Source organism: Pseudoduganella sp. jia 12, from assembly GCF_055502675.1.
Genome location: NZ_JBUXKP010000003.1, coordinates 115,344 through 576,716, shown reverse-complemented (window position 1 = coordinate 576,716; position 461,373 = coordinate 115,344). Strand labels below are relative to the sequence as shown.

Below are 461,373 nucleotides of genomic sequence, written 5' to 3'. Positions count from 1 at the left end.
GGTCGTCCGCGTGCCTGGGCCTGGCGAAACTGAATGCCACGCGGTGCAGGCCGACCTCCCTGCCAAGCAGCCAGGATGCGATGCCGTGCACGAGCTTCATCATCAACTCGTGCCCGAGCGGCGTGACCGGCGTGCCGGGTGCACGTTCCACGAGCGCCAGCCGTACCAGGGCGTTTTTCGTCGAGATGTGCAGCCGGTAATCGTCGAGCAGCAGGTTCCAGAAGCGGACAAAACGGTTCAGCGCCACCAGCACGGTCGGCGCATCCAGCAGGCTGAGCATGAGGTACTTCAGCGTGCCGGTGCGGATCGGTCGCGACCACAGTCCCAGCATTTCATCGTCGAGCGTGGCCGCGACCGTGCGGTACAGCGCGACATATTGCTGGCGCGTCAGCCGCGCGTCCGGCTGGTGAAGCAGGGACGGGGGAATGGCGGCTCCCGCGAGCACCTGTGCCGCCACCTCGTCGCCGCGGCGCGTGCGAACGTGGTGCAGCATCCCGTGCAGGAAGTGGCCGGAAAGGGTGAGGGTGCCTTGCAGGGGCGTTTTCATCGTTCGATCATTATGGCGCATTATGCATATTCGTTGGCGCGATCCGCCAGCCTTTCCCGCCCAGTCTCCCTATACTGGGCCACCTTTCGACGCAGTACGCCGGTCGTCACGATCGTGGCATGGCGTATTTCGCCTACATATTCAGCTTACGTATTTAGCTTACGTATTCAGCTTACGTATTCAGCGTAAGTATTCAGCTGATGTATTTCGCTTATCCATACCTGCCGTCATTGGCCAGCCGAGGAGCATGCATGAACACAAGACGAATTGTCGTGACCGGGATGGGGATGGTGTCGCCCCTGGGTTGTGGCGTGGAAGCCGTATGGCGCCGCCTCCTGGACGGCCAGTCGGGACTGGCTGCGCTGCCCGCGGCTGTCACGGAAGGGATTGCGGCCAAGGTTGCCGGCATCGTGCCGGAACTGGCGCCGGACCGCCCATGGGGCTTCGATCCCGCCCTGGCCGTGGCGCCGAAGGACCAGAAGAAAATGGACCGGTTCAGCGTGTTCGCCCTGGCCGCCGCGCAGGAAGCCCTGACCCAGGCCGGCTGGCAGCCCGGCACCGACAGCGAGCGTGAAAGGACGGCCACCATCGTCGGCTCGGGCGTGGGCGGATTCGGCGCCATCGTGGAGGCCGTACGTACCACCGACGGCCGCGGGCCGAAGCGGCTGTCGCCCTTCACCGTTCCCAATTTCCTGGCCAATATGGCCGCCGGCCATATCTCCATCCGCCACGGCTTTCGCGGCCCGCTCGGCGCGCCCGTCACGGCGTGCGCGGCCAGCGCCCAGGCCATCGGCGATGCGGCCCGCCTGATCCGTGCCGGGGAAGCCGATATCGCCGTGTGCGGTGGCGCCGAGGCTTGCATCGATCGCGTCAGCCTCGGCGCGTTCGCCGCCGCCCGGGCGATGTCGACCGGCTTCAGCGACGATCCGGCCCGGGCATCGCGCCCCTTCGATGTCGAACGGGATGGCTTCGTCATGGGCGAAGGGGCGGGCATGCTGGTCATCGAGGAACTGGAGCACGCATTGCGCCGCGGCGCGACGCCGATCGCGGAACTGCTGGGGTATGGCACGAGCGCCGACGCTCATCACATGACGTCACCGCCCGAGGACGGCGCCGGCGGCCGGCGCGCCATGGAACTGGCGATCCGGCAGGCGAACCTGGCACCCGCGCAGATCGGGCACCTGAACGCCCATGCCACCTCCACGCCGGTCGGCGACACCAGCGAACTGGCGGCCATCAGGGCGATCTTCGGCACGGGTCGCGGTCCCGCCGTATCGGCCACCAAGTCGTCGACAGGGCACCTGCTCGGCGCCGCCGGCGGCGTGGAAGCGATTTTCACCGTGCTGGCCCTGCGCGACCAGGTAGCGCCGCCCACGTTGAACCTGGCACGGCCCGATCCGGCGGCGGAAGGCATCGACATCGTCGGCGGATCGGCCCGCAGGATCGCGACGGAGTACGCCATCTCCAACGGCTTCGGTTTCGGCGGCGTCAACGCCAGCCTCGTGTTCGGCCGGCACTGACGCCGGGCGTGGCTGGCGACACGCCGGCAAGGACATGTTTATAGTCGAGCAGCGGCCACGCTGGATGGCCGCTCCCATGTCCACCTGCTCAGGAGTTTAAAAGATGAATCTTCGCAGCCTGCTTCCCTCCATCCTGATCGGCGCCGTCGCCAGCGCGCGGTCGATGACGCCAATGGCCACCATCGCCACGGCGCGCCTTGCGGGCCGCCACACACCGGGGCGGCTCGTGCTGCTGGATAACCCGCTGTTCAAGTATGGCGCGCTGGCGATGGGGGCGGGGGAGCTGGCCGGGGACAAGATGAAGTCCGCGCCGGACCGCACCGTGCCCCTGGGACTGCTCGCACGCGTGCTGAGCGCGGGGATCGCCGGGGCGGCGCTGGCGCCCGAAGGCCGGGAAGGGGCCGGCGCGGCGGTCGCGGTGGCAACTGCCGTGCCGCTTTCCTACCTGACCCTCGCGGCCCGCAAGGAGGCGATCGCTCACATCGGCCAGACCCGCAGCGGCCTGATCGAGGATGTGCTGATCCTCGCCGCGGGCGCCGCGATCGTGGCCCTGTCGTCGAAGGCGTGATGCCGGTACCGGCAACGAAAAGCGGGCCCGCAGGCCCGCTTGCTTGTTGCCGGCAACAAGCCGGCATCGTGGCTGATACTCAGCCCGTGTTGCGCAACCCGGCGGCCACGCCGTTGATCGACAGGTGGATCCCCCGGTGCACGCGGGGATCGGCCTTGTCCGTATCGACCGCCAGCGCGCGGCGCCGCTTGATCAGCTCGACCTGCAGGTGGTTCAGCGGATCGAGGTAGGGGAAGCGGTTCTGGATCGAGCGTGCCAGCAGCGGGTTGCCGGCCAGCCGTTCGGTCACGCCGGTGATGGTTTCCAGCACCTCCAGCGTTTGCCGGTATTCGTCGCCGATGCGCTTGAAGATCCGCTCGCGCAGTTCCCTGTCGGGCACCAGTTCGGCGTAGCGCGAGGCGATCGCCAGGTCGGTCTTGGCGAACACCATGTCCATGTTCGACAGCAGTGTCGCGAAGAACGGCCAGTGCCCGGCCATGTCGCGCAGCTGGGCCATGCGCTCGTCGTGGTTGCCCTCCGCCACCCAGCCGGCAACGGCACTGCCGAAGCCATACCAGCCCGGCAGCAGCAGGCGGCACTGGCCCCACGAGAAGCCCCAGGGAATCGCGCGCAGGTCTTCGATGCGCTTGGTCGACTTGCGCGAGGCGGGGCGCGAACCGATGTTCAGCTCCGCGATCTCGGCGATCGGCGTGGCGGCAAAGAAGTAGTCGGTGAAGCCCGGCGTTTCGTACACGAGGTTGCGGTAGGCCTTGTAGGCGCGGTCGGAAAGGTCCGCCATCACGGCCTCGAAGCCGGCCAGCCGTTCGCCGTGCTCCGGGTGCGCGGCCGGCATCAGGCTCGCTTCCAGCGTGGCGGCGACCAGGCGCTCCAGGTTGCGGCGGCCGATCTCCGCGTTCGAGAATTTCGACGCGATGATCTCGCCCTGTTCCGTCAGGCGGATCTGGCCGTTGACGGTGCCTTTCGGCTGGGCCAGGATCGCTTCGTAGCTCGGGCCGCCGCCGCGGCCCACCGTGCCGCCGCGGCCATGGAACAGGCGCAGCTTCACGCCGGCCTTGCCGAACACCTCGATCAGCGCGATCTCGGCCTTGTAAAGCTCCCAGTTCGACGTGAGGAAGCCGCCATCCTTGTTCGAGTCCGAATACCCCAGCATCACTTCCTGGATCCGGCCGCGCTGGTCGATCAGCTTGTTCACCAGCGGCAGCGCCATCACCGCTTCCATGATGCCGGCGGCACGCTGCAGGTCGGGAATCGTTTCGAACAGCGGAATCACCATCAGGTCCGCCGTCGTTTCACCGGCGGCATTCCGGCGCAGCAATCCTGTCTCCTGTTGCAGCACCAGCACTTCCAGCAAATCGGACACGGTTTCCGTGTGCGAGATGATGTAGTTGCTGATCGCCCGTTCGCCGTAGCGGCGGCGGATTTCCCGGGCGGCGCGGAAGATCGACAGCTCGGTCTGCGTTTCTTCCGTGTAGTCGAGGTAGGGCGAATACAGCAGGCGTGGCTGGTCCAGCTCTTCCAGCAGCAGTTTTACCTTGGCATCCTCGTCCAGCTCCGCGTAGTTCGGCAGCGCGCCGGCGCGGGCGAACAGCTCGGTCAGCACGCGCTCGTGCACGTCGGAACTCTGGCGCATGTCCAGCGAGGCCAGGTGGAAGCCGAAGATGTCGGCGGCGCGCTTCAGCGTTGTCAGGCGCGGGCGCGCCAGCATGCCGCCGTGGTTCGCTTCCAGCGAATCGATCAGCACCTGCAGGTCGGCCGAGAATTGCGCCGCTCCCGCATAGGGTTCGGCATGGCCCACTTCCTTGCGCAGGATATTGGTGGCGCCCAGTGCGCGGGCCGTGCTGGCCAGGCGCGCGTAGATGCCGATCAGCGCGCGGCGGTAGGGCTCGTCGGCGCGGTGGTCGGACTGGTCCGGCGACGCATCGGCCAGCGCCTGCAGCGCCGGGCTGCACCCGATCATCAGCGTGGAGACCGACAGGTCGGCGCCCAGCGCGTGCGCTTCGTCGAGATAGAAATCGAGGATGGTCGTGGCCTGGCGGGCCAGCGCATGCTGCATCGTCTCGGCGTTCACGTTCGGGTTGCCGTCGCGGTCGCCGCCGATCCAGCTGCCCATCTGCAGGTAGGGCGCTTCGATGCGCGGCACCCCGGCCGGCGCGTCGCCGGCGCCATACTGCTCGGCGATATCGCATTCGATATCGTCGTACAGGCCCGGCACTTCGCGCAGGAACGTGATGCGGTAGTACGACAGCGCATTCTCGATCTCGTCGGCCACCGTCAGTTTCGTGTAGCGCAGCATGCGGGTCTGCCACAGGGTGGCGATGCGTACGCGCAGCATGTGCAGGTTGGCGGCGCGTTCGCGCGGCGTCAGCGGCAGGTCGCGTTCGGCCAGCAGGCGTGCGATGTCGTGCTCGGCGTCCAGGATCGACTTGCGCTGCACCTCGGTCGGGTGGGCGGTCAGCACGGGCGCGATCAGCGCTTCCTGGAAGAAGTCCTGCACGCTTTCCTGGCCCACGCCGGCTTCCTTCAGCTTGGCGAGCGCGAAGCGGATGCTGCCGCGCCTCGGCGCCGAAGCCGCCAGCAGGTGGGCACGGCGGCGGCGGATGTGGTGCTGGTCTTCCGCGATATTGGCCAGGTGGGAGAAGTAGGAGAAGGCGCGCACCACCGAGATGGTCTGTTCCTTCGTCAGGATCTTCAGCATGCCGTCCAGCTCTTTCGCGGCGCCGGCGTCCGCCTCCCGGCGGAAGCGCACGGCGGTCTGGCGGATCGTTTCCACCACGGCGAAGACTTCCTCGCCTTCCTGTTCGCGCAGCACGTCGCCGAGCAGGCGGCCGAGCAGGCGGATATCTTCTTTCAACGGCGCGTCCTTGTCGGCGGCGCCTTGTTCGTTGTGTGGCTCAGCCACTTGACCAGCACTTGCTTGATTAACCATGGAATGATCGCTACGAAGTGGCAAAGTTGTGGTTCGGTGCATTGGGCTCGTGGCCACGGCTGCAGGGAAGGCGCGTGCTAGAATTTGTGATCCATCGTAAGGCACATCCTCACGCGCAGCTTACTGGTGCACGCCGGTCAGCGTGGGCAGCAGCGAAATAATTATTGAAAATATAGCGAAAAGTACAGGAAAGAAGCGGCTTTGAATACCTCTGAAATTGTCGGGACTGAAGTGCTCGGGACTCAAGTGCATTTGCAGGTTCCATCCAGGCTGGTGATCGCTTCGCGCGAAAGCCGCCTCGCCATGTGGCAGGCCGAGCACGTGCGCGCACGCTTGTCTTTATTATATCCCCAGTGTTCCGTCGAGATCCTCGGCATGACGACCCGCGGCGACCAGATCCTGGACCGCACGCTGTCGAAGGTGGGCGGCAAGGGTCTGTTCGTGAAGGAACTCGAGGTGGCCATGGCCGAGGGGCGCGCCGACCTGGCCGTGCACTCGCTGAAGGATGTGCCGATGGAGCTGCCGGAAGGCTTCGCGCTGGCCGCCGTGCTCGAGCGCGAAGACCCGCGCGATGCCTTCGTGTCGAACGACTACGCGTCGCTGGACGAGTTGCCGGCGGGCGCCATCGTCGGCACCAGCAGCCTGCGCCGCCAGGCATTGATCGCGGCGCGCCATCCGCACCTCGTGATCAGGCCGTTGCGGGGCAACCTCGACACGCGTCTCGGCAAGCTCGACCGCGGTGACTACGCGGCCATCATCCTCGCCGCCGCCGGCCTGAAACGCCTGGGCCTGCCGCAGCGCATCCGTGCCGTGCTCGACCCGGCCGAGAGCCTGCCGGCCGCCGGGCAGGGCGCCATGGCGATCGAGATCGCCGCCCGCACCGACGGCGTCGACCTGGTGGCGCTGCTGGCGCCGCTGAACCACGTGCCCACGGCGCAAGCCGTGACGGCCGAGCGCCGCGTATCGAAGGTGTTCGGCGGCAGCTGCCAGGTGCCGCTGGCCGCCCATGCGACGATCGATGGCGACGGGATGCACCTGCGCGCGATGGTCGCCACGCCGGACGGCAAGCGCATCGCCAGCGCGGAGGTGCACGGCCCCGCCACCGATGCGGCCCAGCTGGGCGACCAGGTCGCGGAAAAGCTGCGCGAACAGGATGCGGTGGCGATCCTCGCGTCCTGCCTGGCGGAGGCGGACGGCGGGGCCTGACGGATGCCAGGCGCCGTCGTCATCACCCGTCCGCGCGCGCAGGCGCTGCCGCTGGCCGAGCGCGTGGCGGCGCTGGGCCTTCGCGCCGAAGTGCTGCCGCTGCTCGACATCGCACCGCTGCCCGACCCCGGCGCGCTGCGCGCCGTGCTGGCGCGGCTGCACGAATTCGCGCTCGTGGCGTTCGTGTCGCCGAATGCGATCGATGCGGCGTTTGCTCATATACCCGAGTTCCACCCTGCCTGGCCGGCCGGCGTCACGGTGGCCGTCGTTGGCGAGGGCAGCCGCGCCGCGCTGGCCGCCCATGGCGTCACACCGGCCACGGCAACCATCGTCAGCCCGCTGGACCCCATCCACAGCGACTCCGAACACCTGCTGCAGGCGCTCGACCTGGCCGCGCTGGACGGCAGGGAAGTGCTGATCGTGCGCGGCGAAGCGGGCCGCGAACTGATGGGTGACGGCTTCCGCGCCGCCGGCGCCCGCGTGACCGCGATGCCCGCCTACCGGCGCAGCGTGCCGCCGCTGACGCCCGCATTCGAGACACGCCTGCGCGCGCTGCTGGCCGAACCGAACGACTGGATCATCACCAGCTCGGAAGCGCTGCGCGGCCTGTTCATGCTGCTGGAAGAACTGGCCTGTTCGACCGGAAACGAAGACGTTGTGGCAAAGATGCAACAGCAGCATGTCATTGTCCCGCATGCCCGGATTGCCGAAACGGCCCGTCTGCTCGGTCTCTCCCATGTGACCCTCACAGGATCCGGCGACGAGCGCCTGCTCGCCGCGTTACAATCACGGCCATGAACGAATTGCCTACCTTACCCGACCCGGCCGCACCGCAAGGCGCGGCCGCTTCACAAGCTGGCTCCCAGGCCGGCGCGGCCGCTTCACAAGCTGGCCCCCAGGCCCCGGCCGGGCCGCCGCCGTCCGCTCCCGCCAGCGGCCTCACGAACCGCAACCTCACGATCGCCGTGGCCGTGCTGGCCGTGCTGCTGGCCGCGCAGGCGGTGAACACGCACACGCAGTTGCGCAAGGTGCGTTCGGAAACGGCGCTGCGGCTGCAGAAGGGCGATGCCGTCAACGCGGAATCGAACCAGCTCGTGAAGACGGTGCAGGAAGCGACCCGCGAACTGCAGGTGAAGGTAGGCGTGCTGGAAAACCGCCAGCAGGAAGCGCAGGCCCAGCAACTGGCGCTGGAACAGCTCTACAACGACATGTCGCGCAACCGCGACGATTGGGCGCTGGCCGAGATCGAACAGGTGCTGTCGACGGCAAGCCAGCAGCTGCAGCTGGCCGGGAACGTGCCGGGCGCGCTGATCGCGCTGCAGAATGCCGACCGCAACTTGTCGCGTTCGGACACGCCGCAGTTCATCACGATCCGCCGCGCCATCGCGCGCGATACGGAAAAGCTGAAGGCGCTGCCGAGCGTGGATTCGGTGGGCCTGGCTGTCCGGCTCGACAACATGATCGCCCTTGTCGATGCGCTGCCGATGCTGGCCGACGCCACCACGGCGACGGGGCCGCAACGGGCAGGGCAGCGGTTCGGCCAGGGCGGGGCGGCGGGCGCCAGCAAGGCTCCGCACATGGAACCGGTGGTGCCGCAGGATACGTGGGTCACGCGCCTGCAGGCGGCCTGGAATGGCTGGAGCAGCGAAATGTGGACCGACGTGCGCCAGCTGATCCGCGTGCGCACCGTGGAGAACCCGGAGTCGATGCTGCTCGCCCCCGAACATGCGTACTTCCTGCGCGAGAACCTGAAGCTGCGGCTGCTGAACGCGCGCATGGCCCTGCTGTCGCGCAACGAGGCCGCCTTCCGCGCCGACCTGCTGGCCGCGCAGGAAATGCTGGCCCGGCACTTCGACACGAAGGCGGGCGCCACGCGCACCGTACAGGCGCTGTTGCGCCAGCTGCAAGGCAGCAACCTGTCGATCGAGATGCCCACGCTTTCGGAAAGCCTGAACGCCGTGCGCAACTACAAGGCGAAACCCTGACATGCGCGTTTTCCTCTGGCTACTTGCGCTGATGGCGGCCGCCATCGGCATCGCCGTGACGGCCCGCTACAACCCCGGCAACGTGGTGCTGTTCTACGCTCCCTACCGGATCGACCTGTCGCTCAATTTCTTCGTGGTGCTGCAGGTACTGCTGTTCGCGCTGCTGTATGCGGTGGTGCGCGCCGTGCGTGCCACGGCGAACATGCCGGCGCGCGTGGCCGACTACCGCCAGCGCAAGCGTGAGCGCGACGGCAACAAGGGCCTGCGCGACGCGCTGAAGGCGCTCTTCGAAGGCCGCTTCGGCCATGCCGAGAAGGCCGCGCTGCGCGCCGCCGAGCTGCCGGAAAACGCCGGCGTGGCCGCCCTGATCGGTGCCCGTGCCGCGCACCGCATGCGCCAGAACGCGCGCCGCGACCAGTGGCTGGCCCGCATCGTCGACGATCCCGCGATGAAGACGGCACGCCTGATGACGATGACCGAGCTGCTCGTCGACGACCACCAGCCCGAGGCGGCGCTGGCCGCCGTGCGCGAGCTCAACGCCAGCGGCACGCGCCACATCCACGCGCTGCAATGGTCGCTGAAGGCCGAGCAGCAGGCCAAGAACTGGCCGGAAGTGCTGCGCCTCGTGCGCTCGCTGGACAAGCACCGCGCGCTGCACCCGGCGCTGTCGGCACGGCTGCGCGAGCTGGCCTATGAAGACCTGCTGTCGGACCGGGCGCACGACGCGGAATCGATCCTGCGAGTGTGGTCCACGATCCCCACGACCGACCGCGTGAAACCGTATGTGGCGTGCCGTGCGGCCACCGCCCTCAATTCGCGCGGCCTGCATGACGAGGCGCGCAACGTGGCCGAAGAAGCGCTGAAGGCGAACTGGGACGAGCGCGTGGTGCGTGCCTATCGCGAAGCGGCCGCCCCGGCCGGCTCGGCTGCGCTCCTGGCGCAGATCGAGCATTGCGAAGCCTGGCTGCTGGAACGCCCCACGGATGCCGAACTGGCCCTCACGCTGGGCTCGCTGTGCCTGAAGCAGAAACTGTGGGGCAAAGCCCAGCGTTACCTGGAGCAGGCGCTGTCCGACGCCTCCGACCCCGTCATGGTGCGCGACGCCCACCTGAAACTGGCCCAGCTGCACGAAGCGCTGCAGCAGCCCGAGGAAGCCGCCAGCCACTACCGGCAGTGCGCGCTGGCGACCATCCTGTAAAAGTTGCCCGAAAAATGGGGACGTACCCCATTTTCCGGGAAATATTTCTTAAAAAATGGGGTACGTCTCCATTTTTGCAGCAAGATTTGCTGCGCCGCATCAGCTTTCATTTGGCTATAATTGCGCGGTTTAGCCAATTGACAAAGCTGTATTACCGAGGAAAAACATGAGTTTGAATAAAGTATCCGCCGGCCGCGACGTGCCGAACGACTTCAACGTGATCATCGAGATCCCGATGAACGCCGATCCGATCAAATACGAAGTGGACAAGGAATCGGGCGCGATCTTCGTCGACCGCTTCATGGGCACCGCGATGCACTACCCGTGCAACTACGGCTATGTGCCGAACACGCTGTCTGCCGACGGCGACCCGGTCGACGTGCTGGTCATCACGCCGTTCCCGCTGATTCCGGGCGTGGTGGTGCGCTGCCGCGCGATCGGCGTGCTGAAGATGACGGACGAAGCCGGCCAGGATGCGAAAGTGCTGGCCGTGCCAGTCGACAAGGTGCTGCCGATCTACAAGCACTGGCAAAAGCCGGAAGACCTGCAAGACCTGCGCCTGCAGCAGATCCAGCACTTCTTCGAGCACTACAAGGACCTGGAGCCGGGCAAGTGGGTCAAAGTCGACGGCTGGGCCGGTCCGGAAGAAGCCAAGGAAGAAATCCTTTCGGGCGTGGCCGCGTACAACAACGGCGAATCGAAGTAATCGCTCTACGCACCGCCAACAAAAAGGCAGCTTCGGCTGCCTTTTTTTATCGGCGCCAGTTCGCGCGGGCGCCTGATACCTGCTTCACCGTCAGGTGCCCGGGTGGGGCGGAACGGAACTGTCTTTCCCGGTATCGACCGAGAAAACCGGGCCATGCCAACGACTGTCATCGAGGTTGGCACAGGCATGACGGTCCGGCCAGCAGGTGGCGAGCAGCGTTCGCCAGAACGCTGCCGCTGCCGTGTTTTCATGGATGACCCGGATTTCCCAGCATGCCGGCGCCATGCCGAGAATACGGCGCGCGGCGTGGCTGCCGACGCCATGGCGGCGGTACTTGCGAACGATGAAGAACTCCAGCATGGCGCGGGTATTTCCCGGCACGCGCACTTCGTCATTCACCAGTGCGAAACCGGCCCACTTGCCATCGACCTTGATGACATGGGCCGCATACGCGGGATCGATCCAGAAGCAGTCCAGGTCGTAATACCCATACTGGCCGTGCTCATCGAGGTCGGTGCCGTCCAGTTCCGAAAAATCGTGCTGGTAGAGTTCCATCATGTGCCGCACGATCAGCCGTTCGCTGTTTTCGGCGCGTCGAACTTCAATATCCATGAACGGGTTCCTCGTGAGGGTAATCGCTTGCAGGCGCGATCGCCGGTCGGCCTGCAAGCCGGTTGCAGCCCGACAGGATGCCAGTACGCCGGCTGATGTGATCACCAGCCTGGCTCATGCCGGGACGTGCTTCGAAGGCCCGGACGCCGCAACCGCAGCGGGCTCCGCATCGCACGCGGGACCTCCTCTGGCAAGTGCCGCCTGGTTCAGGCATTCCCCTTGCGCCCATGCCTGCTGCAGGCGCTCCCTGGCGTCCAGCAGCGCCTGGCGCTGGGCGGCCAGCGTGGCCATCAGGCCATCGATCTCGCCGAGCCGGGTGTCGAGGCCCTGCAGCAGCCCATCCTGCAATGCCGTGCCCTGCAATCCGAGCACGGTGCGGATGGCATCGAGCGAAAAGCCCAGCTTCTGCCCCACGTCGATCAGGTTCAACTGCTCCAGCGCCGACTCCTGGTAGACGCGATAGCCATTCGCGCCGCGGCTGGCCCGGGGCAGCAGGCCTTCCTGCTCGTAATAGCGGATCGTCGACGCCGCCATGCCGCTGCGGGCGGCCAGTTCACCAATCCTCATGTTCGTGCGCATTCTCCGCTTGACCTTCAAGTTGACTTGAAGCTTAGGATACCCCATCTTTCACCCATTCCGAGGTTTCCATGATGTTCACCCCGCTCGTGTTGCCGAACGGCGCCACCGTGCCCAACCGCCTTGCCAAGGCCGCCATCGAAGAAAACATGGCCGGGCCCGGGCAATTGCCGGGCGCCGCGATCCACCGCCTCTACGAACGCTGGGCGGACGGTGGCGCGGGCCTGATCATTACCGGCAACGTGATGGTCGACGGTGGCGCCCTGACCGGCCCCGCCACGCTCGTGCTGGAAGCGCACACGCCGCTCGAGCCCTTCCGGCTCTGGGCACGGGCGGCACGGCGCCATGGTGCACACGCGTGGATGCAGATCAACCACCCGGGGCGCCAGGTAATGGCGAACATGGGGGGCGCCGCCATGGCGCCGTCGGCCATCGCGCTCGACATGGGCAAGCACAGCAAGCTGTTCGCCCAGCCGGTGGCCATGACCGCCGCCGATATCGGCGAGGTGGTCGCACGGTTCGCGGCCACGGCGCACGCAGCCGAAGAGGCCGGCTTCACCGGTGTGCAGATCCATGCCGCCCATGGCTACCTGATTTCGCAGTTCCTGTCGCCGCTGGCCAACCGGCGCACCGACGAGTGGGGCGGCAGTCTCGCCCGGCGCGCGAGGCTGCTGCTGGACGTGGTGCGCGCCGTGCGCGCCAGCGTGTCGCCAGGCTTTTGCGTGGCGGTCAAGCTCAATTCCGCCGACTTCCAGCGCGGTGGATTCTCCGAGGCGGACGCCAGGGAAGTCGTGCTCATGTTGAACGACTTGCCGGTGGACTTGGTGGAACTGTCCGGTGGCAGCTACGAAAGTCCGGCCATGCAGGGCGAAACCGCGGATGGCCGCACGCTGGCGCGCGAAGCGTACTTCCTCGATTTCGCCCGGGAGCTGGCCTCCGTGGCACGCATGCCGGTCATGACCACGGGTGGCATTGCCCGCCGTGCCGTCGCGGAACAGGTGCTGGCCAGCGGTGTCGCGATGGCTGGCCTGGCCACGGCGCTGGCCGCCAGGCCGGACCTGCCGCGGCAATGGCAGGCGGGTCATGATGTCGTTGCGCGCATGCCCGCCGTGCGATGGCGCGACAAGACCCTTGCCGGCCTGGCGCGGCTGGCGCTCGTGCGCCGCCGCATCCGCAGCCTCGGTGCGGGCAAGGATGGCGGCATCCGCTACCAGCCCTTGTGGACACTGGTCGTGGACCAGTTGCGCTCGGCATGGATGGCGAAGCGTTACCGCGCCTGGCGCATGTCCGGGCAAGGCGGGCAATCGGCATAACGATATGCGATGCCGCCGCATAACAATATGCAAAGGTATTCGTGGCTCCTCTCATAACCCCTCCTTATGATAACGACACTCATCTGTAGTTATCCCATCTAAAGGAGGTTTTCATGACCGCTGTGCCCCGCCGCTTCGTTTCCCTGCCCATCCCGACCGTCGCCGTGGCAGGCATGATGCTGGCAATGTCGGCGGTCGCCGCCCCGAGCGTGTACCCGACCGGCGTCACGCGCTACGAGCCGGACCGCGCATGGAACGGCTACGTGCTGTTCACGGGGCAGGACAAGAAAACCCGCCTGATCGACATGAACGGCAACGAGGTGAAACAGTGGCCGTATGAAGGCTTCCCGCCCGTGCTGATCGATCCCGCGCTCACGAAGGGCAAGAAAGGCAACGTGCTGCTGCAGCTGGCCCAGCTGCCCGGCGTGCAGCAGGCCGGCAATGGCCTCGGCAACAAGGCGATCGGCGAAGTGGACTGGAACGGCAACGTATTGTGGCAATGGGGCGCCGGCTCGCAGGACGCCTATGCCTCCGCGTCGGTCGACAGTGGCGGTGCGCCGGGCGGCGCCGCGAAGCAGCACCATGACTGGCGCCGCCTCGCCAACGGCAATACGCTGGTGCTGGCCAACAAGGTGCACGCGGTGCCCGGCTTTGCGGCGAAGGCGCTGCTGGACGACGTGATCTACGAGGTCACGCCCGATGGCAGGATCGCCTGGCAGTGGACCGCTTCCGAACACCTGGACGAATTCGGCTTTTCGCCGGCGGCGTTGAACCTGGTGAAGGCCGCGCAGCCCAAATACGGCGCGCAGGCGGTGGACTGGCTGCACATCAACGACATGGCCGTCGTCGGCCCGAACAAGTGGCACAAAGGTGTTGACGGACAACCAGGCGACGAACGCTTCAACCCCGACAACATCGTCATCGATTCGCGCGAAGCGAACTTCATCGCGATCATCGACAGGAAGACCGGCAAGGTGGTGTGGACGCTGGGCCCGGATTTCCCGGCCATCGCCGGCACGAAGGTGCCGCGCCCGGTGGACCAGATCATCGGCCAGCACGATGCCCACATCATTCCCGAAGGCTTGCCCGGCGCCGGCAACCTGCTCGTGTTCGACAACCAGGGCGAGGCCGGCTATCCGAAGGTCAGCCCCGGCATCTTCCCGCACTCGCGCGTGCTGGAGATCGACCCGGTGAAAAAGGAAATCGTGTGGCAGTACACGGCCGTCGATTCGCGCCAGCCGGCATGGAGCTTCTACAGCGCCTTCATCTCCAGTGCACGCCGCCTGCCGAACGGGAACACGCTGATCGACGAAGGCATGAACGGCCGCTTCTTCCAAGTCACGCCGCAGGGCGACATCGTGTGGGAGTACGTGAGCCCGTACTACGGCAGCTCCGCTGTGGGCGGCAACGGCAAGCAGGTCGACACGAACTGGGTCTATCGCGCGCAGCCGGTGCCATACGAGTGGGTGCCCGAAGGCACGCCGCGCTCCGAACAGCCGGTGAACGTGCCCGCCGTCGCCAGGCGATAACACCGCGATCCATCGAATACCCGGCGCGCCCGCCAACGGGGCAGGGCGCCGCCACGCCCGAACAATGATAAAAAAGGGGAATACCTTGACCAAGCCAATCAACCTTACCGCCATCGCCCTGGCACTGCTGGGAGCATTCGCCGGTACCGCCAACGCCAACCCGGTGGTGGCCGCCGTAGCCGCCGCACCTTCCGGCGTCGCGCTGGCCTTCGCGGAAACCGGAACCGCCGACGCCGCCGGCAGTGCTGAAGCGGCGCCGGAAGCACAAGCCGGCGCCGCAGGCGCCTCAGCCGAATCCCTGGCGGGCAGTTCCGCGGAATTGTTCGTCGGCGCCGTGCAGGCGGTGCTCGTGACCACGCGCCGCCGCGTGGAAAGCTCGCAAAGCGTGCCCACGCCGATGACGGTGCTGGGCGACGATGTCCTCGAAGGCAGCCGCATCTACCGCGTGCAGGACCTGCAGCAGCTGCTGCCCAGCACCACGATCAACTACGTGCATGCGCGCCAGCTGAGCTTTGCCGTGCGCGGCCTAGGCAACAATCCGGCCAGCGACGGCCTGGAAGGCAGCGTCGGCATCTACCTCGACAACGTGTACCTGGCCCGCCCCGGCATGGCCGCCTTCGACGCGCTGGACGTGCAGCAGCTGGAACTGCTGCGCGGCCCGCAAGGCACGCTGTTCGGCAAGAACACCACGGCCGGCGTGCTGAACATCTCGACGAAAAAGCCGACGTTCGCGCCGGAGCGCAGCGTGGAACTGTCCGGCGGCCAGTTCGGCTACGTACAGGGCAAGGTGTCGCTGTCCGGCCCCGTCACGGACAAGGTCGCGGCGCGCTTCTCGGCCTACAAGACGCATGACGACGGCTACATCACGAACCTGTATAACGGCAAGAAGGTGCAGGGCGGCGACCGCCAGGGCGTGCGCGGCCAGGTGCTGTATGAACCGGGGCGCGAGTTCAGCCTGCGCGTGATCGCCGACTACAACGAAGAGGATTCGAACAACGGCACGCTGGTGTTCTTCAACGCCGGCCCGAGCGGCCGCGCCATTGCACAGGCCGCGCTGGTGGGCGCCACGCCGGTGCTCGACCCGGCGGCCCGCGCCATCAGCCTCGATACCGGATCGAGCGTGACGGTGCACCAGGGCGGCGTATCGGCCGAGGCCAACTGGACGTTCGCCGACGATGCCAAGCTGACGTCGATCACCGCGTGGCGGCGCTGGAACTTCGTGCCGCGCAACGATGACGGCCTGCCGGTACCTGTCGCGCTGAATGTGGGCGCGTCGGCCAACCACAGGCAGTTCACGCAGGAGCTGCGCTGGTCCACCCCGTCGGGGCGCGCCGTGGAATCCGTGTTCGGCGGCTATTACTACTACCAGGAGCTGTCGAACAACTCGTTCACGGTGAACGGCCCGCTGTCCGACATCTACAACGGCAACCCGGCCGGTGCCTGGGCCAACGTCAGCAGCACGGCGCCCGGCGAGCTGCGCGTGAACAGCTACGCGCTGTTCGGCCAGTCCACGTGGCATGCGACCGACAAGCTCGATCTCACCGCCGGCGTGCGCGCCAGCTACGAAGACAAATGGGCACGCGTGATCCGCAATGCGCCGACCGGCGGCGCCGCCGTCACCGGCGCCGCCCTGGGTGTCCGCAACGGCCGCTATGGCGCCTTCGATTCCGGCGATCTCACGTTGACCCAGTCCAGCCCCACCGCGCTGCTGTCGGCCGGCTACAAGCTGCAACCGGATGTGCTGCTGTACGGCAGCCTGTCGCACGGCGAAAAATCCGGCGGCATCAACCTGGCCGTGCCGGGTGCCGGCGGCGTCGCCTCGATGCTCGTCGGGGCGGAACGGGCCAACGCGCTGGAGCTGGGCGTGAAGAGCTCCCTGCTCGACAATCGCCTGCAACTGAACGGCAACGTGTTCGCGACCATCGTCCACGGTTACCAGAGCAATGCCTACGACCACGTGAGCCGCACGCAGTACTTGACCAACGCGGGCGATGTGCGCACCCGCGGAATCGAGGTCGAAGCCATCGCCACGCCGTTCCGTGGCCTGACCCTGCGCGCCAACGGCTCGTTCAACGACGTCAGCTATCTGCGCTACACGAACGCGCCGTGCGCGCCGGAGCGGGCGGGCGCGTTCTGCGACCTGTCGGGCCGCAATGCGCTGGTGAACGCGCCGCGCTGGATCGGCAACCTGGGCGCGCAGTATTCGCGCGCCGTGGCCGAGGGCCTGCAAGGCTACGTCAACGCGAACTATGCGTACCGCGGCGCCACCTACGGCACGCTGGATGCTTCAGAGTACGCAAAGATTCCGTCATACAGTGTGAGCAACCTGTCGATCGGCCTGCGCAGCACGCGCGGCGCCGCGTGGGACGTTTCGCTGTGGGTCAAGAACGCGTTCGACAAGCATTACTACACGAGCCTGTGGAACAGCGGCTTCGGTTCCTACAACGCCGTCATCGGCACCCCGCGCACCGCCGGCATCACCGGCCGCTATGAATTTTAAGGAGGAGAACGCATGACCATCGATCGCAGTTTCAACCCGAAGCGCCGTGCCGTCGTCGGCGGCCTGTCCGCCCTGGCCGCCTTGCCGGCCATCGCCCTCGGCAAGGCCGCACGCGGCGGCTCGGCGGGCAAGCCGAATATCATCTTCATCCTGGCGGACGACCTGGGCTGGGGCGACCTGTCCGTGTACGGCAACACCGATTTCAGGACGCCGGTCCTCGACAGGCTGGCCGCGCAGGGCCTGCGCCTGACGCAGCATTACTCGAATTCCGCGGTCTGCTCGGCCACGCGCTTCGGCCTGATCACGGGCCGCTACCAGTACCGCCTGCGCGGCGGCCTGGAAGAACCGATCGCCGGCGCCTCGGACACGATCGGCCTGCCGCCGGACCATCCCACGCTGCCGTCGCTGCTCAAGGCCGCCGGCTACCGCACCGCGCTGTTCGGCAAGTGGCACCTGGGTTCGCTGCCGAATTTCGGCCCTTTGAAGAGCGGCTACGAAACCTTCTTCGGCAACTACGGCGGCGCGATCGACTACTTCACGCACAAGCCGGGCGTGGGCCCGAATGTGAAGGAAGACCTGTACGAAGGCGAGACGCCGGTATCCGAAGTGGGCTACTACACGGACATGCTGGGCGACCGCGCTTCCGGCTACATCAAGAAACACAACCCGGATAAACCGTTCTTCCTGTCGCTGCACTACACCGCGCCGCACTGGCCATGGGAAGGGCCCAAGGACGAGGACGTGTCGAAACAGATCTCGAACATCTTCCACTACGACGGCGGCGACCTGGCCACCTACGCGAAAATGGTGGTGGCGCTGGACGCATCGATCGGCCGCGTGCTCAAGACACTGGAGCAGAAGGGCCTGGCCGACAACACGATCGTCATCTTCACGAGCGACAACGGTGGCGAGCGGTTCTCGAAAACGTGGCCGTTCGCCGGCCAGAAAACGGAACTGCTGGAAGGCGGCATCCGCGTGCCCGGCATCGTGCGCTGGCCTGCGAAGATCAAGGCCGGGCAGGTGAGCGACCAGGTGGCGATCAGCATGGACTGGCTGCCCACGCTGCTGGCCGCCGCCGGCACCGAACCGGCCGCCTCGCATCCGCCCGATGGCCGCAACCTGCTGCCGGTGCTGCTCGGCGACGAGAAGCCCTTTGATCGCACGCTGTTCTGGCGCTACAAAGCCAACGCGCAGCGCGCCGTGCGCGCCGGCGACTGGAAGTACCTGAAACTGAACGGCAACGAGTTCCTGTTCAACCTGTCGAACGACCACCGCGAACGCGCCAACCTGGCCCGCAAGCACCCGGAGAAGCTGGCCGACCTGAAGGCGCAGTGGGAGCAGTGGAGCAACGAGATGCTGCCGATTACGCCGGAGGTGCGCACGCACGGCGTGAACGGCAAGGTGCAGGCGGACAAATATGCGCCGGAGGGGACGGATTAATTTCGGCAAGCCAAAACTGGGGACGTACCCTTGTTTCTAGGCAAAACTGGGGACGTACCCTTGTTTCTAGGAATTTTTGCCACGGGCATGCCACCAGCCTTGGCCATGGCTTCCTCATCGTTTTTTGACTGGCCTGCCAGTTTTCGCTACAGGGCTCCCCGGCAGTGAATTGCTGTGGGTAGCCCGGCGAAGTTCGGCAAGGTCATCGTCGCAGGGCGATATGAACCGAGCTCGGTACGCTTCGCCGCGCTCGATCGCCGTGGCGCCCAACGCGGTGTACAGACCGTGCGGAGTGACCGCAGTATCTTCCGCAAACCCCGCATTCGCCTTGTAACTGGACCAGGGATACTGTGTGACGCTTTCGACCATTCCGGCACGTACCGGATTCAGTTCAATGTAGTGGTGGCAGATCATCAGATAGCGCTCCACCGGCACCGGGCAGGACCGGTATCTGCCTTCCCATAAGGTGCCGCTCCTCGCAAGCCTGCGATTCAGATATTGCGTGTATCCCTGCAAAACTGCCTTCATGTATTCGCCCGGTAAGGCGGTTGGCGAAAACGAGGCGAGAATGTGGACGTGGTTGGTCATCAGCACGTAGGCATGCACGGCCACTTCCATCAACTCGCCAAACTTACGTAGCAGGCCGAGAAAGTAGAGATAGTCACCGCTGGTGTGGAAGCATTGCTGCCGGTAGTGTCCGCGCTGGATCAGGTGCAGCGGAATGCCGGGTAAATGAACGCGCGCTTTGCGTGGCATGGAAGGCTCCGTTGGAAATTTCCTCAAAACCAGGGTACGTCCCCTGTTTTGCCGGGAGGCAGTCATTGACGTTATTGATCGGGAAACATGGAGGACGAAAGTAGCATTCCCACATCGGTCTCCCATGGGAAGCGATCAATACGCATGACGGAACTTGGGGGCGAGCGCAACGCGGCCGGTGCGAAGCTGGAGCCCAATACCATCATGTATGGCGCCTCGCTGACGAAAACCGTGTTTGCCTATCTGGTCGCGCAACTGGCCGACGAGAAGGAGCTCGACCTCGACAAGCCGCTGGCCGGCTACCTTCCGATGCCGCTGCCCGACTACGGCAACCTGCCAGCCTATGGCAACTGGGCCGACCTGCGCGGCGACGAGCGCTGGCGCCGCATCACGGCGCGCATGGTGCTGAACCACGCCACCGGCTTCGCCAACTTCGCGTTCGTGGAACCGGACGGCAAGCTGCGTATCCACTTCGAGCCGGGCAGCCGCTACGCTTATTCCGGCGAAGGCATCATGCTGCTGCAGTTCGTCCTCGAAAAAGGGTTGCATCTGGACGTGGAAAAAGAACTGCAACGCCGCGTCTTCGACCGCTTCGGCATGCGCGGTACGAGCATGAAGTGGCGCCCGGACTTTGCGCGCAACCTGGCCGATGGCTGGACGGCCGACGGCAAGCCCGAGGCGCACGACGAGCGCAGCCGCGTGCGCGCGGCAGGCTCGATGGACACGACGATTACCGACATGGCCCGCTTCGCCGCCGCGCTGGTGAATGGGGAAGGATTGAGCAAGACGGCACACGACGGTGTGCTGCGCCCGCAATTGACGATCACGACACGCAGCCAGTTTCCCACGCTGCAGCAGGAGGCCGCGCCGCACGACCGGGTGGCGGCTCTCGCGGCAGGCCTTGGCGTCGTCACGTTCACGGGCCCGCAAGGCCCCGGCTTCTGCAAGGGCGGCCACAACGACTCGACGGGCAACATGCTCGTGTGCCTGCGCGTGCAACGGCGCTGCGTGGTGATCCTGTCGAACGACGTGCGCGCCGAAGCGGCCTTTGCCGGCATCGTGCAGGCCGCGCTTGGCGAGACCGGCATGCCGTGGCGCTGGGAATATGGGCCAACGGGAAGTACGCCGTGATCGATCAATGGTAACGTGACCATATACCCGAAGTCACCATGCCCCGCAAGCTGATATTTCAGCTTGTTGCTCGATTAACACTGTTCGCCCGGGATCACTCAACCCGCTGACCGTTTGGCGGCGACCCGCTCAAACGATGGTGCTCATCTTCTAGAATCGAATCGAAAGGCAACCACCTTTCATATCGATAATAAGATTCCGGAGACCAGAAAGATGCCATCGAACCGCTCCACACCCTGCCGCTCCAGGCAGTACCGCATCCATCCCACCGTTTGCGCCGCCGCTGTCGCCACCGCCATTTCCCTGCTGGCCATCGAAACGGCCGCCGCCCAGCAGGCCCCTGCAGCACAACCCTCGAACGTCGTCGTCGTTTCCGGTACCCGGGCATCGGTGGCCTCGGCGATCGACCGCAAGAAGAACGCTTCCACGATCGTCGATTCGATCGTGGCCGAGGACATCGGCGAATTCCCCGACAAGAACGTGGGCGAGGCGCTGTCCCGCGTGACCGGCGTGCAGCTGTCGCGCGATTTCGGCGAAGGCTCGCAGGTGAACATCCGCGGCGTGGAAGCCAACCTGAATCGCGTGGAGATCAATGGCCTGTCCGTGCTGTCCACCAACGGTACCGCGGGCCGCGGCGCCGAACTGCGCGAACTGCCGGCGGAACTGATCAAGTCGATCGACGTGGCCAAGGGCGTGACGGCCGACCAGACCGAGGGCGGCATCGGCGGCACCGTCAGCATCAAGACCAATATGCCGCTGGACTTCAAGACGCGCACGCTGGTCACCAAGCTGGAAGCGGAGCACAGCACGAACCGCGGCGGCGTGGACCCGCGCGGCAGCATCCTGTTCGCCGACAAGTTCCTGAACGGCCGCCTGGGCATCATGGCCAACGTGGTGTACGACAAGGTCATGACGCAGAACGACTACGTGCGCAACAGTAACTGGCGCTACCTGCGCGACTGGGATTTCTCGCCGGAGAAGACCAACACGAGCCTGAACCCGGCGGCGGCGGCCGTTGCCGACAAGGCCGGCTGCGCGGCGCTCGCGGGTGCGAACAGGAGCGCCTGCGAAAGCCAGTGGAACGATTATTCGCCGGGCGTGCCGCGCTACGGCATCTGGACGCGCGACCACAAGCGTTCCAGCGCGGAACTGACCGCGCAGTACCGCATCGATAACGGCTTCGACGTCTGGGCGCGCTACAACAAGAACGACCAGAAGCAGATGCTGAACGACCGCAACTACACGACGGACTTCGGCTCGCTGCACAGGTTCTCCACGGGCGGCGTGGCGCCGACCTACGGCGCCAACGGCGGCATCCTGGCGGGTGCGCCGACGGCCACCTGCGCCAACCCGGCCAGTGGCGTGACGCCGCCCGGCATGTCGTTCGTCAACCACATCATGACCGAGTTCAGCGCCGGCACGTGCGAGAACGTGCCGGGGCAGGGTGCGTCGTACAACTTCGATACGGCAGCGCGCGACTTCGCGCTGAACATCAACTCGAACTACAAGTCGGCGGGGTTCAACTGGAAGAACAGCGAATGGTCGGCCGAAGGCCTCGTGGCCAAGACCAATTCGTTCTACGAGCTGCACACGAACCTGATCTCCATGGCCGGCAATATCCCCGGCCTGTCGGTCAAGCTGGACGAGCAGGGCCTGCCGAAGTTCAACTTCCCGGCCGGCTTCGATCCGAACGACAGCAGCACCTATACCCGCATCCGCTCGCAGTACCAGCCGTCGTTCACGGAAAACACGGAAGACCAGGTCAAGCTCGACCTGAAATGGCGGCCCAACCTGCCGTTCCTGAAGTCGATCTGGTTCGGCGGCCAGGGCCGCCGCGCCACGGCCGAACAATACCGCTGGACCGGCTACCTGGTTCCCAACGATCCGAACAGCACCGCGGACGACGTGTACGTGCGCAGCCCGGAAGTGCTGCACGAAATCATCCGTGACCCGAAGAACACGACTGGCGTGCTGCGCAACAACGGCGCCATCATCCCCGGCACCAACCTCACCGCCAACAACACCACGCGGTACGTGACCGCCGGCGAGATGGCATCGCTGGTCGATACGATCCGCACCGGCACGCCGGGCAGCTTCCTGAACGGCTACAGCGGCTTGTCCGGCTACCCGAACGGCTGGATGGCGCCGAGCTTCGCCCAGTCGACCCAGTACTTCGACCTGTCGCGCTACAACCACGACCTGCTGCGCGAATCGATCGGCAGCGACGGCAAGAGCTATCCAATGCCGCCGCAATTCGCCGTCGAGGAGCGCATCCGCGCGTTCTACGTGCGGGCCGACTTCTCGCAGGAACTGTTCGGCATCGAGTGGGACGGCAACGTGGGCGTGCGCTATACCGGCACGCGCACCCGTGCCAAGGGCCTGCAATCGTCGCGCGCCTACCGGCTCGATGCGAACGGCGTGCGCGTCGAGGACATCCGGTCGAACCAGATCATCACGGTGGAAAACAAGTACAGCGACGTGCTGCCGAGCTTCAACCTGGCCGGCTGGCTCGTGCCGGACAAGCTGGTGGCCCGCATCGGCTGGGGCAAGGTGATGTCGCGCCCGCCGATCGACAAGCTCACGCCGAACTACAGCTGCATCGCCGGCAGCGGCCAGTCGATCTATGGCGGCGACGGCGGCACCGACGACTGCACGGCCGGCAACGTGAACCTGGAGCCGTTCCGCGCCACCAACAAGGACGCCAGCGTGGAGTGGTATCCGTCGGTGGACAGCCAGCTGTCGCTGGCGTTCTTCCGCAAGGATATCAACACCTATATCCAGAACGACGTGACGCTGCCGAACGTGAACCTGTTCGGCGACGGCCAGCTGTGGGATGTGAAGACGTCGATCAACAGCCGCGGCACCACCACGAAGGGCTGGGAACTGGCGGGCCGCACGGCGCTGACGATGCTGCCGGGCCTATTCAGCGGCCTGGGGCTCGATGCCAACTACACCCGCATGAGCTTCAAGTATGCGCCGGGCAACGAGCTGCTGAACCCGCTGGACAATTCGGTGCTGCCATACCCCGGCCTGTCCCGCAACAGCTACAACGTGGGCGTGTGGTACGACCTGGGCAAGTGGAACGCGCGCCTGGCCTACAACTACCGCGACGGCTACTACACGGGCACGGTGGACTCCAATGCCTCGCTGCCGGTGTATGGCGAGAAGACCGGCTTCCTGGACGCCAAGCTGCAGTACCGCGCCACCGACAACCTGACGCTGTCGGTCGAAGGCAAGAACCTCTCGGATGAAGGACAGTTCCTGAACGCGGGTTCCACCTCGCGGCGCAACGAGCTGGCCTGGTCGGGACGGCGCTACTTCGTGGGGGCCACCTACAAGTTCTGATTTTCCGGTATGCCGTGAATCAGCGCCAGGCGCCTGCGGGAGCCTGGCGTTTTTGTTGGCACCCTTCTTGCAACGCTATCGGTTCACGCGCACAGCACAGGAGGGCATGATGGCTCGACCAACCGGAACACCCTTGGCGATCGGCCTGGCACTGCTGTGCCTTGCCACGGCCGCCACGGCCGCCAATCCGCTGGGCATGGCGGTCGCCGGCGCCCCGTCGATGTTCGTGCTCGCCGTGGCGCAGGCCCGGGCCGACGACAGGAACGCCAGGGCGGCCACCGATGAACCCGAGCCGCGGGTCGAACCCGAGGAACGCCCCCGGCAAGCCGCCGAACCCGCGCCGCAACGGCGCGCCAGCGAGCGCAAAACCGCGGACGACCGGAAGCTTACGCTGCGCTGACTGCATCCCGGCGGCACCGCGAAGGTGCATGCGGGCCTCGCATTGGGGAGTACTGCCCGTTCGCGGGCGTCGTCACGTGCGGCCCGGACGAACCAGGCATGAAGGAATCAGGGCTTGAACGGATTGCGCTCGTTCAGCTCATCCATGTAGGCGTCGATCCCGCCGCTTTCCCGTTCCAGGAACCGCTCCACGGCATCGGCAAACGCCGGATGCGCGAGCCAGTGCGCCGACCAGGTGCGCGTGGGCAGGAAACCCCGTGCCATCTTGTGCTCGCCCTGCGCACCGCCCTCGAACGTGGCGATGCCCTGTTCGATGCAGAATTCCAGCGGCTGGTAATACGCGGTCTCGAAATGCAGGCAGGGCACGTGCTCCAGTGCGCCCCAGTAGCGGCCATACAGCGTGTCTTCCGTGTGGATCAGCAGCGATGCCGCGATCGGCCTGCCGTCGCGTTCCGCGATCACCAGCAGGATATTGTCCGGCATCATGGCGCCGATGCGCTGGAAAAAATCGAGGTTCAGGTACGGCGACGAGTGGTGCTCGGCATACGTGTTCCGGTAGCAGCGGTGGAAGAAGCGCCAGTCGGCATCCGTGGCGTCGATCCCGCGCACGCGGCGCATCGTCACGCCGGCTTCGCGCACCTTGCGCCGCTCGGCGCGGATGTTCTTGCGCTTCTTGTGCTCCAGCGAGGCCAGGAAGGCATCGAAGTCCGCGTAGTTCTCGTTGAGCCAGTGGAACTGCACGCCGCTGCGCAGCAGGAAGCCGGCGTCGTGCAATGCATCGGCCTGCGCCTGCGGCGGATACAGCACATGGGTGGAAGACACGCCCGATGCCTCCTGCTGCTCGCACAGCAAGGCCACCAGGGCCGCACGTGCCGCATCGTCGCGCGTCATCAGCCGCGCACCCGTCACCGGCGTGAACGGAATCGCGGACAGCAGCTTCGGATAATACTCCACGCCGTTGCGGTGATAGGCATCGGCCCAGGCCCAGTCGAACACGTATTCGCCGTAGGAATGGGACTTCACATACAGCGGCATCGCGGCGGCCAGGTCGTCGCCATCCCACAGCGCCAGGTATTGCGGCTGCCAGCCCGATTTTTCGCTGGCGCTGCCCGATTCGTGCAGCGCATGCAGGAATGCGTAGGAAAGAAACGGGTTCGGCGCGCGGCCGGGTTCCTGTTGCGCCAGCAGTGCATTCCAGGCGGCTTCGCCTGCCTGCGACAGCGAAGTAAGGACAGCGGTTCGAAAGCTCATCGGGGCATTGTACGGGAGTTCCGCTGGCATTGCCGGCCGCCTGCCGCGTCATCGCGACCCGATTTACGGTATCGGGACCGTATAAGGTTACGGCGAGCTTATCTGCAAGCTTATCGGAGTCGATATTGGCGCCGATCGATATTTTCCCGCCAATATATCGAGCAATCAGGAAGCTGATTATTTTTAATGCAGCGGTTATTTTATCGGCGTCGCGGCATAATCGCCGGGTTTATTTCTGCCTGAATAAAATGTTATCGCGACTGACTTCCATATTAATACTTTCCGCAAGCGTTCCTGCATCCGCGCAGGAAAACAAGCCAGCCGAACCGCCGGCACCGTCGCCATCGGAAGAAAAAACGGTCGCCAAGGTGGAAATCAGGGGTTCGGCCGAGGACTACGAACCGCGGCGCGACGATACCGCCAGCAAGACCGTGATCGGCAACGCGGAGATCATGAAATATGGCGATACGAACGTATTCGACATATTGAAACGCGCGCCGGGTGTGACGGTGATCGGCAACAGCATCCGCATGCGCGGCCTGGGCGGCAATTACACGCAGATCCTCGTGAATGGCGAACGGCCGCCGCCGGGTTTCTCCCTCGATAACCTGCCGCCGGAGCAGATCGAGAAAATCGAAGTGATCCGCGCCGGCACGGCGGAACACTCGATGCAGGCCATCGCCGGCACGATCAATATCGTGCTGAAAAAAGTGGTGGCGAAGGCGCAACGCGACGTGCGCATCAACGCGAGCCGTTCGGGCCAGCAGCGCAACCTGTTCGTGGCCGGCACGCTGGCCGACCGCTCCGGCAACCTGTCGTGGTTCGCCAATCCCGTGATGGGCCGTTTCCTGATGGATTCGACAGGCGGTGGCCAGGACCGGTTCACCGATCCGGCGGGGCAGGTGACGAAGCTGCGCGACTATACGCGTGCTTCGACGGGTGAGAACACGTTCGTCGGCTTCTCGCCGCGGCTGAACTGGAAATTGCCGGACGATGGGCAACTCAACGCCACCGCCTTCATCAGCGCCAACCGGAGCGAATTCGACAACGCATCGGCGTATGTCTACCGCGCCGGCAGTTTCAACCGCATCGATTACGCCGATTTCAATGCACGCAACGAAAACCGGTCGCGCAATGCGCAGGGCGAAGTGAACTGGATAACGAAGCTCGCGGGCGGCAAGCTCGATGCCAAGCTGTCGGCATCGGGGCGCTCCGGCACGCAACTGATGCGTTCCCTGTCCGTGACGGCCGACCGGGCGCTGGCCTACCGCAACGACAGCGACACGGAAGAGGACAATGCCACCTGGAGCACCACCGGCAAGTACACGCGCACGCTGTTCGACGGCCACGCGCTGGCCACGGGCTGGGAATACAACCGCCAGCGCAACGACGACGACGTGCTGCGTATCCAGGGCCGGCAGGGCAGCGAGCCGGCACCGGTGCGCGAACGGTTCGAGCCGGTCGTCACGCGTTATGCGGCCTACGCCCAGGACGAATGGAACGTGACGAAGGACTGGTCGATGTACTTCGGCGCGCGCTGGGAAGCGATCCGCACCGACAGCGAAGGCACCGGCCTGCCCTCCACGCGCTCGAAGAGCCATGTGCTGAGCCCCGTCGCGCAAACGCTGTACAAGTTCCCGGACAAGAGTGGCCGGCAGCTGCGCGCCGCGCTGACGCGTACCTACAAGGCGCCGAACCTGCAGCAGCTGACGGGCCGCCGTTTCTACGCCGAGGAGAATTCGCTCTTCACGCCGGACGGCGGCGGCAACCCGGACCTGCAGCCCGAACTGGCGAACGGCATCGACCTCACCTATGAGCATTTCTGGGCGCCCGGTGCGGTCTTCTCGGTCGGCACCTCGCAGCGCCGCATCCGCGACTACATTCGCACGCTGTTGCGGCAGGAGGCCGATGGCAGGTGGATCTGGCGGCCGGTCAACAGCGGCAACGCGACGGTGCGCACGCTGGACGTGGAACTGAAGTTCCCGTTGAAGGCGGTGATGAAGGACGCACCCGGCATCGACCTGCGCGCCGGCTTCAACCGCAACTGGTCGAAGGTCGACGGCGTGCCGGGCCCGGACAACCGGCTCGACGAGCAGATCCCGCTGACGGCAACGCTGGGCATCGACTACAAGGGTGGCGCGCACAGCGCCGGCGCCAGTCTCGCCTACCGGGGCGGCGGCCCGCTGCGGGTCTCGGTGGAACAGTACCGGCAGCAGTTCCTGCGCCGCGACCTGGAAGCCTACTGGCTCTGGAAGTTCACGCCGCAATACCAGCTGCGCGTGACGGCCAGCAATATCCTCGGCGAGGACAGCCACGAATACCAGCGTTATGTAACGGCGGGCGGCGCGGAGGAGAACGTGGGCCGCAGGCCCGAATCGGCACGCATTTCGCTGAACCTGGAATTGAAGTTCTGACGGGGCAGGCAGTTTGCCAGCCATCGCGGCGGCGTTGGCAAGGGCTCAATGTTAAAATCTTCGACATTCGCCCCGAAGAACGAGCCCATGCCGCAATCCTTCCACAATCTGTACACCCATGATTTCGTCCGGGTCGCGGTCGGCGTTCCGCGCTGCCGCGTGGCCGACCCGCTTTTCAATGCACAGCAGACGATCGCGCTGGCCGAGCAGGTGGCCGCGAAAGGCGCGGTGCTGGCGGCATTCCCCGAACTGGGCCTGTCCGCCTACACGTGCGACGACCTGTTCCACCAGCGCGCCTTGCTCGACTCGGTGCAGGTCGCGCTGGGCAAGATCGTGGAAGCATCGATCCGCATCCCCGTGGCGATGATCGTCGGCATGCCGCTGCGTGTCGATCACCGGCTGTTCAACTGCGCGGTGGTGGTGCAGGGGGGGCGCATCCTCGGCGTGGTGCCGAAGATCTACCTGCCCAACTACAACGAGTTCTACGAAGTGCGGCAGTTCAGCTCCGCCGACGATGCGGTGTCGACCGAGATCGAACTGCTGGGCCAGCGCGTGCCGTTCGGCGCCGACCTGCTGTTCCAGGCCACCAACGTGCCGCTGCTGCGCTTCCATACCGAGATCTGCGAGGACGTGTGGGTGCCGATTCCACCGTCGTCGTATGCGGCGCTGGCCGGCGCCACCGTGCTGGTGAACCTGTCGGCGTCGAACATCGTCGTCGGCAAGTCCGATTACCGCCACCAGCTGGTGGGGCAGCAGTCCGGGCGGTGCATGGCCGCCTACCTGTATTCGTCGGCCGGGCGCGGCGAATCGACCACGGATTTATCCTGGGACGGCCAGGCGCTGATCTATGAAAACGGCGAGATGCTGGCCGAGTCCGACCGTTTCGAGGACGAGTCGCATGTGATCTTCGCCGATGTCGACCTGGAGCGGCTGTCGCGCGACCGCATGCGCACCAACACGTGGGGCGACTCGGTGCGCCGCCATGCCCAGCAGGTGGAAGCCTTCCGCGTGGTGAAGTTCGCGCTGGAGCTGCCGGTGCAGGACGTGCTGCCGCTGCAGCGTACGGTCGCGCGCTATCCCTACGTGCCCGCCAACCCGGCCGTGCGCGACAAGCGCTGCATGGAGGTCTACAACATCCAGGTGATGGCCCTGGTGCAGCGGCTGGCCGCCAGCGGCATGAAGAAGGTCGTCATCGGCATTTCCGGCGGGCTCGATTCCACGCACGCGCTGCTCGTGTGCGCGAAGGCGATGGACCGCCTGAACCTGCCGCGCACGAACATCCTCGGCTACACGATGCCGGGCTTCGCCACGAGCAAGCGCACGCTGGACCAGGCGCGCAAGCTGATGGAATTCGTCGGCTGCGCGGCGCACGAGATCGACATCCGCCCCAGCTGCATCCAGATGCTGGCCGATATCGGCCACCCGTATTCGGAAGGGAAGGAAGAATACGACGTCACGTTCGAGAACGTGCAGGCCGGCGAGCGCACCAGCCACCTGTTCCGGCTGGCGAACCACCACAACGCCATCGTGGTGGGCACCGGCGACCTGTCCGAGCTGGCGCTCGGCTGGTGCACGTATGGCGTGGGCGACCACATGTCGCATTACAACGTGAACGCGAGCGTGCCCAAGACGCTGATCTCGCACCTGGTGCGCTGGGTGGCCGAGAGCCGCCAGTTCGGCGAGACCGACTCGCAGGTGCTGCTCGATGTCGTCAATACCGAGATCAGCCCCGAGCTCGTGCCGGGCAAGGCCAATGACGCTGCCCCGGCGCAGAGCACGCAAAGCGTGATCGGCCCGTATGAACTGCAGGACTTCAACCTGTACTACACGCTGCGTTTCGGCTTCACGCCGGCCAAGGTGGCATTCCTGGCGCTGCACGCGTGGAAGGACCGCTCGGCCGGGGCCTGGCCCGAGGATGCGCACGTGGTGCGCAACCAGTACACGCTCAAGGAAATCAAGCACAACCTCGGCATCTTCATGCGCCGCTTCTTCCAGAGCCAGTTCAAGCGCACCTGCGTGCCGAACGCCCCGAAGGTGGGTTCCGGCGGTTCGCTGTCCCCGCGCGGCGACTGGCGCGCACCGAGCGATGCGGAATCGGTGGTGTGGCTGGAGAACCTGAAGACCGTGCCGGATGCCTGAAAGCCGGGATCGAGACCCGAACCAACAAATTTTATAAGGAGAATGCCATGAAACAGATTACCGCCGTTATCAAGCCCTTCAAGCTCGACGAAGTGCGCGAGGCACTGGCCGAAGTGAACGTGACCGGCCTGACCGTCACCGAAGTGAAGGGCTTCGGCCGCCAGAAGGGCCATACCGAGCTGTACCGGGGCGCCGAATACGTGGTCGACTTCCTGCCGAAGGTGAAGGTGGAAGTGGTGGTCGACGACGGCGTGGCCGAGCAGGTGGTGGATGCCATCATCAAGGCCGCCCGCACCGGCAAGATCGGCGATGGCAAGATCTTCGTGCAGAACGTGGAGCAGGTGGTGCGGATCCGTACCGGCGAGACGGGACCGGACGCTGTTTAGTATGTGATCACCCAGAAGCGAAAGTCTGGGGTCAGGGGGGAGTACTGGCCGGCAGGCCAGTACCGCTACGCCGGCAAGGAGCAATGCTCCTCGAAACCCCGGCTACGCCCCGGCGGGTCTGACCCCAGCCCTTTGCTGTTGGGGTATGTTCAAGACGCATCACGGCCGGCCCACCCGCAGATCGAACTTCCACGTCACCAGCCGCAGCACGGTGATCGTCGTCGCGGAAGACCACAATGCCACATCCTCCGACACCTGCAGCTGCTGCAGCAGGATATACAGCCAGCAGCCGAAGAACGCGCAGATCGCGTACGGCTTGCCATCCCTGAATACCATCGGCACTTCGTTGCAGACGATGTCGCGCAGCACGCCGCCGAAGATCCCCGTGATCACCCCCATCATCGCCGCGATGAACACCGGCATCTGCGCCGCCAGCGCCTGCGATACGCCGGCCACCGCGAAGAGCCCCAGCCCCATCGCATCGGCCACCACGATCAGCCGTTCCGAAACGATATGGCGCAGGTGCTTCATGAACGGCGCCACGGCGAGCGCCAGCACGAACAGCAGGATCGTGTATTCCTGGTGGTCCACCCAGAACAGCGGGCGTTTGTCGAGCAGGATGTCGCGCAGCGTGCCGCCGCCGAAGGCGGCAATGAAGGCCACGATGATGACCCCCACGATATCCATGCGCTTGCGCCGCGCTTCCACGAATCCCGAAAACGCCCCGACCAGGATCGCGATCACTTCGATGACGGTGACAAGGGAAACGTGCGGGACGATTTTCATGCGGGCACAGGAAGTAATGGTGCCCACAGGCTAACAGAAACATTGCCAAGAAAATGGGGTACGTCCCCATTTTTCGGGAAATGTTTCTCAGAAAATGGGGACGTACCCCATTTTCCAGGAAACTTTTACCGTTCGGGGCGCAGGGCGGCGCGCAGCAGCACGATGAGGGCGCCTTCGCCGCCCTCGGCGGCATGGGCCTGGCAGAAGGCGATCACGCCGTCGGTCTGCACGAGCCAGCTGTGCACCATCGATTTCAGCACGGGTTCGCCGCCGCGCGAGCCGAAGCCGCGGCCGTGGATCACGCACACGCAGCGCTGGTTGCGCTGCACGGCCTTGTGCAGGAACGTGGCGAGCGTTTCGCGGGCGTCGTCGCGGCGCAGGCCGTGCAGGTCGAGTTCATCCTGCACCGGCCAGTAGTTCTTGCGCAGGCGCTTCATCACGTCGCTGCCCACGCCGGGGGCAAGGTAGTTCAGCGACGGTTCTTCTTCCATGTAGTGCTCGACCCCGAACAGGTCGGACAGCGATTCGCGCAGCACGGCCGCGTCGTCGACCTTCTGTTCGGCGGCCGTCAGCTTGCGCTTCGGCGGCGCGGGCGGGGTAATGACGGGCTTCGGCATCTGCGGCACGTAGCGGTTCGATTCGGGCAGCTTGTTGACGCCCTTCATCGTGGTGCGGAAGATGCTCGCCTCGGCCACGCGCTGCTTCTCGCGCTCGATGCGTTCGGCCTCCGCTTTCGCCCGTTCGGCCGCTTCCCGTTCGCGCTCTTCGCCCTTGCCCTTCAGCTGCTGGCCAAGGGCCTTCAGGGCCGCGAAATCCTTCAGGCTGCTACCTGCCATGATGGCTTTACTCCTGTGCTTCCAGGTAGCGCTGCGCGTCCAGCGCGGCCATGCAACCGGTGCCGGCGCTGGTGATGGCCTGACGGTAGACGTGGTCCTGCACGTCGCCGGCGGCGAACACGCCGGGGACCGACGTGGCCGTGGCCATGCCTTCGGTACCGGCGCGCGTCTTCAGGTAGCCGTTGTGCATGTCCAGCTGGCCTTCGAAGATGCCGGTATTGGGCTTGTGGCCGATCGCCACGAACAGGCCGTGCACGGTGATCTTCGACAGCTCGCCATCGTTCGATTTCAAGGTCAGGCCCGTCACGCCGCTGTCGTCGCCCGTCACTTCGTCGAGGTTCTGGTTCAGCTTCAGTTCGATCTTGCCTTCGGCAACCTTGGCCATCAGGCGGTCGACGAGGATCGGTTCGGCGCGGAACTTGTCGCGGCGGTGGATCAGCGTGACCTTGGTGGCGATATTGGACAGGTACAGCGCTTCCTCGACGGCGGTATTGCCGCCGCCGATCACGGCCACTTCCTGGCCGCGATAGAAGAAGCCGTCGCAGGTGGCGCAGGCGGACACGCCGCGGCCCATGAACGCTTCCTCCGACGGCAGGCCCAGGTACTGGGCCGATGCGCCGGTGGCGATGATCAGCGCGTCGCACGTGTATTCGCCGGCATCGCCGATCAGGCGGAACGGTTTTTCATCCAGCTTGGTCGTATGGATATGGTCGAACACGATGTCGGTATTGAAACGCTCGGCGTGCTGCAGCAGGCGCTGCATCAGCTCCGGACCCTGCACGCCCATCGGATCGCCGGGCCAGTTTTCCACGTCCGTCGTCGTCATCAATTGGCCGCCCTGTTCGACGCCGGTGATCAGCATCGGCTTCAGGTTGGCACGCGCGGCGTACACCGCGGCGCTGTAGCCGGCGGGGCCGGAGCCAAGGATCAGGACGCGGGCATGTTTGGTAGTGGTCATGAAAGCTTCTCTGCGAAATATTGGTATATGCCCTGGATAAGGGTACGCCCCCCGTTTCGAGGGTACGAGCCTTATATGGAGGCCTTGCCGAAACGCACAAGTGGTTCGGTCAAGCAAAACAGGATTATATGCGAACCCCCGCTTTCTTGAATCGGGAGGCCGGAAGAGGCCCGGATGCCTTAAAATAAGCGCAATAGAAACAATTCCCTTGGCGCAACTCCCCCGCGCCGCTTACCGCATTCACCCAAAGCAGCAATGAGCAAAACCACGCAACAGACGAGCAATTCCTATCGGCGCACGGCAACCGAACGACAACCGTTGCCGAACCGGCTCGTGCGCCTGCTGTCCGAGGCGCGCTGGCTGGCGCTCGCCTTCGCCTGCCTGTATTTCGTGCTGATCCTGGCCAGCTACCATGAAGGCGACCCGGGCTGGTCGCATGCCAGCCTGGTACCGGACGTGAAGAACCTGGGCGGCCGCGGCGGCGCCTGGCTATCCGACCTGATGCTGTACATCTTCGGCTTTTCGGCCTGGTGGTTCTGCGTCTACCTGGTGCGCTTCACGTGGCGCGGCTACCGCCGGCTGACGAACAAGTTCGTGCTGGAGAAGGAAGAAGACGAGGAGCACAGCCACGAAGCCATCATCCGCCTGATCGGCTTCGTGCTGCTGCTGACCGGCAGCATGGGCCTGGAATACCTGCGCATGTACTCGCTGCCGGTCGACCTGCCGCGCGCGCCGGGCGGCGTGCTGGGCCAGCTGGTCGGCCATGCCGCGCACGTGGGGCTGGGCTTCACGGGCGCCACGCTGATCCTGCTGCTGTTGCTGGGGATGGGCATTTCACTGTTCTTCCACGTGTCGTGGCTGACGGTGGCCGAGCGCATCGGACAAGGCATCGAAACGGCGATCGACTGGGTCGTGCTGCGCTACGAAGACCGCCAGGACCGCCGCCAGGGCGCGGCGGCCACCGTGAAGCGCGAGGAAGTCGTCGTCAAGGAACGCGTCAAGCACGAGGAGAAGCATCCGGAGATCCTGCCGCTGAAGGTGGAGCCGCAGATGGTGGTGGTGCCGAAGGCCGAGCCGGTCGAAAAGCCCGAACGGCCGTCGAAGGAAAAGCAGCCGTCGCTGTTCACGGAAGCGGAACTGCCGCGCGAAAAAGCGGTGCTGTTCCAGAACATCGACAATACCGATTTGCCGCCGCTGGCGCTGCTGGACGAGCCGCCGCCGGCGCAGGAAACGGTGTCCATCGAAACGCTGGAATTCACCAGCCGCCTGATCGAGAAGAAGCTGTCGGACTTCGGCGTGGAAGCGAAAGTCGTCGCCGCCTATCCGGGCCCCGTCGTCACGCGCTACGAAATCGAGCCCGCCACCGGCGTGAAGGGCAGCCAGATCGTCAACCTGGCGCGCGACCTGGCGCGTTCGCTGTCGCTCACGTCGATCCGCGTCGTCGAAACGATTCCCGGCAAGAACTACATGGCGCTGGAACTGCCGAACATGAAGCGGCAGATCGTGCGCCTGACCGAGATCCTCGGTTCGAAGGTGTACAACGAAAGCGCCTCGGCGCTGACCGTCGCGCTGGGCAAGGATATCGCCGGCAAGCCGGTGGTGGCCGACCTGGCGAAGATGCCCCACCTGCTGGTGGCCGGTACCACGGGCTCCGGTAAATCGGTGGGCATCAACGCCACGATCCTGTCGCTGCTGTACAAGGCCGATCCGCACGACGTGCGCATGATCCTGATCGACCCGAAGATGCTGGAAATGTCCGTCTACGAAGGCATTCCGCACCTGCTCGCGCCGGTGGTCACCGACATGCGCCAGGCCGGCCATGCGCTGAACTGGGCCGTGAACGAGATGGAGCGGCGCTACAAGCTGATGTCGAAGCTCGGCGTGCGTAACCTGGCCGGCTACAACGCCAAGATCGCGGATGCGGCGAAAAAGGAACAGCACATCCCGAACCCGTTCTCGCTGACGCCGGACGCGCCGGAGCCGCTGGAAAAACTGCCGACGATCGTCATCATCATCGACGAGCTGGCCGACCTGATGATGGTGGTCGGTAAAAAGGTCGAGGAGCTGATCGCCCGTATCGCGCAAAAGGCGCGCGCGGCCGGCCTGCACTTGATTCTCGCGACCCAGCGCCCATCTGTGGACGTGATCACGGGCCTGATCAAGGCGAACATCCCCACGCGTATCGCGTTCCAGGTGTCGTCGAAGATCGACTCGCGCACCATCCTCGACCAGATGGGCGCCGAAACGCTGCTGGGCATGGGCGACATGCTGTACATGCCGCCCGGTACCGGCCTGCCGATCCGCGTGCACGGCGCGTTCGTGTCCGACGACGAGGTGCACCGCGTGGTGGCCCACCTGAAGGAACAGGGCGAGCCGAACTACGTGGAAGGCATCCTCGAAGGCGGAACGCTGGAAGGCGAGGGCGGCGGCGCCGATGGCGCGGCGGCCGGCGAGGGCGGCGGCGAAGCCGATCCGATGTACGACCAGGCCGTGCAGGTGGTGCTGAAGAACCGCCGCGCGTCGATCTCGCTGGTGCAGCGCCACCTGCGCATCGGCTACAACCGCGCGGCGCGCCTGCTGGAACAGATGGAAAACAGCGGCGTGGTCTCGGCCATGCAATCGAACGGCAACCGGGATATCCTCGTGCCGGCCGCTTCCGCAGAACAAGGATAAGAATGACAGACAAGAAAATGAATCGGCAAATGAGTCAGCGTATGAATCGTTTCATCATCGCCGCAGCATTGGCGGTGTCGTTTGCCGGCACCGCACATGCCGCCGCGCTGGACCAGTTCAAGTCGTTCGTGGGTTCGACCAAGTCCGCCAGGGGCGAGTTCACGCAGACCCTGACGAAGAACGTCGACGGCGCCAAGAAAACGTCGGCACCATCGACCGGCACCTTCGTGTTTGCCCGCCCCGGCAAGTTCATCTGGACCTACCAGAAGCCGTATGAGCAGGTGCTGCAGGCCGATGGCGACCAGCTGTACATCTACGACAAGGACCTGAACCAGGTCACCGTGAAGAAGCTCGGCGACGCGCTGGGCTCTTCGCCCGCCGCGATCCTGTTCGGCTCCAACGACCTGGAAAAGAATTTCACGCTGTCCGAGGCGGGTACCCGCGACGGCCTGGAATGGCTGAAGGCCGTGCCGAAGGCAAAGGACACGAGCTTCGAGCTGATCTCGATCGGCCTGAAGAACGGCCAGCCGGAAGCGATGGAACTGAAGGATAACTTCGGCCAGGTCTCCACGCTGGCGTTCCGCAAGTTCGAGAAGAACCCGTCGCTGGGCGCCACCGCCTTCAAGTTCGACGTGCCGAAGGGCGCCGACGTGGTCAATCAATAGTGGCCACTCAATAGTGATCAATCAATAAGCACACCGATGGCCGATCTCTTTTCCGCCGAGCCCCGGCAACCGCTTGCCGAGGCACTGCGCCCGAAAACGCTGGACGAAGTGATCGGCCAGCAGCACCTGCTCGGCGAAGGCAAGCCGCTGCGCCTGGCCTTCCAGGCCGGCAAGCCGCATTCGATGATCCTGTGGGGCCCGCCCGGCGTGGGCAAGACCACGCTGGCGCGCCTCACTGCGAACGCATTCGATTCGGCGTTCATCGCGCTCTCCGCCGTGTTTGCCGGCGTGAAGGACATTCGCGCCGCGATGGAGCAGGCGCAACAGAACCTCGACCAGTTCGGCCGCCACACGATCCTGTTCGTCGACGAGATCCACCGCTTCAACAAGGCGCAGCAGGATGCGCTGCTGCCGTTCGTCGAATCGGGCCTTGTCACGTTCATCGGCGCCACGACGGAAAATCCCAGCTTCGAAGTCAACTCGGCATTGCTGTCGCGCGCGCAGGTATACGTGCTGAAATCGCTGACGGATGCCGAGATGCGGCAATTGCTGGAAAAAGCCCGATCGTCCGCGCTGCCGGGCCTCACGTTCGACGACGTGGCCATCGACACGCTGGTCGGCTTTGCCGATGGCGATGCGCGCCGCTTCCTGAACCTGCTCGAGCAGGCCGATACGGCGGCCCGTTCCGCGCGCATCGCGCACATCGACGGCAAGTTCGTCGAGAACGCGATGACCCTGAACGCGCGCCGCTTCGACAAGGGCGGCGACAATTTCTACGACCAGATCTCGGCGCTGCACAAGTCCGTGCGCGGCTCGCATCCCGATGCGGCGCTGTACTGGTTTTGCCGCATGATCGACGGTGGCGCCGACCCGCGCTACCTGGCCCGCCGCATCGTGCGCATGGCGTGGGAAGATATCGGCCTGGCCGACCCGCGCGCGCTGACGATCGTGAACGACGCCGCCGAAACCTACGAGCGGCTGGGCTCACCCGAGGGCGAGCTGGCGCTGGGCCAGGCCGTCGTCTACCTCGCCATCGCCGCCAAGAGCAATGCCGGCTACAACGCGTTCAATGCCGCCATGGCGTTCGTGAAGAAGGACAAGTCGCGCGAGGTGCCCGTCCACCTGCGCAACGCACCCACGAAGCTCATGAAGGAGCTGGGCTACGGGCATGAGTACCGCTATGCGCACGACGAGCCGAATGCCTATGCGGCCGGCGAGACGTATTTGCCGGACGGGATGCCCGAGCCGCGCTGGTACAAGCCCGTGCCGCGCGGGGTGGAGAGCAAGATTGCCGAGAAGCTGACGTGGTTGCGGGAGCTGGACCGCCAGGCTGGCGGGGAGTGACGGCCCACTCGACACTTTACGCGCCGGTCTTGCGTTGCCGCCGGCTGGCGACCCAGCCGACGGCAACCAGGCCTGCGCCAAACATGGCGTAACTCGCCGGTTCCGGCACCTCTGCAACCGGATCGAGCCGTGTCCAGAAGCAACCTGCCGATACCTTGCAGGAGCGGGCGACGATCTGGCCATTGTTGTTGATGTCCAGTGGATGGAAGGAGGTCCATCCCGCTTCGTCAACGATTTCGTCCAGCGTATGGCTTTGGCCATCCGGCGTACCCAGTAGTCCCATGGAAAAGTCGCGATCGAGCCCTACCATATAGCCGTGCGCATTGATCGCATTGATCCCCCCGATTTCCGGCAATTCGGTGACGATCCCGTCCCGCACGATATATGCCAGGCCTCCCAGGCCCGGGTAGTAAGTACCGTAATAGCCACCTTCCGGCGCGAACCCGTACAGCTGGAAGTCGCCATAGACGGGAAGGGCGGTCATGTTCCCATTTTCGTAAATGAAATTGCGCCATTCGCCGGATGCGTCCTGTGACGCGCCGAGCACCCGTCCTTCTTCGTCGATGTCGTACACGGCGCTGCTCTCTCCGCCCAGTGTGCCGAGCATTACCATGCCGGCGCTTTCAGTGTAGATAAAGCCACGCTGGTTTCCGTTGGCCAGATAGCCGCTGCCGATAACGGTGCCCGCTTCATTGATCTTGAGCGCAGAGGTACTTTCGCCGCCCAGACTGCCGAGATTCCGCATGACGCCATTGCTGTACAGGAATGCATTCGTGGTTTCGCCCACGCCAGTGTCAGACCAGCCCACAGCCTGGCCACGATCGTTGATATCGAAAGCGACACTCCTCGATCCGCCGAGGGTGCCGAGCAGTTGCGTTTGCTTTCCGTTCGTGATCGCGGCGATCCAGCCACCACCCGGTGTGTCATGGGTGTAGACAACGTCGCCGAGGTTGTTGACGGCGTGGCTCTGGCCCTGGTCCGGCAGGATAACGACTTCATAGCGGGGGCTGCTCACTGCAAGTGCTGCGGTACACACGAATGCAAGGGAAATGCCAACAGTCAGTCTGATCATGATCGTCTCCGTTAGGCTGGCCGGCCATCCGGCCGGAATCATATTAGGACAAATCATCTTTCCGGGTAAAGCCCACCTTCGTGATGTCGCCGTGCCCGATTGAACATCTCCAGGACGGGAACCGTATTCAAATCCAATTCGCATGCATTTTTTTATTAACTTCTATTTTGACAGTGAGATGCACGCGCGATGTCACGCCGGTGTAAAAGTAACGATAGCGCGTCATGTTATTGCCAGGGGCGGGCGCGGACGAAGACCGATGCACGATTCATCCAGCCTGGCAGCCACGCTTCCGCGACCTGGGCCACCGTACCTGGACCATATATGGAGGAGAATGCGGTGCGAAGCGGCGACAGGCGCCGTAGCCGAATTGGGCTATTTCACGAAATCCGCGGCATCGCTCTGCGCTGAAAGGCCTTGCGGATTGCTGTGATGTGCTCTGCGCCAGATATTGATTCCGCTGGCGTGGCGGATCTGGTTGGATACGATCGTTTCTGGCGGGTTATTCCGGCAGTTCAGTTAGCAGAGGGGCGAAATAATGCATGATATATTCGCGTTGATATGGTCAAAGGGGAGGTAGCTTGATGAAGACAAAGTCGGTCATGGGTATCGAGTGCCTGATCGACGGCGCTGGCCCGGACACCATCGTCATGCTCCACGGCTGGCCCGACACGGCCGCCATGTGGGAGCCGCAAGTCGCCGCCTTCTCGCCATACTTCCGCTGCGTGCGCTTCACCTGGCCTGGTTTCGAGACCGGCGCACCCCGCAGGGAATATTCGCTGGATGAGCTGATCGGACTGTGCGAGCAGGTCGTCCGCCAGACGAGCCCCGAAACACCTGTCACGCTGCTCGTGCACGACTGGGGCTGCCTGTTCGGCTACCAGTTCGCGCAGCGCCATCCGGAACTCGTGGCCCGTGTGATTGGCGTGGACATCGGCGATGGCGGCTCGAAAGCGCACCTGGACGAGATCGGCATGAAGGGCAAGCTCGGCATCGTCGCTTACCAGTTGTGGCTGGCGGCGGCATGGAAGATCGGCGGCGGCATCGGCGAATCGATGACGCGCTCGTTTGCAAAAATGGCCCGCGTTCCCATCGCGCCCGAGGCGCTCACGCCGGAAAAGAACTATCCGTATTACTCGACCTGGACCGGCAAGTACAAGGGCGTGCACCCCTTCCGCCCCACGTGCCCGATGCTGTTCATCTACGGCACCCGCAAGCCGGTGATGTTCCATTCGTCCGCGTGGACAGCCGAGCTGCAGGGAAAGCCCGGCAGCAAGGTGGTGGCGATGGAAACCGATCACTGGCCGATGCTGCGCCAACCCGAATCCTTCAACCGGATCGTGCTCGACTGGCTCGGCGCATCCACATCCACGGAAAGCACCAATGCACTACCTGCTAACTTATGAGCTGGCCGACGACTACCTGCAACGCCGTGGCGAATTTCGCGACGAGCACCTGAAGCTCGCGTGGGATGCCGTCGCGCGCGGCGAATTGCTGCTGGCCGGCGCGGCCGGCGAGCCGATCGATATCGCCCAGCTCGTCTTTACCATCGATACGCCGGCCATCGCGGAAGCGTTCGCGGCCGCCGATCCCTACGTGAAACACGGCCTCGTCAAGCGCTGGACCGTGCGCAAATGGCACACCGTGGTGGGCGAGCAGGCCAGCACGCCGGTGCGCTGAGCAGGGGGCACCGAGCGCGGTGCGGGAGACTCAGGGGCAGCGGATCGTCTCCAGCACCGCCGCCAGCTCCTTGAAGTCCACCGGCTTGACCAGGTGGTGATCGAAGCCTGCATCCAGGGCCGCGCGACGGTCCTGCTCCTTGCCATAGCCCGTGATCGCGATCAGCGTCGTGCGCGCGGTTTCCGGCTGCTTCTTCAGCCGGCAAGCCAGCTCGTTCCCGTCCATGCCCGGCAGGCCGATATCGAGCAGGCACACGTCGGGGCGCAGCGTGCGGCTGCGCTCCAGCGCCACCAGCGGGTCATGCACGGCAGTGACGCGATAGCCCGTCGCCTCGAGCAGCAGCGCCAGCATCGCCGCCGCATCCACGTTGTCGTCGACCACCATCACGGACAGGCCGCTGCGCGCCGCCGGCATGGCCTGGATATGCTCGCGCTCCTCCTGGTCGCGGCGTTCGGCAGCGCGCGGCAGGCACACCGTGAACGTGCTGCCCTGGCCAGCACCGCCGCTGGCACCATGCACGGAGCCGCCATGCAGCTCCGCGAGGCTGCGCACCAGCGCGAGGCCCAAGCCTAACCCGCCCTGGGCACGATCGGGGGTGCGTTCGGCCTGGGCGAACAGCTCGAATACGTGCGGTAGCAGTTCGGGCGCGATGCCGATGCCGTTATCCTCCACGAGCACGAGCACGCGCCCGTCGTCGACGAGGGTGCGCAATGCGATGCGCCCGCCGGCCGGCGTGTACTTGGCGGCATTGTTCAGCAGGTTGGTCAGGATCTGCACCAGGCGCTTCGCATCGCCCATCACGCAGGCCGGCGAGGGGGCGAGGTCGATGGTGAGATGGTGCCGGTGCGATTCGATCAGCGGGCGCACCTGCTCCACGGCGTTCGCCACCACGGTCTTCACGTCCTGCAAGCTGGTTTCCAGCGTGACGAGGCCGCGCGTGACGCGCGACACGTCCAGCAGGTCGTCGATCAGGCCTGTCATGTGCCGCACCTGCCGCGATATCACATGGCTCGTCTGCTTCAGCCTGGCCTCGTCCAGGGATGCCTGGCCGATCAGCGCGGCCGCCGCGCTGATCGGCGCCAGCGGATTGCGCAGCTCGTGGGCCAGCATGGCCAGGAATTCGTCCTTGCGCCGGCTCTCGGCGCGCAGTTCCGCCTCCGCGGCCTTGCGCAGCGTGACATCGAGCACCACCGCCAGCACGCTGGCGACCCCGCCCGTCTCGTCGCGGATCGGCGTCACGGCCTTCGTGACCCAGATGGTGCTGCCATCGGGGCGCAGGTAGCGGTTTTCCAGTTCGAATGGCGAACCGGCCGTCATCCGCCGTTCATTCTCGGCCCGGTCCTCGGGATCGACCAGCCGGTTGAAGTGCTTGCCCAGCAGTTCCTCGCGCGGCCGGCCGACGATCTCGCAATAGCGGTCGTTGACGCGCACCAGTACCCCGCTGGCGTTCGCTTCGGCCACGCCAGCCGCTGTCTGTTCGTAAAGCGACGTGAGATGCGCCTCGCTGTCGCGCAGTGCCATGCGGCCACGTTCCGCTTCCATCTGCACGTGCAGTGCCTGTTCGCGCCGAGCGGCTTCGCGGCGCTGCCGGCCCAGCGCCACGGCGCCGTCCACGCGGGCGCGCAGCTCGCGCGCGCTGAATGGCTTGACCATGTAGTCATCCGCGCCCGCGGCCAGGCCCTCCGCGCGCGCTTCGGTACCGGCACGCGCCGACAGCAGGACCATCACCACGCCAGCCGTGGCAGGGTCGGCGCGCAGGGCGGCGAGCAGCGCGAAGCCATCCATGTCCGGCATCATCACGTCGCTCAGCACCAGGTCGGGCAGCGGGCCGCCACGAATCGCAGCCAGTGCGGCCGCGCCGTTGCTCACGGCGCGCACCTGGTAGCCGCCTTCGCGCAGCACGCGCGTGACGTATTCGCGCATGTCGGCGTTATCGTCCGCCAGGATGACACGGGGCTGGTCGGGCACTGCATCCGCATTGCCGGCATCGCCCGTTCCGGCGCGCTCCGGCAGCCAGCGCAGCGCTTCCTCGACATAGGTGTTGGCCAGCGCGGGCATGTCGGACTCCCTGGCCTCGCTGCCTACCTGGTCGGGTGGCAAGTGCGCGCGGCCGAACGGGATGCGCACCGTGAACGTGGTGCCGCGGCCATGCTGGCTGTCCACGTTGATGGTGCCGCCGTGCAGCAGCACCAGTTCGCGCGCCAGCGCCAGGCCGATGCCGGTGCCTTCCACCGAGCGGCCATGCTGGCCTTCGACGCGGTGGAAGCGTTCGAAGATGCGCGGCACATCGTCGGCGGGGATGCCCACCCCGGTATCGGCCACCGTCAGTTCGAGGCCATTGTCCCCGGAACGCAGCGTGACCCGGATGCCGCCCTGCAGCGTGAACTTGAACGCGTTCGACAGCAGGTTCAGCACGATCTTTTCCCACATGTCGCGGTCGATCCAGGCCGACTCCCGCTGTGGCGGGCAATCCACGTCGAGCGACAGGCCCGCCTGCATGCAGGCGGAGCGGAAGTTGGATGCCAGCTCCGCTGTCAGTGCCGCGGCGTCGGTGGGAGCGAAGCGGGCGGCCGCGCGGCCCGCTTCGGTACGCGAAAAGTCGAGCAGCGAATTGACGAGCTTGAGCAGGCGCAGCGCATTACGGTGCGCCAGCACCAGGCGTTCGCGCTGTTCGTCGCTGCTGCCCGTGCCGGCCAGCGCATCTTCCAGGGGGCCCAGCATCAGCGTCAGCGGCGTGCGGAATTCATGGCTCACGTTCGAGAAGAACACGGTCTTGGCGCGGTCGATCGCCGCCAGCAACTCGGCGCGCTTGCGTTCTTCCTCGTAGGCCGTGACGCGCGTCAGGGCGGCGGCAAACGCGGCGCCCAGCAGGTCGAAGAAGCCGCGGTACACGTCGTCCAGGGGCAGGCGGCTGCTGGCGCCTGCCATCAACAGGGCCACCGGCGCATCCGCGCCATGCCGCCGGATCGGGATGGCGAACGCCACGTCGGGCGGCTCGTCGTAGGGCCCGCAGCGTTGCGTGCCGATCCGGCTGCGCAGGTCCGTCACCTGGATCGCCGTCATGTCGTCCATCAGTTCCGCCACCGGCCAGCCGCCCGGTTGTGCAAGCGACAGCACCTGCGGTGCGAGGGAGGCACTGGCATCGATGCCGTGATGGCCATGCAGGCGGTATGAGGGCTCCGGCTTGCCTGTCGACGCCGTATCGGGCTCGTAGAGCAGCACGAATGGCAGGTCGAATTCGAAACTGGCGAGCGTATCGATGGTCAGCCGGAACACCTCGTCGGTGGTGACCGCTTGCGTGAGGCGCGCGGTCAGGTCGCGCACAGCGCGCGTGCGGCGCTCGCTCACCATGGTGGCGGTGGTTTCCGTCACCGGGTGGAACAGCCCGCCGATGCCGCCGGTCTCGTCGCGGATCGGGCTCAGCGAAAACGTGAAGAAGGTCTCTTCCAGGTAGCCGTTCCGGAACAGGAACATGCGCACGTTTTCCAGGAACGACGTTTCGCCTTTGCGCGCCTGCTCGAACGGCTCGCCGATGGCGGGCCATGCCGATGCCCAGCATTCCTTGTAGTCCATGCCCAGCGATGCCGGGTGCTTTTCGCCGCACACGATGCGGTAGCCATCATTGTAGATCTGTACATTGCCCGGTCCCCAGATGATGTTGATGGGGAAGTTCGACGCCAGGCACAGGCTGACCGTCGTGCGCAGGCTTTGTGGCCAGTCTTCGATCGGCCCCAGCGGCGAGCGCGACCAGTCCAGCGAGCGGATGAGCATGGCCATGTCGCTGCCACCGTCGAGGAAGCTGGCGTCCCGGCCGTCCGGGCTGCGATCGGGAATGAGGGGGAGAGCAGTATCGGGCGTCATCACTTTGTTGCTTGTCAGGGGAGGTTCATTCCCGAGTGTAATAGCAAGTCAATTGCCTGCCCGCACGATTGCGGACCACGCAGCCGGTGTGGGCGGTATCGCCCAGCTGGTGTTTACGATCGCTACACCGGCCATCGCGGAAGCGTTCGTGGCCGCCGATCGCTGCGTGAGGCACGACCTGGTGAAGCGCTGGACCGTGCGGACATGGCACGGCGTCGTGGGTGAAATGGCGAGCACTCCGTTCCGCTAAAGCGTCGAATCGGTGGTGAAAACGTTTGCCACCGATTGTTCAGTAGCCCTTCTGATACACCTCAAATGTTTCGTTACGTTCGCGCTGGCGATGACGCGCTTCGCGGCTTAAGCTGTGATCCGGGTCAGGCCATGTTCGCCCGGTTTTAACGCATTCCATGCCGCGTTTTTTGCGCTTCGTCGCACGTCGATGGAGCCGAAGAACGGCTTTAGGTACAGTACAAACATCCCGGGAGTCATCAACAGCCCCCCGGTCAAGCCATCGAACGACAACCACCATCGGAGCCCATCATGAATGCACTGAAACACATGGAAGTCATCTTCTTCACCGTTGCGGCTGTCGGTGTTTGCGCCGCCATCGCCGACAGCGAAACCCAGCCGCTGATCGTATCGGCCGACCGTCCGCTGTTCATCCATCCGGACGTCCAGATGCCGGTCGTGACGGTCGCCGCCAAGCGCCTGACGCCCGCCGAGAAAGCCGAATTGATGTAAGGCGGTCGGCCCGCCGGGGCCACGCGCCGCGAGGGCGTAAAACTCCAGGGAGGAAGCGTCTACTTGGTACAATTGCGGTTTCGACATTTGCCGCGATTCCCCCATGATTGACATCCAACTTCTCCGTAAAGACATCGACACCGTGGCCGCCCGCCTGGCGACCCGCAAGTTCCAGCTGGACGTTGCCGGTTTCACCGCCCTGGAATCCGAGCGCAAGGCGATCCAGACGCGTACCGAGGAACTGCAGGGCAAGCGCAATGCGCTGTCCAAGCAGATCGGCATGTTGAAGGGCAAAGGGGAAGATACTTCCGCCGTGATGGCGGAAGTGGCCGGTATTGGCGACGAGCTGAAGAACAACGAAATCGCGCTGGCCACCCTGCAGCAAAACCTCCAGGCATTCCTGCAAGCGGTGCCGAACCTGCCGCATGAATCGGTGCCTGTCGGTACCGACGAATCGGCCAACGTGGAAGTGCGCAAGGTCGGCACGCCGCGCACGTTCGACTTCGAAGTGAAAGACCATGTGGACGTTGGCGCCGCGCTGGGCCTGGACTTCGACACCGCGACGAAACTGACCGGCTCGCGCTTCTCGCTGATGAAGGGCGGCATCGCGCGCCTGCACCGCGCGCTTGCCCAGTTCATGCTGGACACCCACGTGGACAAGCATGGCTACACCGAGTGCTACACGCCCTACATGGTGAACGCCGATTCGCTGTACGGCACCGGCCAGCTGCCGAAATTCGAAGCCGACCTGTTCTCGGTGAAGAAGGGCGGCGTGGAAGGCGAGGGCGAGACCTTCTACCTGATCCCCACGTCGGAAGTGACGCTGACGAACACCGTGCGCGACGAGATCATCCCGGCCGATACGCTGCCGCTGAAGATGACGGCGCATACGCCATGCTTCCGCTCGGAAGCCGGCAGCTACGGCCGCGACACGCGCGGCATGATCCGCCAGCACCAGTTCGACAAGGTCGAGATGGTGCAGATCGTGCATCCTGAAAAATCGTACGAGGCGCTGGATGAAATGGTCGGCCAGGCCGAAACGATCCTGCAGGCGCTTGGCCTGCCCTACCGCGTGCTGTCGCTGTGCACCGGCGACATGGGCTTTGCCGCCGCCAGGACGTTCGACCTGGAAGTGTGGCTGCCCGCGCAGAACACCTACCGCGAGATTTCCTCGCTGTCGAATTGCGAAGCCTTCCAGGCCCGCCGCATGCAAGCCCGCTTCCGCAACGCCGCAGGCAAGCCGGAACTGGCGCACACGCTGAACGGCTCCGGCCTTGCCGTGGGCCGCACGCTGGTGGCCGTGCTGGAAAACTACCAGCAAGCCGACGGCAGCGTGGAAATCCCCGAAGTGCTGCGCGGTTACATGGGCGGCCTGACGCACCTGCAAGCCTCGCGTTGAAAGCTTGAGTTGGGCTTCTGAAAATAGCCCTTCCATTTTCTTTTCGGGCTGCTATAATCTTGCCTCTCGCAGCGATGCGGGAATGGAGAGGTGGCAGAGTGGTCGAATGTACTTGACTCGAAATCAAGCGATGGGGCAACCCATCCGTGGGTTCGAATCCCACCCTCTCCGCCATGAATAAATAAAGAAGGCCACCCCTGCGGGTGGCCTTTTTTATTTATTCGGACGGAGAGGGTGGGATTCGAAGACCAGGCCCTGCCAGGCCTGGGCTCTTGGAATCGCCCATCTGTCGCTGCTTCGCAGCGGCCTCGCGCGCCATGGGCGCGCGGCGCATGCCTCGTCTTTCGCCGAGGCCGGCAGGACGGACGGAGAGGGTGGGATTCGAAGACCAGGCCCTGCCAGGCCTGGGCTCTTCGAATCGCCCATCTGCCGCTGTTTCGCAGCGGCCTCGCCAGTGCTTCTCGCTGGCGCTGGTTCCGCTGATTAGGATTTGCGCTTTCGATTACTCCCTGCGCCATGCCCAACCTCCTCACGCTCCGCCGCGCCCTGTTCTGCTGCTTCGTCATCTTCGGTTTCGCAATGGCCTCATGTATCGTCCGCACCCCGGCCATCCGCGACGTGCTACGCGCATCAACAGCGCAGATGGGCATGATCCTGTTCGGCTTTTCGCTCGGCTCGATGGGCGGCATCCTGGTAGTCGCGAGGATCGCCGCGACCATCGGCGTGGGCCGCGCGATCATTGCGGGCCTGGCGACCGTGCTGGCGGGCCTCCGCTGCTGGGCTTTGTCGGCGAGCAGGTCGGGCTGAGACTGAGCATGCTCGTCGTGCTGACGCTGCTCCTTGTTGCGATCGTACTGGCCCCTTGCCTGAAGCCTGCGGGCAGGGGTGGCAATGCCGGCACGGCTGACGCAGATATATCATCTTCCTGATTTGACGCGGAACAAGCCTTACGATAAAATCGTGCCTCTTGAGTTGCAACAAACCTTTGTGCAGTTCAAGAATGCAGGGCGCCGAGTCAGCGTGCTGCAGGTACCACCAGGAGAGGTGGCAGAGTGGTCGAATGTACTTGACTCGAAATCAAGCGATGGGGCAACCCATCCGTGGGTTCGAATCCCACCCTCTCCGCCATGAATAGATAAAAAAGGCCACCCCTGCGGGTGGCCTTTTTTGTTTGTTCTGTCCCGTCCTGCAATGGGTTGTCGTAGTTCGCCTTATTTGACCAGAGCGCGATGGCAACAGAAAGAAAGCGTGCTCAGCGTGATTTCACGCTGGCTTTCGAACTTGGGGTGATCAGTGCGGTAGAAAAAGGCGAGATCACGTACGAGCGGACTCGGAAGAAGTTTGGCATCCGGGGCAGAAGCACGGTGCCGGGGCAGGCAGCATGTCGGCATGCGGCGCGGCCACCGCCTGCGCGCACAGCAGTGAAAGAATGGCCGCGAGAAGCGGCCGCGATGGCAGTGTGGTGATCTTTTTCTGCAAAACCAGACCCTTGAAACATGCGTGAATGACGGACTTCGTGCAGCGGCATGGCGCACGGGATATTGCCGTTACTAATGAGAATGAGATATCATTATTGAAGTTTCGGCCATCGATGCCCGGTCGAGCGCTCCAATCGAAAGGAATTCGCGCGTGAAGAAGCAATGCCTGTCCCTCCTGGCCGCCGCGGTCGCGCCGCTGCTCGCTCCACCGGCCCATGCGGAGGATACCGCCGTCGTCATGGGCGAAGTGCGCATCAGCGCGCAGCGCAGCGGCGGCCCGCTGCTGAGCAACAGCATCCTGACATCGGTCGACGTGCTCGGTGCCGACAAGGTCGAAGACAAGAACGTCATGAACAGCTGGGAGCTGGTCGGCCAGCTGCCCGGCGTGCAGCTGACGGAAACGCGGATGGGCGCGGAGTCCGGCAAGGCCACTTTCCGCGCCTTCAACGGCGAGGGCTACATCAATGGCATCAAGGTGCTGATCGACGGTATTCCCAGCAATGTCAACAGCGGCAACCAGCGCTTCATCGACATGATCTTCCCGCTCGAGATCGACTATATCGAAGTGGTCCGCGGCACCAACGACCCGCGCCACGGCCTGCACAATATCGGCGGCAACATCGACTTCGGCACCCGGCAGGGCGGCAACTACACCAACAGCCGCTTTACCTACGGCAGCTACGACACGCGCGAGCTGCAGGTGGCCATCGGCCGCGAGGAGGGCGGCTTCGCGCAGAACTACTTCGTCGCCCGCCAGGATTCCGATGAATTCCGGGGCACGGGGTCGGAGAAGTACTCGGTGGGCGGCAAATGGTTCGTCACGTCGGCCAACCGGGCAGTGAAGGCCGGCCTGGTCGCGCGCGTCTACAGGCATGAAGCGGGCGAACCGGGATTCCTGACGGCGGCCGAACTGGCCGCCGACCGCCGCCAGTCGCCGGCCAAGAATGCCAACGACCGCAGCGAACGCGACATGCAGCAGGCGAGCCTGCACCTGGACTGGCAGATCTCGCCCGATGCGTTCTTCAGCAACCGGATCTATTACAACCGCTACGAGGACGACCGGCGGGTCACCTTTACCAGCAATCCCGCAGGTTCGGCGCCGCGCCAGCGCCGCCAGTGGGACGAACGCCAGGTGGGCTATCTTGGCAACCTCACCTGGCGTGTCAGCGACACCGTCACGCTCGATGGCGGCATCAACACCGAGCAGCAGGACAACCGGTATGGCCGTTCCCGCTTTGCCTACGCGCTGCCGACGGAATTCGGCACACCTGTCCTCGTCCAGAACGACGACGACTACACGTTCGACAATGTCGGCGCCTACGTGCAGGCCATCATCCGGCCCGCCGCCGGGCTGAAGATCATTCCGGGCATGCGTGTCGACAAATTCTCCGGCCACAGCTCGCTGATGGCGGGCGGCACGGCGCGGCTGCAGGACTATGGCTGGATCAGGCAGCCGAAGCTGAGCATGGTCTACGGCGTGACCGATGGCGTCAGCCTGTATGCCAACTGGGGCCGCACATTCCAGGTGCTGACGGGCTCCGGAACGCCAGCCTACCTCGCGCCGGGCCAGGCGGCGTTCGACGCTTCGATCAACACGGGCACGGAAATCGGCGTCAGGTTCAAGCCGGCGCCGCGCACCGAAATGCGGCTTGCCGCGTGGCGGCAGGATGCCACGGGCGAGGTGGCCAACATGCCGGCCACGGGCACCACCGTCGGCCTGGGCGAAACGCGCCGGCAGGGGCTTGACGTGCAGGTATCCGGCCGCGTGACGGACCGGCTGGACCTGTGGGTATCGCACTCGCTGCAGAAGGCCGAAGTGCTCGAAGCTTTCACGGCGGGTGGCGCATCGCTGGCGGGCAAGGAAGTGTTTTCCACGCCGCGCCACATCACCACGGCAGGCGCCGAGTACCGCGCTTCGCGCAGCCTGCGTTTCGGCCTGCAGGGCCGCTCGCAGGGCAGTTACTTCATCGACAGCCCGAACGGGCAGGGCAAGCACGGTGCCTTCGTGCTGTTCGACGCCAGCGTGCGCTACCGCCTGTCCGAGCGGGCCAGCATCGACCTGCAGGTGAAGAACATCGCCGGCCGGAAGTATGAATACGTATGGTACGACTCGTTCTTCTGGCCCGCCGGCCAGGCGCAACCCATGTATTCGTCCGGGCCGGGACGGGCGGCTTACGTCTCGCTGAACCTGACGCTGTGAATTCGCCCGCCGGGCGTGGCGGCACCGGTATCAGTGGCCGTGCCCACCGCCATGCCCGGCGGCGGGCGCGCCGGCGGTCTGGGTATGCCGCAGCATCAGCCGCAGATGGCCCTCCGGGTCGTACACGTACGTCATGGCGGAATGGTCGAGCGTGCAGGAGTCGCCGGTGGGCACCTTCTTGTAGTAGACATTGAAGTCCCTTGCCATCGTCAGAACCGGTAAGCTGCCGTCACGCGGGCGTTCCGGCCCTCGCCGGGCATGATCCAGCGCGATACGTGCAGGTGGCTCGACACGTAGTAACGCTGGTCGAGGGCGTTGCGCAGCGCGAGCTGCACGTCCAGTTCGCCGCCATCGGCGAAGCGCGTCGTCCACGTATGCGTGAGGTCCAGCCGCGCATGGCCCGGCAGCGTGGTGGTGTTGGCCTCGTCGGCAAAACGGCGGCCTTGCAGGTAAACGCCGGCGCCGGTGCGCCAGGCATCGTCCCAGCGGTACTGCCCCCACAGCGTCATGGACTGCCGGGCGACGTTCGGCACGCGCCGGCCGCCGTACACCGCGTTATCGAGGTACTTTGCATCCGTGTAGGCATAGGTTGCGGAGACGTTCAGGCGCGGCGTGACGAAACCCGCCAGCGAAGCTTCCAGCCCCCGCGAGCGCGCCGAGCCGTCGAGCGTGAAGTCGAAGTTGTTCGCCGGCGTGCCCTGGTCGGCCGAGATCATGTTGGCCTGCTTCAGGTGGTACACGGCGACATCGCTGACGGCGCCGCCGCCGGCCCATAGCGCCTTCCACCCCGCTTCGGCCTGCCGGGCAGTGCGCGAGGCCAGCGACTGGTTCGACGACGACGCCACCTGGTTCGGCGACATGCCCGTGGCCGCGTTGGCATACAGGGTGTGCGTGGGCGATGCCCGGTACAGTACCCCCAGCTTGGGCGACCAGCGCGATTCCGCGACGGGCCGCACCCCGGCGCCGCCATAGACGAAATCCTGGTTCGTATAGCGCAATCCCGCGACCAGCGACCAGGCGCCGGCATCGACCTGGTCCTGCAGCGATGCGGATACCGCCTCGAGATCCTGGGTCGTCAGCGAGCGCGCCAGCACGGCGCCGGCGGGCGGCGCGACGACCCGGCCGTAGACCGGCGCGTACACGTTGATGGATGGGCTGGTGCTGGCGGGCACGGCGAGCGACGGTTGATCCAGCGTCTCGCGGTAGTAATCGAGCCCGAAGAACAGTCGATGGGCCAGTCCGCCGAAACGCTGGCGGCTGGCCAGCGACGTGGCCACCGAATCGATGCGGCGCCGTGTATCCGGTTCCCAGGCGGACACCCGCGCATAGGTGCCGGCCGGCTGTCCCGGCAGCGGTGAACCGTTCAGCAGGTTCTTGATGGACGTCGAATGGGCCTCCAGGTGGGTGATGTCGACGGCGAGCCGGGTATCGGCGTTCAACGCGACATCGCCGTGCAGGTCGACGATGCGGTTGTTCGTGGTGGAGTCGCCGAACGGTTCGCCGAACTGGCGGTCCAGCGGCACGGCGACCGGCCGGCCACCCGCGGCGGGCACGCCATAGTCGGGGCGGTAGGTCTGGTTGGTCGCCTCGAAGCCGGCCCGCAGGTGATAGCGCTGGCCGCCACCCTTGGCGATCGCAAGCTTCGCGCCTTCCAGGCGGTCTGGCACGTGCCGCCACTCGCTGGCATCGGATCGGGTGGCGATGATGCGCACGGCCAGTTCGTCCTGCGCCGAGAGTACCCGGTTGACGTCGACGGTGAGTTCGCGCGCGGCATGCTCGCCGGCCGACAGCAGTATCGCGGCGGTGTCGCGCATGGCCGGCTGACGCGTCGCAATGTTGACCGTGCCACCGGGCTCGCTGCGCACGCCGATCGCGGCGCCCGGGCCGCGCAGCACGTCGACACTCTCGACGAAGGCCGGCACATACGGATAGTTCGACAGGCGCACGCCGTCGCGCAGCACGCGGTTCGACCCGGTGCCGCTGTCGGCGACGGCGCCGCGCAGGATGAAGAATTGGGTGTGCGCGCCATTGAAGCCGGAGTCGGCCTGCGCGCCCGGCACGTTGCGCAGCGCATCCTGCAGCGACGTGCCGGCCTGTTCGCGCACGCGTTCGCCGGCAATGCTGTTGACGGCGAACGGCACATCCATCACGGAGCCGCCGGTGCCGGTGGCCAGGTTGCCGGCGCGCTGGCCATCCCCGGGTACCGTGCCATGGATGACCACGGTCGCGGCGGCTGCCGGGGAATTGTCGCCAGGCAGGCTGGCAGGAGCAGGAGCAGGAGCGGGGGAGGCCACCTGGGCGTGGGCAGGCATGAGCATGCCGCCCGTGGCGGCCAGGCATGCGAGAAGGTACGGCTGTTTCATCGATTTCTTTCAGTGCGTGGGTCGTCGCCCGGCCTGGCGGGCAGGCGGGCTGGAACAGCGATCGGAATGCGTGGAGCGACCGTGCCGCAGCGTGCCGCGGCTGGCGGTCGTGCCGGTCAGGCGAGGAGGGGAGGGCCGCGCGGCTTCGCGGCGGTCCAGGCGAACAGGGGCGACGGCGAAAGATGGAACAGGGGAGGCGCGGAGGCCGCGGCAATCACGGATGGCACCGCAATCCCGGCGCCGGGAAGCACCGGCATGTCCGATGCGTGGCGGCAGTAAGGGCAATCTTCCATGTGGCTGGCATGCTTGCCGGGCAGCTTGCCGCCGTTGACCGGGGGCGAGTCGTAGGTCATGCCGCTTGGCGCGCAAATCTCCGCCAGCATGATGTTCTCGATCCGGTCATCGGACAGCGCGTGCGCCATGGCGGGCAGCAATGCGGCGGCCAGCGTAACGGCGACCGCCAGCCACGTGACAAAGCTTTTCCATTGCCGAATGCTTAACATGCGGCGATTGTATCAGCATGCGTTTGCGCCCCGCCATGACGTTTTGCCCAGGGGGCAGGCAGGGGATGTCACCGCCCACTTCACCGAAAAACCGCCCAGCGGTTACACTTCGCCCCTGCAATCGTGGGAGAAAGCATGTCGGGTCGTCGTTTCATCCTGCTCGGGCTGGTGATCCTGTGGGAGCTGGCGACGGCGGGTTTCGCCATGGCGGCGCCGTCGTTCGAGCGCCGCATCTGGACGCGCGCCGATGGCGCGCCGCAATCGGCCTATGGCATCGCCCAGGACGCCGATGGCGTGCTGTGGTTCGCCACCGTGACAGGCCTCTACAGTTTCGACGGTGCGCATTTCACGCGCGAAGAGGCGGTGTATGGCCACCGCCTGCCATCGAATAATCCCGTCAGCGTGGTGGCCACCCGCGACGGCATCGCCGTGGGCTACCAGTTCGGCGGCGTTTCCACATTCACGCGCGCCGGTGCCCGGCACTACACCACGGCCGACGGCCTGCCTGCCGGTTCCGTCGGCGCGCTGGCCGTCGACGGCGCAGGCACGCTGTACACCGGCACGAGTACGGGCATGGCGCGGCTCGATGCCGGGCATGGCAATTGGAAGGCGATGGCCGGGCTGCCGGCGCCGCGAAGCTTCATCCTGTGGTCGCAGTTCGATCGCGACGGCACCCTGTGGACCGTGGCGAACGCAAACCTGTATGCGCTGCCGAAAGACGCGGCCCGGTTCCACCACGTGGCAGCGCTGACGCACAATGCATTTCCGGCGATCGTGGGCGGCCGCGTAGCCGCCGTGACCGCCACGGGCCGGCTCATGTGGTTCTCGCCTGGCGGCGTGGCCGAGCCGGTGCGCAATACCGTCGGCTACACCGGCGAGCACACCCTGTTCGAAGGGCCGGATGCCACCGTCTGGGCGTGGCTCGGCCAGGGCACCACGGTTCTGCACGGCGACGCCGATGGCGTGCTGCACGCGGGCCAGACGTTCGAAGGCGGCGGCCTGCCGGGGCGCATGGTCAACCGCACGCTGGTCGACCGCGAGAACAACCTGTGGGTCACCACCCTCGATGGTGTGGAGCGCTATCGTGTGCGCCGCCTGCACGAGGTGCCGCTGCCCGGTACCGAACTGGGATTCCTGGCCGGGCCGGGCCTCGGCAACGGCATGCTCGTGGCCAGCGGCGCCGAAGGCAGCGTGTGGCAGCTCCAGCAGGCCGGCAGGAAGCGATTGCCCGGCCTGACGGGCATCACCGCCATGCACCGCGAAAGCGCCGGCAGCGTATGGCTCGGCGGTCCTTCCGGCCTGTTCCACATGACGCCGGCGGGAATGGCGGCCTGGCCGCTGCCTGCCCATATCGGCAAGGATTTCGAAGTGCAGGGCATTACCACGGACAAGGCCGGGAAACTGTGGATCGCCATCGTGCGCCATGGCCTGTTCGAGTTCTCGAACGGCACATGGACAAAGCTGTCCGGCGATATCCCGGGCGGCGACGCCACGCCGATCCGCATGCTCACCGGTGCTTCCGGGCGTACCTGGCTCGGCTTCACCAATGGCAGGCTCGGCGAGCTCACCGCCACGGGCGTGCGCCTCATCGCCACGGGTCTTGCCGGGTCGGTCGGCAATATCCTCAGCCTGCTGGAAGCCGATGGCGGGCTGCTCGTGGGCGGGGACCGCGGCATCGTATGGCTGCGTGGCGATACGGCGCATCCGTTGGTGCCGGAGCATATGCCCGCGTTCCTCGGCATCTCCGGGATGGGGGTGGACCGGCGCGGCGACCTGTGGCTGCATGGACCGGACGGATTGCTCCATGTCGCAGCCGCGGAGCTCGAGCGCTTCCGGGCCGATCCGTCGCACCACCTGCCGTGGAAAGTGTTCAACCACGAAGATGGCCTGCGCGGGCAGGTGGCGCAGATCCGTCCGCTGCCGTCGCTCGCCATCGCCGCGGACGGCAAGGTCTATTTCGCAACCGGGTCGCAGGTGGGCTGGATCGACCCTGCCGCCATCCGGCGCAATACGCGCGCGCCGACGGTGCTGGTGCAGTCGCTGCACACGCGCGCCGGCGACACGATCGCCACGCCGGGCATGACGCTGGCGGCCGGCACCACGGGCGTGGAGATCAGCTTCGCCGCCACCGCGCTGTCGATTCCGGAGCGTGTGCGGTTCCGCTACCGCCTCTCCGGTGTCGACCAGGAATGGCAGGAACCGCAGTCCGGGCGGACGGCGCGCTACACGAATCTCGGGCCGGGCCACTACCGTTTCCAGGTCGTGGCCGCCAACGAGGACGGCGTGTGGAACGAGGCGGGTGCCACCTTCGATTTCCACGTCGCACCCACGATGTGGCAAGCCACGTGGTTCCGCAGCCTGGCCGCCATCGCCATCGCATCGCTGCTGTTCGCGCTGTATCGCTGGCGCATCGCCGCGGTGGCGCGCCGGGCAGCCGAGAAAACGGCGGCCCGCATCGAGGAGCGCGAACGCATTGCCCGCAACCTGCACGACAACCTGCTGCAGGGCGTGCACGCGCTGATCCTCAATTGCCATGCGGTGCTGATGCGCATGCCGAAGGGCACGCCCGAGGAAAAATCGTTGGGCAACGCGCTGGCGCGGGCCGATGCCGTGATCGAGCAAACCCGTGACGAAGTCATGAACCTGCGGCGCGAGGCCGTGAGGCCCGCCCTGGTCGCGCGCCTGGACCATGCCATCGAGGGACTGGAGGCGGTGCGCGGGCGGGTCGAGCTGGCGTTCACCGGCTGCGTGGAACTGCTCGACGCTGAAGTCGCCGACGAGCTGTTCTACGTCATCCATGAAGCGATCGTCAACAGTGCCCGGCATGCGGGCGCCGCGCGCATCGTCGTCTCGCTGCACGCCTCGGCAAGCGGTGTCGAAGGCTCCGTCACGGACGATGGCTGCGGCATGGCCCCCGAACTGGCGCAGGCCGGCAGGGCGGGGCACTGGGGGCTGGTCGGCATGCGCGAGCGGATCGCCCGGCTCGGTGGTACGCTGCGTATCGATGGCGGGCCGGGGCAGGGCTGCACGGTGTCGTTCAGCGTGCCGGCGCGGGCCACCGCCTGAGTGGCAGGGGGCCGGCGCCAGGGGCTTGTAAAATAAAAGCGGAACTGGCATGGTCCGGTTCCGGACGCAGAACGTCTGCACTGTATACGACATTGGAAAAGCACCTTTCATGACCCATTTCGAGAAAATCCGCGAGCACGCGATCCCTTCCCTGCAGGCGACGGTGGAGGAATACCTGGCACCCGCCAGCGGCGCGCGCCATATCCACCTGGCCAACTCCGGCGCGGAGATGGCGTTCCTGGTGGCCTTTCCCACCGTGCCGGACGCCAGCGACGGCCGCGCGCACATCCTGGAACACCTGGCGCTGTGCGGCTCGCAGCGCTACCCGGTGCGCGACCCGTTCTTCGCCATGATGCGGCGCTCCACCGCCACGTTCATGAATGCGTTCACGTATGCCGACCGTACCGTCTATCCGTTCGCCAGCACGAGCGAGAACGATTTCCACAACCTGCTCGATGTGTACCTGGACGCCGCGTTCTTCCCGAAACTCGACTACCTGGACTTCCTGCAGGAAGGCTGGCGCCACGGGCTCGAAGACGGCAAGCTCGCCTACCAGGGCGTGGTCTTCAATGAAATGAAGGGCGCATTCGCCGATCCGATGCACGCGCTGTACCAGGGCATCGCCGGCACCCTGCTGCCCGGCACCACGTATGCGTTCGACTCCGGCGGCGACCCGCTCGCGATCCCCGAACTGACCCATGCGATGCTCAAGGAGTTCCACGCCAGCCACTATCACCCGTCGCAGGCCGTGTTCATGACGGCCGGCCCGCTCCCCGCCGCCACCATCCAGCGCCAGATCGCCGAACGCGTGCTGGACAAGTTGCCGGGCGCCTTCCCGCGCCTGGTGCCGCAACTGGCGGCGATTCCGGCCGCGCCGCTCGGCAACACGGTGCGCATTCCGTCGCAGGAAGCGCGCGACAACGAATACGGCATCCAGCTGGCATGGCTGCTGGGCGAATCGGCCGACCCGCGGGTGGCGCTCGACGCCGGCCTGCTGTCGGCCGGCCTGATCGGCGACGCCGCCGCGCCGCTGACGCTGGCGATGGAGACGGCGGGCTACGGCCGGCCGTCGCAGCTCAACGGACATGAGGACAACGCGCGGCAGATGCTGTTCCACCTCGGCATGGAGGGCCTGACGGAAGAGCAGGTGCCGCTGGCCCGGGCGCACATGTGGTCGGCGCTGGAGCGCGTGGCGGAAACCGGCGTGCCGCTTGCTACCCTGCAGGCCGCCCTGCGCGACCTGAAGTACCAGCAGCGCGATACGCGCGGCGGCTACGTGCCGAACGTGCTGGAACGCCTGCTGGCGGCGCTGCCGGTGGCGATGCGCGATGGCGACGTCATTGGCGCCTTCGACAACGAGGCCGTGCTGGCGGGGCTGGAACGCGACATCGCCGATCCCGACTATTTCAAGAACCTGGTACGCGGCCTGCTCGCGTCGCCTGCCCGGCTGGAGACGACGGTCGTGCCGGACGCCGCCTATTTCACCGCACGCGACGAAGCCGAGCGCGCCCGCCTGGCCGTCGCGGAAGCAGCGCTGGACGACGCGGACCGCGCGCGCATCCAAGCCGATGCGGCAGCGCTGCAGGAGCGCCAGCAGCAGCCGGTGGCAACGCACCTGCTGCCGCGCATCCGGCCTTCGGACGTCAGCCCCGCGCCGCGCACGCTGCAGCCGCTGGTGCAGGTAAAGGATGCCGCATACGCTGCCAGCATCGCGTCGAACGGCATTTCGTATGCGAGCGTGATGTTCGACGTGTCGGCAATCGCCGCTGCGGACTGGCCGTGGCTGTCGCTGTATGCGGAACTGCGCGACGACCTGGGTGTCGGGGAATCGAACTACGCGGAGGCGGGCGCCTGGCGCCAGCGCATGGTGCCGTCGTTCAGCGTCGACCTGCGGGCCACGCAGTCCGTCGCGGGCGCGCTGCAGCTCGACCTGGCGTTCGCCGCCAGCGGCCTGCGCGAGGAACACGCGAACATCGCGAACGTGCTGGCCACCTACATCGGCCAGCCGCGCTTCGACGAGCACGAGCGGCTGGCCTTCCTCATCGAGAGCAAGGTCGAGAACACGCTGACCGGGCTGGCGCAGGCGGGCAACGGCTATGCCGCGCTGGCCGCCGGCGCGCCGTTCGCGCCGTCACGCCGCTTCCACGATGCGACGCGTGGCGCTGCCTCGCTGCCCTTCATCGGGCGCCTGCAGGAACTGGCGGAGACGCCCGAAGGCCTGGCCACGATCGCCGCCGAGCTGGCGCGCGTGCATGGCGCCGTCGTGGCCAGCCCGTCCACCATCCTGGCGGGCGGCAGCGGCGACGACGGGCAGGAGCTGGCGGGCCTGGTAGCCGGCTCTCTTCCGGCAGCCGGAACGCCCGCGCAGACGCCTGCAACCGCATCGGCCGCCACTGCGCAGGCGGAGCCGCTGCCCCTGGCCAATGCCGCGCTGCACGCGGCCAGCCAGGTCAACCACTGCGTCATCGCCTGGGCGGCGCCGGCGGTCGGCCACGAGGATGCCGCCGCGCTGGCCGTGGCAGCCGAGCTGCTGACGCACCAGGCGCTGCACACGCTGCTGCGCGAAGAGGGCGGTGCGTACGGCGGCAGCGCCGGCTATGCCGGCGACACGGGTGTGTTCTCGATGTCGTCCTACCGCGATCCACGCCTGGCCGGCACTTACGCCGATTTCCAGGCCGCGCTGGACCGGGTGCTGGCCACGGACTACACGGACGAGCAGGTGGAGGAAGCCGTCATCAGCGTCATCCAGGGCCTGGACAAACCGGATGCGCCGTGGGATGGCGTGCGGGCCGCGTGGCAGCTGCGCCGCCGTGGCGTGAACCCGGAGATCCGCCAGCAGTTCAGGAGCGGCGTGCTGGGCTGCACGCAGGAAGACATCAAGCGGGTCGTGCGCACCTGGCTGCAGGGCGCCCCCGCCAGCCGCGCCGCGTTTGCCGGCAACACGGAGCAGGACCTGGCCGGGCTGGCGGTGGTGGATCTGCTGGCGGAAACCGAGCGCTGAGGGCGGCCGGGCCGGTACACTGCGGTGGTGGCAAAATATCAACTGCCGCCACCGCATACATGACCGACATCGCTCTGACATCCGCGCCGGCGGCGGGCATCACCCTGTCATCCCGGTCATCGGCGTGAGCGCCTTCGTGATCTGGATGATGGACGGTCCCAGCAGCACCACGAGCAGCGCGGGGAAGATGAAGAAGATCAGCGGGAACAGCAGCTTCGTGGCGATCTTCGCGGCGCTTTCTTCCACCAGCTGGCGGCGCCGCGTACGCAGCTGTTCCGACTGGATGCGCAGCGCCACGCCGATGCTGGTGCCGAAACGGTCCGCCTGGATCAGCATCTTCGCCAGCGAATCCACGTCTTCCACGCCGGTGCGCAGGGCCAGGTTGCGCAGCGCCTTGTCCTTGGCACTGCCGGCGCGCAGTTCCAGCGTCACCAGTTGCAGCTCCTCCGCCAGCACCGCGCTTTTCAGGCCGATCTCCGCGCCCACCCGGGCGAGCGCGGCATCCATCGCCAGGCCCGCTTCCACGCACACGGTCATCAGGTCCAGCGCATCGGGAAACGACTCGAAGATCTCGCGCTGGCGGTTGGCGATCCGGCGCCTGAGCACGAGGTCGGGCGCGTAGTAGCCGAGAGCGCCCGCGATCGCCAGGCTCAGGAACGTCATGCTGGCATCGCGCTGGGAATCGCCCGCCAGCAGCAGCCACGTCGCCAGCGGCAGGCCGACGGTCAGCGCGGTCTTCCCGGCATGGAACAGGCCCGGCGTCGACGGGCCGCGCCAGCCTGCGTTGATGAAGCGCAGGCGCACGGGCGAGTTTTCCCATCCCTCGGCGGGTACGGACAGTTTCGCCAGCGGTTCGGCCAGTCGCGACAGGCGTTGCAGCCAGTCGTGCGCGGGCGGCGCGGCCGCCGACGTTGCCGAACTGTCGCGCTCGTCCAGCGTGGACAGGCGGTGCTTGACGGGGTCGCGGGTCAGCACGAGCATCGCCAGCACGGCCGCGCCGAAAATGAGCACGAACACGGCGGCCAGGATCAGGATCTGTACTTTATTCATGGGTCGCGTTTTTCATGATTGGCGTTTTCATGCTTCAGCGTTACACGCGGATGCGGATGATCTTGCGGATGGCCAGCACGCCGACCACCATCATCAGCGCGGCGATGCCCACCAGCTTGCGGCCGCCCGGGTCGGTCGCCAGCACGGCCATCGATTGGGGATTGGCCGCATACATCATGGCGCCCGCGCCGAACGGCAGCAGGCACAGGATCCAGGCCGACATGCGGCCCTCGGCCGACAGTACCTGCACCTGGCCCAGCAGGCGGTGGCGGTCGCGGACGATGGCACTGATCGACGACAGCAGCTCCGTCAGGTTGCCGCCCGTCTCGCGCTGGATCAGCACGGCCACGACGAAATACTGCAGGTCCATGCTGGGCACGCGCTGGGCCAGGTTGTTCAGGGCGTCGCCCATGCCGATGCCGAAGTTCACTTCGTCGAACGCGGCCTTGAATTCCTCGCCGAGCGGTGCGGCGATCTCGTCGCCGACCAGCTTCACGGCGGTCGGGAACGCGTGGCCGGCACGCATGGCGCGGCTCATCATGTCCAGCGCTTCGGGCAACTGGCGCTCGAACCGCGCCAGGCGGCGCTCGCGGGCACGCGCCAGGTGCAGCAGCGGCAGGCTTGCCACCGCGGCGCCGGCCAGCGGCCAGGTAAAGGCCGGCAGGGCCATCCAGGCGGCCGCCAGCAGGCCCGCCGTGAAGCCCGCGGCGCAAAGGGCGAGCAGGCGCGCCGCCAGGTAGCGGGCGCCCGCCTGCACCAGCATCCGGTCCAGCAGGCGGATACCGGGCAGGCGGCGCAGCAGCGCATCCATCTCGGCGCTCTCGCCGAGCCGGCGTTCCTTGACGATGGTGACGTCCGATTCCCGTGTCTCGCCGCCGATGATGCCGCGCAGGCGCCGCGCCACCCGTTCCGCCTCCGGATCGCGGTGCGCCATCCAGCCCGTGTAGACGCCCCAGACCAGCAGCGCCACCGCGGCGAACAGCAGCACCACGAACAGGGCGAACGTGGTATTCATCGCACGGGCTCCATGCGCGGCTCGAACACGCCGGCGGAGAGTGTCACGCCGAACGTGCGCAGCCGCTCGGCGAAGCGTGGGCGCACGCCGCTGGCGCTGAAGTGGCCCTGCACGGCACCGTCGTCGGCCACGCCGGTCTGCTTGAACGAGAAGATTTCCTGCATCGTGATGACGTCGCCTTCCATGCCCGTCACTTCGGAAATCGACAGCACCTTGCGCTTGCCGTCGGTCAGGCGCGACACCTGCACCACCACGCCGACGGCGGAACTGATCTGCTGGCGCATCGCCCGCGCCGGCAGCGTGGCGGCCGCCATGCTGACCATGTTTTCCAGGCGTGTCAGCGCATCGCGCGGCGTGTTGGCGTGGATCGTGGCCATCGAGCCTTCGTGGCCCGTGTTCATTGCGCCCAGCATGTCCAGCGCCTCGGCCCCGCGCACCTCGCCCAGGATGATGCGGTCGGGGCGCATCCGCAGCGCGTTGCGCACCAAGGCGCGCTGCGTGACTTCGCCCTTGCCTTCGATATTGGCCGGGCGCGTTTCCAGGCGCACCACGTGCGGCTGCTGCAACTGCAGTTCGGCGGCGTCTTCCACCGTCACGATACGTTCGGTCTGGCTGATGAAGCCGGAGATCACGTTCAGCATCGTGGTCTTGCCGCTGCCCGTGCCGCCCGAGATCAGGATGTTCACCTTGGCCTTGCCCAGCCCCTGCAGCACCTCGGCCATGTCGGCCGTCATGCTGCCGTAGGAGACCAGGTCGGCCAGGCGCAGCGGGTCGGCCGAGAAGCGCCGGATCGACATGACCGGACCGTCGATCGCCAGCGGCGGGATGATGGCGTTCACGCGCGAACCGTCCGGCAGGCGCGCATCGACCATCGGGCTCGATTCGTCGATGCGGCGGCCCACGCGCGAGACGATCTTGTCGATGATCTTCATCAGGTGCGCATCGTCGGTGAACGTCACGTCGGTCAGCTCGAGGCGGCCGCGCCGTTCCACGTACACCTGCTTGTGCGTGTTGACGAGGATGTCGGACACGGTGGGATCTTCCAGCAGCGGTTCCAGCGGGCCGAAGCCCAGCATCTCGTTCTGGATGTCGCGCGTGAGGGTCTTGCGCTCGGCGTCGTTGATGACCACCATCTCTTCCTCGAGCAGGCGCTCGACGAGGATGCGCAGTTCCTGGCGGATCTGGTCCTGCGACAGGCGCTGCATGCTTTCCAGGTCGATCCGGTCGAGCAGTGCTTCGTGGATGCGGCTCTTCAGCTGGTGATAGGCGCGGTTGTCGATGGGGCCGCGCTGCGCGGTGGGGCGCGGCGTGCCATTGCCGAGGCGTTCGCGCAGGGAGGAGGAGGGCATGTTCATCGTGGGGTTCCCGAGAGTCCGTTATGGTGGGGAAGTGCCGCTCACGCGGCGCGGCGCCCGAACAGGCGCGAAATCAGGCTGCCGGCCTGCTGCGGTGCGGCGTCGCCCGTGAGGCCGCGTGCCATTTCTTCGAGCGCGGCGGACAGGGGGCTTTCCGGCGCCAGGCGCGTGATCGGCACGCCCTGGTTCACGGATTTCGCCGCCGCGTCATAGTGGTTCGGCATCGTGCGCAGCACGCTCGTCTCGAACGCATCCTCGAGATCCTTCAGCCGGATATCGCTGTTCTTGTCGTGCCGGTTGACGATCAGCTCGATCTTGTCCTTGCCGTAGTCCAGGTTGCGGAACACGGTCAGCAGGCGCTTGCCGTCGCGGATGTACGGCAGCGTCATCTGCAGCACCGGATAGATCGTGTCGGCATGGTCGAGCGCGCGAATGCTGACCGGGTCCAGGCTGCGGCCCACGTCCAGCACGATGAAGTCGTACTGGCGGCGCGCCAGCTTGACGATGGCGTCGATGTGCTCGGGCTTCACGTCGCTCGCGTGGGCCGGATCGGACGGCGCCGCCAGCACGCTGTAGTTCGGCGTCACGCTGACCATGCTCGACGCGAGGAACGACGGGTCGAGGCGGTGGATCTGCGTGGCCACGTCCGACAGGGTGGCCAGCGGCTTGATGTCGGAGACGAACAGCGACGCGTCGCCGAACTGCAGGTTCATGTCGATCAGCGCCACGCGCTTCGTGCCGCCGGCGGACAGTGCATAGGCCAGGTTCGTGGCCAGGAACGTCGAACCGCTGCCGCCCTTGCAGGAAATGAACGCCAGCACCTTGCCGTTCGTGCCGCCCTGCGAGCCCAGTTTCTCGGCCACGCGGTCGAGCGCCTGTTCCAGCGCCGCGGCGGCCGGATTGGCCGGCAATACCTCGCGCACGCCGGCGCGCATGGCGCGCAGCAAGAATTCCTGCGACAGGTCCGCCGTCAGCACGACGAACGCCATGCGCGGGAACAGGTGGCCCAGGCGTTCGAGCTGGTCGAGCTCTCCTTCCTCGGCGCGCGGCTGGTCGACCACGAGCACGTCGGGCACGGCATCGTCGGCCAGCGTGGTCAGGCGCGCCGGGGTGCCGGCGATCATGTCGACTTCATCGGCGCCGGGGCGGTTGCGCAACTGGCGCGCCACCTCGATCAGGTGGCGGTCGTCGCGCGACAGGACTGCGATTTTCATGGTTGTTCCTTACTTTCCGCCGAGGCCGGAACCGATCATCACGCCGTCGGACTGCGGCACAGGCGTCACGTACGAGCGCTGGTAGTTGGCATAGCCGGCCATGGCGGCCGCGGCATCCGTGCCACGGGCCGGCTGCGGCGTGGCCGGCAGCATCTGGCTGGCCATCACGGCGCGCACGGTGGAACCCGTACCCGCCGGGTGACGGGTAGCGCATGCGGACAGCGTTGCAAGGCAGGCCAGCGTCACGGCGGTCATCCGCAAGATATTCATGGTTGCTCCTTAGGGGCCGCAGCAGTGGCGGCGGGGGTGGAACGGGCAGGGCCTTCGTGCTGGCCGCCGATGAGGAACTCTGCGCGGCTCGGCTGCACGTAGTCGTCCGTCGGCAGGCGCGGCGCGGCCGGCAGCGGCTTGGCCAGGTGCGGCGTCACGATGAACACGAGCTCCGTGCGGTCGTTCTGGAAATCGCTGCTGCGGAACAGCGTGCCCAGCACGGGAACGTCGCCCAGGAACGGGAAGCGCTTGATGCTGCTGGTCACGTTGTTGCGGATCAGGCCACCGATGGCGAAGCTCTGGCCGTCCTGCAGCTGCACGGTGGTGCTGGCGCGGCGCGTGGTGAACGCGGGCAGGATCGCCGTGCCACCCGACGTGCCGCTGCTGATGCCGATGCCTTCGCGGTTCAGTTCCGATACTTCCGGCGCCACGCGCAGGTTGATGCGCCCGCCGGCCAGCACGGTCGGCGTGAACTTCACGGCCACGCCGTATTCCTTTTCTTCCAGCGTGATGGTGTTGCCGCCGGTGGCGGAACTCTGCGCCACGGGTATGAAGATCTTGCCGCCAGCGAGGAAGCTGGCTTCCTGGCCGCTGATCGCCATCACCGTGGGTTCGGCCAGGACCTTCACGAGGCCGTCGCGCTTCTGGCCGTCGATCACCAGCTGGGTGGTCGCGTTCTTCACGGCGCCCAGCACGTTGCCCGTGTCCGCCAGCAGGCTGGAGGCGATGCCATAGGTCCAGTTGCCGTTGGTCTTCGAGAAACCCAGGTTCGCGCCGAGCTGGTCCACCAGCGATTTCGACACTTCGGCGATCTTCACTTCCAGCAGCACCTGCTGCGGCGCAGCCACCGCCAGCATGTTCAGCACTTTCGGCGCGTTGGATCCCGAAGCGGCCGCCGGCGATGTTGCCGATGCGGCGCCCACGCCGCCGGCGGACGGGCTGCCGGCGCCGGCCGATGCCTGCGCGCTTTCCTGGAAGGCGGTGGCCAGCGCCACGAGCTGGGCGGCCACGGCCGAGTCGCTCACCATGCCGGACAACACCAGCGCGTTGCCGGTGCTGTCGATGTGCACGTCCTTCTCCGCCGGGAACAGCGCGGCGAACTGCGTGCGCAGCGGTGCCGTGTCGATCGCCACGGCGATGTCGAACACGGTGGAGCGGCCGTCGCGGCTTGATACGATCAGGTTCGTGGTGCCCACGCTGCGGGCCACGATCACCACTTCGCTGGCGTTGGGCACGACCACGTTGGCGATCTCGGGCGCGCCCACGGTCACCTGGGCCGCGGGCGTGCAGAAGCGTTTCAGCGTGGATTTGCCGCGCACCAGCTGCAGCGTTTGCGCGTCGCCGCCGCCGTGCAGGGCGATGCAGTCCGGCGCCGCGAAGCTGGAGCCGGCCGCCAGCGCGAGGGCGCCGGCCAGCAGGGCCTTGTTGCGTACTTGGGGAAGATGTTTCATGACGGGCTTTTAATGAATGGCTTGCGAAGCGGCGTCGAGGCCGCGGATCACGAGTACACCTTCGGTCCGGCGTACGGGAGAGGGGGCGGCCGGGCGCTGCGGTGCTTCCGCGCGCACGGGAGCGGCGGCAGGAACGGAAGCGACCGGTTTCAGCGGCGGCAGGCCCAGCACGGATTCGCGCGTGGCGCCAGCCGTGTTGGCCGGCTGCGGGTCGACCTGGTTGCGCAGCACCAGCGACAGCGAGCCGATGCTGCGCGCCAGGTCGAGCTTTTCCACCTGGTCCGGCGCCAGTTCCAGGGTCACGGCATTGACCAGGCGGGGCTTGGTGTCGTCGCGGCTCGACTCCTGCGCCACGGCCAGCACGAGGATCCGTTCCAGCACGATCTTCGAGATCGACTGCTCGCGCTCGCCCGTGTCGCCGCCCGCGGCCTGCAGGTTGACGAGGATGTCGACATAGTTGCCCGGCAGCGCGAAGCCGGCCACGCCCACCACGTCGTTCACGCGCACCGTCATGGCGCGCTTGCCTTCGGCCACCACGGCGGACAGGCCGCCCGTGGTGCCCGGCGGTGCCAGCTTCGATTCAAGGACGGGTTCACCCTTGGCGATGTCGCCGCGGGTGACGCGGCCTGCCAGCAGCTTCGGGTCGGTGACCGCGCCGGGCGGCACGGAGCCGGACGGCCAGTCCACCAGCTGCACGCTGGCGGTCTCCAGGCGCGTGCCCTGGCCGATGTCGGCCCTGGCCACGGCCACGCGGGTGCCGGCGGCGCCTTGTTCGCCCATCCACTTGGCGGCCAGCAGCACCGCGGCCAGCGCCAGCAACAGCGCCACGCCCACGATCAGCAGGGATCTGGATTTGTTCATCAATGATTCTCCCATCGGGTTTCTTGCGTGCCGCGGTCGCGGCGTTCGAGCTCGGGCGCGCAGCCATGCTGGCCACCCGCGGCAAAGTAGTTGTCCCACGCCCAGTCCAGCGTGCGGCGGCTCAGTTCCGGCGCGCGGTCCTCGTAGCGGGCCAGGTCGCGCAGCTGGCGCACCAGGTCGCGCGGGTGGCAGGCCAGCAGCGGCACGCCGCGCTCGCGGTGGCATTCCAGCAGGTAGGCGAAGGCATCGGCGAAGGCGTCGCCGTCGACCGGCAGGCCGGCCTGCGCGCACGCCTGGCGGAACAGCTGCGCATACTCGTCGTTCGAGGCCGCCGGCACTTCGATCTTGTAGCCCAGCCGGCGCAGGAACGCGCCGTCGCTGAGCCGGTGCGGCACGAAGTTCGACGAGAAGACGACGATCACGTCGAACGGTACCCGGAACGTGTGGCCGGTATGCAGCGTGAGGTAGTCGACGTTGCGGTCCATCGGCACGATCCAGCGGTTCATCAGCGCCTCGGGCGAGCAGCGCTGGCGGCCCAGGTCGTCGATGATGAAAATGCCGTTGTTCGATTTCAGGTGCGGCGGCGCCTGGTACAGCCGGGTGTGCGGGTCGAAGCGCAGGTCCAGCATGTCCAGCGTCAGTTCGCCGCCGGCCAGCGCCGCGGGCCGGCGCACGCCGCGTACCCAGCGCATGTCGGGCGCCGTGCCCCGGTCGAAGCCCGTGCCGGCGGCCACGGTATCGGCCGCCATGTCGTTGGCAAGATACGTATGCTGCACGCTGTCGAAGAACGGGATCACTTCGCCGTCCACCATCAGCGCGTACGGTACGGCGATCGTGCCCGTCAGCAGGTCGCGCAGGCGCTCGGCCAGGTAGGTCTTGCCGCTGCCGGCCTGGCCGTGCAGGAACAGCGCCCGGCCGGAATTCATGGCCGAACCCAGTTGCGCCAGCACGCGCGGATTGACCACGATGCCGTCGAACGCGGCGGCCATGTGGGCGCGCGTGACGTGCACGCCGGCCACGCTCTGGGCCTGCACCTGGGCCGTGTAGGCGGCCAGCGTGACCGGCGCCGGACCGGCATAGGCATTGCGGCCCAGGGCCGCGGCGGCGCGCTGCCGGCCGCCTTCCGTCAGCAGGTAGGAAATGTCGGCATCGGTGCCGCTGTTGCCCGTGCGGGCCACTTCGCACAGCTTCTCGGCGCGCAGGAAAACGATCAGGGGATCGATGACACCCACGCCCAGCTTCAGGTGCGACGCCAGTTCCGGCAGGCGCATCTGGCCGCGCTGGTGCAGCACCTTGGCCACCAGTTCGGCCAGGAAGAGGAACGGCAGGCCGGTGTCTTCCACCGTGCGGGGCGCGCGCGCATCGGCCGGCGCCGGCGGCAGCGCGCTCACAGCGGCAGCTCCCCGTATGCGTGGCGCCATGCCAGGCAAGCCAGCGTGCCGCCGGCGATCGCCACCGCATACGGCAGGCGTCCGCTCGGCGCGGGCAGGGCGAGCCCGCCCTTCATTTGCGACAGGCCCGCATGCAGCACCGTCCGGTATGTGCTGTCCAGCACCCGGCGCAGGATGCCCTGCCGGATTGCCACGGCGAGGGCCAGCAGTCCGCCCGCCAGCAGCGTGGCGATGCCCACCGCGGCGATATCGCCGGCGCCCACGAAGGCGCCGACCATCGCCAGCATCTTCGCATCGCCCGCGCCCATCAGGCCGAACGCATACATCGGCAGCAGGATGGCCAGGCCGATACCGAGGCCACCAAGGGCCGACATGATGCCCAGTCCACCCATCGGCGTGCCGAACAGGCCCGCGCCGGCCGGCAGAAATGCATGCAGCGCCAGCGCCAGCAGCGCACCCGGGAACACGATGGCGTTCGGGATGCGGCGTGCGCGCACGTCATGCCAGACGGCCAGGGCGAGCAGGGCGAGCAGCAGCAGTAGTGGGAGCCAGGATGGGAGCATCGTCAATTGACTATTCGAAAAATATGCGGTGCAAATAAAAATCCGGAACGGGCGAACCCGTTCCGGACTGGTACCGAGCCGGTTGCGATTACTTGGGGCTCGCGACGGTCATGTTGTCGCCGATCGCGCCGAACAGGGTGCTGATCTTCTCGCCCAGCGCGGTGAACGCGACGGCGATGACGCCAGCGATCACCGCGGCGATCAGTGCGTACTCGATTGCCGTGACGCCGTCTTCTTCCTTGATGAAGTTCTTGATGAATTGCATGGTGTGTCCTTTGACGTTGAAGGTTGGTCGGTGCTTATGCGCCAGTCCAGGCGGCCATTACCGCAATGAGACCGACGACCGCAACGAGAACCGAGAGCACCACGAAAGGCATGGACGAGTTCTCCGTACGTTCGTACTGCTGCTCCGGGAAGTCTTCCTTGTCGTGCACGTTCGCTCCAGTTCGGTTGCCGTCGCGCCGCTGAATCGGGCGCAGCGCATGAACAGCATCGTACCGGCCGCTCCCGCCTTGCACATCCGTCAAAGCTCCCCTTTTGCGCAGGACATTGCGGCAGCCCGGCATGGGACATATGTCCTACGTCGTTCAGCCCAGCCCGTGCCGCGTGGCATACATGTACAGCTCGAGGCGGTTGGCCACGTCCAGCTTGCCGTAGATGGCCGTCAGGTGGTTGCGCAGCGTGCGCTCGGAGATGAACGCGCGTTCGGCCAGTTCCTTGTTCAGCGCGCCGTTGCCCTGCACGATCATGCCGATCACTTCGCGCTCGCGGGCCGTCAGCGAAGCGATGCGCTGCGCCTCCGGATTGGCCGCCGGCGCCGGCGCCACCAGTTGGCCGAGGAGCGCCTGCATCAGCGGCTGGTCGAGCCACAGCTCGCCGCCATGCACCTTGCGCACGGCCGCCAGCACGTCGTCGGTCGGCGATTCCTTGCTGACCACGCCGCGCGCGCCCAGCTTCACGGCACCGGCCAGCGTGGCGTGGTCGCGGTTGGCGGACAGGATCACCACTTTCGTCACGCTGTTGGCCACCAGCGCGGGCAGGATGTCGAGCGAGCTGCTGCCCTTCAGGTCCAGGTCGAGCAGCACGATGTCGGGCGTGTGCAGCGCGCACAGCGCCGTGGCTTCCTGCGCGTCGCTGGCGGAAGCCACCAGCGCGAAGGCGGGGGCCTCGGCCTGGATCAGGCGCTCCAGGCCCCACAGCATGGTCTTGTGGTCGTCGACCAGCATGATGCGGATGGTCATGTGTCCTCCATTGTTCTTTTCATGGTGTTGTCGGGCGCGATATCGGTCGCGATCACAGCGGCATGCGTACGCGGACCGCGGTCTGGCCCGCGGCGGGCTCCACGGCCACCTGTCCGCCCAGCGCATACACGCGCTCTGCCAGCGATACGGGGAGGAAGGGCGCGCACGGTGCGGCGCCATCGACCGGATTGGTGATGTCGATCGCCAGCTGGTTCGCGTCCTGCCCCATGCGCACATGGGCGTGGCGCGCGTGCGTGTGCTTGCAGATATTGCTGATGCCTTCGCTGACGACCTGGAACACCTCGGCCGCCATGCGGTCGCTGATCAGCGGCGCATGCTGCGCATCGAGCGTCACGTCCACGTCGAAGAACGAGCGCACCTTGGCGAGGTGGCGGCGCAGCGCGATCAGCAGTTCCGGCTCTTCCTGCCGGCCGTTGCGGAAGCGGTGCGCGAACTGGCGCATGTCGCCGATCACTTCGGTGCACATCGCCAGCAGGTGGTCCAGTTCCGGTGTCACGGCATTGTCGTCGCCGGCCCCGTTGCGGATGGCGGCCACCGCGTTGCGCAGGCCGATGTACGGCTGGATCGTGCTGTCGTGCAGGTCGCGCGCGATGGTCTGGCGCTCGCGAAAGGCCGCTTCCGATGCCAGCCGGTCCAGCAGGTCGATGGTTTCGATCACGGGAAACGCCTGCTGCACGATATGGTTCAGGAACGTGGCGTCGGTGCGGCGCAGGCGGCGCGGCGCGGTGACGAAGATGCGGCCGGCACCCTTGCGCAACGGCAGCGCGGCGCTGATGAAGGCGGCGGTGTCGAGCAGGTCGGCAATGCCGGCGCCCGCATCCGGATCGATGTCGCTCCAGCCGCGCTCGCCGGCGGCCAGGCGTTCGGCGCGCGCCGGCGCGCCGTGGTACAGCACCGTTCCGGCGCCGCCCAGCGCGAGCAGCGGGCGCACCGCGTCTTCGCGCATGCTGCTGCGGCTTACCGGGCGCCCGGCGGCAGGGTGGTGCACGGTATTGAGCGTCCAGCGGCCTGCGCCATCCTGCATCAGCAGCACGCACGTGGTGCCGCCATAGAAGCGCAGGATCTTCTCCATCAGCGAATCGAGCGTGTGCTGCACGCCGAAGCGGGGATTGGATAGCCGGCTCACGTCGCGCAACAGCGACAGGCGGCGCCGCTGGTCGATGGCGAGGCCGGCCCAGTAGGCGATCATGTAGCCCAGCCCGAGCACGAACGTGGCGCGCAGCAGCAGCAGCTGGATGGATGCCAGGCCCTGCGCGGCCAGCACGGCGATCGTCACCATGGCGGCCGAACCCAGCGTCAGCCGGGCGCCATCGTCGAAGCCGCGGCGGAACGAAGCGGCAAGGATCGCAAAGAAGAAGAACGAAAAAAACGGGCTCGGCGTGCCGCCCGTGGCATAGATCATCAGGCCATACCAGCCGATATCGACCCAGTAGATGACCGGGCCGTGCCAGAAGCCTGCGCGCATCCGCGCCACGGCGAGCAGGACCAGGCTGTGCAGCACATAGGCATGGAAGAACAGCCAGGTCCAGCTGCCATTGGCGATGAGGTCGCTCGGGCCGATGTACAGCGTCAGCAGTGCGGAAACGGCAAGGAGCACCCGCATGCCGAACACCATCCACGCTTCGGCGTCGGGTGCGGCTGGGCGCGAGGGAGGCAGGATCGTCGTGGATTCCCGCAATGTCTCTTCGTGCATGCCTTTAAATCATTCTTCGTTGTTCTGGCCCGACAGCGGCGTGTTTCTCCGGCGATCGAACGCTGCCGAAAGGAAAGTTGCATTGTAGAATCTCAAGCTTACCGCATACAACCCACTCCAACGGCCAAAGTTTCCAAATGTTCATCAAACGCCGTCAATCTGGCGCCACACTCGTCGAAATGGCGTTCGTCATGCCGGTCTTCCTCCTTGTCTTGCTGGCATTGGTCGAGTTCGGGTTCATGTTCTTCGTGACGCTGACGATGCAATACGCGGTGCGCGAAGGCGCGCGCTATGCGATCACCGGCCAGAAAGACCTGGACCCGAACACGGCCAGCCAGCAGCGCTACGCCGCCGTCATCGAGAAGATCCGCGACAGCTCGTTCGGCATGTACGAGAAGGTGGCGCCCATCATCCACGTCAATGGCAAGGAGTACCAGGCCGCCAATTACGGCAACGCCATGTTCGGCACCGCCGGCAGCATCATCGTGCTCAAGCTCGACTGCACGTGGAAGGTGACGACGCCGTTCGTTTCCAGTGCGTTCAAGGACGGCAAATACAGGTTCGCCGTGGCGGCAACGATGCGCAACGAGGCCTTCGAGTGATACCGCACATGCGTACCCCGATGACATCGCGGCGGCGACAGCGCGGCGTCGCCGCCGTCGAATTTGCGCTGATCCTGCCGATGCTGCTGTTGCTGCTGTTCTGCATGATCGACGCGGCCCGTGCGCTGCAGGCCAACATCATCATGGTGAACATCGGCCGCGAAGGCGCCAACCTGGTCGCACGCGGCAACATGACGCTGGAGACGGACAGCCAGCAGATCATCCACGCGCTGATGGCCAGCGCGCCGCCGCTGGACGTGAACCGGCGCGGCATGGTGTACATCACCCGCGTGATGGGCGTGGTCAAGAACAACGTGTCGACCAGCGTGGTCCTTGACCAGTATCGCTGGAACGACACGGTGCGCAAGCTGGGCTTCATCGCCAGCAACTACGCGCCGGCCAGCAAGGCCTACAAGTGCACCGATTGGGGGACCACCGCATGTGCCGGCATCAGCAGCAGTTCGCGGCCAGCCACCGACATCATGAAGGGCCAGCTGGACGACGGCGAAGTGGTGTACGTGGTCGAGACGTTCTACGACTTCGACATGCTGATGACCGGCAGCTTCAACGTGCCCACCTTCGGCCCCGACCTGTATTCGATGACGATATTCTGATGACTCCACTCCTGAAACGGCAACGCGGCGCCGTCGCCATCATGGTCGCGCTGGGAATGATGGTGCTGCTGGCCGTGGCCGGCCTCGCCGTCGATGCGGGCCTGGCCTACCTGGTCAAGGCGCGCCTGAACGCGGCCGTCGACTCGGCGGCGCTGGCCGGGGCGCGCGCCGTGACGGCCGGGGACAACAAGGCGGACCAGGAGGCCAGCGCGGTGAAAGCGGCAAGGGAGTTCTTCGAAGCGAACATCCCGGCCAATTACCTGATGTCGAAACCAACGCTGCTGGATACCACGGTCGCATTCAACGCGGGCGAAGTGACGATCGACGTGAAGGCCGAGGCACCGATGCCCGTGTCGATCATGCGGATCATGGGCTTCGAGTCGCTGACGCCGGTGGCCTATGCGCAGACGATCCGCAGGGACCTGGACATGGCGTTCGTCGTCGATACGTCGGGGTCGCTGGTCGATGTGCAGGCGGCTGTCCGCTCCTCCGCCAGGAGCTTCCTGAACAAGTTCAACGTCACGCAGGACCGGGTCGGCATGGTGCACTTTTCCTCCGGCGCCATCCTGGATTATCCGATCGCCAAGTCTGGTCGCGGCTTCCGGCGCGATGCGATGCTGTCGACGATTACGGCCTTTCAGTTTGAAGGGGGCACCTCGTCGTTCGAAGGCATGCGCCGTGCGCGCGACGACCTGAACGCGATCCCGACCGCCAACCGTTCCAGCCTGCGCGTGATCGTGTTCTTCTCGGATGGCGCCCCCACGTCGTTCGGCGTCAACCTGCCTTTCGGTAACTGCAACAAACCCGGCGTCGTCGATTCGGTCGGGCAGGCGATGCTGCGACTGGACACCCAGTACGATTTCGTCAGCAATGCCTGCAAGCTGGAAGGCAGCGCATGGAATACCTTGAAGAAGCTGCCGAGGTACTACAACGCCATCGATACGGCTTCAAAGGAATGGGCCGTGCAGGCCACGGCGCCTCGCGTGGTAACGGAAGATATCGGCAGTTCCACGATGTTCAAGCAGAACGTGAACCGCGCCGCCCGCAACCTCGCGGAAGCCGTGGCGGCCAAGGCGCGCGACGACGGCACTTTCGTGTTCACGCTCGGCATGGGCGCCGCGCTGAAGGAGAAAAACGCCGACAACGAAACGGGCGAAGCCGTGCTCAAATGCATGGCCAACGTGGCAGATGGCCCGTCACGCTGCTACAACGCGGCCAAGCCCGTCGGCATGTACTGCTACGCGGCCACGGAGGCCGACCTGACGCCGTGCTTTACGAAGCTGGCGTCGGCCATCCTGCGCATTTCCAAGTAAGGCTGTCGGGTGCGCGCGTGGCGGCGCAGCAAAATTGCTATGCCACGGCAATGCATTTCGGTTACCATGCGCGCTTGGGTGCGCTCTTTCCGTTCGGGGAGGGCGTTAAACGGGAAACCGGTGAAGCCGCCACGCGCGGCCATTCCGGTGCAGCCCCCGCTGCTGTAAGCCTGACGGATTCCGCCAATCAGCCACTGCGATCGCTCGCGGGAAGGCGCGGATGAAGGATGACGGCGAGCCAGAATACCGGCCCATGCAAGTCAGCACCATTCCCCGGGGTGACGGGAAGCCGCTGTCGAAGCGGCGCCGTGCCCGGTCCCGTCTCGACCGTCTTTTCATCTCCCGCAGGTGCTCCAATGGACCATTCGACGGGAGGTTTCGAATGCATATCATGGAAGGGTTCCTGCCGCCTGCTCACGCGCTGGGCTGGTCGGCCGTCTCCGCCTGTTTCCTGGCCGTGGGCCTGCGTGCGATGGCGCGCGGCCTGCGCCTGCATCCCGAACGGCGCATGCTGTTCGGCGTCGCCGCCGCATTCGCATTCCTGCTTTCCGCGCTCAAGCTGCCATCCGTCACGGGCAGCTGCTCGCATCCCACCGGCGTGGGGCTCGGCGCGCTGCTGTTCGGCCCCGCCGCGATGGTGCCCGTCGGCTTCGTGGTGCTGCTGTTCCAGGCACTGCTGCTGGCCCACGGTGGCGTGACCACGCTGGGCGCCAATGTCTTTTCGATGGCCGTGGTCGGTCCCTTCGTCGCGTACGGCGTGTTCCGCATGGTTGCCGCACTGGGCATGTCGCGCGCCGTTGCCGTGTTCGCGGCCGCGTGTATTGGCGACCTGGCCACGTATGCCACCACGTCGCTGCAGCTGGCCTGGGCGTTTCCCGATCCGGTGGGCGGCATCGCCGCTTCGCTGGCCAGGTTCGCCGGCATTTTCGCGCTGACCCAGGTGCCCATCGCCATCAGCGAAGGCCTGCTGACGGTGCTCGTGGTGAACGCCATCGCCCGGTTCGACGGCCATGAACAGCGCGCGGCACCCGTGTTCGCTCACCGTACCGGAGGGCGGCCATGAGGCCGCGCACGTGGATGGCGTGGACAGCGATCGTGCTGCTTTCGGCATTGCCCCTGTGGCTGGCCGGCGGCGCGGCGTTCGGCGGGGCCGACGACCTGGCGAAAGACGCCATCGGCACGATCGCGCCGGGCTATGAGCCGTGGTTCGAGCCCCTGTTCGAGCCGGCCAGCGGTGAAATCGCGTCGCTGCTGTTCGCCCTGCAGGCGGCGATCGGCGCCGGCGTGATCGGCTACTGGCTCGGCCTGTCGGTCGGGCGCGAGCGTGCCCGCGCCGCGCGCAACGAACCGGATGACGATCGCCGATGCTGATCGAAACGGCTGCCTACGCGAGCCGCTGGCGCGGCGTTGCCCCGTCGGCCAAGGCGCTGTTCGCGGTCGCGGGCATCGCCGCCGCATGGATCGCGCAGCGGCCCGGCACGCTGGCCATGCTGGCGCTGTTGCTCGTCCTCGCTGCGCTGCTGGGGGCGCGCGTGCCGCTGCGCACGTGGCTGACGGCCGCGCTGGCGCCACTCGGCTTCCTGCTGCTGGCATGTGTCACCTTGCCGGTCGGGCCCGACGCCCATGGCGGCTGGCACTGGAACGGTGCGATGGTGCCGGTGGCGGCGCACGCGGGCCTGCGCGCGCTGGCCGTGCTGGCCGCGCTGCTGGGCTTCGTACTGACCACGCCGCTGCCGGACCTGCTGTCGCTGCTGCGCCGCCTGCGCACGCCGGAAATGCTGCTCGACCTGATGGCGCTGTGCTACCGCATGCTGTTCGTGCTGCGCCGTGCCTGGGACGATGGTGTCGAGGCGCAGCGTGCGCGCCTGGGCTATCGGGGCTCGCGCCATGGATGGCGCGGGGGATGGCTGCAAACATGGCGACAGGCATGGCGCTCGACCGGGCTGCTGGCCGGCCACGTCGCCCAGCAGGTATGGCTGCGGGCGGCGGCATTGCAGGCTGCCGCGGATGCGCGCTCGTACACCGGCACGCTGCGCTTCCTGCCGGCCGTGTTCCCCCAGGCGCGGCGCCAGAATACGCAGGCCCTGCTGGCCGGTGTCCTGCTCGTCGCCCTGGCCACGGGAGACCACTGGCAATGACGCATCCCGTGCTTGAACTGGTCGGCGTCGACCACCTCTATCCGGATGGCGGTACCGGCCTGCGCGGCTGCACGCTGGCGCTCGGCCGCGGCCGGCGCCATGCGCTGCTCGGCGCGAACGGGGCCGGCAAATCCACCGTGCTGCGCCACCTGAACGGCCTGCTGCGGCCGGGCGCCGGGCAGTTGCGCTGCGACGGCCAGCCTGTCGGGCACAACCGCGCCGCGCTGGCCGCCTTGCGCCGCCGCGTGGGCCTCGTGTTCCAGGATCCGGAGCGCCAGCTGTTCGCCGCGCACGTGGGCGAGGACGTGTCGTTCGGGCCGCTGAACCTGGGCCTGGATGCCGCCACGGTGGCCGCCCGCGTCGATGCGGCGCTCGATGCCGTGGGCCTGCGCGGCTACGCGGGCCGCGCCGTGCACCACCTGAGCTTTGGCCAGAAGAAGCGCGTGTGCATCGCCGGCGTGCTGGCGATGGAGCCGGAAGTGCTGCTGCTCGACGAGCCGATGGCCGGGCTCGACGCGCCGATGCAGGCCGACCTGGCGGCGCTGCTGGACCGTCTCGTCGCGCGCGGCGTGACCGTGCTGCTCACCACCCACGACGTCGATTTCGCGTTCGCGTGGGCCGACGATATCCATCTGCTGGCCGCCGGCCGCTGCATCGCCTCCGCGCCCGCGGACCATCTGGCGGCACGCGCCGAACTGCTGCACGCCGCCGGCCACCGCGTGCCGCTGGCCTTTGCGCTGCATGCCCAGCTGGCGGCGCGCGGCCTGCTGCCGGCCGCCCCGGCGCCGCGCAGCGTGCCGTCATTGCTGGAGGCGCTGCGCAGGCTGCCCGCTGCATCGAACTTCCTGGAGAACACCGAATGACAGTTGAAAACCCCGGCAAGGTATGGTTTGTCGGCGCCGGCCCGGGCGACCCGGAACTCCTCACCGTCAAGGGCCGCCGGCTGCTTGGCGACGCGGGCGCCGTGCTGTTCGCCGGTTCGCTGGTCGACCGCGCCGTCACGCTGTATGCGCCGCCTGGATGCACGATCCGCGATTCGAAGGACATGACGCTGGAAGAGATGACGGCCTGGCTCATCGAACAGGCGGCCCTGCACCGCACGGTGGTGCGGCTGCAGACAGGCGACCCCGGCCTGTACGGTGCACTGATCGAGCTGGCCCGCCCGCTGGGCGCGGCCGGCATCGAGTGGGCCGTGGTACCGGGCGTATCGTCGGCGATGGCGTCGATGGCGGCGGCCGGAGAATCGCTCACGCTGCCCGAAGTCACGCAGACCGTGATCCTCACGCGCGTGGCGGGGCGCACGCCGATGCCGGAAGGCGAAGACCTGGCCAGCCTGGCCGCGCACCGCACCACGCTGTGCATCTTCCTGTCCATCACGCTGCTGCACAAGGTGGAAACGGCGCTGCGCGCGGCTGGCTGGCCGGAAGATGCGCCGATGCTGGTGGTGCACAAGGCAAGCTGGCCCGGCGAGGAAAAGATCCTGCGCGGCACGCTGGCCGACATCAAGGCGCGCTGCCGCGAAGCCGGCGTGGCCAGCCAGGCGATGATCGTGGCCAGCCCCACGCTCGGCGCGCTGCACTGGGAAACATTGGCCCGCTCGAAACTGTACGACCCCACCTTTACCCATCGATTCAGAAAGGCAAGCGCATGAACGCACCCATCATCATGCAGGCGGCAGCGCCGGCGGAAGACATCATCCTCATCGTCGGCCATGGTTCGCGCGAGGATTCCGGCAACCGCGAGATCCGCGAGTTCACGGAGCAGTGGCGCGCCCGCCGCCCGGGCTGGCGCATCGAACTGTGCTTCATCGAGTTCGCGCCGCCGGAACTGAACGCCGCGCTGCTGGCCGCGGCACGCCAGGCGCGCCGGGTGCTGGTGGTGCCGCTGATCCTCAACGCCGCCGGCCACGTGAAGATGGAGATCCCGGAGGCCATCGAAGCCGCGCGGGCCGCCTGCCTGCAGGCCGCCGGCCACCAGGTCGACATTCTGCTCGCTCCGCACCTGGGCGCCAGCGATCCGGTGCTCGCTGTGCTGCGCCGGCGCCTGCGCGGCGCGATGGCGTCGCTCGACATGCCCGACCCCACCACGACCGGCGTGGTGCTGCTGGGGCGCGGCTCCTCCGACCGCGGCGCCAACGGCGACATGGCGAAGATGGCCCGCTGGCTGCTCGAGGAAGGCGACCATGAGCTGGTCGACCTGGCGTTTACCGGCATCACGTGGCCGCGCCTGGAAAAAGTGGTGCAGCGCCAGGTGCTGCTGGGCATGCGGCAGGTCGTCGTGCTGCCGTATTACCTGTACACGGGCACGCTGATGCAGCGCATCCACCGCCAGGTCGAGCATCTTCGCGCACAGTACCCGCACGTGCGCTTCGCGTGCACGGAGCACTTCGGCTTCGAGGACGAGATCTTCGGGCTGATGGACGAGCGCGTGGAAAACCTGCGTGCCGGCGTGCCGGACAGCCGCCTGCCGTGCGACGGCTGCAGCTACCGCGAAATCGCCCATGAGCTGGGGCATGGCCATTCGCACGCGCATACGCACGCTCCTGCGGCTGCCGATCCCCACGCCCATACGCATGACCACGGTCATGACCACGGTCATGGGCACGAGCATGACCATGGGCACGAGCATGACCATCACCACGGCCATGGCACAACCGGGGTGCCCGCATGAGCAGCGTGAACACGGTCACCGAGCAGCTCACCCGCGCCGGCCAGGCGATCGAGCATGACAGCTTCGCCATCATCGATGCCGAAACGGGCCCGCATGCGTACACGGCCGGGCAGTGGCCGATCGTGCGCCGCATGATCCATGCGAATGCCGACTTCGATTTCAACGGCCTCACGGATTTTCATCCGGAAGCCGTGGAGGCGGGCATCCGCGCCATGCTGGCCGGCGCCACGCCGGTGGTGGCCGACGTGGAGATGATCTGCTCTGGCCTGTCGCGGCCGCGCCTGGCGCACTTCGGCATGGCCACGCACCAGTTCATCAGCGATGCCGACGTGATCGAACTGGCGAAAGCCGAAGACACCACGCGCGCCGTGCAGGCGATGCGCAAGGCCCATCGGCTGGCGTTGCTGGACGGCGCCATCGTCGGCATCGGCAACGCGCCCACGGCGCTGATCGAACTGGTCCGGCTGATCCGGGAAGAGGGCGTGCGCCCGGCGCTGGTGATAGGCATGCCCGTCGGCTTCGTGTCTGCCGCCGAATCGAAGGACCTGATGGCGCAGGAGGGCGGCGTGCCCTGGATCGTGATCCGCGGCCGCAAGGGCGGTTCCACGCTGGTGGTGGCGGCGCTGCATGCGCTGCTGGCGCTGGCCGAGGAACGCCAGAAGAACGTCGGGGCGGCGCGGGCGTGAAAGAAAAGGGGGCAACGGAACGCGGCACGCGCACCGGCTTCACCACCGGCGCGTGTGCCGCCGCGGCCGCGCGCGCGGCGATGCTGGGCCTTGCTACCGGCAGCGTGCCGGAGCAGGTCGAGGCGCTGCTGCCGAACGGCAGCCGGGTCGTGTTCGCCGTGCGGGACGGGTGCTGCGGCGAGGGCCGCGCCCACGCGATGGTCGTCAAATTCGCCGGCGACGACCCGGATTGCACCGATGGCGCGCACATCACGGTCGACCTGCGCCTGCTGCCGGGCCAGGCCGGCACGGTGGCGTGGGTGGCCGGCGATGGCGTCGGCACCGTCACGATGAAGGGCCTGGGCCTGGAAGTGGGCGGGCCGGCGATCAATCCCGTGCCACGCAAGAACATCGCGGACAACCTGCGCGAAGCGGCGCCGGGGCTGCTGGCCGAAAACGGCATCGAGGTCACCATCAGCGTGCCCGAAGGGCATGTGATGGCAAAGAAGACGACGAACGCGCGGCTGGGCATCCTGGGCGGCATCAGCATCCTGGGCACCACCGGCATCGTCAAACCGTATTCCACGGCCGCCTGGCGCGCCAGCGTGGTGCAGGGCGTGCAGGTCGCATCCACCGCCGGCCACGGCATGGTGGCGCTGACGACGGGCGGGCGCACCGAAACGTTCGCGATGGCCACCCTCCGGGGCGAGCGGCCGGACTTGCCAGCTGCCTGCTTCGTGCAGATGGGCGACTTCCTCCGTTACGCGCTCGACGAAGCGGTGGCGCAGGCCATCGGCACGGTCGTGCTGGCCGTCATGGTGGGCAAGCTGACCAAGATCGCCCAGGGCGAAACCATCACCCACGCCAACCGCAGCGAAGTCGACACGGACCTGGTGGCGGAGATCGGCCGGCGCATCGGCGCCAGCGCCGAGGATTGCGCCGCCATGGCCGCCGCCGAGACGGCCCGCTTCGGCGCCGAGCTGATGGTCGAGCGGGGCCTGGGCGAAGCGTTCCACCGCGCGCTGGCGCAGGCCGCGATCGACACGCTGACGGCGCCAGACCGCTACGGGCGCGCATTCCAGCTGCGCGTGCTGGTATGCGATTTCACCGGCCAGCTGGTGGCGGACGTGTGGTCGGCCCCGGCACTGCCGCGCGACCGCCCGGCCAGCGCCGGCCGCACCGGCATCGCCCACATTGCCGACACCGAATCCTGACCCCGGACGAACACTCATGGACACCAGCAAGATGGCCACTTACCACAGAGACCCCAACCCCTGCCGCGTGATCGGCGTCCTCGACGATGGCGTCGCCAGCCTCAATGCCACGGCGCTCGCGCACCTGCGCAGCGCCGACGTGGTGATCGGCGGCGCACGCACGCTGGCGCTGCTGGCCCGCGAACTGAAAGCCGGCGCCGTGTGCCACGACCTGACCGGCCGCCTGAAGGACGTGCCGGCATGGGTGCGCGCTGCGCGCGCCGACCACCTCAATTGCGTGGTCCTGGCCACCGGCGACCCGCTGTGCCACGGCGTCGCCCCGTACCTGGCGCAGCACCTGTGCGTGCAGGCGCTCGATATCCTGCCCAACCTGTCGACCTTGCAGCTGGCCTGCGCGCGCATCGGGCTGGCGTGGCACGATGCCGCCATCGTCTCGGTGCATGCGAAGGATGCCGGCGAATGGCAACGCGGCGCCACACCGGGGCACAGCCTGTATGCGCTGGCGCAGGCGCTGCGCACCCATGCGCGGCTGCTGGTATTGACGAGCCCCGACAACAGCCCGGACCGCATCGCCCGGCTGCTGCTGGCCGAAGGCCTGGGCGACGATTTCGTCATGGCCGTGGCGGAGAACCTGCTGCAGCCGGAAGAGCGTGTGCTGGCCGAACTGTCGATGGCCGAGGCGGCCGGCATGCGCTTCGCCGCGCTGAACGTGGTGCTGCTGTGGCGCGTAACGGCGGCGCCACGGCCGGTGCGTTTCGGCCTGCCCGATACGGCATTCGTGCAACGCCAGCCCGAGAAGGGTTTGATCACCAAGCGGGAAGTGCGCGCCGTCAGCCTGGCGCGCCTGCAGCTGCGCGCGGACAGCGTGGTATGGGATATCGGCGCCGGTTCCGGCTCGGTGGGCCTGGAAGCGGCGCGCCTGTGCCCGCGCGGCCACGTGTTTGCCATCGAGAAGAACGAGGCGGACCATGCGATCGCCGGACAAAACCACGCCGCCTTCGGGGTGGGCAACTACAGCCTGCACCTCGGCAAGGCGCCGGACGGGCTGGATGCCTGGCCGGACCCCGATGCCGTGTTCATCGGCGGCTCGGGCGGCGAGCTGGCCGGGCTGATCACGGGCGTGATGGGGCGATTGCGCCCTGGCGGAACGCTGGTGATGAACTTCGTCACGCTGGAAAACCTGGCGACTGCCACGGCCGCACTGGCCGCGCTGGAAGGCATCGCGTGGGACGTGGTGCAGCTGCAGGCCGCGCGCAGCAAACCGATCCTGCACATGCACCGCATGGCGGCCGAGAATCCCGTGTGGATCGTCTGCGCGCAGCGGGCCGGGAGCGGCGCATGACCGGCACGCTGTATGGCATTTCGCTGGGCCCGGGCGACCCAGGCCTCATCACGCGCGCCGCGTGGGCGGCACTGGAGCGGCGCGACGCGGTGTGGGTGTATCCGGCGCGCAGCGGCAAGACGCCCAGCTATGCGTTCGATATCGCGCACCGTGCCGGCCTGGCGCCGCCGGCCGAGCACGCGCTGCTGCTGTTCCCGATGACGCACGATGGCGAAAAGCTGGCGCGTGCCTGGCTGCGCGCCGCCGAAACCGTGCTGCCATGGCTGCGGGCGGGGCGCGACGTGCTGTTCCTCGTCGAGGGCGACGCCAGCACCTACGCAACGTTCGGCCATCTGGCACGCACCGTGCGGGCGCTGGACGAGCGCGTGCCGGTGAACGTCATCGCCGGCGTGAACGCGTTCACGGCCGCCTGCGCGATGGTGGACGTGCCGTTCGCCGAGCAGGACGACACGGTGGCGATCGTGCCGGCCGCGTACGGGGTCAGTGCCGTCGACCGCTTGCTGCCCGACTTCGACACGCTGGTGCTGATGAAGGTAAAACCCATCCTCGATGAGCTGATCGGCTGGCTGGAGCGGCGTGACCTGCTGGCTGGCGCCCATTTCATCGAACGGGTCGGCGCACCGGACGAGCGCCGCTTCGGCGGTGCGGACATTCTCGCATTGCGCGGCACGAAGGTCAGCTACCTGTCGCTGCTGATCGTGAAACACCCGCACCGCATCCGCGGCGAACGCATCAAGGGCTGCCTGCGCAAGAGCGGCCCCCCAACCCTTCATACGGAGACCGCATGACCGATCTTGCCAACACCGATGCCGGTGTCACTGCCGAATTGCCGCGCCTGTGCCTCGTGGCCATCACGAAGCACGGCGCCGCGCAGGCCGCGCGCCTGGCCGCCGACCTGCCGGAAGCCGACATCTGCACGGCCGCCAAATTCGCCGCCACGTTCGCCGGCCTGCCGAACCGCATCCACCCGTATGGCGGCGCGCTGCGCGACGAGATAGCCCCGCTGTTCGCCGGCTACGACCAGCTCGTGTTCTTCGTTTCGCTGGGCGCCGTGGTACGCCTCATCGCGCCGCACCTGCGCAGCAAGGACGAAGACCCGGGCGTGATCGTCGTCGACGATGCCGGCCAGTACGTGATTCCCGTGTTGTCCGGGCACGTGGGCGGCGCCAACGAATGGAGCGAGCGCGTGGCTGCGCTGCTCGGCGCGACCCCCGTGCTGACCACCGCATCCGACGTGGGCCGCACGATCCCCGTCGACATCCTCGGCCGCCACCTGGGCTGGCGCGTGGAAGCGCCGAAGATCAATGTCACGCGCGTTTCCGCGCATGTCGTCAATGGCGAACCGATCGCCTTCGTGCAGGAAGCGGGCAGCCCGCACTGGTGGACCCGTCCCACGCCGCTGCCGGACAACATCCACCGCTTCGAACGCTTCGCGGACGTGCCGCTGGACCGCTACGCGGCGCTGCTGTGGGTCACGCATGCGGACGTGCCGGCGGAGCGGTGGGATGCGCTGCACGAGCGGCTCGTCGTGTACCGGCCGCCGGTGGACGCCGCGCAATGACCAGCTCAGTGGACACTTATACCGTGGGCCTCGGTTGCGACCGTGGCGTGGCCTTGCAGACGGTGCGCGAAGCCGTGCAGGCCGCGCTGCGCGAAGCGGGCGCGCTGCCTTCACAGGTAACGGCGGCCGCTTCGATCACGCTCAAGCAGGATGAAGCCGCGCTGCTGGCCATCGCCGGCGAGTACGGCTGGCCGCTGCGCTTCTATGCGGCCGCGGCGCTGGCCGCCGTGCCGGTGCCGCATCCTTCGGCGACGGTGCTGCGCTACACGGGCACGCCGTCCGTCAGCGAGGCGGCCGCGCTGCTGGCCGCCGGGGAGGGCACGCCGATGACGGCGCTCGTCGTTGAAAAACTCAAACACCGGGGCGCCGATGGCCGCCATGCCACCGTCTCGATCGCCAGGAAGGAACCATGAACGATTTATCCGCTTTGTCCGAAACATCCGGGCTGCCGCCGGCCGCCGCCGGCAAGATCATGCTGGTGGGGATTGGCCCCGGCAGCGTGGACCACATGACCGCGAGGGCCCGCGCGGCCATCGCCGAAGCCGACGTGGTGATCGGCTACGTCACCTACATCAAGCTGGTCGCCGATCTCCTCGACGGCAAGGAAATCATCCGCAAGTCGATGACCGAGGAACTCGACCGCGCCGTCAGCGCACTCGAAGCGGCGCGCGCGGGAAAGAAGGTGGCACTGATCTCGTCGGGCGACGCCGGCGTGTACGGCATGGCCGGCCCCACGTACGAGGTGCTGTTCCAGTCCGGCTGGACGCCCGATGACCCCGTGCAGGTGGAGATCGTTCCCGGCGCGTCGGCGCTGAACAGCTGCGCCGCGCTGGTGGGCGCTCCGCTGACGCACGACTTCTGCGCCATCTCGCTGTCCGACCTGCTCACGCCATGGCCCACGATCGCGCGCCGCCTCGACGCGGTGGCGATGGCCGACTTCGTGGTCGCTCTGTACAACCCGAAGAGCGGCCGGCGCACGCGCCAGATCGTCGAGGCACAGCGCCTGTTCCTGCGCCACCGCCGGGCCGACACGCCCGTGGCGATCGTGAAGAGCGCCTACCGCCGCCGCGAGAACATCGTGTTCACCACGCTCGACCGGATGGCCGACGCGGACATCGGCATGCTCAGCACCGTTTTGATCGGCAACAGCAACACGTTCGTGCGCAATGGCCTGATGGTCACGCCGCGCGGCTATGCCAACAAGTACGACATGGAAGAAGGCGGCACCACGCGTGCCGGCGAAAAGGCCGGCCGCTCGCTGTCGACCGGCCTGCTGGGCTGGCTCGACGCGCTGCAGGCCGAGCATGCGGCCGGCGCCAGCATCCAGTCGCTTGCTGCACGCCACCGCCTGCCGGCCGACTACATCGCCGCCACGCTGGCCGAGCCGTGGGAAGACGAAGCCGTGCCGGCGGGGGAGGGCGAAGCATGAGCGATGTCGGCAAAGTCGGCGAAGTTGGCAAAGCCGGCGAAGTGGTGAAACCAAAGATCGGCAGCTACCGCCGCCACCTGCTGGTGTGCACCGGCCCGCGCTGCAGCGCGGACGACGCGTCGCAGGCACTGTTCGACAGCCTTGGCGACAAGCTGAAGGCGGCCGGCCTGACGACGGGCGACCTGCGCGTCAAGCGCAGCCGGGTGGGCTGCTTCGCCGCCTGCAAGGGTGGCCCGATCGTGTGCGTGCAGCCGGACGGCACGTGGTACTACAACGTCACGCCGGAAAACATGGACCGCATCATCGGCGAGCACCTGTGCAACGGGCGGCGCGTCGAGGAGTTGGTGTTCCACCAGGCGGGCGAGGAGTGATTCACTGGAGGCAGGTCTGATTGATATCGCGCTCGCATGTCTTCGCCAGCTTCATGCGTTGCAGCGTCATATGCGATTCGCGCGGCTTCGATCGTTGCCCGGTCACGAACCGCTTACGATCGTAGAGCAAGCTCGGCGTTATGGGAGCCGGGTCGAAGTCACCCGGCTATCTGAACGCCACCATTTTTCGGCGATGGTCTAAACCGGTCCAGAACGCACCCATATAGTCTATTGAAGGCGAAAATCAGCCGGAACCTGCGGCGGCGTAGACCGGAATCGACTTTGCACCGTCAAGCGGAGACCGAAATAGACTACCGCGCAGGTTCATCATCGGCCAATTTAGACTGCTTCGCCGCGCGCGTAGACTGGTTTGGAACGGGCCTCTCTGCGGTCATCCGCACGCACCCAACGATCGTCGCCGGGAAACCGCAGCCATACAAAGCGCCAGGCATTGCGCCCCTTTGCGTGCCGATTGGCGAACAGCGATGGCGTCAATGTCGGGCCGTCTTCCGAGACGATGTGATCGCCGCTTACCTTGGCAAAGTCGACTTTGTCGCTGTGGCTGGTGCGCAGTAGCGTACCTTCGGGCAGGAACAATGTCTTCCATTGAAAGCCTCGCACGACCGGGCCATGCGTTTTCATGCCGCGCCGTTCGATATCCCTTGCCAGCCAGCGTTTCAACAGGTCCTTGATGAACGCCTCAGGCTTGACGCCGGGACGGGTTTCCAGCAGATGAAGTTCCAGTTCCAGGAAATCCATCACTGGAATATAGACAGGCTGCGTTGCTTCGTATTCCATGATTCGCTCCGTTCTGAAAGTGTCTATAAGATTTGACCGGAGAGCAGGAAGAAGATTGTTTTAGACTTTGCTTGCTTCGATATGGCTCAAATTAGACCCATACGCTGGTTTTTTGGATGCGATTAGCTGGTGCGTGGGCCGGAATCGGCTGAAATAGACCGTTTTGAATCGAATTAGATCGATATAGACCGGGTGGGGAAAGGCTGCCTCCATGCCCGAGTAGGGCGTTCGTAGCATTGGTATGGCGCAGTCCGCCAAGGGGGCAGGCATACCTCACGGGGCACTCGACATATGCGCACTATTGCATGCATCCGATTCCAGCCCATTGGCGCTTGCGGCCGGAAAGATAATATGGAACGATTGCCTCCTGCATTTGCCGGAAACTCCCGTCAGTCCACCGGTCAAACATGCCGGCGCAATGAACGTGCGCGTTTCGTTCAAATCAATGGAAATGGCTAACCGTGCTCTTCATACCAACCCGATACGCGGTACACCCTGGCTTCCTGGCCTGCGGGTTTTTGGCCGGACTATTCGTATGGAGTAATGGCTTGCATGCCGAACCGTCCTCGGCCATCCATTTCTCCGGCCCCGTGATCAGCGCAACCGGTAATTTGCCAACGCTGGCAGCCTTCGCGGATTGTGACGGCGCGCGCATACCGGGAGTGGTGAAGGATGGAAGGTACCAGCTTGATCTTCCGCCTGAAACCAGTTGCAGCGTGATCGTCGGCGAGCGCGATTGGGAATCCCAGCCGCAACCCGTATTCGATGCGGCACGCGCGCTGGCGCTGCCGATCCTGGTGTATCCACGCGAGGTGCCGGAGCCCGCATTGGCAAAGGCGTTGATCGAAATGGGCGAGCAGGACCAGGCGCTCAGGCATGCCCGGACTGCAAGTCAGGATTCGCCCGCCGCCAGGCAAGCGGCCGCCGAGGACGCCGCCCGCCGCCTGCGGCTGGAAGCCATCATTGCCGCCAAAGGCTGGCCCACGATGTCGATGGTGGGTTTCGAAGCCGCGAACGCCGCCTGGCTGGTCGCCCAGCATGCACCGCCGGAGGAACTGGCACGCACGAAATCCTGGCTGACCCTGATGAAAGACGCCGCCGCCAGGCATGAGATATTTCCTGCCAATCTGGCGACCTCGATCGATCGCGTACTGGTCTACGAAAACAAGCCGCAGATCTACGGCACCCAGTTCCGGCCACGGATCAACGGCTGGGCGGAGCCCTTTCCGATCGAGGATATGGTCCACCTGGACCAGCGCCGGCGTGCAATGGGATTGCCGCCTTTCGCCGAGCTTCTCGGGCTGATGAACCCAGGCGCCACCAGGCAAGCAGCACAGCCCTAGGAACGGGAGGGCTCCCGGCCAGTGCGCACTCCTGCACCCGAGGGCGTCCCCCAGGCATTTTCATAAACGATCTCGCCCAGCTCGCGCCGGCTGTCCCACCGCTCGGCCTGCAGCATCGGCTCCGGATAAAACGCATCGACGTGGCCGACGCACAGCAGCGCGACAGGCCGGCTGCCTTCGGGCATCCCGCACAGCGCGCGCACGTGCTCGGGATCGAACAGCGACACCCACCCCACACCCAAGCCCTCAGCCCGCGCAGCGAGCCAGAAATTCTGGATCGCGCAGGAAGCCGACGCCAGGTCCATGTCCGGCATGGTGCGCCGGCCGAACACGAACCGTTCGCGGCCTTCCACGAGCCCCACGACGAGCAGTTCGCCGCATTGCAGGATGCCTTCCACCTTCAGGCGCATGAATTCGTCGGAGCGCTCACCCAATGCTTCGGCGGTCAGGGCGCGCTCGGCGTCCACGTGGGCATGCAGCTCGCGCCGCAGCGCGGCGTCGGTGATGCGCAGGAAGCGCCAAGGCTGCATATAGCCCACGCTGGGCGCGCTGTGCGCGGCTTCGATGAAACGCGCCAGCTGCGCCGGGTCGATCGGATCGGGGCGGAAGTGACGCATGTCGCGGCGCTCGCGGATGGCGCGGTAGACCGCATCGATCGCGTCGCTGTCGTACCCGTGCGGATTGTGCTGGTGGGGATTGCTCATGGGTGTATCGGCGCTGGCGGAAAGGGCGACTCTACCATGTGCCCGGCGCCCGGGAGAAGGCGGCGCGGGCCGAAACCCGCGCGCCAAGCTTACTTCTTCACCTTTACTTCTTCACCTTACTTCTTCACTTTACTTCTTGCCGACGGCTTTCGGCAGCTCACGCACCTGCGGCGCTTTCTCCGCCTCGGCGATCGCGGCCTTGCAATCCGTATCGGGCACCTTCGACACGTTCACCAGCGGCAGCACGGCGGCCAGCGGCGACACGGCGGCCAGCGCCACGGCGGCACCGGCCTTCAATGCCAGCGGACCCTTGTACGGCCCAACGTCCGGATCGGCGAACGTGCCTTTCGCGTACAGCGGCGTGCGCAGCGAGAAGATGCGGGTGCCTTTCGTTTTCGGGCGCACGTCCAGGTTCAGCTGCTCCTGGGCGAGATCCACGTAGCCGGAAACGTCGACCACCGCTTCATCGGTATCGAGCACGAAGCGCTGCACGTTCGCCCGGCCATTGCGCACGGCCGCCTCGGCGGCCAGGCAGTTCATGTTGATCTGCTTGTCGCCGAACACTTTCACGAACACGGCATTGGCCACGTTCAGGCCCGCCAGTTCCAGGACGAACTGGCTGACGGAGCCTTCGGTCACCACGGCATTGAGCTCGCCGTTGGAAGTGGCCAGCATCGAAGCCACCGTGTTGCCCTTGCCGGCCAGGGCCGCATCGGCATTGATCTCGCCGAAGCTGCCGCGCATCGATTCCAGTTTCGGGAACAGCCGGTTGATCTTCAGGTGCCGCGCCGCCACGCGGGCCTGCGCATCGATGGCTTTCTGGCGGCCATCCAGCGAAATATTGGAGGTCACCCGGCCACCCGCCATGCCGAATTGCAGCGGCGTGAGCTTCAGTACCTTGTCCTTCATGTGGAGGTCGACCGCGAGATCCTGCAGCGGAATATCGTTGGTGCGCACGATGCGCTTGCCGGTGAACTTCACATCCGCATCGAGCGCGCCCCATTTCGAGGTGTCGAATTCGTCGACCGGCAGTGCCTTGCCTGCGGGCGGCGCCTTCACCTTGCCGGCCTGCTTCGTGCCGGCGCCCGTGTCGGCGCCCACGGATGGACCGAGGTCCGCCAGGCGCAGCTGCTGCGATGTCAGCTCGCCGCGCAGCAGCGCCCGCGGCTTGCGCTGCGAATAGGACAGCGTGCCGGCGATATCGCTCGCACCGACCTTGCCGGAGAATTTCTGGTACGTGAAGGTCCACGCGTCGGCATCGTTCTTTTCGCCCAGCAGCCGGCCGTGCGTGGAATAGGGCGGCGTTTCCGGCAGCAGCACGCCGGTCAGCGGATACAGGTCGGCCATGCTCGGGCCGGCCAGTTTCAGCTGCAGGTCCAGGCCGGACAGCGATTTCGGGTCGCTCAGCGTGCCCTTCACGGAGATCTTGTTGCCGCCGATGTCCGCATTCGCCTCGATCGGGAACGTGATGTCCGAACCCGTCAGCGTCAGCACCGCACCTGCCTTGCCGCCGCCCGTCACAGGCGCCTTGTTGTATTTGCCACCCAGCGTGAAGGCCAGGCCGTAGGGATGGGCGCCCGGCGCGGCCGGCGTGGTGTTGCCGTTGATCGATTTCGCGTCCGCCCGCAGGTCCAGGTCGATCGCTTCGTCGAGGTAGCGCAGCCTGCCTGTCGAGAAGGCCAGGCGCTGGATATCGACTTCCCATTCGGAAGGGCCGTTGTCCTTCAGCGTCCAGGAATTACTGCCATCCTTGCGGCGCTGCAGCGCCACGTTGGGCTCGGCCAGCCGCAGGTCGGTGATGACGAATTCCTTGCCCAGCAGGGGCAGGATGCGGAAGCCCATGTCCACGCGCTTCGCCGTGGCCATCTGGTTGCCGACCGTGCTCCATGCCGGATTGCTCATCCGGATATCCTCGGCGCTCACATACGGGCGCGGCACATAGCGGCGCCAGCCCGTTTCGCTATCGAGGCCCCGGTGGAACTTCACGTCCAGGTTGCCCTGGATGGCGAACTCGCGCCCCGTGGTCTCGGAGACTTTCCGGTTGATATAGGGCCGCAGCATGTTCCAGTCGAACAGCGCGAAGAGGATCAGCAATCCGATGAGCGCAGCGAGAACGGCACCGCCTATCTTGATGGCCTTGGAGTTTTTTTTCATAGCCTCGCACCAGGTTGAAGGGCGTCCGCGGCTGCCGGGCACCGTGCCGGCAGTCGCTTTGTACGCCAGAAAACACAAGCCTACCCGCGAAGCCGATTTCCGTTTGTTAGACACACAACGTTGCATGCGCATCGGCCATGACGCCCTGTCAACTGTGTACATCTCAGCCGACAGCCAGCGGTGAAAATACGCGAATTGTCACACTTTGCTGGACTTCCTTTTGAAAGTGGCGCTACTGTTGCTCATCGGCATCACGTACCAGTCCTTATTCGTACCTCCAGCGAGCCAGCCATGCGCCATCTATCCATCAAGCAAGCATTCATTGCCACCTTCTTCCTGACCCTGCTGCTCGCGGCCGCCACGCTGTGGGCGCTGCTGAGAGTCTCCGACAAGCAGGCTTCCGCCACGGCGGCCAGCCAGGCGCGTTACGAGTCCTACCTGCTGGCGGATGAATTGCGGCAAAGCTCGGACGACCTGACCCGGCTCGCGCGCACCTATGTGGTGTCTGGCGACGCGTCGTACGAGCGGCAATACCTGGACATCCTCGATATCCGCAACGGCAGCAAACCGCGCCCGGAAAACTACGGGCGGATCTACTGGGACTTCGTGGCGGGTGGCCTGGCCGTGCCGCCGTCGTCCGGCAAGAGCGTCTCGCTGCAGGAATTGATGAAGGAGGCCGGCTTCACGGAACAGGAATTCGGCAAGCTGAAGGAAGCGCAAGCCAATTCCGACGGCCTCGTGAAAACCGAAGTGATCGCGATGAACGCCGTGAAAGGCCTGTTCGACGACGGCAAGGGCGGCTTTACGCGCAAAGGCGAGCCGGACATGGAGATGGCCCGCCTCATCATGCACGACACCGCGTATCACCAGACCAAGGCGCGCATCATGCAGCCCCTGAACGAATTCCTGGCCATGCTCGATGGCCGCACCGCGGCCGCCGTGGCGCAGGCGGAAGGCGAAACGCGCACGGCGTTCGCCATAGCGGTGGTGCTGCTGGCCCTGTCGGTGGGCGGCACCGTGCTGTGCCTGCTGCTCGTGTACCGCTATATCGCGCGCAACCTGGCCAGCGCCACGGCCACCGCCGCGCGGATCGCGCAGGGCGACCTCACCGAGGAGATCCGCGTGGCGCACGACGATGAAGTGGGCATCCTGATGCGCGCCATCGCCACCATCAATGCCAACCTGGCCGGCATGATCGGCAAGATCCACGCCAGTACCGACGAGATGGCCGTGGCCACCGGCGAGATCGCGCGCGGCAATGCCGACCTGTCGGCACGCACCGAATCGCAGGCCAGTTCGCTGCAGCAGACCGCGTCGTCGATGGAAACGCTGACCCATACGGTGCAGCGCAACGCCAGCGATGCCAGCGAAGCGAACCGGCTGGCCGCCAACGCCTCGTCGATCGCCGCGCAGGGCGGCGAGGTGGTGTCGAAAGTGGTCGGCACGATGGGTGCGATCCGTGAAAGCTCGACCCGCATCGGCAACATCACCAGCGTGATCGACGGTATCGCCTTCCAGACCAATATCCTGGCGCTCAATGCCGCCGTCGAGGCGGCCCGCGCCGGCGAACAGGGCCGCGGCTTCGCCGTGGTGGCAAGCGAAGTGCGCAACCTGGCGCAGCGCAGCGCGGCGGCGGCCCGTGAAATCAAGGAACTCATCGGCGACTCGACGGACACGGTGGAAGAGGGCGCCCGCATGGCCGACGAAGCCGGCAAGACGATGGGCCAGGTGGTGGACGCCGTGCGCAAGCTGGAAGGCATCATGGCCGGCATCACCAGCGCCAGCGCCGAGCAGAGCGTCGGCATCCAGGAAATCAACCAGGCCGTCACGATGATGGACGATATCACCCAGCAGAACGCGGCGCTCGTCGAGCAGGCGGCGGCCGCGGCCGAAAGCCTGCGCGACCAGGCTGCCGGCCTGGCGCAGGCCGTCGGCACGTTCCGCCTGCGCGAACTGCCCGTCGCCCGTCACGCGGCGCCAGCGAAACGGCATCCCCAGCTCACGCACTGACCGGTCGCGGGCGCCCGGCCCTGCTGTACCTCACTATCTCTCTCTATCGAGGCAGGGTGCGGTCCAAAAACTCCAGCATGGCCGCCGCGATCTCGCGGCCATGGGTTTCGATGGCGAAGTGGCCCGAGTCGAGGAAGCGCACTTCCGCGTTGCCGTTATCCCGCTTGAACGCTTCGGCGCCGGCCGGGAGGAAAAACGGATCGTTCCTGCCCCAGATCGCCAGCAGCGGCGGCTGGTAGCTGCGGAAGAATTCATGCAGCCGCGCATAGTGCGCGACATTGCTGCCGTAGTCGAGCAGCAGGTCCATCTGCGCGTCGACGCCGATGCGTTCGATCGCCGCATGGGCCAGCTGCCAGCCCTCCGGTGCCAGCAGCGAGGTATCGCTGACGCCCTCCGTGTACTGCCAGCGCAGCATCTCCAGCGTGTTGAACTTGCGCAGCGCCTCGCGGTGGGCGGCCGTCGGCTCGGCCCAGGCCCGGCGCATGTCCGCCCAGCCCGTGCTCAGGCCTTCCTCGTAGCCGTTGCCGTTCTGGGTCACGATCGCGGTGATCCTTTCCGGATTGTCCACGGCCAGGCGCCATCCCACCGGGGCGCCGTAGTCGAACACGTAAAGTGCATAGCGGTCCAGTTCCTTCGCACGGGTAAAGGCATCGATCACCGATGCGAGGCTGTCGAACGTCCAGGCGAAACCCGCCGGGGCGGTGGTCTGGCCGAAGCCCGGCAGGTCCGGCGCGATCACGCGGTAGTGCCCGGCCAGTCGCGGGATCAGCTCGCGAAACATGTGGGATGAGGCGCCGAAGCCGTGCAGCAGCAGGATGGCCGGCGCATCCGGCGCGCCGGCTTCGCGATAGAAGAGATCGACGCCGCCGATGTCCATCGTGCGGTGATGGACCTGCTCGACATGGGCTGCTGCGCTTGGGGTGGATATGGTCATGGTGGCTCCCTGGCTGGCGAATCGTTGGAATGTCTGAATAACCTGTATACTCAAATTTATTTGGTTACTTGATGCGGAGTGTGCGCCGCCTTTCGTAACCTGTCAAAGTATTTTTCAGAGGTTATTGAAATGACGACCACGGCTACTGCGAACCATGCGCCGGACGAGGCCCCGGTGCTGGCCGATCACCTGGCACTCGACCTGCTGAATACCGAGGCGCGCGGCGGCGGCGCGGCCATCGATTTCTGGCACAGCGGCGACGATGTGCGGCGCTGGCTCGACCGGCAGGGCGTCGTGGCGCCGAAAGGTGCGAAGGCGGCCGATGGTGCCGCCTTGCTGGCGCAGGCCACGGCGCTGCGCACGCTGGCCCGCGAGCTGGTCACGCGCCGCAAGGCCGGGAAGACGGCCGACCCCGGCCCGTTGAACACGTTCCTCGCCACCCATGTCAGTGCGCCGCAACTGGTGCATGACGGCGACGGCAAGCTGGTACTGGTACGCGTGCCGCGTGGCGATGCGATCGCGGCGATGCTGGGACCTGTCGCGGAAGCGGTGGCGCGATTGCTTGCCGACGGCGATTTCGCGCTCGTCAGGCAGTGCGAGCACCCCGACTGCGTGCTGTGGTTCTACGACCGCACGAAGGCGCACAAGCGCCGCTGGTGCAGCATGGCGCTGTGCGGCAACCGCCACAAGGCGGCCCGGTTCCGCCAGCGTTCGGCGGGGGAATGATGGAATCGATCACGCTGGGGCCCGTCGTGCTGCCGACGAGCGCCGTGCTGACCCTGCTGGCGATCCTGCTTGCCACCGGCATTGCTGACTGGTTCCATCGCCGGCGCGGCGTGGATGCCGGCCCGCTGCTGTGGAAAATGATCATCGTGGGGTTTCTCGCCGCGCGCCTCGTGTTCGTGCTCAAGCACCGCGATCTCTATGCGGGTGCGCCATGGACCGCGTTCGATATCCGCGATGGCGGCTTCGAGCCGGCGATCGGCCTGCTCGCCGCCTGCGTGGTTGGCGTGGAGCTGGTGCGGCGCAGCGATGCGCTGCGCCGCCCGCTGCTGGTCGCCGCGCTGGCCGGGCTGGCGCTATGGGGCGGCGGCACGCTCGCCGTGCAGTGGATGGCGCCGGCGCATGCGCCCATGCCGGATGTGACGGTGCGCCTGCTCGACGGCACCGAGGTCGCGCTGGCGCGCTTTGCCGGCAAGCCGCTGGTGGTCAACCTGTGGGCCACGTGGTGCCCGCCGTGCCGGCGCGAGATGCCGGTACTGCATGCCGCGCAGGCCGCCAATCCGGACATCGGCTTCGTGTTCGTCAACCAGCGCGAATCGGCCGACACCGTGCGGCGTTACCTCGCGGGCCAGGGCCTGCGGCTGCAGAACGTGGTGACCGACCCTGCCGGCCGGCTGGCGGCGAGTACCGGCTCCGTGGCTTATCCCACCACGCTGTTCTACGATGGCGCCGGGCGGCTGGTACTGCGCCATGTGGGCGAGCTGTCGCACGCCACGCTGCGCGACAAGCTGGAAAAGATCCGCTGACCGCGGCTGGCCTCAAGACCACCAGGCGACTACCGCGGCAACGGCCATCGCGCCGATCGCCACCGTGCCCAGCAACCGTGCCACGGCATGGTTGCCGGCGCGGTGCTCGTGCCGGGCTGCCAAGGCAAGCCCGAGCCCGAGCGCAGCGTTCAGCACCATCATCTTCAACACTGGCGGCGTCAGTTCCAATCCATCGCACCTTTCTTCCATTCGTACGCGAAGCCCACGGTGACCAGCGCGAGGAAAGCCATCACGGCCAGATATCCCGTCATGCCCACCTCGCGCATTGCCGCCGCCCACGGTACCAGGAACACCACCTCCAGGTCGAACAGGATGAACAGGATGGCGACCAGGTAGTACTTCACGCTGAACTGCATGCGCGCGTCGCCGAAGGCCTCGAAACCGCATTCGTATTGGGACAGTTTTTCAGGATCGGGCCGGTGCGGGGCGATCATCCGGCCCAGCACCTGCGGCACGATGCCCACCGCGATGCCGACGCAGATAAACAGCAGCACGGGAAAGTAAGTGGAGATATCCATGCCGTTTCCCGTCAGTGTGAAGTGAACAGCTTCAGGCCGACGATGCCGCCGCCGATCATGGCGATGCACAGCAGCCGCGCCGCGGAAGCGGATTCACCGAACAGCACGATGCCCACGATTGCCGTGCCGACGGCACCGATCCCGGTCCAGATCGCGTACGCCGTGCCGACCGGCAGCGTGCGCAGCGCGTAGGACAGCAGTCCAAAACTCACGGCCATTGCCGCCACCGTGGCCATGCTGGGCCATAACCGGCTGAAGCCTTCCGTGTATTTCAAGCCGATCGCCCAGCCGATCTCGAACAATCCCGCCACCACCAATGCAAGCCAGACCATGATGCTTTCCTCGTTCAGGGGCTGGACTTCAGCCCGGTGCCTGGATCATATATAGTGAAACCTGATGATAAAAGTCAGCTGCTTTCAATATTTCTGACAGGGCAAAGGGTATGGCATTCGATATCGACAACATCCGGCTGTTGCTGGCCGCCGTGGACAAGGGCTCGTTCTCGGCCGCGGCCCGGTCGCTGAACCGGGTGCCGTCCGCCGTCAGCATGGCGATCGCCAACCTGGAGGCGGAGCTGGGTATGCAGCTGTTCGACCGCGGCGGCCGCGAGCCGAAGCCTACCGCCGCGGCGCTCGCGCTGCTGCCGCAGGCGCGGCTGCTGGTAGGGCAGCTGCAACGGCTGGACATGCATGCGCGCTCACTCACGCAGGGCCTGGAAACGTCGCTGGCGCTGGCCGTGGTACCGGAGCTTGGAGCCGCCGCACCATGGAGCGAGGCACTGCATCAGCTGGCCGGCGAATACCCGCTGCTGCAGGTGGAAGTGCTGACCGCGCCGCAGCCGGACGCGCTGGCCATGGTGCACGGCGGGCGTGTGCAGCTGGCGCTGGTGTTCGAACGCCACGGCATGCCGGCGGAAGAGGGCTTCCAGGAAATCGGCGAGGAAAAGCTCGTTGCCGTGGCGGCGCCCGGCCATCCGATGCTGGCCGGCGTGGGCGAGGGCGGCATCCGCGACGCGGACCTGCAGTCGCAGCGCCAGATCGTGGTGGCCGGCCGCGACTCGCCGCACGTGGACAAGCGCTTCGCCATCTCTGCGATCCAGTGGCGCACGGACAGCCCGGCGGCGGCGATGACCCTCGTGGCGGCGGGACTCGGGTGGGCTTGGCTGCCATCGGGCTTCGTGCGCGATGCGGTGGCGCGCGGCACACTGGTGCAGCTGCCGCTGCAAAATCTTACCAACGCCTTGCCGCTGTATGTCGACGTGGTGTGGACCAGCGGGCGGCCGCTCGGCGTGGCCGCGCGCCGTTTCGTGGCGCTGCTCAATGCCCATCGGGCACGCAAGTCGGGCGGTTGAACCGGCTTCCAGGCGCCGTGGCGAGGCGTTACAGACCCCGGCAAACTCGACGGCAGCAGCACCTGCCCGGACGTTGGCCGGCAGCAAAGATTTTCACGGGGTCGAGCGGGAATGGCGGGAGGGAGATGTGCGCAAGCCCGGAACGAACTCGCGCACTGGACTGCTATGGCGTGGCAGCAGCGGCACCTGCCGCCGCCACGCCCGCTACATTACTGGCGCGACTTGCCGCCGGTTGCCTGGGCAGCGGCAACCGTTTCACCTTGCGCATTGCCTTTCGACGAACCGCTGTCGTGGTCGCGGTCGCCGGCGGACTGCACATTGCCTTGATAGCTGGCGCCATTGCCACGCTGCGCGCCCGAAATTTCAAACGGGTCGCGGAAGTTCTTCAGTGCTTCTTCCTGGTGGCGCACATTGCGGTCGGTTTCTTCGGCAGCCGTGCGTGCGACCTGGTCGGCCAGGGCACGGGCGGTGCGCGAGGTTTCCTGCACGTGCTGCTCGGCCACGCGAGCCAGTTCAACCTGGGCATCGGCGGCGACGCGCGAGATGTGCTGCTGGTAGGCGCGCAGTTTTTCCGACGCAGGCTGGGCGCGCGAAGCGGCCACCTGGATCACGTCGTTCGGACGATCGGTGGTCAGCAGCTGGTGGCTGGCGATGGTGCTTTCCTCGATCAGCGTCTGGCCCAGCTGGATGTTCAGCTGGCACAGGTTCTGGAAGGAGCGCGACAGCGATTTCGACACATCGTTCAGGAAAGCTGCCTGGGCATTCAGGTGGGAGCGAACGGCAGGCGTCACGGAATGGGAATACGGGAACATGGCATACCTCGTAAGAGTGATGGATCACAGGGCGAGCACGTTGGACCACGACCGCATCCAGCGGGCCACGATACGCGCAACCATAACTGCTGCGCTAGTCTGGCCCCCCGTCACAGGGGGCGCGTTCATTAAGGTATGCCTCCAATGTGACAGGCGTTTGACACGTTGATTACAAGTTAAAGTTAATTAAATATTTTTAATTGCAAATTAAAAGCTTTTAGCTGCTGTAGGCATCGGAATACGGCTTCCTTCCCGCAACCGGATCCGTGCCCGAAGGAAGCCGGAATCGCCACGCTGCTTCCACCGTGCGCCGCAACGTCCCGGCGATTCCCGGCCTGGCCACCGATTCGCTTGCCGCGTGCAAGTCCCTCGCGTATGCTGCTTAGCAGTACCAGTTGAGGTTCCGCCTGGTGGCACACATTGCGCAGGCGAAGCGGGCATGGCGTTGGGAGAAACGATGGACGGGCCGAAGAGCATTGCGCTCGCATCTCGTGCCCTGCGCACGACGCGGGCGGCCGCGCTGCCGATTTTCGCATGGCCTTTTTTCGGTGCGATCGTTGCCTTCACCTGCTGGGTCTACCTCATCCAGGTGCTCGATGCCGAACGTGTGCAGTTCGAGCGCCGCGCCTATGAAGCGGCGAGCCGTGTCGCGGAAACCCAGGCTGCCCAGCTGTCGCGCGACCTCACGATGATCGACCAGATTCTCGTCCTGACCGGTTCGCACTGGCAGGCCGTCGGCGGCAAGCCCGAACAGAAGGCGCTCGACGAAGTGGTGGGCCCGGACAAGGCTATCCTCAACATATCCGTGTTCGGTCCCGAAGGCGGCATGCTGTTCACCAACAGCCCGGAAGCCTGGCCGCGAAAGGAGCTGGACGGTATTACCGGCCTGGCGTTTTTCGCCGAACAGAAGCGCAGCGGCGCGGACACGATGTTCATCGGCACGCCGCGCAAATTGCCGGACGAAGACCGGTACTTCATCCGCTTCTCGCGCAAGATCCTCGACGTCAGCGGCAACCTTGCCGGCATCGTGGTTGTCGCGCTCGACAGCGAGGCGCTCATCGCGCCCTACGAGCGCGGCGTGCTCGGCATGCACGGCTTCGTCACGTCTGTCGGGCTCGACGGCAGCACCAAGGCGTTCCGCGCGACCGGGCAAGGGCGCCAGCCTCCCGCCATTCCGCCATCGCTGCGCTTTGCGCTCGATAGTTCGGCCGGCAACATCTTCGTGTCCGGCAACGATTTCGGCGACGCGGTCAACCGGTTCATCTCATGGAAGAAGGTGGATGGATTCCCCATCGTGGTGGTGGCCGCGGCCGACCAGACGGAGGCGCTGGTGGCCCTGGACGAGCGGCGCGCCGGCTCGATCCGCGTCGCCGTGGGGGCGAACCTGGTGCTGGCCGTGTTCGTGGCGATCGCCACCGCCATGTCGATCCGCTTCCACCGCGAGCGGCGCCAGCTGGCGCTGTCCCAGGCGGCGTACCGCAAGGCCACCGAAGGCGGCACGGAAGGCTTCTTCATCTGCCGGCCGGTGCGGGGCGACGCCAGGGCCGGCGCGGATTATTGCGTGGTCGACTGCAACGACCGCGGCGCCGGTTTCCTGGGAACGGCGCGGCAAACGGTCATCGGCGCACGCCTGTCCGGCATGCGCGGCGGCCTGGCCGGGGCATCGTCGATCGGGGCCTTGCTCGACAAGGCCTTCCGCCTGGGATCGGCCGAAGACGACTTCGCGCTGGACGGGAGCGGCAGGCAGGGACCGCAGCACCTGCGGGTCGGCGTCGTCAAGTCCGATGACGTGCTGGCGATTACCGTGCGCGACATTACGCTGGAAAAATCGCACGTCGCCGACCTGGAGCGGCGCAGCAACGAAGACATGCTGACCGGCCTGCCGAACCGGGCCTGGATCCGCCGCAACCTGCCCACGATGCTCGACCGCGCCGACAAGGCCAACGCGAAAGTGGCCGTGCTGTTCGTGGACCTGGACGGTTTCAAGCTGGTCAACGACACCTTCGGCCATGGCGCCGGCGACGAGGTGCTGCAGCACGTGGGCAAGCGCCTGAAGGTGGCCGTGCGGCCGAACGACCACGTGGTGCGCCTGGGCGGCGACGAGTTCGTGGTCGTGCTCGAACTGGTCGGCAACCAGTCGGAGGCGGAGCACGTGGCCGAACGCATCCTGCACGCGTTCCATGCGCCGTTTTCCACATCGGCTGGCACCGCTTCCGTCGGCACGTCGATCGGCATCAGCCTGTATCCGGTGGATGCAAAGGACATGGACACGCTGTACCAGCATGCCGACATTGCCATGTACGAAGCGAAAACGTCGGGCAAGAACCGCTACCACCTGTTCGATTCGGCGTTCCACGACGCGATGCGCCAGCGCACGAAGCGCGAAAAGGAACTGCGCGCGGCCATCGCGGAAAACCAGTTCGTCATGCATTACCAGTCGCGGGTCGACTGCAAGACCAGCAAGGTGACGAGCCTGGAGGCGCTGGTGCGCTGGAACCATCCGACAGAGGGCATGCTGGGGCCGGACGAATTCATCGGCCTGGCCGAGGAAACGGGGTTGATCCTGAACCTCGGCGAACTCGTGATCGATACCGTCTGCGCGCAGATCGCGCAGTGGGCGCGCGGCGTCTATGGCTGCGTGCCGGTGTCGATCAATGTATCGAGCCGGCAGTTCAACGAGCGCGACATCCGCGGCAGCATCGCCGGTGCGCTGGCCCGCCACGGCATCGATGGCTCGTGCGTGGAAATCGAACTGACGGAATCGTCGATGGTCGTCGACCCGCGCCGCACGGCCGACAACCTGCGGGCCATCCACGCGCTGGGCGTGAAGCTGCTGGTGGACGACTTCGGCACCGGCTACTCGTCGCTCTCCATGCTGCACAACATGGCGTTCGATGTGCTGAAGGTCGACAAGTCGTTCACGAGCCGGCTCGGCGTCGACGAGAACGGTGAAGTCTTCTTCCGGGCCATCATCACGATGGCCCATTCGCTGGGCATGCGCGTGGTGGCGGAGGGCGTCGAGACCGCCGAGCAGGTGCGCATACTCGAAGGGCTGCAGTGCGACGAATTGCAGGGGTTCTACCTGTTCCGGCCCGTGCCGGCGGAAGAGTTGCCCATGAGCCTGGACCTGGGAACCGTGCCGGTCGCCCACTGACGGATCACGCGCGCAGGGCGCCGGCCTGCCGCTCGCCGCCTTCATCGTCGGCATCGTGTTCGGCATCGTAGTCGCCTTCGTTTTCGCCATCGCGTGCCAGGAATCGCTCCAGCTCGGCCAGCGGCATCGGCCGCGCGAACAGGTAGCCCTGGCCTTCGTCGCACGAGGCGTCGCGCAGGGCCTCCATCGCGGCGGTGGTCTCGATGCCTTCGGCCACCACGGAGAGGTTGAGCACGTGCGCCATGTCGATCAGCGCGCGCACGAAACCGTCGCCGGCCGGGTTCTCCGTGATGAATGACCGGTCCAGTTTCAGCACGTCGATCGGCAGGCGTTTCAGGTACGAGAGGCTGGAATAGCCTGTGCCGAAATCGTCGATCGACAGCCGTACGCCCAGCGCCTTCAGGCCTTGCAGCACCTGCACGGACTGGTCGAGGTCCTCGATCAGGGCGCTTTCCGTCAGTTCCAGTTCCAGCGCCGCCGCCGGCAGGCCCGATTCGGCCAGCACGGCGCGCACCTGGCCGATCAGGTCGGGCGAGCGCAGCTGGCGCGCCGAGACATTGACCGACACGTGCAGGGCCAGGCCGAAGCGTTCGTTGATGTCCTTCACGTCGCGGCATGCCGCGCCCAGTACCCAGCGGCCGATGGTGCCGATCTGGCCCCGCTCCTCGGCCAGCGGAATGAATTCCAGCGGCGGCACGCGGCCCAACTCGGGGTGCTCCCAGCGCAACAGCGCCTCGACGCCGAGCGTGCGCAGCGTGCGCAGGTCGATGCGCGGCTGGTAGTGCACTTCGAACTGCCGGTGCTCCAGCGCGCGGTGCAGTGCCGCCTCGAGCTGCAGGCGGCGCCTGGCTTCCAGCCACATCGCCGGTTCGAAGAACTGGAACGAGCCATCGCCCAGCGCCTTGGCCTTGTACATCGCGGTATCCGCCTTCTGGAACAGCGCTTCGGTCGACGTGGCGCCAGTCCCGGCGAGGCTGATGCCGATCGAAGCGCCCACATGCATCTCCATGCCGTCGGCGACGAACGGCAGCTTCATCGTGGCGAGCAGGCGCCGGGCGATGGCGGTGGCCGCCTCGCGGCCCGCGCAACTGGCCGCGACCACGAATTCGTCGCCGCCCAGCCGTGCCACCACGTCGCCCGGCCGCATGCACGATTGCAGGCGCTCGCCCACCTGCTGGAGCAGGCGGTCGCCGGTGGCGTGGCCCAGGGAATCGTTGACCTCCTTGAACCGGTTCAGGTCGATGAAGAACACCGTCGTTTCGCCAACACCCTGGTCCAGCATGTCCGATACGCGCCGGTTGATCCAGGCCCGGTTCGGCAAGCCGGTCAGCGTATCGCACGTGGCCAGTTCTTCCAGCCGCGCCTCGGCGCGCTTGCGCTCGGTGATATCGGTGACGAACGCCGTCAGCGACAGGGCCCGGCCCTGCGCATCGAGCTCGATGGTCTGGTTGACGAGGGCCACCACGCGATGGCCCTCGCGGTGCAGCAGCACCGTTTCCAGCGTGGGTTCGTGAGGGCCGGTGTGGCGGATATCGAGCGCCGCGCTGGCATCGCCGCCCGCCAGGATCGCCGCCACCGGCTTGCCGACCAGCTCCTCGCGGGAGTAGCCGGACAGCTGGCACAGCGCGGGGTTGATGTCCTCGACGACACCGTCGCCGTTCACCAGCACATAGCCGGCCGGCGTGATGCGGATCGTTTCGCGGAAGCGCCGTTCGCTGTCGCGGATCTGCTGTTCGCGCTTCACGCGCTCGGAGATATCGTGGAAGAACACCGACAGGCCGTCCTCGTGCGCATAGATCCGCTCGCTGACCCAGACACCGACCGGGTCATAGAATGCTTCGAAGCTGGCGCTTTCGCGGCGCGCCATGGCCAGGCGCAGGTGCTGGCCCACGACCGATTCCGCCAGCCCCTTCGCCACGTCCCACACCACCTTGCCGATCGCCGCGTCGCGGTCGACACCGACGAAGGCGGCCGCCCGGTTGTTCGCATACACGATTTCCCAGTCCGTATTGACCGAGAAGAAGCCGTCGTCGATGCTCTCGATCAGGGTGAGGTTCTGCTCGGCCATGCGTTCCAGGCGCCGCAGCATTTCCTTTTCCCGTTCGATGTCGCGCGACACGAACACGGCGCCCAGGCATTCGCCCGTCGCCGGCTCGATGACCATGCGTGTTTTCGATGCCAGCGTCAGATAGCGGCCGCTCGTGTCGCGCTTGCGAATCTCGATCGCATCCGGCCGCGACTCGCCGGCCAGGATGCGGCCCATGTCGTCGTTGGCATGGGCGTGGTCGTCCGGGTGCACGAAGTCGATCGCGGGCTGCCCGATCAATTGTTCCCTGGTCCACCCGAGGCTGCGCGTGAAGGACGATGAAATGTCGATATAGCGTCCATCCAGGCCGCAGAAGGCCATCAGGTCGGTTGCATTGTCGACCATCAGCCGCAGCGTTGCCGCGGCACGCGTCGCATGGTCCAGCGCGGCGTGCCGTTCCGTGATGTCCACCAGCGCGCCTGCGTAGCCATTTCCCCCCTGACAGGGCAGGCCGGTGATCAGCACCTGCCGGTGCCGGCCGTCGCCACAGGCGATCTCGATTTCGCAATCGAATGGCTGGTGCCGCGCCAGCACGCCGCCGAGCTCGCGCGCCAGGGCGGCGCCGTCCTGCACGGCGATCGCGGCTACCCAGTCCACCAGCGCCACGCCGGCCATCTCCGGCAGCAGTCCGGGGCACCACGCCAACGGCGCGGCGCAGATGCCTTCGGCATCGGCGGACCATGCCAGGTGAAGGAGCGGTTCCCGGGTCGAGCTGCGTTCGCGAATCATGGTGGGGCTGCCTTGTGTCGTGGGCAGGCGCAGGGGCGCCAGCTCACATGGTGTTGATCGATCGGAAGAATGGCCGAGCCGGTGAAGCGATGGGGGCCGGTAGCTCGCTTATTTGGTGACGGGCGGGCAGGGGATGGGGCCGCGACGGAGCTGGAGTCGTGACGTTACCACGATTAGTGCTTTGAAGCAACATATATGCCGGCTTGCCGCCCACTGTGGTTTCGCGGCAACTGCCGCCGCTGCGGGCCGGAATCGATCCACGGGCAGGGCGTCATGCTCTCGACAGGGCCGCAGTGAAACCTTCAGGTTCCCGAACGGCCCGGAAGGCTTTCAGGAAGGCGCCGGCCGGGGGCCGGCTGCTTCCCGATCCGCCTACTTGCGCTGCGCTTCGCCGATCGCGTTGCCGTTCATGCGCACCACGAGCGCCGTGGCCGGACCGGCGGCCCCTGCGCGGAATTCGACTTCGGCGTTATTTTCCTTGACGAGGAAGGTGTGCGGCTTGTCCAGCGGGTGCAGCACGAGGTTCTTGCCTTCGTATGCCACGGTCAGGTCGTTCCCCGCGCGCGAAAATGCCAGCGGCGGCATGCCGGTACCGGTGAATTCGCCGACGTAGCGGTCGATCTGCGCTGCCGTCAGTGCCGCCTTGGCGGCTGCGATGGCCGGCGGCGCCGCGAACGGCTGGTGGTCATAGCTGACCGCGCGCGACAGTTCCCACGTGCCGGGGCTGTTCTGCAGCCACACGTGCGAATACCGCGCGCGGCCTTCCGTCGCTTCGGCGGCCGTGCCGCGCTTGATGTGGAAGGTGTGCTCACCGGTGACCATGGCGCCGTACACCTTGTCCCCCTGCTTGAGCAGGAAGACCTGGGATTTCTCTGCTTGGCGGCGGGTCTTCTCCTGCGGATTGCCGCAGATGTTGTTGCGCACGGCGCCGGACAGGCTGTCCTTGCCTTTCAGGGCGCCGCCCATGTCGTGGTAAAACTCCACGTCGCTCGCCAGCCGGCTTGCGATCGCCGCATGGTCGCAGGTGTTATAAGCCTGCCAGAAAGCTTCTTCGGCGGACTCGACCTGCGATTGGGGCGTGGACTGGGCGGCGGCGAGCAGCGGCGCGGCGGCCAGCAGGGAAAACAAGGCAAGGCGGTAGGTCATCAGGTTGTCTCCATCGTTATTGATGGGTCATCATACCTGTTTATATGGTTTTTTTGATAATTTACGTATGGTATTTTTTGCGCCGCTGGCTGTGCGCATGCAGACCCGATAACGGTATTAATGGGGAAGCCCGAGCGTCAGTAATTGACCCCCACCACACGCCCATTCAACGGCTGCACGGGCCGCGCATTCATCCGGTACAGCTTGCGGAACGCCGCTAGCTGTGCGGGCGACACGTCGACCGGCTCCTTGAGGATATGCCAGCGCACGCCCTCGCTGCATGGCGGCGTCGTCAGCGAACCCGTGTAGGCGTAGTAGCCGCGCTGCTCGGGCAGCAGGGAGGCGGGGTCGAAGTCGGCATCGGCCGTGTGTCGTTCGCCTGCCGTGGCCGGCATGCCGGCGAACACGGGCGCCAGCGCGGCATTTTCCCGGCCTTTCCTGAACAGCACGGCCACCACAGCCAGCTCGCCCGCGTCGCTCTTGTGCACCAGGTGTGCCACCAGCGGGTAGCGCCGGCCGTTGAACGCTTCCTCGCTCGGCGTATGGAAGTGGAACTGCACCAGCCGGTAGGTAACGCCGTCGACATCGATGCCGCCGCCGTCGGCCAGGTCGATCTGCACCGTATGGCCGTTATTGATGATTTCGGCGCCGCTCGCGTGGTAGGCGAAGCCAATCGGCGCCGACGTACCGGCCTTCGAGGCGCGGATATCGACGGGCGATTGCGCCTTGCCCTGCCGGCAGGCGGAAAAACCGGGCGCCAGTTCGCCCCAGTGCGCGGCGCCTGCCTTGCCCTCGTAGTCCCAATGCGGGCCCGTATCGGTTGCCCCCGCGCCCGTTGCGACGGTCAATGCCGCCAATGCCGCTACCACCAACCTGACTTTCGATTCCATGGACACCCTGTTCAATGATTGATGCCTGCTTGACGGTCCCGCCCACCCAGGCGCGGCAGCAGTCCTTCGCCGCACCCGTGGCTTGCATGGTGCGCGAGGGTGCGTCGAGCGAAGGTGTCGTATCCGGCTGTTGCCGGCACATGGGCGATTCCGGGGAAGTGGCGATGGCCACCGTCATCGCGCCGCGGGCCTTGCTCCGTTTGGGAAGCCGGCCCGTGGGCGGATGGCGCGGTGCCGGCAAGCAGGCGCCAGCCGGTCCACGCGGTCATGCGAACGGATCGCATACAATGATTGTATACAATTTATCAGGATCGGCAAGGCCCGGGTGTTGCACCGCCGGGCGGATTCAAATATAATGAGTACTCACTCATTAATTAGCCCAGCCAACCATGGCCCGCCCCAAGAGCGAAGAAAAACGCATCCACCTGCTGCTTGCCGCCGCCGAAGCCATCGCGCAGCGCGGCGTCGGTGCGCCCACCGCCATGATTTCCACCCTGGCCGGGGTGGCGGAAGGCACGCTGTTCCGCTATTTCCCGAACAAGGATGCGCTGTTCAATGAGCTGTACCTGTACCTGTTCCGCCAACTGTGCGAGGCGCTTGCCGAAGCGCTCGACATCGGGCAACCCCTGCTGCGGCGCGCGGAAGGACAGTGGAACGCCTATATCGACTGGGGCCTTGCCCATCCCACGTGGATCAAGACCCTGAACCAGCTGACCGTGACCGATATCCTGACGGAGGAAACACGCGAGAAGGAAATGTCGCTGTTTCCGGACGTCGGCCTCGTCGAAGCCAGCATGAAGAGCGAACTCTTCGAGCATCTGAATCCGGCCTTTGGCGATGCCATGTTCATCGCGATCGCCGATGCCACGCTCAGTTTCGCGACGCGCGAGCCCGAGCGTGCCGCCGAGTACAAGCTGAGCGGTTTCAAGGCCCATGCCCGCATTTTCTTTCCCAACGAGCAGGGGACTTCGTCAAGCCAAGCTGTCTGAGCAACTGACCGGGCGCGCCGACCAGGCAAGTCCAAAAAATTTACCCGAATAAATGAGTGAGTAGTCGCTAATAATTCCAGCCAATACTGTCCAGAACGAGTCCAACCATGAACCCAACTTCGCATCGCCGGCCCGCCATTGCCGGCATCCTTTTCCTCGCAGGCGCGGCGGCACTGACCGCCGGCTGCGATTCCGACAAAAAACAGCAGGCCGGCGCGCAGGGCGGCAAGATGCCGCCGCCGCAGGTGGCTGTCTACACGGTGCAGCCGCAAGCGCTGGCCGTGGTCACCGAACTGCCGGGCCGCACGTCCGCGTTCCAGGTCGCCGAAGTGCGCCCGCAGGTGGCCGGCATCGTGCAGAAGCGCCTGTTCACGGAAGGCGCCGACGTCAAGGCGGGTACCCAGCTGTACCAGATCGACCCGGCCACGTACCAGGCGTCGTTCAGCGCGGCCAAGGCGGCGTTGACCCGTGCCGAAGCGAACCTGCTGACGGCCGGCCCCAAAGTGAAGCGCTACAAGGAACTCGTGGAGATCGAAGGCGTGAGCCGCCAGGATTACGATGACGCGGTGGCCGCCGAAGCACAGGCGCGCGCGGACGTGGAATCGGCCAAGGCGCAATTGCAGACGGCTCGCATCAACCTGGACTACACGAAGGTGCACGCACCGATCTCGGGCCGCATCGGCCGCTCGAACGTGACCCCGGGCGCGCTGGTCACGGCCGGCCAGGAATCGGCCATGACGATCGTGCAGCAGCTCGACCCGATCTATGTCGACGTCACGCAGTCCAGCGGGGAACTGCTGCGCCTGCGGAAATCGCTGGAAAGCGGCGGCGTGACGAAATCGGCCGGCAAGGTCACGCTGAAGCTGGCCGACGGCTCGACCTACGCGCAGGAAGGCAAGCTGCAATTCGCCGACGTGGCCGTGGACCCGGGCACCGGCAACGTCACGTTGCGCGCGCTGTTCCCGAACCCGAAGCATGACCTGTTGCCGGGCATGTTCGTGCGCGCCGTCGTCGAGAATGGCGTCGATGAAAAGGCGATCGCCGTGCCGCAGCAAGGCGTGACCCGCAACCAGAAGGGCGAAGCCACGGCGCTGGTGCTGAACCGGCAGGGCATCGTCGAGCAGCGCGTGATCGCCACCACCGGCACCAGCGGCGACAAGTGGCTGGTGAGTTCCGGACTGGCCGCCGGCGACCGCGTGATCGTCGAAGGCATCCAGAAGGTGAAGCCCGGCGCGCCCGCCGTGGTGGTGAATAATGCCGCTCCCGCCACCGCCACCGCTACCACGGCCGCGGCCGCGGCCGCCGCCAAACCGGCCGCCGTGCAATAAGGAGCACATCACATGGCACGTTTCTTCATCGATCGCCCCATCTTCGCGTGGGTGATCGCCATCGTCATCATGCTGGGCGGCGTACTCGCGATCCGCGGGCTGCCGATCGCGCAGTACCCCAGCATCGCACCGCCGACGATCCAGATCGCCGGTTCCTATCCGGGCGCTTCCGCGAAAACCGTGGAAGACGCCGTCACCCAGGTCATCGAGCAGAAGATGAAGGGGATCGACGGCCTGCGCTACATGTCGTCCAATTCCGATACCACGGGCGCCGTCAGCATCACGCTCACGTTCACGAACGGTACCGATCCCGACATCGCCCAGGTGCAGGTGCAGAACAAGCTGCAGCTGGCCACGCCGCTGCTGCCTGCCGAAGTCACGCAGCAGGGCCTCGTCGTCTCGAAGGCCACCGTGAACTTCCTGCTCGTGCTGGGCTTCGTGTCCGAGAACGGCAGCATGAACAATGCCGACATCGACGACTACGTGGCCTCCAGCGTGCTGGAACCGCTGTCGCGCGTGCAGGGCGTGGGCGAGATCACGCACTTCGGCTCGCAGTATGCGATGCGCATCTGGCTCGATCCGGCCAGGCTCACGAGCTACCAGCTGACCCCGAGCGACGTGATCGCGGCGGTGCAGGCACAGAACGCCGAAGTCTCCGCCGGTGAACTGGGCGGCGCGCCTTCCGTGCGCGGCCAGCAGCTGAACGCCACGATCACGGCGCAAAGCCGCCTGCAGACGGCCGAGCAGTTCGGCGCGATCCTGTTGAAAACGCAGGCCAGCGGCGCCACCGTGCACCTGCGCGACGTGGCGAAGATGGAACTGGGCAGCGAGAACTACAACAGCGTGGTGCGCTTCAACGGCAAGCCGGCCGCCGGCCTGGCGATCAAGCTGGCCACGGGTGCCAACGCGCTCGATACCGCCGAAGCCGTAAAGGCCAGGGTCGAGGAAATGGGCAAGCTGTTCCCGCAGGGGATGAAGGCCGTGGTGGCTTTCGACACCACGCCGTTCGTCAAGCTGTCGATCGAGGAAGTGGTCAAGACGCTGGTGGAAGCCGTGGTGCTGGTGTTCCTCGTCATGTACCTGTTCCTGCAGAATTTCCGCGCCACGCTGATCCCCACGATGGCCGTGCCGGTCGTGCTGCTGGGTACCTTCGCCGTACTGTCGGCGCTGGGCTATTCGATCAATACGCTGACGATGTTCGCCATGGTGCTTGCCATCGGCCTGCTGGTCGACGATGCGATCGTGGTTGTGGAAAACGTCGAACGCGTGATGACGGAAGAGGGCCTGTCGCCGAAGGAAGCGACGAAGAAGTCGATGGGCCAGATCACCGGTGCGCTGGTCGGCATCGCGCTGGTGCTGTCCGCCGTGTTCGTGCCGATGGCGTTCTTCGGCGGCTCCACGGGCGTGATCTACCGCCAGTTCTCGATCACGATCGTGTCGTCGATGGTGCTGTCGGTGCTGGTGGCGATGATCTTCACGCCGGCGCTGTGCGCCACGTTCCTGAAGCCGGTGGAGAAGGGCCACCATCTGACCGACCGCGGCTTCTTCGGCTGGTTCAACCGCACGTTCGAGAAGAGCACGAACAAGTACCAGGGCGTGGTGGCCACGATGATCCGCCGCCGCGCGCCGTCGATGCTGCTGTATGCGGTGCTGCTGGCCGTGCTGGCCGTGGTGTTCATGCGCCTGCCCACGTCCTTCCTGCCGGAAGAAGACCAGGGCGTGCTGTTCACGCAGGTGCAGCTGCCGTCCGGCGCCACGCAGGAGCGGACGCTGAAAACCATCGAAGAAGTGGAAAAGCACTTCCTCGTCAACGAAAAGAACAACGTCGACTCCGTGTTCTCCGTGGCCGGCTTCTCGTTCGGCGGCAATGGCCAGAACAACGGCATGGCCTTCGTGAAGCTGAAGGACTGGGCCGAGCGCCCGGGCGACGAGAACACGGGCGCCGCCGTGGCCGGCCGCGCGATGGGCGCGCTGCTGCAACTGCGCGATGCGATGGTGTTCACGTTCGCGCCGCCGGCGGTGATGGAACTGGGTAACGCCGGCGGCTTCGACCTGCACCTGACGGACACCGGCGGCATCGGCCACAAGGCCCTGATGACTGCCCGCGACCAGCTGCTCGGCATGGCCGCGCAGAATCCGAACGTGGTGGGTGTGCGCCCGAACGGACAGGAAGATACGCCGCAGTACAAGATCACCATCGATCACCAGAAAGCCAGCGCGCTGGGCCTGACGGTGGCGGACGTGAACCGCGTGCTGTCCGTGGGCTGGGGCTCGTCGTACGTGAACGATTTCGTCGACCGCGGCCGCGTGAAGAAGGTGTACATCCAGGGCTCGGCCGAATCGCGCATGCTGCCGGAGGACCTGGACAAATGGTTCGTCCGCAATGCCGGCGGCGAGATGGTGCCGTTCACCGCCTTCGCCAGCGGCGAGTGGATCTACGCATCGCCGCGCCTGGAGCGCTACAACGGCGTGTCGTCGATGAACATCCAGGGCAGCCCGGCGCCGGGCGTGAGCTCGGGCGTGGCGATGGCCGAGATGGAAAAGATGATCGCCCAGCTGCCGCCGGGCGTGGGTTACGAGTGGACCGGCCTGTCGATCGAGGAACGCGACTCCGGCGCGCAAACGCCGATGCTGTACACGATCTCGATCCTCATCGTGTTCCTCTGCCTGGCCGCGCTGTATGAAAGCTGGTCGGTGCCGTTCTCGGTGCTGCTGGTGATCCCGCTGGGCATCATCGGCACGGTGATCGCCACATGGGGCTTCGGCCTGGCGAACGACGTGTACTTCCAGGTGGGCCTGCTGACGGTGGTCGGCCTGGCGGCGAAGAACGCGATCCTGATCGTGGAATTCGCGAAGGAACTGCAGGAATCGGGCCGCGACCTGCGCGAGGCAACGCTGGAAGCCGTCAAGATGCGCCTGCGGCCGATCCTGATGACGTCGATCGCGTTCGGCCTGGGCGTGCTGCCGCTGGCGATTTCCAGCGGCGCCGGCTCCGGCAGCCAGAATGCCATCGGTATCGGCGTGCTGGGCGGCATGCTGACGGCCACGTTCCTCGGCATTTTCTTCGTGCCCGTGTTCTTCGTGCTGGTGCGGAGCATGTTTACAAGGAAGGATGCGGCACCGGCTGCCGGCAAGATTGCAAATGAAACGAACTGACATGAACAAGACTCTATTGACCCTGGCCGCGGCGGCTGTGCTGTCCGGCTGCAGCCTGGCCCCCGTGTACGAGCGCCCCGCGACGCCTGTCACGCAGGCATGGCCGAAAGGCGACGCCTACCAGCCCGCCAAGCGCCCCGGCGAGGCGAACGCCGCGCACGACATCGCGTGGCGCGACTTCATCGCCGACGAGCAGCTGGAAAAGCTCGTCGAACTGGCGCTGGCGAACAACCGCGACCTGCGCGTCTCCATCCTCAACATCGAGGCTGCGCGCGCCCAGTATGGCATCCAGCGCGCCGACCGCGTACCGGGCCTGAACGCCGGCGTGGGCCAGACGGCCCAGCGCGTGGCGGACAACCAGTCCGCCACCGGCGACGGCTATATCACGCGCCAGTACACGGCGGGCCTCGGCATCCCGGCCTTCGAGCTCGATTTCTTCGGCCGGGTCAGGAACCTGTCCGAAGCGGCGCTGCAGCAGTACCTTGGCACCGAAGAGGCGCGCCGCTCGCAGCAGATCAGCCTCGTGGCCGAAGTGGCCAATGCCTGGCTGACCCTGGCGGCGGACCAGGAACGCCTGCGCCTGGCGCAGGACACGCTGAAGAGCCAGCAAATCACGCTGGACCTGAGCCGGCGCCGCTTCGAGGCGGGCGCCACGTCGGGCCTGGACATGTACGAAGCGCAGACCAGCGTGGAAACGGCGCGCAGCGACGTGGCCGTCTACACCGCCCAGGTGGCGGCGGACCGCAACGCGCTGGCGCTGCTGGCCGGCGCCCCGGTGCCGGCCGGACTGCTGCCGCAAGACACGCTGCAGCCGGTCACGCAGCTGGCCGACCTGCCCGAAGGCGTGCCATCCGAAGTGCTGGCCCGCCGGCCGGACGTGATGACCGCCGAACGCACGTTGCAGGCGCAGAACGCCAACATCGGCGTGGCGCGCGCCGCATTCTTCCCGAGCATCTCGCTGACGGCATCGGCCGGCGCCGCGAGCGGCGACCTGTCGAACCTGTTCAAGGCGGGCGCCGGCACCTGGTCGTTCATCCCGCAATTGACCTTGCCGATCTTCTCGGGCGGCCGCAACCAGGCCAACCTGGACCTGGCGAAAACCAGCCGCGATATCGCCGTGGCACAGTATGAAAAGTCGATCCAGTCGGCGTTCCGCGAAGTGTCGGACGCGCTGGCCCAGCGCGGCACGCTGGACGAACGCGTGGCCTCGCAGGCCGCGCTCGTGGAAGCATCCGGCAAGAGCTACCGGATCCACGAGCAGCGGTACCGGAAGGGCGCCGAGTCCTACCTGAACGCGCTGGTATCGCAGCGCAACCTGTATACGGCGCAGCAGACCTACATCAGCGCACGATTGGCGAAGGCCAGCAATCAGGTCACGTTGTACAAGGTGTTAGGCGGCGGCTGGCAGTAAAGCCGCCAGCAGTTGGCGCCGGAGAACCGGTGTCTGACACCGGTGTCAGGCTGCCAACGCATTGACGATGCCCGATGATGGGAGCGCGCCAGCGTCACAGGGGTCTGTCCCCGCCAGTCGTTGGCATTATGCACATCGCCGGCCATGATCGAGGGGACTGACCCCGGTTTTTGGCCAGCGGTCCCGAGCCTCTTGCCAGCGTACCGGCAATGAAACAGAAGGAACAAGCACATGAACGAACGATCGGGAAACGAAGAGACTCTGCTTTCACGCGACGTGGAAGCCATGGGCGCCACCGGCCCATTACCGGCCCGCCTGCACCTCGCCGGCCCAGCCACGGGCAAGCGCGACACGCTGGTCGTGTTCTTCCATGGCGGCGGCTTCACGGGCGGCTCGATCAGCGAGGCCGACGAGTTCCTGCGCCAGCTGGTGGCCGCCGACCCGAGCCAGGTGGCGCTGGCCGCCGGCTACACGCTCGCGTGCGAAAAACCGTTCCCCGCCGCGGTGGAAGACGCCCACGCCGTGCTGCTGTGGGCGAAGAAGCACAAGGCGAAGCTGGCCTGGAGCGGCAAGCGGCTGATCGTGGCGGGCATCGAGGCGGGCGCCAACCTGGCCGCCGTGGCATCGCTGGTGGCGCGCGACCGCGGCGGCCCGGCCCTGGCCGGGCAGGTGCTGATCATGCCGATGCTCGATCCCGGGCTCACCACCTGCTCGATGCGCACCATGCCGGCCTGTATCGACAAGGCCACGGTGGTCGACGAGGTGGCGCGCACCTGCGCGGAAGGCTACCGCGCCTACCTGCCCAACGCGGCCGACCGCACGCATCCCTACGCGTCGCCGCTGCAATCGTCGCGGCTGAAAAACCTGCCGCCGGCACTGATCCTCTCGGCCGACGACGACCCGTTGCGCGACGAAGCCGAGCAATACGGCGCCAGGCTGATCGGCGCCGGCATTCCCACGGCCGTGAAACGGCTGCCGCCCCCGCCGCTCGAGGAACCCGGCGGGCGCAGCGACTGCGTGTGCACGTTCGCGCTGGCGGAGATCGCCGCGTTCATCCACGGCATCGGCTGATCCGCGCCGCGCCGGCGGCATGGTTTCAGGCTCCGGCGCCGCATGTCGGGCTTCGCGTGACTGGCTTTCCGTCCGTTGCCAGCCGAGCGATGATTGGTGCTTTGAAAGTGAAGTAACCAAGATTCAATTGTGCGTTTGAAAATATTGGTTCGGCTACAATTGCCCGGATACTTGCACTCTGTGAGCCACTTTTTCCGGTCGACAGCCCGGCACAATCAATTCAGGCCAACGACCATGACAGCGACCAAACGCATTCCTACCGGTATTCCCGAACTCGACGCCGTATTGCGCGGCGGTTTGCTGGCCGGCCGCATCCATCTCATCGAGGGGCGCCCCGGTGCCGGCAAGACGACGATCGGCATGCGGTTCCTGATCGCGGGCGCGGAAAAAAAGCAGGGCTGCCTGTATGTCACCCTGTCCGAGACCGCAGAGGAGCTGCATGCCACGGCGGCGAGCCACGGCTGGTCGCTCGATGGCGTCGAACTGTTCGCGCCCGACCTGCTCGAAGCGCAGGAGTTCGGCGAACAGACCATCATGCTGCCGAGCGATGCCGAATTGTCGCAACTGATCGATGCGATCGCGGGCGAGGTCGAACGCAGCGGCGCGACCCGCGTGGTGATCGACTCGATGGCCGAGATCCGCCTGCTGGCGCACGACAGCGCCCACTACCGGCGCCAGATCATCACGCTGCGCAACCGCCTGGCGCGGGCCGGCGCCACCGTGATCCTGCTCGACGACCTGACGGCCGTGAACCACGAGTTCGAACTGCAGAGCGCCGTGCACGGCGCCATCACGCTGGAGCAGCGCGACCGCCCGTATGGCGCCGGCTATCGCGTCATGAAGATCGTGAAACTGCGCGGGGCCGACTACCAGAGCGGCTGGCACGATTTCGCGATCCAGCGCGACGAGGTGCTGATCTTCCCCAGCCTGATCGCCGAGGAACACCGGCGCGACTACCAGCCCAGGGAACTCCTCAGCGGCGTGGCCGGACTGGACGACATCGTGGGCGGTGGCATCATCGACGGCACGTCGACGATGATCATCGGCCCGGCCGGCGTGGGCAAGACGACGCTGGCGCTGCAATATGCGCTGGCGGCCGTGCGCGCCGGCGACAAGGCGGCCTACTACGTGCTCGACGAAGCGGAGATGACGCTGCGCTCGCGCATGATCGCCCGTTTCGGCATCCATGACGAGACCGGCGAACCGCGCGGGCTGATGATCACGCGCATCAACCCGTCGCGCATTTCCGCGGGCGCCTTTATCTGGCGCGTGCGGCGCAGCGTGGAAGACGACGGCGTGCGCATCGTGGTCATCGACAGCATCAACTCCTACCTGGACCTGGTGCGCGAGGAAAGCATGCTGCTGCTGCAGATGAACGAACTGTTTTCCTATCTGGCGAACATGGGCGTGATCGCCGTGATCGTGGGCGCCCATTCCGCCGCGCTGGACACGACACGCGAGCCGGATGCCCTGTCGATCATCACCGACAACGTGATCGCGCTGCGCTTCCACGAAGCGCACGGCATCATGGACAAGGCCATCAGCGTGCTGAAGAAGCGCCATGGCCGCCATAGCCATGAAGTACGCGAGTTCCATCTGGTGGAAGACGGCATCGAGGTGGGCAACCGCGTCGACGGTGCCGGGCCGGGCGACGCAACGCGGCTCGTTCCCTGACATGCATGCCGTCGTCTATGCGCCGGTAGGCCGGGATGCCGACGTGCTCGGCACAGTGCTGGCCGCCGTCCACCTCGAGGCACTGGTCTGCACCGGCGCCACGCAGTTCACCACCGCGCTCGACGAAGAAGCCCTGCTGGCGATCGTGACGGAGGAGGGCCTGATGCGCTGCCCGGCCGACCAGCTCGCCGCGCAGCTGCGCAGCCAGCCGCTGTGGTCCAATATCCCCATCATCGCGCTGGCCGACGCCGACGCGGTACTGATGGGCGGCGCCTCCGGCGTGCTGGAAAGGCTCGGCAACGTGACCCTGATCACCCGCCCGCTGCGGCGCGACGGCCTGCTGCTGGCCATCCTGTCGGCGCACCGCACGCGGCTGCTGCAATTCCAGGTGCGCGACCAGCTCGCCGAACTGGGCCAGCACGCGGCCGAACTGGAACGGCGCGTGGACGAACGCTCGGCCGCGCTGGCCCACGAAGTGCGCGAGCGCCGGCAGGTGGAGGCCACGCTGGCCGAGGCACGCCGCCTCGAATCGCTGGGCCGCCTGACGGGCGGCGTGGCGCACGATTTCAATAACCTGCTGCAGGTCATTTCCGGCGCCACCCAGGTCATCCGGATGCTCGGCCGCGACCAGCCGCAGTTGCAGAAGCCCCTCGACAGCATATCCCGCGTGACCGACCAGGGTGCACGCCTGACCCAGCAACTGCTGACCTTTGCCCGCCGCCAGCCCATGCAGGTGACGGCGGTGCAACTGGACGAGCACGTGCATGCCGTCGCCCAGCTGCTGCGCCATTCGCTGGGCAAGCGCATCACGCTGTCGATCGACATTCCCGCCACCCCGCGGCCGGTGGAGACGGACCTGGCCTTGCTGGAAATGGCGTTGCTGAACCTGGCGATCAATGCCCGCGACGCGATGCCGCATGGCGGCAACGTGATCCTTTCGGTGCGCGACATCGACCTGCCCGCGGCCGACCTGCCCGAGCTTTCGGCCTTGCATGGGCCATTCGTGGAAGTGGCGCTGCGCGACGAAGGCGTCGGCATGCAGGAGGCCGTGGCACGGCAGGCCTTCGAACCGTTCTTTACCACGAAGCCGCTCGGCAAGGGGACCGGCCTGGGCCTGTCGCAGGTGTATGGCTATGCGCAGCAGAGCGGCGGCACCGCCTACCTGCGCAGTTCGCCCGCCGGCACCCTCGTCGCCATCGTGCTGCCCCACCGGGGCGAACCCCAGCCGGTGCAGGCGGCGCCGGCCACGGACGAGCAGAAGAACGATCTCTTTGCCGGCCTGCGCGTGCTGTGCGTGGAAGACGATGCGCTGGTGGCCGAAGTGGCGGTGGCGCTGTTCTCCGCGCTCGGCTGCACCGTGTGCTGCGCGGGCAACGCGGAAGAAGCGCTGCGGAGCAACCTCGATGCAGTCGACCTCGTGTTCTCGGACGTGCGCATGCCGGGCGCCTTCGACGGTATCGAGATGGCGCACCGCCTCGCGCGCAGCCATCCGCGCCTGCCGGTGGTGCTGGCCAGTGGCTTCATCGGGGAACCGGACCGGCTGGCCGGGCTGGCATCCGAGTTCGTGCGCAAGCCGTATACGACGGAAATGGTGGTCACCGCCGCCTCGGCGGCACTGGCCCGGGTGCGGGGCGGGGCGGTGATGTCGTCGCCGGGTAATGGTCCATCCGCGGCTATCCCATCGGCGCAGCGCAAAGAGGGTTGACGATGCGCAAGGCGCTCACTATAATCATGCCTCTTTCAGGGAGGTTAGCTCAGGGGTAGAGCACTGCATTCACACTGCAGGGGTCGCAAGTTCGAAACTTGCACTTCCCACCAGGATTCGTCGAAAAGGCCCGCAATATGAATTGCGGGCCTTTTTGCTTTCGCATCAGGCTGGCCAGCACGTTCGACATAACCGAGCTGCTCGCCATTATCGTGTGCCACCGTTTGTCATTTCAGGAAGAGGAGCTTGTGCGCGCGGCGTACCAGCCTCTGGATATGGAGAAAGCATTGTCAAAGCCTGCCGGGTCACGCTGGAAATTCATCGTCGGAGGAGCCGCAATCGCGCTGTTCGTTCGCCTGTCCAACTTTATCAACCGCAATGAACCTATGAACGCGGAAATCTTTGGATCGTTCCTTGGGACCGCTGGCGGCGGCATCATCCTGGGATGGATAGCCTGGTATATCTGGAGTATGGGGCGGAGAAATCCTTAGCGAGAAGGTTCGGCATGTTCAGCGTCCGGACCCCGCGCACGATTGCGAGGCATTGTCCGACACGAGCCGACGAGCTACGATTTTGCAGTTATATTTTTGGTAATTGCAAACCTCAACCTTTTCGTCAACCCGGCCCATGAAAACCTTCCACTGCGACAAATGCTCCCACCAGGTCTTTTTTGAAAACACCGTCTGCCTCAACTGCGACAGCATGCTCGGCTACCAGCCCGCGCGCCGCAGCATCAGCAGCTTCGAACAGGTCAACGAAACGCAGTGGCGCAGCCTGAACCGCAAGGACAAAGGCAAGCTGTACAAGCAGTGCGGCAACTACGTGGCGCACAACGTCTGCAACTGGATGCTGCCGGCGGACGATCCGCACGAGCTGTGCGAATCCTGCCAGCTCACCGTCATCATCCCCGCGCTGTCGTCGGAAAAAAACCACATCCTGTGGTGCCGGCTCGAAGCGGCCAAGCGCCGCCTGCTGTTCTCGCTGGCGACGTTGCACCTGACACCCGTGCCGAAATCGATCGAGCCGGAGACGGGCCTGGCGTTCCAGTTCCTGGAAGACGGCGTGAGCGACCAGACCGTGATGACCGGCCATGCGAACGGCCTGATCACGCTGAACATCGCCGAAGCCGATCCGGCCGAGCGCGAGCGCACGCGCGAGCAGATGCACGAGCGTTACCGCACGCTGCTGGGCCACTTCCGCCACGAGAGCGGGCATTACTATTTCGACCGGCTGGTGGCCGGCAGCGCCTGGATCGACGAATACCGCGAGCTGTTCGGCGACGAGCGTGAGGATTATGGCGTGGCCCTGAAGCGCCACTACAGCGAAGGGCCGCCGGAAGACTGGGAGTCGCGCTTCGTGAGCACCTATGCCAGCTCCCATTCGTGGGAGGACTGGGCGGAAACGTGGGCCCACTACCTGCACATGATGGATGCGCTGGAGACGGCCCATGCGTGCGGCATGTCGCTGCACCCCACCCGGCCGGACGAGCCGTCGCTGGACATCCCGGCCCCGCCGATCAAGAACGACACCTTCGACGAAACGCTGGACGAATGGTTCGCCCTCACGTACGTGCTCAACAGCCTGAACCGCAGCATGGGCATGCCGGATTCCTACCCGTTCAAGCTCAGCACGCCCGTGCTGGACAAGCTGGCGTTCGTGCACAAGGTCGTGCGCGCGCAGATGAAGCAGCCAGGCTGACCGCGGCGCCATGGCGGGCCTGGCCCGCCCGCACCGATCGTTCCGTGCACCGCATGCCCGTGTGTGATAATGGGCCAGGAGGTTGCATGATGATGCCGACTGTGAACGACGAACCGATGCCAGCCTTGACCATTGCACTGCGGACGGCCCCGCCCATGCCTGGCGCGCGCCCATCGTCAACCCAACCGTTCAACTGAATTGCGCGCCCCGCAAACCCTGTTCACCGGCGAAGGCCAGGTCCGCGCCATACTGCGCGAGCGCGACTGGTCCGGCTTCCCGTTCGGCCCGCCGGAATGCTGGCCGCAGGTGATCCGCACCACGATCGACATGGTGCTGGGTTCCTCCGCTCCCATGAGCTTCTATTGGGGGGCGGACTGCCTGTATTTCTACAACGACGCCTATGTCCACATCATCGGCGACAGCCATCCGCAAGCGCTGGCCCGCCCGTTCTGGGAAAGCTGGGAACACCTGCGCGAGGGATTCGCACCGATCCTGGCGCAGGCGCAGGCCGGCCATGCGTGCACGTTGAACGACTTGCGGTTTACCGTCATGCGCAAAGGCGTGCCCGAGACGGCCTACTTCAGCTATGCGCTGTACCCGGTCTTCGGCGCGCAGGGCGAAGTGATCGGCATCCTCAACCCGGCCACCGACAGCACCGCTGCCGTGGTGTCGAACCGCCGGCGCGAATTCCAGTTGCGCCTGGGCGACCTGATCCGCTCGATGACCGACCCGCTGGACGTCATCGCCGGCGCCAGCGCGCTGCTCGGCGAATTCCTCGATATCGACCGCGTGGTGTACCTCACGGTCGACGACGAGGGCAGGGCCGGCAGCATCGAGCGGGACTGGACCAGCGGCCGGCTGCCGTCCATGGCCGGGGACGCGGTCAACCTGGACGAGTTCGGCGCCTTCGCCGTGGACGGCGCGCATGCCGGCAAGCCGCTGATCGTCAGCGATGCCGCCAGCGACGAGCGCTGCGCCCCGTATGCGGATGCGTATGCCGCCATCGGCGTGCGGGCCGTGCTGGCCGTGCCGCTGTTGAAGCAGGGCCGCCTGCGCGTGCTGCTCAACGCCCACGATTCCCGCCCACACCGGTGGACGAACGCGCAGCTGGGCATGGCCGAGGACATGCTGGAGCGTACGTGGGCCGCCGTGGAGAGCTGCCGGGCGCAGGCCGAACTGCGCCGCGAGCGCGACCAGAGCGAATACATCTTCGACAACATGGCCGAAGGCTTCGCGCTGCTCGACAGCGAATGGCGCATCCTGCGCATGAATGCCGAAGGCCTGCGGCTCACGCACCAGACGCCGGCGGGCGTCATCGGCCGCAGCCACTGGGAGCTGTGGCCCGACCTGGCCGACAGTCCCGTCGAGAAGCTGTACCGGCAGGTAAAGGAAGAGCGCCAGTCGGGCGCCATCGACATACCGTATGTGGTGCCGGGGGGCGAGATCTGGATGGAAGTGCGTGTCTATCCGGCCCTGGAACGCGGCCTTGCGCTGTTCTTCCGCGACGTCACCGCGCGCAAGATGGCCGATCAGAAGCTCCGCGAGGCGGACCGCCGCAAGGACGAGTTCCTGGCCATGCTGGCACACGAGCTGCGCAACCCGCTGGCGCCCATCAGCGCCGCGGCCGAGCTGCTCCAGCTGGGCAAGGTCGACGAGGCGCGGGTGCGGCAGACCAGCCAGATCATCGGCCGCCAGGTGCGCCACATGACGAGCCTGGTGGACGACCTGCTCGACGTGTCGCGGGTCACGCGCGGCCTCGCCGAACTCGACATGCAGCCGCTGGACATGCACCGCATCGTGACCGATGCGGTCGAGCAGGTCACGCCGCTGATCCGCAACCGCCGCCATCACCTGGCGCTGGAGCTGCCGCCGGACGCGCCGCTGGCGATGGGCGACCGCAACCGGCTCGTGCAGGTGTTCGCCAACCTGCTCAACAACGCGGCCAAGTACACCCCCGAAGGCGGTCATATCGGCCTGCGCACCGAGGTGCGGCCGGACCACGTGCTGTTCCACGTGACCGACACGGGCATCGGCATGGCGCCCGAGCTGGCGGCCCGCGCCTTCGACCTGTTCACGCAGGCCGAGCGTTCGTCCGACCGTTCGCTGGGTGGTCTCGGCCTCGGCCTGGCGCTCGTGAAAAGCCTCGTGCAGCTGCACGGCGGCACCGTCACGTGCGCCAGTCCCGGCCTGGGGCAGGGCAGCACGTTCACCGTGAGCCTGCCCCGCCTGGCCGCCGAGGAAAGCGACAGCGCGGGAGCGCCCGTGGAAGAACCGGCGCCCCTCGGCGGCGGCGGCGCCCTGCGCATCATGGTGGTCGACGACAATGTCGATGCGGCATCGATCCTGGCCATGCTGCTGGAAACGGCCGGGCACGACGTCATCGTGGAATACGACGCCCGCGAGGCGCTGGCGCTGAGCGGCATCGGCCACTGGGACGTGTTCGTGCTCGATATCGGCCTGCCGGGCATGGACGGCAACGAGCTGGCGCAGCGCCTGCGTGCCCAGCCCGCAACGGCCGGCGCGACCCTGATCGCCGTCACCGGCTATGGCCAGGAAAGCGACCGCGCCCAGACGAAGGCGGCGGGCTTCGACCATCACCTCGTCAAGCCGGTCGATATCGACGACCTGTTCGCGATCCTGGCGCGGATCGGCGAGCGGGGCTGACGGTTCGCCGGTGGCGCCATCGCGGGAATGGGCGTCCCGGCTTCAGCGCCGCGCCTTGCGGGAACGCGCTCCCGTTTCGAGATGCTCCCGCACGCTGCCCCGGCCGTCGACCGCCGCCTTGAAATGGTCCGCGAGGAAGTCGATGAACGCCCGTGCGCGCACCGGCAGGTTGCGGCGTTCGGGGTAGTACACATACAGGTCGGCCGACGGCAGCTCGAAGTCGGGCAGCACGATCCGCAGCCGGCCGCTGTCGAGGTACTTCGCCAGGTCCCATTCCGAGCGGATCAGGATGCCGTGCCCGTCGAGCGCCCAGCCCAGCACGATATCGCCGTCATTGCTCGACAACATGCCGTGCACCTTGACCACTTCGCTGTGGTCATGGTGCAGGAAGCGCCAGATCCCGTAGGCATCGTCGTTCTGGCGGTGGATGATGCAGCGGTGGCCCGCCAGGTCCGCAAGAGTCCGGGGCGTGCCGTGACTCTCCAGGTAGGCCGGCGACGCGCACAGGAAACGCCGGTTCGACATGATGCGGCGGGCGTTGAGACGCTTGTCGGGCAGTTCGCCGAAGCGCACCGCGAGATCGAACCCGGTTTCCACCAGGTCGACGGGCCGGTCGGTCACCTCGACGAGCACTTCGACTTCCGGATAGCGTTTCGCGAACGCGGACACCAGCGGTGCGATCGACGTGCGGCCGAAGTTCAGCGTGGCGTTCACGCGCAGCAGGCCACGGGGCACCGCGCGCCCCTGCGAGACGGCATCTTCCATCTCCCTCACGTCGGCCAGGATCCGCGTGGCGTGCTGCAGGTAGGTCTCGCCCTCGCTCGTCAGGCTGAGGCTGCGGGTCGTGCGGTTCAGCAGGCGCACGCCCAGGCGCGATTCCAGCGTCGCCAGCCGCTTGGTCGCGGCCGGCGGCGTCAGGTCCACGGCCCGGGCAGCCGCCGCGAGGCTGCCCAGCCGTGCGATCAGCACGAACAGCTGCATGTCCGATGTCGCGTCATTCTTCACTTGTTTTCACTTTTGAAGTCAATTTCAGGAAATTATAGGCTGCCTGTTCACGATTAACCTACGGGTTCCCGATACCTGTCGCAACACACAACACGCTTCCAGGAGACCCGCATGAGAATCGTAGAAATCCGTGAACAAACCCTGCCCATCAGCTCGCCGATCCGCAACGCGTACATCGACTTCAGCAAGATGACGCTGAGCCTCGTTGCCGTGATCACCGACGTGATCCGCGACGGCAAGCCGGTCATCGGCTACGGCTTCAATTCGAACGGCCGCTATGGCCAGGGCAAGCTGATGCGCGAGCGCTTCATCCCGCGCATCATGGAGGCCGATCCCGCTTCGCTGGTCGACGACGCCGGCACCAACCTCGATCCGCACAGGATCTGGAACTGCATGTTCACCAACGAGAAGCCGGGTGGCCACGGCGAGCGTTCCGTGGCGATCGGCACGATCGACATGGCAGTGTGGGATGCGGTGGCCAAAATCGAAGGCAAGCCGCTGTTCCAGCTGCTGGCGGACCGCTACGGCACCGGCAAGCCGGATCGCAAGATCTTCGTGTACGCCGCCGGCGGCTATTACTATCCGGGCCAGGATCACCAGAAGCTGAAGGACGAGATGCGCAGCTACATCGACCGCGGCTACACGGTGGTCAAGAAAAAGATCGGCGGCGCCTCGCTGGACGAAGACCTGCGCCGCATCGATTCGATCCTTTCCGTGCTGGGCGACGGCCAGAAGCTGGCGGTCGATGCCAACGGCCGCTTCGACCTCGATACCGCCATCACGTATGCGAAGGCGCTGTCGCAGTACGACCTGTTCTGGTACGAGGAACCGGGCGACCCGCTGGACTTCGAGCTGCAGGCCACGCTGCGCAATTACTACAAGAACCCGATGGCCACCGGCGAAGACCTGTTCTCCATGCAGGATGCGCGCAACCTGATCCGCTATGGCGGCATGCGCGCCGACCGCGACTGGCTGCAGTTCGACTGCGCGCTGTCGTACGGCCTGGTCGAATACCTGCGCACGCTGGACATGCTGCGCGAGCACGGCTGGTCGCCGAGCCGCTGCATCCCGCATGGCGGGCACCAGATGTCGCTCAATATCGCGGCGGGCCTGGGCCTGGGCGGCAACGAATCGTATCCCGACCTGTTCCAGCCGTTCGGCGGCTTCCCGGACGGCGTGGCCGTCGACAACGGCTACATCACGATGCCGGACCTGCCGGGCATCGGCTTCGAAGGCAAGGCGGACCTCTACGCCGAAATGCAGAAGCTGTCGGCCTAGCCTGGTCCGGGCCCCGTGCCCGGCCATGCCGGCAATGCCTTCGCAGAAAGGCGTGCCGTGCAACCGATCCCGTCGACAGGGTAGTCACCATGGCAGCCGCCGCCTGGCGGGGTTGCCGTGGCCGCGCCTGCCCATCCGCAGTCCGGAACGCCGTACGAAAAAATCGCAACAGGAGACAGCCATGCGATCCACCTTCTTCGTCAAATCCCTATCCAAACTCTACGTCCAGGTCCTGATCGCCATCGTCGTCGGCATCGCGCTCGGCCATTTCATGCCGGACCTGGGCAGCCAGCTCAAACCCCTCGGCGACCTCTTCATCAAGCTGATCAAGATGCTGCTGGCGCCGATCATCTTCGCCTCCATCGTGGTCGGCATCGCGCGCATGAACAACGTCCACGAGGCGGGGCGCGTCGGGCTCAAGGCGGTGCTGTACTTCGAGATCGCTTCCACGTTCGCCCTCGTGATCGGGCTCGTCGTCGTCAACGTCTTCCAGCCCGGTGCCGGCATGAACATCGACCCCGCGCACATCGACGGCGCATCGGTCGAAACCTACGCGAAGAGGGCGGAACAGCAGGGCGGCGCATTCGATTTCATCCTGAACATGGTGCCGCACAGCGTCGTGGGCGCCTTCGCCGCCGGTGAAATGCTGCCGATCATCTTCTTCTCGCTGCTGTTCGCGATCGCGCTGGCCCGCGCCGGCAAGGCGGTCGAACCGTTCGTCGACATGCTCGACCAGTTCCTGCAAGGGATGTTCGGCGTCGTGCGCATCGCCATGTATGTCGCGCCGCTGGGGGCCTTCGGCGGCATGGCCTTCACCGTCGGGAAATACGGCATCGGCACGCTGGCCTCGTTCGGCCAGCTGATCCTCTGCCTGTATCTGACCTCGGCCGTCTTCATCCTGCTGGTGCTGGGCCTCGTCATGCGCGCCTGCGGCCTGTCGCTGTTCAAGTTCATGCGCTATATCCGCGACGAGATGCTGGTCACGCTCGGCACGGCGTCGACGGAAGCGGTGCTGCCGCAAATGCTCGTCAAGCTGGAAAAGCTGGGCATACCCAAGCCGGTCGTCGGACTGGTGCTGCCGACCGGCTACGCCTTCAATGCCGACGGCACGGCGATCTACCTGACGATGGCATCGATCTTCATCGCCCAGGCCATGAACATCGACCTCACCTTGTGGGACCAGCTGGTGCTGCTGGGCGTTCTGCTGTTCACGTCGAAGGGCTCCGCGGGCGTCGCCGGTGCCGGCTTCGTGGCACTGGCCGCCACGCTGGCGTCGATGCACAAGATACCCGTCGAAGGGCTCGTGCTGCTGCTGGGCGTGGACCGCTTCCTGAACGAAGCCCGCGCGGTCACGAACCTGGTCGGCAACGGCGTGGCCACGGTCGTGGTGGCGCGCTGGGAAAAAGCCATCGACATGGACCAGGCCAGGGCCGTTCTCGATCGCGGCAAGGCATCCGGCGAGGACGTGCCCGCCGCGATACTGGAACCGGTTGTCCCGGTCGCGCGCGTGCGGCAGTGACAGTGGATGACGCGCGGCCCGTTACGAGGCCGCGGCGTCGGATTGCCGCCGCAGCGTGGTCTTGTTACTTCAGGTAGGGAGCGATCGCCGGCACCTCCCGCGCCAGCTGCCTGCCGACCATCGCACCGAACAGCGCCGATCCCTTCGGCCCCAGGTGCGTCCAGTCGAATTTGGTCTTCACCTTTTTCCCGTCCGGGGAGGGCGGTGGCGCCGGTTCTTCCGCCAGCGTGTCCGCTGCGGCCTGGCCCATGGCCTGCACGGCCGCGGCGCTTTCGGTATTCAGGTCCAGCACGGCGACGCTGTCGCGGGCGGCTGCCCGCTTCGTCGCGGCGCCCCACGGGGCCAGCGTATCGCGCAGCCAGGCGCCCTTGAACGTGCGCCGCGTGAGGGGCGTCACGAGTACCGGCACGCCGCCCAGCGCGCGCACGTCGGCGGCATAGCGCGCCATATTGTCCGGGAACTCGGTAACGAGGTCCGTCGCGTGCCGCTTGCCCGGCTGGTCGTTGTGGCCGAACTGCACCAGCACATATTGCGCGCCGAAGTTTCCGCCATCCTGCAGCAGGTCCAGCACCTTGTTCCAGCGGCCTTCGGCCCGGAAGCTTTTCGAGCTGCGCCCGTTCGCACCGAGGTTCACGCAGGTGACTTCGGGCCGGAAGCGGGCGCACAGCCCGTCGCCGTAGCCGTTGCCGGGGGCGACGGTGGAATCGCCCACCAGGATCACGCGGACAGGCGGCAGGGGAGCAGCAGTGCCAGCCGCAGCGGCGCTGGCCGACAGCGCCAGCGCCGCCAGCATCCATGCATGTCGCACCGTCATCCCGACAGCTTCCGGTTGATGACTTGCCCGCCGATCGTCACGTTCGCCAGTACCACGTTCTGCGCGTTGTGCAGGTAGACCGGTTCCTTGCCGTTGCGCGGCGTGCCGAAATCGCAGTCGGTGATCGTCACGTTCGACACGGGCACGATGGCCGTGCCGGCCGGTCCGTTGAAGCTCGACGCCACGGGGCCGAGGATCAGCACCGCCTGCCAGCACGAGAACGACCCGTCGGCCATCTTCGCGTTCCCGGCGCGCAGTGTCGAGATGTGGATGTCCGACACCTGGGGCGGCCGGGTGCGCACGCCGTCGTCGCCGGCGGCGTAGTTGCAGTCGATGGTCACGATGGCGCCGCTGCCGGTCGCCAGGCCCTTGAACGCATTGTTCGCATCCGGCGGAGCCGCCTTGCGGGCGCGCGCATCCACGCCGTTCGGCACGGTCACGTCGCGCACGTACAGGTGGCGCAGGAAGCCGCCGCGGTTCATATTCGTCTTCAAACGGATGGCGCTGCGCAGCGGATCGGTGGCCCAGTAGGCATTGCGGAACTCGATGCGCTGCGCGTACACGTGCTCGATGCCGGCCGCCATCTCGCTGCCCAGCGTCACGCCGCCATGGCCGCTGTTCATCACGCAATCCTGGATCACCACGTTGCGCGTGGGGCCCAGTTGCGTGTCGCGGTTCTTGCCCGACTTGATCGCGATGCAGTCGTCGCCCGTGTTGAACGTGCAGTGTTCCACCAGCACGGTGTCGCAGGATTCGGGATCGAAGCCATCGTTGTTCGGGCCCGTGCTTTCCATGTTCACCCTGGCAAAGCGCACGTTGCGGCAGTCGACCGGGTGATGCAGCCAGAACGGCGACGCCACCACGTGGTAGCCCTCCAGCAGCACGTCGGTGCAGCCGACCAGTTCGACCATGCACGGGCGCAGGTAGTGGCCGATGCCGAAGATGCGCTTCGCGATCGGCACGCCCGCCTCGGAGAGCGCGGGCAGGTAGCGCGTGTCGCCGTTCCAGCGCGGGTGCGTGCCCTGGATCAGCGCGCGCTGTTCCGCCGTCAGTCCCGGTGCCACGGTTTCCAGCGGCAGATTCAATGGATTGACGCTGCCCGCATTGACCTTGCCTTCCCTGCGGTCGATCCAGTCCCACCATGGGCCGTCTCCCGCCTCCACGTGCACGCCGGCCTGGCCGTTGAGCACGCTGGTGCCGTCCTCGCCGGTCAGCGCGATGTTCGACTGGTTGTACGCATAGACCAGCGGACTGTAGTTCAGCACATCGTTGCCCTGCCAGCGCGACAGCACCAGCCTGCCGGCCTTGCCGCAGTCGATGTCGCCGTACTTCGCGTAGTCGGCCGGGTCGGCGCTGAAATAGACCTGCGCGTTGGCCGCCAGGTGCACGTGCACGTTCGAGCGCAGCACGATTGGGCCCTTGCAGTACCAGCTGCCGGCGGGGATCACCACGCGCCCGCCGCCGGCGCGGCTGGCCGCGGCGATGGCGGCGGCGATGGCCGGGTAGCAGTCGGGGGAGCCGGGGGCGGGCGTCTTGACGTCCGTGACCTCGGTGCGCCACACCAGTTTCGCCGGCACCAGCGCGGCGCTTTTCGCGCCGAAGGCCGTGATCGGAAAGTCCTCGTTGCGGAACTTCAGGGGACGCGAGCAGCGGTCGATGATGCCCCGAGCGCGCTGCCAGGGGTCGGCCGCGGTGCCTGTACTTGCCGCCGCGGCCAGCGGCGCGGCGCCGGTGGCAAGCAGTGCCGCGGCGGCGGAGGTGCCGCGCAGGAAGCGGCGGCGTCGTTCAAGAACTGTCATGTGCATCTTCCCGTCAAGGCAATTTATTGAATCCTTCGGCCTTCACCACCCAGCTGCCGTCCGTCGGGAACCCCGGCGTGGCCCGCGTGGCGCCATCCCAGCCGCCCGCCATCAGCGCGACGGCGGCCAGCAGCGAGCCGTTGCCCGGCAGGTAGACCGGCAGCCGCTTGTTCGGGTTGTGGCCGGCCTTCGTGTAGCCGTTGTTCGGGCCATCCGATTTCAGCAGCACGCCCACGGCCAGTTCGGGCGCGTCCAGCCGGGCGGCCGTCATGGCGATCATCGGGTAGTCCCAGCCCCAGATCTTGGTTTGCCAGTCCCATGACGCCAGTACCGCGTCGAGCGTGTTGCGCATGACCTGGCGGTCCACGCCGTCGCCCGGCAACTGGCCCAGCGCCATCAGGAACGACGGGTGGTCGTGGCGGCTGTCGACGTTGTCCCAGGTGTCCGGGTTCGATTCGATCGCCACGTACTTGCCATCCTTCTGCGGCAGCTTCGACAGGTTCGTGCGGCGCTGTTCCCAGCCCGCGTCGCGCGGCATGCCGAGCCGTTCGCGCCATTGCTGGGCGATCTCCAGGCCCCGTGCCCAATAGCTCAGCTCATAGGTCGGGTTCATGCTGGTGGCCTGGTCGTAGATTTCCTGGGCGATCCACAGCGGCGGGCCGAGCACGTAGCGACTGTTCTTCTCGTCCCAGTTGAGCATCGAGGCCATGCAGTCCGCCGTGTCGAATACCAGTTCGCGGTAGCGTTCCAGCGTTTCCTTCGTGGGGTTGGCGCGGTACAGCAGTTCGGCCAGGTGGATCGGGTGCGGCTGGTTCCAGATGATCAGCGGATTGCCGCCCGGGCTTTCGCGACCGCCCGGGCCCGTCATCTTCATCCAGCGCGCGCCTTTCAGCCCGCGGTCCGCGGCCACGGCGCGGGCCACCGGCAACGTGCGCTGGAACCAGGTAAGCGTGCGCGCCGTGAACTCCGGGCGGCCCCACAGCGTGAAGTGGGCGGTGTGCCACCACACCATTTCCGTGTGGTGCTTGCCATACCAGGTGGACGTCGTCAGCCCGCTTTCCGAGGCGGGCATCTCGTCGCCCAGCTGGATCGCGGTCAGGTATTGCGACAGCACGACCCTTCGTTCCAGTTCGGCCGCGCGCGGATCGGTGCTGCCGGCGAAATCGACGGCGGCGCCGCCGCGCCAGAAGCGGTCCCAGTGCGCGCTGCTGGTAGCGAACACGGTCGCGGCATCGGGCGCGGTTGCGATGCCGTCCTTCGCGAACGACACCGTCAGCTCCAGCGTTTCGCCCGATTGCGGCGCGATCTCGAACACGTGCGCGCTTGGCTGGCTGATCGCCAGCGGTGCGGCACTGGCCACCGTCATCGCGTAGCGGGCGGTGTCGCGCGTGTGCTCCACCACCAGCGTCCTGGCGGTCTTCGCCAGCACCTTCGACCGGTGCCCGTCCGGCTGCGACCAGTCGAGCGGCGGATTGTGGTGGGCGCCCGGCTTGTAGCCGTAGGGCAGGGCGATGCGTACGGCCACGCGCTTGCCGGCCAGCAGTGGTGAACGGATGCGCAGCGCGAGCGTGTCGCTGTCCGGGCTCACCGCGCTGGTGACGGTCACCGGTTGCCCCAGCAACTGCACGCGGCTGTCCAGCTGGCCCTTCCACATGTCCAGGCGCTGGTCGACGTTCGTGATGTCGCCCGGCGTGACCGGCCGCGCATCGGCGCCGCAGATGACGAAACCGATCTGCGGCAGCGGGTGGATGTGCGGGTTCTCGCGCAGCCACTGGCCGGCGGGGATCCTCGTGTTCATCGGGTAGCCCACGGTGCGGCCCCACGCCGTGTACTCGCGGTTCACGTCCGACAGCTTGTAGCCGTTCGGGTTGGCCTGCTCGTGCCACGACCAGCGCGCCCCGGTCTCGGTCGGCGTGCCTTTTTCGTGGTAGTGGTCGGCCAGGGTTTGCAGGCCGGTCACGTCGGCCGTGAACGCGAAGCGGCCATTGCCCACGCTGAGCGGCGACATGGGGTCGATGCCGGTCATGTGCGGGTTGTGGCGCTTGACGACGGCCTGGCGGTCGATCGGCGCCGCGTATGCGCCCGCGACGGCGGCCAGCAGGGCCAGGCAGGGGAGGCAATGTCGTTTCATCAGCCTTCCTTCTTCACCGGTGCTGCTTCTGCGGGCACCGCTGATTTTACTGGCACCGCTGGCGCATCCCGCACGACGAATGTGCCGGCCGGCAGGCCGTCCACCCGGCTGGCCTTGCCCACTTCCACGGGCGCATCGGCCGGGATGGCAAGCTTCGTGTTGGTGAAGCGCCAGTCCTGCGCCTCGCGGATATAGCCGCCGCTTTTCGCCTCGATGTCGATGCCGTCGAACGTGAAGCGCTGCAGGGGCGCCTCGGCGATGCCCGCCACTTCGAAGGCGCTCTTCGCGCCGGTGGCCTTGATGTTCCAGATCTTCACGTCGCTGAAGCGGGCGAGGCCCTTTTCCTTCGGCACCGGCGTGGCCATCACCTTCCAGTGCGGCGGCACGTTCTTCTCGCCCGGCGGAATGGCGGCGTAGCTGTAGTTCGGGTTCCAGTTCATGTTGATGCGCATGACGATGGGCGTGCCCTTCATCGTGATGTCGTGCAGGCGCAGGTTCTCGCCGAAGCCGCCGCGCGTGTGGGCGGACTTGAACAGGATGCCGACCGGCGTGTGCTCGTCGAAGGTCATGTTGTAGGCTTCGATGTTGCGAAAGCCCCCCGAGGTCTCGCTGCCGAACGTGATGCCGCCTTTCGAAGCGCGCACGATCACGTCGCGGATCACCACGTCCTCGGTCGGGCGGTTCACGCGCAGGCCGTCGGCATCGCGGCCGGCCTTCAGCACCACCGCGTCGTCGTTGACGGAAATGTCGGCGTTCGCCACCAGCACCTTGCGCGACGAATCGATGTCGATGCCGTCCGTCGACGGCCCCTTGCCATCCTCGTTGTTGCGGATCGTAACGCCGTCCACCGCGACGTCGGACGAATAGCATACGTGCACGGTCCAGAAGCCGGCGCGGCGCATCAGCAGGCCGCCGCCCACCTTCACGTCGGAAGAATCGAACACCTGCACCAGGCGCGGGCGCTTCGCATCGTAGTCGGACGCCCAGCGCAGCCCGCGCGGCTGGTAATCCTTGCGCAGCGCCCAGTAGTAATCCCAGAACGGCTTGCCGTCGCCATCGATCGTGCCTTCGCCCACGATGGCGGCCTTCTTCTGCTGGTAGATGTTGACGAGCGCCGCCGGCCACGTCATCTCGATGCCGGCGATCCGGGTGGGCATCAGCGGGTAGTCGGCGATGTTGCGGGAGCCGAGCAGCGTCACACCCTTGTCGATCTTCAGCGTGACGCCCGTCTTCACGAAGACCGAGCCGGTGAGGTAAGTACCGGCCGGGAAGACCACGGTGCCGGCATCCTGCGCGGCCGCATCGATGGTTTTCTGGATCGCGGCCGTGTTCATCGTCACGCCGTCGCCCTTGCCGCCGTAGTCGCGCACGTTGAAGTCGGCCGCAGTGGTGGTGACGTGGGCGGCAGCAAGGAGCAGTGAGAGGGCCAGCATCGAGAGTCGCATGGAAAGTATCCTGGTACTAAATAAATAATGCACCCCAGTGTAGCGATGTTTTATTCGTCTGCACGCCCCCGGTTCACTTGCTCACGAACATGACTATTTCATCACCGCAAAACTGGGGACGTACCCCTGTTTCGCGGAAACTTACAACAGCCTGGTTTCCAACAGCCTGGTTAATCTGAGCATTTCCTGAAAACAGGGGTACGTCCCCGGTTTTACCTGCGTGACAAGTCCCGGGCTATAATTTATTGAAAACCAATAACGAGACCCCATGGCCCGACCACCCCTTGTCTTCAAGCGCAGCACGAACCTGCTGCTGAACCACCTCGCCGGCCACGTGGCGGTCGGCGAAGCGCTGCCGACCGAGCAGCACATGGCCGAACTGGTCGAAGGCAGCCGCACCGCGGTGCGCAGCGTGCTCGCCCACCTGCATGCGCAGGGGCTGATCGGGGACATGAAGGAGCGCCGCCTGCTGCGCAAGCCCCGACGGGCCGATTACTTCGATATCGCGGAACTGCAGCCGGGGTCGGACCGCATCCGCGAGGTGCTGATGGAGCGCATCTACCAGCGCGACATGCCGCCCGGCGCGGAATTCTCGGAAGCGGAACTGGCGCGCGCCTCGGGCACCGGCACGATCAGCGTGCGCGAATTCCTCATCGAGTTCTCCCGGTCCGGCCTCATCGAAAAGAAGCCGCGCGGCGGCTGGCGCCTGTGCGCGTTCGACCGCTCGTTCGCGATGGAGCTGGCCGACGTGCGGCAGATGTTCGAATTCGCCGCGATCGACCAGCTCGCGCAACTGCCTGCGGACGACCCGGCTTTCACCCAGCTGAACGAGCTGATCGCGCGCCACGAGCAGCTCGGCTCCGTGATGCCGGCCCGGCACAAGGATTTTCCCGCCCTCGACCGCGACTTCCACACATTCCTCATCGGGCTGCTGCACAACCGCTTCGCGAAAAGCCTGTACGACGTGGTGTCGCTGGTCTTCCACTACCACTACCAGTGGGACAAGGACGAGGAACAGTCCCGCAACCAGTATGCGGTGCACGAGCACCTCGATGTGATGACCGCGCTGGCACGCCGCGATTTCTCCGGCGCCCGCGAAGCCATGCGCATCCACCTGAATTCCTCGCGCAGCACGCTGCTGCAAGGCATACGGGCGCGCGAACAGAAGGCCCAGGCAGCACAGCGTTCCAACGGCTGATCTGGTATCAAAACAACGTTGTAAAACAACCGGGGACGGGGAGGAGAGATGGCATGCATGCCATCTCCGCTGCGCAGGCGGGAGCAGTACTCCCGAAACCCTGCTCCCTTCCAAGTTCCTGACAACAGTTCCTTCAACGATAACGAGGCAAACCACCGATGACCGACATTGACCAGCGCCGCCGTACCCTCTGCATGCAACTTCTCGGCGGCCTCGCCGGCATCGCCCTCGGCGGCACCGCCAGGGCCCGGCCTTCGGTGGATGAAGCAGGTAAAGTCTTCCGGCTCGATGGCGGCGGCGTCACGTACGCGTTCGGCGTCAACGGGGAAGGGCAGTTGCAGTCGCTGTACTGGGGCAGCGCGCTGGCGCCGGAAGACAGGCTGCCGGCGCCGGTGCAGGTGCCGGAAAACTCGTCCAACGAGATGCCGGTCAACCTCACGCCGTTCGAGTATCCGGGCTTCGGCGGCGGACTGACCGTGGAGCCCGCGCTGAAGGTGGCGTTCCCCGACGGTGTGCGCGACCTCGTGCTGCGCCATGTCGGCCACCAGGCCGACCACGAGAAAATCGTCATCCGCCTGAAGGACGTGAGCCGCGCGGTGCACGTGACGCTGACCTATGCGATGGATGCGGCGACCGGCATCCTGGCCCGTTCGGCGGTCGTGGAGAACCGCACCGGCAGCTGGATCCAGGTGGACCAGCTGGCCGCCGCGAGCCTCACGCTGCCATACAGCGACGATTACCGGATGTCCTATCTCACCGGGCGCTGGGCCGGCGAGTTCGCGCTGCAGACGCGCCCCATCGTGCCCGGCTCCATCGTGATCGAAAGCCGCAAGGGCGTGACGTCGCACCAGTCCAATCCCTGGCTGGCGATCAGCCGCGCCGCGACGGAAGAGGAGGCCGGCCCCGTGTGGTTCGGCGCGCTGGGCTGGAGCGGCTCGTGGCGCATCCATGTCGACATGGATTCGCTGGGCGGCCTGCGCACCACCGCGGGCTACAACCCGTTCGATTTCGCGTACCGGCTGCAGGCGGGGGAAAGCCTGGCTTCGCCCGTCTTCCATGCCGGGTATTCCGACGAGGGCTTCGGTGGCGCGTCGCGCCTGTTCCACCGCTACCAGCGCGAGAAGATCCTGCCCAACGCGCCGGCCCCGCGCGATCGCCCCGTGCTGTACAACTCGTGGGAGGCCACGCAGTTCGCCGTCGACGAGCCGGGCCAGATCGCGCTGGCGGAAAAGGCCGCCAGCATCGGCGTGGAGCGCTTCGTGATGGACGACGGCTGGTTCGGCGCCCGCAGCAGCGACAAGGCCGGCCTGGGCGACTGGGTCGTCAACCGCACGAAGTTCCCGAACGGCCTGAACCCGCTCATCAAGCGCGTCAACGACCTGGGCATGGAATTCGGCCTGTGGGTGGAGCCGGAGATGGTCAACCCGGACAGCGACCTGTATCGCGCGCATCCGGACTGGGTGATCCATTTCGCAGGCAGGCCGCGCTCGGAGGCGCGCACCCAGCTGGTGCTGAACCTGGCCCGCAAGGACGTGTACGAGCACCTGCTGAAGATGCTCGACCGCCTGCTCACCGACCACCGGATCGGCTTCCTCAAATGGGACCACAACCGCGCGTGGTCGGAACCCGGGTGGACGGAAATGGGAGCGACCGGGCAGCAGCGCCTGTATGTGGCCTACGTGACCAACCTGTATAAACTGCTGGCGGAACTGCGCCGGCGCCACCCGAAAGTGGAAATCGAATCGTGCGCCAGCGGCGGCGGCCGTGTCGACCTCGGCATCATGGCGCTGACCGAGCAGGTCTGGACGTCCGATAACACCGATCCGTTCGACCGCCTGCTCATGCAGGATGGCTTCACGCACGCCTACACGCCGGCGATCATGATGGCCTGGGTGACCGATGCGCCGAACTTCGTCAACCGGCGTGTCACGTCGCTGGAATACCGCTTCCTGTCCGCGATGCAGGGTGGACTGGGCATCGGCGCCAACCTGAATCACTGGAAAGACGGCGATTTCGCCACGGCGAAGCGCCTCGTCGCGGAATACAAGACCATCCGCAAGACGGTGTTGCAGGGGAACCTGTACCGGCTCGTATCGCCGCAGGGCGGCTCGCGCCGCTCGGCCACGCTGTCCGTGGCGCAGGATGGCAGCCAGGCGGTGCTCTTCGCCTTTCTGCATTCGAGCGGCCTGCGCGAGCGCCAGCCGCGCATCCAGCTGCGCGGGCTCGATCCGAAGAAAATGTACGCGCTGCGGACGATCTCGGGCAAGGCCGTGCCGCAAACGCCGCAGTGGGCCAGCGGCGCTTACTGGATCGGGCACGGGTTGAGTGTGGAGATGGTGGGGGACTTCCAGGCAGCGGCGTTCGTGCTGGAGGCATAGCCCGCGAACCGCGTTCAGTCGAACAGCGTCAACCCTTCATAAGGCTCGCGTCGCAGCGATGCCAGCCGCGATTCGAGACTGCCCGCGTGGATCTCCAGCTTGTGCCCGTCCGGGTCGAGGAAGTACAGCGAATCGCCCTCGCTGCTGTTCTCCTGCCAGGGCTTGATGCCGCGCGATCGCAGCGCGGCGGCATGGGCCTCGAATTGCGCCACATCCACGGTGAACGCGATGTGCGTGTATTCGAGGAGCGGCCCTTGCCGGCATTGCCTGTCGAGCGTGAGGCACAGCCACAGGCCGTCGATGGAGAGATAGGCGCCCCTGGCCCACTTCGCGCGAGGCCGGAAACCCAGCGTCTCCACATAGAAGGCAAACGACGTTGCGAGGTCGGAGACGGACAGCGTGATGTGATTGAGCGAAGCGATCATCGGGCGAGGGGGCTGCAAGCGAACGGACATTGTAAGGACGATTTGCGGCCCCGTGCGATTCTCATTCGATTCTCAATCCGATCCTCATCCGCTTCCCGATCCGATGCTCGATCCGATGCTCGATCCGATTCTCAACCGGTTGATCGGCCGGCAGCCGTTTCGCCGCCGGCGAGCTGGTAGAGTGCGTGCAGCTTTCCCGAAACCTTCCACCGTCGAACGATGACCATGCCTGCCCCGAAATCCGCCCTTGCACTGCTTGCCGCCATCGCCTGCACCACCGCCATCGCCCAGGACGACCGTGGCTACAAGGTGTACCAGTTCCCCGCCAACCGGATCCCTGTCATCGACGGCAAGGCCGACGACTGGCGCGATTTTCCGGATGCCTGGATCGTCGGCACGGACCAGCTGCGCGACGATTCCGGCAAGGGCCGCAAGGTCGATCCGAAAAGCCTGGACATCAAGGTGCGCGTGGCCTGGGTGGCGGGGCTGAACCGGCTGTATTTCCTGTACGAGGCGTGGGACGACCACTGGGATTTCGCCGATCCCGGCCTGCACAACGACACGTTCGAGATCGTGGTCGATGGCGACCTGTCCGGCGGCCCGCTCGTCGATACGCTGCATCCGAACCCGGCGCTGCCGTGGGCGCAGCGCTATTTCGCCTACCACGGCGTGCATGCGCAGAACTACCATATCTTCACGCCGGCGGAGGGCAAGGACTGGACGCTGCTGTGGGGGCCGCAGGCATGGCTGAAAAAGCTGCCGTATTCGAACATCGCCTATTCCTACGACTTCAAGCCGGGCCAGCCCGGCAGGCTGACGGCCGAGTTCTGGATCACGCCATTCGACCATGCGGGCGCCGACCGGGCCCGCGCCGTGGAAACGCAACTAACCGAAGGAAAGAAGATCGGGCTGACCTGGGCCGTGATCGACTATGACGGTGCCGACGAAAGCGGGCAGAAGGCGTTCTGGAACCTGTCGGAGCATCGCAAGATGTACGGCAATTCCAGCCTGGGCACGGTGTTCACGCTGATGCCGCTCGATGCGAAGCATCGGAAATCCTTCGAGGCGGGCTGGTCGTTCATGGTCACGGACATGGCGCGCCGCAGCGTCACGTTCCGGGACGAGAGCGTTGGGCCCGTCACGCGCTGGCACTGGGATTTCGGCGACGGCGCCACGTCGGGCGAGCAGCATCCGGTGCATCGCTACGAGAAAGCCGGCAAGTATCTCGTGGTGCTGACGGTCGAAGGACCGCAGGGGTCGTCGAGGATGGCAAAGCTGTGGGATGTGGCGGTGGAGTGAGGTGGGCCAGGCGCGGCTGCAACAGCGTGGAACTTTTCACGGCAGAGTTGCTCCAAGGTTGGCAGGCGCGCAGCCCGCCCGCCCTGAAACCGCCCTGAAAGGATGAACCCGTGGACAGCATCAACGACCTGCCAGCCAGTCATCTGCCAATCGACAACCAGCGCAAGGCCAGGCCCGGAACGGTGCAGGGGTTCAGGCTCAGGCCCAGGCCCATGTTCAAGCCGAAGCGCATTCCCAAGACCAGGTTGCAGTTCAGGCGCACATTGCGCGACCGCGGCCAGGCGGAACACCAGATGTGCAAGGCGATCGCGGCGCTCGGCGTGCTGGCCGGGGTGGACGTGGGCATGGGCATGGGACTCGGCCCCGAGGACATGGACACGCTGCTGATCGAAGCGGCCCATCAATGCCATTTCGACGATGCCGAGTTCATGGATGGGCCATGCTGCTTCGAGTTCGTGAAGACCGTCGTCGATGCCGATATCCTCAAATTACAGGCCGACACGGTGGCGCAGGGCCTGGCCAGCTACATCCGCCAGCACGCCGGCCCCGAAGCAATCCAGGCAGCCGACAGGCAGCTGGCGCTGATCGACACGGCCTTTGCATGGCTGAGGAAGTCGGCCAGGCGTGCGTGATGCCGCCGGAGCGGTGGCCTGTCGTGGCGCTCAACCGCGCCGGGCCGCCTCGATCGTGGCGATGTCGATCTTCTTCATTTCCATCATCGCCGCGAAGGCGCGCTGCGCTGCAGCCCGGTCCGGGTCCGTGAAGGCCGCGGTCAGCGCGCGCGGCGTGATCTGCCACGACAGGCCCCATTGATCCTGGCACCAGCCGCATGCGTTTTCCTTCCCGCCGTTGCCGACGATGGCATGCCACAGGCGGTCGGTTTCTTCCTGGTCGTCGGTCGCGATCTGGAAGGAAAACGCGATGCTGTGCGCCACCCCCGGGCCGCCGTTCAGGCCCAGGCAGGGGATGCCGGCCACGGTGAACTCGACCGTCAGCACGTCGCCCTCCTTGCCCGCCGGGTAGTCCCCCGGCGCCCGGTGCACCGCGCCGACCGCGCTGTCGGGAAAGGTGGCCGCATAAAACTGCGCGGCTTCCAGTGCCGTACCGTCGAACCAGAGACAGATGGTGTTCTTCGCAACCATGGTGTTCCTCCGTTGGGGTGGGTGAGCGGACAGCTTAGTGCACGAAGGCGGGCGGGTCCACTCCAAAAACGCGTCCGTCCGGATCCGGCATGCGTAGCCGGCTCGCAGCCGTTCCATGCGCGCCGCACCGTCGCCAGCACGAAGATCATGAAGCCGGCTTGCGCGGCGAACGAAGGCACGTCGAAGCCGTTTACACCAGCCGGATAGCGAGCGAGGGATGCTTCATGGTGGCTGTTCCCTGCACGGACCTCACAGATGGTGAATGTGCAGCGGCGGCGTTTCCCAGTTGTCGTTCCTGCCGTCGAGATACGTGATGGGAGCACTGGCCAGTTCTTCCGGTGTTGCGTCGTCCAGGCACGTCACGTTGACGGCGTAGAAGTCGCCCCAGCGCGGCGACCGGCCGATGACGAACGGCCGCACGCCGCAGTGCCGGCAGAACAGGTGCCGGTCCCGTTTCGTGCCGAACCGGTAGGTGGTGAGCTCATCGGCACCCGCGAGCAGCCGGAAGGCCGCCGGCTGCACGATGGCCGGCCAGAACCGCACCTTCGTGCAGATCGAGCAGTTGCAGCGCAGCGTGCCCTGGCCCAGGTCGATGTCGGCTTCGAAGCGCACCGCTCCGCAATGGCAGCTGCCGTGGTAGGTCTTCACTGCCGTCGAGGTATCCACCAACCTGTAGATCCTAGCCCAGCCAGGTGATGACGGCATGCCCCTGCGCGACGGCATTGCGGTAGAACGCGCGCACTTCCTGCAGGTGCTCCATCAGGTAATCGAGCGCTTCGTCGCCTTCGTCCCAGATGTTCGGGTAGATCTCGTCCATCGCTTCGGGATCGAAGTGGGCGCGCAGTTCGTCGTCCGTCGCGGCCTCCAGCGCCGCCGCGATCGCGGGCACGTCGGCCGCGTCGGTGGCCATCGCCGGGCCGTAGCCGAGATCTTCCTCGCCGACCGGCGCGCGGCCGAACACCACGTTGTCCAGCGGCCCGTCGCCGGGCACCACCTTCCCGGTCAACAGGAAGTGGATGCCGTGCCAGGCCTTTTCCACGTCCACGTCATCTTCCTCGTGCGTAGTGAACAGCGCTTCCGGTACCAGCTCCGGGTCGGCGCGCAGCGCATCGAGTTCGCCCTGCGGCACGGCGAGAAAATGGCCTATCATCGACATATCGGTCCCTGGGTAGCAGGGGCGGCGCGCCCCGTCGTGACTGCAGAGCATAACAAAATGCAAACCGGGAAAATGCGCGCATTGTCACGGCGCCGGCCTAACGCGTGGTCATTCATTGCCGGAAACCGCTACAGTATCGGCACTTGCCACCTGTTGAGCAACGGAAAATTACGTGAACGACATGACCGACCATCCACAGCCGCGGCGCCTGCTGCTCGCCTCGGACCTGACCGCACGCTGCGACCGCCCGCTCGATCGCGCGAAGCAGCTGGCCATCGAATGGCGGGCCGAACTCACCGTGCTCGTGGTCCAGCAGGGCCCGAGCACGCCGGAGGAAGTCTCGGCCTGGCTCGATGGCGGCAGCACCGGCCATGCGTTCGCGCCGGCCGCGCGCGCCGAGCTGGCCGAGGAATTCGCCGGCTCGGGTGTCATGCCGGCCCTGCAGGTGCTGGAAGGCGATGTCACGGCCGGCATCCTCGATGCCGCCGGCACGTTCGCCGATGCGCTCGTCGTCATCGGCGCCCCCACCTTCTCGCAAGCCCCCGTCCAGCAATTGATCCTGGGTTCCACCGCCGCGCGCCTGGCGCAGGACCTGGCGCATCCGCTGCTCGTGGTGCGGCAGCGCACCCGCGGCAGCTATGTCCGCATCCTGGTGGCGAACGATTTTTCCGAGGCTTCGCGCCGGGCACTTGCCACGGCACTGCGCCTCTTCCCCGACCGCACGGTCACGCTGTTCCACGTGATGGAGGAGGGTGCGAACGGGCCGGCCGATGCGCCCGCCACCACCCTGCACGCAGCGCAGGAAAGGAGCGAGCGGTTCCTCGAAGGCTGCGCGCTGGCCGCCGGCGAGCGCCAGCGCATCCGCGCCGTGGCGGGCCAGGGCCTCGTGACCGAAGCCATCACGCGCCACGTCGTGGAGGAAGCGGTCGGGCTCGTGGTGCTTGGCGTGCACCGCCAGTCCACGGTGGCGCGCGTGTTCATGGGCAGCAGGAGCGAAGACCTGCTGCAGCAGCTGCCGTGCGATGCGCTGCTGGTGCGCGCACCGGAGGAGGTGGGCGATGGCTGACGCGCCGGCGCGATCGGGCGCGCGTCGCCCGGCGGAGGGCTGACAATGCTCCTGCTGCTGCTCCTGCTGCCCTTCGCCGCGGCCCTGATAACGGCCTGCATGCCCGGCGGCTCGCGCGACCGGCCCGCCGCCGTGGCGGGCATCGCCACCCTCGTCGCGCTGGTGCTTGCCGCCAGCCAGTTCGGCGCGATCGCCGATGGCGCGGTGCCCACGATGCGCTTCGCGTGGCTGCCCGCGTTCGGTCTCGAGATCATCCTGCGCATGGATGGCCTGGCCTGGGTGTTCACCTTGCTGGTGCTGGGCATCGGCCTGCTGGTGCTGCTGTATGCGCGCTATTACCTGTCGCGGCGCGACCCGGCCCACCGCTTCTACGCGTGCGTGATGGCGTTCATGGGGGCCATGCTGGGCGTGGTCCTGTCCGGCAACCTGATCCAGCTCGTGGTGTTCTGGGAACTGACGAGCGCCACGTCTTTCCTGCTGATCGGCTACTGGCAGGAGCGCAACGATGCGCGGCGCGGCGCGCGCATGGCTTTCACCGTCACGACCATCGGCGGCCTGTGCCTGCTGGCCGGCGTGCTGCTGCTCGGCCATATCGCCGGCAGCTACGAGCTGGAAAAGGTGCTTGCCGCCGGCAACACGATCCGCGCGCATGGCTGGTATGTGCCGGCCCTGGTGCTCGTCGCGCTGGGCGCGCTGACGAAAAGCGCGCAGTTCCCCTTCCACTTCTGGTTGCCGCACGCGATGGCGGCGCCCACGCCGGTATCGAGCTACCTGCACTCGGCCACGATGGTCAAGGCCGGCATCTTCCTGCTGATCCGGCTGTGGCCCGCGCTGGCCGGAACCGCGGAATGGACATGGATCCTCGGCACCGCGGGCGTCTGCACGCTGCTGCTGGGTTCCTGGTTCGCCATCTTCCAGTGGGACATGAAGGGCTTGCTGGCCTATTCCACGATCAGCCACCTCGGCCTGATCACGGTGCTGCTCAGCATCGGCACGCCGCTGTCGGTCGTCGCCGCCATTTTCCACACGATGAACCATGCCGTGTTCAAGGCATCGCTGTTCATGGCCGTGGGCATCGTCGACCATGAAACGGGCACGCGCGACATGCGGGTGCTGCGTGGCCTGCGGCAAGCCATGCCGCATACGGCGGCGCTGGCGGTGGTGGCCAGCGCCGCCATGGCCGGCGTGCCGCTGATGAACGGCTTCCTGTCCAAGGAAATGTTCTTTGCCGAGACGATGATCGTGGGCGGTAGCGACAACTGGTGGATGTCGTATGCGGCCGTGCTGATGGGGCTGTTCAGCGTGGTGTATTCGCTGCGCTTCATCAGCGTGTTCTTCGGGCCGCCGGCGCATGGCCTGCCGTCCGAACCGCACGAGCCGGCGCGCTGGATGCGCGCGCCGATCGAACTGCTCGTGCTGCTGTGTATCGCCGTGGGCGTCATGCCGGAACGGGTGGTCGGCGACATCCTCGCGGTGGCCGCGCGGTCGGTGCTTGGGCCTACGGTCCCCGACTACGATCTCGCCATCTGGCATGGCGTGAACCTGCCGCTGCTGATGAGCTTCGTGGCGCTGGGCGGCGGCGTGGCCATCTACCTGCTGATGCGCAAGCGCTTCCGGCTGGCCGAGCGGAGCCGCGTGCCCGTGCTGCACCACGTGAAAGGCGCACAGCTGTATGAAAACGTGATGCTGGGGATTTCGCAGGGCGCCGCGCGGCTGGTGGCGCTGGCCGGCACGCGCCGCCTGCAGCCCCAGTTGCGGGCATTGATGGCGGCCTTCGTGGCCGTGCCTCTGCTGCTGGCGTGGCCGGTGGCCGGGCTGCCGCTGCCGGCGCTGGGCGGCGCCGACCCGCTGCTGGGCCTGCTCTGGCTGATCGGGGCCGGATGCGCGCTGGCCGCCGCCTGGCAGGCCAAGTACCACCGGCTGGCGGCGCTGGCGCTGGTGGGCGGCACCGGGATGGTGACGAGCGTGACGTTCCTGTGGCTGTCCGCGCCCGACCTGGCGCTGACGCAGCTGATGGTGGAAACCGTGACGACCGTGCTGATCCTGCTCGGCCTGCGCTGGCTGCCGCCACGGCACCAGCCGGCGCACCTGACCGGGCGCGCTCCGCCGAGAACCCAGCTGCGGCGCGCGCGCGACGCGGCCATCGCCATTGCCGGCGGCCTGGCGCTGGCGGCGGCCAGCTACGCCGTGCTCACGCGGCCCGGCGTGCCGAGCATCCGCGATTTCTTCGTGCAGCGCGCGTTGTCCGAGGGCGGGGGCGCCAACGTCGTCAACGTGCTGCTGGTCGATTTCCGCGGCTTCGACACGATGGGGGAAATTACCGTGCTGTCGGCGGTGGCGCTCACCGTGTACGCGCTGCTGCGCCGGTTCCGCCCGGCGCCGGAAAGCATCGCCATCCCGATGCAGCAGGCCAGCGACGTCGACCCGGCGATCGGCCAGCGGCCGGGGCAGCAGGCGCGCGACGGCTACCTGATGATCCAGGCCGTATACCTGCGCTTCCTGCTGCCCGTGATGGGCGTGATCGCCGTGTATTTCTTCATGCGCGGCCATAACCTGCCGGGCGGCGGCTTCGTGGCCGGCCTGATCTTCGCGACCACGCTGATCGTGCAATACATGGTGGCCGGCACCGACTGGGTGGAATCGCGCCTGCGCCTGCGGCCGCACCGCTGGATCGGCTGGGGCCTCGTGTGTGCCTGCGGCACGGGCCTGGGAGCGTGGCTGTTCGGCTACCCGTTCCTCACCAGCCACACGGCGCACGTCACGCTGCCCGTGCTGGGCCAGCTGCACGTGCCGTCGGCCTTCCTGTTCGACCTGGGCGTGTTCCTCGTGGTGGTGGGCACCACGATGCTGATCCTCGTGGCGCTGGCCCACCAGTCGCTGCGCAGCCGCCGCGCGCCGCACGAGGCGGTACGCGCCGCCGAATCTTCCACGACGCCTGTCGCCATCCCGCCACCGAAGGAGATCCAGTAATGGAAACCGTACTTGCCCTCGGCATCGGCATCGTCTTCGGCGCGGGCATCTGGCTCGTGCTGCGGCCACGCACCTTTCAGGTGCTGATCGGCCTGATGCTCATGTCGTATGCCGTCAACCTGTTCATTTTCGCGATGGGACGCCTGGCCGTGGACCGGCCGCCGCTCACGCCGGCGGGCACGTTGCCCGATCCCGCGGCGCTGGCCGATCCGGTGCCGCAGGCGCTGGTGCTGACGGCGATCGTGATCGGCTTCGCCACCACCGCGCTGTACCTGGTGGTGATGATCGGCGCACGCGGCCTGGCCGGCACCGACCACGTGGATGGCGAGGAGCCCGGCGAATGAGTGTTGCGTGGACCCAGCACCTCGTGGTGGTGCCGATCCTGCTGCCGCTGCTGTGCGGCGCGGCGCTGGCGCCGCTCACGCAGGGCTGGCACCGGCTGAAATTCGCCGTGGCCTATGGCTCGGCGCTGGCGCTGCTGGCCAATGCGCTGGCGCTGGCGGCGCTGGTCGACGGCAGCTGGCCCGACGGCATCGGCGTCTACCTGGCGGCCAACTGGGCGGCGCCGTTCGGCATCGCGCTGGTGGCCGACCGGCTGTCCGCCTGCATGCTCGTGCTGACGGCCGTGCTGGCGCTGGCCGCGCTGCATTACGCGCAGCCGCGCTGGAGCCGCATCGGCGTGCACTACCACTCGCTGTTCCAGTTCCTGCTGATGGGCATCAACGGCGCCTTCCTCACGCACGACCTGTTCAACCTGTTCGTGTTCTTCGAGGTGATGCTGGCCGCATCGTACGGCCTCGTGCTGCACGGCTATAACGTGGAACGGCTGCGCGCCAGCCTGCAGTACATCGCCGTGAACCTGGTGGCCGCGCTGTTCTTCCTCATCGGCACGGCACTGCTCTATGCCACGACGGGCACGCTGAACATGGCCGACATGGCCGGGCGCGTGGCCGCGCTGGCCCCGGGGGACATCGGCTTGCTGCAGGTCGGCGTCGCCGTGCTGGCGCTGGCCTTCCTCGTGAAGGCGGCCATGTGGCCGCTGGGCTTCTGGCTGCCGACCACGTACGCGGCCGCGTCGCCGCCGGTCGCCGTCATGCTGGTGCTGATGACGAAGGTGGGCGCCTACGTGATCCTGCGCCTGTGGCTCCTCGTGTTCGGCGCCGGCGCCGGCGCGGCTTCCTATTATGGCTACGACGCGCTGCTGTGGGGCGGCATGGCGACGATCGTGTACGGCGCGGCCGGCATGCTCGCCACCGACACGGCCGGCCGGCTGGCGGGATACGGTGCCATCGTGTCGTCCGGCACGCTGCTGGCCGTGGTCGGCTATGGCCAGCCGTCGCTCGTGACCGCCGGGCTGTATTACTTCATCGCGTCCACCATCGCCATCGCGGCGTTCGTGCTGCTGATCGAACTGGTCGACCGCATCCGCACGCCGGGTGCGGCGATGCTGGCGCTGACGGCCGAAGCCTTCGCTGTCGAGGACACGCCGGCCGAACCGAAGGGCAGGGGCGTGCCCGCGGCGATGGCCTTCCTGTCGCTGGCGTTCGCTGCCTGCGCGCTGACGATCGCCGGGCTGCCGCCGCTGTCGGGCTTCGTCGCCAAGTTCGGCATGTTCCATGCGCTGGTCAATACGGCGCCGGATGCGGCGCCGATCGGCGCCACCGGCTGGACGCTGATGGCGCTGGTGTTCGTTTCCGGCCTGGCCGCGATCATCTCGTTGCTGCGCTTCGGCGTGCGCACGTTCTGGGCCACGGAAACGGTGGGACAGCCCACGCTGCACGCCGCCGAGGTGGCGCCGGTGGCGGCGCTGCTGGCGGTATCGGTGCTGCTGACGGTGCAGGCGCAGCCGGTGTTCGACTACCTGGCACGCGCGAGCGCCGACATCCACCGCCCGGCGCTGTACATCGACCGCGTGCGGGCCACGCAGCCCGTCGCCGGCCCGGCCGCGGAGGCACCATGACGCGCTGGCTGCCGTTCCCGGTCGTGTCGCTGGCGCTGTGCGCCGTGTGGCTGCTGCTCAACCAGGCCGTCGATCCGGCCAACCTGCTGTTCGGCGCGGCGCTCGGCATTGCCGTGCCGCTGCTGGCACGCCGGCTGCAGCCCCTGGGCTACCCCCGGCTGCGCAAGCCGTTCGTGTTCGCGCGGCTCATCGGCATGGCGACGGTGGAGATCGTCCGCTCGTGCTTCGGCGTGTGCCGGGTCATCCTGTTCAAGGATTACGCCAGCGTGAATTCGCAGTTCATCCGCGTGCCGCTGGCGATGCGCGACCCCTACGGGCTGGCGATGCTGTCCTGCCTGATCAACATGACGCCCGGCACGGTGTGGGTGGAAATCCTGCCGGGGCGGCACGAACTGGCGCTGCATGTGTTCGACCTGAACGACGAGGCGTGGTGGCTGGAAACAATCAGGACCCGCTACGAGCAGCCGCTGATGGAGATCTTTGAAACGGAGGACAACGATGGAAACCCTGCTTGAACTGGCGATCGCCTATGCGCTCGTCTGCGTGCTGGTGGCGATGGCATTGTGCGCCGTGCGCCTGCTGGTCGGCCCCGCCGCCCACGACCGCGTGCTGGCGCTCGATACGTTGTGGATGTGCGGCATGCTGCTGGCGATCGTGCTGGGCATCCGCTTCGGCACCCAGGTGTATTTCGAGGTGGCGATCCTCGTCGCGCTGGTGGGCTTCGCGTCGACGGTCGCGATGGCGAAGTTCCTGATGCGCGGGGAGATCATCGAATGACCGGCATCGAACACCTGCCCGGCTGGGCCGCGCTGCCGGTGGCGCTGCTGCTGGTGGTGGGCGCCACCATCATCCTCATCGGCTCGCTCGGCCTGCTGCGCCTGCGCACGTTCTACCAGCGCATCCACGGCCCCGCCATCACCGTCACGCTGGGGGCGGGCTGCCTGCTGCTCGCGTCGATGCTGTACTTCACGGTGGCGCAATCGCGCCTGGTGATCCACGAGATCATCATCACCGTGTTCATCCTGCTGACCGCCCCCGTGGTGGCCATGACGATCATGCGGGCCGCCGTGTACCGCGACCTGCGGGCCCGCAAGGGCGAGTCCGGCGTGACGGCAGGCGACATCTACACGCTCACCGACGGCCCGGACGAGGGCCGCGGCGAGCCGCGCTAGCGTTGCCGGCAGCGCTTCATATGCCAAGCGGCAAACTGTTTCCTAAAACCGGGGTCAGGAAGGAGTGGTGACCTGGAGGTCACCACCGCTACGCCGGCAAGGAGCAGTGCTCCTTGAAGCTGCGGCCCTGCATGGCCGCATCGTTCCTCAGGCCTGGAGCAGGCTCCAGGAAACCCCTGCGTCACTCCCGGCTACGCCCCCGGTTTTAGGAAACATGGGCGAAATCAACGGCTTGCGTAATTCATTCTGTTGTTGAACTAGTTGTAAGACAACAGGTAATTGCATGGTTGGGATGGCTTTCCTTAGTGCCTATCGCCACGCGGTTGCCAGTTCCGGCACGAGGCGGTTGATCACGCTGTAGTTGATGCCGGTCCACCACTCGGACCCTTCGCCCAGCAGCGCGCTTTCCGCCGCTTCGATGGCGGCATGGTCGGCGCTGACGAGGTAGTCCTCCACATCGTTGAGCGAGGCGAACGACAGCACGGAGACCGCATCGATCCTGCTGCCCTCGGGATCCTCCTGCGTGGAGCCGATGTTGTGGAGCTGCGCGTAGCGGCGCACGAACTCGCGCGTTGCCGGTTGCGCCATCACGAGCGGGGCGTGCTCGTCCAGCATGCGGCGCTGGAATTCGTCCCGCGACAGGCCGGGCGCGCGCATGTGGATCCTGACCAGGCTGACCGGATCGCGGTGCCGCGCGCTGGCGATCAGGATGTACTCGCGCGTGATCTCGCGGGTGACCATGCGGAACGCCACCTGCTCGTCGGCGACGATGCGTTCCTTGAACTTTTCCTGCTTCAGCGTGTTCTCGATATCGGCTTCGTCGGCATAGGCGATGTAGGCAAAGCCATCCCACCGGGGCCGGCGCAGGGGAGGGACGTGCCGCTCGGGATCCGATGGCAGGCGGCCGTCATCGTCCACCATTGCGCGGTAGGGCGGCGGGAATGCCGACGAAGGCCCCGAGGCGATGCGGTGCACCTGGTCGTAGCGCAGCACCAGCGCCGACGAGCTGCCCGGCTCGTCCCAGGCGAACTTCGGGCCGTGCACCTTGCGCCAGTACTCGTCCCAGTGCTCGAACGCCAGGTTCGGATCGGACTCGAGCGCCAGCGCGTGCGGCCGCCAGTTCGGAAAATGGACCTCGTGGCCATGCCGGCTCTTCGACGCGCCCGGATCCTGCGGCCGCTCGCCGCGCGGCGTGTCGTCGACGCGGCTGACGAAGGTCGGCGTGACGATCAGCGGGCGGGTGGTCGACGTGACGGTCGCGCCCAGCGGCGGCCGGTGGAGGTTGTCGGCGCGATCGAACTCGGTGCTCATCTGGATTCTCCTCTGTGAATACGGTGAACCGGGGATTGTCCGCCGTCGCCCCGGCCGCACGATTGGCGCCCCGCGACGAAAAGTGCGCCCACTCACGCTCGACGCATAAAACATCGCTGCCAATGTGTTGCCAAAATTCGGGGACTGTCCCCGGTTTTAGGAAACATATGGGAAATCAGCGGCTTATGCGGTTCTCTCCATTGTTGGGCTGGTTGTAAAACAACAGTGACTTGCAATGTTGAGATATTAATACCGATATCGTTATGGAACTAAAATCAATTGGCTTTGCATCGTCATGACGTTCTAACATCCTTGCAGGCCGCGCGCAGCCGTGGCGATAACGATAAATAAAACCGTCAGGAGACGACACCGTGAATCACCCGTATCCGGGCCGCGCGAGCGACGCCCGCAGGAATCCCTTTGCCTTGAAAATCGTCGTGGCGGCGTTGGCCGGTGCCGGGCTGCTGGCCGGTGCGCCGGCGGTGCACGCGCAGGACGCGCAGGTGGCCGCGGAGAAGGAGCAGGAGGAGGGGCTGAAAGCGCAGCCCGTCAATGCCGTCATCGTGACCGGCGTGCGCCGCGCGGCGCAGAGTGCGCAGGCCATCAAGCGCAATTCCGACGAGGTGGTCGATTCGATCGTGGCGGAAGAAGCGGGCAAGTTCCCCGACAAGAACGTGGCCGAGATCCTGGGCCGCGTGACGGGCGTGCAGATCCGCCGCGAGTTCGGCGAAGCCAATTCCGTGATCGTGCGCGGCCTGCCGGGCCTGGCGACGCTGCTCAACGGCCGCGAAGTGTTCACGTCCAGCGGCCGCAACCTGTACCTGGCCGACATACCGACCACGATGCTGCAGCGGATCGACGTCTACAAGACCCAGGGCGCCGAGATGGTGGAGGGCGGCACGGCAGGCGTGATCGACGTGCGCACGTCGCGCCCGTTCGACTTCAAGGGCTTTACGGCCAACCTGAACGGGCGCGTGGAGCACCGCGACAAGTCCGATACCAACGATCCGCAGGTGTCCGGCATGCTGTCGAACCGCTGGAAGGGCGCGTTCGGCGAGGTGGGCGTATTGGCCGGCCTGTCCTACCAGAAGGGCAACTACCACGATGAAGTGACGTGGAACTCGCCACCCGAGCACCCGGTGGCCGGCAACCGCACCGTCACCGGTCCGTTCGACCTGGGCCACGTGAACTACCAGGGCGAGCGCATGCGCTATGCCGCCAACTGGGCCGTGCAATGGCGCCCGGTGCGCGAGGTGGAGCTGTTCGCCGAAGGGTGGTCCACCCGTATCGACCACGATGCCCAGCGCCAGTTCTTCACCGGCCACGTGGGCTGGAATGCCCAGCCGTGGACGCCGAGCGGCGGCGTGGACTGGGGTGCCGGGCAGTACACGAATCCCACCTATACGCTGTTCCCGGGCACGAACCAGATCGACAGCGTGACCGCCACGAAACCCGCCGGCAACTACCACTTCTTCGCCGCCAGCGGCAGCCAGGCGCCGCGCGACGATTCCGAAGGCCACCAGGGCGCGATCGGCGCCCGCTGGGACATCACGCCGAAATTGCGGCTCACCGGCGAGCTGGCGCGCACCATCAGCCGCTGGAAACAGGAGATGCCGATCATGGAACTGCTGGCGGACCCGCAGACCATCACGGCGCGCACCTATGTCAACGGCGGCGCGTGGTTCGATTATCCGGGCACGGACATGATGAGCCCGAACAGCTACCGCCTCGGCGCCCTGACCGACAACTGGTCCGGCTCGCGCGGCCAGTCCACCGACTGGCGAGCCGATGCCACGTACGACAACGGCGAGGACAGCTTCTTCCGCGAGTTCTCCACCGGCGTGCGCGTCGCTTCGCGCAAGGCGTCGTATCAGCACGAAAGCAACAACTTCGTGCCGGCGCATGAAAACCTGCCGGCCGTCGGCGCCCTCCCGGTCGGGGCGATCTGCCCGTCGATGCCGCTGTCCGAGAACTACGGCATGAACCAGTGGCTGACGGTGTGCGACGACTACATGCATGCCAACATCGACCAGATCCGCAAGATGTACCTGCGCGACGGCAGGACGGAACCGTGGCCCTATTCGCTGTACCGCAACACGGAAGACACCACGGCGTTCTATGCCAAGACCAGGTTCGGCTTCGCCGTCGGCGGCATTCCCGTGGAAGGCACGGCGGGCGTGCGCTACGTGAAGACGGAGCTGGACGTGAACGGTTTCTCCAATGTGCAGAACAACCCGATCCCGGCACACCGCAACACGTCCGACAACGACATCCTGCCCAACCTGACGATGAAGGCGCTGCTGACGAAAGACCTGATCGGCCGCTTCAACGCCGGCAAGGCGATCCAGCGCCCCAACTTCGGCGACTTCAATCCCGGCGAATCGCTGGGCACGGCGCCGAACAGCCAGGGCATCTACGAAGGCAACGGCGGCAACCCCGACCTGAAGCCGGTGGTCGGCAAGAACTACGACGTGGCGCTGGAATGGTACTTCGCACCCACCGGCAGCCTGACCACCACGCTGTTCAGGCACGATTTCGAGAACTACATCGTGCGCCGCCTCGGCATGGAAACCATCGGCGGCCAGGAATACCGGATGGACCGCCCGCGCAACGTCAGCGAAGGCCAGCTGAAGGGCATCGAGATCGGCTACCGGCAGTTCTACGATTTCCTGCCGGGCTGGCTGGGCGGCTTCGGCCTGGAGGCGAACTACACCTACATGGAGGGCTACCTGCTGGAGGAGGGCAAGCGCAATCCGTTCACGGGCATGTCGAAGAACGCCTACAACATCGTGGCCCTGTACGAGCGCGGCCCCTGGTCGGCACGTCTGGCCTACAACCACCGCAGCCAGTTCGTCGATGCCTACAACTACCGCGGCCTGGGCTTCAACCTGGTGGTCGAGCCGATCAAGACGGCCGACGCATCGCTGTCCTACCGCATCAACGAGAACATGGGCATCACGCTGGACGTGGAGAACATCACCGACCGCACGTACAACGATTACCACGGCATCGCCAGCAATCCGCGAGACGTGCGCCGCTACGACCAGGTGGTGGGGCTGACGCTGAGGTGGCGCATGTAACCGGAAACGTCGACGGGGCCCGCGCCGCGGTGCGTCGCCCCGGCAGCCAAGGCCAACAGGAAAGTCAAGTCATCGTCAGCGCCGTCACGGGTGAATGTCCTACGTGGTCGTAGGCAATCTTCCATCTCGCGACCCTCCGGCAAGCGGTAGAGTAAACAAAAACATGCAGGAGACCCACCCTCAACGAACGGAGTCTTCAATGATACAAACTTTCTGCGAGCAATGGACTCGGCTGGCCTTCATGCCGGCATTCCTCCCCCTGAACGGACTTTACGAGGCAGCCAACCCGGGCGGTGACGGCACCGCATCCGGACGCACCGCGGTATCCCGCTTCATCAACCGCACGTTCGATACGCCGCACGGCTCGCTGGGCTACAAGCTCTTCATTCCTGCATCCTTCAACGAAAAGGCATCGGCACTGGTGGTCATGCTGCACGGCTACAGCCAGAGCGCGGACGATTTTGCCAGCGGCACCGACATGAACGCCCACGCCGAGGAGGCGGGCTGCCTGGTCATGTATCCGGAGCAGACCCAGTTCGGCATGCCCGGCGGCTGCTGGAACTGGTTCGATGCGGCGCACCGGCAGCGCGGCCATGGCGAGGCGGCGCTGATCGCGGAAGCGGCGCGCCAGGCTGCCGGCGAATATGGCGTACCGGCGGACAAGGTTTTCGTTGCCGGCATGTCGGCGGGCGGTGCGATGGCCGTGGTGCTCGGGTGCGCCTATCCCGACGTCTTTTCCGCCGTGGGCTGCCACTCCGGGCTGCCGCATGGCTGTGCCGACGATACCGCCACGGCGCTGCAGGTGATGCGCGACGGCGCATTCTCCGGAGCGGCCGCGCCGATGCAAAGCGCCGTGCCGGTCATCGTTTTCCATGGCGACGACGACCAGACCGTCCATGTCGCCAACGGGCATACGGTGATCGAACATTCGCTGGGCGCGCTGTGTCCGGCAGCCCAGCCGAACGGCGCCAGGGGCGTCATGGTGATGAAGGAATCCGGCACCGCGCGCGGGCGCGACTTTACCCGGGTGGTCCATCGCAGCGTCGACGGCGGGGTACTGGCCGAGCAATGGGTGATCCATGGCGCGGGCCACACCTGGTCCGGCGGCAATGCGCGGGGCAGCTATACCGATGAAAAGGGCCCGTCCGCCAGCGCGGAGATGCTGCGCTTCTTCCGGGAAGTCGGCGATGTCGGTTATGCCGCCGCGGCATAGCAGGCTGCTTCGTCAGCCGCTGCCGGCTCCCTGTGTTTCGCGCGCGGGAGCGGCGCAGTTGGCGGCGTGCCGCAGGAATGGGCGGCAATCGACCGGCACGTCGACCGTGAAGGTCGTGCCGGCTTCCTCGGAACTGTCGACCGACACGCTGCCGCCGTGGGCTTCGGCCACGTCGCGCACGAACGGCAGGCCGATGCCCCAGCCCACGGTGCCCGGGCCGCCGTAGCGGAACAGGTAGCCGAAGATGCGCTCGCGCCGGTCTTCGGGAATCGCGGGCCCCGTGTTGTGGACCGACAGCGACAGCCGGCCCCGCGCGGTGGCCACCATGATCCGCACCTCGCCGCCGGTACCATACTTGACGGCGTTCGTGACCAGGTTCTCCAGGGCGCGGCGCATGGCCGGCGCGCTCCAGTGGCCCGTTACGCCGCCGCCGAGAACGGTGAACGGGCCGCCGCCGTGTTCGCCGAATTGCCGGGCCACCTCGCTGGCCAGTTCATGCATGTCGAAGGCCGACAGTGCCAGCGGCGGCAGTTGCGCGCGCTGCACGGTCAGCGCGTCGAGCAGTTCGCCCATCATCGATTCGAGCCGCGTGGCATGGCGGCGGATCTTGTCGGCGGAGCGCCGCGCCAGCGCCATGTCGTTGGTGAGGGCAACGAGCTGGGCGCCGGTGGCGATGACGGCCAGCGGCGCGCGCATGTCGTGCGACAGGGCGGCCGCCACGCGCCGGCGCAGCGCCTCGTGCGTGGCGGCGAATTCGCGCAGCGACTCGCAGGCGGCGATCTCGATGGAGCGCGCGATCGTGGCCCACACGCCGGGTGGCCATACCACGCCGCGTGCCTGGGCCACGTCGCGGATGGCGTCGCGGAAAAGCTGATATTCGCGCAAGACCTCCTCGGGGCCGAAGCACGTCAACCGTGCGCGTTCGCTGCCATGCGACATGGCCGCCGTGGTGTACTGGGTCGCCGTTTCGCGCGGCCGGCCGGGGCTGATGGCTTCGGCCAGGTTGTCATACAGGCTGGGAAGGTTATCGGTCAGTGCCGGGCCGAGAAGCTCGGCGGCGCCCTTGATCTGCGCCCGGACCAGGCTTTCCCAATGGTCGAGAACGGCTTCCCGTATCGACAGGAGTTCCCTTGCCTCACGCGACAGCCCGTCGCCGTCGTGATCCTGATCGGTAGCCTGTGTCATCGCACATCCATGGTCGGTCCGGCTGTGCGCCGGATCAGGCGTGGGAACCGGCGTGCCCCGCCGGAAGGTTATTGTTGGATATTAACCCGAAATCACCCGCTGCGCAGCAGTGTGCGGTGCGGCTGCGGAATGGGGCGACGACGCCGTGGCGCCTAGGCGGCGGCGAGGAGAACAGCTCGAAGATGGCGCCGAGCTGGTCGCGGGGGATGCCGGAACCGGTGTCGCGCACGCGCACGACGGCGCGGCCATCCTCTACCGTGGCGGCGATGGCGACCGAACCGCCGTCGGGCGTGTACTCGGCGGCATTGTGCAGGAGATTGCCGAATACCTGGGCCAGCAGGTGGGCCACCTGGCGGTTCAGGACCGCCGAGCTTTTGGCGATCGGCGATCCCGCGGGCGCTGCCTTCTGAACGAAACCGGAGGCCCTGCGGGATCAGCATCAGCTGCGCGGATCAGGATTGCAAAGTGGCCGCCTCGCGGCCCTTGGGGAAGGCCAGCGTGAAGCGGACCCGCGGACCGTCGGCCCGCACCGTGGCCGACCCGCCGTGCAGTGCCATGATGGCGCCGGTGATCGACAGGCCGAGCCCCGCCGACCCGCCGGCATCGCCCCGTGCCGAGTCGGCCCGGTAGAAGCGCTCGAACAGGTGCGGCAGGTGCTCGGGCGCGATCGGCGCCCCGGTGTTCTCGACGCCCAGTTCCACCGCGCCTTCGGCGGCCTGGGCGCTCAGCACGATGGTGGACCCTTCGTCGGCATGGCGCACCGCGTTCGATATGAGGTTGGCCAGCGCGCGCCGCAGCAGGGCCGGATCGGCGTGCACCACGCCCGCGCCGGTGCAGGCCAGGCGCAGCCCGCGCTCCTCGGCCATGCCTTCGAAGAAGCCGGCCACTTTCGCCAGTTCGTCGGCCGCCTGCAGCGGGCGGCGTTCCGGCAGCACTTCGTCCTGCTGCGCACGGGCCAGGAACAGCATGCTTTCGATCATCCGCGCCAGCCGTTCCAGTTCTTCGACATTCGATGCCACGAGGTTTTCGTATTCGGCGGCGGTGCGCGGCTGCGCCAGCATCACCTGGCTTTGCCCGAGCAGGTTGGCGACGGGCGTGCGGAACTCGTGCGCCAGGTCGGTGGAAAACCCGGAAAGGCGCGCATAGCCCTCCTGCAGCCGTGCCAGCATGGCGTTCAGCGCATCGACCAGCGGCAGCAGTTCGGACGGGGCGCCGGCGGGATCCAGGCGCTGCGCCAGCGTGCCGGGCCGCACCAGCGCCGCGTGCGCGGCCACCGCCCGCAGCGGCCGCAGTCCGCGCCGCAGGACCAGCGCGGCGCACAATGCTGCGGCCAGGGCGCTGAGGGCGGCCGCGCCGGCGATCCGGCCGCGGTATCGCGCGAACAGCGCGCTGCGTTCCGCATACAGGCGGGCGACGACGACCGTCACGGTGCGTTCGCCCACGCGCGCGGTGCCGGCCACGGCCCGGCCGGGATCGCCGCGGCTGCCGGTCCAGTCGACGATCGCCGCGCGATCCGGCGCGGTGCCGGCAACGGGCGGCACCGGATAGCGCTCGCGGCCGGCGTTGATGTCGGCCAGCACGGCGCCATCCGGCGCGATGAAGCGCACCAGCGAATTTTCCTGGCCGCTCATCGTGTCGCGGAACAGGCCCGGCTGCGAATCGAGCAGGCCCGCCGCGCCGGGGCGGCCCAGCAGGAGCTGGATCTGCCGCAGCTTGCCCAGCAGCGCGATATCGTCGCGCCGTTCGATTTCGGCCACGAAGGACGCGTACAGGTAAGTGCCGAGCCCCGCCGCGGCCAGCGCGACGATCAGCATGAACAGCGCGGTGACGCGCACCGCCAGCGAATGGCGCCAGCGAGCCGTCACGGGCCGGCCGCCGGTTCGGGCTTGCATGGTTCGGGCTCGCATGGGTCCCGCTCGCATACATACCCCATGCCGCGCCGCGTGTGGATCAGCTTTTGCGGGAACGGATCGTCGATCTTGCGGCGCAGCCGGCGCACGGCCGCGTCGATCACGTTGGTGTCGCTGTCGAAGTTCATGTCCCATACCTGCGAGGCGATCAGCGCGCGCGACAGCACCTGGCCCTGGCGCCGCGCCAGCAGGTGCAGCAGCGCGAATTCCTGGGCCGTCAGCACGATCGCCGTGCCGGCGCGGCGCACGCGGCGCCGGATCACGTCGATCTCCAGGTCGGCGATGCGGATCATCTCTTCCTCGCGCACCGGGCCGCGCCGCAGCAGCGTGCGGATGCGGGCCACCAGTTCCACGAACGCGAACGGCTTGACGAGGTAATCGTCGGCCCCCAGTTCCAGGCCGCGCACGCGGTCGTGCACCTCGTCGCGCGCCGTCAGGAACAGCACGGGCACCTGCTCGGTTCCCGGATCGGCGCGCAGCGCTTCGAGCACCTGCCAGCCGTCCATGCGGGGCAGCATCACGTCGAGCACCACCAGTTCGATATCGCCTTCGCGCGCGATGGCCAGGCCGTCGCGCCCGTCGCGCGCGAGCCGCACGGCGAAGCCCGATTCGGCCAGGCCGCGCTGCAGGTAGTCGCCGGTTTTCGGCTCGTCTTCGATCACGAGGATGGTCATGGTTGTGGCGCCCGGGGCGCCTGAAGCGCCTAAAGCATCCATTCTATGCCGGTTGGCGGCGCGCGAACATGACAGGATTGTCATCCGGCGGTCATGCTGGCGTGGTGGCGCGCCCGCCACAATGGCAGCCAATACCTCATCGACCACCCACACACCATGCGAAACCCGATGCCGAAACCGACCGCTCATCTCCTTGCGCTGCTTGCCATGCTGGCGGCGCTGCCAGCCGGCGCCCAGGTGCGCCAGCAGGGCGACCTCACGCTGGAAACCGCGAACCGCCTGGTGGCCAGCGCCCTCGATGCCTGCCGGCGCCAGGACCGGGCGATCGTCGCCACGGTGCTCGACCGCGGCGGCAACCTGCTGGCGCTGCAGCGCACCGAAACGGTGGGCCCGCACAACACCGAGGCGAGCCGCCGCAAGGCCTACACGGCCCTGTCGACACGCACCGCCACGCTGGACCTCGCCCGCGCCGCCGCGGCCAACCCCGATGCGCGCAACCTCGCCTCGATGCCCGAACTGCTGTTGCTTGGCGGCGGCGTGCCGGTCATGGCGGCAGGGCAGGTCGTGGGGGCGATCGGCGTCGCCGGCGGGGGCGGTGCCACCAATGACCATGCCTGCGCGCTGGCCGCCATCCGCGCCGTCGATGGCCTCGACCGGCCCGCCGCACCCTGACATCCACCACTTTCATTTCACGGAGAACACCATGCCTCAAGCCACCATCCACCAGCTCAAACAGATCCTTCTCGCCTGCGCCCTGGCCGGCGCCACATCCTTTGCCGCGGCGGCGCAAAACCCGCTCAGCGTCCACGTGCTCGACCTGCAAAGCGGCCAGCCCACGGCCGGCGTGCGCGTCACGCTGGAGCAGCGCGCCGGGGAAGGGTGGCGCGCGCTCGCCGCCGGCGTCACCAACGCACAGGGCCGCATCGCCGCCCTGTACCCGGAAGACAAGGCGATGGCGGCCGGCGACTACCGCATCGTGTTCGAGACCGGCGAGCATTACGCGCGGCTGAAGCAGGACACGTTCTTCCCGCGCATTCCGGTCGAGTTCCGGGTCGGCGGCACCGCCCAGCACTACCACGTGCCATTGCTGCTCAGTCCTTTCGGTTATTCGACGTATCGGGGCAACTGACGGCGATGGCAGTACCGGCGGCATCCGCCGCCACCGTGCGCCACCCGATTTCCGGCCTTTCTATACTCGCCACTCCCTGTCATCGCAAACGAACGGAGTTGCCCGATGCTGAAATCGCCGTGGATGAAGTGGACTATCGTGCTGGGCATCGCCCTGGGCGGATTTTTCGACGGGATCCTGCTGCACCAGGTGCTGCAGTGGCACCATTTGCTGAGCCTCGTGCCGGGCATGGACGACCTGCGGCTGCAGGTGATGTGGGACGGCTACTTCCACGTGTTCATGTACGTGCTGGCGCTGCTCGGCATCTACGGGCTGTGGCGGGCGCGTCGCCGTGGCATGGCTGCGCCCGGCACCACGGCGCTGGCGGCGGCGCTGCTGCTGGGCTTCGGTATCTGGCACGTGCTGGATACGGTGTTGTCGCACTGGGTGCTGCGCATCCACCGCGTTCGTGTCGACAGCCCCGAGCCGCTGTTCTGGGACGTGCTATGGCTCGTGCTGTTCGGGCTCGTGCCGCTGGCGCTCGGGGCCTGGCTGCGCAAGCGCCCGCCGGGTACGGGCAATCCGAAGGTCACCATTTCCACGCTGGCCATCGCCGTCACCGTGGCCGGCGGCTGGGCATTGCGCGAACCGCCGGGGCAGCAGTTCACGGCCGTCGTCTTCGCGCCCGGCACCACGCCGGCGCAGGTGTTCCGCGCGCTCGACGCCGCCGATGCGCGCCTCGTCTGGACGGATCGGCCGATGGGCGTGGTGCTTGTTTCCGTGCCGAAGGAGCAGCGCTGGCGCTTCTACCGGCATGGCGCCGTGCTCGTGGGCGGGACCGGCCTGCCGGCAGGCTGCATCGGGTGGAGCCGGGTGTAGCGGCGGATGGCAGGGTGTGGCCAGGATGGCCAGGGACGTCATCCGCGCAGCAGCCGGACCACCGTGTCGATCGTGTAGGGCTTGCTCACGAAGAGGCAGTTGCTGTCCATGCCCGCCAGCAGCGCCGGCGACGTGTACCCCGACGTGAGCACGATCTTCATGCCGGGATGGCTTCGGGCGACCGTGGCGGCCAGCTCGAGCCCGGTTTTGCCGGGCATCATGATGTCCGAGAACAGCGCGTCGATCGCGCCGCCGCTATCGAGCACCTGCAATGCCTCGGCCGCCGAATAGGCGACCCGTACCGCGAAGCCGTGGTTCGCCAGCAATGCCTCGGCCAGGTCGGCCAGTTCGCGTTCGTCGTCGACGACGAGCACCGTGAGCGCCCCGGCGGTCACGAATTGCCCCCTACCGTGCCCGCCGGCCGTGCACCGCCCGGCCAGCGTGGCATCGTCACGGTGAAGGTGGTGCCGTCGGCCGCATTCGAGACCACGCCCACCTGCCCGCCATGGGCGAGGGCGATCTCGCGCGAGATGAACAGGCCGATGCCCAGGCTGGTGCGTTCGGCGTCTTCATCGTCATGGCAGGCGCTGGCAGCGATCCGCACCATGGGATCGAAAATGCTGGCGATCTTGTCCGGGGGGATCGCCGGCCCGCGGTTGTTGATAACGATCGATATCTCGCCATCGTTGTCAGTGACACCGATCGCTACCGGCGCATCCTCGCTGCCATACTGCAGCGCATTGCCGATGAGGTTCGACAGCATCTGGGCAACGCGGCCTTCATCGAATACCGCTTCGAGCCGGTGCGGCGCGCGCAATGCGATATCGCGCCGCGGGTGGGCGGTGCGCAGTTCATTGGCCACCTGGGTGCAGAGGGCCGCCAGGTCGCCCTCGCCGGCCCGGACTGGGATGCCGGGGCCGAGATGGGTGCGCGTGAAATCGATCAGGTCATTAATGAGCCTGCTCATGCGCCTGGCGCTGTCGAACATGCGCCTGGCGACGAGCACATATTTCGGCGGCACATCGGCGCCCTGCATGATGATGCTCGAGCCGCTGACCAGCGTGCCCAGGGGATTGCGCAAGTCGTGGCCGAGGATCGCCAGGAACATGTTCTGCGATTGCTTGACCAGGCTCTGGTACCGGGCGACCGACTCGGCAAGCGTCTGGTCGACGGCCTCGTTGAAGCGCATCATGTCGACCATGACCGTGCCCGAGCAGTCGCCCACCCTGGCCGCCCACAGCGCCAGCACGCTGGCACGCAGCGCACGGTATTCGGACACGAGCTGCACGACGGTATAGCCGGACAACAGGCGGGCCTCGGCGTGGACCTCGGCGGCCGTGTCGCCTTTGCCGCGCTTGCCGTTGCCGATGGACTTGGCCGCGGACTCGACGTCGGACTGTTCGGTTTCGAGATCGTCGGCGAACACGAGCAGCATCTGGCGAGCATGGTCGCGCAGGTCGTTGTCGGTCATGGTGAGGGCGGGCGGTTCGATGGTACGCGCGAAATCTTCCCACGCCTGCAGGATCGGTTCCATATTGTCGCGTATGAAAACGGCGAGTCGGGGGTGTGCCATGAAGATACTGCCTTATTTGAGCCGCGGCTTTGCAAGATTCGCATCGACCGGGTATCCGATAATATCAGCTATGCGGTGAAAATAATTTCCTGGCGGAAGATTGCACGGTAATGAAAATAAATCCGAAATAATTAGGTATTCATCGCAAAGTCCTGTATCGTTTGTCTGGCACTGAATCAAGTCGTTGTTATTGTTGGTCTTTCTCTCCCGTCTAGCCAATCCGGTTTTCCGTTTGGCGGTCCCGTTTGATTTCCTCCGTTATTCCTCTTGGTCAACCGTGCATACCGGGCGTCTTTGCCCATGCAATATTTAAAGGACTAAATAAAATGACTACTCAAACCGGCACCGTAAAATGGTTCAACGATTCCAAGGGCTTCGGCTTCATTACGCCTGATGCTGGCGGCGGCGACCTGTTCGCGCACTTCCAGGACATCCAGTCGGAAGGCTTCAAGAGCCTGTCCGAAAACCAGCGTGTGTCGTTCGAACGCTCGACCGGCCCGAAGGGCGAGAAAGCCGGCAATATCCGCGCGATCTGATCGGCCGGACCGGCACTCGCGGCCCGCACCACGCAGATAGCGTGGGCGCCGCCGCGATGCCAGGCCCGCAATGCAAAAGCCCACCGCAAGGTGGGCTTTTGCATTGCGGGCCATGAACGCACAGGCACGCCGCCGGCGCTACGGCATCGCGGCATGTCCGTTCGCCGGCTGCGCCGGCAGCTGCACCAGCGCATTCTTCATTTCGGCCGCCTCGTGCGCGGGCGTGCGGCCGAAGAAGCGCTTGAATTCGCGGCTGAACTGGGAGCTGCTTTCATAGCCCACGCGGTGGCAGGCGGTGGCCGCGCTCAGGCCATCCTGCACCATCAGCAGCCGTGCCTTGTGCAGGCGTGTCGTCTTCAGGTACTGGATCGGGGTCGTTTGCGTGACGGCCTTGAAATGCGCATGGAAGGCGGCCAGGCTCATGCCCGCCTCGCCAGCCAGCGTGCCCACGTCGATGGGCCGGTCGTAACTCGCATGGATGCGCCGCAGCGCCTTGCCGATCTTGCCGAAATGACTTTGCTGCGTGAGCGCGGCGTGGATGGCGCCACCCTGCGGGCCGACGAGCACCCGGTACAGCAGTTCGCGCACGATGCCCGGGCCCAGGATGGCCGCCTCGGTCTCCGATTGCAGCGCCTCCAGCAGCCGCAGCAGCGTATCGCTCATCCGCTCGTCGAGTGGCGTGGACACGATGCCGGCGGGCGGCGCGGCGCGCTGGCGGTGCCGCTCTTCCAGCGCCAGCACCAGTTCGGCGGCCACCTTCAGGTCGATCGGCACGGACACGGCCAGCATCGGTTCGGCGGGACTGGCCTCGGTCTCGGACTCGAACGGCAGCGGCACGGACAGCACCAGGTAGTGGTGGGCGTCGTAGACATAGCCCTGGCCGCCGGTGAACCCGCGCTTGCGGCCCTGGCACACGATGACGATGCAGGGGTCGTACATGACGGGCGTGCGCGCGATGCTCTCGTTGGCGCGCATGAATTTCAGGCCGGGCAGGGCCGACAGCGTATAGCCTTCGTGAGGCGCCAGCCGTTCGAGCAGGCTGACGATGCGGCGTTGGCGCGAATCGTTCATGGATAAAAGCGTGCGGGTTTGGAGAATCGTGCAATCGGCAAATATTAATCGATATTTTTCGTTTCGCCAGCGGCCGGCATACTCCTTCCATCGCAACGAACAAGGAGAACACCATGAATGCAGCAGAACGGAAAGTCGTCCTGATCACCGGCGCCAGCAGCGGCATCGGCGAGGCCACGGCCACCCATCTTGCCGCCCGCGGCATGCACGTGGTCCTGGGAGCGCGCCGCGCCGGGCGGCTGGAGGAACTGGCCGCCCGCATCGACGCCGAAGGCGGTTCGGCGACGGTCCGCGAGCTCGATGTGACAAGCCTGGAAAGCATGCAGGCGTTCGTCGATTTCGCCCTCGAACGCCATGGCCGCGTGGACGTCATCGTCAACAACGCCGGCGTGATGCCGCTGTCGAAGCTCGAGGCGCTCAAGGTCGACGAATGGAACCGCATGATCGACGTGAACGTGCGCGGCGTGCTGCACGGCATCGCCGCCACGCTGCCGGTGATGCAGCGGCAGCGGAGCGGGCAGATCATCAACATGGCGTCGATCGGCGCCTACACGGTCAGCCCCACGGCCGCCGTGTATTGCGCCACCAAATTCGCCGTCGCGGCGATCTCGGAAGGATTGCGCCAGGAAGTGGGCGGCGATATCCGCGTTACCGTGGTGTCGCCGGGCGTGGTGGAATCGGAGCTGGCCGAGTCGATCTCCGACCCGGGCGGGCGCGAGGAGATGCGCGCCTTCCGGCGGATCGCCATCAAGCCCGAGGCGATCGCCCGCACGATCCACTTCGCGATCGAACAGCCGGCCGACGTGGACGTCAGCGAGATCATCGTGCGCCCTACCGCCAGCCCGTACTAATGACCAGCGCGGCGGCGCTGAACAGTGCGCGCCATCCGCTACACTGCCGGTATCCGCATCCAACTGGAGCCAGCATGGCAGACCGGCAGTCGAACTCTCCGCAATTCACGCCCGAAGCGAGCCGCGACGAGCAGGTGCCCGCGATCGCAGCCTCCATCGAGCAGCGCCGGCACCAGATCTTTCCGGTGCTGGCGGAACACGAAATCAGGCGCCTCATGCGCTTCGGCAGCGTGCGCACCTACGACGATGGCGTGCGCATCCTCGAGGCGGGCTTCACGCCGTTCGGCATGGTGCTGGTACTCGCGGGCCGCATGGCGGCGCACCGCTACGACGGACTGGGGAACTCGGCCCTGATCGTCGAGCATGGTCCGGGCGAATTCACGGCCGAGGTATCGCAGCTGGCTGGACGGCCGTCGCTGGTGAACGTGACGGCGGTGGGCCGCGTGGAAGCGCTCGTCATCCCGGCCGACCAGTTGCGCGCCCTCGTGATTGCGGAGGCGGAACTGGGCGAGCGCATCGTGCGGGCGCTGATCCTGCGCCGCGTGAACCTGATCGACTCCGGTTCGGGCGGCCCCGTGCTGGTCGGCCCGCCGGGGCACCCGAACGTGTTCCACCTGCAAAGCTTTTTGACAGCGAACGGCTACCCGCACACGATGCTCGATCCGCGCGAGGATGGCGATGCGCAGGCGCTGTGCGAGCACTACCAGCCCACGGGGGAAGACTGGCCATTGGTCGTGTGCCCGGACGGCAGCGTGAAGATGAACCCGTCCAATGCCGACATGGGCCGCTGCCTGGGCATGCTGCCGGAACTCCCGGCTGGCAAGGTGTGGGACGTGATCGTCGTCGGCGCCGGGCCTGCCGGCCTGGCGACAGCCGTGTATGCGGCATCGGAAGGGCTGTCCGTGCTGGCGCTGGAGCAGCGCGCGTTCGGCGGGCAGGCGGCGGCCAGCGCGCGCATCGAGAACTACCTGGGTTTCCCTACGGGGATCTCGGGCGGCGCGCTGGCCGGCCGCGCCTACGTGCAGGCGATGAAGTTCGGCGTGGAGGTGGCCATTCCGATGGCGGCGGCGCACCTGGCATGCGACGCGTCGCCGCTGGCGATCGAGCTTGCCGATGACCGGCGAGTGCTGGGCCGCACCGTCGTGCTGTCCTGCGGCGCCCGCTATCGCCGCCCGTCGCTTGCCAACATCAAGCAGTTCGAAGGCCGCGGCATCTACTACTGGGCGTCGCGCATCGAGGCGAACCTGTGTGCCGGCGCCGAGGTGATCCTCGTCGGCGGCGGCAACTCGGCGGGGCAGGCGGCGGTATTCCTGTCGGCCCATGCGGCGAACGTGCACATGCTGGTGCGCGGCGACGGCCTGAAGGCCACCATGTCGACTTACCTGATCGAGCGCATCCGCGCCACGCCGAACATCGAGATCCACCCGCACACGGAAATCGTGGCGCTGGAAGGCGACGACGAAGGCCTGAAATCGGTCCGCTGGCGCAACAACCGCTCGCTCGGCGAAAAGGAGTGCGAAGTGTGCAGGGTGTTCCTGTTCATCGGCGCCGACCCGAACACGGACTGGCTGGGCGACTGCGGCGTGGAAGTCGATGCGCAGGGCTTCATCCGCACCGGCGCCGCGGTAACGGCACCGGCCGCAGGAGGAGGCGAAGGCGCACGCGCGGCGCTGGAAACAAGCGTGCCGGGCGTGTTCGCCATCGGCGACGTGCGGTCGGGGTCGACGAAGCGCGTGGCGGCCGGCGTGGGCGAGGGCGCCCAGGTGGTGGCGCAGATCCACGACCACCTGGCGGCAAGCCGCTAGCGCCGCGCAATCACTCGGCCCCGCTTTCATGGCCGAGCGTGTTGCCCGGCGATGCATCCATGCCGCCGTGCACGCGCTCCACAGGAAGCGCAGGCCGGGTGCCGACAGGCGGTGGCCTGACCAGGCGGTCACGACTTCCTGACTGGAGCGCCCATGAACAGTACGCGTGCAATCACGTCTTCAGGGACGCCCTGGCTGCAGAGCAGGGACTTCAGGTACTCGGAATTGTTTTCATTATGCAGAGCCAGCGCGGCATTCACATACGCGGCCTGGACGTAATTCTTTCGCCTGCAGACGTAGGCAAGAGCGGGGAACATGGCTTCTTCTCCTGTGGAATCACAGTGGCGCGGAGAAGAGGCGTTAATTCACTTCGCGGAACGTGTAGATGCATCGACCTTAGCACGTTTGGCCGTTCGCCGCCGGTTTACCGTCTGCTACCGGCCGGCTTTCGAAGGAGAGACTATGTGCCGGGGCCGAGGTGATTCTCGTCGTCGGCAGCAATTTCCTGTTGTGCGAGTTCGCTGTAGCGCATGTCCGCAGGCGTGTGGCGGCCGATCTCGGCCTTCTGGTCTTCCTCGGCCCGAACGTGTGCGGGGCGGGCGAGGATCGAGCGATGCCAGGCGTCGAGCGCCGGCAGCTCGTCGAGCAGCGCGAGCCGGTCGGCAATCTTGAGGATGGAGCCGATCATCAGGTCGGCGACGGTGAAGTCATCGCCCACGAACCAGTCGCGCCCGCCGCGCGCCTGCTCGAGCATCGCCAGCCGCTCTTTCGCCTCCCGCACGACGGCCGGACGCCTGGCATTTTTCACCTGTTCGTCGTCCATGAAGTACGCCACCTCGGCCACGTTGAACAGCAGGGGTTCGATCGAGTTCAGGCCGGCAATCACCCATTGCAGCGCGGCGGCGCGTTCGGGTGTGTTCTCTGCGCCGATGCATCGGCCGGCGCGCATGGCGACGTCGAGCACGATCGCGCCGCTCTCGAAGACGGGCGGCCGGCCATCCTCCTGCAGCACGGGCAACTGGCCGAAGGGCTGCAGCGAATCGATATAGCCGGCCGATTTCATGGTCGGCGCATCCACGAGCCTTACCTCATAGGGCCAGCCGACTTCGTTGAGGATCCAGCGCACGCGGTGGTCGCGTACCTGGCCGGCGGCGAACGGCGGTGCCCATTTCATTGCGGTGACGATGATCATGAGATGTCCTCGGGGTAGATGTCGGCGCGTTGCAGCCACGCCATCGCCTCGGCCATGGCGGCCGGCCGCAGCGTCACGGTGACGGTGCGGCCGGTCTTGTGCCGGGACACCAGCGCGGCACGCTCCAGCACGCTCAAGTGCTTGGGCACGGTCGGCATCGCCAGCGGCAACGGTGCCGCCAGTTCGCTTACCGTGAGCGACCGCGCATTCGACAGCCGCTGCAGCATGGCCCGCCGGGATGGATCGCCGGGATGGATCGCCGGGATGGATCACCCAATGCACGGTAGATCGTGTCGAGCCTGTCCGTTTGCATACTTCACTATAGGGTGAAGTATTTGGCTTTTTCAAGGCGAAATTGTGCCAGGGCGCGAGAAGTCCGGGGGGGCGAGTCGGATCGGCCTTACCTGCTCGCCACGCACGGAGGCGGCAGTAGCGGGCCGCTGCTCAGCCAATTCCCGATACCTGATATCGCGTGCCGCAGGTGGTCGCTGGCACCCCGAACAATCGCAATTGCCGATACGTCGTATCGAAACTCCGGCGTTCGGTTCTGGCAGGACCGCTGCTATCGTTGCCCCTACAAAAACGTCACGACAATGTGGAGACAACCATGCAGAACCTCGCTCAAGGGCGTGCGCCGGAAACCTGGCGCGGCCGCGGCATCCTGATGCTGTGCCATTTCACCGGCATGGTCGACCTGGTCGCACTGCCCGTCTGGGTCGGCGCACTGGTCCAGCACTACCGGTTCAGCCTCGAACAGGCCGGCATCACGGTCACCGCGTTCCTGGCCGGCGCGGTCGCCGCCAGCCTCTTCACGGCGCCGCGCTTCGGCTGGCTGCCGCGCACCGCCTGCGTGGCCGGCGGCTATGGCATCGCGGCACTGGCATTCGCGGGTGCCGCTTTCACGGCGGACTTCGGTACCCTGGCATTGCTGCACCTGGTTGCCGGCCTGGCCGCTGGCACCGCGCTGTCGGTCACGCACGGCACCATCGGCCGCAGTGCCAATCCGCACCGGCTGTTCGCGCTGGCCGGTACGGCACTGGGCTTCGGCGCGGTGGTCTTCTACGCGGCCGTGCCGCCGGCGATCGCGGCGCATGGCGGCGCCACGCTGTTCAAGGTGCTGGCCGGCCTGATGGCCGTGACGGCGCTGGCCGCGCTGGCATTCCCGCGGCACGCGAAGGCGGGACACGAGCATGTCGTACACGGCCGGCTGTCGCGCGCCGCGTGGTGCGCCATCTTCGGCGTTACCGCGATGGCGCTGAACCAGGCGCTCACGTTCAGCATGCTGGACCGGATCGGCATCATGCGCGGCTTCGGGCAGGAAGCCGTCAACCAGCTGCTGGTGGCGGTCGGCCTGGTGAACCTGCTGCCGGCGGCCATCGCCGGTTTCATGGACAAGCGCCTGAATCCCGTGCGCGTGGCGCTGGTGGCGGCGCCGCTGCAGGCCGCGCTGGCGGTGACGATCTCGCTGGCCGCCGGCTACCCGCAATATGCGCTGGCGGCCAGTGTCTATCCGGCCGTGCTGATCTTCATGCATACCTTCCTGTTCGGCCTGATCGCACGGCTCGATCCGAGCGGCCGCGCACTGGCGTCCACGCCGGCCATGATGATGACCGGGTCGGCGATCGGCCCGGCGCTGGCCGGCACGGTGGCGACACACGCCGGGTTTGGCGGCCTGGCCGCACTGGCGGTGGCGGTGGGGGCATGCGCCACGCTGTGCTTCGCGCTTGTGGCGCGCCAGGCCGGCACGCCTGTGGCGGCCACGGCCTGAACCCGAGCCCGAGCCCGAGCCCGAGCCCGAGCCCGAGCCCGAGCCCGAGCCCGAGCCCGAGTATTTCATTCTTCAAGGAGCAAGGAACGACGCAAGCCATTCGCCTGGCCGAAGCCAACGCCATCCCGATAGCCGCGTTCGGCCACGGCAAGTTCATCCGGCAGGCAGGCTCGGTGCCCGTGCAACGCGCCGGTGTCGCCATCGGGGCATGTGTTTTACCGCTGCTGAATTACCGCGGCTGAAACCCGCCTGACGGCACAAGCGCGCTTTCAACCAGTCCCGCCGCGCGGGCCGCCGCTTCCAGCAGCACCGCGTCGATGCTTGCCAGGTCGGCCGGCTTCGTCAGGTGCGCATCGAGGCCGGCGTCGCGCGAGCGCTGCCGGTCCTGTTCCGTTCCCCAGCCGGTCAACGCTACCAGCATGGCGTTCGCCATGCCGTCGATGCGGCGCAGCGCCGGGGCGATCTCGTAGCCGCTGTGGTCGGGCAGGCCGATATCGAGCATCACCACGTGCGGCCGGTCGCGTGCCGCGATGGCCAGCGCGGCGTTTCCGGTGTGCGCCATGTCCACCGCGTGGCCGCGCATCTCCACCAGTGCCGCCAGCATCTGCGCCGCATCGACATTGTCGTCGACCACCAGCACGCGCAAGGCAGCGGGTGCGCCGGGGATGCCGGCAGCCCCGGCATCCCCGGCGGCGACTTGCCCGGTATCGCTTTCGGTCAAGGGCAGGATGACCGTGAAGCGGCTGCCCCGGCCCGCCCCGTCGCTTTGCACGCCCACGGTGCCGCCATGCAGTTCGACGAGGCGCTTGACGAGGTTCAGGCCCACGCCAAGCCCGCCCTGCGCCAGTTCGTGATGTTGCGCGACCTGGGCATACAGGTCGAACACGGTCGGCAGCATGGCCGCATCGATGCCGATGCCGTTGTCGGCCACGGCGATCGCGATGGTTCCCTCTTCGAGACTGGCGGCGACCTCGATCCAGCCTTCCGGCGGCGTGTACTTGGCGGCATTGTTGACGAGGTTGCTCAATACCTGGGCGATCCGGTGGCGGTCGACGAACAGCATGACGGGCCCCGCTGGCAAGTCGAGGGTCAGCCGGTGCCGGCCCGCCTTCACGAGCGGCGCGCTGATTTCCAGCGCGTCGCGCACCACCTGGTCGAGCTGCACCGGTTCGCGGCGCAGCGCCACCTTGCCTTCGGACAGGCGCGCCATGTCCAGCAGGTCGTCGACCAGGCGCACCATGTGCGTGACCTGGCGCCGCATCATGCCGTGGATCCGCTCCGCATCCGGACCCGTGGGGCGCGCCTGCATCAGTTCCAGGCCCGTGCGGATCGGCGCCAGCGGATTGCGCAGCTCGTGCGCAAGCGTGAACAGGAATTCGCTTTGCATGCGGTTCTTCGCGGTCAGCTCGTCCGCCAGCCGCTGCAGCTCCCGCTCGGCTTGCGCGCGCGCGTCCACATCGACCACCGTGCCGACGAAGCCGTTCGGCCGGCCCAGGTCGTCGAAACGCGGCATGCCGGCGTCGATGAACCAGCGGTAGGTGCCATCGTGCCCGCGCAGCCGGTAGTCGAACGAGAACGGCGCGTGGTCGTCATTGGCCGCCAGGAAGATGGCGCGCGCCCGCTGGAGATCTTCCGGATGGACGTTTTCCAGCCAGCCCAAGCCCAGGTCCTGCCCGGGCGAGCGGCCCGTGTATTCATACCAGCGCCGGCTCAGGTACGTACATTGGCCATCGGATGTCGTCGTCCACAGCATCACCGGCGCCATGTCGACGAGCGAACGGAAGTACGTTTCACGCTGTTCCAGCTCGGCATGGCGCTCCTGGCGCTCGCGTGCCATGCCGAGCTGGCGCTGCACGCGCGCCAGCAATTCGGCCGCGGCAAATGGCTTGACCAGGTAGTCGTCGGCGCCAGCATGCAGGCCTTCCACCTTGGCTTCCTGGCCGGCCCGCGCCGACAGCAGAATCACCGGCAGGTGGCGCAGCGGTTCGCTGGCGCGGATACGGGCGAGCAGGCCGAAGCCGTCCAGCCGCGGCATCATCACGTCGCTGAGCAGCAGGTCGGGTGGATCTTGCCGCAGCAGCGCGAACGCGGCCTCGCCATCGGCGCACACGGTCACGTCGGCATGCGGCTCGAGCAGCGATTTCAGGTACGCGCGCATGTCGTTGTTGTCGTCCGCGACCAGGATGCGCGGCAGAGACGCTGCGGCCGGCTGCGCGGGCATGCGGCTGTCCGGCGAGTCCGTTGGTACGGGCGCCGGTTCCGGCGCATCGGGCAGCCAGCGCAGCGCTTCCTCGACAAAGGACGCGGCGCCCATGCGGCGCGCATCGTCGCCGTCGACAGGCGCGTCCTCCGAGTCGCCGCCGTGGTCGATGCGCTCGGCGGGCAGGTGGGCATGGCCGAAGGGAATGTCGACGTCGAAGCGGGTGCCGTTGCCCTCCTTGCTGTGCACGGCGATGCTGCCGCCGTGCAGGCGCACCAGTTCCTGGATCAGCGCCAGGCCGATGCCGGTGCCTTCGTAGGTGCGGCCCGGCGTGCCTTCGATGCGGTGGAAGCGCTCGAATACGCGCGGCAGTTCCGCGGCCGGAATGCCGCTGCCGGTATCGCGCACGGACAGCCGCGCCATGCCGGCATGGCGGTACAGGCTGACGATGACCGCGCCCTGCAAGGTGAACTTGAACGCGTTCGACAGCAGGTTGAAGACGATCTTTTCCCACATGTCGCGGTCGATGTAGACGGGCTGGCCCAGGTCCTCGATGTCGAGGCGGTACTGCAATCCGCCTTTCTCCATCGCCGATTCGAACACGCCGGCCAGGTCGGTGGTGAGCTGCGCCAGGTCGAGCGGAACATAGGTGGCCAGCGCACGCCCCGCCTCGATGCGCGAGAAGTCCAGCAGCGAGTTCACCAGCTTGAGCAGCCGCAGGGCATTGCGGTGCGTAACGTCGATGCGCTTGCGCTGCCCCGGCGGCAGCACTTCCCGCGCATCAGCCAGCGCGTCGGCCAGCGGACCGAGGATGAGTGTCAGGGGCGTACGGAATTCGTGCGAGACATTGGAAAAGAACGCGGTCTTGGCGCGGTCGATCTCGGCCAGTTCCTGGGCACGGCGCTGCTCCTTTTCATACGCGACCACGTTGCCGACGGCCGTGTTGACGGTGGCGCCGAGCAGTTCGTAGAAGTGCAGGTAGTCTTCGTCGAGCGCGCGCGCCGCGCTGACGCCGGCCACGACGAAGCCATACAGCTCCGCCTGGCCAGGCACCGTGACCGGCAGCACGAGCGCCGCGTCGGGCGCCGCCTCGTAGGGACCGCACGGGCGGTCGCCGAACCGTGCCCGCAAGCCGTGCACCTGCCGGGGAGCGCGCGCCGCGGCCGCGCTGGCGAACGGCCACAATGCATCGTCCGCCGTCGCGATGGCCGGGGCCATGTGGGCATGCCCGGCGGTGCCGGCCGCGCCGCGCAGCAGCAGTTTCCCGTTGTGCGCATCGATCTGGTACAGCAGCACGAACGGCAGGTCGAGCGCCATGCCCTGGTACTGGGCCTCGATGTCGTGGGCAATGTCGCTGATCGCCCGGGCATCGGAGATGGCGGCGTTCAGGTCGCGCAGCACGCGGGTGCGGCGCGCGTTCAGCACCGCCGGCGTGGCTTCCGTGATCGGGTGGAAGATGCCGCCCACTTCGCCCGTTTCATCGCGGATCGGCGAGAACGAGAACGTCATGAACGCTTCCTCCAGGTAGCCGACGCGGTCGAGGAACATGCGCTGGTCGCGGATGTACACGCCTTCGCCATGGTGCGCGCGTTCGAACGCGTCACCCACCACGGGCAGCGCGCTGGCCCACACTTCCTTGAACGCGCCGCCCATCGCGCGCGGATGCAGGTCGCCGCAGATCGGGCGGTAGGCATCGTTGTAGATCTGGATATCGTCCGGCCCCCATGCCACGAGGATCGGAAAGGTGGACGACAGGCACAGGCTGACGGACGTGCGCAGGCTTTGCGGCCAGCTTCCGAGCGGTCCCAGTGGCGTGGCCGACCAGTCCATCGAACGGATCAGCGCACCCATTTCGCCGCCGCCCGCCAGCCAGCTCAAGTCGTCGTTCATCGGGGGCAGGGCGGTGGGAGTGGGAGACATAATGCTTTACGGAAAGTAAAAAGGTCGATCGTACCGATCGTCAACATATTGTATGTCAGCAAGTGAGATTGCTCGACAAAATCAGCATGGCGGCGTGCGCGCCCGGCTGCTTATTGCTGGCCTACAATCGAAGCTTTCATTATCGGAGAATTTCATGTCGGCCGCATCCGCAACCGTCGAACAGGGCATCGTGGCTGCCGGCGTCGGCAAGTTCCAGTACCGCCTGTTCGTGATCTTCGGACTGGTGTGGATGGCCGACGCGATGCAGGTACTGTCCATCGGCTTCTCGGCGCCATCGATCGCGAAGACGTTCGGCATCGCGATGCCGCAGGCGCTGCAAACGGGGACGTTCTTCTTCATCGGCATGCTGGTCGGCGCCTTTGCGTTCGGCCGGCTGGCGGACCGTATCGGCCGGCGGCCAGTGCTGATGGCAGCGGTGGTGATCGATGCCTGCTGCGGCGTCGCATCGGCGTTCGCGCCGGATTTCACCTGGCTGCTGGCGCTGCGTTTCCTGACCGGCATCGGCGTGGGCGGCACGCTGCCGGTCGACTACACGATGATGGCGGAATTCCTGCCCAGCGACCGGCGCGGCCGCTGGCTCGTGATGCTCGAATCGTTCTGGGCCGTCGGCACGATCCTGCTGGCGATCCTGGCGCTGTTCGCGGCGTCGTGGGGCGACAATGCGTGGCGCGTGATCTTCTTCGTCACCGGCATCCCGGCCCTCGTGGGCGTGGTGCTGCGCCTGTATATCCCCGAATCGCCGATGTACCTGAACCGCAGCGGCAACCCGGAAGGCGCCCGCAAAGTGCTGGAGCGGGTGGCCGAGGCCAATGGCCGCAACGTGCCGATCCCGCCGCTGCTGCCGGATGGCGCGGGCCGGCATCCGCTGTCCGCGCTGTTCTCGAAGCACCTGCGCCGCCGCAGCGTGGCGCTGTTCGCCGCCTGGGGCCTGATCTCGATCGCTTACTATGGCGTGTTCGTCTACCTGCCCGTGAAGCTGGGCGCGGAAGGTTTCGGCTTCATGCGCGGCCAGGTGTTCCTGATCGTGCTGGCGCTCGTGCAGCTGCCGGGCTTCGCGCTGTCCGCCTATGGCGTCGAACGGTGGGGGCGCAAACCCACGCTGGTGGGCTTCCTGGTGCTCAGCGCCCTGGGCTGCATGTGCTACAGCCTCGGGAGTTCGACGCCGGTCGTCGTGGGCTCGACCTTGCTGATGAGTTTTGCGCTGCTGGGCACCTGGGGGGCGCTGTATGCGTTCACGCCGGAGGTGTATCCGACCGACCTGCGCGCCAGCGGCATGGGCATGGCGGGCGCGGTGGCGCGCTTCGGCGGGCTGTTCGCCCCGGCCATCGTGGCGCCCGTGATGGCCACGCACTTCACGCTGGCGCTGGGGATGCTCGCGCTGTTCCTGCTGGCGGGGGCGGGGGCGATCCTGTGCGTGGATGCGGAGACGCGCAACCGGGTGCTGGAGTGATAGTGCTGAAAGCCCAGGATGTGAGTTGGTCCACGGCTGGCAAGTCGAGCTGCATGCAGGCACCCAGGAACAAATGCCGGGATCAGGGAGGAGTGCCAGCCTGCAGGCTGGCACTCCTCACCCCGGCTACTGCCGCCGGGTAGCTTGCCCGGACGTCAGAACACCGCCCGCAACGTCGCCGACGCCGTGCGCGGCTCCGCATAGTGCAAGCCGTTATAGAACCCCACGCGGTTGTAGTAGGTCTTGTCGAACAGGTTGTTCACGTTGACGCTGGCCGTGAAGTGGTCGTTGATGCGGTAGCTGGCCATCAGGCTGGCGAGCCAGATCGAACCCTGCGAGATGCGCGACAACGCCGTGATCGGAGCACCCTTGGCGTTGTAGGCGCCGGTCGGTTGCTGCGCCGTGTTCCACATATTGCTTTGCCAGTTGACGCCGCCGCCGACCGTGTAGCGGCGCTCCGCGCCGAAACGATACGTGGTGAACACCTTCAGCAGGTTGCGCGGCACCACCGTGTTGATCGGGTTGCCGCGCGCATCGCGCGAACGGGTGTGGCTGTAGCCGGCCGAGAGGTTCCATTCACGCAGCACCTGGCCGGAGGCTTCCACTTCGAAGCCGTCGACCTTGTTGCCCTTGCCCGTGGAACGGTAGGCCTGCACGGCGCCGGGCAGGGAATTCGGCGGCACGCTGTCGTCGATCTCGCCCACGTTGTCCTTCTCGCTCTTGAACACGGCCGTGGAGAAGTTCACGCGCCGGTCGAACAGTTCGGCCTTGACGCCCGCCTCGATGCTCTTGCCTTCGACCGGTTCGAGGAATTCGTTGTTCCTGTCGCGCAGGTTCTGCGGCTGGAAGATGCTCGTGTACGTGGTGTACGCGGTCCACTGTTCGTTCAGGTCGTACAGCAGGCCCGCGTACGGCGTGTTCATCGAGCCGAGCGTGAAGCCGGTGGTGGTACCGGCACTGCCGTCGGCGTTGAAGTTGCGCGTGCGCGTCGTGTAGTCGCCATGGCGCAGGCCCGCGATTGCCTTCAGGTCGTCGGTGAGGTGCAGGCGCGTGGCCAGCGACAGCGCTTTCTGGTCGACGTTGCCGATGCTGGTCGGTACCGCGCCGACCGTTGTCGGGAACTGCGGCACATCGCCCGTCCACGTCTGCCAGTTCGGGATCATGTCATAGCCGGCCGGCACCGCGCCGATGGTGACGCGCTGCGAGATCGTTTCGCGGTCCGCCTTGCCCCAGCCGAACACGATGTCGTGGCGGCGGCCGAACAGGTCGAACTTGCCGTCCACATTGACCTCGATCACGTCCATCGTTTCATCCGCCGGGAAGCGGCCGGAAGCGACGATGATGCCGCTGCCGTCCGCGCGCGGGTAGCCGCCATAGCCGAAGTACAGGCTACCGTCCTGCACGCGGTCGGTCTTGCTCCACGAGGCGCGCAGGCGCCAGTCGCCGGCGAAGCGGTGTTCCAGCGTGGCGAACGTTTTCTTCTCGTCGATGTTCCAGGATGCCCAGGGCGTCGACAGGTTCAGGTCCGACGGCAGGTTGGCCAGCGAGCCGTCCGCGTTCCAGTAGGGCACGGTGCCCCACGTGGAACCGCGCGGATCGGACTTCTGGCGCTCGTAGCCCACCGCCACCACGGTGGCCGGGCCGAGGTCCGCTTCGACGATGCCATACAGCGCGCCCAGGTCCTGCTCGTACAGGGGCCGGAACGATTCAGCCTTCTGCTTCGCGGTCACGAAGCGGCCGCGCAGCTTGCCGTCGAAGGCCAGCGGGCCCGAGACATCGAACTCGGCGCGGCGCAGGTCGTACGTACCGAGGCGCAACGCCGCATTGGCCTGGAACTCGCGCGTGGGGCGCTTGCGCACCTGGTTGATGGTGGCCGACGGATCGCCGGCGCCCGTCGTCAGGCCCGTGGCGCCGCGCACCACCTCGATGCGGTCGTACACCACATTGTCGCCGTTGGTCTTCAGCGAACCGCCGAACAGGTTCAGCATGCCGTCGACCTGGAAGTTGTTGATCGCGTAGCCGCGTGCGTTGTACGTGATGCGCTCGGTGTCGTTGTAGTTCACGTAGATACCGGTCACTTGCTGCATCGTCTCGGCCAGCGTCTGCAGGCCCTGTTCCTCCATGCGCTCGCGCGTGACGATCGACAGCGACTGCGGCGTTTCGCGCGGGCTCAGGTCCAGGCGCGTGCCGCTGGCGATGGGGCCGGTCGTCGTGTACGAACCGCTGTTCTCCGTGGTCGCATCCTTCGTGCCCGTCACTTCGATTTCAGCCATCGTGGCCGGTGGCGTCTGTGGCGCGGTCTGTGCGTGCGCCTGCCAGAGAGGGAAGGCGGCGAGGATGGCGGCCGTGGTGGCGCGCAGGGCGAGGCGGGTGGAACCTGAAGTTGGTGTGCTCATGATTGTTATGGGAATGGTCGTGGACGCATGCGGACTAATTGATAATGCTAACACGAATGATTCTCATTTGATAGTCGAGACGTGCCAGTAAAGGCGTGGCATGTTTCATGCTAAATGTTTCATGCCGAATACTGGCTGCAAACTTCACCCATCACTGAAAGGACCACCATGCAACGCACCGACGTCACCGAAATGATCATGACCGCCAAGATCCGCAAGGGGATCAAGTGGGGCGACGTGGCCGCGCAGGTCGGATTGTCGAAGGAATGGGTCACGGCTGGCTGCCTGGGCCAGATGACATTCGATGCGCGCCAGGCGGCCATCGTGGGCGACGTGTTCGGCCTGCCGGAAGACGCGGTGCTGCTGCTGCAGCAGGTGCCCTACCGTGGCTCGCTGCCGACGGCCGTACCGACCGATCCGCTGGTCTACCGTTTCTATGAACTGGTGAGCGTGTACGGCACCACGTTCAAGGCGCTGATCCACGAGGAATTCGGCGACGGCATCATGTCCGCGATCGACTTCCGCATGGATTTGCAGCGCGAGCCGGATCCGGCTGGAGACCGGGTCAGCATCACCATGTCCGGCAAGTTCCTGCCCTACAAGACTTACTGATCGAGGCTGCACCGGCGCGGTGCAGGTGAGCCTTCATGGTGCGGGCCATCAGGCGGCACGGGTGGCCAGGTCCTGCACCAGGATCTCCTGGATCCGGTATTCGGCGGCCACGGGCCGCCCGAACAGGAAACCCTGGAAGTGCGAACAGCCTTCGGCCTGCAATTGACGGAACTGTTCCTCGGTCTCGACGCCTTCGGCGGTGATTTCGATCAGCAGGCTGCTGGACAGGCCGGTGATCGCGCGGATGATCGCCATCGCCTCGCGGCTTTCGCCCATGTCGCGCACGAACGATCGGTCGATCTTGATCTTGTCGAACGGGAAGGAGCGCAGGTAGCTCAGCGACGAGTAGCCGGTGCCGAAATCGTCGAGCGAGATGCGCACACCCAGGTCTTTCAATGCCTGCAGCGTGCGGATATTGCCTTCGGTATTGGCCAGCAGCACCGACTCGGTGATTTCCAGCTCCAGCCGGTGTGCCGGCAGGCCGGCATCCTCGAGCGCCAGCGCCACCGTTTTCACCAGTTCGCTGTTCTTGAACTGCACAGGCGACAGGTTCACCGCGACCGTTTCGCCGTTCGTCCACGTGGCCGCTTCCTGGCAGGCCAGGTTCAGGGCCCGCGCGCCCAGTTCGTGGATCAGGCCCGTTTCCTCGGCAAGGGGAATGAATTCCATCGGCGGCACCTGGCCCCTGGCCGGGTGCTGCCACCGGATCAGCGCCTCGTAGCCGGAAACGCGGCATCCCGCCTTTTCGATGATCGGCTGGTAGTGCATCTGCAGCTCGCCGCGGTGCAGCGCGCGGCGCAGGTCGATCTCCATCTGCCGGCGCAGGCGTGCCGCCGCCTCGAGTTCGGGGCGGAACAGTTCGTAGCGGTTGCGGCCATTGCGCTTGGCTTCGTACAGCGCCATGTCGCCGAAGCGCAGCAGCTGCTCGGCGGTGCTGCCACGGTGCGACGAGATCGCGATGCCGACCGAGAGGCCCACCGTGAAACTGTGGCCGTCGATCGCGAATCCGGGCGCCACCGCCTCGATGAGGCGCTGCGCCGCCTGCTTCGCCTCGTCGAGGCGTTTTACCCGCGGCAGCACCACGGCGAATTCGTCGCCGCCCAGGCGTGCCAGCGTGTCGTGCTCGCGCACGCATTTCCTCAGCCGGCCGGCCAGCATCAGCAGGATCTTGTCGCCGAAACCGTGGCCGAAGGCATCGTTGATGTTCTTGAAGTTGTCCAGGTCCAGGCACAGGATCGCCGCGTGGCTGCCGTCCTCCATGCTGTCCACGATCGCGGCCGCCAGGCGCTCGTTGAAGAACGTGCGGTTCGGCAGGTTCGTCAATCCGTCGTGCTGCGCCATGTGGTGGATCTGCGCAAAGGCCGCCAGCTCCTCGGTCACGTCTTCGGTGATGACGAGCAGGTAGTCGCCGGCGCCGTCGGGGCGGTTGCCCACCACCGTGCGGCTGCGCAGCGTGCGCGGGCCGAGCGGGGTCTGTACCATGCTGTCGTCCGACGTGTCGCTGCGGGGGGGCGCCGCGGCCAGGCGCTCGATGTACTGCGCCACGTCGGCGCCGAGGCTCTCGCGTACGAGGCCGCCCTTGATGTCGACGCCGTCGACCGCGAACAGGCGGCGCGCATGGCCGTTGGCCAGCAGGATCTCACCCAGGCCCGCACCGGGGCGCACGTCCAGCGCCAGCACGCTGCCGGGAATGTTGGAGATCACCGAATCGAGGAAGTGCGACAACCCGGCCATCTGCTGGCTGTATTGCTCGGCCAGTTCCTTGGCTTCCACCAGTTTCAGCTGCTGCTGGTGGCGCTCGGTGATGTCGCGCGTGATCTTGGCGAAGCCCATCAGGCGGCCATCGTCGTCGCGGATCGCGTCGATCACCACGCTGGTCCAGAACCGCGTGCCGTCCTTGCGCAGGCGCCAGCCTTCGGCTTCGAAGCGCGATTCGGCGCGCGCCGTGGCCAGCGCGTTTTCAGGCAGGCCCGCCGCGCGGTCTTCCTCGCTGTAGAACACGGCAAAGCTGCGGCCGACGATTTCCTCGGCCTTGTACCCCTTGGCACGTTCGGCGCCGGCGTTCCAGTTCGACACGATGCCTTCCGGCGTGAGCATGTAGATCGCGTAATCGACAGTGCGTTCGACCAGCAGGCGGTACATCAGATCGGAGGTTGGGGCGGTCATCGTTCGGTCGCGTTGGAGCAGTGTTGGAATCGGTATGGCGGTCGCCGCATCCGGGAACCGGTTGTCCATGCGGAGTGACTATACCTTAGTAAGTTCTGTAGAGAAACAATTCGTTGTCCTCGACAGCGGGCGTCGCCTTTCCCGCCCAATACCTGTTGCGCCGATGCAAATTTGCCGTCACATTTGGCATATTGCAAATGCGAATGATAATGCATTATCATTTGAGGAAATAACCACCGGCGGTCCCGCGGTGGCCACGGCATCCCCAATCGAAGGAGCATCGCTTGAACATCATGCACGGCAAGGTCCCGGGCGACCATGTACTCGAAGCCACGGCCGTCGTCGCCGGCTATGGCGGCAAGACCATCCTGCGCCAGCTCGACCTGCACATCCGCGCGGGCGAGATCTATGCGCTGCTGGGCGCGAACGGCGCAGGCAAGACCACCACGCTGAGCCTCTTTCTCGGCTTCGTCACGCCGGGCGAAGGCACGGTGCGCGTGCACGGCGTGGATCCGGTGGCGCAGCCGGACGAAGCGCGGCGCCACCTCGCCTACATTCCCGAGAACGTGGCGCTGTACGAACACCTCACCGCGCGTGAAAACGTGGCGTACCTGCTCGACCTGGCGGGGCAGCGCGGCGATGGCACAACCATCGCGGCAATCGATGATGCGCTGGCGGCCGCCGGCCTGTCCGGCAATGCATTCGACAGGCGCGTATCGGGATTTTCAAAGGGCATGCGGCAGAAGGTGGCGATCGCGCTGGCGCTGGCACGCAAGGTGCCGGCGCTGCTGCTGGACGAGCCCACGTCAGGCCTGGATCCGCAAGCCACCACGGAATTCAACCGCCTGCTCGGCGTGCTGCGCGAACAGGGCGTGGCGGTGCTGATGGTGACGCACGACCTGCTCAGCGCCGCCGACGTGGCCGACCGCATCGGCTTCCTCGATGCCGGCCGCCTGCTCGAGGAAGTGGCCGCCACCGGCGCCGACCGCTTCGACGTGCGTTCGCTGCACCGCCGCTACGGCGGCCTGGCGGCATGAGCGCCGCCCGAAGGATCGCCGTCCGCATCGCGCGCGAGGAATGGCGGGCGCTGTTCCGCGACCGCGCGGCGGTGGCCGGCCTGTTGTTGCTGACGGTGCTGACGCTGGTGGCGGCGATGACCGCCCACGAGCACCAGCGCAATGCCGACGCCGAGCGCACCCGCTACCAGGCGCAGGCCAACCATGAATTCGAGGCGCAGCCGGACCGCCACCCGCACCGCATGGTGCATTACGGGCATTTCCTGTTCCGCCCCCTGAATCCGCTGGCCGCGTTCGACCCCGGCATCGATGGCTTCACGGGCAACACGCTGTTCCTGGAAGGGCACCGCCAGAACAGCGCCAATTTCGGCGACGTGCGGCAAACGTCGCTGCTGCTGCGCTTCGGCCAGCTGACGCCGGCGTTCGTGCTGCAGGTGCTGGCGCCGCTGCTGCTGGTGTTCTTCGGCCACGCCGCCGTGGCCCGCGAGCGCGAATCGGGCACGTTGCGCGTGCTGCTGGCGCAGGGCGTGCGCAGCCGCCAGGTGGTGCTGGGCAAGCTGCTGGCGCTGGCCGGTTTCGCCGGCCTGGCGCTGCTGCCGGCACTGGCCGCGCTGGCGTGGTTCGCCGCCGCCGGCCATGCGCCCTGGGCGCTGGCCGCCGTGCTGGCCGCCGGCTATGCCGCCTGGCTGCTGCTGTGGGTGCTGGGCGTGGTGCTCGTGTCGATGTGCGTGGCGCGCGGCCGCGATGCGCTGCTCGTGCTGCTCGCCGCGTGGGCCGTGATCGTCATCCTGCTGCCACGCTGGGTGCCGGACATGGCCAATACGGCGGTGGCGTTGCCGACCCGTTTCGAGGACGCGATCCACGTGCAGCGCGAATACCTGGCACTGGGCGACTCGCACGATCCGAACGATGCGAAGTTCGCCGCCTTCCGCGACAACCTGCTCAAGCAGTATGGCGTGGCGCGCATCGAAGACCTGCCGGTGAACTTCAAGGGCCTCGTGGGCATGGAGGGCGAGCGCAAGTCCAGCGACCTGTTCAACCGCTACGCGGCCACCGCGTTCGACCGGCAGGAGCGCCAGGGCGAAATCATCGATGCCTTCGGCTGGGCCAGCCCGGCGCTGGCGCTGCGCCGGCTGTCGATGGCGGCGGCCGGCACCGACCTGGCCAGCTACCGCAGTTTCCTGGAGCAGGGCGAGCGCTATCGCTATGCGCTGATCCAGGGGTTGAACCGCCTCCAGGCGGAGAAGCTCGCCTATGCCGACGACATCGACCGGAGCAAGGAAAACCGCGTGTCGCGCGAGCACTGGCAAGGTTTCCCGGCGTTCCGCTACGAACCGGCGTCGCTGGCCGATACGCTGCGCCGCGCTGCGCCGGCCGGTGCCACCCTGGCGCTGTGGCTGGCGGCATTGGGCGCGCTGGCCTGGCTGCTTGCCGGCCGGCTGGGGAGGGCGGTGCGATGAACTGGCTCCCATTCGAAATGCGCCTGATCGTGCGCTCGCGGCTGTCCGTCGCCGCCTTGCTGCTGCTGTTGCTGTTGTCCGCGCTGGCCGTCTGGTCCGGCATGCGCGAAGTGGCACGCCAGCGGCAGACCATCGACCGGCTGGCGCCGCTGCACGAACAGGACGTGGCCGCGCTGGCGGCCCGCTACCCGGCCAGCAAGGATGCCGGCAATCCGGCCTACTACACGTTCTACAACACGTGGGATGCGCCGTCGGACGCGGCGTTCCTGGCGCTCGGCCTGCGCGACGTGGCGCCCTACGTGCTGCGCATCCGCGCGCTCGGCCTGCAGGCGCAGCTCTACGAGGGCGAGACCTTCAATCCGGAGATCGCGCTGCCGGGCCGCTTCGACTTCGCGTTCGTGCTGATCTACCTGGCGCCGCTGCTGGCGATCGCGCTGCTGCACGACCTCGTGTCCGGCGAGCGGCAGGCGGGGCGGCTGCGGCTGCTGCTGGCCATGCCCGATGCGGCGCGGCTCTGGCGGCGCCGCGTGGCGCTGCGCTATGCCTTGCTGTTCGCCTGCCTGGCCATTCCCGTGTGCGCCGGCGCGGCGCTGTCCGGCACCGGCATCGCGGCACTCTGCATCGTGCTCGTCCTGAGCGCGGCCTATCTCGCCTTCTGGACGGGGTTGGCGATGCTGGTGGCGGCGCGCGGCTGGCGCTCGGTCACCAACGCCACCACGCTGATGGGGGCCTGGGCCCTGCTGACGCTGGTGCTGCCGGCGCTGGCCAATGTGGCCCTCGTGCGCGCGATCCCGGTGCACCAGGGCGTGGACCTGATGCTGGCACAGCGGCAGACCGTGCACGGGGCGTGGGAAGTGCCGCGCGATGAAACGATGCGCAAGTTCGTCGCCACCCACCCGGCATGGCAGGACAAGGCGCAGGTGCCGCCGGGCTTCCACTGGAAATGGTATTTCGCGTTCCACCAGGTGGGCGATGAAAGCGTGGCCGGCCAGGTGGCCGCCTACCGCGACGGCTTGCTGGCGCGCCAGGCATGGACCGGGCGGCTCGGCTGGCTGCTGCCGGGCGTGGGCGCGCAGGCCGTGCTGCACCGCCTCGCCGATACCGACCTGCCGGCGCAACTGGCCTACCAGGACGATATCGCGGCATTCCACCGCCGCATCCGCGAGTTTTATTATCCGTACCTGTTCAACGACCGGCCGTTCGGCACGGAAGATTTCGGCAAGCGGCCGGCATTCGTGCCGCGCGCGGCCGAACCGGCAGTGCCCTGGCGCGATGTGCTGGCCGTGTTCGTGCTGGCAGGCGGCGTGCTGGGCGCGGGGCTGGCGGGGCTGCGGCGCCTGCGCGTGGAGGGCGCCGGCTGAAGGAGCCGGTGACAGCGTGCCACCGTTGCATGTAGAATCCCGGCTCGAGTAAACGGTGCCCTCCCGCCTGCCGGCGCGAGGGTGAAACGGGAAGCCGGTGACGCGGGGGATCTCCATTCCCCGCCAGTCCGGCGCAGCCCCCGCTGCTGTAAGCCAGACGACCCGGTTCCACCGCCACTGTGCAGCGCACGGGAAGGCATGAACCGGCAAGGACGATGGCGAGCCAGAAGACCGGCCGTTTGCAATGATGTGCCGGGCCCGGGGTGTGGTCCGGCCTGTTGCGTTTTCACGGCCGTTGCCTACCTTTGAGCATTTTCCCCTCCCTGCGCGCAGTGGCTGCGCTGCTGTGCATCCTTGCCTGCGCCAGCGGCCATGCCGCCACGCTGTTCGCCATCGTCACGGAACGTGCCGCGCCGGTGGCGGTCGAGGCGGCGCACCGCCACCTGGCCCTGCACCCGAAGGACCGCATCGAATTGCGCACGCCGGCGCAATGGATGGCGCTGGACGAACGCGATGTGGCGCGGCTGGTCGGTGGGGCCGACACGATCCTGGCCGTCTCGCTGTTCGGCGACCCGGCCCAGCGGCTGAAGGCGGCGCTGGCGCGCCATGCCAAGCCACGCACGGCGGTGCTGGCGCTGAACGGCGATGCGGGCCTGAGCCTGATGAGCCGCGATGCGCGTGGCAGCATGCGCGATTTTCCGGCCGAAACGCTGCGCGACCTGTCCAGCGAGGCGCCGCCGGCGGCCGCCCTGCAGGCCGCGGCAGCGCATCCGGCGGCCCCGCACTGGCTGGCCGCGCGCCGCGTGTGGCAGGCCGGTGGTGTCGACAACACCGCGGCGCTGTTCGCGCACCGGCTGCATCCGGCCACGCCGCTGGCCGGCCCGCAGCCGGAGCCGACGCTGCGCGTGCGCGTGGGCAGGCGGGAACTCGTCGATGCCGCCGCGTGGGGCAATGGCGCCCGGCTGGGATTGAAGGCGCAGGCCGCCGTGGTGGTGCTGGACCTGTCGAACATGGATGCGGCCGTGCCGGCCGCCCTGTGCGCGCGTATCGAAGCCGCCGGCCAGCCATGCGTGCAAGTGCTCACACGGTGGGGCGGCGCTTCGCGCGAGGCGCTGGAACGGCTGCCGGAACTGGTGGCCCCGGCGCGGCCGGCGGCGCTCGTGGTGCTGCAGGATTTCGTCGTGGGCGCGGCGGAAGGGCGGGAGGCCGTTGCCGAGGCATTGAAACGCCTGGATGTTCCCGTGTTCAAGGGCATCCGGCTGTCCGACCGCACCGTGCTGCAATGGCGGCTGTCGCCGGACGGCCTGCCGCCCGATTCCGTGCAATACCGCGTGGCGCTGCCGGAACTGCAGGGCATCGGCCAGCCGATCGTGGTGGCGGCGCTGGGCGACGTGAAGCGCGACAGGGCGACCGGCATCGAGAACCGGCCGTCGGTCATGCTGGATGCGGAGGCGGCGCGGCTGGCGGCCCGTGTCACGCGCTGGCTGGCACTGCGCGACAAGCCCAACCGCGACAAGCGCGTGGCGCTGATCTACTACAACCACCCGCCGGGCCGCCAGAACATCGGCGCCGACAACCTGGACGTGCCGGCCACGCTGTTCGACATGCTCCGCGCGTTGAAGGACGCCGGCTACACCGTGGGCGAGCTGCCCGCATCGCCGGAAGCGCTGCTCGACCGGATCATGGCGCACGGCGTCAACCTGCCGGAAGACCGTGCCGCCTTGCGGGAACTGGCCGGCACCGTCAATACCGTGGGCGCGGCGGACTATGCCAGGTGGTTCGGTACGCTGTCGCCGCGTGTGCAGCGCGAGATGACGAGCGGCCTGCTGGGCCGCCTGCATGCCGACGTGCTGGAGGCGGAACAGGCCGGCGAATGGCTGCTGGGCCGCAAGCAGGTGGACGTGATCGTCAAGGAATTGCAGCACCTCGTCGAAGGAGCGGACCACCCGCAGCGCGACGCGGCGATACGCGACCTGGCGGCGCTGGGTGACGGCTACCGGGCCTGCCTGGACGTGCGCGCGCCGCGCCGCTGCGCCACCCTCGACCCGTTGAACCGCAAGGTCGCCGGCTACGGCATCGAAGGCCTGAAAGGGTGGGGGAACGCCCCGGGCAAGATCATGGTCGACGAGGGAAGGATGCTGGTGCCGGGCCTCGTATTCGGCAATGTGTTCATCGGTCCGCAGCCGCCGCGCGGCTGGGAAGTGGACGAGGAACTGCTGCACGCGAACACGAGCATCACGCCGCCGCACCAGTACCTGGGGTTCTACCACTGGGTACGCGACCGGTTCAGGGCGGACGCACTGGTGCACGTGGGGCGCCACTCCACCTATGAGTTCCTGCCCGGCAAAGCCGTCGGCCTGGCGGGCGACGATTACCCGAGCCTCATTGCCGGCGACCTGCCGGGCATCTATCCGTACATCGTCGACGGTGTCGGCGAAGGCACGCAGGCCAAGCGACGCGGGCTGGCCGTGATCGTCGACCACCTGACGCCGCCGCTGGCCAGCACGCCGCTGTACGACGACCTGCTGGCGCTGCGCCAGGTGGTGGAGAGCTACGAGGCGGCCAGCTCCGAATCGCTCAAGACGCAGGCGGCAGGGCTGATGCGCGAGCGGGTGGTGGCGCTGAACCTGAAGGCGGAGCTGGAAGCGTCGATGGCCGACGTGCTGGCAGTGCGCGGCATCGGCTACGACGCGGCCGACGACGACTTGCTGGCGCACGAGATCGGCCACTACCTGACGAAGCTGCAGGAGAAGTTCATGCCGCATGGGCTGCACATCTTCGGCCGGCCGTGGAAGCAGGAATCGATCGACCTGATGCTGGCGTCGATGAGGAAGGGCGGTGTCGACGGCCCTGACGTAGCCGCCAGGCTGACCGACTCGCCGCGGCTGGAGATGAAGGCCTTGCTGGCCGGGCTCGACGGGCGCTACATCGAACCCGGCAAGGGCAACGACCCGCTGCGCTCGCCCGAGGCGCTGCCGACGGGACGCAACTTCCATGCGGTCGATGGCGACATCCTGCCCACGAAGCTGGGTTACCAGCTCGGCGCGGACCTGGCCGCCAAGGCGATCGCACGCTCGCCCGATGCACCGGGCAGCGAAGGCATCATCCTGTGGGCGTCCGATGCGGTGCGCGACGAAGGCGTGATGGTGGCATTCGCGCTGGCGATGATGGGCGCGGAACCCGAGTGGAATGCGCGCGGTATCGTCACCGGCGTGCGGCTCAGGCCCGGGGCGCCGCGGCGCGATGCGCTGGTGACGACGTCCGGCCTGTTCCGCGACCTGTACCCGAACCTGATCCGGCTCATCGACCGCGCCGGCCGGCTGGCGCTCGCCGCGTCGGCCAACACGCTGATCGCGCAGGATCCACCGCTGCGCGAGGCGCTCGAAGCCACTCTCGCACCCCTGAACGGCGCGGCGTGGGGGGACGAGCCGGTAGCCGGCAACCGCGTCGCGGGCGAATGGCTGACCCGCCACCGTGCGCTGGTGCGCGCGGGGCAGCCGGTGGCGGAAGCCGGGCGGGGCGCTGCGCAGCGCGTGTTCGGCGATGCGCCGGGCGCCTACGGCACGGGCGTGAACCGCCTGACCGAGCGCTCCGGCGCTTGGCGCGAGCGCGACGAGATCGGTGCCGCCTACCGCAACCGCATGGGCCATGCCTATGGCCTCGATGGCAGCGGCGAGGCGCAGCACGCGGCATTCGACGCGGCGCTGGACGGCATCGCCCGCACCTACCACGGCCGCGCCAGCAACCTGTACGGCCTGCTCGACAACAACGATGCGTTCGACTACCTGGGCGGCCTGTCGCTGGCCGTCGAGGGCCGTACCGGCCGCGTGCCGGATGCGCTGATCCTGCAGCACGCGCAGCCCGGGCGTGCCGAAGTCGAACCGCTGGCCGCCGCGCTGCTGGGCGAGCTGCGCGGCCGCTTCCTGAATCCCGCATGGCTGAAGCCCCTGATGGATCACGGCTACGCTGGCGCGCGCACGATGGGCCAGGAATTCCTCGAGAACCTGTGGGGCTGGCAGGTGACGCGGCCGGACCTCGTCAAGGACTGGGCGTGGGAGGAAGTCAAATCCGTCTACTTCGACGACAAGCACGGGCTGGACCTGCCGCAGTTCCTCGGCCAGCGCCACAATGCGCACGTGAAGGCGCACATGCTGGCGATCTTCATGGTCGCCGCCGAGAAAGGCTTCTGGAAAACCGATCCCGCCACGATCAGGCAGATGGGCGGCGAGCTCGCGCGGCTCGTGTCCGCCAATGGCTTGCCCGGCAGCGGCCACGCGGCGCCGGACCACCCGATGTGGACCTGGCTTGCACCCCGGCTCGACGCCGCCGATGCGCAGGCGCTCGGCGCCACGCTGGCGAAGGCGCGCGGCGACCTGTTGCCTGCCGCCACCGCCGCCAATGGTCCCCGTGTCCCGGTGCCTGAAAGGAGTGATGCCGTGCACGGCATCACCGCTTCGTCGGCGAGGAGTAGTACTCCTCGAAACCCCGACTCCGCCACGGAGACACGGGCTCAGCAGCAAGAGCAGGCGCAGGTAAAGGCTGCCGGCGAAGATGCGGCGGGTGCGGAGCCGGCGCCGCGTGCTTATGAATTGCATCAAGAAGCTGCCGTGGAGCAAGCTCCCGGCATCACCATCGTCAGGTTGCTGGCCATGCTGGCCACCGTCGTCGCGCTGTTCGCGGCGGGCCTGTGGCGCGGCGGCGCCGTACCTCAACCTTCAAGGAGCTCACCATGATCGAACCCCATTCCTTCGGCTGGCTGCACGACGCGGTCAGCTGGCTGCTCGTGCCGTCGCTGGCGGCGCTGCTGCTGGCCTGCGCCATTGCCGTGATCGAGGCGGGCATCGCGGCCGGCGAACGTTTCCACGGTTTGCGCAAGATGCGCGCAGCCGGCAATGTCGCGCACGTGCAGGCGATCGCCCGGCACCGCCTGGAGCGTGCCGACCTGCTGGCACGCATTCCTCCGATGCTGGGCCTGATGGCGACGATCATTCCGCTGGGCCCGGGTCTGGCCGCGCTGGGCGCCGGCGATCCGGCGCAGCTGGCCAGCGCCGTTACCGTGGCGTTCGACGCGACCGTGCTGGGACTCGTGGCAGGCATCGCCGGCCTCGTGATCGGCAAGCTGCGCCGCCGCTGGTACGAGGAAACGCTGGAAGCCATGGAAGACGCGATGGAGCAGGCGGCATGAGCGCCACGCCGCCGCGCAAGCGCCTGCGCCTGTATTCGCACCTCGACGCCCGGTTCGACGGCGGGGACGAGGATCCGCGCGCCAGCCTGGTCAACCTCGTCGATGTGATGCTGGTATTCGCCTGCGGCCTGATCGCCGCGATCGCCGGCAGCCAGGGGGCGCTCAAGGCGCCGCAGCCGGTCGAGAAGGGCCGGCAGATCGAGCGGCCCGCCGCCGGCATCACGCAGGCCGGCAGCGGCTACGACCGGGTCGGCGAAGTCTATCGCGACCCGAAGACGGGCAAGCTGGTGCTGGTCGAGCCGGGCCCGCCGGCACCGGCGAAGTGATTCCCGCACTGTCCGGTTCCAACCCCGGCTGGACAGGCGGCTGTTGCGCCGGCGCCAGGTCTCACTTCGCTTGGTGAAGCCGCGCACAGTTCGCGCGTTCCGTGCACGGCATACTCGGAACCGCAGGGTGATATCAAACAAAGGTCCGCCGCCCGGCCGGGCGGCCCCTATACAGTGACTGATAACGGGGAGGCACACATGATCGGCGCAGAACTGTCACGGTTGAAAACGGTGCAGTACAAGGGCTACGAAATCTGCATGGGCTCGGTGTACAAGGACGGCGAGCCGTTATTCCATTACTACGTGCCGCTCGGGATGAACGACGGCGGCGTGGAGCAGGGCAAGCGCATCATCGACCAGATCGGGGAAGAAGGCGAGTAAGCCCGCGAATCAATATGCGTACAAGTGTCCGCCGGCGGCACCCTGCCAGTGGGTCACCTGGCAACGGCCTGGTGGTTTGAAGCGATGGATTTTCGTGCCAGGCCAGGCGGAAAATCCCCGGGATAGCTGGTTATCCCGGGGATTCGTCAACGGCCTGGCGCAAAAGCGAAATGCGTACATGCTTTGAAACCATCATCAGTGGCGTGGTGACCCGCCAGGTGCCGCCATGGTTACTTGAAAACCCCCTGGCGCACCCACTTGGTGGCTACCCATTTCTCGCCACGCTCCACGGGCGCGCCGCCGTGCAGGCTGGCCTCGTCGAGCTGGCCGGCCTCGTTGACATATTCAAAATACACCGCCGAACCCTTGCGCGGCACGATGGACAGGCCCAGCTTCGGGAACACCGTGTCGCCGGCTTCTTCCACGTCGTTCAGGTAGATGATCAGCGTGGCCACCCGCTGGCCGCCGCGCTTCAGCGTGGCCGCGAAACCGGTGTTGGCCGGATCGAAATAATCGTGATGGGGCTTGTACTCGGCGCCCACGCCATAGTGCAGCACGTGCAGCGCTTCGCCATGCGCCACCGGCTGGTTCATGATCTCGGCGATGCGCCGGTTCAGGCGCTGCAGCAGCGGTTCGCCGGTATCGTCGAGGAAGGCGCCCTGGCTGGTGCGGTGCTCCTTGACCTGGTTCTCGCCCGTGGTGGGGCTGAGCGTGGCCGACGGTTGCAGCCGCGCGCGCGCCAGCACCATGACGGCATCGCATTCCTCCGGCGAGAACACGTCGTCCAGCACGGCCACCACCGGTTGTTCGATGCGCATCGCCACGCGCACCGTGCGGTCGGCCGTGGCGATCACGTTGTTGCGGTGCCGGATCGTCGGCGTGCCGTAGCGGTATGGGCCGGCCACCACCGGCGCCAGCTTCGCGCGTCGTGCCTGGCGCTCGAGCACCGTGCGCTCCGCATAGGCCGCATCGTAATTGGCCGCCACCATCGCGGCCACGATGTCCTGCGTGCGGCACCCCTTGTCCAGGCTGGCGTCGAGCCAGCGGTCCCATTCTTCCGACATGCGCGTGTACTTGTTCATGGCCGTGAAGTATACCGAAAAGCGCCGTGGTTCCGCCTACCGATCCGTGGCGGGCACGGGGGCATCGTTCGCGGGAGGCGGCTGTACGACAGGCGAATCCACGACCAGCACGTCCGGCACATGCCGGCTGTCGCGCTGCTGGACGACGTGCGCAGCGATGGCGCGGCGCGGTGGCTCGGGGCGGGGCGGTTTCGGAAACATGTGTTGTCCTTGTATGTAGCCGTAGCGTGTCGCTGTAAGGAAATCAGGGATCAGATACGGTTCGTTGCGCATTTTGCAAGGGCCATGTGCTAATGTGCGCGAGGTGATCCGTCGCAGCGCGTATAATTTCTTGAGAAAAATTCAACTTGCCCGGCGCGGCTTATGAGACCAATCAAAAGAGGTCTGTTGACAATTTGGGCGCCGGTCGCGGCAGGGGCTTGCCTCCTCGCGGCGAGCGAACTGGCATGCGCGGCGCCGCAGCAGGACGACATAGCCGAGCTGTCGCTCGAGCAATTGAGCGACATCGTCATCACGTCCGTCTCCCGGCAGGAAGAGCGGCTCGGCAATGCCGCGGCGTCGATCTACATCATCGGCGGCAACGAAATCCGCCGCAGCGGCGCACGCACGCTGCCCGAGGCGCTGCGCCTGGCACCGAACCTGCAGGTGGCGCGCGCGGATGCGCGCAACTACGCGATCACGGCACGCGGCTTCAACAGCCTGCAGTCGAACAAGCTGCTCGTGCTTATCGACGGCCGCAACCTCTACACGCCGCTGTTTTCCGGCGTGGCCTGGGATGTCCAGGACCTGCTGCTGGAGGATGTGGAACGGATCGAGGTGATCAGCGGCCCCGGCGCCACGATCTGGGGCGCGAATGCCGTGAACGGGGTGATCAACGTGATCACCCGCTCGGCCAAGGATACCCAGGGCGGCCTGGTGGCGGGCGCCTTCGGCAAGGACGACCGCGAGGGCAGCGTGCGTTACGGCGGCGCGTTGCCGAACGGGGGCCATTACCGCGTGTATGCGCGCTACGCCGATGCCGACGATGCGGTGCGCGACACCGGGCAGGCGGCCACCGGCTACTCGCGGCGCCAGGCAGGTTTTCGCGCCGACTGGGACCGCTCGCGCGGCGGCTTCATGGTGTCGGGCGATGCGTACGAAGGCGACCTGGCGCAGCGCGGCGCGGGCGCGACGCGCATCTCGGGCGCCAACCTGGTGGCGCGCTTCACGCGCCGGCTGTCGGATGACTCGAACGTGCGCCTGCAGGTGGTGCTCGACCATACCGAGCGCAACCAGCCGAACATTGTGTTCGAGCGGCTCGACACGGTCGAAGTGGAAGCGCAGCACAGCCTGCGCCTGGCGGCGAATTCTGCCATGCCCCATAACATGACGTGGGGCGCAAGCTACCGCCATTCGCGCGACCGCATCACCACGGGCCGCACCCAGGTGTACTTGCCGAACGACCTGACAATGCATTGGGGCAGCCTGTTCGCGCAGGACGAGGTGGCGCTGCGCGACGACCTGCGGCTGACGGCCGGGGTCAAGGTGGAGCATAACCATTACACGGGCGCCGAGGTGCTGCCCGGCTTGCGGCTGGCGTGGACGCCGGACAGTCGTCAGCTGCTGTGGGGCAACCTGGCGCGCGCGGTGCGTGCGCCGTCGCGCGTGGACCGCGACCGGTACACCCCGGCGCGGCCGTTGATCATCGCCGGCGTGCCGCGCTACCTGTCGGGCGGCGGGCCGGAGTTCGAATCGGAGACGGCGCGGGTGGTGGAGCTGGGATACCGCATCCAGCCATCGCCTCGCTGGTCGTATTCGGTGACGGCGTTCGCCGCGAGGTACGGCCGCCTGCGCTCGCAGGAGCCGAATCCGGACGGCCCGGCGAACAGTGGGCTGGCGGAGTATCGCAACCTGGCGTATGGCCACACGCGCGGCGTGGAAATGTGGGCGCGCTGGCAGCCGGCCGATGGCTGGCGGCTGAGCGGCGGCCTGGTGGTGCAGCGTGTGCGCACGGCGTTGCGGCCTGAAAGCCGCGACGCAAGCAACGCCGCGGACCTGATCGGCGCGGACCCGAGCCATTACTGGCAGCTGCGTTCGTCGCACGACCTGCCGAGCGACATGCAGCTGGACTGGACACTGCGCAAGGTCGGCGCGCTGCCGCGCCCGGCCGTGCCCTCTTATCACGAACTGGACCTGCAATGGTCCTGGAAGGCCACGCGCAACCTCGAGATTGCGCTGGTCGGCCAGAACCTGCTGCACCGGTCCCACCCCGAGTTCGGAGCGGCGCCGAACCGGAGCGTGTTCGAGCGTACCGCCGTGCTCAGGCTTACTTATCGTTTCTGACATGACGCCACCCGCGATCCAACCTTGCCGCCCGACGGCCCTGCGCAGCGTGCCGAGCTGGCCGGGCTGGCTATCCGTCCTGCTGGCGCTGGCCCTGCTGTGCGTGGCGCTGAACGGCGCGGCCGTCGGCCAGACCGCCGCGCCGCCCATGCCGAACCTGGAGCGCAGCGTGAAGGCCGCCTACCTGTTCAAATTCCTCGGCTACGTCGACTTCCTGGCGCCCCGTGAGGGCGCGGAAGCCGGCAGCCCGCTCACTGTCGGCGTGCTGGGCGCGGAGGACGTGGCCGCCGAACTGTCGCGCATCACGGCCGGGCGCACCGTCAACGGCCGCCCGATCGCCGTGCGCAGCCTGCGCGAGGGCGAGCCGGTGGCCGGCCTGCAGATGCTGTATGCCGGCGCGGCGGCCGACCTGCCGAAGGTATTGCGCAGCGCCGCGCAGAACGGCGCGCTCGGCGTGACCGATGACGAGAACGGCCTGCAGCATGGCGCCGTCATCAACTTCCGCCTCGTCGAGGACCGCGTGCGCTTCGAGGTATCGCTGCCGGCCGCGGAGCGCAGCAACCTGAAACTCAGTTCGCGCCTGCTGTCGGTGGCCTGGCACGTGCAGAAGGGGAACTAGTGCTGTCCCGTTTCCATTCCGGCAGCGTGCGCGCGAAACTGGTGGCAATGGCGCTCGCCACCACGTTTGCCGCGCTGCTCACCACGTCCATCAGCATGCTGGTGTACGACCTGACGACGTTCCAGCAGAACTGGATCGACGACCTGACCACGCAGGCCGAAATCGTGGCCACGGTGTCGGCGCCCGCGGTGGGCTTCAACGATCCCGCCGCGGCGCGGCAGAACCTGGCGCTGCTGCGGGTGCGGCCGCAGATCCAGCAAGGTGCCATCTATGCCGCCAACGGCGCGATCTTCGCCGCATACGCCGAGGCGGGCGCCGACGTGCCGCCGCTGCCCGCGCATCCCGGCCCGCCGGGGCCGGCGATCGAAGGAGGGCGGATGGTGGTGTACCACCCGATCATGGAAAACGGCGAGCGTGTCGGCACCGTGTACCTGAGCGCGCGCTATCGACTGATGGAGCGGCTGGTCAGCTACGCAACGATACTTGGCGTCGTCACGCTGGCGAGCCTGCTGCTGGCGGCGGTCGTGGCCACGCGCCTGCAGCAGTCGATCACGCGGCCGCTGCGGGCGGTGACGGAAGTGGCGCGCGCGGTCATGCAGCGGCGCGACTTCTCGCTGCGCGTCGAACACCACCATGACGAACTGCATGACGCGTCCTACCCGCATGGCGGCAAGGGCGCGCGGCACAGCGGCGAGATCGGCACGCTGGTCGATGCGTTCAACGACATGCTGGCCGAGATCGACCGGCGCGCCAATGCGCTGCAGGAGGCGAACCTCACGCTGGAACGCGAGATGGCCGTGCGCCAGGCCGCCGAACGCGCATTGCTGCTGGCGGATCGCCGCAAGGATGAATTCCTGGCCACGCTGGCGCATGAACTGCGCAACCCGCTGGCGCCACTCCGCACGGGACTCGACATCATGCGCCTGAACGGCGGCGATCCCGCGGCCAGCCTGCGGGCGCGCGGCGTGATGGAAAGGCAGCTGAAACAGATGGTGCGCCTGGTCGACGACCTGCTCGATGTTTCCCGCATCAATACCGGCAAGCTGACGATCCGGCGCGAAAGCCTGGAACTGCATGCCGTGGTCGCCAATGCGCTGGAAATCGTCCGCCCGTTCATCGATGCGCAGGGCCACGAGCTGGCCGTGCACCTGCCGCCCGGGCCCGTCCACGTGCTGGGCGACACCACGCGGCTGGCCCAGGTGCTGTCGAACCTGCTGAACAACGCCGCCCGCTACACGCCGCATGGCGGCCACATCGCTTTGTCGGCGGACGTGGGCGACGATAGCCGCCTGCGCATCCGCGTGGCCGACGACGGCATCGGCATCGCGCCTGGCATGCTGGCCGATATCTTCGAGATGTTCGTGCAGGCCGATGCTTCGCTGGAGCGCTCCAGCCAGGGACTGGGCGTGGGGCTGTCGCTGGCGCGCCGGCTGGTCGAGCTGCATGACGGCACGCTGGAAGCGGCCAGCGAAGGGCAGGGCAAGGGCAGCACCTTTACCGTGACGTTGCCGGTGCAGGCCGAAGTGCCGGAGGCCGCGGAGCGGCCGGCGCAGGGCCTGGCCGGCGACCGGCAATACCGCATCCTGCTGGTGGACGACAACGAGGATTTCGTCAACGCGATCGGCGGCCTGCTGCGCACGTTGGGGCACACGGTGCACGTCTGCCACGACGGTCCGCAGGCCCTGGCCGCGGCGGAAGGTTTCGCGCCCGACTTCGCGTTCCTCGACATCGGCCTGCCGGGCCTGAACGGCTACGACCTGGCCCGGGCCCTGCGCGCCGTGCCGGCGCTGGGGCGCACGGTGATGATCGCCGTGACCGGCTGGGGGCAGCAGAAGGACCGCGACCTGGCGTTCGAGGCGGGCTTCGAGGAGCACCTGGTCAAGCCGGTCAGCGTGGAGCAGATCCTCGCCATCCTGGCGGGGCGCCGGGAAGGCGTGGCGATCGCGGACCGCTGACCACCTATCCTCCGTAGCGTTCCGTGCGGATCGCGCGCGGAGCGATGCCGGCTGCCACCAGCAGTTGCGCCACCGCTTCGACGAAAGCGTTGGCGCCGCACACGTAGCATACCGCCGGTACCGCGCCCAGTCTGGCCAGTGCCTCGTCGACCATCGCGCGGTCGATGCGGCGCATGTGATCCGCGGCGCCATTGCCGGCCCGCGTGACGGTGGTGACGTAGCCGAATCCCGCATGCGCACCGGCGATGCCACGCAGCTCGTCGCGGTAGGCAAGCGCTTCCCACGTGCGGGCCGAGTGAAGCAGCAGCATGGGAGCGTGCGCGCCGGCCTGGCGCCATGCCCGCGCGATCGAGACGAGCGGCACCACGCCGGAACCGCCGCCCACCAGCAGCACGGGGCCAGGCTGCTCCGGCTGCCACAGGAAATGGCCGCCGAGCGGGCCACGCACCTCGATCGCGTCGCCCGGCTGCGCCACGTCGTGGAAATAGGCGGAGACTTCGCCGTCGTCGAGCAGCTCGATGCCCAGTTCCAGTTCCTGCGCGCCGGGCGCGGAGGCGATCGAATAGCTGCGGCGGGCCTGGTAGCCGTCCGGCGCCGTCAGCCGCACGTCGACATGCTGGCCGGCGGCGTGGCGCGCCAGCGGTGCGCGCAGGAAGAAGCTGCGCATGCGTGGCGTCGCCTGTTCGATGCGGGCGATGACGGCGTGTTCCCAGATGCCTGTGCCGGTGCTGCTCATTGGCCGCTCATTGGCCGCTCATTCGTCGTCCGTGTAGCGCTGTTCGCGCCACGGATCGCCGCGCATGTGATACCCGCGCAATTCCCAGAAGCCCGCTTCATCCTTCTCGGTAAACTTCAGGCCCTTCAGCCATTTCGCGCTTTTCCAGAAGTACAGGTGCGGCACCAGCAGCCGCGCGGGGCCGCCATGTTCGGGCGCGAGCGGCGCGCCGTTGAAATGCGTGGCCACCATCGCCTGGCCGTTCACCAGGTCGGCGACGGGAACGTTGGTGTCGTAGTCGTCGAACGACTGGGCCAGCAGGAAAGCCGTAGGCGCGACGATGCCGGCCGCAGCCAGCAGGTCGTCGAACGCGACGCCTTCCCACACCGTGTCGAACTTGCTCCAGGTGGTAACGCAGTGGATGTCGCCGCGCCACGTGGTGCGGGGCAGGGCGAGGAACTGCTCCCAGTTCCAGCTGGCCAGCGGGCGCGAACCCTGGCGCACCGTGAAGCGCCAGTTCGCCAGGTCGATCGCGGGCGCCGGCCCGAGCGACAACACGGGGAAATCATCCGTCTCGTGCTGGCCGGGCGGCAGGCGGCGCGCCGCATCGGCGCCGGGCCGGCGGCCCGTGAATCCTCGTGTACTCATCGTGTGCTCCATGGCGCTTTCGCCGTTGCGCTATCTGTTAGAACCATCAGTGTAGATCGTTTGCTGCCGTGGGCGGATCTGCCATTGGGCGTGGCAGGCCATGGTGGCGGGGGGAAGGTCCGTGGACAGGCCGGATTACTGGACGGGACCGATCGCGGATGACGCGGGCGCCGCGTTTACGCCGACGGTGATAAGCTTTTTAGCAATATTTACCAAGGAGTATCGACATGAGTGGAGACCTGGACCGCCAGCCGCACATCACATCGCCAGCATTGCTGTCGCCGGACATTTCAGCGCATATCACGCCGGATCCCGACACGCCGCCGCCGGAACAGGATCCGCCGAACCAGCCGCCACCCAACGAAAAGCCCCCCAGCGAGATACCTCCGGTGGAAGAGCCGAGCGCGCCGCCGCCGCCGATCCGGATGGACTGAAGTAAAAGGCGGCACATGCCGCCTTTTGCTTTCCTGCCGTCTGTTCTTCCTTTGCCTCAGGCGCCCGGCTTCGCCGGTTCGGGCGTGCGCTGCGGGATCTGGCGGATCTGCTCCTCCGTCTCCTTTTCGCCAGGCGACTTTTCGCCGCTGCCGATGTCGGGCTCGTTCATCATGTGCCCGCCTTTTTCAGAATCGTCGGTGGAATCGGATGGCTTTCTGGGTTCTGACATTGCCTGCTCCTGTTGGTGGAAGATGGCCCATCGTAACAAGAGGGGGAAGAAGACGGCGCCATATTGACTAGAAGAACACAGGTGTTGCTAACAACATACAAGTTTTAATTATTTGTGCCGGCTGTCACAATCGCGTCACTGAACTGTTCCTATAATTGAGCCAGTAATGGACGATTCATCTGGAGACTGTCATGGGTAACTCTTTGCACAACAAAATCTATCTCGGCCGCCGCAGCGACCGGATGCGCAGGCTGCTGGCCGGCGTGGTGGCGGGGCTGGGCGTGTTCCTGCTTGCGTTCAAGGCGTTCAAGTAATTTCCCGCGCCGCTTGCCGGGCCGGTGCGGCCCGCGTACCATGACGGCCGCATCCGCCATCATGGAACAGGTTCAATGAAAGACGAAAAACTCACCACCGACGAATACAATGCGCTGGACGAAGTGCGCCGCGGCATTTCCGGGCGCCCCAGCGCCTGCGTTGCCCGCAACACCAAGCGCCTGTCCGGCCTGAAATTGTTGTCGTTCGCCCGCAGCGGCCACCTGTCGCTGACCGACAAGGGCAAGGAAAGGCTGTTCCTGCGCCGCTGCGTTCTCGGCCTGCGCGCACTGACCGACGATCCCGCCGCCAAGCTCGATGACGACGTGATTGCCTTCCTCGGCAAGAAATCCCACATCGTCACGACCGACACCGGCTTCGCCGTCACCGACAAGGGGCGCGAGACGCTGGCCGATATCGAGGCGAACGGCTTGTAACCAGCCTTTGCGATCGCCATGCGGTCGCAGGCTGCTGTTTGCCGCATCATCAGGCCACCGGTTTCCGCGATGGCCTCAGGTCAGCTTTCCGGATCGTGGCCGAACTCGCGCAGCTCTTGTGCACACCGGCAGGCCGTGGCGATTCTGGCCGCCCATTGCACGGCAAGCGTTCTGGACGGGAGCTCGAGCACGCAAAAGCCGCCATCCAGCTCCCTGGTCTGGCGATAGGTCGCAGCTGCACAGCTGCCATCGCCTGCAACCATCACCGGTGCCACTTCGCCGTTGATGCCGCCACCGAACACGTAGACCCCGGCAGCTTTTGCTTCACGAATCACCTCACGCGCCGCTTCACCCACGGCAGCCATCTCCTCGGCGGGAACCTTCATTGCATCCGCAGGGAAGGAAATCAGAAACTTGGTCATGACCGCTCCTCGATGATGGCGCTGCACATAAAAATGCGGCGGGACGCGGGCCGATCCGCTACACCACGCGCATGCCAAGGCAATGGTAGAGCCGCACAGCGGGATTGTCGACATGCACCTTCAGGTCGATAGCGTGCTCGCCTGCGAACCTGGCGCGTAAAATCACGGCTTTCTTCAAGCAGAAAGCAGAGGCCCTGTGCAAGCACTTTGGGAGTATTACAGACAGCTGGAAGCGCGCTTGCCGTCACAGGGGCCGGGCTTCAGTGTCGCGGTCATGCGCGATGCCGAAACGGTGTTCGAACGCCATCACGGGCTGGCTTCGCTCGAACTGAACGTGCCATTGTCGCGCGACTCGGCCTACTACCTCGCGTCGGTATCGAAGCAATTCACCGCGGCCTGTGTCATGACCCTCGTACGTGAAGGCATGATCGGCCTCGATGACGACGTTTGTCCTTACCTGCCCGAACTGGCGAAATTCGAACAGGCATTCCCGTTGCGCAGCCTGTTGAATCACAGCAGCGGCATCCCCGACTATTTCCAGTTCCTGCAATGCCAGCTGGGACGCCACGAAGCCGACTACTTCAACAACGACACGATCCTGAGAATCATTGCCTGCATGGACACGGTCGAGTGCCCGGCACAGACCGAATACCGCTACAGCAACAGCAACTACATCCTGCTTGCCGCCCTGGTTGAGCGCCTGGCCGGGATATCGCTTGCGGATTACGCCAGGAAGACGTTACTCGCGCCGCTTGGCATCCATCGCCTGGCCTTCGATGACGACCGGTTCAATGTAATCCGGAATCGCGTGTTCAGTTACGAAGCGGAGCCGGCGCGCCCCTTCGGCTACAAACAGCACCTGGGCAATGCCAACACGGTCGGCGATGGCGGCATGTATGGCAGCACCGCCGAGCTGCTGCGGTGGGAAATGGCATGGCATCGCCAGTGGTCCGACAGTTCAAGCCTCCTGCATGCCATGCTGCAGCCTTCCCCTTTCCTCGACGGAACCGTGCCCGACTATCGATTCGGGCTGGAGCTCACGCGAAGACATGGCCAGGACGTCGTGTTCCACAGCGGCGGCCTGTGGGGATTCAGCACCTTGATCGTCAGGCTCCCGCAAACCCGCACCTCGATTGTCCATCTGGCCAATTGCGAGGAGGCCGGCCCCGACCTGGAGCGCATACTCTCCGCCGCACTGGAATAGGAGATCGACTGGACCGGTCGATCGATGCCTGCAGAAAGCGGCCGGGTGCCTTGATCAGCCTCGTTCCTTCCACGGCGTACGAAATGCCGGGGCGTCCTTCAGTCCTGCGCGCATGATCCGTCATTCCTGCTTCGATCGATGACGGTCCGCCACGGCAAGTGAACGTGCACGCCGACCAGTCCGAGGACTACTGGCGCCGGATCGTGTCGGACGGCGTGGCGACGTTCGCCACGACGCACGAGGTCGACCGGCCCGGGAAGCACACGTTGAAGTTCTGGGCGCTGGACCCCAAACTTGTCTTGCAGCGGATCGTCATCGACGCGGGAGGATTGCAGCCAAGTTACCTGGGACCGCCGGAAAGCCGCGGGTCGTCCGTTAACCGTCAACAGATTTGCCTTGCGCGGCGGGGCCCGCACGGTCACATGTTGATGGCGCGCACCAGCCGCACGCCCCAGTCCTCGTCGGGATTGGCTGTGCCGTTCCCGAGGCGCTCCTGCATTACCGCAACGCCGAGGTCCCGGCGCTTCGGCAATCTGTCTCGCTCCGCCGCATCCAGGGCAGCGCCGATCTCGGCATAGGAAAGATCGGTGCAATAGACGGGCGCTCCCGGCTGCTGGCGCCACGAGTCCGCAAGCGAGCCGGCGTCGAAAGCATCCAGGCCAGTATCATTGACCAGCGACGTGGCTATCTTGCGATCGTGATCGCGATCCGCGGCCACCGGAATGGCGATCCGGTCGGATGCCCCTGCGGGCTTTGCCTTCTTTGCCAGCGAAGCTGAGCCGATTGCGTTCCATGCCTTGGCGACAGGGCGCCCAAGCTGCTCGGCGACCCACAGGCTCTCGACCTGTCCCTGCTCGATGGCGTCGATCTTCTCGTCGCGGAAGGGATAATAATTGGAGGTGTCGATCACGACTGTCTCCTCCGGGAGACCGGCGATCAACGGGGCGATACCGGGGATGCGGTTGAGCGGGATCGAGAGGATAACCACTTCCACATCGATGAGCGCATTTTCAGTGGTCACGGCGCGTGCGCCGAAGGCCAGAAGTTCCGTATCGATCGTCTCGGGGCCACGCGAATTGGCGACTTTTACCTCATGCCCGGCCTGGCTCAAGCGCATGACGAGTGTCTTGCCGATGTGCCCCGTTCCCAAAATGCCGATTTTCATGGTTTCCTCTCATTGATGATTCATGTACTGTCATAATAGGGACATGCTTACTTATAAACAAGAACTCACCAAAAAGTGGGTAACACACGAAAAGGTATGTATATCTTGAGTCGCGACTGGCAATGTGAAGATCCAAAGCAACAGCTTGTCTGGGCTAGCGCAACGAGCGAAGCACTGCGCGTGCTGGAAGGAAAGTGGAAGATCGTCATCATCTTCCAGCTCTTTGCTGCCAAGCTGCCGCTTCGATTCTCGGAACTGGAGCGCCGCGTTGAAGGCGTCAACCAGAAAATGCTAATACAACAGCTCAAGGAGCTGGAAAAGGACGGGATCGTCACACGTAAAGTGTATCCACAGGTGCCGCCCAGGGTCGAATATGCACTCAGCGATATGGGGCTGGCGCTCGGGCCTTCGATCGAGGCCCTGGTTGACTGGTCTTTACTGCGTCGGGAAATTCTCGGTGTCGACTCGGCACCCTGACGGCCGACGGCAACCAGCCTTTTCGTAGTTAAGGCGTTTTTTCTTGGGGGCGAGTGGCATCGGCATGCGCTTCAATCCATTAAAAGCTACGGCTGATGGTTCGCTCTTGGCCGTTTGCTGCACATCCTGTGCATGTCGGCTTCCGCCCCAGAGCGGATTAAGTAACCACGAAAGCTGCTGTTGAGCTTGCGGGCCAGAGGACGGTGAAGTCATCGGAACGTACTTGGCGATAAGCGACGCTGACTTTGTCCAGCAGAGCTGCAGCGAAAAGTAATGGTTTAGCTCGTTCAAATGTCGAGACTGGATCAGCAGCAAGAATGAAGATGTTCATTTCCCCTTTGCCCAAGTCGTGTCCATCCACATCGGCAATTGGCGCAACGATTTTCTGTATCTCGTCCTCAAGGCTGACCATGGCATCGAAGTCGAGACAGCCGTTTCCTCTGAACTGTAGAACGAGTTGGTAATCCATGAATTTCTAAACGTGTTTTTCGTCCGCTTCTGGGCCGAAAGCAGCCTGCCATGACAGGTGGATCAGCCTGGGCAGACGGTGGGAACAGGCCCGATCACGTTCCGCGATTGATCTTCCAAGGTACGCCGAACCTGTCGATCACAATGGCATAGCGGGAAGACCAGAAAGTCTGCTGCGGCGCCAGGATCACCTGCCCGTTGGTCTGTAGCGCACTGAAATAAGAATCGACCTTCTCTTCCGAATCGACACCGAGCAAAACATAGAAGCCCGCTGGTCTTTTGTAGTTATGTGCTTCAACATCGGCACCGGCCAGCTCAACCCCATCGATACAGATATTTGCATGAACGATGTGACGTCCCGGACGCGTCGCCGATGCTGGGATCGGTGAATCGGAGATCTTGAGCATCGTACCAATCCTCCCTCCAAGGCACGCTGCATAGAAGTTGAATGCCTCTTCGCACTCACCGTTGTAGTCAATGTGAAATGACAAGCTCATCGTCTATTGTGCTTTCGTTGTGGTCCTGCTGTGATTGGGACATTCGTCAGCGGAGGTCCGCTCCCCGCCGAAGTCAGACTTTCAAACGCTCCCGCACCGTATCATCCGCCTAGGCCTCCGGTCCCAGCCAGATTCATTTTCCGCCCGGCCTGAACCCGTCCGCGCTGATGTCCAGCTCCGTCACCTCGCCATACTTGGCCGCCACCTTGCGGATATCGTCGGCCTTGCCGACCAATACCATCTGCAGGTTCTGGCGCGGGAAGTGCCGGTCGACCAGCTGCTTTGCCTTTGCCGGCGTCAGGCCGTCCACGTCGCGCATGAAGTTGTCGATCTGGGCGCGGTCCACGCCCAGCGCGTACATATCGCCCAGCAGGCTGGCAAGCTGCTCGCTCGTTTCAAAACGCGGCGGGAACTGGCCTTTCACGTAGGCCTTCGCCGAATCGAGCGTGGGCTTGTCGATTCCCCCGTCCTTGCCCGTTCCCCAAAGCCGGTTGTACGTCTTCAGCGCCAGGTCGAGCGCCGCTTCCGTCTTCGCCGATGCGGTAAAGCTCGACATCGTGAAGACGCCCGACTGGGCCAGCGGCGCAAACGAGCTGTTGGCGCCATACGTGAGCCCCGAGTTCACGCGCAGCTCGTCGTTCAGCCACGACGTGAAGCGCCCGCCCAGTACCGTGTTCAGCACCTGCAGCGGCACATAGTCGGGATCGTTGCGGGCGATGCCGGGGCCGCCGATGATGAACGTGGTCTCGATCGCATCGGGTTTGTCGACGAGCCACACGCGCGGCTTGTCCGCCAGCGGCTTGCCGTAGTCGGCACGCTGCGGCGCGGGGCCTTCGGCCTGCCATTGGCCGAACAGCGTTTCGATCTGTCGGCGCATCGCGGCCGGGTCGAAATCGCCGACGACGATGATGGCGGCATTGTCCGGCCTGAAGTAGCGGCCATGGAATCCCTGCACGTCGGTGCGCTTCAGCGCGGACAGGCTGTTGACGGTGCCGCCGGCCGGGCTGGCGTAGGGCGCGTCGCCGTACAGCATGCTGCGGTAATAGGTGCCGGCGACCTGGCGCGGGCTTTCCTTGGCCTGTTTCAGGCCGCTGACCTTGCGGTTCTTCAGCTTGTCCAGTTCCGCGGCCTCGAAATTCGGCTGCTGCACGATCTCGGCGAACAGCGGCAGCAGGGCGGCGGCATCGTTCTTTGCGAAATTGGCCTGCACGGTGGTCTGCTCGGTGGCGCTGCCGCCGGCCAGTTGCGCACCGCGGAAATCGAATGCCTCGTCGATGGCCGCCTTGGAATGCTTTTCGCTACCCAGCAGGATCGCGTCGCCGGTCAGGTTGGCGAGGCCCGCCTGCGTGCCGTCGTTGACGGCGCCGGCCCTGACGACAGCCCGCACGGCGATCAGCGGCACCTCGTGGCGCTCCATCAGCATGACGGTCAGGCCGTTCGGCAGCTTCGTCGTTTCGAACTGCGGCAGTTTGAATTCGGCTCCATGCGCCACGGCGGCCGCACCAGCCAGCGCGGTGGTGAATACCAGTTTCTTCATCATTCTTCCTTTGCAGCCAGCACGCCGATGGTGCGCTGCTGTTTTTTCAGGTAGCGGGCGGCCACGGCCTGGATGTCGGCCGTGGTCAGCTTCTCGAATTCGGCGGGCGCGTCGAACAGCTTGCGCCAGTCGCCGAAGAAGGTTTCGTAGTTGCCCAGCTGCTGCGCCTTGCCGTTGATGGTTTCCTGTGCGCGGTACAGGTTGACCAGCTTCTTGTTCTTCACGGCCTGCAGTTCCTGCTCGGTGATACCGTTCTTCACCACGTTGTCGATTTCGTCGAGCAGCGCCTTTTCCACCTTCGCGCCATCCACGCCATTCGCGGCCACGGCGAACACGTACAGCAGGCCCGGATCGAAGCCATCGGTGGCGTCGGCGCCGACCGATGTCGCCAGCTGTTTTTCCACGAGGGCCTTGTAGAGGCGCGACGTCTTGCCGTCGGTGAGCACGCCTTGCAGCACGTTCAGCGCGTAGTAGTCCGGGCTGTCCGCACGCGGCGCCTTGTATGCCACCATCAGGTTGGCGGACGTGGCCGATGGCTTGGCGACGAACAGGCGCCGCTCGCCTTTCTGCTCCGGTTCCACGGTCTTCACCACCGGCGGCATCGCGCGTTTCGGGATCGCGCCGAAATACTTCGTGGCCAGGGTTTTCACGCGGTCGGCCTTCACGTCGCCGACGATCACGGCCACCGCGTTGTTCGGCGCGTAGTAGGTGCGGAAGTAGTTGACGAGGTCCTGCTGTGTCCACGCCTTGATGTCCGACTCGAAGCCGATCACGGGCCACGAATACGGGTGGGCGCTGTAGGCCACGCTGTTCAGGTCTTCCATCAGCATGCGGATGTTCGAGTTTTCCAGGCCCGTGCTGCGTTCGGACAGCACCACGCCGCGTTCGCTCTCGACCATCTTCGGGTCGATCGTCAGGTGGGCGATGCGGTCGCTTTCCAGCTTGAAGATCGTTTCGACGGAGGTGGCGGGAAACCAGTCCTGGTACACGGTCACGTCGCTGCTCGTGTACGCGTTGTTGCTGCCGCCGTTCGCTTCCATCGTGCGGTCGAACATCTTCGGCCCGTAGTTCTTCGATCCGTTGAACATCATGTGCTCGAAGAAGTGCGACAACCCGGTGGTGCCCGGCGCCTCGTTGCGCGAGCCCACCTTCCAGAACGTGTACATGTTCGCGTTGGGGATCGTGCTGCTTTCCAGGACGATGAACTTCATGCCGTTGGCCAGCGTGAACGTCTTGACCTGGTCTGCCGTGAACGCGGCCTGGGCCGAGGCGGCGAGCATGCTGCTAGCCACGATGGCGGCAAGTTTCCACTTCATGGGGCGCCCTTCCAATGGTAAAAATTGATGATGCGCAAGCATACGGCATTGCCGTTAGAATGTGTAGGACCCCTCATTCATGGAAAGCACGATGGAAAGCGCAATGCACTGGTCGGCCCACGAGCTGACGATGACCGTCCTGATGACACCCGACATGGCGAACTTCTCGGGCAATGTCCACGGCGGTACGATCCTGAAATTCCTCGACAGCGTGGCCTATGCGTGCGCCAGCCGCTACTCGGGCAGCTATGTGGTGACGCTGTCGGTCGACCAGGTGATGTTCCTGCAGCCGATCCACGTGGGCGAACTGGTGACATTCCTCGCTTCGGTGAACTACACGGGCCGCACCTCGATGGAAGTGGGCATTCGCGTGGTGACGGAAAACATCCAGCAGCGGCTGGTGCGGCACGCGAACAGCTGCTATTTCACGATGGTGGCGGTGGACAAGGACCGCAAGCCCGTGGCGGTGCCGCCGCTGGTACCGGAAACGCCGGAGCAGGTCGCCCGCTTCGAGCAGGCCGAGGCGCGCAAGGCCGCGCGGCTGGCGCTGCACGGGGCCAAGAACAAGGCGAAGGGGCAGTGAGGCCGAAAGACAGAACCCCAGAGGCAGATTCCGGGGTCAGACCCGCCGGGTCTGACCCCAGCCCTTCGCTTTCTGGGTGTCTGCGTGCCGGCTAAGCATCAACTTAACGCCATTAGTGCCTGTCACCGGTTTTCAGGAAATGTTTCGAAACACTGGCGCCCGTTATGCGTACTTGATCCCCGCCCGCTTGTACGACGGCGGCGTGATGGCGCGGCGCCGCTTCGGGTACACGAGGGCCCGCACCGCCACTTCGACCGGCACGTGCATCGACGCGAGGAATTCGGCGGATTTGCGGATGCCCACTTCGGGCAGCGCCGTCACCGCCTTGTCGACCAGGTCGCGCATCTTGCGGTTGGTGCGCGCGTGCTGAGGCTTCAGCAGGTATTGTTTCTTGACTCGTGCATTCATTGTTGTTATCCCCCGTTCCGGTATGTCTTTACGCTGGCAGCAGCTCCGGCTCCGCCGCCGGTGCGAGCGTGCGGCCGCTCTGCATCATCCGCTCGAATTCCTGCGCCGGCAACGGCCGGCTGAAATGATAGCCCTGCATCTCGTGGCAGCCGTGGGCACGCAGGAATTCCAGCTGAGCCAGTGATTCTACCCCTTCGGCGATCACCCGCAACTTGAGGTTGCGGGCCAGCGCGATGATGGAAACGACGATCGCCGCCTCGTCCGCGTCGCTGGCGATGTCGGCCACGAACGAGCGGTCGATCTTCAGCACGTCGATCGGGAACCTGCGCAGGTACGAGAAGCTCGAGTAGCCGGTGCCGAAATCGTCGATCGACAGGGCCACGCCCAGCGCCTTGAGCTGGTGCAGCACTTCCACCGCCTGGGCCACGTCGTCGACGAACAGGCTTTCCGTCAGTTCCAGGTCCAGGCAGGCCGGCGGCAGGCCCGTGTCGGCCAGTACCTGCGCGATCGACGGCACGAGGTCGGGCTGGACGAACTGGCGCGCCGACAGGTTGACCGCCACCCGCAGCGGCGGCAGCCCGCACGGTGCCCAGGCGTCGTTCCACGCCTTCGCCTGCACACAGGCAGTGCGCAGCACCCAGGCGCCGATCGGCACGATCAGGCCGGTCTCCTCGGCCAGGCCGATGAAGCGCTGCGGCGGCACCATGCCCAGCTCGGGGTGCTGCCAGCGCAGCAGGGCTTCCACGCCGACGATGCGCCCGCTCGCCAGGTCCAACTGCGGCTGGTAGTGCAGCACGAATTCGCCGCGCTCCAGCGCGTTGCGCAGCGCGCCTTCGATGCGCAGCCGTTCCCGCGTTTCCTCGTTCATCGCGCCGTGGTAGAACTGCCAGCGGTTGCGGCCCAGCTTCTTGGCCGCATACATGGCGATATCCGCGTGCTCGATCAGGTGGTCGGCAGGCGTGCCGTCGGCGGGGTAGATGGCCACGCCGATGCTGCAGGTAACGCAGAATTCCTTGCCATCGAGCGTCATCGGCTGCGCCAGCGCGGCCATGATGCGGTCGATGATCTCCGGCGCCAGCGCCTCGTCGGCATGCTCGGACAGGATCGCCACGAACTCGTCGCCGGACAGCCGCGCCACCGTATCCGTCTCGCGCACGGCCGCGCGCAGGCGGCCGGCGATCGTACGCAGCAGGTGGTCGCCGGCCTTGTGGCCCAGCGTGTCGTTGACGAACTTGAAGCGGTCCAGGTCGATCAGCAGCACCCACATGCGGCGCCCGCCGCGGTTGGCGTAGGCGACCGCCTGGGCCAGCCGGTCCTGCAGCAGGATCCGGTTCGGCAGGCCGGTCAGCGCATCGTGGTGGGCGATGTGGCGGATGCGCTGCTCCGTCAGCTTGCGTTCCGTGATCTCGCTGCCGGTGCCGCGGTAGCCGCGGAAGTCGCCCTGGGCATCGTAGACCGGTTCGCCGGTGGACTGGAACCAGCGCGTCACGCCATCGTCGCCGGTGATCTCGTGTTCGAGGCCGGCGAACGGCTGCCGCGCCTGCAGCAGCGCGAGATGGTCGCGGCCAACCGCCGTTTCGAGGAAGTCCGGCCTGATCTGCCAGCGGGTGCGGCCGATGTACTCCTTGCGCTGCACATGCGCCTTGTCGAAAAAGCCGTCGGCCAGGTAGGTGAAGCTGAAGTTCGCGTCCTGCTCCCAGTACCAGTCGGACGACAGCGCAAGCAGCCGGCGGAAGCGGTGTTCGCTTTCCTGCAATGCGCGCTCGGTACGCTTGCGCGCCGCCACGTCGTCGTTCAGCCGGGCATTGCTGCGCTGCAGGTCGGCGGTGCGCTCGTCGACGAGCCACTGAACGCGGCGCGAGCGCTGCTCCAGTATGTGCACGAGGGCGGCGGCCAGCACCGAAAACAGCAGGCCGCCGACCAGCGCGATCAGCGAGCCGGTATGGTCGGCCAGGAAGGGCCGCGGCAGCGCATCCACGCGCACGCGCCACGTCTGGCCCAGCAGGTCGAATCGCCGGGTCACGTGCTGCGGGTGGTGGAGCGCCAGCCATGGCGGCAGCGTGAACATGGCGCGGTTGTCCGCTTCGGCATCGGGGCCGGTCGCGTAGACGAGGTCCGCATCGTCGCCGGCGTAGACGCGCAGCAGCAGGTGGGGATCGTCCAGCAGGCCGCCGTATTGCAGGATCGTGTGCACCAGGTGCGGCGCGCGGATCAGCGCGGCCGTCTGGCCCACCCAGGCGGCGCGGCGCTGTTGCGGTGTTTCGGTAGGCATGCCCGTGCGATACAGCGGCACCAGCAGCACGAAGCTGTCGCGCCGCGCCGGGTGCAGCACGCTGACGAGCGGCGTGGCGGTGGGCCTGCCCTTGTGAAGCATGCGCTCCACCGTCGCTTCCGCGGCCTCCATCGGCAACACGTCGAGTCCAAGCGCACCGTTGTGCGCCTGCAGCGGCGCGAACAATTCGGTGACCAGGTAGCGGTTGCGGCGCGCCGCCGGGACGAAGCGGCCGGCACGCAGTTCGGTCACGGTGAAGCCGGGATGCGTGGGCGCCATATGCGCCTCGAAGGCGAGGCGCTCGTCGTGTGTCATCAGGTGCTGGTGGGTGAACGACACCATGAACGGATGGCGGTGCAGCAGCGGCCGGGTGAAGTCGCCGAACTGCTCCTGCGTCACGCCGGGCATGGTGCGGAACAGCTGGTTGGTGACGGTCAGCACTTCGACGGCATCGTCCAGGCCGCGCTGGATGGCTGCCACGCGCAGGTTCGCGCGCTGCTGGAAGCTTTCCGACAACTTGTCGTATTCGAGCGCGCTGACGGCGATGAACAGGACACCCGTCACGCACAGGCCGACGGCGAGCGTAAGCGCCGCCGCCAGCGAAACCGGGGTGAACCTGCGTGCCATGGAACTCCTGTGTGTGAACGAAACCAACGGGCGAGCGAGCCCGGCCGTTAGTGTGTCATAAAAAGCAGGCAGTATCCGGCTGATTGTATATTTTAAGAATCTATTGTTGCATTTGCGCACCAATCGCACTTGCATCCCGTCTTCTCGCGGTTGCTCGATCTTGTGGAATGATTCCGGTATCGTATGTCGAACAGACGCAAGGCATATCACCACCAACCCAAGGAGGCGTGATCGACAATGACTTTCCAGCTTGCCACGCTTGATCCCGCTGAAACAGCGCTGCTTGTCCGCCGCCTTACGGGACCGGTGCTGTCGTTCTCGAAGACGTATTCCTTCGACGCGGAAGCGGGAGCGACCTTCGTTTCACTGGGCGGGCAGCCCTGGCGCGACCCGGCGGACACCGAGCCGCCAGGACATTTCAACCTTCTGTGGCGCGACCAGGCCATTCTCATCAGCGGATACTGCACTGCCGTGCCGCATGGCGACGGCACGGCCACCCGCTTCGAAGTGTCGCTCAGCGTGCCCCATGTCCTCGCCGGACAAAGCGACCAGGTCACGCGGCTGGTCAGGGGCCGAAGGGGGCGTCAAGCCCCCGACTGGCGCAGCCGCCCCACGACCCAGTGGGCCAGCAGCCGGTTGAAGGGCGCCAGGCCGGGCCACAGCGCGCCGCACAACGCCACGCGCTGCAGCAGCCGCTGCGTGCGGTTCGGGGCGCCGGTCGCGGGCCGCAGCGCGAACAGGATGTGGTTGTTGCCGGCAATGCCACGGAACTGGCACACGTTATCGCCGAACGCCTGGCGCAGCCGGTGCTCCATGGCTTCGTAATTGGGGTCGTAGCTGAAGATATTCGCCACGAGCAGGCCGTCGGGCCGCAAGGCGCGCCGGCAGTCCGCATAGAAGCGGGCGCTGCCCAGCGCCGGCGGCAGGCCCGCAGCATCGAAGCCATCCACCAGCAGCACGTCCGCGCTGCCCGCCAGTTGCGGCATGTGGCGGGCCGCATCGGCGTGGATCACGCGAAAGCGTTCGCTGTCCGACGGCACGGCGAAATGCTCGCGCAGCGCGATCACTTCCGCGGACAGTTCCAGCACGGTAATGCGGGCACCGGGCAGGTAGCGGTGGCAGAACTTGGCCAGCGAGCCGCCGCCCAGGCCCACCATCACGATATGCGCCGGGCGCGGCTTGAACAGCACGAAGCACATCATGGCCCGGGCGTAGGCCAGCACGAGGCGGTGCGGATCGGCCAGGTCCATCTGGCTCTGTACTTCGCCCGGCACGAATTCCAGCGTCAGCCGGCCCTTGCGCCGGCTAAGGAGGGGGGCACCGTTTTCGCCGGCTGGCAGCGCGGCAGCGGGCCGGGGAGCAGGGGACTGGGGAGCAGGTCCGTGGCCGGCGGGCAGCGGCTGGCCAGGGGCCTGGTCGAGGGTGTGCGGCATGGTCGCTCGGGTTGGTGTCGGGGTCGCTTTCTGCTAAGCTCACTGGCTCGCCGAAAGTGTACCCCGGCGGCGCATTTACACGAAAACGTTTTATGGGTACATTGCCACGGCCGGCTCTGTATGGAGAATACGATGTTCCTGGATCACCCGACCATTACCGCGACCAACAGCTTCACCGAACCGGATCGCATCGAGCGCCTGAACCGCGTCTATGGCTACGCGGCCGCGTTGGCCGATGCGGCAGGCAGGCAGAATTTTATCGAAAAATGCAGCCAGCTGCATGACCACAAGGGCACGCTGATCGTGTTCTGGCACGACGTTCCCACCGAGGAGGAAAAGGATTTCTTCCTGCGGGCGTGGGCATCCAAGGTGGGCGACGGCACTACGAACGTCGAGCACGAGATCTGACGTGGACGTCAGGACGCTGGTTCTCACCCTGGCGCTCGGCAATCTGGCGTTGTGCGCTGCGCTTTTCTTCCACGATACGGACAATCGCCAGCGCGGCGCCCTGGCCACCTTCGCGCTGGCCCGGCAATTCCAGGCGGTGGCCTGGCTGCTGCTGTACTTTCGCGGCGTGATTCCCGAACTGCTGGCCGGCCCGCTGGCCAACGTGCTGCTGTTTGCCGGCGTGGCGTTCGATGCCGGCGCGCTGTGGGAGCACGCCGGGCGTACCCGCTGGCGGCGCATCGTGCTGCCGGCGCTCGGCCTGGGGATCGCGGCGTGGCTCGCCTGCTATGTGCTGGAGGTGGACAGCAGCTTGCGTGTGGCGGCCGGCTATGCCATCGTCGGTGCGTTCTACCTTGCCGGCGTGGCGGCGCTGGCGCTGGACTGGCGTGGCGCCTCGATGTTGCGGCGTTTCCTTGCCCTGGCGCTGGCCGTGCCGGCGCTGGCGATCGCCGGTCGCGGCCTGCTGGCGATCGCGCTGCCGCAGGGCTGGGCCGGTGTAGGGGCGGCCCAGCTGCAGGGCCTGGGCTACGTGGCCTTTTTCCTGGCGATGCTGATCGGCAGCGCCGGCTACCTGCTGCTGGCGCGCGAGACGCTGCAGGGCGAGCTCGCACGCCTCGAGATGGTGGATGCGCTGACGGACGTGCCCAACCGCCGTGGCTTCTACGGTGCGCTGGCCCCATGGCTCGCCCTGGCGCGCCGCCCCGGCACCCCGACCGCGCTGCTGATCCTGAACCTGGACGGTTTCAAGCGCGTCAATGACCACTACGGCCATGCCGTGGGCGACAAGGTGCTGAAGGCCATGGTGGATGCCTGCTGCGGCCAGTTGCGCGACAGTGACCTGATGGGGCGCCTGGGCGGCGCCGAGTTCGCGATCCAGTTGCCGCGCACCACGCTGGCCGATGCCGTCCACGTGGCCGAGCGTATCCGCGCGTCGATCGAGGCCAATCCGGTCAAGGCCGAGCGCGCCGTGATTTCGCTGACGGCCAGCCTGGGCGTGACGACCATCCGCGCCGACGATACGCCCGTCAGCCTGTTCAAGCGCGCCGACGAGGCGCTGCAGGCGGCCAAGCTGCACGGCCGCAACCGGGTGGTGGCCGCGCCGCCGCCGCCGGTGGAGGAAGAGAGCACGGGTACCTGAGCAAGCCTGGACTGCGCGGTTTGTCCTGTGCACACGATTGTCCTGTCATCAAGCCGTCATCCGGACGCACTAATGTGATAGGATTTTCAATATAAACAATATAAATTAATGGAATCCCCGATGTATGCAGCGGTCGATCTCGGATCGAACAGTTTTCGCCTGTCGATAGGCAAACACGATGGCGACACGATCCGCGTGCTCAAGAGCATGCGCGAACCCATCCGGCTGGCCGCAGGGCTCGATGCCGCCGGCAACCTCACCGAAGCGGCCCAGCAGCGCGCCATCGCCTGCCTGCAGAACTTCGCGATCACGCTATCGGCCTACCAGCTCGACGCGGTGCGGGTGGTGGCCACGTCCACGATGCGGCAGGCGCAGAACATCGCCACGTTCCTGCCCCAGTGCGAAGCGGCGATCGGTTTTCCGATCGAGATCATCTCCGGCGAGGAGGAAGGACGGCTGATCTACATGGGGGTGGCCAGCGCGCTGGCCCAGCCGAACGAGCGGCGCCTCGTCGTCGACATCGGGGGCGGCTCCACGGAGCTGATCCTGGGCCGCGGGTTCGATATCGAGCGCGTCGAGTCGTTCAGCGTGGGCAGCGTGAAGCAGAGCCTCGCGTTCTTCGTCAACGGCTATGTCGACGGGCCGTCGTACGAAGCGGCGATCCTGTCCGCCCGCAGCCAATTCGAGGATGGCGCGCCGCCCTACATGCCGCAATTCTGGAAGCGGGCCTACGGTTCGTCCGGCACGATCCGCTCGATCGCCGAGGTCATCGAAAAGAATGGCCTGGGCAAGGGCATCACGCCGGACAGCCTGGAAGCGCTGAAGCGCCGTTTCATCGCGCTGGGCCACGTCAACCGCATCGACCTGCCGGGGCTGCGCCCGGATCGCGCCTCGACCGTCGTCGGCGGCCTGGCGATCCTGATCGGCGTGATGCACGAACTCGATATCGAGGAGCTGGCGCCGATCGAAGCCGGCCTGCGCATGGGCGTGATGCGGGACCTCACCATGCGCGAAATGCGGCTCGACCGCCGCGAGCAGTCGGTGCGCGATTTCGCCCGCAAGTTCCATGTCGACGAGGCGCGCGCCGCGCGCGTGGCCGACGATGCGCTCGCGCTGGTGGAACTGCTCAAGCCCGCGAACGACGCCACGGCGCGGCTGCTGTACTGGAGCGCGCTGCTGCATGAAGTGGGGCAGGCCGTGTCGCAGACGGGCCACCACAAGCATGCCGCCTACCTGATCGAAAATGCCGACCTGCCGGGCTTCACCACGCGCGACCAGCGCACGATGAGCCGGCTGGTGCTGGCCCAGAAGGGCAACCTGCGCAAGGTGGAGGAATTCCTGTCCGACCCGGACTTTGCCCGCGCCGTGGTCGCGCTGCGGCTTGCCGTCGTCTTCATGCATGCCCGCATCGCCGTGGCCGAGGCCCAGCCGAAGCTGCGCATGAAGAACCGCATCGAACTGGAACTGCCGCGCGCGCTCGTCAGCGGACATCCCACGCTGTCCTACTGGATCGAGAAGGAACAGGAGCAGTGGGACGAGGTCGGGGTGGACCTGGGGTTGCGCACCAGCGCCTGAGGCCCGGACCGCGCGGCCCCGGCCACGACGCACGTCAGCAGCTGCTCGTCACCACCGTCACCACGGGCGGCCTGATCGCGTTGCCCGAACCGCTGGCCCCCGTGTACTGGGCATAGCAGCCGAGCGCCTTCGGGGTGTTCTGCACGTCGGTGGGGATGGCCGCGAACGAGTTGATGGGAAGGCCGGGCTGGGTGGCGGTGGCGGTGGCGGAGCCGTAGCGGATGGTGTAGTCGGTCGTGTCAAGGCCGGCCGCCAGGGCCATGTTGCCGATCCGGGCAGCCGAAGGGTAGCCGGATTCCAGCGTGACGACCACGTTCTCGTTGGTGACCGTGGTGGCCGACGGATCGATCAGTGCCTTGCCGTGCACCATGGCGGACGTCGTCGCGAGCGCGCCGCCGACGGCCTTCACGGAAGCCGTGCGCGCGTCCGATCCCAGGTCGACGAATTTCGGCAGCGCGGTGGCCGCGAGGATGCCAAGGATCACGATCACCGCGATGAGTTCGACCAGGGTAAATCCCGTCTGGCCGTGCCGGCGCGTGCCGGGTGCGGGACGTGGCTGCAAGTGTCCTGTCAGGGGCGTCGAGATCATCATGGAAAGCCGGTGCAGGCGTGAATGCGTATTGCCAATGGCAGAGTCGAGTGGGTTACCGCATCGTAGTGACCTTTGCGCCGCGTGACAATCGCAATGGCCCACGATGATCACAATTGATGCATTGTGGAAACAAAATCTTGCTCTTGGCCCAATTGAGCCCTGCAGCCAATCTTTGCGGGAAGGCAAGCGAGCGCTGCCGGTAAAAGCGCCGTGCGAGGATGGTTTTCCATCATTTGCGGAAAAGCCATCCCATGAAACAGAACCAGCCGCCGCGCCGCGATTTCCTGCGCTATGTCGGCACCCTGGCCGCGCTGTCCACGCCTGCGTTGCAGGCCGGCGCCAGCGAAAAGGACCGGGTCGAATTCCCGCCGATCTTTGACAAGTCCGAAAAGCCCGAGCGCACCGAGCCGCCCGGCGACCCATCGAACGAACGCGTCGGCATTGCCATCGTCGGACTGGGGCGCATCTCCGTCAACGAGATGCTGCCCGCGTTCGCGCAGAGCAAGCATGCGAAACCTGTCGCGCTGGTGACCGGCGACCGCGCCAAAGGATTGAAGATCGCGCACCAGTACGACATTCCGGAAAGCGCGGTCCTCGATTACAAGGATTACGACAGGCTGGCGCAGATGCCGGACGTTCAGGGTGTGTATATCGGCCTGCCCAACCACATGCATGCCGAGTACACGGTGCGCGCCGCCCGCGCCGGCAAGCACGTGCTGTGCGAAAAGCCGATGGCGAACAGCGTGGCGGAGTGCCGGCAGATGATCGACGCCTGCCGCAAGGCGGACCGCAAGCTGATGATCGCCTACCGCAGCCAGTACGAGGCGCTGGACCGCGCCCTCGTGAAGATGATCCGCGAAAAGAAGCTGGGGGCGCTGAAGGAATTCGTTTCGGTCAATTCGCAGAACATGGGCGACCCGCAGCATTGGCGCCTGAAAAAAGCGCTGGCCGGCGGTGGCGCATTGCCGGACATCGGCCTGTATTGCATCAATGCGGCGCGCTTCCTCAGCGGCGAGGAGCCCAGCGAGGTGATCGGCAGCACCTGGTCGACGCCGGGCGATGCGCGCTTTCGCGAAGTGGAAGAGTCGTGCCAGTTCATCCTGCGCTTCCCCAGCGGCTTCATCGCCAGCTGCAGCACCAGCTATGCGGCGCACAAGTCGCAGATGTTCCGCCTGAACGGGGCCGATGCCTGGGCCGAGATGAACCCCGGCTACGCCTACCACGGCAACCGGTTGAGGGTGTCGCGCGTGGTCGACGGCAAGGAGCAGGCCAGCGACATCCAGGCCGAGGAACAAAACCAGTTCACCGCGGAACTGGACCACTTCGCGCTGTGCATCCAGAAGAACCGGGACGTGCACACGCCGGGCGAGGAGGGCCTGCAGGACCAGCGCATCACGGATGCCATCTACGAGTCGGCCCGTACCCACCGGCCGGTGAAGCTTGCGCCACCGGGGCGCACGCGCGGCCCCGAACCGGAGGAAAGTGCCTGAAAGAGCGGTGGCAGGGCGGCCCTTCGACCCTGGCCACGCCTGCCCCTTCGGGAGTGCCGGATCGGACGCCCTGCGTCGATACTGCCTGCATGCTTAAGTTTCCGCTCATCCTGCCTTGACTGGCTATTAGCAAGGCGCTCGGTAACGTCGGCATGCCGGTGCCCGCGCGGACACCGGCACCGTCACTCAACGAATCGGGTCAACCATGAAGAAAACAATATTGATGCTGGCAGCCACCCTGGCCGCCATGGGAAGCGTGCACGCCGCTGACAAGGGCGCCGCGCACTGGGAATACACGGGCAAGGCCGGCACCGCGCACTGGGCCGAGCTGGAACAGGATTTCGCCGCCTGCCGGCAGGGCAAGGCGCAATCGCCGATCGACATCCGCGGCGCGAAAGCGGGCGCGCCCGCGCCGATCGGTTTCCGGTATGCGGCCAGTGCCGCGGACATCGTCAACAACGGCCACACGGTGCAGGTCAACCTGGCCGAAGGCGGCGGCTTGCATCTTGCGAGCGGCGACTACAAGCTCGTGCAAATGCACTTCCACACGCCCAGCGAGGAAAAGGTGAACGGCAGGCGCTACCCGCTGGTGGCGCACCTCGTGCACCGCAACGATGCCGGCGAGCTGGCCGTGGTGGCCGTGCTGTTCAAACAAGGCAAGGAAAACGCGGCGCTCAAGCCAGTATTCTCCGGGCTGCCGGCCCGTGCGGGTGACCACCATGCCGTTGAGGGCGAGCTCGACCTGGGCGCCGTGCTGCCGCGGCAGCACACCTATTACGCCTACATGGGTTCGCTGACGACGCCGCCCTGCAGCGAAGGCGTGCACTGGCAGGTGCTGAAGGAACCGGTCGAGGTTTCAAAAGACCAGCTGTCCGCATTCCGCAAGCTTTACCGCATGAATGCGCGACCCGTGCAGCCATTGAACGGCCGCGTGGTCGAAGTGACCGGCTGAACGCCTGCCGGATACCGCCGCGCTCCCTCGGCCGGCGGAAATTGTCAAAGAGAATCTCCCCGGCCCTTGTAGTTTTGCTTACACTATAGGCTTGTGAGCATGGAGGCGGGGATGACGGTCGGGAGCACTGGGCGGAGGGCGATAGCGGCGGCGCTGGCGGCATGGGCGGGGCTGTGCGCCATGCCCGCGCTGGCCGCAGCCACCAGGGCGCCCATCAATGCTTCTGCCAATGCGCCTGCCAATGTGCCGAGGGGCCAGCCGGTCGTCACGCTGTGCTACGAACGCGCCGACGTGCGGCCGTGGCGCACCGAGGATGGCCGCGGCCTGAACTTCGAATTGCTCAAGCTGGTGGGCCGGCGCGAGAACATCCGCTTCGATTTCCAGAGCATGCCGTGGAAGCGCTGCCTCGCGCAGCTCAAGGCCAACGAGGTGGATGGCGCGTTCGCCGTCAGCTTCAAGACCGACCGCCGCGAGATCGGCGAATACCCGGGTGGCGCCACGCCGGATACGGCGAAGCGCATGCACATCGACCGCTACATCCTCCTCCGCCGCAAGGGCAGCAATGTCGAGTGGGACGGCAAGGCGCTGCACAACATCGATGGGGCCGTCGGGGCGCAGCTCGGCTATTCCATCACCGACCTGCTGCGCAGCCTGAACGTCACCGTGGACGAAGGCAGCCAGCGTTCCGATGAACTGGTGCGCAAGCTGCTGGCCGGCAGGCTGGCCGCGGCGGCCGTGGGCGGCAGCGATGCCCGCACGCTGCTGGCCGGCCCGTTCGGCCCGCAGATCGAAGCGCTGCCCCGGCCGCTGGTGGAAAAACCCTATTTCCTGCTGCTGTCGCACCGCCTGGTCGAGCGCCAGCCCGACCTCGCGCGGCGCATCTGGGATGCCGTGGAAGCGGAGCGCAACGGCACCGAGTACCGCAAGCTGGAAAAATCCGAAGTGCCGGCCGCCGGCAAGGGCAAGCAACCCTGATGCTCAACGCGCTGCGCAACCTGCGCGATACCTGGCGGCGCGACATCGTGCTGCGCCTGGCCGTGTCGATCTTCCTGGCCGTCGCCCTGTCCACGGCCGCCTACACCACGTATGCCGTGCGCACGCTGCATGCCGAAGCCGAGGTGCAGTTGCAGGAGCGTACCGAGCGGCTCGTGACCGTGCTGTCGCAGGCGCTGGCGCGGCCGCTGTTCGACATCAACGGCGCGGCGATCACCAGCGTGGTCGACGCGATGCGCGCCACACCCGAGGTGCTGATGCTGCGCGTGGTGGGGCCGAACGGCGCCGAGCTGGCCGGCTTCGGCTCGGGCAAGCTGGACCCGGCCGGCGCGATCACGGTGCACCGCGACATCAGCTTCCAGGATGGCGCGCGCAGTTACAAGGTGGGCGCCATCGACCTCACGTATTCGCGGCGCGCAACCGACGAGGCGCTGCAGCAGCAGCTGCTGCATGCGTTGACCGTCAACCTGCTGCTGGCGCTGACGATCGTCGGCTCGGTGTTCGTGGTGGCGCGCAAGACCGTGCGCCCGTTCGGCGACATCCAGAAATCGCTGGAGAAGCTTGCCCAGGGCAAGACCGACATCCAGCTTTCCGGCATCGGCCGCGCCGACCAGGTGGGCCGGCTGTCCATTGCCGTGCGCAGTTTCCGCGACACGCTGACCCGGCTGCGCTATGCCGAAAGCGAATTGCGCGAACTGAACGGCGACCTGGAACAGAAGATCGATACCCGCACGCAGGAACTGAAGCGCACCATCGCCGTTGCCCGCGATTCCGAGCGCAAACTGCGCGCGATCGTCGACACGGCGCTCGATGCCGTCGTCAACATGGACCGCAACGGCCGCGTGGTGGGCTGGAACCGGCAGGCCGAAGTCGTTTTCGGCTACGAGCGCGACGAGGCGCTGGGCCAGCAGCTCGACACGCTGATCATTCCGCCGCGCTACCGTGGCGACCACCGCAAGGGCATGACGCGCTACCTGGCCGGCGAGAGCGCCGGCGAAGTGCTCGACCGGCGCATCGAGGTCGAGGCGCTGCATGCGGACGGCACCGAATTTCCCATCGAACTGTCGATCACCCGCATCGACCTCGATGCCGAGCAGTTCGAGTTCTGCGGCTTCGTCCGCGACATCAGCGAACGCCGCGAGCGCGAACAGAAACTGGTGGCCGCCAACGTGCGTGCCGAGGCGGCCAATATCGCCAAGTCCGAATTCCTCGCCAATATGAGCCACGAGATCCGCACGCCGATGAGCGCGATCATCGGCATGGCCTACCTGGCGCTGCGCACCGACCTGAACACGAAGCAGCACGATTACGTGAGCAAGATCCACCGCGCGGCGCTGGCGCTGCTGGGCATCATCAACGACATCCTCGACTTTTCCAAGATCGAGGCCGGCCGGCTGGAAGTGGAGCAGATCCCGTTCTTCCTCGACGAGGTGCTGGCCAACGTGGCCAGCGTGACGAGCCAGCGCGCCGCGGAAAAGCAGCTCGAATACCTGTTCAACGTGCCGCCGGCCATCCCGCGCCACCTGGTGGGCGACCCGCTGCGGCTGGGACAGGTGTTGATCAACCTCGTCAACAATGCCGTCAAATTCACGGCGCAGGGCGAGCTGGAACTGTGCTGCACGCAGTTGCCGGCGCCGGGGCCGGCCAGCGGGCGCATCGCCCTGCGTTTTGCCGTGCGCGATACCGGCATCGGCATGCCGGAAGAGCAGATGGGCAAGCTGTTCCGCGCGTTCAACCAGGCCGACGGCTCCACGTCGCGCCAGTTCGGCGGCACCGGCCTGGGGCTGTCGATCTCGCAGCAGCTGGTGCGCCTCATGGGGGGCACGATCACGGTCGAGAGCGAGGAAGGCAAGGGGTCGGTATTTGCGTTCGACCTGGAATTCGGCCTGTCCGGCCAGCCGCAGCGCGCACCGGTGGTGCCGGCCGCGCTGAACAATGCGCGCGTGCTGCTGGTGGACGACAGCCCCATGGCGCTCGAGGTGCTGGGCGAAGCGGCGCGCGCGCTGCCGCTGCGGGTATACACGGCATCGTCCGGCGCCGAGGCGCTGGCCGGGGTGGCGGCCGCCGATGCGGCTGCCGATCCGTATGCGCTGGTGCTGACCGACTGGCAGATGCCGGGCATGGATGGCATCGAGCTGGCGCGCCGCGTGGCCGCCGCGCCGCTCGGGCGAAAACCCGGCATGGTGCTGCTGACGGCGTTCGGCCGCGAGGAAGTGCAGCGCGAGGCCGAAGACGCCGGCTTCATCGGCTACCTGTTCAAGCCCATCGGCCAGTCGGTGCTGGTCGATACGCTGGTGGCCCTGTTCGCGCCGCCGCGCCGGCACGATCTGCCGATCGAGGCCGGCAAGCTCGATGTGACGGGCCGGGTGCTGCTGGTCGAGGACAATCCCGTCAACCAGCAGATTGCCGCCGAACTGATGGGCATTCAGGGCATCGCGGTGGAATTCGCCAGCAACGGCCGCGAGGCGCTGGACCGGCTGGCGCAGGCGGGGGCAGGCCACTACGACCTGCTGCTGATGGACCTGGAAATGCCGGTCCTGGACGGCCATGAAACCACGCTGGCGCTGCGCCGCGACCGCCGTTTCGACGGTTTGCCGATCATCGCGATGACGGCCCATGCGCTGGCCGACATCCGCGAGCGCTGCCTGGCCGAAGGCATGCAGGATTACGTGACGAAGCCGATCGATCCGGACATGCTGTATGCCACCCTGGCGCGCTGGCTGGGCCGGGCCATGCCGCCGGTGGCGCCGCGGCCGCCGCGCCCGCCGGGCCAGGAAGGCTTGCCGCTGCTGCCGGGGATCGACACGGCACGCGGCCTGCGCCACGTGGCCGGCAACGAAACGCTGTACCTGCAGCTGCTCGACCGTTTCCGCAATTCGCAGCGCGATGCCGCGGCCGAGGTGGCGACCGACCTGCTGCACTGCGAACGCGACGGCGCACGCAAGCGTGCCCACACGCTGCGCGGCGTGGCCGGCAACGTGGGCGCCAACGCCGTCGAAGCGGCCGCGCGCGCGATGGAGGAATTGCTCGATCGCGAAGAAGTGCCCGCCGCCACGCTGGTCGAGGAGCTGACGACGGCGCTGCGCACCGCCATCGCCGGCCTCGATGCGCATTTCGCCACCGTGCCGGTCACGGGCGACGGTGCGGACAGCGCGGTATCGGCTGGGCCGGCGGACCCCGGCACGGTACCCGAGGCGCTGGCCCGGCTGCGCGGCCTGCTGGCCGACTACAGCGGCGACAGCAACGAGTACTTCGCCAGCGTGCGCACCGTGCTGGCGGCGCTGCTGCCGGCAGTGGCGCTGGAGCGCCTGGCCGCACACATCGCCGCCTATGATTTCGACGCGGCCCGGCAGGTGCTCGACGCCGCCGCCCGGGAGGCTTCATGAACGACACGCCCGGCACCGACCGCCCCACCATCCTGATCGTGGACGATACGCCCGACAACATCATGCTGCTGTCGGCACTGCTGAAGGAAAAATACCGGACCAAGGTGGCCACCAACGGCGCCACCGCGCTGCTGATCCTGGCAGCGGGCGGAGTGGACCTCGTGCTGCTGGACGTGATGATGCCGGACATGAATGGCCTCGAAGCCTGCCGCCGCATCGTGCAGGATCCGCGCATGGCCGACGTGCCGGTGATCTTCACGACGGCCAGGAGCCAGCCGGAAGACGAGGCGCGCGGCCTTGCGGCGGGCGCGGTCGACTACATCACGCGGCCCGTCAGCCCGCCCATCCTGTTCGCCCGCGTGGCCACGCACCTGGCGCTGCGCACCGTGCGCCGCGACCTGGCACGCCGCAATGCCGAACTCGAGGCGTTGCTGGCGGCGCGTGGCGATGCAGGGGAGAGTGATGCAGGGGAGAGTGATGCAGGGGAGGGTGATGCGGCAGGGAAAATTTGAAATACCTTAAGAAATTCAATCGCAATGTAATGGTAGGTGCTCTTTCCTTAAAAATGGTATATATTATTTATATAGTTCAACTTTTTCAGGAGCATCAATGAACGCCAAGACCGACGTCACCAAGACTTCCGCCGATACCGCCACGAAGCCCGCCGCCCCCGCCGCCGAAAAGCCGGCAGCCCGGGCCGATGTGAGGACCGAAGCAAAACCCGCCGAAGCAAAACCCGCCGAAGCAAAGCCTGCCGAAGCGAAGCCTGCGGCCAGGGCCGCCACGAAACCGGCGGCACGCAAGCCCGCCGCGAAGGAAACGGCTGCCGCGGCGAAGGACACCGCCGAAGCGCAGCCTGCCGCGCCGGCAAAGGCCCGCGCGCCGAAAGCCGCGCCCAAGGCGGAGGTGGCCCCTGTCGCCAAGCCGAAGGCGGAGAAGCCAGCCAAGCCCGCCGCGAAGGCCCCAGGCAAGGTGGAAGCAAAGGCCGAAGCCAGGCCCGCCGCCAAGCCGGTGAAAGCCAAGGCCGCGCAGGCCGTGCCGAAGACCGCCAAGGCCGCCAAGCCGGCAGCGGCGCAGGCCGAGCCGAAAGCCGCCAAGGCAGCCAAGCCGGCGAAAGCCGCCAGGGCCGTGGCCAAGCCAGCCGAGAAAGTGGCGGCGCCGCGCAAGGAACGCCTGGTGCGCGACAGCTTCACGATGCCGGAAGCGGAATACGCGGTGCTGGGCGAAGTGAAGAAGGCGTGCCTGAAAGCCGGCTTCGAGATCAAGAAAAGCGAACTGCTGCGCATCGGCGTGGCGCTGATCAGCCAGATCGACATGGCCACCTTGCAGAGCGTGCTCGCTTCGCTGCCGCAACTGAAGACGGGCCGCCCAAAGAAAGACTGAGCGCATCGTCCCTTGCCCGGCGCCGGCTTCCGCCATGGAAGCTGACGCGCCGGCGCCACGGTCACCGAAACGTTATCCCGCTGTCATGTTGCTGAAGTAATCCATCGCTACGCTGTGCTTCGTCTCCACTTCACCGAGAGGACGAAGCATGCAGCAGACGACCATTCAGCAGACGAATACTGCGGCCGGCATCCGGACCCCGCGCCCGCGCCTTGCCACCAGCATCGCCACCACCCCGGAAGAGCTGCGCGAAGCGCAGCGCCTGCGCTACCGCGTATTCATCGAGGGCATGAACCTTGCCGCACTGGCACGGCCGGACGGCCTCGATTGCGACGAATTCGACGAACATTGCGACCACCTGCTCGTGCGCGACACCAGCACGCTCCAGGTGGTGGGCACCTACCGGGTGCTGGCGCCCGCCGGCGCGCGCCAGCTCGGCCGCTTCTATTCCGAGGGCGAGTTCGACGTGGGCCGCCTCAACCCGCTGCGCGGGCGCATCATCGAAGCCGGCCGCGCCTGCATCCATCCCGATTACCGCGGCGGCAGCGTCATCATGCTGCTGTGGGCCGCGCTGGGCGAGTACATGCGCCGGCAGGGCTGCGACTACCTGGCCGGCTGCGCCAGCATCAGCGTCGCGGACGGCGGCCACAATGCCGTCGCCGTGTTCCGGCAACTGCGCGAAACGCACATGGCGCCGGCCGAATACCGCGTCACGCCGCATTTGCCGTTTCCGCACACGAGAATCGAACCCGCCGCCACGGCCAATGTGCCCGCGCTGCTGAAGGGTTACATGCGTTCCGGCGCGTGGCTGTGCGGCGAGCCGGCCTGGGATCCCGATTTCGACAGCGCCGACCTGTTCCTGCTGATGCCGCTGGCGAACCTGGATGCGCGCTACGCCAGGCATTATGGGGTGGAGGGGGCGGTGGAGATGGCGATCGCGGCCTGAGCCATCAGGCGCCCAGCCCCGTATCCGCATGGTGCCGCTTGTGCGGCGCGCCCGAAACGCGCAGCGCCAGGGAACGCAGCAGCACGTAGAACAGCGGCGTGAGGAACAGGCCGAAGAACGTCACCCCCAGCATGCCGGCAAACACGGCCACGCCCATCGCGTGGCGCATCTCGGCGCCGGCGCCGCTGGAGAATACTAGCGGCAGCACACCCATGATGAAGGCGATCGATGTCATGAGGATGGGCCGCAGCCGCAGCCGGCACGCTTCCAGCGCGGCCTGCACCACGGTGCGGCCGTGGTCTTCCAGCTCGCGGGCGAATTCCACGATCAGGATGGCGTTCTTCGATGCCAGCCCCACCAGCACGAACAGTGCGATCTGCGTGAACACGTTGTTGTCGCCGCCGGTCAGCTTGACGCCCACCAGCGCGCACAGGATCGACATCGGCACGATCAGGATGACGGCCAGCGGCAGCGTCCAGCTTTCGTACTGCGCGGCCAGCACGAGGAACACCAGCAGCACGCACAGGGGGAACACCAGCACCATCGTGTTCCCCGACAGGATTTCCTGGTACGTGAGATCCGTCCATTCGAACGTGATCCCCTTCGGCAGCGTTGCGCGGGCCAGCGCCGTCATCGCCTGCTGCGCCTGGCCGGACGACACGCCCGGCGCGGCGCCGCCGCTGATGTCGGCCGACAGGTAGGCGTTGTAGCGGTTGACCATGTCCGGCCCGTACGTGTCGCTGATGCGCATCAGCGACGACAGCGGGATCATCTCGCCCTTGTCGCTGCGCACCTTCAGCTGCGCGATCTGCTCGCGCTGCGAGCGGAACGGCGCATCGGCCTGCACCACCACCTGATACGTGCGGCCGAACTGGTTGAAGTCGTTGACGTACAGCGAGCCGAGGTTGATCTGCAGGGTCTGGTACACGGACTGCAGCGGCACGCCGAGCTGCTTGGCGCGCGTACGGTCGACGTCGGCGAACAGTTGCGGCACGTTGATCTGGTAGCTGGAAAACACGCCGGCCAGCTGCGGATCCTGCCACGCCTTCGCCTGCAATGCCTGCACGGCGGCATACAGCGCATCGTAGCCGAGGTTGGCGCGGTCCTCGACCATCATCTTGAAGCCGCCGATCGCGCCCAGGCCATTCACGGGCGGTGGCGGGAACACCATGATGAACGCATCCTCGATCGCGCCCATCCGCTTGTTGACCTCGGCCGCGATGCCGTCGCCGGACAGTTCGCCCGACGTGCGCTCGTGGAACGGCTTCAGGCCCAGGAACACGATGCCCGTGTTCGGCGCGTTGATGAAGCCATTGATCGACAAGCCGGGGAACGCCACCGCGTCCATCACGCCCGGCACGTCCTTGGCGATGGCCGACATGCGCCGGATGACGGCGTCGGTGCGGTCCAGCGATGCCGCGTCGGGCAATTGCGCGAAGCCGACCAGGTACTGTTTATCCTGCTGCGGCACGAAGCCGGCCGGCACGGCGCGGAACACGAACACGGCCGCCACCGTCAGTGCGAGATAGATGCCGATGCCCAGGCTCTTGCGGGCCATCACGCCGTTCACGCCGCGGCCATACGATGCCGAGGCGCGGCCGAAGAAGCGGTTGAACCAGCCGAAGAACGGGCCCAGCACCTTGTCCATGCCGCGCGTGAGCCGGTCCTTCGGCGCATCGTGCGCGCGCAGCAGTGCGGCCGACAGGGCCGGCGCCAGCGTCAGCGAGCACAGGGCCGAGATCACCGTGGAGATCGCGATCGTCAGCGCGAACTGGCGGTAGAACTGGCCCGTCAGGCCGCTGACAAAGGCGATCGGCACGAACACGGCGCACAGCACCAGCGCGATCGCCACGATGGGGCCGGACACTTCCTTCATCGCCTGGATCGTCGCGTCGTGCGGCGACAGGCCGGCGGCGATATTGCGCTCCACGTTTTCCACCACGACGATGGCGTCGTCCACCACGATGCCGATGGCCAGCACGAGACCGAACAGCGACAGCGTGTTGATCGAAAAGCCGAACAGCATCATCACGGCGAACGTCCCGACGATGGACACCGGCACCGCCAGCAGCGGGATGATCGATGCCCGCCACGTCTGCAGGAACACGATCACCACCAGCACCACGAGCGCCACGGCTTCGAGCAGCGTGTGGATGACGGCACGGATCGATTCGCGCACGAATTGCGTGGGGTCGTAGACGACCTGCCATTCCACGTCCTCGGGAAAATCGGCCTGCAGCCGCTTCAGGGTGGCGCGCACGTCTTCGGAAAGCTGCAGCGCATTGGCGCCCGGCGCCTCGAAGATGCCGATCGCGGCGGCCGACTTGTTGTTCAGCAGGGAGCGCAAGGAATAGGAATTCGAGCCCAGTTCCACACGCGCCACGTCGCGCAGCAAGGTCACGGCGCCATCGGCGTTGGTGCGCACGATGATGGCGCCGAAGTCGTCGACCGTCTTCAGGCGCCCGGTGGTATTGACGGTGAGCTGGAACTGCGAGCCCTTGGTGGGCGAGCCGCCGACCACGCCGGCCGCCACCTGCACGTTCTGTTCGCGGATCGCATCGGTCACGTCGGATGCCGTCATGCCGCGCGCGGCCAGCTTCTGCGGGTCGATCCACACGCGCATCGCGTAGTCGCCGGCACCGAACAGGATCACCTCGCCCATGCCGGGAATGCGCGACAGCTGGTCCTTCACGTTCAGCACCGCGTAGTTGCGCAGGTAGACATCGTCGTAGCGGCCCTTCGGCGATACCAGGTGCGCCACCAGCGTCAGGTTCGGCGACGATTTCGCCGTGGTCACGCCGATCTGCCGCACTTCCTCGGGCAGCCGTGGCAGCGCGCGCTGCACGCGGTTCTGCACCTGCGTTTCCGCCTGCTCCACGTTCGTGCCCACCTTGAACGTGACGGTCAGCGCCAGCGCGCCATCGGACGTGGCTTTCGAATCCATGTACAGCATGTGCTCGACGCCGTTGATCTGCTCTTCCAGCGGCGCGGCCACCGTTTCGGCGATCACCTTGGGGTTCGCGCCGGGATACTGGGCGCGCACCACCACGGAAGGCGGCACCACTTCCGGGTATTCGGACACGGGCAGCGAAACGATCGACATGAGGCCGGCCACGAAGATCAGGATCGACAGCACGGCCGCGAAGATCGGCTTGTCGACGAAGAAGCGGGGAAAGTTCATGGCTCATCCCGCCTTGGGCTGGGCGGCGGTTTCGGCCTTCGCCGGCGCATCGGGATCCGCGTCCATCGGCACGAGTTTCGGCTGCAGGGGCGCACCGGGCCGCACCCGCTGCAGGCCGCCCACGACGATCTTCTCGCCCGGCGCCAGCCCCTTGCGCACCACGCGCAGGCCATCCGCGGCCGGTCCCAGCACCACGGGCCGGTACTCGGCCTTGCCGTCCTTGACGACGTAGACGAACTTGCGGTCCTGGTCCGTGTTCACGGCGCGGTCGTGGATCAGCAGCGCGCGGGCGGCACCGGCACTGCCGTCGCCATGGCCGCCCGCCGAAATCTGCACGCGCGCGAACAGGCCCGGCACCAGCGTGCCATCCTCGTTGGCGAACGTGGCGCGCATGCGCACGCTGCCCGTGGCGGGATCGAGGCGGTTGTCGACGAATTCCAGCTTGCCGGCATGCGGGAAGCCCGTTTCGTTGGCCAGGCCGATGCGCACGGGCACGGGCTCTTTCTGGCGGGTGCGCGAACGCACGCGCAGGTACGTGTCCTCGTCGCCGTCGAAGCTGGCATGGATGCGGTCCGTCGACACGACGGAGGTCAGCACGGCATTCTGGTCGACCAGGTTGCCCACGGTGATCTCGGCCTTGCTGGCGCGGCCGTCGATCGGTGATGTCACGCGGGTATAGCCGAGGTTCAGGCGCGCCGTCGCCACTTCGGCCCCGGCCGAGCGCGCAGCCGCATCCAGGTCTTTTTGCGAGGCGGCCCGCTCGTCGAACTCGCGGCTGGCGATGGCGCGGTCGGCCAGCAGCCGCTCGGCGCGCTCCAGTTCCACCTTGGCCAGCCCGGCCCGCGCGCGTGCCGAATTCACGTTGGCCTCGGCCCGTTCGAGTTCGGCCTGGTAGGGGCGCGGATCGATCGTGAACAGCGGCTGGCCTTTCTTCACCAGGGCGCCCGGCGTGAATTGCACTGCCGTGATGTAGCCCGGCACGCGCGGGCGGATCTCCACGCGCTCGACCGCCTCCAGCCGGCCCGAGAACTCCTGCGTCTCGACGATGTTCCGTTCCACGACGGTGGCGGCCGAAACAGGCGATGGCGGCGGGGCGCCGGCGGCGGGCGCCTGGCCCCCGGCGCGGTCGCAGCCGATTGCCAGCAAAAGGGGAATGGACAGCGTGGCGGCCATGCGCAGCGGGCGGCGCAAAGGCTGGCGGAACGGTTCGGACATCGCTTTACCCTCCGGAATCGGCTGCCGGCGGGCATGCCGTGCACCAGTCTATGGGGGCCAGGCGAGGGCGGCTTCTCTCCAAAGGAGGACTGGGCGGAAAATGCGGAAGCGTGGATCGGGGCGTACGACAGGGGGAAAGCGGCCGGACGCTTTATCGCGTAAAGCTTTTAATGCGGGGAGTTCGACTGCAAGGAAAGAAGATGGGCGCCGGGAAATGCGATGCCGGCGCCAGGCATTTTACACATCAGTGCACTGACGCACTGGTGAGTTCCTTGAGTTCGCGAATGCTCAATTCGGATTTCTCGTGCATGCGCAACAGGATCGTTGCGCCAACGGCCAGCTTGCGGTGCCGGATCTTGCTGATGATCGGCGGTTGCACCTCGAGCACCCGACACAGCTCGGCGTCGTTTTTCAGGTTCATCCGTTCGATCAGGGTATCCAGCAACTTGTTGGGCACGAAACTGGAAGGTTCCAGCGCCCGCGCCCGGTTCATCGCTTCGATCAGCTCCAGTTTTTTTTGCCTTACGCTCATTTTGCTCCTCCTCCAGAAAGAAATGCGATGAAAGGCGATGGCTTGTTGGAAACTACAAAACTATTGATAACCAAGCAAGTTAAATAAATCATACTACGGCTGTAAAAAAAAGCGCGCGTCTTATACAAAAAATATGACGTCTTAATGACGCAACGGCTTGACAGCCGTAGCGTCATGCAATCCAGAGCGCGTAAGGATGAGCGTACGATCGGCCATGGCTGCGGCTGCCTCGGAATGCGTGACCATGATCGTGCAGGCGCCGCTGGCGCGGATTTCGGCACGCAGCATATCGAGCACGGCATGGGCCGTATCGGGATCGAGGTTGCCGGTGGGCTCGTCGGCCAGCACCAGCGCGGGCCGGTGCGCCAGCGCCCGGGCGATGGCCACGCGCTGCATTTCACCGCCGGACAGTTCATGCGGATACCCATGTTCGCGCCCCGCCAGGCCCACGGCCGCCAGCATCTCGGCCGCCCTGCCTTGCGGCATGCCGTTGAGCAGCAGCGGCAGCGCCACGTTCTGCAGCAGCGTCAGGTGGGGCAGCACATGGAATGCCTGGAAGATGAATCCCATGCGCTGGCGGCGCAGGCGGGTGGCGGCATCGTCGTCGAGCGATGCCATGGCGATGCCGTCGACGAGGATCGGCGCCTCGGTGCCTGGATCGGGGTGGTCCAGGCCGGCGATCAGGTTCAGCAGCGTGGACTTGCCGACGCCGGAGTCGCCCATGATCGCCACGAATTCGCCGGCATCGAAGCGGTATGACAGATTGGACAATACCGGGCGGCCGCCCGCATAGGATTTGTTCAGGTTGCGCAGTTCCAGCATGGGTTCCTGTCGGGTTATTGCGCCGTCCGGGAGTGACGGTGCCTATCTGGTAAGGATGCGGCGCAGCCAGAAACTGGCGGCATCCACGAGCGCCACCAGCAGCAGCATGGCCAGGATCACGGTGGCGGCCTTCTGCATCTGGAACAGCGACAGGTGGTATTTCAGCATCTGGCCCAGGCCGCCCGCACCGACGACGCCGAGGATGGCGGCGGCGCGGATATTGTTTTCCCAGCGGTACAGCGTGTAGGACAGCATTTGCGGCAGCGTCTGGGGCAGCGTCGCATAGAGGAACGCGGCCATCGGCGTGGCGCCATTGATGCGCAGGCTTTGTTCGGGCAGTGGCGTGGCGTTTTCCAGCGCATCGGCGAACAGGCGGCCCAGCACGCCGGCCGTGTGCGCGCCGAGTGCCAGCGCGCCGGGGAACGGGCCCAGGCCCGCGGCGATCAGCAGCACCGACGCCCACACCAGTTCGGGAATCGAGCGCAGCACGTTCAGCACCGCGCGCACGGCGCCGCGCAGCGGCCGGCCGAAACGGCCGGCGGCGGGGATCGCCAGCAGCACGCCGGCCGCGACGGCCAGCAGCGTGCCGACCGCGGACATGGCCAGCGTTTCCGCAGTGGCGATTGCCGTTTTGGTCAGGAAGCCGCTGCCCATTTCCGGCGGGGCGAAGCCGGCGAGGAATTCGGCCACGGAGGCCACCGCGTCGGCGGTGAAAAACGCGGCGAACTGCAGCGGCAGGCTGGCGAAGCTGGCCACGACCAGGGCGGCCAGCAGCAGCGCCATGACGGCGCCCGACCAGCGGCGCGGCGGCGGAGACGGGATATGCGGGGCATTCATCCGAGGCGCTTCCTCAACCATTTCGATACCAGGTCGGCGCAAGCGACGAGCAGCACGAACACGAGCAGCATCGACGACACTTCGCCACCGGCCAGCATCTTCATCGATTCATCCATGCGCTGGCCCAGGCCGCCGGCACCGACGAAGCCCATCACGACCGAACCGCGGATCGCGCACTCCCAGCGGTACACGGTGTACGACACCAGTTCGGATGCCGATTCCGGCAGCGCGCCGTACAGCAGCGCCTGCAGGCGCGAACCGCCGTTGGCCAGCAACGTGTCGCTGGCATGGCGCTCGGACGATTCGAGGATCTCTGCATACACCTTGCCCAGCATGCCGCAATAGGTGAGGGCGATGGCCAGCACGCCGGCGGTGGGACCGAGGCCGATGATGCGCACGAACAGCAGCGCCCACACGAGTTCGGGCACGCTGCGCAGCAGTACCAGCAGCCAGCGCACGGCCTGCCGCACGGCGCGCGAGGCCCAGGCCATGCGGCCGGTGCCGAGCCGCGAAACCGACAGGCGCTCGGTCACGACCAGCGTGGCGGGAATGGCGCCGAGCAGCGCCAGCGTGAGGCCGGCCGTGGCGATGGCGACGGTCTGCCACGTTTCGCGCAGCAGCAGCAGCAGGAACTCGGGCGAGTGCGCCGGCGGCAGGAAATCGGCGAGGAAACGCAGCGTGGCAGCCATGCTGTCGCCATCGAACAGGATCGAGGGCTTGAATTCGCTGGCGACCAGCATCGGCCACAGGATCAACAGCGCGACGACCGTGAACGTGACGCGGCCGCGCCACGCGGGATCGGGATGGCGCTCGAAATAGGGTGCGGCGGGAATGCTTTGCATCGTTGTGCGGGCGGCGGCTGGTCAGAGGCAGGCGCCGACGGCCAGCTTGGCCGGCAGGTCGGCCGGATGCGGGGTGTTCGCTGGTGGCTGTTCGTTCAGGTACAGCTCGTCGATCATGGCCTGCGTGACCTGCTCGCGCGGCAGGTCGAACACGATGCGGCCTTCCTTCAGCGCCACGATGCGGGGGAAATGCGCCAGGGCGAGGTCCACCTGGTGCAGGCTGCAGACGAGGGCGGCGTTGCGCGCGGCCGCTTCCTGCTGCAGCGTGGCCAGGGTGAGTTGCGACAGCGCGGGATCGAGCGCGGACAGCGGCTCATCCACCAGCAATGCCTGCGCCGACGACAGCAGCAGCCGCGCCAGGCCGCAGCGCTGGCGCTCGCCGCCGGACAGCCGGTCCACGCGCGCATACAGCTTGTCGCCCAGGTTGAAGCGGGACAGCGCGCGCCAGGCCGCTTCCGGATCGGCGGGCTTCACCAGCGAAACCAGCGCCTGCCACAGGCTCCACTGCGGCAACCGCGCCGCGAGCACGGCGGTCACGACGCGCTGGCGCGGTGGCAGCGGCGGTGTTTGCGGGGCCAGGAACTGGCGTGCCCGCAGCTTGTGGCGCTCGCGGTCGGACAGGCGCCAGGGATCGAGACCGAACGCCTCGAACCTGCCGCCGTCCGGCGCATGGCCGACCGACAGCGTGGCCAGCAGCGTGGTCTTGCCGGCGCCGGAAGGGCCGATCAGCGCCAGCTGCTCGCCCGGCCGCACGGCCAGCGTGATGCCTTGCAGCGCATACGCCCGCGTGCCGCCCGCATGGCGGGCGGACATGTCTTCCAGCCGATAGACGAAGGTATCGGCGGACACGCTATCGCGGTCACGCATCACGTCACTTGCTTGCACGGTTTACTTCTTCAGCAGGCCGGCGTTCTTTGCAGCGGCTTCGATGGCCACGTAGTTTTCCGCCTTGGTGGGAATGAACTTCGTGGCGCGCTGCAATGCCAGGATTTCCTTGCCTTCCGGCGTGGCCGGATCGAGGGCCAGGAAGGCATCGGTGATCTTCTTCTTCAGGTCGGCAGGCATGTCGGCGCGCACCGTCCAGTTGTAGTCGTAGTAGGCGGGCGTGGTGTAGAACACGCGCACTTTCGATGGATCGACCTTTTTCTCGCTCACGAGTTTTTCCCAGACCGAAATGTTCAGCGCGCCGGCATCGACCTTGCCGCCCGAAACGGCAGCCACGGTCGCGTCATGCGCGCCGGAGAAGGCGATGCGTTTCAGGTCGCTGTCCGGATCGACCTGCGCGGCCAGCAGGAACGAGCGAGGCATCAGGTGCCCGGACGTGGACGATTCGGAGCCGAACGACAGCGTCTTGCCTTTCAGGTCGGCCAGTTTCGTGATTGCCGGCGAGGTGGTGATGAACACGGAGCGGAATTTTTCATCCTCCACGCGCTGCACCAGCGGCACGACCTGACCCTTGCTGCGCTCCTTCGCCTGCACGAAGGTGAAGCCGCCGAACCACACCATGTCCAGCTTGTTGTTGACCAGGCCTTCCACGGATGCCGCATAGTCGGTCACCGGGGTGAATTCGACCTTCAGGCCGGTCTTCTTCGACAGGTATTCGCCCAGCGGCTTGAACTTGCGCTGCAGTTCGGTCGGCGCCTCGTCGGGGATGGCCGACACGCGCAGCACTTGCTGGGCGTGCGCGGACAGGGAGAGCAGGGTGCCGATGGCGAATGCGCCGAGCGCACGTTTGAAAGTGGTTTTCATGATCAGGAAATAAAATTGTTATTAAGTGTGCGATCCACTGCGCCGCCCGCGGGGGCTACTGAGCGGGACGCTCTGCTTTTTGTAATTGAGTATCATAGCAAATTGCCTTCTCGCCCCGACACGCAGTCCGACATGCAGTCCTGACAGCCAGTAACATCAACCGAAAAACAGGAAGAAGCGCCATGCCAATGACCAGAACCGCCGCCGCGCTGCGTGCGCTGCCGACCGATTTGTCCGCCATGACCGAAGGGCCGCAGGGCGACCGCGCCACGATCGCCGAGATCCAGGCCGGACTGCTGGCCCCGCAGGCACGCACTTCGCCGAAATATCTTTACGACAGCCTCGGCTCGCGCCTGTTCGAAGCCATCTGCGAACTGCCCGAGTATTATCCCACACGGACCGAGGCGGCGATTTTCGCGGCGCACGGTGCCGACATCGCGCGCCGCGTGGGCACGGGTGGCACGCTGATCGACCTGGGCGCCGGCAACTGCGCCAAGGCGGCCAGCCTGTTCCCCTTGTTGCAGCCGCAACAGTATGTGCCGATCGACATCTCGCGCGACTTTTTGAACGAGGCTGTCGGCCGCCTGCAGCAACGCTTTCCATCGATCGCCATGACGGCGCTGGCCCTGGACCTGTCCGGCCCGTTCGCGCTGCCGCCGGCCGTCAACGCGGCGCGCCGCACCTTCTTCTACCCGGGTTCTTCGATCGGCAATTTCGCGCCGCACGAGGCCATTGCCTTCCTGCGCCGGGTGCGCGAGAACACGTCCACCGACGGTGCCTTGCTGATCGGCGTGGACCTGATCAAGGATGCCGCCGTGCTGGATGCGGCCTACGACGACGCGATCGGCGTGACGGCGGCGTTCAACCTGAACATGCTGCGCCATGTGAACCACCTGACTGGCGCCGATTTCGACGTGCGCCAGTGGCGCCACGTTGCCTTCTTCAATGCCGAGGAAAGCCGCATCGAGATGCACCTGGAAGCGCGCACCGCGCTCACGGTGCGCTGGCCCGGCGGCGAGCGCCGCTTCGCGCGCGGCGAACGCATCCACACCGAGGACAGCTACAAGTACACGCCGGAGAGTTTCGCGCAATTGCTGGCGCAGGCCGGCTTTGCCGCCGACGCCGTGTGGACCGACGATGCGGGCTGGTTCGCGGTGATGCACGCGCACGCGGCAGCCAGCTAGGAGGTACCATGCAACTGAACGATCCGGCCGTCTGGACGGCCCGCTACCGCGCAGTGCGCGAGCATTCGCTGGCGCTGGCCGCGCCGCTGTCCGACGAGGATTGCGGCGCCCAGTCGATGCCCGACGCCAGCCCGATCAAGTGGCACCTCGCGCACACCACATGGTTTTTCGAGACCTTCATCCTCGAAGCGATGGAGCCTGGTTTCGCGCCGTTCCACCCGGCGTTCCGCGTGCTGTTCAATTCCTACTACAACGGCGTGGGCCAGAAGCACCCGAGGCCGCAGCGCGGCCTGCTCACGCGTCCCCCCATGGCGCAGGTGCGCGCCTACCGGGCCAATGTGGATGCCCGCATTGCCGCGCTGGTCGGCAGCGCGCTCGATGCCGATGCCCGTTCCCGCCTCGCAGCCTTGCTCACCCTTGGCCTGCAGCACGAACAGCAGCACCAGGAGCTGATGCTGACGGACGTGAAGCACCTGCTCGCGCAGAACGGCCTGTTTCCCGATTACCTGGCCGAAGCGTTGCCGCGCGCGGCGCCGGCGGGTGCATCGGCGTGGCTGCCGTTCGAAGGCGGCGTGACGGAAGTGGGCTACGAAGGCGACGGCTTCTGCTTCGACAACGAATTGCCGCGTCACCGCCAGTTCGTGGAACCGTTCGAGCTTGCGTCGCGGCTGGTGACGAACGGCGAATTCCTCGCTTTCATCGAGGCCGGCGGCTACCGCGACGCGGGCCTGTGGCTGGCCGAAGGGTGGGACTGGATCTGCGCCCAGGGCTTCGACAGGCCGATGTACTGGCAGCGCGATGACGACGGCAACTGGTTCGAGTTTACGCTGATGGGTTTGCAGCCGCTGGACCCCGAACGGCCGCTGACGCACGTTTCGCTGTTCGAGGCCGACGCCTACGCGCACTGGGCCGGCGCGCGGCTGCCCACGGAGGCGGAATGGGAACATGCGGCACGCGCTTCCGGCACAGTGCCCGGGTCGCCGCCTTCGTTGCCGCATCCGGGCGACCCGGAGCCGTCCGGTGCATTGCGGCAGATGTTCGATCACTGCTGGCAGTGGACCAGCAGCAGCTATGCGCCTTACCCCGGCTTCCGGCCCGCCGCCGGCGCGATCGGCGAATACAACGGCAAGTTCATGGTGAACCAGTATGTGCTGCGGGGATCGTCGTGCGCCACGCCGCAGGGGCATGCACGGGCCAGTTACCGGAATTTCTTCCCGGCGGGAGCAAGGTGGCAGTTTGCGGGGATCAGGCTGTCAAGGTGAAGCACGATGCTTCGAAACGGCTGCGCCGCAGGGGGCAAAGCAGGGGTTTCGAGAAGCATGCTTCTCGCCTGCGTAGCGGTAATCCCATGCCGGGGATTGCTCCTTCCTGTCCCCGCCAGTCATTGGCTTGGAGCCGGGGCGCTGGCAATGAGCGAGGGGACTGACCCCGGTCTTTTGCTGGCGTAATCGACACGCATGCGAAAGGCTGGGGTCAGTCCCCTGAAGGCGCTGCAAGCAAGCGCCAGCGTCAACACTTACCGGGGACAGACCCCGGTTCGCAGCCGGCGCAGGTGAAAGCCACCTGTACCGGCTCCTTAGCCATCAAGCCGCGGCGTCGCTCGCCTGAGCCGGCGCCGCTTCCTTCTGCCGCAACTGCCGGTTCACGGCCGACAGCACGGCCTTGAACGACGCCGTCACGATATTGCTGTCGATGCCGGCGCCGAACAGGGTCGGGCCGTTGTCGAGGCGCAGTTCGACATAGCACGCTGCTTTGGCGTTCGCGCCGTGGCCGATCGCGTGCTCGTGGTAGTCCATCAGCTTGATGTCCAGGCCCAGCGCGTCGACGAACGCGTCGATCGGGCCGTTGCCGCCGCCTTGCAGGGCCATCGAGGCACCGCGGTGCAGCAGGCCGATGTCGATCTGCACGGATTCATCCGCGCTGCTGTCCTCGACCATCTTGTGCGACACGTAGGCATACGGCGACGTTTGCGCGAAGTATTCGCGTTCGAAGATCTCGTGGATGCCTTCGGACGTGATTTCCAGGCCGGTCTGGTCGGCCACGGCCTGCACGGCGCGCGAGAATTCGATCTGCAGGCGGCGCGGCAGTACCAGGCCGTAATCCTGTTCCAGCAGGTAGCTCATGCCGCCCTTGCCGGACTGGCTGTTCACGCGGATCACCGCGTCGTAGCTGCGGCCCAGGTCCTGCGGATCGATCGGCAGGTAGGGGATTTCCCACTCGGCGCCCGGCTGCTGTTTCGCGAAACCCTTCTTGATCGCGTCCTGGTGCGAGCCGGAGAACGCTGTGAACACCAGGTCGCCCACGTACGGGTGGCGCGGGTGCACGGGCAGCTGGTTGCATTCCTCGACGATCTTGCGCACGGAATCGATGTCCGAGAAGTCCAGGCCCGGATGCACGCCCTGGGTGTACAAATTCAGTGCCAGCGTGACCAGGTCGACGTTGCCGGTGCGTTCGCCGTTGCCGAACAGGCAGCCCTCGACGCGCTCGGCGCCGGCCAGCACGGCCAGTTCGGCGGAGGCCACGGCCGTGCCGCGGTCATTGTGCGGGTGGACGCTGATGATGACGGCGTCGCGGCGTTCGATGTTGCGGCACATCCATTCGATCTGGTCGGCATACACGTTCGGCATGCTGCATTCGACCGTCGTCGGCAGGTTGACGATCATCTTCTTTTCCGGCGTGGGCTGCCAGATGGCGGTCACCGCGTCGACGATCTGCTTGCTGAAATCCAGTTCCGTCGTCGAGAACGATTCCGGCGTGTATTCAAAGGTCCAGTTGGTTTCCGGATGATTGGCCAGCAGTTCCTTCACCAGCGTGGTACCCGTGGTGGCAATGTTCACGATCTCTTCGCGCGACATGTTGAACACCACCTTGCGAAACACCGGCGCCACCGAGTTGTACAGGTGGACGATGGCGTTCTTCGCGCCGGCCGCGGCCTGCACGGTGCGGCGGATCAGTTCGTCGCGCGACTGGGTCAGCACGATGATGGTCACGTCGTCCGGAATGCGGTTCTCGTCGATCAGCTTGCGCACGAAGTCGAAGTCCGTCTGCGATGCCGAAGGGAAGCCCACTTCGATTTCCTTCAGGCCCGTCTTGATCAGCAGGTCGAAGAATTTCAATTTCTTTTCCACGCTCATCGGCTCGATCAGCGCCTGGTTACCGTCGCGCAGGTCGGTGCTCATCCAGATCGGCGGCGTGGCGATCGTCCTGTTCGGCCACGTGCGGTCGGCCAATTGAACGGGCGGGAAGGCGCGGTATTTCACGGCAGGGTTCTGCAACATCATGGTGTACTCCTGGGTTCTCGGATTCTGTCGGGCTGACCGCTGTCGCTGCATTGGTCGCATGTCTGTGGCGGAAGGGCTGCCTGGTGGGCCACGGGGCGCTAGACCAGGCAACCGGTCGGTAGCGATAGCGACAGCAGCTGTGCGCGTGCGATGTGTGAATGGATGGCGGGCATCGGTGCATCTTTCCTGACTGTTGAAGCGGTGCGGCTCGTGGCCGGCTGGAGGTACAACTTGTGTGCAGCGCGCACAGGGGTGAAACGAATCAGGCGCGTGCTAGCAGGGGCGTTGCCAGCGATAGGCTGGCAAGCGATAGCAGGAAAGCGGATAGTTGCGGATGCGTGAACATGGCATCAATGTAAGAGAACCTGTTTGCTATTGTCAAGACAATTCGCCCGCCAACGTGGTATCGGCATCGATGGAAACGCATGGACGATCTGGTGTCGGACATTTTTTCCGGGCGGTTCATCCGGAAAATGTGTGCGACACCGGTTTCACGCAGATGGTCGGCAAGATCGTGGGAAAACCGGTGTCCGACACCATTTTCTGGAAGAATCGTCCAGAAAATAATGTCGGACACCAGGCATACGTTGCCGTGTTCTCAGGCGGCGACTTGCACGCGGGCGTCGCCGGCGGCCATTTCGCCGATGACGGCGGCGGCTTCGAAGCCGCCGGCGCGGAAGATGGCCAGCACGTCGTCGACGGCGGACGGGTCGCACGACACGAGCAGGCCGCCCGACGTCTGCGGGTCGGTCAGCAGCGTGTGCTGGGCGGGCGTGACGTTCGGCGACAGCGTCACGTCCTTGCCGTAGCCCTCCCAGTTACGGCCGGAGGCGCCGGTGAAGTAGCCGTCGTGGGCCAGCTGTTCGACGCCCGGCAGCAGCGGGATCTGCGACATCGTCAGCTTCGCGGTCAGCTGCGCGCCGCGCGCCAGTTCCAGCAGGTGGCCCAGCAGGCCGAAGCCGGTGACGTCGGTCAGCGCATGCACGCCCGGCAGTTCGGACAGCGCCTTGCCCGGCTTGTTGAGCTTCGTGGTGTTGGCGATCATCGCCGCGTAGCCTTCCTCGCCCAGCACGTTCTTCTTTAACGCGGCCGACAGCACGCCCACGCCCAGCGGCTTGCCCAGCACGAGCACGTCGCCCGCTTTCGCATCGGCGTTGCGCTTGATCTTCGACGGGTGCACGAGCCCGAGCACCACCAGGCCGTAGATCGGTTCGACGGAATCGATCGTGTGGCCGCCGGCGATCGGAATGCCCGCTTCGGCGCAGACCGATTCGCCACCCTTGATGATCTTGCCGATCGTTTCGACCGGCAGCTTGTTGATCGGCATGCCCACGAGCGCCAGCGCCATGATCGGCGTGCCGCCCATCGCATACACGTCGGAGATCGCATTGGTGGCGGCGATGCGGCCGAAGTCGAACGGATCGTCGACGATCGGCATGAAGAAGTCGGTGGTGGCGATCAGCGCCTGCTCGTCATTGAGCTTGTACACGGCCGCGTCGTCGGCCGTCTCGATGCCTACCAGCAGTTCCTTCGGTACGGGGAAGCCGCTGGAGTTCTTGAGGATCTCGGACAGCACGCCGGGCGCGATCTTGCAGCCGCAGCCGCCGCCGTGGGAAAACGAGGTGAGTTTGATCGGTTCAGTAGTCATGTTCTTTTGCCAATTGAAGGTGTCGGTTGAAACAGATTATCCACCAGGCGCAGCAATGCTGCCCGCTCGGCCCGCGGCGCGAACAGTGGCGCGCGCGCGGCGCACTGGGCACGCAGGGTGGCGATGAATGCTTCGTCCTGCACGCTGCGGTCGATGAGGCGGGCGAGGGCGGCTGCGTCGCCGACGGGGAAGAAGCCCGCATAATCGTTGCCCAGCATGCCGCGGTTGCCGCTGATGTCGCTGGCCAGCACGGGCACGCCGCTGGTGATGGCCTCGACGATCACGTTGGCGCCGCCCTCCATCGCCGAGCAGATGGCCAGCACGTGGCTGCGGCGGATGGCGTCGCGGGCGAACTCGCGCGGCGTGCCGCCCAGCCATGCGTAATGCATCACCGTGTCGCCCGTGCGTTCGGCCAGCCCCTCGAGGTCCGGGTCGAGCGCCGCGCCGATCTGCTGCAGGAAGACGCCGGGCGCCGTCACCAGTGCGGCGGCGCGCATGAACGTGGCCGGGTCCTTCACGGCGCGCAGGTGGCCGACCATCGTGATGTCCTTGCGGCCAGGAACACCCGGCAGCGGTGGCAGCGCGTCGGCGGACTGGTAGATCACATGGGTATTCGCCCGGACGGTATCGGGCAGCTCGTCGATCGCCGCCGGTTGCAGCACCACGAGCGCATCGGCCAGCCGGATCGCGCATTCCGCCTCGGCGTCGTGATGGATGTCGTGGTACACGTCGGTCCCGGTCAGCACCAGCATGGCGGGGCGGCCGTCGCAGTGCAGGCGGAAGTCGGCCAACGACCTGGCGGAGCGGCGTGCATGGAGCACGATCAGCAAGTCCGGCGCGGGCCACCGCGCCGACCACTGCTCCTGGACCACCACGTCGTAATCGTCGCGCAGGAAGCCCGCCCAGCGGTCGGCGGTGTGCCAGTTGCCGTTGTTGTCACGCGCCGTGCCGGGGCTCACGATACAGATCGTCCGGTTGCCGGAAGCTGCCATTGGTTACAATCCTTCAATGAATTCCATCACCGCCTCCTTCCGTACCGCGCGCACGCAGCAACTGGCCGAGGCCATGCAGGATGCGCGGCATTATACGCTCGCCCTGTTCGATTGCTTTGCCGCCGCCGGCATGGACGTGCCGCGCAACGTGCCGCAGATCCGCATCGTCAATCCACCGTTGTGGGAGCTGGGCCATACGGCCTGGTTCGCCGAATGGTTCATCCTGCGGGAGGCACTGTCGAGCCACCCGGCCGATGCGCAGTTCGCGTCGCTGCTGACGAAGGGCGACGACTGGTTCGACTCGGCCAACGTGCCGCACCGCAGCCGCTGGACGCTCGACCTGCCGACCACCGGCGGCGTCAAGACCTATTGCCACGAGGTGCTGGACCGCGTGCTCGACAAGCTGTCGCGCGAGGCGAATACCGATGAGGCGTTGTACCCGTATCGCCTGGCGCTTGCCCACGAGGACATGCATGGCGAAGCCTACCTGTACACGCTGCAGACCCTCGGCCTTGCGGCACCCGCGCAGCTGATGCAGGACGAGCCCGCACCCACCAGCCACGGCGACCTGCTTTTCCCCGGTGGCACCCTGCAGCTGGGCAGCCCGGTCGACACCGCCGGCTTCGTGTTCGACAACGAAAAGTTCGCGCACGCGGTCTACGTGGCGCCGTTCCGCATGGATGCGGGCCTCGTGACCAACGCGCAGTACACGGACTTCATCGCCGATGGCGGCTACGACAACCGGCAGTTCTGGAGTGCCGGCGGCGCCGCGTGGCTGATGCGGCAGGAACGTTCCGCGCCGCGCTACTGGGAACGCGACGGCGCCGGCTGGCGCACGGTGCGCTTCGGCCGTCCGGCCACGCTGAATCCGGATGAGCCGGTACGGCACGTGAGCCTGTACGAAGCGCAGGCCTACTGTGCCTGGGCGGGCCGCCGGCTGCCGACGGAAGCGGAGTGGGAATACGCGGCGCTGCACGGCCACCCGGCGTTCCGCTGGGGGCAGTTATGGGAATGGACGGCTTCGCCGTTCGAACCCTATCCCGGCTTCACGGCGGACCGCTACCGCGAATACTCCGAGCCTTGGTTCGCCACGCACCAGGTGCTGCGCGGCGCGTCGTTCGCCACGCCGTCGCGCTTCGGCTCGGCGAAGTTCCGCAATTTCTTCATGCCGGAGCGCGACGATATCTTTTGCGGGTTCAGGACATGCGCGTGGGAATGATGGGCAATTCTGTCCGGATCAATCCTCGTACAGCTCGAGCGGCAAGCCATCGGGGTCGGCAAAGAACGTGAAGCGACGCCCGGTATGCTCGTCGATGCGCACCGGCTCGACGGCAACGCCTTGCTCTTCCAGGCGCGCCTTGCAGGCATCGACGTCGTCGACCGCGAAGGCAAGATGGCGCAGGCCCCTTGCCTCGGGATACGAAGGCCGTTCGGGCGCGTCCGGGAACGAGAACAGTTCGATCTGCGAACCGTCGGGCAGTTGCAGGTCGAGCTTGTACGATTGCCGCGCCGCCCGGTAGTTTTCCGCGATGACGCGCAGGCCGAGCACCTCGGTGTAGAAGCGTTTCGAGCGCTCGTAGTCGGCGCAGATGATGGCTGCGTGGTGGATTCGTTTGAACATGGCGTGCCTGCGTTCGATGAGTTGGCCGTGCGGATGCGCGGCATTATACCTTTGCCATGATTGGCTGCAACGGGTCTTATAGAAGACCTAAGTAGTATCCCGAATAGGTGGGCGCCCCCGGCTGGCCTAAGATTCGTTGGCCCTCCCGGGCTTGTCTCTTCAATAGACGCACAGAACGACATCTGCCGTCCGCATGCCGGAACCGGCATGTTGTCGTTTGCTGCTAGTCTCCTGTCACGGTCGCTCGATCCATATCCTGTGTCGCGCCGTGGCGTTGCTCCCGCTGCGCGTCGTGTGCCTCGATTGTCCGTGGCTGCACGCTCTTTCCGGAATTTTTTTGTTTGGCCTGCCGGGTCTGTCGGAAATATTTCGCAAGGAACCGTTGAAGTTTTTTTAACCGGATGGTGGCGGTGGCAGCACCGCGATCATCGTTCAGGTAAATGTCATCATGCGTAAGTCATTTGCAGGCAAGGCGCTCGTCGTCCTGTTATCTTGTTTTATCCTTTCCTCGTGCACGAAGTCACCGCCGCCATCGTCGGACAAGCCGGTCGACGTGGTGCTGGTCGGCGCCGGCGTCATGAGCGCCACCTTGGGCACGATGCTGCATGAGCTGCAGCCCGGCCTGACCATGCAGATGTTCGAACGCCTCGATTCGGTGTCCGCCGAAAGTTCGGACGCGATGAACAATGCCGGCACGGGCCACTCCGGTTTTGCCGAACTGAACTACACGCCTGAAATGCCGGACGGTCACGTCGACACGAAGAAGGCCGTGGACATCAACGAGCAGTTCGAAGTGTCGAAGCAGTTCTGGGCCTACCAGGTGCAGAAGGGCTACCTCGGCGATCCGCGCACCTTCATCAACAACGTGCCGCACATGGCGTTCGTCTGGGGCGATGACAACATCGCCTTCCTGCAGAAGCGCTACGCCGCCCTGCAAAAGGAAAACCTGTTCAAGGGCATGATCTATACGGAAGACCAGGAGCAGCTGCGCCAGTGGATCCCGCTGGTGATGAACGGCCGCGACAAGAACCAGAAAGTGGCGGCCACGCGGATGGAAATCGGCACCGACGTCAACTACGGCACGCTGACGCGCAGCATGGTGAAGCACCTGACGGAGAAGGGCAACATGACGCTGTCGCTGCGCCACCAGGTGGAAGACATCAAGCGCGGCACGGACGGCAACTGGAACGTCACGGTCAAGAACCTGGCCGACAACTCGGTGAAGACGGTGCGCGCGAAGTTCGTGTTCATCGGCGCCGGCGGCGGTTCGCTGCCGCTGCTAGAAAAGAGCGGCATCCCCGAAGCCAGGGGCTTCGGCGGCGTGCCGGTCGGCGGCCAGTGGCTGGTCACGAACAATCCCGAACTGATCAAGCAGCACAACGCGAAGGTGTACGGCAAGGCTTCCGTCGGCTCGCCGCCGATGTCGGTCCCGCACCTGGATACCCGCATCATCGATGGCAAGCAGGCATTGCTGTTCGGCCCGTTCGCCACGTTCTCGACGAAGTTCCTGAAGAACGGCTCGTGGATCGACCTGCCGGCATCCGTGGGCAGCGACAACGTCAGGCCGATGCTCGAAGCGGGCTACGACAATATCCCACTGACGAAATACCTCGTGCAGCAGGTGATGCAGTCGCCGGAAGACCGCCTGGCCACGCTGCGCGACTACCTGCCGGAAGCGAAGCTGGAAGACTGGACGCTCGTCAATGCCGGCCAGCGCGTGCAGATCGTGAAGGACGACCCGAAGAAGGGCGGCCTGCTGCAGTTCGGCACCGAAGTGGTCAGCTCCGCTGACGGCACGATGAGCGCGCTGCTGGGCGCGTCGCCAGGCGCATCGACGGCCGCGCCGATCATGCTGAAGGTGCTGGAGAAATCCTCGTTCAAGGGCCAGCTGGCCACGCCGGAATGGCAGGCGAAGATGAAGGAAATGGTGCCGTCGTATGGCCGCAAGCTCAATCCCGATGCGGCCTATGCGAACCAGATCCGCCAGCAGAGCAGCGCCGTGCTGGGCCTGAAGGCGATCACGCTGGATGTGCCGGCCGCCGCGCAGCAGTAAGTAGCAATCGAGGATACCGGGCCTGCGACGGAGGCCGGTATCCCTCCGAATTACGACCGGCGTCGACGCACCAGCGCGATGGCGCCGATACCACCCAGCAGCATCAGCCATGCACCAGGTTCCGGCACCGGGCTGGCGATTTCCGGCGAATAACTGACGGTCAGCGTCAAGTCACGCACGCGAATGCCGGCCAGGGATGTCGTATCGATCGTATTGCCGGTGACCGAATCGGTGATGGTTCCGCCATATGCCTGCTGGACGGAGAGCGAATTGACCGAGAGTGTGTGTACATAATCGGACAAAGTCAGCGTCGGGCTTGGCTGATTGAATGCCTCGGTACCGTTGAGCAATTGCCCCCACACCTGATCCTGGTATACGGGCGTGTTATCGCCGTATCTGGGAACCAGTGACAGGCTGATTTCCGCGAACGTGTCCGCGTAGCCGCCTGCACCTCCCTGGTACACGCCTTCCCATGTGCCACTGATGGTCAACCCGGTGATTTCGTAACCCGATTTGACAATCAGCCAGTACGAACTATTGAAGCTGGTGCGTGTACTGGCATCGACATTGCCGGTGGAGTTCGTGATACCCGCATTTAACGAAGCCTCGACCCCTGCCAGCGCAATGCTGGCCTTGCCGTTTGAATTGGAAAGCAGTTCAAGATAATCAGCCGGCTCTCCGGGAGTATCGATGTTCCTCAGTTCGAATGCCGTTGCGTCGACGGCAGTGACTTCCGCATGGGCGGATCCTAGACAGAGCAGGGCTCCGGCAATCGTATAAGCAAGGCGCATGTTTTTTCGTCTTATTTAATTAATAATATAAAGAAGCCAAGCTTATAGTTTGCCAGAAAAACGGTCAATAAATTTTTTAAAATGGCGTGATCGGCGATGGCTGTGATGCTTGAACGGAAAACCGTCAATTAAAAAGCCGCGCAGTGCGCGGCTTTCATATTGATATTAATTCTTTTGCGTGGTCTTCAAATGCTCATCGAGCCAGCCGATCACCGTGTGGTGCCACTGGATCGAATTGGCCGGCTTCAGCACCCAGTGGTTCTCGTCCGGGAATACCAGCAGTTTCGACTTGATGCCTTGCCGCTGCAGCGCCGTGAAGGTGCCCAGCGCCTGCGCGGTGGGGATGCGGAAGTCCAGGTCGCCCTGGATCACGAGCATCGGCGTCTTCCATTTCGTCACGTGGTGCACGGGGTTGAACTTCTCGTAGCCTTCCGGGTTGGCGTACGGCGTGCCGCCGTTTTCCCATTCGGTGAACCACAGTTCCTCGGTCGAGTAGCCCATGCCGCGCTGGTCGAACACGCCGTCGTGGTTGACGATGCACTTGAAGCCGTCGCTCCAGTTACCTTCGATCCAGTTCATCATGTAGCCGCCATACGAGGCGCCCAGCGCGCAGGCGTTCGACGTGTCCAGCCATGGATATTTCTGGCCGGCCGCGGCAAGGCCTTTTTTGAGGTCTTCGAGCGGCTTGCCGCCCCAGTCGCCGCTGATCGAATCCGTGAAGGCCTGGCCATAGCCGGTCGAGCCGTGGAAGTCGATGAACACGGTGGCATAGCCGGCGCCGGCATATACCTGCGGATTCCAGCGGTAACTCCACGAGTTGCCGAAGCTGCCCTGCGGGCCGCCGTGCACGAGGAATGCCACCGGATATTTCTTGCCCGGCTCGGCATTCCACGGCTTCATCACGTAGCCATGCACGGTGTCGCCATTGGCGCCGGCGAACCAGAACTGTTCATAGTCGCCCATCTTGATGTCCGCCAGGCGTTCGCGGTTGACGTGCGTGAGCTGGGTTGCTTTCGTGCTTGCGTTCGTACCGGCGAGCTTGAACAGCTGGGCGCCGTCACGCAGGCTGTTCTGCGCCATCACCACGGTATCGCGCTTCGCGTCGAATTCGGCCACGTAGCCCTGGTCCGTCAGGGCGCTGACCTTGCCGCTGGCCACGTCGAGCGAGAACAGGCGGTGGTTGCCCACGTCGTCGGCGTTGGCCAGCAGCGCCTTGCCGTCCGGGCGCCAGCGGTAGTCGGCGATCGAGCGATCCCAGCTCTCGGCCAGCACGCGTTTCTTGCCGGACGCGACATCCTGCAGCACTATGTGGAAGCGGTCGGCCTCGAAGCCGGGGCGCTTCATCGCCAGGTAAGCGAGCGTCTTGCCGTCCGGGGAGAACTGCGGCTTGGTGTCCCAGGCCGGGTTGTCGGCCGTAAGGTTGCGCGGCGCGGCGCCGCCCGCGGCCGGCACGTCGTACAGGTCGAAGTTGGTCGACCATGCCTCGCCCTTGCCCGCCACGCGCACCGAGAACACGATGCGCTGGCCGTCCGGGCTGAACGTGTATTCGCCGCGGTCGCCGAACGGCTTGCTGGTGATGTCGCCATCGAGCGTGCCGGACAGGCTCACGGCTGTGGAAGCAGGCGCGCTACCCAGTGGCACGGTGTGCAGCACGTTGCGCTTGCCGTCCGCCCACGTGTCCCAGTGGCGCACGAACATCTGGTCGTACAGCTTGCCGGTGGCCTTGTTGGCGGCCTGGTCGTCGTTGCGCTTCTTCGTGCAGGCCAGGTCGGCGCAGTCGCGGAACACGGCCATCGTCACAGCGAGGCGGTCGCCTTTTGGCGACACGTGGAAGCTGTCGACATCGACCGGCAGGTTCGTCACCTTCACGGCTTCGCCGCCGCCGGCGGGCAGGCGCCACACCTGCGCCGAGCCGGACCGGCTGGACAGGAAGTAGACGGCGTCGCCACTGGCCGACCATTCGGGGTCGAAGCTGCTCGCATCGTGCGACGTGAGCTGCTGCGGCACCGGCTTGGCGGCGCGCAGGTCGATCATCCACAACTGGGTGGTGCCGCGATTTTTTTCCAGGCTGGTGCTGCGCACCGTGTAGACGACGCGCGAGGCGTCGGGCGACAGCACGGGGCTGCCGACACGTTCCATGCTCGCGAGGTCTTCGATGGTCAGGCCGCGTGGCGCCGCCATCGCAAGGGGCGCAGCCGATAGGGCAACCGCCGCGAGGGCGGCGCTGGTTGCCAGCAGGCGTAGGGTCATCCGGTTTCTCCGATGTAAAAGGGGAGGCCGGCACGCGCCGGCCAAGGCGCGCATGATAGCAAATGGAAACGTGGCAGGAATCAGCCTGGTGTCAGACACTTTTTCCGGAGTCTTTCCCGGAAAAGGTGTCTGACACCGGTTTTCCCTTGATGCAAAGGCGCCGTTGCCCATCACGGAACACCGGTGTCCGACACATTTTCCGGAAACAGCGCCCGGAAAAAATGTCCGACACCAGACAACCGGCGACGTCAGGTGTGCTGCCAGGCACGGGGACACGGACTCAGCGCGGTGCTACCGGCTCGGTGTCCAGCAGCGCAGCAGCGGCATGCCCAGTGCCGGCCTGGTCGAACGGCAGGGCGTCCAGCGACGCGGGTTCGACGATGGGGGCGCCGCGCCGCCGGGCGCGCAGTTTCGACGACATCTCGTACGCGGCCTTGCGCACGCGGTTGACGGCGCCCAGCGGCCGGTGGGCGGCGAGGCCATGCCACGGCGAGAAGCTCATGCCTTCGTCGATCGCCGCCGACAGCGCCTCGCTCCAGCCGATCTGCGGCGGGGCAACGAGGCGGGCCACGGTCACGTAGGAGCTCAGTTCCTCGGACCATTCGGCTGCCGCATCCTCGATCGGCATTTCCTCGATGTTCGTGCAGAACTGCACGCGCAGGTCCCATTCGCCGCCCTGTATGGCGAAGTGGTCGGAAACGACCTTGCGCAGCACGTCGGGGTCGGCGGAATAGTCGACCGGCGCGTCCTTCAGGCTCGTCAGGCCCACGGCGGTCGGCACCAGCGCCACCTTGGCCATGTACGGCCCGAACAGGACCGGCACCTGGCTGTAGTACGAGTCGCCGAGCGGATGCGTGGCCGGATGGCCGCCCAGGCCCTTCAGCGCCGCGCTGTCGGTACCGGCTTTCTCCATGGCCCGTTCGACCTGCCGCAGCGCGGCCGACAGCATCTTCTTCAGCGCCGGCGCCTTGTCGGTGGTGGCGGCCAGCATCTTCAGGCCGCCAAGGAATGCTTTCGGCCCCGCGTTCAGGAACGTGGTGCCGTTGACGAGCACGAAGTCCTGCGTGGCATCGTTTTCGCTGCCCGGCAGGCGCGGCCCCTGCGCGCCGATCACTTTCAGCGCCACGCCGCGCGGCGTGGAGACACTGTCCTCGAGCACGTCGCCGGGCGTGGTCGACAGGCGCATCACGACCGGGTAGCTGGCGGGCGCGCTGAACAGGCCCTGCGCCAGCACGGCGGGCAGGTCCGGCAGCACGCGCAGTTCGGCATGCAACAGGCCGTGGCTCTTGGCGTGCACGCTGCGCAGGGGCTGGCCGCTATCCTTGAAGGTCGTGTCCGCGATGGCGTGCAGCACGTCGAGCAGTTCCGCCTGCGTGTCGGCCTCGTCGGCTTCGAGCACTTCGTAGCGCGGGTCGTATTCGATCGGTGGGCGCATGGCTGTTCCTTGTTGTTGGCATTGAAATAGATCAGCCGATTCTCGTGCGCTTGCCACCCGCTGTCTGTGAACCACCAAACAATCCCAGGCGAATAACGACCGCCCATGCGAAAAAGGCGCCACCTTTCGGTGGCGCCTCCATGTCTCCCCCGCTTCTCTGAAGGAATTGTCGGGACTCGTTACGGGCCGATCATGCCCGGCTCAATCTTTTACGGATACAGGCCACGTACTTCGCGCGCCTGCAGTACGCGGGTGCAGGCCAGGATGAAGGTGGCCGTGCGCAGCGATACTTTTTTCTCCTGCGCTACTTCCCACACGGCGCCGAAGGCGTCCTGCATGATGCGGGTCAGGCGGGCATTGATCTCGTCCTCGCTCCAGAAGAAGCTGGAGAAATCCTGCACCCATTCGAAGTAGGAAACGGTCACGCCACCGGCATTGGCCAGCACGTCCGGCACGATCAGGATGTCCCTGTCGGTCAGGATGTCGTCGGCTTCGGGCGTGGTCGGGCCGTTGGCGCCTTCCAGGATGATCTTCGTGCGGATGCGCGGCGCATTGGCGGCGGTGATCTGCTGTTCCAGCGCGGCCGGGATCAGGATGTCGGAAGCGACGTCCCAGAACGCGTCGCGGTCGAGGAACGCATCGGCACCGGGGAAGCCGTTCACGCCGCCGGTCTCGGCCACGTGCTTGTGCAGTTGCGCCACATCGAGGCCGCCGTCGTTGACGATGGTGCCGGTATGGTCCTGCACGGCGACGATCTTCGCGCCGGCCTCGGCAAACATCGTGGCGGCCACGCCGCCCACGTTGCCGAAGCCCTGCACGGCGACGCGGGCACCGGCGATCGAGACGCCGCGCTGGCGTGCCGCCTCGCGGCCCACCACGAACACGCCGCGGCCCGTGGCTTCGCGGCGGCCCAGCGAACCGCCCAGCGAGATGGGCTTGCCGGTGACGACGCCGGTGGACAGGTTCCCTTCGATCATCGCGTAGGAATCCATCATCCACGCCATGACCTGTTCGTTGGTGTTCACGTCCGGCGCCGGGATATCCTTGGTCGGGCCGATGATCAGGCTGATCTCGCTCGTGTAGCGGCGTGTCAGGCGCTGCAGTTCGCCTTTCGACAGCAGCTTCGGATCGACGCGGATGCCGCCCTTGGCGCCGCCGTAAGGCACGTTGACGGCGGCGTTCTTCACCGTCATCCATGCGGAAAGGGCCATCACTTCGGACAGGGTCACGTCCTGGTGGAAGCGCACGCCGCCCTTGCCGGGGCCGCGCGACATATTGTGCTGCACGCGGTAGCCTTCGAAGTGGGCGATGGAACCGTCGTCGCGCTCGATGGGCACGTCGACGGTGAGGATGCGCTTCGGACGCTTCAGCGTTTCCACCCAGCGGGACAGGGCGCCCAGGTGGGGCGTGACGCGGTCGATCTGTTGCAGGTACTGGCCCCATGGGCCGAGATCGTCGGCATTGAGGTAGGAAGGCAGTGCGTGCGCCGGGGTATGCGCGGTCGCGGATTGCTGCACGATGTTCGTCATGGTTTTGACTCCTGTCTCGCTTGTTGTGGTTGGGCAGCTGGGGTACTGCCGGCGAGCGAATCATAGGATGCACGGCCTTTTCGGCGCCAATGCCGCTTGCGCATCCGGCCATGCAAAAAATGCATAAGGCGTTTTTCGGGTTGGCTGCGCCGTCAGCGCTCCGATACCTGCATGCGCCGCTTCGCCCTGGCCGGCTGCAGCTGCTCCTCGAGGAAATCCCACAGTTCGGCCACCAGCGGCTTGCCCGGCCGCGCCGGGGAAGGGCGCTCGCGGTACAGGCGGATCTCCATCTCGATTTCCCAGCTGCCCCGTTCATCGGCGGGTGCCAGCAGCTTCTGCTTCACTTCGCGGGTGACGGCCGATTCGGGCAGGAAGGCGATGCCGCGGCCTTCCAGCGCCATCATCTTCAGGCCTTCGGCCATGTCGGTCTCGTAGCGCTTGTCCAGGTGCAGCGCAGGTTTGGCGTCGGCCAGGATCAGGTCGACCATGCGGCCCAGGTAGGCATTCGTGGTGTAGGACAGGAAAGGCAACGGTGCCGTCTTGCGGCCGGGCAGGACGAACAGCGGCTGCCTGGCCTTGTCGCTGCGCGCATAGGCGCGCAGCGCTTCGCGGCCCATCACCAGCATGTCGTAACGGCCCGGGTCGAGCTGCACCGGCTGGCGCGGATGGTGGTAGCACAGCAGCAGGTCGCAGCCGCCCTCCACCAGCTGCAGCACGGCGTCGTGCACGTTCAGCGCCATCAGCCGGCTGTGGATCGGACCGAAATCCTCCTCGAGCTTCGTGATCCATTTGGGTACGAACGTCAGCGACAGCGTGTGCGGCACGGCGAGATCGATCGTCGTCTGCGCGGCCACGCGCTTGTGGCGCAGCAGCTCGCGCACGCCATTGATCTGGCCCAGCATTTCAAGCGCCTGCTCGTAGAACACGTGGCCGGCCGGCGTGAGCCGCGTGGGGAACGTGGTACGGTCGACCAGGTCGGTGCCGAGCCAGTTTTCCAGCGACTGGATGCGGCGCGAGAATGCCGGCTGCGTCACGTGGCGCAGCTGCGCCGAGCGGCTGAAGTTACTGGTTTCAACGAGGGAGATGAAGTCTTCGAGCCATTTGGTTTCCATCGTGGTTTCCTGGAGTCGCAACGAGCCGCTATTTTAACGACCGGGAGAGGCCGCGATCGTGCGCATCGGCGTGAACAGCCAGGCATCGACGGCGCAGCACACGAGCAGGGCACCAGTGGCCGCGTACAGCGTGCCGAGCGAAACGTGCTGCAGGATGGCACCCCTGAAGCATCACGCGCTTGGGCGAATGGCGGTCGACGCTGGCGCCGCCGACGAGGATGAACACGGCGCGCGGGATGCCCGCGAGCGCCACGACGACACCCGCGGCCAGCGGGTCGCCGGCCAGTTCCAGGACGGGCCAGGGCAGCGCAATCAGCGTGAACTGGTTGCCGGTCATCGACAGCACGCCGCCTGCCATCAGCCAGCGCAAGTTGCGGTCGGCCCAGGGCATTGCGCTGCGCTCGTTCATGCGCCGGGCCCGAGGATGTTGCCGAGCACCGCCGTCAGCCCGTCGAGCTGGTCTTGCGGTGCGTGCTTCAGCAATTCGGCGCAGGTTTCGCGCGCCGTGAGCAGTGCGTGGTCGAGCAGGTTGTGGCCGGCCGGCGTGATGGCCGCGAAACCGACGCGGGCATCGCGCTCGTCCGCCATGCGCGCCACCAGGCCCGTTTTTTCCATCGGCAGCAGGGTGCGCGTCACGCCGGATGCCGTCAGGCCCTGGCGTTCGGCCAGGTCGACGCGGCGCAGCCGTCCGCCCGGCGCTTTCGACAGGTGGTGCAGCAGCATGAAGTCGCCGAAGGAAAGGCCATGATGGCCGCCCAGCACGGCGTCCAGCCGGCGCACGACGGTGGCCTGGGCCCGCGCGAGACGCAGGCAGAAGTCGAGCGCGGCGGCACCGCGATCGTTATCGGAATGGTTATCCATGATTGATCCTTGAAATATACTTGAGTGCTCAAGTATATTTCAAGAAGTTGCGACGCGCCATAGAAATCATCAATCAGCCGGCCGCGGCAAACAGGAGTATCATTCAGGGATGAACCAACGCAGATCATTCCTCAAGAAATCGGTAGCCGTCGCGTCCGCATTGAGCATGCCCGCGCTGGCCCGTGCGGCCGTGGCCGCTCCGCATGAACGTATCCTGCGCTTCCACAACACGCACACGGGCGAGTCGCTCAAGAGCTTGTTCTGGGCGGAAGGGCAGTTCATTCCCGACGCGCTGCAGGACATCAACAAGCTGTTGCGCGATCACCGCAGCAATACGATTGCCACGATCGATCCGGCATTGCTGCTGCTGGTGGAGAAGGTCGCCACGCAGTTCGGCAGCAATAACGTGGTGCACATCATCTCCGGTTACCGCTCGCCGGAAACCAATGCAAAGCTGGCTGCCGCCAGCGGTGGTGTCGCCAGGCACAGCATGCACCTGGAAGGCAAGGCGATCGACCTGCGCATCCCGGGCAAGGACCTGAAGCAAGTGCACAAGGCGGCACTGGCGCTGAAATCCGGCGGGGTCGGGTATTACCACGACTCGCAGTTCGTGCACATGGACACGGGGCGGGTAAGACACTGGTAAGCACCGGCAGCGCTGGAAAGCGTTGCCGGCGAGTGCCGATGGAACCGGTGCCAGGCACTTGTCCCGCTCGCGGAATAAGTGCCTGGCACCGGTTCGCCTGCCGGTTTATTTGTTCGTGCCAGCCAGGTAGGGGTATGGGTTGACCGGCGTGCCTTCCCACCACTTCTTGTCCGCGCCCAGTTCGAAGATCGCAAAGTGCAGGTGCGGCGCATTCGGATCGGAATTGCCCGTCACACCCACGTAGCCGATCATCTGGCCACGCCGGATCGTATTGCCTTCCTTGAGCTCCGGCGCATAGCTGTCCAGGTGCGCGTAGTAGTACGCGTATTTTTCCGAGGGATCGAACTGGTAGACGGTCAGGCCGCCCGGCTTGCTCGTGAACAGCTTGACGATCTTGCCATCGGCAACCGCCAGCACCGGCGTGGCTTTTGGCGCGGGAATGTCCAGCGCCTGGTGCTGCCGCTCCGTGCCGCGCGGCTGGTTGAACGTGTCCGCCAGCTCGCGGGGGCTCACGCCGGCCACCGGCAGCAGCAGCGGGCCGAGCGATGGCTTGACGTCGATGTCGAACGTGGTTGCCGCCGGGTTGACCGGCGCCGGCGCCTGTACTTCCGGCAAGTCCTTGGCGGGCAGGGGAATGCCCGCGGCGGGCACCGGCGCAGGCGCGGCGGCGGGCGGCGCGGTGTCGGCCGGGGCCGGCGCCTGAGCCGGTGTCACGCCGGTGTCGGTCGGCACGGTCGGCGGCACATCACGCCCCAGCCACAGCACCGCTCCCACCACGCCCAGCACGGCGCCCAGCAACAATGTCAGCAGCCATTTCATGATGTGTCTCCGTTCGTTTTAGTCTTGCAGGATGACTTCGAAACCAGGGCCGACCACGTTGGCCACCTTGGCGGCGTCCCAGTTCGTCAGGCGGATGCAGCCGTGTGATTCCGTCTTGCCGATCTTCGACGGCACCGGCGTGCCATGGATGCCGTAATGGTCCTTCGACAGGTCGATCCATACCACGCCCACCGGGTTGTTCGGGCCGGGCTTGATGAGCGCCTTGCCTTCGCCGGGCTTGGCATCCCAGAACAGTTTCGGGTTGTAACGGTAGTCCGGGTTGCGGCCCACGCCGTTGATTTTCCACGTGCCGACCGGCAGCGGATCGTGTTCGCTGCCCGTGCTGGCCGGGAACTGGGCGATGACCTTGCCGCTTTCGTCCAGCAGCGACAACGTGCGGTCGGAGTCATCGACGACAAGTTTCGCGGCCGCCGGCAGCGGACCGGCCGCGCCCGTGTTCGGGACCAGGATCGTTTCACCTGCCCGCATGAAATTCTTGCCCGGATTCATCTGCTTGAGCAGTTCCGGGCTGGCGTGGAAGCGTTCGCCCAGTGCCTCCTCGATGGTTTCGTAATGCAGCGAAGCCAGCTTGGCCTTGTCGCCCATCGACTCGGGCACGGGGCCGTACGGGCCCTGCACATCGGCGTCGGTGATCGTATAGGAGCCGAGGATCGGCTGGCGGTCTTCCAGCGCGTTCCAGGTCGCCTGGTCCATCGTGCCGGTTACCTGCAGGCCTCGGGCCTTCTGGAAACCCGTGATTGCCTGGCGCATGTTGCTGCCGACTTTGCCGTCGATCTCGCCGGGCGAGAAGTGGGCGCGGTCGAGCAGGACCTGGGCGCGCAGGTCGGGCGGAACCGAATCCGGGGTGATGGGGGGCTGGGGCGCGGCGGGCGCCAGGCCCGGTTGCACGGCCTGGCCCGGCTGTGCGGCAGGTGCCGGCTGTGCGGCAGGCGCTGGCTGTGCAGCAGGCGCCGGTTGGGCTGGCGGAGTGGTTTGCGCTTGCGCCAGCGGCGCGGCGACGAGCAGGGTGAGCAGGAGTTTTTTCATGGCTCCAGTGTGCCGCCTCGTCGAGCATCGTTCTGTACGGCAGCGTACATGTGCGCTCGGCAGTATGGCCGGGCCACCGAGGCTGCCCCATGAAAAGGCGCTGTCAGCGTTGGATAGTCATTGCTTGGAGGTACGGAACTTGATGTGAGCGCGGTTGTCGAGGGCCGCCATCAGCCAGGCGCTACCGCAACACGCAGCCATTGCGCCGGCATCGCCCACGTTGCGGTATCGAGCAACGCGTGCCGCCGCATTTGGGGCAAGGCCGCTTGCCGGCAGCCTCCTCGATCAGGCGCAGGCACTGGTCGGGTTGCACGACATTCGCAAGGAAGCCTCGCAGAAGGGCGACCTCATCGTCGGAAAGCTGGCGCTGTACCAGCGCCTCGAACACCACGTGGAACGCCGCTATGCCCATCGCACCCTCCATGTCTGCATGAAGTATCTCAACAGAAGGTCAGACGGCGATTCCGCAGGGAAGTTCCCCAGGTTTACGCGTACAGCGCCATGAAAAAAGCCGCCGGGCGAACCCGGCGGCTTTTACTTACTGCACGCTACGCTGGCGATCAGCGCTCGCCCCACGGACGGCGCGGTGCGTCGGAACGCGGTGCGCTGTCGCGACGGAAACCGCCGCCTTCCTTGCGGGCCGGGGCGCCTTCGCGGCGGAAACCGCCTTCAGGACGCGGTGCGCCTTCCTTGCGGAAGCCGCCTTCCGGACGGCCTTCGGCGCGGAACGGGGTGCCTTCGCTGCGGTAGTGGCTGCTGTCGCGGGCGAAGCCGCCGTCACGCGGTGCGCCATCGCGCGGGGTGAAGCTGCGCTGGCCCGGCTTGCGGCCTTCGCCCGGCTTCCAGCCCGGACGGGCGGCGGAACGCGGTGCCGCCGATTTCTTCGGCTCGAAACCTTCCACCACGTTGACCGGAATCGATTGCTTGGTGAAGCGTTCGATGCGGCGCACGTTCATGTTTTCCGAGTGGTTCACCAGCGAGATCGCCAGGCCGTTGCGGCCGGCGCGGCCGGTGCGGCCGATGCGGTGCACGTAGTCTTCGGCGAACTTCGGCAGGTCGTAGTTGAACACGTGCGTGATCGTCGGCACGTCGATGCCGCGCGCGGCCACGTCGGTTGCCACCAGCACCTTCACGGTGCCACGGCGCATGCTGTCCAGCGTGCGGTTGCGGGCGCCCTGGTGCATGTCGCCATGCAGTGCGGCGGCCGAGAAACCGGCGATGTTCAGGCGGTCGGCGATCGTGTCGGCATCGCGCTTGGTGGCCGTGAATACCACGGCCTGGTCCAGCGATTCATCGCGCAGCAGGTGGTCGAGCAGGCGGTTCTTGTGCGACAGGTCGTCCACGAAGTGCACGCGCTGCGTGATGTTTTCGTGCTTGTTGGCGGCCTGCATGATCTGGATCGTCATCGGATCCTTCGTGATGCGGCGCGCCATGTTGCCGACGGTGCCTTCCAGCGTGGCCGAGAACAGCATCGTCTGGCGCGTTGCCGGCGTGGCGGCGACGATCTTCTCGATGTCGTCGATGAAGCCCATGTCGAGCATGCGGTCGGCTTCGTCCAGCACCAGGATTTCCAGCTGCGAGAAGTCGATCTTGCCCGATTCCATGTGGTCGATCAGGCGGCCCGGCGTGGCCACGATGATTTCAGGATTGCGCGACAGCAGTTGCATCTGTTTCGGATAAGGCATGCCGCCCAGGATCGCCACGGCTTTCAGGCGACGCAGGTTGACGGCATATTTATCGGTGTTCGTGGTGACCTGCAAAGCCAGTTCGCGGGTCGGGGTCAGTACCAGCATCTTCGGCTGGGCTGCCTTGAAACGCGGGCGCTCGCCGCGCGCCTGGGCGGCTTGCTTTTCCTGGTTCGGCGTGCGGCCGGCCGACTCCGCCGGCGCGAGTTCGGCCAGGCGATGCAGCGACGGCAGCATGAAGGCCGCGGTCTTGCCGGAGCCCGTTTGCGAGGAAACCAGCAGATCCTTCCCGGCCATCGCGGCAGGCAAAGCTTGCTCCTGGACTGGCGTCGGCGTGGTGTAGCCGGAATCGGTCAGGGCTTTCAGGATCGATGCGTGGAGACCTAGTGCTTCAAAACTCATGTATATCTTTCGTAAAATTGCGCGTTTCTGCACAAGCGCAGAACGCAACATAGCTACGCCAACCGAACGAAATGACTCTAAACAACATGAATAGATATTTCGGCACAAAAGCTTTGCGCCGGGACGGTGTCATGCAGCGATGATTTGCGGCGACACACTGGGGCGGGGGGCTTTTTATAAGCGCCATCAGGACATAAGCATTGGCTGTATGGAACACAGCGCGAGCAAAGAAACCGTGATGCGCGAAGGCTTGCGAAGCTGATTAAATAGCTGAATAAATCTTATGTTCTTCTTCTTTGTGCGAAGTCTGTTGCAACGCACAAAGGACATCATACCCGATTTGATTCATTCCTGCACGGTTTTCTGAACCGTGCAGTCCGGGCGATGATGCCGGCGCCCGCGTTGCGGCGGCGCCGTCGGGCGGGCTGGCGAAATTATTGGTAGTCGCTGGCGTTCAGGCCCATCACGTGCGAGAAGCCGCCATCGACGTAGATGATGTCGCCGGTGATGCCGGAGGACAGTGGCGACAGCAGGAACGCCGCCGTGTTGCCTACTTCCTCGATCGTCACGTTGCGACGGAGCGGCGCATGGCTGGCGGCAAAGCCCAGCAGCTTCGAGAAATCCTTGATGCCCGAGGCGGCCAGCGTCTTGATCGGACCGGCCGAGATGCCGTTCGAGCGGATGCCCTTCTGTCCCAGGTTCTCGGCCAGGTAGCGCACCGATGCCTCCAGCGAAGCCTTGGCCAGGCCCATCGTGTTGTAGTACGGGATCGCACGCATGGCGCCCAGGTACGACAGGGTCAGCACCGACGAGCCTTCCTTCAGCAGCGGCAGCGCGGCCTTCACCATGGCCGGGAAGCTGTAGGCGGAGATGTCATGCGCCACGCGGAAGTTCTCGCGCGAGAAGCCGTCGAGGAATTCGCCGGCGATCGCCTCGCGCGGCGCGAAGCCGATCGCGTGCACGAAACCGTCGAGGCTGTCCCAGCTCTGGCCCAGGTCGCGGAACAGCGCTTCGATCTGCTCGTCGCTGGCCACGTCGCAATCGAACACCAGCTTGCTGCCGAATTCGGCGGCGAAGTCGGTGATGCGGTCCTTGAAGCGGTCGCCAACGTAGGTGAAGGCCAGTTCGGCCCCTTCGCGGTGGCAGGCCTGCGCGATGCCGTAGGCGATCGAGCGGTTGGACAGCAAGCCGGTGATGAGGATTTTTTTGCCTTGCAAGAAAGCCATGATTACTCCAATTGCCTGTTGCGCGCAGTCGGCGCAAGCATGGGTTGTTATTCTAGTTGGTGACGGACCAATCGAGGACGGGTACGCATTACCGCAGGATCGAGATTGTATGGCTTGGGGGCGGCGGCTGCAAGCTTGGCGGATCGCTACGGAACCCGGTGGCCGCGCCACGGCCGGTCCTTGAAACGATCGAGGCTGCGGGGCCATTGGCCGCGCAGCCTCGCTGTGCTGGACGTAACCGGCCTGGCCGATCAGTTCCTGCGTTTCTTGCCAGCCTGGTCGCGCGACACGCGCGCCTTGACCAGCTTGATCCTCGATGCCGACTTGCCGTTCGACGCCTTGGCCTTGCGGTAGTTGCTGCGCTTGGCCACTGCTTCGTCGGCCACGTTGACGGTCGCGTTGTCGGCGATCTCGACGGGAATGTCGATATGCGTGCTGGTGGAAATCTTCGGCACCAGGATCGTCGAGCCGGCCGTCAGCACGCCGCGCGACGGCAGGTTGTTGGCCTTGCGGATCACATCGGGCGTGGTGCGGAACTTCGATGCCAGCGACGTGATGCTTTCGCGCGCGCTGCTGACACGGTGCGTGGTCCAGGTGGACAGCGCCTGGCCCCATTGCGCCAGATTCAGGTGGAATTTCTCCGCATTTTCCTTTGGAAGCAGGATCTGGGTCTGCTCGCCGCCGGTGATGACGGGGCGCTTGAACTGCGGGTTCAGGGCCTTGAATTCATCGACCGACAGCTCGGCCAGCTGGGCGGCGATGGCCAGGTCGATGTCGCTGGTCTTGTCGACGGCCGTGAAATACGGCTCGTTGCGGATCAGCGGGAGCGACAGGCCGAAACGGGCCGGGTTCGCGACGATGTTCTTCACCGCCTGCAGTTTCGGCACGTAGTTGCGCGTTTCGGCCGGCATCAGGTGGGCCAGGCTGTCGAAATCGATCGGCTTGCCGGCGGCGCGGTTCTTCGCGATGGCCTTCTGCACCGAGCCTTCGCCCCAGTTATAGGCGGCCAGCGCCAGCTGCCAGTCGCCGAACATGTCGTACAGTTTCTGCAGGTAGGTCAGCGCGGCATCGGTGGACGCCAGCACGGAACGGCGGTCATCCTTGAACGCGTTCTGCTTCAGGTTGAAATCGCGGCCGGTGCCGGGCATGAACTGCCACATGCCGCCGGCATTCGCACTCGATACGGCCACCGGATTGAATGCCGATTCGATGAACGGCAGCAGGGCCAGTTCCGTCGGCATGTTGCGCTTTTCCAGTTCCGTCACCACGTGGAACAGGTACAGCGAGGCGCGCGCCGAAGTGCGCGCCATGTGGTCCGGACGGTCGGCATACCAGGTGGCATGCTTGGTCACGAGCGGGTTGTTCAGGTCGGGAATCGAGAAGCCGGTGCGGATGCGGTTCCACACGTCCGTTTCACGAAACGGGTCGTCGATCGATGCCTTGGTGGCGTATGCGGGGGGAGTGGCGAGATTGGGTGCAGGTGCCTTGATGGCGGAGGACAGCGGGATCAGCGGGAGGGAGTCCTGGGACTCGACCGCCTGGCCGATCGCCGGTGCCACGGCGAGCGCCGCCAGCAGGGAGATGAACTTCATTCGCATAGTGCTCCATTGTGTTGTCGTCAGGTTAACCAGGGCAGGCCCAGCGCGGGGACGGACTACCAATTCAAAGGCCGAGTTTAAGGATGTTGCTGGGTCGCCGTCAAGCAATATGTCGGCACGGTTACAAAAAACTTGAGCAGCGGAATCGGGAAAAATAAATGCAAGATCCCTGTGGATCGCGTCAAATTGGCAGGAAATGGCGAAAATGGCATTCGGTGCGTAGAATGATGGACCAGCATTTCAGAACCCAGGAAGTTGAACATGAACAATAACGTGAGCAAGAGCGACATGGACCATGAGGGCGTCATCGCGGCAACCGAACAATGGCTGGAAAAGGCCGTGATCGGCCTGAACCTTTGTCCGTTTGCCAAGGCAGTGCACGTCAAGAAGCAGATCCGGTATGTGGTGTCCGATGCCGCCACGCCCGAAGAGCTGCTCGAGATGCTGATGAACGAACTGCAATACCTGTCCGACACACCTGCCGAGCAGGTGGACACGACCATGATCATCCATCCCCTCGTATTGACTGACTTCGAGGAGTACAACGAGTTCCTCGACGTGGCCGACGCGGCGCTCGAAGACATGGGGCTCGATGGGGAGCTGCAGGTGGCCAGCTTCCACCCGCACTACCAGTTCGCCGATACCGAGCCGGACGATATCGGCAACTACACGAACCGCTCCCCTTATCCCACGCTGCACCTGCTGCGCGAGGACAGCGTCGAACGCGCCGTCGAGGCCTTCCCGGAAGCGGAAGCCATCTTCGAGAAAAACATCGAAACGATGGAAGACCTCGGCCACGAAGGCTGGGACAAGCTGTTCCCGCAGGCGAAGCAATGAGCGACGAGAAGCTTCCCGAGCGCCCGGATACGCCGTGCGTGGCGGTCTGCTCGACCACGTTCGACGACATCTGCCGCGGCTGCGGCCGCACTTATATCGAAGTCGCGCACTGGGTATCGATGTCCGCCGACGAAAAAGAAAAGGTCTGGCAGCGCATCCTCGCGCAGGGTTATCCCCGCCGCAACGGCTAACCACGTAATCACCAGCAAAACTGGGGACGGGCCGGGGCGCCGGTCCATCCCCGGTTTTGTCACTGCGGGATCGTGCCGATAAAGTCCTTCTTGCCGATATCGAGGCCGTTGTGCCGCAGGATGTCGTAGGCGGTCGTGGCGTGGAAGAAGAAGTGCGGCAGCGCGTAATGCAGCAGGTAGGACTGGCCCGTGAAGTGCCGGGTCTTGTCGCCGCTGCCGGTGGTGATCGCCCGTTCGGCGCTGTGTTCGATGTCGTGGCGCGGCAGGCTGTCCAGGAAGGTCAGCGTCTTCTTGATGCGCAGCTTCAGGTCCGCGAAGGTCTTTTCCGTGTCTTCATACGACGGCACTTCCTGGCCGGCCAGCCGGGCGCCCGCGCCCTTGGCGAAGTCGGCGGCGATCTGGATCTGGCGCGCGAAGGGCAGCATGTCCGGGAACAGCCGGTACTGCAGCAGGGCGTTCGGGTCGATCCGCGTGGTCTCGACATGTTTTTCAGCCTTGTCGAGGATCTCGAGCAGGCTGTTCAGGATCTGGTGGAACACGGGCACCGAAGCGGAATACATCGAAAAACTCATGGGAACTCCTGTCAAAGAGTGGGCATCATAGCAAGTTTGCGCGGACAGCGACGCCTGCACGACGGCGCGCTACAGTTCCGCACGGCATACGTGGCTAGCTTGCCGCTTTGCGTGCATAATTGCGCTACGATAATACCGCGCTGCTCAAGATGCTCTTGAAATTCCAGCCCGCCGTTTCCGCATGAGGGAGCCATCGACCCGCGGCCTGCGTGCCCGGCTGGGTGCGCTGTACGGCCAGTCGATCGTTGGTTCCCTGCTGCTCGTTGTCCTGGGCGGGTTGATCGTGCCCGCGATCGTCGGCAGCTACCTGCTGGTGGGCGTGCGCGAGCAGCAATCGGCCCGCACCGCGCTGAACGAAACCCTGCAGCGCAATGCCGACATCCTCGCGCTCGGCTTGCAGGAACCCCTGTGGAACATGAATGCCGATTCGGCCCGGTTACTGGTGCAGTCGGTGATGCGCGATCCCTCGGTCGTGCAGGTGCAGGTCACCGGCGAGGCCGAGATCCGGTTCGTCCACGAGAAATCGCCGGCGCGCGGGCTCGGCAACGTGCTGCGCGCCGAGCGCGACGTGATGGTGCGGGGCGAGCGGATCGGCCACGTGATGGTCGAAATGGACGATGCGCGCAGCTACCAGGAACTGAACGACAAGCGCTGGGCCTATGTCTTCGTGCTGGCCGCGCAGCTGGCCATTTCGCTGCTGCTGATCGTCCTGTTCCTGGACAGGCGCGTGATCGGCCCGCTGCGGCACCTGATGCGCGTTTCCGACAGGCTGGCACACGGCGACTTCGACACCCCCATCGACGCCCGCGGCAACGACGAACTCGGCAGCCTGGGCGGCCAGCTCGAACAGACGCGCGAGGCGCTGCGCCGGCTTTTCGAGGACGTGCGCCAGCGCGAGGAGCGGTTCCGCACGATCGTCTCGCAGGTACCCGGTGCCGTGTTCCGCTACCGGCCGGACGGCCCGATCGAATTCGTCAGCGACGCCATCGAGGAGATCTCCGGCTACACGGCCGCGCAACTGATGCGCGGCACCACGCATTCCTGGGTCAACCTGATCACGCCGGAAGACCGCCGCGCGCAGCGCCGCGCCCTGAAAAGCGCCATCGAGGAAGGGTGCTCGTACGAGGCCGAGTACCGCATCGTCGATGCCAGCGGCACCGAGCGCTGGGTGCTGGAGACGGGCCAGCCGCAGGTGCCGCCGGGCGGCGGGCAGCCGTGGGTGGATGGCATCCTGTCGGACATCAGCGAGCGCAAGGACAACGAGATGCGCATCGAAGCGCTGCTGGCCGAGCAGAGTGCGATCCTGGACAATGTGATGTTCGGCGTGATGTTCGTACGCCACCGCACCATCATGTCGGTGAACCGCCGCTGCGAGGAACTGTTCGGCTACGAGCCGGGCGACATGGTGGGCAAGTCGACCGCCATCGTGTTCCCCACGTCGTTCGATTTCGAGGCCGCCGGCGTGCGGCAATACCCCACGCTGGGGCAGGGCGAGTACTTCAGCGAGGAGCGGCGCTACCGCCGGCGCGACGGCACGCTGTTCTGGTGCATGGTCAGCGGTTGCGCGATCGACCAGAGCCGCCCGAACGAAGGCAGCATCTGGGTGTATGCCGACATCACCGCGCGCAAGGAAGCGGAAGACAAGGCGCGGCTCTCCGCCACCGTGCTCGAACACATCGCCGATGGCGTGGTGGTCGTGGACCGCGAAGGCCGCATCGTCGCCGTCAATCCCGCCTTCACGCAGATCACCGGCTATGCGGAACCCGAAGCGCTGGGCCGCGACATCAGCCTGACCCGCTCGGAACGCCATGACGCGGCATTCCACCAGCACCTGTGGACGGAACTGGTCACCACGGGCGACTGGCAGGGCGAGCTGTGGGCGCTGCGCAAGAGCGGCGAACAGTTCCTGCAGGCGCTCACGATCACCGCGGTGCGCGACACGCACGGCTACACCACGCACTATGCCGGCGTATTCAGCGACATCACGCTGGTCAAGGAGCACGAGCGCAAGCTCGACCACCTGGCGCACCACGATTCGCTGACCGGCCTGCCCAACCGCCTGCTCTTCAACGACCGGCTGCAGCACTCGCTCGACCGCGCGCGGCGCTCGCAGGAGCAATTGGCGTTGCTGTTCATCGACCTGGACCGCTTCAAGAACGTCAACGATACGCTGGGCCACCACATCGGCGACCAGTTGCTCAAGCAGGTGGCCGAGGCCCTGCGCAAACGGCTGCGCGACGCCGATACCCTGGCCCGGCTGGGTGGCGACGAGTTCGTGATACTGCTCGAGGGTGTGGGCAGCGAATACTCGGCCACGCTGGTGTGCGAAAAGCTGGTGGCGATGTTCGAGCAGCCGTTCATCGTCGCGGGCCACGAACTGTTCGTCACCTGCAGCATCGGTGTCAGCCTGTATCCGCACGATGGCACGGACCTGAACGTGTTGATCCGCAATGCCGACGTGGCCATGTACCAGGCCAAGGCGCGCGGCCGCAACGGCTACCGGTTCTATGCGCTGTCGATGACGGGCGAGGGCGTGGAGCGCCTGCGGCTGGAAGCGTGGCTGCGCCGCTCGATCGAGAACGACGAGATGTTCCTGAACTACCAGCCGCAGGTGGAAATCGACACTGGCCGGCTGGTCGGCGTGGAAGCACTGGTGCGCTGGAGCCATCCGGAACTGGGCCTCGTGTCGCCCGTCAAGTTCATCCCGCTGGCCGAGGACACGGGTTTCATCATCCAGCTCGGCGAATGGGTGCTGGCCGAGGCCTGCCGGCAGATGGTGCGCTGGCGGGAAGCCGGCCTGGACGTGCCGAAGATCGCCGTCAACCTGTCGGTGCGCCAGTTCGAGCGGGGCTCGATCGTGCGCACCGTCGACGACATCCTGCGCGCCACGGGGCTCGAACCGGGCCGGCTGCAGCTGGAAGTGACGGAATCGCTGATCATGAACACGGGCGATGCGCTGCAGTACATCAACGGCCTGCATGCGCTCGGCGTCAGCCTGGCGATCGACGATTTCGGCACCGGTTATTCGTCGCTGGCCTACCTGAAGCAGATGCCGGTGCAGACGCTGAAGATCGACCGCTCGTTCATCAAGGACATCCACGAGGATGCCAACGACGAGGCGATCGCGATCGCCATCATCCAGCTCGGCAAGAGCATGAACCTGTCGGTGATCGCCGAAGGCGTGGAGACGGATGGACAGGCCGCCTTCCTGCTGCGCCATGGATGCAACCTGGCGCAGGGGTATTTCTACAGCCGTCCGGTGATGCCGGACGACCTGCTCCGCCGCTGGCTGCCGTGACGATGGCGCAGTGGACGCGGCGCCGCTTCCTGCTGGCCGGTTCCGCCACGGCCGGCGCACTCGTGGTGGGCTGGGGCGCGCTGCCGCCGCGGCAGCGCCTGCACGCGGCGGAGCCGCTGCGGCTCGGCGGCGATGCCGTGGCGCTGAACGGCTGGATCGCGCTCGCGCCGGACAATACCGTGACCGTCGTCGTGCCGCGCGCCGAAATGGGCCAGGGCGTGCACACGGCCCTGCCGATGCTGGTGGCGGAAGAGCTGGACATGCCGCTGGCGCGCGTGGCCATTTCCGCCGCGCCGCCTGACAAGATCTATGCCAACATCGCCGCCCTGCGCGACGCGCTGCCGTTCCATCCGGACGATGCCGGCGCCGCGCACGCGTTCGCGCGCTGGACGCTGGCCAAGGTGGCGCGCGAACTGGGCATCAGCCTGACGGGCGGTTCCTCGTCGGTCAAGGATGCGTGGCTGCCGATGCGCGAAGCGGGTGCCGCCGCGCGCGGCATGCTGGTCGCCGCGGCGGCCCGGGCATGGCGCGTGGCGCCCACCGGCATCCGCACCGATGGCGGAGAGCTGTTCCACGACGCCAGCGGCCGCCGTGCCACCTATGGCAGTTTCGCCGCGGCCGCTGCGCGCGAATCGCCGGGCGACGTGGTGCTGAAGCAACCGGACGCATTCCGGCTGATCGGCCGCGACGTGCCGCGCCGCGAGGCCCGCCCCAAGGTCGATGGCGCGGCACGTTTCGGTATCGACGCGCGCCCGCCCGGCATGGTGTACGCGGCGCTGCGGATGGCGCCGGCGATCGGCGGCACGATCGCCGGCATCAATCCCGCAGGCGTGCTGCACATGCCCGGCGTGCTCAGCGTGATCGATATCAGCAACGCGGCGCATGGCGCGTTCGGCGGGCAGACGGGTGCGCAGGCAGGCGTGGCCGTGGTGGCGAAAACGTTCTGGCAGGCGAAGGTGGCCGCCGAGGCGCTGGCGGTGCGCTGGCATGCCGGCCCGCATGCGGACCTGTCGGGCGAGGCCATCCTCGGTGGATTGCGCCGCGCGCTGGATGGCGACGGGCACCACGAATACTTCAGCCAGGGCGATGTCGACGCCGCGCGGGCGCACGACAGCGGCGACGTGCCGGGCCACGTGATCCGCGCCGAGTACAGTGTGCCGTTCCTTGCGCACGCGGCGATGGAGCCCGTCAACTGCACCGCCCAGGTGGCGGACGGCAAGGTGCGTCTGTGGCTGTCGACGCAGGCGCCGTCGGTCGTCATCGGCATCGCCGCCAGCGTCGGCGGCGTGGCGCGGGAGGCGGTGGAGCTGCATGAATACCTGCTGGGCGGCGGTTTCGGCCGGCGCCTCGAGGGCGACATGGTGGCGCAGGCGGTGGCCATCGCGCGCGAATGCCATGGCCTGCCGGTGCAGGTGATCTGGACGCGCGAGCAGGATATCCGGCACGACGTCTACCGCCCGGCGGCAGTGGCGCGGCTGGCCGGCACGCTCGACGCGGCGGGCACGATCAAGAGCTGGGAGTTCACCGGGGCGGGCGGCGCCCTGACGGGCCAGTACACGCTGCGCAACCTGGGCGTGCCGGCGGCGGGGCCGGACAAGACCACCGTCGAAGGCGCCTATGACATGCAGTATGAAATCGCGCACCAGCGCATCGCCCATGCGGCGGTGGACAGCGTGGTGCCGCTGGGGAACTGGCGCTCCGTCGGCCATTCGTACAACGCTTTTTTCAAGGAGAGCTTCATCGACGAAATGGCGCATGCGGCCGGCAAGGACCCGGTGGCGTTCCGCGCTGCGATGCTGCTTGCCCATCCGCGCCATGCGGCCGTGCTGGATGCGGCGGTGCGCGCGGCCGGCATGCCGCCTGCCGGCCGCGCGCACGGCGTGGCGCTGCACCAGAGCTTCGGCACGATCGTGGCGCAGATCGCCGAGGTGTCCGTGCAGGATGGTGCGATCCGCGTGCACCGCGTGGTCTGCGCAATCGATTGCGGGCTGGCCGTCAACCCGGGCCACGTCACGCAGCAGATGGAGTCGTCCGTCGCATTCGGCTTGAGCGCCGCACTGGGTGGCGCGATCACGATCGAGGGCGGCGCGGTACAGCAGTCGAACTTCGGCGATTACCCGGTGCTGCGCATGGGCCAGGTGCCGACCGTGGAAACGGTGATCGTGCTGTCCACCGCGCCGCCCGAAGGCGTGGGGGAGCCCGGCGTGCCGCCGGTGGCGCCGGCCGTGGCCAATGCCGTGTTCCGGCTGACCGGGCAGCGGCTGCGCAGCCTGCCGCTGCGGCTGGCGTAGCGGCAGGGGCAGCTGTTCATGGCCGGCCCGGCAAGCGGCAGGCGCCGTGCCGGGCCGTGCGCCGGGCCGCCAGCCAGAATGCCAGCGCGGCCATGCTGACGGCGGCGCCGAGCAGGCAGACCAGGTGCCATCCACCCGCCGCATGCGCGGCCGTCGCGGCCAGCGCGCCGGCGCCGCTGCCCGCGGCGTAGAACAGCATGTAGGCGCCCACCAGCCGGCCGTGCGCGTCGCCGCTGCGCAGGACCATGCCCTGGCTGGTCACATGCAGCGCCTGCACGGCAAGGTCGAGTGCCACGATGCCGATGCCCAATGCCGCCAGCGACGCCGGCGTGAAGGCCAGCGGCAGCCACGCCGCGCACAGCAGCACGAGAGCGAGGCCGGTCGTCCATTCGCCGCGGCCACGGTCCGCAAGGCGGCCGGCGCGCATCGCTCCCAGGGCGCCGACCAATCCCACCAGGCCGAACGCTCCGATCGCCGTGTGCGGCAACGCATGCGGCGGCCCGGCAAGTTCCAGCGCCAGGGCGCTCCAGAAGATATTGAAGGCCGCGAACATCAGCAACGCGATGACGCCGCGCTCGCGCAGGACCCGGTCGGTGCGCAGCAGTGTCATCATCGAGCCGATGAGTTTCCGGTATGGCAGCGGGCGCACCGGCGCCGGCACGGCCGGCAGCGCATGCCACAGCAGGGCCGCCAGCAGCACCGTCGACGCGGCGGAAAGCGCATAGACGGCGCGCCAGCCGGCGAGATCGGCGATACCGCCGGCCACGACCCGTGCCGCCAGCAGCCCGAGCACGACGCCACCCTGTACCACGCCCACGACGCGGCCGCGCTGCCCGGCATCGGCTGCGGCGGCCACGCAGGCGATCAGGCCCTGCGTCATCGCCGTTCCCAGCAGGCCGGCCAGCGCCATCGCGCCCAGCAGCGGCATGACCTGGCCGGCTGTCGCCACGCCGGCCAGCGCAAGCGCCAGGGCGCCGAGCTGTATCAGCAGCAGGCGTTTCCGGTCGAAGCGGTCCCCCAGCGGTACCACGAACAGCAGCGCCAGCACGCTGCCCACCTGCGTCGACGTGACGATGGCGCCGGCCATTGCCGGGTCGAGCGCAAGGTCGGCCCCGATCAGGTCGAGCAGCGGCTGGGCGTAATAGACGTTGGCGACGCACAGCGCGGCCGACGTGGCGAGCAGCGCGAGGCGGGTGGTGGAAAAATGCATGGCGTCCTCATGGTTGCAAATAAAAACTACTTGTAGCGTAAGCGTTGTGGTTTTAAAATGCAACTACTTGTGTGGAGGCGTGAATGGCGGGCAAAAGGAACAATGCGGCGGAGCCATGCCCCGTGGCGCGGGGCGTGGATCTCGTTGGCGAGCGCTGGGCGCTGCTGATCGTGCGCGATGCGTTCGACGGGGTGCGGCGGTTCGGCGATTTCCAGCGCGGCCTCGGCGTGGCCCGCAACATCCTGGCCGACCGGCTGCGCCAGCTGGTGGACGCGGGCATCCTCGCCAGCCAGCCGGCGTCGGATGGCTCGGCCTACCAGGAATATGTGCTGACGCCGAAGGGCGAAGACCTGTTCCCGGTCATCGTCGCGCTGCGCCGATGGGGAGAACGCCACCTGTTCGCGGACGGAGAGTCCCATTCGGTGCTGGTGCGCAGGGATACGGGGGAGGCCATCGGCGACCTGTCGCTGCGCACCGCCGGCGGCAAGGAGCTGGCGGCGGCGGACGTGTATGTGAAGAAGCTCGTGTGAAGAGGGGGCCGGCCGATCCCGGCCAGCCGTGATTCAGGCAGTGCCCATCAGCTGGCGCAGGTTGCAGTCCTGCTGCCATTGCCGGCGTTCGGCCGTGCTGCCGGCCTGGCGATCCAGCTCGTTGTCGTCGGTGGCGGCAATGGTGTCGATCAGGCGGCTGGCCACGTTCGGGTCGGGCAGCATCGTGCCGAAGAACGCCACCGTTTCGTGGCGCTGGATCAGCAGCGTGGGAAAGTTTTCCACGTCCAGGTCGCCCACCAGGTCGGCATGGTCTTCGATGTCCACCCAGAGGAAATATTTTTTCGGGTGGCGCGCGGCCAGTTCCTCGAACGCGGCGCGGTAGCTGGAGCAGGTGCCGCACCAGGCGGCGCACAGGCAGGCCACGACCAGGTGGTCCTGCGCCAGCGCGGCGGCCACTTCGGCGCGGTTGTCGGCGTGTAGGGTTGTGCTGTGCATGGCGGCATTGTACAGCGTCGCACGACACGCCGCGCCTGCCGATGCCTGCGTTGCCGCGGCCACCGATGCGTGCGCCGCCGCGCCCGCCGATGGCTGGGCCGGCGCCGCCGCGCAAGGTAAAATACCGTTTATGTCAAAGTCTTCCCCCACTATTCTTGCCCTTGAAACATCCTCCGAACTGGCTTCCTGCGCGCTGCTGCACGGCGGCCGCCTGACTTCGCGCAGCTCCGACGGCGTGCGCACGCACTCGGCCACGTTACTGCCGATGGTGCAGGAACTGCTGGCCGAAGCGGGCATCGCACTGGCCGGCTGCGACGCGATCGCCTATGGCGCCGGGCCCGGTTCGTTCACCGGCGTACGCACGGCCTGCGGCATTGCCCAGGGCCTGGGTTTCGGCGCCGGCCTGCCACTGGTGCCGGTCGTCACGCTCGACGCCATGGCGCTGGCCTGCCGCGAGCGGCATGGCGCCGCGCAAGTGCTGGCCGTGCTCGATGCGCGGATGAACGAGGTGTACTGGGCGCAGTACCGCTTTGCGGACGAGATGCCCGTGCCCGTGCTGCCTGCCGCGCTGTCGGCGCCGCAGGATGTGCACCCGCAGGGGGAGCCGCTCGCCTGCGGCAACGGATTGACAGCCTATGTCGAAGCCTTCGCCGGCAAGGCATTCCTGGCCGGCGCGGATACGGCCGTGCTGCCCCATGCGGAGCAGGTGGCCCGCCTGGGCGCCGCGGCCTTCGCGGCGGGGCAGGGCATGGCCGCGGCCGACGCGCAGCCGCTGTACCTGCGCAACAAGGTCGCGTACACGAAGGCCGAGAGGGCCGTGATCAACAACGAAAAAGCGCAAGAACAAGCGCAAGAACAAGCGCAAGAAAAGCCGGCGGGCCAGGCCGGGACCGCACCCGGGGTTGCCTCATGACGCAGAACCCCGCATGGGACCTGGGGCGCCTGGTCTATGAACCGATGCGGCAGGCCGACCTGGACGAAGTCGTGGCTGTCGAGTACAACGTGTATCCGCATCCGTGGACACGCACCAATTTTGCCGACTCGCTGAAGCACGGCTACCACGCCTGGGTGCTGCGCGACCCGTTGCGCGAACTGCTCGGCTATTTCCTCGTGATGGCCGTCGTCGACGAGGCGCACCTGCTGAACGTGGCGGTCGCCGCGCGCTGGCAGGGCAAGGGGCTGGGCCGCTTCCTGCTGAACCAGTCGGTGGCATGCGCGCGCGGGCTGGGCATGGAATCGATGCTGCTGGAGGTGCGCCCGTCGAACGTGCGCGCGCTCGATATCTACCGCCGCTACGGTTTCGCGGAGATCGGCCGCCGCAAGGGCTACTACCCGGCGTCGGACGGCAAGCGCGAGGATGCCATCGTGATGCGGATCGCGTTATGACGGATCGCGCCATGAGTCTGTCCCAGCGCAGCAGCGCGTTCCTGCGGGAGATGGGGATGGGGCCGCGCTGGCTGTTGCGCGACCGCGTGCATGCCGACGCCGGGTCCGCGATGGCCTTCGAGGAAGAGCCGCCCGTCATCGAAGCCGAAGCCGCCATGCCTGTGCCGGTGCCTGCGCGGCCTGCGCCGGTTTCCATGCCCGCTGCCGTGCCGGCCGCAGCGCCGCCGGCCGCCATCGTTTCCCCGGCGCCGCCCGCATCCGGCGACGATATGGCCTGGTTCGATGACGCGCCGGCACCGCCGCCGAAGGCGCCCACGCTGAAGCAGCCGGCGCCCCCGCGTGCAAAGGCCGATGCGCCGCCAGCGGGCGAAGACACATCATGGTTCGATGCCGTGCCGGCCGCGCCGGTCCGGCGTGGGGGCGGGCGCACCGCTGCCACCGACGAGGAAATCGCGGCAATGGACTGGCCGGAACTGCAGGCTGCCGTGCGCAGCTGCACCCGCTGCCGACTGTGCGAAACGCGCCGCGCGGCGGTGCCCGGCAACGGCGACGAACATGCGCGCTGGCTCGTGCTGGGCACAGCGCCCACGCGGGCCGACGAGGAGGCGGAACAGCCCTTCTCGGGCAAGCCGGGCCAGCTGCTGCAGAACATGCTGCGGGCGGTCGACTTGTCCGCGCAGCGCGGCGCCTATGTCACCACGCTGGTGAAATGCCGGCCGGTCGCGGACGACGGCGGCGAGCGCCTGCCGGCGTCCGACGAACTGGCCGCTTGCCGCCCCTACCTGCAGCGCGAACTGGCGCTGACGGGCGCCGGCATGGCGTTGACCCTCGGCGGCGTCACGGCGAAGGGCCTGCTCGGCATGGCCGCGCGCGGCAAGGTGCTGCGCTTCGAACACCCGGGTGGCGAGCTGCCCGTCGTTGCCACGTTCCACCCGGCCGACCTGCTGAAAAAGCCGGAAGACAAGGGCAGGGCATGGTCCGACCTGTGCCTGGCGCGTTCCGCCCATGCCGGCCGCCGCTGAGGACGGGGGCCAATCCTCCGGCCAGGCGCGCTTCGAGCGCCGCTGGCATCACCTGACACGCCCGCACGTGCGCGCGCTGGCCTGGTTGCTCGATGCACCCGACCTGCTCGACGCGCAAGCGCCGTACTGGCACGGCCGCCTCGCATCGCTCGGCCCGGTCTCACCGGACGTCGACGCGTGGCTGGCGGCACTCGAGGCCGACCCGGCCCCGCTCGATGCCGCGCTGGGCGGGCGCTTCTACACCCGCCTGGGCCTGTACGCGGAAAAGCTGATGGCCTTTTATTTCGCGCAGCGGGGCATCCTGGCCGCGCATGGCCTGCAGGTGCGTGCCACGCAGAAGGTCGGCAAGGAAACGGTGGGCGAATTCGACTTCCTGCTCGACGAGCCCGACGGCGGCCTGCGCCACATCGAATTCGCCACCAAGTTCTACCTCCTCGACAGCACTGTCCGCACGAACGATTTCGACCTGCTCGTGGGGCCGAACCTGGGCGACACGCTGGGCCGCAAGATGCGCAAGATCTTCGAGCAGCAGCTCGAACTGGCTTTCCACCCAGCCGCGCAGGCCGTGCTGCCGCGGCCCGTGACGTCGGCCCAGGCGCTCGTCAAGGGCTGGCTGTTCTATCCATCCGCCGATTCATCCGCCGATCCACCGGTCATCCCCGGCATCACGCCGGATCATTGCCGCGGGTGGTGGCACACGCTGTCCGCCTTTGCCGGCGGCGCCGGGCACCCGGGCGAGCGTTTCGTGGTGATGCCGCGCCTGCAGTGGCTGGCGCCATGGAAGATGCCGGCAGGGGAAGCGTTGCCCGCCGTTCCGCCGCGGCTTTCCCGTGGCGAACTGGCCACCGCCCTTGCGCAGAAATTCGAGGGCGATGCATCGCCGGTGATGGTCGCGTCGGTACGCGAAGTGGACGGCTGGCTGCTGGAGGAGGCACGGGCTTTCGTCGTGCGCGACGACTGGCCCGCGCGCGCGGCGGTCAGGCGTGAGACGGGGCAGAAGCCGCCCGCATGAAGCTCACTGGTGCGGCTGCCCATTGGAGGCCATCAACCCGGCATCGACCGGCAGGTTGACGCCGGTAATGAGGCGCGCGTCGTCGCTCGCCAGGAATGCGATCGCTGCCGCGACACCGTCCGGATCCTCGGGCGCACCGAGCGGCATGCGCTTGCGGAACTCGGCGACCAGTTCGGGATCGTCCACCATGTCCTCGGTCATGCCCGTTTTCGTGAAGCTCGGGTTGACCGCGTTCACACGCACGCCATCCTTTGCCGCATCCATCGCCATCGCGCGCACCATATTGCTGACAGCGCCCTTCGACGTGTTGTAGGCGAACAGTTCCCAGTCGCCACCGAGGCCCGAGACCGACGAGGTCATCACGATCGAACCGCGGGTTTTCACGAGTTCGGGCAGCGCCGCCTTGGCCATGTGGAAGTAGCCCGCCACGTTGACTGCCATGACACGGGCGAAGTCTTCCTCGCTCGTCTGCATGATGTCGCCCTCGGTCGCCATGCCGGCATTGTTGACCAGGATATCGAGACCGCCGAAGCGTTCGACGGCGGCCTTCACGGCGAGCGCTGCGGTCTGCCTGTCGGCGGTATCGCCGGCCTGCACGAGAACGCGGTCTTGCGGGATCGCGGCAGCGACTTCGCGAAGCTTTGCTTCGTCGATATCGAGCATCACGACACGGGCGCCTTCATCGAGGAACCGGCGGGCGGCCGACAGGCCGATGCCGGAAGCGGCGCCGGTGACGAGTACGGTTTTGTCCTTGAAACGGTTCATTCTTTTCCTTTCATGCGGGCCGGGGCGGTGTCCTGCGCCCCGTGTGGTTCACGAAAATGTGGCCAAAACCATATCACGGCAGTGCAATCGCCGCTTTTCAGTGGTGCCAGGAAATCCTGAGCCCGGTGCCATCCGTGCCGCGGGAAACCGCGGCACGCGGGGGCGATGATCGCCCGCAGTCCGGCGGCTGCCTGCAAATGGGAAGGGAATGACGATGGCGGGTAGTGAAAGCAGCCACCCGTGACCATGCGGGCGGCGCGGAAGACGATCGCGGCAGTGAGGATGCAACCATCACGTGCCGGTATCCGGTGAGTGTCCTTGATGCGCCCGTTCGGGCCCGGCTCGCGATGCCGGCGGCGTTTAGTGCTTGTGCTCGCCGATCAGCGCCAGCGAATCGTGCTCGCGCTGATTGGCCACATGCAGCCGCTTGATGGCGATCATCGTCCCCGACAGGAACAGGCCGAACAGGATGATGATCGTGTTCAGCGCCAGGTCCATGCGCAGCATCAGCGAGTACATGGCCAGCATCGTCAGGATCGACAGGTTCTCGTTGAAGTTCTGCACGGCGATCGAGTGGCCGGCGCTCATCAGAACGTGGCCGCGGTGCTGCAGCAGCGCATTCATGGGCACCACGAAGAAGCCGGCCAGCGCGCCGATCACGATCAGCATCGGGTAGGCGATCAGCGGCGTGTGGATGAACGCCATCGTCATCACCATGAAGCCCATCGCGATGCCGAGCGGGATCACCGACAGCGACTTGCGCAGCGTGATCATCCTGGCGGACATGATGGCGCCCACGGTCACGCCCAGGCCCACGAGGCCCACCATCGTGGTGGCCTTCTCGTAGCTCATGCCCATCGCCTGCTTGGCCCACTCCAGCACGATGAACTGCAAGGTGGCGCCGGTGCCCCAGAATAGCGTGGTGACGGCCAGCGAGATCTGGCCCAGCTTGTCGCGCCACAGCACCATGCAGCAGTTGGCGAAATCCTCGATCAGGCGGATCGGGTTGCGTTCCTGGTGCGGATACACGCAGCCGGTCAGCGGAATGCGCAGGTTGAACACCGCGGCGGTGATGTACAGCACGCCCACGATCATCAGCGCGCCGTAGGCGGGGTTGTCGATGCCGATGTCCCAGCCCAGCATGATGGACTCGGCACGGTCGCTGACGAGCGCGCCGCCCATCACGGTGCCGAGGATGATCGAGGAAATCGTCAGGCCTTCGATCCAGCCGTTCGCGGCCACCAGCTTTTCCGGCGGCAGCAACTCGGTCAGGATGCCGTACTTGGCGGGCGAATAGATGGCGGCGCCGATGCCCACGATCGCATAGGCCGCGAGCGGATGCACTTCGTAAAAGAGCAGGGCGCAGCCGAAGATCTTGACGAGATTCGCGTAGAACATGACGCGGCCCTTCGGCAGCGCATCGGCGAAGGCTCCCACGAATGCGGCCAGCAGCACGTAGAACAGCACAAAGAGGAATTTCAGCAGCGGCGTGATCCATGCCGGCGAGTTCATCGTGATCAGCAGGTCGATCGCGACGAACAGCAACGCATTGTCCGCCAGCGACGAAAAGAACTGCGCCGCCATGATGGTGTAGAAACCACGATTCATTGTGGAAGGGCCTTAAAACCGATATCGGCTTGCTTTATACCATGAAAGATATGCTTTCCAAAGAAAACGGCAGGGCAATTCGAATGGTCGTTCGATTGCTGCGAAGCGGCATGGCGGCTCATCCTTAAGCCCCGCCTAAGGAAGGACCGGGAGGAGGGTCTTTGGTAAAATGTCGGCTTCCCATTTCACGCGCATTGCGTCCATCCGTCATGCCAAGGCCGATCGTTGCCACCATCCACGTCGCTGCGATGCAGCATAACCTGGCCCGCGCCCGCGCCTGCGCGCCGGGATCGAAAGCATGGGCCGTGGTCAAGGCCAACGCCTATGGCCATGGCCTGCAGCGCGCGCTACGCGGCTTTGCCGACGCCGACGGCCTGGCGCTGATCGAGTTCGACAATGCGGTGCGGCTGCGCGGCATGGGCTGGACCAGGCCGATCCTGCTGCTGGAGGGCTGGTTCGATGCGGCCGACCTGCACGCGATGGCGGAGCACGGCCTGGAAGGCGCCGCGCATTGCATCGAGCAGATCGCGCTGCTGGAACGAACGCCGCTGGCCCGGCCCGTCGACGTGCACCTGAAAATGAACACCGGCATGAACCGCCTGGGCTTCAAGCCCGGCGAGTTCGGCGCGGCGTATGCGCGCCTGCGCGCCATCCCCCACGTGGGCCGGATCACGCTGATGACGCACTTCGCCAATGCGGACGAAGCGGTGCACGAGTGCCTGCCGATCCGCGAGCAGATCCGCCGTTTCAACGAAGGCGCGGCGGGCATCGACGCCGCGTGGAGCCTGGCCAATTCGGCCGGCGTGCTGCGCATGCCGGCGTTGCGGGAGGAACTGGTCAGCGACTGGATCCGCCCGGGCATCATGCTGTATGGCGGCACGCCGGGTGGCGCCAGCGCGGATGGCTACGGCCTGCGCCCGGCCATGACGCTGGCAAGTGAACTGATCGGCATCCAGCACATCGACGCGGGCGACTTCGTCGGCTATGGCAGCCGCTTCGAGGCCGACCGCGCGATGCGCATCGGTACCGTGGCGTGCGGCTATGCCGATGGCTATCCGCGCCACGCGCCCACCGGCACGCCGGTGGTGGTCGATGGCGTGCGCACCCGCACCGTGGGCCGTGTGTCGATGGACATGATGGCCGTGGACCTGACCGGCATCGACACGGCACGCGTTGGCAGCCGCGTGGTGCTGTGGGGAGAAGGTTTGCCGATCGACGACGTCGCCACGTCCGCCGGCACGATCGGCTATGAACTGATGTGCGCGGTGGCGCAGCGCGTACAAGTGAAGGAAGACTGATGGCCAAGGCAAAGACCCAATACGTGTGCAGCGAATGCGGCGGCACGAGCAGCAAGTGGACCGGCCAGTGCCCGGCCTGCCGGCAATGGAACACGATGGTGGAATCGGTGGTCGAGACGGGCGGCGTGAACCGCATGTCGCAATCGCACCAGGCGCTGGCGCAGACGGCGCCGGTGCTGTCGCTCTCCGAGATCGAAGCGCTCGACGTGCCGCGCTTCGGCACGGGCATCGAGGAATTCGACCGCGTGCTGGGCGGCGGCCTGGTGTCCGGCGGCGTGGTGCTGATCGGTGGCGACCCCGGCATCGGCAAGTCGACGCTGCTGCTGCAGGCGCTGGCCAACCTCTCGCACATCAAGAGCGTGCTGTATGTGTCGGGCGAGGAGTCGGGCGCGCAGATCGCGCTGCGTGCCAAGCGGCTCGCCATCGACGCGAAGGACTTCAAGCTGCAGGCCGAGATCCAGCTGGAAAAAATCCTGCAGACGCTGGGCGACCTGAAGCCGGAAGTCGCCGTGATCGACTCGATCCAGACGGTGTACTCCGATGCGCTCACGTCCGCGCCCGGTTCGGTGGCTCAGGTGCGCGAATGCGCGGCGCAACTGACGCGCGTGGCCAAGCAGACCGGCGTGACGATCATCCTTGTCGGCCATGTCACGAAGGAGGGCGCGCTGGCCGGGCCGCGCGTGCTCGAGCACATCGTCGACTCGGTGCTGTACTTCGAGGGCGATACGCATTCGAGCTTCCGGCTGGTGCGGGCCATCAAGAACCGCTTTGGCGCCGTCAATGAGCTGGGCGTGTTCGCCATGACGGAAAAAGGCCTGAAAGGCGTGTCGAATCCTTCCGCGCTGTTCCTCTCGCAGCACGACAACCAGGTGCCCGGCTCCTGCGTGATGGTCACGCAGGAAGGCACGCGGCCGCTGCTCGTGGAAATCCAGGCACTGGTCGACGCGAGCCACCTGCCGAATGCGCGCCGCCTGTCCGTGGGCCTGGAACAGAACCGGCTGGCGATGCTGCTGGCGGTGCTGCACCGCCATGCGGGCATCGCGGCGTTCGACCAGGACGTGTTCATCAACGCCGTGGGCGGCGTGAAGATCACCGAGCCGGCGGCCGACCTGGCCGTGCTGCTGGCGATCAATTCCTCGATGCGCAACAAGCCGCTGCCGCGCGGCTTCGTGGTGTTCGGCGAGGTGGGCCTGGCCGGCGAGATCCGGCCCGCGCCGCGCGGCCAGGAACGCCTGCGCGAAGCGGCCAAGCTGGGTTTCTCGATCGCGATGATCCCGAAGGCGAATGCGCCGAAGCAGCCGATCGAAGGCATGACGATCATCGGCGTGGACCGGATCGACGATGCGTTCAACCGGCTGAGGGAGTTGCAGTAGCAGCGGCAGTAACCGCGGCAGTAACCGCGGTCTTGCGAGGAAGTTCAGTAATGCAAGATCGATCGTTGCACAGTAGAATATGCGGCCGGCTTTTCGCCGGCCGCAGTCATTTCTTATCGAGGGTTTTCAAGTGTTAGTCGATCAAAGGCAGGGCGTGCGCAAGATCCTGCGCGTAAGGGCAATGATGGTCATCGATGGCGCCGCGCCGGTTCCCGCGCGCACCTTTGACCTGGGCCTGGCGGGGATGTCGGTGACATCGGGCACGAAGGTCGAACCGGGGCAGCTGGGGCAGGTGGTATTCGAGATGCTGGTCGATGGCAAGCCGCAGATCGTCACGTGCCGGACCAAGGTCAGCCATTGCATTTTTTCCGGCAGCGAATTCAAGGTCGGCTTCGTGTTCCTGCCGCTGAACGCGGAAGCGATGGCCGCGATCACGAAGTTCCTGCGCTGAGGGCGGTGCAGGTGGCGATACCGTAGCCGCCAAGGATTGATCGAAAAGAACGGGGGCGAGCACGGTTCTGTTCGCTCTTTTGATTCCCGCGGCCGATGGGATCATAATAGTCCGACATCGGAGGATTCCATGGTCATCAACACCAGCACCCTCGCCTCGCTGTACGGCACGAATTCCATCGCCACCTTGTATGGGATCAACAGCACCAACAGCACCAACGGCATGAGCGGCGTGAATGGCATGCTCGGCGGCACGCCGCTCACGGGCAGTACCACGCTGTCGCCCTCGGTCGCGGCCCGCGTGCAGCAGGCTCTCGCCCCCCAGCGCGGCAATATCGACCTGCTGAACGCCAGCCTGGCCAGCACGCAAACCCGTTTGTCCGGCCTGGGCCAGCTGCAGAGCGCGCTCGATACGTTCGAGGCGCTGGCGGAAAGCCTGGCCGGGGCGGGGCTGTCCACGGCGGCCTCGGTGTCGACGGGCGGGGTGCTGACGGCATCGACGACCGCCAGCGCCAGGCCCGGCAAGTATGCGATCGATGTCAGCCAGCTGGCGCAAGGCCAGGTGCTCAACAGTGGTGTGCAGCCTGCCGCCAGCACCGCGATCGGCAGTGGCCTCGGCGCCACCGTCAAGCTGGAGTGGGGCACGCTCGGCGCGGATGGCTTCCAGCCTGGCGCCGGCACGGCGCAAACCGTCACGATCGACAGCAGCAACAATACGCTGGAAGGCATCGCCGCCGCATTGCAGGATGCCGGCGTGAAGGCCACCGTGGTGCGCTCGAACGGCGGCTACGCGCTGCAGGTCAACGGCGAGGAGGGCGCCACGCAGACGCTGTCGATCAGCGTCGCCGGCGATGCGGCGCTGAAGGCCGCGATCGGCTTCGACCCGGAAAATCCCGCCGCCACCGGCATGGCGCAGGCGCAGGCCGCGCAGGATGCGATCGTGTCCATCGCCGGCAAGGAGTACCGGAGCAGCACCAACACGGTCACCGGCGCCATCGAGGGTGTGACGCTGTCACTGTCCGGCAAGGGCGAGACACGGCTGGCGATCACGCAGGACAGCAGCCAGATCGCCAGCAACGTCGCCGCCTTCGTCAAGGGCTACAACGCCCTGGCGGACAAGTTGGCCGTGCTGCAGGAAGGCGCGCTGAGCGGCGATAACGCGCTGTCGAGGGTATCCATGCAGCTGAACGCGACGATGCGGATCGGCGGCGCCGGCCCCTCTGCCCAGGGGCTGGCGGATGTTGGCCTGTCGCGCGATGCCGACGGCAAGCTGGTGCTGGACGACGTCAAGCTGAAGGCGGCCATCGCCGACGATCCCGATGGCGTGAGCCGGCTGTTCACCAACGAAGGTGCCGGCCTGGCCGACCGCATCGACGAGCGCCTCGGTACGCTGACGGCCGAGAATGGCCTCATCCGCCGCGCCCAGGAACGCGCCACGAACGATCTCGACACGCTGAGCGGCCAGCGCGCACTGATGGCGCAAACGCTGACCATCCAGGCGCAGGCGCTGGCACAGATGTACACGATGCAGGAGCAGATGGGCGGAACGGGGATGCTGCTCAACTGGTGGGGGTGAAACCAGTTTTTCGTCCCGGTTTTTCTACGGCGCATGACCGGAAAATTCGAAGGCCCCGCTTGCAGACCGTAGTGATACGGGCTGCCGCGAGGCTTTTGCTTGCTAATGCAGCGTTCGCTATTCGTCGTGATAGCGGTCGGTCAGGTGGCCGTTGCCACCACGGCTTTCTGAAATGATTTCATAGGCGATCAGCCCCACGGTGGCTATGAAGATGCCGATCGTCAGCAGAGTAGGCATGATAAACCAGCCATCCTTTCGGAAGGCTGCTCCTTGTTAGTACGCAACTGCATACGTAATACAGACTGGATACGGACACAATGCAGACACGATACAGACACAATACAAACATAATACAAACACAATACAAACACGACATTGACACGTTTACTTCGGTACTACATTTGTACTGTAGCAGACAGTCCTGCCATTACAAGGGGCAGACAACCGATCGCCAAGGCTTATTTGACGACGAGGTCGGCTGACATCACCGCTTTCAGGTAAAGGCTGGCAGGGTCTTCCGCATCGCGCTGCACGAACCACCACGCGGCCGCTTTCTTCATCTCGAAGTCGAGCGCTTCGCCCGTCAGCAGCAGGGCGGCCACCTGGCCCAGCGTCGGCTGGTGGCCAACGATCACCACGGTTTCCTTGGCAGCCGGCCAGTTCGCCGCCTGCAGGATCGCTTCAGGCGCCGCGCCGGGTGCCAGTTCGGCGTGGGTCTTGTACTTGCGGCCCAGGCCCTCGGCCGTCTGCACCGTGCGCACGGCCGGGCTGGCGAGGATGCGGCAGTTCTCCGGCAGCTGCGAATCGAGCCATTTGCCCATGCGCCGCGCCTGTTTCACGCCTTTCGGCGTCAGCGCGCGCTCCAGGTCCGGCAAGCCTTCGTGGCCCGGTTCCGCCTCGGCGTGACGCCACAGGATCAGGTCCATCGGATTCCTTTCTGTATTCTCGTGATCGTGACGGATTCTACGTGATCACTCGGCCGTGTTGCCGAGGGTCTTCATCAGGTATTGCTGGGCGCTGAAAGGCTGCTGCTTGCCGCGCGGCTTGCGGCGCTGGTAGTGGCCATCGGACTCGAGCTCCCAGGCGTTCGTATTGTCCTTCAGGTAGGGATTGAGCCCTTCGGCCATCACGCGCCGCTTCAGCGCGCGGTCGAGCACCGGGAACGCTACCTCGATACGGCGGAACAGGTTGCGGCTCATCCAGTCGGCACTGGCAAGATAAACGTCGTGCGCGAGGTCGTTGCGGAAGTAATAGATGCGGGTGTGCTCGAGGAAGCGGCCGATGATCGAGCGCACCTTGATATTCTCCGACAGGCCCGGCACGCCCGGGCGCAGCGTGCAGGCGCCACGCACGATGAGGTCGATCTTCACGCCATCCTGCGAGGCCGCGTACAGGGCGCGGATCACGGACTCGTCCACCATCGCATTCACCTTGACGATGATGCGGCCCGGCTTGCCCGACTTGGCGATCTTGGCCTCGTTGCGGATCGCCTTGATGATCTCGCTCTGCAGCGCGAACGGTGCCAGCCACAGGTGGTTCAGCTTGTGCGGCTTGGCCAGGCTGGTCAGGTGCATGAACACTTCATTGACATCGCGGGCCAGGTTCGACTCGCACGTGAGCAGGCCGAAGTCCGTATAGAACTTGGTCGTGGTCGGGTGGTAGTTGCCGGTCCCCAGGTGAGCGTAGTAGCGCAACTCGGTGTTGTCCGCGCTGCCTTCGCGACGGATCACGAGCGCCATCTTCGCGTGCGTCTTCAGGCCCACCACGCCATAGACGACCTGCGCGCCGGCCTGCTCCAGCTTGTCGGCCCAGTTGATGTTGGCTTCCTCGTCGAAGCGTGCCATCAGTTCCACGATCACCGTGACTTCCTTGCCCAGGCGGGCGGCGAGGATCAGGGCTTCCATCAGGTCCGAGTTCATGCCGGTACGGTAGACGGTCTGCTTGATCGCGACCACGCACGGGTCGGTTGCCGCCTGCCGGATGAAGTCGATGACGGTCTGGAACGACTGATAGGGATGGTGCAGCAGGATGTCCTGCTTGCGCAGCGAGGCGAAGATGTCGCTGCCGGTCGGATGCACGCCCGGCACGAACGGCGTGAAGCGCAGTTCGGGCATCTTCGTGTGCTCGATCATTTCGTTCAGGCGCACCATGTTGACGGGACCATCGACCTGGTACAGGCGGGAGCGGTCCAGGTCGAACTGGTCGAGCAGGAACTGCGACAGTTCCGGTGGACAGTTCTTGGCCACTTCGAGGCGCACCGAGCGGCCGAACTGGCGGCCCTGCAGCTCGCCTTTCAATGCCTGGCGCAGGTTTTTCACTTCATCCTCGTCCACCCACAGGTCGGAATCGCGCGTGACGCGGAACTGCGAATAGGCCATCACTTCACGGCCGGAGAACAGGTCGGAAATGTGGGCATGGATGATCGACGACAGCAGGCAGAAGCAGGTGCCCGGCTTGTCCGACAGCTCGTCCGGCAGCCTGATCACGCGCGGCAGCACGCGCGGCGCCTTGATGATGGCGATCGCCGTGCCGCGGCCGAACGCATCCTTGCCGGACAGCGCCACGATGAAATTGAGGCTCTTGTTGATGACCTGGGGGAACGGGTGTGCCGGGTCGAGGCCGATCGGCGTCAGCAGCGGGCGCACTTCGCGTTCGAAATACTCCTTGATCCAGGCGCGCTGCGCGTCGTTGCGCTCGTTATTGCGCAGCAGATGCACGCCGTGTTCCTTCAGCAGCGGCAGGATCTGGGTGTTCAGGATGTCATATTGCCGGGTCACCAGCGCGTGGCACTCCGATGAAACACGGTTCAGGTTGGCCGTGAGGGCAGGGTGTTCGGACAGCTTGCCATCGACGGTGGCGGCGGCCAGCAGGCTGGCGACACGCACTTCGAAGAACTCGTCCAGGTTGCTGGACGTAATGCAGAGGTAACGCAGCCGCTCCAGTACGGGGATCGAGGCATCCTCGGCCTGGGCCATCACGCGGCGATTGAACGCCAGCTGGGAAAGCTCGCGATCCAGAAACTGGGTATGACGGGTCACTTCCGCACGGATCTCGGGTTTCATGTTTTTATCGATTTTTCTATTCATTATGACAAGATTCTAGCGCTCCCCATGGCAACGCTGGCGCTTATGACAGTGTAGATAAGAAATATGACAACAACATGACATTCAAAAGTAGCTCGAAAACAATTATGACATAAAACTAAGCCTTTTTAATTCAATGAGTTACGCCTTTTATGACATTGCGGCCGACGGCTTATGACAAGCTTATCGGGCAAATATTTCAACCTGCATCAAACATGTCATAAAGCCGTCATATTCGGTCACTACACTGCGCAGCATTCAGAACCCCAACCCTCAAAGAGGAACTTTGATTATGCGTATGAAACAGTTGATGGCCTCCCTCATCGTAGGCGCTTCCGCAGCAGTGGCCTTCACTACCGCCGCCGCAGCGGACATGACCGGCGCCGGTGCGACCTTCCCGTACCCGATCTATGCCAAGTGGGCCGAGCAGTACAAGGCTGCCACCGGCAACGGCTTGAATTATGCTTCCGTGGGTTCCGGTGCAGGTATCAAGCAAATCAAGGCGAAAACCGTCGATTTCGGCGCGTCCGACATGCCGCTGAAAGCGGAAGACCTGGAGGCATCGGGCCTGATGCAATTCCCGGCCATCATGGGCGGCGTGGTCACCGTGGTGAACCTGCCAGGCATCGCCCCGGGCCAGCTGAAGCTGACCGGCCAGGTCGTCGGCGACATCTTCCTGGGCAAGATCACGAAATGGAACGATCCGGCGATCGCCACGCTGAACGCGGGCGTCAAGCTGCCGGCGGAAGACATCACCGTCGTGCACCGTGCCGACAGCTCGGGCACCTCGTTCCTGTTCACGGACTTCCTGTCCAAGACCAACCCGGAATTCAAGTCGCAAGTGGGCGCCAACAGCGCCGTGAAATGGCCGACCGGCGTGGGCGGCAAGGGTAACGAAGGCGTGGCCGCCAACGTGCAGCGCATCAAGGGCGCCATCGGCTATGTCGAGTGGGCCTACGCGAAGAAGAGCAAGATGCAGCACACCCAGCTTCGCAACAAGGATGGCGTGTTCCTGCAGCCGGACGACGAGAACTTCAAGGCCGCCGCCGCCAATGCCGAGTGGACCAAGACCCCGGGCTTCGGCGTGGTGCTGACCGACCAGGCCGGCAAGCAGTCGTGGCCGATCACCGGCGTGTCGTTCATCCTGCTGTACAAGCAGCAGGCTGACGCGGCCAAGGGCAAGGAAGTCGTCAAGTTCTTCGACTGGGCCTTCGCCAACGGCGCCAAGGCCGCCGTGGAACTGGACTACGTGCCGCTGCCGGACACCGTGGTCAAGCAAGTCCAGGCCGCCTGGAAGGCAAACCTGAAGGATGCTTCCGGCAAGGCCCTGTACTGATCGTTGAACCTGCTCCCTCGGTTGACCCCGAGGGGGTTAACCGGGAGGAGCCCGGCTGCAAAGACAGCGGGGACTCCCGGTTAGCCCATTTAAAAAAAATACCCAAAAAACTATGTCCATGAGTGCAGAAATTACTTCCGTCCCCGGGGCTGATGCGCAGGCGGTGTCCAAGGTGTCGCAGGCCGCGATGCAATCGGTGATGCGCCGGCAGCGGATCCAGGACTGGATCTTCCACAAGGTGACGATGACGTTCGCCCTGTCCGTGCTGTTCGTCCTGATCGGCATCATCATCTCCCTGGCGATGGGGGCCTGGCCGGCGCTGAAGGAGTTCGGTCCCGGCTTCGTCACGCGCGTCGAGTGGGATCCGATCAACGACCAGTATGGCGCCCTGATCGCCATCGTCGGCACGCTGTCCACCGCCGGCATCGCGCTGCTGATCGCTTTCCCCGTCAGCTTCGGTATCGCGCTGTTCCTTACCGAGATCTGCCCCGTGTGGCTGAAGCGCCCGCTGGGCACGGCGATCGAGCTGCTGGCCGGCGTGCCGTCGATCATCTACGGCATGTGGGGCCTGTTCGTGTTCGTGCCGCTGTTCGGCGACTACGTGCAGCCATTCCTGAAAGCCACGCTGGGCCAGATCCCCTTCATCGGCGTGCTGTTCAGTGGCCCGACGATGGGCATCGGCATCCTGACCGCCGCGCTGATCCTGGCGATCATGATCATTCCGTTCATCTCGTCGGTGATGCGCGACGTGTTCGAGATCGTGCCGGCCGTGCTGAAGGAATCCGCTTACGGCCTGGGCTGCACCCGCTGGGAAGTGGTGCGCAAGATCGTGCTGCCGTACACCAAGACCGGTGTCGTGGGCGGCGTGATGCTGGGCCTGGGCCGCGCGCTCGGTGAAACGATGGCTGTGACGTTCGTGATCGGCAATGCCAACAAGCTGTCGGCCTCGCTGTTCGCACCGGGTAATTCGATTGCCTCCACGCTGGCCAACGAATTCGGCGAAGCCGCCACGCCGCTGCACGTGTCGTCGCTGTTCTCGCTGGCGCTGATCCTGTTCGTGATCACGTTCATCGTCCTGACCGCCGCCAAGCTGATGCTGGCAGGCATGTCCCGTAAAGAAGGTGTCAAATAATGCAAACCGCTGCTGTCAGCTCACCCACGAATGCCCGCATGAACCCCCGCATGAATCCTGTCTACCGCAAGCGCCTGTGGACGCACCGCATCGGCATCGCCATGTCGGTAGCGGCCATGTCGGTCGGCGTCATCGTGCTGCTGTGGATCCTGGCCACGCTGCTCATCAACGGCTTCGCCGCGCTGACGCCGGCGCTGTTCACGGAAACCACGCCGGCGCCCGGCAGCGATGGCGGCGGCCTGCTCAATGCGATCGTCGGCAGCCTGCTGATGGTGGGCCTGTCGACGCTGGTGTCCACGCCGATCGGCATCCTGGCCGGCATCTACCTGGCCGAGTACGGCGAAGAAAACAAGGTGGCCGCGATCACCCGTTTCGTCACCGACGTCATGCTGTCCGCGCCGTCGATCGTCATCGGCCTGTTCGTCTACGCGCTGTACGTGGCCAACGTGAACCACTTCTCCGGCTATGCCGGCTCGATCGCGCTGACGCTGATCGCCGTGCCGGTGGTGGTGCGCACTACCGACAACATGCTGCGCCTCGTGCCCAACAGCCTGCTGGAAGCGGCGTTCGCGCTGGGCGCGCCGCGCTGGAAAGTGGCGATGACGGTGCGCCTGCGCGCCGTGAAGGCCGGCGTGGTGACGGGCGTGCTGCTGGCCGTGGCCCGCGTGGCCGGCGAAACGGCGCCGCTGCTGTTCACCGCGCTGTCGAACCAGTTCTTCAACGCCGACATGAACAAGCCGATGGCGAACCTGCCCTACGTGATCTACCAGTTCGCCATGAGCCCGTATGACAACTGGCGCGACCTGGCCTGGGGCGGCGCACTGCTGGTCACGTTCAGCGTGCTGGCACTGAACATCCTGTCGCGCACGGTCTTCACGCAGAAGATCCCGAACTGATCCAGGCTGAACCAATCAATCGAATCACATTCCAAGAGAACCGCCATGAACGCGCAAGCGACTGTACAAATGAAGGCACCCGCGAAGGCCGCAGCGAAGATCATCGAGATCAAGAACCTCAACTTTTTCTATGGCAAGACGCGCAGCCTGCACAACGTCAACCTGGACATCCATGAACGCCAGGTGACGGCCTTCATCGGCCCGTCCGGCTGCGGCAAGTCCACGCTGCTGCGCACGCTGAACCGCATGTACGACCTGTATCCGGGCCAGCGCGCCGAAGGCACGATCGCCTACCGCGGCACCAACATCCTCGAAGGCAGCCAGGACGTGAACATGCTGCGCGCCAAGGTCGGCATGGTGTTCCAGAAGCCGACGCCGTTCCCGATGTCCATCTACGACAACATCGCCTTCGGCGTGCGCCTGTATGAAAACCTGTCGAAAGGCGAGATGGACGAGCGCGTGGAATGGGCGCTGAAGAAGGCCGCGCTGTGGACCGAAGTGAAGGACAAGCTGGGCAAGAGCGGCCTGTCGCTGTCCGGCGGCCAGCAGCAGCGCCTGTGCATCGCCCGCGGCGTGGCCGTAAAGCCCGACGTGCTGCTGCTCGACGAGCCCACGTCCGCGCTGGACCCGATCTCCACGTCGAAAGTGGAAGAGCTGATCAGCGAGCTGAAGCAGGATTACACGATCGCCATCGTCACGCACAACATGCAGCAGGCTGCCCGCTGCTCCGACTATACCGCCTACATGTACCTGGGCGAACTGGTCGAGTTCGGCGAAACGGACCAGATCTTCATGAACCCGGCCCGCAAGGAAACCCAGGATTACATCACCGGTCGCTTCGGCTGATCAGAAAGGTAACGACATCATGATTGGCGAACATTCCTCCAAGGCCTACGACCACGACCTGGAAGCGATCCGCTCGAAGGTGCTGCTGATGGGCGGCATGGTCGAAACGCAATTCCTCGATGCGATGACGTGCTTTCGCATCGGCAACCAGGAGCGTGCCGAGCGCGTGATCCGCGAAGACGATGCCGTGAACCAGCTCGAAGTGCAGCTGGACGACCAGTGCAGCCACCTGATCGTGCGGCGCCAGCCGGCCGCCAACGACCTGCGCACGATCATGGCCACCATCAAGGTGATCACCGACCTGGAGCGCATCGGCGACGAAGCCACGAAGATCGCGCGCACGGCCAAGAGCCTGCACAGCCGCGGCGCCGTCACCGTGAATCACTACGAGATGGTGCGCAATATCGCCACGGCCACGAGCGACATGCTGCACGACGCGCTGGATGCGTTTGCACGCAACGACCACACCCAGGCGCTGGCGCTGATCGCGCAGGATGCGATCATCGACCATGAATTCCGCACGATCATGCGCAACCTGATTACGTTCATGATGGAAGATCCGCGTACAATTTCGGCTGCGCTCGACACGATGTGGGTCGCCAAGGCGATCGAGCGCATCGGCGACCATGCAAAGAACATCGCCGAATACGTGATCTACGTGGTGGAAGGCATCGACATCCGCCATAGCCGCGCCGCCGTGGCGGGCGAGGGAATCAAGGAAGACTGAACGAGAAATGGCAGCGGATAAAACGACAGTACTGATTGTTGAAGATGAACCGGCGATTGTCGAACTGGTCACGTTCTCGCTGCGCGAGTCGGGCTGGAACGTCAGTTCGGTGCAGAGCACGCAGGAAGCATGGGACTTCATCCACGAGCGCAAGCCGCAACTGATCCTGCTCGACTGGATGTTGCCGGACCAGACGGGCCTGCGCCTGCTGGCCCGCATCCGCGGCGACCGGCATTTCGCCGACATCCCGATCATCATGCTGACGGCGAAGAGCATGGAGGAAGACAAGCTGGCCGGCCTGAACAACGGCGCGGACGACTACATCACCAAGCCGTTCTCGCCGCGCGAACTGCTGGCACGCTCGCGCGCGCTGCTGCGCCGCAAGAGCCCGGAGCATGCCGATGCCGCGATGCGCGCCGGCCCGATCACGCTCGATCCGATCAGCTGCACCGTCTCGCTGGGCCAGGCCAAGATCGATATCGGCCATGCGGAATACAAGCTGCTGAAATTCTTCCTGGCGCATCCGGAACGCGTGTTCTCGCGCAGCCAGCTGCTCGACAAGGTGTGGGGTGACCACGTGGTCATCGAGGAACGCACGGTGGACGTGCACGTGCTGCGGCTGCGCAAGGCGCTGAAGGAAGCGGAGCACCTGATCAAGACGGTGCGCAGCGTCGGCTACATGTTGTCCGAGAAAACATGAATCCGCGGTTCGTGTTCTGGGTGCCGGTCGCCATCCAGATGAGCGCCGGCGCTTTCGCCATCGGCCTGTTGTGGTGGTGGTTCGGCATGGTGCCGGCGCTGTGGGTGGCGCTGGCCTCGCTGGGCACGATGGTGCTGGTGCAGCTGCACTACCTGTACCAGCTTTCCGGCTGGCTCGACGAACCGAACAGCGCCAAGCTGCCCGACGGGTGGGGCGAGTGGACGCCGGTGTTTTCCCGCCTGTACCGCCTGCGCCGCGACGACGAGAAGAACCAGGCCGAACTGACCGAATGGCTGGCCCGCTTCCGCCAGGCCATGCACCTGCTGCCCGACGGCGTGGTGATCATGGACGACGTGCTGTTCCTCGAATGGTGCAATCCGGCCGCCGAGGAGCACCTGGGCCTGCGGCACGACCGCGACAAGGGCATGCGGGTAACGAACCTGGTGCGCAGCCCGGACTTCATGGATTACCTGATCCTGGGCCGCTATGACCAGCCGCTGGTGCTGTCGTTCCGCGGCCGCAAGCTGATCACGCACATCATTCCGTTCGAGAACCGGCGGCAGATCCTCGTCACGCACGATGTCACGGAAAGCGAGCGCACCGACCGGATGCGCCGCGATTTCGTCGCCAATGCCTCGCACGAATTGCGTACGCCGCTGACGGTCGTGCTGGGTTTCCTGGAAATCGCCGCCGCCGAACAGCTCGACGAGGGCACGCGCCAGGCGCACCTGAAGCTGATGATGGACCAGGCTTACCGGATGCAGCACCTGATCGAGGACATGCTCACGTTGTCCCGCCTGGAGTCGATCGACCATCCGGTGCGCGCCGAGCACGTCGATATCGCCGCGTTGCTGGACAAGGTGCGGCGCGATGCGCAGGCCCTGTCCGCCGGCAAGCACGAGATCGTCCTCGACGTGAACGGCAGCGACGTGATGGGGGGCATGGAAGAGCTGTACAGCGCATTCGGCAACCTGGCCGCCAACGCGGTGCGCTATACGCCGGCCGGCGGCACCGTGTCCCTGAAGTGGGAAGACACGGCCACCGGCGTGCGCTTCACGGTGCGCGATACCGGCATCGGCATCAGCGCCGAGCACATTTCGCGGCTGACCGAGCGCTTCTACCGGGTCGACAAGAGCCGTTCCCGCGAAACGCAGGGTACCGGCCTGGGCCTGGCGATCGTCAAGCATGTGTTGCTGCGCCACAATGGCACGCTGTCGATCACGTCCGAGCCCGGGAAGGGCAGCACGTTCACCGTGAACCTGCCGAAGTCGCTGGCCGCGGTCACCCAGCCGGCCGCCTCCCTGGCCGTGAACTGATACAATCTGCCGTTTTGCCGGGCACCGGTGACGCGAAAAGCGTCGCCGGTGCCGGCCCCAACCAGATTGACAGCGATGTTCCTGAAACGATTGACCGCGTATGCGCTGGCCGCGGCCTTCCTGGCCGGATGCGGTAGCGCTCCCGTTATTCCCCCTGGCAGCACGGTCGCCGCGAACGGTGCGCCGGGTACGCCGGCGACGCTGCCACCCGTGATCCCGCCGGCGCTCGGCGATCCGACTCCCGCCACCCATACGCCCGCCGCGCCTCCGCAGCGCAAGGTGAAGATCGGGCTGGCGCTGGGCGGTGGCGCCGCGCGCGGTTTCGCGCACATCGGGGTGATCAAGGCACTCGAAGCAAACGGCATCATGGCCGACGTGGTGGTCGGCACCAGTGCCGGCAGCGTGGTCGGTGCGCTGTACGCCGCCGGCAACAACGCCGGTGCGCTGCAAAAGATGGCTTACGCCATGGACGAGGCGGCGATTTCGGACTGGGCACTGCCGCTGTTCGGGACAAAGTCCGGCGTGCTCAAGGGCGTGGCGCTGCAAAGCTATGTCAACAAGGCCGTCAACAACCGCCCGATGGAAAAGCTGAAGCTGCCGTTCGGCGCCGTCGCGTCCGACCTGAAGACGGGCCAGCCGATCCTGTTCGCGCGCGGCAATACCGGCCAGGCCGTGCGTGCCAGCTCGGCGGTGCCAGGCGTTTTCCAGCCGGTTACCATCGGCAACCGCACCTATGTGGATGGTGGCCTGGTGGCGCCGGTGCCCGTGCGTTTCACCAAGGAAATGGGCGCCGAGTTCATCATTGCCGTCAACATCAGCACGCAGACCGAGGCGCAGGCCGCCGTGTCGTCGCTCGAAGTGATCATGCAAACCTTTTCGATCATGGGCCAGCGCATCAACCAGTATGAATTGCGCGATGCCGACGTGGTGATCCAGCCGGCGCTGGGCAATATGGCCGGCAACGATTTCGCCAGCCGCGCGCGGGCGATGCAGGCCGGCGAGAAGGCCGCGCTGGCGCTGATGGGGCAGATCAAGCAGAAACTGAAGGCCCGCCGGGAGTCGCCGGCCGTGGCCGCGAAGTGATCCACAGCTTTACAAGCAGTATTCATCAACCGAAGGAAGAACCAAATGCAAAGCAAGCCATACCTGACTCTCGCCGATGTGAAGAAAATCGCCGCTGCCGCCGAAGCCGAAGCGCTGGCCAACAACTGGGCGGTGTCGATCGCGATCGTCGACGACGGTGGCCACCTGCTGTGGCAGCAGCGCCTGGACGGCGCCGCGCCGCTGACCGCGCACATCGCGCCGGCCAAGGCCAAGACGTCGGCACTGGGCCGCCGCGAAACCAAGATCTATGAAGACGTGATCAACAACGGCCGCTACGCGTTCCTGACGGCGCCGGAAGTGGAAGGCCTGCTCGAAGGCGGCGTGAACATCGTCGTCGACGGCCACTCGATCGGCGCCGTGGGTGTTTCCGGCGTGAAGTCCGACGAGGATGCGCAGATCGCCAAGGCCGGTATCGCCGCGCTGGGCTGATCGCGCAGCCTGATCGTTTCTCTGCAGGGTGTTGTATGTGCGGCGCAACGCCGCATGGCCGGTATCGCGCAGTTCTCCAACCAATATCCTGAAGCGCCGGTGTCGGCGACACCGGCGCGGCAGCGGCGCATCCCGGCTGCCAGGACGGATATCGGGGATGCGATAAAGCGAACTTCGCACGCAACGGTGGCGGGCCTGCTGCTGGGCGCCATGGCGCTGCCCGGTGTGGCGACGCGCCAACGGCGCGGCTGATCCGAAGCTTGCGGCTGGCATTTCCGGCCGCGCCTGCTAATCTGAAAGCCGGCACGACTGCGGCGCCGCTTGCTCCGCAAACGGCGCTGCCGGATTCCAGACGGAGGCCAGTATGCGAAATGCGATGAGAAATGCGTTGGCCGGGCTCGCGCTCGGCTTGCTGTTATCCTCGCCCCTTCACGCCGCTACCAGCATCGACACCGCGGCATTCACCATCACCTACGTCGGCGGCCCCACGCCAGAGAACTGGAGCATCACGCAGGTCGACCTGTTCCCCGGGGTGGCCAGCTTTTCCCTCGACACGCTGAACCAGTCCCTTGCAGTGGAGGCGCATGATCTCACCGGCGCCGGCGGCTTTGCCAGCACCGTCTCCTGGAGTGCGCTGCGGCTCGATATCGATGCCGGCTACCGCGTGACGCGGCTGGTCCTGACCGGCATCGCGTTCGGCGAACTTGCCCCCGGCCAGTTGCCTGATTTCCCGCCGGGTATCGTCAACAACGAAGCCAGCGTGTACCTGACCGTGGGCACGTCCGCCACGTGGGGCACTTCCTACACCGGCTTCCAGGCCGAGAACGTTCTCGACCTGCCGACCGCGCCGCTGGACCTTGCCGGGACAGCCAGCGTCAGTATCTCGGGCATGCTGGTGGCGCAGGCGTGGGGCGTGGAAGGCGGCGGGGCGTTCGCCGAATCGATGGCGTCGGCATCGTTGCGCGACCTCGTGCTGCATGTGGAAGTGGCGCCGGTTCCCGAGCCGCACGCGGGCCTGATGCTGGCGGCCGGCCTCGGCGTGATCGGCGTTCTCGCGCGGCGCCGTCGCGCACCGGCCCGGCCTGACGCCGCGGCGCTGTAATCGCATCGTTCCCGGCGGCTTGCGCCGCCATCCATGCTGACGGAGGTTTCCATGAAAAACGCGCTGACCGGGCTGGCGCTCGGTGCCATGCTGTCCATCGCTCCCGTCGTGCAGGCTGCCACCGAGCTTGCATTCCAGGGATTTACGATTACCTACATCGATGGTCCCGCTCCGGAAAACTGGAATATCGGCGTGGCGGCGCAAACGCCGCTGACGACCAGCATTTCCCTCGATACGCTGAACCAGGACGTGCAGAACTTCCCGGCCGACGACCTGACCGGGGTCGGCGCAACGAATGGCGGCGGCCACCAGGGCACGCTGCGGGTCGATGTGAATCCCGGCTACCGGATCACCGGGATCGGGCTGCATGCGTTGGGGTATGGCGAGCTGGGAATAGGGCAGGCGCCCGATGCCGAACCGGGCACGGCCAGCAATTTCGCCAGCGTGGGATTCCTGCTGACGGCACCGGACACACTGTTGTCGCGGTCCTGGGTGGAGGCGGACTTCAATGGCTTCCGGCCGGTGGCGCTCGACGCGGGGGTGCTGTCCCTCGATGGCACATTCCAGCTCGACATCGGCGCCACGGTATTCGCGCAGGCCTGGGGTTCCGTGGGACCGGAAAGTTCTTCCGAATCGCATGCGCTGGCATCGATCGGCAATGCGCTGCTCAATGTCCAGGTGGCGGTCGTGCCGGAACCGGGAGTATGGGCGATGATGCTCGCGGGCGTGGGGGTGCTGATCATGCGGATTTCCAGGAAGGACAACTTCATGGAAAGATTCCGGTAATTTTTAGCTGGCTCAGCCATTAGGTTGCAGGCCTTTCTCATGGCGCTTTCACCCGAGCCTGTGGAAGTTCCAACGAGTTATCAGGTAATGCTGCCCTGCAGTGCTGCAATGAAGCAATCCGCTGGCGTTCGCCAGCGCTGCCCGTCAAGGCCGTGGCGCCAGCCCAGGTAGTTCGGCAGGTACCTGCTCGCTACCCCGTTGAAACGCGCCAGCCAGCCATGGAAGCGGCTGTGGTACCCATTTACGTGCTGCAGGTGAATTGCGCCGCGCGTGCGCGCCCCTGCATTCACGTTGACAGCTTCGTGCAGGATGCCGGTACGGCGTGCGAATGTCCGGTAGGCAGCGGCGCTGTCCGATACCAGCAGCACGTCCGCGGCCAGTACCGGCGGCAGGTGATGCTGGAGCTGGCGCGCCGTGACCGGACCACGGCCGCAAACGAAATCCCTCGTCTTGCCATCACGGTCGCGGACCACGAGGATGCAATCGAGTTCCCTCGAGATACCGCGCCGGCTGGCCTTGCCGCCGCGCTTGCGCGCTGGCCTGTCCAGGTGCCGGCTGCCTTTTTGTGATTCCAGTAAATAAGTTTCGTCCGCCTCGACGATCCCTTGCAACTGCGACGGGCGATCGTGCTTGGCTCCGACCATGAAGCGATGGCGCCAGCGAAAGCTGGTGTTGCGATGGATGCCGGTTTTTTCGGCGGCGGCGCGCACCGTCCGCGAATCGAGCACTGTCTCCAGGAATGGCAGCCATTTGCGGCGCAGCCGCAGGAATGCGAGCGGCGTGCCGGTCAAGGCATTGAAGGTTCGGCCGCAAGCCAGGCAGCGATAGCGTTGCAGGCCATACGAGAAGCCGTGACGATGGATGCGCGTCGCCGCGCAATGCGGGCAACTGCTGCAAGGGCGCCCGAATCGTTCGATCAGTTCGAGGCAGGTCGCCAGTGACGAGGCCGACCCGAGCAAAGCGCGCAACGCCGCCAGTTGCGCACTTGAGCATTCAGCGACTTGCCCGCGCAGCCTTTCCAGCAAGTTATCGAACAGTCCGTCATGCATCGCCGCCTCCGTCGTCAGTACTGTTGAGACAGCGATTTTGGCGAATGGTTCAGTTCAGTCCACAGGCTCGGGTGACAGTGCCTTTCTCATTCCCCTTCAAATGCCGCCGGGCCCGAACGGACTGATCGCTCAACTTCGCGATTATCGTGCGTAACGCACCCCGGCCTCGTTGACCTGGCCTCCCGGTCGGGATTAAATCGTTGCGCGTGTGATAACGCTTGCCTGGCGGGCGGCCGACACTCCTCCCGCCGTCGCCGCTGCCCGGCAGGCTTCGCCACGTCCGCGCTTGCCGGCGATTCCGCCCAACGACGATCAAGGAGACCAGACCAATGACCCGATCACTGCTTGCCCGCGCATCCATGACCGCCATATTGCTTGCAGCCGCCATGGGGGCGAGCGCTGGCGATGGCTCCAACGGGCAGCGTCCCTACCGTTTCGACTTCGGTAACGGCCCGGTCCAGCCGAGCTATACCGGCGTGCGCGCCGAGGATGCCTACACGCCGGAAAGGGGCTACGGGTTCAACACGCCGGAATCCATGGCCAACGTGGCCGCCGGCGGCACCGGCTTGGGCAGCGATGCGGTGCGTTTCCTGCAGTTCGGCACCAAGAGCGCCAACACGTTCAATGTCGACCTGAAGCCGGGCCTTTACAGGATCTCCGTCACCCTCGGCAATACGTCGCGGGCCAGCGTTGCCGCGGAGGGCGTGTACCAGGTGCTGAACATGACCGGCAATAACGCCACGGACTCGTTCGAGATGCCCGTGACGGACGGGCAACTGAACCTGCTCGTCACCGAAGGCAAGGCCGGCACGCAGTTTACGCTGAGCGCCCTGGAGATCAAGCGGATTTCGCGGGATCCGACGATGAGCCCCACCATCTGGGTGGGCGGCGATTCCACGGTGGCCAATTATTATCCGCTCGCCAGCAGCGTGCAGGGCGGGTGGGGGCAACTGCTGCCGGACTATGTCGACCTGCGCACATTCCAGGTCCGCAACATTGCCACGGGCGGCCAGATCGGGCGCGGCTTCCGCGACAGCGGCCAGCTCGAGACGATCCTGCAGTACAGCAAGGAGGGTGACCTCTTCCTGCTCGAGATGGGCATCAACGACACGAACCCGAAGAACGAGACCACGGAAGCGCAGTTCAAGGAAATCATGCGCGACATGGTGCGACAGGTTGCTGCCACCGGGGCGCGGCCGGTACTGGTCACGCCGCAAGGCCGCGCCACGGACTTCAATGCCGAAGGCGTGCACAGCTCGACAGGGCGCTGGTATCGCCGCGCCACGCTGGCCCTGGCGCAGGAGGAGAATGTGGCGCTGGTGGACTTGAACGTGTTGTCGTCGGCTTACTTCACGCAGATCGGCCCGGAAGCCACGCTGGCGCTGTACATGGCCGGAGACACCCTGCATCCCAACCGTGCTGGGGCTGCCGAGCTGGCAAGGCTGGTAGCGGAAGACCTCGATCGGCAGCAGATCCGGCCCGCGGCGGCGCAGTAGGGCATGAACGGGTGGCGCAGGCCGTCATGGCGGCGCCGCCCGCGGGCGCGACAGCCCGGAATCCTGATGCCTGATTGCCCTCCTGCCATTGCCGGGCGAGAGCCTTTGAGCTATAATTCAAAGGTTTAGCCAATACATATCCGTCGTAGCGCCTACCTCATCATTCCATTCTCATCCGACCCGCAGCCTGGCCCAGCCCGGCTAATTTTTTATGCGGGCTGCTGACGTGGCGCTGCTACGGTAACTTTACAGGAGTTGCCCTTGCCGCCATTTTTTTCTGGCCCATCCGTTCCAGCCATCCTGGCTCTTGCCGATGGTACCGTCTTCAAAGGTTATTCGATCGGCGCCGCCGGTCACACGACGGGCGAAGTTGTCTTCAATACGTCCATCACCGGCTATCAGGAAATCCTGACCGACCCCAGCTACTCGCGCCAGATCGTCACGCTGACGTATCCGCACATCGGTAACTACGGCATCAATGCCGAAGACGTCGAAGCCACGAAAGTCCACGCCGCCGGCCTGATCATCCGTGACCTGCCGCTGCTGGCCTCGAATTTCCGCTCCACCCAGTCGCTGGCCGACTACCTGAAGGCCGAGAATGTCGTCGCCATCGCCGGCATCGATACCCGCAAGCTGACGCGCCTGCTGCGCGAAAAAGGCGCGCAGGCCGGAGCGATCCTGACGGGCACGCTGGGCAACGAACCATTGGTGGCGCAGGCTGTCGAGCTGGCCCGCTCGTTCCCGGGTCTGGCCGGCATGGACCTGGCCAAGGTGGTCACCACGCAGGCGGCCTACGAGTTTACCGAGACGGAATGGAAGCTGGGCGAAGGCTACGGCAAGGTGGAGAATCCGCGCTTCCACGTGGTGGCGTTCGACTATGGCGTGAAGCGCAACATCCTGCGCATGCTGGCACAGCGCGGCTGCAAGGTCACCGTGCTGCCGGCGCAATCGACGGCGGCCGACGCGCTGGCCCTGAACCCGGACGGCATCTTCCTGGCCAACGGCCCGGGCGACCCGGAGCCATGCGACTACGCGATCCGCGCCACGCGCGAACTGATGGAAAAGCAGATCCCGACGTTCGGCATCTGCCTGGGCCACCAGATCATGGCGCTGGCTTCCGGCGCGAAGACGCTGAAGATGAAGTTCGGCCACCATGGCGCCAACCACCCGGTGCAGGACCTGGATTCGAAGCAGGTGCTGATCACGTCGCAGAACCACGGTTTCGCCGTGGATGCCGCGACGCTGCCCGACAACTGCCGCGTGACCCACGTGTCGCTGTTCGACGGTTCGCTGCAGGGCTTTGCCCGCACCGACACCCCCGCGTTCTGCTTCCAGGGCCACCCCGAAGCATCGCCTGGCCCTACCGACGTATCGTACCTGTTTGACCGCTTCATCTCGATGATGGAAGCAGCGGAGAAGAAATAAATGCCAAAACGTTCTGACATTAAAAGCATCCTGATTATCGGCTCCGGCCCGATCGTGATCGGCCAGGCCTGCGAATTCGACTACTCCGGCGCACAGGCCTGCAAGGCGCTGCGCGAAGAGGGTTATAAAGTCATCCTGGTGAACAGCAACCCGGCCACGATCATGACCGACCCCGAAATGGCGGACGTCACGTACATCGAGCCGATCACCTGGCAGGTGGTGGAGCGCATCCTGGCGAAAGAGCGCCCGGACGCGATCCTGCCGACGATGGGCGGCCAGACCGCGCTGAACTGCGCGCTGGACCTGCACAACAACGGCGTGCTGGCCAAGTACAACGTGGAGCTGATCGGCGCCACGCCGGAAGCCATCGACAAGGCCGAGGACCGTTCCAAGTTCAAGGACGCGATGACCAAGATCGGCCTCGGTTCGGCACGCTCGGGCGTGGCGCACTCGATGGAAGAGGCGTGGGCGGTGCAGCGCGAAGTGGGCTTCCCCACCATCATCCGGCCATCGTTCACGATGGGCGGCAGCGGTGGCGGCATCGCCTACAACGAGGAAGAGTTCGAGCAGATCTGCAAGCGCGGCCTGGAGGCTTCGCCGACCAACGAGCTGCTGATCGAGGAATCGCTGCTGGGCTGGAAAGAGTACGAGATGGAAGTGGTGCGCGACAAGGCGGACAACTGCATCATCATCTGCTCGATCGAGAACCTGGACCCGATGGGCGTGCACACCGGCGACTCGATCACCGTGGCACCGGCGCAGACGCTGACGGACAAGGAATACCAGATCATGCGCAATGCCTCGCTGGCGGTGCTGCGCGAGATTGGCGTGGATACGGGCGGCTCGAACGTGCAGTTCTCGATCAACCCGAAAGACGGCCGCATGATCGTCATCGAGATGAATCCGCGCGTGTCGCGTTCCTCGGCGCTGGCCTCGAAGGCCACCGGTTTCCCGATCGCCAAGGTTGCCGCGAAACTGGCCGTGGGCTTCACGCTCGATGAACTGCGCAACGAGATCACGGGCGGCGCCACGCCGGCATCGTTCGAACCGTCGATCGACTACGTCGTCACGAAGATCCCGCGCTTTGCATTCGAGAAGTTCCCGACCGCCGACGACCACCTCACCACGCAGATGAAATCGGTGGGCGAAGTGATGGCGATGGGCCGCACGTTCCAGGAATCGTTCCAGAAGGCGCTGCGCGGCCTGGAAGTGGGCGTCGACGGCATGAACCAGATGACGGTCGACCGCGAGAAGATCGAAGAGGAACTGGGCGAGCCGGGTCCGGAGCGCATCTGGTACGTGGGCGACGCGTTCGCCCAGGGCTTCACCATGGAAGAAGTGCACAACCTGACCAAGATCGACCCGTGGTTCCTCGTGCAGATCAAGGAAATCGTCGACCTGGAGCTGTGGCTGGACACCCAGAAGCTGGAAAACCTGGACAAGAACACGCTGTACCGCCTGAAGCAGAAGGGCTTCTCGGACCGCCGCCTGGCCTACCTGCTGCAGACCACCGACACGGCCGTGCGCGAGCAGCGTCGCGCGCTGGGCATTCGCCCGGTGTACAAGCGCGTGGACACGTGCGCCGCCGAATTCGCCACCAATACCGCGTACATGTACTCCACGTACGACGAGGAATGCGAATCGAACCCGACCGACAAGAAGAAGATCATGGTGCTGGGCGGCGGCCCGAACCGGATCGGCCAGGGTATCGAATTCGACTACTGCTGCGTGCACGCCGCGCTGGCGATGCGTGAAGACGGCTACGAGACCATCATGGTCAACTGCAACCCGGAAACCGTGTCGACCGACTACGACACGTCCGACCGCCTGTACTTCGAATCGCTGACGCTGGAAGACGTGCTGGAAATCGTCGAGCTGGAAAAGCCGGTCGGCGTGATCGTGCAGTACGGCGGCCAGACGCCGCTGAAGCTGGCGCTGGACTTGGAAAAGAACGGCGTGCCGATCGTCGGCACCTCGCCGGACATGATCGACGCGGCCGAAGACCGCGAGCGTTTCCAGAAGCTGCTGCAGGACCTGGAGCTGCGCCAGCCGCCAAACCGTACTGCGCGCACGGAAGAAGAAGCGCTGAAACTGGCCCAGGAAATCGGCTACCCGCTGGTGGTGCGTCCTTCCTATGTGCTGGGCGGCCGCGCGATGGAAATCGTGCACGAGCAGCGCGACCTGGAGCGCTACATGCGCGAAGCGGTCAAGGTATCGAACGATTCGCCCGTGCTGCTGGACCGCTTCCTGAACGACGCGATCGAGTGCGACGTGGATTGCATCTCCGATGGCGAGACCACGTTCATCGGCGGCGTGATGGAACACATCGAGCAGGCCGGCGTGCACTCGGGCGACTCCGCCTGCTCGCTGCCGCCGTATTCGCTGTCGCAGGAAACCATCGATGAACTGAAGCGCCAGACCGCGCTGATGGCCAAGGGCCTGAACGTCGTCGGCCTGATGAACGTGCAGTTCGCGATCCAGAAGCAGGAGATCGACGGCGAGCAGAAGGATGTCGTCTTCGTCCTGGAAGTGAACCCGCGCGCCTCGCGCACGGTGCCGTTCGTGTCGAAGGCCACCGGCCTGCAACTGGCGAAGATCGCCGCGCGCTGCATGGTGGGCCAGACGCTGTCGTCGCAGGGCATCACGCAGGAAGTCGTGCCGCCTTACTACAGCGTGAAGGAAGCCGTGTTCCCGTTCGTGAAGTTCCCGGGCGTCGACACGATCCTCGGTCCGGAAATGAAGTCGACCGGCGAGGTGATGGGCGTGGGCCAGACGTTCGCGGAAGCGTTCGTGAAGTCGCAGCTCGGCGCCGGCGTGAAACTGCCGAAGTCGGGCAAGGTGTTCCTGTCGGTGAAGGCGTCGGACAAGCCGCGCGCCGTGAAGGTGGCGCGCGACCTGGTCGAGGCGGGCTTCTCGCTGGTGGCCACGAAGGGCACGGCCGCCGTGATCTCGGCGGCGGGCATTCCCGTTACCCCGGTCAACAAGGTGGCCGAAGGCCGTCCGCACGTGGTCGACATGATCAAGAACCACGAGATCGCGCTGGTCATCAACACGGTCGAGGAAAAGCGCAGCGCCATCGTCGATTCGCGGGCGATCCGCACGTCGGCACTGCAATCGCGCGTGACGACCTACACGACGATCGCCGGCGCCGAGGCGGCGGTGGCCGGTATCCGTCACCTGGACGAGTTGCAGGTGTACGATTTACAAGGGCTGCATAAAACCTTAAACTAAGCCCTGACCGCGGGCCTTCGATGGCCCGCTGCAAGGCAACATCAAGTGACAACCTACAGAGCCCGCGCTCCATGGCGCGGGCTCTGTGCTTTTTCAATTACCCAAGAGACGACACATGAATTCTGTTCCACTCACCAAGTACGGCGCCGAGCTCCTGAAGGAAGAACTGCACCAGTTGAAGACGAAGGAACGCCGTATCGTCATCGATGCGATCGCCGAAGCGCGCTCGCATGGCGACCTGTCCGAAAACGCCGAATACGATGCCGCGAAAGAGCGGCAGGCGTTCGTCGAGGGCCGCATTGCCGAGCTGGAAGGCAAGCTGTCGAGCGCCCAGATCATCGACCCCGCCACGCTGGACGCGGAAGGCCGCGTGGTCTTCGGCGCCACCGTCGACCTGGAAGACCTGGAGTCGGGCCAGAAGGTCAGCTACCAGATCGTGGGCACCGACGAAGCCGACATCAAGGTCAACAAGGTGTCGGTGACGTCGCCGATCGCCCGCGCGCTGATCGGCAAGTCGGCCGGCGACGTGGTCGAGGTGCAGGCGCCGAGCGGCCCGCGCGAATACGAAATCCTCGAAGTGCACTACGTTTGATGCTGGCGAAGCTGCGCCTGCTGGTCGCCGTGCTGTGGGCGGGCAGCCTGTGGACGGTTGGCTACCTCGTCGCGCCCACGCTGTTTGCCACGCTGTCCGACCGTGTGCTGGCCGGCACGCTTGCCGGCGCGATGTTCCATGCCGAGGCGATGCTGTCGCTGGGGTGCGCGCTGGCGCTGGTGGCATTGCTGAAGTTCGCCACGCCCGACTGGACACCGGCACGCCGGCGCACCGTGCTGGCGCTGGTGGCTGCGATGGCGCTGTGCACCGTCGTGAGCCATTTCGGCCTGCAGCCGATGATGGCCGAACTGCGCGCCGCGGCAGGTCCCGGCGGCGTGATGGAATCGGCCGCCAAGTCGCGTTTCGGCATGCTGCACGGGATCTCCAGCGTGATCTACCTGGTGCAGAGTTTCCTGGCCGGCTGGCTCATCCTGAAGCAATAAAAAACCCGGGACAGACCCTGGTTTTAAGGAAATTTCCTCAAAACCAGGGTCTGTCCCGGGTTTCTGCGGCGTCCGGCTTGCGCAGGAGCAGCCGAACAATCAGACGAACAATCAGCCGACGTTCTTCTTGGTGCTCGTCTGGCGCTTCTTGGCACGCTTGATGGTGCCGCCTTCGGTGACGCGCTCGTTCCCTTTCAGCATGACCTTGCTGACGGAAGGCTTCTTGGTGCCGCTGGCACTGGGCTTGACGATGGTGACCATGCGCATGCCCTTGCCGGTTTTCGCGGAACGGGCTTTCTCGGTTTCCTTTTTCGGGCGGTACAGCACCAGCAGCTTGCCGATGTGCTGCACGGGAGCGGCTTCGAGCTGTGCGCAGATGGTTTCGTACATTTCGATGCGGGCTTCGCGGTCGTCGCCGAACACGCGGACCTTGATCAGGCCGTGGGAATCCAGTCCCAGGTCGATTTCCTTCATCACGGCCTCGGAAAGGCCGGCTTCCCCAATGAGGACGATGGGCTTGAGCGCGTGGGCTTCTGCGCGCAGGGCGCTGCGCTCAACAGGGGTCAGATTCAACATAATGATTTATAGGTAGTTCTCTTAAAGGCAGTATTCTACGCGAATGGCAAAGAACAAATTAAACAAAAACTGGTTGCACGACCATATTAACGACCCTTACGTCAAGGCGGCGCAAAAGGATGGCTACCGCGCCCGCGCGGCCTACAAGCTGAAGGAGATCGACGAGGATGAAAATCTGGTCCGGCCGGGCCAGGTGATCGTCGACCTGGGCTGCACGCCCGGCAGCTGGGGGCAGTACGTGCGCCGCAAGCTGGCCGGCAAGGAAGGCGGCGGCATCAATGGCACGATCATCGGCCTCGATATCCTGCCGATGGAACCGATCGCCGACATGCACTTCATCCAGGGCGATTTCCGCGAGCAGGAGAGCGTCGACCAGCTGGCTGCGGTGCTGCAGGGCCGCAAGGTCGACCTGGTGCTGTCGGACATGGCGCCCAATCTTTCCGGTATCGCCATCGCAGATGCGGCCAGGATGGAAGACCTGATCGACCTGGCGATCGAATTTTCGCAACTGCACCTGAAGCCGGGTGGCGCATTGCTGGTGAAATGCTTCAAGGACATGGGTTTTTCGCAGATCGTGGAGAAATTCCGCCATGAGTTCAAAACCGTCACGCAAAAGAAACCCAAGGCAAGCCGGGAAAAATCTTCGGAGATATTCCTGCTTGGCCGCGGCGTGAAGAATCCCGCGCAAAGTTGATGCGGCTGTACTGATTTCCAGCGATGGTTTGCGTAAAAGGGTGGAAAAAACGCCGGGACACCCTTGTTTTTCGCGCCCGGAGCCGCACATCGGCAGCACGTGGCGCGCAGCGCACACCCGCAGTGCCGCTTCCGGCGCGCGTTTTGACGATTCGATATGTGCGCGGCTGCTTTTGCGCACCTTTAGGCCGCCTTGTAGCACGCTTTGGCCTATTGCGGGTAAAATCGAATTTCTGCTACAGGTAACAGGTGCGCGAGCATCCAAGGAGTTTTCGTGAATAACATGTTTTCCAAATCCGCCATCTGGGTTGTCGTAGCCCTGTTGTTGTTCATGCTGTTCAAGCAATTCGACAACCACAGCATCTCCGGCGGCAGCAAGACCATCGCGTATTCCGACCTGCTGGATGAAATCAAGGCGAAGCGCATCAAGGACCTCGTTATCGAGGGCAGCACGATCACGGCGACGAAAACGGACGATACGCGTGTCCGTACCACGTCCACCTACCTGGACCGTGGCCTGATCGGCGACCTGCGCGACAATGGCGTGCGTTTCGACGTGCGCCCGCCGGAGGAGCCGTCGTTCCTGCAGCAGGTCTTCGTGTCCTGGTTCCCGATGCTGCTGCTGATCGGCGTGTGGATCTTCTTCATGCGGCAGATGCAGGGCGGCGGCAAGGGCGGTGCATTCTCGTTCGGCAAGTCGAAGGCCCGCATGTTGGATGAAACCAACAATACCGTCACGTTCTCCGATGTGGCCGGCTGCGATGAAGCCAAGGAAGAAGTGACGGAGATCGTCGATTTCCTGCGCGACCCGACCAAGTTCCAGAAACTGGGCGGCCGGATTCCGCGTGGCGTGCTCATGGTGGGCCCGCCGGGTACCGGTAAAACGCTGCTGGCGCGTGCCATCGCCGGCGAAGCGAAAGTGCCGTTCTTCTCGATCTCGGGTTCCGATTTCGTCGAGATGTTCGTCGGCGTGGGTGCGTCCCGCGTGCGCGACATGTTTGAAAACGCCAAGAAACATTCGCCGTGCATCATCTTCATCGACGAGATCGATGCGGTGGGTCGTCACCGCGGCGCCGGCATGGGCGGCGGCAACGACGAGCGCGAACAGACGCTGAACCAGCTGCTGGTCGAGATGGACGGTTTCGAGGCTTCCTCGGGCGTCATCGTGATCGCCGCAACAAACCGCGCCGATGTGCTGGACAAGGCGCTGCTGCGTCCGGGCCGATTCGACCGCCAGGTCTCCGTGGGCTTGCCGGACATCCGCGGCCGCGAACAGATCCTGAACGTGCACATGCGCAAGGTGCCGATCAGCACCGACGTGAAGGCCGATATCCTGGCCCGCGGTACCCCCGGCTTCTCCGGCGCCGACCTGGCCAACCTGGTCAACGAAGCGGCACTGTTCGCCGCACGCCGCAGCAAGCGCCTCGTGGACATGGCCGATTTCGAGGATGCCAAGGACAAGATCTTCATGGGCCCGGAACGCAAGTCGATGGTGATCCGCGAAGAGGAACGCCGCAACACGGCGTACCACGAGTCCGGCCACGCCGTCGTCGCGAAGCTCCTGCCGAAGGCCGACCCGGTGCACAAGGTCACCATCATGCCGCGCGGCTGGGCCCTGGGCCTGACTTGGCAGCTGCCCGAGCACGACCGGATTTCGGGCTACAAGGACAAGATGCTGGAAGAAATCTCGATCCTGTTCGGCGGCCGTATTGCCGAGGAACTGTTCGTCGGCCAGATGTCCACCGGCGCGTCGAACGACTTCCAGCGCGCCACGAAACTGGCCCGCTCGATGGTCACGAAATTCGGCATGTCCGACTCGCTGGGCGTGATGGTCTACGAAGACGAAGCCAATGAAGGCTTCATGGGTGGCACCAACAAGACCATTTCGGAAGCCACGCAGCAGAAAGTCGATGCCGAGATCCGCGCGATCCTCGACACGCAATATGCGCTGGCGCGCAAGCTGCTTGACGAAAACCGCGACAAGGTCGAGGCGATGACGAAGGCTCTGCTCGACTGGGAAACCATCGATGCCGACCAGATCAACGACATCATGGCCGGCCATGAACCGCGCCCGCCGAAGGCCGGCGTCACGATTCGCAAGCAGCCGAACGGCGACGGTCCGTCGTCGCCTTCGCCGAACGCCACCGCGCCGGCGTAAGCTGCTGTCGATGTTGTCATCAAAAGGGTGAGGAGCGATCCTCGCCCTTTTCATTTGTAGAAATCATGTCCCAGATCCCATTCGGCCGGTACAGTCTGCCGGCCAATCGTGCCCTCGTCATGGGCATCCTGAACGTCACTCCCGATTCGTTTTCCGATGGCGGCAAGTTTGCGGCGCTGGACTATGCGTTGTCCCATGCCGAGCAGATGATCCGCGATGGCGCCGATATCATCGACGTCGGCGGCGAATCCACGCGGCCCGGTGCGCCGCTCGTGCCGGCCGAGGAAGAGTTGCGCCGTGTGCTTCCCGTGCTCTATGCGCTACGCGACTGCGGCACGCCGGTCTCGCTCGACACCTACAAGCCTGCGCTGATGAAGGAAGCCGTGCTGGCAGGCGTCGACATGGTCAACGATATCAATGCTTTCCGCGCACCGGGAGCGATCGAAGCCGTGCGCGACAGCGACTGCGCGCTGTGCATCATGCATATGCTTGACAAACCTGCAACAATGCAGGATAAACCCTCCTATGAAGATGTTGTGGTGGAAGTAACGACGTTCTTGCGCGAACGGATCGATGCGCTCACGAATGCCGGGATTGACCGGAGTCGTCTGTGGATCGATCCGGGGTTTGGTTTTGGCAAGACTGTCGACCATAATTATGCTTTGCTCAAGGCCGGCAGGCGAATGATTGACGAGCTCGGCGTTCCGCTGCTGGCGGGCGTGTCGCGCAAGTCGATGATCGGCGCCGTGACCGGCAAGCCCGTCGAAGGGCGCCTGGCCGGCAGCATCGGCGGCGCGCTGGCCGCCGTTGCCCATGGGGCCGGCATCGTTCGCGTGCATGACGTCGCCGAGACGGTCGACGCCCTGAAGGTATGGCACGCTGCTCAATAAAACTTAACTGAAGAGAATAATATGGCACGTAAATATTTTGGAACCGATGGGGTTCGTGGCCTGGTCGGTGAAGCACCGATCACGCCGGATTTCGTGATGCGCCTGGGTTATGCCGCCGGCAAAGTGCTGGCGCGGACGGCAACGGCGGGCGCGGCCCGGCCGACTGTGCTGATCGGCAAGGACACCCGGATCTCCGGCTACATGCTGGAAGCGGCACTCGAAGCGGGCTTCGCCGCGGCAGGCGTGGACGTGATGCTGGCCGGCCCGATGCCCACGCCGGCAATCGCCTACCTGACCCGCGCACTGCGGCTGCAGGCCGGTGTCGTGATTTCGGCATCGCACAATCCGTTCCAGGATAACGGCATCAAGTTCTTTTCCGAGCAGGGCACGAAGCTGCCCGATTCCGTGGAACTGGCCATCGAGGCGCAGATCGACCAGCCGATGGGATGCGTGCCTTCCGAAAAGCTCGGTCGCGCCAAGCGCCTGGAAGACGCACGGGGCCGCTACATCGAATTCTGCAAGAGCACGTTCCCGAACGAGCTGGACCTGCGCGGCCTGAAGATCGTCGTGGACAGCGCCCATGGCGCCGCGTTCAACATCGCCCCGCACGTCTTCCATGAACTGGGCGCCGAAGTGGTGTCGATCGGTAACAAGCCGGACGGCTTCAATATCAACGAAGGCCACGGTGCCACCGCGCCGAAGGCCATGGCCGCCGCCGTGCTGGCGCACGATGCCGATCTCGGCATTGCGCTGGACGGCGATGCGGACCGCTTGATCATGTGCGACGCGAACGGCCGCCTCTACAACGGCGACGAACTGCTCTACGTGATGGTGATGGACCGCCTGGCCACCGGCGAAGTGAAGGGCGCGGTCGGCACGCTGATGACGAACATGGCGCTGGAAGTCGCGTTCAAGGAAAAAGGCATCGGCTTCGCGCGCGCCAAGGTGGGCGACCGCTACGTGCTCGAAGTCATGAAGGAAAATGGCTGGATCCTGGGCGGCGAGGGCAGCGGCCACCTGCTGGCGCTGGACAAGCACACCACCGGCGACGGCATTGTTTCGGCACTGCAGGTGCTGTCCGCGCTGAAGCGCAGCGGCCAGACGCTGGCCCAGATCGCCGGCCAGCTGGAACTGTTCCCGCAAACGCTGATCAACGTGCGCGTGCCTGCCGGCTTCGACTGGCAGAAGAACCCCGAAATGGTGGCCGAGAAGGAACTCGTGGAGCGCGAGCTGGGCGATACCGGTCGCGTGCTGATCCGGGCATCCGGCACCGAGCCGCTGATCCGCGTGATGGTCGAGGCGCGTGATGAAAACCTGGCGCAGAAGTGCGCGCGCCGCATTGCCGACAAGGTCGAAGTGCCTCAGGCGAACGCTGCCTGAAGCATCGCCAGGCCGCATCGACGCTCGTGGTGTCAGGCGGCCAGCAGTTATTCACACAGCGGGCGCCTGCTCGCTGTTCTTGTATCCGGGCTTGCACGGCCCGGCATGCCGCCCATAGTCCATAGCTCATAGCTCGGCTCGATAAAGCACCGACCCTGCGGGGCGCAGTTCGCAGATCTTGTTTGACGTTCTGCCCTGGTGTACTTCGACCACGGGCGTGGTCATGGAGCTCTCGCTTACAGCGCAGTACTTTTTGCTGGCGACCGCTAGCGATGTCTTCTATCGAACATTGAGAACTGGCAGGTTTCCGCTATCTCAAGCAGCACTAACGCGGCATCAGGCCAGACGTGTGGGTGAACAGGCGCTGCCGAGTTCAGCGTTACTGATGAGATTTTCCCGCGGGCACGCGATGCGGTATACTAATGGCCACGTGCCCGTCGTTCAACGGATAGGACAGCGGTCTTCTAAACCGCGAATGGGGGTTCGATTCCCTCCGGGTGCGCCAAGATCAGTTCACATCAGTACCTGGGATGAGTCTTCCCGGTACCGTCCCGGTTTATCAGCCGCCAGCCGCCAGCCGCCGTGACTGGTTACCTTCCGTTCCGCCCAGTCGCTCTTCCAAGTACCAGTGCCATGCCCGCCACGGCAGTATGCCGCCTTCCCGGACCAGGCTCGTCGTTCACTTGCACGGTACCTTCGCCATGGCCGCATGCCGCGGCACCGGAACCTGCGCGCTGATTTCCATCGGCGCTAGCGCGCCGCCGGGACCACCACCAGCCGGGCATCGGGTGATTTGGTCCGCGCCAACAGCCAGGCCTGGGCGCGCTTGACCTCGGCGGTCGGGGGCATGCGCTTGCAGCGGGCGATCAGGGCAGGGGCCTCGGCCGCCGGCTTGTCCGTGGTTGCGGCGACCAGAACGATCCCCATCATGACATCGGCGCAGGCCGGGTACTGGGCCACGAACTCGGCCCCAACGTCGGCGGCGGTACCGCGCCAGGCATCGCGCCGCGCGTCGCGCTGTGCCAGTTCCTCACGCAGGCCGGCAATGGTGGCGTCGCGCTCGCGCAAGCCCTGCTGGGTGTCGCGGTAGATCTCGGCCAGGATGTCGGCCTTCAATACCCCCACGTCTACCCGACTGTCTCGGCCTGGTGTACGACGAGCGACGCGCCATCCAACCCGGCTTCCGGCAGCCGCTTCTCGATCGCTGCAATCGCGGCTGCCGGCATGCGCGGACCGATGAGGGTCAGTTCGATGCGGCGCTGCAAGGGGCTGAGCTGGGTGTCGACCACATGGGTCGGGCCGCCGCCGAACTCCTGCCGCACGAACTGGCGCGCACGGTGACCGAACACTTCGTTGTCGCCCAGCTGGATCGCCAGGTAGATGCTGGGCAGCCCCGTCAGCAGAACGACGGTCAGGAGCGTGCGTTTGACGCGCCGCTCGACGTGCCCGTCGACGAATTTCCGGTGCGGCAGGCGCAGGTACTCGATGACGATCACGGTCGACACGGCGATGAACACGCAGTTGATCGAGAACAGGTAGAAGGCGCCGCCAAATACCGCCCAGTTTCCGTTAGCCAGTCCGTAGCCGGCCGTGCACAGCGGCGGCATCAACGCGGTGGCGATCGCCACGCCGGGGATGACGTTCGACTTTTCGCGCCGGGTCAGCCCAATGATGCCGGCGAGGCCGCCGGCCAGGGCGATCAGGACATCCCACAAGGTCGGCGTGGTGCGCGCAAGTAATTCCGATTGCGCCTCGTCGAGCGGTGTCAGCAGAAAATACAGGGTCGAGGTGGCAAGGCTGATGAACGCTGCGATTGCCAGGTTGAGCAAGGAACGCCGGATCAGGGCGAAATCGAAGATGCCGATACCGTAGCCGATGCCGACGATCGGTCCCATCAGCGGCGAGATCAGCATCGCGCCGATGATCACGGCGGGCGAGTTGATATTCAATCCGATCGAAGCGACCACGATCGCGAACATCAGAATCCAGGGCGTCGCCCCGCGCAACTCGACGCCCGCACGCAGGCTGCTGTCGATGACGTCGTCGTCCGCCTTGTCATGCAGCAGGCTGAAACGGTGGGCGATCGGGACGGGAGTCTCGGACTGCGGTGTGAACAGCTTGTCGGTTTCGCTCATGATCAGACTCGGATTCGCGCATGGGGCATGCGCTGCGGGCATGGGCGCTCATGATACCAGCGCGAAGATGCCCGGCCGAGCCGGGAAGAACTGCAGCCACGTTGTGGCGCCTTTCGCCAGGATAAGGGTCTCGATCCAGTTGGCAGATCGGTCATTTCCCTGCGCTTGCGTTCCTCCCACGTCGCCACCTTGTATTTCCGATCGGTCGTTCACATTTAAGCACGGAACGCCGCCGTTGCGCATGCAAGGCATGCCCGGCTTCCGGCTGTATTCGTCGGCACGATGCCGGCGCTCGCCAAAGGTCAAGCCATGCACGAACACGAACACGAACGACGCGAACCGATGTTGCGCAGCGATGCGGCCAAGGCGGCCATCATCGAGGAAGCGCTGCGCCTGTGCGAAAGCGAAGGCATCGATGGCGCGATCCGCTACATGGAACAGCACCAGCTCGATCGACCGACGATCCTGCGGGTCTTGTGCTCGCCGAAATTCCACCGCTGATTCAGTCATGCAGCGGGCGTGGCAATCACGCAACCATAATATTTACCCGCAAATAGTTGTCGTTGTTATAATTGCACGCTTCTGTTTCGGAGGTGTCATGTCGGAGATCCGGTTTTCCAGCAATTACCAGGACCTGAGCCAGTCGTCCGGCGTCGATGCCGGTTTCCAGTTCGAATTCTATTGCGAACGTTGTAACGATCGCTGGCGCACGCATTACAAGCCCTACCGCAGCGGCCAGGCGTCCGGCTGGATCCAGAAGGGTGCGAGCATCTTCGGCGGCCTGCTGGGCAATGCCAGCACGGTCGTGAGCGGCATGGCGCAGGCAGGCTGGCACGGCGCACGCGACGACGCGTTCAAGGAAGCGATCGCGGATGCCAAGGCGCACTTCAACCGCTGCGGCAATTGCCATGATTATGTGTGCGAGCCTTGTTTCGACACGGCCAACGGCCTGTGCTTCAATTGCGCGCCGAACGTGCAGGTGGCCATCACGAAGGCGCGCGCGCAAGGCGAAGTGCGCAGCGCGGCCGACCGGGCTGGAAACGAAGGTGAAAGCCGCGGCACGCGCCACGACGTCAAGCAGGACATGCAGCTCGTTTGCCCGCAGTGCCGGGCCGAAACGCACGGCGCCAAGTTTTGCCCCGAGTGCGGTTACAAGATGGCGCAGCAGCTACCTTGCACCGCATGTTCCACGCTGCTGCAACCAGGCACGAAGTTCTGCACGGAGTGCGGTCACCGCCAGGGCTGACCGAAGGGCCGCCAGTCACCGTGCCGCCACGCCGTCGGCCACCAGGCTGGCGGCCAGCGCCAGCATCACGGCGCCCGTCAATCCCTCGATGCATTTCCATGCCGCCGGGCGTGCCAGCACGCCGGCAAAGCGGGCGGCGCCGAATCCAAGCAAGGTGAACCATAGCAGCGACGCGGTCATCGCACCGGCCGAGAACGCGGTGCGCTCCGCCTCGGGATAACGCCCGCCGATCGACCCCAGCAGCACGACAGTGTCCAGGTACACGTGCGGATTGAGCAGCGACAGGGCCAGCACGCTGGCCAGCGCGGCGGCGGCGGTGCGCGGCGCGGTAGCGCCAGCGACATCGAGGCTGCTCGTTATCAGCATGTTGCGCCAGCTGCGCAAGCCATACCAGAGCAGGAACGCCGCGCCACCCCAGCGGGCCGCTGCCATCAATACCGGCGAGCCTTCGATCAGCGCACCCGCGCCAGCGACACCGGCACCGATCAAGGCGATATCGACCACGATGCAGGCCGCTACCGTCAGCGCGACATGGCTGCGCTGCACGCCCATGCGCAGGACATGGGCATTCTGCGCGCCGATGGCCATGATGAGGCTGGCGCCCAGGCCCAGCCCGCTGAGGAATACCTGTGTCGTCATTGCGTTTCTCCGTGAAAAACGCATTGTCACGGGAAGCGTGCTTGAAATGAAGCTGGATTAATATAATTCAGCTTTCATCAAAAATCCTAAGGAAGCCGTGGACACACGACATTGCGAAGCTTTCCTGGCGGCTGCGGAAACAGGCAGCTTCGAGCATGCAGCGACCCAGTTGAACCTCACGCCGTCGGCCGTGTCGCAGCGCATCGCGGCACTCGAGACCACACTCGGTGCGCCGTTGCTGATCCGCAGCCGGCCATGCCGCACCACGACAACGGGGCAGCGCCTGCTGGTGCACCTGCGCCGCAGCAGGCTGCTGGAGGAAGAGTTTTTTTCCGAACTGCGCAATCAGGCCGCGGCGTCGCTGCGCATTGCCATCGCCGTCAACAACGATACGCTGGCGACGTGGCTGTTGCCGGGCATCGCAGGGTTCCTGCAACGTGAACAGATCACGCTCGATATCGTGCTGGACGAACAGAACTACACGTATGCGCTGCTGGAAAAAGGCGTGGCGGTGGCCGGCATCTCGAGCGAACCGGGGGCCATGCGGGGCTGCGTCGTCCAGCCCCTGGGAACGATTCGCTATCGGATGATGGCTGCGCCGGCCTTCGCGGCCCGCTGGTTTCCCAAGGGTTTCGAGCGCTCTGCCGCCCAGCGCGCACCCGTCGTCGTGTTCTCGCGCAAGGATCGCCTGCAGGCCGATTTCATCCAGGCGGAACTGGGGCTGATGCCCGGCGGTTATCCGGTGCACTACGTGCCGGCCAGCGACCCGTTCCTGGATGCCGTCAGGCTGGGCCTGGGCTACGGCATGTTGCCGTGCCAGCAGGTGGGCGGTTTGGTGGAAGCGGGAGAGCTGGTCGATCTCGCGCCGGGCAAATACACGGACGTGCCGCTGTACTGGCATGCCTGGCGTGTGCAGTCGCCCGCACTCGAGCGCCTGGGCCAGGCCGTGGTGGCGGCGGCCCGCGCCGCCCTCCACCAGCCGGTGTTGCCTCAATAGGTGTAGAACATGCGCTGGATCTCGGCCGTATTGCTGGTCTTCGTCAGCGCCAGCATCAGCAGGATGCGGGCCTTCTGCGGGTTCAGCGTATCGGCGGCCACGAAATCGAGCTCGTCGTCATTGGCTTCGCCATTGCGCGCCAGGATGCCCTGGCCCACGCGGCTGGCCCGCACAATGATGGTTCCTTTCTTGCGCGCGGCAATCAATGCCGGCTTGACACGCGCTGCCAGGCTGCCATCGCCGACACCGGCGTGGATGATGCCTTTCGCACCGGCGGCCACGAAGGCGTCCAGCGCCACGGTATTCATGTTGGCATAGCCGTACACGATATCGACCTGGGGCAGGGCGGAGATGTTGGCAATGTCGAATTCGCTGTCGAACGTGTGCTTGCGCGTGGACGCCCGATAGAAGAATGCCTTGCCGCCCTGGATATAGCCGACCAGGCCCAGTTCCGGCGTGCGGAAACTGTCGGGGGTCGATGTGTTCGTCTTCGTCACGTCGCGCGCCGCATGGATCTGGTCGTTCAGCGCCACCAGCACGCCCTTGCCGGCCGCATCGCGGCTGCCCGCGACCAGCACGGCGTTATACAGGTTCAGCGGACCGTCGGCCGAGAGTGCCGTCGAAGGCCGCATCGCGCCGACCAGCACGACCGGCTTGCGGCTTTTCACCACCAGGTCGAGGAAATACGCGGTTTCTTCCAGCGTATCGGTGCCATGCGTGATGACGATACCGTCGACGTCGGCCTGGGCCAGCAGGGCGTTGACACGCTTGCCCAGCGTCAGCCAGTGCTCGTTCGTCATGCTTTCGCTGGCGATCTGGAATACCTGCTCGCCTTTCACATTGGCCACTTTCGCCAGTTCCGGAACGGCGGCGATCAGTTGCTGCACGCCGACGGTTGCCGCGGTATAGCCGACCGTGGTGGTGCTGCTGGCGCCGGTACCGGCGATCGTTCCGCCCGTGGCGAGGATCATCACGTTCGGTCGCGTCTGTGCATGGACACCGGTCAGCATGAACAGCAGCGTGGCCAGCACCAGGAACAATTGCGGGTAATGCACCGTCTTCTGTCGCGACATGCGGATTCCTTTCAGGACTTGTTATAAAAGGCGCATCTTATACCAACCGCATGGGCAACCAAAGAGGCCTGCCCAAAGCGCCACAGGATGAAAAAACCCGCCGCGGCGGGTTTTTATCGTGGTAGGCCCAACTCAGCCCAGCTTGTCGTCGATCTTGCGGCGCGCCGTGAAGGCCAGCAGCCCGATACCGACGCCCAGCATCGCATAGACGGTAGGTTCAGGTACCGGAGCCAGGTTCAGCGTGCCGGTATAGATACCGCCTGTATTGGCGGTCAGTGTGCTGCCTGTCACCGTGAAGCCGTACGAGCCGGCATTCAGGGGATCGACCGGATAGAATACGATCCCGCCATCGGTCTCGAATTCGGTCTCCAGGTCCGTGCGCATGCCGCCGGCATTTTCCCAGAAGAACTGGATGTCGGTGATGGCATAGTTTTCCTGGCGGGCGCCGTTGAATGTCGTGCGGCCCACCACGGCGGTTCCGGTAGCCCACGACGTCATGGCCACCTCGAACAGGTAGGTGTCGATATTGGTGTCGGCGGACCATGCATGCGATGCGGCGAAATCGGCATTGCCGTCGGCATTGAAGGTGAGGGTGGTTTGAGCGGACGCAGCGCCAGAGGCAAGCAGACCTGCGGTAAGCAGCAGGGAACCTGCCACTTGACTGAACAAAGCTTTCTTCATTTCGATTTACCCCTTGACTCGTTTGTTGTTACGAAGTGATAGCTCGATGTCGGCAAGTGCAAAGGAGATGACTGCAAAGTATTGAACTACGTGTCGCACTACGAAATGCTTACAGCAAAAAGCCATGACTGCAGAAGGCAATAACGACACAAGCAGAATGATGTGATTGGTGGAAAAAATATAAGTTTACAATCTTGCCAACATTGTCAATATAGTCCCACTCGTTGACGTGTTACTTCATTGGTGAAAGGTGCTACCGTTCGGTCGCTGTCGCCCATCTGGCGGCAAGGGCAGAGCTGACCATTAATCAAAGGTCAAGGAAAATATTTTATTGCCGAGTAGCGTGACTGGTACGGCGACCACGACACGATCAAGACGTCTAATTTGCGCATGGATATCAATTCAGACGATCTGCAAACTTTCGTGGCCGTCATCGACAGCGGTTCGCTGAGCGCCGCGGCGGTGCACCTCGGGCAGACCACGTCAGGCGTCAGCCGGGCGATGGCGCGGCTCGAAGATAAACTGCAAACCTCGCTGCTCACGCGCACCACGCGCCGCATGGAACTGACGGAAGAAGGCCAGCTGTTCCTCGATCGCGCGCGCCGCATCCTGGCCTCGATGGAGGAGGTGGAAGAATGCATCCGCATCCGCCGCCAGCAGCCCGCCGGGCGCCTGTGCGTGGATGCCGCGTCGCCGTTCATGCTGCACTGTATCGTGCCGCACGTGGCCGGGTTTCGCGCGCTGTATCCGGAGATCCGGCTGGAACTCACGTCGAACGACCGCATCGCCGACCTGATCGAGCACCGTACCGATATCGCGATCCGCATCGGCACGCTGAACGATTCCACGCTGCACGCGCGGCCCTTGACGTCGAGCCCGCTACATGTGCTGGCCAGCCCCGCCTACCTGGCCAGGCACGGCGCACCGGCAGCGCCGGACGACCTGGCGCGCCATGCGCTGCTCGGGTTCGTGCAATACGAGCAGGGCAATACATGGCCCGTGCGGCATGGTGCCGGCGACAGCCTGGCCGTGACGCCGTCGCTGGCGGCGTCGTCCGGCGAAACGCTGCGCCACCTGGCGCTGGCCGGCGAAGGCATCGCATGCCTTGCCGATTTCATGACCCGCGCCGACATCGCCGCCGGCCGGCTCGTGCCGCTGCTGGCGGCATTCAACACCGGCCACCGTCAGCAGATCCATGCGGTCTATTACCGCAACACGCAGCTGGCCCAGCGCATCAGCTGCTTCCTCGAGTTCCTGCAGCAAAAGCTTTGATCGACGGGTTACAGCTGTAGGCGCGGTCCCACATTCACACGCGCGAAAGCGCCGCCGGAATTGTTCGCTGGCGCACGGTATCAACTCGGGTGCATTTATAAGATGGAGTTGCGTGACTGAGTTGTGTAATTGAGCGCGATGCAACGATCAGGATAACGAAGCAGGCCGCTCGTCCGCAGGCAAGCCGGTCGCCTCAAGCGCCGGCACCAGAATTTCGACCAGGCAGCGACGCACCCGACCGCCATGACGCAGGGAAGCGACCGCGAACAATATAGGAGGTCATCATGATGACGACGCAGACCAATCACCCCTCGAAGGAAGCGGTGCGTGAATACCTGGAGCGCAGGACCAATGACGTGGAACCGCCACCGACGCCGGAAGAAATCCGGCGCCAGCTTGGATGGGGCCTTGTGATGTTCGACCAGAAGTACGATGGCAGATCTTGATAAAAAGGAGAAAACATGACTCACCGTATCGGCAACAAGGATGTCGCGCAGATGCGCAGCAAGGAAGAAAAGAAGCGTACCCGCGCCTTCAACAAGGCCATGGAGGCTGAAAAGCAGGCCATCGCCCGCGCGAAATATCGCAACCAGGTCAAGGGACAGGCCGCGCCGGCTGCCTGAGCGGCCTCCAGAACGATTCCTTGCCCCCAACGCCCACGGCTTGCCGTGGGCTTTTTTTTGTCTGCGCGTCACTGACGAACGGGCAGCGGCGAAAGCAACGGGCCGCCATTCGCTGGAAACTTTCGTCATTCACCGGCGCCAGGCCGCCACTCACCGAAAACCCGTTTCGCCCGCGGTCCGCCCGGCGTATCGTTCCATCATCGAAGCGATGGAGGAACCCATGCAAACCGAAAACGACAAGGCAACGATCAAGCTGCGCCGGCAAGTCCTCTGGGGCCTGACGCTCGTGGCGTTCGGTGTCGCCTACCTCGTCCATCGCGACGACCATGAAGCCGTGTGGGTACTGTGGACCTACTGGCCGCTGATACTGATCGTATTCGGCCTCGGCAACATGCTGCCGCCCGTCGATGGCCGGCGTTTCGTCGACGGCCTGTCGCAGGTGCTGTTCGGCGCCTGGTTCTTCGCCACCTATGAAGGCTGGTGGGGCCTGACCTTCCGTAACAGCTGGCCATTGCTTATCATCGTGGCTGGCGCCGGCATGGTATTGCAGCCGCTGGCGACACGCTACTTCGAACGCAAGCAAGGAGAGAAAGCATGAATACCGGGCGCCAGCACAATCCGGCCGCGCAGATCGCGGTCGGCCTCGCCGTCATCGCGGTGGGGCTGCTTTTCCTGCTCGATAATCTCGGCTGGCTGGACTTCGACATGAGCGTGCAGTTCTGGCCGGTGGTCCTGATCATCGCGGGTGCGCTGAAAATCATGGGTGCCCGCTCCACGAATGGCGGCATCATCGGCGGTGTGCTGCTGCTGTCCGGCGTGGTACTGCTGCTGAAGGGGCTCGGTTTGCTGGCGGTCGGGTGGAACGTGCTGGCGCCGGCGGCGATGATCGCCGTGGGCCTGTTCGTGGTGGCCCGCTCGATCGGCCATCGCCGCGCCGACACGGCGTTCGCGGCGCCGCTGAAGGACCGTGGCGACGATACCGTCTTCGCCACCGCCATCCTCGGCGCATACAAGCGCCGCATTACGTCGCAGCAGTTCGCCGGCGGCGAGATCACGGCGATCATGGGCGGCTGCGAGCTCGACCTGCGCGAGGCTTCGCTCGATGGCGATGCGGTCGTGAACCTCTTCGCGCTGATGGGCGGCATCACGATCCAGGTGCCGGTGGACTGGACGGTGCAGCTGGAAGGCGCGCCGATCCTGGGCGGCATCGAGGAATCGACACTGCGCCCGAAAGACGGTTCGAAGCGCCTGGTCGTGCGCGGCTACGCGATCATGGGCGGCGTGGAAATCCGCAACTGATGGTCGTTCCCGCTGTGAGCTGGCTGACCAGGGCCCGGCGCGGGGCGCTGCTGTACCTGCTGGCGTGGCTGATCGTCGGCGCCGTGCTGGGCGGCGTGTGCGCGGTGATGGCGCCGGCACCGCCCGTCAATGCGCTGCTGTTCGCCATTCCCGGCACGCTGGTCTATGGCGTGGCCGCCGGCTTCTCCGCTTACTACCTGTGCCGCGCCAATCCGCTGGGTGCGCGGCCGCCCGCGCTGGTCGTGCTGGCGCTGTGCACGGCGGCGGTGCTGGCCGCATTCATGTGGCTCGCCGTGCTGGGCGGGTGGAATGAACTGTCCCACGCCTTCGGCGTGCGCTGGGCCGGCATCGTGCAGACACCGCTGCTGTCGGCTTTCCTGTTCGTGCTGGGCGCACTGCTGTACGGGTTGCTGGCGGCGATCAATTACCTGGCGATCGAATCGGACCGCGCCCGCAACGCCGAACGGCGCGTGCTGGAATCGAAGCTGATGGCACAGGAGGCGGAATTGCGGATGCTGCGCACGCAGGTCGACCCGCACTTCCTGTTCAACAGCCTGAACTCGGTGAGCGCGCTGACGTCGCAGGACCCGAAAGGCGCGCGCGAAATGACATTGCGGCTCGCCGGCTTCTTCCGCCGCAGCATGGGGCTGGCGGGGCAGCCGAGGATCACGCTCGCACAGGAAATGGACCTGGTGCGCGACTTCCTCGCGATCGAGAAAGTGCGCTTCGGCGAGCGCCTCGTCACCGAGGAGGCGCTGGAAAAGGGCGCGCTCGATTGCCTGGTGCCGCCGATGATCATCCAGCCGCTCGTGGAAAACGCGATCAAGCATGGCATCGGCCAGCTGACTGAAGGCGGGCTGGTGCTGGTGGCCGCGTGGCGCGACGGTGGCCGGCTGTCGATCACGATCAGCAACACGATCGATCCCGATATGGGGCCTGTCCGGGCCGAAGCGCGGCATGGCGTCGGGCTCGCCAACGTGCGCCAGCGGCTCGCGTGCGCCTACCCCAACGGGGCGGCGCTCGAATCGAAACAGGAAGGAGACACGTTCAGTGTCGAAATCCGCCTGCCGGCGCAGACTGCCGAAGACAATGCCGGCGAGGCAGGGAAATAAGGTGGAGAACATGCGATGCGGATGATCGTGGTGGACGACGAACCCCTGGCCCGCGGCGTGGCGCGCGAATACCTGGCCGCGCATCCGGATATCGAGATCGTGGCCGAATGCGCCAACGGTTTCGAGGCCGTGAAGGCGATCAGCGAGCTGGCGCCGGACCTGGTGCTGCTCGATATCCAGATGCCGAAGCTCGATGGCTTCGAAGTGGCCGAGCTGGTGGGAAGTAAAACCCGTTTCATCTTCGCCACCGCGTTCGACCAGTATGCGATCCGCGCCTTCGAGATCCATGCGCTCGACTACCTGTTGAAACCCTTCAGCCAAGAACGCTTCGACAAGGCGCTGGCCCATGCGCGCGCCAGCCTGGCCAGTGCGCTGCCGCGGCAGGAGGCGGCCGTGCGTGAAGCCGTTGCCGCGCGCGGCGCGCCACTCGGCCGCGTGCTGATCCGCGATGGCGCCAGGGTGCACGTCATCGCCACCGAGAAGATCGCCTGGATCGAGGCGCAGGACGACTACGTGCGGATCCATGCCGACGGCAAGGCGTACCTGAAAAACGCTACGCTGGGCGAACTCGAGGCGCAGCTCGACCCGGGGCGCTTCCTGCGCATCCACCGTTCCCATCTCGTCAATGTCGACCATGTGGCACGCATCGAACCGGCCGGCAAGGACAGCCACGCGGCCATCCTCGGCGACGGCACGAAGCTGCCGATCAGCCGCAGCGGCTACCAGAAGATCCGCGCCGTCATGCAGTAGCCGCCAGTGCCGAGCTCGTGTCCACCATGGGGTCAACCCTGAAAGTGGACACAAACTCAGCTGTAACGCTCGGCTGTAACGTGGCTATCACCGCTGGGCCCGTGTCCGCTTTTGTGCCTGACCCCAGGGTGGACACGGGCTGGGCATTCAGTTTGGCACGTGCCACCACGCCGGCAGCAGGGCGCGGATGTCGGGCCGGGCAAAGCGGTCGTCGATCAGGTGCACGGTGCCCGTGTCGCTCGTGGTGCGGATCACGCGGCCGGCCGCCTGCACCACTTTCTGCATGCCCGGATACAGGTACGTGTAATCGTAGCCGGCACCGAAGATCGCCTGCATCTGCTCGCGGATGCGTTCGTTGACGGGATTGAGTTGCGGCAGCCCCAGCGTGGCGATGAATGCGCCGATCAGTCGCGCGCCGGGCAGGTCGATACCCTCGCCGAACGCGCCGCCCAGCACGGCGAAGCCGATCCCCTGGCTCGACTCGGTGAAGCGGGCGAGGAACGCCTCGCGTGCCGTTTCGTCCATCCGGCGCGGCTGGCGCCACACCGTCACGTGCGGATGTTCGCGCGCGAACAGGTCGGCTGCCTTGTCCATGTAGTCGAAGCTGCTGAAGAACGCCAGGTAATTGCCCGGCTGGCTGTCGTACTGCTCGCCCATCAGCCGGGCGATCGGCGCCAGCGAGCGGTCGCGGTGCTGGTAGCGGGTGGAAATGTGGCCGGCAATGCGCACGGTCAGCTGTGCCGCCTGGAACGGCGAGGCCACGTCCACCCATGCCGTATCGGCCGGCATGCCCAGCGTGTCGCTGTAGTAGTTCCAGGGGCTCAGCGTGGCCGAGAACAGCGCCGTGGTGCGCGCGGCGGCGAAGCGCGGTTGCAGGAAGGGCGCCGGCACGATATTGCGCAGGCAGAGCACGGAGTCGACGCGCGTGCCGCCGCCGGCGCCCCGGTTCGAGATCGTCACATCGAAGACCGAGTGCTTGCCGAAACTCTCGGCCAGGCGCGTGAAGTGCAGGACGGCGAAATAAAAATCGAGCACGTCGGCATCGAACCATGCCGGGTTTTCCGCCATGTAGTCGCCGATGTCGGTGGCGGCCGTCTGCAGCGCGTTGACCAGTTTTTCCGGCAGCGCATCATGGGCGCGGTATTCGCCATCCTGCTCTTTCTCGAGCGCGGACCATTGCCGGTGCACGCGGTCCAGCGCCTTCTTCAGCGCGGCGGGCGCCGTCTTGCGCAGCAGCCGCAACCCCGCGTGTTCCAGCTCGGCCGAGTACATCTTGCGGGCGCGCGACACCATGTTGTGCGCCTCGTCGGCCAGCACGGCGATGCGCCACTCGTTCATGATGGTCAGCGAATGCAGCATGGCCGTCACGTCGAAGTAGTAGTTGTAGTCGCCGACGATGACATCGGCCCACCGAACCAGTTCGCTTTGCAGGTAGTACGGGCATACGTCGTGCGCCAGCGCCACCGCGCGCACGCCGGCGCGGTCGAGCATCGGCTCCCTTACCGCCGCCGCGCGGGCCGCAGGCAGGCGGTCATAGAAACCCTTCGCCAGCGGACACGATTCGCCATGGCACGCCTTGTCCGGATGCTCGCACGCCGTATTGCGGGCCGCCAGTTCCAGCGTGCGCAGCGGCAGCAGCGGGGCGCCCGCCCTGATCGACGCCACGGCGTCGAGCGCCATGCGCCGGCCGGACGTTTTCGCGGCCAGGAAGAAGATCTTGTCGTGGCCATGGGCGGCGGCCGCCTTCAGCAGCGGAAACAGGCTGCCCACGCTCTTGCCGATGCCGGTCGGCGCCTGCGCCAGCAGCGCGCAGGAACGGGCGCTGGCCTTGTACATCGCTTCGGCCAGCTCGCGCTGGCCGGGGCGGAAGTCGGCATGGGGAAAACGCAGCGCATGCAGGGCCTCGTCGCGCGCGGCGCGGTGCGCCAGCTCCATTTCCGCCCAGGCCAGGAACGATCCGCACTGCGCTTCGAAGCTAGCCCGCAGCGACGCGGCATCGTGTTCCTCGACGAGATGCGTTTCCTTCTGCGAGCCGATGTCGTAGTAGACCAGCGCAAGGCGCAGCGACGGCAGGCCGCGCGCGGCGCACAGCAGGTGGCCATAGACCTTCAGTTGCGCCCAGTGCAGCGCGCGATGGTTGCCGGGCATGCGATCGAGCTCGCCGCGGAAGGTCTTGATTTCCTCCAGCTGGTTGCGCTTCGGGTCGTAGCCGTCGGCGCGGCCGCGCACGTGCAGCGGGCCAAAGTCGCCGGCCAGCGCGATCTCCTTTTCGTAATCGTCGTCGCGGCGCGACGTGACCACGCCATGCCCGGCGATGCCTTCCTGCGCGGTGGGCGAGGGCGTGAAGCGCAAGTCCAGGTCGCCCGCCTTGGCCGTGAACTCGCACAGCGCGCGCACGGCAACCTTGTACTTTGTCGTCATCGAGCGTATGTCGTCTGTCACTGCGGCTGTCACTGCGGCTGTCATTGGGGCTGTCATTGCGGCGCCCATTGCAGGTAGCAGACCGTCACCGGCATGCGATGCTGCGCGCAGTAGTCGATCCAGCGCAGCTGGTTGTCCTGCAGGCGGTCGCCGGGGCCCTTCACTTCGATCATGTTGTAGCGGCGCTCGGCCGGCCAGAACTGGATCAGGTCCGGGAAGCCCGTGCGGTTGGCTTTCACATCCTGCAGGATGCGCAGGAACGATTGCTTCAGGTGCGCGGGCGGAATGCAGTGCAGCGCCAGGTCGAGCAGCGTTTCATCCATCGCGCCCCAGAACACGAATGGCGACGAGATGCCGCGCTTGGCCTCCAGGTTGCGCCGGATCGTGGCCGGATAGCTGCCGTCGTCCAGCTGCGCCAGGCAGGCATCGAACTGCGCGGTGCGGCGGCGATGGAAGTCGGCACTGTGCAGGTCCGCGGGGCCATGGTGGAACGGATGGAAGAAGGCGCCGGGAATGGCGGCGAAGACCGCGTCCCAGCACAGCAGTCCGAACAGCGAGTTGATCAGCGCATTTTCCACGTAGAAGACTGGCGCTTCGTCGCGGTTCAGGTGGTCGCGCACCACGCCTTCGACCCACCACTGGCCGTCCGGCCGGGGCAGCGCGAGGTCGAGCCGCGCCGGCGGCACGGGTTTGCCGGCATTGCCGCGCGGATGCCCGAGGCGGCGCGCCAGTCGTGGTGCCATGCGCAGCAGGTGCTGCCGTTCCGCTTCGCTTTCCGGCGCGGCCATCGCCCGTTGCAGGCGCTCCCAGGCGGCGCCGAACTGCTCGTCCTTTTCCAGCACGCGGATCGCGCGCGCCCGCGCGCCCGGGTAGGCGCAATCGCTGTAGACGGTGCACGCGCCGGCCCAGTCGCGCAGCTTTTCCAGTTGCTGGCCCAGCTGGAACAGCAGCTTGTGGCGGCGGCTGGCCAGCCATTCGTTGTCCGTGCCGGGCGGCGGCACGTCGCGCAGCACGTCCAGCGGCGCCTCGCCATTGCCGAAGCGTTCGCGGCAGGCGTGCAGGCGCAGGTAGTCGTCGATGTCGCGGCGCGTACGGAAGCCCCGCGCCGCGCCCGAGATCTCCACCTGCTCGAAGCGGAACACGCCGAGGTCGGACAGCACGAATTCCGTCCAGTCCTGGTGATAGTTGCCAAAGAAGATCAGCCGCAGCCGGTCGCACAGCGGTTTCGCGACGATGCGCCAGGCTTCATCGCGTGGCGCATTGTCCCGGCACCAGGCCGAGAACGGCCGTTCACCTTCGTGCGCCGCGCGCAATGCTTCCAGCTGCGCTTCCTTGCGGGCCGAACGCAACGCGCCGGCCAGCCCGAACGCCTGGCACAGCTCCGGCTTTTGCAGCAGGTCGAACAGTTCGTCGAGCGACATGGCCGGATCGGCGACGACCCAGCCCGTTTCTGCCAGCGGCCCGGCGGCAGCGCGGGCGCAGCCGATTTCCTCGTACACCAGCTTCGACGCACGGAACAACTGGCCCTTGCGCATCACCATCCGCACGAACAGGGCGCGCGATGGCTGGGGCAGGGCGGGGAAACGGTCGATGAAGTCGCGCTCCTCGCCGTCGAGCAGGTCGGCATAGCGTTCGCCGATCCATTCGAGGACCCGATGGAAGTTATCCAGGTAATAAAAAGGGTTTTCCAGGACGGGTTTCATCGGCACTGCGGGGAAGCGGGCAAGGAAGGCGTAGAGAAAAAAGCGGAGGCGAAAAAACGGCGGGAGAACAAAAAACTGTATTTATATACAGTCTATCGCTTCTCCCGCCGCTTGCCCAGCGTTTTATTTTATGCCGGCAACGCATGTCGGCCCTGCCGGCCATGCCGCCCCATGCTCAATGCTTGGTCTGCCCGTCGCCCTTCTGTTCGGCAAGCGCGGCCGCTTTCGCCAACTGGTCCTCGAAGGCGGCAACAGCCTGGCGCGTGGCCTTGGTCACCTGTTCATAGCCATTGAAGGCGTTGTCGATCGCCGTCTTGACGATTTCCACCGCGTTTTCGGAGCCGGGCCGCACGTTTTTCGTCACGTCGTAGATCAGGGCCGACAGGTTGCTGCGCGCCTCGGCCAGGTGGGCGTCGGCCGCACTGGTGAATTCCGCACGGATTTCGGTAAGGATCTGGCCGAGCTGGTGGTTGTACTCGGTCAGGTTGGTCAGGTTCTGCATCCGCGCGCTGGCGGCCGCCATGGCGGCTTTCGGATCGGTGGCCTGGCTGAGCTCCTTGCCCGCGGCGATATTCTTTTCAACGCCGCTCCTGGCCGTATCGATATTGAGCTGCAATACCTGTTCAATGCCCTGGACCGCCTTGCTGGTCAGCGTGTTGAAGGTTTCGAGCTGGAACTCGAACAGGGCTTTCGTGGCCTGGGCAAACTGCTCGGGATTCTGAAACATGTCTCCTCCGTCGGTGTGAAAAAGCTTGTCGGGCCATTATTGAACACGAATCAACTTCTCGCAACGGGAATCCTTGTAGGGGCCGAGCAACTTGCGCCAGCCGGGGCCGAGCGGCGTCTGCGAGCAGACCTTGGCGCCATTGCCGGTCACGCTCTCCCACAGCCACCACGGGGCGGGCGCGGCGCCGGCCACGGCGGCCAGCAGCAGGGTACACAGGAACAGCTTGCGTTTCATGAGGGGGCGATCGCGGGAAGGGTCATCGTGAAGGTGGTGCCGGCGCCCGGCTCGCTGCGCACGGCGATCCGGCCGCCCAGCACGCCGGTAACGATATTGTGCGTCACGTGCAGGCCCAGGCCGGAACCGCCGGCGCCGGGCCGGGTGGTGAAGAACGGATCATACACCCGCTCGAGGTTGCCCGCAGGAATGCCTGCGCCATTGTCGGCCACCGACAACGCGATCCAGCCATCCTCCAGCGCGTGGGCCGCCAGCGTGACGGTGCCATCGCCGCCCCCGTCCAGCCCGTGGATCACGGCATTCTCGAACAGGGCGGATACGGCCTGCCCGAGCGGGCCGGGATAGCTGTCCATCGCCAGGCCGGGCGCCACTTCCTGCACGACGCGCGGCCGTGGCGGCGCGATCCCGGCCGTCAGCGGCAGCACCAGTTCGGCGATGAATTCATCGAGCCGGAACTGGCGGCGCTGCGAGCTGGCCGTGTCGACAGCCACCTGCCGGAAGCTGGCGATCAGCGCGGCAGCCCGGCGCAGGTTGCGCACCACGACTTCGTCGGCCTCCGCGGCCTGGACGAGGAACTGTTCGAGGTCGGAGCGGCGCAGGCCGGCAGTCATGCCGGCGCGCAGGGCGCCCACGCGCTCGCTCATCGCACTGGCGATCGTCAGCGTGTTGCCGATCGGCGTGTTCAGCTCGTGGGCCACGCCGGCCACCAGCCCGCCCAGCGCGGCCAGCTTGTCGCGCCGGACCAGTTCGGCCTGCGTCTTGCGCAGGTCGTCCAGTGCGGCGGCCAGTTCGGCGCTGGCCAGTTCGGCCCGCTCCTTCGCGCTGCGCAGTTCGGCCGTGCGCGCCATCACCAGGTCTTCCAGGTGATGGCGATGCCGCGCCAGTTCCGCTTCCCGGCGGGTGCGCTCGATGGCGATACCGGCCAGGTGCACGGCCACGGCGATGAGCCGCTCGTCCTCCGTGCGCGGCAGGCGGATGTCGCGGTAGTACATGGCAAACGATCCCAGGACCGTGTGTTCGTCGGCCATGATCGGCATTGCCCAGCACGCGTGCAGGCCATGCCGGGCGGCGACTTCGTGCCAGCCGTTCCACAGCGGATCGCGGCGGATATCGGCCACCACCACGGGTTCGCGGCGGAACATCGCGGTGCCGCACGAACCGACCGACGGGCCGATCAGCAAACCATCGAACATGGGCAGGAAGTCCGGCGGCATGCTGGGCGCGGCCCCGCCCCGCACCGTTACGCCATCTTCTTCCAGCAGCAGCACGGTGCAGACGAGGCCCGGTGCCTGGCTTTCGATCAGGCGCAGCAGGTTGTCCAGGATGTCCTGCAGGGGGGCGCCCCGCGCGATCATCTCCAGCAACCGGTTCTGCCCCGTGCGCAACGCTTCGGCAACGCGCTGGCCCGTCACGTCCGCCACGCGCATGTGCAGCAGCCGCATGCCCGCCTTTTCCAGCACGACCAGGCGCAGTTCGCCATCGATATGGCGCCCGCTGCTGTGCTGGAACGTCAGCGGGAAGATGCGGATGTCGCCGGACAGGCCGCGCGCGACCAGTGCGGCCACCGCGTCGGCCGACGCCATGCCGTCGGGCTGGCGGAGCGGGCACAGGTCCGCCAGCCGCATGCGCATCAGTTCCGCACCGCTGCGCCCGAACATGCGCTCGGCATTGCGGTTGACGTCCACCGGCAGGCCGCGGGCCGCGTCGTACAGCAGGATCGCGTCCGGCGAGCCGGCCAGCAGCGCGTGATAATTGACTTCGAGGTTGCCGGTATCGAGCGGGCCGCCCACCGGCAGCCAGGCATGGCGCGCGGTGAGTTCGACCGTCACCTTTTCCACCACGTCCCCGGGCGCGCAAGGCAGCCGCAGGTATCCCGCGGCGCCGGCGTGCAGCGCCTGTTCCTGTTCCTCGTCCGATGGCGCGGCCGACATGACCAGCACCGGTGCCGTGCCGGCCAGCCGCGCGCACAGTTCCATCCGCGCGCTGCCCGCCACGGCGGCATCGAGGAGCACGAGGGCCACGTGGCTGTCCGGGCGCGGTTCGCACAGGGTCGCCAGCGCCGTGTCGCCGCGGTTGACGACGGTGGTGCGGAACCCGGCGTGGGCGAGCGCCTCTTCCAGCGCCGGAAACGCGGTGGCGCTGGCGATCAGGATGGTGTTCGGAGTGTCCGATGGAGGAGGGAGGGCCATGGGCAGAGTGTAGACCATGTGGCGCGAGGGTGGCCAATGCGCAGGGCAGAATGAAAAACGCCGCCGGCTCCTGCGAGCCGGCGGCGTTTTCGAGGCTTCCTGCGAAGCCGGTATCCGGTAGAGTGGTGCCCACGGAGGGACTCGAACCCCCACACCTCGCGGCACATGGACCTGAACCATGCGCGTCTACCAATTCCGCCACGTGGGCACTGCTGCTTCTCTAATGCTGCTACTTCTGCTACTGCTACTTCTCGATGATTACTGCGTGTACTGAAAACAGGACTTGGTGCCCACGGAGGGACTCGAACCCCCACACCTTGCGGCACATGGACCTGAACCATGCGCGTCTACCAATTCCGCCACGTGGGCCCTGTTTTCCTTACTTCGTTGCGGTGTTCAGCAACAGAAGGCACGCATCATAAAGGGCGCAACCGGATCCGTCAACCTTCATTTTTGTTTTTACGAAATGTTCTGGACTTCCGTCCCGGTTTGCGTGCCGCCCTGCGCACTGCGGGAGCACCGAGCACCAGCAAGCCGGCGCCCAGCATCGCCCAAGCCGACGGCTCGGGAATCGGCGACACGTCCCACCCGATCACGTCCATTGCCAGCAAGTCGTTCTGCGAGATCGCCAGCGCCTCGCCCAGGCCGGCGGTCGGGTCCATCAGGCCGATGAACAGGTCGTCCTTCCAGTGGCTGGCCTGGCGGCCGTCGCCGAAGTTCACGCCGTTGGAGAACAGCGGACCCGCCGTGGCACCGCCATCGATCGAAAAATACTTGTCGCGGTTGTCGGCGGTCCAGTCGATCACGCCCAGCGCGGCGCTTTGCGCCGAATAGCGGAACATGTCCAGGCCGGACACCCAGCTGAAATCGTTATCGGGGAACAGGTTCGGCGGGGTGGCATTGTTGTCGAGGATATCCACGCCGCTGACGAATCCCAGCGAGTGGCCGATCTCGTGCGCCGCCACGCCGATGAAGTCGTAGGCGTTCGCACTGACGCCGTCGTTCGGGTTGAAGTCGAACGTGAAGTTGCTGTTGAACTGGATGAACGCGTCGCAGGCGCCGATGCAGCCGTTCAGCGTCTGGGCCTGCGTGGCCAGGCCGATCGCCCTGGCCTCGGCGGTGGTGACGCGCACGAAGGCATTGTTGGCGTCGCCATCGTTGTCGAGCCAGGGCGTGGCGCTGCCGGAGCCGTTCGGATTGTTCGACGTGCGGTTCAGCAGCATGCCGAAGGTGTTGCCGCCCGCCAGGCTGGCGGTGGCCGTGGTGTCGAAGGTCGACGTGATGTCGTCGACCAGTTCTTGCCGGAAGGCCGAGTAGGAATACGCCTGCCTGGCGGATTGCGCTTGCCCGAGCACGCCGGGGCCGAGCGGATTGAAGCCCACCGTCAGGTTGATCGTCACGTCGTCGGCAAGCAGGCTGGACCAGCGCGCGGCCGCCGCGGTGAATCCCTGCTGCGCCTGCATCGACGTACCGGCCGTAAACTGGAAATTGAAGACCGGTGCGGCACCGGCGGGGCCGGCCGCGACGGCGGCTGCAGCCAGGGTAATGGTCAGCAGAATGTTCATGGCGTACTCCCTGTGATTGGACGACAGGTAGCAGGCAAGAAGCGTGCACAGGTGTCATGCCAGAGGAAGGGCGCGTGCGCATGCGGCGCGGCAGGCGCGAAAAGGCGGACGGGCGTCAAATAGTCCGACGCAAAAGAAAAGCGCCGTGAATCCTGCGATTCACGGCGCTTTTCATGTATCCGGTAGAGTGGTGCCCACGGAGGGACTCGAACCCCCACACCTTGCGGCACATGGACCTGAACCATGCGCGTCTACCAATTCCGCCACGTGGGCACTGCTTGCTCATTTCCCGCTGCGCTGTACTGCAACGAGGCACGCATCATAACGGCCCGGGCGCCATTGGGCAAGAGGGAATTATGCCTTTTAGAAAATATTGCCTGAAGGCAGTGCTCCCCGATGCCCGTGCCACCCAGTGATCGCCGTTACGCTGCCAGCGTGGATTTGCGCGCCGATTTGCGCGCTGCCCGGCCACCCAGCAGCATCAGGCCGGCACCCAGCATCGCGTACGTCGACGGCTCGGGAACCGGCGACACATTCCAGCCGATCGCATCCATGGCCACCAGGTCTTCCTGCGAGATCGCCAGTACTTCGCCCAGGCCGGCGGTAGGGTCCATCAGGCCGATGTACTTCTCGTCCAGCCAGTGGCTGGCCTGGTTGCCGTCGCCGAACGCGCGGCCGGTGGAAAATGGCGCGATGGCCGTGGCGCCGCCGTCGATCGAGAAGTATTTCTCGCGGTTGTCCGCCGTCCAGTCGATCACGCCCAGGGCCGCACTCTGCTCGGAAAAGCGGAACAGGTCGAGCCCGGAAACAAAGAAGGCATCGTCGGGATACAGGTCCGGCAGCGTGCCGACGTAGTCCAGGTCGTCCACGCTGCTGAAGAACCCCAGCGCATGGCCGATCTCGTGCGCGGCCACCCCGACAAAATCGAACGCGTCCGCGCGAACGCCATCGTTCGGATTGAAGTCGAAGTTGAAGTCGCTGTTGAACCGGATGAAGCCGTCGCACGTGCCGATGCAGCCGTCCAGCGTCTGCTGCGGTCCGGCCAGGCCGAGGGCCTTGGCCCCGGCGCTCGTGATGCCCACGACGCTGTTGTTGAAGCTGCCATCGTTGTCGAGGTAGGGCGTGGCGCTGCCGGCGCCATGCGGATTGTTTGCCGTGCGGTTCAGCAGCATGCCGAAGGTGCTGGTGCCGGGCAGGTTGCTGGTGGCGATGGCGTCGACCGGGGAGGTCGCATCCTGGGCCAGAGCCCCCCGCAAGTCGGCATATTCGTACCCGAGCTTGGCCGAGTAGGTTTCTCCGATGATACTGTTGCCCAGCGGATTGAAGCCTACCGTGAGGTCGATCGTAACATTGTCGGTCAGCACGCTCGACCAGCGTGCGGCGGCGGCGATGAATCCTTGTTGCGCCTGGACCGATGTGCCCTCGGTAAATTGGAAATTGAAGGCCGGCGCGGCGGCGGCGGAGCTGGCTGCGGCAACGGCGCAGACCATTGCAATGGCGGTTGCGATTTTTTTCATGACATCCCCTGTAGTAGTGGTTGGCGAACCTGTCCGGCAAGACATGGGCATGTGGCAGTCATATCTGCCGACAGGATTGCCGTCGCGGATAGCGCTAATAAAAAGCGCGATGATTACCGCGACAGGAGGATATCGGCCAGGCGCCAGCTCAGCAATAGAAAAATGCTTTTTAATCAATAATTATCTGGCAGCGATTCAACGCAACGTTGCTATTGGCCTGAAATGACAAAAGCCGTGAATCTTTCGATTCACGGCTTTTGTCGGGGCTGGAAGCCCGGTATTCGGTAGAGTGGTGCCCACGGAGGGACTCGAACCCCCACACCTTGCGGCACATGGACCTGAACCATGCGCGTCTACCAATTCCGCCACGTGGGCACTGATTTGCTTGCAACTCCTGCTATCATACTGCCTTGGAGAGTTTTGCGCCAGATGAACTTTCATTCCACGCTGCACATCCACTCTGGTACGGCTCATGTACTACAACATCTACTACAACTCATCGGCAACCTCGGTGATAACTTCGATTGCTGCGAGAGCCAGAATTATAGAGTAATCTTTTCGAAAGTCAAAGGGGGCAATAAAAGTGCCCGGCGCGCACATTCCAATTGCGTGTGTTAGGCAAACCGGCGCGCCTCCGGTACACTACGCTGCCACCTTTCCTCACGATCCCACTAATAAGACCAAAGAACAGTTTTGAACCAGACGATCCATACCATCCCCAGCCGCGAGGAAATCCTCGGCATCTTCCGTAGCGCAAGTGCGCCGCTCGATCTGCGCACGCTTTCCATGTCGCTCGGTGTGAAATCCGATTCCCAGGAAGTGCTGACGCGCCGCCTGAACGCGATGGAGCGCGACGGCCAGATCCGTTCCGACGGCAGCGGCTTCTATGTATTGGCCGACCATTCCGGTTTCGTGGCGGGGCGCGTGAGCGCGCACCGCGACGGCTTCGGTTTCGTGATTCCCGACGAACCGGGCGACGACTTGTTCCTGTCCGAGCGCGAAATGCAGAAAGTGCTGCATGGCGACAAGGTCATGGCGAAAGTCACCGGCTACGATCGCCGCGGCCGTCCCGAAGGCACCATCGTCGAGGTGGTGCAGCGGGGGAATACGCACATCATCGGCCGCCTTCTGAAGGACAACGGCGTGTGGATCGTGGCCCCGGAAGACAAGCGCATCGGCCAGGACATCCTGCTGGCCGGCTCGCCCGGCAAGGCCAAGAGCGGCCAGATCGTCAGTGTCGAACTGACCGAGCAGCCGGGCCGCTTCAAGCAGCCGGTCGGCAGGATCGTCGAAGTGCTGGGCGACATGGACGATCCCGGCATGGAAATCGAAATCGCCGTGCGCAAGTTCGGCGTGCCGCACGTGTTCTCCGACGCGGCGCTGAAGCAGGCTGCCAGGCTGCCGGACGTGGTGCATGAAAAGGACTGGGGCGAGCGTGTCGACCTGCGCGACGTGCCCCTGGTCACGATCGATGGCGAAGATGCGCGCGACTTCGACGATGCCGTGTATTGCGAGCAGGTGAAAGTGGGCCGCACGAACGCCTTCCGCCTGATCGTGGCGATTGCCGACGTCTCCCATTACGTCAAGCCGAACGACGCGCTCGATGCGGATGCGATCGAACGCAGCACGTCCGTGTACTTCCCGCGCCGGGTGATCCCGATGCTGCCGGAGAAGCTGTCGAATGGCCTGTGTTCGCTGAACCCGGCCGTCGACCGTCTCACGCTGGTCTGCGATGCCGTGGTCACCGCCCAGGGCGAGATCAAGGCTTACCAGTTCTACCCGGCCGTGATCCACTCGGCGGCGCGCTTCACGTACACCGAAGTGGCGGCGATCCTGTCGAACACGAAAGGCCCGGAGGCGGCGAAACGCGCGCACCTCGTGCCGCACCTGCAAGACCTGTATGCCGTCTATCACGCGCTGCTGAAGGCGCGCCTGGAGCGGGGTGCGATCGATTTCGAAACGACGGAAACCTACATCGTCTGCAACCCGGCCGGCAAGATCGAGAAGATCATCCCGCGCACGCGCAACGATGCGCACAAGCTGATCGAGGAATGCATGCTGGCCGCGAACGTGTGCGCGGCCGACCTGCTGCTGCGCCACAAGCACCCCGGCACGTACCGTATCCACGCCGCGCCGACCAAGGAAAAGCTCACCCAGGTGCGCGAGTTCCTGAAGCAGGTGGGCCTGTCGCTGGGCGGCGGCGATACGCCGGTGGCCGGCGATTACGCCGAGCTGATGCGCAAGATCAAGGAGCGGCCGGATGCGAACCTGCTGCAGACGATGCTGCTGCGTTCGATGCAGCAGGCCGTCTACAGCCCGGAAAACATCGGCCACTTCGGCCTGGCGTATGAAGCCTATGCGCACTTCACCAGCCCGATCCGCCGCTACCCCGACTTGCTGACGCACCGCTCGATCAAGGCCATCTTGCAAGGCAAGAAGTACGAGCCGAAGGTCGAGGACAAGAGTGTGCTGAACACCACGGTGTCGAATGCCACGCGCCGCCAGCAGGTGAAGGACAAGGCCGCGGGCAAGGAGCCGAAGGCGACACGCGACCTGACCGTGTGGGACGCACTGGGCGTGCACTGCTCGGCCAACGAGCGCCGCGCCGACGAGGCTTCGCGCGACGTCGAAGCCTGGCTGAAGTGCTACTTCATGCAGGACAAGCTGGGCGAGGAATTTTCGGGCCTGATCACCGGCGTGACCACGTTCGGCATCTTCGTGCAGCTGGACCAGCTGTTCGTCGAAGGCCTCGTGCACGTGACGGACCTGGGCGCCGATTTCTTCCAGTACGACGATGCCCGCCACGAATTGCGCGGCGAGCGCACCGGCAAGCGCTATCAGCTGACCGACCGGGTCATGGTGCAGGTGGTGCGCGTGGACCTCGAGTCGCGCAAGATCGACCTGCGCCTGGCGCCGAGCGAAACCGCAGGCATGCCGCCGCCGGCGCCGCGCGGCGGGCGCAAGGGCCAGTCGTTCGACGATGAGGGCTTCGGCAACGACGACGTGAAGCCGCGCCGCGGCAACGCGCGCGGCGGTCCGTCGCGTGGTGGCGCGGGCGGCAAGGGTGGCGGGCGTAACGGGGCCGGCGGCAGGAATGCCGGCCCGGGTTTCAACTCGGACAGCGCGCCGCGCATGGTTGCCGACGAAGCCGTCGCGACCCGTAAAGGCAAGGTCAAACGCGGCGGCAACGACGGGTTCGAGCCGGCACCGGCCAAGGCTGCGGCACCTTCGGTTGCCCCTTCAGCTGCTCCCGCAGTTGCCCCCGCAGTTGCCCCCTCCATTACGCTGCTGCCGCAGTTCGACGCCGAGCCGAAGCCGAAAAGCCGCGGCAAGACGACCAAGGCCGCAGCACCAGCCAAGGGTGGCAAGACCCGTGCCGCGGCTGGCACGGCTGCAAAGACGGCCGCCAAGCCAGGCGGCAAGGCCCGCAAGAAATCATGATCCACGCCGCGGCCATTGCCGCGGCGCTTTTCCCCAGTGTTTCCTCCGGCGACTCCGGTCGCCAACATAAGAACCCAGTACCATGTCCAAGAACAAAATGATTTTCGGCTTCCATGCCGTGACCTCGCGCCTGCGCCACGAAGCCTCGTCGGTCGAAGAGATCTTCGTCGACGCCGCGCGCGACGACCGCCGCATGAAAGACCTGATCGCCAACGCCAAATCGGCCGGCGTGCGCGTGATGCCCGTCGACTCGGCCCGCCTCGACAAGATCGTCGGCACGCGCCGCCACCAGGGTGTGATCGCCTTCGCGTCGCAACTCGCGCTGGCGCGCAACCTCGACGAGCTGCTCGACGCGATCGACGGTCCGCCGCTGCTGCTGGTGCTGGACGGCATCACCGACCCGCACAACCTGGGCGCCTGCCTGCGCGTGGCCGACGGTGTCGGCGCGCATGCCGTGATCGTGCCGAAGGACCGCGCGGTCGGCCTGAACGCCACCGCCGCCAAGGTGGCCAGCGGCGCCGCCGAGACCGTGCCCTACATCACGGTGACGAACCTGGCGCGCACGCTGCGCGAACTGAAGGAACGCGACATCTGGCTGATCGGCACGTCCGACGATGGCGAAAAAGGCCTGTACGAAGCCGACTTCACGGGGCCGACGGCGCTGGTGATGGGCTCCGAAGGCGAGGGCATGCGCCGTCTCACGCGCGAAACGTGCGACATGCTGGTGAGCATCCCCATGTTCGGTTCGGTCGAGAGCCTGAACGTGTCGGTCGCGTCGGGCGTGTGCCTGTACGAGGCGCGCCGCCAGCGGATCGCCAAAGAGGGCTGACGCCCCGCGACGCCTTCAAGCCTGCCCTTGCAGCCCGCGCCGGGCAGCCCGTCCAGGCGGCCGGGCTGCCCGGCGCGGTCACCATGGCGGGCATCCTGCAAGCCGCTTGCCGATGCGCTACCATCGTGGTTCGATCGTCATTGCGTCCATCCATGTTCCGCCACCTGCGCCAAGACATCCGCAGCATCATCGAACGCGATCCCGCCGCCCGCAATGCCTGGGAGGTGCTGACGTGTTACCCCGGCCTGCATGCGATCATCGCGCACCGCTGGGCGCACTGGTGCTGGACACATGGGCTGAAATGGCCCGGTCGCTTCATCAGCGCACTGGCGCGCATCGCCACCGGTATCGAGATCCACCCCGGCGCCACGATCGGCCGGCGCGTGTTCATCGACCATGGCTTTGGCGTGGTCGTGGGTGAAACGGCGCAGATCGGCGACGACTGCACGATCTACCAGGGCGTCACGCTGGGCGGCACGTCGCTGTCGCAGGGGAAGAAACGCCATCCCACGCTGGAGCGTGGCGTGATCGTCGGAGCCGGCGCCAAGGTGCTGGGCAGCTTCACGGTGGGCGAGTATGCCAAGGTGGGCTCGAATGCCGTGCTGCTGAAACCGGTGCCGCCCGGCGCGACGGCGATCGGCAATCCTGCCCATATCGTGCAGAAGCACGACGGCAACACGCAGCGCCTGTTCGCGGCCTATGGCGTCACGCCGAACGGCGACGATCCCCTGTCGAAGGCGTTGCACGGCCTGATCAACCACGCGGCCGCGCAGGAGCGGCAGATCGAGCGCATCGTGGCGCTGCTGAAGGAAAACGGCTTGCCATGCGCGGAGATCGAATCCATCGGCAAGCCCGACCCCGCCCAGCTGAACAAGCTGGTCGACTGAACAGATTGAGAAAACCGAGAACACCGAGGAGATGCGATGACCGATGCAGCAAATACCCCCGCAGCCGATGCGCCATCCGACACACTGGACCCGTTCGAGATCCGCGTGCTGGCCGTGCTGGCGGAGAAGGAAGCGCTGACGCCGGATAACTACCCGATGTCGCTGAACGCGCTGACCAACGGCTGCAACCAGCTGTCCAGCCGCGATCCCGTGATGCAGATTTCGGAAGACACGGTGGCCGATGTGCTGGCCCGGCTGACCGAGCGTCGCCTCGTCAATGCCGTGGCGGCGGCCGGTGCCCGCGTCACGAAATACGAGCATCGCATGCGCATCAAGTGGTCGCTCGAGCAGGACAAGCTGGCCGTGCTCGCGATCCTCATGCTGCGCGGCCACCAGACCGCCGGCGAGATCCGCACGCGCACGGGCCGCCTGCATGATTTTTCGTCGGTGGCGGACGTGGAAAGGGCGCTGCAATTCCTGATCGACAAGTACCCGCCGATCGTGGCGAAGCTGGCCCTGGCGCCGGGTACGAAGGAGCCACGCTACGGCCAGTTATTGGGCGGGGAAATCCAGCTGGCGCGGGAAGAGGCGGGATATGGCACGGCCGCCGTGGCGCCGGGTGGCGCATCGCGCGGCGACCGCGTGGCGCAGCTGGAGCTGGAAGTGCAGCAGTTGCGCGCCGACTACGCGGCGCTGGCGGAGCAGTTTGAACAGTTCAAGCGGCAATTCGAATAATGGCCAACCCGGGGATGCAGTTCGAGCGGCAATGCGAATAACGGCCAACCCGGGGATGCAGTTCAAGCGGCAATGCGAATGAACCGCTGGCTGGAGATGCGGCTCAGGCGGCGATGCGAATGGAAGGCGCCGATGGCGTGCCGGCCGCGGCGATGCCGCGCAGCTCGGCCAGCCCGTCGGCCAGCGGGAACGCCTCGCCGGCCAGCAGTGCGCCCACGAGGCCGATGGCCAGCTTCAGCGCCGCATTGGCCACGGTGCCGCAGCGGAACGGCAGGATCAGCCGGTAGCGGCCCGGCATCTTCGGCACACCGCCGACAAAACCCATCATCACTTCGTCGCCGGTCAGGCGGTGCAGTTCGATCGCCACGCTCTGGATGAGGCGCGCCAGCTGCAGGCCGCGGCCCGGCGCGTCCACGTCGTCTCCCACCACGCCGATCAGGCTGCGCCCTTGCCGCAGGCCTGGCAACGCCGTCTTCAGGCTGGTTCGCAGGCGCTGCATGTCGCTGGCGGAATACGGGGCAGGGTGACCGAGGTCGAGAATGCTCAGCAGGCAAGGCTCGGTGCAGTAACGGTTGGCGCCGTCGAGATAACGCTGGTCGATTATGTTCATATTATTCACCATCCTCTAAAACAACAGCCAACGCGAGACCGGGAGGTCTGGCGCTGGCGGAATGGTTGCCATTATCTCAATTGGCGGCGGCGGCCGGCATCGGTGCGGGTCTGGTAGCGCTGTAAGACGAGGCTTACAGCTGAGCTGCATCCGCTAGCCTTCCTCGCGGCGGCGGCGCAGCCAGATGGCGCCGGCGATCATGGCGATGCCGGCCAGTGCGCCGCCGATCATCTCGGGCGTCGCCACGGCTGCCCACGACGACTGGAAGATCATGTCGAACGCCGCCACGGGCCCCCGGGTGTTGGCCGTGACATCCATGTCGCGCGCCCTGTGGGCCACGTCGCTGGCCATCAGCCACGTACCCGGCATGACGCCGATCAGCAGGCGGGAAATGAGCTTTTCGATCAGCCACTGCGGATGGATCGCGACCTGCAGGCCCTTCTGCATCCACACGACGAAGATCATCGCCGCCAGCGGCACGCCCACGGCCCACAGCAAGACCTTCGAGCGCGCCCAGGCGGAAACGAGCAGCAGCCATCCCACGGTGGGCAGCGCCCACAGCGCATACACCGGCAACAGCGACAACATCTTCAGCGGGCCAAGCCAGAACTGCGGGTGCGACAGTACCAGCGGGAATACATTGACACCCTTGAAGGCAAGGGCGGTCATGCCGATGCCGGTCAGGATCAGCGAGGTCGCCAGTTCCACCGCGATCATCAGCAGCGGAATGCCGATCAATGCCAGCGCGGCCTTCGACAGCACGGTCTCCGCATCCGATACCGGCAGCGATTTCCAGAACAGGATGCTGCGGTCGCGCCGCTCGTCGTACAGCGCGCCGAGGCTGTAGAAGAACACCATGAAGGCGAGCGCCAGGTAGACTGGCGCCGCGCCCACGGGCGACAGGGCGACGATTCCCTCGGCGAGGCGCTGTTGCTGTTGTTCGCCGAGTTCGATGGTGGCCCCGGCGACGGAAGTCGTCACCCCGTCGACGTGGATCGTGGCGTTGTGGCCGGTGACGGCCACCCCCAGCACGATCACGATCATCAGGGCGGACAGGGCCAGCGGCACCCAGGTCAGCATGCCCTTGTGCTCCCACATCTCGCGGCGCAGCAGCCATTGCATCGTTTTCGCGTTCATTCGTAGCTCCCTTTCATGCTGGCGACGAACAGGTCCGCCACGCTGGGCGTGCGCACTTCGCCGAGGTTTTCAAGCTGCTGCTTCGGCACGCCGTCGAACAGCATCACGCTCTTGCCGAACACAGTGCGCTGTGTCAGCGGCTGCAGCGCGGCGGCCGCCGCGGCGTGCTGCGGGTGCACCATCACCTCGCTGTAGCGTTCGCCGATCTCTTCCATCGACGCGGCCAGCGCAATGCGGCCTTCGCGGATGAACAGCACGTCGCTGAGAATGTGTTCCACTTCCTCGATCTGGTGGGTGGTGATGACGATCGTCTTGTGCTCGTCGAAGTAATCTTCCAGCAGGTTCTGGTAGAAGCTCTTGCGGTACAGGATGTCCAGCCCCAGCGTGGGTTCGTCCAGCACGAGCAGCTTCGCGTCGATCGCCATCACGAGCGCCAGGTGGAGCTGCACGATCATGCCTTTCGACATGGCGGCCACGCGCATGCCGGGTGCCAGCTTCGTGCCGGCGATATAGCGCTCGGCCTTGGCGCGGTCGAAGCGCGGGTGGATGCCGGCCACGAAATCGATCGCGTCCTTCACCTTCAGCCAGCGGGGCAGGATGGCCACGTCGGCGATGAAGCACACGTCTTTCATCAGCTCGTCGCGGTGCGTACGCGGATCGAGGCCCAGCACGGACAGTTCGCCATCGAACTGGCACAGGCCCAGGGCCGCCTTCAGCGTGGTGGTCTTGCCGGACCCGTTCGGGCCGATCAGGCCGACGATGCGACCCGGCTGCACGTCGAAGCTCAAGCCGTCGAGCGCGGTGCTCTTGCCGTAGCGCTTGACGAGGTTGCGGGCGGTGATGACGGCGCTCATGGGGCACTCCCCGGCTGCGTGGCGTGCAGCAGCTGTGCCACGTCCAGCCCGAGCCGGCGGATGCGTTCCATCATCGCCGGCCACTCCTCGCGCAGGAAGCGCTCGCGTTCGGATGCCAGCAGTTTTTCCACCGCGCCTTCGGTTACGTACATACCCACCCCCCGTCGTTTTTCCACCAAGGTTTCGTCGACCAGCTCCTGATAGGCCCGCGATACGGTAATCGGGTTCAGCTGGTAATCGGCCGCCACCTGCCGCACCGACGGCAGGGCGTCGCCGGGCTTGAGCAGGCCATCGAGCATCATGCCGATCATCCGCTCCTTCAACTGGCGGTAGATCGGCGCATTGTCATTCCACATACATGGGTCCTCCCGTATCGGTGCATTATTCAAGTGGTGATGTAGTAAACTATAACACCAAATCTGGCGCACGCAAGATCTGGCGAAAAAATCATGCGCTTGAGCGACCCGAACGGCGTCGCTACCGGCCCCAGGTGGTGCCGGGCGGCCCTTTGCACGTGCCGAAACATCTTTATTCGGCCAAAACAGAGATATTCCGCGTAAATATATCGGTCATTTATCCCCGTGATTATCGGCGCAAAGCCGCATATTTACACGGATCGATATTTCAACGATTACAATAAAAATATCCTGGCAAAAAAATATAACCAGCCGGAAATACGTAGTAATACGCATCGCAAAATTCGCAATTGCGCACTGCAAAAAACGCGTGCTATATTGTTTCCACAGATGGAGTCTCGTTGACATTTCCCGGGTAATTACGAGGAGATGCCGCGGCTTCGCCATTCATTGCCAGTGCAGCGCCTCTCTCAGTCGGGAGCACTGCCGCCCACGATTATTCGATAATCAGCGATTCTTATTACAGATGCGTGGGATGAGGGGCTGGCGCGTACGACTGATAATCGATTCGAACGCGTGTGCCATGAATATCCATCACCTCAAGCAAGATATCCCGGCAGGGATTGTGGTTTTTCTCGTTGCCCTGCCTTTATGCCTCGGCATTGCCCTGGCCTCCGGTGCGCCCTTATTTTCGGGGATTATCTCGGGCATCATCGGAGGCATTATCGTCGGGCTCCTCAGCGGCTCGCATACCAGCGTCAGCGGCCCTGCCGCGGGCCTTGCCGCCGTCGTGCTGGCATCCATCACGAAACTCGGCGCCTTTGAAATCCTGCTGGCATCCATCGTGATCGCCGGCTTCCTGCAGCTGGCCATGGGCATCGCCCGCGCCGGCTTCATCGCCAACTATGTGCCGTCCAACGTCATCAAGGGCCTGCTGGCCGCCATCGGCGTGCTGCTGATCCTGAAGCAGATCCCGCATGCGCTCGGCTACGACGCCAACAACGCCGACGAATACTCGTTCTTCCAGGCGAACGGCGAAACCACGTTCTCGGCCCTCGGCAGCGCCCTGGGCAGCATCACCCCGGGCGCGGTCATCATCGCGGCGCTGTCGATGCTGGTGCTGCTGTACTGGGACCGTACCCCGTTGAAGAACGTGAAGCTGCTGCCCGCGCCGCTGTTCGTCGTCGTGCTGGGCGTGTCGCTGCACCTGCTGTTCAGCCGTTTCGCCCCGGGCCTGAGCCTGGAGCAGTCGCACCTGGTGGAGATTCCCCCGGTCGACGTGGGCAACCTCGGTGCCTACCTGAACTTCCCCGAGCTGCGCCATTTCGCCAATCCGGACGTGTGGTTCGTGGGCGCCACGATCGCCATCGTGGCGTCGCTGGAAACGCTGCTGAACGTGGAAGCGGTGGACAAGGTCGACCCGCAGAAGCGTGAAACGCCGCCGAACCGCGAGCTGGTGGCGCAGGGCGTCGGCAACATCTTCGCCGGCCTGCTCGGTGGCTTGCCGCTCACCTCCGTCATCGTACGCAGTTCCGTGAATGTGCAGACGGGTAACGCTACCAAGGCCTCCGCCGTGATCCACGGCCTGCTGCTGCTGGCCGCCGTGCTGGTGCTGAGCCCCGTGCTGAACCAGATCCCGCTGGCCGCGCTGGCCGCGATCCTGATCATGACCGGCTACAAGCTGGCGAAGGTTTCGCTGTTCCGCGACATGTACGTGAAGGGCGCCTCGCAGTTCGTGCCGTTCGTGATCACCGTGGCGGCGATCGTGTTGACCGACCTGCTGATGGGCGTGATCATCGGCCTGGCCGCCAGCCTGTTCTACCTGCTGCGCAGCAATTTCCGCAACCCGTTCGCGATCGAGCAATACCGCCTGCACATCGGCGAAGTGATCAAGATGGAATTGCCGAACCAGGTGTCGTTCCTGAACAAGGCCACGATCAAGACGGCGCTGTGGGAAGTGCCGCCCGGCTCGAAAGTGCTGATCGACGCGACCAATGCCGACTACATCGACAACGACGTGCTGGAAACGATCGAAGACTATCGCGTGGCCGCTTCCGGGCGCGATGTGCAACTGAACGTGATCGGCCTGCGCGACGAGTACAGCCTGGCCGATCCGATCCAGTTCGTGCCGGCGCTGGACAAGGAAACCCAGACGAGGCTGCAGCCCGAGGAGGTGCTGCAACTGCTCAAGGATGGCAACGAGCGCTTCCAGGCTGGCCGGTGGATCAAGAAATACTACCTGCACCAGGTCGACGCCACGGCCGGCGGGCAGCACCCGATGGCCGTGGTGGTCAATTGCATCGATTCGCGCACGTCGCCGGAAATCATCTTCGATGCCGGCCTGGGCGACCTGCTGACGATCCGCATCGCCGGCAACGTGATCAGCGACGAGATCATCGGCAGCCTGGAGATCGCCCACAAGCTGGGCGCCAAGCTGATCGTCGTGAAAGGGCACTCCAGCTGCGGCGCGATCGGCCTGGCGCTGAAGAACGTGGATGCGCACAGCATCGGCACGATCACCGGCAAGATCCAGACGTCGATCTGGCAATGCCAGTGCGCCAGTCATGCCACTTCGGGCGCTGCCGCACCGGTGGGCGCCGAATTGCTGGAGCAGGTCACGCGGCAGAATGTGGAGAATTCGCTGGCCGAGATCATCAACGGCAGCGAGTACCTGCGCGATTGCATCGCGCGGGGCGAGATGGGCCTGATCGGCGCCTACCACGACATCGCCACGCGTACCGTGGAGTTCGGCGAGCTGGTGACGCCGGACCGGTTCGACCGCTACCGTTCCGACCGGGCCGGGCTGGCCGCCTGATCCGGCAAACCAGCCGCTTCCAGCGCATTCGACGTGGCGGCACCGCTTGCCGTGTTGTCGAGGATGCACCAGGAGCCGGGGTGCCGCGCCAGCCAGGCGCGCACCTCGTCCATCCGTTCCGGCGTATAGCGCGAGTAGTAGATGCGCGGGTTGCCATGCAGCCGCACGTAGGCCGGTGCGGCGGTCGGTTCGAACGCGCCGCTGTAGCCGACCACCGGATCGGCCAGCACGCGCGTGATCCCGGCCTGCCGCAGCAGGGTCGTCGCCTCGGGCGTGAACCAGGTGGCGTGCCGCGCCTCGCAGGCGATCATGCAGCCGAAGCGTTGTTGCAGCGCGGCGAACAGCGCACCGGCGGCGGCGGCATCCAGTGCCAGGCTGGGCGGCAACTGCACCAGCACGGCGCCGAGCCTGTCGCCCAGCGCACCGGCTTCCCCCGCGAAGCGGGCCAGCAGGTCGTCGACGCCGTGCAGCCTTGCCTCGTGCGTAATGGTGCGCGGCAGCTTCACCGCGAAGCGGAAATGCGGCGGCGTGGCGGCGGCCCAGCGTTCATAGGTCTTGGGTTGATGGGGGCGGTAAAAGCTGGTATTGATCTCGACCGCGTTGAAGACGGCGGCATAGCGTTCCAGCTGGCTGCCCTCGGCCGGGAAGGCATGCCAGGTCTCGCGCGGCAGGCTCCAGCCGGCCGTGCCGATATGGGCGGAAAGAGATGTGGAAGATGGGTTCATGACCCAACGGTACGCCGCCCGCCGCGGGGCGACCGTTCGCTTGCGCACACGGCCCGGCGGCACATATCTGTTACGCCACCTGTTACATTATTTGACACATTTCCAGCCTCGATCGGCTATCATCGCCCGTCTTTGTCATGAGAGGAAGGGTGCCGACGATGTCTCGAGCACGCAGGATGCTGTTGATCGCGCCGCTGGCCGCGGCTGCCTTGCTGGCGGGCTGCGCCAGCATCACGGGCCCGCGCGAAGTGGAGGTCCCGCTGGAGCGGCTGCAGCGCGGCCTGGAGGAACGCTTCCCCATGCAGCAGCGAGCGCTGGGTGTCTTCGAACTGCAGCTGTCCCGGCCGCAGCTGTCGATCCTGCGCGATAACGACCGGCTGGCGTTGTCCACCACGGTTGCCGTCACTTCGCCGTTGTCGCGGCCGTTGCAGGGCAACGTGGCGCTGTCCGGGCGGCTGCAGGTCGACAATGTACGCAACGCGGTCGTGCTGAGCGACGCGCGGATCGAGGGCTTCTCCATCGACGGTACCGATGCGGGCACGCGGGGCCAGCTGGCGGCCGCGGCCAATGTCGTCGTCGAACGTCTTGTGCGCGACGTGCCGGTGTATCACTTCCGCCCGGATGAACTGCGCTATCTCGGCGTGCAATACATACCGACGACGATCCATACGACGCGCCAGGGCTTGAGCATTCGCTTCGAGCCCGTCAAGTGATACCGGTGATTGCCTTGCAGCTCGTAAGTTGCACTGGGGAATCGGAATCCCTACAATAAGCGCCGGGTGAACAGGTGGAGAATGCGATGATGGTCGGAATCGGGCTGCACGTGCTGGTGGCGATCTTTTTCGCCGTGCACGCGATCCGCAGCCGGCAGCAGACGGTCTGGCTGATGATCCTGTTCGTGTTTCCGCTGTTGGGCAGCCTCGCGTATTACCTCGGCATCTACTTGCCGGCATTGCGGGGCGATAGCGGCGCGCGCACGGAGGTGGGCGGTGCGGACACGGCATTCGTTCCCGCGCGTGAACTGCGCGATGCCCAGGCTGCCGTTGCATTCACCCCCACGGTACAGAACCAGATTCGCCTTGCCAATGCCCAGCTCGAGGCCGGCGATGCGGCAGGTGCCGCCGCCACGTTCGCCACCTGCCTGCAAGGCGCCTTCGCCGCCGATCCGGATATCCGCCTGGGTGCCGCCCGCGCCAGCCTGGCGTGCGGCCGTCAAGCCGAGGCGCTGGCGCACCTGGAACGGTTGCGGCGCACCGATCCGCATTTTCGCCCCGAACAAACGAGCTTGCTGATGGCCCGCGCGCTCGGCGTGGCCGGCCAACGCGACGCCGCCCGGGCCGAGTTCGAAGCGGCCGTGCATCGCCATGGCAGCTTCGAGGCCAAGGTCGAGTTCGCGATCTGGGCGGTGGATGCGCGCGAATTCCAGCTGGCGCACCGGCTGCAGAACGACCTGCAGTCGACGATGGACCGCTGGAACCGTCACACGCATGCGATGAACCTGCCACTGATCCGCCGGCTGGAGGCGGCGTTTGCCGGCGTGCCGCGCCAGCATTAGCATCCGGCGCACCCCGGTCAGGAAAGGGTGCTGCGCAGCAGCTTGTAGGCAGCCAGCCTTTCCTTCAGCCCCACCGTGCCGCCGTTGATGCGCCGCGTGATTTCCACGAAATCTTCCAGGTCGTCATCCGGCTTGTCGTGGTCGGCCAGCGCGTTCAGGCCGCGGCTGTCCCAGAACCATGCGGCCGACAGCGCCGCCACTTCCTTCGACACCAGCCGCTCGGGCGCTCCCACCAGGTCGAGGCCCAGCGCTTCGCCGGCCTGCTGGTAGTTGCTGCGGCCGGTCAGCTGGATGAGGCCGCGGCCACGGAAACGGAAGCCGTCGCCGCTCGCCTCGTCGCCATTGCCCATTCGCCGCGCATACACGAAATTGGCCAGCCGTTCCGGGTTCTGCACGAACGGCGTGGCGCTGGCCACGCTCGGGAACCGCTTCGGCCAGACGGCCATCAGCCGCGCGGGCGTGCGGTAGAACAGCGATTCCTCCAGCCGGTTGAAGTGGCCGGATTCATGGCTGGTTTGCGCGAGAAACGCGCACACACGATCGCGCGTGGTGATGTGGAAGCGGCCCAGTGCACTGTCGAGCGCGGTCGCCCAGTCGTCCGCGTCGGCGCAGTCGGGGTATACCCGTCGTAAAGTTTCCGACAGGTTCATTTCTCCATTCAGCATGATGGCTCCTCAGGACTGCCGGGCAAGTCCGTCGCTGCGGCCCGGCTCGTTATCGTTATTCCATCATCCAGCTTATTTCGTGGCGCGCATATTTCAAGTAACCTCGCTATTCTTCGCGAGGAATACCACATTGAGCCAGCCATCGTCCACATCGCTGTCGCGCTACCTGCTGACCCAGGCCTACAACAATGCGTGGTCCGACCATCGGCTGCTGCGCGCCTGCAATACCCTGTCGCAAGCCGATTTCGAGGACGCGACACGCACCAGTTTCTTCCCCAGCATCCGCTACACGCTGAACCATAACCTGGGCGTACAGCGCTTTTACCTAGATGCGCTGTGGCGCAACTTGCGCGGCGAGCCGCCACATCCGGACTACGAAACGTTCTTTGAACCGGAAGAGCCGTATGCCACCTGTGCCGCGCTGTGGCAGGCGCAGCGGGAAAGCAACGATTCGCTGATCGCGTATTGCGCCAAGCTGACCGACGACGCACTGGACGCCATCGTGGTCATCGACCGGGGCGACACGTTGCAAACCGACACCCGCCAGCGGCTGCTGGCGCACCTGTTCCAGCATCAGATCCATCATCGCGGACAAGTCCACGCGATGCTGGCCGGCACCCCGGCGGAGCCGCCACAGCTCGATGAGTTCTATTCGTCAGGCGAGGCCGATTTACGCGCGCAGGATTTTGCCGAGCTGGGGTGGACCGAGCAACAAGTCTGGCGATAATGCAAAACAGGGGACGTACCCCTGTTTTCAGGAAATTTTGTCTTCAAAACGAAATTTCCTCTAAACCAGGGTACGTCCCCAGTTTTGAAGCAATGCAAGATGCTGGTGCCGGGCAAAACTGGGGACGTACCCCTGTTTGCCGGCAACATCGGTGGGTCAGGTCTACAAAATTTCCGCTAAACCAGGGTACGTCCCCGGTTTCGGTTCAATGCAAGATGCTGCCGTCGAGCGCATGGCGCGTGATCGCGCCATCGTCGCCGATGGCGATCCAGCCGCCGCGCGGCGGTGAAGCTTCCGGCTCCCAGTCGGGCAGCACGTAGCGCAGCTTGCCGTCCACGGCATGCAGGGCAGGGCGGTGGGTATGCCCGTGGATCATCACGGTGGCATCCGTTTGCGCGAAGACGGTGGCGATCGCTTCCGGCGTCACATCCATGATCTCGTACGATTTTTTGCCCTGATCCTTGCGGCTGTTGTCACGCAGGCCGGCGATGATCGCCTTGCGCTGCGCCAGCGGCATTGCCAGGAATTGCCGTTGCCAGGCGCTCTCGCGCACCTGTGCGCGGAATGCCATGTATTTCGTATCGTCAGTGCATTGGGCATCGCCGTGCACGAGCACGATGCGGCGGCCATGGTCTTCGATGACCCAGGTTTCCGGCAGCAGCGTAACGCCCGCGGTGGAGGCGAAACGCTCGCCGACAAGGAAATCGCGGTTGCCGGCGATCCAGAAGATGTCGACGCCGCTATCGGCCAGCCCGCGCAGCGCGGCGGCGATACGGGTGTTGAAAGCATCGGCGAGGTCGTCGTCGCCGGCCCAGTATTCGAACAGGTCGCCCAGCAGGTAGAGCTGCCGGGCGGAGCGGGCCCGCTCGTGGACGAAGCGCAGGAACGCTTCGGTCAGGGCGGGCCGGTCGACCTGCAGGTGCAGGTCGGAGACAAACAAGATCAAGATGCGAGGCCCGGTGAATTACGCGGCTTCGACCTTTTCGATGATCACGTCTTCCACCGGCACGTCGGCGAACATGCCGCTGCGCGTGGTTTTCACCTTGCGGATTTCATCGACGACTTCCTTGCCTTCGGTGACCACGCCGAACACGGCATAGCCCCAGCCATCCTGGCCCGGGTAGTCGAGGAAGCTGTTGTTCTTCACGTTGATGAAGAATTGCGCGGAAGCGGAGTGCGGTGCCGACGTGCGGGCCATCGCCAGCGTGTAGGGCTCGTTCTTCAGGCCGTTCTTGGCTTCGTTTTCCACGGTCTGGTCGGCAGGCTTTTGCTTCATGCCCGGTTCGAAACCACCGCCCTGGATCATGAAGCCATCGATCACGCGGTGGAAGATCGTGTTGTCGTAGTGGCCGGCCTTGGCGTAGTTCAGGAAGTTCTCGACGGTCTTCGGCGCCTTTTCGGCATCCAGCTCGGCAACGATCTTGCCCTTGTTCGTGGTGATGGTAATGGTGGTCATTGTGCTTTCCTGTTGTTTGGGAAGTGTTCGGAAAAGGGCCGCGATCTTACCGCAGCCGATGGCAAAACGCTATTTTACTGTGCCGGCGCCGGCACCGCTTCGGCTGGTGCTTCCGGCGCCGGGGTTGCCACCGGTTCCGGTTGCGGCTCTGCCGATGCTTCGGCCTGCGCAGCCTGCCCCGGTGCCGGCTTCGGCGTGATCGGCTTCTTCAGCAAGGTGGCCGACTTGATGACGATCGGCGTGACCGGCACGTTCTGGAATACAAAGCTTTTATCGTCCACCAGCACGCCCTTGATCTTGTCGACCACTTCGTACCCCGAAATGACGCGGCCGAACACCGTGTAGCCGACGCCGTCGAAGTTCGGGTAGTCGAGCGCCATGTTGTCGGCCACGTTGATGAAGAATTGCGACGTGGCGGAGTTCGGATTGTCCATGCGCGCCATGGCGACCGAGTATGTCACGTTGTTCAGGCCGTTCTTCGATTCGCTGGGAATCGGCGGGCGGGTCGGCTTGCCCTTCAGGTCCTTCGTGTAGCCGCCGGCCTGGATCATGAAGCCGTCGATCACGCGGTGGAAGATCGTGTCCTTGTAAAAACCGCTCTTCACGTAAGCAAGGAAGTTCGCCGTGGACTTCGGCGCCTTGTCCTGGTTCAGTTCCAGCACGATCTCGCCGGCGGTCGTCTTCAGGGAAACCTGCGGATTGGCAGCGAACACGGAACCGGACAGCAGCAGCCCGGCAATCACCGTTCCGTACGACACCTTATTGTTCAGCTTATTGTTGTGCATGTTCCTGTCTTTCTGTTGCGGTTGGATATTGAGCCCAGCACATTTTAACAATGCTATACTTGGCGACCGCTCCATTCTAGACCGTCTTGGGTGGAACGAAGAACACCAGAAATAAGAATAGAAACACGAACGCGGTAACAGAACTACAGCAGAAACGAAAGCAGAACTACCGAGGGTCTGTCCGGCTTCCCAGGCGAACGAGAAACCCGGCGCGGCGTGCAAGCCGGTGCCCGGCTTTCTCATTGCGCGCTGGCGGTGGCATTCGCAAAGAATAAGAGTCCGATGAGCAACTTAAAGATCTATAACACGCTGGCGCGCGACAAGCAGACGTTCACTCCGATCGAGTCCGGCAAGGTCCGCATGTATGTCTGCGGTATCACGGTCTACGATTACTGCCACGTGGGCCACGCGCGCATGATGATGGCGTTCGACGTGATCTACCGCTGGCTGACGACATCGGGCTACGATGTGCAATACGTGCGCAACGTGACGGACATCGACGACAAGATCATCCGCCGCGCGGTCGACAACAACGAATCGGTCCGCGCGCTGACGTCGCGTTTCGAGCGCTACATGGATGAAGACACGACCGCGCTGGGCATTCTGCCGCCGACGAACGTGCCGCACGCCACCGAATATGTGCCGCAAATGCTGTCGATCATCGAGCAGCTGGAAGCGAAAGGCCTGGCCTACCAGGGCGAGGACGGCGACGTGAACTACGTCGTGCGCGGCTTCGAAGGCTACGGCAAATTGTCCGGCAAGTCGCTCGACGACCTGCGCGCCGGCGAACGCGTGGACGTCAACACCGGCAAGCGCGATCCGCTCGACTTCGTGCTGTGGAAGGCATCGAAGGAAAGCGAACCGGCCGAAGTGAAATGGCAATCGAAGTGGGGCAGTGGCCGCCCGGGCTGGCACATCGAGTGCTCGGCGATGGCCTGCGCGCTGCTGGGCGAACAGTTCGACATCCACGGCGGTGGCCAGGATCTGCAGTTCCCCCACCACGAAAACGAAATCGCGCAATCGGAAGGCGCGTTCGGCAAGCCGCTGGCGAACTACTGGGTCCATAACGGCTTCGTGCGCGTCGATAACGAGAAGATGTCGAAGTCGCTCGGCAATTTCTTCACGATCCGCGACGTGCTGAAAAAGTTCGACGCCGAAGTGGTGCGCTTCTTCATCCTGCGCGCCCATTACCGCAGCCCGCTGAATTATTCCGACGTGCATATCGACGACGCGCGCGGCGCCCTCACGCGCCTGTACACGGCGCTCGATGGCGTCGAAGGCGATGGCGCGGCACTGGACTGGAACGAAGACCACGCGAAGCGCTTCGCGGAAGCCATGGACGACGATTTCAACACGCCCGTCGCCGTGGCCGTGCTGTTCGAGCTGGCATCCGAAGTCAATCGCTCGAAGTCGCCGGAAGCGGTGCGCCAGCTGCAAGGCCTGGCCGGCGTGCTGGGCCTGCTGGAACGCAGCCCACAGGCATTCCTGCAGGCCGGTGTGGCCGATGCGTTCGGCGAAGCGTCCATTGCGGAAGCGATCGCTGCCCGTGCGGCGGCGAAGAAGGCGCGCGACTTCGCGCAGGCGGACAAGATCCGCGCCGACCTGCTGGCTGCCGGCGTCGTCCTCGAAGACAAGCCCGACGGTACGACGAACTGGCGCCGCGCATAATGGCTCTCCAGTCCAGGGACAAATCGGGCGGCGCGGGCCGCCAGGTGGCCGTGCCGCCATACTGGGAAGAGGCGAAGGCCGAACTGATGCGGCGCGACCGCATCATGAACAAGCTCATTCCCCAGTTCGGCGACCTGCACCTGGTGGGGCACGACGACCCGTTCACCACCCTGGCACGCTCGATCGTCAACCAGCAGGTCACGCCCAAGGCCGCCAACGCGGCATGGCAAAAGCTGCTGCTGGCGATCCCGAAGTTCACGCCCGCGCTCGTCATCAAGGCCGGCGCGGTGGAGCTGGCCGCCTGCGGCCTCTCGAAGCGCAAGACCGAATACATCCTCGACCTGGCCGACAATTTCAAGGCAAGGAAAGTGCATGCCGGCGAATGGCACCAGATGGAGGATGAAGCCGTCATCGCGGAGCTGGTCCAGATTCGCGGCATCACGCGCTGGACAGCGGAAATGTTCCTGATCTTTAACCTGCTGCGGCCGAACGTGCTGCCGCTGGATGACCCGCGCCTGATCGCGGGCATCAGCCACAACTATTTTTCCGGGGAGCCTGTTTCGCGCAGCGACGCGCGCGAAGTGTCGGCGAACTGGGAACCGTATCGCACCGTTGCTACCTGGTATTTGTGGCGTAGCCTCGATCCTGTTCCGGTAGAATAGCCAAAAAATTCTGAAGCCTCGCCCGCTCCCGCCTGCGCGAGCGCGCCCTGGGTTCATACTCTCGGAGGACCAATGACCAAAACTACTTTCCTCAATTTTGAACAGCCCATCGCGGAGCTCGATTCCAAGATTGAAGAGCTGCGCTTCGTGCAGGACGATTCGGCCGTCGACATTTCGGAAGAAATCGACCGCCTGGCCAAGAAGAGCCAACAACTGACCAAGGACATCTACGCCAAGCTGACGCCATGGCAGGTGTCGCAGATCGCCCGCCATCCGCAGCGGCCGTACACGATGGATTACGTGAACGAGATCTTCACCGACTTCCACGAGCTGCACGGCGACCGCACGTATGCCGACGACCAGTCGATCGTCGGCGGCCTGGCCCGCTTCAATGGCCAGCCCTGCATGGTCATCGGCCACCAGAAGGGGCGCGACACGAAGGAGCGCGCACTGCGCAACTTCGGCATGCCCAAGCCGGAAGGCTACCGCAAGGCCATGCGCCTGATGAAGGTGGCCGAGAAGTTCAACCTGCCGATCTTCACGTTCGTCGACACGCCTGGCGCGTTCCCCGGCATCGACGCCGAAGAGCGCGGCCAGTCCGAGGCGATCGGCCACAACCTCTATGTGATGGCCGAACTGAAGGTGCCGCTGATCGCCACGATCATCGGCGAAGGCGGCTCCGGCGGCGCGCTGGCGATCGCCGTGGGCGACTCCGTGCTGATGCTGCAATACGCCACGTATTCCGTGATTTCGCCGGAAGGCTGCGCATCGATCCTGTGGAAGACGGCCGAGCGCGCGTCCGAAGCCGCCGAAGCCCTCGGCCTGACCGCCCACCGCCTGAAAGCCATGGGCCTGGTCGACAAGATCGTGTCCGAACCGCTGGGCGGCGCCCACCGCGACCCGAAGGAAATGGCCCGCCTGCTGAAACGCGCGCTGGCCGACTCGCTGCGCCAGTTCCAGGGCGTCAAGACGAAAGACCTGCTGGACGCCCGCCACCAGAAGCTGATGAGCTACGGCAAGTTCAAGGAAACGACCTTGCCGGAATAATTCCCAGCAAAAAAACTTGCTTCAAAAATGGGGACGGACCCCATTTTCCGAGAAACATTGCTTGGAAAATGGGGTCCGTCCCCATTTTGTTTTTTTGCCACGTTTATGAATCCGCGCCATTCCGATCTCGCTACCGTATTTTCCACCGCACTGTCCGCGCTGCCGCGCTCCCACGACCAGCCCATCGCCATTGCCTACAGCGGCGGCCTCGATTCCTCCGTCCTGCTGCACCTGGCCCATGCAAGCAGCGGTGAGGCGCCACTATTCGCCTTCCACATCCACCATGGCCTGAGCCCGAACGCGGATGCGTGGGAAGCCCATTGCGCGGCCGAATGCGCCAGGCTCGGCATCACGTTCGCAGCCCGCAGGGTCACGGTGGCGGACCGCAAGGCCGGCACCGAGGCGTCGGCACGGCAGGCGCGCTACGCGGCCCTGGGCGAGTTGTGCCGCGAGCATGGCGTCACGCTGCTGCTGACGGCCCACCACCTCGACGACCAGGCCGAAACGGTACTACTGCAACTGGCGCGCGGCGCGGGCCCCGCCGGCCTCTCCGGCATGGATGCGTTCAACACGGCGCCCGGCCTGCTGGGCAGCGACGACATCGTGCTTGCCCGCCCGCTGCTGGAAGCCTCGCGTGCGCAACTGGAAGCCTGCAAGCGCGAACACGAAATCGCGCACATCGACGACGAGTCGAACGCCGACACCCGCTACGCCCGCAACGCGCTGCGCCACACGGTGATGCCGGCACTCGCCGCGGCCTTTCCGGGCTTCCAGGAACGCTTTGCCCGCAGTGCCGCGCATGCGCGCGCCGCCCAGCGGCTGCTGACCGAGCTTGCCGAGCAGGATCTGCAGGCCGGGCTGGCGGAGGACAGCATCGCGGTCGACCAGCTGCGCGCGCTGGGCGAGGACCGCCGCAACAACCTGCTGCGCCACTGGTTCGGCGTGCGCGGCATCCGCATTCCTTCGGCCGCGTGGCTGGCCGAGATGGTCGCGCAATTGCTGGAGGCGCGCGAGGGTGCGGAGCTGCTCGTCTCGCACCCCGACTGCGAAGTGCGCCGCCACCGCGGCCGCGTGCACCTGGTGCCGAAGCCGAAAGACCTGGCCGGCGCCGAGGAGGATGAATACGACGAGCGCCCCGTCCAGCACTTCCGCTGGAACGGCGAAGCGTCGATCGCTTTCCCCGATTATGGCGGCACGCTGCATTTCGACCAGGCGGAGGAGGGGATCGCAGCCCAGTGGCTTCAGCAGCAGCAATTGACGATCTCGTTCCGTCGCGGCGGCGAACGTTTGAAGCTCGCGCCGAACCGCCCCACGCGCGGCCTGAAGCAGCATCACCAGGCCATGGGCACGCCGGCCTGGCAGCGCTCCCGCCTGCCCGTGGTCGGCATTCCGGGGCGATTGTTGTTTGCAGCGGGCATCGGCATGGATTGCCATTATGTCGCTGCCGGTTCGAATTTGAATGTGGTTTTGCGCTGGCAGGCAGAATAAAGTTTGGCGATTCGGCGGCTTTCTTATGAGCTTATGCCCTAAGTGTATGACTTCATTACTTTTTTGACTTGTTCTTTTGCATTGCAGCAGGTACAGTAAAGGGCTCCCTTACTTCAACCGATTGAAAAACGCAATGGCTTTAATCGTTCATAAATACGGCGGGACGTCGATGGGATCGACGGACCGTATCAAGAATGTCGCGCGGCGCGTCGCCAAATGGCACGATGCGGGACACCAGGTGGTGGTGGTGCCGTCGGCAATGTCCGGCGAAACCAATCGCCTGATCGCGCTGGCCAAGGAAATCCAGAATCCGCCCGACCCACGCGAACTGGACATGATCGCCTCGACCGGCGAACAGGTCTCCGTCGGCCTGCTGTCGATGGCCCTGCAGGCGATCGGCAAGGCTGCCGTCTCGTACGCGGGCTGGCAGGTCGGTATCAAGACCGACTCCGCGTTCACCAAGGCGCGCATCCAGTCGATCGACGACAAGCGCGTGCGCGCCGACCTGGACCAGAACAGGATCGTGATCATCACCGGCTTCCAGGGCGTGGATGAAAACAGCAACATCGCCACGCTGGGCCGCGGCGGTTCGGATACTTCGGCCGTGGCGATCGCCGCCGCGCTGAAGGCCGACGAATGCCTGATCTACACCGACGTGGACGGCGTCTACACGACCGACCCGCGCGTGGTGTCGGAAGCCCGCCGCCTGAAGAACATCACGTTCGAGGAAATGCTGGAAATGGCGTCGCTGGGCTCGAAAGTGCTGCAGACGCGTTCGGTGGAATTCGCCGGCAACTACCGCGTGCCGACCCGCGTGCTGTCGTCGCTGACCGACCCGCTGATGGACCTGGCCGAGGAAGCCAAGTCCGGTACCCTGATTTCGTTTGAGGAAGACAACATGGAACAAGCAGTCATCTCCGGCATCGCCTTCAACCGCGATGAAGCCAAAATCACCGTCATGGGCGTGCCTGACCGCCCGGGCGTGGCTTACCACATCCTGGGCCCGGTGGCCGACGCCAATATCGAAGTGGACATGATCATCCAGAACCAGTCCGTCGAAGGCAAGACCGACTTCACGTTCACCGTCTCCCGCAACGACTACAACAAGGCGCTGGAAGTGCTGGAAGGGCAGAAGGGCGAACTCGGCTTTGCTTCGCTGGTCGGCGACGCGAAAGTATCGAAGATCTCCGTCGTCGGCGTGGGCATGCGCAGCCACGTGGGCGTGGCCTCGCAGATGTTCCGCACGCTGGCCGACGAAAGCATCAACATCATGATGATCTCGACCTCCGAGATCAAGATTTCCGTGCTGATCGACGAGAAATACATGGAACTGGCCGTGCGCGCGCTGCACAAGGCATTCGAGTTGGAAAAAGAGTAAACATTTCAGAAAAAAACCGCCGATTTCCTTGACCAAACAGGTCCTGGCAATTACTATGGCGGGCATCTGATCTGACGCAGAAATGTTGCAGAAAAGATGATAGGTGAGTAATCATCTAGGAGACGTGGCCGAGTGGCCGAAGGCACTTCCCTGCTAAGGAAGCATATGGCTTATACCCGTATCGTGGGTTCGAATCCCACCGTCTCCGCCAGAACAAAGTAAAACGGCCTCCCCTGCGGGAGGCCGTTTTGCTTTGTTCCGGACGGATCGACGGTGGGATTCGAAGACCACGCGCCTGCAGGCGCGGGGGCTCTCCGAATCGCCCATCTGCTGGCGCTTTAGCGCCAGCCTCGCGCGCCGAGGGCGCGCGGCGTACGCATCATCTTTCGCCGAGGATGGCAGGACGGACGGATCGACGGTGGGATTCGAAGACCGGGCCCTGCCAAGCCCGGGCTCTCCGAATCGCCCATCTGCTGGCGCTTTAGCGCCAGCCTCGCGCGCCGAGGGCGCGCGGCGTATGCATCGTCTTTCGGCGAAGCCGGCAGGATGTACAAAGAAAATGACATCCCCTGCGGGATGTCATTTTCTTTGTACAGACCGACGACAGTAATTCGAAGACTGGATGCCTGCAACACAACCCCGCGCCGACGAATGAGCGCGATCGTGTCGACCAAGTCGTCCTCGTCAGTCGGGAAACTCGGTATCCAGGAACAGCGCTTCCACCTGCGTGCGTGCCCATGGCGTACGACGCAGGAACTTGAGGCTGGACTTCACGCTCGGGTCGCTTCGAAAGCAATTGATGTCGATGCGGCGACCCAGCTCATGCCAGCCATAGTGCTCGACCAGCCGGGTGAGCAAGGATTCCAGGGTAATGCCATTCAGGGATTGCACACGCATGTGAGAGGAAGTTGGGCGGACAGGCAGACAGTATAGCCGCGAGCCTCCACCAGCGGAACTTGTCGCCGGCGCTGCGGTCAACGATGGGGCCTCGGGCGTGGTGACGAGAATGCTTTTCAGCTGCGAATACGTACAAGTTCTCGCAGGGTACGGGGGAGCACCAGCACTAAGGCACGCAATCAACCGGCGAAAAATATCCCGGTCGCGCCGGGATAAGGATCTTTGCAAACGGGATTCACGGATGCCGAAGCGGCTTCGTGCAGCAACGCTTCGGGCGTGAATCCATGCCGGCCAGGGCCTGCTCAAATCACTTGGCGGCAGCGAGCGGGCTGTTCTTGACTGCCGACGTGAATTGCTCGACAGCCGCGTTCACATTGCCCTCGATCGCATCCGAAGCCTGTTTCGTCGCCTGGGTAAGCTGCTGATAGCCGGCATCCGCGCCGCCCAGTGCGGATTTGAACAAGGCGACGGCTTTCTCGCTGCCGGCCGGGGCGTTCTTGCTTACCTGGTCGACCAGCGAAATGACGTTGCGGTTTGTTTCCAGGGCTTGCTCCCGGGCGACCTTCGTGAACTCGGCAGCGGTACCGGCAGCGATCGACGACACCTGGCGGCCGTAAGCCACGGCTTTTTCAGCAGCAGGCTGGACCTGGGCGGTGCTCAGCGAGAAAAATTCTTGCGGATTCTTGGCCGACAGCAGCTGCCTGGCGGTAGCCGACGAATTGTCCAGCGAAGCCTTGGCAGCGCTCAGGTTCAGGTCGACCAGTTTTTCGATGCCCTCGAACGCCTTGCCGGTCAGGGTCGAAAAGATGGCGAACTGGCTCTGGAAAGTAGCCTTCGTTGCATTGGAAAATTGCTCAGGAATTGAAAACATGTATTGCTCCATTCAGTAAGGTTGATGGGAGCTGTAATTAGTCGCTCCGGGTTATTGTGCACTGCAACATAACCAAGCTTACAGGGCTGAAGCAGGATGTCAAGCGAAGTTTTGTGCAGTGCACAAAAAAAGTGGTCATGGTAACGGCACGGTTTTTCAAAATGGTTGCCGCTGCTACCGGTCCATTCCACTGGGGCAAGTAGGGGCCATCTGCTGTATCCAACAACCGACGTGGCGGCATCGGTGGCGGGCGCGACCGCATCGACCGGCATCGACCGGCATCGACCGGGTGCGATCTTCGATGTCTTGCAGCCGTATCGCAGGATTGCCACCGGCATTCACGTCGGCGCTCGGCACGCGGGCACCTGCTAGGGCTGGCTCTGGCGCTGGCTTGCGGCTGGCTCCGTTCGGGTCGAAGAAGCCCTGGCGGAGAGTGGCCTTACCCAGATATTGCGGAAGCTGACCGCATCGCCATGATCCTGCAGTTTGATCGGCGCGGGACCATGTTGGCGGTAAGACGGCTTGCCCGCATACACCGACTCTCCCTGGACTTCGACATGGTTCTGCACCAGCACGCCGTTATGCAGGGCGGTGACATAGGCGGGTGACAGCAGTGACCCATCGGCGGCAAAGCGCGGCGCGGTCCAGACCACGTCGTAGGTCTGCCAGTCGCCGACTGCGGCGCAGGCGTCCACCAGCGGAATGTGCTGCTTGTAGATGCTGGCGGCCTGCCCGTTGGCATAGGTCCTGTTGTTGGCGCAGTCGAGAATCTGGATCTCGTATCCGCTGTCGATGCCGGTCGATGCCAGGAACAGGCCGCTGTTTCCTTTGCCCTGGCCGCTGCCTGTGGCCGATGCCGGCACACGCCACTCCAGGTGGATCTGGTAGTCCGTGAACAGCCTCCTGGTCTGGATATGGCCGGCCCCAGGTCGCACGGTGATCGTGCCGCCCGACACGATCCAGTCGGCCGGCTTGTCGGGCGAAGCAGTCGAAACCCATTCGGAAAGATTCTGTCCGCCGAACAGGACGATCGCATCCGAAGGCGCGCTGGTCGAGGAGCCGGGGATGACGCGCGGCAGTTCCGCTGTCCATACTTCCGTGTCCTTCGGGTCCGGCCCGGGAGCGGGCCCGTTTTGTGCGGCAGCGGAAAACATCGCCGAGCCAATCATGGCCGCAACGGTCTTTATCATCATCATTCGTCCTTTGGAAGGCATGGCTGCACAGGCATGCCCGGGTTGGCAATTCAGCTGCGTCAACTGGTGCCTGCAGGTGTGATTCGATCCCGAACTCACGTTTGCAGGGCCGCTGAACCTCGATTATGCGCGACGCGACGACGCAGGCGAAAAAAGCGCCTTCCTGCCTTCGATGTGAACGCCGCGCTGCCTCGGCTTGACTGCGAGATTCACAGCGTTTGAAAACAATGCTGTCGCACGAGGGGGGCGGATACGTTATTGCAGGCGTTCGCTCATCGCTGTAAACGCATCGTCGCTGCATGTCGCTAACGCATTGGCGCGCATCCAACCGCGGAAGCCTGTCGTACATAGTGCAGACGCCGATCCGGCACTGATCGTCACAGACATTACTCAGAGAAAGGCTCTCGAATGGCAGGCACGGAACCGATTTTCAAAATCACCTCCGAAATTTTCGACAATTCCGCGATGGTCCAGGCATTGCGCGCATGGCACCAGAACGAAGGAACCCTGCGCCCCGTCGGCGTAAGCGGCACAGGAAAGGTCTGGCGAATCCCCTATGGTACGAAATTCAAGCCCAGGAACGGCTTCATACAAGTCGAGCGCGAGAATTTCAAGGTTACCGGTGCGACCGCGGGCGGGCCTGACCAGGCGGTGAAATTCTGGCCGGAGGACAAGTACAACCATCAATGGCCGCGCCTCCTGACTTCCAAGGTGATCGAGAAAGCGCTCAGCTGCCCGAATCTCTATGCCGACGGGAATGAACAGCATCGCAGCGTCGTCATCCTTCTCTTCAGCGAGTGCGCGCGCTCGGTGTACGTGCAGAAGTTCGTCAAAGCGGTCCTGGAGGGTACGGCGTTCACCGAACTGGACTGGCTGCGTATCCAGAAGATGACCAAGGAGTATGGCACTGCCGTGACGTGGGCCCAGCGCCAGATTGCCCCCGGGCCTGCATGGCAGGAGCTGACTGCGGGCGAGCATATGGCCGCCTTCGCCGGCCCCCAGGGGAGCGGGACAGGGCACGCCGACTACGCCAGGCTCCTGTGCAAGATCGATGGCAAGCCTTCCTAGTACAGCGGTATCTCCCGAAAGGTAACAATGAGAAACGTGGACAAGATCCTGATCGTCCAGTTCATGGACAAGACAGGTGCAAAGGGTGACCAGTCGATCGATGACGGCACCGCCGCCTTGCGGAAGCGGTTGAAGGGCGATGGATGGGTGGTCGACACTCTGACCTACCTGTGCGCGCGAGGAAACGCTTACCACGACTACATGCCGGTTGGTATAAGCAGCCAGATGGTCCTGCCCAGCGAATTGATGCCTGCAGCCGCGCTGCAGGAATTCAGGACGAGACTGACGGCCCTTACCGATCAATCGGAACTTATCCTTCGTGGCCACGGCAACAGCAGTCTGGCAACCGTCTGCGGCATCGGGGGTATGGCGATGGCGAATTTCCTGGTCGGCATGGGGTTCGCCAGTCACTGCAAGATCAACATCACTTCCTGCCAGGCCGGCAGGGGAATGGCGCACGTGCATTCCGACGCCACCGCGATCAATGCGACGGCCCTCAGCGAACAGTCGTTTGCCCGCGACCTGATCCATCGGCTGTGCCAGCATGGCCTGCGCAACCAGGTCCACGCGCGGGTCCAGAACGTGATCGTCGACAGCGACGGAAAAAAGACCACGCGCCGGCATGGTTCGAAAGACCCGGGCGACCATGTTTCGAAACAGGCCAGCAGCAAGATCGTCTTCTCCTGCGACGCCAGGGGGTTTGCATCCAGCCGCTATTCCAGCGACATCGACGTGTGATACGAACAAGGAGCCGCCCACTGCATGATCGTGCATCCAGGCAGTGATCCGCGGCGTAGGTAGACAGGACCGGCATCGGCACCACGCAACAAGCGCGGTGCTGGTGCCCATGCCATGTCGACACTCCACTCAATCACCAGGACCATGCATACTCACACCCCCGAAAACCAGCGGCTGGTCGATCTGCTCGGCCGCGTCGCGCTGAAGGACCAGGCGGCGTTCCGGCAACTGTACGACCTGACCAGCGCCCACCTGTTCGGCGTCGCCCTGCGCTTCCTGCGCAGCCGCGCCGCGGCCGAGGAAACCCTGCAGGACGCCTACATCAATGTCTGGCAGCAGGCCGGCACCTATGCCGCCGGCCTGTCCACGCCGATGACGTGGTTGATGAGCATTGTGCGCAACAAGGCGCTCGACCGGCTGCGCAAGGCCAGGATCGAAACGGCACTCACCGAACCCCTCGAGGCCTGCCTCGACGGGCCGGAGGACGCCGCCGCGGATCACGCCGGGCACGTCGATCCGCGCGAACTGTTTGCGGCCGCCACCGAGACGGTCGCCGTCAACCGCTGCATGGCACAGCTCGAACCGGCACAACGCCAGTCGCTCGCGCTGGCCTTCTACAACGGCCTGTCGCACTCTGAGCTGGCGGCACACCTGCGCGTGCCGCCGGGAACGGTGAAAGCCTGGGTGCGCCGCGGGCTGGACCGGCTGCGCAAATGCCTCGAAGCGGACTGCCAGGCCGTCGCCGGGACACTGCGATGAACTACGAGCGCCCCGAACTGCTCGACACGCTGGCCGCCGGCATGCGCACGGTTACGCTGGGCGCGCCGGCGGAACAGGTGTTCGCCACGGTACCGCGCCTTGCCGTGAGTTTCGAGACCGACCCCGCGGCTGCGGCGCCGGCCAACCCATTCGTGCTGACGGGACCATGCGTGAAGTTCTGGTAGCCCGCCTGGCCATGCGCACCGGCGCCGCCAGCGAAGCAGGCGCCGTACGCCAGCGCAACGAAGACCGCTTCGTCGTCGATGCCGCACTGCGCCTGGCGGCGGTGGCCGACGGCATGGGCGGCCATGCCGAAGGGGAGTTCGCCAGCGCCGGCACGCTTGCCGAACTGGTGCGCCACCTGGCCGTCAGCGCAGCGGAAGCGATACAGGCGGCGCCGGGCGGTGATGCCGATGCCACCGACATCGATCCGCGCTGGCATCGCCTTGTCGCGCTCCGTCACGCCGTCGAGGCCGCGAATACGGCGCTGTACCAGGCGAACCGTTCGCGCGGCCATGCGGAGGGCCTTGGCATGGGCAGCACGCTGACCGGCCTGCAGTTCCAGCCGGGGCTCGACGCCATCGTTTCCTTCCATGTCGGCGATAGCCGCCTGTACCGCTGCCGCGACGGCGTACTGACGCAGCTGACGCGTGACCAGACCGCCTACCAGCTGGCGCTGGAGTCGGGCACACCCGGAACGCTGCCGCCGGCCAACCTGCTGCTGCAGGCGATCGGCCCGGCGCCCGGCGTGATTCCCGAGCTGGCCTTCCACGACGTGCGCGCGGGCGACCTGCTGATGCTGTGCAGCGACGGCCTGCATGGCTGGGTACCGCATGCGCAGATCGAGGCGCTGCTGTGCCGCCGGGCCCCGCTGGATGCAGCGTGCGCGGGCCTGCTCGACCTGGCGCGCCAGTACGCCAGCCGCGACAACGTCACGGCGGTGCTGGTGCGGTTCGACAAGGTGCCAGCAGCCGCAAGAAAAAAATACGGCCGTCCGCGTCCAATCGCGGCGGCCTTGCGTAAGTCGTCATGACAAGCGAACAGCGACATGAACGATACCAACCCGACCACCATCGCGGCCCTGGCCGCACCATTCGACGACGTCCGGCCCTGTGGCGAGAACCTGGAATACGACCCACGGTTCCTGGCGCTGGAGCAAGCCGTCAAGGGCAAGCCCGAAGTGCAGTACGGCAGCACGATCACGGCGGCCACCGCGCCGGACTGGAAGGCGATCCGCGAGCAGGCTCTGGGCCTGCTGGCCATTAGCCGCGACCTGCGCGTGGCGGTCCACCTGTCACGCGCGCTGCTGGGCCTCGACGGCTTCGCCGGCCTGGCGGCCGGGCTTTCGCTGGTGGCCGCGCTGCTGGCGACGCAGTGGGACGACGTGCATCCGCAACTCGACCCCGCCGACGATGACGATCCCACGCTGCGCATCAACACGCTGGCCGCGCTGGTGCATGCGGACGGCTTGCTGCGCGAGCTGCGCGCCGCGCCGCTGGTTTCGGCGCGCACGGTGGGCACCTTCGTGCTGCACGACTTCGAGGGCGCGGCGAACGGCGAGGGAGCGGTCGTGGCGCCGGCGCTGATCGAAGCCGCCATCGCCGCGGCGGGCCCGGAGGCGCTGGCCGCGACGGCGGTGGCGCTGGAGTCCGCCGCCGGCAGCGTGCGGCACATCGACACGGAACTGGCCGCGCGGCTGCCCGCCGGTGCCGGTTTCGATACCGCGCCGCTCGCCGGGCTGCTACGCCGCGCGCTGCAGGCGATCGGTCCTTACCGCGACAAGATTATCCCCGCCGCGGAAAGCGCGGATGTGCCGGTACGGGAAGGCGGGTCGCCCGCGCCGCCGGCCGTGCCGCGCGATGGCGAGATCGGCAGCCGTGCCGATGTCGTGCGCCAGCTCGAACGCGTATGCGGCTGGTATGCCCGCCACGAACCGGCCAGCCCGGTGCCCTTGCTGCTGCAGCGGGCCATGGGTCTGGTCGACAAGAATTTCACCGAGCTGCTGCGGGAGCTCGCGCCCGACGGCCTGGGCCAGCTGGCGCAGGTCAGCGGCGTGCGCCCGGAGTCATAGCCGGCAACTCCACCGTATCGGTAGTCAAAGCATCCGGGCCCGCACCGACGCGGGCACCCGGTCGACGTCCACACTTGAATGGAGCCTAACGTGGCCAAGGAAAGCAGTCAGAAATTCATTGCGCGAAACCGCGCACCCCGCGTGCAGATCGAATACGACGTCGAAGCCTACGGCGCCGAGAAAACGGTGCAGCTGCCGTTCGTGATGGGCGTGTTCTCCGACCTGTCGGGCAAGCCGGCCGAAGCGCTGCCGCCGGTGGCCGAACGCAAGTTCCTCGAAATCGATGTCGACAACTTCGACGACCGGTTGAAGGGGATGAAACCGCGCGTGGTTGCCAGCGTGCCGAACACGCTGACCGGGGAGGGCAACCTGGCGCTCGACCTGACGTTCGAGAGCATGGACGATTTCACGCCGGGCGCGATCGCCCGCAAGGTCGAGCCGCTGCGCAAGCTGCTCGAAGCGCGCAGCCAGCTCGCCAACCTGCTTACCTACATGGACGGCAAGACCGGTGCGGAGGAACTGGTCGCGCGGCTGCTGCGGGACCCGGCGCTGATGCAGGCCCTGGCCGCCGCGCCGCGTCCGGTCGGCGCCGGCGTGCCGGGGCAAGCCGATTCACAACCACAGGAATGACCGATGAACATGATTGAAGAACAGACCGCGCCGGCGCTCGCCACGCTGGAATCCGACGACTTCGCCAGCCTGCTGCGGCAGCAGTTCAAGCCCCGCTCCGACAAGGCGCGCGACGCCGTCGAGGATGCGGTGCGCACGCTGGCCGAGCAGGCGCTGCAGGGGGCGGCAGTCATCGGCGGCGACGTGCTCGCCACGATCGAAGGACTGATCGGCGAGATCGACAGGAAGCTGACCGCGCAGATCAACCATGTGTTGCATGATCCTGGCTTCCAGGCCGTGGAAAGCGCCTGGCGTGGCCTGCATTACCTCGTCACCAACACCGAGACCGATGAAACGCTGAAGATCCGCGTGCTGAACATCTCGAAGCCGGAGCTGCACCGCACGCTGCGCAAGTTCAAGGGCATGGCGTGGGACCAGAGCCCCGTCTTCAAGAAGCTGTACGAGGAAGAGTACGGCCAGTTCGGCGGCGAGCCGTATGGCGCGTTCGTGGCCGACTATTACTTCGACAACAGCGCGCCGGACGTGGAATTGCTGACCCAGATGGCGCAGGTGTCCGCCGCCGCCCACGCGCCGCTGATCAGCGCCGCCGATCCCGGCGTGATGCTGATGGATTCGTGGCAGGAACTGGCCAACCCGCGCGACCTGACGAAGCTGTTCCAGACCCCCGAGCACGCCGCGTGGCGCTCGTTCCGCGAATCCGAGGATGCGCGGTATGTCGGCCTGGCGATGCCGCGCTTCCTGGCCCGCGCGCCGTACGGCGCCCGCACCAATCCGGTCGAGGAATTCGACTTCGAGGAAACCACGGGCGCGCCGCGCGCCGCCGACTACACGTGGGCCAACGCGGCCTATGCAATGGCCGTCAACATCAACCGCTCGTTCAAGCGCTACGGCTGGTGCTCGCAGATCCGCGGCATCGAATCGGGCGGGGCCGTCGAGAACCTGCCGGTGCACACCTTCCCGACCGACGATGGCGGCGTCGACATGACATGCCCGACCGAGATTGCCATCAGCGACCGGCGCGAGGCGGAGCTGGCGAAGAATGGCTTCATGCCGCTGGTCCACAAGAAGAACAGCGACCTGGCGGCGTTCATCGGCGCCCAGTCGCTGCACAAGCCGGCCGAATACGACGACCCGGACGCCACCGCCAATGCCAACCTGGCGGCGCGCCTGCCGTACCTGTTCGCCACGTGCCGCTTCGCCCACTACCTGAAGTGCATCGTGCGCGACAAGATCGGCTCGTTCAAGGAGCGCAGCGACATGGAAACGTGGCTGAACAACTGGATCGGCCGCTATGTCGAACACAACCCGGCCACCGCCACCGATGCCGACAAGGCGCGCAAGCCGCTGGCCGGCGCCGAGGTGCTGGTCGAGGAAGTCGAGGGCAACCCCGGCTACTACGGCGCCAAGTTCTTCCTGCGCCCGCACTACCAGCTCGAAGGGCTCACCGTGTCGCTGCGCCTCGTGTCGAAACTGCCTTCTGCCAAGGCGTGAGGCGCGCGGCCCATCCCGCATTCCCAACTTGATTTCCAACTTAAAGGTTACCCATGATCCTGCTGAAATTCGCCAAGCCCATCAAGGGCACGTCCACCGTTGCCGGCCATACGGAATGGATCACCATCGATTCCATCCAGATGGGCGTCGGCCGCGCCATCTCCAGCAGCGGCGGCGGTGCCGACCGCGACACGAGCAACCCGTCGTTCTCGGAAATCTCGCTGAGCAAGGCCACGGACATCGCCTCGGCGGACCTGTTCATGCAGGCCGTCTGCGGCATGAGCCTGGGCAAGGCCGAGCTGCACTTCATCCATACGGGCGGCGCCGACAAGAAGGAGCAGGTGTTCCTGAAGATCGAGCTGGAGGAAGCGATCGTCAGCTCTTACTCGGTCAGCAGCGGCGGCGAACGGCCCAGCGAGACGTTCTCGATCAACTTCACGAAGATCAGCTACCAGTACGACTCGTTCACCGGCGACAAGGTCGTTACCGGCACGCCGAAGAAGTGGGACCTGGAAACCAACGCCACCTTCTGATGCGTGCGCTCCCGATGACACCACCGGCATGCCGCCGCGACGGACGCCGACATGGTTGAGCTGCTGAGCCGCGACCGGCTGCAGCCCGCGTTGCTGGATCGCCTGAGCGACGACGCCAGCGGCGCGCGGCTGGAGTCGCGCGAGCAGCGCGTGCTGTCGCTGCGCGGCCTGCGCGCGGCCGTGCTGCGCGACCTGGGCTGGCTGCTCAACACCACCAGCCTGGCCGCCGCCGCGGTGCCGCTCGAGGCCACGCCGCTGGCGGCGCAGTCCGTCCTCAACTTCGGCCTGCCGGACCTGGCGGGCAAGACCGCTTCGAGCCTCGACCGCCATGCCGTGGCCCGGGCGATCCGCCAGGCCATCTGGGATTTCGAGCCGCGCATCCTGCGCGACAGCCTGCGCGTCGTCGTCGCCGGCGGCCGGTCGGCGGCCGGGTTGAACCAGCTGGCGTTCGAGATCCAGGGCGAGCTGTGGGGGCTGCCGCTGCCCGAGCGGCTGTATGTCCGCACCGAACTTGACCTCGAACTGGGCGCCGTGCGCCTTTTCGACCTGGATGGGACGGGCCTGCGATGAATCCGGCGCTGCTGCGTGCCTACGAGGCCGAACTGCAATACCTGCGCGGCATGGGCGGCGAATTCGCGCGCGATTTCCCGAAGATTGCCGGGCGCCTCGGCCTGGAGACGGAAGCCTGCGCCGACCCGTATGTCGAACGGCTGCTGGAAGGCGTGAGCTTCCTGGCCGCGCGGGTCCAGATGAAGATCGATGCCGAGTTCCCCCGTTTTACCAACCACCTGCTGGAGCTGGTCTACCCGCACTACCTGGCGCCGACGCCGTCGATGGCGGTGGTGCAGCTGCAGCCGGACATGGCCGAGGGCAGCCTCGCGCACGGCTACCGCGTGGCGCGCGGCAGCGCACTGCATGGCATGCTGGGCAAGGGCGACCAGACGGTCTGCGAATTCCGCACCGCCCACGACGTTACGCTGTGGCCGGTGGAACTGGTCCACGCCAGCTACCGGCCTTGCGGCCAGCAGCTCGACGGCATCGACCTCGCGCGGTTTGCAACGAGCGGGCCGGTGAAGGCGGCGCTGCGGCTGCGGCTGCGCTGCGGCGCCGGCCTGGCGTTCGACGACCTGTCGCTGAAAGCGCTGCCGCTGTTCCTGCGCGGCAGCGAGGCGGTGCCCGGCCGGCTGCTGGAGCAACTGGTGGCCCACGTCGCCGGCATCGTCGTGATACCGGCCGGCGAAGTGGGGCAGGCTGCGGCGCACAGCTTCGTGCCGCCCGGCACGGTGCGCCCGCTGGGGTGCGCGGAGGACGAGGCACTGCTGCCGAACGGGCCGCGCACGTTCGAAGGCTACCGCCTGCTGCAGGAGTATTTCGCGCTGCCGCAGCGCTTCATGTTCGTGGAACTGGGCGGGCTGGGGCCGGCGCTGCGGCGCTGTTCCGGCAACGAGGTCGACATCGTGGTGCTGCTGGGCACATGCGACCCGGCCCTCGAGCAGGCCGTCGACGCGGCCAGCTTCGGCCTGTACTGCACGCCGGCGATCAACCTGTTTCCCAGGAACGCCGACCGCATCCACCTGTCCGATCGCCAGGCCGAGTTCCACGTCGTGCCGGACCGCACGCGGCCGATGGATTACGAGGTGTACCAGGTGCTCGGCGTGAAGGGGTACGGCAGCGGCAGCGACGCGGTGCAGGCCTTCCAGTCGTTCTACCGCGCCAACGACCTGCAGGGCGCGCGCTCGACTGCCTATTACCAGGTGCGGCGCGATGCACGCATGCTGTCGGCGCGCCAGCAGCGCGACGGCGCGCGCTCCGGCTACGTCGGCAGCGAAGTATTCCTGACGCTGGTCGATGGGTGCGCTGCGCCGTGGAGTGGCGAACTGCGGCAACTGGGCGTGGAAACGCTGTGCACCAACCGCGACCTCGTGCTGGGCATGCCGCTCGGTGCCGGCCGTACCGACTTCACGCTCGGCGCCGGTGCGCCGGTGCGCGCGGTGCGTTGCGTGGCCGGGCCCAGCGTGCCGGCAGCGTCGCATGCGCAGGGCGAGACGGCCTGGCGGCTGGCCAGCCACCTGTCGCTGAACTACCTGTCACTGCTGGACGCGCCGGGCGGGGCCGGCGCCACGGCGCTGCGCGACATGCTGCGCCTGTACTGCGCCCGCGACGACCTGGCGGCCCAGCGGCAAATCGACGGCCTGCGCGCGGTGCGCGCCGAAGCGGTGGTGCGCCGCCTGCCGCTGCCCGGGCCGGCCAGCTTCGGCCGTGGCCTGCAAGTCACTGTCGAGTTCGACGACGCGGCCTTCACCGGCAGCGGCGTGTTCGTGCTCGGCATGCTGCTCGAACAGTTCTTCGCCAAGTACACGAGCCTGAACAGCTTTACCGAAACCCGCGTGCACACGGCGGCACGGGGACTCGTGATGGCCTGGCCGGCCAGGATGGGGCGATGCGCGACGCTGTAGCACTGCTGGACCAGCTGGCCGCCGATCCGGCGTCGTTCGATTTCTACGCCGCGCTGCGGCTGGTCGAATGCGCGCATCCGGCATTGCCGCGCATCGGCATGGCACGGCGCCCGCGCGACGAGGCGCTGCGGCTCGGACAGCACCCTTCGCTGGCGTTCGAGCCGCACATGCTGGCCGCGCTTGAACGCGGGGCTGGCGGTGATAACGAAGGCGAAGGGAAGGGCAGGACGCCGCGCCTGCTGCTGAACTTCTTCGGCCTGCTGGGCGCGAATGGCCCGATGCCCGTGCACCTGACTGAATACATCCGCGAGCGCCAGCGGCACCATGACGACGCCGCGCCGGCGCGCTTCCTGGACATGCTGCAGCACCGGATCATGACGCTGCTCTACCGCGCGTGGGCCAGCGCCCAGCCGGCGGTCGGTTTCGACCGCCCGGGCGACGACCCGTATGCCCGCTATGTCGGCGCCCTGGTCGGCATCGGCATGCCGTCGCTGCTTGCCCGCGACGGCGTGGCCGATCACGCCAAGCTGCACTATGCAGGCCGGCTCGGGCCCCAGCAGCGCAGCGCGGCCGGACTGGCGGCCATCCTCGGCGACTGGCTGGGGGCGCCCGTGGCCGTGCAGGAATTCGCCGGCGGCTGGCTACGCCTGCCGGAGGATGGCCTGGCGCGGCTGCGCTGCGGGCCGCACGCCGCGCGGCTCGGCCAGGACACGGTGCTGGGCACGCGGGTCTGGAACGCGCAGCACCGGTTCCGGCTGCTCGTCGGCCCGCTGGATTTCGCACGCGTCCGGGCGCTGCTGCCCGGCACCCCGGGAATGCGCCAGCTCGCCGACTGGGTGCGCCTGTATGCCGGGCCGGCGCTGGACTGGGAACTGGTACCGGTCATCGCCAGGGAAACGGTACCGCGCCTGCGGCTGGGCCGGGAGTCCAGGCTCGGCTGGACCACCTGGCTTGGCTCGCGGGCACCCGAACATGACGATCGCCAGCTGCGCCTGCGCAGCGGCCCACCCCATGCAACACCATCGAAAGGAGATTCCCATGGCTGACATCAGCCGCACCGCCCTGTTCGGGAAACTGAACACGCTGTGCTACCGCACCGTCGAGAGCAGCGTCGTGTTCTGCAAGCTGCGCGGCAACCCGTACGTCGAACTGGCGCACTGGCTGCACCAGCTGCTGCAGGCACCGGATTCGGACCTGCACCGCGTGCTGCGCGAGTACGACATCGAACGCGACCGGGTGCTGGCGGACCTGACCGCCGCACTCGACCGGCTGCCGCGCGGTGCCGCGTCGATCACCGACCTGTCGCACCAGCTGGAGGAAGCCGTCGAGCGCGCGTGGGTATATGGCACGTTGATGTTCGGCGCCGCGCGGGTGCGCTCAAGCCACCTGCTGGTCGGACTGCTGAAGACCAGCGGCCTGCGCAACGCCCTGCTCGGCCTGTCGGCGCAGTTCGGGCGGATCGGCACCGACGACCTGGTGGAGCGGCATGCGGCGCTGCTCGCCACATCGCCGGAAACGGACATGGGTGGCGGCGAAGGCGGCGGCGAACCCGGTACGGCGGCCGACGCGATCGCCGCGACGGCGCCAGGCAAGGGCGAAGCGCTGGCCCGCTTCACCACCGACCTGACGGCGCAGGCCACTGCCGGCGCCATGGACCCGATCGTCGGCCGCGACGACGAGATACGCCGCGTCATCGACATCCTGATGCGCCGCCGCCAGAACAATCCGATCCTGGTCGGCGAGGCCGGCGTCGGCAAGACCGCCGTGGTGGAAGGCCTGGCCCAGCGCATCGCCGGCGGCGACGTGCCGCCGGCGCTGCGCCACGTGCGCCTGCTGGCCCTCGACCTTGGCCTGCTGCAGGCCGGGGCCAGCATGAAGGGCGAGTTCGAGCAGCGCCTGCGCGCCGTGATCGACGACGTGCAGGCCAGCGACAGGCCCGTCATCCTGTTCATCGACGAGACCCACACGCTGGTCGGGGCGGGCGGGGCCACCGGCACCGGCGACGCCGCGAACCTGCTCAAGCCGGCGCTGGCGCGTGGCACGCTGCGCACCGTAGGCGCCACCACGTTCGCCGAGTACCGCAGGCACATCGACAAGGATCCGGCGCTGTCGCGGCGCTTCCAGGCCGTCGAGGTGGGCCAGCCCGACGAGGCGCGCGCGTTGCTGATGATGCGCGGGATCGCTGCGGCGCTGGAAGGCCACCATGGCGTGCAGGTGCTGGATGAGGCGCTGGACGCCGCGGTGCGGCTGTCGCACCGCTATATCCCGGCGCGGCAGTTGCCCGACAAGGCGGTGAGCGTGCTCGATACCGCCTGCGCGCGCGTTGCGATCGGGCTGCACGCGATGCCGGCCGAGGTCGACGACAGCCGGCGCCGCATCGCAGCGCTGGAAACGGAGCGGGACATCGTCCAGCGCGAAGCGGCCATCGGTGTCGACGGGGGCGGGCGGATGGCGCAGCTGCAGGACGCGCTGGCGCTGGAACGGGAGCGCGAAGAGGCGCTGTCCGCGCGCTGGACCGCCGAGAAGGCGCTGGTCGGACGCATCCTGGCGCTGCGCGCCGCGCTGCAGGGTGAGCCTCTTGGCGCGGCCGAGGACGAAGAAGGGTCCCGGCACAAGCAGCTGGCATCGCTTCGCGCACTGCAGGACGAGCTGGCGGCATGCCAGGGCGAGCAGCCGCTGGTGCTGGCCACGGTCGACCGTCATGCCGTGGCGGCGGTGGTGCAGGACTGGACCGGCATCCCGGTCGGCCGCATGATGCGCGACGAGGTGGCCGGCGTGCTGGCCCTGGCGGATGCACTGGGGCGCCGCATCATCGGCCAGCGCCATGCGCTGGACATGATCGCCCGCCGCGTGCAGACCGCCCGCGCGGGGCTCGACAATCCGGGCAAGCCGGTCGGCGTGTTCTTGCTGGCCGGCACATCGGGCGTGGGCAAGACCGAGACGGCGCTGGCGCTGGCCGAAACACTGTATGGCGGCGAGCAGAACCTCATCACCATCAACATGAGCGAATACCAGGAAGCGCACACGGTCTCGGCGCTGAAGGGCGCGCCGCCCGGCTATGTCGGCTACGGCGAGGGCGGCGTGCTGACCGAGGCCGTGCGCCGCCGGCCGTACAGCGTGGTGCTGCTCGACGAAGTGGAAAAGGCCCATCCCGACGTGCACGAACTGTTCTTCCAGGTCTTCGACAAGGGCTGGATGGAAGATGGCGAAGGCCGCGTCATCGATTTCCGCAACACGCTGATTTTGCTGACGACGAACGTCGGCACGGCGCTGATTACGCGCCTGTGCGGCGATCCGGACGCGGCGCCCGACCCGGAAACGATCGCGGCGGCGCTGCGCACACCGCTGCTGCAGGTCTTCCCGCCGGCGCTGCTGGGCAGGGTGGTAACGGTACCGTATTACCCGCTGGGCGACGACATGCTGGCCGCCATCATCCGCCTGCAGCTCGACCGGATCGGCCGCCGCATCACCGAGCGCCATGGCGTGCCGTTCTCGTACAGCGACGCAGTGGTGGCGCTGGTGGCCAGCCGCTGCACCGAGCTGGAAAGCGGCGGGCGCATGATCGACGCGATCCTGACCAACACGCTGCTGCCGGCGCTCAGCGCCGAGTTCCTGTGCCGCCTGCTCGACGCCGGCACGGACGCGCGCGCCGCCATCGCCAGCGTCGCCGTCGAGGTGCGCGATGGCGAACTGGCCTACGACTACGGGAGCCGGTAGGCGATGGCGACCACCCAGGACAGGCGCGACGTCCACGTCGCCTGCGTGCTCGGTGCCGACGTGCTGCTGCTGCGCCGCATGCGCGGCAGCGAGGCGCTGTCGCAGCTGAGCCGCTACGATCTCGAGCTGTACAGCGAGCGTGCCGACCTGCAGCCGGACGCGCTGCTGGCGACGCCGCTGTCCGTCGGCATCGCGTTGCCGCGCGGCGGCACGCGGTACTTCCACGGCCTCGTCACGCGCTTCGCGCTGACCGGTCGGCAAGGGCGCTTCAGCACCTACCAGGCCACGGTCAGGCCGTGGCTGTGGTTCCTCACGCGATCGTCGGACTGCCGCATCTTCCAGGAGCGGTCGGTGCCCGATATCGTCAAGGCCGTGTTCGCGCCGTATGCGATCGCCGACGTCGACACGGCCGGCCTGGGCGGCGCCTACCGGCCATTGCCGTACTGCGTGCAGTATCGCGAAACGGATTTCCAGTTCGTCAGCAGGCTGCTCGAGGCGGCCGGCATCTATTATTTCTTCCGCTGCGATGCCAGACGCCACACGCTCGTGCTGGCCGACTCCTACGCCGCCCACGCGCCGGCCCCCGGGTATGCCAGCCTGCTGTACATGCCGGCCGCCGACCACGCGATGCGCGAGAGCGAGGTGGTGTACGAGTGGCATATGGGCGCCGAGGTCGAGCCGGGCGTGCAGGTGCTGAAGGATTTCGATTTCGAGCAGCCCGCCGCCAACCTGCTGGTCAAGGCCGCCACCGTGCGCGGCCACGCGCAGGCCGACCATGAGCTGTTCGACTGGCCGGGCAATTACAGCGCGCGGGCCGATGGCGACGCCGCGGCCCGCGTGCGCCTCGATGCACTGCACACCAGCTACCAGCGGATACGGGGCGCCACGCGCGCGCGCGGGCTGTTCCCCGGCACGCTGTTCCGGCTCGCCGAGCATCCGCGCGCCGACCAGAACGGCGAATTCCTCGTCGTGGCGGCCGACTACGTGCTCGCATCCGACCCGTACCAGACGACCGCGCCGGCCGAGCCGGAGCCGTTGCTGACATGCGCCTTCGACGTGATGCCGAAGCAGCGCGATTTCCGCGCGCCGCTGGCCACCCGCAAGCCCCTGGTGCACGGCCCGCAGACCGCCATCGTCGTCGGCAAGGCCGGCGAGGAAATCTGGACCGATAAGTATGGCCGCATCAAGGTGCAGTTCCACTGGGACCGCGCCGGGCGCGACGACGAAGCCAGTTCATGCTGGGTGCGGGTGGCCCAGGGCTGGGCGGGGCGGCGCTGGGGCGCGATGTTCGTGCCCCGCATCGGCCAGGAAGTGATCGTCAGCTTCCTCGAGGGCGACCCGGACCGCCCGCTGGTCACCGGCAGCGTGTACAACGCCGACAACATGCCGCCGTATCCGCTGCCGGCATCGGCCACGCGCTCGACGGTCCGCAGCGAATCGTCGCCCGGGGGCGGCGGCCACAACGAGCTGCGCTTCGAGGACAGGAAGGGCGCGGAGCAGTTCTACGTGCATGCGCAGCGCGAGCTGGAGCACCGGGTCGGCCGCGACTTCCTTGCCTGGGTCGGGCGCGACCGCCATGTGCTGACCGTGGGCGACAGCTACGAAAAGACCGGTGGCGACCGGCACCTGGCCGTGGGCGGCGCGCGCCGCGAACGGACCGATGGTGCCATGGCCTTGTCCGCCGGAGCCGACATGGTACTGGCGGGCGACACGCGGGCCGGGCTGCACGCCGGGACGTCCCTGCACATCAAGGGCGGCACCAATGTCGTCATCGAGGCGGGCGCCACGATCACGCTGAAGGCCGGCGCCAGTTTTCTCACCATCGGACCGGCGATGATCGTGGCGTCGGCCATGCCGATCCCGATGCCGTCGGCCGCCACGGCCGCCACGGCTGCGGTGCTGGCCGCCACGATCCTGCCGCCGGCGCGGCCGGCGGACCCGCGCGAAGCCGACGACGGCAAGCAATGAACGGCATCGACATCACTGAAAGGAAAGGCATGAACGATACGAACAGCGGGGAGGCCGCCGCCCTGGTGCTGCGGGTACGCAGCTACCGCGGCGCGGCGCCGCCCATCGCACTGGAAGCGCGCTTCGACGGCGCAGGCGGCACCGTCGGGCGGGCGCCGGGCAACCTGCTGGTGCTGGACGACCCGGGCAAGTACATCTCGCGGGTGCACGCGGCGGTCATGGTGACGGACGGGCGGTTCTGTCTGGCCGATCAGGGCGCCAATCCCAGTCTCGTCAACGGCCGGCCGCTGGGCGCGGGCGCCATTGCCGCGCTGGCCGACGGCGACCTCGTGGCGATCGGCGACTACCTGCTGGACGTCGCCGTGCTGGCGGCGACCCCGGGCGCACCGGAGCCGGACGCAATGGCCACGATGATCGCGGCGCCGGCGCCGCATCCCGCGCCACCACTGGCGCGCTTCGCTGCAGCGTCATCGGAGCCTTTCGCTGCACCGCCATCGGCGCCGTTCCTGGCGCCGCCCGTGGGGCCGGCCGATGCGCTGGCCATGGCCGGGATCCTGCGCAACGGCGATGGTGCGCCGCCCGCAGATCCGCTGGGGCTGCTGCCGGATGGCCTGACGATGCCCGTCGGTCCGGCCGGGATCGGCACGCCGGGCGACCACGTGCCGCCGGAGCGCCAGGCGTATGCGCCCCCGGCCATCCCGGCCGACTACGATCCGCTGGCGAGCCTGTTCGCCGCCGCCCGCCCCGCCACTGCACCGCCGCCGGTCGTTCCGTTGACCGCGGCGCACGCGGCCCCGCCGCCGCCCGCGGCGCCGGCAGTCGCGCCGGCGCCGGTGCCTGCGCATCCATTGCCGCCAGCCGCCGGCGACGCCGTGCTGCGCGCGCTGCTGGACGGCCTCGGCCTGCCGCGGTGGCGCGCCGACCGCCCGCCCGAAGAGACGGCGCGGCTGGCGGGAGCGATGCTGCGCGCCGCTACCCGGGGCACGATGGAGGTGCTGACGGCGCGCGCGGTGACGAAGCGCGAAAGCCACATCGACATGACGATGATCGCCGCCCGTGCCAACAACCCGTTGAAATTCTTCCCCGACGCCGATACGGCGCTGGCGCAGATGCTGGGTGCCGAGGCGCCAGGCTACCTGCCGGCGCAGGCGGCCTTCGGCGCCGCGTTCGACGACCTGAAGGCGCACGAACTGGCCGTCATTGCCGGCATGCGCGCTGCACTGGGCGTCGTCGTGCAGCGTTTCGATCCGGCGCGGGTCGAACAGCGGATGTCCACCGGCGGCCGTCTCGACCGCCTGCTGCCGGCACGGCGCAAGGCGCGCCTGTGGGACCGCCTGGCGGCGTCCTACGGTGACCTGGTGCGCGACGCCGACGACGACCTGCAGCGGCTGTTCGGCGAACAGTTCGCCGTCGCCTACCAGCAGCAGATCGAACGGCTGCGCGGCGGCCATCATCCAACTTCACCAGCGAGCAGCCATGTCGTGGAATAGCAAAGTCATCTGGTCGGAAGGCATGCTGCTGCAGCCGCAGCACATGCAGCAGCACGACCGTCACCTGGATGCGGCCCTGGAAGGCCGCGCCGGCGCGCTGCGTCCGTATGCATGGGGCCTGTCGCATATCGAGCTGGACGCGTCGCAGCTCGCTCTCGGCAAGATCGCACTGCGCGCGTGCAGCGGCGTGCTGCCCGACGGAACCCCGTTCGGGCTGGGCGGCGACGAGGATATCCCGCTGCCGCTGGACGTGCCGCCCGAGGCACGCGACATGACCGTGGTGCTGGCACTGCCGCTGCGCCGCCACGGCGTGCCCGAAGTCGACGACGGCGATGGCGCCGGCAGCGGCGCCAGGCACCGTCGTGCCGAGGCCGAGGTATGGGACAGCAACGGGCTCGATATCAGCGCCCGTGTCGAGATCGGCAAGCTGCGCCTGCGCCTGGTCCTGCGCGATGCGTTGGCCGAGGGCTGCGCGACGCTGGGTATCGCCCATGTGATCGAGCGACGTGCCGACAACCAGGTGGTGCTCGATGCGGCCTATTGCCCGCCGGCGCTGGCATTGCGCGCCGCGCCGCCGCTGGCCGGCTTCCTCGACGAGCTGCATGGTCTGCTGCACCAGCGCGCCGAAGCACTGGCCGCGCGGCTCGCGCAGCCGCAGGCCAGCGGCGCCGGCGAGATCGCCGATTTCCTGCTGCTGCAACTGCTCAACCGCAGCGAGCCGCTGGTGGCCCACCTGGCCCGAACCCCGGCGCTGCATCCGGAAGCGCTGTACCGCGCGCTGTGCGCGCTGGCGGGAGAACTGGCCACCTTCACCCGGGCCGACAAGCGCGCGCCGCAGTATCCGCCGTATCGCCACGACGCGATCGCGGCCAGCTTCCTGCCGCTGATGCTCGACCTGCGCCGCTCGCTGTCGGCCGTGATGGATCCGCAGGCGGTCGCGCTGGCGCTGGAAGAGCGCCAGTTCGGCATCCGCGTCGCCGTGCTGCCGGACCGGGAGCTGCTGCGGTCGGCCACGTTCGTGCTGGCGGTGCAGGCGCAGGTGGCGCCCGATGCGGTGCGCACCGGCTTCCCGCCGCAAGTGAAGATCGGTTCGGTGGAAACCATCCGCGACCTGGTCAACCTGCAGCTGCCCGGCATCCCCCTGCGCCCGCTGCCGGTCGCGCCGCGCCAGCTGCCTTATCTGGCCGGCCACACCTATTTCGAACTCGACCGCGGCAGCGACTACTGGCAGCAGCTGAACAACTCGGCCGGCTTCGCCATGCACATCGCCGGCAATTTCCCCGGCCTGCGCATGCAGTTCTGGGCAATCCGCAACCTGGCATCCCGACATGCAGCCTGACGACCATCACGACACCGGGCACGACCCAGACCGCACCATGCTGGTGCCGAACCCGGGCATGCGCCGCGCCGCCGCGCCGCCGGTACCCGTTCAGCCGGACCCGATGCCGCAGCAAGCCACACAACCTGCCTGGCCGGGCATGACAGCGCGCCAGATGCCGGAACGGGGGGCACTGAACCCGCTGGTGCGCGCCGCCAACCCGCTGCTCGGGCTCGTGTTGCCGCTGCGCGGCGCGGCGGCACCCGACCTGGACGTGCTGCGTGCCCGGCTCAGCGACGCCGTGCGGCGCTTCGAGGCCGACGCCCGCGGTGCCGGCATCGAGGTGGAGACGATCGCCGCCGCCCGCTATGCACTGTGCACGCTGATCGACGAAACCGTCTCGGGCACGCCCTGGGGCGCCGCAGTCTGGAACCGGCGCAGCCTGCTCGTGGCATTCCACAACGAAGCCTGGGGCGGCGAGAAATTCTTCGTCGTGCTGCAGCGGCTGAGCGCCGACCCGGGCCGGCACCTGCATGTGCTGGAATTGATGTACCTGTGCCTGGCCTTCGGGCTGGAAGGGCGCTACCGGGTAATGGACCGTGGCCACGAGCAGCTGGCGCTGCTGCGCGAGCGCCTGCTGGCGTTGATCGCGCGGCAGCGCGGGGCCCATGAACAGGACCTGTCGCCGCGCTGGCGCGGGCAGCCGCAGGCACAGTTGCGCGTGCCGGCGTGGGCGCCGTGGCTGGTGGCCGCAGGCGCGGCCCTGTCGCTGCTGCTGTTGCAGCTGACGTTCAGCTGGCTCCTCGGCCGGCAATCCGACCCCGTGTACGCGCGGCTGGCCGCGTTGCGCACACAGCTACACGTATCGCCGGCGCGTGTGGTGGTTCCGCTGGCGCAGCCTCCCGCGCCGGCGCGCCTGGCGGGGCTGCTGGCCGCCGACGTCGCGAGCGGAATGGTCGAGGTGACGGAAAGCGCCGGCCGTTCGGTCATCACGCTGCGCGGCGACGGCGGCTTCGCCTCCGGCAGCGACGAGATCGCGCCACGCCTGCTGCCCGTGCTGCGCCGCATCGGCGACGCGCTCGCCACGGTGCCGGGCAGGGTGGTGGTCACCGGCCATACCGACAATACCCGTCCCGCGCTGTCCGCGCGCCTGCCGACCAACTTCGACCTGTCGAAGGCGCGTGCGCGCAACGTGTCGGCGCTGCTTGCCGGTCAGGCCGGCACGCCCGGGCGCTTCGCCAGCGAAGGCCGCGGCGACACCGAGCCGATCGTGCCGAACGACAGTCCGGCCAACCGCGCTCGCAACCGCCGTGTCGACATCGTCGTCACGGCCGCCGCCGCATCACGCTAACCCATGCACCCGAACGTAACGACATGAACCGATTCCTTTCCCATTGGCCGGGCAGGCCACCGATGCTGGTGGCGGGCCTTGTTCTCCTGCCTGTCCTGCTGGCGTGCCTCGTCTGGTTCGAGGCGCCGTTCCTCCAGGTCGGCGGCCGGGCACCATTCGCCTCCGCCGTTAGCCGCTGGCTGCTGATGGCGGTGCTGGCGCTGCTGGCCGCCGGCTGGATCGGCTGCCGGGCGTGGCTGGGGCGCCGCCGGCACGATGCCCTGGCCGACGGCGTGACGGCGCCGTCGCACCAGTCGCCCCAGGGCGCGGACGATGCCGCCGCCGCGGACCTGGAAGTGCTGGGCCGGCGCATGCGCGAGGCGCTTGCCGTGCTGCGCTCGGCCAATCCGGGCTGGCGCATGCGCCGGCAATACCTGTACGAACTTCCCTGGTACATGTTCGTCGGGGCGCCCGGCAGCGGCAAGACGACGGCGCTGACGCGCTCCGGCCTGCGCTTCCCGCTGGCCGAGGCGCTGGGGCCGGACGCGGTGGGCGGCATCGGTGGCACGCGCCACTGCGACTGGTGGTTCACCGACGAAGCCGTCATGCTCGACACGGCCGGCCGCTACGCGACCCAGGACAGCCAGGCCGGCGTCGATCGCGCCGCGTGGAATGGCTTCCTGGCACTCCTGAAGAAATACCGGCCGCGCCGGCCGATCAACGGCGTGATCCTGGCCATCAGCGTGGCCGACCTGCTTCAGCAGGGCCAGGCGGGGCGCGAAGCCCATGCACGGGCGATCCGCATGCGCATCCAGGAGCTGCAGGACCGCCTCGGCATGGCCCTTCCCGTGTACGTGATGGTGACCAAGAGCGACCTGCTGGCCGGGTTCGGGGAATTCTTCGCGCCGCTCGGGCGCGAAGAGCGTGCGCAGGTGTGGGGCATGACGTTCCCACTTGCCGGCGGCGGCATGGCGGCCCCCGCACTGGAAGCATTCGCCACCGAATTCAGCGCGCTCGAAGAGCGCCTGCAGGAGCGCCTGCTGGAACGGCTCCAGCAGGAACGCGACCTGGCGCGCCGCGCGCTGATCCACGGCTTCCCGCAGCAGTTTGCCGCGCTCGAGGCCGTGCTGGAAAATTTCCTGCGGCTTGTCTTCACCGGCAACCGTTTCGAGCAGCCGGCGCTGCTGCGCGGCGTGTATTTCACCAGCGGCACCCAGCACGGCACGTCGATCGACCGCGTGATGGCGTCGCTGGCGGGATCGTTCGGTCTCGGCAACCGGGCATTGCCGCCGGCGCCGGACAGCGGCCGCAGTTTTTTCGTGACGCGCCTGCTGCGCGAGGTGGTGTTCAGCGAAGCGGGGCTGGCCGGCCTGAACGCCCGGGCGGCGCGCCGGCGGCGAATGGCGAACGCAGCGCTGCTGGCGGTTGCGGCGGCGCTGGCGTTACTGCTTGGCGCGGCACTGTGCACCAGCTACCTGCGCAACGACAGGCTGGTGGAGCGCTCCGGCGCGGCCACCGATGCGCTGGCGCGGCTGATCGCCACGACGCCCCCCGAAGGCGATGAGCTGGCCGTGCTGCCGCTGCTGGACGCGGCGCGCGCGCTGCCGGCCGGCGATGCCGAACGGGAGCGTGCCGTACCGCTGCTCGACCGCATGGGCCTGTACCAGGGCGAGAAGCTCGGCGATGGCGCCGTCGCGGCGTACCGGCGCCTGCTGCGCAGCGTGCTGCTGCCGCGCATCGTCGCGCGCATGGAGGACGTGCTGCGCGGCGGCGCGGCGGGCGACCAGGATCTGCTGTACGAAACCCTGCGCGCGTACCTGATGCTCGGCCAGCGCCAGCACTTCGACGCGGCCGCCGTGCAGGCATGGGTCGAAGCGGCGTGGCGCCAGCGTCTGCCGCAGGGGAGTGGCGCGCGCGAGCTGCACGCGCACCTGGCCGCGCTGCTGGAGGACGACAGCGCGCCTGATCCGGTGCAGCTCGATGGGCCGCTGGTGGAGCAGGCCCGGCGCGTGCTGTCCGACGTACCGCTGGCCGAGCGACTGTACAGCCGCATGAAGCGCCAGCTGGAACGCGAGCAGTTGCCGGCGTTCACGGTCAATGGGGTGCTGGGGCGCGACGGTTCCGGCGTGCTGGCGCGTGCCGGCGGCGCATCGCTGTCGACCGGCGTGAGCGGTATGTACAGCGTTGCCGGATACCGCCGCTTCCTGGCGATACATGCGCAGGCGGGAAGCGCGATCGCGCGCGACGACTGGGTGTTGGACCGCCAGCAGGGTGCGGCGGGCGAAACCGATGCAGGCGCCGTCCGCGCAGCCGTGCTGCAGCGGTACCACGAGGATTATGCGCGCGCCTGGGACGGGTTCCTGGCCGACCTGCGGCCGGCGCCGCTCGCCGACCTCGACAGCGCGGCGCGGGTCAGCAATGCGCTGGGCGGTGCAGGCTCGCCTTTGCGGGCACTGCTCGCCGGCGCGGCACGCGAAACGGCGCTGGGCGCGATCGCCGGCGCCGCCGGCGGCAAGTCCGATAGCGCGGTGCCGCATCCGGTAGACCGGCACTTCGCACCGCTGCACCGGCTGGTGGCGGGCCCGGCGCCGACACCGCTCGACCAGGTACTGGCGCTGGTCAGGGATGCCGCGCTGTACTTCGACTCGGCCGCCATCGCGCGGCGCAGCGGCGCCCCGGCGCCGGCGCCCGGCGTCCTGCTGCAACTGAAGCGGGCCGGCGAAGGGCAGGCCGCGCCCCTGCCGGCGATCCTGCAAGGCATCGCCGAGGCGGGCAACGGCCTGGCGCAGGGCGGCGAGCGTGACAGGCTGGCGGCGCTTTGGGAAGGCGGGCCGGGACAGTTCTGCCGCGCGGCCATCGCCGGCCGTTACCCGCTGGACCGCGGCAGCCCGCGCGATGTCACAGCGGACGACTTCGCCAGATTCTTCGCACCGGGCGGCATGCTCGATGGCTTCTTCGCGCAGGAACTGGCGCCGTTCGTGGACCGCGCCGGTCCGCGCTGGCGCTGGCGCGCGACGGCGGGGCCGGCGCGCGTCTCGCAGGCGGCGCTGGATGCATTCCAGCGCGGCGCCAGGTTGCGCGACATGTTCTTCGCCGCCGGCGTCGCTGCGCCATCCCTGCGGTTCACGTTGCGGCCGCTGCCGCTGGACCCCGGCATCGCATCGCTGATGCTGGAGATCGACGGCCAGCAGGTGCAGGCCACCCGCGGCCAGGCCGGGCGCGCGGTGTCGCTGGCGGTTCCCGGCAGCGGCGGCCAGGCGCGGCTCACCGCGGTGCCGGCAAGCGGCGCCGAGTTGCGCACCGAGGGCTTGTGGGCCTGGCTGCGCCTGATCGATCGCGCCGCGCTTGACGTGATGCAGGCCGAACGCTACCGGCTGGAGTTCAGCGTCGATGCCCGCAAGGCCGGCTACGAGCTGACCGCCGGCAGCGTAATCAATCCGTTCCGGCGCGACGCGACGCAGTTCGCCTGCCCGCCAGGCCTGTGACGGCCGGCATCGGGGATATCGGCTGGTACGGCAAGGTCGCCAGCCTCGGCGACTTCACGCTGCGCGGCCTGCCGCCGGAATTCGTGCAGCCATGGGATACGTGGCTGCAGCAAGGGATGCGCGACAGCCATGCCCGGCTTGGCGAAGACTGGATCGCACTGTATCTGCATGCGCCGGTATGGCGTTTCGCGCTGGCCCCCGGAGTGTGCGGCCGTGCGGCGGTTGCGGGCGTCCTGATTCCGGGCGTCGACCGGGTCGGGCGCCACTTTCCGCTGACCGTCGCTGCAATGCCCGACGACGGCGCCGCGCTGCACGGACTGGTAGGCGCCGGCGCGGCATGGTTCGACTCGCTGGAGGCACTGGGCGTGGATGCGATGCGCGGCACGCTCCCGCTGGCCGCCCTGGGTATCGCACTGGAAACGCTGGCGCCCCCCGCCATGGCGCACGCACCGGAACCGGAACCGGAGCAGGGACCGGAGCCGGAGGTGGCCTGGGTAGCGCTCGATGCCGGACACGCCGCCGCGGCGGCGCTGTCACGCATGCTGCCGGTCTCCGGCCTGGCCGGGCGGGCGGTCTTCTGGACAGAAGGTACGCCGCACATGGCGCCCGCGCTGCTGGTCAGCGCGGGCCTGCCGCCTGCCTGCCGGTTCGGCGCGATGCTGGGCGCACCGCAGGAAGCTACGGCGCCTGGCCGGTGAGCGCGCGTGCCCGTTCGACGAAGCGGGCACGCGCCGCCGGCATATCGATCTGCGGCGCGACCAGGTCGAGCAGCGCCTGCCGGCCGGCCGCGCGTGGCAGGGCGCGCTTGACGACGATGCGCGCGATGGGACCGATTTCCTCCGCCAGCAACGCCGCCACCGCAGCGCCGAAATCGGCCCCTGGCGGCTGCGTGTCGTCCCCCTGCACGGTGGCGCCGGGCTGCGTTCCGCCGCCAGTGCGCTGGGCCGCATCGAGGGTCTTTGCCAGCGCCGCCAGTTCGGCCGCGAAGGCGGCGCGTGCCGCCGGCGACGGGATGTGCGGCAGCAGGCGTTCGCACAGCGTGCCGAAGTCCGGGGCGGTGGCCGCCAACCGGCGCAGCAGCAGGCTGGCCAGCGGACCGATCTGCGCAGCCAGCAAGGCTTCGAGCTGCGGCAGTGCCGTCATCTTCCATCCGGTCAGCTCGGCCGTCGCCTCCCGCGCGGCGGATGTGGCGGCGCGGGCCGCCATGGCGGCGGTGCCGGCCAGCAGCACGGTGGCGTCAATGTCGGCGGGCACGGGGATGACCGCCGTGGCGCCATCGCACGCGGCCTCATGCAGCGCTTGTGCAAAGTCGGCGGCCACGGCGAAGCGCGCGGCCGGTTCCCTGGACAGCGCGCGCATCACGACTGCGTCGATGCCGGCGCCAAGCGCGGCGTTCCAGTGCGAAGGCGGCGGTGGCGTCTGGGTGAGCACCTGCTGCATCACAGTGGCGGCCGAGCCGGAGAACGGCCGCTGGCCCGTCAGCAGCTGGTACAGCACGACGGCCGCCGAGAACAGGTCGCTGCGCCCATCCACGGTATCGCCGCGGAACTGCTCGGGCGACATGTAGCTGGGCGTGCCGAGCATCGCGCCGGTCTGCGTCAGCGTCGAGGACTCGATGCGGGCGATGCCGAAATCGCCGACCTTGATGCGGCCATCGGGCGTCACCAGCAGGTTGGCCGGTTTGATATCGCGGTGCACGACGCCGCGCGCATGCGCGTAGCCCAGCGCGGCGAGCAGGTCGCCCATCCATGCCGCCACCTGCGCCGGCGGCAGCGGTGCGCCGGCCACCAGGTCCGACATGGGGCAGCCATCGATGAATTCCATCGCGATATAGGCCAGGTCGTCGGTCTCGCCGTATTCGTGCACCGCGACGATATGCGGATGCATCAGCCTGCCCGCGGCCTGCGCCTCCTTGCGAAAGCGCTGCAGCATCTCCTGCGCCTGCTCCGGGTCGGCCACGGCGCGGTGCACGGTCTTCAGCGCCAGCGTGCGTTCGATCAGCGGATCGAAGGCGCGGTAGACCACGCCCATCGCGCCGCGCCCCAGGATGGCATCGAGTCGGTATTTGCCGATCTGGCGCGGCAGGCCGGCCAGCTCATTCATCGAGCATTTTCATTGCGCTGCCAAGGCTGGTGCGCATCCGTTCGAACGCGCGTGCCAGTCCGGCCAGTTCGTCGCTGCCGCGCGTATCGATGACGGCCGCGCCGGCGCGGCCCAGGCTGACATCGTCGGCCACGCGCGACAGCTTGCGCAGGCGCCGGGTAACGAAAACGTGCACCATCACGTTCAGTGTCACGAACAGGAACGCGAAGATCGCCAGCAGCGACCACAGCGACGTCTGCAGCAATGTGCGGGCGCGCTGCAACGGCACTGCCATCGGTACCGAGACGATCTGCGCGCCGACGGTCTCGCCCAGTTTCCAGCCGAAGCCGTTCTCGCGGCCATAGATGTCGAGCATCGTGTCGGGCGCGTCGGCCGGCGTGCCGTGGCATGCCAGGCAGGCGCTGTCGCGGATGCGGATCGGGCGTGCCACGTACAGCGCCGCACCGGACGGGCCGGCCCGTTCGCCGACCAGCTCCGCCGTCCCTTGTTCGCCGCGCAGCCGGTTCACCAGCGGCACCTCCCAGTCCGTGGCGCGGTTGCGCGGATTGGTGGGGTTCAGCGTGGCCTGCTTGTAGGTGTAATCAGGATAGGCCTTCAGCAGCTGGTTCAGGTGCTCGATCGCAGCGAAGGTGGGCACGGCCTCCGGCAGGAATTCGAACTTGAGCCGGTTTTCCAGCAGCGGCGTGACGTGCGCGCTGGCGTACTTGCCGGCGGCATCCGACGCCTGCAGGAGCAGGCGCGCATGCTGCAGCGTTTCTTCACGGGCATTCGCCACCAGCATGTCGTTCGTGACGAAGCCCGCGGCGCAGAACCCGGCGATGGAGACGGCAAGGAAGACCAGGTTGAACCTGGCGGCAATCGAGTGGATTTTCATCTCAGAACAGGTGGTTGAGCGGCGTCGCGGTGCGGCTGCGGGTGATGTCGCGCCGGCGCATCGCCGCGCGCCATTCCGGTTGATTGTCGAGCAGGCTTTCGGCTTCCGCGCGGAACGTGCCGTCGGCCAGCCGCGCGGCGAACTGGCTGGCCAGTTGCTGGCGCACATCCGCGCCGGCATCGCGCCACGCGACGATATCGGCCGCGGCGATCTCGCGCTCCGCCTTGGCGCTGGAGCCCGGCGCCAGCGCGGCGACCGCGACGAGCGGGTCGAGGAAGGCGCGCGGCATCTGGCCGATGAACTGGCGCGGCGGGCGCGGCGCAGTCTGCAACGGTCCGGCGAGCGGCCCGGCTGCCTGCCGCACGGCGTACTGCCCGCTGCCGATCGGGGCCTGCGCGGTGCCCGCGGCCTTGTCGGCCGCCGCCACGGTACCGTTCTCGACCAGCAGCTCGGTACGGTCCGCAGTCAGGTGCACGATGCCGCTGGCGCCTCGCGCCTGCAGGACCAGCGTGCCCGCGTCGAATGACAGCTGGCCGCCCGTCGGGGCGGTGGTGGCGAACTTGCCCCAGCCACGCAGCAGGCTGGCGCCCGGCAGGCCGGTCGCGTTCCGCACCAGTACGCTGCTCGCCGGGCCCAGCGCCAGCCGCGTGCCGTTCGGCCATTCGATCTGCGCCGGATGGGCGATGGACTCGACGATGTCGCCGGCCTGCAGCCGGACACCGGAAGACGCCTGGTACACGGTGGTCTTGCGGATCAGGCGCAGCGGCTGTTCGGCAAACGAGATGACGGCCTGCTGCGCAAGGGACGGCGCGGCTGGCAGCAGCAACGTCGCCGCCAGCGCGCAGCCCGCGATGGCGCTGGCCAGCCGGCGCCGGGCGCCGCGAAATGGATGGAGCAGGGACATAAGCGATGCCTGGTGGTTGACTCACTCACCATGTACGCGCGGCAAACGCTTCCGGATGCAGCCGCCGTAGTGGGGATCGCTGCCCGCGCCAGGGCAGTCCTGTCAGGCTGCCCTGGCGCAGGCCAGGCGCTGGTCGATGCTCCACGCTCCGGCGCCGAAGGCGAGCACCTGCAACAGACCGCCCGCCAGCGCGAGGTTCTTCAGCAGGTGGATCATCTGGTTCGGATCGTCGGTGGCGCCGTGGAACAGAAAGCCGGCGACCAGCGTGAAGACGGCGAGGCCGGCCGCCGCGGCGCGGGTCCGGAAACCGAAGGCCAGCATCAGGCCGCCGCCCAGCGTAATGGCGATGGCCACCACCAGTCCCGCGCCGGGAAAGGGCAGACCGACCGATTCGATCGCGGCGGTCGTGGCTTCCGGCGTGGCGATCTTGTGCAGGCCGCTGAAAATGAAGATGGTGGCCAGCAGCAGCCGGCCGATGGCGGGAGTCAGGTGTCGCATTGGAGGGCTTTCGTTAAACAAGAAATGGATCAGGAAAACTGCGGGTCGCCCAGTTCGCGCGGGCGGCGTGGCGCTTCGCCGGCGATCGGCTGGACCGGGACGGCCCGGTCCCTTCGTCCGGCAGGCGAACGTGGCTCCGGCATGCCAGCCGATTCCTGCACCAGCGTTTCGCGCAGGCGCGCCATGCCGCGGCGCAGCCAGCTCTTGACGGTGCCGAGCGGCGCGTTCATGTGCGCCGACAGCTCGGCATGCGGCATGCCCTGGCCGAAGGTCAGCGCGATGCTTTGCCGCTGCGCCGGCTCCAGCCCGGCCAGTGCCGCGGGCAGGCGCTGGCGCAGCGTGGCATGAAAGGCCTGCCGGATCGGGTCGGACATGTCGGCGTCTTCCAGTGCCAGCTCGGCAAGCCAGGCCACTTCCGCGGCGGCTTCGGTGCGCTGCTGTTCGATCCGGCGACTGCGTAGCTGCGACAGCGCGCCGTTGCGGACGATGGCGATCAGCCACGTCATCGGGCTGCCTTCGCCGGGCCGGAAGCGCTGCGCATGCGTCCAGATATTGACGTAGGCATCCTGCAGCACTTCCTCCGCGCACGACGGGGTGCCCAGCAGCCGCAAGGCAACGTGGTACAGGTATTGGTGGGTGAGCGCATGGAGCCGGGTAAAAGCGCGCTCGTCGCCGGCACCGCTCGCAACGAGCAGCTCGGCAAGAAGAGTCCTGCGGTCGGTCATCATATTCATGGCGCGAATCGTGCCGCAGATGCGTACCCGTGATCCAATCGATTATTCATATGCCTGGCCATTATTAAGGTTGATGCAGGAGAGATCATTGTTTCGATCGTCCCGCGTTATTGATTCATTCAAGTATTCGACCGCAGGTAATAATTGTGTTTGAGAATTATTTATTGCCTATATATCGGCAGATATTCCCGTAATCGATCGCCCGCATCCGCATTCGGTTTTTTGAGAATGCAGCAATGCTGTGAAGAGTTGCCAGATTGACATTGCGACCTTGTTGAAAGTTGGCATTGCCTTAATTCCGAATTTGCCGATTATATCGAAGATATCGAATTTGTGAAGCTTTTGATGCAATTTTTTGGACCGAGACGGGTGCGAAGGGTGGATTCCATGCAAAGGGAAACGGCGAATCGTCATTGGTGTGGTGCGCAATGCGTCCAACGCATTGCCGAGTTCGTAAATAGAGGGGGGTAATGTCCGGCTCCGGAAACACGACCGTCCCGCACGGGAACCGTCGTGGCTGCCTGCCTTTAATCGGACGCTACCTCCAGATCAATCACCACCAAACAAGGATTTCGATGAACGACCTGAATCAACCGGCATTCGCTGCCGTTTCGCACTCGCTGGCCCCGCATCACCACGCGACGATCGGCGGGAAGACCATGGCTTATCTGGATACGGGCAAGGGGTTTCCCGTGCTGCTGGGGCACAGCTATCTGTGGAATGCCGCACAGTGGCAGCCGCAGATCGACCTGCTGTCGCGGCACTTCCGCGTCATCGTGCCGGACCTGTGGGGACACGGCGAGTCGGACGGGCCGCCCGCCGGAACGCAGGCAATCGAGGACCTGGCCGAGCATTACAGGGCACTGCTCGATACCCTGTCGATCGATGCATGCCATGTCGTGGGCCTGTCGGTGGGCGGCATGTGGGCCGAAGCGCTGGCACAGCGCCATCCGCACCGGGTTCGCAAGCTCGTGTTGATGGACACCTTCCTTGGCGAAGAGCCGGAAGCGTCGCGCCTGAAATACATGGGCATGCTCGCCAGGATCGAGCAGGAGCGCACGGTGTCGCCGGAACTGCTGGAAGTGATCGTGCCGATGTTCTTCCGCCCATCGATCGACCGCCAATCGGCGCTGTACAGGAACTTCAGCGAGGCGCTGGCCAGGTTCTCCGCCGAACAGCTATCGGAGAGCATCGTGCCGCTGGGCCGCATCATCTTCGGCCGGCAGGACCGCCTGGCGCGGCTGCACCGGCTGAACGCCGGCCGCACGCTGGTGGTGGCCGGGCAGTACGACATGCCACGCCCCGTCGCGGAGTCGATCGCGATGGCGAACATCATCGATTGCCCGATGACGACCGTGGCGGACGCCGGCCATATCTCGAACCTGGAAAATCCGGCCGCGGTGACCCGCATCCTGCTGAAGTTCCTGCTGGACGAGCGCTGATCCGCGCACGCGATGCAATGCTGGCGCGGCAGCGGAGAAAACCGCGCCGCGCCGGGACCGGTCAGCGCTCCAGTGCCTGCTCTTCCCGATGCTTGCCCGAGCGGCCCGCACCGGACGGTTCGATGTCGGCGAGGAAGCTCGCCAGCAGCGCATTGAACGCCCCGGGATTGTCGCGGAACGGCGCATGGCCGGCGGCCGGCACACGGTAGCACTTGCCCGACCACAGGTTGGCGTAGTCGATGCCGTCGAAGTAATCGAGGTTGATCATCGCATCGCCGGCGCCGTTGACGACGGCCAGCGGTTTGGTGAAATGTTCGACCATCCGCCGCTGGTTGATGCCGGCGCCGGCATGCGCCGCTTCGAACAGGATCCTGCGCGCCCGGCCGTCGGCACGCGCCATGGCCGCGCGCAGCGGCGCGTCGAGCGTGGCGCCGAAGATGGCTTGCCCGAACGCTTCCAGGTCCAGCGCCGACAGGTCTTCGCGCGATCCGTACCTGACGGCCGATCCGGGCTGGAATCCCTCGGCCATGCTGGTGCCGACCGGCGGCGCCCCGCAGATCATGATGCCGCGCACCGACGGCAGGCGCGGTGCCAGTTCCAGCGCGATATGGCCGCCCAGCGACCAGCCGAGCAGCACCGGATCGGCCAGCCCCATGTGGGCAATCACTTCGACGAGCGCGTCCGCGAACCCGGGGCGCGTATAGGTGCGCTCCGGATGCGTGGCATCGGCGGACGTGCCATGGCCCGGCAGGTCGATGGCGACCAGCCGGCGGCTGGCCAGCGCCGTGCTGCCGATCTGGTGCCGGAACACCGCCGAGCTCGAGGAGTTACCGTGAATCAGGACTACGTTGCCGGCACCCGTTCCGGAATCGCTGACCGCGATGGTGCCGTGCGAGGTGGGGATCATGTATGCATGCATCTGTCGAACCATTGCCGTGACCTTCCTGTGATGATGAAGTGGTCACGGTATCGTGCGGCAAGCGCCGCCCGCCGGCCAATCGAATCTGCGTATGGGCGCCTATCGGAATGGCTGATCGGACGCCGGAGCCCGGCTGGGGGCGGGCTTCGGTGTTACTTGCGCCGCACCGTCGACTGGATCGCGCGGCTGATTTCATGCGATGCCTGGCGGGCCAGGCGATCGAGGATCTGCCTGCCGTCGTCGCCCAGCTGGCGCGGCTTCGTGTCGATGACGCACAGCGAGCCCAGAGCGAAGCCCATGTCGTCAGTGATCGGCGCGCCGGCGTAGAAGCGGAAATGCGGCGCATCCACGACGGCGGGGTTGTCGGCGAAGCGTGGGTCCTGGTCGAGTTCGAACACTTCCTCCACGCCGCCCTGCAGCAGCGTGTAATTGCAGAAGGCCCAGTGGCGCGGGGTTTCGCTCAGGTCGAGCCCCACCTTCGCCTTGAACCACTGCTTGTCCTCGCTGATGATGCTGATCAGCGCAACGGGCATCGACAGGCTCAGCGCCGCAAGCTGGGCGATATTGTCCAGCGTTTCATCCTGCGCGCTGTACAGCAGGCCGGAACGGTGCACCGCCGCCAGGCGCCTGGATTCGTTGGCGCCGACCGGAAAGGGCGCATCGAGCAGGGCGGGCGGCAATGGCGCAAGCACGCCGGGCTTCAGCGGCGAAAGCGCGGCCAGTTCCGCGCCCAGCCCGTCCGCCACGTTGCGCAGTCCGATCACCTTGTAGCGCAGGCCGGGGCCCAGCAAGGCATCGATCTGCTCGGCCGGCAGCGATGTCGCGATGACGATCCGCAGCCGGTTCAACACGGGCACATCGTGCAGCGCGGACAGGAAGCCGGGCAGCAGGTCTTCCACCGTTTCCGCGTGGACCACCAGCATGTCCGGCAAGGTCGTGCCGAGCGTGACCGCAGCGGCGACAGGATTGTCGAGGCAGGTGAGGCCCGTGACATTCATCGCGGCGAAGGCGTTCGTCCAGCTCGCGTGATGACGCTTCGGGGCCAGCACCAGCACTTCCCAGCCGGCCTGCTTGATGTCGTGGCCCTGTTCCAGCGTCGCCAGCACGTCGGTCTCGTACATGCGCCGATGGCCGCCGGGCGTTTTCCATGACGGGATCACGCCGCTTTCGATCCACAGTTGCGCCGTGCGGGCCGAAACGCCGAGGATTTTCGCTGCCTGTGCCGTGGTGATGATGGAACTGTTCATGGACGGCAGTATAGCCGATGGCCCGGTATCGAATGGCGTGGTGCCGGACTGCCGTCAGCCACCGCCGCCCTGGTCCAGCACGCGCAGCAGGTCGTCGAGGCCGTGCCGGGTAGTCGCGCGCCGCAGCAGCGCGTCGACATGGACCATGCGTGCCCTGACCGCGGGCGTGTCCAGCGGCGCGAATCGGCTCACCTGGGTGCCGCCGGCGTCGCGCAGGCTGATCGCCAGCCTGCCGCCGTATACCGTTTCGATGTGCCGCCAGGCAACCAGTTCCGCGAAGTCTTCCGCCGCCGCAGCCGTGGCGTACAGGCTGACGAACGGCGTGCGCGACAGCGCGTCATAGACCGCCCCGGCACGCGCCATCGGCAGCGGCTCGGCACGGCGGAACGGGGTGCCGGCCGCCGCGGAGGTCGCCAGCAGCGGGGCCAGCGTGCGGTCGTCGCTCCAGATCCCGTCGACAAACGGACTGGCACGGTCCCCCGCCAGCCGCAAGGCCTTGTCGACGGCGTGGCTGGCTTCGTGCAGCAGCACGTAGGTCAACGCATCGGTGCCGCAGCCTTCCACGGTCACGACCAGCCCGGAGCCGTCGGGCACGAACAGGCGCCGCTCCTTTGCCGTCAGGAAACCGGTCAGCGACTCGTCGAGCAGGCTGGCACGCAGCGTGATGTCGAACTGGCCGGTGCCGGGGACCATCGAGAACAGGCCCGAACCGCTGCCGGGGATGCCATCGACGAAACTGAGGCGGCGCAGCCGTTTTTCCAGCACCAGCCGGTGCAGCGCCGGCAGCGATGCCAGCGACTTCTCGACGCGCAACCGCTCGGCGGGCGTCAGGTGGTGTTGCCGCACGTCGCGCATGCCAGCCGCCGCGAAGCGCTCGATCACTTCCGGTTCCGGGGGCGCGACCCGGCTGGCCAGCGTCGGCCGGGCGGGGTTTGCGTCAATCGCCTGGGCCGGCAGGCCGTGCAGGGCGAGGCCGATATTGACCACGCATGCCAGGAATCTTGTTCGCATGGCTGTTTTCTCTTCCATTGGGATGATTCGCCGGATGGCGGCGACGGGCATGCTGTGAGATACGCCGAGGCGTGCCGGATGGATGCAGGCGGTTCGCCCCGGACGAAAAAAAGTCGACGCATGCCGCATCCGGTTTGCGTTTGCCGCCGTATGTGAAGGATTCGACGGATTGACATGCCTCATCCACCAACGACCCGTATCGGCCAGGGGCGGCCGCTTCGATGCCGGTCCACCACCACAACACAAAGGAGAAATTCATGACTATCGTTTCCCGCCTGCGCACGCTGGCCGTCGCCGCGACCCTGGCCGCCACCGGTCTCCATGCCGGCGCCGCGGAATCCGCCTCCACCAAGCCGTCGGTGGTCATCGTGCACGGCGCCTTCGCGGACGGCTCCGACTGGGCCAAGGTCATTCCGCTGCTGCAGGCCAAGGGCATCAAGGTCACCGCGGTGCAGAACCCGCTGACGTCGCTGGCCGACGATGCCGCGGCGGCGCGCCGCGCGATCGACAGCCAGCCAGGCAAGGTGGTGCTGGTGGGCCATTCGTGGGGCGGCACGGTGATCACGGAAGCAGGACAGCATGACAAGGTGGCGAGTCTGGTGTACGTGGCCGCGTTCGCGCCGGACGCCGGCAAGTCGACCGCCGAAACGGGCGAAGGATTCCCTGCCGCGCCAGGCAGCAAGCGCTTCGTGGCCGACCGGGAAGGGTTCCTCAGCCTGCCGGAAGCCGCGATGCGCGAAGACTTCGCGCAGGACGTGCCCGCGAAGCAGGCGGCACTGATGACGGCGACCCAGGGTCCGATCCAGTCCAAGGCGTTCGGCGAGAAGGTCACCGTCGCCGCATGGAAAACCCGCCCGTCGTGGTTCATCGTCAGCGGCAAGGACCGCATGATCGATCCGGGCCTGCTGCGTGCGATGGCGAAGAAGATCGGCGCGAAGACGACCGAACTGGCGGCGAGCCACGTGCCGCAGCAGTCCCGGCCTGCCGAAGTGGCGGCCGTGATCCTCGACGCGGTGGCGGCCACGAAGTAGGGCCGGTCATTCCGGCAGCGTGACGTCGAGCAGGGCTTCGCCCGCCAGCAAGGTGGCCTGCTCGATCAAGGCGCGCATCTTCGGCTGGTTCTGGCTGCGCATCGGGAAATACAGGTACAGGCCGGACGTTTCCGGCACATGGCCGGCCAGCGTTCGCACCAGCCGGCCATGCAGCACGTCGTCGGCAATCTCGATATCGGGGAGCCAGGCGAGTCCCAGCCCCTTGCGCGCCAGTTCGGCGATCATCTGCGTGTCGTTGGCGCGCAGGGCGGCCTCGGTATCGAGCAGGATCTCGCCTTCATCGCCGGTGAAGCGCCACGGCGGCAGCACCCCTGAGGTGGCAAAGCGGTAACGGATCGTCTGGTGCCGCAGCAGGTCGCGTGGCGTGGCCGGTTCGCCATGCCGCGCGAAATAGTCGGGCGACGCCACGATGGACCAGGACAGCGGCTGGCTGAGGCGGATTGCCACCATGTCCTGCGCGATCGCCTGTCCCAGGCGCACCCCCGCGTCGTAACCGGCCGCCACGAGGTCGACGAGGCCATCGTCGAGCGACAGGTCGAACGTAATGTCCGGATATTTCGCGCGCATGCGCGGCACCAGGTGCCGCGCCAGCAGGAAACCGAAGGCGCGCGGCGCCGTCACGCGCAGGTGGCCGGACGGGCGCTGCTGAAACTTCGCCAGTTCCGAAAAGGCGTCATCGATCTGGCCCACCGCCGGCTTCAGCGCCGACAGCAGGGCCGCCCCGGCATCGGTCAGCAGCACGCTGCGCGTGTTGCGGGTAAATAGCGTCACGCCATGCCTGGCTTCCAGCGCACGGACGCCCTTGCTGACGGCCGTGGGGCTGACACTGAGGCGCTTGGCGGCCAGCGTGAAGCTGCGGTGTTCGGCGACGGCAAGGAACAGCCGGATCAATTCAAGGGAGCTCATCGTTCTCATTATGAACCGTAGGTTCATCGAGCATAGCGGTTTGCATACTTTTTCGCTATGTCCGGCACGCCTACACTGCAGACTCACTTCAAGGAGAAAAACGATGATCAAGTTACCGACCCCAATCGCCGCCTATGTCGAGGCGGCTAATGCACACGACGCGGCGCGCATCGCCGCCTGTTTCGCGCCGGACGGCACCGTTCACGACGAAGGTGCGCTGCTGCGCGGCACCGCCGAGATCGAAGAGTGGGCGCGCGAGTCGTCGGACCGCTACAAGGCGGTCATGGCGCCTGTCGGCATCGTCGAAGCGGACGGCAAGAGCCGGCTGACAGCCACCGTGTCCGGCGACTTCCCCGGCAGCCCGGCCACGCTCGCGTTCCACTTCGTGCTGCGCCCCGAAGGCATCGCATCGCTGGAGGTGACGGCATGAGCGACCTTTCCTTGCAGGGCAAGCATGCCCTCGTGACCGGCGGCACCAAAGGGATGGGCGAGTCGATCGTCCGCGCGCTGGTCTTGCGCGGTGCGAAGGTGATCGCCACGGCCCGCAACCAGCCGGCCGATCCCGTCGACCCGGTGCTCTACCTGCAGGCCGACGTCGGTACCGCCGATGGCGCGGCACACGTGGCCGAGGCAGTGCGCCGCGAATTCGGCCACCTGGATTTCCTCGTCAATAACGTCGGCGGCTCGGCGGCGCCGGGCGGCGGGGCGCTGGCGCTGACCGACGAATTGTGGGACGACGCGATCCAGTCGAACCTGATGGCGGCCGTGCGGCTGGACCGCGCCTTCCTGCCCGGCATGGTCGAGCGGCGCAGCGGTGCCATCATCCATATCACGTCGATCCAGCGGCGCCTGCCCCTGTTCGAGTCGACGGTCGCCTATGCCGCCGCCAAGGCCGCGCTCAGCAACTACAGCAAGTCGCTGGCCAACGAATTCGGTCCGCGCGGCATCCGCATCAACAGCGTCGCGCCGGGCTTCATCGAGACCACCGCCGCACAGGCGTTCATCCAGCGCATGGCTTCGCATCGCGAAGGCACCGAGGAGGACGCGCGCCGCGAGCTGATGGATTCGCTGGGCGGCATTCCGATCGGCCGGCCAGGCAAGCCGGAAGAGGTGGCGGAGCTGGTCGCGTTCCTGCTGTCGCCACTGGCCGCGTCGATCCATGGCGCGGAACTGGTGATCGACGGCGGCACGATTCCCACCGTATGACCCGCATGCCGGACCAATCGCAGCGCTGCCGGCGCGCCACTTGCCGCCGTTGGCGCGCGGCCTTTCCGAACCACGAACGATGGACGACGACCCATGAACAGGCTACTGAACTTTCCACGCGCCCCGGCGCCGCTGCGGGGGGCGGATCTGCCGCTGCTGATCTCGCTGAACGTACTGCTGGAGGAATGCAACGTGACGCGCGCCGCGGCGCGCCTGAATGTCAGCCAGCCCGCGCTGTCGGCGCAGCTGTCGCGCCTGCGCGCGCTGTTCGGCGACCAGTTGCTGGTGCCGGCCGAGAGCGGGCGCGGCCTGGCGCCGTCGCCGTTCGCGCTGAAGCTGCAGCGCCGGCTGCAGCCGGCGCTGGCGGCGCTGACCATGGCAGTGCGTCCCAGGACGGAGGAATTCGACCCCGCCGAAGCGGTGCGCACTTTCACCATCGTCGCCAACAACACGGGCACTGTGGCGATCCTTCCCGGCCTGGCCCGGCAGGTGCATTGCCAGGGCAACCGCCACCTGCGCCTGACCCTGACTGCGCCGGACGAGCGCGAACTGGCAAGCAGCCTGGAGCGTGGGGAAGTGGACCTGTGCTTCGGCGCGGCCTGCCAGCTGCCGCCGGGCCTGCTGAGTTGCGAACTGTTGACGACGCCCTATGTGCTGGTGCAGCGTCACGGCCATGCCCGCGGCACCTCGGCAGTGACGTTCGACGAATACCGCTCCCTGCAACATATCAACGTATCGCCCGACGGCAGGCTGCATGGCGCGCTGGACGAGCACCTGTACCGGCTGGGGCACATGCGCCATACGCTGCTGGCGGTGCGCGACTTCAGCGCCGTCGGCGCGATCGTTGCCGTGAGCGACCTGGTCTGCACAATTCCCGCCTTCCTGGTCCCGTCGCTGCCGCCGTCGGTCGACGTCGTCGACCTGGCCTTTCCCTTCCTGACCTACACCCTGTGCATGGCCTGGCATCCCAGTGCCGATGACGACCCCGGCCTGGCCTGGCTGCGCGCACAAGTACAGGCAGCCATGGCCGGCAGCCCGAAGGCCGCTTCCGGCATGGTATCGGCCTGATCTCGGCGCAGGTATCCATGCGATGGATTGGTGACTATACAAAAAACAAATTGATAGAATCGGAAAAATCGATATAATCGGCAATATCTGCTTGGGATTCAAGCAAGAGCACGCCGTATCCTCGCTGGATGACGGCGCCGTCCATTCACTGAAGAGTACGAAAAATGACCGATACCAATATCACCGACCGCGCATTCGCGGCAGCCGTCCGCGCCAACCAGGACCATCTCTCCACCTCGCAGAACACACGCTTCGACTTCATCGTCTGCGGCGCCGGCTCCGCCGGTTCCGTCGTGGCGGCACGGCTGGCCGAAAATCCCGAAGTGCGGGTACTGCTGCTCGAAGCGGGCGGCAGCGACGAAGTCGACAGCGTGACCGAGCCGGCCCAATGGCCGCTGAACCTGGGTTCGGAACGGGACTGGGGATTCATGGCCGAGCCGAACGAACACCTGGGCGGCCGCGCCATTCCGATGAACATGGGCAAGGTGCTGGGCGGCGGCTCCAGCATCAACGTGATGCTGTGGGCGCGCGGCCACCGGGCCGACTGGAATTACTTCGCCGCCGAAGCGGGCGACGCCGCGTGGAACTACGAGTCCGTGCTGAACATCTACCGCCGCATCGAAGACTGGCACGGCCCCGCCGACCCGGCCTATCGCGGCAAGGGTGGCCCGGTGTATGTGGCGCCGGCACGCGACCCCAAGCCTGCCGCGACGCTGATGCTGGAAGCGGCCCGTTCGCTCGGCGTACCGACTTTCGCCAGCCCGAACGGCGCGATGATGGAAGGCGACGGCGGCGCGGCGATCAACGACCTGCGCATCCGCGACGGCAAGCGCCTGTCGATCTTCCGTTCGTATACGTACCCGCGCATGGCCCAGCGGAACCTGACGGTGCTGACCGGCGCGCTGGTGTCGAAGCTGACCTTCGAAGGCAAGCGCGTGACGGGTATCGACGTCATTCACGACGGCCGGACGAAGACGTTCCATGCCTCGCGGGAAGTCGTGCTGTCGCTGGGCGCCGTCAACACGCCGAAGGTGCTGATGCAGTCGGGTATCGGGCCGGAGCGGGAGCTGCAGCGGCATGGCATCGGCGTTCGCCAGCACCTGCCGGGTGTCGGCCAGAACCACCAGGACCACGTGTCGTTCGGCTGCATCTGGGAATATGCCGAACCGCAGGAGGTCGGCAATGGCGGTTCGGAGGCGACGCTGTACTGGAAGAGCGACGCTTCGCTCGACGCGCCCGACATGCTGCACTGCCAGGTCGAGTTTCCCGTGCCGAGCGCGGAGAACGCGGCACGCGGCACGCCGCAGCATGGCTGGACGATGTTCGCCGGCCTGGCGCACCCGAAGAGCCGCGGCCAGCTGCTGCTTTCCGGCCCCAACGCCGGCGATGCGATGATCATCCGCGCCAACACGCTGTCCGACCCGGACGACGTCACGGCCGCACTGGCCAGCGTGCAGATGTGCCGCGACCTGGGCAATGCCGATGCGTTCCGCAGCCTGGTGACACGGGAAGCCATGCCGGGCAACCTGAACCGGGAAAGCATGGAACGCTACCTGCGCGATGGCGCGGTCACGTACTGGCACCAGTCGTGCACGGCCAAGATGGGGCGCGATGCGATGTCGGTGGTCAATGGCAACCTGGAAGTGTATGGCATCGACGGCCTGCGCATCGCCGATGCGTCGATCATGCCGCGCATCACTACCGGGAACACGATGGCGCCGTGCGTGATCATCGGCGAGCGCGCGGCGGAGTCCATCAAGGCGAAATACGGCATCTGACGGCGTATCGATCGTCCAGAAATCACCGCTGCTTGCGGCGGTCGCCCTGCTCAAGGAAGGAAGTCGTGAAATACCTCGTTTCGTTCGTGGCCGCCGCGCTGTCCGGCATCACCATCGCCGCCGTCGTCACCATCGCCACCGCCAGTCCGGCGACGCCGCGCCATGAAACGCTGCCGGCGGTGCCCTCGTTGCCCGCGCTGTCGCACCAGGGTTATGTCGAACACGCGGGGGCGCGGATCTGGTATGGCATGGTGGGAGCGGGGGACCCGGTGATCCTGCTGCACGGCGGCCGCGCCAGCAGCCTGACATGGGGGCACCAGATCGCCGCCCTGGTGGCCGGCGGGCATCGCGTGATCCTCATCGACAGCCGCGGCCATGGCCGCAGCACGCTGGGCGATCGCGGCCTGTCGTATGCGCTGATGGCGCAGGACGTCGTCGCCGTGATGGACCGGCTACGCCTGCACCGGGCGGCGCTGGCCGGCTGGAGCGACGGCGCCATCGTCGGCCTGGCGGTGGCGCAACGGCAGCCGCGACGCGTCAGCCGGCTGTTCGCGTTCGGGATCAACGTGAACCGGCGCCATCTCGTTGCGCCGGTCGAATCGCCGGTGCTGGCGCTGGTCGGCCCCCGTCTGCTGGCCGACTACCAGGCGGTGGCACCCGATCCGCAGGCGTTCGCCAGGTTGAGCGAAGCGGTCGATGCGATGCAGGGGAAGGAGCCGGACTACAGCGATGCGCAGCTGGCATCGATCCGTGGACCACGTATCGCCGTCGTGGCTGCCGACCACGATGAATTCATCACGATGCGCCATGCCGAATACGTGGCCACCGCACTGCGCGGCGCACGCCTGGTCGTGCTGGACGATGTTAGCCATTTCGCGCCGTGGCAGGATCCGGCCGGATTCAACGCGGCATTGCTCGACTTTCTTGATCGCCAGGATTGAAAAGGCGCTGTTTGCGTTAATTCAGGCAACTCCCAGCTCGTAGTAGAAGGCAAATTTGTTACTACGAACCGCAGCGGCGTATTGGCAAGCCGGCAGTGTGCAAGGCCAGCGTTCATCTGAACGCTGCGTTTGCGGCAAGCCAGCAAAGCTACGGCAGCTGCCGGTTTCGGCCATGGCCGAAACCGGCTTTCACATCGGGCGCTACAAAGTACGAAGCCTGATGCGGCAAGTGGCGTTGAGGCCGGTCTGGAAGCGCAGGTTCGTTCACACGACCGATAGTAAGCATGACTTGCCAGTCGCCGCCAAGGTGCTGAATCGCCAGTTCAATCCACCAGCGCCGAATCTCGCGTACTTCACCGATATTACGTACATCCGTACCGATGCCGGATGGCTGTACCTGGCCATCGTATTGGATCTCGACGCGCGCAACCTGGCCGGCTGGGCAATGGCGCCGTCGGCATTTCGCCGTTACCTGGTTCCGCTGACATGTGACAGCTGCGGGTGGCTTTGCAACCGGCTGGCCTGCTGAGCATTGGCTTGCCGAGTCTCCTCTTGGGGTGCGAGACCAAAGATACTCACGACGGCGGCGAGGGTGGCCGCCTCATCCTGCAGCGCCTGCGCTGCAGCCGCCGCCTCCTCGACGAGTGCGGCATTTTCCTGGGTCGCGGCGTCGATATCCGCAATGGACCGGTTCACGTCCTCGATGCCGGAACTCTGCTCCCCGCTGGCCTTGCTGATATCGGCCATGATCTGCTGTACGCGGTGTACGCTGGCGATGACTTTCCGCATCGTGGCTCCCGCTTCGCCCACCAGTGTGGTGCCTGTTTCAACATTGCCCGATGCGATGTCGATCAGCGTCTTGATCTCCTTGGCCGCCAGGGCACTGCGTTGTGCCAGCGTACGTACTTCTGATGCAACAACCGCAAAGCCCCTGCCTTGTTCGCCAGCACGGGCAGCCTCGACGGCGGCATTGAGCGCCAGGATATTGGTCTGGAAGGCGATGCCGTCGATTACGCCGATGATGTCGGTGATCTTGATGGACGAGGCACGGATGGCGTCCATAGTTTCGACGACCCGATCGACCACCTCGCCGCCTTGGGCCGATACCTGAGATGCGTCCGCCGCAAGAACATTCGCGTGCTGTGCGTTCTCGGCGTTGCGGCCCACCGCGGCCGTCAGTTCCTCCATTGCCAATGCGACCTGCTGCAGTGACGTTGACTGGCGTTCGGTGCGTGTCGACAGCTCGCTGTTGCCGGCGGCAATCTGGGTGGAAGCGCTGGCGATATGGTCGGTTCCTGCCCGCACCTGGTTGACGATACTGGCGAGACTGTCGCGCATGCCGCGAATCGCATGCAATAGGCTGCCACTGCTGCCCCGTGCCTTGACGTTGACCGCCAGCTGGCCCGCCGCGATCCGGCCTGCCACCGCCACTGCGTAGCCTGGCTCGCCACCCAGCTGGCGAAGCAGACCGCAGGTAATGAAAACGGCGATGGCGATGCTCACGGCGAGGGTAAATGCCCCTTGCAGCAGGATGTTGACGAAGGCGTTCTGATAAACGACCGAAGCAGCAGCGTTGGCGTCGTCCGCTTCCGCCTGGACTGCTTTGACCAGCACATCGATGTCCTGAACAATGCGCCGGCGCAGGGGGCTGCATTCTTCGACAAGGAAACGGCCATAATCTTCCATCTGCCCCGCAGTGCGGTACAGCCGTGGCCGTTTCAGTTCTTCGGCCATCGCCAGCAGTCCGCGGCGCATCGTCTGGAAACGCTCGTCGCCGCCGAAGGCGGGGGCCATGGCGTCCAACGTTGCCAAATACTGGGTTCTCTCGCGATCCAAGAGATCCAGCTCCCGCATGGCATCTACCTGTGCCGTGAAAATGTAGCCGTTGCGCGCCGCAAGTCCGGTTTGCGCCAGCGCTTCACGCACCTCGTAGAGAGGCTGCAGCTTATCGTCCGTTATCTGGTTTTGCGCGATGACCGCATGTTCCAGCGCATTGAGCCGCATGAGTGAAAATGTGGCCAGCACGATCATCAGTATGACAATGGTGCCAAACCCGCATGCCAGCTTATGGCCGATCCGCATGCTGCGTGAAGTTTTCATGGATCTCCTCAGATCAAAAATTAATCAGAGAAAATTATGATTGCCCTAGACAAACATGGCTATCCGCAAGTTTTTTTGTTAACAAATTACTTGTAAGTTGTTGGATACGAGTAACAACCAATTTCAAGAGGACTGCTCTCATTGTTGGAACCACAATCGTCCTGGGAAAAGAAGTGTGGGGGCCGCATACTCCAGTTCACTGCGCATTGCGTACGCAGGCGTCGCCACAAAGGTGCTCGAATACACTGTGAGTTACCCTCACGATGACGTCATTCGCCGCAGGATCGCCGGGCGTGCGCTGCGGAGAAGGAAGTCTTTCAACCGCCAAAACCGAAGCTGGAACATCTCGCGCGATTCACTGTGCATCTGGAAGCACCGATCTGGGAGCTGGATTGTGTCCCCAGGAGTGGTGTGCGAGCGTGATTCTTCAAGAACCGGTTCCCCGGACAGTTGATCACGGCGGACAGCCGCGCGTGGTCTGCGTTATCGCGAAGAGGAGGTAGTTGCGCTACTCAACCAAGAGTGCTGGAGAGGGCCGTTTTTTTTCGATCCGAGCACACGTGCCGATATCCAGATGGGGACGCCGGCGTTCCGAAGATATTCGGCAGCGGCATTCGTGCCGAGCATGGACTGGAAGACGATTGCGACCTCTATCCGTTGTGAGCTCAGCGTGTCTGTCCGGCGGTCCAAAGGCGGCAGGACTCGGGCAGGATTGGCGACGGCAGCCCGGCACGCGCCATAGCGGCGATCCTTTCGTCTTACCCTGCCTTCTTTTCCTTGCAGTACTCGCTCGATGACCGGCCCGGGCGTGCCTTCCCGGATCAATACCCAGTAAGCCCGATCGGAGCCGAACATTTTATTAATGTAGATAGCCGCTTCCACATAAGCGGCGCAGACATAGTTCTTCCTGCGGCAATGCGCATAACTTTCGTCTACTGGCATCGGCGCTCCCAGACCGCGACCGGCAATTTTTTCTCGCTGATTGTTTTTTTATGGTGCTCTGCATGTGGAAGCCATTAAAGATATTGTCGCATACGTCGGAAGCATCATGCTAGGCACACTGTTGACTTTTCGCCATACGTCAGAAAATGACCGGCACTGCGATCGTCACGGCGTCGCAGGAAATTGTTACCGGCAAGCTCGGTCCGTTGGCTCGCCCGGAGCCGCGTGCAAGCTCAGGGGAGGAGACCGTCCCGTCTGCATGCCGTGAAAGTGAAATTGACGGGTTGCCGATATATTCTTCAGCACAGCGAACGCTTCCAGCCCCGCCTCCATATAGCGTTGGCGCTGAACTTTCATGCCTCGGCGGGACCCGAATGCGACATTCTGGAACCACCATGCGTCGATGAGCCAACGTTGAACGGTCTTCACAAACAATACTTCCACATCGGGGCAGACGTCCGGCCGGAGCCAGTAGTCTGCACACACATCGAATTGCTGGAGCACGGATGCGGCCATGGGATCATGTTGGTAAGCTTCGACAATGGACGCGACGGGATTCAGATATAACGACCCGAGAAGCATGTTTTCGTCAGCGTCGAATACGCTGAAACCGTAAGCTTCGTCGCGCTCATGCTCGCTGATATGCAGTTTCAGATCGGCCAGGTTCTGCTCCAGCGTGAAATCATTTTCCGGCCAATCGCTGTCACTCCAGCTTTGCAATTGCTGGCGGGAGTGCATGACGGCCTCATAATCGGCGGCATTGTGGGAATGCGATTGACGCTTGAGACAAAATTCGGCGGTAAGGTGGTGATCAGGTACCAGCTTGCGAGCAGGATTGAAAGTCATGTTGCACCTTTCTGGTTCGCTGGAATATGGCATCCCCGTATTCCAGGTCTTCGCCCTGGCTACCGCAAACGATATTGCGCCATGGCCTATACCTGTCTGGAGTGTCCATCCGCATGGAAACCCCGGTGCAGACTAGGGCAAATCAAGCCGGAACAACAGGGAACCGCGGTCCGGATAATCGTAGACGACGGGCAGGTCAGCCTTGTCGATCTGCCTGAAACCCGCCCTTTCGTAGAAAGCATGCGAGCGGGTTGCCACCGCAGGCGTATCGAGCACGATCGTCCGGATGCCGGTCCCGGATGCGAAGCTGATCAGTCCATCGTAGAGCTTGATTGCCGGGCCTTCCGGCACACCACGCTGATCGGAGCGCACAAAGAACTTTTTCAGCACGGCAGTCGTCGCGTCTTCACGTTGCAGGCCGATCGTGCCGACGACCTGCCCGCTTTCGTCCAGTGCCACCCAGAAGCCGCCATCCTGGTCGAGGTAGGAAGACTGGATGGAAAGGATGTCGGGCTGCTCTTCCGCGGAGATGCCGACCCCGGCCTCGACGTTCTGGATATGCAGGATCAGCTCGATGACCTGTGCCTTGAGTTCTTCGCGGAACGGAGTGACGCTGATTGACACTTTGCTGTTCATGAATCGACTTTCCAGTGGTTGTCGTAACGGCCAGGCCAATATACCTCGACAGGCAGTCCAGGCCACCTGCAGCACCATGAGGCCATCGAGCCCGCTGAGCGCAGTTTAACCAGGGTGTTTTGCAGTACGCCTGAATTTGCGCCATGTTCCTTGTCGGGTACGTCGCCCCCCGCGGCCGTGGCAGCCCGGAAACAGCCTCCGCCATTATTGTTGACGCCACGGTGCCGCCTGCCGATACTGGTTGCACGGCCGAGGCCGACACCGGTCTATCCAACTGGAGGCGCGATGCAAAAAATCATCGGGGATTTCGTTTGCACCTACGAGGCCATTCCGGCGGATGAGGATCCGCGCCACCGGGGCAAGCACAGGGTGGTCAGCGTTGCCGCGCCGGTGGTGCGGCGCAAGAAGGTCACGCGCGGCGCCGCACCGGATGCCCTGATCGGATCGATGAAGGTCTATCTCGCCGGCGCACCGAAGCTGCTGGAAATCAGCTACGACAACGGCCACCTGATCGGCCTGTCCCTGGGTGGGCCGGATGACGCGTACAACATCGCGCCGATGTTCGGCTGGTTCAACGAGGTTCTGTACCGCAAGCTGGAACGCGACATTTACGACGACCAGTCGATCAGGGCGATGCAGGTACTGCTCGACTACGATGCCACCCACCAGGCCATCCCGGCCAACGTGCGCGTCCAGGTCAAACGCGCCACGGCACTCGACCCGAAAGCGGAACAGGCGATGTTCATGCCGTTCCGCACGCTGGAGATGAAGGTGCCGGTGGCCGGGCCGTACCCGTTCGACGAGGACGTGCGCAGGGCCGTGGCGGCGATCCTGCCTGCCACGAAGCCCGATGCCGAGCCATATGCCTTCCTGACCCAGCTGGGGGTGTGCGCCGATGCGCACGACGCCAGCGAATTCAGCGAGCGGCAGCGCCACTACATCCTGGCCGCCAATGCGCTGTACACGCAGGCCGTGACGGGCGAGGCCATGCTGATGTCGGACGATCCCGACGATCCGATCCGCACGCTGTCGGTCACGGGTGGCCTGAACCGCCCGCAAGTGGACCACGTGGTGCCGCGCAGCTGGGGCGGCAGCAACGACTTCCGCAATGCTATGGTGCTGAGCAAGACATGGAATGCCCACAAGAGCGCCAAGGTGGAGGCCGACGTGAAGGCGATCCTGCTGGCGGCGGTCGACCAGCGCCCGCGGCGGCAGGCGCAGGCGCAGAAGGGCGCCCACCGCTACCGGCCGTACTGAGCGGCGAATGAAGCAAGGGATTGCGCCTGGCTGGCCGTAACGCCCCGCGAGGGAGCTTGCCGCCTCGGCCGATACCAGCCGGCGTTACGCTGGCATGCAAGGCAATAGCCGCCACAGGCTGCGTGATAGACTGCCCGAATCCACAGGGCACGCCATGCACAGAATCCACCCGTTCGGTACGCTCAAGGCGCGCATGACAGTCGTTGTCTGCGCGCTGGTCTTCCTGTCCGGAATATTGCTTGCCATCTACGCGGTGAACATCGTCGAGCGGGACATGGCCAAGCTGGTCGGCGATCGCGAATACGCGCTGCTGTCCAGCGCGGCAGTGCAGATCGAGCAGGACCTGCAATCGAAGCGTGCGTTGCTGCGGATAACGGCCGAAGGCATGCGCGCCGCGCAGGTGGTCCGTCCGGCGGCGGTGCGCCGGCATCTGCAGCAGTTGCCTTCGCTGGAACAGCAGTTCTACAACACCGTGGCAATCGACGCCAATGGCGTGCTCATGACCGACGTGCCTGGCGGCGCAGCCGCCGGTCAAGCCACCGTCGCCACGCGCGAGTACTTCCAGCGTACGGTGGTCATGCGCAAGGGCCAGCTGTCGCGGCCACTGCGCAGTGCACTGTCGGGCAAGCCCATCGTGCTGCTGACCGAGCCCGTGTTCAATCCGGCGGGTACCCTGCAATTCGTACTGGCCGCCTCCATCGACCTGTCGCAGGCGGAATTCTTCCGTCACCTGGACCGTCTCAAGCCGGGCCGGCATGGCTACCTGTTCGTGGTGACGACCGAGGGGATCGTCCTGCACCATCCGGATCGCCGACGCCTGCTGCGCAATGTCGCCGAGGAAAAGGGCGGCATCGTGCCTTCGACACGGGAGGCGCTGGCAGGAATGAACGGCTGGGTGCTCGCCAAGAACAAGGCGGGCGTCAATTCGCTGATCGGCTACCGGCGGCTGGCCACCACCGAATGGATCGTCGGCATCGTCTACCCCACGGCGGAGGCCTTTGCGCCGCTGGTGGCGATGCGCCAGCGCGCGCTGCAGCGAACCGGCATTGCCGCGGCCGTCGCTGGCTTGCTGGGGCTGCTTGCCATCATGATCCTGCTGCGTCCCCTGGAAACCTTGCGCCGCCAGGTGGCGAGCATTCGCCGGGGCGATGCCGGCATCGACATCATCGACCTGGCCCGCCGGGACGAGGTTGGCGCGCTGAGCCGGGCCATCCATGCGCTCACCGAGGAGCGGGCGAAAGCGGAGGCCGAGTCGGCACGGCTGGCCAGCACCGATTCGCTGACCGGGCTATGCAACCGGCGCATGATGGAATGCGAGCTGGACAGGGTCTTGAAGCGCCAGGGCCGCACCCATGCCGGCATCGGCGTGGCGTTTCTCGACATCGATCATTTCAAGCACATCAACGACAGCCATGGCCATGCCACCGGCGATGCCGTACTGGTCGAATTCGCCACGCGGCTCAAACTGGCTGTGCGCGGGACCGACCTCGTGGCACGTTATGCGGGCGACGAATTCGTCGTGGTGTTCGAAGGTCTGTATGCCGCCGATGAACTGCCGGCCCTGGGGGCGAAGATCGTCGAGGCCATGCGCCTGCCGTTCGACGTCATCGCCGGGGGGCTGCTGGTCACCACGAGCGTTGGCCTGGCCTTCGGTGGTGCCGACAGCACCAGGGAAAGCCTGCTGAAATGCGCGGACGAAGCCCTGTATGTCGCCAAGGCTGCGGGCAGGGACGGCTTTTCCGTCGATGGCGTCGTTGCCAAGGTATGCGGCGCCGATCTGGCCTGATGACCATCGCGCACCGGTTCCATCAAGACGACGACTTTGTCGAAGTACCGAAGCGCTACGTGAAGGAGCGCTTTCCCCCTGCACGCCCACGAGCCATCACATCCCAAACGAGACCGTTTGCATTTATATTTTTCTTACTAGCAACGATAACTGCTGTTCGAGGTCTGGTGGTATCATTGAATACATTTCTACAAATGTATTTTGCGCCGGCCGCCGTGCCGGCCCGTTTCCCGCTCGATGATCAAGAAGCTCGCAATCGCCTTCCTGCTGACACTTCCCGTCGCGGCTGGCGCCGTACCACTGGGATCGCAATCGGTGCTGGTCGTCGAAAACCGCACCGGCAAGATACTGATCGAAAAAAATGCCGACAAGGTGATGCCGATCGCTTCGCTGACCAAGCTGATGACGGCGATGGTCGTGCTCGATGCCAGGCTCGACATGCGCGAGCAAATCGAGATCGACAGCGACGATGTCGACAGGCTGAAGTACAGCAGGTCGCGCGTGCCGGTGGGCGCCACGCTGTCGCGCGGCGATGTGCTGCACCTGGCGCTGATGTCATCCGATAACCGCGCGGCGGCGGCACTGGCGCGCACGTTTCCCGGTGGGTTGGCGGGATTCCGGGCAGCCGTCGACGCCAAGCTGCGTGCGCTGGGCATGGCCCATACCCGCATCGAGGAGCCGACCGGCCTGTCGCCGGCCAACACGTCCACGGCGGAAGACCTGGTCAGGATGGCTGCGGCGGCATCCCGTTATGCCACGATCAGGCGGTTGACGACCGACCGGCGCGACATCATGCGAATCAAGGGCCGCCGGGTCGAGTACCACAACACGAACCGCCTCGTCGGCGCGAAGAACTGGAACATCCGCCTGTCGAAGACGGGTTTCACGAACGAGGCGGGCCGCTGCCTGATCATGCGCGTGAGGACTGCCGGGAAGAGCGCGACGATGGTGCTGCTCAATGCCCGCAGCTCGGCCGGCAGGATCGCCGACGCGCTCAACATCCGGCGCATGCTGGCCGGCCGGGATGCGCCGAAAAAGGCGTCCGGGAAGGCGGGGCGGCGCAAGAGCGCGGCGCGGGCGAAACGGCAGCGGCGCGGCGGGTAGCAGAGCACCAGCAGCGCCGCGGCGCATCATGCATCACGCCTCATGCCTCACGCCTCATGCCTCATGCCTCATGCCTCATGCCTCGTACACCACGGATGCCATCGGCGGCAGGCCGTCACGCATCGCGGCGCGCTCAGGCACTTGCGCCATGCCGCCGCCCGCGCTGCCGATGGCAATCATTCGATGCATCGGGGCGAGCGGCGCACCGTTCCGTATCGCGCATTCCACACGCAGCCGGCATTGTGATGTGTCGCATCATCCCCAGATACGTCGCCACGACCGACGTACACGGCACCGCGCACCCAAGTGCCGGCCGTGCCCCTCACCATCCGGGAAATGCACATGACACAGCAAACCGAAACCGCCATCCTCGCCGGCGGCTGCTTCTGGGGAATGGAAGAACTGATCCGCCGCCAGCCGGGCGTGCTCTCCACACGCGTTGGCTACACGGGAGGCGACGTGCCGAACGCCACCTATCGCAACCACGGCACCCATGCCGAAGGCATCGAGATCGTCTTCGATCCGGCCGTCACCAGCTTCCGGCGCATGCTCGAGTTTTTCTTCCAGATCCACGATCCGACCACGCGCAACCGCCAGGGCAACGACATCGGCATGAGCTACCGCTCCGCGATCTTCTACCGCGACGCTGCACAGAAGCAGGTGGCGGAACAAACGGTGGCGGACGTCGATGCTTCCGGCCTGTGGCCCGGCAAGGTCGTGACCGAGATCGCGCCGGCCGGGCCTTTCTGGGAAGCCGAGCCCGAGCACCAGGATTACCTGCAGGTGCATCCGAACGGCTACACGTGCCACTGGATCCGGCCGGACTGGCAACTGCCGGAACGTTAGATGGAGACGGGGGGCGGCGCCTGCCGCCCGGCCCTGCCATTTTCGCGCTGGCCTACTTCTTCGGTGTCAGCTTCAGCAGCCGGCCGCGCGAACCGTCCTCCAGCAGCCATAGCGCGCCATCCGGCCCGGTGCGCACGGCGCGGATGCGTTCGCCCATGTCCCAATGGTTTGCCTTGGTCGCGTTTTCGCCGTCGAGGGCGATGCGGTCCAGCGACTGGCCGGAGGGACCGGTGATGAAGAGGGAATTTTTCCACTTCGGGAACAGCTCCGCATCGTAGTAGGCCAGGCCGCCCGGTGAAATGGCCGGATTCCAGGCCACTTTCGGGGCCTTGAAGCCGTCGCCGGACGCGTGGTCTGGGATGTCCCGCCCGTCATAGCGGCTGCCATTCTATGCTCTGGGCCAGCCATAGTTAAAGCCTGACTTGATCAGGTTGATCTCGTCGCCATGCTTCGGCCCCATCTCCATTTCCCACAGGCGCCCCTGCCGGTCGAAGGCGATGCCCAGCAGGTTGCGGTGGCCATACGACCAGACGCCTGCATGGAAGCCCTTGGCCGCGAGCGGATTGCCGGCGGCCGGCGTGCCGTCGAGGTTCAGGCGCAGCACCTTGCCGAGCGTCGACTTGAATTCCTGCGCCGGATCGAGAAGCTGGCGGTCGCCACTGGTGAAGAAGAGAGACTTGCCATCCGGCGAGAAGGCGATACGGCCCGAATAATGCCCGCCGGTCGAAGCGTGCCCCGCCGCGGGCTTGACCTCGAAAGGCAGGCCGCTGGTCGCGACCGGCTCGCTGCGCCTCTGGCGGAGTGGGCGGCGGCCGGCAGTGACATGCGACATCGCCTGCGACCCGTGTTGATCCGGCACCCGGAACGTCAGCATGTAATTGTTCCCGTAAAGTTCCCGTAAACCGGCGCTGCTGCGGCTGCTGGTGACAACTTGGGCTGCCGCTCGCAAACGCTGACGCGTCCACGGGGTCATGACCACATCAAGGGCAGAGCTTGCTAAGCCAGCTGGCTTTCGACGCGACGCCCGTCGAGACCGGCGGATAACCGCTCGAGAACCGGTTCAAGAGCCATTGGCCTGTGGTACAGGAAGCCCTGCATATAGGCGTTTTCGGCCTTCGACAGGTAGCGCGCCTGCGCCGCGGTTTCGACACCTTCGGCCACCACGCGCAAACCGAGGTGGCCCGCCATGGCCAGGATCGACTGCACGATCGCTGTGCTGTTACGGTCCTGCGGCGTATCGCGCAGGAGGCTCTTGTCGATCTTCAGTTCATACAGCGGCATCCTCTTCAGGTAAGCCAGGTTCGAATAGCCTGTGCCGAAATCGTCGACGGAAAAGCGGATGCCCAGTAGGGCGAGCTCGTGCATGCGCGCGATCGTCTTGTCGATGTCTTCGATCAGCAGGCCTTCGGTTACTTCGAAGATGAGCTGCCGCGGCGGCACGCCTGTCTCGGCTAGGATTTCTTGCACGTGCTGGACGAAGTCCGGCTGGCGGAACTGCAGCGGGCTGACATTGACCGATAGCGGCAGTGGATGGCCGGCCCTGTCCAGCACCAGCCAGACTTCGCACGCCTGGCGCAACGCCCAATGGCCGAGTGGAACGATCAGGCCGCTCGATTCGGCGACCGGAATGAAGATGTCCGGCCGCACCATCACGCCGTCGGCGCGGCGCCAGCGCATGAGAAGCTCCGCGCCGACCGGTGTTTCGTGGCGGTCGACCTGCAATTGCAGGTGCATCGCCAGCTCGCCGGTTTGCAGCGCCGTCGCCAGGTCGCGCTCCATCGCCAGTTTTTGCTGGGCGACCTCCAGCATGGCCCCTTCGAACAGCATCACGCCATTGCGCCCGTGGGCTTTGGCATGGTACATGGCGGTGTCGGCCTCGCGCAGCAGATCGTGCGGGGTGGACCGTCCAGGCACCGCCAGTGCTACGCCAATGCTGGCGGCGATACGGTAAGGCTGTCCCTCGAGTTCGAATGGAACGGCCAGGGCGGCAAGGACGTTCTCCGCAATGTCCAGCGCACGGCGCGTGGCGGCCTCAGGCTCGGACGCCAGGGCGTCTACCAGGATCACGAATTCGTCGCCACCGATCCGGGCAACCATATCGTGCGGGCAGACCGCCTGGCCGAGGTGGGCTGCCGCACGCGCGAGCAGGGCGTCGCCCGTGGCATGGCCCCGGGCATCGTTGACGTCCTTGAAGTTGTCGATATCCAGGTAGAGCAGGGCGCTGAGCGATCGCTTTGGCTGGCCCGGTGCCACCGCAGCGCCGAGCCGCTCCATCAGCAGGCGCCGGTTGGGCAGGCCGGTCAGCACATCGTAGAACGCAAGCCGGTGAATGGCCTGCTGCGCCGTGCGGCGTTCCGTGATGTCGCGGCCGACCACCAGCCAGTGACTGGCGGATTTTCCGTCGCGCGCAAACGGCATGACCTCGATCTCGACCCAGAACGCCTCGCCTGTCCGCGTCTGGCTCATCATTTCTTCCTTGCAGGCTGTGTTGGCGGTCATCGCCTCGAAGATGCGTGCGACGACCGCCTCGTCGGTACCTGCAGCATGCAGGATCCGCAGGCCCTGGCCAAGAACCGAATCACGTGCATGGCCGGTACGCAGCAGGAACGCATCGTTGGCGAAGATGATGGGCTGGAGCGATGCTTGGCTTTCCGCCGCTTTGACGATGAGCACCATGTCGTTCAGCCGGGCGACTGCGGCGGACGTAAGCTCGAGCTCTTCGAACGAACTCGACAATCCCTTCAGCAACGTGCCGCAGGTGAGGGAGAGCATCACGCCGACCGTGCTGTAATTGATCGCGGCCACCACCGATGACTTCAGCGGCGCATGAACCATGCCGGGCACATTGAATTCGATATGGCCGGTGGCACCAGCGACGATGAGGGCAGCGACGCCAAGGCTGGTAGCGACGATGGCGGAACGCTGGTTCAGCAGGATCACGGCGATGAGGGGCGGGCCGAGCAGGTAGCTCAACGTCGCGGAACCGACGGACAGCATCAGGACCACGGCCAGCACATAGACCACCGCCAGGAAGTGCATCACCCGCGTGGTATAGGAGAGCCGTTTCAGGCGCCAGATCATGAACATCCAGGCGAGTGCGAACGCATCGGCGAGCGCTACTTGCCACATCCCTTGTTGCAGCATGAACGGGACAATGGCAATGGTCGAGACGACGCCGACCACCAGCACGACCAGCAGCAAGGAAGAAAAGACGCGCTCTCGCCAGCCTGCGATGTTGTGAACACTGCTCATGTGAGATGTGGGCGCCCCGAACTTCCCGCCCGCGGTGGTTTGTGAGGTTTGGTATGTTAAATTGCCCAATGGTAACTGTCACGAAATATCGGTCCGAATGTGTTTCGTACGTTGTATCTCATGCCTTCCATTGCAAACGCCGCGGACTGCATCGTGACCGCCACAGGAAGGCTCGGACATCCGTACATGCTGGCCATCCAGACATCGAGTATCGCTCCCGGCTATTTGTTCCGGCGCGTACCGCCCCGCGAACTCGGGAATCCATTGTCCGGCTGGAGGCCAACGGAGCTGAGCCCGGTGACGAGCCACAGGAGGTCGATGTCCGGATCATCCTTGTGCAACTGGAAAAAATGCTCGCTCCATTCCTCATCGATCTCCGTGTTCCAGCTGGCGTAGCTGGTTACCGGATATTCGGCCGTGAAGCATAGAAGCACTTCCGTCCCGGCGCTTGCGGCCGCCAGCGACGGGTTCCAGTGCCTCAGGAACTTGATGACCAGCTCACTTTTCTTCACACGGCATTCCTTTGATGCGATCTGTCTGCAGCAGCCTGCCGGTCACTATATGTTTCATGATGCAAAATCATTACGGGCTGCAAGGTACAAGGGATAGTGTAGCGCGGAAATCTCACAGGTATCACTTTTTTCGATTTTCCGACCGGAAAGTAAAGCGGTTTCGCCGTTTGCCAACTTGCATGCGTGACGGATATTGCATAATTGCGTCAAGTATTGAGCCAAAGCAACATCGCGCAGGCTCTGGAAATTGATCTTCTAGGAGAAAAACATGAACATCGCCGCTCACGCACGCCGCTTCGCCGCAACCACCCTCGTGCTCGCCATGACGGCCGGAGCCAATGCCGCTGTCTACAATAACGGCAGCAAGACCGCGACGTTCGATGTCACCATGGGACTTGTCGCGGACTGCACGATTTCTGCTGCGGCACTGAACTTCGGTGCAGCCCGCGGAGTGCTGGCGACCGCCGTTACGGCCACGTCGGACATCAAGGTCACCTGCACGAACACCACGCCCTTCAATCTTGGCTTGAACGAAGGCACGGGCACGGGGTCATCCGGTACCACGCGCTACCTGAGCGGCACGGGCGCCAATACGGGCACGGTCAAGTTCAACCTGTACCAGGCGGCGGGTGGTGCGGTCTGGGGCAACACGCAGGGTACCGATACCCTTGGCGGCACCGGCAATGGTACCCAGCAGACACTGACGGTCCACGGTGAAATCCCGGCGCAGGCCTCGCCGGCGCCGGACACCTATAAATCCACGATCACCGCGACCGTCTACTTCTGATGCCGATCCGTTTCGCCACCGCCACCCGCGTGTTCGCGCAAGGCGCGTGGGAACACGAAGAAAAACAATGATGGACTTGCTACGAAAAGTGCTTGCGCTAGTTGCCCTGATACTGGCTTGCAGCGGCGCGCGTGCCGACAACTGCACGGCAGCGATGTCCGATGTGGTCTTTGGCCAGGTAAGTCCTGTAGCGAACAGCGATTACTTCGCCAATGGCACGCTGACCGTGACATGCAGCTGGACCTTGCTGGGCAACCTGGGCGTGCTGTTGCTGCCGAATGTAAATATCTGCGTCAATGCCGGAGCCGGCAGCGGCGGAACGTCGATCACCGCGCGTGCGATGGCGAATGGCCCGGCCAGGATGGCCTACAACCTTCATCGCGACAGCAGCTATTCCACGGCTTCCATCTGGGGTTCTGCCGCCGTAACGGGCACGCAACCAGTCACCACCCAGATGGGAGGTCTCCTGGCGCTGGGCTCGTTGTCGAAGACATTCAACATCTACGGCAGGATACCGGCGTCCGCCCTGGCTGGTGTGTCGACCAGCGGCGGTGCCGATACGGCCTATGTGGCAGATTTCAACGGGCATGGAACGATCCAGTATGCATTCTACGGCTTGCTGGTACCCCCAGCCGACTGCAAGGCGGGCGCCAGCGCGTCGTTTTCGTTCAAGGTACAGGCGACGGTGACCAACAACTGCTACATCAACGCCGACACGCTGGCGTTTGGCGCGAATAACCGGGTATTGACGAGTGCTGTGCGAACGGTAGGCGCGATCACGGTGCAGTGCACCGCGAATAATCCTTATGCCATCGCGCTCAATGGTGGAACGGTGTCCGGCAATCCTGCCGCGCGCGGCATGCTCAACCCGGCAACAGGCGAGAAGATCGGCTACGAGATTTCAGGCGCGCTCGACGGCCCACTATGGGGCGACGGCACGGGCGGGACTGCCATGGTGACGGGCACCGGGACCGGCGCCACGCAATCCGTGAAAATGTACGGTCGAGTTCCGGCACAGCGCACGCCCGCGCCGGGCAGCTATCGCGATACGGTGACCGCGACGATCTACTTCTGATCAAAAATATATGGTGAGGGGCTCCGCATTGGCTGCGGCGACGATCGCCTTGGCCGCCGGGGCGGCGGCAGGCCGGGTTTGAATCTGGTATGGCGTCTGCTGTGCGCAGTTCACCTGGGCAGCATTGGCCGAGCCCTGGACAGAGCACGCTTCGACGACGGTGAAACTGACTTCCATCGTCGCGCTGGCGCTTTTGCCTGCGGCCGGGCACAACATCGGCACGCAGGCCAACATCAAAATGAACAACTTTTTCATGATCTCACACGCTATCTGGGTGTCAGGGCCGGGTCTGCCACGCGATTTGGGTGACAGTTCATCCAGCTTGTTCCATTACGACGCAGCTCCATTTTCGGCCGCACCGGGAATAGCACGATCATACACTAAGTTTCCACACGTCAATGTGACAATGTGTGATCTTTCGTCCGCTGTGGTTTTTCGCAAACGCTGCAATGATATGGCGCCACGGCCAATTCCGTCCTGCAACGTCGTCGATTCGTGTGAACCGGTGAAAGTGATGGGTGTAAGATCCGGACTGGTCGTTACTTCGGGAGCACTTGGCACCATGCGTGATCGCTGCAAACTGGAACGTGCTGCGAACCCGTGTCGAGGTGCCGTGCAGCAGCCTGACAATGAGTGAGGTAACCATGGCAAATGCTTTCCAGGGTCCGGCACATGTGCTCGTTGTCGACGACTCGTCCTTCGATCAGCTGATGCTGGTCGATCTGTTGAGCGAACATCATCTGTTCGTCACGACCGCCAGGACAGCTGCGCAGGCAATCCAGCTTGCCCAGGCGACGCGCCCCGATCTTCTGCTGCTCGATGTGCATCTGCCCGACATGGACGGCTACGCATGCTGCAGGTTATTGCAGGCGAATCCCTCGACGCATGCGATCCCGATCATTTTTGTCAGCGGTGCCGACAGCACGAAGGAGCGTGTGGCGGGACTCATGGCGGGGGGCGTGGACTATGTGGTCAAGCCTTTCGACCGTGAAGAACTCATGGCAAGGATCGCCGTGCAGTTGCGCAAGGCAGGGAAGTCCGGCTTCGCGGCGCCCCTGGCGGAACATCAGGGGGATGGGGACGGCGTGATCCTCGCTGCCGCCCGGCGCCTGATCTCGGAAAATCTTGCCAGCCTGCCGGAGTTGCCGGAGCTGGCGAAGCGGGTCGGCACGTATCGGGAGCGCCTGACCCAGATCTTCAAGGCCAGGCTTGGGGTCAGCGTCTTTGCTTATGCGCGTGAATTACGCCTGGAACGTGCCACCACGCTGCTACGCGACACGACACTGGAAGTGCGCGACATTGCCGAGCTGGTCGGGTTCCAGAATGCCGGCAGTTTCACGACAACTTTCCGCGAACGCACCGGCAGTACACCTACCGCCTATCGCGAACGTCACCGCCAGCATCAGGAGGCGGCACAAAGCGCACGCCATCAGGGGCACTCCCGACATTTGTCGTGACGGTATCGCAAGGTGTTTAAATAAATGCATGGCGATCCCTGCCAGCCTGTTGGCGCCTTACAGCCTGGTATTGCGGTGCTCGGATACCTGCTGAAGTCCTGGAGCATAGATGTTCTGTGCAACACAGCCATCGTCATCCGGGGTTCAGGAATCAGAGCTTGCGCGAAGCTTCGTCAGGCGTTGGCCATGACGACTGGACCGCAATGTCGACTTGCCCTGCCTCATACCATGCTGGTGGGGCGGCCCGCTTCCAGCTTGAACGCAGCCACCAGCTGGTTCAGGTGCCGCGCCTGCCCGGCTAGCGCTTCTGCCGCGGCGGCGTCTTCCTCGACCAGAGCGGCGTTGTGCTGGGTGTTCTCGCCGAAATCGATGATCGCAGCGTTGATGCGTTCGATGCCGTCGTTCTGGTCCTGGTTGGCCGTGCTGATGTCGGACATGATCGCCGTCACGCGCTGCACGCTTGCCACCACGTCGAGCATCGTGGTGCCAGCCCTGTCGATCATCCGGGTGCCGCTTTCAACCGTGCGCACGGTGTTGGTGATCAGCGCGTTGATCTCCTTGGCCGCGGACGCGGACCGGTGCGCAAGGTTGCGTACTTCGGAGGCGACGACGGCAAAGCCGCGTCCCTGTTCGCCCGCGCGCGCCGCTTCGACGGCGGCGTTCAGCGCCAGGATGTTCGTCTGGAAGGCAATCCCGTCGATGACGCTGATGATGTCCACGATCTGGCGCGACGAGGCATTGATGTCGCCCATGGTGCTGACCACTTCCTTGACGGCTTCGCCGCCCTTGATCGCGACCGCGGATGCCGCGCGTGCAAGCTCGTTGGCATTGCGCGCGCTTTCGGCATTCTGGCGGACCGTCGCGGCCAGGCGCGCCATCGCGGATGCCGTCGTTTCGACACTGCTGGCCTGGTGCTCCGTGCGCCGCGACAGTTCGGCATTGCCTTCGGCGATTTCCCCCGAGGCGCCGGCGATCGTTGCGGCACCGTCGCGCACGCCCGCGATGGTATCGCGCATCGTCACCAGCATCTGCACCAGCGAACGCGCCAGCCGGCTGCGCGGATTGGTAGCGGGAATCGACAGGTCGATCCGGCCTTCGATGTCGGCCAGTGCCGATACGATGCTTTCCAGTTCGCTGGCCTGGAAGGCCGCGCGCCGCAGGATCGTTGCCAGGAAAATCAGGACCGCCGACTCCACCACCACGTATGCGGCATGGATGAACACGGTCGACAGTTCAGGCCGCGTGAAACACATCACGCCGTAATTCAACTCCTGCAGATAATGGAACGACAGGTGGTGTACCGCGATGACCACGGCTGCCAGCACGATCGGGCGCCAGTCGCGGTAGGCCAGCAGGAAAGCCAGGTAGACGAAGATGCCGAAGTGCAGTTCGGTCAGGCCGGCGCCCTGGTGGATATTGAGCGCGGCGAACACCATCACCGCAACCGCGACGGCGCAGCGCGTTGCCAGCGATCCCGGCGCGTACACGTACAGCACGGTAGGAAGGCCGGCCGCCACCAGCCCGATGCCCAGCGCGATGCCGAGGGTATCGTACAGGCCGGCAAGCGCCAGCGAAAACACCTGGAGCGCCCACAGGACGCACAGCATCATCTTGTCGGCCTGGACGGCGATGGCCTGCAATGGATCGGTTCTGGTGATCATTTCGGACTCCGGTTGCATGGAAGCGCCTGTGCCGGTCGTGCGGCAATGGCTGAAACAGTGGACGATGGTCGGCGGAGTCGGGGCCAGGTGATGGTTGCCGCGTCATGGCGGCACATGGGAACGACGTTCCTCATCGGACGGTGGCAAATGCGGATAGGGAATCTGCCGCCGCGCGACTTGCATGCGGGAGCGCCGATTGTAGCGGCAAACAGGGCGGACGGTTTCGTTGTTTGCACGGATAGTTGCTAGCGGGCTACACCGGCTTCCGGATAGGGATGCCATAAACGCCATGACGGTGAGGTATACCGGGCCGGTGATCCGGAACGCCGGATACCTGCCGGGGAGGCACGTGATCAATTCAGACTGTCCGCCGCAAGACGGGTCAGTGCCACGCGGGCCTTGCCATGGCACCATCTTTTCGTCACGGACAGGCGGCACCGCCCGTCCCGGGCTTCCCGCAACGGCGCAAGCGCGCCACATCCTCCAAGGAGCTTTACATGGCAAAGACCGGTCTTCCCGCACTGCTTCGTCCCGAAGACAGCATCGTCGTGCTCATCGATCACCAGCCCTACCAGTTCGCGAACCTGCACAGCCACGAGCCGACGATGATCGTCAATAACGTCGTCGGCCTGGCCAAGGCCACGAAGGTCTTTGGCGTGCCGACCATCCTGACCACGGTGATCGAGGAGCGGGGCGGCAACCTGATCAAGGGACTCCAGGACGTGTTTCCCGACCAGAGGCCGATCAACCGTACCTTCATCAATACCTGGCAAGACGCCAATGTCACCGATGTCGTGAAAAGAAGCGGCCGCAAGCAGCTCATCCTGGCGGCGCTGTGGACCGAGATCTGCCTTGCCATGCCGGCGATCCAGGCGCTGGGCGAAGGCTACGACGTGTTCATCGTGACCGATGCGTCGGGCGGCGTGTCGGCCGAGGCGCACGACATGGCCGTGCGCCGGCTGGTGCAGGCCGGCGCCGTGCCGATCACCTGGATGGCGGTCATCTCGGAATGGCAGCGCGACTGGGCACGCGAGGAGACCGCCGCCGAGCTCTCGAGCGTCGTGCTGGAGCATGGCGGCGCGAGCGGTGTCGCGTTTGCCTGGGAACTGCAACTGCTGCAGACGGCGGCCCGCGCCTGAGCGCCGGGCAGGGCGTGCAGGGCGCTCGGGCCTGGCTTGCACTGGCCTAGCTGAGACGGTCCCTGCGCCAGGCTGACGGTGTCGCGCCCGTCAGCTTGCGAAAGGTGCGGCCGAAGTGCACGGCGTCCGCGAAACCGGTGGCTTCGGCCACATCCTCCAGCGACCCGCGGGTCTCGAGCAGCAGCGCCTTGGCGCGGGCGATGCGCGCCTGCAGCTGCCACTGGTAGGGCGCCAGGCCGGTGGAGGCCTTGAAAGCCCGGTGGTAATGGGATTGGGAGAGGCCGGCAAGGTTGGCCAGCGTGGCCAGGTCCACCCTGGAAGGCAGGTTGATCTCCAGGAAGCCCAGCGCATCGCTCAACTGGATTGGCGACAGTTTGGCCGGGCCCCTGGCGGGCGTCTGGTTGCCCCGAAACAGCCGGATGCCGATCGAGGTCACCAGGGCGTCGCCGTACAGCTGCGCGGACGGATCCGGATCGCGCACCGCGTCGGCCAGCAGGTTGAGGAGCACGCAGATGCCGTCGTCGGTGAAGCGATGGCGCGGCGTGTCCGCCAGGCCATGCCGTCCCTCGATCGCGCAACGTTCGCCGAGCGCGCCGATATCGAAGCACAGGTTGATGTCGCGGACGTAGCGAATGTCGTCGCTGTATCCCCACAGCTCGGTCCCTGCGGGTGTGAAATGCATCTGGCGCGGTTTGTAGCCGATCGGGCAGGGTATATTGCGGCGCAGCCGCGGTTCGCTGCGGCCTTCGCCGACTTCATCCAGGAGCATGCCCAGCCGCGACCGGTCGTCGTGTTCCAGCTGGTGCAGCACCCTTCCGGTGCCGAAGAACTCGGTGATCACGACAGCGACACCATTCCAGGTGCGGCCGACGCTCGCCACGTCGAACAGGTTTTCGGGAAGGGTGTCCCGGTTTGCCATGTGAGGGACTGGAGGAAGGGGTTCGCCGAGCGCAGGTGCCTTGCCGGGAGAAGCGCAACGCGCGCCGGAGCAGGGGGCAAGGCCATGCGCGCGATGGCCGGGTTCGCGCAGGAGGGAGTCGGGGCCGTCATAACGGGTCATTGTCGGCATCCTTCATGGATGGGGGGCGGGAGTTTGTACTGGCGTTTGTACCAGCGTTTGTACCAGCCTTGCCAAAGCTGGCGTTGCCGGAAACATAATTTTCGTGTTCCTGTTCCCGGACCGGTAGAGCCATGTGCCGGCATGCTGTGTCGCGCGATCTGCAACACCGCCATACCGGGGCATGAGGCTTGCCGCCGTCTTGCGGCATGATGCCGCTATTGCAGTACTCCACCAGTTACTTATTGCCAAAGCGGGGTTGAAGAATTGGACATCGAAGAATTGCAGACATTCGTGGAGGTCGCCGATGCGGGCGGCATCTCGCCCGCCGCGCTACGGCTCGGCGTTTCCAAGTCGATCGTGAGCCGGCGGCTGGGCCGCCTGGAAAGCCAGTTGGGCGTGCAACTGCTGTCCCGCACCACCCGGGGCGCGGCGCTCACGGAAGCGGGCGCCATGTTCCGCGACTACGCGGCCAAGGCCTGTGCCGAGATCGACCTGGCCAGGGAAATGCTTTCGCCAACGGGGGAACTCCAGGGGCGCCTGCGCATTGCGGCGCCGCTGACCTTCGGACCCACCCATTTCGCGCCCGTCCTGGCGGAGATGGCGCGGCGCCATCCGCAGTTGCACATCCATACCTGCTACAGCGACCAGGTGGTCGATCTCATCAAGGACGGCTACGATTGCGCGATCCGTGTCGGCTGGCTGCCGGATTCCAATATGGTGGCGCGCAAGGTCGGGCCGATCTACGGGGCGACCGTGGCCAGCCCCGGCTATATCGACGCCCGCGGGGCGCCGGAAACACCGGCCGAATTGCTCGGGCACGAAGCGCTCATGCAGGGCACCGAGTCGTGGAACTTCATGGATGGCGACGACATCGTCACGATTCGTCCCCAGGGCCGTTTCAAGGCGGACAACGGCGTGGCGCTGGCCGCTGCGGCGGCCGCCGGGCTGGGCATCGCCTACCTCCCCAACCCCCTTACCCATCAATACGTGAGCACCGGCGCACTCGTCCCCGTCATGACACGGTATCCCCCGCCGCCCGCGGGCGCCTACGTGCTCCGGCCACCGGGCCAGCATCCGGCCAGGAAGATACGGATCCTGGCCGAATTGCTGATCGAGTATTTCGAACAGCTGCCGCCGGCGACCGGTGGCGCGCTCGGCTGACCGGTTTTTGGGGCGTGGGACGTGGGACGTGAGGCGGGGCGCGGGCGGTGTTGCGCTTTGCGCGACACGGCTGCGCTGCGGCTGCGGCTACCCCGGAGGAGGTACGCCAGCTATATTTTTGCCCAACGCGCAGCACCCCGCAGCCGCGGATGGTCCACGGCAGCGGCGGCGCGCCACACTTCCAAAGGAACCCCATGCACCCGGTCAGTGAACTGCCAACACCTTCGACCACCAACCGGCGCAGCGTGACGCACCGGACCCGCGGCATCACGCACGGCCCCATTACCCGCTTGATGAGCCCATCCGATCTCGGCCACGTGCTCAAGCCCTTTGTCTTTCTCGACCTGTTCGACCTGGACCTGCACGACCCACGCGGCGGCCTGACGATCCACCCCCACTCGGGACTGGCGACGATCACCGTCGTCGTCGAGGGCGACCTGCGTTTCGACGACCCGGCGGACGGTACCGGCCACCTCGGGTTCGGCGGTTTCGAATGGATGTGTGCCGGCAACGGGGTGTGGCACGGCAAGGAACTGTCGGGTGGCACCTCGCCGAGGGCCCGGGGATTCCAGCTGTGGATCGCCCTGCAACCCGAACTCGAGCATTCGCCCGCCGACAGCCAGTACGTGGAGGCACAGCAGGTTCCCACCGCTGGTCCCGCACACGTCATCCTTGGCAGCTACGAGGGGGCGCGCAGCCCGGCCCGCTCGCCCGATGGGGTCACCTACCTGCTGGTGCGGCTGGCGGCGGGAACGACCTGGACATTCACGCCGCCTGAAACCCAGCCGGTGGCCTGGCTCGCCGTCGCCAGCGGCATCCTGGCAGGGGAAACACGGGCAAGCGCGGGAGAGATGCTCGTGTTCGAGCAATCGGCGCAGCCGATCGTGCTGCAGGCAGGCCATGCCGGCGATACGCTGTTGGTCATCGGCTCGGCTGCGCCCCATCGGCACGATCTGCATCTCGGTAACTATTCGGTGCACACGTCGGCCGAATCCCTGGCCGTGGGGGAGGGCAACATCGAACGCCTCCGCCTGCTGTTACTGGAGGCGGGCGATCGCCGCAACGCCGGCGGCAGCATTCCGGTGTTTCGCGGTTAGTTCCTGCCGTTGTCCCTGCCGTCCGGCCAGCCGGCGGCTTCACCGGGCGTGGTGATAGCCGCCGAAGTGCCCGATCGGCGACCAGGCGGGCAGGATCTCGGGCAATACTGGCGATAGCGACCGGTAGTCCTGCGCACCGTACACCACCCGGCCATCCATTACGGTCAGTACCGAGACGATCGATGCGATCTGGGCTTCCGGGACCGAGAAGTAGTCCTTGTCCAGCAGCGCGAAGTCGGCGAGCTGGCCGGGGGCGATCCTGCCCAGCTCGGATTCGGCATGCATGAACCACGCCGCCTTGCGGGTAAACAGTTCGAGCGCTTCGGCGCGCGACAGGCGATTGTCCCTGGCCAGTACCTCGGATCCCGAGACGGACTTGCCCGACACCATCCAGCTGATGCCGACCCACGGATTGAACGATGCCGCCCGGAAGGCGTCGGTGGTCATCGCCAGTGGAATGCCGCTGTCGACCAGCTGGCGCAGGCGCGGTGTCTGCAAAGCTTTTTCGCGGCCGTGGGTCTTGATGAAGCCATCGGCGTGCAGCGCCATCTTGGTGTCGAGCGCGATACCGCCACCCAGCGCCTTGACCCTGGCAATGTTCGCGGGACTGATGGTCTCGGCGTGTTCGAGGCTCCAGCGCAGGCCGTCGAACGGCGTTTTTTCGTTGAGTTTTTCAAGCGCGTCGAGGAACGGCGTGATGTTCTCGTCGTAGGTGATGTGCAGGCGGAAGGGGATGCGCCGCTGGACCAGCCTGGCGACGTCGCGCTCCACCAGCTGGCGCATCTTCGCCGGCTCGATGACGACTGCCGGACGGTCGAAGTTCTCGTGGTCGTGGACCTCCGCCGCCAGCAGTTCACCGGCGCCGCGGTAGACGAAACCATGCGCCAGTGCCGGGTGCAGGTTGTGGCCGGGGCTGATCGGCGCGGTGCTGGTGATCGCCGTGATCTGGGCATCCACCATGTTGACGCTGTCGTCGCCGAACTGGATGTCCACGAACGGCATGCGGATGTTCAGGCGGTTGTCGCGGGCGACGGCGTCGACGGTCGGATTGGCCTTGGGGTAGCCGCGGAAACCGGTGCCCGCGTCGACGATGGAGGTGATACCGACGCGGTTGAGGCTGTGAACGGTCTGGACCAGCGAGCTCACGCCCTCGTCGAAGGAAAGCTGGGGCACCATGCTCTCGATGACGATGAACTGGAACGTGTAGGCATGGATCACACCCGTGTACCTGCCCTGGGCGTCCTTCTCCAGCTCGGTGCCGGGCAGCAGCGGGAACTTGCTGGTGCCCACGCCGAGGGCATCCATCGCCTGCTGGTTCATGAAGGCGCGGTTGTAGGCATACTGCACGATCAGGGGGCGATCCGGGACCGCCGCGCGCAGTTCGTCCAGGGTAGGGAAGCGCTTCTCCTCGAACTGATAGGGCGACCAGCCGCCAACCACCTTGACCCAGTGGCCTTGCGGTGTCCGCCTGGCTTGCTCGCCCAGCATCGCCAGCGCCCGGCGCAAGGTCGGCACGCCGTCCCACCGCAAGGTGTAGTTGTAGCCGCCTTCATTGAGCACGTGGGTGTGCGCGTCGATAATGCCCGGAACGATCCGCCGGCCACGGGAATCGATGACCCGGGTCCCGGCGTTTTTCAGGGCCAGCACCTCGGCGTCCGTGCCGACGGCATAGATGCGGCCGTTCTTGACGGCGAGGGCGGACGCTGCGGATTGTGCCGGGTTGCCGGTGAAAATCGTGGCGTTGTGAACGATCAGGTCCGCGCCTGCGGCTTCTCGCCCGGCCTGTGCATGGGCGCCGGTCAAGCCGTTCATCGCCAGTAATCCCATCAGTATTATTGATTTCACTGCCATTCCCCAAGTGAGTCGTTCGAAAGGACACCACGCATGCGGTGCATGCCGGATGAGGCCATGTTAGTGAGCCGAATCCGCCCGGTCACTGACCGATCCTGCTGGGGACAGCACGATTTGCTCGCGGGGCAGGGCCCATGGCCAGCTCTTCGGGCAGAATTTCGCATCGTTGGTATTGAAATATCGGGAAATGTCGATATAATGGATTCATGGACCTCCTTGACATATTCAAAGCCCTTTCCAACCGCACGCGTCTCGATATCCTGAGGCGGTTGAAGGACCCCGCGAACAGCTTTCCTCCGCAAGACGAGGGGGACGTGAACACGGTGGGCGTTTGTGTCAGCAGCATCCAGGAGGGTGTCGGATTGTCGCAGTCCACGGTTTCCGACTATCTCTCCATCTTGCAGAAGGCCGGCCTGGTGGAAGTCCAGCGTATTGGCCAGTGGACGTACTACAAGCGCAACGAAGAAGCCATCAGTGCTCTTGCCGAACTCATCGGCAAGGACCTGTAGTTTTTTTTATTCACTAATATCGACAATTCCCGATATCCCTTTTTAACGAAATGAGGAACCCATGAAAGCGATCACACTCAACAGCTTTGGCGGTACCGATGCATTCGTCCTGAGCGACGTGCCCAAGCCGGTACCTGGGCCCGGCCAGGTGCTCGTGCGTGTCCACGCGACGTCGATCAATCCGCTGGATTACCAGGTACGGCGCGGCGACTACCCGGACCTGGTGCAACTGCCGGCCATCACCGGGCACGACGTGTCCGGCGTGGTCGAGGAAATCGGGCAAGGCGTCACGGCGTTCGCCCCAGGCGACGAGGTCTGGTACACCCCCCAGATCTTCGATGGTCCGGGAAGCTATGCGGAGTACCACGTGGCCGCCGAAAACATCATCGGGAAGAAGCCTGCTTCGCTGAGCCACCTCGAAGCTGCAAGCCTGACCCTGGTCGGGGGAACGGCCTGGGAAGCGCTGGTCGTGCGTGCGGCGCTCCGGGTCGGGGAAACGGTGCTGGTGCACGGCGGCGCGGGAGGTGTCGGCCACGTGGCCATCCAGGTGGCGAAGGCCATCGGTGCGCGCGTCATCACGACCGTGCGCGAGGCGAATTTCGACTTCGCACGCAGCCTGGGGGCCGATGTCGTGATCGATTACGAGGCCGAAGACTATGTCGCGGCCGTGCTGCGTGAAACCGCGGGGCGAGGCGTCGATGTCGTGTTCGATACGATCGGCGGCGACACCCTGTCGCGCAGTCCCGACGTGCTGGCGCAGCTCGGCCGGCTTGTCTCGATCGTCGATATCGCGCGACCGCAAAACCTCGTTCAGGCGTGGGGCAAGAACGCAAGCTATCACTTCGTCTTTACCCGGCAGAACCGTGGCAAGCTCGATGAGTTGCGTGCGCTGGTCGAACGCGGCCAGCTCAAGCCCCATGTCGGCGCGACGTACACGCTGGCGGAGATTCCCCTTGCCCATGCGCGTCTCGAGAGCCGGGATAACGGGCTGCGCGGGAAAGTCGCGATCGCTGTCGTGCCTGCAGGGGAGCCGGATGCTCGCCAAGCCCGACCATGAACACGGCCCAGTAACGTCATGCATCGATGATGGGCCTGCAAGGGTATCCGCCGCCGGGCCGTTGGCGGCGATCGTGAACGCTTGCTCGCCTGTCGCACAGGTGGCAGGAATGCAGCGACCGCCCTTGCTCTGCCTACCGATCCGGGTCGAAGTGCCGGCAGATCGAGCAGAATCCCTTCCAGCCGCCCATCAGAACGCCGCCCGCCAGCAGGATACTCGCCAGGAGTCTGGCAGTGTGATGCGCGGCGCCCGGCGATGTGACGAGCCAGTGCGCGGGCAACCAGAGGAACCACGCCGTTATGGCTGCCCATGCGACGACCGCCACCATGTAAATGCCTCGATACCGCATGACCACTGCTCCCTTGCCGATCCGTTCTGGAAGCGAGTATGGGGCATGGCCCGTTAAGGATGTGTTATGCGCCGGCCAGCAGTGGCATCGTGACTGTCAGCCCGTGCGGTTCGGCGTCCGCCAATGTCACCGTGCCGCCGTGATGGGTGACGATTTCCCTGACGATCGACAAGCCCAGGCCACAGCCCAGTCCCTGGTCGGACGTTTCGGTGGCAAATTTCACGCAATCGAATCGTGTTGCACATCGTGAAATGCGCGCCGCCGTGTTTTGCATGACCCTTTGCAATCCGCAGAATGGCGTTTTACATTGCGAAACATCGGATATAAGTAATTGATAACAATAGGAAAAAATTCTTTGCAACTCTTATATAAGACATAAGAGGCGAGGCGACATTGGCCTTATGATGGATCCAACGAACAGCAGTTTTCTCGACAAGAGTTCAACGGCAAACGACCAGTTTCGATTCATCCTAAAGGAGCATCACATGTCCCACTACCAGAACGATATCCAGGCCATTTCCAACCTGAAGCAACAGCAGGGCAGTGCCTGGGATGCCATCAGCCCCGAATCTGCCGCCCGCATGCGCGCGCAGAACCGTTTCCAGACCGGCCTCGACATCGCCCGCTACACGGCCGGCATCATGCGCCGCGACATGGCGGCCTACGACGCGGACCCATCGCAATACACGCAGTCGCTGGGCTGCTGGCACGGTTTCATCGGCCAGCAAAAAATGATTTCCATCAAAAAGCACTTCAACAGCACGGACCGCCGCTATCTGTACCTGTCGGGCTGGATGATCGCCGCCCTGCGCTCCGAGTTCGGCCCGCTGCCGGACCAGTCGATGCATGAAAAGACCGCGGTCTCCGCGCTGATCCGCGAGCTGTACACGTTCCTGCGCCAGGCCGATGCGCGGGAACTGGGCGGGCTGTTCCGCCAGCTCGATGCCGCCGAAGGTCCGGCGCGCGCCGCCATCCAGGACAAGATCGACAATTTCGTCACCCATGTGGTGCCGATCATCGCCGACATCGATGCCGGCTTTGGCAATGCCGAGGCGACCTACCTGCTCGCCAAGCAGATGATCGAAGCGGGCGCCTGCTGCATCCAGCTCGAGAACCAGGTCTCCGACGAGAAGCAGTGCGGCCACCAGGACGGCAAGGTCACCGTGCCGCACGAGGACTTCCTGGCCAAGATCCGCGCCGTGCGCTATGCCTTCCTGGAACTGGGCGTGGAGGAGGGCGTGATCGTGGCGCGCACCGACTCGCTCGGCGCCGGCCTGACGAAGCAGATCGCCTACACCCGCGAACCGGGCGACCTGGGCGACCAGTACAACAGCTTCCTGGACGTGGAAGAAATCGCCGCCGATGACCTGGCCAATGGCGACGTGGTGCTCAAGCGCGAAGGCAAGCTGCTGCGCCCGAAACGCCTGCCGAGCAACCTGTTCCAGTTCCGCGCCGGCACCGGCGAGGCGCGCTGCGTGCTCGACTGCATCACCTCGCTGCAGAACGGCGCCGACCTGCTGTGGATCGAAACCGAGAAGCCGCACATCGCGCAGATCGGCGGCATGGTCAATGAAATCCGCAAGGTGATCCCGAACGCGAAGCTCGTGTACAACAACAGCCCGTCGTTCAACTGGACGCTGAACTTCCGCCAGCAGGTGTTCGACGGCATGAAGGAACGTGGCGAAGACGTGTCGGCGTACGAACGCTCGCAGCTGATGAGCGCCGAATACGACGAGACCGATCTGGCGCGCGAGGCCGACGAACGGATCCGCACCTTCCAGGCGGACGCCGCACGCGAAGCCGGCATCTTCCACCACCTGATCACGCTGCCCACCTACCACACGGCGGCCCTGTCGACGGACAACCTCGCCAAGGAATACTTCGGCGACCAGGGCATGCTGGGCTACGTGGCCGGCGTGCAGCGCAAGGAAATCCGCCAGGGCATTGCCTGCGTCAAGCACCAGAACATGTCGGGTTCCGACCTGGGCGACGACCACAAAGGCTACTTCAGCGGTGAAGCGGCACTCAAGGCGGCCGGCGCGCACAACACGATGAACCAGTTCTGACCGACCGGGCGTCCTGCACCGGGCCGCCATGGCGGCCCGGTGCAGGTTCCTGGAAACCCGGCCCGCAGCGTGAACGGGCAGCCGGCAACGCGGCGGCCCATCCGCGTTGCCGCGGTTAGAATAGCGTGTTTTACCGCGATTCCGGCGCCTTCGCGGGCGCTGGCGAAACTCATGATTCACTCCTCCATGGGGCGCATTTGCCTCTTCGCCGCGCTGGGCGCGGCCACGCCCCCGGGCACGGCGGCTGGCGCCGATGCACCATCGTCGCCGCTCAAGATCGGCGGCGCCATCCGCTTCAATTACGTCCACAAGGGCTGGCAGCCCGAGTATCCACGCGGCTTCGCGGGGCTCGACACGATGCGTGTCGACGTCGACTACGACGACGGTACCCGCCTGGCCTCGGCCCAATACCGCTACAACCGTTTCCCCACCGGGCAGGGTGGCTACTGGCAGCATTTCCTGCACCACGGCTGGGTGGGCCTGCGCCTGGCCGATGGCGCTGTCGTGCGGGTCGGCGTGGACAAGGTACCGTTCGGGCTGCTCCCGTTTGCCTCGAACAATTTCTATCAGTCGATCGCCTTCTATACCGGCTTCGAGGACAAGTACGATGCCGGCATCACCTATGCCAGCGCGCCCGGCAAGCTCGAATGGCAGCTGGCCTTCTTCCCGCGCGATGGCGGCTCCTATGGCGGCGGCGACAACACCGCGCCGGCATCGAACCGCTATTCGTACAATATCGTGGCGGACGACGACGAGCAGGGATTCGGCACGGGCCAGCGCGACAGCGAGCGCAACACGCTCGTCGCGCGCATGGCCTGGCATCCCGGCACGGCCGTCAAGCAGGAGATCGGTTTCTCCGCGCTCGGCGGCGAGATCCGCAGCGGCGCCGGGCGCGACACGCGGCGCCATGCGCTGGCCGTCCACTATCGCGCCAACCCGGGCCCGGTGACGGTCATGCTGCAGGCAATGGGCTACCGCTACCGCACCAGCCATGCCGCGAACGAAACCTACGGTGGACTCGATCCGAACAGCTTCGTGATGGTGGGCGGCTTCGGCTATCCGTACCCGGTCGCCACCCGGGGCAATATCTACATTGCCAATGTCAGCTACGACATTCCCGGGACGCTGGGGCCCCTGGGCGGCTTCAGGGTCTACAACGACTACAGCGTGCTGCACAAGCGCGTCGGCGACTATGGCCACTCGATGCAGAACGTTACGGGCCTGTCGTTCTCGGCGGGGAAGTGGTCGTTCCAGGCCGACCTCATGCTGGGCAAGCACCACCCGTACATCTCGCCGGACTTCGGCGGGCTGGCCAGGCCGGACAGCCAGTATTCGAACCATGCACGGCGGATCAACCTGCAGGCCGGCTTCTATTTCTAGCCGCCGCTTCCAGCTACCATCCCCAGCAAACCTGTACAGGGACGGACGCGCGTGACGGCGCGACGCCCCTGGCAAACGTGCGGGTACCGCGGCCTGCACGATGACTGCCGGTCATCGATTCGTGCCGTATGCCGGCGCAAATGTCCACGGCACACCACAAATCGATAAAAATGATACCGTGCGCATTTACTTGCGGCAACTATCATCCGATAATCCTGATGTCGACCCAGCCAACGTCGCGTTCCTCCCGCCGCCAGGCGCCTTTCGCAGATTTGACCAACAGGATCGCAATGAACATCAGCACTTTCGCAGCCCACGCAGCAGCCGAGCAAGACCTCCACGCCGTCAACAGTGCCCTGAACCGTGTCCAGGCACTCATCGAGTTCCGCATGGATGGCACGATCACCCATGCCAACGACAATTTCCTGGCAACGCTCGGTTATTCGCTGGATGAAGTCGTGGGCCGCCACCATTCGATGTTCTGCGATCCCGCACACGTGCGCTCGGCCGATTACGAAAGTTTCTGGGCCGGGCTGCGCCGAGGCGAATTCGAACGCGCGCAATACCGCCGCATTGGCAAGGGCGGCCGCGACGTATGGATCGATGCGTCGTACACCCCGATCCTCGACGAGAACGGCACCCCGTACAAGGTGATCAAGTTCGCCACCGACATCACGGCCCACAAGGTGCGGGCCAACGAACACGCCGGCCTGGTCGGCGCCATCGACAAGGCGCAAGCGGTCGTGGAGTTCGGCATGGATGGATTCCTGCTGGGCGCCAACGACAACTTCCTGGCCGTGATGGGCTATACGCTGGACGACATCCGTGGCGAGCACCACCGGGTGTTCTGCGACGACGATTACGCGGCAAGCCTGGAATACCGCAAGTTCTGGCAAAAGCTCAACCGCGGCGAGTTCGATGCCGGCCGCTACAAGCGCATCGGCGCCGATGGCCGCCAGGTCTGGATCCAGGCGACCTACAACCCGATCTTCGGCCTGGACGGCAAACCCTGCAAGGTCGTGAAATTCGCTACCGACATCACCGCGCAGGTGGCGCTGGAAGTGGAAATCGAACGCAAGGGCGAGGAGGACCGCCGCAAAGTAGCCGTGCTGCTCGAACATGTCGAACGCGCCGCGCGCGGCGACCTTTCCGGCACGATCGACATGCCGGGCAACGATCCGATCGACCTGCTGGGTGCCGGCGTGGGCAAGATGATCGCCGACCTGCGCGGCGTGATCGGCCACGTGGTCTCCGAGATGGCGCGCCTGTCGTCGTCCGCCGAGGCGATCGCCGAGCGCTCGAACGTGGTGGCGGGCGGCGCGCAGGCGCTTGGTGCCACGGTGGAGCAAATGAATGCATCGGTCGACGGCCTGACGGCTTCGATCACCACGATCGCCCGCGGTGCCGGCGAAGCGAACACGCTGGCCCAAGGCACGCGGGAAGCCGCCGAGACGGGCGCCAGGGCGGTGGCCCGTTCGATCGAGGCCATGGCGCTGATCAACCAGTCGTCCGAGGACATCAGCGAGATCGTCAAGGTGATCGGCGAGATCGCCGGCCAGACCAATATGCTGGCGTTCAACGCCGCGATCGAAGCGGCAAGGGCCGGCGAGCATGGCCTGGGCTTCTCGGTAGTGGCCGACGAGGTGCGCAAGCTCGCCGAGCGCTCGTCGCAGGCAACCAAGGAAATCTCGAAACTGATCGCGGAATCGGTCAGGCGGGTGGCGCAGGGCAGCGAGATTTCGCGCCAGGCCAGCGATGCGTTCGACCACATCGTCAAGGGCGTGGAACATACGTCGCTCGCGATCGGCGATATCTCCGCCTCGGTCAACGAGCAATCGCTGACGGCGCGCGAAGTGGCCGTTGCGATCAACCACATCGCCGAGGAATCGGAAAAATCGGCCGGGTCGTGCGACACCATCGCCGTGCAGACGGACGAGCTGAATCGCACGGCGGCTGAACTGAACCGCACCGTCGCCGGCTTCACGGTCTGATTTCGGGACCCGGACCGATCATGCAGACAAGCGAAATGACGAGCGAAACACCGGCGGCCGGCGTGCCGCTCGACGCAGCCGCGGGGGCAGCCCTGGCGGCAATGGAGGCCGCGCGCGCCGCCGCTGCCCGCGCGCTGGTCGACGCCCGCGGCATGGAGCTCTTCGGCAGCTTCCTGCTGGGCGAAGAAGAGTTCGCGCTGCCCGCACTGGCGATCCGTGAAGTGGTCGCATTTCCGGAGCGCGTGACGCGCATGCCGCTCTCTCCAGCCTGCCTGGAGGGCATCTTCACACTGCGCGGCACGGCGATCCCGATCGTCAACCTGGCGCGCATCTTCGATCCGCAGGCTCCCGCGGCGAGTACCGCACAGAAAATCGCGATCCTCGAGCATGAGGACGTGCTGGTGGGCCTGGTGTTCGATGCCACGGGCGAGATCCTGCGCGTGCGGCCGGAACAGCGCAGCACCGTCAGCCATGGCGGCGGCCAGTCCGTTATCGGCGGCACGATCCTGCTCGTCGACAGCAACCGCCTGCTGCAGGTGCTGGTGCCCGATGCGCTGGTCCGCATCGAGAACGTGCCGCACGTGCGCGCCATGTCCTCGGCCACGCGCGCCGCCGAACGCGCCCGTTTCCTGCGCCATGCCGAGGCGCGCAAGTGCCTGTGCTTTTCGGCCGGCGGCACGTCGTTCGCCTTTGCCATGGCGGCGGTGCAGGAAATCCTTCCGGTACCGGAGCTGCGCACGTCGGTCATGATGGGCTCCCTGTGCAAGGGCTGGATCAATTTCCGCGGCCGTGCCGTGGGCATCGTCGACTTCAGCGCCTTGATGGGGTGCGGCGAGGCCATGAGCACCGAAGCGGACCGCCGCATCCTGATCGCCCGCATTGGCGACGAACTGCTGGGATTCCTGGTCGATTCGGTCGACACGATCATGCCGTATTTCGACGGCGACGTGCTGCCGATTCCCTTGCTGGGCACGCGCCGCGGCGCGATGTTCCGTGGCTGCCTGCCGCGCGAAGAGGGCTCGGACACGCTGTTCCTGGATCACGCCAGGGTGCTGAGCGACGCCGAACTGGCCGAGGTCTGCGCCGGCCACCGCCGCATCTACCAGGACGAAGCCGCGCGGGAAGCTGGGCGCGACGTCACGAAGGCCGCGGCACGCAAGCACGTGTTCCTGGCGTTCGAACTGGGCAGCCCATGGGCGACCGACATCTGCCAGGTACGGGAAATCATTCCGTACGCGGCCGGCATGACACGGCCGCCGGGCACGCCCGATTGCGTGCGCGGCATGCTGAACCTGCGCCAGCAAATGATTTCCGTGATCGACCTGCGCCGGCTGTATGGCATGCCCGCGCTGGAAGATACGTCCGAGTGCAAGATCCTCGTGCTGGAACGGGGCGACGAGCGCTATGGCGTCATCGTCGACCGGGTCGACAGCATCGTGCACCTGCCGGCCAGCGCCCGGCGCCCGTCGCCCAAGCTGCTGCGCGCAGGCGGCGGCGTAACCGACATGCGCACCGACGTCAGCGAAGTCCTCGAATTGCCGGATGCGTCGGTAAAAAGCCTGTTCGACCGCGAAGCGTTTTTCGCGACGCTCGAACGCGCGCTGGCCGCATAGTCATCCAGGCGCGCCATTCGGCGCGCCTGCTTCCTGACGTGGAAAACGCCCGTTTCCGGTCAAGCCGGCGCCGGTTCCCTATCTTCCCGAACCTCCCGCGCAACACAATAGAAATGCCCGTTGTGCGGTACGGCGGTCCACGCCAGCCAGCGGTAGCCGCCACTGCTTGTCCGGAAGCGGTTCCTGAATGCCAGCGTGGTGGCGCCCGCCGCCAGCCTGGCGATCTCCTGCCGCGTTCCTTCGCGGTCGTCCGGATGTTCGAGCCATTCCGACGTGCGCCCGAGCAGGGCGCTTTCATCCCAGCCGAGGATGCGCTTGAAAGCGGGGCTGACGCTGATCCAGCGTCCCTTCGCGTCCGTCACGCCCAGCATGTCCCGGCTCAGTGCCCAGACCTGTTCATGCTCGATGGTGCGTGCCGCCAGCTCCAGCATGGCGTTCTTGTTGTCCGTGACATCGAGCGCCCGCGTGAACAGCCTCGAACCGTCCGGTACCAGTGCCCAGCTCAGCCATCGGTAGGTGCCGTCCTTGCAACGGCAACGATTCTCGAAAGCGAGGATCGGTTCGCCGCCGGCGCTGGCCTGGCGGAATGCCGCCTCGCTGGCGTCGCGGTCGTCCGGATGGAAAAACTGCGTGCAATGCTCCCCCTCCAGATCCAGCGGCTCCCAGCCCAGCAGCCGCGTCCATGCCGGATTGACGTGCTCGAACGTAACGTTCGACATGTCGAACACCGCCAGCAGGTCGGGCATGAGCTGCCACATCTGCAGGAAGGCCGGGTTGTCCGGATGATGGTTCTTCAGCGCTGTCGAGAATAACGACGTCATATCTGCAACTCCGTAGGGTGCGGCGGCTCGTACGCGATAGTGTTTTTATAGCACATACCGCTTTCGCACGTTACGGATCGAGTACGTCGCAGCATGCAAACGCTGCCAATGCCGCATTATTTGCTCTGCAAGCAGTGGCACCGTACACTTGGCGACCCGACCGTCTCTTACCGGGCCCATGGCAGTCGTCCCGATCCATCGCCACGGCAGGCCGTGCATCCAATGAGAGATGGCTTTTCGATCCGGCCACGGTCCATGACCGGGACAGTTTCCTGGGGTTCGTCGGCGGAAGGTCCCCCGCACTTATTGGACTAGCACATGCAATGTCACGGTCCCGGTCGCGCCGGGCGCCAGCGTCCCTGTAAAAGTCCATTCGACGGTGCCTGCGGCGCCTGCCGCCGGCTTGCCGCTGACAGAGCAGCCCGTGAGACCGGCGCCGAGCGTGCCGCAGGCACCGCCGCTGAACACGGTGAAGGCCGGCGTGGCATCGACGATCTTCAGGTTGTTCAGCGTGGTGCTGCCCGTGTTCTGGTAGGTGATCGTATAGGCGATGACAGCGCCCGGTGCGGCGTTGGCCTTGTCCACGGCCTTGAGCAGCTTGAACTCGTCGCATGCCTCGCAGATGCCGTTGACGGTGACCACCACCTGGCCCAGGCCGATGCCGAGCAACTGCAGCAGCGGGTCGACGACACCGCCCAGGATGGGCGCGAGGATCGGCTTCAGCACATCGACGACCAGGCCCTTGACCAGGCCGGTCACCGTGCCGCTGAGGAGGCCCAGTTGCGGGATGCGCAGGTCCATGCTCGATACCAGGCTGCCGACCAGGTTCGTGACGAACATGGCGCTGCTGCTGACGGTACGGGTCTGCGGGAACGGGCCGCTGAAGGAAACGGTGGTGCCGCCCAGCGGCGCCTGGCCGCGTGCCGAGGCCTTGAGTTCGATGTCCAGCACCGACAGGCCGACGGCGGACAGCGTCCCCACCTTGCCGTGCTTGAGGTCCGTCGCGGCGTTGATGCGGCGCGTGCGGTTGAAGAACAAGCTGTCCGCGATCGAGCCGATATAGATATCGGCGACGCCGGGCGACGCTTGCAGTGTCACGGCGCGGTTGACGGCATCCACCGTGCCGAGCGTACCTTCGCCGCGGCCGATCTCGACATACACGTCGAGCTGGCCGATGGCGATCTCGGTCTTTCCCAGCAGGGCGGTCAGCACGTCCGTGACCGGCGCCAGCGTGACCAGGTCGAGTTTCAGCTTCACGCGGATCGCCGCGCTGTGGAAGGTCGCGCCCGTCGGTCCGCAAATGTACACGGCCGGTTCGATCACCTGGGCATACAGCTGCACGCTGTTCAGGATACCTGTCATGCCGAGCACGCCGCCCGAAATGCCGACCGGTTGCGGTGTGAACGCCACGTTGCGCTTGTTGTACAGCTGGATCAGGCCGGTCAGCATGTCCAGCGAATTGATCGTCGTCCGCGCCAGCGTGCCCGCATCGGCCGTGACCTTGACGAGTTCACCCACGCGCACGGTGGCGCCCGCGCCGCCCAGCTGTCCTGCCAGGCCTGCCAGCACGGCGGTGAGGCTGGTGCTGGCTTGCGCTTCTGCCTGCACGCCCAGCGCTGCTGCAACCTGCGCGAGCGTGACACTGGCGTTCAGCGCCTGCGCCGGGCTCGATACGTTGGCCTGGGCCTGCAGGGCGGTCAGGAAGCCCAGCAGGTTGACTTCGCCGGTGGCGAGCGTGTTCCAGTCCGCCGCCGTCAGGCTGATGTCGCTGCCCAGCAGGCCGCCCAGCAGCGGGTTGAGGAGGGCGCTTTTCGTCGTGTCCACGCTGGCCAGCCGTGGTCCCGTCGATACACAGGCCCCGGTGGTGGTGCAGGCCGCGCCGGCGTCGGCGCTGGCGGCCAGGCCGCAAGCCAGCAGCAGCGTTGCCAGCCAATACTGCGCGCGGAACATCGATTCGTGGAAACGGAGCGTCATCATGGCGGATCCCGGTTAAAAGGCTTTGGCGGACAGCAGGTTGTCCAGCGTGCGTTCGTCGAATTTCATGCGCAGGCGCACATACGCGCCTTTCCCGGTGGCGTCGCCGCCGGCCAGGTCGCGCTCCTTGAAGCCCAGCAGGTTGTAGCCGGCCGAGACCCACATATTGCGCACTACCTGGTAGCCCGCTTCGAGGCCGGCACCGAACTGGGTACCGCCGTCGCGGCTGGCCAGTGCCTGCACGATGGCGCCGGCGTCCCAGTCGCGGTTCACTTCGTGCATGACGCGGGCGCTGACCAGGTGGGCGAACGTGCGGCTGTCCAGGCCGGCCGAGCGGTCCTGCGCCAGCTTGGCGGCATAGCGCGCGCTGACGATCGTGGCGCGTTGCGGCTGCCAGTTGGCATTGGTGGACACGATGTGCACGGCGCGGCGCATGTCGGCCAGGCCGGAATCGGATTCCAGCTTGAACTCGTATTTCGCCAGGCCGTTCCAGCCCAGCGTTTCCAGCGCGCGGTAGGCCACGCCGGTCTGCAGCAGTTCATTGACGCGCGTGCCGCCCGTGGTGCGGGTCGCCGATGCCGTGTTCTTGCCGAGGAAGGTCCACGTATCGGACAGTTTCCACGACAGGCCCAGCGTGTTCAGCAGGCCGTCGCTGTCCTCGCCATGGCGCAGTTCCAGCCGCGCGGTGCCTTTCCAGCGCGGATCGCGGCTGTACTCGAGGGCGCCGGTGGCGGCGATCGATTCGTTGGCCGCGGATCCGGCCAGCACCTGCACGCGTTCGAACGTGGTGCTGGCGCGCACGCCTTCGGCGATGGTCCACAGGTTGCGCAGGCCAATGGCCGCTTCCGCCTGGCGATCCGCCAGGTCCGAGCCGCGCGCGCGGTATTCGGAGTACACGCGGCCATCCTTCATGTAGTCGGAGTCGATGCCGAACACGGAAGCGTTGCGCTGGATGCCTTCGTTCAGTTCATAATTCGAACCGAGGCTGCTGATCAGTTCATGGCGGCCGTACACGCGGGTGCCGCCGGCGAAGCGGTATTCGCCGCCAACGGCGGCCATGCGGCGGCCGCTGTCCTTGACATCCTGCTCGCCTTCCACGAACACGGAAGCCTGCGGCATGCCCGGTACCTGCGCGGACACCTTGCCGCGCACGCTGGTGAGGTCGGGCTGCGCCAGCACGGTGCCGGCGCCGGCCTGTTCGCGCGAACGGCGCACGCCGCCTTCCACGCGCACGCCGCCATCGAACGTGTAGGCGGCACCGGCCTGCACGCCGTCGCGCGCGGCGCCGGTCGTCACGTCCTGCGTATGCAGCGCCTCGCCGAGCAGCTTGAATTTGTCGGTCAGCGCATAGGCGGCGCGGGCGCCGCCCTCGGTGCGGCCTTTCGGGAGGCTGGACGAGGGATTGTCGAACGCCGCGCTGGCGCGGCCGAGGAATACGTGGCTCTCCAGCTTGCCGTCGGCGCGCGTGGCGTCGATGCGGGCGGCGCGGCCGCTCTTGTCCATGCGGTCCATGTGCGCCGCCTCGACGATGATGATGGTCTTGTCGTCCGGCTTCACGGTGGCGTTCACGCTGGCCAGCGTGGTGGCGGCGATCGGGTTGCGGTCGTCCACATAGCTGGCACCCACTTCGACATGCTTGCCGACCTTGTACTGCGCGGCGGCGCCGGCCACCCAGAACGTCGGGCTGCCCTGGTCCACTTCATAGCTGATGCGGATCGATACGGGGTTCAGCTCGGCGTCCAGGCTCGGTACGGGGGCACGCATCAGGATGCGGCCCGTCAGCGGCTCGATGTCGTAGTCGGCATGGCGTGCCTGCGGGCTGGCCGACAGGATCACGCCGAGCTGGTTGCGGTCGCGCACGATCACTTCGATGCGCTCGCTGTTGATGACCATGATGCCGGCGCCGGTCAGGAACGGGCCCGACGTGCCGTTGGCGGCGAATTCCTCGACCACCTGGCGCGTGCTGTCGTGGCTGGCGAACGCGTCGACCGCCAGGCCGCCGGCCTCGTAGTGGCCGCGCAGGCCGTTCAGGCTGCGGTTGTAGGCCCCCAGGTTGCGCGCCGGCGTGACCGAAGGTGGCGTGAAGTCGCCGTACATCAGCCACGATTTCTCGCGGTCCGCGCGCAGGTACAGGCGGCCGGTGGATTGCGCATCGAAGCCGCGTTTCGACTCGTCGCCATACGTGGTGTAGTAGGCCAGCGGGTCGAGGTCGCGGAACAGCTTCTGCTCTGTTTCCTTTTGCGAATCGTAGGCCAGCGTCAGCAGCGTGTCGTTGCCCACGTCGCCTTTCATGAAGACGGCCGCGCGGCCGCCGGCCTGGAACGTGTTTGCGCCGGACGAACGGGACAGGCCGCGCAGCGCGTCCTCGAAGCCGTCGAAAGTGCGTGCAGGGTTCGTCGTGTTGCCGCTGGAGCGACCCAGGCTGACCATGCCTTCGACGACACCGGCCGCCACCAGCGGGCGCAGGTCGGGCACGAAGGCCATGGTGCCGGTGCCTTCCAGGGTACCGCTGCGCGCGGTGATGCGCGCGTCGCCCGCCTCGTTCGAGGCGCGCAGCGTGAAGTCGGCGCTGCCGCCTTCGACGATCGCCTGCAGGCCCGGTTCGCGCGGATCGGGATCGGACTGCTGCCACTGGCCGCGCGACGCATCCAGCGTCACCGGCGTGCGGGCGGCAACGGGAATGCCGGCGGCGTCTTCCAGGCGCACGCGCACGACGGCCGGGGTGCGGCCATCGGCGGCCACTTGCGTTTTCGGCAGCTCGACGCGCACGCGTGCCAGCGGGCCCGGCGCCACCACGGTGATGCTGCGCTGGCCGCGCGGGTTGCCGAACTGGTCGCGCTGTTCCACTTCCAGCACGTTCCTGCCGGCGCGCAGCGGCACGCCGATGAATTCCCAGCTTTCCATCTGGCGCTCGGCCAGCGTGCTGCGCTTGCCGACGCGTTCCTGCGCCACGGCTTCGCCATTCACGCGCAGCGTGAAGGTAACGGCGGCGCCGCCTTTGACGCGCACGGTGGCCTGGGTGCCGGGCATGATGGCGCCATCGGCCAGGTCCACGAAATCGAGCTTGTTGTCGAGCGTTTCCAGGTCGGCCAGGGTGGCCTTGCCCGGTGTGCTCGCGGCAGCCTGCTGTTCGGCCTCGTTGCGGCGCTTCAGTTCAGCCGCGCGTGCCTCGACGGCTTCGCGCTGCGCGCAGCCGGCGATGGCGAAATCGGCCTTGGCCAGTTCGCCGTCGCGCAGGTCGGCGAAACGGCTGCCCGCATCGCCCGCGTTGCGGTTCGACAGCACGGCCAGCGCGGCGCCGGCCGGCAGCGTGGACATGTCCACCTTGGCGACATGGGTGCGCGGCGCCAGTTCGGCGAAGCTGTAGCGGCCATCGGCATCGGTCACGGACCAGTTGCCGTTTTCCAGGTAGATGCGCACGCCCGGCACACCCGGCTCGCCGGCGTCGCGCAGGCCGTTGCCGTCGCAGTCGGCAAACACATTGCCGACGATAAAACCCTTGTCGCTGAAGACGCCGGCTTCGATCTTCACCTTGGCGGCCGCTTCGCTGCTGGCCAGCGCCGGTACCGCGCTGGTGGCGCGGGCACGGTTGGTGCCGTCGCCCTGCAGCGCGCCGGCGCCGATGCGAACGCGGTAGCGCAGCACGGCGGTGCCGCCTGCCGGCAGTTCGCCGATGGCGAAGCGCAGTGCCGCCCCCTGGGCGCCGGCCGGGTCGGCCGCGCGGTGGCCGTCAAGGCGCGCGCTGCCCGGCTCGAGCCGGAAGCCGGCCGGCAGCGTGTCGTCGACAGCCACGCCCTGCAGCGCGATGTCGCCGGTATTGTGGATGCGTACCGTGTAGTCGACGAAGTCGGCGATGCCGGCCGTGGCGCGCGACGCCGCCTTTTCCACATACAGGATGCCCGGCACGCTGTCGACCGGCAGGTCGATCATCACGGCGCCGCTGGCGACGCTGACGATGAAGCTGCCGCCGAACGAGCCGTGCAGGTGGATGTCGCGGCCGGCCGGCAGTGCGCCCGGCTCGACCTTCGACGGGAACGTGTAGTTGCGGGGCGCGGTCACGTCGATCCGGTACAGGCTGGGCGCCACCAGCGGGAATTCATAGCGGCCGTCCGCATCGGTGACCATGGTGCTCGGCAGGGCGGTCGTGCCGTCGATGTCGAACACGCGCGCCGGTGCGCCCGGCAGGCCGCCGTTGCCTTCGCCGGTCACGTCGATGAGCGTGACGGTGGCGCCTGCGAGGCTGGCATTGGTGCGGCTGTCGAACACGATGCCGCTCGGGTCGACCAGCACCGAGCTCGTGGCCTCGCCCATGCCGCAGTCGTTGATCCAGGCAACCAGCTGGTCGTTGGCGCCCACGTGCAGCTGGCCGTCATTCGCGCGCATGCCGGTACCTGCTGCAACATAGGCGGGCATCACCGTCGTATCGAGGCGGAACAGGCCGCTGTTGGGCGCCGTCTCAGTGGCACCGTATTCCTCGTTGTCGCCCGTCCTGGCCGACTTGAGCACGACAGCCACCTTGTCGACGGCACCGGCATCGGCGTTGCAGGCACTGGCGGAAGCCTGCACGTACAGCGGCCGGCCGGCGGCGGCGAGCCTGGCGGTATTGGTATAGTCGCCGCCGGTGAAATAGGTGATCGAGACCGCCTGGTCCGCCCGCACGATGTTCGATTCCACCGGTTTGCCATCCGCATACGTGACGCTGGCCTGGTTCGTGATCGTGGCATGCGCCGCCGTGCCGGACAGCATCGCGGTGGCGAACATCAGGGTGGCGGCAAGGCGGGCGAGGATGGAACGCATGGCGGATTTTCTGGAAAATGCGAATGCACGAATCCCGCCTGCCGCGCGCTAGGGCGCGGCAGGAAGGCGCTACGGTGGAGGGAAGGGGATTACGGGTTGATCTTGACGCCGAACGACATCGTGGCCGACTGGCCCGGGGCCAGCGTGCCGACGCCCGCTTCCAGCTGGGTGATCGGGCCGGCCAGCAGCGTGGTGATCGCGCCCAGCGTGGTGGCCACGGGGCCGGTCGCGTGGTACGTGGTGTTCGCCGGGATCGTATCGCGGATGACCACCAGGTTCACGTTGGCCGGGCCCGAATTGGTGGCCGTGATCTGGTAGCGGATGCATGCGCCCGGCACCGCGCCGGTCGTGATCGGCGCATTGCTGTACGGGGTGTCGGCCGTGCCGTCGCATTCCTTGTCCAGGGCCTGCGCCTTGCTCAGCGTGAGCGGGGCCGGTGCTTCGCCCACGGTGACCGCCTGGTGGATCGTGTCGCTGACGCTGGTCGTGGGCGACGTGACGCGGAAGTACAGGTCCGTCGTGGCCTGTGGCGCGCCGGCCGGCACGGTCACGTCGGCGTAGACGGTTTTCTGTGCGCCGGCTGCCACGCTGGCGTTGGTGATCACGTTGCCGCTGGCATCCTTGAACACGACGGTCCAGCCGGCCGGCAGGTCCATGTTGGCGAACGTTGCGCTCGTGCTCGACTGCAGATTGAACGTGTCCGGGCTGCCGCCGGCATTGTTCAGCACCAGCGTGAAGCGGGTCGTGCCGCCGGCAACCACGGTATTGGTGATCACGGCCGCCGCTTCGGCGCCGGCGCCGGAACCCGGCGCGTTGCCGCCCGCCGTGTTGGCGGTGATGTCCATCTGGGCCGCCGATGCGGCGGTCGTGGTATCCGTGCTGGTGGCCTTCACGGTGTTGGTGAAAGCACTGGTTGCGGTAACCGTGATCGCATTGGTGGTGCCGTTGGCAACGCCGGCAGGCAGGGTGCCCACCGCCACGAAGTTGAACGTGGCACCGGCCGCCAGGCTGCCCGTGCTCGTGATCGGGGTGGCGTTGTCGGCCACGCCGTCGCCGTTGGCATCGGCGTAGAACACCACGCCCGCCATCGTGAAGCCGCCGCTGTTCGCCGAAGTCAGGTTGAACGTGTCCGCGCCGTTACCGGTATTGGTCACACTGTGCGGATACACCACCGGGGTACCGGCGCTCGCGTTCTTGGCGGTGCCGGCCGGCATCGTCAGGCTGGCCACCTGCTGCACGGTGGTGACGACGGTGTTCGACGTGGCCGTTTGCTGCTTGTTGGTGGAATCGAAGTAGACGGCGGTGGCCTGGTTGGTGATCGACGTGCCCGCGGCGGTGGCGGCCAGCGCGCCGTTGGCTGCGGCGAGCAGGGAGGTGGCCAGCACCAGTTGCGGTGCGCGGGCTTTCAGACTGATGGCTTTCATGGACAATTTCCTGGTTGAGAACGGTAGTTATTGGGGAGTGCGTGGCGCATCGCCGGCCAGGCGCATGCGCGATTTCACGGTGGCGGACTGGCCGGCGGCCAGTTCGCCGAGCTTCCAGCGCAGGAAGCGGTATTCGGACGGCGGCACGGTTTCGGTGACGCTGCGGCCATTGCGCACGACGACGCGCTGCAGCGGCACGGCGGCGAATTCCTTGCCATCAATGCTGGCCGTCACGGCGGCGGGGGCGGCGCTGTCCGGCACGTAGGCCATGCCGCCGGCAGGGACCGGCAGGGTAGCCATCACGTCGCGGGCAGGGGTCTTGCCCGTGTTGCGGTAGTCGACGTGGTATTCGATCGTGTCACCCGGCAGGGCCTTGTCGGTCGGCGCCAGTTCGACACCCTTTGCGGTGGCGACAACCTTGAAGGCGCGCATCGCGACGGCGATGTCGCCGTCGGCGGCGAAGGCTGCCGTGCTCAAAAATTGGGAAAGGCAAACAGTCAATGCAACAAGATATCGGTTCATGGCGCTCTGCTGGCTTGCCGCCGTCGATCCCGGGCGGGTAGGGAGCGGTATCACTTTTATCGTTAAGCCGCGAACGCAGTGTATCACTTTTACTGATTTCCACAAGGAATCACATTTTCCTTGTGGCAAATCAGAAACAGTTGGGAAAGGAAGGGCTGGAAAGGCAGGCGCCAGGGGGCAGGCGCGGGGCAGGCGGATATTACGGCAGCAGTTCGTCGACGATGGCAGCCAGTCGTTCCGGACTGAACGGTTTGACAACATACCGGTCGGCGCCCGCCGCAAGCCCTTCTTCGATGTCGCTTTGTTGCCCGCGGGCCGATAGCAGCACGATACGGATCGATTGGGTGGCTGGTTCGGCCTTGAGGGCGCGGCACAGGTCCAGCCCGTCCTCGCCCCGCGCCAGCATGACGTCGAGCACCAGCACGTCCGGATATTCGCGGTCGATGAGCTCCATCGCGCCGGCGATGTCGGCGGCGCAGTCGACCCTGCCGAGCGGAGCCAGTGTCAGCATCGCCAGCAGGCGCAATTCCACCAGGTCGTCGACAACCAGGATCAGCGGGCTCATTGCGCGGCGGCCGGCAGCAGCAGGTTGACGGTCGTGCCCACGCCAGGGGCCGATTCCAGCTGCACGCAGCCCCCGTGCAGTTCGACGATTTCCTTCACGATCGTGAGACCGAGGCCGCTCCCCACCACGTCGCGCCGGTTCTCGGAGCGATAGAAGGGCTCGAATGCGCGCTCCTGCTGTTCGGGCGTCATGCCCTCGCCACGGTCCCGTACGCGGAAGGCGATGACATCGCGTCCGTCGTGCTGCACGGGGCCGACCGAGATATCGACCGGCGAACCGGGAGCCGAATACTTGATCGCATTGCCGACCAGGTTGAGAAGGGCCTGTTGCAGCTTGCCGGCGTCGGCCAGCACGGGCGGCATGGCGGGGGCGATATGCGTGCGGATCGCTTCACGGTCGGCGAGGCCGTCAAGGCCCGCCACGACCTCCTCGACGATTGTCGCGGCGTTGCGCGGACCGATGTCGAGCGCGTCGGTGCCGCCCGACTCGATGCGCGCCAGGTCGAGCATTTCGTTGATCAGCTTGACCAGCCGCGTCGCCTGGGTGTGGATGATGCCGACGAATTCGCGCATGCTGTCGGGCGAGAAATCGCGCTTGAGCAGCAGCTCGGTGAATCCCACCACGCTTGCCATGGGCGTGCGCATTTCATGGGTAGCGGTGATGAAGTACTTGCGCCGGCGCTCATCGGTGGCGCGATCGCGCCGTTCGTTTTCCGTCCGCGGCGCGATGTCGCGCAGGATGACCACGTAGCGTTCGGCATTCGCCATGTGCACCATGCTGGCCGAAAACTCTGCGGGGAATGTATGACCGTTGAGGCGACGTCCCGTGGCCTGCAACTGGCACCCGGCCCCGTCGTGGATGCGTTGCAGCAGGGGGCCGATGTCACTGGCAAGCAGGTCGCTGGACGGCTGGCCGACCAGCATGCCCGGTTCGGCCCGGTACAGGCGTTCCGCCGCCGGGTTCGCCCATTCCACGAATCCCTCCGGATCGAGCAGGATGCAGCCTTCCGGCAGCCGGTTCAGGAGCGCCGTCATCGACACCTCGTTCTCGTGCTGGACCTGCAAGGCCCGGCGAACCGTACCGGCCGCAATCTCGCTTTCGATCGTGGCGGCCAGGTCGGCCAGCAGCGACCGCTGGGCGGCATCCAGGCGGCGTGGCCGTATGTCCACCACGCACAGCGTGCCGATATTGGTCCTGTTCGGGGCCTTGACCGGGGCACCCGCGTAGAAGCGCACGGCCGAAGGGCCGGCCAGCGCGGGAAAGTCCGCAAAGCGCGGATCGGCGCCGGGGTTGGCGATCACCAGCACGTCGTCCTGCACGATCGTGTGGGTACAGATCGATTCGGCGCGCGGGTGCTCGTTGGAATCCCAGCCCAGCCTGGCCTTGAGCCAGAGACGGTCGCGGTCGATCAGGCTGAAGACGGCGATCGGTACGTCGAACAGGCGCGCCGCCATGCGGATGATGCGGTCGAAACGCTCTTCCGGTGCGGTGTCGAGCAGGTCGAGCGAGCGCAGGGTGTGCAGCCGCTGTTGTTCGTTCGCCGGTAATGGATAATCGTGCATTGCGGGCCTCGCAGGATGTGCCATGCACACCGGGCCCAGGCCATCAACCCGCCTGCAAGGCGGCTTCGACGGCGGTGCGCAGGCGCTCGAACGGCACCGGCTTCGGCAGCACCAGTATGTCGGACGGTAGCGCCATCGACGAGATCGTCGAGCGCTCGATACCACTTACTACAACGATACATATGTTAGCGTACTCTTCACTTGCGCGCAGTTTCTGTATCATCCGGAAACCGTCCATTCCCGGCATGTGCAGGTCGGTGATCAGCAGCTGTGGCCGCTCCCGGCCGATTTCCAGCAGCGCCTCGAAGCCATCGCGGGCCTTTACCACCTCGATCGGCATGTCCCACCCGGCCAGCTCCAGTTCATACAGGCGCAGCATCGCAGGCTCGTCATCGACGACCAGTATGCGGTGGCGCGAGGGCGCTTTTGCGCTGGCGCTGTCGACATGGGCCTGGCGGCGCTGCTCCGCAAGCCGCGCGACCGATTCCTTGACGATGCGGCGATGGCCGCCCGCCGTCTTCCAGGCCTGGAGCACGCCGCTTTCCACCCACAACTGCACGGTGCGGTGGGCCACGCCCAGGATGGCGGCGGCTTCCTTGGTAGAGTAAAACTCGGTTGCGTCGTCGGTGATCGGAAGTCCACCGGAATGGCTTTGCTGTGTCATCGGAATTGCCGGCAATCGGCGCTGCGGGTTGTTCGAAGGATTCGCCGGACGTCGGTAATGTCAGCAAAACGAGGCGTGGTAATTGGATAGAATTATAGAACACTGCACGCACGGGACGGCTGAGACACGCGTGTTTGGCCGTGTTTCGTCATCCGAGTGTTGCTTTTGGGAATTTATATATTCTGGGGAAAGTAAATTGTCCTGGACGTGCAGCCGTCTGCACGGTCAGCCGCTGGCAGTACAACAGGGACGAATCGGTGGGGGGCCGGACACTATCCGGCGCAGGTTTCCAAAGCCTTCTACCGCGTATGAATGCACATTGTTCGCGATCTGCATCCGTTATCATCTGTAATAAATTATTCTTACTTTTAGTTGCATTTCCGCCTTCTATTGGAGGCCTGCCGCGCGCTGGCAAATACAATGTTCATGCGCAGTGAATCGATGCCCCAGGCAGGCAGGGCTCCCATATCCGTTCTCGTCTGCCCACTGCTGGCGATCGGCCCGGACCTGTCGTGGGCAGCGGCGACGGCGCCACTACTACGGTTTCCGTCGCGAGTTCCGCATATTGCGCTGAAACCGGAGCGCGGGTGCGCGTGGTGGAATCCGCACCGACCTTGCTGTTACCGAACAGGCTATTGGAAGAGCAGATATGGTCGAACCGGTCAGCCCTCTATATGGGGCCTCCCATCCAGCGGAATATTGATCGTGAAGACCGTGCCTGCCGAGCGGGAACTGCGAATGATGAGCGACCCGCCGTGGCTTTCCGCGACATCCCGGACAAACGACATGCCTTTGCCGCCGGAGATGTGATTCCCGTAACTGTACTCGGCTGTTTCAAAGAGTGCGGCAAGTTCGTCGGGCGCGATGAACGATGTGTTGCTGGACACCGACAATAACAGCCGGCCATGCCGGATGCTGGCGGCAATGTCGATTTCGCCCGTGCCGGAACTGAATCTCTGCGCATAGGTAATCAGGTGCCGCACCGCGCTTTCCATGGCTGCCCAGTTCCAAAAGCCGTCGATCCGGTCGCAATGGATCTTGATGACTTGCGGAGAATTCGTGAATTCCAGGCTGACTTCGCCAAGCAAGCTGTTCAGGTTTACCTGGGTCACCGACAGTTTCAACTTCAAATTGCGTTGCAGGGAAGACTGGGTGGCGACGGCCTGGAGCATTCCATCGGCTTCCGAAATCTTGGCAGTGATTCGTTTCGCCATGCTTTCCACGCTGGGATCCGTGGTTTTCTGCTGGACCAGCTGCGCAGTGACGCCGACGACATTCAGCAGGTTGCGCACATCGCGACTGACCGCGGAATTGAACAGGTCACGCGCCTTTTCATGCACATCGCTGTATCCGTTCAGGCTGTCACGCGATATTTCGTCGATCAGGCAACGTACGCGGCCCATCTGATCAGGCGCGAAGGGAGCAACGGCCTTGCTCGATGGGGAAAGGATAATGTCGGAGAAAATCTGCAATTCATGAATGATGTCGCACGGCCGATAGTCCGTCATCAATGCGCGCTCCCGTCCATGCGCAGCGCCCAGATTACTGTCCGCGATGATGGACGGGTTCAGGCCGTTATCGAACGACTCGATTATCCGGTCGAGTATCAAGGGAACAGAGCCAACCAGGATGGACGTGTCAAGATTTGCCGTGACCGGTACTTCTTTCGTGACGCGGCTTGTCCATTCCTGCATCACCGATGCCAGCAAATGTTCACGCGCCAAGGGTTTCGATATGTTATCCATATTGTGGATGTACCCAGCCCCTCCTTGAACACGGCAAAACTGGTGCCTCAAAGAACGGATGAGGGAGCAATTGATGTCTGGAGCATGATAGTGAGTTTTTGCTACTTTTGGTCGGATAATTGTGTATTGCAAGAGATGCCGGTCCAGTGCGCCGGATTCGATACCTTCCGCAAACAGGTCGACGAAAGGCGGGAGCGGCACCCCCGGGCCGGTTCACAAACGGGCCGCCGGCGTCTATAGTGATCTCTCGCCCTTTCCTCACTCAGGAGGCTTGCAATGGTCCACGAACTGTTTGCGTATCTGTGTGTGAACGACGCCGGCTCGGCGATCGACTTCTATGGCCGGGCATTCGGCGCCACCGAAAAGTTCCGGCTGACGGAACCCGGCGGCCGCATCGGGCATGCCGAACTCGACTTCGGTGGCGTCACGCTGATGCTGTCGGACGAGTACCCTGAATACGGCATCCAGGGTCCACGTTCGGCAGAGGGGCCGCCGGTGACCATCCACCTGCACGTGGACGATGCCGACGCCGTCGTTGCGCGCGCCGTGGAGGCCGGCGCCAGCATCGAACGCCCGGTGCAGGACGAGTTCTACGGCGAGCGCGGCGGCGTGGTGCGCGATCCGTTCGGGCACCGCTGGAACATCGGCCACAGCATCGAGCAAATGTCGCCGGAAGAGATGCAGCGGCGCTATACGGCACTGATGCAGGGGCAGGGCAGCTGAGGGCGGTTCCCGGATACCGCCGCGTTCCTGCCAGCGGAGTGCGGGATCCATTCGAGGGAACACCGGCCCGGCAAGCGGTATCACTTCCGGCAGGGGCGCATACTCCGCCGAACGACATAGAATGTTCTTTTACGATCAGGAGGGCATATGACGATTCCTCGACAGCCCCAGCCGGCCAAACCCAGGGCACCAGCGGGCAACGCGCAACGGGCCAACGAAACGAACACGCAGGCAGACAAGCAATCGGACGACCTGGACGAAGCGCTGGACGAATCCTTCCCGGCCAGCGACCCCGTGGCGGTCAGCATCACGTCGATCGACCCGCGGGCGACACCGAAGGCGGCACCGTGATCAGAGCAGGAACTTCCTGCCCCCGTCCGCGCGCAGCGCCGCCTGGCCGCCGCTCTCGTCCTTCAGCCCGACCCCGGTGAGCTGCCGCCGCAGCGCTTCCGCCAGCAGGTAGTGCAGCCTGGCCGCAGCTTCCCCGTAAGGCTGCCCGGCCGGCCGCACGTTCGAAATGCAGTTGCGCCGCTCGTCCGTCATGCCCACGGCCGGCGCCCACGTGATGTACAGGCCCATGCTGTCGGGCGAACTGAGGCCCGGCCGCTCGCCGACCAGCACGACGACGACCTTCGCGCCCAGCAATTCACCCACCTCGTCGCCCACGGCCACGCGGCCCTGCTGCACGATGGCGACGGGGGCGAGCGACCATGGTTCGTTGTGCTGCCGCTCATGCAGTCGCTCATGCAGCCGCTCATGCAGCACAGCCAGGAACGGCGCCGCGTGCTGGGCGACGGCCAGCGACGAAAGGCCGTCCGCCACCACGAATGCCACGTCGAACGGGCGCGCTCCGGCATCCGCGCGCTGCGCCAGCGCCCGCGAGGCCGCGTCCAGCCTGCGGCCCAGGTCGGGCCGCTGCAGGTACACATGGCGGTTTTCCGCCGCGCTGTGCAGCACCAGGCACGGGCCCGTTTCCGGCCATGCGGCCTCGATCGCCCCTGCCAGTGCGCCAGCATCCAGCGCATGGTGCACGGCGTCGCGGGCCCGCGCGTGGGCGAGCTGGAAATCGAGCTGGGCGGAGGTGGGCTGGCTGACGCCCGTGTGGCCGAGGGCGATGCGCGCCGCGGTGAACTGGCGCAGCGCCTGCCAGGGATCGGGCTTGCCGATGGGGTCCGACACGATGGCCTCCTTCAGGAAAGTTGCAGCAGCGCGCGCTGGAAGGGCGCGGGCAGCGTGCGGCCCAGGCACACTTCGCCGTCGCCCGTGAAAATGCCCAGCTCGCGCAGCCAGGCATCGAATTCCGGCGCCGGCCGCAGCCCCAATGCGCGGCGCGCATACAGGGCGTCGTGGAACGACGTGGTCTGGTAGTTCAGCATGATGTCGTCCGAACCGGGAATGCCCATCACGAACGTGCAGCCGGCCGTGCACAGCATCGTCAGCAGCACGTCCATGTCGTCCTGGTCGGCTTCGGCATGGTTCGTGTAGCACACGTCGCAGCCCATCGGCAGGCCGAGGAGCTTGCCGCAGAAGTGGTCTTCCAGGCCGGCACGCGTGATCTGCTTGCCGTCGTACAGGTATTCCGGTCCGATGAAGCCGACCACGGTGTTCACCAGCAGCGGCTTGAACTTGCGCGCCACCGCATAGGCGCGCGCTTCGCATGTCTGCTGGTCGACCCCATGGCTGGCGCCGGCCGACAACGCGCTGCCCTGGCCCGTTTCAAAGTACATCACGTTGTCGCCCGCGGTGCCGCGCCCGAGCGACAGGGCGGCGGCGCGGGCTTCCTCCAGCAGCGCCAGGTCGATGCCGAAGCTGGCGTTGGCCGCCTGCGTGCCGGCGATCGACTGGAACACCAGGTCCACGGGCGCGCCCCGGTCGATGGCGGCGATCGTGTTCGTCACATGCGTCAGCACGCACGATTGCGTGGGGATGGCATGGCGCGCGATGATCTCGTCGAGCATTTGGACCAGGTGGATCACCTGGGGCACGTTGTCCGTGGCCGGGTTGATGCCGATGACGGCATCGCCGCTGCCGTACAGCAGGCCGTCGAACAGGCTGGCGGCGATGCCGGAAGCGTCGTCCGTCGGATGGTTCGGCTGCAGCCGCGTCGACAGCGTGCCGGGCAGGCCGATCGTATTGCGAAACCTCGTCACGGGCCGGCACTTGCGCGCCACCAGTACCAGGTCCTGGATGCGCATGATCTTCGACACGGCGGCCGCCATTTCCGGCGTGATGCCCGGTGCGAGCCTTGCCAGCGCGGCCATGTCGGCGTCGTCGCCCAGCAGCCAGTCGCGGAAATCGCCCACGGTCAGGTGGCGCACGGGCGCGAAGGCGGCGGCATCGTGGCCGTCCACGATCAGGCGCGTGACTTCGTCCGTTTCATACGGCACCACGGCTTCGTTCAGGAACGTGGTGAGGGGCAGGGCGGCCAGGGCCATCTGGGCCGCCACGCGCTCTTCGGCGCTGCCGGCCGCCACGCCGGCGAGGTGATCGCCCGAGCGGGCCGGCGTGGCGCGGGCCAGCAGCTCGCGCAATCCTGCGAAGGTGTAGGTCCGGGTGCCCACCGAATGCGAATATTGGGGCATGGCTTCGAGCTCCTCCGTGAAAGTGTGCGGTCAGGAGTTCCCATCCTGCCACAGGCCTGCCCGCGAAGCATGCCTGCCGCGGCTGAACAGGAACACCGCGTAGCCGGCGGCCAGCAGGCCGAGGTAGACGCAGAAAATCATGAAGTTGTAGTAGACCATGGTGACCAGGCAGACGAGCGCCGCGATGACGGCGAAGGCCGGCACCCACGGATAGCCGGGAGCACGCCACGGGCGCACGAGATCCGGCTCGGTGCGGCGCAGCCGGAACAGGGCGAGCATGCTGGTGATGTACATCGTGATGGCGCCGAACACGGACATGGTGACGATATTGGCCGTCAGCGTCTGCCCGCCGAAGCTCACCCATCCGTCGCTGAAGATGGCGGCAATGCCGACCACGCCGCCGGCCAGCACCGCCAGGTGCGGCGTGCGCAGGCGCGGATGGATCGTTGCCAGCGGGCGTGGCAGGTACCCTTCGCGTGCCAGGGCGAAGATCTGCCGCGAGTAGCCGAGGATGATGGCGTGGAACGAGGCGACGAGGCCGAACAGGCCGAGCCAGACGAGCATGTGCAGCCAGCCGCTGTCGCCGCCCACGACGGCCTTCATGGCCTGCGGCAGCGGATCGTTGATGTTGGCGAGCCTGGTCCAGTCGCCCACGCCGCCGGCGAACACCATCACGCCGATCGCCAGCGCCACGAGCGTGAGGATGCCGGCGACATAGGCGATGGGGATGGAACGGCGCGGGTTCTTCGCTTCCTCCGCGGCCATCGCCACGCCCTCGATCGCCAGGAAGAACCAGATCGCGAACGGAATCGCCGCCAGCATGCCGGGAATGGCCGCCGTGCTGAATGTATCCTGGCCAGCCCAGCCGCCGCGCACGAAATTGGCCATCGAAAAGCCGGGCGAAACGACGCCCATGAAGACGAGCAGTTCGCCGATCGCCAGCACGGTGACCAGCAGTTCGAACGTGGCCGCCAGCTGCACGCCGGCGATGTTCAGCGTCATGAACACGAGATAGGCGCCCACGGCGATCCACTTCGGGTCGAGTTCGGGGAACTGCACGTTCAGGTAGGCGCCGATCGCCAGCGCGATCGCCGGTGGCGCGAACACGAATTCAATCAGCGTGGCCGCCCCCGCGACATACCCGCCCGTGGCGCCGAACGCCCGCTTGCTGTAGGCAAAGGGGCCGCCCGCCTGCGGGATCGCGGTGGTCAGTTCGGTCAAGCTGAAAATGAAGCAGGTGTACATCAGCGCGATGAAGATCGCCGTCACTGCGAAGCCCAGCGTGCCCGCCGAAGCCCAGCCATAGCTCCAGCCGAAATACTCGCCCGAGATCACCAGTCCCACGGCGATTCCCCACAGCTGGACAGTGCCCAGTGTTTGCCTGAGTGCCGGCGCGCCCGGCGTGCTTGTCATGTTCTTGCCCGCCACGTTCATGCTTTCCCCTTGTCGGCTCGTGCAATGACTCATGTTCCATTGTCATGGAACGCAGGTTGCTGGCTCGAGTGTAGAGGATTCCGGCCGCGGTTCCTGTGAACGCGGCACATTTACCACGGTGGCGATCCGGTATCCGGGGGGGGGGGCGGGGGGGCGCCCCCGGTGTGCTTCCTATACGCCGCTTGCGGGAGCGCTACCCTTTGCCGCACGCAGCGTGATGAGCGTGATGTCCGACGGCCGCCCCAGGCGGATCGGGAAGCCCGGCCACAGGCCCGCGCCATTGCTCACGTACAGCGTGGACTTGCCGACCGCATAGCGGCCCGAGACGAAGCCGGCGTTGAAGCGGGCCACGATCCAGTCCAGGCCGCGGGCATGCCCGCCGTGCGTGTGGCCGGACAGTTGCAGGTCGACGCCGAAGCCCTGGTTATGCAGGATGGTCGCGGGCCGGTGGTCGAGCAGCACGACCGGCAGGCCGGCCGGCTTGCCGGCGAGGGCCGCGGCGATGTCGGGAACGCGCTGCCCGTGCTTTGCGCTGACCTGGTCGGGCACGCCGGCCAGCACGAAGCCGTCCCGCACGACCACGTGCCGGTTTTCCAGCATGTCGATACCCAGCTCGTCGAACTTGCGCATCCACGACATGTAGTCGGCATAGTATTCATGGTTGCCCGCCACGGCGAATACGCCGTCCTTCGCCGCGAGCGATGCGAGCGGCGCGACATCGGCGGCGCGGGCCGCGGTCGTGCCGTCGACCAGGTCGCCCGAGATGACGATCAGGTCCGCGCCCAGCGCATTGGTCGCCGCGACCACGCCCTTCGCCCACGGCGCCTGCAGCAGCCGGCTCAAATGCAGGTCGGTAAGGTGGGCGACCTGGTAGCCATCGAGTTCCGCCGGCAGCCCCGCCAGGTGGACCTCGAGCGGCTTCACGGCCGGCACCTTGATCGCCTGCGCCACCCCGATGCCCGCCATGACGATGCCCACGGCAAGGAACACGTGCGGTGCCGTCCTGTTCTTCAGGATCTTGCGTCCCGTCTCGCGGGAAGGCAGCCAGGCGGCAAGGCCGGCCAGGTCCGCCAGCAACAGCAGTACCGCCGTCACGAGCAGCGCGCCATACGCCACGCTGATGCCGATCAGCGCGGCCCGGGGAATTTCCGGCGACGCGATGGGCGTGCCGAAGAGGCGGCTGACAAGCCAATGGTGTTCCATCAGGGCCATGAGCACGGCCGCGAGCACGGCTTTCATGGGGAGGTTGAGCTGGAACCTGAACACATACCGCCAGACCAGGTAAAGGCCCAGGAAGAGATTGACGATTGGTAGCACCGGTGGATCCTTCGATTCTGTCGATGGCCTCGGCGCCGCGTGGGCCGTGGCCGGTTGGCAAGGGAATTGCATCCGGACGGCTGGGGGCACCCGGTCGGTACCGGTACTGTCCAGCAGGCCTGAGGCCGGTATGCTAGCAGGATTTGCCTGCGCGCACCGTTGCCTGCCGTGGAGATACCGCCCGGGGACGGCGTTACTTGCGCCGCACCGCCGCGCGGCTCACTTCATGCGATGCCTGGCGGGCGAGGCGCCCGAGGATCTGCAAGCCATCCGCGTCCAGCTTGCGCGGTTTCGTGTGCCCGCACCATCACCCGGGCTGGCGAGCCGCTGACCCCCGTCAGCCGCAAGGGCAGGGCGACGATGTCGCCAACGGCCGCAAGGCCGGCAATGTCGTCGAGCGTATCTTCCGCGAGGAATTTGCCCGCCTGCGCCACGCGCCGGTGGAACCACAGCGGATCGTCATGGTCGACTTTCACGTTGCCGACCATGACGATCATCGGGGGCGGCAGCGCGAGCAACGCATCGATGGCTTGGGTGCTTGCCCGGTGCGGCGTGCGCGCATCGAGCAGGATGTGGCTTTCACCGTTCCACCCGATGCGAAAGTCCGGATCGGCAAGTTCGCCGGCGGTGACCAGGCGATAGGTGCCGATGCACGCGCCGGCGGGCAGGGCCTCCAGCGTGGCGCCGCCATCGGCGAAGTGGCAGGGCGCATCGATATGGGTGCCCGTCTGCGTGCCCAGCTGCAGGCGCCATACCTCGAAACCCGCGGTGGCGCGTTCCGCCCAGCGTTCGACCACCAGCGGCGGGTCGGCATAGCCATCTTCCCGGTAGATCCACAGGTCTTCGTCCAGCTTGCGCGTCAGGTCGATCCAGTCGGTCATGCGGTGTCCTCCTTTGCCAGCGGGAATGGTACCCGGCTTTCCATTCTTTTTGGCGCTGCCAGCGTGGACCCGCGGTAATCGGGTACACTGTGTCGATAGGTACCGCCCGTCCCCGATTGCCTGTCCGCAGGCTCCCGTCATCTCGGCCGGTGGCCATCTTCGCTTGCCATGTCCGTTGTTCCCGCCCGTGGTCGGACGATCGTTCCCGTGTTCCTGCAACCGCAGCCGGGCCATTCTCATCATTACGGAAGCAACCATGCCAATGCAAGCGTATCGGGGCCACGTCATCGACGTGAGCAGCCATTCCCTCGGCGAACGGATCATGTATCTCATCAGTATCAAGGTTGGCGCGACGGGCGAGCTGCGCCATGAACGCAGCTCCCCGGCCATTCGCTTCAACAGCGACAACGAGGCCCACGACAGGGCATTCATCGATGCCCGTTCGTGGATCGAGTGCTATCCGCTGCACTGGCCTTTCCCGGTCGCCGATGGAGCGGCGCAATGAAGCGGAAGGGCGCAGGCAGGGGCCAGTCCGGCCACGCCGGGCGTCCTGCGTCGCGATCATGACGAAAACCGTGCTCGCGCTGATGGTGTTTGCCGTGACCGTGGCCTGGTTCCTGTGGCCCCGCAACGCGACGCCGGCGGAGGCCGCCGCCGTCGCGTCCGATGCAAGGGCGAACGTCGTGGCGGCACCCCATGCCCAGGCTCGCAACCACTGATGGACAATGTGTTTGTCCCGTCATCCCCCCTCGATGAACATGGCCACGCGATGGCCCCCCAGCGAAGGAGCGATCTGTTCCAGGCCTGCCATATCGATGCAGCGATCCGGATCGATGCCTTATGGGGTTGCGTCAGTGCCTGGCATTACTTGCGCCTGCGCGGCACCACGCGCGCCGTGGCCTTGCGTGTCCTTGGCCGTGGCGGTCCGCGTCGCCGAACCGATTCAGGGCATCCCGCCGCCGGGAATGCGTTGCCGCGCGGTCCCGGTGGCGGCATGGCGCAGCGGGCAAAAACCCTGGCCGATGGCAGCCCTGGTCCCGTCACGCCAAGGACGAACGTAGCGGCTGCCTACGCGGTCGAACGTGCGATAGGGCTTGCTCCGATCGAAGACCGGCGGCATGCCGAGCAACTGCTGCGAATCTACGGGCTGCACGCCACGACCATCGTGCGCGTGCTGACCGAACCGCATCGCAGGCGGCATGCCACCACCACGCCGCGCCTTGGTCAGGCTGCACCGGCCACCGGCATCAGGTAGGTCTTTTCAAACGCGTTCGCATCGAGGGCACGGCTGTAGAAATAGCCTTGTCCCTGCGTGCAGCCGGAATCGACGAGGAAGCGCTCTTCGCCAAGGGTTTCGATACCTTCCGCGACCGCCGGCAAGGCCATGCTGTCGGCCAGCGCCAGCACGGCTCGCAGCAATGCCTGCTTGCGTGGTTCAGACCGGTCGATCCCGTGGACGAAACTGCGGTCGATCTTCAGCAAATCGATCGGTAACTCGGAAAGGTAACTCAGGCTCGAATACCCGGTGCCGAAATCATCGATCGCCAGCGACAGGCCCAGCTTCTTGAGCTGGGCCAGGATGCTGCCGGTGCCGCCGGCATCGCGCATGAGTGTCGATTCCGTGAGCTCCAGTTGCAGGCTCGAGGGAGCCAGCAACGCGCTGGCCAGGTACGATTCGACACCGTCGACGAACCCCGATTGCCGCAACTCCAGCGCGGAAACGTTGATGGCGATGGGCCCCGCCAGGCGCCCACCTGCTTCCCATAGTTTGGCCTGCCTGATTGCCTCGGCCAGTACCCATCTGCCCAGGGGAACGATCATGCCGGATTCTTCCGCGCTGCGGATGAATTGCGCCGGGCTGACCCAGCCCCATTCGGGATGGCGCCAGCGCAGCAGGGCTTCGCACCCGCACAGCATGCCGTCCGCCATGCGGATTTTTGGCTGGTAGAACAGCTCGAACTCGGCAGCGCGGAGGCCATGTCGCAAACCGTCTTCCAGCGCCTTGCGCTGGATAGCGGAAATCAACAGATCCTGGGAAAAGAAGCGCGTCGCGTTTCGGCCTGCGGTCTTGGCGCCATGCAAAGCCGTGTCGGCGTGGCGCAGCAGGGTCTCGCCGGTCGTGCCGTGTTCGGGATAGAGCGCGATGCCGATGCTGGTGCCGACATGTAGTTCCTTGCCATCGACTTCATGCGGCAACGAGATGGCAGCCAGGATGCGTTGCGCCGCGCGGCTCGCATCGGCGCTGCCCGCTCCCGGCGCCATGAGAATGACGAACTCGTCCCCGCCCTGCCTGCTGACCAGGTCGATCAGGCGGAAGCAGCTGCGCAACCTTGCGGCGACCGAAACGAGCACGGCATCGCCGGCCGCGTGGCCGAGCGTATCGTTGATCAGCTTGAACTTGTCCAGGTCGAGGTACATGACGGCAAGCGGCAAGTCTCTCGCCTGTGCGTCGAGCAGCATGCGATTCAGGTGACGCTGCGCCGCAAACCGGTTGGGAAGGCCGGTGAGGAAATCGTTCCATGCCAGGTAGTCGACTTGCGCGCGCAGTTCGTGGGCATCCGTTACATCATGGAATAGCATGACCGCGCCGTCGATCGCTCCCGACCGGGACAGGACGGGGGCGGTCGAGTCCTCGATGATGATCTCGGTGCCATCCGAACGCAGCAGCATGGTCCCGCGTGGAAGACGGATCGTCTCTCCCGTTGCAAGCACACGCAGGACCGGATGTTCCAGGGGGGCGAGCGTGGTGTGGTCATGCAGCGTCATCAGCGCAGCGACAGGCGTGCCCGTGGCTTCCTGCCGGGTTGCCGTAATCAGCCGCATGGCGGCATTGTTCAGATACCGTATCCTCCCATCCGCATCGGTATGGATCACGGCATCGGCGATCGCATCGAGGATGGTGCTGTCACTGTTGCAGGCCTGCGCGGCGGCCCGTTGCGCGACTGCCGCCGCGATCATGGCATGGAACACTTCACACAGCAGCAGCCAGCTCGCCGTTCCCAGCGCGATACGCGGCCTGTACCCGCGTGCGCCCGCCGGCACGTGGCCTGCCGGGGCATGTTCTTCCGTCAGGATGGCAACGGGAATCGCATCGAAGGCAATGGTCAGCGCGTCGAGCGCCTGTTCGGGTGCGCAGCCGACCTGCAGGAGATTCACCAGGATCAAGTCCGGAAACGGGGTGCGCGCCGGGCCGATCGCGACAGCAATACTGTCGACGTAACGAAAGGTGACACTGCCGTCGGATTCCAGCGAATGCTGCAATGCGTCCAGCCTGGTACGGTCGAGCGCATGGATGGTGACGACGAGAACCTGTATTTTCATTTTTTCCCTGGCCGACACGTAGGCGTCGCCTCACAGTATCACATCGCAAGCCTTGGCGAGATCGGGCAGCGCCCGGTGCCGCGCCAGGGTTGGCGTGCGGTCACGCATGCCCCGCGCCGATGTGGTGCGCGTGCGTGCGTTTGTACCATGTATCAAAAGAGCCGTGTTACCATCAGGTGTATCGCAACTTGATAGTGACGCTCATGGCTTCCACTAACGCAGAGGACATCCAGTGCCGGCTCGATGACCTCCTCGATCACCTGCCGGCGGGCGTCGTGGTGCATGACGCCGAGGGTCGCATCCTGAATGCGAACCACCTCGCTTGCGAGCTCGTCTGTCGAGGCATCGAGCAATTGCGCGGCACGGCCGCCAACAGCGATGCCTGGCATCTCCTCGCGGCCGACGGCACGCGGCTCCCCACGGCGCAGTTTCCTGTCAATGTCGTGCTGCGCACGGGCCTGAAACAATCGCAGGTCCTTCTCGGCCTTCCCCTGCCGGCGGCGGGTTTCGTCCGCTGGGTGATCTGCAACGCCTATCCGGAACGCGACGCTGGCGGCGCGCTGTGCCGGGTTGTCGTGTGCTTCACGGATTGCACGGGCCTGAAACAGGCGGAACAGGACCTGCACAAGTCGGAAGAGCGGCTGAGGCTCGTACTGCAGGGATCCACGGACGCGCCCTGGGATTACGATCTCTTGAAGGGCGATATGTACTATTCCGACCGCTGGTGGAGCATGCTCGGCTACGAGCCGGGGGAGTTGGCGACCACGGCGGAGCTCTGGCTGGCATTGACGCACCCCGACGACAGGGGGCGCGTCGTCGGCTTCCTGGAAGAAGTGGTCGGCGGCGCCAGCGAGAGCTACCACTTCGAGTTCCGGCTGCGCCACCGGGACGGGCATTATTTCCCGGCCCTGGCGCGCGGCTTCGTCTCGCGCGATGCGCACGGCCGGGCGGTGCGCCTGTCCGGCACCAATACCGACCTGACCGAACGCAAGCTGGCGGAGCAGCGCATCCACGAACTTGCCAATTTCGACCACCTGACCGGTCTGCCCAACCGCCGCATGTTGACCGAGGAACTGCACAAGGCGCTGGCGCGCAGCCAGCGTTCACGCAAACTGGGCGCCGTGGTCTTCATCGACCTGGACAACTTCAAGCTGCTGAACGATACGATGGGCCACGATCTGGGCGACATGCTGCTGCGCCAGGTGGCCGACCGCCTGCGCCACACGCTGCGCCACTGCGACCAGCTGGCCCGCCTGGGCGGCGACGAGTTCGTCGTGGTGCTGGAGGACCTGGGCATCGATGCGCACGAAGCGGCGAACGAAGCCCATCTCGTGCTGGAAAAGCTGCTGGCCGCGCTGGGGCAGCCGTACTACCTGAACGATCGGCTGTTCCTGAGCACGCCAAGCATGGGCGCCACCTTGTTCGACGGGGCCGCGCCCGACATCGAAACCCTGCTCAAGCAGGCCGACCTTGCCATGTACCGGGCCAAGTCCGAAGGGCGCAATACCGCCCGGTTCTTCGACCCCGCCATGCAGGCCACGGCCGAGCAGCAGGCGGCGCTGGAGCGTGCCCTGCACGACGGCCTGTCGGCGGGGCAGTTCGTGCTGTACTGCCAGCCGCAATTCAGCGCCGCGGGGCAGCTGGTAGGGGCGGAGGTGCTGCTGCGCTGGCGCCGCGGCGAGGGCGAACTCCTGGGTCCCGACGAATTCATCGGGCTGGCGGAATCGTCGGGCATGATCGTGCCGCTTGGCCAGTACGTGTTCGAGGAAAGTTGCCGGGCGCTGGCGCGCTGGCGCACCGATCGCACGCTGGGCAAACTCGAACTGGCTGTCAATGTCAGCGCCCAGCAACTGCGCAACGACGACCTGCCGTCCTGCATGGCCGGCATCCTGCGCCAAACGGGCGCGCCGGCGGAGAAGCTGTGCCTGGAGCTGACCGAGAGCGTCTTCGCGGAAAACGTGGCGTCGGTCATCGAGCGCATGCACGCGCTGTGCCGCCTGGGCGTGCATTTTTCCCTCGACGATTTCGGCACCGGCTATTCCTCGCTGGCCTACCTCAAGCGCTTTCCGCTCACCGCGCTGAAGATCGACCGCTCGTTCGTGCACGACGTGCACCTCGATGCCGAGGCCACGCCGATCGTCGAGGCGATCATCGCGCTGGCCCACAAGCTCAAGCTCGGCATCGTCGCCGAAGGCGTCGAACACGAGGCGCAGCGCGCCTTCCTCGTCGACAGCGGCTGCGATACGCTGCAGGGATACCTGCTGGGGCGGCCGATGCCGATGGTCGAATTCGAGCGGCTGTACAGCAGTGCCGGGGCAGGGCATCACTGACGCGACGCGATTGACCCTCAATGCTCATGGCCGAGGCGGCGGGACCACTCGTCAGCCCTGGGCCTGCTCCATGAAATCGGCCATCGGCAGCATGTAGTCCGGATACCGTTCGCGCAGGCTGTCCAGCTCCGCCAAGGTGCCCGACAGGTGGCGGCGCACCCATGCCTGGGCGCCGGCGGGGTCACCGTCACCGATGGCACGCGCGATGCCGGTGTGCTCTTCCAGCACACCCTGCGCCTTGCCGTTGAGGGGCACGTGCAGGCGCCGCAGCCTGTCGAGATTGCCGCTGGCGTTGCGAATCATGTGCCACACATTCATCAGCCGCGCCGCGCGGTACATGGCCAGGTGAAATTCCTGGTCGAACGCGATGAAGCCGCCGAAATCGTCCACCGCGAGGCAGGCGCGCTGCTGCGCCACGCTGGCGAGCAAGGTTTTCGACACCGCAGGGTCGGCTGCCGTGGCCAGACCGAACACGATCTCGAGTTCGACGGCCAGGCGCAGCACGTGCACCTGGCGCGCCGCGTCCACGTCGATGCCCCGTACCCGCGTCAGGTGCTGCGGAAGGATCTCGACCAATCCCTCTTTCTCGAGCCTCGACAGGGCGTCGCGCACGGGCATCGGCGACAGGTCCAGGCTTTCGGCCACCTGGGTACGTGACAGCGGTGTGCCGGGCGCGAGGGCCAGCGAGACGATGGCTTGCCGCAGGAATTCATAGACCTGCGACGTGGCACTGCGCGAGCGGTCCAGGGAAAACGTGGCGGACAGGCTCTCGAGGCTCATGGGCGTAGGGATGAAGAGGAAGCGAAAAATGGGCGGCCATTCTAGCATGGGGGAACCAGCACGAAAGCCGGCCGCCGTGGCAAGATTTCCCTGGCGTCATCCGTATGACAACTGCGAAAAACCGCTGGCGCAGCGCGAAAGAATTCCGCTAAACTCTGGGTAATATCCTAGGATCCCAGCTGCATTCCCACCGCGAGAGGCATGATGAACGCAACGAGTACCCCCACCATCACCCGCATGCAAGTCATTCCCGTCGCCGGGCACGACAGCATGATGCTCAACCTTTGCGGTGCGCACGCGCCGTACTTCACGCGCGTGCTGGTGCTGCTGGAAGACAGCGCGGGGCACGTGGGCATGGGCGAGGTGCCCGGCTCGGCGGGGATCCTGGCGGCGCTGGAGAAAGCCGTGCCGCTGGTGACCGGCACCGCGATCGGCCGCTACAACCGCACGCTGAACGCCATGCGCAATGCGATCGCCGGCAAGGAAAACCACCAGGTCACGAACGCCGCCGAGGAGGCGGTGATGAAGCAGCCGCACGAGATCAACCTGCGCCTGGAAAACGTGGTGGCCGCCGTCGAGGCGGCGCTGCTCGACCTGCTGGGACAGCACCTCGGCGTGCCCGTGTGCGAACTGCTCGGCGCCGGCCAGCAGCGCACCCAGGTGCCCATGCTTGCCTACCTGTTCTACATCGGCGACCGCCGCCGCACCGACCTGCCATACCTGTCGGGCGAAGGCAAACAGGGCTGGTACCGCGCCCGCCATGAGGAAGCGCTGACGCCCGAGGCGATCGCCGACCTGGCGTCGGCCAGCGTCGAGCAATACGGCTTCCGGGACTTCAAGCTCAAGGGCGGCGTGATGCGCCCCGACGACGAAGTGGCGGCCGTGGCGGCTATCAAGGAACGCTTCCCCGATGCGCGCGCCACGCTCGACCCCAATGGCGCGTGGTCGCTGGACGAAGCCATCGCCGCCTGCCGTGGCAAGGGGCACATCCTCGCGTATGCCGAAGATCCGTGCGGCCCCGAAAATGGCTACTCGGGCCGCGAGACGATGGCCGAATTCAGGCGCGCGACAGGCATCCGCACGGCGACCAATATGGTGGCCACCGACTGGCGCCAGATGGCGCATTCCCACCTGCTGGGGGCGGTCGACATTCCACTCGCGGATCCGCATTTCTGGACGTTGCAGGGGTCCGTGCGGCTGGCGCAGCTGTGCCACGACTGGGGGCTGACGTGGGGTTCGCACTCCAACAACCACTTCGACGTGTCGCTGGCGATGTTCACGCACTGCGCGGCCGCGGCGCCTGGCGACATCACGGCCATCGACACGCACTGGATCTGGCAGGAGGGCGAGGAGCGCCTCACCCGCGAACCGCTGCGCATCGTGGGCGGCCAGGTGCAGGTGCCGGAAAAGCCGGGCCTGGGCATCGAGCCGGACATGGACCGCATTTACGCCGCACATGAACTGTACAAACGCGTGGCCGGCGGTGCGCGCGATGATGCGGCAGCGATGCGCTACCTGGTTCCCGGTTGGACCTACGACGCGAAGCGCCCGAGCATGGCGCGCTGACGCGGGATGGCAAGCCGCGGGAACCCGTTGTCGGCTTCCCTGAACGCGGTGCCGTTCTACGCGCGGGCAGGGTTCGCCGCCATCCGCAAGGAGCTGTACCCGCACCGCAGCGGCATCGCCCTCGCTTCGGTGCTGATGGAGAAGCTGCTATAGCAGCACATCATCCGCTTTACTCCGCGCGGCGCGGGAGGTAGCATTGGTAATCGTTTTCCCGGGAGACTCCATTGCAGCGCCTTGGCTCACATACCGATGGACACGGGCTCCGCCCGCGCGGCTGGCTGCATTTTTCCATGCTGTTCCTGGCGCTTGCGGGAAGCGGTGCCACGGCATGCGAAGCGCCACCGCCGCCAGTGCGGGACATCGATGCCAACCGCTACTATACCGACGCCCGCAGCTCCGTCGTCGACCCGGTACTGAAAGCACGCAACGAGGCAGCGGTCCGGCCGGTGAACGATTTCCTTGAAGTCGTCGCACGGCGTGCCAGTGCATGGCTGCGCGGGCGCGACATGGCCGACGCGCGCTGCGCACTCGGCTGGCTCGAAGCGTGGGCGCGCCCCGGCGCGATGCTGGGGACGATGACGACCCAACAGTCGTATTACACGCGCAAGTGGACGCTCGGGGGGCTCGCGCTCAGCTATGCCCGCGTTCGGGAAGCAGCCACGCCGGCGCAGCGTGAAGCCATCGAAGGCTGGTTCCGGCGCATGGCGGATGTCACGATTGCCCACGCCGACGCGCACAAGGGCGTGCGCAACAACCACTATTACTGGGAAGGCCTGGCGATAACGGCCGCGGGCGCCGTCACCGGCGAGCAGCGCTATCTTGCATGGGGGCGCAAGGTGTTCGACGACGCGATGCGCCAGGTGCAGCCCGACGGCTCCTTGCCGCTCGAGATGGCGCGCGCGGGCAAGGCCCTGCATTACCACCTGTATGCGGCCGCGCCGCTCGTCATGATGGCGTCGATCTTCGACGTGCAGCACCCGGCGCTGGAGCGGCTCGTGCGCTATGCGGTGGACGGCATCGCCGATCCGGCGGCGATCGAGCGGGCCGCCGGCGCGCCGCAGGAACGGCCGGCGCGCATGCCCGGCTGGATCGCCATCCACGACCGGCATTCGCCACGCCCGGTGTCGACGGCGCCGCTGCCCGCGGATAACTGGGACGCGCGCATGGGCGGCGACCGCAACCTGGCCAATCCGCTGGAGCATCCGGCCCGCTGATTGCCGGCCGGCTGTCGGGCCTGGTGCCGGGCCTGGTGCCTACTGGTAGCGGATGGTCCAGCTGACGACCAGCGGCTCGCGCATGCTGAACGCGCCGCTGCCGCACCGGACCACCGAGCGCATCGCACCGTAAGGCGCGCGATAGCCGGCGCTGTCGCCGGCCGGCTGCACGGTACATGAGCCCGGGGCTACGACGTCGAACGCCTGCACGGCGCCATCCTTGAAGCGCACCTTGCCGCCTTCCACCGAACCGCCGGCCGAGAACGATGCGAATTCCAGCGTGACGTTCGACACGTCGAGCGGCGCGGCCGGGATGTAACGGTCGGTGCGCGTGATCGCGCCCGGCTGCAGCGAGTATTCGGTCTCGACGCGGATGCGGGCATCCTTGACCGGCAGGTTCTTGCCGAGCCGCGTGAGCTCGTCCTGCCGGTAGGTGACCACGTGGCCGGCACCGCGCGCAGTGGTGCGGATATCCTTCATGAATGCCGTGGCAATGAGCTCGCTGCCATCGGCCAGCGTGAACTTCGGCAGCAGTTGTGGGTGGGCGGAACCGCTGTCGGCGATGCCGGCAACGACATCGTGCGCGAAGGGGAGGGGATAGTAAGGGCTGTTCGCATGCTGGCCCTGGCCGCCGTTGATCAGCGACAGGCTGAATACATGCCCCTTGTCGCGCCAGATTGCCAGCGCCCGGTCGTATTCACCGCGCGCAAAGCGGGTGAGGCTGAACTTCGGCCGCGTGCGTTCGAGCCATGCCGCCAGGTCCGTGCGCGGCGCCACGCCTTGCATGTTCGCCCGGTTCCACATCTCGTTGGTGGCGATCAGCTGGTGCAGCAGCGAGAAGTTCTCGCCCAGGATGCGGTGCTTGCCCCGATAGGTGTCCGTGCGCCGCCCCTTGTTCCACAGATCGACGGAACCGATGCCGCTGTCGTACCAGAAGTTCATGTAGCGCTCGGCGATGCGCGCCGAGTAGGCATAGGCGTATTCCTTTTCCTCCGGCGTCAGTACGCCGAGGTAGGCTGCGGTGGACAGGATCTCCAGCATCGCGGTCTCGCCGTAGGGCCCCAGGCTGCGGCCCATCGTGAACCCGGTGCCCTCGGCGGTGGCGCTGTTTAGCGCCACCTCGGCCGACTTGCGCAGCAGCGCCTTCAGTTCGGGCGTCACCGTCATGCCGGTCTCGATGAAGCGTTCGCAGATCTCGGCGGCCAGCAGGATGCTGTAGCGGTCGAAGCGGCCCTGGCCATCGGTCTCGTCGCTGAAGCCATACTCGCCCGAATAGGCGGCATAGTGCTTGAGCATTTTGTCGAGCAGCACGTCGCTGGCGCCCGCATCCTCCCAGCCCATGAGCATGCGCAGCCGGGCGATGCTGAACGCCACGCCGTAGTAATTCGTCGGCAGGGCCACCAGCTCGGAGCCGGGTTGGCTCACGAAGGTACGCCAGTCGAGGCGCTCGCGCAGCCGGGCCAGCGTGGCGGGGCGCACCGCGCGTTCCAGCAGCCCGGCCTCCTTCAGCCGGTGCAGCGCGCCGATGTAGTAGTAGATGCCCCACGTTTCGTTGTCCATGCCGATGGTGAGGTCGGCCAGGTCGGCATAGTCGCGCAGCATGCCGGGCAGGCGTGGATCGTCCGGCTTCATGTGCACGAGCAGGTCGGCCAGGCCGGTGGCGATCTTCCCGGGCAAGAACTTGTCCTTGCTCTTCAGGGCGGCTTGCCCGTCGAGTGTGATGCCGTCCCGCTCCTTGACGAGCTTGTGGAACAGGGCCTCGAGCTGCGGATAGGCCTGGGCGACGCTGCGGTCCAGCGGTTGCTGGGCGTGCGCGCAGGGGCCGAGCAGGCTCGCGGCAGCCAGGAGGGAAAGGGTTATGCGCATGGTGATGTCTCCATGGGTGTTAAACGTTTTCTTTAAAATTTGGCGGGAAGCGCCGTTGTTGTGAAATGGGTTCGCGCCAGATCTGAGGTAGTAGAGGCATTGACGCAAGATGTGGTTTGGATATACTTTGGTAAACGTTTACCCTCAATCGGAGCCAGCCATGCATCAAGACACACCGCACAAACCCTTCCAACGCCTGCTGCTGACCGGTGCCGGCGGCGGCCTCGGCACCCTGCTGCGCGAGCGCATCAAGCCCTGGGCCGACGTGGTCCGCGTCAGCGACATCCGCGATATCCCGGCTGCGCGGGAGGGCGAGGAAGTCGTTCGGTGCGACCTGTCCGACCGCGCTGCCGTGCTGGCGCTGCTCGACGGTGTGGACGCCGTCCTCCACTTCGGTGGCGTCTCCGTCGAGGAGGAGGTCGACAAGATCGTGCAGGCCAATATCGTGGGCCTGCACAACCTGTACGAGGCCGTGCACAAGCAGGGCATCAAGCGCGTCATCTATGCCAGCTCCAGCCACGTGGTCGGCTTCTACCCGACCACGCAGGTCGTCGACGCCAGCGCGCCGCTGCGCCCCGACTGCCTCTACGGCGTGTCGAAATGCTTCGGCGAGGCGCTGTCGCGCTACTACTTCGACCGCTTCGGCATCGAAACCGTCTGCCTGCGCATCGGCTCCTCTTTCGAGGAACCGCGCAACGCCCGCATGATGGTCACGTTCCTGGCCCACGACGACCTGGTGGAGCTGGTGCGCTGCGCGCTGTTCACCCCACGCGTCGGGCACACGATCACGTACGGCGTGTCGGACAACACGGTGCGCTGGTGGGACAACGGCCAGGCCGCGCATCTCGGGTTCGTGCCGAAGCACAGTTCGCGCGCTTATGCCGAACGCTTCCCGCAAACAGGCGCGTGGCCGCCGGCGGACGATATCGGCGCCACGTTCCAGGGCGGGCCGTTCGTGCTGGCCGGGCCGATCTACAAGGATTGAAGTCAACGTAGTGTCAGGATAAAAAGCGGGCGGCCGGACGGCCGCCCGGTCTTCAGAATTTCACATCCAGCCTGGCGCTGAAGTAGCGGAACACGTCACGGGGCGGCACCCAGCTGTCGACCGTGATGTTCGGCGACGTCGACGTGGGGCCGGCGCGGAAGCCCGGCCCGCTGGCGTTCGCGTTCGGAATGTAGAACCGGTCGAACAGGTTGTTGACCCGGAAGCTCAGGCGCCAGCGGTCCTTGTCCTCGCGGATGCCGAAGCCCAGGTCGGCGATCGTGTAGCTGTCGTTGACGGAGCGCGGATCGTTGTTGATGTTGGTCTGGTAATCGCTCTGGTAGCGCACGTTGCCGTTCACGAACAGGCGGTAGGGAATGGCGGCCAGCCGCATCTCGTAGTTGCTGCCGATGTTGACCTTGACCTTCGGCGTGCCGGGGAACACGCCGCCGGACAGGTCCTGGATGCCCGTCGTGGCGCCGGCGCGGATCGGGAAGCACTGGCGGTTCCAGCCGCCCAGCGAGCCGCCTTCGCCCAGGCCGGTGCCGCCGATCGCCGGGTTCGTGTTGTCCTGGTAGCACGGGCCGTTCTTCCAGTCGACGATGCCCGGCCGCGTGTAGGCCACGGCGGCGTTGACCGACCAGGCGGACGACAGCAGCATGTTCGCATCGATTTCAAAGCCCTTCGTGCGGATCTTCGGGATCGAATTGAGCTGCGTGTAGATCGTGGGGTCGTCGGGCAGAACGAACGAGGTGTTCTGCTGGTAGTGCTTGAAATCCGTCTTGTAGACCGTGGCCGCGACCGACAGCCGGTTGTTGAACAGGTTGGCCTTCGTGCCCAGTTCATAGGTGCGGCTCGTTTCCGGGTCCACGGGGAAGGCGGCGGAAGCACGCAGGCCGCTCGTCACATCGTAGGCCTTGCCCTTGTGGCCCGTGGCCGTCATGGCATACACCATCACGTCGGCGGTGACCTGCTTCTGGATGCTCAACTTGCCGGTCGTGGCCCAGTCCTCGTTGCCGCTGCTGCTGAACACGTCCACGCCCACGGGGCCGGGCACGAACGTGGAGCGGTCCAGCTGGTCGGTATAGAAGCTGCGTTCGTAGTTGAAGCCCGATTCCTCCAGGTTGCGGCGCACGCCGGCAACGAGCGTCCAGGTGGGCGCGAAATCCCACGTGCCCTGGCCGAATACCGCCTTGTTCACGTTGTAGATATCGGTGTAGTAGTTCGTCGGGCTCGAAGGCGAGTTGGCGGCGCACCGTGCGGGCGCCACGCAGAAGCCGCGGATGAAGTGGCGGTCGATCTCGTTCCTCGCCCACCACAGGCCGGCTACGTAGCGCAGGCTGCCCGCGTCCGGCGATACAAGGCGGAACTCCTGCGTCTTCGAGCGGATGTCGTAGGAGCCGAACTGGCCGTTGCCGACCGTGAACCGGGTCTCGCCGGGGCGGGCGATCGTCGGCACGTCCGTGAAGTCCTGGTCGCGCGAGTCGTTCGCCTTGTAGCGCTGGTACGACGAGATCGACATCAGGATCGCATCGTTGGGCAGCGTGTACGACAGCTTGAGGCCCGTGCCGGTCGTCCTCGAACTGATCCCGGTGGGGAAGTCGCGCCGCACGGAGCGGTTGTTCGGATTGGTCGGATCGATGCCGGCCAGTACCAGGCTGGCCGGCAGTTGCGGATTGCCGTTCATGTAGGCGGTCGACAGGTCCACCGGAACGCGGGTCAGGTTGCCCTCGGCGGCCGACCCGGTCGTGCGGTAGAACGCATTGACGGCCGTGACACCGCGCGTGTTCGACTGTTCGTTATATTGCGGCATGAAGTCGATGTCCAGGTTCGGGATCGGCGTCCACGTGAACTTCGCCATCATGGTCTTGCCCGACGAGCCGTTGACCTTTTCGCCGGTGGTCAGGTTCGTGAAGTTGCCGGGCATGTCGCTCTTGTTGACGGCGATGCGCATGCCGAATGTGTCGGTCATGCGCCCGCCCACGGAAGCGGCCAGCCGCCATTCGTGGTCGTTCGTGTAGTAGGCGCTGCCCCGGTACACGACCGGCCCGCTGATCGGCTTCGTCACGATGTTGATGGCGCCGGCCACGGCCGACTTGCCGAACAGCGTGCTCTGCGGGCCCTTCAGCACTTCGACACGGGCCACGTCGGCCAGGTCACGGAATGCCTGGAATTGCACGGCGATCGGGATATCGTCGATGATCACCGACACGTCCGACTCCACGCCGATGCCGACGGACACGGTGCCGATGCCGCGCATGAACAGCGCATTGTTGGCCGCGGTCGTGCCGGATGCCTGGCTCAGCGACGGGGTGAGGGCGACGACATCCTCGATTTCACGCACGTTGTTGCGCTGCAGTTCTTCCTCCGACAGCACGGAAATGGCCATCGGCACGCTCTCGAGTTTTTCGACGCGTTTATTGGCCGTCACGACGACGGACTGCAGCCGGTTCGGATCCGGCTGCGCTTCCGCGCCTTCCTGTGCACGGCCGGGCAATGTCCATTGTGCGAGGGCGAGGGCCACCACCGCGGCCAGCGGTTTCACGGCCGCACCCGTATGCCTGGTCTTGTTCATGTTTCGTCTCCTTGTGTTTTTGATGAAAACAGCCAGGCGCGGGTAGCGGTGGCGCGGTGCTGCCGCGCCAGCCGATCCCGTGCTCCGGCGCGATCCGTCAGTTGCTGGCCGATGCGGCCTTCAGGCGCAGCAGTGCTTCGAGAAAGTAGTAGTCGGCGTAGTTGAGCGGCACGTCGATCTCCTTGCCGGCCGGTTTGTGGCCGGTGGCATGCTTGAGGAGGAAGCCGCCGTTTTCGCCGGGCGCCGCGAAGTAGGCGGCGGAGGCGAGGCTGCGCAGCTGGGCTTCGGCGAACGCGCGGTACCGTTGCGCCATGCCTTTGTCGGCAAAGCGTGCCAGCTCCAGCAAGGCGGAGCTGGTGATGGCGGCCGCGGAACTGTCGCGCGGCGCGTTCGGGATCGCCGGGTC

General features: G+C 66.0%; 400 protein-coding genes, 9 tRNA genes, 5 pseudogenes and 2 riboswitches (2 of these 416 running past the window's edge). Of the genes and pseudogenes, 234 read left to right on the top strand and 180 right to left on the bottom strand.

Features of this window, described 5'->3' with window-relative positions:
- On the bottom strand, positions 1-547 hold the 5' portion of the coding sequence (locus tag ACY65G_RS08635) for an AraC family transcriptional regulator (RefSeq protein WP_464996944.1). It extends 485 nt beyond the left edge of the window; the window shows 547 of its 1,032 coding nt (coding positions 1-547); it begins with the start codon at positions 545-547; the stop codon falls past the left edge of the window.
- 251 nt (positions 548-798) lie between these two features.
- On the opposite strand from ACY65G_RS08635, the gene fabF reads away from it, so the two are divergent.
- Both fabF and ACY65G_RS08625 read left to right on the top strand, forming a co-directional pair.
- Positions 799-2,067, top strand: a complete 1,269-nt coding sequence (gene fabF / locus ACY65G_RS08630; protein ID WP_464996943.1) for a beta-ketoacyl-ACP synthase II — start codon at positions 799-801, stop codon at positions 2,065-2,067.
- Between the two features lie 103 nt (positions 2,068-2,170).
- Positions 2,171-2,635 (top strand): hypothetical protein, encoded by a 465-nt coding sequence (locus tag ACY65G_RS08625; protein ID WP_464996942.1) that lies wholly within the window; start codon positions 2,171-2,173, stop codon positions 2,633-2,635.
- Positions 2,636-2,714: 79 nt separating this feature from the next.
- Here the strand turns inward: ACY65G_RS08625 and ppc are convergent, their stop codons facing one another.
- Positions 2,715-5,603 carry a phosphoenolpyruvate carboxylase gene (gene ppc / locus ACY65G_RS08620; RefSeq protein ID WP_464996941.1) on the bottom strand — a complete coding sequence of 963 codons (2,889 nt, stop codon included), beginning with the start codon at positions 5,601-5,603 and terminating at the stop codon, positions 2,715-2,717.
- A gap of 204 nt (positions 5,604-5,807) precedes the next feature.
- On the opposite strand from ppc, the gene hemC reads away from it, so the two are divergent.
- The 5 genes from hemC (at position 5,808) to ppa (ending at position 10,656) form a co-directional block, all read left to right on the top strand.
- Positions 5,808-6,767, top strand: coding sequence for a hydroxymethylbilane synthase (gene hemC, locus ACY65G_RS08615; RefSeq protein WP_464996940.1), 960 nt, complete (start codon positions 5,808-5,810; stop codon positions 6,765-6,767).
- 3 nt (positions 6,768-6,770) lie between these two features.
- Positions 6,771-7,565, top strand: a complete 795-nt coding sequence (locus ACY65G_RS08610; protein ID WP_464996939.1) for a uroporphyrinogen-III synthase — start codon at positions 6,771-6,773, stop codon at positions 7,563-7,565.
- Positions 7,562-8,752 carry a uroporphyrinogen-III C-methyltransferase gene (locus tag ACY65G_RS08605; protein ID WP_464996938.1) on the top strand — a complete coding sequence of 397 codons (1,191 nt, stop codon included), beginning with the start codon at positions 7,562-7,564 and terminating at the stop codon, positions 8,750-8,752. The genes ACY65G_RS08610 and ACY65G_RS08605 overlap by 4 nt, the downstream gene beginning before the upstream one ends.
- 1 nt (position 8,753) lies before the next feature.
- Positions 8,754-9,950, top strand: coding sequence for a heme biosynthesis HemY N-terminal domain-containing protein (locus ACY65G_RS08600; protein ID WP_464996937.1), 1,197 nt, complete (start codon positions 8,754-8,756; stop codon positions 9,948-9,950).
- Between the two features lie 166 nt (positions 9,951-10,116).
- Entirely contained in the window at positions 10,117-10,656 is a 540-nt protein-coding gene (gene ppa, locus ACY65G_RS08595) for an inorganic diphosphatase (RefSeq protein WP_464996936.1), read from the top strand.
- Between the two features lie 90 nt (positions 10,657-10,746).
- Here the strand turns inward: ppa and ACY65G_RS08590 are convergent, their stop codons facing one another.
- Entirely contained in the window at positions 10,747-11,373 is a 627-nt protein-coding gene (locus ACY65G_RS08590) for a GNAT family N-acetyltransferase (protein ID WP_464996935.1), read from the bottom strand.
- Positions 11,374-11,382: 9 nt separating this feature from the next.
- Positions 11,383-11,835: a MerR family transcriptional regulator gene (locus ACY65G_RS08585; RefSeq protein WP_464996934.1), complete on the bottom strand. Its 453-nt coding sequence runs from the start codon at positions 11,833-11,835 to the stop codon at positions 11,383-11,385.
- A gap of 80 nt (positions 11,836-11,915) precedes the next feature.
- Between ACY65G_RS08585 and ACY65G_RS08580 the strand changes: the two genes are divergently transcribed.
- The 4 genes from ACY65G_RS08580 (at position 11,916) to ACY65G_RS08565 (ending at position 18,626) form a co-directional block, all read left to right on the top strand.
- On the top strand, positions 11,916-13,157 hold the full coding sequence (locus tag ACY65G_RS08580; protein WP_464996933.1) for an NADH:flavin oxidoreductase/NADH oxidase family protein: 1,242 nt from the start codon (positions 11,916-11,918) through the stop codon (positions 13,155-13,157).
- A 113-nt stretch (positions 13,158-13,270) separates the two neighbouring features.
- Positions 13,271-14,686: an aryl-sulfate sulfotransferase gene (locus ACY65G_RS08575; protein ID WP_464996932.1), complete on the top strand. Its 1,416-nt coding sequence runs from the start codon at positions 13,271-13,273 to the stop codon at positions 14,684-14,686.
- An 85-nt stretch (positions 14,687-14,771) separates the two neighbouring features.
- Positions 14,772-17,186 carry a TonB-dependent receptor gene (locus ACY65G_RS08570; RefSeq protein WP_464996931.1) on the top strand — a complete coding sequence of 805 codons (2,415 nt, stop codon included), beginning with the start codon at positions 14,772-14,774 and terminating at the stop codon, positions 17,184-17,186.
- A 12-nt stretch (positions 17,187-17,198) separates the two neighbouring features.
- On the top strand, positions 17,199-18,626 hold the full coding sequence (locus tag ACY65G_RS08565; protein WP_464996930.1) for a sulfatase family protein: 1,428 nt from the start codon (positions 17,199-17,201) through the stop codon (positions 18,624-18,626).
- A 114-nt stretch (positions 18,627-18,740) separates the two neighbouring features.
- On the opposite strand, the gene ACY65G_RS08560 is transcribed toward ACY65G_RS08565, so the two are convergent.
- Positions 18,741-19,382, bottom strand: coding sequence for a transposase (locus ACY65G_RS08560; RefSeq protein WP_464996929.1), 642 nt, complete (start codon positions 19,380-19,382; stop codon positions 18,741-18,743).
- A gap of 144 nt (positions 19,383-19,526) precedes the next feature.
- Between ACY65G_RS08560 and ACY65G_RS08555 the strand changes: the two genes are divergently transcribed.
- From ACY65G_RS08555 to ACY65G_RS08545, 3 genes are all read left to right on the top strand, one after another.
- On the top strand, positions 19,527-20,513 hold the full coding sequence (locus ACY65G_RS08555) for a serine hydrolase domain-containing protein (protein ID WP_464996928.1): 987 nt from the start codon (positions 19,527-19,529) through the stop codon (positions 20,511-20,513).
- A gap of 213 nt (positions 20,514-20,726) precedes the next feature.
- Positions 20,727-23,858 (top strand): TonB-dependent receptor, encoded by a 3,132-nt coding sequence (locus ACY65G_RS08550; RefSeq protein ID WP_464996927.1) that lies wholly within the window; start codon positions 20,727-20,729, stop codon positions 23,856-23,858.
- A gap of 106 nt (positions 23,859-23,964) precedes the next feature.
- On the top strand, positions 23,965-24,258 hold the full coding sequence (locus ACY65G_RS08545; protein WP_464996926.1) for a hypothetical protein: 294 nt from the start codon (positions 23,965-23,967) through the stop codon (positions 24,256-24,258).
- Between the two features lie 107 nt (positions 24,259-24,365).
- Here ACY65G_RS08545 and ACY65G_RS08540 read toward each other — a convergent pair whose 3' ends face one another.
- Positions 24,366-25,508 carry a GNAT family N-acetyltransferase gene (locus ACY65G_RS08540; protein WP_464996925.1) on the bottom strand — a complete coding sequence of 381 codons (1,143 nt, stop codon included), beginning with the start codon at positions 25,506-25,508 and terminating at the stop codon, positions 24,366-24,368.
- Positions 25,509-25,756: 248 nt separating this feature from the next.
- Between ACY65G_RS08540 and ACY65G_RS08535 the strand changes: the two genes are divergently transcribed.
- The 3 genes from ACY65G_RS08535 to ACY65G_RS08525 all read left to right on the top strand — a co-directional run bounded on the left by ACY65G_RS08535 (position 25,757) and on the right by ACY65G_RS08525 (position 30,447).
- Complete coding sequence (locus tag ACY65G_RS08535) at positions 25,757-27,922, top strand: TonB-dependent receptor plug domain-containing protein (protein ID WP_464996924.1); 2,166 nt, start codon at positions 25,757-25,759, stop codon at positions 27,920-27,922.
- Positions 27,923-28,009: 87 nt separating this feature from the next.
- Positions 28,010-30,061: an NAD(+) synthase gene (locus ACY65G_RS08530; RefSeq protein WP_464996923.1), complete on the top strand. Its 2,052-nt coding sequence runs from the start codon at positions 28,010-28,012 to the stop codon at positions 30,059-30,061.
- A 47-nt stretch (positions 30,062-30,108) separates the two neighbouring features.
- The gene (locus ACY65G_RS08525; RefSeq protein ID WP_107141586.1) at positions 30,109-30,447 is read left to right on the top strand and encodes a P-II family nitrogen regulator; all 339 of its coding nucleotides are present in this window, start codon (positions 30,109-30,111) and stop codon (positions 30,445-30,447) included.
- Between the two features lie 159 nt (positions 30,448-30,606).
- Here the strand turns inward: ACY65G_RS08525 and ACY65G_RS08520 are convergent, their stop codons facing one another.
- From ACY65G_RS08520 to trxB, 3 genes are all read right to left on the bottom strand, one after another.
- Positions 30,607-31,233, bottom strand: a complete 627-nt coding sequence (locus ACY65G_RS08520; protein WP_464996922.1) for a trimeric intracellular cation channel family protein — start codon at positions 31,231-31,233, stop codon at positions 30,607-30,609.
- 125 nt (positions 31,234-31,358) lie between these two features.
- Positions 31,359-32,069, bottom strand: coding sequence for a Smr/MutS family protein (locus tag ACY65G_RS08515; RefSeq protein WP_464996921.1), 711 nt, complete (start codon positions 32,067-32,069; stop codon positions 31,359-31,361).
- 7 nt (positions 32,070-32,076) lie between these two features.
- Entirely contained in the window at positions 32,077-33,027 is a 951-nt protein-coding gene (gene trxB / locus ACY65G_RS08510; protein ID WP_464996920.1) for a thioredoxin-disulfide reductase, read from the bottom strand.
- A 255-nt stretch (positions 33,028-33,282) separates the two neighbouring features.
- On the opposite strand from trxB, the gene ACY65G_RS08505 reads away from it, so the two are divergent.
- Genes ACY65G_RS08505 through ACY65G_RS08495 form a run of 3 tightly spaced genes read left to right on the top strand, consistent with a single transcriptional unit; the run spans position 33,283 to position 37,709 of the window.
- Positions 33,283-35,700, top strand: coding sequence for a DNA translocase FtsK (locus ACY65G_RS08505; protein WP_464996919.1), 2,418 nt, complete (start codon positions 33,283-33,285; stop codon positions 35,698-35,700).
- 29 nt (positions 35,701-35,729) lie between these two features.
- Positions 35,730-36,365, top strand: a complete 636-nt coding sequence (gene lolA, locus ACY65G_RS08500) for an outer membrane lipoprotein chaperone LolA (RefSeq protein WP_464996918.1) — start codon at positions 35,730-35,732, stop codon at positions 36,363-36,365.
- A 36-nt stretch (positions 36,366-36,401) separates the two neighbouring features.
- The gene (locus ACY65G_RS08495) at positions 36,402-37,709 is read left to right on the top strand and encodes a replication-associated recombination protein A (protein ID WP_464996917.1); all 1,308 of its coding nucleotides are present in this window, start codon (positions 36,402-36,404) and stop codon (positions 37,707-37,709) included.
- 16 nt (positions 37,710-37,725) lie between these two features.
- On the opposite strand, the gene ACY65G_RS08490 is transcribed toward ACY65G_RS08495, so the two are convergent.
- Positions 37,726-38,781, bottom strand: coding sequence for a PEP-CTERM sorting domain-containing protein (locus tag ACY65G_RS08490; protein WP_464996916.1), 1,056 nt, complete (start codon positions 38,779-38,781; stop codon positions 37,726-37,728).
- 584 nt (positions 38,782-39,365) lie between these two features.
- Between ACY65G_RS08490 and ACY65G_RS08485 the strand changes: the two genes are divergently transcribed.
- Positions 39,366-40,187 (top strand): alpha/beta fold hydrolase, encoded by an 822-nt coding sequence (locus ACY65G_RS08485; RefSeq protein WP_464996915.1) that lies wholly within the window; start codon positions 39,366-39,368, stop codon positions 40,185-40,187.
- Entirely contained in the window at positions 40,165-40,461 is a 297-nt protein-coding gene (locus ACY65G_RS08480) for a YciI-like protein (protein WP_464996914.1), read from the top strand. The genes ACY65G_RS08485 and ACY65G_RS08480 overlap by 23 nt, the downstream gene beginning before the upstream one ends.
- A gap of 30 nt (positions 40,462-40,491) precedes the next feature.
- Here ACY65G_RS08480 and ACY65G_RS08475 read toward each other — a convergent pair whose 3' ends face one another.
- On the bottom strand, positions 40,492-44,322 hold the full coding sequence (locus tag ACY65G_RS08475; RefSeq protein ID WP_464996913.1) for an ATP-binding protein: 3,831 nt from the start codon (positions 44,320-44,322) through the stop codon (positions 40,492-40,494).
- 52 nt (positions 44,323-44,374) lie between these two features.
- On the opposite strand from ACY65G_RS08475, the gene ACY65G_RS08470 reads away from it, so the two are divergent.
- The 8 genes and pseudogenes from ACY65G_RS08470 (at position 44,375) to ACY65G_RS08435 (ending at position 50,140) form a co-directional block, all read left to right on the top strand.
- Positions 44,375-44,572 carry a YciI family protein gene (locus tag ACY65G_RS08470; protein WP_464996912.1) on the top strand — a complete coding sequence of 66 codons (198 nt, stop codon included), beginning with the start codon at positions 44,375-44,377 and terminating at the stop codon, positions 44,570-44,572.
- 290 nt (positions 44,573-44,862) lie between these two features.
- A complete protein-coding gene (locus ACY65G_RS08465; protein ID WP_464996911.1) occupies positions 44,863-45,063 on the top strand; it encodes a hypothetical protein in 201 nt (66 codons plus the stop codon).
- 103 nt (positions 45,064-45,166) lie between these two features.
- Complete coding sequence (serS, locus tag ACY65G_RS08460) at positions 45,167-46,462, top strand: serine--tRNA ligase (protein WP_464996910.1); 1,296 nt, start codon at positions 45,167-45,169, stop codon at positions 46,460-46,462.
- Positions 46,463-46,546: 84 nt separating this feature from the next.
- Positions 46,547-46,636 (top strand) — tRNA-Ser (locus tag ACY65G_RS08455).
- A 342-nt stretch (positions 46,637-46,978) separates the two neighbouring features.
- Entirely contained in the window at positions 46,979-47,269 is a 291-nt protein-coding gene (locus tag ACY65G_RS08450; protein ID WP_464996909.1) for a hypothetical protein, read from the top strand.
- A gap of 231 nt (positions 47,270-47,500) precedes the next feature.
- Positions 47,501-47,590, top strand: a tRNA-Ser gene (locus ACY65G_RS08445).
- Positions 47,591-47,691: 101 nt separating this feature from the next.
- Positions 47,692-47,829 (top strand): annotated as a pseudogene (locus ACY65G_RS08440) (IS3 family transposase); the annotation flags it as partial.
- Between the two features lie 262 nt (positions 47,830-48,091).
- Positions 48,092-50,140 (top strand): TonB-dependent receptor, encoded by a 2,049-nt coding sequence (locus ACY65G_RS08435; RefSeq protein WP_464996908.1) that lies wholly within the window; start codon positions 48,092-48,094, stop codon positions 50,138-50,140.
- Between the two features lie 30 nt (positions 50,141-50,170).
- On the opposite strand, the pseudogene ACY65G_RS08430 reads toward ACY65G_RS08435, so the two are convergent.
- The 3 genes and pseudogenes from ACY65G_RS08430 to ACY65G_RS08420 all read right to left on the bottom strand — a co-directional run.
- Positions 50,171-50,347 (bottom strand): annotated as a pseudogene (locus ACY65G_RS08430) (hypothetical protein); the annotation flags it as partial.
- Between the two features lie 2 nt (positions 50,348-50,349).
- Positions 50,350-52,503 (bottom strand): TonB-dependent receptor, encoded by a 2,154-nt coding sequence (locus tag ACY65G_RS08425; RefSeq protein WP_464996907.1) that lies wholly within the window; start codon positions 52,501-52,503, stop codon positions 50,350-50,352.
- A 116-nt stretch (positions 52,504-52,619) separates the two neighbouring features.
- The gene (locus ACY65G_RS08420; RefSeq protein WP_464996906.1) at positions 52,620-53,006 is read right to left on the bottom strand and encodes a DUF2946 domain-containing protein; all 387 of its coding nucleotides are present in this window, start codon (positions 53,004-53,006) and stop codon (positions 52,620-52,622) included.
- A gap of 135 nt (positions 53,007-53,141) precedes the next feature.
- Here ACY65G_RS08420 and ACY65G_RS08415 point away from each other — a divergent pair, with 135 nt between their 5' ends.
- Both ACY65G_RS08415 and ACY65G_RS08410 read left to right on the top strand, forming a co-directional pair.
- Positions 53,142-56,072: a sensor histidine kinase gene (locus ACY65G_RS08415; protein ID WP_464996905.1), complete on the top strand. Its 2,931-nt coding sequence runs from the start codon at positions 53,142-53,144 to the stop codon at positions 56,070-56,072.
- A 109-nt stretch (positions 56,073-56,181) separates the two neighbouring features.
- Positions 56,182-59,073: an insulinase family protein gene (locus ACY65G_RS08410; protein WP_464996904.1), complete on the top strand. Its 2,892-nt coding sequence runs from the start codon at positions 56,182-56,184 to the stop codon at positions 59,071-59,073.
- A gap of 99 nt (positions 59,074-59,172) precedes the next feature.
- On the opposite strand, the gene ACY65G_RS08405 is transcribed toward ACY65G_RS08410, so the two are convergent.
- The 13 genes from ACY65G_RS08405 to ACY65G_RS08345 form a co-directional block, all read right to left on the bottom strand.
- On the bottom strand, positions 59,173-60,123 hold the full coding sequence (locus ACY65G_RS08405; RefSeq protein WP_464996903.1) for a type II secretion system F family protein: 951 nt from the start codon (positions 60,121-60,123) through the stop codon (positions 59,173-59,175).
- Positions 60,124-60,163: 40 nt separating this feature from the next.
- Positions 60,164-61,138, bottom strand: coding sequence for a type II secretion system F family protein (locus ACY65G_RS08400; RefSeq protein ID WP_464996902.1), 975 nt, complete (start codon positions 61,136-61,138; stop codon positions 60,164-60,166).
- Positions 61,135-62,493, bottom strand: coding sequence for a CpaF family protein (locus tag ACY65G_RS08395; protein WP_464996901.1), 1,359 nt, complete (start codon positions 62,491-62,493; stop codon positions 61,135-61,137). The genes ACY65G_RS08400 and ACY65G_RS08395 overlap by 4 nt, the downstream gene beginning before the upstream one ends.
- A 41-nt stretch (positions 62,494-62,534) precedes the next feature.
- Positions 62,535-63,707: an AAA family ATPase gene (locus tag ACY65G_RS08390; RefSeq protein ID WP_464996900.1), complete on the bottom strand. Its 1,173-nt coding sequence runs from the start codon at positions 63,705-63,707 to the stop codon at positions 62,535-62,537.
- A 9-nt stretch (positions 63,708-63,716) separates the two neighbouring features.
- Positions 63,717-63,977: a hypothetical protein gene (locus ACY65G_RS08385; RefSeq protein WP_464996899.1), complete on the bottom strand. Its 261-nt coding sequence runs from the start codon at positions 63,975-63,977 to the stop codon at positions 63,717-63,719.
- Positions 63,974-65,428 (bottom strand): type II and III secretion system protein family protein, encoded by a 1,455-nt coding sequence (locus ACY65G_RS08380; RefSeq protein WP_464996898.1) that lies wholly within the window; start codon positions 65,426-65,428, stop codon positions 63,974-63,976. The genes ACY65G_RS08385 and ACY65G_RS08380 overlap by 4 nt, the downstream gene beginning before the upstream one ends.
- Before the next feature lie 9 nt (positions 65,429-65,437).
- A complete protein-coding gene (gene cpaB / locus ACY65G_RS08375; protein ID WP_464996897.1) occupies positions 65,438-66,289 on the bottom strand; it encodes a Flp pilus assembly protein CpaB in 852 nt (283 codons plus the stop codon).
- Positions 66,289-67,680, bottom strand: a complete 1,392-nt coding sequence (locus tag ACY65G_RS08370; RefSeq protein WP_464996896.1) for an ATP-binding protein — start codon at positions 67,678-67,680, stop codon at positions 66,289-66,291. The genes cpaB and ACY65G_RS08370 overlap by 1 nt, the downstream gene beginning before the upstream one ends.
- Complete coding sequence (locus ACY65G_RS08365) at positions 67,677-68,243, bottom strand: A24 family peptidase (protein WP_464997063.1); 567 nt, start codon at positions 68,241-68,243, stop codon at positions 67,677-67,679. Before ACY65G_RS08365 ends, ACY65G_RS08370 begins: the two co-directional genes overlap by 4 nt.
- A gap of 88 nt (positions 68,244-68,331) precedes the next feature.
- On the bottom strand, positions 68,332-68,508 hold the full coding sequence (locus ACY65G_RS08360) for a Flp family type IVb pilin (protein WP_464996895.1): 177 nt from the start codon (positions 68,506-68,508) through the stop codon (positions 68,332-68,334).
- Positions 68,509-68,542: 34 nt separating this feature from the next.
- Entirely contained in the window at positions 68,543-68,809 is a 267-nt protein-coding gene (locus tag ACY65G_RS08355; protein ID WP_464996894.1) for a hypothetical protein, read from the bottom strand.
- Positions 68,810-68,830: 21 nt separating this feature from the next.
- Positions 68,831-69,484, bottom strand: a complete 654-nt coding sequence (locus ACY65G_RS08350; RefSeq protein ID WP_464996893.1) for a response regulator — start codon at positions 69,482-69,484, stop codon at positions 68,831-68,833.
- 52 nt (positions 69,485-69,536) lie between these two features.
- Positions 69,537-71,198, bottom strand: coding sequence for a sensor histidine kinase (locus ACY65G_RS08345; protein ID WP_464996892.1), 1,662 nt, complete (start codon positions 71,196-71,198; stop codon positions 69,537-69,539).
- A gap of 137 nt (positions 71,199-71,335) precedes the next feature.
- Between ACY65G_RS08345 and ACY65G_RS08340 the strand changes: the two genes are divergently transcribed.
- The 17 genes from ACY65G_RS08340 to ACY65G_RS08260 all read left to right on the top strand — a co-directional run bounded on the left by ACY65G_RS08340 (position 71,336) and on the right by ACY65G_RS08260 (position 85,117).
- The gene (locus ACY65G_RS08340; RefSeq protein WP_464996891.1) at positions 71,336-71,800 is read left to right on the top strand and encodes a TadE/TadG family type IV pilus assembly protein; all 465 of its coding nucleotides are present in this window, start codon (positions 71,336-71,338) and stop codon (positions 71,798-71,800) included.
- An 8-nt stretch (positions 71,801-71,808) separates the two neighbouring features.
- Complete coding sequence (locus ACY65G_RS08335) at positions 71,809-72,414, top strand: TadE/TadG family type IV pilus assembly protein (RefSeq protein ID WP_464996890.1); 606 nt, start codon at positions 71,809-71,811, stop codon at positions 72,412-72,414.
- Complete coding sequence (locus tag ACY65G_RS08330) at positions 72,414-73,727, top strand: VWA domain-containing protein (protein WP_464996889.1); 1,314 nt, start codon at positions 72,414-72,416, stop codon at positions 73,725-73,727. The genes ACY65G_RS08335 and ACY65G_RS08330 overlap by 1 nt, the downstream gene beginning before the upstream one ends.
- A 59-nt stretch (positions 73,728-73,786) precedes the next feature.
- A riboswitch (cobalamin riboswitch) is annotated at positions 73,787-73,996 on the top strand.
- Between the two features lie 113 nt (positions 73,997-74,109).
- A complete protein-coding gene (locus tag ACY65G_RS08325) occupies positions 74,110-74,790 on the top strand; it encodes an energy-coupling factor ABC transporter permease (protein ID WP_464996888.1) in 681 nt (226 codons plus the stop codon).
- Complete coding sequence (locus ACY65G_RS08320; RefSeq protein WP_464996887.1) at positions 74,787-75,098, top strand: energy-coupling factor ABC transporter substrate-binding protein; 312 nt, start codon at positions 74,787-74,789, stop codon at positions 75,096-75,098. Before ACY65G_RS08325 ends, ACY65G_RS08320 begins: the two co-directional genes overlap by 4 nt.
- Entirely contained in the window at positions 75,092-75,865 is a 774-nt protein-coding gene (locus ACY65G_RS08315) for a CbiQ family ECF transporter T component (protein ID WP_464996886.1), read from the top strand. The genes ACY65G_RS08320 and ACY65G_RS08315 overlap by 7 nt, the downstream gene beginning before the upstream one ends.
- Positions 75,862-76,728 carry an energy-coupling factor ABC transporter ATP-binding protein gene (locus ACY65G_RS08310; RefSeq protein WP_464996885.1) on the top strand — a complete coding sequence of 289 codons (867 nt, stop codon included), beginning with the start codon at positions 75,862-75,864 and terminating at the stop codon, positions 76,726-76,728. The genes ACY65G_RS08315 and ACY65G_RS08310 overlap by 4 nt, the downstream gene beginning before the upstream one ends.
- Positions 76,725-77,516: a precorrin-4 C(11)-methyltransferase gene (gene cobM / locus ACY65G_RS08305; RefSeq protein WP_464996884.1), complete on the top strand. Its 792-nt coding sequence runs from the start codon at positions 76,725-76,727 to the stop codon at positions 77,514-77,516. Before ACY65G_RS08310 ends, cobM begins: the two co-directional genes overlap by 4 nt.
- Entirely contained in the window at positions 77,513-78,535 is a 1,023-nt protein-coding gene (locus tag ACY65G_RS08300; RefSeq protein ID WP_464996883.1) for a sirohydrochlorin chelatase, read from the top strand. Before cobM ends, ACY65G_RS08300 begins: the two co-directional genes overlap by 4 nt.
- Positions 78,532-79,221 (top strand): precorrin-8X methylmutase, encoded by a 690-nt coding sequence (locus tag ACY65G_RS08295; protein WP_464996882.1) that lies wholly within the window; start codon positions 78,532-78,534, stop codon positions 79,219-79,221. The genes ACY65G_RS08300 and ACY65G_RS08295 overlap by 4 nt, the downstream gene beginning before the upstream one ends.
- Positions 79,218-80,414 (top strand): cobalt-precorrin-5B (C(1))-methyltransferase, encoded by a 1,197-nt coding sequence (locus ACY65G_RS08290; RefSeq protein ID WP_464996881.1) that lies wholly within the window; start codon positions 79,218-79,220, stop codon positions 80,412-80,414. Before ACY65G_RS08295 ends, ACY65G_RS08290 begins: the two co-directional genes overlap by 4 nt.
- 16 nt (positions 80,415-80,430) lie before the next feature.
- Positions 80,431-81,756 (top strand): precorrin-6y C5,15-methyltransferase (decarboxylating) subunit CbiE, encoded by a 1,326-nt coding sequence (cbiE, locus tag ACY65G_RS08285; protein ID WP_464996880.1) that lies wholly within the window; start codon positions 80,431-80,433, stop codon positions 81,754-81,756.
- The gene (gene cobI / locus ACY65G_RS08280; protein ID WP_464996879.1) at positions 81,753-82,544 is read left to right on the top strand and encodes a precorrin-2 C(20)-methyltransferase; all 792 of its coding nucleotides are present in this window, start codon (positions 81,753-81,755) and stop codon (positions 82,542-82,544) included. The genes cbiE and cobI overlap by 4 nt, the downstream gene beginning before the upstream one ends.
- Positions 82,541-83,317, top strand: coding sequence for a cobalamin biosynthesis central domain-containing protein (locus tag ACY65G_RS08275; RefSeq protein ID WP_464996878.1), 777 nt, complete (start codon positions 82,541-82,543; stop codon positions 83,315-83,317). Before cobI ends, ACY65G_RS08275 begins: the two co-directional genes overlap by 4 nt.
- On the top strand, positions 83,314-83,730 hold the full coding sequence (locus ACY65G_RS08270) for a cobalamin biosynthesis protein (protein WP_464996877.1): 417 nt from the start codon (positions 83,314-83,316) through the stop codon (positions 83,728-83,730). The genes ACY65G_RS08275 and ACY65G_RS08270 overlap by 4 nt, the downstream gene beginning before the upstream one ends.
- Complete coding sequence (gene cobJ / locus ACY65G_RS08265) at positions 83,727-84,746, top strand: precorrin-3B C(17)-methyltransferase (RefSeq protein ID WP_464996876.1); 1,020 nt, start codon at positions 83,727-83,729, stop codon at positions 84,744-84,746. Before ACY65G_RS08270 ends, cobJ begins: the two co-directional genes overlap by 4 nt.
- Positions 84,743-85,117 carry a (2Fe-2S) ferredoxin domain-containing protein gene (locus ACY65G_RS08260; RefSeq protein ID WP_464996875.1) on the top strand — a complete coding sequence of 125 codons (375 nt, stop codon included), beginning with the start codon at positions 84,743-84,745 and terminating at the stop codon, positions 85,115-85,117. The genes cobJ and ACY65G_RS08260 overlap by 4 nt, the downstream gene beginning before the upstream one ends.
- Before the next feature lie 339 nt (positions 85,118-85,456).
- On the opposite strand, the gene ACY65G_RS08255 is transcribed toward ACY65G_RS08260, so the two are convergent.
- Entirely contained in the window at positions 85,457-85,915 is a 459-nt protein-coding gene (locus ACY65G_RS08255) for a hypothetical protein (RefSeq protein ID WP_464996874.1), read from the bottom strand.
- A 548-nt stretch (positions 85,916-86,463) separates the two neighbouring features.
- Between ACY65G_RS08255 and ACY65G_RS08250 the strand changes: the two genes are divergently transcribed.
- The gene (locus tag ACY65G_RS08250; protein ID WP_464996873.1) at positions 86,464-87,258 is read left to right on the top strand and encodes a DUF6624 domain-containing protein; all 795 of its coding nucleotides are present in this window, start codon (positions 86,464-86,466) and stop codon (positions 87,256-87,258) included.
- On the opposite strand, the gene bluB is transcribed toward ACY65G_RS08250, so the two are convergent.
- Both bluB and ACY65G_RS08240 read right to left on the bottom strand, forming a co-directional pair.
- The gene (gene bluB, locus ACY65G_RS08245) at positions 87,255-87,962 is read right to left on the bottom strand and encodes a 5,6-dimethylbenzimidazole synthase (RefSeq protein ID WP_464996872.1); all 708 of its coding nucleotides are present in this window, start codon (positions 87,960-87,962) and stop codon (positions 87,255-87,257) included. The two genes, ACY65G_RS08250 and bluB, sit on opposite strands and share 4 nt — an antisense overlap.
- 129 nt (positions 87,963-88,091) lie before the next feature.
- Positions 88,092-90,116, bottom strand: a complete 2,025-nt coding sequence (locus tag ACY65G_RS08240; protein ID WP_464996871.1) for an AsmA family protein — start codon at positions 90,114-90,116, stop codon at positions 88,092-88,094.
- Positions 90,117-90,407: 291 nt separating this feature from the next.
- Here ACY65G_RS08240 and ACY65G_RS08235 point away from each other — a divergent pair, with 291 nt between their 5' ends.
- Positions 90,408-92,126 carry a methyl-accepting chemotaxis protein gene (locus ACY65G_RS08235; protein ID WP_464996870.1) on the top strand — a complete coding sequence of 573 codons (1,719 nt, stop codon included), beginning with the start codon at positions 90,408-90,410 and terminating at the stop codon, positions 92,124-92,126.
- A 43-nt stretch (positions 92,127-92,169) separates the two neighbouring features.
- On the opposite strand, the gene ACY65G_RS08230 is transcribed toward ACY65G_RS08235, so the two are convergent.
- On the bottom strand, positions 92,170-93,060 hold the full coding sequence (locus tag ACY65G_RS08230; RefSeq protein ID WP_464996869.1) for an alpha/beta fold hydrolase: 891 nt from the start codon (positions 93,058-93,060) through the stop codon (positions 92,170-92,172).
- Between the two features lie 129 nt (positions 93,061-93,189).
- Between ACY65G_RS08230 and ACY65G_RS08225 the strand changes: the two genes are divergently transcribed.
- Entirely contained in the window at positions 93,190-93,786 is a 597-nt protein-coding gene (locus ACY65G_RS08225) for a CGNR zinc finger domain-containing protein (RefSeq protein ID WP_464996868.1), read from the top strand.
- Positions 93,783-94,589 (top strand): TlpA family protein disulfide reductase, encoded by an 807-nt coding sequence (locus ACY65G_RS08220; protein ID WP_464996867.1) that lies wholly within the window; start codon positions 93,783-93,785, stop codon positions 94,587-94,589. The genes ACY65G_RS08225 and ACY65G_RS08220 overlap by 4 nt, the downstream gene beginning before the upstream one ends.
- A 12-nt stretch (positions 94,590-94,601) precedes the next feature.
- On the opposite strand, the gene ACY65G_RS08215 is transcribed toward ACY65G_RS08220, so the two are convergent.
- Genes ACY65G_RS08215 through sugE form a run of 3 tightly spaced genes read right to left on the bottom strand, consistent with a single transcriptional unit; the run spans position 94,602 to position 95,460 of the window.
- A complete protein-coding gene (locus tag ACY65G_RS08215) occupies positions 94,602-94,760 on the bottom strand; it encodes a hypothetical protein (RefSeq protein WP_464996866.1) in 159 nt (52 codons plus the stop codon).
- Positions 94,761-94,768: 8 nt separating this feature from the next.
- Positions 94,769-95,128 (bottom strand): NADH-quinone oxidoreductase subunit A, encoded by a 360-nt coding sequence (locus ACY65G_RS08210; protein ID WP_464996865.1) that lies wholly within the window; start codon positions 95,126-95,128, stop codon positions 94,769-94,771.
- An 11-nt stretch (positions 95,129-95,139) separates the two neighbouring features.
- A complete protein-coding gene (gene sugE, locus ACY65G_RS08205; RefSeq protein ID WP_464996864.1) occupies positions 95,140-95,460 on the bottom strand; it encodes a quaternary ammonium compound efflux SMR transporter SugE in 321 nt (106 codons plus the stop codon).
- A 110-nt stretch (positions 95,461-95,570) separates the two neighbouring features.
- Between sugE and ACY65G_RS08200 the strand changes: the two genes are divergently transcribed.
- Positions 95,571-96,479 carry a LysR family transcriptional regulator gene (locus tag ACY65G_RS08200; RefSeq protein ID WP_464996863.1) on the top strand — a complete coding sequence of 303 codons (909 nt, stop codon included), beginning with the start codon at positions 95,571-95,573 and terminating at the stop codon, positions 96,477-96,479.
- A gap of 209 nt (positions 96,480-96,688) precedes the next feature.
- On the opposite strand, the gene ACY65G_RS08195 is transcribed toward ACY65G_RS08200, so the two are convergent.
- Complete coding sequence (locus ACY65G_RS08195) at positions 96,689-97,291, bottom strand: phasin family protein (RefSeq protein WP_464996862.1); 603 nt, start codon at positions 97,289-97,291, stop codon at positions 96,689-96,691.
- Between the two features lie 439 nt (positions 97,292-97,730).
- Between ACY65G_RS08195 and ACY65G_RS08190 the strand changes: the two genes are divergently transcribed.
- Positions 97,731-100,445: a bifunctional diguanylate cyclase/phosphodiesterase gene (locus tag ACY65G_RS08190; protein WP_464996861.1), complete on the top strand. Its 2,715-nt coding sequence runs from the start codon at positions 97,731-97,733 to the stop codon at positions 100,443-100,445.
- Between the two features lie 4 nt (positions 100,446-100,449).
- Here the strand turns inward: ACY65G_RS08190 and ACY65G_RS08185 are convergent, their stop codons facing one another.
- The 3 genes from ACY65G_RS08185 to ACY65G_RS08175 form a co-directional block, all read right to left on the bottom strand.
- The gene (locus ACY65G_RS08185; RefSeq protein WP_464996860.1) at positions 100,450-103,260 is read right to left on the bottom strand and encodes a sensor domain-containing protein; all 2,811 of its coding nucleotides are present in this window, start codon (positions 103,258-103,260) and stop codon (positions 100,450-100,452) included.
- Between the two features lie 372 nt (positions 103,261-103,632).
- Positions 103,633-104,406: a nuclear transport factor 2 family protein gene (locus ACY65G_RS08180; protein ID WP_464996859.1), complete on the bottom strand. Its 774-nt coding sequence runs from the start codon at positions 104,404-104,406 to the stop codon at positions 103,633-103,635.
- Positions 104,407-104,543: 137 nt separating this feature from the next.
- Positions 104,544-105,296: a carbonic anhydrase gene (locus ACY65G_RS08175; protein ID WP_464996858.1), complete on the bottom strand. Its 753-nt coding sequence runs from the start codon at positions 105,294-105,296 to the stop codon at positions 104,544-104,546.
- Between the two features lie 389 nt (positions 105,297-105,685).
- On the opposite strand from ACY65G_RS08175, the gene ACY65G_RS08170 reads away from it, so the two are divergent.
- The 11 genes from ACY65G_RS08170 to ACY65G_RS08120 all read left to right on the top strand — a co-directional run bounded on the left by ACY65G_RS08170 (position 105,686) and on the right by ACY65G_RS08120 (position 120,992).
- Positions 105,686-106,285, top strand: coding sequence for a TetR/AcrR family transcriptional regulator (locus ACY65G_RS08170; RefSeq protein WP_464996857.1), 600 nt, complete (start codon positions 105,686-105,688; stop codon positions 106,283-106,285).
- 107 nt (positions 106,286-106,392) lie between these two features.
- Positions 106,393-107,613 carry an efflux RND transporter periplasmic adaptor subunit gene (locus ACY65G_RS08165; RefSeq protein WP_464996856.1) on the top strand — a complete coding sequence of 407 codons (1,221 nt, stop codon included), beginning with the start codon at positions 106,393-106,395 and terminating at the stop codon, positions 107,611-107,613.
- Between the two features lie 12 nt (positions 107,614-107,625).
- Complete coding sequence (locus ACY65G_RS08160) at positions 107,626-110,769, top strand: efflux RND transporter permease subunit (protein ID WP_464996855.1); 3,144 nt, start codon at positions 107,626-107,628, stop codon at positions 110,767-110,769.
- A 1-nt stretch (position 110,770) separates the two neighbouring features.
- Positions 110,771-112,180 (top strand): efflux transporter outer membrane subunit, encoded by a 1,410-nt coding sequence (locus ACY65G_RS08155; protein WP_464996854.1) that lies wholly within the window; start codon positions 110,771-110,773, stop codon positions 112,178-112,180.
- A 231-nt stretch (positions 112,181-112,411) separates the two neighbouring features.
- Positions 112,412-113,251: an alpha/beta hydrolase gene (locus ACY65G_RS08150; RefSeq protein WP_464996853.1), complete on the top strand. Its 840-nt coding sequence runs from the start codon at positions 112,412-112,414 to the stop codon at positions 113,249-113,251.
- 234 nt (positions 113,252-113,485) lie between these two features.
- A complete protein-coding gene (locus tag ACY65G_RS08145; protein WP_464996852.1) occupies positions 113,486-114,925 on the top strand; it encodes an ATPase domain-containing protein in 1,440 nt (479 codons plus the stop codon).
- Positions 114,813-116,630, top strand: a complete 1,818-nt coding sequence (locus ACY65G_RS08140; protein ID WP_464996851.1) for a response regulator — start codon at positions 114,813-114,815, stop codon at positions 116,628-116,630. Before ACY65G_RS08145 ends, ACY65G_RS08140 begins: the two co-directional genes overlap by 113 nt.
- A gap of 38 nt (positions 116,631-116,668) precedes the next feature.
- Positions 116,669-116,743, top strand: a tRNA-Val gene (locus ACY65G_RS08135).
- Positions 116,729-117,121 (top strand): hypothetical protein, encoded by a 393-nt coding sequence (locus ACY65G_RS08130; RefSeq protein ID WP_464996850.1) that lies wholly within the window; start codon positions 116,729-116,731, stop codon positions 117,119-117,121. Before ACY65G_RS08135 ends, ACY65G_RS08130 begins: the two co-directional genes overlap by 15 nt.
- A 136-nt stretch (positions 117,122-117,257) precedes the next feature.
- Positions 117,258-118,328 carry a zinc-binding metallopeptidase family protein gene (locus tag ACY65G_RS08125; protein ID WP_464996849.1) on the top strand — a complete coding sequence of 357 codons (1,071 nt, stop codon included), beginning with the start codon at positions 117,258-117,260 and terminating at the stop codon, positions 118,326-118,328.
- A 198-nt stretch (positions 118,329-118,526) separates the two neighbouring features.
- Positions 118,527-120,992, top strand: a complete 2,466-nt coding sequence (locus tag ACY65G_RS08120) for a hybrid sensor histidine kinase/response regulator (RefSeq protein WP_464996848.1) — start codon at positions 118,527-118,529, stop codon at positions 120,990-120,992.
- Positions 120,993-121,034: 42 nt separating this feature from the next.
- Here the strand turns inward: ACY65G_RS08120 and ACY65G_RS08115 are convergent, their stop codons facing one another.
- Entirely contained in the window at positions 121,035-121,973 is a 939-nt protein-coding gene (locus ACY65G_RS08115; protein ID WP_464997062.1) for a LysR family transcriptional regulator, read from the bottom strand.
- 135 nt (positions 121,974-122,108) lie between these two features.
- Here ACY65G_RS08115 and ACY65G_RS08110 point away from each other — a divergent pair, with 135 nt between their 5' ends.
- Entirely contained in the window at positions 122,109-123,275 is a 1,167-nt protein-coding gene (locus tag ACY65G_RS08110; protein ID WP_464996847.1) for a mandelate racemase/muconate lactonizing enzyme family protein, read from the top strand.
- A gap of 181 nt (positions 123,276-123,456) precedes the next feature.
- The gene (gene dctA / locus ACY65G_RS08105; RefSeq protein ID WP_464996846.1) at positions 123,457-124,794 is read left to right on the top strand and encodes a C4-dicarboxylate transporter DctA; all 1,338 of its coding nucleotides are present in this window, start codon (positions 123,457-123,459) and stop codon (positions 124,792-124,794) included.
- A 64-nt stretch (positions 124,795-124,858) separates the two neighbouring features.
- Here the strand turns inward: dctA and ACY65G_RS08100 are convergent, their stop codons facing one another.
- The 4 genes from ACY65G_RS08100 to ACY65G_RS08085 are packed head-to-tail and all read right to left on the bottom strand — an operon-like array spanning position 124,859 to position 130,983.
- Entirely contained in the window at positions 124,859-125,608 is a 750-nt protein-coding gene (locus tag ACY65G_RS08100; protein WP_464996845.1) for a rhamnogalacturonan acetylesterase, read from the bottom strand.
- Complete coding sequence (locus tag ACY65G_RS08095; RefSeq protein WP_464996844.1) at positions 125,605-127,407, bottom strand: glycoside hydrolase family 28 protein; 1,803 nt, start codon at positions 127,405-127,407, stop codon at positions 125,605-125,607. Before ACY65G_RS08095 ends, ACY65G_RS08100 begins: the two co-directional genes overlap by 4 nt.
- A 13-nt stretch (positions 127,408-127,420) precedes the next feature.
- Positions 127,421-129,538, bottom strand: a complete 2,118-nt coding sequence (locus ACY65G_RS08090; protein WP_464996843.1) for a hypothetical protein — start codon at positions 129,536-129,538, stop codon at positions 127,421-127,423.
- Positions 129,538-130,983: a glycoside hydrolase family 28 protein gene (locus tag ACY65G_RS08085; protein WP_464996842.1), complete on the bottom strand. Its 1,446-nt coding sequence runs from the start codon at positions 130,981-130,983 to the stop codon at positions 129,538-129,540. Before ACY65G_RS08085 ends, ACY65G_RS08090 begins: the two co-directional genes overlap by 1 nt.
- 268 nt (positions 130,984-131,251) lie before the next feature.
- Here ACY65G_RS08085 and ACY65G_RS08080 point away from each other — a divergent pair, with 268 nt between their 5' ends.
- A complete protein-coding gene (locus tag ACY65G_RS08080; protein ID WP_464996841.1) occupies positions 131,252-132,181 on the top strand; it encodes a GntR family transcriptional regulator in 930 nt (309 codons plus the stop codon).
- A 158-nt stretch (positions 132,182-132,339) separates the two neighbouring features.
- The gene (locus ACY65G_RS08075; protein ID WP_464996840.1) at positions 132,340-134,559 is read left to right on the top strand and encodes an alpha-galactosidase; all 2,220 of its coding nucleotides are present in this window, start codon (positions 132,340-132,342) and stop codon (positions 134,557-134,559) included.
- Between the two features lie 14 nt (positions 134,560-134,573).
- Here ACY65G_RS08075 and ACY65G_RS08070 read toward each other — a convergent pair whose 3' ends face one another.
- Entirely contained in the window at positions 134,574-134,984 is a 411-nt protein-coding gene (locus ACY65G_RS08070) for a VOC family protein (protein WP_464996839.1), read from the bottom strand.
- Between the two features lie 225 nt (positions 134,985-135,209).
- On the opposite strand from ACY65G_RS08070, the gene ACY65G_RS08065 reads away from it, so the two are divergent.
- On the top strand, positions 135,210-136,283 hold the full coding sequence (locus ACY65G_RS08065; RefSeq protein ID WP_464996838.1) for a PKD domain-containing protein: 1,074 nt from the start codon (positions 135,210-135,212) through the stop codon (positions 136,281-136,283).
- Positions 136,284-136,495: 212 nt separating this feature from the next.
- Complete coding sequence (locus tag ACY65G_RS08060) at positions 136,496-136,915, top strand: hypothetical protein (RefSeq protein WP_464996837.1); 420 nt, start codon at positions 136,496-136,498, stop codon at positions 136,913-136,915.
- Between the two features lie 30 nt (positions 136,916-136,945).
- On the opposite strand, the gene ACY65G_RS08055 is transcribed toward ACY65G_RS08060, so the two are convergent.
- From ACY65G_RS08055 to ACY65G_RS08045, 3 genes are all read right to left on the bottom strand, one after another.
- The gene (locus tag ACY65G_RS08055) at positions 136,946-137,425 is read right to left on the bottom strand and encodes a VOC family protein (RefSeq protein WP_464996836.1); all 480 of its coding nucleotides are present in this window, start codon (positions 137,423-137,425) and stop codon (positions 136,946-136,948) included.
- Positions 137,426-137,674: 249 nt separating this feature from the next.
- Entirely contained in the window at positions 137,675-138,094 is a 420-nt protein-coding gene (locus tag ACY65G_RS08050; RefSeq protein WP_464996835.1) for a GFA family protein, read from the bottom strand.
- Between the two features lie 10 nt (positions 138,095-138,104).
- Positions 138,105-138,575, bottom strand: coding sequence for a YfbM family protein (locus ACY65G_RS08045; protein ID WP_464996834.1), 471 nt, complete (start codon positions 138,573-138,575; stop codon positions 138,105-138,107).
- Positions 138,576-138,762: 187 nt separating this feature from the next.
- On the opposite strand from ACY65G_RS08045, the gene ACY65G_RS08040 reads away from it, so the two are divergent.
- From ACY65G_RS08040 to mnhG, 7 genes are read left to right on the top strand one after another with little or no spacing between them, the layout of a single operon-like run.
- A complete protein-coding gene (locus ACY65G_RS08040) occupies positions 138,763-139,647 on the top strand; it encodes a universal stress protein (RefSeq protein ID WP_464997061.1) in 885 nt (294 codons plus the stop codon).
- A gap of 45 nt (positions 139,648-139,692) precedes the next feature.
- The gene (locus ACY65G_RS08035; protein ID WP_464996833.1) at positions 139,693-142,617 is read left to right on the top strand and encodes a monovalent cation/H+ antiporter subunit A; all 2,925 of its coding nucleotides are present in this window, start codon (positions 139,693-139,695) and stop codon (positions 142,615-142,617) included.
- Positions 142,617-142,961, top strand: coding sequence for a Na+/H+ antiporter subunit C (locus ACY65G_RS08030; RefSeq protein ID WP_464996832.1), 345 nt, complete (start codon positions 142,617-142,619; stop codon positions 142,959-142,961). The genes ACY65G_RS08035 and ACY65G_RS08030 overlap by 1 nt, the downstream gene beginning before the upstream one ends.
- Complete coding sequence (locus ACY65G_RS08025) at positions 142,958-144,577, top strand: monovalent cation/H+ antiporter subunit D (protein WP_464996831.1); 1,620 nt, start codon at positions 142,958-142,960, stop codon at positions 144,575-144,577. Before ACY65G_RS08030 ends, ACY65G_RS08025 begins: the two co-directional genes overlap by 4 nt.
- Positions 144,574-145,092 (top strand): Na+/H+ antiporter subunit E, encoded by a 519-nt coding sequence (locus ACY65G_RS08020; RefSeq protein ID WP_464996830.1) that lies wholly within the window; start codon positions 144,574-144,576, stop codon positions 145,090-145,092. The genes ACY65G_RS08025 and ACY65G_RS08020 overlap by 4 nt, the downstream gene beginning before the upstream one ends.
- Positions 145,076-145,354, top strand: coding sequence for a K+/H+ antiporter subunit F (locus tag ACY65G_RS08015; protein ID WP_464996829.1), 279 nt, complete (start codon positions 145,076-145,078; stop codon positions 145,352-145,354). The genes ACY65G_RS08020 and ACY65G_RS08015 overlap by 17 nt, the downstream gene beginning before the upstream one ends.
- Positions 145,351-145,749 (top strand): monovalent cation/H(+) antiporter subunit G, encoded by a 399-nt coding sequence (gene mnhG, locus ACY65G_RS08010; RefSeq protein WP_464996828.1) that lies wholly within the window; start codon positions 145,351-145,353, stop codon positions 145,747-145,749. The genes ACY65G_RS08015 and mnhG overlap by 4 nt, the downstream gene beginning before the upstream one ends.
- Positions 145,750-146,058: 309 nt before the next feature.
- Here the strand turns inward: mnhG and ACY65G_RS08005 are convergent, their stop codons facing one another.
- Positions 146,059-147,060: an EthD domain-containing protein gene (locus tag ACY65G_RS08005; protein WP_464996827.1), complete on the bottom strand. Its 1,002-nt coding sequence runs from the start codon at positions 147,058-147,060 to the stop codon at positions 146,059-146,061.
- Positions 147,061-147,431: 371 nt separating this feature from the next.
- Between ACY65G_RS08005 and ACY65G_RS08000 the strand changes: the two genes are divergently transcribed.
- Both ACY65G_RS08000 and ACY65G_RS07995 read left to right on the top strand, forming a co-directional pair.
- Entirely contained in the window at positions 147,432-150,140 is a 2,709-nt protein-coding gene (locus ACY65G_RS08000; protein ID WP_464996826.1) for a TonB-dependent receptor, read from the top strand.
- 199 nt (positions 150,141-150,339) lie between these two features.
- The gene (locus ACY65G_RS07995) at positions 150,340-151,353 is read left to right on the top strand and encodes an extracellular catalytic domain type 1 short-chain-length polyhydroxyalkanoate depolymerase (RefSeq protein WP_464996825.1); all 1,014 of its coding nucleotides are present in this window, start codon (positions 150,340-150,342) and stop codon (positions 151,351-151,353) included.
- 12 nt (positions 151,354-151,365) lie between these two features.
- On the opposite strand, the gene ACY65G_RS07990 is transcribed toward ACY65G_RS07995, so the two are convergent.
- From ACY65G_RS07990 to ACY65G_RS07975, 4 genes are all read right to left on the bottom strand, one after another.
- Positions 151,366-152,538 carry a sensor histidine kinase gene (locus tag ACY65G_RS07990; protein WP_464996824.1) on the bottom strand — a complete coding sequence of 391 codons (1,173 nt, stop codon included), beginning with the start codon at positions 152,536-152,538 and terminating at the stop codon, positions 151,366-151,368.
- Positions 152,539-152,572: 34 nt separating this feature from the next.
- Complete coding sequence (locus tag ACY65G_RS07985) at positions 152,573-152,887, bottom strand: sensor histidine kinase (RefSeq protein ID WP_464996823.1); 315 nt, start codon at positions 152,885-152,887, stop codon at positions 152,573-152,575.
- Positions 152,888-152,990: 103 nt separating this feature from the next.
- Complete coding sequence (locus ACY65G_RS07980; RefSeq protein WP_464996822.1) at positions 152,991-154,430, bottom strand: heavy metal sensor histidine kinase; 1,440 nt, start codon at positions 154,428-154,430, stop codon at positions 152,991-152,993.
- Positions 154,400-155,122 carry a heavy metal response regulator transcription factor gene (locus ACY65G_RS07975; protein WP_464996821.1) on the bottom strand — a complete coding sequence of 241 codons (723 nt, stop codon included), beginning with the start codon at positions 155,120-155,122 and terminating at the stop codon, positions 154,400-154,402. Before ACY65G_RS07975 ends, ACY65G_RS07980 begins: the two co-directional genes overlap by 31 nt.
- Positions 155,123-155,290: 168 nt before the next feature.
- Between ACY65G_RS07975 and ACY65G_RS07970 the strand changes: the two genes are divergently transcribed.
- The 3 genes from ACY65G_RS07970 to ACY65G_RS07960 all read left to right on the top strand — a co-directional run bounded on the left by ACY65G_RS07970 (position 155,291) and on the right by ACY65G_RS07960 (position 157,109).
- Positions 155,291-155,794 carry a GlcG/HbpS family heme-binding protein gene (locus ACY65G_RS07970; RefSeq protein ID WP_464996820.1) on the top strand — a complete coding sequence of 168 codons (504 nt, stop codon included), beginning with the start codon at positions 155,291-155,293 and terminating at the stop codon, positions 155,792-155,794.
- 31 nt (positions 155,795-155,825) lie between these two features.
- The gene (gene uraH / locus ACY65G_RS07965) at positions 155,826-156,251 is read left to right on the top strand and encodes a hydroxyisourate hydrolase (protein ID WP_464996819.1); all 426 of its coding nucleotides are present in this window, start codon (positions 155,826-155,828) and stop codon (positions 156,249-156,251) included.
- A 105-nt stretch (positions 156,252-156,356) separates the two neighbouring features.
- Positions 156,357-157,109 (top strand): DUF2243 domain-containing protein, encoded by a 753-nt coding sequence (locus ACY65G_RS07960; protein WP_464996818.1) that lies wholly within the window; start codon positions 156,357-156,359, stop codon positions 157,107-157,109.
- A 38-nt stretch (positions 157,110-157,147) separates the two neighbouring features.
- Here the strand turns inward: ACY65G_RS07960 and ACY65G_RS07955 are convergent, their stop codons facing one another.
- Together ACY65G_RS07955 and ACY65G_RS07950 are read right to left on the bottom strand one after the other, a co-directional pair.
- Positions 157,148-157,504 carry a response regulator gene (locus ACY65G_RS07955; RefSeq protein ID WP_464996817.1) on the bottom strand — a complete coding sequence of 119 codons (357 nt, stop codon included), beginning with the start codon at positions 157,502-157,504 and terminating at the stop codon, positions 157,148-157,150.
- Positions 157,501-158,643 carry an ATP-binding protein gene (locus ACY65G_RS07950; RefSeq protein WP_464996816.1) on the bottom strand — a complete coding sequence of 381 codons (1,143 nt, stop codon included), beginning with the start codon at positions 158,641-158,643 and terminating at the stop codon, positions 157,501-157,503. Before ACY65G_RS07950 ends, ACY65G_RS07955 begins: the two co-directional genes overlap by 4 nt.
- Positions 158,644-159,008: 365 nt before the next feature.
- Between ACY65G_RS07950 and ACY65G_RS07945 the strand changes: the two genes are divergently transcribed.
- Positions 159,009-159,218 carry a cold-shock protein gene (locus ACY65G_RS07945; RefSeq protein ID WP_130185255.1) on the top strand — a complete coding sequence of 70 codons (210 nt, stop codon included), beginning with the start codon at positions 159,009-159,011 and terminating at the stop codon, positions 159,216-159,218.
- A 138-nt stretch (positions 159,219-159,356) separates the two neighbouring features.
- Here the strand turns inward: ACY65G_RS07945 and ACY65G_RS07940 are convergent, their stop codons facing one another.
- The gene (locus ACY65G_RS07940) at positions 159,357-160,289 is read right to left on the bottom strand and encodes an AraC family transcriptional regulator (RefSeq protein ID WP_464996815.1); all 933 of its coding nucleotides are present in this window, start codon (positions 160,287-160,289) and stop codon (positions 159,357-159,359) included.
- 113 nt (positions 160,290-160,402) lie between these two features.
- Here ACY65G_RS07940 and ACY65G_RS07935 point away from each other — a divergent pair, with 113 nt between their 5' ends.
- Together ACY65G_RS07935 and ACY65G_RS07930 are read left to right on the top strand one after the other, a co-directional pair.
- Positions 160,403-161,140 carry an SDR family oxidoreductase gene (locus ACY65G_RS07935; RefSeq protein ID WP_464996814.1) on the top strand — a complete coding sequence of 246 codons (738 nt, stop codon included), beginning with the start codon at positions 160,403-160,405 and terminating at the stop codon, positions 161,138-161,140.
- A gap of 74 nt (positions 161,141-161,214) precedes the next feature.
- Positions 161,215-162,945 (top strand): FAD-dependent oxidoreductase, encoded by a 1,731-nt coding sequence (locus tag ACY65G_RS07930; RefSeq protein WP_464996813.1) that lies wholly within the window; start codon positions 161,215-161,217, stop codon positions 162,943-162,945.
- A gap of 128 nt (positions 162,946-163,073) precedes the next feature.
- Here the strand turns inward: ACY65G_RS07930 and ACY65G_RS07925 are convergent, their stop codons facing one another.
- The 3 genes from ACY65G_RS07925 to ACY65G_RS07915 form a co-directional block, all read right to left on the bottom strand.
- Positions 163,074-163,262 carry a hypothetical protein gene (locus ACY65G_RS07925; protein WP_464996812.1) on the bottom strand — a complete coding sequence of 63 codons (189 nt, stop codon included), beginning with the start codon at positions 163,260-163,262 and terminating at the stop codon, positions 163,074-163,076.
- Positions 163,263-163,405: 143 nt separating this feature from the next.
- A complete protein-coding gene (locus ACY65G_RS07920) occupies positions 163,406-164,137 on the bottom strand; it encodes a glutathione S-transferase family protein (RefSeq protein WP_464996811.1) in 732 nt (243 codons plus the stop codon).
- Complete coding sequence (locus tag ACY65G_RS07915; RefSeq protein ID WP_464997060.1) at positions 164,134-164,394, bottom strand: ArsR/SmtB family transcription factor; 261 nt, start codon at positions 164,392-164,394, stop codon at positions 164,134-164,136. The genes ACY65G_RS07920 and ACY65G_RS07915 overlap by 4 nt, the downstream gene beginning before the upstream one ends.
- Positions 164,395-164,744: 350 nt before the next feature.
- On the opposite strand from ACY65G_RS07915, the gene ACY65G_RS07910 reads away from it, so the two are divergent.
- A complete protein-coding gene (locus tag ACY65G_RS07910) occupies positions 164,745-165,905 on the top strand; it encodes an MFS transporter (protein ID WP_464996810.1) in 1,161 nt (386 codons plus the stop codon).
- Positions 165,906-166,134: 229 nt separating this feature from the next.
- Here the strand turns inward: ACY65G_RS07910 and ACY65G_RS07905 are convergent, their stop codons facing one another.
- Complete coding sequence (locus ACY65G_RS07905; RefSeq protein WP_464996809.1) at positions 166,135-170,025, bottom strand: ATP-binding protein; 3,891 nt, start codon at positions 170,023-170,025, stop codon at positions 166,135-166,137.
- Positions 170,026-170,179: 154 nt separating this feature from the next.
- Here ACY65G_RS07905 and ACY65G_RS07900 point away from each other — a divergent pair, with 154 nt between their 5' ends.
- On the top strand, positions 170,180-171,496 hold the full coding sequence (locus ACY65G_RS07900) for an MFS transporter (protein WP_464996808.1): 1,317 nt from the start codon (positions 170,180-170,182) through the stop codon (positions 171,494-171,496).
- Between the two features lie 155 nt (positions 171,497-171,651).
- Here ACY65G_RS07900 and ACY65G_RS07895 read toward each other — a convergent pair whose 3' ends face one another.
- Entirely contained in the window at positions 171,652-173,892 is a 2,241-nt protein-coding gene (locus tag ACY65G_RS07895) for a TonB-dependent siderophore receptor (protein WP_464996807.1), read from the bottom strand.
- Between the two features lie 168 nt (positions 173,893-174,060).
- Here ACY65G_RS07895 and cynS point away from each other — a divergent pair, with 168 nt between their 5' ends.
- Complete coding sequence (cynS, locus tag ACY65G_RS07890; protein ID WP_464996806.1) at positions 174,061-174,504, top strand: cyanase; 444 nt, start codon at positions 174,061-174,063, stop codon at positions 174,502-174,504.
- 48 nt (positions 174,505-174,552) lie between these two features.
- Here cynS and ACY65G_RS07885 read toward each other — a convergent pair whose 3' ends face one another.
- The gene (locus tag ACY65G_RS07885; RefSeq protein ID WP_464996805.1) at positions 174,553-176,670 is read right to left on the bottom strand and encodes a sensor domain-containing protein; all 2,118 of its coding nucleotides are present in this window, start codon (positions 176,668-176,670) and stop codon (positions 174,553-174,555) included.
- 293 nt (positions 176,671-176,963) lie between these two features.
- Between ACY65G_RS07885 and ACY65G_RS07880 the strand changes: the two genes are divergently transcribed.
- The 7 genes from ACY65G_RS07880 (at position 176,964) to ACY65G_RS07850 (ending at position 186,399) form a co-directional block, all read left to right on the top strand.
- On the top strand, positions 176,964-177,707 hold the full coding sequence (locus tag ACY65G_RS07880) for an ABC transporter ATP-binding protein (RefSeq protein ID WP_464997059.1): 744 nt from the start codon (positions 176,964-176,966) through the stop codon (positions 177,705-177,707).
- Positions 177,704-179,146, top strand: coding sequence for an ABC transporter permease (locus ACY65G_RS07875; RefSeq protein WP_464996804.1), 1,443 nt, complete (start codon positions 177,704-177,706; stop codon positions 179,144-179,146). The genes ACY65G_RS07880 and ACY65G_RS07875 overlap by 4 nt, the downstream gene beginning before the upstream one ends.
- On the top strand, positions 179,143-180,507 hold the full coding sequence (locus ACY65G_RS07870) for a DUF3526 domain-containing protein (RefSeq protein ID WP_464996803.1): 1,365 nt from the start codon (positions 179,143-179,145) through the stop codon (positions 180,505-180,507). The genes ACY65G_RS07875 and ACY65G_RS07870 overlap by 4 nt, the downstream gene beginning before the upstream one ends.
- A gap of 36 nt (positions 180,508-180,543) precedes the next feature.
- Positions 180,544-180,761: riboswitch (cobalamin riboswitch) on the top strand.
- 51 nt (positions 180,762-180,812) lie between these two features.
- Positions 180,813-185,240 carry a cobaltochelatase subunit CobN gene (locus ACY65G_RS07865; protein ID WP_464996802.1) on the top strand — a complete coding sequence of 1,476 codons (4,428 nt, stop codon included), beginning with the start codon at positions 180,813-180,815 and terminating at the stop codon, positions 185,238-185,240.
- Positions 185,237-185,692 (top strand): MotA/TolQ/ExbB proton channel family protein, encoded by a 456-nt coding sequence (locus ACY65G_RS07860; RefSeq protein WP_464996801.1) that lies wholly within the window; start codon positions 185,237-185,239, stop codon positions 185,690-185,692. The genes ACY65G_RS07865 and ACY65G_RS07860 overlap by 4 nt, the downstream gene beginning before the upstream one ends.
- Entirely contained in the window at positions 185,689-186,018 is a 330-nt protein-coding gene (locus tag ACY65G_RS07855) for a DUF2149 domain-containing protein (protein ID WP_464996800.1), read from the top strand. The genes ACY65G_RS07860 and ACY65G_RS07855 overlap by 4 nt, the downstream gene beginning before the upstream one ends.
- Positions 186,019-186,216: 198 nt before the next feature.
- The gene (locus ACY65G_RS07850; RefSeq protein WP_464996799.1) at positions 186,217-186,399 is read left to right on the top strand and encodes a hypothetical protein; all 183 of its coding nucleotides are present in this window, start codon (positions 186,217-186,219) and stop codon (positions 186,397-186,399) included.
- A 230-nt stretch (positions 186,400-186,629) separates the two neighbouring features.
- Here the strand turns inward: ACY65G_RS07850 and ACY65G_RS07845 are convergent, their stop codons facing one another.
- Both ACY65G_RS07845 and ACY65G_RS07840 read right to left on the bottom strand, forming a co-directional pair.
- A complete protein-coding gene (locus ACY65G_RS07845; RefSeq protein WP_464996798.1) occupies positions 186,630-187,481 on the bottom strand; it encodes a prolyl hydroxylase family protein in 852 nt (283 codons plus the stop codon).
- 36 nt (positions 187,482-187,517) lie between these two features.
- The gene (locus tag ACY65G_RS07840; RefSeq protein ID WP_464996797.1) at positions 187,518-187,682 is read right to left on the bottom strand and encodes a hypothetical protein; all 165 of its coding nucleotides are present in this window, start codon (positions 187,680-187,682) and stop codon (positions 187,518-187,520) included.
- Positions 187,683-187,868: 186 nt separating this feature from the next.
- Between ACY65G_RS07840 and ACY65G_RS07835 the strand changes: the two genes are divergently transcribed.
- The 3 genes from ACY65G_RS07835 to ACY65G_RS07825 are packed head-to-tail and all read left to right on the top strand — an operon-like array spanning position 187,869 to position 192,377.
- Positions 187,869-189,803, top strand: a complete 1,935-nt coding sequence (locus ACY65G_RS07835) for a TOL_0244 family TonB-dependent receptor (protein ID WP_464996796.1) — start codon at positions 187,869-187,871, stop codon at positions 189,801-189,803.
- 1 nt (position 189,804) lies between these two features.
- On the top strand, positions 189,805-190,422 hold the full coding sequence (locus ACY65G_RS07830; RefSeq protein WP_464996795.1) for a TOL_0243 family YfiR-like periplasmic protein: 618 nt from the start codon (positions 189,805-189,807) through the stop codon (positions 190,420-190,422).
- Positions 190,422-192,377: a sensor histidine kinase, YfiR-like protein-associated gene (locus ACY65G_RS07825; protein ID WP_464996794.1), complete on the top strand. Its 1,956-nt coding sequence runs from the start codon at positions 190,422-190,424 to the stop codon at positions 192,375-192,377. Before ACY65G_RS07830 ends, ACY65G_RS07825 begins: the two co-directional genes overlap by 1 nt.
- A 4-nt stretch (positions 192,378-192,381) precedes the next feature.
- On the opposite strand, the gene ACY65G_RS07820 is transcribed toward ACY65G_RS07825, so the two are convergent.
- On the bottom strand, positions 192,382-193,113 hold the full coding sequence (locus ACY65G_RS07820) for an FAD-binding oxidoreductase (RefSeq protein WP_464996793.1): 732 nt from the start codon (positions 193,111-193,113) through the stop codon (positions 192,382-192,384).
- A gap of 18 nt (positions 193,114-193,131) precedes the next feature.
- Positions 193,132-193,740, bottom strand: a complete 609-nt coding sequence (locus ACY65G_RS07815; protein WP_464996792.1) for a sulfite oxidase-like oxidoreductase — start codon at positions 193,738-193,740, stop codon at positions 193,132-193,134.
- A 227-nt stretch (positions 193,741-193,967) separates the two neighbouring features.
- Between ACY65G_RS07815 and ACY65G_RS07810 the strand changes: the two genes are divergently transcribed.
- Complete coding sequence (locus ACY65G_RS07810; protein ID WP_464996791.1) at positions 193,968-194,174, top strand: hypothetical protein; 207 nt, start codon at positions 193,968-193,970, stop codon at positions 194,172-194,174.
- A 56-nt stretch (positions 194,175-194,230) separates the two neighbouring features.
- Here the strand turns inward: ACY65G_RS07810 and ACY65G_RS07805 are convergent, their stop codons facing one another.
- Positions 194,231-194,404, bottom strand: coding sequence for a hypothetical protein (locus ACY65G_RS07805; RefSeq protein ID WP_464996790.1), 174 nt, complete (start codon positions 194,402-194,404; stop codon positions 194,231-194,233).
- 191 nt (positions 194,405-194,595) lie between these two features.
- On the opposite strand from ACY65G_RS07805, the gene ACY65G_RS07800 reads away from it, so the two are divergent.
- Entirely contained in the window at positions 194,596-194,718 is a 123-nt protein-coding gene (locus tag ACY65G_RS07800) for a hypothetical protein (RefSeq protein WP_464996789.1), read from the top strand.
- Positions 194,719-194,793: 75 nt separating this feature from the next.
- Positions 194,794-195,153, top strand: coding sequence for a hypothetical protein (locus ACY65G_RS07795; protein ID WP_464996788.1), 360 nt, complete (start codon positions 194,794-194,796; stop codon positions 195,151-195,153).
- Positions 195,154-195,233: 80 nt separating this feature from the next.
- Here the strand turns inward: ACY65G_RS07795 and ACY65G_RS07790 are convergent, their stop codons facing one another.
- Positions 195,234-195,575, bottom strand: a complete 342-nt coding sequence (locus tag ACY65G_RS07790; protein WP_464996787.1) for a YciI family protein — start codon at positions 195,573-195,575, stop codon at positions 195,234-195,236.
- 196 nt (positions 195,576-195,771) lie between these two features.
- On the opposite strand from ACY65G_RS07790, the gene ACY65G_RS07785 reads away from it, so the two are divergent.
- Together ACY65G_RS07785 and ACY65G_RS07780 are read left to right on the top strand one after the other, a co-directional pair.
- Positions 195,772-196,779 (top strand): serine hydrolase domain-containing protein, encoded by a 1,008-nt coding sequence (locus ACY65G_RS07785; protein WP_464996786.1) that lies wholly within the window; start codon positions 195,772-195,774, stop codon positions 196,777-196,779.
- 122 nt (positions 196,780-196,901) lie between these two features.
- Positions 196,902-197,126: pseudogene (locus tag ACY65G_RS07780) on the top strand (hypothetical protein); the annotation flags it as partial.
- Between the two features lie 71 nt (positions 197,127-197,197).
- Here the strand turns inward: ACY65G_RS07780 and ACY65G_RS07775 are convergent.
- Entirely contained in the window at positions 197,198-197,944 is a 747-nt protein-coding gene (locus ACY65G_RS07775; RefSeq protein WP_464996785.1) for an NADPH-dependent F420 reductase, read from the bottom strand.
- A gap of 96 nt (positions 197,945-198,040) precedes the next feature.
- Between ACY65G_RS07775 and ACY65G_RS07770 the strand changes: the two genes are divergently transcribed.
- Positions 198,041-198,421: a winged helix-turn-helix transcriptional regulator gene (locus ACY65G_RS07770; RefSeq protein ID WP_464996784.1), complete on the top strand. Its 381-nt coding sequence runs from the start codon at positions 198,041-198,043 to the stop codon at positions 198,419-198,421.
- 157 nt (positions 198,422-198,578) lie between these two features.
- Here the strand turns inward: ACY65G_RS07770 and ACY65G_RS07765 are convergent, their stop codons facing one another.
- From ACY65G_RS07765 to ACY65G_RS07750, 4 genes are all read right to left on the bottom strand, one after another.
- On the bottom strand, positions 198,579-198,890 hold the full coding sequence (locus ACY65G_RS07765; RefSeq protein ID WP_464996783.1) for a hypothetical protein: 312 nt from the start codon (positions 198,888-198,890) through the stop codon (positions 198,579-198,581).
- Positions 198,891-198,984: 94 nt separating this feature from the next.
- Positions 198,985-199,386 carry a VOC family protein gene (locus tag ACY65G_RS07760; protein WP_464996782.1) on the bottom strand — a complete coding sequence of 134 codons (402 nt, stop codon included), beginning with the start codon at positions 199,384-199,386 and terminating at the stop codon, positions 198,985-198,987.
- 133 nt (positions 199,387-199,519) lie between these two features.
- Entirely contained in the window at positions 199,520-200,926 is a 1,407-nt protein-coding gene (locus ACY65G_RS07755) for a M16 family metallopeptidase (protein ID WP_464996781.1), read from the bottom strand.
- Positions 200,923-202,239, bottom strand: coding sequence for a M16 family metallopeptidase (locus ACY65G_RS07750; RefSeq protein ID WP_464996780.1), 1,317 nt, complete (start codon positions 202,237-202,239; stop codon positions 200,923-200,925). The genes ACY65G_RS07755 and ACY65G_RS07750 overlap by 4 nt, the downstream gene beginning before the upstream one ends.
- 103 nt (positions 202,240-202,342) lie before the next feature.
- Between ACY65G_RS07750 and ACY65G_RS07745 the strand changes: the two genes are divergently transcribed.
- Positions 202,343-202,822, top strand: coding sequence for an acyl-CoA thioesterase (locus ACY65G_RS07745; protein WP_464997058.1), 480 nt, complete (start codon positions 202,343-202,345; stop codon positions 202,820-202,822).
- Between the two features lie 162 nt (positions 202,823-202,984).
- Here ACY65G_RS07745 and ACY65G_RS07740 read toward each other — a convergent pair whose 3' ends face one another.
- The 3 genes from ACY65G_RS07740 to ACY65G_RS07730 all read right to left on the bottom strand — a co-directional run bounded on the left by ACY65G_RS07740 (position 202,985) and on the right by ACY65G_RS07730 (position 207,562).
- Positions 202,985-203,230 (bottom strand): hypothetical protein, encoded by a 246-nt coding sequence (locus ACY65G_RS07740; protein WP_464996779.1) that lies wholly within the window; start codon positions 203,228-203,230, stop codon positions 202,985-202,987.
- 28 nt (positions 203,231-203,258) lie between these two features.
- On the bottom strand, positions 203,259-206,129 hold the full coding sequence (locus tag ACY65G_RS07735) for a bifunctional diguanylate cyclase/phosphodiesterase (protein ID WP_464996778.1): 2,871 nt from the start codon (positions 206,127-206,129) through the stop codon (positions 203,259-203,261).
- 584 nt (positions 206,130-206,713) lie between these two features.
- Entirely contained in the window at positions 206,714-207,562 is an 849-nt protein-coding gene (locus ACY65G_RS07730) for a methyltransferase domain-containing protein (protein WP_464996777.1), read from the bottom strand.
- Positions 207,563-207,694: 132 nt separating this feature from the next.
- On the opposite strand from ACY65G_RS07730, the gene ACY65G_RS07725 reads away from it, so the two are divergent.
- The 3 genes from ACY65G_RS07725 (at position 207,695) to ACY65G_RS07715 (ending at position 210,722) form a co-directional block, all read left to right on the top strand.
- Complete coding sequence (locus ACY65G_RS07725; RefSeq protein WP_464996776.1) at positions 207,695-207,970, top strand: hypothetical protein; 276 nt, start codon at positions 207,695-207,697, stop codon at positions 207,968-207,970.
- Position 207,971: 1 nt separating this feature from the next.
- The gene (locus ACY65G_RS07720) at positions 207,972-209,147 is read left to right on the top strand and encodes a GGDEF domain-containing protein (RefSeq protein WP_464996775.1); all 1,176 of its coding nucleotides are present in this window, start codon (positions 207,972-207,974) and stop codon (positions 209,145-209,147) included.
- A gap of 120 nt (positions 209,148-209,267) precedes the next feature.
- Positions 209,268-210,722 carry a Ppx/GppA phosphatase family protein gene (locus tag ACY65G_RS07715; protein ID WP_464996774.1) on the top strand — a complete coding sequence of 485 codons (1,455 nt, stop codon included), beginning with the start codon at positions 209,268-209,270 and terminating at the stop codon, positions 210,720-210,722.
- A 34-nt stretch (positions 210,723-210,756) separates the two neighbouring features.
- Here the strand turns inward: ACY65G_RS07715 and ACY65G_RS07710 are convergent, their stop codons facing one another.
- Positions 210,757-211,284: a type II secretion system protein gene (locus tag ACY65G_RS07710; protein WP_464996773.1), complete on the bottom strand. Its 528-nt coding sequence runs from the start codon at positions 211,282-211,284 to the stop codon at positions 210,757-210,759.
- A 281-nt stretch (positions 211,285-211,565) separates the two neighbouring features.
- Here ACY65G_RS07710 and ACY65G_RS07705 point away from each other — a divergent pair, with 281 nt between their 5' ends.
- From ACY65G_RS07705 to ACY65G_RS07675, 7 genes are all read left to right on the top strand, one after another.
- Positions 211,566-212,804, top strand: coding sequence for a Gfo/Idh/MocA family protein (locus ACY65G_RS07705; RefSeq protein ID WP_464996772.1), 1,239 nt, complete (start codon positions 211,566-211,568; stop codon positions 212,802-212,804).
- Positions 212,805-213,027: 223 nt separating this feature from the next.
- Positions 213,028-213,756 (top strand): carbonic anhydrase, encoded by a 729-nt coding sequence (locus ACY65G_RS07700; RefSeq protein ID WP_464996771.1) that lies wholly within the window; start codon positions 213,028-213,030, stop codon positions 213,754-213,756.
- A 111-nt stretch (positions 213,757-213,867) separates the two neighbouring features.
- Positions 213,868-214,731 (top strand): amino acid ABC transporter substrate-binding protein, encoded by an 864-nt coding sequence (locus ACY65G_RS07695; protein WP_464996770.1) that lies wholly within the window; start codon positions 213,868-213,870, stop codon positions 214,729-214,731.
- Entirely contained in the window at positions 214,731-218,135 is a 3,405-nt protein-coding gene (locus tag ACY65G_RS07690; protein WP_464996769.1) for a response regulator, read from the top strand. The genes ACY65G_RS07695 and ACY65G_RS07690 overlap by 1 nt, the downstream gene beginning before the upstream one ends.
- Positions 218,132-218,647, top strand: coding sequence for a response regulator (locus ACY65G_RS07685; protein ID WP_464996768.1), 516 nt, complete (start codon positions 218,132-218,134; stop codon positions 218,645-218,647). Before ACY65G_RS07690 ends, ACY65G_RS07685 begins: the two co-directional genes overlap by 4 nt.
- Before the next feature lie 97 nt (positions 218,648-218,744).
- Positions 218,745-219,518 carry a hypothetical protein gene (locus ACY65G_RS07680; protein WP_464996767.1) on the top strand — a complete coding sequence of 258 codons (774 nt, stop codon included), beginning with the start codon at positions 218,745-218,747 and terminating at the stop codon, positions 219,516-219,518.
- 148 nt (positions 219,519-219,666) lie between these two features.
- On the top strand, positions 219,667-220,464 hold the full coding sequence (locus ACY65G_RS07675) for a GNAT family N-acetyltransferase (protein ID WP_464996766.1): 798 nt from the start codon (positions 219,667-219,669) through the stop codon (positions 220,462-220,464).
- Between the two features lie 4 nt (positions 220,465-220,468).
- Here the strand turns inward: ACY65G_RS07675 and ACY65G_RS07670 are convergent, their stop codons facing one another.
- The 8 genes from ACY65G_RS07670 to ACY65G_RS07635 form a co-directional block, all read right to left on the bottom strand.
- Positions 220,469-223,645 (bottom strand): efflux RND transporter permease subunit, encoded by a 3,177-nt coding sequence (locus ACY65G_RS07670; protein WP_464996765.1) that lies wholly within the window; start codon positions 223,643-223,645, stop codon positions 220,469-220,471.
- Positions 223,646-223,648: 3 nt separating this feature from the next.
- The gene (locus tag ACY65G_RS07665) at positions 223,649-224,860 is read right to left on the bottom strand and encodes an efflux RND transporter periplasmic adaptor subunit (protein WP_464996764.1); all 1,212 of its coding nucleotides are present in this window, start codon (positions 224,858-224,860) and stop codon (positions 223,649-223,651) included.
- 244 nt (positions 224,861-225,104) lie between these two features.
- Positions 225,105-225,392 carry a hypothetical protein gene (locus ACY65G_RS07660; RefSeq protein WP_464996763.1) on the bottom strand — a complete coding sequence of 96 codons (288 nt, stop codon included), beginning with the start codon at positions 225,390-225,392 and terminating at the stop codon, positions 225,105-225,107.
- Between the two features lie 141 nt (positions 225,393-225,533).
- Entirely contained in the window at positions 225,534-226,214 is a 681-nt protein-coding gene (locus ACY65G_RS07655; RefSeq protein WP_464996762.1) for an ABC transporter ATP-binding protein, read from the bottom strand.
- 42 nt (positions 226,215-226,256) lie between these two features.
- On the bottom strand, positions 226,257-227,051 hold the full coding sequence (gene phnE, locus ACY65G_RS07650) for a phosphonate ABC transporter, permease protein PhnE (protein ID WP_464996761.1): 795 nt from the start codon (positions 227,049-227,051) through the stop codon (positions 226,257-226,259).
- Positions 227,048-227,893, bottom strand: coding sequence for a PhnE/PtxC family ABC transporter permease (locus ACY65G_RS07645; RefSeq protein ID WP_464996760.1), 846 nt, complete (start codon positions 227,891-227,893; stop codon positions 227,048-227,050). The genes phnE and ACY65G_RS07645 overlap by 4 nt, the downstream gene beginning before the upstream one ends.
- A 21-nt stretch (positions 227,894-227,914) precedes the next feature.
- On the bottom strand, positions 227,915-228,760 hold the full coding sequence (locus ACY65G_RS07640; protein ID WP_464996759.1) for a phosphonate ABC transporter ATP-binding protein: 846 nt from the start codon (positions 228,758-228,760) through the stop codon (positions 227,915-227,917).
- 21 nt (positions 228,761-228,781) lie between these two features.
- Entirely contained in the window at positions 228,782-229,642 is an 861-nt protein-coding gene (locus ACY65G_RS07635; protein ID WP_464996758.1) for a putative selenate ABC transporter substrate-binding protein, read from the bottom strand.
- Positions 229,643-229,881: 239 nt separating this feature from the next.
- Here ACY65G_RS07635 and egtD point away from each other — a divergent pair, with 239 nt between their 5' ends.
- Positions 229,882-230,826, top strand: coding sequence for an L-histidine N(alpha)-methyltransferase (egtD, locus tag ACY65G_RS07630; RefSeq protein ID WP_464997057.1), 945 nt, complete (start codon positions 229,882-229,884; stop codon positions 230,824-230,826).
- Positions 230,827-230,834: 8 nt separating this feature from the next.
- Positions 230,835-232,088 (top strand): ergothioneine biosynthesis protein EgtB, encoded by a 1,254-nt coding sequence (gene egtB / locus ACY65G_RS07625; protein ID WP_464996757.1) that lies wholly within the window; start codon positions 230,835-230,837, stop codon positions 232,086-232,088.
- Between the two features lie 321 nt (positions 232,089-232,409).
- On the opposite strand, the gene leuA is transcribed toward egtB, so the two are convergent.
- The 4 genes from leuA to senB all read right to left on the bottom strand — a co-directional run bounded on the left by leuA (position 232,410) and on the right by senB (position 236,747).
- The gene (gene leuA / locus ACY65G_RS07620) at positions 232,410-234,107 is read right to left on the bottom strand and encodes a 2-isopropylmalate synthase (protein ID WP_464996756.1); all 1,698 of its coding nucleotides are present in this window, start codon (positions 234,105-234,107) and stop codon (positions 232,410-232,412) included.
- 262 nt (positions 234,108-234,369) lie between these two features.
- Positions 234,370-234,684 (bottom strand): hypothetical protein, encoded by a 315-nt coding sequence (locus ACY65G_RS07615; RefSeq protein WP_464996755.1) that lies wholly within the window; start codon positions 234,682-234,684, stop codon positions 234,370-234,372.
- A gap of 21 nt (positions 234,685-234,705) precedes the next feature.
- Positions 234,706-235,755, bottom strand: a complete 1,050-nt coding sequence (selD, locus tag ACY65G_RS07610; RefSeq protein ID WP_130185180.1) for a selenide, water dikinase SelD — start codon at positions 235,753-235,755, stop codon at positions 234,706-234,708.
- Positions 235,752-236,747, bottom strand: coding sequence for a selenoneine biosynthesis selenosugar synthase SenB (gene senB / locus ACY65G_RS07605; protein WP_464996754.1), 996 nt, complete (start codon positions 236,745-236,747; stop codon positions 235,752-235,754). The genes selD and senB overlap by 4 nt, the downstream gene beginning before the upstream one ends.
- Before the next feature lie 16 nt (positions 236,748-236,763).
- Here senB and senA point away from each other — a divergent pair, with 16 nt between their 5' ends.
- The gene (gene senA, locus ACY65G_RS07600) at positions 236,764-237,966 is read left to right on the top strand and encodes a selenoneine synthase SenA (RefSeq protein ID WP_464996753.1); all 1,203 of its coding nucleotides are present in this window, start codon (positions 236,764-236,766) and stop codon (positions 237,964-237,966) included.
- 18 nt (positions 237,967-237,984) lie between these two features.
- Here senA and gloA2 read toward each other — a convergent pair whose 3' ends face one another.
- On the bottom strand, positions 237,985-238,368 hold the full coding sequence (gene gloA2, locus ACY65G_RS07595; RefSeq protein WP_464996752.1) for an SMU1112c/YaeR family gloxylase I-like metalloprotein: 384 nt from the start codon (positions 238,366-238,368) through the stop codon (positions 237,985-237,987).
- A gap of 448 nt (positions 238,369-238,816) precedes the next feature.
- Between gloA2 and mqo the strand changes: the two genes are divergently transcribed.
- Complete coding sequence (gene mqo / locus ACY65G_RS07590; RefSeq protein ID WP_464996751.1) at positions 238,817-240,421, top strand: malate dehydrogenase (quinone); 1,605 nt, start codon at positions 238,817-238,819, stop codon at positions 240,419-240,421.
- Positions 240,422-240,471: 50 nt separating this feature from the next.
- Here the strand turns inward: mqo and ACY65G_RS07585 are convergent, their stop codons facing one another.
- The 7 genes from ACY65G_RS07585 to ACY65G_RS07555 form a co-directional block, all read right to left on the bottom strand.
- Positions 240,472-241,212: a PEP-CTERM sorting domain-containing protein gene (locus ACY65G_RS07585; RefSeq protein WP_464996750.1), complete on the bottom strand. Its 741-nt coding sequence runs from the start codon at positions 241,210-241,212 to the stop codon at positions 240,472-240,474.
- A 165-nt stretch (positions 241,213-241,377) separates the two neighbouring features.
- Positions 241,378-243,462 (bottom strand): S9 family peptidase, encoded by a 2,085-nt coding sequence (locus ACY65G_RS07580; RefSeq protein ID WP_464996749.1) that lies wholly within the window; start codon positions 243,460-243,462, stop codon positions 241,378-241,380.
- A gap of 280 nt (positions 243,463-243,742) precedes the next feature.
- Complete coding sequence (locus tag ACY65G_RS07575) at positions 243,743-244,897, bottom strand: catalase family protein (protein ID WP_464996748.1); 1,155 nt, start codon at positions 244,895-244,897, stop codon at positions 243,743-243,745.
- Positions 244,898-245,106: 209 nt separating this feature from the next.
- Complete coding sequence (locus tag ACY65G_RS07570; RefSeq protein WP_464996747.1) at positions 245,107-246,426, bottom strand: Glu/Leu/Phe/Val family dehydrogenase; 1,320 nt, start codon at positions 246,424-246,426, stop codon at positions 245,107-245,109.
- Positions 246,427-246,578: 152 nt separating this feature from the next.
- Entirely contained in the window at positions 246,579-247,538 is a 960-nt protein-coding gene (locus tag ACY65G_RS07565) for a LysR substrate-binding domain-containing protein (protein ID WP_464996746.1), read from the bottom strand.
- Positions 247,539-247,566: 28 nt separating this feature from the next.
- The gene (locus ACY65G_RS07560; protein ID WP_464996745.1) at positions 247,567-247,947 is read right to left on the bottom strand and encodes a hypothetical protein; all 381 of its coding nucleotides are present in this window, start codon (positions 247,945-247,947) and stop codon (positions 247,567-247,569) included.
- The gene (locus tag ACY65G_RS07555) at positions 247,944-248,399 is read right to left on the bottom strand and encodes a MarR family winged helix-turn-helix transcriptional regulator (RefSeq protein ID WP_464996744.1); all 456 of its coding nucleotides are present in this window, start codon (positions 248,397-248,399) and stop codon (positions 247,944-247,946) included. The genes ACY65G_RS07560 and ACY65G_RS07555 overlap by 4 nt, the downstream gene beginning before the upstream one ends.
- Positions 248,400-248,508: 109 nt before the next feature.
- Between ACY65G_RS07555 and ACY65G_RS07550 the strand changes: the two genes are divergently transcribed.
- On the top strand, positions 248,509-249,045 hold the full coding sequence (locus ACY65G_RS07550) for a peptidoglycan L,D-endopeptidase MepK (protein ID WP_464996743.1): 537 nt from the start codon (positions 248,509-248,511) through the stop codon (positions 249,043-249,045).
- 105 nt (positions 249,046-249,150) lie between these two features.
- Here the strand turns inward: ACY65G_RS07550 and ACY65G_RS07545 are convergent, their stop codons facing one another.
- The 6 genes from ACY65G_RS07545 to ACY65G_RS07520 form a co-directional block, all read right to left on the bottom strand.
- Positions 249,151-249,864 (bottom strand): M23 family metallopeptidase, encoded by a 714-nt coding sequence (locus ACY65G_RS07545; RefSeq protein WP_464996742.1) that lies wholly within the window; start codon positions 249,862-249,864, stop codon positions 249,151-249,153.
- 18 nt (positions 249,865-249,882) lie between these two features.
- Positions 249,883-250,911, bottom strand: coding sequence for a L,D-transpeptidase family protein (locus ACY65G_RS07540; protein ID WP_464996741.1), 1,029 nt, complete (start codon positions 250,909-250,911; stop codon positions 249,883-249,885).
- A 181-nt stretch (positions 250,912-251,092) separates the two neighbouring features.
- Positions 251,093-251,323: a hypothetical protein gene (locus ACY65G_RS07535; protein ID WP_464996740.1), complete on the bottom strand. Its 231-nt coding sequence runs from the start codon at positions 251,321-251,323 to the stop codon at positions 251,093-251,095.
- 148 nt (positions 251,324-251,471) lie between these two features.
- Positions 251,472-252,998, bottom strand: coding sequence for a DEAD/DEAH box helicase (locus tag ACY65G_RS07530; protein WP_464996739.1), 1,527 nt, complete (start codon positions 252,996-252,998; stop codon positions 251,472-251,474).
- 434 nt (positions 252,999-253,432) lie between these two features.
- Entirely contained in the window at positions 253,433-254,224 is a 792-nt protein-coding gene (gene fabI, locus ACY65G_RS07525) for an enoyl-ACP reductase FabI (RefSeq protein ID WP_464996738.1), read from the bottom strand.
- Positions 254,225-254,475: 251 nt separating this feature from the next.
- Complete coding sequence (locus ACY65G_RS07520) at positions 254,476-255,816, bottom strand: transglycosylase SLT domain-containing protein (protein ID WP_464996737.1); 1,341 nt, start codon at positions 255,814-255,816, stop codon at positions 254,476-254,478.
- Positions 255,817-256,083: 267 nt separating this feature from the next.
- On the opposite strand from ACY65G_RS07520, the gene ACY65G_RS07515 reads away from it, so the two are divergent.
- Positions 256,084-256,659: a DUF1415 domain-containing protein gene (locus tag ACY65G_RS07515; RefSeq protein WP_464996736.1), complete on the top strand. Its 576-nt coding sequence runs from the start codon at positions 256,084-256,086 to the stop codon at positions 256,657-256,659.
- A complete protein-coding gene (locus ACY65G_RS07510; protein WP_464996735.1) occupies positions 256,656-256,850 on the top strand; it encodes a DUF1289 domain-containing protein in 195 nt (64 codons plus the stop codon). The genes ACY65G_RS07515 and ACY65G_RS07510 overlap by 4 nt, the downstream gene beginning before the upstream one ends.
- Before the next feature lie 59 nt (positions 256,851-256,909).
- On the opposite strand, the gene ACY65G_RS07505 is transcribed toward ACY65G_RS07510, so the two are convergent.
- The gene (locus ACY65G_RS07505; RefSeq protein ID WP_464996734.1) at positions 256,910-257,422 is read right to left on the bottom strand and encodes a DUF1993 domain-containing protein; all 513 of its coding nucleotides are present in this window, start codon (positions 257,420-257,422) and stop codon (positions 256,910-256,912) included.
- Positions 257,423-257,603: 181 nt separating this feature from the next.
- Between ACY65G_RS07505 and ACY65G_RS07500 the strand changes: the two genes are divergently transcribed.
- Complete coding sequence (locus ACY65G_RS07500) at positions 257,604-260,720, top strand: EAL domain-containing protein (RefSeq protein ID WP_464996733.1); 3,117 nt, start codon at positions 257,604-257,606, stop codon at positions 260,718-260,720.
- Positions 260,721-260,722: 2 nt separating this feature from the next.
- Positions 260,723-263,011: a xanthine dehydrogenase family protein molybdopterin-binding subunit gene (locus ACY65G_RS07495; RefSeq protein WP_464997056.1), complete on the top strand. Its 2,289-nt coding sequence runs from the start codon at positions 260,723-260,725 to the stop codon at positions 263,009-263,011.
- Between the two features lie 16 nt (positions 263,012-263,027).
- On the opposite strand, the gene ACY65G_RS07490 is transcribed toward ACY65G_RS07495, so the two are convergent.
- Entirely contained in the window at positions 263,028-264,221 is a 1,194-nt protein-coding gene (locus ACY65G_RS07490; RefSeq protein ID WP_464996732.1) for an MFS transporter, read from the bottom strand.
- An 83-nt stretch (positions 264,222-264,304) separates the two neighbouring features.
- Between ACY65G_RS07490 and ACY65G_RS07485 the strand changes: the two genes are divergently transcribed.
- Positions 264,305-264,751 carry a winged helix-turn-helix transcriptional regulator gene (locus tag ACY65G_RS07485; RefSeq protein WP_464996731.1) on the top strand — a complete coding sequence of 149 codons (447 nt, stop codon included), beginning with the start codon at positions 264,305-264,307 and terminating at the stop codon, positions 264,749-264,751.
- A 33-nt stretch (positions 264,752-264,784) separates the two neighbouring features.
- Here the strand turns inward: ACY65G_RS07485 and ACY65G_RS07480 are convergent, their stop codons facing one another.
- Entirely contained in the window at positions 264,785-265,207 is a 423-nt protein-coding gene (locus ACY65G_RS07480) for a thioredoxin family protein (protein ID WP_464996730.1), read from the bottom strand.
- Positions 265,208-265,337: 130 nt separating this feature from the next.
- Here ACY65G_RS07480 and tsaB point away from each other — a divergent pair, with 130 nt between their 5' ends.
- Both tsaB and rimI read left to right on the top strand, forming a co-directional pair.
- Complete coding sequence (tsaB, locus tag ACY65G_RS07475) at positions 265,338-266,120, top strand: tRNA (adenosine(37)-N6)-threonylcarbamoyltransferase complex dimerization subunit type 1 TsaB (RefSeq protein WP_464997055.1); 783 nt, start codon at positions 265,338-265,340, stop codon at positions 266,118-266,120.
- Positions 266,117-266,593, top strand: coding sequence for a ribosomal protein S18-alanine N-acetyltransferase (gene rimI, locus ACY65G_RS07470; protein ID WP_464996729.1), 477 nt, complete (start codon positions 266,117-266,119; stop codon positions 266,591-266,593). Before tsaB ends, rimI begins: the two co-directional genes overlap by 4 nt.
- 135 nt (positions 266,594-266,728) lie before the next feature.
- Here the strand turns inward: rimI and ACY65G_RS07465 are convergent, their stop codons facing one another.
- On the bottom strand, positions 266,729-267,052 hold the full coding sequence (locus ACY65G_RS07465; protein WP_464996728.1) for a hypothetical protein: 324 nt from the start codon (positions 267,050-267,052) through the stop codon (positions 266,729-266,731).
- On the opposite strand from ACY65G_RS07465, the gene ACY65G_RS07460 reads away from it, so the two are divergent.
- The gene (locus ACY65G_RS07460; RefSeq protein ID WP_464996727.1) at positions 267,052-267,615 is read left to right on the top strand and encodes a uracil-DNA glycosylase; all 564 of its coding nucleotides are present in this window, start codon (positions 267,052-267,054) and stop codon (positions 267,613-267,615) included. The genes ACY65G_RS07465 and ACY65G_RS07460 overlap by 1 nt on opposite strands.
- Positions 267,599-268,627: a DUF1853 family protein gene (locus ACY65G_RS07455; RefSeq protein ID WP_464996726.1), complete on the top strand. Its 1,029-nt coding sequence runs from the start codon at positions 267,599-267,601 to the stop codon at positions 268,625-268,627. The genes ACY65G_RS07460 and ACY65G_RS07455 overlap by 17 nt, the downstream gene beginning before the upstream one ends.
- Positions 268,628-268,630: 3 nt before the next feature.
- Here the strand turns inward: ACY65G_RS07455 and budC are convergent, their stop codons facing one another.
- Positions 268,631-269,392: a meso-2,3-butanediol dehydrogenase gene (gene budC / locus ACY65G_RS07450; RefSeq protein WP_464996725.1), complete on the bottom strand. Its 762-nt coding sequence runs from the start codon at positions 269,390-269,392 to the stop codon at positions 268,631-268,633.
- Between the two features lie 360 nt (positions 269,393-269,752).
- On the bottom strand, positions 269,753-271,000 hold the full coding sequence (gene lplT, locus ACY65G_RS07445) for a lysophospholipid transporter LplT (protein WP_464996724.1): 1,248 nt from the start codon (positions 270,998-271,000) through the stop codon (positions 269,753-269,755).
- A gap of 209 nt (positions 271,001-271,209) precedes the next feature.
- Here lplT and alr point away from each other — a divergent pair, with 209 nt between their 5' ends.
- The 4 genes from alr to fliD all read left to right on the top strand — a co-directional run bounded on the left by alr (position 271,210) and on the right by fliD (position 275,697).
- Complete coding sequence (alr, locus tag ACY65G_RS07440) at positions 271,210-272,298, top strand: alanine racemase (RefSeq protein WP_464996723.1); 1,089 nt, start codon at positions 271,210-271,212, stop codon at positions 272,296-272,298.
- Positions 272,298-273,671 (top strand): DNA repair protein RadA, encoded by a 1,374-nt coding sequence (gene radA / locus ACY65G_RS07435; protein ID WP_464996722.1) that lies wholly within the window; start codon positions 272,298-272,300, stop codon positions 273,669-273,671. Before alr ends, radA begins: the two co-directional genes overlap by 1 nt.
- 130 nt (positions 273,672-273,801) lie before the next feature.
- On the top strand, positions 273,802-274,122 hold the full coding sequence (locus ACY65G_RS07430) for a PilZ domain-containing protein (protein ID WP_464996721.1): 321 nt from the start codon (positions 273,802-273,804) through the stop codon (positions 274,120-274,122).
- A 129-nt stretch (positions 274,123-274,251) separates the two neighbouring features.
- Entirely contained in the window at positions 274,252-275,697 is a 1,446-nt protein-coding gene (gene fliD / locus ACY65G_RS07425; RefSeq protein WP_464996720.1) for a flagellar filament capping protein FliD, read from the top strand.
- 458 nt (positions 275,698-276,155) lie between these two features.
- On the opposite strand, the gene sixA is transcribed toward fliD, so the two are convergent.
- Positions 276,156-276,623: a phosphohistidine phosphatase SixA gene (gene sixA / locus ACY65G_RS07420; protein WP_464996719.1), complete on the bottom strand. Its 468-nt coding sequence runs from the start codon at positions 276,621-276,623 to the stop codon at positions 276,156-276,158.
- Between the two features lie 45 nt (positions 276,624-276,668).
- A complete protein-coding gene (gene ppk1 / locus ACY65G_RS07415; RefSeq protein ID WP_464996718.1) occupies positions 276,669-278,759 on the bottom strand; it encodes a polyphosphate kinase 1 in 2,091 nt (696 codons plus the stop codon).
- A 331-nt stretch (positions 278,760-279,090) separates the two neighbouring features.
- Between ppk1 and pstS the strand changes: the two genes are divergently transcribed.
- The 12 genes from pstS (at position 279,091) to ACY65G_RS07355 (ending at position 289,154) form a co-directional block, all read left to right on the top strand.
- The gene (pstS, locus tag ACY65G_RS07410) at positions 279,091-280,116 is read left to right on the top strand and encodes a phosphate ABC transporter substrate-binding protein PstS (RefSeq protein ID WP_464996717.1); all 1,026 of its coding nucleotides are present in this window, start codon (positions 279,091-279,093) and stop codon (positions 280,114-280,116) included.
- A 118-nt stretch (positions 280,117-280,234) separates the two neighbouring features.
- Positions 280,235-281,248: a phosphate ABC transporter permease subunit PstC gene (gene pstC / locus ACY65G_RS07405; RefSeq protein WP_464996716.1), complete on the top strand. Its 1,014-nt coding sequence runs from the start codon at positions 280,235-280,237 to the stop codon at positions 281,246-281,248.
- A 38-nt stretch (positions 281,249-281,286) separates the two neighbouring features.
- Positions 281,287-282,144 carry a phosphate ABC transporter permease PstA gene (gene pstA / locus ACY65G_RS07400; RefSeq protein WP_464996715.1) on the top strand — a complete coding sequence of 286 codons (858 nt, stop codon included), beginning with the start codon at positions 281,287-281,289 and terminating at the stop codon, positions 282,142-282,144.
- Positions 282,145-282,189: 45 nt separating this feature from the next.
- The gene (gene pstB / locus ACY65G_RS07395; protein ID WP_464996714.1) at positions 282,190-282,990 is read left to right on the top strand and encodes a phosphate ABC transporter ATP-binding protein PstB; all 801 of its coding nucleotides are present in this window, start codon (positions 282,190-282,192) and stop codon (positions 282,988-282,990) included.
- A 19-nt stretch (positions 282,991-283,009) separates the two neighbouring features.
- Positions 283,010-283,717, top strand: coding sequence for a phosphate signaling complex protein PhoU (gene phoU / locus ACY65G_RS07390; protein ID WP_464996713.1), 708 nt, complete (start codon positions 283,010-283,012; stop codon positions 283,715-283,717).
- 7 nt (positions 283,718-283,724) lie between these two features.
- Complete coding sequence (locus tag ACY65G_RS07385; RefSeq protein WP_130185141.1) at positions 283,725-284,417, top strand: response regulator; 693 nt, start codon at positions 283,725-283,727, stop codon at positions 284,415-284,417.
- Positions 284,414-285,733 (top strand): phosphate regulon sensor histidine kinase PhoR, encoded by a 1,320-nt coding sequence (gene phoR / locus ACY65G_RS07380; protein WP_464996712.1) that lies wholly within the window; start codon positions 284,414-284,416, stop codon positions 285,731-285,733. The genes ACY65G_RS07385 and phoR overlap by 4 nt, the downstream gene beginning before the upstream one ends.
- A gap of 75 nt (positions 285,734-285,808) precedes the next feature.
- Positions 285,809-286,816 carry a patatin-like phospholipase family protein gene (locus ACY65G_RS07375; protein WP_464996711.1) on the top strand — a complete coding sequence of 336 codons (1,008 nt, stop codon included), beginning with the start codon at positions 285,809-285,811 and terminating at the stop codon, positions 286,814-286,816.
- A gap of 45 nt (positions 286,817-286,861) precedes the next feature.
- Positions 286,862-287,266, top strand: a complete 405-nt coding sequence (locus tag ACY65G_RS07370; protein WP_464996710.1) for a GlcG/HbpS family heme-binding protein — start codon at positions 286,862-286,864, stop codon at positions 287,264-287,266.
- A 54-nt stretch (positions 287,267-287,320) separates the two neighbouring features.
- Positions 287,321-287,518 (top strand): hypothetical protein, encoded by a 198-nt coding sequence (locus ACY65G_RS07365; RefSeq protein WP_464996709.1) that lies wholly within the window; start codon positions 287,321-287,323, stop codon positions 287,516-287,518.
- 124 nt (positions 287,519-287,642) lie between these two features.
- Positions 287,643-288,368: a PEP-CTERM sorting domain-containing protein gene (locus ACY65G_RS07360; protein ID WP_464996708.1), complete on the top strand. Its 726-nt coding sequence runs from the start codon at positions 287,643-287,645 to the stop codon at positions 288,366-288,368.
- A gap of 51 nt (positions 288,369-288,419) precedes the next feature.
- Positions 288,420-289,154, top strand: a complete 735-nt coding sequence (locus ACY65G_RS07355) for a PEP-CTERM sorting domain-containing protein (RefSeq protein ID WP_464996707.1) — start codon at positions 288,420-288,422, stop codon at positions 289,152-289,154.
- 80 nt (positions 289,155-289,234) lie between these two features.
- Here the strand turns inward: ACY65G_RS07355 and ACY65G_RS07350 are convergent, their stop codons facing one another.
- The gene (locus ACY65G_RS07350; RefSeq protein WP_464996706.1) at positions 289,235-290,203 is read right to left on the bottom strand and encodes an IS1595 family transposase; all 969 of its coding nucleotides are present in this window, start codon (positions 290,201-290,203) and stop codon (positions 289,235-289,237) included.
- Positions 290,204-290,532: 329 nt separating this feature from the next.
- Here ACY65G_RS07350 and ACY65G_RS07345 point away from each other — a divergent pair, with 329 nt between their 5' ends.
- From ACY65G_RS07345 to ACY65G_RS07325, 5 genes are all read left to right on the top strand, one after another.
- Positions 290,533-291,699, top strand: coding sequence for a rhamnogalacturonan acetylesterase (locus tag ACY65G_RS07345; RefSeq protein WP_464996705.1), 1,167 nt, complete (start codon positions 290,533-290,535; stop codon positions 291,697-291,699).
- Positions 291,700-291,960: 261 nt separating this feature from the next.
- Complete coding sequence (gene carA, locus ACY65G_RS07340; RefSeq protein WP_464996704.1) at positions 291,961-293,124, top strand: glutamine-hydrolyzing carbamoyl-phosphate synthase small subunit; 1,164 nt, start codon at positions 291,961-291,963, stop codon at positions 293,122-293,124.
- The gene (gene carB / locus ACY65G_RS07335) at positions 293,125-296,355 is read left to right on the top strand and encodes a carbamoyl-phosphate synthase large subunit (RefSeq protein ID WP_464996703.1); all 3,231 of its coding nucleotides are present in this window, start codon (positions 293,125-293,127) and stop codon (positions 296,353-296,355) included.
- A 115-nt stretch (positions 296,356-296,470) separates the two neighbouring features.
- Positions 296,471-296,947 carry a transcription elongation factor GreA gene (greA, locus tag ACY65G_RS07330; RefSeq protein WP_130185134.1) on the top strand — a complete coding sequence of 159 codons (477 nt, stop codon included), beginning with the start codon at positions 296,471-296,473 and terminating at the stop codon, positions 296,945-296,947.
- Positions 296,947-297,390 carry a DUF4149 domain-containing protein gene (locus ACY65G_RS07325; protein ID WP_464996702.1) on the top strand — a complete coding sequence of 148 codons (444 nt, stop codon included), beginning with the start codon at positions 296,947-296,949 and terminating at the stop codon, positions 297,388-297,390. Before greA ends, ACY65G_RS07325 begins: the two co-directional genes overlap by 1 nt.
- Before the next feature lie 111 nt (positions 297,391-297,501).
- On the opposite strand, the gene yhbY is transcribed toward ACY65G_RS07325, so the two are convergent.
- Complete coding sequence (gene yhbY / locus ACY65G_RS07320; RefSeq protein WP_464996701.1) at positions 297,502-297,966, bottom strand: ribosome assembly RNA-binding protein YhbY; 465 nt, start codon at positions 297,964-297,966, stop codon at positions 297,502-297,504.
- A 43-nt stretch (positions 297,967-298,009) separates the two neighbouring features.
- On the opposite strand from yhbY, the gene ACY65G_RS07315 reads away from it, so the two are divergent.
- The 5 genes from ACY65G_RS07315 to ACY65G_RS07295 all read left to right on the top strand — a co-directional run bounded on the left by ACY65G_RS07315 (position 298,010) and on the right by ACY65G_RS07295 (position 303,592).
- Positions 298,010-298,660 carry an RlmE family RNA methyltransferase gene (locus ACY65G_RS07315; protein WP_464996700.1) on the top strand — a complete coding sequence of 217 codons (651 nt, stop codon included), beginning with the start codon at positions 298,010-298,012 and terminating at the stop codon, positions 298,658-298,660.
- 273 nt (positions 298,661-298,933) lie between these two features.
- Complete coding sequence (gene ftsH, locus ACY65G_RS07310; RefSeq protein WP_464996699.1) at positions 298,934-300,817, top strand: ATP-dependent zinc metalloprotease FtsH; 1,884 nt, start codon at positions 298,934-298,936, stop codon at positions 300,815-300,817.
- Positions 300,818-300,882: 65 nt separating this feature from the next.
- Positions 300,883-301,707 carry a dihydropteroate synthase gene (gene folP / locus ACY65G_RS07305; RefSeq protein ID WP_464996698.1) on the top strand — a complete coding sequence of 275 codons (825 nt, stop codon included), beginning with the start codon at positions 300,883-300,885 and terminating at the stop codon, positions 301,705-301,707.
- A 21-nt stretch (positions 301,708-301,728) separates the two neighbouring features.
- Complete coding sequence (gene glmM, locus ACY65G_RS07300; protein ID WP_464996697.1) at positions 301,729-303,087, top strand: phosphoglucosamine mutase; 1,359 nt, start codon at positions 301,729-301,731, stop codon at positions 303,085-303,087.
- A gap of 430 nt (positions 303,088-303,517) precedes the next feature.
- Positions 303,518-303,592 (top strand) — tRNA-Arg (locus tag ACY65G_RS07295).
- A gap of 245 nt (positions 303,593-303,837) precedes the next feature.
- Here ACY65G_RS07295 and ACY65G_RS07290 read toward each other — a convergent pair.
- Positions 303,838-304,203, bottom strand: a complete 366-nt coding sequence (locus tag ACY65G_RS07290; RefSeq protein ID WP_464996696.1) for a hypothetical protein — start codon at positions 304,201-304,203, stop codon at positions 303,838-303,840.
- Positions 304,204-304,214: 11 nt separating this feature from the next.
- On the bottom strand, positions 304,215-305,222 hold the full coding sequence (locus tag ACY65G_RS07285; protein WP_464996695.1) for a DUF389 domain-containing protein: 1,008 nt from the start codon (positions 305,220-305,222) through the stop codon (positions 304,215-304,217).
- A 309-nt stretch (positions 305,223-305,531) separates the two neighbouring features.
- Between ACY65G_RS07285 and ACY65G_RS07280 the strand changes: the two genes are divergently transcribed.
- Both ACY65G_RS07280 and ACY65G_RS07275 read left to right on the top strand, forming a co-directional pair.
- The gene (locus ACY65G_RS07280) at positions 305,532-305,723 is read left to right on the top strand and encodes a hypothetical protein (protein WP_464996694.1); all 192 of its coding nucleotides are present in this window, start codon (positions 305,532-305,534) and stop codon (positions 305,721-305,723) included.
- A gap of 97 nt (positions 305,724-305,820) precedes the next feature.
- Entirely contained in the window at positions 305,821-306,468 is a 648-nt protein-coding gene (locus tag ACY65G_RS07275) for a zinc ribbon domain-containing protein (RefSeq protein ID WP_464996693.1), read from the top strand.
- A gap of 15 nt (positions 306,469-306,483) precedes the next feature.
- Here the strand turns inward: ACY65G_RS07275 and ACY65G_RS07270 are convergent, their stop codons facing one another.
- Entirely contained in the window at positions 306,484-307,107 is a 624-nt protein-coding gene (locus tag ACY65G_RS07270; protein WP_464996692.1) for a LysE/ArgO family amino acid transporter, read from the bottom strand.
- Positions 307,108-307,204: 97 nt separating this feature from the next.
- Between ACY65G_RS07270 and ACY65G_RS07265 the strand changes: the two genes are divergently transcribed.
- Complete coding sequence (locus ACY65G_RS07265) at positions 307,205-308,104, top strand: LysR family transcriptional regulator ArgP (RefSeq protein ID WP_464996691.1); 900 nt, start codon at positions 307,205-307,207, stop codon at positions 308,102-308,104.
- Here the strand turns inward: ACY65G_RS07265 and ACY65G_RS07260 are convergent.
- Together ACY65G_RS07260 and ACY65G_RS07255 are read right to left on the bottom strand one after the other, a co-directional pair.
- Positions 308,098-309,114, bottom strand: coding sequence for a type II asparaginase (locus ACY65G_RS07260; RefSeq protein WP_464997054.1), 1,017 nt, complete (start codon positions 309,112-309,114; stop codon positions 308,098-308,100). The genes ACY65G_RS07265 and ACY65G_RS07260 overlap by 7 nt on opposite strands.
- Before the next feature lie 195 nt (positions 309,115-309,309).
- A complete protein-coding gene (locus ACY65G_RS07255) occupies positions 309,310-309,858 on the bottom strand; it encodes an FxDxF family PEP-CTERM protein (RefSeq protein ID WP_464996690.1) in 549 nt (182 codons plus the stop codon).
- 390 nt (positions 309,859-310,248) lie between these two features.
- Here ACY65G_RS07255 and ACY65G_RS07250 point away from each other — a divergent pair, with 390 nt between their 5' ends.
- From ACY65G_RS07250 to ACY65G_RS07220, 7 genes are all read left to right on the top strand, one after another.
- Complete coding sequence (locus ACY65G_RS07250; RefSeq protein ID WP_464996689.1) at positions 310,249-311,130, top strand: LysR substrate-binding domain-containing protein; 882 nt, start codon at positions 310,249-310,251, stop codon at positions 311,128-311,130.
- Between the two features lie 284 nt (positions 311,131-311,414).
- On the top strand, positions 311,415-311,576 hold the full coding sequence (locus ACY65G_RS07245) for a hypothetical protein (protein WP_464996688.1): 162 nt from the start codon (positions 311,415-311,417) through the stop codon (positions 311,574-311,576).
- A gap of 15 nt (positions 311,577-311,591) precedes the next feature.
- On the top strand, positions 311,592-311,753 hold the full coding sequence (locus tag ACY65G_RS07240) for a hypothetical protein (RefSeq protein WP_464996687.1): 162 nt from the start codon (positions 311,592-311,594) through the stop codon (positions 311,751-311,753).
- Positions 311,754-311,973: 220 nt separating this feature from the next.
- Complete coding sequence (locus ACY65G_RS07235; protein WP_464996686.1) at positions 311,974-312,351, top strand: LiaF transmembrane domain-containing protein; 378 nt, start codon at positions 311,974-311,976, stop codon at positions 312,349-312,351.
- On the top strand, positions 312,348-313,052 hold the full coding sequence (locus ACY65G_RS07230; protein ID WP_464996685.1) for a LiaF transmembrane domain-containing protein: 705 nt from the start codon (positions 312,348-312,350) through the stop codon (positions 313,050-313,052). Before ACY65G_RS07235 ends, ACY65G_RS07230 begins: the two co-directional genes overlap by 4 nt.
- A complete protein-coding gene (locus ACY65G_RS07225; protein WP_464996684.1) occupies positions 313,052-314,164 on the top strand; it encodes a sensor histidine kinase in 1,113 nt (370 codons plus the stop codon). The genes ACY65G_RS07230 and ACY65G_RS07225 overlap by 1 nt, the downstream gene beginning before the upstream one ends.
- Before the next feature lie 15 nt (positions 314,165-314,179).
- Entirely contained in the window at positions 314,180-314,914 is a 735-nt protein-coding gene (locus ACY65G_RS07220; RefSeq protein ID WP_464996683.1) for a LytR/AlgR family response regulator transcription factor, read from the top strand.
- Between the two features lie 147 nt (positions 314,915-315,061).
- Here ACY65G_RS07220 and ACY65G_RS07215 read toward each other — a convergent pair whose 3' ends face one another.
- The 11 genes from ACY65G_RS07215 to ACY65G_RS07165 all read right to left on the bottom strand — a co-directional run bounded on the left by ACY65G_RS07215 (position 315,062) and on the right by ACY65G_RS07165 (position 325,645).
- A complete protein-coding gene (locus ACY65G_RS07215) occupies positions 315,062-317,335 on the bottom strand; it encodes an ATP-dependent DNA helicase (RefSeq protein ID WP_464996682.1) in 2,274 nt (757 codons plus the stop codon).
- A gap of 53 nt (positions 317,336-317,388) precedes the next feature.
- Positions 317,389-319,038 carry a VRR-NUC domain-containing protein gene (locus tag ACY65G_RS07210; RefSeq protein WP_464996681.1) on the bottom strand — a complete coding sequence of 550 codons (1,650 nt, stop codon included), beginning with the start codon at positions 319,036-319,038 and terminating at the stop codon, positions 317,389-317,391.
- A 175-nt stretch (positions 319,039-319,213) separates the two neighbouring features.
- Positions 319,214-319,765, bottom strand: a complete 552-nt coding sequence (locus tag ACY65G_RS07205; RefSeq protein ID WP_464996680.1) for a phasin family protein — start codon at positions 319,763-319,765, stop codon at positions 319,214-319,216.
- A gap of 36 nt (positions 319,766-319,801) precedes the next feature.
- The gene (locus ACY65G_RS07200; RefSeq protein ID WP_464996679.1) at positions 319,802-319,999 is read right to left on the bottom strand and encodes a hypothetical protein; all 198 of its coding nucleotides are present in this window, start codon (positions 319,997-319,999) and stop codon (positions 319,802-319,804) included.
- A complete protein-coding gene (locus ACY65G_RS07195) occupies positions 319,996-322,206 on the bottom strand; it encodes an ATP-binding protein (protein ID WP_464996678.1) in 2,211 nt (736 codons plus the stop codon). The genes ACY65G_RS07200 and ACY65G_RS07195 overlap by 4 nt, the downstream gene beginning before the upstream one ends.
- Before the next feature lie 105 nt (positions 322,207-322,311).
- Positions 322,312-322,396 (bottom strand) — tRNA-Leu (locus ACY65G_RS07190).
- A gap of 76 nt (positions 322,397-322,472) precedes the next feature.
- Positions 322,473-322,557, bottom strand: a tRNA-Leu gene (locus ACY65G_RS07185).
- A gap of 71 nt (positions 322,558-322,628) precedes the next feature.
- A complete protein-coding gene (locus tag ACY65G_RS07180) occupies positions 322,629-323,753 on the bottom strand; it encodes an NF038122 family metalloprotease (RefSeq protein ID WP_464996677.1) in 1,125 nt (374 codons plus the stop codon).
- A gap of 188 nt (positions 323,754-323,941) precedes the next feature.
- Positions 323,942-324,026 (bottom strand) — tRNA-Leu (locus tag ACY65G_RS07175).
- A 149-nt stretch (positions 324,027-324,175) separates the two neighbouring features.
- Entirely contained in the window at positions 324,176-325,270 is a 1,095-nt protein-coding gene (locus tag ACY65G_RS07170; RefSeq protein WP_464996676.1) for an NF038122 family metalloprotease, read from the bottom strand.
- 290 nt (positions 325,271-325,560) lie between these two features.
- Positions 325,561-325,645: transfer RNA gene (locus ACY65G_RS07165), tRNA-Leu, on the bottom strand.
- A 318-nt stretch (positions 325,646-325,963) separates the two neighbouring features.
- On the opposite strand from ACY65G_RS07165, the gene rnr reads away from it, so the two are divergent.
- The 4 genes from rnr to ACY65G_RS07145 all read left to right on the top strand — a co-directional run bounded on the left by rnr (position 325,964) and on the right by ACY65G_RS07145 (position 331,162).
- Positions 325,964-328,711: a ribonuclease R gene (gene rnr / locus ACY65G_RS07160; RefSeq protein ID WP_464996675.1), complete on the top strand. Its 2,748-nt coding sequence runs from the start codon at positions 325,964-325,966 to the stop codon at positions 328,709-328,711.
- A gap of 82 nt (positions 328,712-328,793) precedes the next feature.
- Positions 328,794-329,540, top strand: coding sequence for a 23S rRNA (guanosine(2251)-2'-O)-methyltransferase RlmB (rlmB, locus tag ACY65G_RS07155; protein ID WP_464996674.1), 747 nt, complete (start codon positions 328,794-328,796; stop codon positions 329,538-329,540).
- 152 nt (positions 329,541-329,692) lie between these two features.
- On the top strand, positions 329,693-330,427 hold the full coding sequence (gene cysE, locus ACY65G_RS07150; protein ID WP_464996673.1) for a serine O-acetyltransferase: 735 nt from the start codon (positions 329,693-329,695) through the stop codon (positions 330,425-330,427).
- Between the two features lie 36 nt (positions 330,428-330,463).
- Entirely contained in the window at positions 330,464-331,162 is a 699-nt protein-coding gene (locus ACY65G_RS07145; protein WP_464996672.1) for a YceH family protein, read from the top strand.
- Positions 331,163-331,265: 103 nt separating this feature from the next.
- Here ACY65G_RS07145 and ACY65G_RS07140 read toward each other — a convergent pair whose 3' ends face one another.
- The 4 genes from ACY65G_RS07140 to ACY65G_RS07125 all read right to left on the bottom strand — a co-directional run bounded on the left by ACY65G_RS07140 (position 331,266) and on the right by ACY65G_RS07125 (position 334,119).
- Positions 331,266-331,772, bottom strand: coding sequence for a cyanophycin synthetase family protein (locus ACY65G_RS07140; RefSeq protein WP_464996671.1), 507 nt, complete (start codon positions 331,770-331,772; stop codon positions 331,266-331,268).
- A 153-nt stretch (positions 331,773-331,925) separates the two neighbouring features.
- On the bottom strand, positions 331,926-332,909 hold the full coding sequence (locus ACY65G_RS07135; RefSeq protein ID WP_464996670.1) for a hypothetical protein: 984 nt from the start codon (positions 332,907-332,909) through the stop codon (positions 331,926-331,928).
- A complete protein-coding gene (locus tag ACY65G_RS07130) occupies positions 332,906-333,763 on the bottom strand; it encodes an ABC transporter ATP-binding protein (protein WP_464996669.1) in 858 nt (285 codons plus the stop codon). The genes ACY65G_RS07135 and ACY65G_RS07130 overlap by 4 nt, the downstream gene beginning before the upstream one ends.
- Positions 333,760-334,119, bottom strand: coding sequence for a GntR family transcriptional regulator (locus ACY65G_RS07125; protein WP_464996668.1), 360 nt, complete (start codon positions 334,117-334,119; stop codon positions 333,760-333,762). Before ACY65G_RS07125 ends, ACY65G_RS07130 begins: the two co-directional genes overlap by 4 nt.
- A 526-nt stretch (positions 334,120-334,645) precedes the next feature.
- Between ACY65G_RS07125 and ACY65G_RS07120 the strand changes: the two genes are divergently transcribed.
- Positions 334,646-336,934: a bifunctional SulP family inorganic anion transporter/carbonic anhydrase gene (locus ACY65G_RS07120; protein WP_464996667.1), complete on the top strand. Its 2,289-nt coding sequence runs from the start codon at positions 334,646-334,648 to the stop codon at positions 336,932-336,934.
- On the opposite strand, the gene ACY65G_RS07115 is transcribed toward ACY65G_RS07120, so the two are convergent.
- Positions 336,901-337,659 carry a DUF72 domain-containing protein gene (locus tag ACY65G_RS07115; protein ID WP_464996666.1) on the bottom strand — a complete coding sequence of 253 codons (759 nt, stop codon included), beginning with the start codon at positions 337,657-337,659 and terminating at the stop codon, positions 336,901-336,903. The genes ACY65G_RS07120 and ACY65G_RS07115 overlap by 34 nt on opposite strands.
- Positions 337,660-337,835: 176 nt before the next feature.
- Here ACY65G_RS07115 and ACY65G_RS07110 point away from each other — a divergent pair, with 176 nt between their 5' ends.
- Both ACY65G_RS07110 and ACY65G_RS07105 read left to right on the top strand, forming a co-directional pair.
- Complete coding sequence (locus tag ACY65G_RS07110) at positions 337,836-338,372, top strand: DUF1439 domain-containing protein (RefSeq protein ID WP_464996665.1); 537 nt, start codon at positions 337,836-337,838, stop codon at positions 338,370-338,372.
- Between the two features lie 86 nt (positions 338,373-338,458).
- A complete protein-coding gene (locus tag ACY65G_RS07105; RefSeq protein ID WP_464996664.1) occupies positions 338,459-339,214 on the top strand; it encodes a tetratricopeptide repeat protein in 756 nt (251 codons plus the stop codon).
- A gap of 17 nt (positions 339,215-339,231) precedes the next feature.
- Here the strand turns inward: ACY65G_RS07105 and ACY65G_RS07100 are convergent, their stop codons facing one another.
- The gene (locus ACY65G_RS07100) at positions 339,232-339,879 is read right to left on the bottom strand and encodes a glycoside hydrolase family 19 protein (protein WP_464996663.1); all 648 of its coding nucleotides are present in this window, start codon (positions 339,877-339,879) and stop codon (positions 339,232-339,234) included.
- Between ACY65G_RS07100 and ACY65G_RS07095 the strand changes: the two genes are divergently transcribed.
- A complete protein-coding gene (locus ACY65G_RS07095; RefSeq protein WP_464996662.1) occupies positions 339,878-340,606 on the top strand; it encodes a DinB family protein in 729 nt (242 codons plus the stop codon). The genes ACY65G_RS07100 and ACY65G_RS07095 overlap by 2 nt on opposite strands.
- A 205-nt stretch (positions 340,607-340,811) precedes the next feature.
- On the opposite strand, the gene ACY65G_RS07090 is transcribed toward ACY65G_RS07095, so the two are convergent.
- The 3 genes and pseudogenes from ACY65G_RS07090 to ACY65G_RS07080 form a co-directional block, all read right to left on the bottom strand.
- Positions 340,812-341,546 (bottom strand): UDP-2,3-diacylglucosamine diphosphatase, encoded by a 735-nt coding sequence (locus ACY65G_RS07090; protein ID WP_464996661.1) that lies wholly within the window; start codon positions 341,544-341,546, stop codon positions 340,812-340,814.
- Between the two features lie 24 nt (positions 341,547-341,570).
- Positions 341,571-342,062, bottom strand: a complete 492-nt coding sequence (locus ACY65G_RS07085; protein ID WP_130185100.1) for a peptidylprolyl isomerase — start codon at positions 342,060-342,062, stop codon at positions 341,571-341,573.
- A gap of 203 nt (positions 342,063-342,265) precedes the next feature.
- Positions 342,266-342,847, bottom strand: a pseudogene (locus ACY65G_RS07080) (peptidylprolyl isomerase); the annotation flags it as partial.
- Between the two features lie 282 nt (positions 342,848-343,129).
- Here ACY65G_RS07080 and cysS point away from each other — a divergent pair.
- The 6 genes from cysS (at position 343,130) to ACY65G_RS07050 (ending at position 349,301) form a co-directional block, all read left to right on the top strand.
- Positions 343,130-344,515, top strand: a complete 1,386-nt coding sequence (gene cysS, locus ACY65G_RS07075) for a cysteine--tRNA ligase (protein WP_464996660.1) — start codon at positions 343,130-343,132, stop codon at positions 344,513-344,515.
- Entirely contained in the window at positions 344,515-345,177 is a 663-nt protein-coding gene (locus ACY65G_RS07070) for a DNA-3-methyladenine glycosylase family protein (RefSeq protein WP_130185097.1), read from the top strand. The genes cysS and ACY65G_RS07070 overlap by 1 nt, the downstream gene beginning before the upstream one ends.
- Positions 345,178-345,249: 72 nt before the next feature.
- Entirely contained in the window at positions 345,250-346,224 is a 975-nt protein-coding gene (locus ACY65G_RS07065; RefSeq protein WP_464996659.1) for an acetyl-CoA carboxylase carboxyltransferase subunit alpha, read from the top strand.
- A gap of 105 nt (positions 346,225-346,329) precedes the next feature.
- Complete coding sequence (tilS, locus tag ACY65G_RS07060) at positions 346,330-347,712, top strand: tRNA lysidine(34) synthetase TilS (protein ID WP_464996658.1); 1,383 nt, start codon at positions 346,330-346,332, stop codon at positions 347,710-347,712.
- A gap of 133 nt (positions 347,713-347,845) precedes the next feature.
- Positions 347,846-349,090, top strand: coding sequence for an aspartate kinase (locus ACY65G_RS07055; protein WP_464996657.1), 1,245 nt, complete (start codon positions 347,846-347,848; stop codon positions 349,088-349,090).
- A 118-nt stretch (positions 349,091-349,208) separates the two neighbouring features.
- Positions 349,209-349,301 (top strand) — tRNA-Ser (locus tag ACY65G_RS07050).
- Positions 349,302-349,774: 473 nt separating this feature from the next.
- Here the strand turns inward: ACY65G_RS07050 and ACY65G_RS07045 are convergent.
- The 3 genes from ACY65G_RS07045 to ACY65G_RS07035 form a co-directional block, all read right to left on the bottom strand.
- Positions 349,775-349,987 carry a VF530 family protein gene (locus ACY65G_RS07045; protein ID WP_464996656.1) on the bottom strand — a complete coding sequence of 71 codons (213 nt, stop codon included), beginning with the start codon at positions 349,985-349,987 and terminating at the stop codon, positions 349,775-349,777.
- A gap of 307 nt (positions 349,988-350,294) precedes the next feature.
- The gene (phaP, locus tag ACY65G_RS07040; protein ID WP_464996655.1) at positions 350,295-350,858 is read right to left on the bottom strand and encodes a TIGR01841 family phasin; all 564 of its coding nucleotides are present in this window, start codon (positions 350,856-350,858) and stop codon (positions 350,295-350,297) included.
- 368 nt (positions 350,859-351,226) lie between these two features.
- Positions 351,227-352,054, bottom strand: coding sequence for a 3-keto-disaccharide hydrolase (locus ACY65G_RS07035; protein WP_464996654.1), 828 nt, complete (start codon positions 352,052-352,054; stop codon positions 351,227-351,229).
- 405 nt (positions 352,055-352,459) lie between these two features.
- On the opposite strand from ACY65G_RS07035, the gene ACY65G_RS07030 reads away from it, so the two are divergent.
- The 19 genes from ACY65G_RS07030 (at position 352,460) to tagF (ending at position 375,803) form a co-directional block, all read left to right on the top strand.
- Positions 352,460-353,119, top strand: a complete 660-nt coding sequence (locus ACY65G_RS07030; RefSeq protein WP_464996653.1) for a hypothetical protein — start codon at positions 352,460-352,462, stop codon at positions 353,117-353,119.
- A 36-nt stretch (positions 353,120-353,155) separates the two neighbouring features.
- Positions 353,156-353,857 carry a C80 family cysteine peptidase gene (locus ACY65G_RS07025; RefSeq protein ID WP_464996652.1) on the top strand — a complete coding sequence of 234 codons (702 nt, stop codon included), beginning with the start codon at positions 353,156-353,158 and terminating at the stop codon, positions 353,855-353,857.
- A 144-nt stretch (positions 353,858-354,001) separates the two neighbouring features.
- On the top strand, positions 354,002-354,616 hold the full coding sequence (locus tag ACY65G_RS07020) for a sigma-70 family RNA polymerase sigma factor (protein ID WP_464996651.1): 615 nt from the start codon (positions 354,002-354,004) through the stop codon (positions 354,614-354,616).
- Positions 354,613-354,801 carry a hypothetical protein gene (locus ACY65G_RS07015; protein WP_464996650.1) on the top strand — a complete coding sequence of 63 codons (189 nt, stop codon included), beginning with the start codon at positions 354,613-354,615 and terminating at the stop codon, positions 354,799-354,801. Before ACY65G_RS07020 ends, ACY65G_RS07015 begins: the two co-directional genes overlap by 4 nt.
- A complete protein-coding gene (locus ACY65G_RS07010) occupies positions 354,783-355,649 on the top strand; it encodes a PP2C family protein-serine/threonine phosphatase (RefSeq protein ID WP_464996649.1) in 867 nt (288 codons plus the stop codon). The genes ACY65G_RS07015 and ACY65G_RS07010 overlap by 19 nt, the downstream gene beginning before the upstream one ends.
- Positions 355,650-355,664: 15 nt before the next feature.
- On the top strand, positions 355,665-356,687 hold the full coding sequence (gene tssA, locus ACY65G_RS07005) for a type VI secretion system protein TssA (RefSeq protein ID WP_464996648.1): 1,023 nt from the start codon (positions 355,665-355,667) through the stop codon (positions 356,685-356,687).
- 90 nt (positions 356,688-356,777) lie between these two features.
- A complete protein-coding gene (gene tssB, locus ACY65G_RS07000) occupies positions 356,778-357,317 on the top strand; it encodes a type VI secretion system contractile sheath small subunit (protein WP_464996647.1) in 540 nt (179 codons plus the stop codon).
- A 3-nt stretch (positions 357,318-357,320) separates the two neighbouring features.
- On the top strand, positions 357,321-358,808 hold the full coding sequence (tssC, locus tag ACY65G_RS06995) for a type VI secretion system contractile sheath large subunit (protein WP_464996646.1): 1,488 nt from the start codon (positions 357,321-357,323) through the stop codon (positions 358,806-358,808).
- 53 nt (positions 358,809-358,861) lie between these two features.
- Entirely contained in the window at positions 358,862-359,341 is a 480-nt protein-coding gene (locus ACY65G_RS06990; RefSeq protein ID WP_464980723.1) for an Hcp family type VI secretion system effector, read from the top strand.
- A 51-nt stretch (positions 359,342-359,392) separates the two neighbouring features.
- Entirely contained in the window at positions 359,393-359,911 is a 519-nt protein-coding gene (gene tssE / locus ACY65G_RS06985; RefSeq protein ID WP_464996645.1) for a type VI secretion system baseplate subunit TssE, read from the top strand.
- The gene (gene tssF / locus ACY65G_RS06980) at positions 359,908-361,797 is read left to right on the top strand and encodes a type VI secretion system baseplate subunit TssF (protein WP_464996644.1); all 1,890 of its coding nucleotides are present in this window, start codon (positions 359,908-359,910) and stop codon (positions 361,795-361,797) included. Before tssE ends, tssF begins: the two co-directional genes overlap by 4 nt.
- Positions 361,782-362,843, top strand: coding sequence for a type VI secretion system baseplate subunit TssG (gene tssG / locus ACY65G_RS06975; RefSeq protein WP_464996643.1), 1,062 nt, complete (start codon positions 361,782-361,784; stop codon positions 362,841-362,843). The genes tssF and tssG overlap by 16 nt, the downstream gene beginning before the upstream one ends.
- Positions 362,836-365,514, top strand: coding sequence for a type VI secretion system ATPase TssH (gene tssH, locus ACY65G_RS06970; RefSeq protein ID WP_464996642.1), 2,679 nt, complete (start codon positions 362,836-362,838; stop codon positions 365,512-365,514). The genes tssG and tssH overlap by 8 nt, the downstream gene beginning before the upstream one ends.
- A 3-nt stretch (positions 365,515-365,517) precedes the next feature.
- Positions 365,518-367,482: a type VI secretion system Vgr family protein gene (locus ACY65G_RS06965; protein ID WP_464996641.1), complete on the top strand. Its 1,965-nt coding sequence runs from the start codon at positions 365,518-365,520 to the stop codon at positions 367,480-367,482.
- Between the two features lie 29 nt (positions 367,483-367,511).
- A complete protein-coding gene (tagH, locus tag ACY65G_RS06960) occupies positions 367,512-368,972 on the top strand; it encodes a type VI secretion system-associated FHA domain protein TagH (RefSeq protein ID WP_464996640.1) in 1,461 nt (486 codons plus the stop codon).
- Complete coding sequence (tssK, locus tag ACY65G_RS06955; RefSeq protein WP_464996639.1) at positions 368,959-370,311, top strand: type VI secretion system baseplate subunit TssK; 1,353 nt, start codon at positions 368,959-368,961, stop codon at positions 370,309-370,311. The genes tagH and tssK overlap by 14 nt, the downstream gene beginning before the upstream one ends.
- On the top strand, positions 370,301-371,641 hold the full coding sequence (gene icmH, locus ACY65G_RS06950; protein ID WP_464996638.1) for a type IVB secretion system protein IcmH/DotU: 1,341 nt from the start codon (positions 370,301-370,303) through the stop codon (positions 371,639-371,641). The genes tssK and icmH overlap by 11 nt, the downstream gene beginning before the upstream one ends.
- Before the next feature lie 23 nt (positions 371,642-371,664).
- Positions 371,665-375,105: a type VI secretion system membrane subunit TssM gene (gene tssM / locus ACY65G_RS06945; protein ID WP_464996637.1), complete on the top strand. Its 3,441-nt coding sequence runs from the start codon at positions 371,665-371,667 to the stop codon at positions 375,103-375,105.
- Entirely contained in the window at positions 375,102-375,803 is a 702-nt protein-coding gene (gene tagF, locus ACY65G_RS06940) for a type VI secretion system-associated protein TagF (protein ID WP_464996636.1), read from the top strand. The genes tssM and tagF overlap by 4 nt, the downstream gene beginning before the upstream one ends.
- Here the strand turns inward: tagF and ACY65G_RS06935 are convergent.
- The 5 genes from ACY65G_RS06935 to ACY65G_RS06915 all read right to left on the bottom strand — a co-directional run bounded on the left by ACY65G_RS06935 (position 375,784) and on the right by ACY65G_RS06915 (position 380,218).
- Positions 375,784-377,208 (bottom strand): serine/threonine-protein kinase, encoded by a 1,425-nt coding sequence (locus tag ACY65G_RS06935; protein ID WP_464996635.1) that lies wholly within the window; start codon positions 377,206-377,208, stop codon positions 375,784-375,786. The two genes, tagF and ACY65G_RS06935, sit on opposite strands and share 20 nt — an antisense overlap.
- Positions 377,201-378,082, bottom strand: coding sequence for a Tll0287-like domain-containing protein (locus tag ACY65G_RS06930; RefSeq protein ID WP_464996634.1), 882 nt, complete (start codon positions 378,080-378,082; stop codon positions 377,201-377,203). Before ACY65G_RS06930 ends, ACY65G_RS06935 begins: the two co-directional genes overlap by 8 nt.
- 1 nt (position 378,083) lies before the next feature.
- A complete protein-coding gene (locus tag ACY65G_RS06925) occupies positions 378,084-378,986 on the bottom strand; it encodes a FecR family protein (RefSeq protein WP_464996633.1) in 903 nt (300 codons plus the stop codon).
- Positions 378,987-379,088: 102 nt separating this feature from the next.
- Positions 379,089-379,484, bottom strand: coding sequence for a DoxX family protein (locus tag ACY65G_RS06920; protein ID WP_464996632.1), 396 nt, complete (start codon positions 379,482-379,484; stop codon positions 379,089-379,091).
- A gap of 29 nt (positions 379,485-379,513) precedes the next feature.
- Complete coding sequence (locus tag ACY65G_RS06915; RefSeq protein ID WP_464996631.1) at positions 379,514-380,218, bottom strand: RNA polymerase sigma factor; 705 nt, start codon at positions 380,216-380,218, stop codon at positions 379,514-379,516.
- Between the two features lie 659 nt (positions 380,219-380,877).
- Here ACY65G_RS06915 and ACY65G_RS06910 point away from each other — a divergent pair.
- A complete protein-coding gene (locus ACY65G_RS06910; protein ID WP_464997053.1) occupies positions 380,878-381,660 on the top strand; it encodes an alpha/beta fold hydrolase in 783 nt (260 codons plus the stop codon).
- A 61-nt stretch (positions 381,661-381,721) separates the two neighbouring features.
- Here ACY65G_RS06910 and ACY65G_RS06905 read toward each other — a convergent pair whose 3' ends face one another.
- From ACY65G_RS06905 to ACY65G_RS06895, 3 genes are all read right to left on the bottom strand, one after another.
- Positions 381,722-382,567 (bottom strand): alpha/beta fold hydrolase, encoded by an 846-nt coding sequence (locus tag ACY65G_RS06905; protein WP_464996630.1) that lies wholly within the window; start codon positions 382,565-382,567, stop codon positions 381,722-381,724.
- Positions 382,568-382,731: 164 nt separating this feature from the next.
- Positions 382,732-383,826 (bottom strand): GAF domain-containing protein, encoded by a 1,095-nt coding sequence (locus ACY65G_RS06900; protein ID WP_464996629.1) that lies wholly within the window; start codon positions 383,824-383,826, stop codon positions 382,732-382,734.
- Between the two features lie 54 nt (positions 383,827-383,880).
- A complete protein-coding gene (locus ACY65G_RS06895; protein WP_464996628.1) occupies positions 383,881-384,837 on the bottom strand; it encodes a hypothetical protein in 957 nt (318 codons plus the stop codon).
- A 257-nt stretch (positions 384,838-385,094) separates the two neighbouring features.
- Here ACY65G_RS06895 and ACY65G_RS06890 point away from each other — a divergent pair, with 257 nt between their 5' ends.
- The gene (locus ACY65G_RS06890; protein ID WP_464996627.1) at positions 385,095-385,868 is read left to right on the top strand and encodes an alpha/beta fold hydrolase; all 774 of its coding nucleotides are present in this window, start codon (positions 385,095-385,097) and stop codon (positions 385,866-385,868) included.
- A gap of 6 nt (positions 385,869-385,874) precedes the next feature.
- Here ACY65G_RS06890 and ACY65G_RS06885 read toward each other — a convergent pair whose 3' ends face one another.
- Positions 385,875-386,795 (bottom strand): LysR family transcriptional regulator, encoded by a 921-nt coding sequence (locus ACY65G_RS06885; RefSeq protein WP_464996626.1) that lies wholly within the window; start codon positions 386,793-386,795, stop codon positions 385,875-385,877.
- A gap of 103 nt (positions 386,796-386,898) precedes the next feature.
- Here ACY65G_RS06885 and ACY65G_RS06880 point away from each other — a divergent pair, with 103 nt between their 5' ends.
- The 6 genes from ACY65G_RS06880 to ACY65G_RS06855 all read left to right on the top strand — a co-directional run bounded on the left by ACY65G_RS06880 (position 386,899) and on the right by ACY65G_RS06855 (position 392,317).
- Entirely contained in the window at positions 386,899-387,225 is a 327-nt protein-coding gene (locus ACY65G_RS06880) for a nuclear transport factor 2 family protein (RefSeq protein WP_464996625.1), read from the top strand.
- Positions 387,222-388,001, top strand: coding sequence for an SDR family oxidoreductase (locus tag ACY65G_RS06875; RefSeq protein WP_464996624.1), 780 nt, complete (start codon positions 387,222-387,224; stop codon positions 387,999-388,001). Before ACY65G_RS06880 ends, ACY65G_RS06875 begins: the two co-directional genes overlap by 4 nt.
- Before the next feature lie 93 nt (positions 388,002-388,094).
- Positions 388,095-389,069, top strand: a complete 975-nt coding sequence (locus ACY65G_RS06870) for a LysR family transcriptional regulator (protein ID WP_464996623.1) — start codon at positions 388,095-388,097, stop codon at positions 389,067-389,069.
- Between the two features lie 164 nt (positions 389,070-389,233).
- On the top strand, positions 389,234-390,847 hold the full coding sequence (locus ACY65G_RS06865; protein ID WP_464996622.1) for a GMC family oxidoreductase: 1,614 nt from the start codon (positions 389,234-389,236) through the stop codon (positions 390,845-390,847).
- Positions 390,848-390,912: 65 nt separating this feature from the next.
- Positions 390,913-391,788, top strand: a complete 876-nt coding sequence (locus ACY65G_RS06860; protein WP_464996621.1) for an alpha/beta fold hydrolase — start codon at positions 390,913-390,915, stop codon at positions 391,786-391,788.
- A gap of 55 nt (positions 391,789-391,843) precedes the next feature.
- Entirely contained in the window at positions 391,844-392,317 is a 474-nt protein-coding gene (locus tag ACY65G_RS06855) for a hypothetical protein (RefSeq protein WP_464996620.1), read from the top strand.
- Here ACY65G_RS06855 and ACY65G_RS06850 read toward each other — a convergent pair.
- The 4 genes from ACY65G_RS06850 to ACY65G_RS06835 all read right to left on the bottom strand — a co-directional run bounded on the left by ACY65G_RS06850 (position 392,257) and on the right by ACY65G_RS06835 (position 396,312).
- Complete coding sequence (locus ACY65G_RS06850) at positions 392,257-393,888, bottom strand: methyl-accepting chemotaxis protein (protein ID WP_464996619.1); 1,632 nt, start codon at positions 393,886-393,888, stop codon at positions 392,257-392,259. The genes ACY65G_RS06855 and ACY65G_RS06850 overlap by 61 nt on opposite strands.
- Before the next feature lie 483 nt (positions 393,889-394,371).
- Complete coding sequence (locus ACY65G_RS06845) at positions 394,372-394,830, bottom strand: hypothetical protein (RefSeq protein ID WP_464996618.1); 459 nt, start codon at positions 394,828-394,830, stop codon at positions 394,372-394,374.
- A gap of 186 nt (positions 394,831-395,016) precedes the next feature.
- Positions 395,017-395,676 carry a hypothetical protein gene (locus ACY65G_RS06840; RefSeq protein ID WP_464996617.1) on the bottom strand — a complete coding sequence of 220 codons (660 nt, stop codon included), beginning with the start codon at positions 395,674-395,676 and terminating at the stop codon, positions 395,017-395,019.
- Between the two features lie 132 nt (positions 395,677-395,808).
- Complete coding sequence (locus ACY65G_RS06835) at positions 395,809-396,312, bottom strand: GNAT family N-acetyltransferase (protein WP_464996616.1); 504 nt, start codon at positions 396,310-396,312, stop codon at positions 395,809-395,811.
- A gap of 285 nt (positions 396,313-396,597) precedes the next feature.
- Between ACY65G_RS06835 and ACY65G_RS06830 the strand changes: the two genes are divergently transcribed.
- From ACY65G_RS06830 to msrA, 4 genes are all read left to right on the top strand, one after another.
- Positions 396,598-397,569 (top strand): DNA/RNA non-specific endonuclease, encoded by a 972-nt coding sequence (locus ACY65G_RS06830; protein WP_464996615.1) that lies wholly within the window; start codon positions 396,598-396,600, stop codon positions 397,567-397,569.
- A 154-nt stretch (positions 397,570-397,723) separates the two neighbouring features.
- Positions 397,724-399,355, top strand: a complete 1,632-nt coding sequence (locus tag ACY65G_RS06825; RefSeq protein WP_464996614.1) for a sensor domain-containing diguanylate cyclase — start codon at positions 397,724-397,726, stop codon at positions 399,353-399,355.
- 237 nt (positions 399,356-399,592) lie between these two features.
- Positions 399,593-400,459 (top strand): serine hydrolase, encoded by an 867-nt coding sequence (locus ACY65G_RS06820; protein WP_464996613.1) that lies wholly within the window; start codon positions 399,593-399,595, stop codon positions 400,457-400,459.
- Positions 400,460-400,801: 342 nt separating this feature from the next.
- Positions 400,802-401,305 (top strand): peptide-methionine (S)-S-oxide reductase MsrA, encoded by a 504-nt coding sequence (gene msrA / locus ACY65G_RS06815; protein WP_464996612.1) that lies wholly within the window; start codon positions 400,802-400,804, stop codon positions 401,303-401,305.
- Between the two features lie 52 nt (positions 401,306-401,357).
- On the opposite strand, the pseudogene ACY65G_RS06810 reads toward msrA, so the two are convergent.
- From ACY65G_RS06810 to ACY65G_RS06800, 3 genes and pseudogenes are all read right to left on the bottom strand, one after another.
- Positions 401,358-402,137: pseudogene (locus ACY65G_RS06810) on the bottom strand (PQQ-dependent sugar dehydrogenase).
- A gap of 164 nt (positions 402,138-402,301) precedes the next feature.
- Complete coding sequence (locus ACY65G_RS06805) at positions 402,302-404,557, bottom strand: putative bifunctional diguanylate cyclase/phosphodiesterase (protein WP_464996611.1); 2,256 nt, start codon at positions 404,555-404,557, stop codon at positions 402,302-402,304.
- 221 nt (positions 404,558-404,778) lie between these two features.
- Positions 404,779-405,069, bottom strand: a complete 291-nt coding sequence (locus ACY65G_RS06800) for a hypothetical protein (RefSeq protein ID WP_464996610.1) — start codon at positions 405,067-405,069, stop codon at positions 404,779-404,781.
- Positions 405,070-405,391: 322 nt separating this feature from the next.
- On the opposite strand from ACY65G_RS06800, the gene ACY65G_RS06795 reads away from it, so the two are divergent.
- The gene (locus ACY65G_RS06795; RefSeq protein WP_464997052.1) at positions 405,392-405,856 is read left to right on the top strand and encodes a Csu type fimbrial protein; all 465 of its coding nucleotides are present in this window, start codon (positions 405,392-405,394) and stop codon (positions 405,854-405,856) included.
- Positions 405,857-405,923: 67 nt separating this feature from the next.
- Positions 405,924-406,931 carry a Csu type fimbrial protein gene (locus ACY65G_RS06790; RefSeq protein WP_464996609.1) on the top strand — a complete coding sequence of 336 codons (1,008 nt, stop codon included), beginning with the start codon at positions 405,924-405,926 and terminating at the stop codon, positions 406,929-406,931.
- Here the strand turns inward: ACY65G_RS06790 and ACY65G_RS06785 are convergent, their stop codons facing one another.
- Positions 406,932-407,186, bottom strand: a complete 255-nt coding sequence (locus tag ACY65G_RS06785; RefSeq protein ID WP_464996608.1) for a hypothetical protein — start codon at positions 407,184-407,186, stop codon at positions 406,932-406,934.
- Positions 407,187-407,497: 311 nt separating this feature from the next.
- On the opposite strand from ACY65G_RS06785, the gene ACY65G_RS06780 reads away from it, so the two are divergent.
- Entirely contained in the window at positions 407,498-408,388 is an 891-nt protein-coding gene (locus ACY65G_RS06780) for a response regulator (RefSeq protein ID WP_464996607.1), read from the top strand.
- A gap of 221 nt (positions 408,389-408,609) precedes the next feature.
- Here ACY65G_RS06780 and ACY65G_RS06775 read toward each other — a convergent pair whose 3' ends face one another.
- A complete protein-coding gene (locus ACY65G_RS06775) occupies positions 408,610-410,049 on the bottom strand; it encodes a methyl-accepting chemotaxis protein (protein WP_464996606.1) in 1,440 nt (479 codons plus the stop codon).
- Between the two features lie 497 nt (positions 410,050-410,546).
- Here ACY65G_RS06775 and ACY65G_RS06770 point away from each other — a divergent pair, with 497 nt between their 5' ends.
- Entirely contained in the window at positions 410,547-411,188 is a 642-nt protein-coding gene (locus ACY65G_RS06770; protein ID WP_464996605.1) for a hydrolase, read from the top strand.
- A 46-nt stretch (positions 411,189-411,234) separates the two neighbouring features.
- On the opposite strand, the gene ACY65G_RS06765 is transcribed toward ACY65G_RS06770, so the two are convergent.
- Positions 411,235-412,107 (bottom strand): helix-turn-helix domain-containing protein, encoded by an 873-nt coding sequence (locus tag ACY65G_RS06765; RefSeq protein ID WP_464996604.1) that lies wholly within the window; start codon positions 412,105-412,107, stop codon positions 411,235-411,237.
- A 420-nt stretch (positions 412,108-412,527) separates the two neighbouring features.
- Here ACY65G_RS06765 and ACY65G_RS06760 point away from each other — a divergent pair, with 420 nt between their 5' ends.
- Complete coding sequence (locus ACY65G_RS06760) at positions 412,528-413,409, top strand: LysR family transcriptional regulator (protein ID WP_464996603.1); 882 nt, start codon at positions 412,528-412,530, stop codon at positions 413,407-413,409.
- Positions 413,410-413,603: 194 nt separating this feature from the next.
- The gene (locus ACY65G_RS06755; RefSeq protein WP_464996602.1) at positions 413,604-414,506 is read left to right on the top strand and encodes a pirin family protein; all 903 of its coding nucleotides are present in this window, start codon (positions 413,604-413,606) and stop codon (positions 414,504-414,506) included.
- A 39-nt stretch (positions 414,507-414,545) separates the two neighbouring features.
- Here the strand turns inward: ACY65G_RS06755 and ACY65G_RS06750 are convergent, their stop codons facing one another.
- Positions 414,546-416,318, bottom strand: coding sequence for an amidohydrolase (locus ACY65G_RS06750; protein WP_464996601.1), 1,773 nt, complete (start codon positions 416,316-416,318; stop codon positions 414,546-414,548).
- A gap of 245 nt (positions 416,319-416,563) precedes the next feature.
- On the opposite strand from ACY65G_RS06750, the gene ACY65G_RS06745 reads away from it, so the two are divergent.
- Both ACY65G_RS06745 and ACY65G_RS06740 read left to right on the top strand, forming a co-directional pair.
- A complete protein-coding gene (locus ACY65G_RS06745) occupies positions 416,564-416,866 on the top strand; it encodes an ArsR/SmtB family transcription factor (protein WP_464996600.1) in 303 nt (100 codons plus the stop codon).
- 61 nt (positions 416,867-416,927) lie between these two features.
- Positions 416,928-417,923, top strand: a complete 996-nt coding sequence (locus ACY65G_RS06740; protein ID WP_464996599.1) for a zinc-dependent alcohol dehydrogenase family protein — start codon at positions 416,928-416,930, stop codon at positions 417,921-417,923.
- Positions 417,924-418,336: 413 nt separating this feature from the next.
- Here the strand turns inward: ACY65G_RS06740 and ACY65G_RS06735 are convergent, their stop codons facing one another.
- Entirely contained in the window at positions 418,337-418,495 is a 159-nt protein-coding gene (locus tag ACY65G_RS06735; RefSeq protein WP_464996598.1) for an ATP-binding protein, read from the bottom strand.
- A 262-nt stretch (positions 418,496-418,757) separates the two neighbouring features.
- Between ACY65G_RS06735 and ACY65G_RS06730 the strand changes: the two genes are divergently transcribed.
- The 4 genes from ACY65G_RS06730 to ACY65G_RS06715 all read left to right on the top strand — a co-directional run bounded on the left by ACY65G_RS06730 (position 418,758) and on the right by ACY65G_RS06715 (position 425,322).
- Positions 418,758-420,338 (top strand): isocitrate lyase, encoded by a 1,581-nt coding sequence (locus tag ACY65G_RS06730; protein ID WP_464996597.1) that lies wholly within the window; start codon positions 418,758-418,760, stop codon positions 420,336-420,338.
- Between the two features lie 171 nt (positions 420,339-420,509).
- Positions 420,510-421,718, top strand: coding sequence for a hypothetical protein (locus ACY65G_RS06725; protein WP_464996596.1), 1,209 nt, complete (start codon positions 420,510-420,512; stop codon positions 421,716-421,718).
- Positions 421,719-422,008: 290 nt separating this feature from the next.
- Positions 422,009-423,709: a methyl-accepting chemotaxis protein gene (locus ACY65G_RS06720; protein WP_464996595.1), complete on the top strand. Its 1,701-nt coding sequence runs from the start codon at positions 422,009-422,011 to the stop codon at positions 423,707-423,709.
- A gap of 20 nt (positions 423,710-423,729) precedes the next feature.
- On the top strand, positions 423,730-425,322 hold the full coding sequence (locus ACY65G_RS06715) for a chemotaxis protein CheW (protein WP_464996594.1): 1,593 nt from the start codon (positions 423,730-423,732) through the stop codon (positions 425,320-425,322).
- A gap of 59 nt (positions 425,323-425,381) precedes the next feature.
- On the opposite strand, the gene ACY65G_RS06710 is transcribed toward ACY65G_RS06715, so the two are convergent.
- The 9 genes from ACY65G_RS06710 to ACY65G_RS06670 all read right to left on the bottom strand — a co-directional run bounded on the left by ACY65G_RS06710 (position 425,382) and on the right by ACY65G_RS06670 (position 439,375).
- Positions 425,382-426,143, bottom strand: coding sequence for a PAS domain-containing protein (locus ACY65G_RS06710; protein ID WP_464996593.1), 762 nt, complete (start codon positions 426,141-426,143; stop codon positions 425,382-425,384).
- 303 nt (positions 426,144-426,446) lie between these two features.
- Positions 426,447-428,120, bottom strand: a complete 1,674-nt coding sequence (locus tag ACY65G_RS06705) for a hypothetical protein (RefSeq protein WP_464996592.1) — start codon at positions 428,118-428,120, stop codon at positions 426,447-426,449.
- A gap of 12 nt (positions 428,121-428,132) precedes the next feature.
- Complete coding sequence (locus tag ACY65G_RS06700) at positions 428,133-432,914, bottom strand: SdrD B-like domain-containing protein (protein ID WP_464996591.1); 4,782 nt, start codon at positions 432,912-432,914, stop codon at positions 428,133-428,135.
- A gap of 89 nt (positions 432,915-433,003) precedes the next feature.
- Complete coding sequence (locus ACY65G_RS06695) at positions 433,004-434,338, bottom strand: COG1361 family protein (RefSeq protein ID WP_464996590.1); 1,335 nt, start codon at positions 434,336-434,338, stop codon at positions 433,004-433,006.
- Positions 434,339-434,365: 27 nt separating this feature from the next.
- Entirely contained in the window at positions 434,366-434,860 is a 495-nt protein-coding gene (locus tag ACY65G_RS06690) for a hypothetical protein (RefSeq protein ID WP_464996589.1), read from the bottom strand.
- Positions 434,861-435,059: 199 nt separating this feature from the next.
- On the bottom strand, positions 435,060-435,425 hold the full coding sequence (locus ACY65G_RS06685) for a response regulator transcription factor (protein WP_464996588.1): 366 nt from the start codon (positions 435,423-435,425) through the stop codon (positions 435,060-435,062).
- A complete protein-coding gene (locus tag ACY65G_RS06680; protein ID WP_464996587.1) occupies positions 435,422-436,987 on the bottom strand; it encodes a sensor histidine kinase in 1,566 nt (521 codons plus the stop codon). Before ACY65G_RS06680 ends, ACY65G_RS06685 begins: the two co-directional genes overlap by 4 nt.
- Positions 436,988-437,030: 43 nt before the next feature.
- Complete coding sequence (locus ACY65G_RS06675) at positions 437,031-437,651, bottom strand: response regulator (protein WP_464996586.1); 621 nt, start codon at positions 437,649-437,651, stop codon at positions 437,031-437,033.
- A 662-nt stretch (positions 437,652-438,313) separates the two neighbouring features.
- Positions 438,314-439,375: a sensor histidine kinase gene (locus ACY65G_RS06670; RefSeq protein ID WP_464996585.1), complete on the bottom strand. Its 1,062-nt coding sequence runs from the start codon at positions 439,373-439,375 to the stop codon at positions 438,314-438,316.
- Positions 439,376-439,672: 297 nt separating this feature from the next.
- Between ACY65G_RS06670 and ACY65G_RS06665 the strand changes: the two genes are divergently transcribed.
- Together ACY65G_RS06665 and ACY65G_RS06660 are read left to right on the top strand one after the other, a co-directional pair.
- A complete protein-coding gene (locus tag ACY65G_RS06665) occupies positions 439,673-440,119 on the top strand; it encodes a VOC family protein (protein ID WP_464996584.1) in 447 nt (148 codons plus the stop codon).
- Positions 440,120-440,266: 147 nt separating this feature from the next.
- A complete protein-coding gene (locus ACY65G_RS06660; protein WP_464996583.1) occupies positions 440,267-440,470 on the top strand; it encodes a hypothetical protein in 204 nt (67 codons plus the stop codon).
- Here the strand turns inward: ACY65G_RS06660 and eutC are convergent, their stop codons facing one another.
- The 5 genes from eutC to ACY65G_RS06635 all read right to left on the bottom strand — a co-directional run bounded on the left by eutC (position 440,471) and on the right by ACY65G_RS06635 (position 446,333).
- The gene (eutC, locus tag ACY65G_RS06655; protein ID WP_464996582.1) at positions 440,471-441,298 is read right to left on the bottom strand and encodes an ethanolamine ammonia-lyase subunit EutC; all 828 of its coding nucleotides are present in this window, start codon (positions 441,296-441,298) and stop codon (positions 440,471-440,473) included.
- Between the two features lie 11 nt (positions 441,299-441,309).
- Positions 441,310-442,701 (bottom strand): ethanolamine ammonia-lyase subunit EutB, encoded by a 1,392-nt coding sequence (locus tag ACY65G_RS06650; protein WP_464996581.1) that lies wholly within the window; start codon positions 442,699-442,701, stop codon positions 441,310-441,312.
- A gap of 30 nt (positions 442,702-442,731) precedes the next feature.
- On the bottom strand, positions 442,732-444,135 hold the full coding sequence (eat, locus tag ACY65G_RS06645; protein WP_464996580.1) for an ethanolamine permease: 1,404 nt from the start codon (positions 444,133-444,135) through the stop codon (positions 442,732-442,734).
- Positions 444,136-444,306: 171 nt separating this feature from the next.
- The gene (locus ACY65G_RS06640) at positions 444,307-445,452 is read right to left on the bottom strand and encodes a metallophosphoesterase (protein ID WP_464996579.1); all 1,146 of its coding nucleotides are present in this window, start codon (positions 445,450-445,452) and stop codon (positions 444,307-444,309) included.
- A 224-nt stretch (positions 445,453-445,676) separates the two neighbouring features.
- Positions 445,677-446,333 carry a cyclase family protein gene (locus ACY65G_RS06635; RefSeq protein WP_464996578.1) on the bottom strand — a complete coding sequence of 219 codons (657 nt, stop codon included), beginning with the start codon at positions 446,331-446,333 and terminating at the stop codon, positions 445,677-445,679.
- Positions 446,334-446,589: 256 nt separating this feature from the next.
- Between ACY65G_RS06635 and ACY65G_RS06630 the strand changes: the two genes are divergently transcribed.
- From ACY65G_RS06630 to ACY65G_RS06620, 3 genes are read left to right on the top strand one after another with little or no spacing between them, the layout of a single operon-like run.
- Positions 446,590-446,838: a hypothetical protein gene (locus ACY65G_RS06630; protein ID WP_464996577.1), complete on the top strand. Its 249-nt coding sequence runs from the start codon at positions 446,590-446,592 to the stop codon at positions 446,836-446,838.
- A gap of 58 nt (positions 446,839-446,896) precedes the next feature.
- Entirely contained in the window at positions 446,897-447,052 is a 156-nt protein-coding gene (locus ACY65G_RS06625; RefSeq protein WP_464996576.1) for a hypothetical protein, read from the top strand.
- Complete coding sequence (locus ACY65G_RS06620; protein WP_464996575.1) at positions 447,052-447,588, top strand: hypothetical protein; 537 nt, start codon at positions 447,052-447,054, stop codon at positions 447,586-447,588. The genes ACY65G_RS06625 and ACY65G_RS06620 overlap by 1 nt, the downstream gene beginning before the upstream one ends.
- Here ACY65G_RS06620 and ACY65G_RS06615 read toward each other — a convergent pair.
- On the bottom strand, positions 447,558-449,672 hold the full coding sequence (locus tag ACY65G_RS06615; RefSeq protein ID WP_464996574.1) for a putative bifunctional diguanylate cyclase/phosphodiesterase: 2,115 nt from the start codon (positions 449,670-449,672) through the stop codon (positions 447,558-447,560). The genes ACY65G_RS06620 and ACY65G_RS06615 overlap by 31 nt on opposite strands.
- A 185-nt stretch (positions 449,673-449,857) precedes the next feature.
- On the opposite strand from ACY65G_RS06615, the gene ACY65G_RS06610 reads away from it, so the two are divergent.
- Positions 449,858-451,984 carry an EAL domain-containing protein gene (locus ACY65G_RS06610; RefSeq protein WP_464996573.1) on the top strand — a complete coding sequence of 709 codons (2,127 nt, stop codon included), beginning with the start codon at positions 449,858-449,860 and terminating at the stop codon, positions 451,982-451,984.
- Between the two features lie 51 nt (positions 451,985-452,035).
- Here the strand turns inward: ACY65G_RS06610 and ACY65G_RS06605 are convergent, their stop codons facing one another.
- Positions 452,036-452,764: a GntR family transcriptional regulator gene (locus tag ACY65G_RS06605; RefSeq protein WP_464996572.1), complete on the bottom strand. Its 729-nt coding sequence runs from the start codon at positions 452,762-452,764 to the stop codon at positions 452,036-452,038.
- A 201-nt stretch (positions 452,765-452,965) separates the two neighbouring features.
- Here ACY65G_RS06605 and ACY65G_RS06600 point away from each other — a divergent pair, with 201 nt between their 5' ends.
- The 3 genes from ACY65G_RS06600 (at position 452,966) to ACY65G_RS06590 (ending at position 455,544) form a co-directional block, all read left to right on the top strand.
- The gene (locus tag ACY65G_RS06600) at positions 452,966-454,330 is read left to right on the top strand and encodes an enolase C-terminal domain-like protein (RefSeq protein ID WP_464996571.1); all 1,365 of its coding nucleotides are present in this window, start codon (positions 452,966-452,968) and stop codon (positions 454,328-454,330) included.
- A 27-nt stretch (positions 454,331-454,357) separates the two neighbouring features.
- Positions 454,358-454,483 (top strand): hypothetical protein, encoded by a 126-nt coding sequence (locus ACY65G_RS06595; RefSeq protein WP_464996570.1) that lies wholly within the window; start codon positions 454,358-454,360, stop codon positions 454,481-454,483.
- A gap of 137 nt (positions 454,484-454,620) precedes the next feature.
- On the top strand, positions 454,621-455,544 hold the full coding sequence (locus ACY65G_RS06590) for an alginate lyase family protein (RefSeq protein WP_464996569.1): 924 nt from the start codon (positions 454,621-454,623) through the stop codon (positions 455,542-455,544).
- A 39-nt stretch (positions 455,545-455,583) separates the two neighbouring features.
- Here ACY65G_RS06590 and ACY65G_RS06585 read toward each other — a convergent pair whose 3' ends face one another.
- Positions 455,584-457,410: a hypothetical protein gene (locus ACY65G_RS06585; RefSeq protein ID WP_464996568.1), complete on the bottom strand. Its 1,827-nt coding sequence runs from the start codon at positions 457,408-457,410 to the stop codon at positions 455,584-455,586.
- A 160-nt stretch (positions 457,411-457,570) separates the two neighbouring features.
- Here ACY65G_RS06585 and ACY65G_RS06580 point away from each other — a divergent pair, with 160 nt between their 5' ends.
- A complete protein-coding gene (locus tag ACY65G_RS06580) occupies positions 457,571-458,395 on the top strand; it encodes an NAD-dependent epimerase/dehydratase family protein (RefSeq protein WP_464996567.1) in 825 nt (274 codons plus the stop codon).
- 52 nt (positions 458,396-458,447) lie between these two features.
- Here the strand turns inward: ACY65G_RS06580 and ACY65G_RS06575 are convergent, their stop codons facing one another.
- Both ACY65G_RS06575 and ACY65G_RS06570 read right to left on the bottom strand, forming a co-directional pair.
- Positions 458,448-460,967 (bottom strand): TonB-dependent receptor, encoded by a 2,520-nt coding sequence (locus ACY65G_RS06575; protein ID WP_464996566.1) that lies wholly within the window; start codon positions 460,965-460,967, stop codon positions 458,448-458,450.
- Between the two features lie 97 nt (positions 460,968-461,064).
- Positions 461,065-461,373, bottom strand: the 3' end of a protein-coding gene (locus tag ACY65G_RS06570) for a glycoside hydrolase family 88 protein (RefSeq protein WP_464996565.1). It continues 918 nt past the right edge of the window; only the last 309 of its 1,227 coding nucleotides appear in the window; the start codon falls outside the window, past its right edge; its stop codon occupies positions 461,065-461,067.

Coding starts and splice junctions, on each gene's coding strand:
- ACY65G_RS07180 (WP_464996677.1), bottom strand. CDS start 323,753: ATGAACATTCTGCTGACCATTACCCTGGCTGCAGCCGCCGTCGCGGCC.
- ACY65G_RS06785 (WP_464996608.1), bottom strand. CDS start 407,186: ATGAAAAAGTTGTTCATTTTGATGTTGGCCTGCGTGCCGATGTTGTGC.
- sugE (WP_464996864.1), bottom strand. CDS start 95,460: ATGGTCTGGCTTGCATTGGTGGTGGCGGGATTGTTCGAGATCGGCTGG.
- ACY65G_RS06805 (WP_464996611.1), bottom strand. CDS start 404,557: ATGAGCAGTGTTCACAACATCGCAGGCTGGCGAGAGCGCGTCTTTTCT.
- ACY65G_RS08515 (WP_464996921.1), bottom strand. CDS start 32,069: ATGGCAGGTAGCAGCCTGAAGGATTTCGCGGCCCTGAAGGCCCTTGGC.
- ACY65G_RS07055 (WP_464996657.1), top strand. CDS start 347,846: ATGGCTTTAATCGTTCATAAATACGGCGGGACGTCGATGGGATCGACG.
- ACY65G_RS07910 (WP_464996810.1), top strand. CDS start 164,745: ATGCAGAACCTCGCTCAAGGGCGTGCGCCGGAAACCTGGCGCGGCCGC.
- folP (WP_464996698.1), top strand. CDS start 300,883: ATGTCCCAGATCCCATTCGGCCGGTACAGTCTGCCGGCCAATCGTGCC.
- ACY65G_RS07905 (WP_464996809.1), bottom strand. CDS start 170,025: ATGTCTCCCACTCCCACCGCCCTGCCCCCGATGAACGACGACTTGAGC.
- ACY65G_RS07645 (WP_464996760.1), bottom strand. CDS start 227,893: ATGCAAAGCATTCCCGCCGCACCCTATTTCGAGCGCCATCCCGATCCC.
- ACY65G_RS07070 (WP_130185097.1), top strand. CDS start 344,515: ATGGCTCTCCAGTCCAGGGACAAATCGGGCGGCGCGGGCCGCCAGGTG.
- ACY65G_RS07770 (WP_464996784.1), top strand. CDS start 198,041: ATGTATATCTTGAGTCGCGACTGGCAATGTGAAGATCCAAAGCAACAG.
- ACY65G_RS08155 (WP_464996854.1), top strand. CDS start 110,771: ATGAACAAGACTCTATTGACCCTGGCCGCGGCGGCTGTGCTGTCCGGC.
- ACY65G_RS06875 (WP_464996624.1), top strand. CDS start 387,222: ATGAGCGACCTTTCCTTGCAGGGCAAGCATGCCCTCGTGACCGGCGGC.
- ACY65G_RS08035 (WP_464996833.1), top strand. CDS start 139,693: ATGCTCCTGCTGCTGCTCCTGCTGCCCTTCGCCGCGGCCCTGATAACG.
- ACY65G_RS06840 (WP_464996617.1), bottom strand. CDS start 395,676: ATGACTTTCAATCCTGCTCGCAAGCTGGTACCTGATCACCACCTTACC.
- pstS (WP_464996717.1), top strand. CDS start 279,091: ATGGCCTCCCTCATCGTAGGCGCTTCCGCAGCAGTGGCCTTCACTACC.
- ACY65G_RS07215 (WP_464996682.1), bottom strand. CDS start 317,335: ATGACGACAAAGTACAAGGTTGCCGTGCGCGCGCTGTGCGAGTTCACG.
- ACY65G_RS06690 (WP_464996589.1), bottom strand. CDS start 434,860: ATGAACCGATATCTTGTTGCATTGACTGTTTGCCTTTCCCAATTTTTG.
- ACY65G_RS07655 (WP_464996762.1), bottom strand. CDS start 226,214: ATGCTGGAACTGCGCAACCTGAACAAATCCTATGCGGGCGGCCGCCCG.
- ACY65G_RS08270 (WP_464996877.1), top strand. CDS start 83,314: ATGACCAGCTCAGTGGACACTTATACCGTGGGCCTCGGTTGCGACCGT.
- ACY65G_RS08550 (WP_464996927.1), top strand. CDS start 20,727: ATGCCATCGAACCGCTCCACACCCTGCCGCTCCAGGCAGTACCGCATC.
- ACY65G_RS08170 (WP_464996857.1), top strand. CDS start 105,686: ATGGCCCGCCCCAAGAGCGAAGAAAAACGCATCCACCTGCTGCTTGCC.
- ACY65G_RS06920 (WP_464996632.1), bottom strand. CDS start 379,484: ATGCGACACCTGACTCCCGCCATCGGCCGGCTGCTGCTGGCCACCATC.
- ACY65G_RS07325 (WP_464996702.1), top strand. CDS start 296,947: ATGCTGGCGAAGCTGCGCCTGCTGGTCGCCGTGCTGTGGGCGGGCAGC.
- ACY65G_RS07120 (WP_464996667.1), top strand. CDS start 334,646: ATGCGTGGGATGAGGGGCTGGCGCGTACGACTGATAATCGATTCGAAC.
- ACY65G_RS07145 (WP_464996672.1), top strand. CDS start 330,464: ATGACCGATGCAGCAAATACCCCCGCAGCCGATGCGCCATCCGACACA.
- ACY65G_RS06580 (WP_464996567.1), top strand. CDS start 457,571: ATGCATCAAGACACACCGCACAAACCCTTCCAACGCCTGCTGCTGACC.
- lplT (WP_464996724.1), bottom strand. CDS start 271,000: ATGAATCGTGGTTTCTACACCATCATGGCGGCGCAGTTCTTTTCGTCG.
- ACY65G_RS07750 (WP_464996780.1), bottom strand. CDS start 202,239: ATGAAGTGGAAACTTGCCGCCATCGTGGCTAGCAGCATGCTCGCCGCC.
- ACY65G_RS06605 (WP_464996572.1), bottom strand. CDS start 452,764: ATGAGCCTCGAGAGCCTGTCCGCCACGTTTTCCCTGGACCGCTCGCGC.
- bluB (WP_464996872.1), bottom strand. CDS start 87,962: ATGAGCAATCCCCACCAGCACAATCCGCACGGGTACGACAGCGACGCG.
- ACY65G_RS07110 (WP_464996665.1), top strand. CDS start 337,836: ATGCTGTTGATCGCGCCGCTGGCCGCGGCTGCCTTGCTGGCGGGCTGC.
- ACY65G_RS07715 (WP_464996774.1), top strand. CDS start 209,268: ATGTATGCAGCGGTCGATCTCGGATCGAACAGTTTTCGCCTGTCGATA.
- ACY65G_RS08235 (WP_464996870.1), top strand. CDS start 90,408: ATGCGCCATCTATCCATCAAGCAAGCATTCATTGCCACCTTCTTCCTG.
- ACY65G_RS07900 (WP_464996808.1), top strand. CDS start 170,180: ATGTCGGCCGCATCCGCAACCGTCGAACAGGGCATCGTGGCTGCCGGC.
- ACY65G_RS07230 (WP_464996685.1), top strand. CDS start 312,348: ATGAATACCGGGCGCCAGCACAATCCGGCCGCGCAGATCGCGGTCGGC.
- yhbY (WP_464996701.1), bottom strand. CDS start 297,966: ATGTTGAATCTGACCCCTGTTGAGCGCAGCGCCCTGCGCGCAGAAGCC.
- fliD (WP_464996720.1), top strand. CDS start 274,252: ATGGTCATCAACACCAGCACCCTCGCCTCGCTGTACGGCACGAATTCC.
- ACY65G_RS07755 (WP_464996781.1), bottom strand. CDS start 200,926: ATGATGAAGAAACTGGTATTCACCACCGCGCTGGCTGGTGCGGCCGCC.
- ACY65G_RS06845 (WP_464996618.1), bottom strand. CDS start 394,830: ATGCCAGTAGACGAAAGTTATGCGCATTGCCGCAGGAAGAACTATGTC.
- ACY65G_RS08060 (WP_464996837.1), top strand. CDS start 136,496: ATGTTCAAGCCGAAGCGCATTCCCAAGACCAGGTTGCAGTTCAGGCGC.
- ACY65G_RS07140 (WP_464996671.1), bottom strand. CDS start 331,772: ATGAACATAATCGACCAGCGTTATCTCGACGGCGCCAACCGTTACTGC.
- ACY65G_RS07260 (WP_464997054.1), bottom strand. CDS start 309,114: ATGCTGACCGGTGTCCATGCACAGACGCGACCGAACGTGATGATCCTC.
- ACY65G_RS08495 (WP_464996917.1), top strand. CDS start 36,402: ATGGCCGATCTCTTTTCCGCCGAGCCCCGGCAACCGCTTGCCGAGGCA.
- budC (WP_464996725.1), bottom strand. CDS start 269,392: ATGAACCGTTTCAAGGACAAAACCGTACTCGTCACCGGCGCCGCTTCC.
- ACY65G_RS06590 (WP_464996569.1), top strand. CDS start 454,621: ATGCTGTTCCTGGCGCTTGCGGGAAGCGGTGCCACGGCATGCGAAGCG.
- ACY65G_RS07805 (WP_464996790.1), bottom strand. CDS start 194,404: ATGTCAGAACCCAGAAAGCCATCCGATTCCACCGACGATTCTGAAAAA.
- ACY65G_RS07130 (WP_464996669.1), bottom strand. CDS start 333,763: ATGAGCGCCGTCATCACCGCCCGCAACCTCGTCAAGCGCTACGGCAAG.
- ACY65G_RS07530 (WP_464996739.1), bottom strand. CDS start 252,998: ATGAGTTTTGAAGCACTAGGTCTCCACGCATCGATCCTGAAAGCCCTG.
- ACY65G_RS07660 (WP_464996763.1), bottom strand. CDS start 225,392: ATGAGCGTAAGGCAAAAAAAACTGGAGCTGATCGAAGCGATGAACCGG.
- ACY65G_RS08355 (WP_464996894.1), bottom strand. CDS start 68,809: ATGCCGGGCTGCCGCAATGTCCTGCGCAAAAGGGGAGCTTTGACGGAT.
- ACY65G_RS07510 (WP_464996735.1), top strand. CDS start 256,656: ATGAGCGACGAGAAGCTTCCCGAGCGCCCGGATACGCCGTGCGTGGCG.
- cobM (WP_464996884.1), top strand. CDS start 76,725: ATGACAGTTGAAAACCCCGGCAAGGTATGGTTTGTCGGCGCCGGCCCG.
- ACY65G_RS08545 (WP_464996926.1), top strand. CDS start 23,965: ATGATGGCTCGACCAACCGGAACACCCTTGGCGATCGGCCTGGCACTG.
- ACY65G_RS08025 (WP_464996831.1), top strand. CDS start 142,958: ATGAGTGTTGCGTGGACCCAGCACCTCGTGGTGGTGCCGATCCTGCTG.
- ACY65G_RS08175 (WP_464996858.1), bottom strand. CDS start 105,296: ATGGAATCGAAAGTCAGGTTGGTGGTAGCGGCATTGGCGGCATTGACC.
- ACY65G_RS06790 (WP_464996609.1), top strand. CDS start 405,924: ATGATGGACTTGCTACGAAAAGTGCTTGCGCTAGTTGCCCTGATACTG.
- ACY65G_RS07840 (WP_464996797.1), bottom strand. CDS start 187,682: ATGTTTCCGAAACCGCCCCGCCCCGAGCCACCGCGCCGCGCCATCGCT.
- phnE (WP_464996761.1), bottom strand. CDS start 227,051: ATGAATGCCCCGCATATCCCGTCTCCGCCGCCGCGCCGCTGGTCGGGC.
- ACY65G_RS06910 (WP_464997053.1), top strand. CDS start 380,878: ATGGCTTATCTGGATACGGGCAAGGGGTTTCCCGTGCTGCTGGGGCAC.
- ACY65G_RS07975 (WP_464996821.1), bottom strand. CDS start 155,122: ATGACCATCCTCGTGATCGAAGACGAGCCGAAAACCGGCGACTACCTG.
- ACY65G_RS07105 (WP_464996664.1), top strand. CDS start 338,459: ATGATGGTCGGAATCGGGCTGCACGTGCTGGTGGCGATCTTTTTCGCC.
- rlmB (WP_464996674.1), top strand. CDS start 328,794: ATGTCCAAGAACAAAATGATTTTCGGCTTCCATGCCGTGACCTCGCGC.
- ACY65G_RS08410 (WP_464996904.1), top strand. CDS start 56,182: ATGACCCATTTCGAGAAAATCCGCGAGCACGCGATCCCTTCCCTGCAG.
- ACY65G_RS08420 (WP_464996906.1), bottom strand. CDS start 53,006: ATGTTAAGCATTCGGCAATGGAAAAGCTTTGTCACGTGGCTGGCGGTC.
- ACY65G_RS08085 (WP_464996842.1), bottom strand. CDS start 130,983: ATGCGACTCTCGATGCTGGCCCTCTCACTGCTCCTTGCTGCCGCCCAC.
- ACY65G_RS06915 (WP_464996631.1), bottom strand. CDS start 380,218: ATGAATATGATGACCGACCGCAGGACTCTTCTTGCCGAGCTGCTCGTT.
- ACY65G_RS07255 (WP_464996690.1), bottom strand. CDS start 309,858: ATGAAGAAAGCTTTGTTCAGTCAAGTGGCAGGTTCCCTGCTGCTTACC.
- ACY65G_RS08190 (WP_464996861.1), top strand. CDS start 97,731: ATGGCGTTGGGAGAAACGATGGACGGGCCGAAGAGCATTGCGCTCGCA.
- ACY65G_RS06700 (WP_464996591.1), bottom strand. CDS start 432,914: ATGCGTTCCATCCTCGCCCGCCTTGCCGCCACCCTGATGTTCGCCACC.
- ACY65G_RS08070 (WP_464996839.1), bottom strand. CDS start 134,984: ATGATCGCTTCGCTCAATCACATCACGCTGTCCGTCTCCGACCTCGCA.
- ACY65G_RS08565 (WP_464996930.1), top strand. CDS start 17,199: ATGACCATCGATCGCAGTTTCAACCCGAAGCGCCGTGCCGTCGTCGGC.
- ACY65G_RS08465 (WP_464996911.1), top strand. CDS start 44,863: ATGAATGCACTGAAACACATGGAAGTCATCTTCTTCACCGTTGCGGCT.
- tssG (WP_464996643.1), top strand. CDS start 361,782: ATGCGCGACGCTGTAGCACTGCTGGACCAGCTGGCCGCCGATCCGGCG.
- ACY65G_RS06740 (WP_464996599.1), top strand. CDS start 416,928: ATGAAAGCGATCACACTCAACAGCTTTGGCGGTACCGATGCATTCGTC.
- ACY65G_RS07500 (WP_464996733.1), top strand. CDS start 257,604: ATGAGGGAGCCATCGACCCGCGGCCTGCGTGCCCGGCTGGGTGCGCTG.
- ACY65G_RS07550 (WP_464996743.1), top strand. CDS start 248,509: ATGAACCAACGCAGATCATTCCTCAAGAAATCGGTAGCCGTCGCGTCC.
- phaP (WP_464996655.1), bottom strand. CDS start 350,858: ATGTTTTCAATTCCTGAGCAATTTTCCAATGCAACGAAGGCTACTTTC.
- cysE (WP_464996673.1), top strand. CDS start 329,693: ATGTTCCGCCACCTGCGCCAAGACATCCGCAGCATCATCGAACGCGAT.
- ACY65G_RS07640 (WP_464996759.1), bottom strand. CDS start 228,760: ATGCGTGACCGCGATAGCGTGTCCGCCGATACCTTCGTCTATCGGCTG.
- ACY65G_RS08610 (WP_464996939.1), top strand. CDS start 6,771: ATGCCAGGCGCCGTCGTCATCACCCGTCCGCGCGCGCAGGCGCTGCCG.
- ACY65G_RS07285 (WP_464996695.1), bottom strand. CDS start 305,222: ATGAGCGAAACCGACAAGCTGTTCACACCGCAGTCCGAGACTCCCGTC.
- ACY65G_RS08275 (WP_464996878.1), top strand. CDS start 82,541: ATGACCGATCTTGCCAACACCGATGCCGGTGTCACTGCCGAATTGCCG.
- ACY65G_RS07565 (WP_464996746.1), bottom strand. CDS start 247,538: ATGGAAACCAAATGGCTCGAAGACTTCATCTCCCTCGTTGAAACCAGT.
- alr (WP_464996723.1), top strand. CDS start 271,210: ATGCCAAGGCCGATCGTTGCCACCATCCACGTCGCTGCGATGCAGCAT.
- msrA (WP_464996612.1), top strand. CDS start 400,802: ATGACACAGCAAACCGAAACCGCCATCCTCGCCGGCGGCTGCTTCTGG.
- ACY65G_RS07945 (WP_130185255.1), top strand. CDS start 159,009: ATGACTACTCAAACCGGCACCGTAAAATGGTTCAACGATTCCAAGGGC.
- ACY65G_RS06665 (WP_464996584.1), top strand. CDS start 439,673: ATGGTCCACGAACTGTTTGCGTATCTGTGTGTGAACGACGCCGGCTCG.
- ACY65G_RS07860 (WP_464996801.1), top strand. CDS start 185,237: ATGATCGAACCCCATTCCTTCGGCTGGCTGCACGACGCGGTCAGCTGG.
- ACY65G_RS07735 (WP_464996778.1), bottom strand. CDS start 206,129: ATGGCACGCAGGTTCACCCCGGTTTCGCTGGCGGCGGCGCTTACGCTC.
- fabF (WP_464996943.1), top strand. CDS start 799: ATGAACACAAGACGAATTGTCGTGACCGGGATGGGGATGGTGTCGCCC.
- ACY65G_RS07010 (WP_464996649.1), top strand. CDS start 354,783: ATGCGTGAAGTTCTGGTAGCCCGCCTGGCCATGCGCACCGGCGCCGCC.
- ACY65G_RS08340 (WP_464996891.1), top strand. CDS start 71,336: ATGTTCATCAAACGCCGTCAATCTGGCGCCACACTCGTCGAAATGGCG.
- ACY65G_RS07205 (WP_464996680.1), bottom strand. CDS start 319,765: ATGTTTCAGAATCCCGAGCAGTTTGCCCAGGCCACGAAAGCCCTGTTC.
- ACY65G_RS08300 (WP_464996883.1), top strand. CDS start 77,513: ATGAACGCACCCATCATCATGCAGGCGGCAGCGCCGGCGGAAGACATC.
- ACY65G_RS07045 (WP_464996656.1), bottom strand. CDS start 349,987: ATGCGTGTGCAATCCCTGAATGGCATTACCCTGGAATCCTTGCTCACC.
- ACY65G_RS07100 (WP_464996663.1), bottom strand. CDS start 339,879: ATGCTGAATGGAGAAATGAACCTGTCGGAAACTTTACGACGGGTATAC.
- ACY65G_RS07635 (WP_464996758.1), bottom strand. CDS start 229,642: ATGAAAACCACTTTCAAACGTGCGCTCGGCGCATTCGCCATCGGCACC.
- ACY65G_RS07515 (WP_464996736.1), top strand. CDS start 256,084: ATGAACAATAACGTGAGCAAGAGCGACATGGACCATGAGGGCGTCATC.
- ACY65G_RS06880 (WP_464996625.1), top strand. CDS start 386,899: ATGATCAAGTTACCGACCCCAATCGCCGCCTATGTCGAGGCGGCTAAT.
- ACY65G_RS07495 (WP_464997056.1), top strand. CDS start 260,723: ATGGCGCAGTGGACGCGGCGCCGCTTCCTGCTGGCCGGTTCCGCCACG.
- ACY65G_RS06770 (WP_464996605.1), top strand. CDS start 410,547: ATGGCAAAGACCGGTCTTCCCGCACTGCTTCGTCCCGAAGACAGCATC.
- ACY65G_RS07555 (WP_464996744.1), bottom strand. CDS start 248,399: ATGGATAACCATTCCGATAACGATCGCGGTGCCGCCGCGCTCGACTTC.
- ACY65G_RS06625 (WP_464996576.1), top strand. CDS start 446,897: ATGACGAAAACCGTGCTCGCGCTGATGGTGTTTGCCGTGACCGTGGCC.
- ACY65G_RS07680 (WP_464996767.1), top strand. CDS start 218,745: ATGAACGCCAAGACCGACGTCACCAAGACTTCCGCCGATACCGCCACG.
- ACY65G_RS06885 (WP_464996626.1), bottom strand. CDS start 386,795: ATGAGCTCCCTTGAATTGATCCGGCTGTTCCTTGCCGTCGCCGAACAC.
- ACY65G_RS06745 (WP_464996600.1), top strand. CDS start 416,564: ATGGACCTCCTTGACATATTCAAAGCCCTTTCCAACCGCACGCGTCTC.
- ACY65G_RS06715 (WP_464996594.1), top strand. CDS start 423,730: ATGCAGACAAGCGAAATGACGAGCGAAACACCGGCGGCCGGCGTGCCG.
- ACY65G_RS07775 (WP_464996785.1), bottom strand. CDS start 197,944: ATGAAAATCGGCATTTTGGGAACGGGGCACATCGGCAAGACACTCGTC.
- ACY65G_RS08535 (WP_464996924.1), top strand. CDS start 25,757: ATGTTATCGCGACTGACTTCCATATTAATACTTTCCGCAAGCGTTCCT.
- ACY65G_RS07730 (WP_464996777.1), bottom strand. CDS start 207,562: ATGCCGCACACCCTCGACCAGGCCCCTGGCCAGCCGCTGCCCGCCGGC.
- ppc (WP_464996941.1), bottom strand. CDS start 5,603: ATGCACCGAACCACAACTTTGCCACTTCGTAGCGATCATTCCATGGTT.
- ACY65G_RS06750 (WP_464996601.1), bottom strand. CDS start 416,318: ATGAACGGCTTGACCGGCGCCCATGCACAGGCCGGGCGAGAAGCCGCA.
- ACY65G_RS07685 (WP_464996768.1), top strand. CDS start 218,132: ATGAACGACACGCCCGGCACCGACCGCCCCACCATCCTGATCGTGGAC.
- ACY65G_RS07725 (WP_464996776.1), top strand. CDS start 207,695: ATGTTCCTGGATCACCCGACCATTACCGCGACCAACAGCTTCACCGAA.
- ACY65G_RS08310 (WP_464996885.1), top strand. CDS start 75,862: ATGACGCATCCCGTGCTTGAACTGGTCGGCGTCGACCACCTCTATCCG.
- leuA (WP_464996756.1), bottom strand. CDS start 234,107: ATGATGTTGCAGAACCCTGCCGTGAAATACCGCGCCTTCCCGCCCGTT.
- ACY65G_RS07535 (WP_464996740.1), bottom strand. CDS start 251,323: ATGGGCATAGCGGCGTTCCACGTGGTGTTCGAGGCGCTGGTACAGCGC.
- ACY65G_RS07460 (WP_464996727.1), top strand. CDS start 267,052: ATGGACTGGCCGGAACTGCAGGCTGCCGTGCGCAGCTGCACCCGCTGC.
- ACY65G_RS08220 (WP_464996867.1), top strand. CDS start 93,783: ATGATGGAATCGATCACGCTGGGGCCCGTCGTGCTGCCGACGAGCGCC.
- ACY65G_RS08385 (WP_464996899.1), bottom strand. CDS start 63,977: ATGAATATCTTGCGGATGACCGCCGTGACGCTGGCCTGCCTTGCAACG.
- egtB (WP_464996757.1), top strand. CDS start 230,835: ATGCAACTGAACGATCCGGCCGTCTGGACGGCCCGCTACCGCGCAGTG.
- ACY65G_RS07115 (WP_464996666.1), bottom strand. CDS start 337,659: ATGAACCCATCTTCCACATCTCTTTCCGCCCATATCGGCACGGCCGGC.
- ACY65G_RS07740 (WP_464996779.1), bottom strand. CDS start 203,230: ATGAATGCACGAGTCAAGAAACAATACCTGCTGAAGCCTCAGCACGCG.
- ACY65G_RS07345 (WP_464996705.1), top strand. CDS start 290,533: ATGACCCGATCACTGCTTGCCCGCGCATCCATGACCGCCATATTGCTT.
- senB (WP_464996754.1), bottom strand. CDS start 236,747: ATGGCAGCTTCCGGCAACCGGACGATCTGTATCGTGAGCCCCGGCACG.
- ACY65G_RS06830 (WP_464996615.1), top strand. CDS start 396,598: ATGCAAAAAATCATCGGGGATTTCGTTTGCACCTACGAGGCCATTCCG.
- ACY65G_RS06795 (WP_464997052.1), top strand. CDS start 405,392: ATGACGGCCGGAGCCAATGCCGCTGTCTACAATAACGGCAGCAAGACC.
- tssF (WP_464996644.1), top strand. CDS start 359,908: ATGAATCCGGCGCTGCTGCGTGCCTACGAGGCCGAACTGCAATACCTG.
- ACY65G_RS08405 (WP_464996903.1), bottom strand. CDS start 60,123: ATGAATAAAGTACAGATCCTGATCCTGGCCGCCGTGTTCGTGCTCATT.
- ACY65G_RS07455 (WP_464996726.1), top strand. CDS start 267,599: ATGCCGGCCGCCGCTGAGGACGGGGGCCAATCCTCCGGCCAGGCGCGC.
- ACY65G_RS08480 (WP_464996914.1), top strand. CDS start 40,165: ATGCACTACCTGCTAACTTATGAGCTGGCCGACGACTACCTGCAACGC.
- ACY65G_RS06675 (WP_464996586.1), bottom strand. CDS start 437,651: ATGACACAGCAAAGCCATTCCGGTGGACTTCCGATCACCGACGACGCA.
- ACY65G_RS06660 (WP_464996583.1), top strand. CDS start 440,267: ATGACGATTCCTCGACAGCCCCAGCCGGCCAAACCCAGGGCACCAGCG.
- ACY65G_RS08485 (WP_464996915.1), top strand. CDS start 39,366: ATGAAGACAAAGTCGGTCATGGGTATCGAGTGCCTGATCGACGGCGCT.
- ACY65G_RS07815 (WP_464996792.1), bottom strand. CDS start 193,740: ATGAGTACACGAGGATTCACGGGCCGCCGGCCCGGCGCCGATGCGGCG.
- cobI (WP_464996879.1), top strand. CDS start 81,753: ATGACCGGCACGCTGTATGGCATTTCGCTGGGCCCGGGCGACCCAGGC.
- ACY65G_RS07830 (WP_464996795.1), top strand. CDS start 189,805: ATGACGCCACCCGCGATCCAACCTTGCCGCCCGACGGCCCTGCGCAGC.
- ACY65G_RS07315 (WP_464996700.1), top strand. CDS start 298,010: ATGGCAAAGAACAAATTAAACAAAAACTGGTTGCACGACCATATTAAC.
- tssC (WP_464996646.1), top strand. CDS start 357,321: ATGAACATGATTGAAGAACAGACCGCGCCGGCGCTCGCCACGCTGGAA.
- ACY65G_RS07675 (WP_464996766.1), top strand. CDS start 219,667: ATGCAGCAGACGACCATTCAGCAGACGAATACTGCGGCCGGCATCCGG.
- ACY65G_RS07135 (WP_464996670.1), bottom strand. CDS start 332,909: ATGAACGCGAAAACGATGCAATGGCTGCTGCGCCGCGAGATGTGGGAG.
- ACY65G_RS06585 (WP_464996568.1), bottom strand. CDS start 457,410: ATGCGCATAACCCTTTCCCTCCTGGCTGCCGCGAGCCTGCTCGGCCCC.
- ACY65G_RS07370 (WP_464996710.1), top strand. CDS start 286,862: ATGCAAAGCAAGCCATACCTGACTCTCGCCGATGTGAAGAAAATCGCC.
- ACY65G_RS07210 (WP_464996681.1), bottom strand. CDS start 319,038: ATGAAACCCGTCCTGGAAAACCCTTTTTATTACCTGGATAACTTCCAT.
- ACY65G_RS06725 (WP_464996596.1), top strand. CDS start 420,510: ATGATTCACTCCTCCATGGGGCGCATTTGCCTCTTCGCCGCGCTGGGC.
- ACY65G_RS07920 (WP_464996811.1), bottom strand. CDS start 164,137: ATGATCATCGTCACCGCAATGAAATGGGCACCGCCGTTCGCCGCCGGC.
- ACY65G_RS08100 (WP_464996845.1), bottom strand. CDS start 125,608: ATGACGGTGCGACATGCATGGATGCTGGCGGCGCTGGCGCTGTCGGCC.
- ACY65G_RS08450 (WP_464996909.1), top strand. CDS start 46,979: ATGCCCAACCTCCTCACGCTCCGCCGCGCCCTGTTCTGCTGCTTCGTC.
- ACY65G_RS06710 (WP_464996593.1), bottom strand. CDS start 426,143: ATGACGTCGTTATTCTCGACAGCGCTGAAGAACCATCATCCGGACAAC.
- ACY65G_RS06775 (WP_464996606.1), bottom strand. CDS start 410,049: ATGATCACCAGAACCGATCCATTGCAGGCCATCGCCGTCCAGGCCGAC.
- sixA (WP_464996719.1), bottom strand. CDS start 276,623: ATGGACCTGATCCTGTGGCGTCACGCCGAGGCGGAACCGGGCCACGAA.
- ACY65G_RS08625 (WP_464996942.1), top strand. CDS start 2,171: ATGAATCTTCGCAGCCTGCTTCCCTCCATCCTGATCGGCGCCGTCGCC.
- ACY65G_RS06820 (WP_464996613.1), top strand. CDS start 399,593: ATGATCAAGAAGCTCGCAATCGCCTTCCTGCTGACACTTCCCGTCGCG.
- ACY65G_RS07795 (WP_464996788.1), top strand. CDS start 194,794: ATGAAAGACGAAAAACTCACCACCGACGAATACAATGCGCTGGACGAA.
- ACY65G_RS08505 (WP_464996919.1), top strand. CDS start 33,283: ATGAGCAAAACCACGCAACAGACGAGCAATTCCTATCGGCGCACGGCA.
- ACY65G_RS06600 (WP_464996571.1), top strand. CDS start 452,966: ATGATGAACGCAACGAGTACCCCCACCATCACCCGCATGCAAGTCATT.
- ACY65G_RS06835 (WP_464996616.1), bottom strand. CDS start 396,312: ATGAACAGCAAAGTGTCAATCAGCGTCACTCCGTTCCGCGAAGAACTC.
- ACY65G_RS06755 (WP_464996602.1), top strand. CDS start 413,604: ATGCACCCGGTCAGTGAACTGCCAACACCTTCGACCACCAACCGGCGC.
- ACY65G_RS07950 (WP_464996816.1), bottom strand. CDS start 158,643: ATGGAACCGATCCTGCAGGCGTGGGAAGATTTCGCGCGTACCATCGAA.
- ACY65G_RS06680 (WP_464996587.1), bottom strand. CDS start 436,987: ATGCACGATTATCCATTACCGGCGAACGAACAACAGCGGCTGCACACC.
- phoU (WP_464996713.1), top strand. CDS start 283,010: ATGATTGGCGAACATTCCTCCAAGGCCTACGACCACGACCTGGAAGCG.
- ACY65G_RS08150 (WP_464996853.1), top strand. CDS start 112,412: ATGAACGAACGATCGGGAAACGAAGAGACTCTGCTTTCACGCGACGTG.
- ACY65G_RS06620 (WP_464996575.1), top strand. CDS start 447,052: ATGGACAATGTGTTTGTCCCGTCATCCCCCCTCGATGAACATGGCCAC.
- ACY65G_RS08360 (WP_464996895.1), bottom strand. CDS start 68,508: ATGCAATTCATCAAGAACTTCATCAAGGAAGAAGACGGCGTCACGGCA.
- ACY65G_RS08415 (WP_464996905.1), top strand. CDS start 53,142: ATGTCGGGTCGTCGTTTCATCCTGCTCGGGCTGGTGATCCTGTGGGAG.
- ACY65G_RS07035 (WP_464996654.1), bottom strand. CDS start 352,054: ATGATGATGATAAAGACCGTTGCGGCCATGATTGGCTCGGCGATGTTT.
- ACY65G_RS07850 (WP_464996799.1), top strand. CDS start 186,217: ATGATCGGCGCAGAACTGTCACGGTTGAAAACGGTGCAGTACAAGGGC.
- cbiE (WP_464996880.1), top strand. CDS start 80,431: ATGGACACCAGCAAGATGGCCACTTACCACAGAGACCCCAACCCCTGC.
- ACY65G_RS07845 (WP_464996798.1), bottom strand. CDS start 187,481: ATGAACAAGTACACGCGCATGTCGGAAGAATGGGACCGCTGGCTCGAC.
- tssK (WP_464996639.1), top strand. CDS start 368,959: ATGTCGTGGAATAGCAAAGTCATCTGGTCGGAAGGCATGCTGCTGCAG.
- cysS (WP_464996660.1), top strand. CDS start 343,130: ATGAGCAACTTAAAGATCTATAACACGCTGGCGCGCGACAAGCAGACG.
- ACY65G_RS08240 (WP_464996871.1), bottom strand. CDS start 90,116: ATGAAAAAAAACTCCAAGGCCATCAAGATAGGCGGTGCCGTTCTCGCT.
- ACY65G_RS06575 (WP_464996566.1), bottom strand. CDS start 460,967: ATGAACAAGACCAGGCATACGGGTGCGGCCGTGAAACCGCTGGCCGCG.
- ACY65G_RS06720 (WP_464996595.1), top strand. CDS start 422,009: ATGAACATCAGCACTTTCGCAGCCCACGCAGCAGCCGAGCAAGACCTC.
- ACY65G_RS07095 (WP_464996662.1), top strand. CDS start 339,878: ATGATGGCTCCTCAGGACTGCCGGGCAAGTCCGTCGCTGCGGCCCGGC.
- tssE (WP_464996645.1), top strand. CDS start 359,393: ATGGTTGAGCTGCTGAGCCGCGACCGGCTGCAGCCCGCGTTGCTGGAT.
- ACY65G_RS07870 (WP_464996803.1), top strand. CDS start 179,143: ATGAACTGGCTCCCATTCGAAATGCGCCTGATCGTGCGCTCGCGGCTG.
- ACY65G_RS07520 (WP_464996737.1), bottom strand. CDS start 255,816: ATGAAGTTCATCTCCCTGCTGGCGGCGCTCGCCGTGGCACCGGCGATC.
- ACY65G_RS08335 (WP_464996890.1), top strand. CDS start 71,809: ATGCGTACCCCGATGACATCGCGGCGGCGACAGCGCGGCGTCGCCGCC.
- ACY65G_RS08530 (WP_464996923.1), top strand. CDS start 28,010: ATGCCGCAATCCTTCCACAATCTGTACACCCATGATTTCGTCCGGGTC.
- ACY65G_RS06965 (WP_464996641.1), top strand. CDS start 365,518: ATGGCGACCACCCAGGACAGGCGCGACGTCCACGTCGCCTGCGTGCTC.
- ACY65G_RS07745 (WP_464997058.1), top strand. CDS start 202,343: ATGCACTGGTCGGCCCACGAGCTGACGATGACCGTCCTGATGACACCC.
- tsaB (WP_464997055.1), top strand. CDS start 265,338: ATGTCAAAGTCTTCCCCCACTATTCTTGCCCTTGAAACATCCTCCGAA.
- ACY65G_RS08180 (WP_464996859.1), bottom strand. CDS start 104,406: ATGACCTACCGCCTTGCCTTGTTTTCCCTGCTGGCCGCCGCGCCGCTG.
- ACY65G_RS06865 (WP_464996622.1), top strand. CDS start 389,234: ATGACCGATACCAATATCACCGACCGCGCATTCGCGGCAGCCGTCCGC.
- ACY65G_RS08315 (WP_464996886.1), top strand. CDS start 75,092: ATGCTGATCGAAACGGCTGCCTACGCGAGCCGCTGGCGCGGCGTTGCC.
- ACY65G_RS08330 (WP_464996889.1), top strand. CDS start 72,414: ATGACTCCACTCCTGAAACGGCAACGCGGCGCCGTCGCCATCATGGTC.
- ACY65G_RS06870 (WP_464996623.1), top strand. CDS start 388,095: ATGAACAGGCTACTGAACTTTCCACGCGCCCCGGCGCCGCTGCGGGGG.
- ACY65G_RS07925 (WP_464996812.1), bottom strand. CDS start 163,262: ATGTTCCCCGCTCTTGCCTACGTCTGCAGGCGAAAGAATTACGTCCAG.
- ACY65G_RS08090 (WP_464996843.1), bottom strand. CDS start 129,538: ATGAAACGACATTGCCTCCCCTGCCTGGCCCTGCTGGCCGCCGTCGCG.
- rimI (WP_464996729.1), top strand. CDS start 266,117: ATGACGCAGAACCCCGCATGGGACCTGGGGCGCCTGGTCTATGAACCG.
- ACY65G_RS08125 (WP_464996849.1), top strand. CDS start 117,258: ATGAAAACCTTCCACTGCGACAAATGCTCCCACCAGGTCTTTTTTGAA.
- ACY65G_RS07875 (WP_464996804.1), top strand. CDS start 177,704: ATGAGCGCCGCCCGAAGGATCGCCGTCCGCATCGCGCGCGAGGAATGG.
- ACY65G_RS08045 (WP_464996834.1), bottom strand. CDS start 138,575: ATGATAGGCCATTTTCTCGCCGTGCCGCAGGGCGAACTCGATGCGCTG.
- ACY65G_RS08320 (WP_464996887.1), top strand. CDS start 74,787: ATGAGGCCGCGCACGTGGATGGCGTGGACAGCGATCGTGCTGCTTTCG.
- ACY65G_RS06705 (WP_464996592.1), bottom strand. CDS start 428,120: ATGATGACGCTCCGTTTCCACGAATCGATGTTCCGCGCGCAGTATTGG.
- ACY65G_RS07125 (WP_464996668.1), bottom strand. CDS start 334,119: ATGTGGAATGACAATGCGCCGATCTACCGCCAGTTGAAGGAGCGGATG.
- ACY65G_RS08020 (WP_464996830.1), top strand. CDS start 144,574: ATGACGCGCTGGCTGCCGTTCCCGGTCGTGTCGCTGGCGCTGTGCGCC.
- ACY65G_RS07885 (WP_464996805.1), bottom strand. CDS start 176,670: ATGACCGCCCCAACCTCCGATCTGATGTACCGCCTGCTGGTCGAACGC.
- ACY65G_RS08260 (WP_464996875.1), top strand. CDS start 84,743: ATGAGCGATGTCGGCAAAGTCGGCGAAGTTGGCAAAGCCGGCGAAGTG.
- ACY65G_RS07245 (WP_464996688.1), top strand. CDS start 311,415: ATGATGACGACGCAGACCAATCACCCCTCGAAGGAAGCGGTGCGTGAA.
- radA (WP_464996722.1), top strand. CDS start 272,298: ATGGCCAAGGCAAAGACCCAATACGTGTGCAGCGAATGCGGCGGCACG.
- ACY65G_RS08425 (WP_464996907.1), bottom strand. CDS start 52,503: ATGAAACAGCCGTACCTTCTCGCATGCCTGGCCGCCACGGGCGGCATG.
- ACY65G_RS06765 (WP_464996604.1), bottom strand. CDS start 412,107: ATGGCAAACCGGGACACCCTTCCCGAAAACCTGTTCGACGTGGCGAGC.
- ACY65G_RS06685 (WP_464996588.1), bottom strand. CDS start 435,425: ATGAGCCCGCTGATCCTGGTTGTCGACGACCTGGTGGAATTGCGCCTG.
- ACY65G_RS07030 (WP_464996653.1), top strand. CDS start 352,460: ATGGCAGGCACGGAACCGATTTTCAAAATCACCTCCGAAATTTTCGAC.
- icmH (WP_464996638.1), top strand. CDS start 370,301: ATGCAGCCTGACGACCATCACGACACCGGGCACGACCCAGACCGCACC.
- ACY65G_RS07225 (WP_464996684.1), top strand. CDS start 313,052: ATGGTCGTTCCCGCTGTGAGCTGGCTGACCAGGGCCCGGCGCGGGGCG.
- ACY65G_RS07220 (WP_464996683.1), top strand. CDS start 314,180: ATGCGGATGATCGTGGTGGACGACGAACCCCTGGCCCGCGGCGTGGCG.
- ACY65G_RS07280 (WP_464996694.1), top strand. CDS start 305,532: ATGCACGAACACGAACACGAACGACGCGAACCGATGTTGCGCAGCGAT.
- ACY65G_RS07820 (WP_464996793.1), bottom strand. CDS start 193,113: ATGAGCAGCACCGGCACAGGCATCTGGGAACACGCCGTCATCGCCCGC.
- ACY65G_RS08365 (WP_464997063.1), bottom strand. CDS start 68,243: ATGCTCCCATCCTGGCTCCCACTACTGCTGCTGCTCGCCCTGCTCGCC.
- uraH (WP_464996819.1), top strand. CDS start 155,826: ATGCCTCAAGCCACCATCCACCAGCTCAAACAGATCCTTCTCGCCTGC.
- ACY65G_RS07980 (WP_464996822.1), bottom strand. CDS start 154,430: ATGCAAGCCCGAACCGGCGGCCGGCCCGTGACGGCTCGCTGGCGCCAT.
- ACY65G_RS08055 (WP_464996836.1), bottom strand. CDS start 137,425: ATGGTTGCGAAGAACACCATCTGTCTCTGGTTCGACGGTACGGCACTG.
- ACY65G_RS07235 (WP_464996686.1), top strand. CDS start 311,974: ATGCAAACCGAAAACGACAAGGCAACGATCAAGCTGCGCCGGCAAGTC.
- cynS (WP_464996806.1), top strand. CDS start 174,061: ATGCAACGCACCGACGTCACCGAAATGATCATGACCGCCAAGATCCGC.
- ACY65G_RS06730 (WP_464996597.1), top strand. CDS start 418,758: ATGTCCCACTACCAGAACGATATCCAGGCCATTTCCAACCTGAAGCAA.
- ACY65G_RS08015 (WP_464996829.1), top strand. CDS start 145,076: ATGGAAACCCTGCTTGAACTGGCGATCGCCTATGCGCTCGTCTGCGTG.
- ACY65G_RS08255 (WP_464996874.1), bottom strand. CDS start 85,915: ATGGAATACGAAGCAACGCAGCCTGTCTATATTCCAGTGATGGATTTC.
- ACY65G_RS08520 (WP_464996922.1), bottom strand. CDS start 31,233: ATGAAAATCGTCCCGCACGTTTCCCTTGTCACCGTCATCGAAGTGATC.
- ACY65G_RS08585 (WP_464996934.1), bottom strand. CDS start 11,835: ATGAGGATTGGTGAACTGGCCGCCCGCAGCGGCATGGCGGCGTCGACG.
- ACY65G_RS07880 (WP_464997059.1), top strand. CDS start 176,964: ATGCACGGCAAGGTCCCGGGCGACCATGTACTCGAAGCCACGGCCGTC.
- ACY65G_RS08475 (WP_464996913.1), bottom strand. CDS start 44,322: ATGACGCCCGATACTGCTCTCCCCCTCATTCCCGATCGCAGCCCGGAC.
- ACY65G_RS07480 (WP_464996730.1), bottom strand. CDS start 265,207: ATGCACAGCACAACCCTACACGCCGACAACCGCGCCGAAGTGGCCGCC.
- ACY65G_RS07705 (WP_464996772.1), top strand. CDS start 211,566: ATGAAACAGAACCAGCCGCCGCGCCGCGATTTCCTGCGCTATGTCGGC.
- serS (WP_464996910.1), top strand. CDS start 45,167: ATGATTGACATCCAACTTCTCCGTAAAGACATCGACACCGTGGCCGCC.
- lolA (WP_464996918.1), top strand. CDS start 35,730: ATGAGTCAGCGTATGAATCGTTTCATCATCGCCGCAGCATTGGCGGTG.
- tssH (WP_464996642.1), top strand. CDS start 362,836: ATGGCTGACATCAGCCGCACCGCCCTGTTCGGGAAACTGAACACGCTG.
- ACY65G_RS07855 (WP_464996800.1), top strand. CDS start 185,689: ATGAGCGCCACGCCGCCGCGCAAGCGCCTGCGCCTGTATTCGCACCTC.
- ACY65G_RS08165 (WP_464996856.1), top strand. CDS start 106,393: ATGAACCCAACTTCGCATCGCCGGCCCGCCATTGCCGGCATCCTTTTC.
- ACY65G_RS08560 (WP_464996929.1), bottom strand. CDS start 19,382: ATGCCACGCAAAGCGCGCGTTCATTTACCCGGCATTCCGCTGCACCTG.
- carB (WP_464996703.1), top strand. CDS start 293,125: ATGCCAAAACGTTCTGACATTAAAAGCATCCTGATTATCGGCTCCGGC.
- ACY65G_RS07385 (WP_130185141.1), top strand. CDS start 283,725: ATGGCAGCGGATAAAACGACAGTACTGATTGTTGAAGATGAACCGGCG.
- ACY65G_RS07270 (WP_464996692.1), bottom strand. CDS start 307,107: ATGACGACACAGGTATTCCTCAGCGGGCTGGGCCTGGGCGCCAGCCTC.
- ACY65G_RS07375 (WP_464996711.1), top strand. CDS start 285,809: ATGTTCCTGAAACGATTGACCGCGTATGCGCTGGCCGCGGCCTTCCTG.
- trxB (WP_464996920.1), bottom strand. CDS start 33,027: ATGACCACTACCAAACATGCCCGCGTCCTGATCCTTGGCTCCGGCCCC.
- ACY65G_RS06930 (WP_464996634.1), bottom strand. CDS start 378,082: ATGAAAATCCACTCGATTGCCGCCAGGTTCAACCTGGTCTTCCTTGCC.
- ACY65G_RS08080 (WP_464996841.1), top strand. CDS start 131,252: ATGGCCCGACCACCCCTTGTCTTCAAGCGCAGCACGAACCTGCTGCTG.
- ACY65G_RS07665 (WP_464996764.1), bottom strand. CDS start 224,860: ATGTCCGAACCGTTCCGCCAGCCTTTGCGCCGCCCGCTGCGCATGGCC.
- ACY65G_RS07895 (WP_464996807.1), bottom strand. CDS start 173,892: ATGAGCACACCAACTTCAGGTTCCACCCGCCTCGCCCTGCGCGCCACC.
- ACY65G_RS08380 (WP_464996898.1), bottom strand. CDS start 65,428: ATGAAACATCTTCCCCAAGTACGCAACAAGGCCCTGCTGGCCGGCGCC.
- ACY65G_RS06890 (WP_464996627.1), top strand. CDS start 385,095: ATGACTATCGTTTCCCGCCTGCGCACGCTGGCCGTCGCCGCGACCCTG.
- ACY65G_RS07560 (WP_464996745.1), bottom strand. CDS start 247,947: ATGAACGAGCGCAGCGCAATGCCCTGGGCCGACCGCAACTTGCGCTGG.
- ACY65G_RS07355 (WP_464996707.1), top strand. CDS start 288,420: ATGAAAAACGCGCTGACCGGGCTGGCGCTCGGTGCCATGCTGTCCATC.
- ACY65G_RS08200 (WP_464996863.1), top strand. CDS start 95,571: ATGGCATTCGATATCGACAACATCCGGCTGTTGCTGGCCGCCGTGGAC.
- mqo (WP_464996751.1), top strand. CDS start 238,817: ATGCGTAAGTCATTTGCAGGCAAGGCGCTCGTCGTCCTGTTATCTTGT.
- pstA (WP_464996715.1), top strand. CDS start 281,287: ATGAACCCCCGCATGAATCCTGTCTACCGCAAGCGCCTGTGGACGCAC.
- ACY65G_RS07940 (WP_464996815.1), bottom strand. CDS start 160,289: ATGAACGATTCGCGCCAACGCCGCATCGTCAGCCTGCTCGAACGGCTG.
- ACY65G_RS08040 (WP_464997061.1), top strand. CDS start 138,763: ATGACCGACCATCCACAGCCGCGGCGCCTGCTGCTCGCCTCGGACCTG.
- ACY65G_RS07570 (WP_464996747.1), bottom strand. CDS start 246,426: ATGACGAACATCGTGCAGCAATCCGCGACCGCGCATACCCCGGCGCAC.
- greA (WP_130185134.1), top strand. CDS start 296,471: ATGAATTCTGTTCCACTCACCAAGTACGGCGCCGAGCTCCTGAAGGAA.
- ACY65G_RS07200 (WP_464996679.1), bottom strand. CDS start 319,999: ATGAAACGCAAGCTGTTCCTGTGTACCCTGCTGCTGGCCGCCGTGGCC.
- ACY65G_RS07575 (WP_464996748.1), bottom strand. CDS start 244,897: ATGCGCCCACCGATCGAATACGACCCGCGCTACGAAGTGCTCGAAGCC.
- ACY65G_RS07250 (WP_464996689.1), top strand. CDS start 310,249: ATGGATATCAATTCAGACGATCTGCAAACTTTCGTGGCCGTCATCGAC.
- ACY65G_RS06925 (WP_464996633.1), bottom strand. CDS start 378,986: ATGTCCCTGCTCCATCCATTTCGCGGCGCCCGGCGCCGGCTGGCCAGC.
- ACY65G_RS06825 (WP_464996614.1), top strand. CDS start 397,724: ATGCACAGAATCCACCCGTTCGGTACGCTCAAGGCGCGCATGACAGTC.
- fabI (WP_464996738.1), bottom strand. CDS start 254,224: ATGGCTTTCTTGCAAGGCAAAAAAATCCTCATCACCGGCTTGCTGTCC.
- ACY65G_RS07765 (WP_464996783.1), bottom strand. CDS start 198,890: ATGGATTACCAACTCGTTCTACAGTTCAGAGGAAACGGCTGTCTCGAC.
- ACY65G_RS06650 (WP_464996581.1), bottom strand. CDS start 442,701: ATGCCCCAATATTCGCATTCGGTGGGCACCCGGACCTACACCTTCGCA.
- senA (WP_464996753.1), top strand. CDS start 236,764: ATGAATTCCATCACCGCCTCCTTCCGTACCGCGCGCACGCAGCAACTG.
- ACY65G_RS06630 (WP_464996577.1), top strand. CDS start 446,590: ATGCCAATGCAAGCGTATCGGGGCCACGTCATCGACGTGAGCAGCCAT.
- ACY65G_RS08555 (WP_464996928.1), top strand. CDS start 19,527: ATGACGGAACTTGGGGGCGAGCGCAACGCGGCCGGTGCGAAGCTGGAG.
- ACY65G_RS07240 (WP_464996687.1), top strand. CDS start 311,592: ATGACTCACCGTATCGGCAACAAGGATGTCGCGCAGATGCGCAGCAAG.
- ACY65G_RS07065 (WP_464996659.1), top strand. CDS start 345,250: ATGACCAAAACTACTTTCCTCAATTTTGAACAGCCCATCGCGGAGCTC.
- ACY65G_RS08005 (WP_464996827.1), bottom strand. CDS start 147,060: ATGAGCACCGAGTTCGATCGCGCCGACAACCTCCACCGGCCGCCGCTG.
- ACY65G_RS08140 (WP_464996851.1), top strand. CDS start 114,813: ATGGCCGCCATAGCCATGAAGTACGCGAGTTCCATCTGGTGGAAGACG.
- ACY65G_RS08210 (WP_464996865.1), bottom strand. CDS start 95,128: ATGGATATCTCCACTTACTTTCCCGTGCTGCTGTTTATCTGCGTCGGC.
- ACY65G_RS08580 (WP_464996933.1), top strand. CDS start 11,916: ATGATGTTCACCCCGCTCGTGTTGCCGAACGGCGCCACCGTGCCCAAC.
- ACY65G_RS08400 (WP_464996902.1), bottom strand. CDS start 61,138: ATGAATACCACGTTCGCCCTGTTCGTGGTGCTGCTGTTCGCCGCGGTG.
- ACY65G_RS07930 (WP_464996813.1), top strand. CDS start 161,215: ATGGCAGACCGGCAGTCGAACTCTCCGCAATTCACGCCCGAAGCGAGC.
- ACY65G_RS08395 (WP_464996901.1), bottom strand. CDS start 62,493: ATGAACATGCCCTCCTCCTCCCTGCGCGAACGCCTCGGCAATGGCACG.
- ACY65G_RS06900 (WP_464996629.1), bottom strand. CDS start 383,826: ATGAACAGTTCCATCATCACCACGGCACAGGCAGCGAAAATCCTCGGC.
- ACY65G_RS08160 (WP_464996855.1), top strand. CDS start 107,626: ATGGCACGTTTCTTCATCGATCGCCCCATCTTCGCGTGGGTGATCGCC.
- ACY65G_RS07800 (WP_464996789.1), top strand. CDS start 194,596: ATGGGTAACTCTTTGCACAACAAAATCTATCTCGGCCGCCGCAGCGAC.
- tssM (WP_464996637.1), top strand. CDS start 371,665: ATGAACCGATTCCTTTCCCATTGGCCGGGCAGGCCACCGATGCTGGTG.
- ACY65G_RS07490 (WP_464996732.1), bottom strand. CDS start 264,221: ATGCATTTTTCCACCACCCGCCTCGCGCTGCTCGCCACGTCGGCCGCG.
- ACY65G_RS07670 (WP_464996765.1), bottom strand. CDS start 223,645: ATGAACTTTCCCCGCTTCTTCGTCGACAAGCCGATCTTCGCGGCCGTG.
- ACY65G_RS07485 (WP_464996731.1), top strand. CDS start 264,305: ATGGCGGGCAAAAGGAACAATGCGGCGGAGCCATGCCCCGTGGCGCGG.
- ACY65G_RS07690 (WP_464996769.1), top strand. CDS start 214,731: ATGCTCAACGCGCTGCGCAACCTGCGCGATACCTGGCGGCGCGACATC.
- ACY65G_RS07995 (WP_464996825.1), top strand. CDS start 150,340: ATGATACAAACTTTCTGCGAGCAATGGACTCGGCTGGCCTTCATGCCG.
- ACY65G_RS07585 (WP_464996750.1), bottom strand. CDS start 241,212: ATGCGCCTTGCTTATACGATTGCCGGAGCCCTGCTCTGTCTAGGATCC.
- ACY65G_RS08295 (WP_464996882.1), top strand. CDS start 78,532: ATGAGCAGCGTGAACACGGTCACCGAGCAGCTCACCCGCGCCGGCCAG.
- ACY65G_RS07960 (WP_464996818.1), top strand. CDS start 156,357: ATGCTGAAATCGCCGTGGATGAAGTGGACTATCGTGCTGGGCATCGCC.
- ACY65G_RS07810 (WP_464996791.1), top strand. CDS start 193,968: ATGAGTGGAGACCTGGACCGCCAGCCGCACATCACATCGCCAGCATTG.
- egtD (WP_464997057.1), top strand. CDS start 229,882: ATGACCGAAGGGCCGCAGGGCGACCGCGCCACGATCGCCGAGATCCAG.
- ACY65G_RS07545 (WP_464996742.1), bottom strand. CDS start 249,864: ATGAAATGGCTGCTGACATTGTTGCTGGGCGCCGTGCTGGGCGTGGTG.
- ACY65G_RS08605 (WP_464996938.1), top strand. CDS start 7,562: ATGAACGAATTGCCTACCTTACCCGACCCGGCCGCACCGCAAGGCGCG.
- ACY65G_RS08575 (WP_464996932.1), top strand. CDS start 13,271: ATGACCGCTGTGCCCCGCCGCTTCGTTTCCCTGCCCATCCCGACCGTC.
- ACY65G_RS08390 (WP_464996900.1), bottom strand. CDS start 63,707: ATGAAAATCGCAGTCCTGTCGCGCGACGACCGCCACCTGATCGAGGTG.
- ACY65G_RS08030 (WP_464996832.1), top strand. CDS start 142,617: ATGGAAACCGTACTTGCCCTCGGCATCGGCATCGTCTTCGGCGCGGGC.
- ACY65G_RS07350 (WP_464996706.1), bottom strand. CDS start 290,203: ATGCATGACGGACTGTTCGATAACTTGCTGGAAAGGCTGCGCGGGCAA.
- ACY65G_RS08540 (WP_464996925.1), bottom strand. CDS start 25,508: ATGAGCTTTCGAACCGCTGTCCTTACTTCGCTGTCGCAGGCAGGCGAA.
- ACY65G_RS07990 (WP_464996824.1), bottom strand. CDS start 152,538: ATGACACAGGCTACCGATCAGGATCACGACGGCGACGGGCTGTCGCGT.
- ACY65G_RS07015 (WP_464996650.1), top strand. CDS start 354,613: ATGAACTACGAGCGCCCCGAACTGCTCGACACGCTGGCCGCCGGCATG.
- ACY65G_RS07275 (WP_464996693.1), top strand. CDS start 305,821: ATGTCGGAGATCCGGTTTTCCAGCAATTACCAGGACCTGAGCCAGTCG.
- ACY65G_RS08345 (WP_464996892.1), bottom strand. CDS start 71,198: ATGCACGAAGAGACATTGCGGGAATCCACGACGATCCTGCCTCCCTCG.
- ACY65G_RS07970 (WP_464996820.1), top strand. CDS start 155,291: ATGCCGAAACCGACCGCTCATCTCCTTGCGCTGCTTGCCATGCTGGCG.
- ACY65G_RS07790 (WP_464996787.1), bottom strand. CDS start 195,575: ATGACCAAGTTTCTGATTTCCTTCCCTGCGGATGCAATGAAGGTTCCC.
- ACY65G_RS07365 (WP_464996709.1), top strand. CDS start 287,321: ATGGCCGGTATCGCGCAGTTCTCCAACCAATATCCTGAAGCGCCGGTG.
- mnhG (WP_464996828.1), top strand. CDS start 145,351: ATGACCGGCATCGAACACCTGCCCGGCTGGGCCGCGCTGCCGGTGGCG.
- ACY65G_RS06850 (WP_464996619.1), bottom strand. CDS start 393,888: ATGAAAACTTCACGCAGCATGCGGATCGGCCATAAGCTGGCATGCGGG.
- dctA (WP_464996846.1), top strand. CDS start 123,457: ATGCGATCCACCTTCTTCGTCAAATCCCTATCCAAACTCTACGTCCAG.
- tagH (WP_464996640.1), top strand. CDS start 367,512: ATGAACGATACGAACAGCGGGGAGGCCGCCGCCCTGGTGCTGCGGGTA.
- ACY65G_RS06935 (WP_464996635.1), bottom strand. CDS start 377,208: ATGAATGAGCTGGCCGGCCTGCCGCGCCAGATCGGCAAATACCGACTC.
- ACY65G_RS08095 (WP_464996844.1), bottom strand. CDS start 127,407: ATGACAGTTCTTGAACGACGCCGCCGCTTCCTGCGCGGCACCTCCGCC.
- ACY65G_RS06905 (WP_464996630.1), bottom strand. CDS start 382,567: ATGATCCCCACCTCGCACGGCACCATCGCGGTCAGCGATTCCGGAACG.
- selD (WP_130185180.1), bottom strand. CDS start 235,755: ATGACTACTGAACCGATCAAACTCACCTCGTTTTCCCACGGCGGCGGC.
- cpaB (WP_464996897.1), bottom strand. CDS start 66,289: ATGAACAAATCCAGATCCCTGCTGATCGTGGGCGTGGCGCTGTTGCTG.
- ACY65G_RS07935 (WP_464996814.1), top strand. CDS start 160,403: ATGAATGCAGCAGAACGGAAAGTCGTCCTGATCACCGGCGCCAGCAGC.
- ACY65G_RS06695 (WP_464996590.1), bottom strand. CDS start 434,338: ATGAAAGCCATCAGTCTGAAAGCCCGCGCACCGCAACTGGTGCTGGCC.
- ACY65G_RS08350 (WP_464996893.1), bottom strand. CDS start 69,484: ATGACCATCCGCATCATGCTGGTCGACGACCACAAGACCATGCTGTGG.
- ACY65G_RS07505 (WP_464996734.1), bottom strand. CDS start 257,422: ATGAGTTTTTCGATGTATTCCGCTTCGGTGCCCGTGTTCCACCAGATC.
- ppk1 (WP_464996718.1), bottom strand. CDS start 278,759: ATGAAACCCGAGATCCGTGCGGAAGTGACCCGTCATACCCAGTTTCTG.
- pstC (WP_464996716.1), top strand. CDS start 280,235: ATGAGTGCAGAAATTACTTCCGTCCCCGGGGCTGATGCGCAGGCGGTG.
- ACY65G_RS06895 (WP_464996628.1), bottom strand. CDS start 384,837: ATGCGAACAAGATTCCTGGCATGCGTGGTCAATATCGGCCTCGCCCTG.
- gloA2 (WP_464996752.1), bottom strand. CDS start 238,368: ATGTTCAAACGAATCCACCACGCAGCCATCATCTGCGCCGACTACGAG.
- glmM (WP_464996697.1), top strand. CDS start 301,729: ATGGCACGTAAATATTTTGGAACCGATGGGGTTCGTGGCCTGGTCGGT.
- ACY65G_RS08525 (WP_107141586.1), top strand. CDS start 30,109: ATGAAACAGATTACCGCCGTTATCAAGCCCTTCAAGCTCGACGAAGTG.
- ACY65G_RS08145 (WP_464996852.1), top strand. CDS start 113,486: ATGACAGCGACCAAACGCATTCCTACCGGTATTCCCGAACTCGACGCC.
- ACY65G_RS07695 (WP_464996770.1), top strand. CDS start 213,868: ATGACGGTCGGGAGCACTGGGCGGAGGGCGATAGCGGCGGCGCTGGCG.
- ACY65G_RS08230 (WP_464996869.1), bottom strand. CDS start 93,060: ATGACCATATCCACCCCAAGCGCAGCAGCCCATGTCGAGCAGGTCCAT.
- ACY65G_RS08075 (WP_464996840.1), top strand. CDS start 132,340: ATGACCGACATTGACCAGCGCCGCCGTACCCTCTGCATGCAACTTCTC.
- ACY65G_RS07170 (WP_464996676.1), bottom strand. CDS start 325,270: ATGAAAAAAATCGCAACCGCCATTGCAATGGTCTGCGCCGTTGCCGCA.
- ACY65G_RS08185 (WP_464996860.1), bottom strand. CDS start 103,260: ATGATTCGCGAACGCAGCTCGACCCGGGAACCGCTCCTTCACCTGGCA.
- ACY65G_RS08325 (WP_464996888.1), top strand. CDS start 74,110: ATGCATATCATGGAAGGGTTCCTGCCGCCTGCTCACGCGCTGGGCTGG.
- ACY65G_RS07580 (WP_464996749.1), bottom strand. CDS start 243,462: ATGACCCTACGCCTGCTGGCAACCAGCGCCGCCCTCGCGGCGGTTGCC.
- ACY65G_RS08600 (WP_464996937.1), top strand. CDS start 8,754: ATGCGCGTTTTCCTCTGGCTACTTGCGCTGATGGCGGCCGCCATCGGC.
- ACY65G_RS08065 (WP_464996838.1), top strand. CDS start 135,210: ATGCCTGCCCCGAAATCCGCCCTTGCACTGCTTGCCGCCATCGCCTGC.
- ACY65G_RS08225 (WP_464996868.1), top strand. CDS start 93,190: ATGACGACCACGGCTACTGCGAACCATGCGCCGGACGAGGCCCCGGTG.
- ACY65G_RS08195 (WP_464996862.1), bottom strand. CDS start 97,291: ATGTTCCCGTATTCCCATTCCGTGACGCCTGCCGTTCGCTCCCACCTG.
- ACY65G_RS07020 (WP_464996651.1), top strand. CDS start 354,002: ATGCATACTCACACCCCCGAAAACCAGCGGCTGGTCGATCTGCTCGGC.
- ACY65G_RS07760 (WP_464996782.1), bottom strand. CDS start 199,386: ATGAGCTTGTCATTTCACATTGACTACAACGGTGAGTGCGAAGAGGCA.
- ACY65G_RS07085 (WP_130185100.1), bottom strand. CDS start 342,062: ATGACCACCATTACCATCACCACGAACAAGGGCAAGATCGTTGCCGAG.
- pstB (WP_464996714.1), top strand. CDS start 282,190: ATGAACGCGCAAGCGACTGTACAAATGAAGGCACCCGCGAAGGCCGCA.
- ACY65G_RS06610 (WP_464996573.1), top strand. CDS start 449,858: ATGGCTTCCACTAACGCAGAGGACATCCAGTGCCGGCTCGATGACCTC.
- cobJ (WP_464996876.1), top strand. CDS start 83,727: ATGAACGATTTATCCGCTTTGTCCGAAACATCCGGGCTGCCGCCGGCC.
- ACY65G_RS07700 (WP_464996771.1), top strand. CDS start 213,028: ATGCTGGCAGCCACCCTGGCCGCCATGGGAAGCGTGCACGCCGCTGAC.
- tilS (WP_464996658.1), top strand. CDS start 346,330: ATGAATCCGCGCCATTCCGATCTCGCTACCGTATTTTCCACCGCACTG.
- ACY65G_RS06990 (WP_464980723.1), top strand. CDS start 358,862: ATGATCCTGCTGAAATTCGCCAAGCCCATCAAGGGCACGTCCACCGTT.
- ACY65G_RS06635 (WP_464996578.1), bottom strand. CDS start 446,333: ATGACCGACTGGATCGACCTGACGCGCAAGCTGGACGAAGACCTGTGG.
- phoR (WP_464996712.1), top strand. CDS start 284,414: ATGAATCCGCGGTTCGTGTTCTGGGTGCCGGTCGCCATCCAGATGAGC.
- ACY65G_RS08115 (WP_464997062.1), bottom strand. CDS start 121,973: ATGCAGCTGTTCGTGCTGATCGCACGGCTGGGCAGCCTCGCGGCGGCT.
- ACY65G_RS07360 (WP_464996708.1), top strand. CDS start 287,643: ATGAGAAATGCGTTGGCCGGGCTCGCGCTCGGCTTGCTGTTATCCTCG.
- ACY65G_RS07540 (WP_464996741.1), bottom strand. CDS start 250,911: ATGAAAAAACTCCTGCTCACCCTGCTCGTCGCCGCGCCGCTGGCGCAA.
- ppa (WP_464996936.1), top strand. CDS start 10,117: ATGAGTTTGAATAAAGTATCCGCCGGCCGCGACGTGCCGAACGACTTC.
- ACY65G_RS08490 (WP_464996916.1), bottom strand. CDS start 38,781: ATGATCAGACTGACTGTTGGCATTTCCCTTGCATTCGTGTGTACCGCA.
- eat (WP_464996580.1), bottom strand. CDS start 444,135: ATGAACGTGGCGGGCAAGAACATGACAAGCACGCCGGGCGCGCCGGCA.
- ACY65G_RS08110 (WP_464996847.1), top strand. CDS start 122,109: ATGAGAATCGTAGAAATCCGTGAACAAACCCTGCCCATCAGCTCGCCG.
- tssA (WP_464996648.1), top strand. CDS start 355,665: ATGAACGATACCAACCCGACCACCATCGCGGCCCTGGCCGCACCATTC.
- ACY65G_RS07195 (WP_464996678.1), bottom strand. CDS start 322,206: ATGGTCTACACTCTGCCCATGGCCCTCCCTCCTCCATCGGACACTCCG.